The organism is Parabacteroides chongii, from assembly GCF_029581355.1.
Lineage (GTDB): Bacteria > Bacteroidota > Bacteroidia > Bacteroidales > Tannerellaceae > Parabacteroides > Parabacteroides chongii.
This window is the reverse complement of record NZ_CP120849.1, coordinates 1,183,247-1,644,619: the sequence shown is the minus strand read 5'-3', so window position 1 is coordinate 1,644,619 and position 461,373 is coordinate 1,183,247. Positions and strand designations below refer to the sequence as shown.

The following is a 461,373-nucleotide window of genomic DNA, read 5'->3' as shown; positions in this document are numbered from 1 at the left end:
ATTTCACCCAAAGGTATCATCACTGACATGGCTCTGCTTCGTGGCTTCGCTTTCTGCTATTGCGATGTATGGGCTTTGGATAGTAATATGGAGGTCAGACCACACAACAGCCTTTATGATGATGTGGTGGTGTGGGGGAATGTGTACCCCAATATGAAGATATTGCCCCAACTCAGACGCAATGGTTTCAAGGGCGATTTTCACGGAATTTCCCCCGTGCGTCTTTTCAAGGCTTTGCTTTCAGACCCAAGAATTGAAACCCTTATGAAAGGCGGTGAGATTGAGGATATGAAATACTTTCTTTTCAATCCAATGATAGCCGATGAATGTTGGGCGTCATATCTGATTGCCAAACGTCATAAATATCAGATACACAACCTCTCCATGTGGTGCGACTATCTACGTATGCTCAAAAAACTCGGTCAAGACCTCCGTAACTCGAAGAACATTTGTCCCGAAGATTTCATGGTGGCACACGATAAGGCAACCCGAAAGATTGAAGCCATACATGAGAAGGAACGGATTGAGCGACAGCGCAGGTGGGAGATTGAAAAGCGTGAGCGTGAGCAGCAGCGACAACTCCAACAAAAGAAAGATGCGGAGGATTTCATCGCCAACAAATCCAAATTCTTCGGATTGGTAATCACTGACGAGGAAATAATCGTCAAGGTGCTTGAAAGCATAGACGAGTATTACAACGAGGGCAAGACGCAGAACATCTGCGTGTTCGGCAGTGAATACTATAAGAAAGCCGACACCCTCATACTCTCGGCAAGGATTGGCGGTGAGATAATTGAAACCGTTGAGGTGGACTTGCGCACCTTCAAAGTTGTGCAGTGTCACGGCAAGTACAACCAAGACACCGAATATCACGAGCGTATCATAGACCTTGTGAACAAGAACGCCAACCTTATCCGTGAACGGATGAAAGCGGCATAATATAAACCTATAATATTGAACAATATGGAAGTAAGAATTGAAAGTATGGTTTGTCTTTGGGATGATACAATCCCAAAGATGTTCCTTGAATTTGTAAACCTTCTCACTCTTGCAACGAGTGAGGAGCAGTTAAGGCGAAGCGTAAAGGACTTTGCCGAGAAGCACGAACTTGACAAGTTCTTCCTTTACGGCTTCGGCTCACACCATTTCTATATGCACCAACGCTACACGAGCGACCCCGAAATGGTGATGCAGAACAGAGTGCTGTCAGTACATTTTTAACCTATAAACAGAATGGAATTATGACCAACGAAAGAGAAAAAAGAAACCGCTACTACAAGCATATTGTCAAAAGACATTTGAACGATATAAGGGAACATATCGGATTATCCACAAACGAAATGGAAAGGAGTTATTACAATACCCGTTATGCAGTCCAATTAAGTATCTATGCCGAAGCACTCGGCATACAAGAGAAGTATTTGGAAAGATTTATTCAAAAGTAAATGATATGAGTACACGAATGACCATCAATGGAGTGAGTACCTGCCAAACGGCAGGTACGGAAAAGTATGAAAGTTTCCAATTAGGTTACGGCAGGAAAAGACGCACCCTTGTGCAGTACGACTACCGTCATCACACGGACGGAGAACTTTTCTCTTGTGTGAAGCCCACATTGGGCGAGTGCCGAGCAGAAAGGGACAAGTGGCTTATGGCTAAAAGCAGAAAGGAGGACAAGAAATGAGCGTAATCTATCAGACTACGATTGTCAAGTTTGGCGAGCCTATCAAGGTATTGGACAGTATTTTCGAGGATGCCAAAGCGTGGGGAACGGACAGCCTAAAGGGATGGATAGACAACTATGAGAGCAGCAGGTTTACCGCCATTGACACCTACACGGCAGTCATAACAAGCGAGTACAATATGGAGTGTCTGTTGGAATGGTTGAAACGACATACACCCATTTCCGAGATAACCGAATGTTGAACAAGTTGGCGGTGTTCACACCGCCAACCATAAAGACTTGAAAACATGATAGCTAAGACCATTTGGAAGCAGATTGGTGGCAGACGCTTTGCCACTATGACGGGAAGCAAGGATTTCATTGATATGGGTAACGGCTTGCGCATGAGCCTTGCACGTAACAAGACGAGTGCCAACCGCCTTGACATTATCTACGATGCGGGAGCAGATTTATATAATATGCGTTTCTACCGCAAGACCTTCAACAAAAAGACCTTTGAGTGCAGGAAAACGGACATAGCCACGCACGAAGGCGTATATTGTGATATGCTGGAAGAGGTATTCACTATGGTGACAGGACTTTACACGCATTTTTGAGTGGTGGGCGGCGAGAGCCGCCTACTTTCTTTCATGAGCATAGGGCGGAAAAGAAAGTAGCAAAGAAACCTTTGTCCCAATCTACGATGTCAGTCTTAAAAGCAAGTTTTATGGAAGCAATTTGGTAAAACCAAAAAATCATCTTGCAAAGGAGCGGTGGCATAAGCACAAACATGATTTCCAATAACCTCACAAATGAAAACTTCATGGCAGGAAACATATGATAACTGTCTAAGACAAATGAAGTTGACGATAAGCGACAGGTGATACCTGCATATGCTTTTTAAAGAATTTGCTGAAAGATGCCATATCTGCAAAATTTAGTTCTTCGGATATTTGCTGGATACTTATCTCATGATTATCCAACATGTCCAAAGCATGATGAATGATTTCTTTGCATATCATTTCGTGGGGTGTCTGTTTAAACGCTTCTTTCGTCAATCGAGTCAGGTGCTTGGTTGAAACACACAAGTTATCAGCATAGAATGCGACACCATGTTCTGTAATGGCATTTTCCCAAATCAATTTCATGAAATTCATTAACAAGATGTCTTTTTTGTTAATAATCAGCGTGTTTCCGGCAGTCATTGCATTAGCACGTGAAAACATGAGATTTCCTTCTTCCAACATGAAACTACGGAAGTAAGTCTGTACTAAATCATTTCGATAGTAATGCTGTAATGATTCCAAACTTTCTTTTAACAAGACCATTTGCTGTTGAATACGATGTGCTTCTTCCTCAGTAAGATGTAAGATAGGAAACTTTGTTCGTTCTAGAAAATAATTTTCCGGTCCTGGTCGAAAGAGTTTTAGAGAGTTACGCGCAAACTTATAATTGGGAAAAAGACAATAAGCATGCAGATCGTCACTGCAAGATTTAAAGTGGATGGGAACACCTTCGAGCACATCCATAAAATCATTTTCCTCCATATTATAAGAACGACTATCAATAGAGAGGTTTATTTTGCCACTACATACCAATATAAATACTCGACAGCCTTCAATGCTTTGGCTTATCAATTGTTTTAATTCTTGACCAACAATTAATAGTACCTGGTTGGATAACATCCGACTAGGAGAAAATCTGGGAAATAATTCTTGTAGATTCATACATCGGGAACTTTATAAATGCAAATTTAGTGTTTTTCAATCGTTTTAAAAGCTGGATAATGTTATAAAATCATTCAATTGCTAATTTTAGTTGATTATGTCTCAAATGGACAAATGCTGGCGTTATTTGAATAACAGCTCTGTTTTTAATCATTCCTAATTTTGACGCAAAATTTAATAATAGTATTATATGAAGGTAAGTAGATTTTTAGTATTAGGATTGTGTGCCTGCTGGTTGCAAAGTTGCCATCAAAAGGAGCAGGTACGTGGGAATCAGGTGAATTATCCCTTGCTGACCTTGAAACCGGAAACCAGAACTTTCTCGGTAAAGTATTCAGCTGTTGTAGAAGGCAAACAAGATGTTGAAGTTCGTCCCCAGGTGTCGGGTACGATTACACAAGTTTGCGTGGAAGAAGGGGCTAAGGTTCGAAAAGGACAAGTACTTTTTGTAATAGATCAAGTCCCTTATCAAGCAGCTTTGTTAAAAGCAGAAGCAGCTGTGGCTACGGCTGAAGCCAATGAAGCCACAGCCAAACAGACTCTGGAAGGCAAAGAACTTTTGTACCGTGACCGCGTGATTTCCGAATATGAGCTTCGCACGGCCCGGAACAATTATAAAAGTGCAAAAGCTACCCTGATGCAGGCTCAAGCTGAGTTGAAGGATGCTGCCAATAATCTTTCCTATACCGAAGTAAAAAGCCCGGTGGACGGATATGCCGGGATGACTTCTTTCCGTATAGGGGCTTTGGTCAGTGCTTCTATGACAGAACCGCTTATTCGAGTCTCTGATAATTCTCAGATGTATGCTTATTTTTCATTATCTGAAAAGCAAGTGTTGTCTATGATGTCTCAATACAGCACATTGGATAGTCTGTTAGCTACATTCCCTCCGGTGTCACTGGAATTGAACGACCATTCCATTTATCCGCTACAGGGGAAAGTGGATGTCGTGAGTGGTATCATTGACAAGGTCACAGGAACAGTCAGCTTACGGGCTGTGTTTGATAATCCGGACAGGCGTATTTTAAGTGGAGGATCTGCCAATGTGGTCATACCCTATGAGCGTAAGCAATGCGTGGTTGTACCTCAAGAAGGCACTTACGATATTCAAAACCGTATTTTTGCTTATAAAGTTGTGGATGGCAAAGCTGTTTCCACTCCTATTCAAGTATATGAATTAAATAACGGATCCGAATATATCGTGGAAGAAGGTTTGAAGATCGGAGATGTGATTGTAGCAGAAGGAGCAGGTTTGTTAAAAGAAGGCACATTGGTACAATCACCAGTGGCTGATGAGTCGGAAAAGAAGGAGGAAAGCTTATGAAACTGCAACATTTTATTGACCGTCCCATTTTGTCCATGGTGATTTCTGTAGTCATTTTTGTGGCGGGATTAATCGGTCTATATGCTTTGTCTGTTGAACAGTATCCAGATATTGCACCGCCTACCATCCGGGTTTCTACCACCTATAGTGGTGCCAATGCCGAAGCGGTACAGAAAAGCGTAATTGTACCCTTGGAAGAAGCTATAAATGGAGTCGAAAATATGACCTACATGACTTCTACAGCCAGCAATACGGGCAGTGCGGAAATAACAGTTTATTTTAAGCAGGGAACTGACCCTGACATGGCTGCTGTCAACGTACAAAATAAAGTATCATCAGCTACTTCACTACTACCGGCTGAAGTTACCAAAGTAGGAGTAACCACCATGAAGCGGCAAAGTAGTATGTTGAAAATATTTGGCTTATACAGTCCGAAAGGGACGTATGATGAAAATTTTCTGACAAACTATCTGAACATAAACGTAAAGCCACAGATTCAACGCATTTCGGGTGTAGGTGAAGTAAATGTAATGGGAGGAGCTTATGCCATGCGTATTTGGTTAAAACCCGATATAATGGCCAGATATGAGTTGGTTCCCAGTGATGTTGAATCGGCTTTAGCCAGTCAAAACATAGAGGCTGCCGCAGGAGCTATTGGTGAAGATTCCCAAAATGTCTACCAATATACATTAAAATACCGGGGACGCCTGGAAACGGAAAAGGAGTTTGAAGAAATTGTCATAAAAGCTTATGCAGACGGGCGGGTACTGAAATTGAAGGATATAGCTACTGTAGAGCTGGGTGCGCAAAGTTACTCCTATTCGGGAACAGTCAATGGGTGTCCGGGAAGTACCTGTATGATTAATCAGATGGCAGGAACCAACGCCAATGAGATCATTACAGAAATTGACCGTTACTTGGAGGAGTTGAAAGAATCACTGCCTGAAGATGTGGAAGTTGTGGAACTCATGAGTACTAAAAACTTTTTGGATGCTTCTATTCATGAAGTTATCAAAACGCTGATTGAGGCCATTATTTTGGTAGTGTTGGTGGTGTATATATTCTTGCAGAACCCTCGTTCCACCCTGATTCCTACCATCAGCATTTTTGTATCATTGATTGGTACATTTGCTGTATTGTATGTGGCTGGTTTCAGTATTAACTTGCTGACTCTCTTCGCCTTGGTGTTGGCTATTGGTACCATTGTGGATGATGCTATCATTGTAGTGGAAGCGGTTCAGGTTCGCTTTGACGAAGGATACCGTTCACCTTATCAGGCCACTGTCAATGCTATGGGAGGTATTTCATCGGCTATTGTTACCTCCACCCTGGTATTTATGGCTGTGTTTGTCCCTGTCTCATTTATGGGCGGTACTTCGGGAATATTTTATACCCAATTTGGTATCACGATGGCTGTTGCAGTGGGTATTTCCGCCGTCAATGCCCTGACCCTTTCCCCTGCCCTTTGCGCCTTAATCCTACGACCCAATGAAATGCTTATAGAAGGACGTAAACCAGAGTTTTCCACTCGTTTCCGGCTGGCTTTTGACAGTGCCTTCCGTCGCATCGTATTAAAATATAAAATTGGAGCTAAATATTTCATTAAACGTAAATGGCAGGCATGGGGAGTTTTGGTTGCTTCAGTACTTTTGCTGGTTTATTTGATGGGAACCACTAAAACCGGTCTGGTTCCATCTGAAGATACAGGTTCTATTTTCATTAGCATGGATGCTCCGGCTGGCAGTTCACTTTCGGAAACACTGAGCATTATGAATGAAATAGAAGAAGAATTGAAAGAAATACCTCACATCGACAGCTTCAATAAAGTGGCAGGTTTTGGTATGGGTTCAGGCAGTGGAGCCTCTCATGGCATGTTCATTATAAAATTAAAACATTGGGATGAGCGGAAGACGGAAGCAGGGAGTGTGGATGCCATTTCTGCCGAAATCTATCGCCGTACAGCTCACGTAAAGAATGCGAAGATTTTTATATTTTCTCCGCCTATGATTTCCGGATATGGTACAGGAAACAGTTTTGAATTATATCTGCAAGACCGTTCCGGAAAAGGTATTGAGGCTTTAAGTGAAGTGGCCAATCGATTTTTAGAAGTCTTGAACCAGCGTCCTGAAGTGCAAATGGCCTACACTTCCTTCAGTGCTGATTTCCCCCAGTACCGAGTGGATGTAGACGAGGCGCAGTGTCAACGTGCCGGTACAACTACCGAAGAAGTACTGTCTGTATTGTCTGGCTATATGGGAAGCGTGTATGCCTCCAACTTCAACCGTTTTACCAAATTGTATAGAGTTATCTTGCAGGCTCCTTCAGACAGCCGGAATAGTATCCAGTCTTTGGATAATATTTATGTCAAGACTTCAGGGGGCATGGCACCGGTCAGCCAGTTTGTTACATTGACAAAAACTTACGGTTCTGAATCACTGACACGTTTCAACATGTTTTCTTCCATCAATATACAAGGAATGCCTGCAACCGGTTACAGTTCGGGTGATGTAATCCGGGCTGTTAATGAAGTGGCGGCTCAAACCTTGCCTACAGGCTACGGCTATGAGTTTTCGGGTATGACACGCGAAGAAAAACAGATGAGTGATTCGCATGACACCGTTATTATCTATGGAGTCTGTATATTGTTCATTTATTTGATTCTTTGTGCTCTTTATGAGAGTCTTTTTATCCCGATGGCTGTAATTCTTTCAGTACCATTTGGCTTGATGGGAAGTTTCCTATTTGCCCGATTATGGGGTGTCGAAAATAATATCTACCTACAAACCGGTTTGATTATGCTGATTGGATTGCTTTCTAAAACAGCCATTCTTCTGACAGAATATGCATCCGAACGAAGAAAAGAAGGCATGTCACTTACACAAGCTGCGGTATCAGCTGCAGGAGTGCGCCTCCGACCCATTCTGATGACAGCGCTTACCATGATATTCGGTCTGCTTCCACTGATGTTTGCATCTGGAGTTGGTGCCAATGGAAACACGTCATTAGGTGTAGGAACAGTTGGTGGAATGCTGATAGGCACCATCGCTTTATTATTTGTTACGCCTGTATTTTTCATCACATTTCAGTATTTGGAAGAGCGGGTAATGGGTAAACGAAAAGAAGATAGAATTTTATGAAAAGAATAGGATATTGTTTGGCATGTGTGACTCTATTGAGCAGTTGTCACATTTATCAGAATTATAAACGTCCGGAAGGATTGCCTGTTGACAGCCTTTATCGTGACTCAATAGAAATAACATCCAATGATTCAGTTACGTTGGGTGATATATCCTGGCAAGATTTATTTCAGGATGAGCAGTTGCAGTTGTGGATAGAATATGGTTTACAACACAATACAGACATACAAATAGCTATGCTTCGCACGGAACAGGCCAAAGCACAGCTTATGTCGGCTCGTCTTGCATTTCTTCCGTCATTGTCCTTATCTCCTCAAGGGACACTGACCAGCACTGATGGAGGAAAAACTGTAAAATCGTATGAATTGCCAGTTCAGGCAAGTTGGGAAATTGATTTGTTTGGAAATCTGAGAAATGCCAAGAAGGGCAGCCATACCTCTTTGCTGCAACAGCAAGCTTACCAGCAGGCAGTTCGTTCTGAGTTGATAGCTAACATAGCCAATGGGTATTACACTTTATTACTATTGGATGAGCAAATAACTTTAAGTCAGAAGACTTTAGAAGTTTGGAAAGAACAAGTGAGACTGATGGAAGCGAAATGGAAAATAGGTGAGGAAACGGAAAATGCCGTAACACAAGCTCGTGCCAGTTTATATGAATTGGAAGCTACCCATAATGATTTGTTGCGTCAGCAGCGAGAGGCAGAAAACAGCCTATGTACGCTTTTGGGAAAGACATCCCAAACCATCAAGCGTTCAAGTTTGTCAGCCCAAGAGTTTCCGCAACATTATAATATAGGTATTCCCTTGCGGCTGCTTTCGAAACGTCCTGATGTAGTACAGGCTGAAATGGTTTTAGCCAGTGCTTATTACAATACCAATCAGGCACGATCGGCATTTTATCCCAATCTGACATTGAGTGGTGAAGCCGGGTGGACCAATTCGTTGGGACAGGTTATCGCAAATCCGAGTGGCTGGATTCTATCAGCATTGGGTAGTTTAACCCAGCCTCTTTTCAACCGGGGTAAGTTAGTTTCTAACTTACGGGTTTCCAAATCAGAAGAACAGATAGCTTTATTGTCTTATAAGCAAACTTTATTGGATGCAGGAGAGGAAGTGAACAATGCGCTCTATGCGGTAGAGTCAGCCGGTCGTATGTGGAAATTCCATAGTCAGCAATGCAAGGAACTGGAGCGTTCTGTGCAGACATCCGAATCGTTGTATCAGACAGGAAATGCTACTTATCTGGAATTGCTGACTGCCCGGCAGTCTCTGTTGACTGCCCGTTTAAGCATGGCTACGGATAAGTTTACTCAGTTACAATCTGTCATAACTCTTTATCATGCCTTAGGAGGAGGTACTTTATGAATCTGGTAAATCATAGCATAGGTGTGCGGAATTTTAAGTACACCTTATTTGTTACGTTTTTATCAGGAATGCTAACAGCTTTTGGCCCCTTTGTAACAGATATGTATTTGTCTGCTCTGCCTGCCATGATGGAATCATTTGATACGTCAGCCTCCATGGTACAGCTCAGTTTGACATGTTGTATGGTCGGATTAGGATTAGGACAACTGGCATTCGGTCCGTTAAGTGATCGTTATGGGCGTAAACCTTTATTAGTAGGTACGATACTATTTTATATTCTATCTACCTTATTCTGTTTGTATTCCGATACAATTTGCTTATTCGTATTATTCAGATTGTTTCAGGGTATGGCGGCTTCGGGAAGCATTGTCATTGCACGTTCAATCGCTACCGATCTCTACGATGGGCATCAACTGGCGAAGATGCTGGCTGTTGTGGGTTCTATTAACGGTTTTGCACCTGTACTGGCACCTGTTATTGGTGGTATGATGGTGAAGACAACGGGTTGGGAAGGCATATTTGCTGTATTGCTTGGCATAGGTGTAGTTCTATTAATCGCTGTATGTTTTTTCCGAGAATCATTGCCCGTGGAAAGGCGTCTTCAGTCTACTTTCCTTCATACTATTTCTGACTATAAACCTTTACTGAAGAATCGTTCTTACATGGGCTATATGTTGCAGCTTGGGTTTGCCCAAGCTGCAATCTTTACTAATATAGCCTCAGCCCCTTTTATAATGCAGCAATATTTCGGTTTCACCCCTGAACAATTCAGTCTCTGTTTTGGAATGAATGCAGTTGCAATTGTTGTGTCAGCATCTGTTGGTGCAAAATTCAAGCAAATAGAGAAAGGAACGATGTGGGGTTGTTATGGATTGTTGTTATTTGCAGTTTCAGAAGCAATTGCTCTAATCTACGGATGTAATTTTTGGGTATATGAACTTCTACTTATAGGCATTCTGTTGTCTTTAGGCCTATGCTTCACTTGTTCAACAGCATTATCTATGGAATTTGGTCGCCAACATTCAGGTAGTGCCTCTGCATTACTTGGAGCTGTTTCTTTTGCATTAGGCGGTTTAGTTTCACCTTTAACAGGAATAGGAAACACTTGTTATTCTACTGGAATTCTATTTGTAATTTGTGCTGTAGGTTCGCTCTTATCACGTAAGTATGCTATAAAGAAAAAATAGTATTAGATGTTAAATATTGAAATTAAAAGTAAAATTAAAAAACACACTATCGGCTTCTTACCGAAAACTGACAACGCGTTTATGCAATAGATAACAAAAATCTCAAAAAGATTTGCTTGTTAGCGTGAATGCTGTAATGTCAGGAGTTCATTCTTATATTATGCGAAAAAACAATCTTGCAGGAACGGTATTTTTACAAGGAGAAAAATCCGATGAAGCCATCAACTTCATCGGATTTTTTTTGGTCAGATGTCTGACATATACTGATATTTATGGAACATACAGCAACGCAAACTCCGCCTTTCTCCGTTTAAGCAGCATGGCGTGCCGTTTACCATTATAATGACAGAAAGCAACATACTCATGGTAAATGTCCCTGTCACCAGCCTCCAGCTTTTTTATCAGCTGGCTTTTGGGGTATCGCCCGTTCCCCAAGAGCTTCGCCGGACCGACATTGAAAGCCAGCGTGCCAAGCAGCACGCTGTCACGTCCAAAATTTCGGAATATGCCGATGAACTTCCGCAAGTCTTTCCTTAACAGTGCGTCTGCCTGCCGTTTCGTCATCGTGCGTGCCGAATAGCTTTCACCTTTTTGTAAACGGTGTCCCCAACCCACATAGGGATAGCAGCTTTGGTCATGCCAGCCTTCAAAGTGGCGGGTACACAGAAACGCCCGTTCCATAAGCGGCAGACGGTAGATAGCCGCCTGCCTGTCCGTTCCCTCTTGGCGGTTGCTCTGTGCAGACACGGAGCAAACCGCCCAAAACGAACAGAGGATAGCCATGAACACACGCATCATCTTGGCATAGGTTTGAAGTTGCCGGCATACGTGACGGTCTGGCTTTCCCCTTCCGCATTCCGGTTGTTAAAATCAAATTCCAACTCAAAGGAATTTCCGAAATTATCTTCCACCACCACGATGAAATTATGCGCTTCATCGCCCGCTGCCGTGTAATACAGGCGGAACTTTTCGTTTTCGAGCAGGTAACGGTCGTTGGGAAGGAACGTGATGCCGTTATCCATTTTCAGGGAGCCTTCCCCCTCGAACTGGAAATAGCGGATGGTATATAGCGTGTTCGCAAAATCGCCCGTCTTTTTCAGCTCACAGCGGATTTCCACCGTTTGACCCTTCGTAACCTTGTTGGGTACCGGCATCGTTTCCACCGTGAAGGGATAGGATTGCTGGATGTCCATGTCATCGTCGCACGATACGGATGTGAATGACATGGCGGCGAACAGGCAAAGTGCCAACGCCTTGAAAAATGATGTTCTCTTGTTGTTCGGTATATTCATTGTCATTTGATTTTTAGATGGTTGATATTCTGTTTTTTCGTTGTCCGTTGCAGGTGCTCGTTCAAGTCCTTGCAACCGTCATAGAGGGCGGAGCGGTCTGCGACACGCCCGCCATACCGTTCTTTCAGGGCTTCAAGCGTCCTTCGTCCCGCATCGTCACGGTCAAGGAAACAGCCGATGCGCCCGTAACCGTCCAGATACCTCAGCGCCTTCTTCACGTTGGCGACCGAGTTCAGTACAAGGTGGTCGCACCTTTCGCCTATGCCGAGCGTGACAGCGGAAAGGAAGTCCATAAATCCCTCGTACACGCAGCAGGCGTCAGTGCCGGTGGTTTCCGTCCTTATCAGCGACACATCCTTCGGCGGCACGCAACCCTTGAAATGGCGGCTGCGGATTTCATAACCGCCCGCCACATTGGGGAAACCGACTGCAAAATACCTTTTCCCGTGCACACCATAGTTCAGGCGGCAGCAGTGACGCGATGCGACAACGTAAGGGATACCCCTCTCTTTCAGATATTCCGTCAGCGGAGAGAGGAGAAGCCGGGCGGCTTCCACTTCCTCAAAGACCGGCTCCGGGGGCTTCGGTTCAAAAGCCGGCAATGCCGTTAGCGGCATATGGGCGGCTTCCGATATGAACCTCGCCTGCACCATGAAATCACCGCTTCGGACAAACTCCCCGGCAAGCGTGAATATGTCGCCGCCCTTGCCCAAGCCGAAGTCGTACCAGAGCTGTTTCGCCACGTTCACACGGAACGAGGCTGTTCGCTCGTTGCGGTACGGCGCACGATACCACAGCTCGTTTCCGCTTCTTCGGACAGGCTCATGCCCCAACCGTGCGAGGAAGTCCGCAAGGGGTATCCGCTTCATGTTTTCAATGTCCGTCCGTTCCATACACGCCTTTCAGTTGATGATGAACTTTATGCCCACACCCCATTGGCAGTGCAGCTTCTTCGTGTCGCCACCCCACAGCAGGCGTTCCCTGAGATTGGCGAGCAGGGCGATACGGTCTGCCACATAAAACTCCACATCAAGCGTCAGCGCACCGCCATAGATGAAAGCGTCCCGGTCGTGCAGTGTGGCTCCGTCATACAGCATCTTCTTCCCCCAATTCACCGACTCATATCCGGCGAGAGCCGAAACACCCCCATAGACAAAAATGATTTTTCGGGCATCCGTCAGCAGTTTGAAGAAGTAGCCGCCCTCTGCCGTGAACTGCGCCACAGGTATGGCGGTGTCCTTGTACGGGGTGTTCTTCAAGAGATATTCGCCGCCGAACACCCACTTGTTTCCTCTTTTCGTATAGGTGGATAAAGCCGCCCCGAAACTGTACCCTCCGTCATTGCCGCCGGGCTTGAAGCCGTCCGTCATGTTCGCCCTGACTTCGATACCCTGCATTTTCGGCAGGCATCGTTGGGCGTGCGCCTGCCCCGTGAAAAGGGCAAGCGACGCGATGATGATTGCGATGTACTTTCTCATGGTCAGCGCACTTGAAGTTCGTCAATCGTGTTGGCACGCACCAGATCCTCGTTCTCAATCACGAAGGACTGGTGGCGACCGCCGTTCTTCTCGTTCAGTTCCACCACGAGGCACTTGTCATCGGGAATGGTGAACTTCGCCATCGTGAAGACCGTACGCTCGCTTTTTTTGCCCGGCACGCAGGTGGCGTAGTTCTGCGCACGGAGCGGCAGGATTATCTGCTCCTGCATGGCGGTACGCTTCGCCACCTTCTTGTCCACGATTTTCCACGTGATGTAGTCCACATCGAAAGGCACGTTGCTTTGGTTCTTGATTTCCGTGTGGAAATAGAGAAGACCGTTGTGCGTGTAGATGCCTTTCAGCAGGTACTGGATGCCGAAACACTTGCTGCCGATATGCTTCACCTCACGCTTGTTCTGCTTGTGTATGGACTTCATGATAAGGCGCACCAGCATCGGGCTTTCGCTGCCCAGCTCCTTCAGGTAGATTTCCTGCGCGTTGTTCGGACGGTTCACCGATTCCCCGTCGTGGATGAAGTCGCACATCTCCACGTTGAGCAGCAGCGGTTCGGCGGCGTACTTCACGTTGAACGTGTAGAAACTTCCGTCCTCCGTGATTACTGACATGTTGGTCTCGTTCGGGAAGTTTCTCACGGTAGCCTTCACACGGATCACGTTCTCCGCTCTGTCCGCTTTTCCGGCTATCAGGTCGGGAGAACCCAAATCCACATAGCGCACCTCTGCCGGAAAGATGATATGCACGGTCTTGTCGTAGGTCACTTCCAGACCGTGAGGGGGTATCATGCGGTCAAAAGTCAGTTTCTTCGTCAGACCGTGATACAGGTCGCCGTCCGCCTCCTTCTGCGGATAGACCTCCTTGGTCAATACCGGCTGTGCGTCCGTCTGTTGCTTACTTCCGTTGTTCTCTTCAGCAACGGTTACGTTCTCCTGCGCATGGACAGTTACGATGCCCATAGCAAGGGCAAACATCATGATTACTTTTCTCATATTACTTTGGATTTAGTGGTAAATAAAATTTTTGATTGGTTGTTTTCTTAATTTTCTTCCTGATAGAGCATGACCCTGTACCCCGATTTCAGATGTACTTTCACGGTACGCATCTTCTTGGATATGTATTGGCTTGTGCCCTGTATCAGCCCCTTGCCCAAATCAGAGGCAAGCTGCGCCCCGGCATTGGTGGAGATGTTGATGCTGCTGCCGAGTGAGCTTCCCATATTGGCGGCGACCTCTTTGACAGCGTTCAGTTCCAGCGAGTTCGGGATGAAGATGCCGGGCTGTCCGTCCGTGTCATAGACTGCCAGCTCTATCGGGATGATGCTGCCGTCATACTCCAGCGAACTGATTCCGATTTCGAGCCGTTCCCCCTGTATCTTGGCGGTGCCGACCACCACCGCATTACGGGGAATGATTTTATCCGCTATCGCCATCGGCTCCAGCAGCCGCAGCCTGACCGCCTGCCCGTCCGTCACGCTCTGCGCCCCATAGACGCAAGCCGACAAGGTGTTCTTGTCCGATATGGCTGTTCCGCCTACCGCTGTATTGAAGCCCCGGTTACGCTCCTGCGGGCAGGTAGCGGCAACCTCCGCATTGCCCGCAGGTTGTGCGAGCGAGGATACCACCTGACGTTCCACCTGCCTGACGGGTTCCGCTTTGTTCTTCCCTGCTTTCTGAACGGAGAAGGGTTTTGCCGTCTGTGTGCCGTTCTGTCCGCCCATGTATTTCGCTGCCAGTTCATAGGACTTCTCCATCAGTGCCACCTGCTCGTCCATTGTGGAAGCTTTTTCCTTTTCACTTTCCAGTTCCGACTCCAGCAGGGATATACGCTCCATCAGTTTCTCCATCTCCGCATCGTTCCGTGCGGGTTCTTCATAGAAGTTGCCGAGCGTGGCATTCAGGTTGCGGTAGGCGGCTGCGGAAGAGCGGATGGTCTGTGTGGCAGACCCGTCTTCCTTTCCTTCGGGAGTGGAGAGGTCGAAGCCGCCGCCATCCCCTGTATCTCCCGTTTCACGGTCGAACATGTCGCCCAGCTGCCGCACGGCATGGTCCCTTTCCTCCAGCCGTTCCTCCATCGCCGCCTGCTCGTAGGCTTTCAGTTTGTCGCCGATTATCTGGCGGTCTGCCTTGTCCGCATCCGGCATCTCGGTGTTGTAACCTCCCGTTCCCGGTTCCTGCTCCGTCTCGGAGGACGGGGCGAATATCAGCCACATCACCCCGATGAACACCAGCACCATGACGGGCAGCACGATCATTTTCTGACGTTGCAGCCTCTGTGCTTCGGTCAGCGGTTTACGCTCCTTTTTCTGTTTTTCCCTGTTGTCGGGCGCAGCCGTGTTTCCGGTATTGCCCTCAATCCTTGTTTCGTTCTTTGTCTGTTCCATACATATTATAATAAGGTGTAAAACTATTGTTCTTGTCAGGCTTCACGAACAGCTCCACCTGCCCGGCGTGGTCTATCCTCATCCGGCTGCCGTCACTCCTGCCGATGTCATGGACGGCTTTGCTGAAGGTGTGGAGGGCAAGCGCGGCGAAAATGGCAAACATGACCAGCACGATGCGCCTGCGTGTCTTCGGCGGCAAGCCGTCCAGATAGCTTTTGAGCCTTGCCACCCACATTTTCTTCTTGTCGTGGAGTTTCTGGTATGCGTTCCACTGTGATTTTCTTATACTTTTTCCTTTCATACCCTGTTACCTTTTGATTGTCTGCAAATCCTTGTTTTCGATAATGGTGAACCCCTCGATGGTGAATCCGTTCGGATTGTCGTCCGAACGGGACGAGTTGAGCAGCCGGCACGTGGTCACGAGGCTGCGCTCGGTGACGTTGCTCTGCCGGATGATCTTCTGCGTGGCATAGGTCACGGCACGGTAGGGATAGCTGTCGAAGTCGCACACCACGCTGTCCACCTTCAGCACCTGGTTGATGTTCCCTGTGATAATCCGGTTGTAGTATCCCTTCTCGGCAAAGTCCGAATAGTAGTGGTACACGCTCTTGTCCGCCAGCAGCAGGGCACGTTTCACGTTGTGCTCAATCGCGCTCTTTTCCGGCGAGAGCGTGAAGAAAAGCTCGTGGAAGCGGCGCACGTGTTCCCGTGCCTCTGCCGGACGGTTCTGCGAAAGGTCCTGCGAGAGTGCCAGCATCAGCGACTTGCCGTTGTCCAGTACATAGATTTTTTCCCTCTGCCGCTCCGCAAAGCGGTAGGAACTCCACACGCTCCAGACCGTTATCACGGTACAAAGGGCGAGGAAGACGATACCGAACAGGCGTATCTGCCTGAACGATGTTTCGATGTTCTTGAGTGACTTGAATTCCATTCTGTCTGATTTTATAGGTTATTTCCGTTTGAGAAGGCGTCCGGCGGTATGGTTCCATGCCGCCTTGCCCATATTTATCCCGGCACGTCCGACACGCCCGGCTGCGTTTCCTGCCGCAGCACCTGCGACACCCCCTGCAAGAGCCGCTCCGCGTCCGGCAAGCTGCGTCACACCGCGCCCGTAACTGCCCATGCCACCGGCTTGGATGATCCAGCCCGCAACAGTGGGTATCGTGAAGTAGCCGATGATGCCGATAATCATGAACACGATATACACCCCGTCGCTCGAATCCAGCGAGAAGTTCGGGTCAGCCTGCATACGCTCGATGTCGCTTTGCAGCATCAGCACCTGTATCTTCGCCAGTATGGTGCTGAATATGTCCGATACCGGAAGCCACAGATAAACCTGTATATAGCGGCAGAACCATTGCGTGAGCGTACTCTGGAAGCCGTCCCACACGGAAATGGCGAAGGCTATCGGGCCGAGTATCGCCAGCACCACGAGGAAGAACGTGCGGATGGTGTCTATCACGAGGGCGGCGGCTTGGAACATCAGTTCCAGTATCTCCCGGAAGAAGTCACGGATGTTCTTCTTCATGTTGTACATCCCCCGGTCTATATACATTCCAGCCATCGTCATCATGTCGGTGGGAGACCAGCCCAGTTCCTCCAGCTGCTTGTCAAACTCCTCGTTGGACACAAGGTAGGCGGTTTCCGGGTTGCGCACTTTTGCCTCGTATTCCAGCTTGTCTTTCTGCTTGCGGTATTCGTTCATGTCCAGCGTCTGTGTTTCAAGCAGTTTTGCAGTGCCTTGCACGACGGGTGACAGAATGCTGTTCACCGTACCGAGCACCACTGTCGGAAAGAACATGATGCACAGACCGACGGCGAACGGGCGGAGCATGGGGAACACGTCTATCGCTTCGGCTCTCGCCAGCGACTGCCATACCCGGCAGGCAACGTAGAACAATGCGCCCAGTCCGGCGATGCCTCTCGCCACGTCCGCCATGTCACCGCAAAGCGGCATCATCTGCTCGTAAAGCGAGCGCAATATCTGATGAAGGTTGTCAAATTCCATAGGCTACCAGTATCTTTCGTCCATGTTCCCGTACAGTCCCATGATGCGGTCGAGGTCATTCTTCTTCTTCGCACGCAGGTAACTCACGCTGATGTTCTTGTTGGTATAGTAACCCACAAGGTTACGGTAACGCTTCATCTTGGAGTAGCACCGCTCCACCACGTCCATGCGGTCCTTGTCGGTCATGGAGAGCGTGGTGATGTTCACCACGTTCTTCAAATCTGTCAGCACGTCGTTGCTCTCTTCCAACAGCTTCGCATAGCCGAAGGCGATTGCCGACAGCTCTTCGGGGGTGAAGTTCCCGTCATGGAGCATCTTCTGGAAGTTGTTCACATAGATGTCCGTGATGTCGCCCACCATCAGGATGGTCTGCTGTACCTTGCGGGCATCCTTGACGAGATTGTTCACCGATTTGAGCGCATCGTAATATTTCTTGCCCTGCTGGTAGATTTTCACCGTTTCCTGAAAGTTGTTCACCATGTTGGTGGCGGTCTTCGAGGTGTGGACGATGTTCTTCGAGGCGTTGATGATACCCTGCGCCAGATTGCCGGGGTCGCTCACCACCCATTGGGCGGAAGCCCTGCCTGCGAAAAGCAGGCACAGGCATACGGCGATTGCCATTCTTGTTTTCATACTCATATTCTTTGGATTTAGCGGTTGTACATTCTTATTCTTCTGCCGGGTTCTCCGGTTCGTGGCTTGCACGCACATAGTCCCCGTTCGGAGAGAAGGTCAGCACGTCGGTAGCCTCGTTATAGGACACGTCGATGCGGAATCCCGTGTTCATGAACAGGTTGCCGTTCTCCTCCTGCAGGAGGTAGGTTTCCGGTTTCAGCCTGCGGCGGATGCCGCTCCGTTTGAACACCGTCACCTTGTAGGCTTCGCCCTCCTTGTAGATGAGCACGTCGGGCTTTCCTTCCATGCTTGTCCAGTTTCCGCACAATTGGTCGCGGCGGTTATCCGCCATATCGCAGGATTGTAGCATCACGACTGCCAATCCTATTAAACACTCGCTGATTTTCAGCATCTTCATTCTTGAAATACTCATACGCTTTTCTTTTTTCGTTGATAAATCTGTTTTATTGATTGCTTATTGTCTGTTTCTCCGCCTTTCGGCAAGCTGCCGGATGGCGGCTTCGATGTCGCCGCCCAGCTGCTCCGCCAGACGGTAAACCTCCACCTTCTCCGTTTCCTCGGTGGTGTATGCCAGATACTCCTCCGCACTCACCTCGGTGGCATAGACCGCCGACTGCGTGTCACCTAAGCCTATCCACACCTCCTTGTAGAACCTTGAAGGGTTGTTCGCCATGTTGATGGAGAGTATCTGCGACTTCTCCTTCTCCGTCAGTCCGAGCAACGCCTGAATCTGGTCGAACTTGTTCATGTACTTTCTTTGGTCGAGAAGTATCTTGCAGTCCGAGTTGTTGATGATGCTCTCTTTAACAACGGGGGAGGAAATGATGTCGTCCACCTCCTGCGTCACCACGATTGCCTCACCGTAATATTTTCTGACCGTCTTGTACATATAACGCAGATATTCAGCCATGTTCGCCGAAGAAAGAGCCTTCCAAGCCTCTTCCACTATCAGTTGTTTCCGCACGCCTTTCAGCCGTCGCATCTTGTTGATGAAAGCCTCCATGATGATGATGGTAACTACCGGGAACAGTTCGCGGTTTTCCTTTATCGAATCAATCTCGAAGACGATGAACCGCTTGCCCAGCAGGTCGATGTTCTCCGTGGAGTTGAGCAGGAAGTCGTAGCGTCCGCCCTGGTAATACTGCCGCATGGTGGTCAGCATGTTGTCGATGTTGAAGTCTTCCTTCTCCACCTTTATCTCGCGCTCCGCCAGTTCCCTGCGGTAGTCGTCACGCATATACTCGTAGAAAGTATTGAACGAGGGCACGATGCTCCGGTCTGCCTTGATACGTTCGATGTAGGCGTTCACCGCACTGCCCAGTTCACCGCTCTCCGTTTTCGTCACCTTGTCGTCCTCCGACTTCCAGAGCGTCAGCAGCAGCGTCTTGATGCTGTCCTTCTTCTCCACGTCGAACACATAATCATCAGTGTAGAACGGATTGAAGCTGATGGGCTTCTCCTCCGTGTAGGTGAAATACACGCCGTCCGCGCCGCCCGTCTTGCGCCGTATCATCTCGCACAGTCCCTGATAGGAGTTTCCCGTGTCCACCAGTACCACGTGCGTGCCCTGCTCCCAATACTGCCTCACGAGGTGGTTCATGAAGAAGGATTTGCCGCTTCCGCTGGGCCCCAACACGAATTTGTTTCTGTTGGTCGTGATGCCTTTTTTCATCGGCAGGTCGGAAATATCGAGATGCAGCGGTTTTCCCGTGAGCCTGTCCACCATCTTGATGCCGAAGGGCGAGGGCGAACTGCGGTAATTGGTTTCCTCCGTGAAGAGGCACACCGCCTGCTCGATGAAGGTGTGGAAACTCTCCTCCGCAGGGAAGTCCGCCGCATTGCCGGGCATGGCCGCCCAGTAGAGTGTCGGGCAGTCGATGGTGTTATGGCGCGGCACGCACTCCATGCTTGCCAGCAGGCTTCCCACATCGTTCCTGATATGCTTCAGCTCCTCCGCGTCGTCGCTCCACGCCATGACGTTGAAGTGCGCCCGTACAGAGGTCAGACCGTAGGAATGGGCTTCGTTCAGGTACTGGTCTATCCACTCGCGGTTGATGCTGTTGCTCCTTGAATAGCGGGAGAGCGACTGCATGTTGCGGGCGGACTTCTCGAACCTCTGCAGGTTCTCCTCGCTGTTGTCGATAATCACATACTGGTTGTAAATGTGGTTGCACGGCAGCAGCAGCCCCACGGGGGAGGCGAAGGAGAGGCGGCAGTCCGAGCGGTCGGTGGACAGCCGCTCGTAACGGGTGTCTGTCGCCACCGTGCCGGGCAGGTCTTCCGCGTCGGAAAGGGTGTGCAGGCACAGCCGGTTGTCGCCGATGCGCATCTCCCTTGCCGAAAGCTCGATGTCCTGCAACGTGGCGTTATCTTCGGGCAGGAGCGAGAAGTACCGCTCCAGCAGCCCGGCTTTGCCGTCCGTCCCCACAATCTCGTCGGTGGAGAGGCGGCGCAGCCTGACAAAACCGCTGTCGTTCATGATGCGCTCGAACTGTTCCGTCGCCTCCATGAACTTCGCGGCGGTTTCCCTGTCCAGCTCCTTCGGGATGATATGCCCCCGGCACAGCGTACTGAAATTGCTCTGCATACGGTTACGCTCCTTTGTCGTCTTGGTCAGGTAGAGGTAGCACGTGTGTTTCAGGTACGGACGCTCGTTGAAATGACGCTCGAAGCTCCGCGAGAGGAAACTCATATCGTCCTTCTGCAACTCCGGTCTGTACTTCTCCTTGATGAACCAGTCCTGCTTGTGGACGACGGAGAAATCCGGCAAGACCTTGATCGCCTTGCACCAGCAGCCGTGTATCGCCTCGTACTCCGCGCTTGTCACGGTATAAAGCTCCGGCAGTTCCACCTCGAAAGCCACCGTGATGTCGGCGTCTTTGGAGATGATGCAGCCGTGTTCCACTGCCAGCAGCGGGAACCTGTTTTCCAGTGTAGTCATTTTCGATGTATTTCTCATGCAGTTTCTTCCTTTCGTTTACGTGTGAATAATCGGGTGATCCGCCGCCGGTTGATAAGGTATCGGGGATGGCTCCGTGCCGCTCCCAACTTCATCAGCCCGTGTTCGCCGTACCGGGCGTTCAGCGCGAAGGTCTGCCATACGAGGATGGAGGACGATACCGCACCGAAGCCGATACATATCCACTGGCCGATGCCGACCATGTAGAGGATGACGAACAGGACGAAGAGAACGAGCAGACCTCCGCAGAAGATGAAGAGGTACTGGGCTTTCAGTCCCTTGAACTCGACCGGACGGCCGATACCCTTGTTTATCGGGTATTCAGCCATACATTATTATATTAAAGGAAGAATGAGCGCAGGATGGTGGCGGCTACGATAAGGAAGATACACGCACCGAACCAGCTTGCGGCGGTCTTGGAGGTGTCGGGGTCTCCTGACGAGAATTTTGAATAGACTTTCACGCCCCCGATAAGACCGATCACCGCGCCGATGGCGTAGATGAGTTTCGTGGCGGGTTCAAAATACGAACTCACCATCGAGGTGGCTTCCGTGATGCCTGCAAGACCGTTTCCTTGAGCGGAAGCGGTAGCGGTGGCGGCGATCATAAGTGCCGCAGAGATGATAAACTTTTGTCTGATGTTCTTGTTCATAAACTGTTCTTGTTTTGTGCCGTCGAAAGGGTGGATGGTCCTTTTTCGGGCGGTTGATACTTGATTACTTTACTTTGGTTTAGTGGTAGCCCGTTTGTTTCTACGGACTTGGGTGTGTCCGTTGCGGATTGGCTGTACCTTGTACTGCCGTGCGCATGGTGTGATACAGTCTTACGTTTTCATTTCCATTCTTTTTAGTCGTTATACATAGTTTCGGAAATCGAACTCCTCGATATTGTCGGGAATCACGAACACCTTTTCCTTTTGGCGTGTCACTGTCATGTTCACCGTGTCCACGAAAACAGACATCGCCTTTGCAAGCCTCTCGCTCATCGCTTCATCGGTCAGGCGTTCCGTTATCCTTGTGAAAAGCTCTGTTCCGTCTAGTTCCGTCATGACCTTCCCGGCGTGTCGCATTTCCTCATCGGATGGTGAATCTTTCCGTATGGCGCGTACTGCTATGTCAATATCCTCGAAACTGCTTCCCGAAGCCTGCTTTTTGTCCGGTTCTTCGTCCTCCGGATCATCCTCTCCGTACTCCAGTTCCGAAGGTGAAATGCTCATGAAGGTCTCATCGAGCTTGTCTTCGGGTATTTGTCGCGGACGGGAAGCGGTTTCCGTGTTTCCGTCGTCAAAAGTAGCCTCTTCCTCCGACAGCTCAATGCCTTTTTCTGAAGTGGCAGCTTCCTGCGTCGGTATGGCAGTCTTTGTCCGGGTTGGAGCCATCTTGAAACGGCTCTTGCCGATGATGTCCGAGGTATCTGTGGGAGGCGTTTCCTTATCCTTTCCCTGCTCTGCCACCGTACTGTCCAATGACCGCCACAGACCGGCAATGTGTCTGAAGAAACGGATAAGTTTCGTTTCCATGATGCGGTCGTAGAGCAACAGGGACAGAAACCACACGTTGCAGGCAACCGATACGATTAAAAACACCTTTGTCATAGTTTCACTTTTTTGGCGTTTTCAATCTGCTCCGTGTACTGTGTCCCGTATTGTCGGAAATGGTCTCGGAGGATGTTGTCCACGAACTTGCCGATGCTTAAGCCGTTTCCCATTCGACTGGCAACGATGGCGACTTTCTCATGGATCTCGCGGCTGATGTATATACATTGCCGCGTTTTGATTTCCGATGCTTGCAGGAAAGTCGAGAGCGGTTTGTCTCTGCTTTTATCCTTGCGGAAGTCACCGCCGGTATTTTCCTGATTGTAGTCGGTTGTACACTTTGCTGCACGGGCAGCGGTTCTCTCTCTCTTTTCTGTTTGCAGGCAGTCTGCCTGACGGTTCTTCTTTGTTCTTTTCATACTTTTTTTGTTGTTTATTGGGTGTTTATAGGTTATAGGATTCCATATGCCGTTTGAACGATTCGGCTATCTCGTCTTGGAACAGCGTGAAATGGTGTGTCAGCACGTTGTCAAGAAAAGCCGCGATAGTCACCTCGTTGCCTCCGATTACATGAAGCATTTTCTGTATGCGGTCGTGGTATTCCTTGCGGATATATACTTGCTTGCCGAGCCTTGCCGTTACATTGGACCCGCACATGAATACCGTATCATAATCCGGTTTTTCCAGCTTGCCGTTCCTGCGCCTGCGTTCCGGTTCCTCTTTGTAGTGCGGGACAGGCAAGGAAACGGCTGCTTCTTGTGTCGCTTCTTTCGGAGGTGGAGAAGGTGCGTTTCCACCCGCACTTCTCGCTTCCGGTGGAATGCTTGTATCATCCAGCCGGAACGAGTTGATTACGGCTTCGCTGTCGATGTCCTCGATTCTTGTTTTCTTTGCCATGATATTCAGCTTTTAATGATACCGAGAATCTCATCCGCAAGTTTGTCAAGGTTACTGCCGCGTATCAGCGTTTTGTCCGCAGGGAAGGCTGTGGATCGGAATACCGCCTTGCGTTCTGCCGCCGTTTCCTTGCGAAAACGCTTGCTATCAGGCAGGTATGTTTCCAAAATAGGCAGGGCGAACTCGGCACAGACCTTGTCGTATGCCTTATACAGTTCTGTCTTTTCGCGTCCGTCCACCATGTTCCACACGAGATAAATCCCTTTGATGCCGGACTTGCCCGTACTTATCATCTGTTCGTTGATGACAGTGGCGAACTTGATGGAACTCTCCATCACCACACGGTCGGCGATGATGGGCGTGAAGATATAGTCCATTTTGGAAATGGTCTGTACCACGTCGGCGTTGTTGATGGTTCCCGGCAGGTCGAAGAACACGAAATCGAGGTCGGGCTGCGCTTCTACCAGATTTTCGGCGGTGCTTATCGCGTCTTCCGCACGGCTGCATCTGATTGGGTACGGATTTTTCTTCAACCGCTTGAGCTGCTCATACGCCAGCACCTTGTAATGCTCATCCTCCATGACGGCTTTCATGTCACGCTTGCGCATATCATGGATGCTGTACTGCGGAAAATCGCAGTCCACTACGGCTACGTTATAGCCTTTCACATAGTGCAGGTAGCTTGCCACAAGCACTGTCAGGGTTGTCTTACCCGCTCCACCTTTCTGCGTGGAGATTGCCACATAAGTTGCTTCTTTCATTTGTCTGATAATTTATTTGGTTATACATCTGTCCGGTAGCGGTAGCGTATTGCCATTCATACATACGCACGCACTTCCATTTATTTATTCACTCTTTAATCCGGCTGTGCCTGCGGGCATTCATCGGTCTGTCCAATCACCCACGCCTTTATCCGTCCGCATGGACGTGTGCTTGGAAAACCGGCTGAATATGTACACCTGTTTTCATCCGTTTGGATTGATGTCCGAACATCTGGCGGAAGGAGTGTATTTTCAGTCCCACATCCGAATCACGCTGCAAATAAACAATGAATTTTCAGTACTTGTATCACTTCTCCGGCAAGTGGCAGCATGTTGCGCCGATTGGCACCATTCGGCACACTTACGCCTCTGTCAGACACGGATTTATCACCCTAACTTTGCACCCGAACGGCAGGGTACGCAGCCGGTGGCGCAGCCCGGAGTTTGAAAGGCATTCCCCCAATCCGTCCGGAGGCGGATTTTTATGTTCACCTGAACATAGCAAGATGTCTTTTCAGCCGCTCAAAATATTTTGAGCAGCCACGAAAAGCACTTGCCCTTGCAGGGGGCGGGCTTTCCCTCCGAAGTCGGGAAGCCTTTCAGAACTGCGGTGCTGTAATCCGAAGCGGCGGCTTATGCCGTCAATCCGCTAAATCCAAAGTAATATGAAAGAGAAAAGGAAAAGCAAATCAGGGAGAAATCCCAAACTTGATCCGGCGGTGTACCGGTACACCGTCCGTTTCAACGAGGAGGAACACAACCGTTTCCTCGCCATGTTCGGAAAATCGGGTGTCTATGCACGGTCTGTTTTCCTCAAAGCGCACTTCTTCGGGCAACCGTTCAAGGTGCTGAAGGTGGACAAGACGTTGGTGGACTATTACACCAAACTGTCGGATTTTCATGCACAATTCCGTGCCGTGGGTACGAATTACAACCAAGTCGTGAAGGAACTGAGGCTGCATTTTTCAGAGAAAAAGGCGATGGCGTTGCTCTACAAATTAGAGCAACACACCGTCGAACTCGTGAAACTGAGCCGCCGGATTGTGGAACTTTCAAGGGAAATGGAGGCAAAATGGTCGCAAAAATCAGTGTAGGAAGTTCGTTGTACGGCGCGATTGCCTACAACGGGGAGAAGATTAACGAGGCGCAGGGGCGGCTTCTCACCACCAACCGCATCTACAATGACGGTTCGGGAACGGTGGACATAGGCAAGGCGATGGAGGGTTTTCTCACCTTCCTGCCACCGCAGATGAAGATCGAGAAGCCGGTGGTGCATATCTCTCTCAACCCGCACCCGGAGGATGTGCTGACCGATATTGAGTTGCAGAATATCGCCCGCGAGTATCTGGAAAAACTCGGTTTCGGAAACCAGCCTTATCTTGTATTCAAGCACGAGGACATCGACCGCCACCACCTGCACATCGTGACGGTCAACGTGGACGAGAACGGGAAAAGGCTCAACCGGGATTTTCTCTACCGCCGCAGCGACCGTATCCGCAGGGAACTGGAACAGAAGTACGGATTGCATCCGGCAGAACGTAAAAATCAGAGATTGGATAATCCGTTGCGCAAGGTGGCCGCATCGGCAGGTGATGTGAAGAAGCAGGTAGGCAACACCGTGAAGGCTCTGAATGGGCAGTACCGTTTCCAGACGATGGGCGAATACCGTGCGCTCCTTTCCTTATATAATATGACGGTGGAGGAAGCGAGGGGCAACGTGCGCGGACGGGAGTATCACGGGCTGGTCTATTCCGTCACGGACGACAAGGGTAACAAGGTGGGCAACCCGTTCAAATCCTCGCTTTTCGGGAAGTCCGCAGGCTATGAAGCCGTACAGAAGAAGTTTGTCCGTTCCAAATCGGAAATCAAGGATAGGAAACTGGCAGACATGACGAAACGCACCGTCCTTTCCGTGCTGCAAGGCACTTATGACAAGGACAAATTTGTATCCCAACTCAAAGAGAAGGGCATCGACACCGTACTGCGCTACACAGAGGAAGGGCGCATCTATGGGGCTACCTTCATCGACCACCGCACGGGATGCGTGCTGAACGGTTCGCGCATGGGTAAGGAGCTTTCGGCGAATGCCTTGCAGGAACACTTCACCCTGCCATACGCCGGACAACCGCCGATACCGCTATCCATCCCTGTGGATGCTGCGGACAAGGCACACGGGCAGACCGCCTACGACAGTGAAGATATATCGGGCGGTATGGGCTTGCTCACTCCCGAAGGTCCGGCGGTAGATGCCGAGGAAGAGGCTTTCATCCGGGCGATGAAGCGCAAAAAGAAGAAAAAACGCAAGGGCTTGGGTATGTAATCAGAGTATCAACAATTAAAAAATCAATGTATGTCACAACAAGAAGACGATTTGAGGGCATTGGCGAAAATCATGGATTTTCTGCGTGCCGTGAGTATCATTTTAGTGGTCATGAACGTGTACTGGTTCTGCTACGAAGCCATCCGGCTGTGGGGCGTGAACATCGGCGTGGTGGACAAAATCCTTCTGAACTTCGACCGCACGGCGGGGCTGTTCCATTCCATTCTCTACACGAAGCTGTTTTCCGTCCTTTTGCTTGCCTTGTCCTGTCTGGGTACGAAGGGTGTCAAGGGTGAGAAAATCACTTGGGGGAGAATCTGGACAGCATTTGCCGTCGGGTTCGTGCTGTTTTTCCTGAACTGGTGGTTGCTGCCCCTGCCGCTGCCGCTTGAAGCGGTGACGGGACTGTATGTCCTTACCATTGGAACGGGCTATGTCTGCCTGTTGATGGGTGGTCTGTGGATGAGCCGCCTGTTGAAACACAATTTGATGGAGGATGTTTTCAACAACGAGAACGAGAGTTTCATGCAGGAAACGAGGCTTATCGAAAGCGAGTATTCGGTCAATCTGCCGACACGTTTCTATTACAGGAAACGCTGGAACAACGGTTGGATCAATGTAGTTAATCCCTTCCGTGCGTCCATCGTGTTGGGTACGCCGGGCAGCGGCAAGTCCTATGCCGTGGTAAACAATTTTATCAAGCAACAGATTGAAAAGGGCTTTAGTCAATACATCTACGATTTCAAGTATCCCGACCTATCTACTATTGCCTACAACCATTTGCTGAACCACCCGGACGGCTACAAGGTAAAGCCGAAGTTCTATGTGATCAACTTCGACGACCCGCGACGCTCTCATCGGTGCAATCCCATTCACCCGGATTTTATGGAAGATATTACGGATGCCTATGAGAGTGCCTACACAATAATGCTCAACCTCAATAAAACGTGGGTGTGACCTGTAAAGTCACGTAATTGATTGTTAGACAGTAATATTAATTGCATGATTTAACCCGCTGTTCCGTCAGCGGTAGCCTACTATAAGGTGCATCTCCAGTGATGGGTTGTGCCAAGCTTATAGGACAAAGTACACTTTCCGAAAGGACAAGACTGAACCGTAAGGGAATGTCAAGGACGGTTAGTATCATACCGTTGAGTGGCGAGGCTGGATAGCATGGTTAACGTAAGTGAACTGACTTTAGCCGTCGTAAGGTTTGAAGGAGCGCAAGATACTTTAGCTCTCACCAAAAGGTAAGCAGTCGGATAACCCTTGCCCATGTTGGGGTTACACGGACACAGCACTGCCGGCGGACTTGGCAGAACCTAAACTATCCGTTTGTCAATTACGTGGAACAGGGCAAGCCTGTATCTCTCTCGTAAGAATGCGAGTAAGCGAACCGCAAGGCAAGCCGAATGGGGTGCAGGTATGAGATAACGGAAAAAGCGAATGCCACCCTGTAATGGGGTGGATACGGATTGAATCAACATCACGGGTTGTTATTGGTGACATCATCCGACACGAAAGTGGGCAGACTTCCGTATATGGTAACTCTTTACAAGATAACTTTTAGAACTTTCAAAAGGAGGAAAGCAAATGAACGAAACTAAAACATCGTGTGCGCCTGCTGATAGTAGGAATCTAACTTGGGACGGAATGGACTGGTCCAAGTGTGAAGCCTATGTCCGAAAGCTACAAGCGCGTATTGTAAAGGCTCAAAAGGAAGGCAGACATAACAAGGTGAAAGCCTTGCAGTGGATGCTGACCCACTCTTTTTACGCCAAGGCATTGGCGGTAAAGAGGGTTACTTCCAACAAAGGGAAGAAAACGTCTGGAGTAGATAAACAGCTTTGGGATTCTCCCAAGCGCAAGTACAAAGCAATCGGTGAACTGAAACGTCGTGGTTACAATCCGCAGCCGCTTCGTAGGGTTCACATCAAGAAAAAGAACGGTAAACTCCGACCGTTGGGAATACCGACAATGAAAGACAGGGCGATGCAGGCATTATATCTCATGGCATTGGAACCGATAGCCGAAACGACAGGCGACCGCTTTTCTTATGGTTTCCGCAAGAAACGCAGGACAATGGACGCTATCCGTCAGATTGATACGGTTCTAAACCGCCAGCATTCCCCCGAATGGATTTTGGAGGGAGACATTAAAGGCTGCTTCGACCATATCAGCCACGACTGGCTTCTTAATCATATCCCTATGGATAAGACGATACTCAGAAAATGGCTGAAATGTGGAGCTGTATACAATGGCAAACTATTCCCGACAGAAGAGGGTACACCACAAGGAGGTATCATATCACCGACACTTGCAAATATAGCACTTGACGGACTTCAACCACTCTTGGCTGAAAGATTCAAAAGATTATGGCGCAACAATAAGACATTCCACTACAAGGTAAACCTTATTCGTTATGCGGATGACTTTATAATCACAGGTCGAGATAAGGAGCTATTGGAAAACGAAGTCAAACCTATCGTGATAGAATTTCTCAAAGAAAGAGGGCTGACCTTATCCGAAGAGAAAACTACCATTACGAACATATACGACGGTTTTGATTTCTTAGGTTTCAATGTGAGGAAGTTTGGCAAAAGGCTATACACATCCCCGTCCAAAGATGCACAGAAACGCTTCAGGGCAAAAATCGGTGACATCGTTAAAGGACATAAAATGTGTAAGCAGGAATCGCTGATACGAATGCTTAATCCTGTAATCACAGGTTGGGGCAACTATTACCGATATGGTGCATCAACCGATGCTTTTCATGGTTGTGACAATCACATTTACAATCTCACGAAGAAATGGGCTTTACGTCGCCATCCAAAGAAACGCAAGTCTTGGGTTGCAGACAAATATTGGCATGAAATTCGGGGGCGTAAATGGACGTTTGCATGGAAATATGAAACCAAGAGCAAGAAAGTGAACTACCTGACCCTTAAAAGGTTGTCGGATATACATTATACCCCGTACAAGCAAATCAAAGGTGAGGCAAACCCTTTCGACCCGGAATACGATGATTATTTCTTTCAGCGAAAGGAGCAACAAATGCTGGAATCTCTCAAAGGACGTAAGTCTCTCTTATATTTATGGAACAAGCAGAACCGGATTTGTCCGTTATGTGGCAAGGAAATAGATTGTACAAAAGCATGGAACGTCAACGAAATATCTGTTGGTAGTTCGATTGTACGGCAACTTGTCCACAACAACTGCTACAAGCGAAATAAACGAAAATGTTGAAAGTATGAGCCGATTTCTAACAACAAATAGAAATATTGAGTTGCTTGAGCCGTATGAGGGGAAACTCTCATGTACGGTTCTTAGGGGAGAAGGGGGCAGCAATGCCCTTGACTTACCCGATGTGCAAAAGCAGGGCGACTTCTTCGTGGAGTCACCTATCATTCTGTTTGCCAGTATTATCTGGTATCTCAAAATCTATCAGAACGGGAAGTTTTGCACGTTTCCCCATGCTATCGAGTTTCTGAACCGCCGTTACGAGGATATATTTCCGATACTGACCTCTTATCCGGAGCTGGAGAACTACCTTTCGCCGTTCATGGATGCGTGGCTTGGAGGGGCTGCGGAGCAGCTCATGGGTCAGATAGCGTCGGCAAAAATCCCGCTTTCGAGGATGATTTCACCGCAGCTCTACTGGGTGATGTCAGACAGCGAGTTTACGCTGGACATCAACAATCCCGAAGAGCCGAAAATCCTCTGCGTGGGTAACAATCCCGACCGTCAGAATATCTACGGTGCGGCACTCGGTCTGTATAATTCCCGTATCGTGAAGCTCATCAACAAGAAGGGGATGCTGAAGTCATCGGTCATCATCGACGAGTTGCCCACAATATACTTCAAAGGGTTGGACAATCTTATAGCTACCGCCCGAAGCAACAAGGTTGCCGTGTGTCTGGGCTTTCAGGATTTCAGCCAGTTAGTGCGTGACTACGGGGACAAAGAGGCGAAAGTGGTGATGAACACTGTCGGCAATATTTTCTCCGGTCAGGTGGTGGGGGAAACAGCCAAGACGCTCTCCGAGCGGTTCGGTAAGGTGTTGCAGAAACGGCAGTCCATCTCCATCAACCGGCAGGATGTTTCCACCTCCATCAACACGCAGATGGACGCGCTCATTCCACCGAGTAAGATTTCCGGGCTTACGCAGGGAATGTTTGTCGGTTCTGTATCCGACAACTTCAACGAGCGTATCGAGCAGAAGATTTTTCATTGCGAGATTGTGGTGGATGCCGAAAAGGTGAAACGGGAAGAAAGTGCCTACAAGAAAATTCCCGTCATTACAAACTTCACGGACGAGGACGGCAACGACCGCATGAAGGAAACGGTGCAGGCGAACTACCGGCGCATCAAGGAAGAGGTGAAGCAGATTGTGCAGGAGGAACTGGAGCGTATCAAAAACGATCCGGTGCTGTGTAAACTGCTACCAGATAATGAGACTGTCTAACAAGTCCCCAAAATTGAAAATTATCCCTATCGAAGTTTGAAGTGACCCCCAAAAGTTGGATACAATTTTTTTGGGGGGCACTTCAGTTCTGACGGGTAAAATCGTAAAATTCGGACTTGTTAGACAAATACTTACGCGGTTTCAACCTCAGGTACTGAATCTATCGAATTGACAAATTTAACCAATTGCGGATCTGAATCTTTTTGTATGAGGTTTCGGAGACTCTTTTTCAATTCATAAGCATCATCCCCTGCTGTATTTATTAAATCCATATAAAAATCTTTGTTTTGCAGAATCAATGAACGGCATGCCCCATCGGAAATTACAGGTTTCACTATTTTATCAATAACGTCTCCAGCTTGACTTTTCAAATTACCATGCGATCTAAGCCATGTTTCGAAAAATTGAAACTTTATTGCATTGATAGTCTTTTTACCGATGCAGAAATCATTTCTTATATCGGTAACTGTCGATTTAATTTTTCGTTTATCCAATCTTTCAACTATATTCTTGAAACAATTAGGGAAAGGATTCAAACTTTGAGTTCCAGAAGCAATATCCATCAGAATCTTTTTGCCAAATTCAGTCAAGTTATCTGGCAAGGATTTGATTTTAGCCAGTAAATGTTTTATTGCGACAAACCAATAATATGATGTATGTGCTGTTCTTTGGGCGTATAATGTATCAACACTTATTTCAGACAACGCTTCGAACGCTATTTTATTGATATGATCGGTCAGGACATTGCTTATTTTAGTGGTCAAATCGTAAAAAGATGCGTCAGGAATTACATCTTTAATATTGTTCTTAGTGATATACTTATCCAAATCGGTATTCCACTCTGCTAAATGCTCGATAAATACCTCATCCGTTACACCTATTCTGTTCTTAATATCTTCAAATTGGGGCAATATGTCTGAGAGCAATAATTTATAGCCAAGTTTATGATTTACCATGTATTGTAGTGTTTCATTTAATAGCGGTATATTCCATCCCACACTATTTACTAATAAGTCTCCATGATCCACATAATAGTCCATGAGTTCTGCAACATATTTTATATCTCCACCCTCTATTAAGGAAACGGAATGACCATGTGCCAATTGCATGGCGACTAAATCGTAATATCCAGACTCTTTAATGTTTCGGCCATCAGTTTCTAATTCAGAATGCAACTGATTTATGTAGGTTGAATCTAACGTTACAGGTAAAGGTCTTTCTTCGTCAGATGCCAATAAACGATAGGTTGTAAATATAGCCCCTATATTATCTTTATTTACATTCTGTTCATCAATGCAATTCGTGATCGCTTGCAAAAGCGTTGGAAACGTATAGGTAGAATTATCTTTTAACGTTTTACAATATCTGCATGGTCGAAATTATCGGGTAGTAAGTTTGCCAAATAATTATCGAGCGCCTCCGAATTTGTTGCTACTTGATAATATTTATATGCTTTAGTTGTCGCGTTATCCCGATAGGCAGCATCTGTTGCATTTGCAGCTTGAATATAATCGATAAATGTATTTGGCTTGACTGTTTTTGCTTCAATCAATGACGTAAAATCGCACGCCAACTTATTTTGCGCAATAAACCTGTCTATTGCATCTAACGTTTTGAAATAGTCGCCGCCATTGAAGTCATTGAACCGAACTATCTTCTTATATAATTGAGCAATCACATGGTTTTGGCTTTCCGTGTCTAAATGCAACAGCAGTTCTTGGTATTCGACAGGGAACACCTGCTTCTCTATGGATTCTTTTAATTTCAATTGTGCTATTCTTTGCCATACACGCAGAATAACATCGCTCTTTCGAGTTAATTTATGCAAACAATGTATAATCTTATCGATAAGCGCATTGTCCATACATTGTATAACTTCTTCTAATACAGTGTCAAATTGTTTATTAGTCTCTGCATATTGATTTATGTCGTGGTCTTCTTCTCCGTTGATGCAGCCTTCAATATATTTTTTCAATGGAATTTGTCGAGCATCTTCAACATCGACACCATATACCAAAGCTGCAATTTCGCGTTGTGTTTGCAGATCATTGTTAATTATTGTTTGAATGCCATTCAGATAGTCGCCGGACAATATTTGTTCTACTGGATTTGCCAGAATATCCGTCTTCTTCAAACAGAACAATGCTATGTTTATCATCAAAATTTCGTTACACCACTCTTGTTTAAGAGCGACCATCTCATTGATATATGATATAATTTCCCTAACATTGGCATTAGGATTTACCAATCTGAATATCCGATTTATAGTTTCTTTCGCTTCATTTTCTGTTTCTCCAAATGCTTCAACAAACAGTTTGTTGAATATACTTCGATAGTCGGTAATAACAGGAGGAGCAACACGATAAACAATAGGGAAAGTTTTATTGATAAAATACTTGGTCAGTTGTTTCGTTTGTTCGTCGGTCTCATCTCCGAATGCACAAGCTAAATGTGTTTCATCGAAAGGAATAACAGCCCAAACATTTTCAAAACCGCTATCGGCGAAGAACGTATGGATAGAAGACCATAATTCTTTTACTTTTTCAGCGGGGAGACGATCCATGTTGTCAAAAACAAGGACTAATTTACGTTGTCCTTTTTCCTTGATAAAATCAGAAATGTCTTGCATCCATGTTTTGAACTCGTAAACCGTTGGTTCGTCTTCGCTCAAAGTCTCATAGCAAACGTCCTTTTCGACTTTATCTTGATAAATAGCTAACATATAACTCCATCCATATTTATGATCTTTGCTATATGCCCATTTCCAAACGCACAATGCAATAAGAACTGGCAGTGCAGCTATGATAATAGACAATAAAGAAAACCACCATGTTGTGGGTGTAGGTTTTACTGCATACGCAATAAATGTAAATATCGGAGTTAAAACTGCAACCAAAAATGCCGCAACCATACCATTACTGATAAGGGGATATTTTTCGGTTACGGTCTCCGTTTTACGGGCTAATAAATATTTCAGCTTTTCAGACCATGATACGGTTTTCGTACCTCCACCTTTGACTTTTATTGTTGCATTTCCAGATAGGATACCATCATCAATAAGTTTGCTTGTAAGCAATTCCAATATAGAGCGGCGTTGCAAGTCCTCTTGATGTCCCCATGCGTCATACTCAAAAAAGTAATAGTCGTCTGATAATTCACGTTCCAACATTTTAACCACGTTGGATTTTCCAGATCCCCAAATACCTTCGATGCCGATAATTCGAGGTAAAGTACATTCCTCATCCAATGAATCATTCTGACAAAAATGGCGAGCAATAGTTTTTGCCAACCTTTCTTGCGAACCTCCATCGAATTTGTCAATACCACACGGTTTATTTTGGATAAACCGCGGATATTGCTGTTTGGATTGTAGTTTTGTTTCCATATACGTAATTTATTGATTATACGAACTCCAAATAATTCTCCCGATTTACCACATGAAACTCGGCATAGGGATAGGCTTCTTGGAAGGCTTTCGGTGCGGCCGGCATTTTATTTCCCCACTTGAACTCCAAGGCGGTAAGACTGTCGGCACTCTCCTCAATCAGGTCGATTTCCTGTTTGTCGTAGGTGCGCCAGAAATAGAACTCCCTGTGCAGTCCCTCATTGAAGTTCGCTTTGCGCCGCTCTCCGATGATGTAGTTCTCCCACAGCGCACCGACATCCTGCCGAATGGCCAGCGGTGAGAAAGCCCCGATAATGGCATTGCGAATGCCGTTGTCGTAGAAGTACCACTTGCCAGCTTTTGTAACCTCCTTGCGTAGGTTACGCGAATAAGCCCCCAGACGATAGATAACGAAGACCTTTTCCAATAGGTCGAGGTATTTTTCAACGGTCGTCTTGCTCATGCCGAGTTGTTTACCTAACTCTTCGTAAGAAACTTCGCTGCCCAACTGAAAAGCTATCAATCGCAGTAGATCGCGCATCTTGCTCGAATTTTTTAAGCCGTCAATTGCTAAGATATCTTTAAGCAGGTATGCACCGACAATATCACGTAGGTAGTCTGTTTTACGTTCATAGTTCTCCATCATTACTACTTCGGGATAGGAACCGTAAATCAAGCGCGCTTCGAGGTTCTGGCGGGTTTCAAGTGCCGTTTCCGTCTGTGCGATTTCCCGTTGCGAGAATGGTGTAAGGAGAAATTGCGTACTGCGGCCGACCAACGGTTCACCAGTCTTATTCAGCAAATCGAATGACGAAGAACCACTTGCCAAGACACTTATTCCCGGTATTTCATCAACTATCAACTTCAGAATACTACCGATTTGTGGTATGTTCTGTGCCTCATCAATAGCCAGCAAATCAATACCATCCAATAAATGCCGATAATTGGCTATTGAGCGATTCTCCAATAGTGCTAATGTGTCGTAGTCTTCGCCGTTGAGCATCATCGTCCTACCTGAATAGTTGTCCACAATTTTACGCATCATTACCGTTTTACCAACACGGCGAGCACCAAAAATCAGTACTGCTTTATTGGGCGCGATTCGTGCTGTAATCTTCTCTTGAAGTATTCTATTTACTGTTTCCATACCTTATAAAATATAATGCAAAGATAATCATATTTTTTTAATTGGCGAATTTTACAAAAAAAACGGGCTATTAAATGGCGATTTTTACAACCACAATCTTATGGAAGTTGTTTCATTGTTTTTAGTAATGATATATGTTCATACTATGATGACTCAATAATTTACCAGACATACGTTTCTGAAATTTGTCCTTATAGGAATGAAAAACTCACATATATTGTGCTAATTAATATATAATTAAATGAAAATAAAAAGACAGGATACGAGTATTCCTGTCTTCTCATATGTAATGGATATTTTTTTATTTTCTCATCCGCTCCAACTCCTCATCACGCAACATTCTCTCGTTCAGTTTTTCCTGCATCCTGTCAATGAAATAGGTGCGGCTTTCGTTCTTCCGGCGTTTGATATCAGTGTAGAAGCGGTAGCAGTCTTTAGAATCAACCCCGAATATCTTATAGAGAAGTGGGGCGAGCTGTTTGAGCGGCATATTGCCGTTGTTGATGCAGCCCATCACGTCTATGCCGTAGATAAGTTCCACGAGGTCGATGGCATTGCCCGTCCATTGAAGAAGGCTGGCGGTGGTTTCTGTTGCGTTGTTGGCGGATATTAGTGGTGGCACTTGGGGCGTGGCAAGGAATTTCTGCATCTTTCTTACGAAAGACAGAGCCTTGCTGACGTAGGCGGCAATCTCTTTTTCTTCTGACAGATTACGTACGGGATGGTGCTGCAACTCGATTTCGATGTAGGCAAGCGCGATGACGGTAAGGTTCATGTCCATGCCGCCGTTGCACAGTTCGATCACTTGGGTGGCGAAAGCCGTGTATGCCGTTTCCATATTGCAGTCGCCGGCTTCGTTTATCAGGCGGAAAAAGTCGGTTTCCGCCAGCAAGAAATAATTCATGGTTCTGTCAATTTTGAAAATTACACTTTGTTTTCTGCGTGCGCGCACATGAATATAATTGGCAAAAACGCGGCAGAAAATAAAAAATCCAACACTCAATTTTACAAAGTGCTGGATTTCAGAGGTATAAAATTCAGTATTTTTTCACAAGGACAAATTATCTCCGACTTAAATTGTTTGTAATCGGAACATTTATTCTATTCCTGAAAATAGAAATGTATGCTTGCCGCACATTTTGGCTATCTTGCTTTTTTATCAAGGATATAGATAATGCGACATACACCGTTGGGATAGCTTTTCAAAGAGGAAAGCGTCCAGTGTTGCTCTGGCAGAGCCGACTTAAAAAAATGTCGTCCGCTTCCGGATATGAAAGGAACGGTGTATAGTATGATTTCATCCACAGCGTGCATCCGCAGCAGTCCGTTTATATAGTCTGCCGTGTCCGGTGTGGCTTCCGCGAGGTAACGGATGTTTGTGCAGTCTTTTCTCCATTCGTGCAGCATTGAAATGGAATAGTCCGGTGTCACACGGTAAAAGGCTTTCTTCCTGATTTCATCAAGACCGCAACGGTCAAGGCACAAATCCTGATGTGCTTTATCATATAACTCTGAAGAAAGACATCCGTCCATCGTCAGTACGGCGAGAATCTGAACTTTACCCATAATCGTTTCCTTTCGTTAGGCAAGGGTAAAAAAGTAGCGTGCAATTCACACTACCTTCAAGCGATGGCTCTGGTAAAGCCTTTACGGAGAGTACGTGAATGCACGCTATGCGTAAGCATAGCATAAGCATCACGCAATCGTCTCCGTAGTTCCAATTTACCAGATTTTCGCTTGAAACGCCTTGCGGTCTTATCCTATATGTTGGCGGCGAAAAGCTCCTGCCAATCGCCGTTTTTCTCAAATGTTATGCAAAGATAGCCAAATTCAGTGAATTACGGGCTATGATTGCTTGAATTTATATTTAAGTCCATACTCTTCAAGTTTGCTGTATAGTGTTGTCCTGCCTATGCCGAGCAGTTCTGCGGCGACACTCCGGTTGCCGTTTGCCTGTTTCAACGCACGCAATATCCGCTCCTTATCCTCCGCGTCATTGCGCAAGGCGAAGCTGACAGTAGAGGTCGGTTTCGTCACGGCAAGTTCCAGATGCTCTTTCATGACAACACCTTCCTGCGCCTGCAATACAGCACCCATAACTTTCTGCCGAAGTTCCCGCACGTTGCCCGGCCATGCGTGTGTCAGCAACGCTTTACGTGCTTCGGAACTGAACCCGCTCACGCTACACTCCAGCTCTCTGTTTGCCATATCACGGAAGAACTCTGCCAGCGGCATAATGTCTTCTTGACAGTCACGCAACGGAGGAACGGTTATCCCGAAGTCGTGCAGGCGGTACAGAAGATCCTGCCGAAAACGCTTTTCATTCACCGATACCTCCAAATCTTCATTGGTAGCAGCGATGATGCGGACATTGAAATTCCGGTCTGCCTTGTCTCCGACCGGGCGATACCGCCTCTCCTGTATGGCACGGAGCAACATCTGTTGGGTTTCCAACGCGAGGTTTCCTACCTCGTCCAGAAACAACGTGCCGCCTTCCGCCTCATGGAAATATCCTTTCTTGGCATTGTCCGCACCTGTAAATGCACCTTTGACGTGTCCGAAGAAAGCCGACGGTGCAAGCTCTTTGGAGAGTGAACCGCAGTCCACCGCCACAAATGGCTTGCCTGCACGTTTGCTCTTGTCATGCAACAGGTGGGCAATATGCTCCTTGCCCGTGCCGTTCTCACCAAATATCATCACGCTCATATCGGTGGCGGCTACCAGCCTTATGCGGTGCATGATTTTCTGAAAGGCGGAACCTTCACGGGCGAATATAGGCATACGGCGTTGTCCTGCCTGACGTTCTTTCAGTATGGAACGGATCAGGGGGACAAGTTTATCCTCCACAAGCTGTTTGGGAATATAGTCTATCGAGCCGAGTTTCATGCTTTCCACGGCGGTATTAACTTCGGCGTAGTCGGTCATAATGATGAAGGGCTGCATCTTTCCCTCCTTTCGCATCCAGCACAAAAGGTCTATGCCACTGCCGTCAGGCAGACGCAGGTCGGCAACCACGATATCATTATCTGTTGCCTGTTGCAGATGTTTCTTCGCGGTTGAGAGGTGGTAAGCCTTCATATTGCGGTAGCCCTCCCGTGACAGCATATTGCAGACATATTCGCAATACACGATGTTGTCTTCCACCACAATTATTTTTGTCTTATTCATCTTCGTATTTTCTCCTTTCCTCTTCTGCCAACCGTATTATTTCCACTCCCTTATCCAGCACGGCAGTCACGGCATGGCTTAACGCTTCACCATCCGGGAGAGCATCGCCACGAAGCAATCCGTAAAGTACATTCAGCGGTTGGTCGGCACGGAGCACCTCCCACGAACTGCGCAGGTGGTGGATCAGGGAATCCAGCTTTTGCAGGTCTTTTTCTTTTGCTGCATCCCGTACCGCCTGCATTTCCTTTTCTGTTTCAGTTATCAACTTTTCCAGCATGACGGCTTCATTGCCATAGGACAATAAGGCGGAAAAGTCCGGTTTCCCGTCCGGTGTCGCTTTTATGGCACACCTGTCGGAAACCTCCATCAGTTCCGATATGGAGAACGGTTTGAACAGGCATCCGGCAAAGCCTTTTGCCAATAGTTCCCCTTTGTTACAACTGCCCGAAGCGGTTGCCACAACCACCGGGATTGTTGGTGAATTGCCCACGTTGGACGAACGCAACAGTTCCAGCAATTCGAAACCGTTTATATCGGGCATATTCAAGTCTGTCAGCAACAGGCTGTATTCTTTCTGGCGTATCATTTCCATCAGTGCCGCAGCATCGGTGCAAGTGTCGCAGTGTATTCCTTCTTGGGAATACATCTCTTTCAGCATCAGAAGTAATACCTCATCATTGTCAATGGCGACAACATCATGGAATTTATTGTTATGATAAACAGGTGTATTGCTTGTATATCCAAGCTGTTCTTCAGCTTCCTGCATAGAAATTTCAACTGTGAAACGACTGCCTTTCCCTTTCTTGCTGTCTAAACGGATTGTTCCGCCAAGCATCGACACAATATTACGCATTATGGCAAGCCCAAGCCCGAAACCCTCCTTTGCGGCGGCATTTGATAGACGTTCAAACGCACCGAACGCTTGTTTCTGTTCCTCTTCTGTCATGCCTGTACCTGTATCTTCAACGACCAGTGTCAGAACTCCATTATCATATTCAGTAATCAAAGAAACACCGCCTTCTTCTGTGAACTTGACAGCGTTTGACAGCAGGTTATTCCCGATTTGTATTATTCGCTCTTTGTCGGTCAATACAATGGCATCGTGTCCAGTCTTCACGGACAAGGACAGCCCTTTGTTCACGGCAACAGGCATGAACTCCGTTTCAAGTGTGTGCGTGATTGCTGAAATCCGGCAGGGTGACAGACGGGGCTGTTCCTTGCCGTTGTCCAGGCGGAAGAAGTCAAGCAAAGTGTTAAGCATATCCCGCATACGGTCGGAGGATTGCAGTATGTTTTGGATATACTGCCCGGACTTATCCTCACACTGTTCTTTCCGTATCAGTCCGGCATAGCCTGTTATTGCTGTCAGCGGTGTGCGCAGTTCATGGGTGATAGTATGTACCGCCTTCTTCCTTGACGTTATCAGTGCCTCGTTCCGTTGTACGGATTGTTCCAGTTGCCTTATCAAATCAGTTGTCTTGTGCTTGTATTGTTTAATGCTTTTTGCATCACGATGTATGATGATGTAGGAAATTAACAACAATAGAAGAACGAATCCCATTAAACCGCCTACTTGCATAAATGACTTTTCACGCATGGCAACTATTTCGTTTTCCCGGCTTTGCAGTTCGGTTTGTACCTTTTCTTCTATTTGGCAAATCAATTCTTGCAGTTGTCTGTTAAGTTCTGCATTACGAGCTGCAAGGCTGTCGGCTTCTTCCGACAATTGGCGATCCTGCACTTTCTGTTCGCTGATTACGTTTCTATTGACCGAATGAAGGATAGTGGTTGATACTGCTGGAGTTACTTCCTTTTTTTTGCCGAATATGCCTAAGAAACCTTTTCGTTTTGGCTTTTTGGACTGTTCCTGCACACTTTTCTGTACAATAACCGGAATTTGATTGGCTATCTTCTTGTTAATAGATTGTTGTTCATCCATTAACCGGACTATCTGGAACATCTGTCGTTCCTTATCCTCTAAAAGACTGCGCACACTATCGATGCGCTCTGCTGGATAGGTGGCCTTGAAACGGCAGAGCATACTGTCCATTGCCATACGCCGTGCATGGTAATGCTCGATATCTTTATCGTTCCATTCCAGTATTGTTTCACCCAATAGAGAAAATTTTATCATTTGAATATTGATATTGTTTATTTCTTTTCGGAGCTCGTCTATTTTTTTATTGCCAAGTTCTAATGCTTCTATCTCCTGCCATTCATAGAGGCTATTATATGCCATACATCCGATAAGAATGGAGATAAGTATATATCCCAACCGTATTGCCTTATAGAAATTTCCTGACCGCTCCATTATTTTAATGACATTGATTTTTGGAACATGAATAAAAGTTTATCTTTTTCGTTCATGCGGATATTATCAGAATAACCGTCTTTTGTTATTTGATACCCACATGGCTTAACCATAAAAATGCCTAAGCCCTTAGTGTACGAACTTACTTCTGAGGCATAGTCTTTACTTGTATTTAATGGAACTTTCCCTTTAATATGACACCACTCATTATTACAACTGATGTCTTCAATCTCAGACATCAGTTTTTGCAAATCTGTAATAGCTTTGGAACTCGCTACTTGGGGTATCTGCAACTCAAAACAGAGCATCGGTTCGAGAATGTCCACACCTGACTGTTGCAAAGCCAGCCTGAAGACATAAGGGGTCAGCTGTCTGAAATCAGCAGGTGTACTTACCGGGCTATAATACTCGGCTTGAGTAAAAGTTACTTTCAGATCTGTCACTTCCCATCCATGTAAACCAGATTGGCAAGACATACGAATCCCTTCAAAAACGGCATTTTGAAAAGAATGGTTCAGATAACCATAGGAGATGTCACTTTCGATTTGCAACCCTGCCCCTAACGGTAAGGGTTCAAGAGTCAGCCCTATTGTGGCCCAGTAAGGGTTGGGTGGTACTTCGATCTGAATAATCTTATTGACCTTTTTTATAGGTCGTTCTTTGTAGATAGTCTTGATCTCATCAAAATGGACCTTTACGGAAAATCGTTCTTCCAGCAATGTCTGTATGATTTCCTTTTGGGTCAAACCATATAACGAGATTTCCAATTCATCACTATATGAGTTTATGGAAAAGGACAAAGACGGGTCTTCAATCCACAATGTATTCAGAGCGGATATCACCTTGCTTCTCTCTTCGGGCTTATTTGGCCGGACGGAGGATTTGAGAGCGGGATGCTGATGAGATAATCCTTGAATCAAACAAGGTTTAGCACCTAAATAATCTCCGATTCGAAAATCTTCTATATCTTCTACAATCGCGATATCATTGGCACCCACTTCATCAACATTTATCTCTCTGCCCTGATAAATAGTCTTTAGATTTTTAATCTTGATGAATTTTTCCGAATCGTTGATTCTTACAACGTCTCGAAGTCTCAGACTTCCGTCAATTATTTTAAGAAAACTTCTTTTATGCCCTTTGGGGTCATGCTCTATCTTATAGAGATAAGCTGAAAGTCTGTTTGAGACTGATGCCGGAGGAAGTATAAAAGAAGAAATGGCGTCCAACAACTCATTGATACCGATATTGAACATTGCTGATCCATGTAGCACCGGATAGACTTTGGCTTTTGCCACAAGAGCGATTATCGTATTCCAATAATCAGCCGGTGAAATTTCGCTATCCGCCAAATATCGTTCTAATATATCGTCGTCATGGTTGCATACAAATTCTTTGTATTCTTCCTTTATATATGTTTGGGAGCAAACCGGATAAACCGATCCATCGACAACAGTTTGCATAAACAGGACATCTTGCGACAGATTTGTTTTTATATCCATATACAAACGCTCCAAATTCACACCGGCACGGTCAATCTTATTGATAAATATAATTGTCGGGATTTGCAGCTTTTGTAAAGTACTGAACAGCAACTTTGTCTGCGCTTGTATGCCTTCCTTTGCGGATAAGATGAGGACTGCTCCATCAAGCATTTTGAATGTCCGCTCCACTTCCGCAATAAAATCCATGTGTCCCGGAGTGTCAATGATATTGCATTTCACTCCATTCCAGATAATAGATGTCGTAGAAGCCCGGACAGTAATTCCTCTACGTTTCTCTATATCCATAGAGTCCGTTATGGTGTCACCATTATCCACACGGCCGCACTTTTCCGTTGCTCCACTGGCAAACAGCAGATTCTCGGTTACGGAAGTTTTTCCTGCATCAATGTGAGCAAGAATTCCTAAATTTATAATATTCATTTGGATTAAGCAATAATATACTACAGTAGATGCATTGTCGAAACGCACCTTTTAATACCTCCTCGTAGCATATGAGAACTACAGGATTACTAACTCGTATTAATATGTATATTATTACTGCCGCATAACGATTACAAAATTACACGAAAATGCTGGAACAACCGAGAGAGATGGGAGAAATGACGCTAAAAGACTTTGTACCAATGTCGTTACGGTGTCAGATGAGGTCAAACCGAAAAAGCGGAAAATGCAAGGAAAAGCAGAATATAGCAGGAGAACGGTTTGCAAATCATTACCCAAGAAGATGTAAGATTTAATACATGTAGGACGCTATTGCACCGTTTGTCACCGTTTTGCGTAGCAAGGTTTAACTCGTTGATATTTAACTTTGCAAACAAAAAAACGAGTATGGCAAGAAGTACATTCAAAGTGCTGTTCTACGTGAACGGCAGCAAGGAGAAAAACGGTATTGTCCCCATCATGGGACGAGTGACAATCAACGGTTCTGTGGCGCAGTTCAGTTGCAAGCAGACCATCCCGAAAGCGCTTTGGGATGCGAAGGGCAACAGAGCCAAAGGCAAGAGTATTGAAGCGAGGGACATTAACCACGCTTTAGACAACATCAAGGCGCAAATCATCAAGCACTACCAGCGCATTTCAGACAGAGAGGCGTATGTTACGGCAGAAATGGTGCGCAATGCCTATCAAGGAATCGGCAGCGAGTATGAAACACTGCTTGGAGCGTTTGACAAGGACAACGCAACGTTTCAAAAGCGTGTGGGGACGGACCGTGTAAAAGGAACTTACATGGCAAGGGTTCGTGCAAGAAACCATGTGGCGGCATTCATCAAGGCTAACTACAAGCGAAGCGACCTGTCTATGCTTGAACTGACACCCGACTTCATCAAGGAGTTTGCCGTTTTCCTTTCCACCGACAGAGGATTGCAGAATGGCAGTATATGGACTAACTGCATGTGGCTGAAAGGTGTGGTCATGCGTGCGCACTTCAACGGACTAATACCGAGAAATCCGTTTGCGCAGTTCCATATAAGCCCTAACATAAAGGATCGTGAGTATCTGACGGAAGAAGAACTGAAAACATTGATGACACACGAATTTGCGGATGCCAAACTTTCCTACATCCGTGACATCTTTGTCTTTGCCAGCTTTACCGCACTGTCATTCGTGGATGTCAAGGGACTGACCACCGATGATATAGTGGAGGTGAACGGAGAGAAGTGGATATTATCCAAACGGCACAAGACCAAAGTCCCGTTCCAAGTGAAACTGCTTGACATCCCTTTGCAGATTATCAAGCGTTACGAGGAGTTCCAAACGGACAAGTCCGTTTTCCCGAATCTGAACTATTGGTCTATATGCAAGCCATTGAAAAAGATGATAAAAGAGTGCGGAATCACAAAGGACATCTCATTCCATTGTGCGAGGCATGGGTTCGCAACCCTTGCTCTAAGCAAAGGTATGCCGATTGAAAGCGTCAGCCGTGTGTTAGGACATACGAACATCGTTACAACCCAACTCTATGCGAAAATAACCACGCAGAAGATAGACCACGACCTTACAATGTTCGGTGACAAACTGAACCAATCTTTTGGGAACACAACAATGGCATAGGGCTATGGAAAGAAGTACCATCACAATAGACGAGTTCGGCAATGTTATTTTGCCAAATGACACAACCGATGTATGGATGAACGAATCCGAGTTGTTGGATTTGTTCGGTGTCACCGCCCCGACCGTTCGGGCAGGGATAAAGGCTCTTTGCAAAAGTGGCGCATTGAGGGAGTACGAGATAAAGCGTACCATACGCCTATCCGACAAGTGCAGCATGGAGTTTTACAACCTTGAAACGATAATTGCCCTCGCTTTCCACTTCGGCACATTCGGAGCAAAGCGGGTGCGCAATGCCATCATGAAAAGGCTGTACTTGCGAAAAAGAAACAAACCATCTTCTTTTCGTTGGGCAATGCCGAAATAGTCAAGCCCAAATACCTCTCGTAGATTGGGATGAGAGACTGACGTAATGCAGTCATTAAATCTGTACGTCAGCACAACAATACGACAGATACTCTGATTTTTTCTCCCGAAAAGCGAAATCCGACCATTCGCATTTCGGGAGTTTTTTTGTCTTTCCAATCCGACTCCATTGACAAACCTTTGAAAGTTTTTGTTCCGAGGGGCTTTTTTCTATATTCTGCTGTATTTTGCGTAACAACCTATTCATTAAATGATTATACTTTTGTGGCTGGTATTTTTCAAACTTAAAACCATTTGATTATGTCAGCTAACAAACAACAAGACAGCCACAAGCCGCCATCAGATGGCAGCGTGGCAAAAGAAGAGTTCATCCGAGTGGGAACATCGCTCTACAAGATTGTGGAGCAGCCGAGACTGAACGGAGGGTATGTAAAGAAACGCATCGCGTGGAACAACGAGACCCTGCGCCAAGACTATGGCAAGGACTACATCGGCAGCGTTCCCAAGTATGACGGTTTCTGCACCGTACCCGAACACATCGGCTACCGCCCTGTGGTCGGTAAGTTCCTTAACCTCTATGAACCGATAGACCACCGACCAAAGGAGGGTGATTTCTCGCACATCCAATCATTGATACGGCACATCTTCGGAGAGCAATACGAGTTGGGGATGGACTATCTGCAACTGCTCTACCTGCAACCCATCCAAAAGTTGCCCATCCTGCTGTTGGTATCTGAAGAACGCAACACAGGCAAGAGTACGTTTCTCAACTTTCTGAAAGCCCTTTTTCAGAACAATGTCACGTTCAACACCAACGAGGATTTCCGCAGCCAGTTCAATTCCGATTGGGCAGGAAAGCTCCTCATCGTGGTGGATGAGGTGCTGCTCAACCGCAGGGAGGACAGCGAGAGGTTGAAGAACCTCAGTACAACCCTATCCTATAAGGTGGAAGCTAAAGGCAAAGACCGTGACGAGATAGCGTTCTTTGCCAAGTTCGTGCTATGCTCCAACAACGAGTATCTGCCCGTAATCATAGATGCAGGAGAAACACGCTATTGGGTACGCAAGATTGAACGCTTGCAGTCCGATGATACCGACTTTCTGCAAACTGAAAGCGGAGATACCCGCTTTTCTTCATTTCCTGCAACACAGACAGCTATCCTCCGAAAAGGAAAGCCGTATGTGGTTTGCCCCATCCTTGCTGCATACAGAAGCCTTACAGAAGATAATCCGCAGCAACCGCAACCGATTGGAGATAGAGATGCAAGAACTTATCCTTGACATCATGGATAGTGTTGGTACGGATACTTTCTCTTTCTGCTACAACGACCTTCTTCTTTTTGCTGGTACACTCACAGGTAAAGGTGGAGAAGCACCAAGTCCGTAAGGTATTGCAGGAGTGCTGGAAATTAACTCCTGCACCGAATACGCTTACTTACAACACCTATCAAGTGGACTATACCCGAGAGTGCCGCTATTCTCCCATACGGAGGATAGGACGGTTTTATACCGTAACAAGAGAACAGTTGACAACACTCTGATTATTTTGATAAAATGATGAATAAGGATATAACTACACTGATATATAAAGGTTTGTACTCTCATCAAACATTCATCAAAAACATCTTACTGATGAAAAAGGAAACAGGTCAGGCAGACCATACGCTATATGGCAAATGATGATTTTCTCTTTTGGTAAGTGCTTTGATGAAACTATGATGAGGATGTATAATATTGTTATCCAATAGTTTGTCATACACATTCATCAATTCATCGGTTTTACAATCATCATCAAACCATAGGAAAATTATGAACATACAGGAAGTAAAGAACATACGCATTGCAGACTATCTGCAAAGTTTGGGCTATACGCCCGTCAAACAACAAGGCAACAGCCTTTGGTACAAATCACCGTTGAGAGAAGAAAAGGATGCCTCTTTCAAGGTAAACACCGAGCTTAACAAGTGGTACGATTTCGGACTTGGCAAGGGCGGCAACATCATCATCGCATTGGCAGAGGAACTATACGCAACCGACTATGTGCCTTACTTGCTCAATAAGATAGCGGAGCGAGTACCGCACATCCGTCCCGTATCTTTCTCTTTTCGCCAGCAGTCATCCGAACCGAGTTTCCACCAGTTAGAGGTGGGAGAACTTACCCATCCTGCATTGCTCCGTTACTTGCAGGAAAGGGGCATAAACACCGACTTGGCAAGATTGGAATGTAAGGAACTGCACTTCATCCATAACGGCAAGCCCTATTTCGCCATCGGCTTCCCGAATGTGGCTGGAGGGTTTGAAGTGCGCAACCGTTTCTTCAAGGGCTGCATCGCACCGAAGGACATCAGCCATATATGCCAGCAGGAGAACCGAGAGAAAAATGCCTAGTGTTCGAGGGTATGATGGACTACCTGTCATTTCTTACGTTGCGGATGAGGAACTGCCCGATCATACCCAACCTTGATGGGCAGGATTACATCATCCTTAATTCGATTGCCAATGTTTCCAAAGCCATAGACGTGCTGCATAGGTACGAGCGCATCCATTGCCTGTTTGACAATGACGAGGCAGGAAGAAATGCCTACTTGACTTGGCGAGAGAGTTCAGTGGTCGCATCTGCGACTTCTCCGACAACTACAACGGACACAAAGACCTGAACGCTTACCTGTGCGACAAGCCCATGTCCCAATCGGAAAAACCGATAACGGAGAAGAAGCAAGTCCAATCCGCAAGGCGGATGATACAGCCACCGAAAAAGAAAGGGTTGAAGATGTAAGGGGATGCTTGCAGCGGTACGGATATTTACCGATGGAAAATACCGTAGCTTATTAGGGAATTTTCCGAGCCGCATTGCAAGCAACGCTGAAAATTCCCCAATAAGCCAAAGAGGTTGCACCTCTCTGGACTCTCCAAGACCAACGGCAACAGCCGTACATAAGCAATAATCAAACGATGTTTCACAAGCAGAATAAGAAAGGAATTATATATGGGATTCGTAGTATTACACATGGAAAAGGCGCACGGTTCCGACAGCGGAACGACCGCCCACATCGAGCGTTTCATCATACCGAAGAACGCAGACCCCACACGCACACACCTTAACCGAAAACTCGTCACATACCCCGATGGAATAAAAGACCGCACGGCAGCCATTCAAAAGAGATTGGAGGAAGCAGGACTGACACGCAAAATCGGGAACAACCAAGTTCGGGCTATCCGTATCAATGTGTCGGGAACGCACGAGGATATGAAGCGTATCGAAAAGGAGGGCAGACTTGACGAATGGTGTGCCGACAATATGAAATACTTTGCCGACCTGTTCGGCAAGGAGAATATCGTGGCTGCACACCTGCACAGGGACGAGGAAACGCCACACATACATATTACCCTCGTTCCGATTGTCAAGGGAGAGCGCAAGCGCAAGAAACGTGAGGAACAGGTAAAGAAGCGGTATCGAAAGAAACCAACCAATGCCGTCCGCCTGTGTGCCGATGATATCATGACACGCTTGAAGCTGAAATCCTACCAGGACAGTTATGCCATAGCGATGGCAAAGTACGGTCTGCAACGTGGCATAGACGGCTCACAGGCTCGTCACAAGTCCACACAGCAGTATTATCGAGACATACAGAAACTTGCTGACAGCTTGAAATCGGAAGTGGTGGATTTGCAGGAGCAGAAAACCGAAGCGGAGCAGGAACTCAGACGAGCCAAGAAAGAGGTGCAGACCGAGAAACTGAAAGGCGCAGCCACCACAGCAGCGATCCACATTGCAGAAAGTGTCGGTTCTCTTTTCGGAAGCAACAAAGTTAAGATTTTGGAACGCAGAAACGAGGATTTGCAAGACCGCATCCTCGAACTTGAAGAAGAAGCTCGACACAGGAACAGCAACAGGCAAAGCACATACAGGAGATAACGGATGCTTACGAACAGCGGCACCGCAAGCTGTCCGAATTCGTGGATTATGTCAAGCACTATTTCCCGTATGTGGAGAAGCTGATGCCAACCATCAAATTTCTGCGTGATACGCTGAACTTTGGCGATGCTCTCATCAGAAAGTTATGCACGTTCAAGGATGTTTCCATCAAAGGGGAACTCTATTCTTGTGAGTTTAACCAGCATTTCAAGGCAGACAAAACGATATGCTCACTGAAAGAGGACAAGGAGGGGAATTTCAACCTCCACATAGACGGAGTTTCACATGTCAGTTGGTTCAGACGGAAGAAAGAGGAGTTTATTGAGAAGCTGAGACCACAAGCAAGGAGACAAAATCGGGGTATTAATTTGTAAATCAAAATAAAGTCCGTGATAGTTGAATGACATATCACGGATTTTTTATACTTTTGTATTCGGATTGGGGCAACCCTTTTCAAAGACATACGAGAAAAAGAAGAAGCGTTATGCTTATCTTGTACTTGAAAACGTAGGAAATTTTCAATCTGAATACAAGGATAGCATAGTGGTTCTCACGCTATAGCGTGGGCTGCTATTGTTACATCTGTATTCAAGGTTTCCTACGACCTTCAAGTAAGAGTGTGGCATACGGTTCACGCTTATTTTTAACAATTTAAACGTATCTAATTATGAGAGTATTAAAGAGAACAAGTGTATGTTTAAAGTGCATACTTGTCTTAACATTACTATTGTCTGTGCCAACCTACACAAATGCTCAACTAAAAAAAGTTGCTAAAATCGAGAAAGTGAAATCTTTTACAAATGGTTCTGTGGCGCTAAATAAAACAATTATAGATGAAGTAGAAGTGTATTCTGTAACTTTACCTAATAATTCAAAATATCATCAACCAATCGTTTTTTTTCTTGGCAGTAAAGATGAGATGATTAAAAATTTGAAAGACCTATCAGAAGCCTTAGAGACAGGAACAAAGGGTGAGGTCTTTGATTTTACGGTATGTGGAAAAAAATACCAACTTTCTTTTAGTCGTTCATTAGGACAAAAGTGCTTCAAAATCACGGGAGCCTATAAATGTATCAAGCGATTATGGTCGTTTTTTCAAAGCAACGATGGATGACATATTAGAATATATAGAAAACAAAAATTGATTAGCAGTCTAAAAGTATGAGCGATACAAAGCTTTTGTCATTATCAGAAATATTCAACAATAAAATTTTTCGTATTCCTGATTTTCAACGTGGCTATTCTTGGGAAGAACGCCAGTTAGATGACTTTTGGGAAGATATCCAAAACCTTAGCCCCAATAAAATACATTATATTGGATTATTGACAGTAGAACCAATAAATGCAAATGAGGTATCCAATATCGAAAAATGGAAAGATGATTTATGGCTTCTCAAAAAGGGCTGTCCGCATATTATGTAATAGATGGACAGCAGAGATTGACTACTTTAATTATCTTATTGCATGAAATTTTATGTACGTTTAATGACAATGAAGGCATTAATTACGGACAAAAGAGTGAATGGATAGACCGTTTTTTGTATCGTTCTTACAACCAGCTATATAAGTCTTTTGTATTTGGATATGAAAAGGATAATCCAAGCGATGAGTATTTCAAGACAAAGATTTTAGAACAAGAATCCTCTGCTGCAGACAAGTATCCCGAAACATTGTATACAGCAAATCTTATGTTTGCAAAAGAATATTTCAAAAATAGACTTAAGTCATTGAGTAAAGAGGATAAAGAAGCTATCTTTGATAAGGCAATAAACAGGTTGAAATTCAATTATTATGAAATAGATGACTCATTAGATGTATATGTAACATTTGAGACAATGAACAATAGAGGAAAAGATTTGTCTCATTTGGAACTACTAAAAAACCGTCTAATATATTTGTCCACTTTATTACATGAAGATGATGAAACAAAAGGACGATTAAGAACAGATATTAATGAAACATGGAAAACCATATATGAATATTTAGGTAAAAACAAAGATAATCCATTAGATGATGATGACTTCTTGTTTAATCATTGGATAATGTATTTCACATACGATAGAAGTCAATCTGATGTGTATGCCGAGTTTTTACTTAAGAAAAAATTCACCGCAAAAAATGTATTAAGTGGGAATATCTCAATTAAAGAAATAAGTAATGATAAAAAATAAACTGCCCGTAAGATACACGGGACAGCATTTTACTATAGATAAAGTGCTGATAGATGATGCAATTAAAATTGCGAAAATAAATGAATCCGACACTGTTATAGATATTGGTGCCGGAAAAGGATTTTTGACTGTTCATTTAGTTCGTCAATGCACAAATCTAATTGCAATAGAGAATGATAAATCGCTATTGTCCATTCTAAAAAACAAGTTTTCTAACAACACGAATGTCAAAATTATTGATTGTGATTTTAGATGTTACACCATACCAAAAAGAAATTTTAAAGTTGTGTCTAATATCCCTTTCAGAATAACTTCTGAAATTTTAAAATCCTTGATGTTTGATAGTGTTGAGCATTTTATGGGTGGTTCATTGATAATGCAACTTGAACCTGCCCAAAAGTTATTTTCAAAAAAAGTTTTCAATCCATATATTGTGTTTTATCATACTTTTTTTGATTTAAAACTTATGTATGAAATATCTCATGAGAGTTTTTTGCCACCACCAAAAGTCAAGTCAGCACTTTTAAAGATTGAAAGAAAAAAAATGTCAATAAGTTATGAATTGAAAAGAAAATATCTGAATTTTCTCACTTTCTTGTTGCAAAAACCCGATTTGCCAGCCAGAACTGTATTAAAGACAATATTCAGAAAAAGTCAAGTCAGAGTTATTGCTGATAAATATGGAATAAATCTTAATTGTCAAATTGTTAGTTTGGCTGCAAAACAATGGGAATGTTGTTTTTTGGAAATGTTGGAGAGAGTTCCTGAAAAAAACCATCCCTCTTAATTGTTAGTTGATTAGAGTCTGATTCAGTAAAACAAAATTATTTTTTTTACTGAATCAAGATTAACTGTTTAATACACCATTTTAGTCATTAAGTAACTTCTATTTTACTTCCATGTAATATCCACAGGATTGCGTCTCGGAATAGAAGTTATTTTATAACTTGAATATCCAAATAGCATTGGACAAGCCGCTTTACGTTCTTCTGGTATTGATAACAAATCCTTTAATGGTTTATAATTGTCTATAGCCAACTTTACGAATCCAGCCCAACATGTACCGATACCAAAAGCGGGCGCAGCAATATCAAAATGAGTCAAAGCAATAATTGCTTCGGTAGGGTCATCAATTGGCTCAATAGGAACATGTGCAAAAAGTAAATGGGGAGCATTATGGCAAATCAAATCCAAACCACTATCCCAAGTTGAAATTATTGCAGGTACATAATCTGCTAGAGGATGTGATGTGTTTTGAATAGTTCGCATCCAATCAACGGTTAAACTTGCAACACGATTTACCTCTGATGGTTTATGAATAACAATCCATTTTACTGGTTGTCCATTCCCTCCAGATGGAGCATAACGGGCTATATCAATAACTTTAGCAATTAACTCTTTATTAACTGTCTTTGAAGAATAATGTCTCACAGAACGTCGACTTTTTATATACAATGCTATATTCTGTGGTTCAATCTGACTATCCAAAAAAGACGTATTAATTTTTTCGTCAAGAAGGAAATCTAAGGTAAGAGCCTTCTGTGCACAAAAAGACTCACAATGACCACATTTTAAACAATAATCCAATTTTTCTTCAGGTATGGTTGGATAATTTAAGGCTGTCGATTTATCAATGATTCCCATTACACATACAGTTGCGCAAGTATTGCATTTAGAACATGTTTTTCTGTCTATAAGAATTTGTGGCATTTTTGTCTCCTTTAAATTTTATTCATTCTTGAGTTCAAGTTATAAATGCAACTTTTAAAGAAAAGGATTAATAGCTGCATAAGTAATATTTTTTTCAGAGAGAAAAGAGAGACAATTCCCTCTGTTCTCTGCTGAATGGATAAATGTTACTATCTTTGTTTTTATTGTCCGTCCAAAGAAATAAAAGTTGTAGATGAGTAAACATATAACCGAAAAGCAAAGGTATGCAATTTCTAAGATGTTGCAAGTTCCGATGAGTAAAAAAGATATAGCTGAAGCTATTGGAGTTGATAGGAGTAATATTTATAGAGAAATAAAACGCAATTGCGATAGTCGTAGTGGAAAATACAACCCTGATCTTGCCCAAAGAAAGGCAGATAAACGTAAGGTTGAAAAGAAGCGAAAGGAGGTATTTACACAAGCTATGAAGAAGCGTGTAAAAAAGCTTCTACGAAAGGACTTGAGCCCAGAGCAGATAGTGGGCAGAAGCCAAGTAGAAAATATAGCTATGGTATCTCACGAAACTATATATTGTTGGATATGGCAAGATAAACGACAAGGTGGGGATCTTCATAAATCTCTTAGAAGGCAAGGACGCAAATATTCAAAGCGTGGTTCTAAAAACGCAGGTAGAGGATTTATTCCGAATAGAGTGGAGATTGATCAGCGACCTTCAATTGTAGAGCAAAAAGAAAGATTTGGTGATTTAGAGATAGATACAATTATTGGAAAGAATCACAAAGGTGCTATTCTAACCATTAATGATAGAGCAACAAGCAGAGTATGGATACGTAAGCTATCAGGGAAAGAAGCCATCCCTGTAGCAAAGATTACAGTATGGGCATTACGAAAAGTAAAAAACTTAATACACACAATAACGGCTGATAATGGAAAAGAATTTGCAAAACACGAGGATATAGCACAAAAATTAGATATTAATTTCTATTTTTGTAAGCCATACCACTCTTGGGAGCGTGGTGCCAATGAAAATACTAACGGTCTTATCAGGCAGTATATCCCAAAGGGTACGGACTTTAGTGAAGTAACCAACAAGCGTATTAAATGGATTGAAAACAATCTAAATAATAGACCTCGTAAAAGACTTGGATACCTCACACCAAACGAAAAATTTAAACAAATTATTAATATGAATTCCGTTGCATTTGGAACTTGAATTCAGCATATAAAAAATTATATCGACAGCCTATCTAAGTGTGTAAAACAATGGTTCTACATATTTAACATCCAATATTCTAACCATTCAGATAGAATAAAAGAGCACATTCAGAAGTTAGAACGAGTTGGCTGGGGTGCTTTCCCTCCAATGATAATGGCTGTATTTACCAAAGAAACCAATGAGGATTTAATTTGGAATTTTTTAGATGCTTGTGAAAGATTCAATTTCTTGGTTTTTGCTGTATCACACCGTTCTTCAAATACGCAAAATAGCAATCTTTACAGAAAGACAAGAGAGTATTATATGGGACAGTTGGATATAGAAACAATTACGGCAGATATTGACTTTTTGACGGATGGGGAAGACGATGAAAACTATTATGGATGGTTTGATTTGGAAAGATTCAAAAATCATATAAAAGAACTATTCTCAAAAATGATAGAGAAGGCTTTTATTCATGGAGCGGACTTAGGTATTTTCTCTATGAATATGAATTGTACCTACAAGACAATGCTAATATGAAAGTCTCTTGGGAGGACTTTAACAAGAGAAAGAAAGAGGATACAATTGAACACATATACCCACAATCACCTAATGATATTTATTGGAAAAATCGTTTTGGGCATCTTAAACCTTCAGAAAAACGTCAGTATTTGAATTCTTTGGGAAATCTATTACTATTAAATCGTTCTAAAAATCAAAGTTGCAGAATTACGATTTTGACAAAAAGAAATGTCTGCTAAACAAAGACGGAAAAGAAATAGGATACTATAATGGCTCGTATAGTGAAATTGAAGTTTCTAAACATAAAGAATGGACTCGAGATGAAATAAAGAAGCGTGGTTTGTTGATGCTGCAATTTATGGAGGAACGGTGGAAATTTAGTTTTGATAATTGGAATATATCAAAAGAGGATATTCTATTTCCTTAACTGACAATTATTGATAATTATTGGGGTGGACATTTGCTGTTTCCACCCCAATATCATATATTTGCACCACGAGCTATTGCTTTGAAGCAAAATGAGGAAGAACGCAGCAAATGTCACAGTTGCCAAGTCATTACCTCAAAATTGGGTAATTCTCTCAAAGTCCTTTGTATAAGGAACTAACAAAGGTATTCCAAAGTTACACAAAAAAATATATCTAACAAAAGTGGGAGGATTTTTTAACTTTTTACCATAGACATTTTATTAGGGAAGCGTAGGTTCAACTGGCAAGTACAAATAAGTAGAAATGTTTGAACAACACCGTTTTAGGAAGTTGAAAAATCAAGTTTCTCTCTCGGTATAGCGTTTATTTTGGCCAATATCTTCTTTAGTTTAGCATTTGTGTATTTCCCATTCGTGTTCTATTTAGCTCCTTATTATGAGTATGTAGCAAGTTACTTATCAAATTCAGCCTCTTTGAGGGTCAAATATGGTTTTGCAAATGGTGACTGACAAGACATAAACAAGGTCAGCAGGAATTTTTTACATAAATGGACATGAATGTATATAACCTAAAATAAGAATAAATTTTAATAAGGGCTGCCCAAAAAGAAAAAAATGCAGTTGCCATCCTATAGATACTTGCAGAAAGGATAAAATTTACTTTTAGACCTTTTGGGATAGCCCTTATTAATACTTCAGATAAAATTCCTTAGGTTATATTTTCAATCCTTTGGACCGGGTTTCCTCCTTGGCATACAGTCCCGGACGCCCGATTATGACATGGTTGGCAACGATACTATCCGCCGGACTGCGTATCTGCGGCGGTGCATTTTCGGGATATTGCGCCTGCCTGTTCCTCACATCTTCCGCTTCCGGCTTGAGCTGTTGCCCTTCATTCTCCTTTTCTGCGACTTCGGGCGTGGGTGGCGCAAGCTCCAGCTGAATTTTTCGGTCAAGGGCGGCAAGTTCGGACTTCAACTGCTTCAGCTCGTCCTCCTTCTTCCACACCTTACCCGCTATCTCCTGTAACTGCGGTATCTCCATCTCCAGCACCTCGTTCTTCGCCTTGTACTGGTCGATGATGGAGGGTATCCTCTCCATCGCGTTGAGGAAGTTGCGGGCGGCGGCCAACGGGTCAGCCATCGCCAGATGCCCGTTGTTGTAGGTGTACTTGTAGTTCCCCTCGACCACGAAGCGGTTGTCGGTGAACTCCATCCCTCTTTGAGTATCCTTTCGCTCACCACCTTTATCGGAAAACCGTAAAGTTCACCGACCTGCGTGTACAACCCTCCGGTCGTGGCATTCTTGGCTATCTCCTGCAAACGCTTTCCGATGACCTTCTCATCGGCGGAATCCACTCCGTCCACCTTTATTATATTAAGGCGGTTGCCCTCCTTGTCGGTCTGCACCACCGACAGGAAGCGGTTCCAGTCCTCCGTCATGGCATCTATGAAAGCCGTGTTGTTGCGCAACTCGCCGGTCTTTGACTCCAGCTTGAACTCCGAATCACGCTTGCCCTTGTTGAACGACTTGCGTTCCCCTTCGAGCGATGCGATCCGCTTTTCCAGTTTCGCCTTGTCCAACAGGTCGGTATTGCCGGAGAGCAACGCCATGTATTCCGAGAAATTCATGCCCGATTTTTCGTCCATTGCCCCCTCGTCGATGGTACGCGCACCCATCGCACCGCTTTTGAGCTGGCTTATGAAAGTCTGCTTGCAGTGCAGGAGGTTGAACTTGTAGCTGTCCAGTGACTTCTCCACCGCGTAGATGATTACATCCACGTTGTTCCCGGCGAAATGTTTGGCAATCTCATTACCTGCCCTAACTCCGCGTCCGTCACGCTGTTGCAAGTCGGACGGTCGCCACGGCGTATCGAGATGATGGATAGCCACACACCGTTTCTGGGCGTTCACACCCGTTCCGAGCATAGAGGTAGAGCCGAACAGCACACGCACCGTCCCGGCGTTCATGGCGTCTATCACCGCCTTCCGCGCCTTGTCGGTCTTGCACTCCTGAATGAAGCGCACCTCGCTTGGCGGTATACCGTAGTCCTCCGTCAGTTTGCGCTTGATTTCCGAATAGACGTTCCACCCGTCGCCCGGCTGGTATGTCCCCAAATCAGAGAAAACGAACTGCGTGCCTTTCTGGGCGTCGTATTTTTGATAATACTCCGCGATCATCTTGGCACAGTGACTCGCTTTGTTGTCGGGATGATCTTCGTAATTCGGGTCTATCATGCGCATGTCGAGTGCCATTTTCCGGGCATAGTCCGTGGCGATGAGCATCTTCGCCTTTTCTTCCGTTTCCGAAAGCGGCAGCCTGCCCAACAAGGTGGCATCGCCCGTCTTGGCGAACTGCATCAGTTTCTGTATGAAGTCCTCCTGTTCCGGCGTGGGCGGTATATGGTGCAGTATCTCGTTCTTGGCAGGACGGTCAACGCCCACATCCTCCGCCGTGCGGTAGTCCGTGATTTCATTATAGAAGGCGGCAAGCTCCGGCACTTTGATGAAGTAGCGGAAACGCTCCTTCTGGACCACATTGTTCGTCACGTTAAATTCAAAATCCGTCGTCTTCTTGGCAAATATCGCCGCCCAAGCGTCGAAACACCTTATGTCCTGCCGTTCCAGCTCCTTCGGGCGCAGGTACTTGAACAGCAGGTACAATTCAGTCAGTGAGTTGCTGATAGTCGTGCCGGAGAGGAAGGTCGCACCCAAGTCTTTTCCTGTGCGCTCCTGTATGGTGCGTATGGCAAAGAGCATGTTAAGTGCCTTCTGGCTTCCCTCGCTGTTTCCCAATCCCGCCACACGGTCGTGGCGCGTGTTGAAAGTCAGATTCTTGAACTGGTGGCTCTCATCTATGAAGATGTGGTCGATGCCCATCTGCTTGAAATCCACCACGTCGTCCGTGCGTGACTTTATGGCGTGTTCCACCTTCTCCAGCTTCGCTTCAAGGTTGTGCTTGCGCTTCTCCAATCCTTTCAGCATCGCCCGCGACACGTTCTTTCCCTGCTGCCGTAGCACTTCGAGGTTTTCCTCCACCGTGTCAAGCTCTGCTTGCAGGATGCGCTGCTGCAATTCCGGCGACTGCGGTATCTTGCCGAACTGGTCGTGCGACATGATGACGCAATCGTAGTCGTTGTTCTTTATATTATTGAAGAAGCGCACACGGTTGGCGGTCGAAAAGTCCTTCTCCGAAGCGTACAGAATACGTGCGTTGGGATATGCCGCCTGATAGGTGGCTGCAATCTCCGCAACGTTGGCTTTCAGCCCGATAATCATCGGCTTGTGTGCCAAATTCAGACGCTTCATCTCATGCGCGGCGATGCACATTATCAGCGTCTTACCGGTTCCCACCTCGTGGTCGCAAATTCCGCCGCCGTTCTGTTTCAACATCCAGACGCAATCCATCTGTGAGGGATAGACGCTCTTGATACCCCGGCTTGCCAGCCCTTTCAGGTTGAGGTCGGGAAAGGTCTGATGGGAGCCGTCGTAGCGCGGGCGCACGAAACAGTTGAACTTGCGGTTATACATCGTCACAAGCCGCTCCTTGAACTGCGGCGACTGCTCTTCGAGCCATTCGGAGAAGCCGTTTCGTATCTCGTCAATCTTGGCGTTGGCGAGTTGTATTCCCTCGCTGTCGCGCATCTTGATGTCGTTGCCATGCTCGTCCTTGCCGATGGACTTCATCATGTCAGGGCAGGTGTTGTGCAGGGCGTGTTTTAGGAGGTGCATACCGTCATAGTTCCGGTAATACCCCTTCACGAGAAACTCGTCCGTGATTTTCATGGTGCGGTAGCCGCACACCACCGAAAACTCGTCCATGCTTGCGGAATAGGCGATTTTCACCTCCGTGTCGAACAGCCGGCTCATGTAGGCGGCATAGACACCCGCCGGAATCCAGCGTTCCCGAAATTGAAGTCCGGATCCTCGAAGGCGATGCGCTGCGGCTCGGCATCTTTCAGAGCCTCCAACGCCTGCTTCACCTCCGGCATACGCTCATTTTCGGGATTGTCACCCATCCATGCCTCTATGCGTTCCGCTTTCTCTATGACATTTCCGGCGATGAAACGGTCTTTGATTTCGTAACCGGTCACGAGCGGATTGTAGTAGATGCGCCCTTGCAGGGCAGTGAGCAAATCCTCCGCCGTGCTGTCGGTTATCTCCCGCATATAGTCGAGATTGACCGTACCATATTTGTTGAGCGACGCAGACAGGGCTTCTTCGGGAGAGCCTACGTTGGCATGGCTCTCCACCGCGAAGGAAACAGGATGCTCGAAGATGTCCGCCTTGACGAACTTTCCGTTTTCCATCCGTTCCAGCGAAAGGATGTCGCGCCCGCCCGCATCCATCATCACTAACTTCACGTTCTGCTTGGCGTTGAGGTTGCCGTAGCGCATGACAAACTCATCGTAACAGGTATTCAGATGCTCTCGCCACGGAACATTTGCCTCGCGCCGGAGCGATTCATAACGGTACAGACGCTCGTAGGCGTCACGCAGCGACACATACAACAACGCCTTTTCCTTCTGGTATCCTTTCAGGTCGAGCGGCTGGAATGTCGCCCCGTATGGCGTGATGTCTTTCAGGTAGCCGATGTTATGACGCCCCCGGTCAGCCACCAGCGACCCTTCGCGCAGGTGCATCTCCGGCGTGCGGTGGTAGGCACGCGGAGAAAGGTCCACGACTTCCTCCTTCGGCTTTTCCGCTTCGATGTCGGGGAAAAGGAAAGTCCCCACCGCTTCCGATGGGGTATCTGTAACGGCAGGTGCGGCGACTGCCTCCGGCTGTGTTTCCTCCTGTCGTCGCTGCTCACGGGAAGTTTCCGGCACGGCTTTCACTTCCGTCTTTTCCGCCACTTGTTTCTCGTTATGCTGCCTTGCCAGTTCCCGAAGTTCTTTCCTACGCTCCGGCGTCAAACCCATCATCATTTCATAGAAACCGTTGATGGGAGGATTGGTATCCCAGTCCAGTGTGGCATAGATGTCGTCCGGGTCGGCAGGCTTGGCGGTGTTCTCCGCTTTCACCTCCTTATTCTCCATTGCGGGTTTTGCAGTTGGAGCTGTCGGTGTAACCGTGACTTTCGGTTTGGGCGGAGTGGACTTTGCCGTAACTGCCTTTTTCACCGTCTTTTTCTTTTTGGAGGTTTTCGGTTGGCTGACCTCTTCCGTCATCCCCCAGAGGTCAAGCAGGGTGAGCTGCACGCCTGCGGAATATTGCGGGCGCGGTTCTATCTCCGGCTTTTCATCTGCGGGTTGCGGCTTTTCTGTCGGAGTTTCCACCGTCTGCGCCGAGGATACTGTTTCCAATTTTATGGCAGGACGCTCTACTTTATTTTGAACGGCAACTTTTCTTCCGTTCCTGCCTGCCGGATTGAACCCGAATACAAGCGCATGGCAAGCCTGTAATGGAAATCCTCGTCGAGCATACGGCGCAAATCCCCGGCGATGCCTGCTGCCTTGCCCTCGTGCAGATAAACCATAGCGGGCTTCCCGTAGGGGTCTGTGTCAAGTTTCGCCATCGTATGCACGATGCGTTCCGGGTGGTGGATGAAATAGGCGTTGTCGGTCAGGGCGGTTTTCGTGTCCGTCTGTATCACGGTCATCAGCCGCTCGTCCTGCGACATTTCCTTCTTGCTGAGGTTCTTTTGCAGGACAATCAGGTCACTGCCCACCTCCGTGCCCGCGTTGTCCGTGAACAGGTTGTTGGGCAGGCGTATCGCGGATACCGGATTGGCCTGACTGAACAGCTCGTTACGCACGGAGGTCTTGGTGCTATTCAATACCCCTTGCGAGGTGATGAACGCCACGATACCGCCGTCACGCACGGCATCCAGTCCTTTGAGAAAGAAATAGTTGTGGATGGTTTTCTGGGCGGAGCGTCTGCCGAAAGAGTCGCTCCGCTGAAACTCCGCGTCGAACACGGCAATGTCACCGAACGGAATGTTGGACACCGCCAAGTCGAAATAATTGTTGAACGGTCTTTCGATTTTCTCAAAACCGCAGGTGCGCATTTTCTGGTCGGGATAGAGATGCCTCAAGATTGTACCCGTGAGCAGATCCTTCTCGAAAGCCATCACATCCGCATTGGGGCTGTGCCGCAGCATGGAATCCACGAACACGCCGACACCTGCCGACGGTTCGAGCATACGGGCGGGGCGGACGCTGTAATCTGCCAGCACGTCCGCGATGGTGTCGGTTATCTCTTTGGGGGTGTAGAAAGCGGTCAGCACGGACGCTTTCAGCGAATCCACAAACCGCTTGTACTCTGTTTCGTCCTTGCTGTTCTCACGGATAAGCCTGTGCAGCTCCACCGTCGGGGCGAACAGTTCGAGGTCGGATTTCGCCCACCGGACGGCATCCGTCAGTTCCTTTGCAGGGTTGAGGATACATTTCAGACCGCCGAAACCGCAGTACCTTTGAAGTATGGCACGCTCTTCGGTTGTCGCTGTCCTATTTTCCCTGTCAAGGATGAATGCCGTCCGTATCGCCTCGATGTTGTCCCGCAGTTTCTGTTTGCGGTTAAACGCCATATTCGTCTAAGTAAAGGACGGTTGCTCCCGTCAGCTCCGTGTAGAGCAGGTCGTAATCGGAAGACAGGGCGAAATTGTCATCCGAGAGGTCATAGACGGAGAACACGTTGCCGACAAGCGGCAGCAGTTTCAGGACAAAGGCTTCACGCTTCTCTTCCGGCACTTCATCGGCAAACTCGTTTTCCACGACTTCGCGGAGGATGGCGTAACGGGAATAATGCAGCCCGCGCAGCAGCGTGTCCATCGCCAGTTCCTGCGCACCATCGGCGGGATAGCCTTCAAGCCGTGCCCTCTCATACGTTTCGGCGGCACGGTCGGCCCGTTCCCGTATGAAAGCGGTGTCGTCAGCCTGTTCAAACTTGTTCGTGCGGAGATAGTCCAGCAGGTACAGACCGTAATAGGAAAAGTCGGTCTGACCCTCGTTTTTCTTCTTGTTGTTCATTACTTTGGATTTAGCGGATTGATAATTAACGGGATAATCGGTTGGAAAAAGGAAGAAAAAGGCACTCGGTATCCCTCCGAGTGCCACCACTAAATCCAAAGTATGAGTGTAATCCGGTATCGAAGAACAATTCATTACTCTGAACAAGTGGCAAAGTTAATACTATTTCTTCCGTCCTGAAAATTTCTTGTCCTTTTTAGCCTCCGGGAACACAAAAGTCGTGTTATATTCCCCGTCAAAGGCGACAACAGCATCGAAACTCTTGCCCTGTTTGCTCTTGAACCCTTTGAGCAGCTTGGTATGCCCTTCGGTGAGCAGGTCTTTGATTTCATCGTCGGACAGGGTGCGTCCCGCTTTCAGCCGGAACACGGGCAGTCCGCACTCCGTGTTGTCGCAGCGTACCACCTTGCCGTAGAACCGCATCCTGCCCGTGCCACACTTGGGACACGCGCAGCCGGAGTCACGGCTGCCGAAGAGCTTGTCGCACGAGATCAGTTCGGAGGTTATCTCACGTGTGTACGCCTCTATCTCCTTGCGGAAGGTGTCGTCGGACAGTTCCCCGCGCTCGATACGCGCCAGCTCCTTTTCCCATTCGCCCGTCATGGCAACATCGGCGATGCGCATCGTCTTGACGACGGAATTGAGGGCAAGTCCTTTTTCGGTGGGAACAAGCGACTTCTTGCAGCGTTCCATGTAACCGCGCTTGAAAAGCGTTTCGATGATGGAGGCGCGTGTGGCGGGAGTACCGATGCCACAGTCCTTCATCGCCTGCCGCAGTGCGTCGTCCTCAATTTCCTTGCCCGCCGTTTCCATTGCCGAGAGCAGGGTGGCTTCGGTATGCAGCGGCTTGGGTTTGGTCTTTCCTTCGGTAATGGACGAGCCTTTCGGTGTCAGCGTGTCGCCTTCCTGCCAGCCGGGGATGGTAATTTCCTCTTTTTCCTCGCCATAGACGGCACGCCATCCGGTTTGCTTCACGACGCTGCCTTTTACGGTAAACTCCACTCCGGCACATTCCGCCGTGACAGTGGTCACATCCTTGACGCATTTCTCAGAGAATGCCTCGACCATGCGCCCGGCAATCATCTGATAGATGGTATTGTCCTCTTTGGAGAGGAAGAGCGGTTTCTCACCCGTGACGAGCAGGGCATGGTGGTCTGTCACCTTGCCGTCGTCCACGCTGCGGCGTGTCGGGGCGGCTTTTGCCCGCACCTTGTCTTTCCATTCGGGCTGTGTGCCGATGAAAGCGAGCAGTTTGGGAATTTCGGCAAACACGTCTTCGGGGATGTAGCGGCTTCCCGTTCTCGGATAGGTTATCAACTTCTTTTCGTAGAGTTTCTGCGCGATTTCAAGCGTCTGTTCCGCCGTGAAGCCGTGCTTGGCGTTGGCTTCTTTCTGGAGCGTGGTCAGGTCGTAGAGCAAGGGAGTTTCCTCCGTCTTCTCCTTGCGCTCGGCTTTCGTGACAGTGGCGCAACCTGCCGCCTTTACCTTATTATATAGTTCCATCGCCGGTTCTTTCTCTTTCCATTTCTCGGAGGATGAGAATTTCACGACTTCGCCGTCGCAACCGTCCGTTGCGATATGGAGCTGCCAGAATGCTTCGGACGTAAAGCGGCGGTTCTCCCAGTAGCGTTCACATACCATAGCCAACGTTGGTGTCTGCACCCGCCCCACGGAATACGTGCCGTGTCCGGCGGCGATGGATAACGCCTGTGTGCCGTTGATGCCCACGAGCCAGTCGGATTCGCTCCGCGCTTTGGCGGCGAGGTAGAGGTTGTCGTATTTGCTGCCGTCTTCGAGTTTCCGCAGTCCCTCGCGGATAGCTTTGTCGGTGAGAGAGCTGATCCACAGGCGCACGAAAGGAGTGGTGCAACCCGTATAGTGGTAGAGGTAGCGGAAGATAAGCTCTCCCTCGCGTCCGGCATCGGTCGCCACGATGATATGTTCGCTTGTGTCGAACAGTCTTTTGATGACTTTTATCTGCGACACCACGCCGCTGTCGGGCTTGTAACCTTTCTCCGTCCTGACCTGACGGGGGACGAGCGTGAATGTGTCGGGAATAATCGGGAGGTTGTCACGGACAAATCCGCGCACGCCGTAGCCGTCGGGCATGGCAAGCTGAACGAGGTGTCCGAATGCCCATGTCACGGCATAACCGCCTCCCTCGAAATATCCTTCCTCTCTCTTTGTCGCGCCCACGATGCGGGCGATTTCACGTGCCACGGAGGGCTTTTCTGCAATGATTGTCTTCATGTCTTCTTCTTTTTTGTTGATACTTTGGATTTTATTTTGGATTCAGTGGCGGACACGGGATTACATTTTCATGCCCTTGCCCGTTTTCTTCTGCGGCTTCTCCTGCTGCTGTTGCTGGCGGGCGTCCTTCGGGTTGGTCTGACCTTTCTGCAACGGCTCTCTCAGATTCTTTGTAGCCTCGTTGGTCTTGCCATCGTTGTTCACCGCCACCTGCGTGCGGCTCTCGTTGGACGGAGCAACCTGCTGTGCATTGTCAGGGTTCGTGTCGTAGCGGTACGGGCGTCCCTTCTCCGGGTTGAACTTGATATACATCGTGGCATGGAAGCCCTGCTTGTCGGTCACGTTCTCCAGCTTCACGGCTTTACCCGCCACATAGTCGGCTTTCTGCTGGTCGGTGAAGCTCACGCCGCTCCATTTGCTGATGGGGCGGATGCTGCCGTCCTCGTTCGTCCACGTGTTGCGGCGTTGCTCCTTCTTGGTCTGTGCGGCATTTTCCCCGCCCTGCGCCTGACTTTTCGATGTGTCGCCTTTGGTTTCCTGTGTCTGTGCGGTACGGGGCGACTTGCCGGTTCCCGGCACGAACTCCACGCCGCGCTGCTCCACGTTCACTTGCAGGGTGGTGACGAACTTTCTGCCGTCGTTGCGCTCGATGAGCTTGTCGCGTACGGGCAGTCCGGCGCGGAGCATGTCCCGCTCCTGCGTGGTGATTTCCGTCTTGCCGATGCGCTCCGGGATGCGCACCCTGCTTGCCGGAATGTCCGTGATTTCATTCGTCTTGCGGTCGATGCTGATGTAGGAGGGGATGATCTCGCCCGTTTCCCTGTCCACAATGTCCACGACCCTACCGAGATTGCCCGTTTCGCGGAGGTTCTTCCGGTCATTGTCGGAGAATTTGTGTTCCTTGTACTCATCCAGCTTCTGCTCCTTGCGGATGAAGTGCGGCACGAGGCTGATGTTTCCCTCACCGTCCTTCTTGAAGGAGAGGCGGGCGTCCAGCTCGAATGATTCGCCGCCGAAGGTCGGTTTGACCTTTACCAAGTCGGACTTGCCATAGTTGAGCATCTTCGTAAGGTCGCCGGACTTTTCAAGGTTGTCCCGCTTTACGCCCCATCTGTCCTCCAGCTCCTGCCAGTTGATTTTACTCTCGTCGATGGGCTGGTAGCCACGTTTGCCCTGCATCTGTTCGGATTTGTCCTGTTGCTGTTCTTTCCGTTGTTCCATGTTCTCCTGTTTTTGAGGTTCTTGTTTCTCTGTCTGTTGTGCTGCCATCTCTTCCTGCACCTTCTTCTCATAGTCGGAGGTGTCCACCTTGTGAGGGGCGAGCAGCTCCTTGTTCGCTTCGGGGTCTTTCAGCAGTTGCTTCATCACCTCTAAGAGATTTTCAGCTTGGTCTGCCGCAATGCGGTAGAAACCGAAGCGGCTGGGTTCCTTGCACTGCCGGAAGAAGTTCTTGAAGAAGTTGTCCAGCACGTCGCCATGTCGGTCGAATTGCAGGAAACTCTGCGCGTTCTCCGCTTTTGCGGGGGTGCGCTTGGGTGTGCCGTCCGCGTTCAGCCCGGCTACCACGCTGATCTCGCCTGTCTTCTCGTCACGGACTACCAGCACGTCCTTTTCGTCTTTTTTCTTTGCCATCTGAAAAATGTTTTAATGGGTTATTTATGAAAGAAATTATGGATACGAGCCTTGTAGAAGGCTATATCTTCCTTTTTGAAGTCCTTGATATGGTTGGAAAGGAATGTCAGCACGTCCTCCTCGCTGTAATAGGTCTTCTTGCCCAGCGTCTTGTAGGGCAATGCGCCTACGCTGCGGTAGCGTTGGAGGGTGCGTTTGCTTATCTGGAGCAACATGCACAAATCCTGATTGTCGAAAAGGCGGATGCTTTCCGTGATAGTGGGCTGTTTCCCCTCAGCCTTCATCGCCAGCAGCAGTTCGTCCTGACGGTCGAGCCGTTCCATCAGCTTCTGCATCCAGCCCTCGAAGTTGTTTCGTGTGAGCAGTTCCATGACCTATGTCCTCCTTCCTTTTGGTTTGCCGCCCGTGCGCAGCGTGTGGTTGTGGAACAGGGTGTCTATTGTCCCTTCCTCGTTCCTTACTGTGTTGTCCTCCAATAGCCGCAGTATCTCGGAAAGGCGGTAGCGGCAGCTTCCGCGTACCACCACATACTCGATACGGTGGTCGGTGCGCATACGCTGCATGGTGCGCTTGCTCACGTTGAGCATCTTCGCCGCCTGTGCCGTGTCAAGCAGCTTGTCTTCGGTTTCCCGCTTCCGTTTCTTCTCGTCCCTTGCCTCGCGGATGTACCCTGCGATGTTCGCAATCTGCGCCATCATCTCCTTGTAGGCGGAACTTTCCATTGTTATCACTTTCATGTTCAGTCCTTTCTTTTTGTTTCTGCGACAAAATTCGGCAATAAACAAAAGGGGCTTTAACAACTCACTACGTGACTCACGTAAGATTTTTGCGGAAGATGGCTCCGTAACCCGGTCAAACGGCGCAACAGGCAGCCTTTCAGCGGAAAACGATACGTCTTGTATGCCGTTTCGTTACCTTTGCGGCAAACTCTAAATGACATGAATATGGAAATAGTATCTATCGAGAAAAAGACTTTCGAGATGATGGTGGCGGCATTCGGCGCACTCTCGGAGAAGGTCGCCGCCCTGAGGCGCAAAAGCGACACGGGGCGCATGGAAAGATGGCTCACGGGCGAGGAGGTCTGCGGGCAGTTGAGAATAAGCCCGCGCACGTTGCAGACGCTGCGTGACAGGCGGCTTATCGGCTACTCGCAGATAAACCGCAGGTTCTATTACAAGCCAGAGGAGGTGAAGCGGCTGATACCGCTTGTCGGCACGCTCTATCCGCACGGCAGATGATTTGATTTATTCACCCACTGAATCCGAAGTTATGATGAACGAGAACAACGATGTTTTTACGATGGAAGACGAGCCGATAGCCTCTGTGGTGCAGGATATGCGCAAAGGCTCGAAATGGCTGTCCGCATTTCTGGAAAGCTACCGTCCTCCGCTGGACGGGGAACGTTACCTGACGGACGGCGAGGTGTCGGAACTGCTCCGTGTGAGCCGGCGCACCTTGCAGGAATACCGCAACAACCGCGTGTTGCCCTTCATACTTTTGGGAGGGAAGGTGCTTTACCCGGAAACGGGGCTGCGCGGGGTACTGGAAGCGAACTACCGCAAGCCGCTGGAGTGAGGCGGTTTCATGAAAAAGTAAACGGGTGACACCTTTTGTGGTGCTACCCGTTTACTTGTCTTATGGGGTATGTGCAATCAGCAATACCCGGCTTTTCCGTTCTGTATGAACATCACGTATGTCTGCCGTTTCTCTTGTGAGAGTGCCTTTCCCACCAGCCATGTGCGGAACAGGTGGGTGTTGTAGGTATTCACCCTGAAAGCGACCGGGATGATGATTTCAAGGGCGTACACGTCCGCGTGCAGCCCGTTTTCAAGCTGCATGTAGCGGCACACCTCGTAGTCGTTCAGCACGTCCGACTTGCGGACGGCTCTGATGGCGGCGTTCACTGCCGGGACGGTCGTATGGAACAATCCGGCTATTTCGGTGGCGGTCATCCACACGTCGTTACCGGTTACGCTGACTGCCTTGTCCTCGATGATGATTGTGTCACGTTTCATGGCTTTTCTTTTTAGATGGTGCAACCTGCAAATTCCTCGACGCCGTTCAATCTTGCGGCAAGGTTCTCCATGTCCTGATTGAGCTTCTCTTTGGTTATCTTTGCGTAAATCTGCGTCGTCTTTATGCTCTTGTGTCCGAGCATGGAGCTGACCGTTTCGATGGGAACACCGTTGGAGAGGAATATCGTCGTGGCTGCCGTGTGGCGGCTCTGATGCCACGTGATATGCTTGGTGATGCCGCAACGCTTGGCGACGGCACGGATACCGGCAAGGCACGTGTTATAATGCGGAACGGGAAATATCCTGCCGTCCCCGCACAGTCCCCGGTATTTGCCGATTATGCGGTTGGCGATGTCGAGCAGGCGGATGTTGGACACCACGCCCGTTTTCTGGCGGTTGATGTTTATCCACTCGTGTTCGTCGAAGTAGGTGCGGATATTCTCTTCCGTAAGGTTGCGCATATCCGCGAACGACAGCCCCGTGAAGGCGCAGAACAGGTAGAGGTCGCGGTACAATTCCTGTTTGGCGTTTTTCAGTTTCCCCTCCATCAGCAGGCGGATCTCATCTTTGGTCAGGAAACTGCGTGTTGTTTCCTCCTTCTTGATTTCATACTCGCGGAACGGGTCGCGCGTCAGCCACTCGTTGTTGATGGCGATGAATACCATCGTCCGTAACGGGCAGACGTACAGCCACACGGTATTGGTGCAGCAGTGCTTGTCCGTGCGCAGGAACATCTCGAAGTCGGAGATGAAAGCCGGGGTAAGCTCTTTTAGGGCGATGTCCTTCACATGGTAGCGGATGTCGAGGAACTCTTGCATGTGCTTGTAAACGGTGCGGTACTTCAGCAGCGTGCCTTTGGCTTTCATGCCTGCCTCCACCTGCTTCTCGTAGTCCTCGTTGTGCTGGCGGAACACCTGCATCAGCGTGTGGTAGCGGTGTTCCAGTCCGAGAAAGGCGTTCTTCACCTTCTCCGCCGTGACGAAGTTGTCACGCTCCATGATTTCCTGATAATGCCTGTTGATGCGTACCCGCATCTTGTCAAGCATACGGTTCGTTTCGAGTGCCGCCGTGCTTCTGCCCGTGACACGTCCACCTTTGGTGTCCCACAGTTTCGGATCGACAGTCAGTTTGCAGCTGAACTGTGTCTGGCTGCCGTCCACCGTGATGCGTCCCATGACGGGAACTGTCCCGTCCTTTTTCACTACCTGACGCTTGAGGTAGTAGATTACTGAAAATGTACTCTTCATTGTCCTTAATTTTTGGGTTTCAAAATTAGTTGGTGAAGAGTCCGGTGTTGGTACGCAAAACGGGGAGGAACGGCGCAATCTTTTTCCGTAACCTGATTTTTCGCATGAGTTATGGATAACTCACTATTCCTTAGAGCCTTGTTTCGCTATTCGTACCCGTTTGTCGCATTTTCGGGCATGGTTACGAACAAGTAACGTAGCGGCGTCAGGATTTGGCTTCGGCAGGGATTGTAATGGCTTCACGGATTATCGCCACTTCAACCAAAACCCTTGTAACTCAATTCTATCACTATATCTTTCCGCATTTCACTTTTTTGTAGTAACTTTGTATAAAGAAATCTACAAGAAGAATACCGTTATTAACAATACCCATGTGGCATTATCCGGAAAAGAAAAATCAATCTCTTACCGTTTCTCTATATCTAATGACTATCAAGACGGCAACTTACCGAACAATAACTATAACCGATTGATCTTCAAACCCGATATGCGTTTTCAGATTTTAAAGAACCTGGAGGCCCGTGCCAGCCTGCAATATACACAAACCAACATCAAGAATCCGAATGGCGGAACCACGATTTGGCAGACACAGGCAGCACGTATCTCACCGGTCACTCCTATCTATACGACAGACGGTTCGTATGCCACAGGCGGTGCTATGGGGGGCAATCCTATTGCCGGCGTCAATGAATCCGGATATTCCAAAGAAAGACATAAAGAGATGATGGCTATTTTCGACGTAAGCTATTCTCCGTTAAAAGACTGGAATATCAAAGGAAATATTGCAACTTACTCCCATAACACAACATACAAAGACCGTAAAAATACTTATTATCTGTATGATAATGATGGGAACATAGCAAAAACAGAAAATCAGGTTTCCTCATTGAAAGAAACAAATACTTACAATTTCCGTACGCAATTACAGTTTACAAGTGACTATTCTTTCAAAATCGCAACTGATCACAACTTTAAAGTATTGGCTGGTTATTCACAAGAATATTACAAGTCTGACGGTTTCTGGGCTTCTCGTGACAAATTGCCGTTTGACGGCATAGATGTACTGAACACCGGTAGCGACAATAAACAGAACGGTAGCGCTGACAGCAACGGTAACGAATATAGCAACGATGTAGCCGTACAGTCCTGGTTTGGTCGTATAAACTATGACTATCAAGGTAAATATCTGTTTGAAGCCAGTTTGCGTGCTGACGGTTCCTCTCGTTTTGCCAAAGGACATCGCTGGGGTATATTCCCATCTTTTTCCGGAGGTTGGAATATGCATCGTGAGGCTTTTATGATGTCTGCAAGCAATTGGTTGTCTGAGTTGAAGGTGAGAGCTTCCTGGGGTATATTGGGAGATGCAGAAAAGGTTGGTTATTATCCAACTGCACAGATTTTATCTTACGATCCTAAAATCTACGCTTTCAACGACAAACTTGTAGGTGGTGCCTATAATAATATAGCCGTAAACCCTAACATCACTTGGGAAGAATCCAAATATACAAACTTCGGTTTAGATTTCGGAATATTGGATCAGCGTATAAAACTGTCAGCCGACTATTTTATCAACCTAAGAGACAATATTCTATATCGTCCACCCGTACCAAGCGAGTTCGGTTTGAATGCCCCTTATTCAAATATGTTGAAGATGAAGAATCAGGGTATGGATATCATGGCCAGTTATCAGGATTCGAAGGGAGATTTCCGCTGGGGTGTCGATGTAAACCTCAGTTATTCTAAAAACAAAGTACTGGAAATGGGTGACTCGGAAAGATGGATTGAAGACAACAACAAAGTAACTTATCTGAACGACCGCTATCAGCTACCATACGGATACGAGGCTATTGGTCTGTTTCAAAGCGAAGAAGAGATTGCCAGCTCACCCGATCAAGGAAATGTGTTACCCGGTAACATCAAGTTCAAAGATCAAAACAATGACAATGTAATCGACGAAAAAGACCGTGTCGTACTAAACCGTAAGATTCCTGTAAACTTCGGTATGAATCTTTCGTTCGGCTATAAAGATTTTGACTTCTCTATGAATATGTATGGAAAATTGAACTTCAAAAAATATCTTCAAGGTTATGAAGGCTGGGCTTTCTACCTGACGGACAACGCACGTCCTATGCATCTGGATGCATGGAGTGAAACAAACAGGGATGCTTCCTATCCGCGTCTGACTTTGTCGAATACAGCCAACGACTACGATTCCAGATACAATAGTTTCTGGTTGCGTACAGCCGATTACCTGAAAATACAAAATATACAGATCGGCTATACAGTCCCGAAAAGCGCATTGGAACATGTCAATATTCAATATCTGAGATTGTATCTTTCCGGACAAAACCTGGCAACCATCACCGGTTATGACGGTTTCGACCCGGAAGGCGGCTGGTATCCGCTGGCAAGAACATTCTCATTTGGTTTTAATCTTCAATTTTAAGAATCATGAAAAAATATAGTTTAGTATTTTTATTAGCATCGGCTATGACATTGGGCAGTTGTTCTGATTTTCTGGATCGTGATCCTCTTTCACAGGCATCCGAAAATACATTCTGGCAAACCGAAGCGGATGCTTTGGCCGGGGTAAACGCTCTGTATCCATTATTACCCAATTCACGCGACTTCTGGAGAGATTGCCAAAGCGACAACTCATTAATGACAAATGCTTGGGGAGAAAGTGGTTTAGGATACATTTGCCAAGGATCCCACAATGCCGGTACCGGTTATCTGACAGAGGAATGGAAATACGATCATATCCGCAGAATATTGTATTTCCTGGACCGCCTGGAAGGCATGGATATAGATGAAGCTAAAAAGCAACAGTATGAAGGAGAAGCCCGCTTTATCCTGGCTCTGCGCTACTACCGCATGACACGTCATTTCGGCGACATCCCTTTAATCAAGGAAAAACCGATAGACCTGGAGGAAGCAGCACTACCACGTTCACCTAAGCAGGACGTTTTGGATTATGCACTGGAAAATATCAACAAAGCAATCGAATATCTGCCGGAAACATATTCAGGTGACAACATTGGCCGTATCACCAAAGGAGCTGCCCTCACATTAAAAGCAGATATGTATTTGGATATGGCTAGCTATGCCAAATTTCACAATGGACAAGAAGCGACCGATTTATGGAAAGAAGCGGCCAATGCAGCCAAGCAGGTTATAGACTTAAATCTGTACGATCTGGAAGACGATTTCGCGTATATTTTCAAAGCTGAAGCCAATAATAACAATAAAGAAGTTATATTGGCCTACCAGTACAAAGAAAATGAAATCACTCACATGTTACCAATCCTGGCTTCTCCGGCCGGGACAGGAATAACCGGACAGGGATGGGCCAGTTTCTGCCCGACTCGTCAGTTAGTAGATTCATACGAAATGACGGATGGAAAGAGTATTTATGAGTCAGATTCTTATGACAAAAACAACCCCTGGGAAAACAGAGATGCTCGTTTAAAAAAGACTTTCTTCTTACCAGGTTATGAATGCTTGCGCCCAAATGGATCTTATGAACCTTACATGCCTCATCCGGCTTATAACAAAGACGAAAGAATCAACCATGAAGGTGGTGGTATCACAGGCTATATGTATTTGAAATATAATGATCAGGAATTAATTAAACCGGATGCCTCATGGACTAACTTCAGCTTGTACAGATATGCGGAAGTTCTTCTGATTTATGCAGAAGCACTCAATGAATACGATCCGAATAATTCACAAATAGCATGGGCAGTCAATCAAGTACGAAAACGTGCTGAACTGCCGGGTGTAAATCAGTTAGTCGGCAATCAAGAAGCCATGCGTGAAAAGATTCGGGAAGAAAGACGGCATGAATTTGTTACCGAGCATAAACGCTATTTCGATATCCTACGTTGGAAAATTGCCGAAAAAGTATTGAACGAACCGGGATATGGTATTAATGAAGATGAAAATGCACCTATCGGAGACTATACGGTGAAACAATTCTTAGGACAAAACCGTACCTTTGATCCTGCAAAACACTATTTGTGGCCTGTTCCACAATCAGTACGAGACAAGAATCCCAATTTAGGACAAAACCCGAATTGGTAATCTAAGTGAAACTGAAAGACCGGTTATAGAGCCGGTCTTTCAAATAAACTATATTTTACACATGAATAAACTATATTTAATCGTGGCCGGAACAGTACTTTCCAGTATCATAGCGGTCCAAGCCCAGGAATGGAAGCCACAACAGTGGCCGGTACTAAAAAAATACGATCAAGAACATCTTTATCAGATAGCATTGCCGTTAGGAGGGATCGGGACAGGTACTGTATCACTAGGTGGTCGCGGAGAACTCCGGGACTGGGAAATCATGAATGTCCCGGCAAAGAAATACAGTACGGTAACAACCGGAAACAATGCTCCCTTCTTTGCAATCTATGCCAAACCGCAAAACCAGGAAGCTACCACAACCCTACTGGCCGGTCCTTTATATCCACAGGAATATCTCCATTATGAAGGACGACCTGTCAATCATCACGGACTTCCGCGTTTTGCCGAAGCCTCATTCGACGCAGCCTATCCTTTCGGACAAGTCTCTTTATCAGATAAAGATTTACCCGTAAAAGTCAAAATAAAAGGTTTTAATCCATTTATTCCGGGCGATGCCGATGCCAGCGGATTGCCTGTCGCTGTCCTCTCTTATGAGGTGACCAACACGACCGACCAACCGATGGACGTTGCTATCTGTGGTTCTATGCGCAATTTCATCGGTAAAGACGGAAGCAAATTTCGTACAGACTGGAAAGGAGATTACATTCCTACCGGAGTAAAAGACAACAAAAACAAATACATTGAAAATAACGGAATAAAGGGGATCTACCTTTACTCGGACGGTGTAGACAAAAACGACCCGGCATGGGGAACCGTTGCCCTTACGACCCGGACAGCCGGAAAAGTAACCTATCGTACCTCATCCAAAGCCGACAGTTGGAACAACGGCATACTAAACTTCTGGGACGATTTCAGTGCAGACGGCCTGCTGACAGAACGGAACAAACAGGAAGACGAAGACCCGATGGCTTCCCTATCCGTAAAAAAAATGGTAGCTCCTCAAAGCACAGAAACATTTACATTCTATATCACCTGGAATTTCCCGAATCGAAAAGCCTGGTCTTCCACTGTAGTCGGAAACTATTACAGCAATCAATATCCGGATGCCTGGAAAGCTGCAGAAATGATTATCCCACAAATACCCGAACTGGAAAAGAAGACATTATCTTTCGTAAATGCCTTGCTCAATACTTCTTATCCGGATGTCGTAAAAGAAGCTGCCCTGTTTAACCTTGCCACTTTACGTTCACAGACCGTATTCCGTTTACCTAGCGGGCATATGATGGGTTGGGAAGGTGTCATGGACCGTTTCGGCTCATGTGCAGGTTCATGTACTCATGTATGGAACTATGAAGTAGCAACTCCTTACCTTTTCGGGGAACTGGCAAAAACCATGCGTGACGTAGAATTCAATTATGCTACTAAAGAAAACGGTTTGATGAACTTCAGAGCCTCTCTCCCACTCTCGGAAGCAAATAAAGGTAACAGTGCTGCAGCTGACGGACAAATGGGTTGCATCATGAAAATATACCGCGAATGGCAGCTTTCCGGAGATACTGATTTCCTGAGAAACAACTGGGAACAGGTAAAGAAAGTCCTCGCCTACGCCTGGACAGACAAAGGATGGGATGGTAACCAGGACGGTGTTATGGAAGGCGCCCAACATAATACTATGGATGTGGATTATTACGGGCCCAACCCGCAAATGGGCTTCTGGTATATGGGAGCATTAAAGGCTGCGGAAAAGATGGCTACAGCCATGAAAGATAAAGATTTTGCAAAGAAATGTCATACTCTGTTCGAAAAAGGAAGCAGCTGGATGGACAAAAACCTGTTCAACGGTGAATATTATGAACATAAAATCACTGATCCGAAAACATTTGAATACCTGGACATGAATGACCCGAATGTCAAAATCCCCGCTTTCCAATTAGGTCCCGGCTGCCTGGTAGACCAGTTAGTCGGCCAATATATGTCCCATTTATGTGGATTAGGTTATTTGGGTAATAAAGATCACATCCGGACAAGCATGAACAGCATCATGAAATACAACTATGTCACGGACTTCAGCCGCCATTTCAACAATATGCGTTCTTATGTAATGGGCAATGAATCCGGACTGCTTATGGCCTCCTGGCCTAAAGGCCGCCTGGAAGTTCCATTCCCCTATTTTGCCGAAGTGATGACCGGATTCGAATACTGTGCGGCTGTTAGTATGATCTACGAAGGTATGGAAAAAGAAGCCCTCACCTGTATCCAATCCGTACGCGACCGTCACGACGGAGCTAAACGGAATCCTTTCAGCGAACCGGAATGCGGACACCATTATGCCCGTTCGATGGCAAGCTGGTCTGCTATCATCGCTTTAAGCGATTTCCAATACTCGGGTGTCGATAAAAGCATGAAAATTACAGATCGTCCCGGCAACTATTTCTGGAGTAACGGTTACGCATGGGGAACTATCCAGGTCACCGATAATGATGTAACCATCGAAGTCATCAACGGCTCACTCCTATTGAAATCGCTTACCGTCGGCAATAAAAAAGAAATGAAACTAAAACACTTCGATCTGAAAGAAGGAAATAAGCAAACAATAAAACTGTAAGGGTTATGAATAAACTGATTGTACTATACTGCTTGTTTGCTAACTTATTTCTAAGCAGTTGTCTTCAGAAAGATCCGGTAGTAACAGGACAGGCTTCCCGTCCTGACAACTGGCAAACCGTCCTGCAAGAAAAGCTCCCGCTATTAGGCCACCGCAACTGGATAGTCATAACAGATATGGCCTATCCGTTGCAGGCAAAGGAAGGTATCACGACCTTATACGCCAGCGAGCCTTATACGGAAGTGCTGGGTACAGTCAAAAACATGCTGGATAACTCCATGCATGTCTATGCCCATACCTATCAGGATAAAGAACTGTCTTTTCTGGAAGAAGACTTCTGTCCGGGAATAGCTGACCTGAAAGCAGAAATGAAGCAGGTTTTATCATCCTCCGAAATAATCAATATCGAACACGATCAGCTGATTGCCCGGCTGGACAGCATTAGTAATCTGTTCGAAGTCGTTATTATAAAAACAGGATTGACAAAACCCTACACCTCTACCTTCTTCGAGCTTGATTGTAAATACTGGGACAATAGTAAACAATCCATACTCAACGGACGGATAGCTGACGCAAAACAATCGAAATAGTCCGTTAATCCAACCTTGTACAGAAATTAATAAAGGGGCGAAACCTTCCCAGGTTCCGTCCCTCTTCTCTTTAGTACGTAGAATAGAAATTACATAAGTATGATTATGTGGGTGTATTTGTAGTACTAGTCGTATTCGTTGTTCCGCTTGTGCTATTTGTATTGGCAGTCTGAGTAGCAGCAGTTCCTGCAGCAGGAGCCTGTACTTTAACTGTTTCCCAATGGAACGGTTCGAACTGTGCATTCGGATCGACCCAGGATGCCTTTTTGGAAGCATAGATAATGAACGGGGCGGCAACTACAATTATTGCACCGATGATCAATACAGCAAACCAAACGGTATTACTACCGACTGAGATCTGGCTAGGCGGAATAAAACTCAAGATAAATGCCAGTAATGAACCACAGAAGCCAAGACCACCGATAAACCACATCAAACCGTTACCGTGTTTACCGATACGGAACGGACGGTTGGCTTTCTTCATCCGGTAACGTAATGCGATAGCTCCTGAGAACATCAACAGGTACATGATCAGATAAAGAATCACGGTCAGCTGTGACAAAATCTGGTAGAAACTCTGTACGGAAGGCATTACTACGAACAGCAAGCTCAATAAAGTAACAGCACATCCCTGAATCAACAGAATATTTTTCTGAACACCTATCTTGTTTGTTTTCTGGAAGAAAGGAGGCAGATAACCGGCTTTACCAACCGTAAAGATACCTTTTGACGGACCGGCAACCCATGTCAATACACCTGCCAGCACACCGAATGCCAATGCAATAGCAATGACCGGAGATAACCAGGAAGCATGGATAAATTTAAAGTAGTTATCGAAACCTACCAGCAAACTCTGTGTCAGGTTAATGTCTTTCTGCGGAATGATAACACCCAAAGAGAAAGTACCGAGCACGAAGATAAGAACAGTGATCAACGCACCGATAAATACAGCCTTCGGATAGTTCTTGGATGGATTTTCCACATCTTTCACGTGGATACCGCCCATTTCCATACCGGCATAAAACAGGAAGATACTGGAAGCAAGCACCAGGTTATCAAACTTAGAAAAGTCAGGAAAGAAATCGCCATGGAAGTCCATGTTTGAATGACCACCCATAGCCAGGTAAACAATACCAAGAAGAATCAATAGACCGGCCGGAAGAATAGTTCCCACAATACCACCGACTTTAGCAACCTTACCAACCCAGCTCATTCCCTTCAGTGAAATAAAGGTAGCCAACCAGTAAATGATCAACACCACTGCCAGCGTATACATTTTATTGGAAGCCAGTGTCATGTCGTGTACGTCATTCATCCCGATAAAGGCAATGGAAACGGCACCGAAAGTCAATACGGTAGGATACCAGATCGTACTTTCAATCCATTGTACCCAGATAGCGAGAAAACCCCATTTCTTTCCGTAGGCTTCCCCTACCCATCGGAAAACCCCACCTTGTTTGTCCTGAAACATCGCTGCCAGTTCGGCTGCCACCAACGACGTAGGGATCAAAAAGACAATTGCCGCAAATAGATAATAAAAGGCTGAACTTAATCCGTATACAGCCTCGGCTGGTAGTCCGCGGAGAGACACTACCGCCGTAACATTCATAATTGCAAGAGTAAAAACTCCTAGTTTTACTGCTTTTCCTACATTTGCCATGAATTTACTGTTTAAATGTGAATTTTGTTTTGTTTAGTTTCGCTTTAAATATGTCAGTAAAACAAATCGGTATTGTGTTAGTTTGTCAACAAGATGTCAAACTAGGTTAATTAACAGAATAGTGTTAAAAACAAAATGGGGCTTTCCACTGTTAGATAGCCTAAAATATTTTTATCTAAACGCCTAAATATTAAACACAATGAAGTCTGCTTTTAGCGATATTATTTATGAGAAAAGAGGAATATACGGGGTATTGCATGTTATCATTTTGTTACTTTCGCTATTCCTTATTGTAGTCATTTCAATCGATACATTTAAGAACATTCCTTTCATGACGCAGGGCTCGTATCTGAAAATACAGTTCTGGATATGTATGTTCTTCATTGCCGATTTCGTTTTGGAGTTTTTCTTATCAAAACGTAAATTATATTATCTGCAAACCCATTTTATCTTCCTGATCGTATCTATTCCTTATCTGAATATTATTAATTATTACGGAATCGAATTCTCTCCGGAGATCACCTATTTCCTCCGTTTTATCCCGTTGGCACGCAGCGGTTACGCACTGGCTATCGTAGTGGGATGGCTGTCATCGAACAAAGCATCCGGCCTGTTCGTCTCCTATCTGACGATGCTGTTGGCAACAGTCTATTTCTCCAGCCTGATATTCTTCGTGATCGAACATAAGGTCAACCCGCAGGTAACCGGCTACGATGATGCGTTATGGTGGGCTTTTATGGACGTGACAACGGTCGGTTCGAATATATATGCCGTTACTCCGACAGGAAGGATATTATCGGTCCTCCTGGCAGCATTAGGGATGATGATGTTCCCGATCTTCACTGTTTATGTAACCAGCCTGGTCCAAAATGCAAACAAAAGGAAAGCAGACTTTTACAAGATAGATGATACACCTGCCCCACAACAGGCAGTGGCATCAAAACCTGCTGAAGAGAAAGAATAAATAAGGAAAATGATACCAAATCCGGTATTGTTTCAGATAAGTTGCCTATATTTGCATATTATTGATATCATTATAGCATTAATATCATATATAGCAACTTATTTGATACAATGATGTATATTAAATTCATACCGGGAATTACCCGTAGCGAAGATATAATAACAGAATATGCCGCCCGCATTAAACAGCGCAGGCTCGAAAAGAATCTTTCCAGAAATAAACTGGCAGAGTTATCCGGAGTCAGCGCTGCCACATTGCGTAAATTCGAAGATGAAGGTAAGATATCTCTAGAATCTTTCATTGCTATTGCTGTCGCCCTCGGATACTCCGAAGAGTTGCTTAAATTAATGGAAACACCCCGGTATACAACTATCGAGGAACTGAATGACATCAATACCAATAAATCCAGAAAGAGAGGGAGAATATGATACGTGAAATATCCAAACTAAGCGTATATTACCATGACAGACTTGTAGGTATGATAGCCATTTCTCCCAAAGGTAACTGTGTATTTCAATATGACAAAGAATGGCTTACTGACGGTTTCTCAATATCTCCCCTAAAACTACCTCTCACAAACCAATTATTTGAAGCGCCTTCAACACCGTTCTACGGCAACTTCGGTGTATTTGCCGACAGCCTGCCGGATGGCTACGGTAGATATTTACTCCATAAGATGCTTTTGAAAGAAGGCATTGACGATTTTACTTTAAATCCACTACAACGCCTGAGTATTGTAGGCTCAAGTGGTATGGGAGCCTTATGTTATTTGCCGGAAACAGCAGTCGGTATATCCAAGGAGCTTCCCAGCCTCGACTCCTTACAGCAACTGGCTGATGATGTCTTAAATGAAAAGTCGTTGGATAACATCGACATTTTATATCACAACAGCGGAAACTCAGGTGGATGTCGTCCCAAATGCTTGCTCAATGTAGATGGTGAATCCTGGCTAATCAAATTCAGGCATACCTATGATCCGTCGGATATGGGACAGAAAGAATATCAATATTCACTTACAGCCAAAGCCTGTGGTATCAATATGCCGGAAACAAGATTGTTCGAAGGGAAATACTTTGGTGTAAAACGTTTCGACATCGACAACGGACAACGTATTCACACTATCACCGCAGCCGGATTACTGGACGTAGACTTTCGTTACCCTTCTCTCGATTATATCGCTTTAATGCAGGCAACCGGCTATTTAACCAAGCAGCAACCGCAGGTGGAAGAAATGTTTCGCCGGATGGTATTCAACGTATTGACCGGCAATAAAGACGACCATGCCAAGAACTTTGCCTTTTTATATATCAATAACGGTTGGCAATTATCGCCAGCCTACGACCTCACCCGCTCAGACGAAGGTTATGGCGGCGAACATACCACCTTAATCAACGGGAAAGGTCTCCCCGACTACAACGATATGATCGAAGCCGGTACCCGAATCCGCCTTCCCCGTAAAAAATGCAAAGAACTGTTCGATCAGGTATACTCAAACTGCGCAAAGATCATGTTAAAGAAATGGCATGATTTCTAATAAAAAAAGGCTGTGCCTAATTCCCCATGAAAGGGATAGCACAGCCTTATTTATGCCATGACAGCTGTTTATTCGCTTATGCGAACTTTATAGCTTTGGTCATTCAAACGGACAATGTAAAGACCTTGCGGCAATTGTATTTGGGCTTCGCTGGAAACCAGGGTTGATTTCACCAGCTGGCCTTGCATATTGAATACGTTCACCTGGGCAGTTGCTTCCGGCTGGATATACAGAATACCGTCTGCTACATATACTTTCTGAACAGAAGCGTTGATCTCTTCATTGGCTGTTTCCGTATTCTTGACAATGCCATCGATTTTAACAACCATATCAGCTGTTACCGGTTCTGTCACGTAATTCATGTTGGCATCCGGTTCCAGTGTTTTATCACCAACAGTTACAACCGGTTTGGATTGATTATATTCTTCTTCCAATACCAAAGAGAAACGGAAACGTTCGCCTTCTTCTATCTGGGCAGCACCTTCGCCCGGAGTGGTTGTTGCACCTGTCAAAGTAGGTAGGGTTACAGTATACAAAGGTAAGAGAGATGGATAATCGTTTTCTCTGAATAACCAAGGTTTAGCACTTGCAGGGAATTTTCCATTAATTTCGTTGATGAACTCCTCTTCTTTTATTACTTCAGCACTATTTGCATAGAAAGTGTTTTCTGATTTAGAGTCTCCAAATAAGAAAGCTGTATAAGCAGGCTCGATAGAACCTGTAGCCTCTTCACTCTTTAACGTGGTTACAGCGCTCCAAGAGTTTGACAGCATGCTTTTATAATTCGCAACGGCTACAAGACCTGCTGTATATATAGTTGTTTTACCACCTTCCTGCTTATTGTCTGCGATAGATGTGAAAGATTCTCCTACGCTTGCTACATGCTCTATCTGACAAGATTGAGCAAAAGCAGCCATTCCTGCTGTACGAAGTATCAATTCAGCTACATTCCCGGTAGCTTTATCCTCCATGGTACCACCGGTAAAACAATCAATAATATTTGAATTATACATCTCAGCTGCAATACCTCCGATCTGAACGAAACATTTTTCTCCGCCTTTTACTGCGACTTCATTCAGATACGTTCCATACGTGCGGCAATTCTCAACCGTACTATTAGTTAAACTAACAGCTAACCCACCAATGGCAGAACTGCTTACTTCCCCTTTAGCACGCACCGTATAGGTACCTTCTGTCGTACAATTGATCATTTTTCCTTCTACAACCTGAAAAGCTAGCCCACCTATCAGTACACTATAATCGGCACCTTCCAAATCATACTCAACTTTAGTGCCGACCATATGTATATTTTTGAGAGTTGCACCTTTGCAATATATAAAAAGAGCTCGAACTTGACTTTTAGAATCTTGTTTTTTTCCTGTTATTGTAAAGTTCTTGATCATATATCCGTCGCCATCATATGTCCCGCAAAAATAGGCTCCAGCTCCAATTACAGGCATTTTATCACCTTCTTCAAATACAATATCAGCTGTCTGCTTAAAGAATACCCCTTTCAAGTTTTCTAAAGACTCATTCTCTGCTTTTGAAGTCAACTCAGCTAATTTCTGCAAATCTTCCTTTGTCGCAATCTGATATGGATCAGCTTCTGTACCCGTACCACCGACAAACGTGGCAGCATCCGCTTTGGTTTGAATCGGTGCGACATAATCGAACGACTCGATCGGTTTATCAATCTTCATCGATGCTGATACACTCGCATCCACTTGTGCTTGCACACCACACGCAACAGCTATAAAGGCTACTGCCAAAGTAAAAATTTTCTTCATACTCATTTTAATTTAAGTTAGACTAATTATTAAAGTTAGATATATTTTCAGCGTTAACATTTTTTAGGCGCACCGTCTAACCAACGTTGGTTAGTCCGAATAAGAGTCATTGGTCAGCTTGCTTAACCAACGTTAGTTTGATGGTGTAACCAACGGCTCTCAGCTTCATTAACCAACAGTTGGTCAGAGAGGCTAACCAGGGAGGGGTTATTCGATTACCGGACGATCATCCTCATCGTCTCCACCTGGTTTTTCACCTACATACAGTAAAACAGGGAATGTATAAGTTCGCGGATCTTTGACCAGTTTATTACCTGCACCGGACTGGGTGGTAATACTTAATGTATACTCTCCGTCGGTCAATGTCGGAAGCATAACGGTCAGTTGCGAAGGATTGTTATGAATAAGCAACGGGCATTTCAGCGGATCACCGCTGATCGGAACCAGGAATACGCCTACATTTTCAGCATCTCCTGCTACCTTAATATTCGAGCCATTAATCACAGCAGCGCTACCTGAAGTCAATAGCCCGTTTAATTCGCCGGTCGTAGAATCCGTAATCGAGTTAATAACCGGACCGGTGATAGCCGGTCGTGTCTGTACCTGTACGTCAGACAATCTGTCACGCAGTTTTTTACTGGGGATGAAAGTGGCTGAAAGTTTATGTTTTGCGGGATCGAACGGAGCCTTTTCTCCGTCGAAAGCTCCCAAAATGCTCAACAAATACTGTCCTACGCCATCGATAACACTTTTGTTTTCAGCAATAGCTTCTACCTTTTCCTGATCAGCCAGGTCAAGGATGTTGACAATGGTTTCCTTACGATACTCGGTTCGTTTAGCCACGATGCGGTCAGCGATTTGTTCGTTACGTAAAGTCCCTGTGATGGCGGCTTTTGCAGTGTAGTCTCCTTTTTTCTCTGTGACGGCGTTGTCGTAGAGATCGGCGGTTAGAATGATCTTTTCAGCCATAATAATAAATGTTTATTGCCTGCGGTTAACCAGGCGTTTCCTTGTTTTGACCTTATTTGTGAAATAAGGGTAGTTCTTTGTATTGGATTTTTTGCGGCTGAGAGTAGCCTTTTCTCCTTTTGAGAAGAATAGTGTGTGTATCAATGTGAGTAAAACAGGCTGCTAATGATACACTCTCTACTCCTTTTCAAGAGGGAAAAGGTTACCCTTAGTACCTCCATGCCCATACATTAACCTAAGCCTCCTAAATTTTTCATAAAAGCACAAATCATCCCCTACCCATCTAATTATAAGCAGATAAGTTTGTTCTTGTTTAAATAAAAATATATCTTTGCCCCGTTTCCACACTAGTACAGGTCCTTTTTATCATGGCCTGCATCAAATGGGGCAAACACCCTTATTTCACAAATAAGGTCTCTTAAGCCCTCACTCCTACCAAACTATCCAGTCCCTTTATAATAATCTTGTTGGCAGCATTGAGCCTCGACTGGTCGAGTGCTTTCAGATAGAGGCGTGTTGTCCTTTCCGACGTATGGCCGAGGGCCTGGCTGATAACAGCTATCGGAGTGTCGTTACGCAATGCTTCTGTCGCCCAGGTGTGACGGAAAACATACGAAGTTAGATGGATAGGGATGACCAGACGTTGACCGATTTCTTTCAAACAACTGTTGTAATGATGAAGGGCTTTCTTATAGGCTTCATATTGCTGTTCCCCGTTACTGTCTTCGGACAGAACGGGGAAGAGATAACAGCTACCGGGTTGCATGTATTTATCGAGCAGTCGTTGCATGCCGGGGGTGATGCAGACACGTACCAGGGTACCAGTCTTACAGCGGTTGTAGACTAATTCACCGGCGATAATATTGTCGGCTGTCAGATGCGCCAGGTCGACAAAAGGCAATCCGCAAGCCAAAAAGGAGAAAAGGGCAAAGTCTTTTGCCATCTCCAGCTCATGACTATCCGACAAATCCATCTGCACAATCTCTTCGATCGTTTCCCTACGAAGGGCACGTTTGGCAGTTTCTCCTTGCCGGAGGTTGAGGTGTGCAAAAGGCGAAAGACAGTTCGACGGTGCCAACCCTTCGCGCACAGCCATATGAAAGATGGCACGAAAGCTACTCAGATAGCTGTTTATCGAATTTGTTTTCAGATGTCCCAATGACTGAAGCCAGTCACGGAAGCGATCGATCAAGCCGGGGGTGATACCGTCAAACGACAGGCTATCGTCACCCCAAAACTGCCGGAGCCAGTTAGAGGAAGCGCGATAAAGGTCGGCAGTCGAAAAATGCCCGGCCTTACGTTTACGCTTCACCAAAGTGTCGGCATAAGTGAAGAAAAAGGTTGTCATACTATATATAATTTAGAAATAAACAAAACAAGCCTCCCGTCCTCTGAACGAGGAACAAAGAGGCTTGCCAATTAAAAGAATAAACTGTTCTATTCAGTAATTGTTACCCGGTCGCCATTAAAAATGGACAGACCCAGTTTATTCATTATATATTTGATCGCCAACTGAGCTTTCACAGAGTTTCCTGCGCTGTCAATTGGTGGAGCGAAAGCAGCGATACCGAACAGGCCGGGCATTACACCCATTACACCACCACCTACACCCGTTTTTGCTGGGATACCGGAGGTATATAACCAGTCACCGGTATGTTCGTAGAAACCTACGGTTGCGATCAGGGATGTGATCTTCGGTGACAATGAACTGTCGAATATCTGCTTTTTAGATACCGGGTTCAGACCGTCATTGGCAATAGTAGCTCCGCAGACAGATAATTGAGCTGCTGTGATTCCCAATGAACACTGACGGGTATACAGGTCGAGCGACATATCCGGATCGTCGTAGATACGGTTGTAGTTCTTCAATAACCAGGCAATAGAGCGGTTGTTGAAGTTGGTGGCCGATTCCGACTTATACAGTTCGTCGATCAACTGGGGAGCGCTACCGCAAAGATCGGTAATGTTAGAAACAATGGCATCCCATTTTTTAGCAGAATCACCTATCGGCTGTACCATACTACAAGCTGTGATCGCACCGGCATTGACCAGCGGAGTAGAAGGATGATCCTTCTCCAGCAAGATAGCCATGATAGAGTTGAAAGGCAGTCCAGTCGCATCGGCACCGATCATTTCAAGCAATTTCTGTGCTCCGTACTGACGCAGAGCCAACACGGCTGTGTGTACTTTCGATACGGATTCTATACCGAAGCGGTATTCGGAATCGCCTAGCTGGATGATCGTCCCGTCCATCAGACAGACACTTATGCCGAACAGGTTCTTATCGATATTGGCCAGATAAGGTATGTAATCGGCATTCTTTCCGTCTGTGTTGTTCTTAAACATCTGGTAGGCTTCCTGAGCCGCTTCCTTTATTTGTGAAACGGAAATCTTTTTATCCATACTCAAATAGTTTACTTTGTTGATTTGGGAATACCTGTGTGAGTGAATACAGAACCTTTTACTTTTTGGTTTCTGTCCTGTGCAATACGGGTTGGAGTAGGATATTCCAGTTTTTCCAGGTCGGCAATAGCATTGCTGATGTCGCCCAGTAATTGATCTGCCATATCGCGGCTGAATCCCTGACGGACAACGATACGCATAACAACCCAGTTTTCAAGGTTTTCAGGCAATGTATATGCCGGAACCATCCATCCGCTCTGTTTCAGTTTATCCTGCAAATCGTATAATGTCCATTTGGCTGATTTAGCATATTCCGGTTTCAGATACCAGATAAACAATGGGTTCACCACTTCTTTGCTGTAATTCTGGAACGGAGCCATCTTGCCGATTTCAGCATGCAGGTAATCGGCTACAGCCATACTGTTCTGCTGTACTTCCTTGTAACCCTGGAATCCTAAACGGATGAACTGATAGTATTGTCCCAGGATCTGAGCTGCAGGACGAGAGAAGTTCAAACCGACCTGAGTGATGTTTGCACCTAAATAATTTACACTGAAAGACATGGAACCCGGCAGGTATTTCTTGTCTTTCCATACTACCCAGCCTAAACCCGGATATACCAATCCGAACTTATGTCCGGAAGTACTGATGGAAAGTACCCATTTCAGGCGGAAGTCCCATTTAACCTCCGGTTTCAGGAACGGCAGGATGAAACCACCGGAAGCTGCATCCACATGGATAGGAATATCATAACCGGTCTTTGCATTGTATGCATCGAGAGCGGTATCCAACGCTTCCACATCGTCGTTCAGACCTGTCCATGTAACACCCTGGATAGGAACGATACAGATTGTATTTTCATCACACATATTCAGGGCTTCCTGCGGGTCGAGTGTGATATGTTCCTGTGTCAACGGTACCTGACGCATTTCGATCTGCCACAACTGAGCGAACTTTTCCCATACAACCTGGAAACCGGCAGAGATGACGAAGTTAGGTTTGTCGACCGGTTTACCCTGAGCCAATCTTCTTTCACGCCAACGCAACCAGGCAGCAACACCACCCAACATACATGCTTCGGAAGAACCGATCGCCAATGCACCGGATTTCCACTGTGCCTGTTCGGGGCTGTTCCACAGGTTAGCCATGATATTGATACATTTTGCATTCATCACAGCGATACGCGGATACTCAGTTTCGTCGATATAGTTGATGTTGATTGCTTCGTTCATCAACTTCGTTGCATAATCATCCATCCAGGTAGTGACGAATGTAGCCAGGTTCAAACGGGGTTGTGTCTGGGCGAAAGTTTCGTCTTTTACCATCTGATACGCAATCTCCGGAGTGGTAGGACCATCAGGAATTACGTCTACTGGAGCTGGATGCAACATCGCATTCGAGCCAAAAATCGCAGTTTTGGCATCACCTTCTCTAAAACTTGAATCTTTCATGTCTTTTTGTTTTTAATTATTTAAGAATTGGCGCAACCGACATTCGTGCATCGATTTGTAGTGCAAAAACAGCCTCCATCGGCAATTGTTCTTCGATTTTGGTTAATGAGGGAATATTTGGGGTTTATTAAAACAATGTTATTTAAAATGAGGTAAATGGCACGCAGATGACACAGATCTGGCAGATTTACACGGATTAGAAGTTATTTTAAGAATAAGATCTGTGTTCATCTGCTTAATCTGTGTCATCTGCGTGCCATTTACAGACTTATATAACAATTCAGTAAAAATGAACATTCAGTCATAAGAATTGTTTTCTGTCTTATAAAACAGCTATTTTAAGTATGAGAATACAGACAGGACAGGGGACGATTCCCCTCATCACATTAATAGGTATATGGTCGATCTCGGCACTGAACGCGCTGCCGGGACTGGCTGTTTCTCCTATCCTGGGGAAGCTTTCGGCTATATTTCCGCATGCAACGGAACTGGATATACAGATGTTGTCGTCGCTGCCTTCCCTGTTGATCATACCGTTTATTATCCTGTCCGGAAAACTGACAGAGAAGATCAATAATATCTGGTTATTACAGATAGGGTTAAGCATCTTTGCCGTAAGCGGTATCCTGTATCTGCTCTCGACCAGGATGTGGCAACTGATCGCTGTCAGCGCCCTGCTGGGAATCGGTTCAGGACTGATCGTTCCTCTTTCTACCGGACTTATTTCACGATTCTTCATCGGTACCTACCGGACAAAGCAATTCGGTCTGAGTTCGGCCATTACCAATGTGACACTGGTGCTGGCAACCGTGCTGACAGGATACCTGGCGGAGATCAACTGGCATCTGCCGTTCCTGGTCTATCTCTTCCCGCTTATTTCAATCGTCCTGTCGTTCTACCTGAAAAAGAATATCAGTCCCCTACCCGCTTCCGCTACCGTTTCAACCCAAGAGAAAGGGAAAGAAAGCGACCCGGCATTCGGTAAGTTCGGCATACAGGTCAGACACCTCGTACAGATCATGGGGTTTTACGGGCTGGCGACTTACCTCGTTATCATTGTCAGCTTCAATCTCCCCTTCCTGATGAAAGAATATCATTTCACCAGCGGCAATTCGGGTATCATGATCTCCCTGTTTTTCCTGGCTATCATGGCTCCGGGATTCGTACTGAACCAAATTGTAGACTTCCTGGGTAAGAAAACGAAATTCTATTGCCTGCTCTCGATCGCACTGGGGATGCTGCTGATCCTGGTTTCAAGAACGGAATGGCTGATCGGACTGGGCTGTATCTTCACCGGACTAGCCTATGGCGTTATCCAGCCGATCGCTTACGACAAGACCACCCGCACGGCTATCCCGTCGAAAGTGACGCTGGCACTGGCTTTCGTCATGGCTATGAATTATTTGGCAATCCTGCTATGCCCGTTCATTATAAATGTATTCAAAGATATGCTCCATATAGAGACACAACAGTTTGCTTTCCTGTTCAACATGATTATTGCCCTGGCAGCTGCCGTTTGGGCTTATATCAAACAGGATTCGTTCCTGTTTAACGACAGGTTTTAGATGATGTAACGGCTTTAACATTTCCGGAAATGGCATTTAAATGGTGAAAGTTGACTTTTACGAAAGTAGAAATGACTTTTCAACGTTTAAAGTCGGTTTCTTAGGCCTAAGAAAGTAACTTTCACTATTGAAAAGTCATTTCTGAGACCTCGGAAAGTAACTTTCAACGTTAAAAACCGATTTCTTAGGTCTCGGAAACCGACTTTCACCATTCAAATGCCATTTCTGAGATCAAAGGAGCCTTTACATCCGATTTTTAATCATTAAAACGCCAATAAGATGAAGAATAAAAAAACAGAAGCCAACCTGAGTATGATCGTATCGAAAACCTTCAGCGGTTTGAATGCGAATGCACTCCGATATTTACTCCCTTTATGGATCGCACCGCTGACGGGTGTCATGTTCCGATGTGTTTTCGGAGCCCTTATGTTTTGGATAATCAGTCTGTTTTGGAAACAGGACAAGACAACCCTGAGGGAAAAAGTCACCCTGTTTCTTTTGGGGGCGATCGGGCTGTTCGGCTTCATGTTCTTTTATCTGATAGGTGTCAGCAAAACGACCCCGGTTTCCAGTTCGCTGTTCAGCAGCCTCCAACCGATCTGGGTATTCATCCTGTCCGTTCTCTTCCTGAAAGAACGGATCACGGCAATGAAGATCATCGGTATTACCATCGGATTGGGGGGCGCACTACTCTGTATCCTGACACAGAAAAGCGATGACCTGGCCTCGGATGCCTTTACCGGAAATATGCTTTGTATGCTCAGCTCAATTGCTTATGCTGCTTACCTGATCATAAGCAATGTCGTACTGGGCAGGGTCAGTTCGCTCAATATGTTGCGTTACAGTTTCCTCGGAGCCGCTTTTTCTTCACTGGTCGTCATGGCATTCACCGGCTTCGATGCACATCTTTTCAGCCATTTCGAATGGACTCCTTTCCTGGTCCTGATGTTCGTCCTCATCTTCCCCACAACGATCAGTTACCTGCTGATCCCAATCGGACTGAAATACCTGAGCACGACACTGGTCGCTCTCTACGGCTACCTGATACTGATCGTTGCCACCATCGTCTCCCTTTCCATCGGTCAGGACCGCTTCAGCTGGTACCAGATGATCGCCATTGCACTGATCTGCTCCAGTGTCTATTTTGTTGAAATAGCGGAAAGTAAAGACAAAGCCACTGCTTCAAAATAATTGGCATATTGGCACATTACCCCATTGGCATATTATTTTTTTCTCTTTCTTTGTAACAACTTATCCGTTGATCCCGTCTCTCTTATGAAGCTCTTCCAAAGCGCGCAAAAGGAAGACGGAAACAAACCGGATTAGTAATCATTTAATACAACAGAAAGATGAAACGATACTTTGTTATCCTGGCACTGATTTTGATCTGCCAGGCAGGAAATAGCCAGACAATGAACGACCTGTTCAAAGAATTTTCTAAAATAGAACAGATCAACCATGTCAAGATAGGCAATATCACCATGAAGCTTGCCAGCATGTTTACAGAAACCATGGGAGTGAACGGTATAGAAGTCATTGAATTTAGCAGCTGCAAGAACGAGATAAAAGAACGCTTTACCAAAGCGATCAAGGAATTGAAAGACCCTGACTTCGAAACAATGGTCACTTCCAACGATAAGGGCAGCCGTACAAAAGTAATGGTACGCATTGAAAAAGATATGATCCGCGAACTGGTAGTTCTCACGACCGGCAACAGCAACGCGCTGATCCGCATCAAAGGTAAGATCAAACCGTCCGACATAGATAAAGTAGTGAAAGATCATGGGAATGGATGCTGAGAACTTTAAACGAAAGTTCCTCCCCTTCCACCCCAAGCTCTTCCGGATCGCATACGCCCTTGTTGAAAACAAAGCAGACGCAGAAGATATCCTCCAGGATGCTTACTTCAAACTATGGAATAAACGGGATGATCTGCCCGACATCGACAATCCTGAAGCATTCTGCGTCACGCTGGTCAAAAACCTCTGTCTCGACTTCCTCCGTTCCCCCCGTGCCAATCGCCGGGAAGAAAAGATAGAAGAAGTTTTCATGCTGGCGACCGACTCTTCTCCGGAAAAAGAGCTGGAAACGAAGGATAAGGAACGGCAAATCCGGCAACTGATCAGCCGTCTGCCCGAAAACCAGCGGCAAGTCATCCGCCTTCGGGGAATAGACGATTGCTCGATGGACGAGATAGAACAGATCACCGGCCTCAATGCCGTAAACATACGCGTGTTACTCTCCCGGGCACGCAAAGTAATCCGGGAACAATTTGATAAAATATACGAATATGAACGATAAACAGATAGATGAATTAATCAACAAAGTCCTCCGGGAGGATCAGATGTTGCCGGAAGGGCTTTCCGAACGGCTGGAGCAACAGATCGACACCTGGGCTGCCGCTGAAAAGAAAAAGACGCTCCGCTCATCTTTCCGCCGCCGTTCACTCTACTGGATTAGCGGAACTGCCGCAGCAATCTTACTGCTTTGCGTCGGTATTGCCGGACTGAAAGACCTGGAGACAGGTAAACAGCATTTGGCAGATACCTACACCAATCCGCAGGAAGCCGCCATAGCCGCTGGAAAAGCGCTGGCTTTCATGTCTTCTAACCTCAACAAGGGAATCGATCAGATGAACGATGCCCAACAGGAAATAAATAATGTAAACCGTATTTTGAATAAACATTTAAATGACTGACAAGATGAAAACTAAAAATATACTACTCATCCTCTTCCTGTGCTGCACGAGCATTTGCTTTGCACAGAACAAACTGTTCGACAAATATTCCGAAATGGACAACGTCACTTCCGTATATATTTCGAAAGCCATGTTCCAGATGATACCCGACATGAAGACAAACGGTCTCAACCTGACGAATCTGAAAGGGAAGATAGAAGGCCTGCAGATTCTTACCACCCAAAACAATAGTATAAAAGAAACTATGCGTAACGATTTCGAAAGTCTGATCGGTAAGAATCACGAAGAACTGATGAGGGTGAAGGACGGCAAGACGCGTGCCACTTTCTACGTAAAGCAGAAAGGAGACCTGATCAGCGAACTGATTATGCTCGCCGATGCCGACAATAGTTTCAATGTGATCCAGCTATTGGGTAACTTCACCTTGCAGGACATCCAGGAAATTACAAAAGAAATGAATAAATAGAAGCAGAAAGTATCCCGGTTTTCAACAATCTTTGATATCGGGAATACTGCTTTATATCCCGACAAACGAACGAATCTGAAATAGAAATAAGATCATAAATCTATAACTTTAGGGTACAAGAGTAAAAATGAAACCATTATAAGCTATAGTAAACGCTCTAAAATGTTATATTTGCGAGACATTAGGTATTTGACCCTGATTATCTATCAAATAACAAACGAGTAGAGCAACGTATGAAAAGTGGAACAGAGAGGTTGAATGTCCTGATTATCCTGATTGCAATGTGCTTTTTATCCGGCATTGCTTTTGCTGATGATGGGACATATAAAAACGTACCGAGGGATATGACAGATTCCATATCCTATTCACGTCGTTTGATCCATAGGTTAGGTATCGACGGACGGCCTACTTATATTTTCCCAACCAACTCTTTCCTGCGAGGAGACAATATGGATATGAAACCTATCCGTAAATCCATCTCTGCCCATTTGAAATATTCCTTTCAATATTATCCGAACAGTTACACGGACCGAATTTACAGAGGTTCCTACCAAGGACTTGGACTGGCCATGTATTCGTTTGATAATAAAGAGGAAATAGGAACTCCCTTTGCCCTTTACCTCTTTCAGGGTGCACGTATTGCCCAGCTCAATCCCCGTCTGTCGTTCAACTATGAATGGAACTTCGGAGCTTCTTTCGGCTGGAAGCCTTATGAAGAATATGATAATCCGTACAACAAAGTGATCGGTTCGAAAATCAACGCTTATATCAATGCTAATTTCTACCTGAACTATATTCTTTCAAAAGAACTGGATCTGACAGCCGGAGTGGATTTAACGCATTTCTCGAATGGGAATACCCGGTTTCCGAATGCGGGACTGAATACGGTCGGACTGAAAGTGGGACTGGTATATAACTTTAACAGGAACGGCGATTTATTTTCCAAACCGTTCTTCCAGCCTCCTGTACCCCGTTTCCCTCGCCATATCAGCTATGATGTCGTCCTGTTCGGTTCATGGCGTCGGAAAGGTGTCTATGTGGGAGAAGGACAGGTTGCTGCCCCGGGAGCATTTGCGGTAGCAGGATTCAACATTAACCCGATGTATAACTTCGGATATAATTTTCGGGCAGGTGTATCGGTGGATGGAGTTTATGACGAGAGTGCCAATATCTATGCCGATCCCTACTCCTCTTCTTCTACCGAACAGTTTTACCGTCCGCCGCTCAGCTACCAACTGGCACTGGGACTTTCTGCCCGTGCCGAATATGTGATGCCTTACTTTACAGTCGGAATAGGCTTGGGAGGAAATGTAATACACCGCGGAGGGGATCTGAAAGGTTTATATCAGGTTCTAGCACTTAAAATCGAAGTTACCCGTAGTTCATTTATACATATCGGATACAACCTGCAAAACTTCCATACTCCCAATTACTTAATGCTAGGTATCGGATACCGGTTCCATAACAAGTATCCGACATTCCACCGATAAAAATAATTTGTCATATCCCTGAAAGTAAATTTAAATTGCCTTTTCTCCACCGAAGGAGACAGGGAAGAAACTTTTGTTTTCTCAGCATGAAACTGTCTTACTTCCCTGTTATAATCTTCCTTATCTCGCTTAGTTTGTTGAGAGCTTCTATCGGAGTAAGATTGTTGACATCGAGATTCTTGATTTCGTCGCGTACCTGGCTTAGTACGGGATCATCCAGTTGGAAGAAGCTGAGTTGATAACCTTCGGCAGCAGAAGCGATTTCCCGGACGGGCTTTGCTTTTACTTTTCCTTTACCTTTTGCTTTCTCTTTACAATCGATACTTTCCTGTCGATTATCCGTTTCCAGTTGTTTCAATATCTCGTTGGAACGTTTCACGATACTTTTCGGCATACCCGCCATCTTCGCCACATGGATACCGAAGCTATGTTCACTACCACCGGGAACCAGTTTACGCAGGAATATCACCTTATTGGAAACCTCTTTTACCGATACATTATAATTCTTGATTCGTTTAAAAGAACGTTCCATCTCGTTCAGTTCATGATAATGGGTAGCGAAAAGCGTCTTGGCACGGGCATTCGGATGCTCATGGATATATTCGACAATCGCCCAGGCAATCGAAATACCGTCGTAGGTACTTGTTCCCCGCCCCAGTTCATCGAAAAGAACCAAACTGCGTGAAGACATATTATTCAAGATGTTCGAAGCCTCGTTCATCTCCACCATAAAAGTAGATTCACCGACGGATATATTATCGGAAGCCCCGACACGGGTAAATATCTTATCTACCATACCGATACGGGCAGACTCGGCAGGAACGAAACAACCGATCTGTGCCATCAGCGTGATCAATGCCGTCTGGCGCAGCAATGCTGATTTACCCGCCATATTCGGACCTGTGATAATAATGATCTGCTGCTGCTCGCTATCTAGATACACATCGTTGGCAATATAGGCCTCACCCAACGGCAACTGCTTCTCAATCACCGGATGGCGGCCCGACTTTATATCGATCACATCCGAATCATCTACATTCGGACGGATATAACGGTTACCCTCCGCTACCTTAGCAAACGATAACAGGCAGTCCAGGCGACCGATCAGGTTAGCATCCACCTGGATAGGAGGTATAAATTCGGCAAGACAGGTTACCAGCTCGGTAAACAGGCGGCCTTCAAGGGAAAGTATCTTTTCCTCCGCTCCCAATATCTTTTCTTCGTACTCTTTCAGCTCCTCCGTAATATAACGTTCGGCATTCACCAGTGTCTGCTTGCGTATCCATTCAGCCGGAACTTTATCTTTATGTGCGTTGCGCACTTCTATATAATAACCGAACACATTATTAAACGCAATCTTCAAGCTCGGAATCCCGGTCTTCTCACTTTCCCGTTGTTGTACCTGTATCAGGTAATCCTTACCGGAATAAGCAATAGCACGCAATTCATCCAATTCCGCATTGACTCCTTTGGCTATGACACCGCCCTTATTCAGTAAAGCGGGCGGATCGTTATTGATCTCTTTCTCGATCCGGTCGCGTATCTCCGTACAGGCATTCAACTGTTCACCGATACGGGAAAGGCTCGGCTCGTCACTTGCCATACAAGCCTCTTTAATAGGCTCGATCGCCCGGAGAGCGACTTTCAACTGTACCACCTCACGAGGAGAAACACGTCCCACAGCCACTTTGGAAATAATACGTTCCAGGTCACCGATCTGTTCGATCTGTTCGTCCAGTATCTCTTTTACTTCCGGATGACGGAAGAAATAATCCACCACATTCTGGCGTTCCTGAATCGGTTTGACATCTTTCAAGGGGAACAGAACCCAGCGGCGCAACATGCGCGATCCCATAGGAGAAACGGTTTTGTCGATTACGTCCAGCAGGCTGGTGCCCTCATCGTTCATCGTACCGACCAGCTCCAGGCTGCGTACCGTAAATTTATCGAGTCGTACATAACGGTCTTCCTCGATACGTGACAGTGCCGTGATATGTGAAATATGTGTATGTTGTGTCTGATCCAGATAATACAGGATAGCACCCGAAGCAACCACTCCCAGCTTCAGATGTTCCACACCGAAACCTTTCAGGTTCTTTGTCTCAAAATGTCTCAGCAGGCGGTCGTTGGCGGCATCAGCCGAAAAAACCCAGTCTTCCATCTCGAAAGTAAAGAAACGGGGACCGAACACTTCCTCAAATTTCTTGCGATTATTACGTTCGATAAGTACCTCTTTCGGAGAGAAATTATTGAGCAGCTTGTCGATATAGTCGATCGTTCCCTCAGCAGTCAGAAACTCACCGGTCGAAATATCCAGGAAAGCGACACCGCAAACCTCCTTCCCGAAATGAACGGCAGCGAGGAAGTTATTTTCCTTATGATTCAGAATATTGTCATTGATGGAAACTCCCGGTGTGACCAACTCCGTAACCCCACGCTTCACCAGTTTCTTGGTCATTTTCGGATCTTCCAGCTGATCACAGATGGCAACACGCTTACCGGCACGGACCAGTTTTGGCAAGTAAGTATCGAGTGCATGATGCGGAAAACCTGCCATTTCGATAAACTGTCCCGGTCCGTTGGCTTTCTTAGTCTGTACGATCCCCAGTATTTCGGCACCTACTACGGCATCTTCGCCATACATTTCGTAAAAGTCTCCTACACGGAACAGAAGAACAGCATCCGGATGTTTCGCTTTAATATCGAAATACTGCTTCATCAATGGGGTTTCAACTATTTTTGCCACGGGATATATGCTTTTGTCATTAAATTTAAACCGTACAAAGGTACAATTTTTTACGAAAGTATGAAGGTAGGAAAAATAACATAGTCCAGTAAGAACTTTGTTAATACTGGATGCAAATATAGTAAATATTACTTTCCACACCTTATATCTAAGTTTAATAATCAATGCTTCTCCTAAATACAACTGTATTTGATATTATTTATGCCAATAAAAAAATACTGATTAAGTACCAATACGGGAATTAACCGTCATGATATCATCCCCTCAAAAAAATGATTTATCCTAATTAATAAAAGCATTCGCAAAAGAGAGTAGCTATAAATCAGCATATCAGACAAAGTTCTTACTGAACTAAATTAAAATCTACTCACTATGGCCTCAAATGAACCCAAAAAGCGCAGCATTACCGGCAATCTTGTTGCTAACATGCTGACAGAGCGTGAAGACGACTTCACTTTTAATGTAACTTACGTAGCAAACCGATCGATTGAAGACCTGTGTAAAATCGCAGCAAATGGAAAAAGTAAATTCTCGGCATCCGAATTATTGAGTGCTTATACCGATTTAAAGGAGGTAGCCAAGGAAGAATTATACTCAGTTTCTACCGTAGATCGCCCAGTAATCGAATAACCTTATCATCGACGATCATCGTCGAAATACTTAAAAATTACATTAATGAACATGGAAATAAATAATTCACTACATCTATCAATTAAGAGACTGCCTATATTCGTGTTTTTCTGTCTTATTTGTGGGTTGGTTCACGCAGAAAATACTCCCTGGGATGGAGTAGCAGCCAAAGCCATCGCTAATGAAGAAGGAGGTAATGGGCTGGATGTCAATCAACCTATTCTAATAGCTACGGCTGGAGAACTGGCTTATCTAGCGCAACAAACAAATGCCGGCGGAAAGGAACTAGAGTTGACAAACGGAGATAAAATAAGTGAATATACAAACTTTCAAGACCTGTATTTCCAGCTAACAGAGGATATAGATTTGAATAATAAAAAGTGGTTACTGATAGGTTGCAGTGCCGATGTTCCATTCAAAGGCTATTTTGATGGCAATAATAAAACGATAAGCAACCTGGCTAATATAACTGAATCTGATGATATTAATTATGCAGGTTTATTCGGATACATAGAGAACGGTTCCGTACAGAATTTGCATATTGAAATCGCAGAAGCAGGGCTGCATACAACTAGTGTAGGATATGTCGGAGCACTAGCTGGTTATGTTAAGGATAGCCCAATAACAAATTGCAGTGTAAAAGGAGGAGATATAACAAGCGAAGCAGACAGTAAACTCTCTAGCCAACTAACCGTAGGTGGCTTGATCGGACACATAATAACTAGCTACATAACTGATTGCCGTAGTTCTGTGAACGTGAAAGCTACTCTTACAGGTGGATCAGGCCTTATGGTTGGAGGTATTACCGGAATCAATGCACATTCATCTTTCACAAACTGCCACTATTCGGGTTCTGTTATGGCAGTCGATGAACGAAAGGATGCTTCTCCTAACAGTTATGCCGGAGGAATTACCGGTACAAGCGATTTATCACCTGTTGGTCTTGAGTCTAAAGCCAGTACAATATCCCAATGTACCGCCTGTGTAAATATATCTGCAGGTGCTTATGCCGGAGGCATTGTAGGAGATTTTTCAGAAGGGACTATAGAAAAGTGCTGGGTCAAAGGTGTTATCTCTACAAAAGAAACTGAAGGTCAGGCTGGGGGTATCGTAGGACACAATAAATATGGAGGAAAAGTTACAGAATGTTATAATTGGGCTTCTGTTACTGCTTCAGAGGCTGCCGGAGGAATTGTCGGATATGAATATACCACTTCTCTTTTTACTATATCAAAATGCTGGAGTTCAGGTGACATTACTGCTCCCGTAGTTGGTGGCATAGCTGGCTATATAGGTTTTGGCTCTATTGAAGAATGCTATACATCCGGAAATATAACGGGAAATTATGCCGGAGGAATTGCCGCATATGCTGGATCAGAAATCATCAAAAATTGTTCTTCGACGGCAAATGTAGTAGCAGAAAGCGAAGAAGAGGAAGACTCTTTTGCCGGAGGGATTGTCGGAGTGGGTCTCAAATATAGCAGTTACCAAGGAACATCCATCCAAAACTGTTATGCTACAGGCAAAATAAGTTCAAATTACGCAGCAGGAGGTATCGCCGGCCTAAACCGGAGTGATGCTGGAAGTATAACCCATTGCGTTGCACTAAACATAGAGGGAATAAGCGAAATTGCTAAAGACAAACTTTCTCTGAAAGCCTCTCCCGAAGTATCCTTGGGTCGCATAACAGCAGATAAACAGGGTACGCTCACCTCGAATTTTGCCAGTCCTCTTATCCCCGGAGATTGGACGGATGAAGCCTCCGGCAAAGACGGTGACGACCTTACTTCCACTAATTTCACACAAGGTAACGGAAACGCCTTTGACGGATGGGACGACACGGATGTCTGGTCGTTCGACCCTGACGGTATAAATCTGCCAATATTAAAAGTATTTGGTGAAAATTCTGCAGGTAAACCAGTACAACCGAACATTCCGAAGTCCGACTTTCTTACTTTTACCGTCAAGTATGATACGCCACAGAACGGTACGATAACTGTATCCTCTTCTACCGAAAATTTCATACAATCCGGTGCACCTGTTGCCGGAGGAACCGAATTAATCATTTCCGCAACACCTAACGATGGGTATGAACTGACCAGTCTCAATGTAAACGATAACCCTTTTAAATCCGGCGATACTTATACTGTAACTGGTGATGTTAAAATCAGTGCCTCTTTCGATGTCAAACCGACTCCACCCGATCCCGACCCTGTAATACCTGATCCAGATCCTACGCCCACGGTTTTCCATTCGGTTACATTACCACAAGTGGAAGGTGCAACAACCGATCCGATAGCCGGTATTTATGAAGTGGAGGCATGGAGTAGTTTCCGTTTCTATCTTACGCTTGATAAAGAATATGATCTGTCCGAACCTGTTGTAACCACCGATCGCGGTGAAACCATCACTCCCCGAAATAGCGACGGAGCATATATAATAAAATACATTCGCCAGCCGGTTGAAATCTATATAGATAATATCGTTAAGAACCCCGACCCGGTAGCTAATGAAACGATTAAAACCGACCAATCGAAAGTATGGACGGAGGGAGGATGTCTGCATATTATATCTGCAACCACCGGACAACTGTACATCTATACGGTTGAGGGCAAACTGCAAAAGAAGCAACCTGTTATAACAGACGAAACGGTAACCATCCCACTACCGGAAGGATTCTACATAATTCGTATTAATAATGAACAGTTTAAAGTAATTATTTAGTAAATAATGCTTCCTTAGTCAAAGGGATAAAAAAATAGCCAAAACCGATAGAGTTTACTAGTCAGAGGGGATACGTCAAAGTAATATTTGAAACGTGTCCCCTTCTCTATTTATTTCAGAAAAAAAATATAACTTTGCCAACATGTCTGACAAGAAACATCTTAGATTCATGAAAAAAACTATTTTACTCGCTTCCGGCCTGATTGCGGCCATCCCTTTTGTGCATGCACAGAAAAACAAAGACAAAAAACCGAATGTCGTATTCATCCTGGCAGATGACCTGGGATACGGCGATTTGAGTTGTTACGGACAGGAAAAGTTCAGCACTCCCAACATCGACCAACTGGCACAAAACGGTATGCGTTTCACCCAGTGTTACTCAGGAACAACTGTCAGTGCCCCTTCCCGCTCCTGCCTGTTGACAGGTACGCACAGCGGACATACTCCCATCCGTGGAAACAAGGAATTAGACCCGGAAGGACAATTCCCATTGCCCGCCGATGCACGTACTATCTTCCATGTCATGCAGGATGCAGGATACAAGACTTCTGCCTTCGGTAAATGGGGATTAGGTTACATTGGCACTACCGGTGATCCTAAAAACCAGGGTTGCGAAACATTCTTCGGATATAACTGCCAGCTATTGGCTCACAGCTATTATCCTGACCATCTGTGGGATAACGATCAACGTGTCGAACTGAAAGATAACGTATTGGATGTTGAATATGGAAAAGGAACCTATTCACAAGACCTGATCCACTCCAAAGCACTCGATTACCTGGATAATTTAAAAGAAGACGAACCGTTCTTCATGTGGTATCCGACTATTTTACCTCACGCCGAACTGATCGTGCCGGAAGACAGCATCATCAAAAAGTTCCGTGGTATGTATCCGGAAAAAGCTTATAAAGGAACAGAACCGGGCAATCCGGGATTCCGTAAAGGGGGTTACTGCACACAGCTTTATCCGCATGCTACATTCGCAGCGATGATCTATCGCCTGGACGTATATGTGGGACAGATCGTACAGAAACTGAAAGACAAAGGATTATACGATAACACGATCATTATATTCGCCAGCGATAACGGCCCTCACATGGAAGGTGGCGCCGATCCTGATTTCTTCAACAGCAATGGCATCTACCGTGGTTACAAACGTGACCTGTATGAAGGCGGTATCCGTGTGCCGATGATCATCTCCTGGCCGGGACATATACAATCGGGAACAGAAACAAATTTCATGTGTTCTTTTTGGGATGTATTGCCTACTTTCGAAGAGATCATCCATCCGAAAGCAAAACAGAAAGAAATGGACGGCGTAAGCATGCTGCCGCTGTTGCAAAACCGCAAAGGACAGAAGGAACATGAATTTCTGTATTTCGAATTTCAGGAAATGAATGGCCGTCAGGCTGTACGCCAGGGTTCATGGAAACTGGTACACATGAATATCCGTGGAGATAAACCGTATTATGAACTTTATAACTTAGCAGCCGATCCTTCGGAAAAATACAACCTGTTGGATAAATATCCGGAAAAGGTGGCCGAGCTGAAAGAGATCATGGTACGCGAACATATTGAAGATCCGAACTGGCCATTGCTGAAAAAGTAAAAACCATATCGTTGGCTTCAACGATATGATCGAAGATAAATATAAAAGCAGGCTGGATTAATTAATAAAATAATCCAGCCTGCTTTTATTTATAATACCTAATTATTTCTTTACCAGTTTATGGCTACTTCGTCCTTCCACAGTCATAACTTCCAATACATAAACTCCGGCCGGATAGCTATCATAAGAAAGTGATAATTGAGTATTATTACCGGCTGATTGTTTTTTCATCAATCGTCCGTTCATATCATACAAGACCACTTCTTTAATTGCAATAGGGGCAGTTATCTGAACCGTTCCGGCTACGTCATAAGAAACGGAAACACCTGTTTCGGCTGTTATATTTTCCGTTGAAGTAGAAGGATCGGCAGCTACCACGATTTCACCGGTCGTATTGTTATTGCCTCTTACCCATTTCCATTCACTTCCATCGCTACTTTTATATAACAAACGGATACGGTCACCGGGAGCAATCGTTTTTGTGATCGTACAAGGAACTTCCTGTCCTACTCCACGTTCGATCTGGATAGTAACAGGCTCTTCACTGGAGATAAATTCTTTTGTATTCCCGTTTTTGTCTACAAGAGCGACAACCAGGTTACCTGAAAAATCACGGATACTCATATTGCCTACATAACCATACTGAACACCGAAAAGCTGATTTTCCTCAAAATCTTCTGTGGTGGCTTCAAGGCCGGCAAAGACTGTTCCCTGATTTTCCCCATAGAAAAAGGCTAATACATCCTGATAGGTAGAACCTTCCACCGGCTTTTTCATACTGATAATGGCATCCTGACCAAGCGAGAAACCACCTCCGCTATTACCACCAGTTCCCTGCACTTCGGGTTCGAGGACAGATAACAGGTAATACCCGTTAGCCAGTCCGCTCCATCCCCAGTTCACATGATAATAATCAGCATCGTTGTAACCGTCGATGATAAATTGATGACCTTCTTTCTGATCATTCTCACCACCATAGATAACAGGACGGTTATCATCCAGTTCACCTTTGATAATAGCTTCCCATTCGTCTTTCTGATAATTATCGCGTTGCAGGACATGGAGAGATTTATCGTATTTCATATAATTGACAAGCCCCTGGGCTGCTGTCAATGTTAAGGCACCGCTGTTACCGGGAGCATAATTCATTTCTGAGAAAACACCGCAATCGTACATCAGGGTGGCTACGTTTTGGGCCTGCTTAGTAGTATATTGCCCTGCCGTGTAGGTAGAAGGCATGTTATCCCACTGGTATGGAGTGTCGAAAGTAGCGGAAAGAGACAGATTATAAGTCTGCGAAGTATAAGAATGACTCCCCTGTCCTACGTCCGGCCATTTATGATATTGCATGGCGATAGCCGTCGAGGTGGCAACACATCCGGTCGGCGTACGCTGGCTGTTTACTACCGGGCACAAGTTATTATAAGGTGTCATCTGATCCCAAAGGACAGTTGTTAACAACGTTCCGGTCGATTTCAACTGCATCTTGCCCTGACGAACTTCGTTCCAAGCGGCTGTGACATCCTTCGAAATCTCCGGTTTATTTTCACGTATCCAGTTGATTTGACGCTGGTAACTTTCAAACCATCCACGCAGGTTGGACGGCATGGAGTCTTTTTCAAACAGTTGCTGCATACCATAACCTAGAATAGGATATACGGCATCATCACCGGCCACAACGACAAAGCCGTCGGCATCTTCACGGTTAAATACGTAAAAGGTAGCATCCTGTACGGAACCGGCTGATTTGGTAGCCGCTCCGGCATCCGACCAGACCAGTGTTACTCCCGACTCCGAAGCTTTTGTCTGCGGAGAATTACTTTTCAGGAAACTGAGGGCTACGCTCTTTGCCTGTTTTACATCAATAGGTGCAGCACTTATCGACATTGTCAACAAGGCAATAAAGAAAATAAAAGTACATCTTCTCATACTCGTCATTTTTTAGTTTAAACTTAGTTTGCGCTTATCAGAGGTTTGGTTGAAGGGCATTAATGGCGTTTTTACTTAATTCATTAATAAAGATGTTCTTATAACAAAGAAAGGAGAAAAATAGTTTCACTTGCCACTTTATTTGAGTGAGAATGCATAGATCATTAAAATAAGTATATCGAAATCTTCTGACAAATAAATATTATTCATACATTTAGCCACTTATTAATCACCAAAATTTATAAACTATGAATTTACAGGTAATACAAAACAAGATTTATGAGATCAGAGGTATACAAGTCATGTTGGATTTTGACTTAGCTGAACTTTATCAAGTAGAAACCAGAATACTTAATCAGTCTGTCAAACGTAATATAAAACGTTTTCCTCCAGATTTCATGTTCCAACTTAATGAAGAAGAATTTTCTTTGGTATCACAATTTGTGATACCAAAAAATGGTAGAGGTGGAAGGAGACTACTTCCTTACGCTTTTTCTGAACCCGGACTTGCCATGCTTTCCGGAATACTTAATAGTGACATTGCTATTGAAGTAAATATTAACATCATGCGTGCCTTTGTTCAAATGAGAAAACAGTTTATCTCAAATTGTGATAAACTGTCTACTAATAAGAAGCTATCAGAACTGGAGCAGCAAGTCAAATTTCTTCAGGAAGACATTGAAAGTCTCAGTAAAGATCATGAAAACTATGAGCAACATTTTGACGATATCTATCTTGCCCTGGCAGAACTTGCCTCTAAAAATAAAGAAAAGCCTGGTAACTCCAGACCGAAAATAGGTTATGTGAAGTAAAACAAAATAAATTGACTAACTTTGTGGCTTTAAACTGAAAACGATAAAAAACGATTAGATATTATGGAGTACAATTTCAGAGAAATCGAGAAAAAATGGCAAGAATACTGGATTGCCAACGGGGTTTATAAAGTGAAAGAAAACAAAGATAAACCCAAATACTACGTGTTGGATATGTTCCCTTACCCATCCGGTGCAGGACTACATGTTGGACATCCGCTCGGTTATATCGCTTCTGATATTTATTCCCGTTTCAAACGGTTACAGGGATTTAACGTATTACACCCAATGGGATATGATGCTTACGGTCTGCCTGCAGAACAATATGCTATCCAAACCGGACAACATCCCGAAGTAACAACCAAACAAAACATTGCCCGTTATCGCGAGCAAATGGACAAAATAGGTTTCAGCTACGACTGGAGCCGTGAAATCCGTACATGTGATAAGGAATATTATCACTGGACACAATGGGCATTTATTAAAATGTTCAACAGTTATTACTGTAACGACGAAAAGAAAGCATTACCTATCGAAAGTCTGGTCGAAGCATTTGAAACAGTAGGTACGGAAGGCCTGAATGTTGCTTGTGGTGAAGAAATGCAATTTACCGCTGAAGAATGGAAATCTAAAAGCGATAAAGAAAAACAAGCTATATTGCTGAACTACCGTATCGCTTACCTGGGTGATACAATGGTTAACTGGTGTTCCGAATTGGGAACCGTACTGGCTAACGATGAAGTCGTGAACGGTGTTTCCGAACGCGGTGGTTTCCCTGTTGAACAGAAAATGATGCGCCAATGGTGTTTGCGTGTATCTGCTTATGCACAACGTTTGCTGGACGGACTGGATACGATCGACTGGACGGATTCACTGAAAGAAACACAGCGTAACTGGATAGGTCGTAGCGAAGGTGCCGAAATCCAATTCAAAGTGAAAGATAGTGATATAGAATTTACCATCTTTACAACCCGTGCAGATACTATGTTCGGTGTAACTTTCATGGTATTGGCTCCCGAAAGCGAACTGGTTGCTCAGTTGACGACAGCTGAACAAAAGCAGGAAGTAGATGCTTATCTGGATCGTACCAAGAAACGTACGGAACGTGAACGTATTGCCGATCGTTCTGTAACCGGTGTATTCAGTGGTTCGTATGCTATCAATCCGTTCACGGGTGATGCAGTACCCGTTTGGATTAGCGACTATGTATTGGCCGGCTATGGAACAGGTGCTATCATGGCAGTTCCGGCACACGATAGTCGCGACTATGCATTTGCAAAACATTTCAACCTGCCTATCATTCCGTTGATCGAAGGCTGCGATATAAGCGAAGAAAGCTTCGATGCCAAAGAAGGTATTGTCTGCAATTCACCGAGACCGGATGTAACTCCTTATTGCGACTTGTCATTAAACGGCTTGACTGTAAAAGAAGCAATCGCTGCTACCAAAAAATATGTATCCGAACATCAACTGGGACGTGTAAAGATTAACTATCGTCTGCGCGATGCCATCTTCAGTCGCCAACGTTATTGGGGAGAACCGTTCCCTGTTTATTACGATGCCGACGGAATGCCTCAGATGTTACCATTCGAAGCATTACCGTTACAACTGCCGGAAGTGGATAAATTCCTGCCGACAGCCACAGGCGAACCTCCATTGGGACATGCAACTAAATGGGCTTGGGATTCTGTAAACAAAAAGGTTGTAGAAACATCCAAAATAGACAATAAAACAATCTTCCCGCTGGAACTTTGTACTATGCCTGGCTTTGCCGGTTCTTCCGCTTATTATCTGCGTTACATGGATCCTCATAATAATGAAGGCCTAGTAGATAAACAAGTGAATGAATACTGGCGTAATGTAGACCTGTATATCGGTGGAACGGAACATGCTACCGGTCACCTCATTTACAGTCGCTTCTGGAATAAATTCCTGTATGATATGGGAACAATCTGCGAAGACGAACCGTTCCGCAAGCTGATCAACCAAGGTATGATCCAGGGACGTTCAAACTTCGTGTACCGTATCAAAGATACAAATACATTCGTATCCCTGAACCTGAAAGACCAGTATGAAGTAACTCCTATTCACGTAGACGTTAACATCGTATCCAATGATATACTGGATATCGAAGCTTTCAAAAACTGGCGTCCGGAATATCATAATGCAGAATTTATACTGGAAGACGGTAAATATATCTGCGGATGGGCTGTTGAAAAGATGTCTAAATCGATGTTCAACGTAGTAAATCCGGATATGATCGTAGACAAATACGGTGCAGACACTTTACGTCTGTATGAAATGTTCTTAGGCCCGTTGGAACAATCTAAACCCTGGGATACAAATGGTATCGACGGTGTTCATCGCTTCCTGAAGAAACTGTGGGCTTTGTTCTATGGTAACACTGAAAGTTTGCAGATCACAGACGCTGAACCTACAGCTGAGGAATTAAAATCATTACATAAACTGATCAAGAAAGTAACATTCGATATCGAGCATTTCTCTTACAATACTTCTATCAGTGCTTTCATGATCTGTATTAACGAATTAGGCAGCCTGAAATGTAATAAGCGTGCTATCCTAGAGCAACTGGTTATCCTGTTGGCTCCGTTCGCACCTCATACTGCAGAAGAGTTATGGCATGAATGTGGTCATACGACTACGGTCTGCGATGCTCAATGGCCTCAGCACAACGAAGAGTACCTGAAAGAAAATTCAGTTACTTACGCTATCTCATTCAACGGAAAAGCCCGTTTCAGTATGGAGCTTCCGGCTGACATGCCCCGTGAAGAGGTTGAAAAAGCCGCTCTTAGTCATGAAAGCTCTGCTAAGTGGACGGAAGGCAAGACTCCTAAAAAGATCATTGTCGTTCCAGGTAAGATCGTTAATATCGTAATCTGATGAAAACAAGTAAATCTTATGCTATTTATTATTTTATAAAGGATTATCTGACGATTTTCCTGGGAACCATACTATATGGTTTCGGGTTCAACGCTTTTATCCTGTCTAATGAAATTGTCACCGGTGGTGTAAGCGGTATCTGCGCACTGATATTCTTTGCCACCGGCGGTGCAATACCGGTGTCGGTTTCATACTTTGTTATCAATGTAGTCTTACTATTAGCCGCTCTGAAGATTTTGGGATTCAAATTCCTTATAAAAACAATCTTTGGAGTATTCTCACTTTCCGCATCCCTGTCATTCTTTGAATGGCTGCTGAAAGGTAATCCCATATTACACGATCAGCCATTTATGGCGATCATGATCGGTGCACTCCTTTGCGGAGCTGGGTTAGGATTGGTATTTTCAGCGAACGGAAGTACGGGTGGAACAGATATTATTGGAGCAATTGTCAATAAATATAAGAATATATCTATCGGACGCGCACTGTTATTTTGTGACTTCTTCATTATCAGTTCCTCTTTTTTCCTCTTCCATAACGTGGATAAGATCGTCTTTGGTTTTGTTGAAATGATCATCAGTAACTATGTCCTCGACATGGTGCTGAACGGAAACCGCCAATCGGTGCAGTTCCTCATCTTCTCGCAGAAGTATGATGAAATAGCCGAGCGGATCATTCACGACCTGGACAGAGGATGTACCATACTGGACGGTGTAGGAGGTTATTCCCGTAAACCGGTCAAAGTGGTTGTACTACTGGCTAAAAAATCGGAATCAGTATCCATCTTCCGTCTGGTAAAACAGATAGACCACCAGGCTTTTATTTCCCAAAGTATTGTCCGTGGAGTTTACGGAGAAGGATTTGACCAGATAAAAACTTAAAATATTATTCAAACAATTAAAAGCACTTCCATACGTTATATATTTCGTACAGAAGTGCTTTTTTATTTAGATATTCACGCATATGAAACTCGTATTCGCTACAAATAACCAACATAAGTTGGATGAAGTACAAAAAATAACAGCCGGTCATACAGAGATAGTAAGCCTGGCTGCCATCGATTGCCATGACGATATACCGGAAACAGCCGATACCCTGGAAGGAAATGCTCTTCAGAAAGCCCGCTATATCAAAGAAAAATTCGGTTATGACTGTTTTGCCGACGATACCGGTCTTGAAGTGGAAGCCCTAAACAATGCTCCCGGTGTATATTCTGCACGTTATGCCGGTCCGGGACACAATTCGGAAGCAAACATGCAAAAACTTCTTTTGGAAATGAACGGTAAAGAAAACCGGAAAGCCCGTTTCCGTACCGTCATAGCACTTATCCTGAACGGCAAGGAGTATCTGTTCGAAGGCATCGTCAACGGTCAGATAACGAAGGAAAAGCGCGGAGCCAGCGGATTCGGATACGATCCAATCTTTATGCCGGATAACTATGCGGAAACATTCGCTGAAATGGGTAATGATATAAAGAATACAATCAGCCACCGGGCTGAAGCTGTAAAGAAATTGAGTGCTTTCTTATCTACATTATCAGAATAAATTATGAAAAGAATACTATATACTCTTCTGTTTTTATGCATGGCAATATCCTACACGACTGCACAGAAAAGCGTAGGGGAATGGAGTAGTTATCTGGCTTATTATACGACAAGCCAGATAGCCGAAGCTAATAATCATGTGTATGCCGTAGCCGACGGTTCTCTTTACAGTTATAATAAAGAAGATAAAAGTATCACTCATTATTCCAGGCAAACCGGATTAAGTGACAGTGATATAAGCTATATAAGCTTTAATCCGGAAGTCAATACATTACTTATCACTTATAGTAACGGAAATATTGACTTATTAGGAGAAAATGGTATTTATAATTTGTCTTATCTGCTAGACAATTCCAATATAACGAATAAGACTATTAATAATATTTATCTATATAAAGAGTTTGCCTATTTATCTACCGACTTTGGCATTATCGTTCTGAATATGGATAAAAAAGAAATTAAAGACACCTACAAACTAAATAAAAAAGTATATTCCGTTACCATGGATAACGAATATATTTATGCTGCAACTTCTACCGGTTTACTATATGCTTCATTGGATAGTAATTTACTAGATTATAACGAATGGGAAACTTATCCGTTATCTTCATCTGAATTTGATACGGATAATATCACTCAAATATGTTTTTTCCAGCAGAATCTTTGCCTGTTTGTCGACAATAATGAAAAAGGTATTTATTATCAAAGTACAGACGGAACAATAAGAAATTTATTGAAAAACAATAAATTAAAGAGTATGGTTCTTCAGAACAATAAGTTAATGTCTTATACTGATTCTGAATTATATATTTACTCATCTCTAACTGATAAAGACGTTGTTAACGTAGGAATCATTAATAATGTTTCTTCACTAAAAGATCCCAATGCTTATTGGATAGCTGCAGGTATAAACGGAATAAAAGGCATACAGAAGAAAAATAATAAATACGAAATAACTTTAGAAAATACCAATAACGATACTGAATATCCCAAACGGAATTTCAACTATTATATGACGACCTATAATAATAAATTACTTGTTATTGGAGGAGGACGTTGGGCAGATCGTTGGAATAGACCCGGCACATTTATGGAATATGAAGACAATAAATGGTTCAACTTCGATGAAAATACTATAAACCAAAACAAAAATGCAAATAAAGAAAATCAATTCAGGTATTTCTGGGATTATACAGGAATTGCTATCGACCCTAAAGATCCTGATCGTTATTTTATTTCATCTTACGGAGAAGGTATAGTCGAACTGAAAAATAAAGAACCTATACAATTATATAACCATACAAATAGTTTACTGGATTATGTAAAAAAAGATATTAATCCCTATGATTATGTACGTGTAGGCGATGTAACTTTTGATAAAGAAGGAAATTTATGGATGACCAATTGTGAAGTTGAATCCGTACTAAAAGTACTAAAAGCAGATGGAAGCTGGAAAAGTTTCCAATTCGATAATTATAAAAACGTATCTATGGTCGATAAGGTAACCATTACATCAAACGGATACAAATGGATCAATAGTCCTTACGGTTCGATACGAGGCATTTTAGTTTTCGATGACAAAGGCACCATTGATGATACTAGTGATGACGAATATCGTTACTATGATATATTTGTCGATTCAAACGGCAATATAGATGTTAGCGGTTATTTCTGTGTAACTGAGGACAAAAACGGACAAGTATGGATCGGCACAAACAGAGGACCTATCATCTGTACAAACTATCGGGATATTAATAACCTAAGATGTACCCGTATCATCCGGACAAACGAAGACGGAGAACCATACTATCTGTTGGACGGAGAGCAAATCAATGCTATCGCTGTCGATGGTGGTAACCGCAAATGGATTGCGACAAACAATTCCGGTGTATTCCTGGTCAGTGAGGATGGTATGGAAACAATAGCAAACTTTACAACAGCCAACTCCCCTCTTCCGTCTAATCAGATTAATTCATTAGCGATTAACCAGATCACCGGAGAAGTATTCATAGGTACGGAGAAAGGACTGGTATCTTATATGGGAGATGCTACCGAAGGAAGTGAAGACTATTCGGACATATACGCCTATCCTAATCCCGTCCGTCCCGAACACAACGATCGTGTAACCATCGTCGGACTTATGGCCGATTCAAATGTCAAAATAACGGATATGAAAGGCAATATCGTTTATCAGGGAAAATCCGCCGGCGGGACATTCACCTGGGATTGCCGCAAGAGAGGCGGAGGACGTGTAGCAACCGGAATCTATCTGGTATTATCTGCTACCCCGGAAGCCAAAGAAAGTGTTGTAACCAAAATCATGGTAGTGAAATAAAATAAAAGAGGCTGTAATCGCAGCCTCTTTTATTTTTATAAACCTAACTTTTCAGATATTTCCAACATCTTACGAATCGGTTTAATAGCCTTCTTCTGTACTTCCTCGTCGACAAATATCTCCGGCATTTCAAATTTCAAACAGTTATACAACTTTTCCATCGTATTCAGCCGCATGAAATTACATTCGTTGCAAGCACATGTACTGTCGTTGGGAGGAGCCGGAATAAACTCTTTCTCCGGGCTCTTTTTCCGCATTTCGTGAATAACGCCGCTTTCCGTCGCTACAATGAACTGTTTCTTGTCTGACTTGATAGTGTGTTTCAAAAGAGCGGCAGTCGAACCAACGAAGTCTGATACCTGTATAACGGGTTGTTTACACTCCGGGTGAGTGATCACTTCCGCATCCGGATACTGTTTCTTCAATTCCAGTATCTTTTCCAGTGAAAATTGTTCATGTACGTGACAGGCACCATTCCAGAGTAACATATTACGTCCGGTAATACTGTTTATGTAATTACCCAGGTTCCGGTCCGGACCGAAGATCATTTTTGTTCCTTCCGGAAAACTTTCAACGATCTGACGGGCATTGGTAGAAGTCACCACTACATCTGTCACCGCTTTTACCGCAGCTGTTGTATTGACATAAGAAATAACCACATGATCCGGATGTTGTTTTACAAATTCGGCAAACTCAGGAGCCGGGCAACTATCGGCCAGTGAACAACCGGCATTCAGATCAGGAACCAATACTTTCTTATCCGGACATAGGATCTTAGCCGTTTCACCCATAAAATGAACACCACAGAGAACAATAATATCCGCTGTTGTTTTAGCAGCCCATTGAGCCAACGCCAGACTGTCTCCCACGAAATCTGCTATATCCTGTATATCGCCGGTCTGATAATAATGCGCAAGGATAACAGCATTCTTTTCCTTACGGAGTTTATCAATGGCTTCCTTCAGATCTATGTCTTTGGGTACCGGTGCATCCATATATCCGATCGATTGATTTGTCAACATAGTATATCTATTATATTATTCTTAATTTAATTCTAAAGATAAATAGGATGTATATAATATCCTGTTAAAATGGTTCATATTTTAATCGTCCTTTCCTCCTTATGAGGATATAAATAATATATCAACAAAGTTATCATCTACTTTTATAGCTGATAATCTTTATTTTAATATACTTATCAACTCTATGTTGATAATGTGCAAAGGTAAAAACTTTATTTATTTCAGCCATCTAAAGCAGTGCAAAACAATCTTTAAAAGAAAGGGGAAAGAAACTTCCCTATTTATTGGCCGTCATAATAATTCTCCTATCCGATATCTCAATCGAGAAAAGCAAGCGTTTTTTATCAGCACTTACCAACCACCTGTTCACAGGATATCCACACGAGATTCATACACATACGTTTCACCTGTCACAGCCGTGCAGCACATTGGCACACAGACAGTTGTTGTGACGGCAGACGTTTCACATTTAAAAGACAGGTCTTTTCAAATGTTAAGACAGGACTTTTGTCTTTAAAAGACAGGACATTTAAAAACAAAAGACCTGTCTTTTTCAGCCGGTGCTTACCGAACCTAAAAGCAGTGCCTATCGGTTTACCGCCCGGTGCTTATGGAACCTTTGTAAAGACGTGTCACCATAAAGGAATTATATTCAAGTAGGTGAAAGCTGTGACAGGTGAAACGTTATTGCAAAGATAATCCTTTGTAACCGTATCCTTCCGTAATCCCCTCTTATTAGTTATCCACAATTATATATTATATTAATATTAATCTTTAATTTAAAAATAAAATATGATGTATATGATATCCTGTTGAAACAGTTAATACATTTTCGTTACAATATTTGTTTGAGGAGTTATTAAAGTATATGAACCGCTTATCAAGACGATACTAACAGTATAAAATATAGCTTTACTTCTGTTTTCCTTTTGTTTATAGACTTTATTAGTTTTATGTTGATAACTGATTGTGTGAAAAAGTTTGTTCCTGTTGATGGGTGTTGATACGTGTATAACTGCTGTTAATAGCTCGTAATAAATAATGGGTTATAAATGTTGCGTGTTTGAAATGGGGAGGAGTATAGGTAAGTATTTGAATAAAGCAAGAACTTTTTTTCATTTTGTGTTCACTACTTATCAATACCTTTTCAACGGCATATCCACATTAATTAGCTAATTTTGCAGACAAAGAAAAGAGCTATGCGTAAACTGAAAATAACAGAAATGAACCGCCTCACCCCGGAGGCTTTTAAAGAGAGTAAGAAGATACCTTTAATAGTTGTGCTTGACCATGTTAGGAGTCTGAACAACGTAGGTTCTGTTTTTCGTACGTCCGATGCGTTTCGGGTAGAAGCTATTTATTTATGTGGCATCACGGCTTGTCCTCCCCATGCGGAGATCCATAAGACAGCTTTGGGGGCTGAAGAAACTGTAGATTGGGAATATTTTAAAGATACACAGGAAGCTGTTGATAAACTGAAGCAACAAGGGTATATCGTTTGTGCTGTTGAACAGACAGTAGGTAGTATAATGTTGGATAAACTGCTGTTAGACAAGGATAAAAAGTATGCCGTAATCATGGGAAACGAAGTGAAAGGTGTTCAACAATCCATTGTTGATAACTGTGATATGTGTATTGAAATCCCCCAATACGGAACCAAACATTCATTGAACGTGTCGGTAACAACCGGTATTATTATCTGGGATTTCTTTAAACAGTTGTCAGAGTAATCCTCTTTCAACCAGGATAACGACCCGTTCCGTCATGGCATCTTTCCCTTTCGGGTCGTATTCCGATTTCAGGCTGGCTCCGAACATACCGGCAAACAAATTCCAGAAGCCTGCCCTGAAACCTCCCAGGTAAGCTTTCAGCAGATTATAACTGGATTGATTACATTCTCTGTCGATCAGTTTGATAAGTAGTTTGCCCTGCGAGAAAGTCAGCTTTTTCAACTCTGGTTTATATTCTTTGAACAGGTCTTTTTCCATCCGTTTCAAATGAGCTTGCCGGGCTTTGTCATCGGGAAGCGTTTCCATATATTCATAGGTTTCGATCAAGGTTTCATACACCATCTTGGCGTAAGGTAGTGTGCGTTTGACATCCCGTACTAGTTTATTATATTTCTCCTGTTCACGTTTATTTTTAAAACGCATTTGCGGAAAGACAAAGACTTCCTGCAAGTTAACGACAGGAATGGTATCTTTCCCGTCGACGTATGCCCGCTGCACACCTTCGGGAAGTGTATTTATTCTCAGCTTCTGTGCCTGGCTTCCAATTGCACAGAAGAGAAATAAAATGAGGATTTTATACCATCTCTTCTTTGTCATAGTTTACAAAAGTAGGTGATTTCCCAATAGCCTGTGCCGCTTTTACAGAATTTGACTAATCAGGCTAAAATGATAATTTAGTTGTTAATAAGTTGTGAACTCAATAAGAATCATTATATTTGCTTCGATTCTGATAAGTACAAAACCGATAGCTGTGAATAGTGTATATCTTTTTTGCATCAGAATAGCATTTTAATTAACAACCAAATATTCTTATCTATGAAACAATTCTTTTTTGTCTGCTTCCTGCTGGGGATTTCTCCCTGTTTGTCTGCTGTTGATAACCTCCGTTTGCCGGATATCCGTTGCATGGGAATGGGAATGTGTGGCGTAACGAATTCTTCCTTGTTCAATCCGGCTCTGGTTAGTCGGGAAAATTCTAAATCGGTTGATATCAATTACTTTAATTATTATGGGTTAAAAGAACTGGGAACTGTGAATGTGGCGTTCAGCTATCCGAATGACTTCCTTTCTGCCGGTGTTGATATCTCTTCTTTCGGTTATGACCAGTATCGTGAAAGTATGTTCCGGTTGTTCCTGGGTAAACCACTTGGTGAAAGATGGAGTATCGGTATCAGTTTGCAGTATATACTTCTGCAGACAAAACTGATGGAGGAAAGTCCTCAGTACTTGTCCGTCGATGTCGGTATCCTGTTTACTCCGGTTGAAAAGCTGTTGATCGGAATGTTGATACAGGATTTTCCCTCTGTCGAAATTCTAAAAAAGAATGCTGATATAGAATCTATTATCTATTATTCATTGCAAATAGGTTTTCAATGGGAAGTAATTAACAACCTGTTGATAGTAGGAAATGCGGAAACGGATAAACAGACTGCTGTGTCGGGACGTATCGGGATAGAGTATCAATTGATCGATCATTTTTATGTACGCACGGGAATAAGGACAACTCCTCTCCTACCTACTTTGGGAGTCGGATACCGGTTATCCGGTTTTGTAGTCGATGTAGCTGTCCATTATCATCCGGTGTTGGGAATAAGTACAGGTATTGGTTTAAAGTATTGTTTCTAATAAAATTGTAACTATGAAAAGATTGTTGACAACCCTGTTGATATACCTGTTAATAAGCAGTTATAACCTTAGTAGTCAGACTATATATTCTGTTGATAAGTGGATGGAATATATGGAAGAAATGGCTTTACAAACGGAAGATGAGGCTCGGATCGAAAATCTGTATTCTGACCTTTCTTACCTGGCGGAACATCCTTTTGAATTGAATACCGTCACTGAAAACGAGCTGAAACGTCTGCCTTTCCTCTCCGATCAACAAATAAACAGCCTGTTGACTTACCGTGTAAAATATGGAAAACTGGTTACTCTTTATGAATTAAAGAATATGGAAGGAATGGATTTTGAGACGATTTCCCTACTACTTCCATTTGTTTATATCGGGGATATATCGGTTGATAAACGTCCATTTACTGTTAAGAACCTGTTGAAGTATAATTCTAATGAATTGCAAATCAGATATGATCGATGTTTTCAACAGAAAAAGGGATATCGTTCATATCCGGATAGTATCCTGGAACAATATCCTAACCGGAAATATCGGGGCGAACCGTTCTACCATTCATTGCGTTATTCATATACTTTCGACGACAGGTTGCAATTGGGACTTGTAGCAGAGAAAGATGCCGGTGAACCTTTCTGGAACGCTTATCATAAAGGATATGATTTCTATTCGGTACATCTCTTTTTCAGGGATATGAATAAATGGTTGAAAAGTCTGGCAATAGGCGATTATAAAGTATCTTTTGGGCAGGGCTTGGTTATCAGTAATGACTTTACACCGGGACGCAGTGCAATAGTAGCACAGGCGGAAAGGCGAACGAACGGTTTTCGTCGCCACTTTTCAACAAACGAACAGGATTATTTTCGTGGAATAGCATCGACCATTGCTCTGAAACAGTTCAATATCAGTATGTTCTATTCTTACAGAAAGTTGGATGCCGGTGTTAATAACCGGGAAGTAAGCTCATTTAAAACAGATGGTTTACATCGGCTGGAACGTGATTGGGAAAAGAAACATACGATTCCTATGCAGACGTTTGGAGGAAATGTGCACTATGCGACTTCCAATCTTTCGGTCGGGATTACAGCGCTCTCCTACTCTTTCGGGAAATACAGGATACAGCCTGACCCGAAACCTTATAACTTGTTCTATTTCAGTGGAAGTAATAATATGAACATGAGCGTTGATTATATGTTGAAAACTAAGAAAGTGAAGTTTTACGGCGAAACGGCGATATCTTCCAACAAAGCAATTGCCACATTGAATGCTTTTCAGTTAACGCCTGTTTCCTATCTGTCTTTGTTATTATTGCACCGTTATTATGACAAGCGGTATCAGGCATTTTTCGGAAATGCGTTCGGTCAGAACTCTTCTGCACAGAATGAACAAGGTGTTTATGCCGGTATGCAATGGACACCTTTTGCCCGTTTCAAACTATCCATGTATGCCGATCTGTTTCGTTTCCCCTGGTTGAAATATGGTGTCGATTCTCCTTCTTTGGGGCAGGAATATATGGTTCGGCTGGATTATAATCAGGGAAAGAATTTGGCTGGATATATACGTTACAAGTACAGGAAAAAAGAGAAGAACCAAACTGTGGATAATGAGTCGACAGTAAGTATCCTGCCTTACTCCCAGCAACGTCTCAGACTACAGCTACTGTATGGGATCGGATCGGCATGGATGTTGAAAACGGCAGCTGACGGTGTTTATAATGATGAACAAAAAGGAAATCACAGCCTCGGTTGGATGATATCTCAGGGAGCAGGTTGGAAACCATCTTCTTTTCCCTTTCAGTCGGATATTTATATTGCTTATTTTCATACGGACGATTATTCCAGCCGTATCAGTTCGTACGAGAAAAATATCCTTTATGCATTCAGTATGCCTTCTTTTTACGGAAAAGGAATCCGCCTGTCCCTTTCCTTCCGATGGAATATACTGGACAAATTATCCCTTTCCGCCAAACTGGGACATACCTATTATGCTGACCGGAATATAATCGGTACGGAGCAGGAAGAGATAGAAGGGCATAATAAAACGGATATATATGTACTTTTGCGGTATAAGTTTTAAATCTTGAGGTCATAGTTTGCGACCTCAAGATTATAGTGATAGGCTGTCATGCTTTTAAGTGTGCTAAATAGTCCTAAAGCTGTCGAAATAAATAGGGCTATTATAAGAGCTTTTGTAGCTTTGTAACAATATTCTTTAGGATTAAACCGAACAGATAAAATAGATATAGCTATGTCAACAATTCTTTTTGATAAAATAGTATTCGGTCCGATACACAGTCGGCGTCTGGGTGTTTCTTTGGGTATGAACCTGCTTCCTGTGGATGGTAAACTTTGTTCTTTCGACTGTATTTATTGCGAATGCGGTCTGAATGGTGAACGTCGTACACATACCAAACTACCGGTCCGTGAAGAAGTAAAAAAGGCCTTGGAAGAAAAGTTATCGGCTATGCAACAGGAAGGTATTGCTCCTGATGTAATCACTTTTGCCGGTAACGGTGAACCGACCATGCATCCGGAGTTTGAAGGTATCATTGAAGATACGATCGCTACCCGCAACCGTTTCTTCCCGAATGCCAAGATCGCTGTCCTATCTAATTCGACAATGCTCCATAAAGAGGGTGTGTTCCGGGCATTGAATAAGATCGAGGATAATATAATGAAACTCGATTCCGTGCTCGATAGCCGGATCCGGCAACTGAATGTTCCGAATTCTCCTTCTTTTACATTCGATAAACTACTGGAACAGTTATGTCGTTTCAAAGGAAACCTGATTATCCAAACCATGTTTCTGCGGGGTGAACTGAATGGTGAATCGGTCGATAACACAACGGAAGCAGAAATCAGCGGCTGGCTCGAAGCATTGAAGAAAATAAAGCCGAAACAGGTCATGATCTATACCATCGACCGTGAAACGCCTTTGAAAGGTCTTCAGAAGGTTTCCAAAGAAGCATTGGATGCAATAGCCGACCGGGCACGGAAAGAAGGGTTTGATGTGACGGTTTCTTATTGAAACCTATTGCTTGATACCTCGAACCGTTTTAACAGCTTTGTCGGTAGTCAGTTTAAAGAAATAAACTCCTTTCGGCATTGTTTCAGCGTCTATCCATTCTATCGGATCGTTTATTTTCCGGACCATTTTTCCATCGGCTGAATAAATCTCTATACTTTTTATTCTCCGATGGTTCTTTACCTGTATCCGGTGTTTGAATAGGGTTGGATAAACATTGATATCCTCTTCTACCGATATGTTTTCAGAACTTACTGTTACTTCTGATACAGCCTTGGTCGCATTACTCTCTTTTAAATCATAAAGCGTTGAAACACTATAACTATGTGTGCCTGCAGTAACATCCCTGTCTGTAAACTGGCGTGTAGAAGTTGGAACGGTAACGAGTTTTTTCTGATTTTTATAAATGTTATATCCTGTAATGACTGGGAAAGCTGCAATGGGTTCTGTTGAAGCAGAACGGAGATCCGCTAATTTGCCATCCTTTGAAGTGACGGTAGCAGATATGATAAAATTATTATCATTTTCTTCATCTTTCAAATACTCCCACTGATTTCCGTCGAACGATATCAGATTACCTTTTCCATGAACAGCCGGTCCGTTGTCTACGTAAGCCGGTCCGTTGCTTCTGCTATATTTCCTTGCATAGATGGAAATGATCAGATCCTGACCTGCATTGATTTCGTACGGAGTTTTTAATTCAATCGTATTCGACCTGTTAGCCGTCACAGAACCAATCTCCTGTTGATAAGTACGCTCTCCTTGTTTGATATATATAGCATAATTTACATTAACAGCAGGAATGAATTTCACATTCGTCAGGAGCTTATTGTGGATATTGATCAGCTCCTCAGGCTCCCAACGCTGGCCGAAATAGAAAGGAGTACCCTGATATCCCAAATGTGCATAGGCATTTTGTGTTCCCCATCCGATCGTTTTTGTATATAAAGGAGCATTCCATTGTATCAGGACATGGTTGGAAGAAGAGACTTCAGCGGTAACGTCTGTCGGCGATTTGTAAGTAATCAAACTTCCCTCCTCTCCGGTTTGTGACAAGCCGGGGAGCTCGGTGGTACCGGTATTCAACGGATCCAGCCAGATATCCATACGGCCGGTATCGGCTTTGCTGTATTGGTTCCAGTGATAAGAAAACTTGCCGTACAAGTTATTACCATTTGTCAGGCGACAGGTAGAATTGCCTCCGCTCAATGTTCCGACTATCTGTTTATTCTCGTTGAAAAGAGGTGAACCGGAGGAACCGCCTTCCGTGACACCATGTCCATTGGAGGTTTTGTCGAAGATCACATTCCAGTGCCCGTTGGCAGCTCCGGTCGTGAACGTATTGTCTATCCAGGTCGTTGTCCTTACCGGACGGTCTCCGTATGTGGATATTTTCATGTAATCGCCTGAAGGATGATGGATATTAACTCCCGATGAGGGAGCGACCTCACTCCTGTTCCACCCGTTAAAATAAACGTTATAGCTTTTCGGGATTTTATCGTTCAGCAATAATAATAATCCGTCGGAACCACCTTCTATCGGAATACTGACGATGCGGCTGCAACCGGACATCGTTTTATACCCGGCAACGGGGGAAGAAGTCTCGCATCCGGTCTGTTCAAAATGAAAATAAAACACCCATTGTTTGAAGTCTTCTTCCGATGCTATTTGATCGTTGTCATAATCTTTCGTGCAATGGTAAGCGGATAAGATATAAGGTTTCATATCCTTAGCCGTATTGTTTATCAGCGAACCGGAACAGAGAAGTCCGGCATCACCTACCTTTTCAATCATTTGGCAGACCCCGTTCTTTTCATTCTGCCATTCCTCTCCTTCTTCACAATTGATATTTACCATACAGGAACTGGAAGTTCCCGGTCCTGTGCTTCGCAAATTACCGGATACTGTCAGATGATTATATCCGTATCCCACCTGGCTAATCGTTATCCTGGCTTTTTCACCGGAAGCAGCCGGTTCGTATTCAAGCGTAATATCGTCGCCTGCCACAAATTCTGTGGCAAACGCTTCTCCTTTCGGATTGGTCTGTGAAGTATAAGCTCCCAGCAAATGGGTCTTTTCGGCATTGTATATAAACAGTTTGCCACCTTCCGGAATGTAAAACGCATCATAATATAACATTAATGCAATAGCATCTTTTGCCTGCAGGCGTAATTGCCATATTTTTCCGCCGTCGGGCAAGGTTACCCATTGTCCGGCATTGTCCATATCTAAATTCGTATCTATCAAAGTGGAAACTGTCAGAGGAGCTCCCTGACTTACCCGCCATTCGTCGACAGCAATCAAATCTTCCACACTGAAATTTACAGGTATCCGGACAATCGGCGGCTCGCTTTTCAACCGGTTTGTATAGTTGAAGCTGACCGGTTTTCCTCCTTCGCTTATCTGCGATTTCACTTTACCGGCATGCAGCAGGAAGAGAAAAAGAAATATATAAATGCAATCTCTGAATAGCTTGTTCCGATTCATTATAGTTTGATGTAAATGCGTTTTTTATATAACCAATATCCCGGTATCCAGTTCAGTATGACAAAGAGGATTGCCCATGCCAATGAACCTCCGAAGTTACCGAACAACGGTGTCAGTACATCCGAATAAACATAAGAAGTCACTCCGCATTTATCGAGTACGACGGCAAAGACATCTCCCTGTACATAAAGGTATAACGGATTGATCCCGAAAGATTCAAAAAATAACGACCATTTCTTTTTTCCGTTGATATCGATAATCCAGATCAGCAAGGCAAGAAACAGCGATCCGAATCCGCAGGTGGTTAATACGAATGTGCTGCTCCATAGTTTTTTATTGATCGGGCAACCGTAACTGAGCAGGAATCCCAGGAATAGGATAATCGATCCGAACAGGAATAGGTTACGGATGATGAGTTCGTTATTTTTTTTGCTGTCCAGAATGATTTTACCGGCATAGAATCCCAGGAGGACGTGCCCGATACTTCCCAGGCAACTTAAAAATCCTTCCGGATCGAACGAGATACGCGTTCCGTCTGCCAGGTAATCGTGATACATATGTGTATTGCCGAACAGGAAGCGATCGACAACGGCAATGATATTATCTTCCGACAGCGTCGTGCTTCCGGTAAAGGCGAGGAGCATCCAGTAAACGATCAGAATACCGGTTGCCGTTTGCAGAATGTATTTATGATTGATAGCAAGCCCGATCAGTGAACCGATACCATAAGCCAGTGCAAGGCGTTGCATCACTCCCAGGATGCGTAGATTTTCGAAATGGGAGAATCCGTTGTAACAGATATGTGAGAAGATATTCAGTCCGAATCCGACCAGGAAGATAAGCACGGTCCGTTTCAGTATTTTTGTAACGCTTTCTTTGGAGAGTTTGAAGTTGTATTTGCGTAAGGAGAAGAACATGGAAACTCCCATAATGAACATAAAGAACGGAAATACCAAATCGGTCGGTGTCAAACCGTTCCATGATGCGTGGCGAAGTGGGGCATATACATACTCCCAGGTTCCCGGATTGTTTACCATGATCATTCCTGCAATAGTAATACCTCTCATTACATCCAATGAGAGTAGCCTTCCTGATTGTGCCATAACTTAGATTTTTGGGTTGTAAGATACAAATGTAAGTAAAAATCAATAGGCTTATATAATTTATAAAATAAAACATGAACATCAGGTAGAATGTACCTTATATTTTCCTATATTTATACGATACTCTTTAGTGGCCGATAATTGTGAGCCATACGGTTGATAACCATCAACCGCTGATTACCTGGCGAGGTAATTAAAATTAGTACGTAGGGTATTTCTAAATACTTCGGGTAGTTTGTGTAAATAGGTTTGATTGAATCAGATGATGACGTACTTATATCGTGTATTCTTTTGTTCTTCCTTTTTTATTGACTAATATTGCGGTACTTAAACGTTATGCTGTATGAAAAATATACTCTGCTTATTAATATTAACAATTACGTTTTTTACTAGTTGCCGGAATGAATCTTCAAGTAGATTCTGACAAAATAATTATTTTTGAGTAGGGGAATTTTGTCAGAATCTGTCTTTAAGGTAGATACAATTAAATAATCACTAGTATGAAAATCAAATTATGTATTTTAAGTATACTCATTTGTATGAGTGTAGTGAAGTTGAATGCCCAGTTTCGTTTGGGCGCTGAGGTAGGAATGAATGTTTCTTCTTTGGCTATTATTTCTAATTCGCATAATGTGGATGTGAGCGGGGGATTGTCTGTGGATTATTTGTTTAAGAATGGGACAGTGTTGCAATCGGGATTATTTTATTCCAGGAAAGGGGCTTCCGGGTTGTGGGATCAGTACAATTATTCCTGTGCATTAAGACAGGGTGATTTTCATTTGGGGTATGTCGAAATTCCTCTAATGCTAGGTTATCGCATTCCGGTGATGAATAATGTATATATAGTACCTGTTGTCGGTGCTTATTTTGCCTGTGGAGCAGGTGGTTGTGCAGAGGTAGATGTAATTGTTTCGAATGAAAACGGAACTGGGCGATATCCTGATAATTGGAATCCTTATAAAGACTTTCGAATGGAGTGGTTGGCAGACACGAAGATAAATGCTTTTGATCGGTTTGATTCCGGACTTCGTTTCGGATTGTCCGGAGAAATATCCCGTTTTGTTGTCTCTTTTGCCTATGATTTGGGATTGAAAAAGGTCTGGTCCGGTTTCGATACGGAAAGCTACAAGACAGATACTCATAAAATGAAGAACAGAACAGCAACCGTTTCTATCGGTTATAAGTTTAGTTTATAAAAATATCTGAGACTGAAATGTTCAGTCTGTCATGTCTTATTCGTTCATATTCCAACATCATTGGTGACTTTTTAAAATAAGAGGAACAGGACTGTTTATTCTATTATCTTTGAAGCATGAAAAAGTTAGTGGCAGCTCTGTTTATATACTTATTATCAGTTTGTTCTGCTTATTCTCAGCTGGCAATCAGACGTCAGCTGGCAATACCTAAACCGCCTGATTCCCTTGATCTGTCTTATTATTCAAAGCAGAGAGGGATTCAGGCAGGGGCGACTGTTTTCGGTATCAATATGGGCGTGTGGATCTTCGACCGGTATATACAGAAAGGGGATTTTGCCTATATCAACGGGCATACGATCAAAGAGAATTTCCGGCACGGTTTTATCTGGGATAATGACCGGATGGGAACGAATATGTTCCTGCATCCTTATCATGGCAGTTTGTATTATAATGCAGCCCGTTCGAACGGATATAACTACTGGTTATCGGGGGTGTATGCATTTGGCGGGAGTTTTATGTGGGAGATGTTCATGGAATGTGAATATCCTTCCACTAATGATATCATAGCGACCCCGATAGGAGGGATGGCGCTGGGAGAAGTGTTCTACAGGGCATCCGATCTGATCCTGGATGACAGGAAAACCGGGTCTGCCCGTTTCGGGCGTGAATTGGCTTCGTTTGTAGTTTCGCCGATGCGCGGTCTTACGCGTATTATCAACGGAGATGCCTGGAAGCGGAGACCTACGTCGGGCAGACAATTCGGAGTACCTGATGTGAGTGTGGATATTTCAGTGGGAATACGGGCACTCGAACTGAAGGACGATATTTTTGATAAAGGGGTCGGCTTAGCTTCCGAAATCAATATCGAATATGGCGACCGTTTCGATGCGGAGAATCGGAAACCTTACGATTACTTCTCTGTGAAGGCTGCGCTGAATGTACAGGCTTCACAACCGGTATTGGGACAATTGAATATTATTGGCCGTCTGGCAGGAAAGGAGCTGATAGATAATAAAAAAGACTATCTGAGCCTGGGGCTTTACCAGCATTTCGACTATTATGATTCGGATACTATTTCTGATGTATCTTCCAAAACTCCTTATAAATTTTGTACTCCGGCATCGTTCGGCGGCGGACTGATATATAAAAATGGGCGATTCAAGCGCTGGGACATAGATGCGTACGGCCATTTGAACGCAATACTTTTAGGTGGAGCGTTGAGCGATTATTACCGGGTGGACGAACGCAATTATAACCTGGCAAGCGGGTACAGCACAAAAGTCGGTTTCAACTTCATCTATAAGAAAGATAAATTCTCCGCATCTACCACCTATGAGGTCTATCATATGTTTACCTGGAAAGGATATCCTAAAGATATTGACTGGAATGATTTTAATCCGAAAACATTGAATGCACAGGGAGACCGTTCAAAGGCAATCTTGCATGCAGTCGGTTTGCGTCTGGATGTCAAATTGCGGAAAGGCTGGTATCTGACCGGCTCATTTATGAATTATTCCCGTCATACAGACTACAAATATTTTGAAGAGGTTTTTTCCCATACTTCGGAAGGACGTCTGATGCTGACTTATAAATTATAACGATTAGCACTTAACAGAGTAGAGGAATCGGCATTCAGTTTTAAAAGAAGCGGTTATTCAACCGCTTCTTTTGCTTTCTTTACTGCTTCATTGATATTGGAGCAAATATTTTCAGCACCTATTTTCTGCTCGAACCCTGATTTTTTCAGCACCTTCCGCACGTGTTCATTCACACCGGATAAGATCATGTGAATATGTTCTGACTGGGATAACCGGAACAGGCTTTCCAGGTTATGAAGTCCTGTTGAATCCATGAACGGAACTTTGCGCATACGGATGATACGTACTTTCGGTTTGTCACCCATACTTTTCATGATACCGTCGAATTTGTTGGCAATACCGAAGAAGAACGGACCGTCTATCTCATACACTTCCACTCCTTGCGGTAAGGTAAGTACTTCTTCATCGTGGTGAATTTCACCTTCGTCGGACAAGTCGATTTCATCTTTTGTCACTGATACATGAGTCGTTTCGGCCACCCGCTTCATAAACAGGAACATGGCAATTAATAGACCTATCTCGATGGCGATTGTCAGGTCGAAGATAACAGTCAGGAAGAAAGTTACCAGCAGGACGGACACGTCGCTTTTCGGATTCTTCATCAGTGAACGGAATGTACGCCATTCGCTCATATTATAAGATACAATGATCAGGACACCTGCCAGGCAAGCCATTGGGATATGCTTGGTAAGCGGTCCGAGGAATAACAGGATCAACAGTAATACGATTGCATGGATGATACCGGCAACAGGTGTGCGGCCACCGTTATTGATGTTGGTCATGGTACGGGCAATTGCTCCGGTTACAGGAATACCACCGAAGATAGGAACAACGATATTGGCTGCTCCCTGTGCGATCAGTTCCGTATTCGAATTGTGTTTATCGCCCGTTACACCATCGGCAACGGTCGCTGAAAGAAGTGATTCTATAGCTCCCAGCATGGCAATGGTAAAAGCCGAAGGAAGCAGAAGATTGATCGTTTCCATATTGAACGAGATCGCTTCCGGCTGCGGGAGGGAGGCGTTGATGGTAAATCGGTCGCCGATCGTTTCTATGCCGGTAATACCCAGGTGGTAACGCATGACGTATACAATAACGGTCATAACGATAATGGCGATCAGTGAACCGGGTATCTTTTTAGAGAACCGGGGAGAAACCGCAATAATAAAGATACTGACAATTCCGATTACAAACGACCAGATATTGATCGTATCGAAATGTTCGAAGTAAGCGATCCATTTGGAGATAAAGTCAGCGGGTACTTTTTCCATCGTCAGTCCGAATAAATCTTTCATCTGCGTGGTAAAGATTGTCAGTGCGATACCGCTGGTAAATCCTACAACGATCGGATAAGGGATGAACTTGATGACTGTCCCTAATTTTAATGCTCCCATGATTACCAGTATGATACCGGCAATGACCGTAGCAATGGCCAGTCCTTCGATACCGAAATTCTGTATGATACCATAGACGATCACGATAAATGCGCCTGTCGGTCCGCCGATCTGCACATTGCTGCCTCCCAGTAAAGAGACAATGAAACCGCCGATGATAGCAGTGATTAGTCCTTTTTCCGGGCTTACTCCCGAAGCAATACCGAATGCGATGGCCAGCGGAAGGGCTACAATACCCACAATGATCCCTGCCATCAGGTCTGCCATGAATTTTTCTTTAGAATAATTTTTCAGCGCCGATATCAATTTGGGCTGAAAATCAAATTTACTCTCCATCTTGCTGCCTAGTATGTTAAATTTTGATGCAAAGGTACAATAATATTTATCGTAAAACCTAATATGTAGGATATTTTGCAATGTCGACATTGCAAAATCAGAAACAATCAGACTGAAATAAAGTCTGAGGGATGCAGTTGCCCCGACAAGTAATAGATGATATTTATGGTTCGATAGATATATTTTAAGTAAAAGAATGAATTAAAGTTTTAAACATTTTCATACTTTTGAGGGTTATTTGAATAGGGCGATTAGACAAACTCATTTTATACTACATATATAATTAGCATTATGGAAAAAAGTATTAAAGGTACACGTACCGAACAAAATCTGCTTAAATCATTTGCCGGAGAATCTCAGGCAAGAAGTCGTTACACATTTTTTGCAAGCGTAGCTAAGAAAGAAGGTTACGAACAAATTGCTGGTGTATTTATGGAAACAGCTGAACAGGAAAAAGAACATGCAAAGCGTTTCTTCAAATTCCTGGAAGGCGGTATGGTGGAAATTACTGCTTCTTATCCTGCAGGCGTGATCGGCACGACTATGGAGAATTTGGCGGCTGCAGCTGACGGTGAAAATGAAGAATGGGCTGACTTATATCCTGCTTTTGCCGATATCGCAGAAGAAGAAGGCTTCAAACAAATCGCTGTCGCTTTCAGAATGATTGCCAAGGTAGAAGCTGAACACGAAAAACGTTATCGTAAATTACTGGCTAACCTGACTGAAGGTAAAGTCTTCGAAAAAGACGAAGCTATCTTCTGGCAGTGCCGCAACTGTGGTTTCGTGATCGAAGCAAAGAAAGCTCCGATGAAATGTCCGGCATGTGAACATCCGCAGGCTTACTTCGAACCGATGAAACAGAACTATTAATATCTGTTCCGGATTAAAAATTAGAACGTCCCTGTCCAATATATTTTGGATAGGGACGTTTTTTATTTGTATTCATGCGAATAAAATATATCTTTACCAGTCTATTACGACTTAATTCTAATTTTTCCTGAATAGTTGACTGAATGAGTATATCGATAAAGAACCTGAATAAGGTGTATCCGAACGGAAACCACGCCTTGAAAGATGTGAATCTGGAGATACCGACAGGCATGTTTGGCTTGCTCGGACCGAACGGTGCCGGAAAATCTACGTTGATGCGCATTCTGGTCGCTTTGATGGAACCTACCTCGGGGCAAGTGGATATCTGTGGATACGATTTACTGAAACAGCGTAAAGAGATTAGAAGCATATTAGGTTATCTTCCACAGGATTTCCGTTTCTTCGCCAAGTATAAAACACATGAGTTTTTGGATTATGCCGCCCGTTTGTCGGGGATGACCAATAACAGGCAGCGCAAGCAGGCAGTGGATGCCATGCTTGAAAATGTGGGGTTGTTCGATGTGCGTGAACGGTATGCGAATAAGCTGTCGGGGGGTATGAAGCGTCGTCTGGGGATTGCCCAGGCACTGATCCATCATCCGAAAGTAATCATTGTGGATGAACCGACAACGGGGCTTGACCCCGAAGAACGTATCCGTTTCCGTAACCTGCTGTCGGAGGTGAGCGAGAATGATGTGACAATCATCCTTTCCACTCATATTGTGGGAGATATATCCAGTACCTGTAACTGTATGGCACTGATGAATAAAGGACAGGTTTCTTTTTACGGTTCCCCGCAGGATATGATGAAACAGGCGGAAGGGAAAGTATGGCGTATTAAAGTGACGAGTGATGAACTGCATGAAGTGGATAAGAAATATCCTGTTATTTCTACCATTCCCTCCGGCTCCGGATGGGAAGTGCAGGTAGTGGCGGATGAGATCGAAGGATATGAAGCAGAGTCGTATCCTCCCAATCTGGAACATGCTTATGTGTATTATATGGAGAATAAGTTAAATCTCTGGACCAACGATTAACAACCTCTTAATTGACCCTTTATGTCGTTTATCAACAATATACAATCGGTAGCAAAATACGAAAGCAAAATATTGATCCGGAGTTGGTTCTTTAAAGTGTTTATGGTACTGGCGATACTGATACTCGGATTCTTTGACTTCGGCATGCTCGTGGCGGATAACGGCGGAGGTATGTGGATGTTGAAAGCACTCCCTTCCAATTTGCCTTATCTCAATCTGTTACTGCTCAATACCGGCCAGGCGGTGATTTGTATCTTTCTTGCTTCGGAGTTTTTGAAAAGGGATAAGAAGCTGGATACTTCGGAGGTCTTTTATGTCCGTCCGTTGAGTAATGCCGAATATGTGATCGGGAAGATCTGGGGAAACCTGCGGGTATTCCTGATACTGAACCTGATTGTGATGGGGATGGCTTTGATTTTTAATCTGATTACTTCGGGTATGGCAGTAGACTGGGGAGCGTATCTTCTGTATTTCTTCCTGATAAGCATCCCGACACTGGTTTTTATTATCGGTCTGTCTATTTTCCTGATGCTGGTGTTAAAGAACCAAGCGCTTACCTTTATTATCTTATTGGGATATATCGGACTGACCTTGTTTTATATCAGCGATAAGTTCTATTACCTGTTCGATTATATGGCCTATAGCCTGCCGTTGGTAAAGTCGACTATCGTCGGTTTTACGAATTGGGAAACTGTATTGAATCACCGGGCTATCTATTTTTTTGCCGGACTGGCTTTTATATTCTTTACGATCTTTCTGTTCCGGCGGTTGCCTAATTCGTCGCGCAGCAATTATCCGTGGTTATTCCTATCACTCTGTATGTTGTCGATAAGTGGCGCGGCGGGATACAAACATGTTCATTCTATTTTGGGACAAGGAGAAACGCGGGCGTTGTATACGGAAATCAATAATAAATATGTGCATACGCCTAAAATGATCATCGAGCAATATGATATTTCACTGGAGCAACAACCGGAAACATTCGTTTCGGAAGTAACGATGAAGGGGTTGGCATTGGAACCGGCTACGGTATTTACTTTCTGCCTGAATCCGGGTTTACAGGTGCAGGAGATAAAGAGGGGAGGGAACAACCTCGATTTTAAAAGGGATAATCAGATCCTATTGGTTGATTTCGGTCAGGAGATCATCCCGGGTGACACGGTCACTTTTTCCGTTAAATACGGAGGGAAGATCGATAGTAAATTCTGTTACCTGGATATTCCGGCAGAGGTTTTACAGAAAGAATACAGGGATTTCCTGTTCAATATAGATAAGCAATATGTATTTCAAACGGAAGATTACTTGTTGTTCACTCCGGAAACCTATTGGTATCCGCGTCCGGGAACGGCTTACAGCAATGTGAGTCCGGACTGGCAACAGACTTATTTCAGTAAATTCGGTTTGCAGGTGAAGCCGCTTCCGGGATTGACCCCGCTTTCACAGGGGGAAGGGGTAAAGGAGGAAGACGGGTCTTATTCGTTTGCTCCTGAATATCCGGTACAGGCTATTTCCCTGATCGTGGGGAAATATAAACAACAAAGTCTGGAGTCGGACAGTACATTATATAGTATTTGGCATATCGAAGGGAATGATTACTATACGGCTACATTCGATTCTATCCTCGATACGATACCGAGTTTTGTCCGTAATATGCGGGAGAACCTGGAGCGTACCTATCGGTTGAGTTATCCGTTCAACCGTTTCTCTGTGATCGAAGTACCGGTACAATTCTCTACCTATACCCGTGCCTGGTCGCAAGCCCAGGAAACTGTTCAGCCCGAGATGGTCCTTTTCCCGGAAAAGGGATGTGTATTCGGACAACTCGATGTGGATAAAGCCTGGCGTAACCAGATGAAATGGTCGAAGAGGGGAGGACGTGAGATTACGGAAGAAGAGGCGAAGATACGTGCACTGAATAATTTCTTCTGGATTTTCCAGCGCTCCGAGGGAAACTATAATTTCTCTTCTGCCGGACGCGGTAATTACAATATTTCTTCGCAGTCAAATCCCTATTTCCTGTTTCCCCAGTTATATAACTACCGGTATAATATCTTTTCTCCCGATTGGCCGGTTGCCAATACAGCCATCGAACTTTACCTGCAGAAGAAATCGGATAACTATGGTTGGGAACGAGATATAAACGGTATCAGTAACAATGAAAAGGCAAGCTTGCTGATGGAAAAGCAGGGATTTAAGGAACTTCTGGCTAATGTGGAATACCGTGATTTACTGGAAAATATCGTCAGTCTGAAGATCTACCGACTGTTTGCCGATCCGGAAATCAGTATCGGGGTGAACGCATTCAGGGATTCCGTATATGCCTTGCTGGAACAGAATACATTCCGGAATATCCAGTTTGAGAGTCTGTTGGATACATTAGGGAATATCAGCCATACGGATATCCGTTCGGGATTGTCGGAGTGGTTGCATCCGACACCTTTGCCTTATTATAGTCTGGGACGGCCCGATGTGACACGGATTACGAATCGGGGACAGGAGGTCTTTGTCCTCAGAATGCAGGTCAGCAATAATTCTGATCACGACGGAATTGTTCATATAGATATACAAGGAGTGGGCAGGCGTGATCAGAATAACATCGATCCGCGAACCAGCCGGAAGATCCCTTTGGCGGCCCATCAGACGAAAGAGTTGGTGTCCGTATGGGAAGAGGCTCCGCGTGATGTCGCTGTCAATACCTTGATATCCGGCAATCTGCCGAGTGTGATCAATCAGCCTGTAGGGAATATCAAACAGGAGAGGAGGCAGACTATAGATACGGAAGGTGATTTCATTGTTTCAGCTTCTTCGCAGGATATCGGAGGGGAGATTATTGTCGATAATGAAGATACGACTTTGTTTGTCTTGTCCGAACCGGATGTGGTAGGTATGCTGCCAAAATGGCTGGATAAGGTGGAAGATACCTCGTTTAAGTATTCCGGTGTCTCCGACTGGCGTCCGCCCTTGCAATGGACGGCTACGACGAATGCTAATTATTACGGAAAATACATCCGTTCGGCTTATGTGATAAAAAGCGGTAACGGCAGCCAGACAGCAACCTGGAAGATCCCTGTACCTGCCGAAGGACAGTATGATGCTTATTATTATGTCAGCAAGAACAACGAAATGCGGTATAACGACCGTGCCCAGGGTGAGTACCGTTTCAAGGTAAGACAGGGAGAAGAAACGGAGGATGCTTATATCGACCTCCGCAAAGCGAATGAGGGATGGGAACAGTTGGGCGTCTATTATTTTGTAGCCGATACTGCTTACATTGTCCTGTCAAACGAATGCAAATTAAGAAGTGTAACGGCGGATGCCGTCAAACTGGTAAAACGTTAATCATTAAAAGTCTACTTATATGCAAAGAGAGTTATTATGGATGAAAAAGATGGTTCTTACGGTCCTGGTCCTGTTGGGAGTGCCGTTGGCATCTCACGGGCAGTTGTCGCTGACCATCGAGAAAGCGTTGGATATTGCGGAAGAGAACAGTCCTACTTTGCGCCGTTCGCATATGAACCTGGAACGGTATCAGGAGACGCTGGTGGCTCAGCGGGCTTCCCTCAAATCCAAGTTTTCCCTGAACCTGAATCCGGTGGGATATGAGAAGAACCGCCGTTTTGATAATCGTTTGTCACAATGGTATACCAATGAATCATTTACATCAAGCGGAACTTTCCGGGTCGACCAGCCTATCTTATGGACGGATGGGGAGATTTCTTTGATCAATACGTTCGGCTGGCAGGATAATAACTCCAATATCGACGGTGATAAGAATAGTAATAAAGCATTCAATAATAATCTGTATCTACAATTGTCCCAGCCGATCTTCACTTATAACAAGCGGAAGATGGAACTGAAGCAGATAGAATACGATTATGAGAATGCCAATATCAGTTATGCCTTGCAGCGCCTGAATACGGAAAAAGATATCACGAATCAGTTCTATAATGTGTATATGGCGCAGAGCCAGCTTTCTATTACCCGCGAAGAGTTGGTAAATGCCCAGCAAAGCTATGATATCATCAAAAATAAGGTAGAGGCTGACCTGGCAGCCAAAGATGAACTGTTCCAGGCGGAGCTGAACCTGGCAACTGCCCGGTCTTCGGTCGAAGAACAGCAGGTATCCCTTGAAAATGCCAAGGATAAGTTGAAACAAACTTTGGGAATGAGCTTGAATGAGGACCTGATGGTCTTTGCAGAGATAGAGGTCAAGCCGATCGATGTCAATCTGCAACAGGCAATCTCCCACGGTCTGCAATCGCGCCTGGAACTTCGCCAGCGGGAAATTGAGAGTGATGAACTTGGTTTTGACATGATCAAGACAAAAGCGTTGAATGAGTTTAAAGGAGATATATCCGTCTCTTTTGGTCTGATCGGTGATAATAAACGTTTTGATAAGATTTATGAGAACCCCACACAAAATCCGCGGGTAGCTATCAGCTTTACGGTACCTATTTTTGACTGGGGAGAAAAGAAAGCCCGTATCCGTGCACAGAAAGTAGCGCAGAATATCAATAAACTCGACTTCCATGAAGATAAGGTGGATATCGAACTGAATATCCGTCAGGTATGGCGTAGCCTGGAAAATCTCCGTACACAGATAAAAATAGCTGAACAGAACGTGACGAATGCACAGTTGACGTATGATCTGAATCTGACCCGCTACCGGGAAGGCGATCTGACCGGTATGGAAATGAGCCAGTTCCAGACGCAGCTGTCGAATAAGAAGATTTCTTATACCCAGGCGCTTATCAATTATAAGATTGAATTATTGAATCTTAAAATACTCTCTTTGTACGATTTCGAGCAGAATACTCCGATCGTTCCGATGAAAGACTTAATATCAGAAAAATAATCAGCCATGAAACAATATAATCATACCCTTGTATCTCTTTTATTACTTGCCGTAATAACAACCGGTTGTAACAACCAGCCGCAAAATGCTCCCAGCGATATCGCCACGCCGGTATCCGTGAAGGAGTTGAAAAAAGGTTCTATCAGCAAACTGATCAACACGACCGGGACGGCACAGCCAACCTATGGTGTCGATCTTAATTCAGAGATGAGCGGTCTGTATAAATTGCAGGTAAACCCGAAAACCGGAAAACCGTTCAAACTGGGTGACCTGGTTACAAAAGGACAGTTGATCATCCGTCTGGAAGATAAAGAATATGAAAATGGTATCGCCATAGATGCGAAAGAACTGAGTCTGGAGATAGCCGAGCAGGAACAGACGAAACAAAAGGCACTTTATGAAAAAGGGGGTGTGACATTGAGTGAAATGCGTAACACCGAAGTGAAGGTGACCAATGCCCGCTATGACCTGGAGAATGCCAAACTCAACCTGGAGAAGATGAATGTGAAAGCGCCTTTCGACGGGGTTATCGTCAATCTGCCTCATTATACGACGGATGTAAGGGTGGAGCAGGGAAAACCGATGGTCGGATTGATGGATTATGCCCGGATGTATATGGATGTCAATCTGCCGGAGAGTGCTATCAGCTATGTGAAAGCCGATCAGCCGGTGTTTATCACGCATTATACGTTGCCGGAAGATACGTTGAAAGCCGTGATCAGTGAACTGTCGCCGGCTATCAGCACGGAAACCCGTACCTTCAAAGGGAAGATATTGATACAGAACAGTGGCATGAAACTGCGTCCGGGTATGTTTGTCAAAGCGGATATTGTGGTAGACCGTGCCGATAGTGCCATTATCATACCGAAAGATGTCGTACAATCCAACCGTCGCCGCAAATATGTGTTCATTGTAGACAAGAACACGGCCATCCTCCGGAACATCAAGACCGGACTGGAAGATGAAGATAATATCGAAGTACTGGAAGGATTAAAGGAAAACGACAATCTTGTTGTCAAAGGCTTCGAGACATTGAAGGAGAATAGCAAAGTGAAGGTACAAAAATAGGGGCGGAGAGTAGTATTATGAAGAACATTGTCAAATTTGCAGTAAGCAATCCGGTCACTATCTGTATGGTTGTACTGGCAATTCTGTTGCTGGGAAAGATATCCTACGATCAGTTGAGTGTGGACCTGCTGCCCGACCTGAATAATCCCCGGCTGTTCATCGAGCTGAAGGCCGGCGAACGTCCGCCGGAAGAGATAGAGAAGCAGTTCGTCAAAAATATGGAGTCGATGGCGATCCGGCAAAGCGATGTGACACAGGTTTCGTCGGTAGTCAAGGCCGGTTCGGCCCGTATCACTGTGGAATATACCTGGACGAAAGATATGGATGAGGCTTTCCTCGATCTGCAGAAAGCGATGAATCCGTTTTCCCAGAATAAGGATATTACCGAGTTGAAGATTACGCAACACGATCCCAATCAGTCGCCGGTTATCCTGATCGGTTTGTCCCATCAGACTATAACAGATATGGCGGAGCTGCGGAAAGTGGCTGAGAGTTATATCCGGAACGAACTGATCCGGTTGGAAGGCGTTGCTGAAGTAACTTTGTCCGGCCAGGAGGAAAATACCCTGATCATACAGACCGACCCGTATAAACTGGATGCTTTCGGATTGAAGATAGAAGATATTGCCTCCCGTATCGAGGCGAACAACCAAAGTATATCCGGCGGCCGTGTCAGCGAGCTGGGATTGCAGTATCTGGTAAAAAGCTCCAGTCTGTTCGGCTCAGAGGCTGATTTTGAAAATCTGATCGTCGGCTATAAGCCTGTGACGAAGCAGGAGACGGCAGCGAATGCCTCTCAGAATACAGGGACGGATGCAGCGGCAGACAAGGCTCCGCTTTTCCTGCGGGAAGTCGCTACCGTTCAATTTGAGAATGCGCGTCCCGATAATATCGTCCGCATCAACGGACAGCGGAGTATCGGTCTTTCCATCTATAAGGAAATGCGTTATAATACGGTCAAGGTGGTGGATGGCGTATCCCGTCAGCTGGCTGTTATCGAACAGGCGTTGCCCGGATATCATTTTAAGGTGATAACCAATCAGGGGACGTTTATCAAGAATGCGATCGGAGAGGTGAAGGAGAGTGCAGTCCTGGGTATTATCCTGGCTGTCATCATCCTGTTTGTTTTCCTTCGCCGGTTCGGAACTACATTGATTGTCAGTATGGCTATTCCGATCTCGATCGTGGCGACTTTCAATCTGATGTTTTTCAACGGACTTACGCTGAATATAATGACGCTCGGAGGATTGGCACTGGGAGCCGGGATGTTGGTGGATAATGCCATTGTGGTTATCGAAAGCATCTTCCGGAACCAGGAGAGAGGCGTACCTGTGAGGGAAGCGACCATTACAGGAACTTCCGAGGTGGCGGGGGCGGTGATTGCTTCGACGCTGACTACGATCGTGGTGTTCCTGCCGATCGTCTATCTGCACGGGGCTTCGGGCGAATTGTTCAAGGACCAGGCATGGACGGTGACGTTCTCGCTGGTATCGTCGCTGTTTGTGGCGATATTGGTGATACCGATGTTGTATGATCGGTTGGTCGGTAGGGGCGGTTCGCGAACCGCCCTTACGGAAGGGGCTGCTCTTCCGACTGTGGCAGCCTCATCGAAAGGCCTTCAGATGACAGGATATAGTCGCCTCTTGCGCAAGCTGATCAGTCATCGCTGGCTGGTTATCGGTGCGGCTGTCGGGCTGATGGTCGTAACGGTTTTCCTGTTGCCGTTTATCGGGACGGAGTTTATGCCGCGGACGGAAAGCAAGGCGTTTACCGTCGTGGTGAAAATGCCGGAAGGAACGCGGCTGGAACGTACAGCTTCGGCTGTCGACAATCTGGAACAGCTGCTTTATGCCATTACGGGAGATAGCCTGTCGACCGTTTACAGCCATATCGGTGAAGGAAGCGGTTCGGAAAATGCTATTTTCGAAGGCGAGAATACGGCAATGATGAAAGTGATCCTTTCTCCCGCCTGTCCGGTATCACCGGAAGCGGTGATCGAACAGCTGGTACGTACGGCGGAGAATCCGGACGGACTGGAGCTGACTATCAAGCAGGAAGAAAACTCACTGAGTTCGTTGCTGGGCAGCGAAGGAGCCCCTATCGTTGTCGAGGTGAGAGGAGAGGAGCTGGACGAGATAGCCGCTATTACAGAAGAAGTGAAGAACCGGATGCAGGATGTTTCCGGCCTTTATAATATCCTATCGTCTATCGAAGACGGTGCCCCGGAGATCACCGTCTCCATCGACCGGACGATGGCAGGTATCAACAACCTGAGCGTATCGACCGTAATCGAACAGTTGAAACAGCAGCTGGGCGGGAAGGAGGCGGGAAAGATGGAATACCGCGGAGAGATGCGCGATATCATTATTAAAGTACCTGATATCCCTCTCGGTGCCTTGGGCGACCTGGTCATCAAGAATGGCGAGCAGCAATTCCGTCTGCGTGAGATAGCGACCCTGGAAGAATCGCAGGCTCCGAAAGAGATCTACCGGCGCAACCAGAACCGCATCAGTAAAGTGATGGCAAATATGGATACGGGTAAATCGCTCGATAAGCTGGCGGAAGAGATCCGCCGGTCGGTCAAGGATATTGAATTGCCTGCCAATTATTCCATCACCGTAACGGGAGAAGAGGAAAAACGACAGGAGTCGATGAACAGCCTGCTGTTCGCCCTTGCCTTGTCGGTCATCCTCGTTTATATGGTGCTGGCATCGCAGTTCGAATCGCTTTTGCATCCGTTCACGATCCTGTTGACCATCCCCTTGGCGGTAGTCGGCGCTATCCTGCTGTTTTTCCTGACAGGGACGACGATCAATATGATGGGTGTGATCGGTATCGTGATGCTGGTCGGTATTGCCGTGAACAACTCGATCATCCTGGTGGACCGTATCAACCAGCTGAAGACGGATCGCGACCTGACTGATGCGATTGTCGAAGCAGGCCAGCAACGTATCCGGCCGATCATCATGACAACGCTGACCACTATCCTGGCATTGCTCCCGATGACGTTCAGTTTCGGTGAAGGGGCTTCGCTCCGTTCGCCGATGGCAATAGCCGTGATCGGCGGGTTGCTGACGTCTACTTTAATGAGTTTGATGGTCATTCCATGTGTATATTATATTTTGGAGAAGGAGAAAACGGGCTTAATGAATAGAAGAGCATGAACTTTTTACTACATAGAAGAATAACGATCTGCATGTTGTTTATAGCACTGACCATGCTCGGTTACGTGTCGTATAAACAACTGCCGGTAGAGTTATTGCCCAACGCGGAACTGCCGACCCTGTTTGTTCAGGTATCCTCACAGCAGGATATGGATCCTTCGTATGTGGAGTCGGAAATAATCATCCCGCTGGAAGGGGCGATCAGTTCGATCGGTGGTGTGAATAAGATAGAATCGAACGTCGACAGTCGCCAGTCTTCCATACAGGTCGATTTTAAGAATACGGTGAACTTCAAGATAACTTCCCTTCGTTTGCAGGAGAAGGTGAATGAGCTGGCTGCTACCTTCCCCGAAGGCTTTACGGTGCAGTTGCAGAAGGTGGATATCAGCCAGTTGGCGAACAACTTCATGGTTCTGCAGGTACGCGGTTCGGGAGGTGTCGACCGGGTGAGGAATATCGTGGATAAAGAGATTCGTACCGATCTGGAGAATGTCGACGGGGTGGCATCCGTAAATGTCTACGGCGGACGGGAGAAAGCGATCGAGATACGGTTGAATCCGGAAGCCTGCAAAGCCCTCAACCTTACACCGTCTTCCATCAGTAGCCTGCTGACACAAAATACACAGGATAAAGCCTTTGTCGGTTTTGCGAATGAGCCGGACAGTAAGTATTTTATCCATGTCAACGCACTTTATACGAAAGTATCCGATCTGGAGAATATCGTGGTTGCTCCCGGTCCGGTGCTGTTGAAAGATGTTGCTACCGTTTTCTTCGACCTGAAAGAGGAGACTTCCTATAGTCGTGTGAACGGGAAAGATGCCGTCTCTGTCGCCTTGATGAACGATTCGCAGGCGAACCTGATCGACTTGTCTCACCGTGCCATCGAAGCGATCGACCGGCTGAACGAGAAGCTGGCTTATCTGGACGTGGAGGTCGTGGTGCAGGAGAATACGGCGGAAACCATGGAGAACAATATCAACCAGATCATCAATCTCGCCCTGGTGGGCGGTTTGCTGGCGGTACTGATCTTGTGGCTGTTTCTGAAGAACTTGCGGCTGGTATTCTTTATCGCTCTTTCGATACCTATCTCGGTGTATACGGCATTCAATTTCTTTTATGCGTTCGGTATAACGATCAACAGCCTGACGCTGGTCGGTATGGCACTCGCGATCGGCATGCTGCTGGATAATAGTGTCGTCGTGCTGGAAAATATCTATCGCCTGTCGGCATCCGGTTGTACGCCTGAACGTTCTGTAACGCAAGGAACGAAGGAGGTATGGCGTTCTATTGTGGCGGCAACGTTGACGACGGTCACGGTCTTCCTGCCGTTCGTCTTTTCCGATAACTTTATGATCAAGCTGATCGGGCATCATATCGGTGTGTCCATCATCTCTACCCTGACGATATCCTTGTTTGTCGCCCTGCTTTTCATTCCGATGGCGACCTATGTATTGCTCTGTAGGGGGAATCGGAGGGATGGTAAGGGCGGTTCGCGAACCGCCCCTACGGCCGACAATGTCTTTTACCAAAAGGTCTCTATCACCCAGCGTCCTGTCCAGATTTATCTGGTTTTCCTGAAAACCTGTATGCGTAATCCGGGCGTGACGATTTTCGGTGCGATTATCCTTTTGTTTGTTACCCTTATTCTTTCCATCACATTGAATGTGCAGGGAATGAAGGAAGTCAATACCGACCGCATCAATGTCTATGTGACCATGCAGACAGGCAGTACGCTGGATAATGCGGATAAACTGGTACGGGTGATTGAAGAACGGCTCGATAGTTTCCCCGGCAGGAAAGAACTGATCAGCCGCATCAATGAGAAAAACGCCGTTCTAACACTCACCTTTACCGACGATTTTGTGAAAAAGGGAGGTGATAAGATGGCTGAACAGAAAGCGTCTATCCAGAGTACTTTGTCGAATATACAGGGAGCAGAGATTTCCGTCGACGAAGCTGCAGGCGGCAGTGGAGGAGGTGGCGGCGGATCGGCCATGGCCGGTTTGGGTAACTTTATGCGTCTGCTGGGGATCGGGGATAACCGGGAGCGGATCGTGATAAAGGGAGCCGATTTCGATGTGATGCAATTGGTGGCGGAAGATCTCCGTTATTATCTGGACGAACAGGAGTTTATCCGCCATTCGCGTGTCTCCTATAACCGTCGCCAGCCGGAAATACATCTGGATTTCGATCCGATCCTGCTGACTTCTTATGAAATCACCCGTGCCAATATCTCATCCGGGTTGGCTGCGCTCAATCCCGAATATTCTTCCGGTACTTCTTTCAAGATAGGAGAGGATACCTATGATATCATCATCCGTAACGATATCCCCGAAGAAGAGCAGGAGCTGGAAGAGGCAGAAGAGGAAAATACCGATACTGCCCGGAAAGAAAAGACTGTCGACGACTTGCGCCGTGTGCAGATACAGAATGCCAACGGTGGCCTGCATAACTTGCAGGATCTGGCATCTGTCAATTATGGACGGGGACGCTCCCGTATCATGCGTGTCAATCAGGACAAGCAGATCGAAGTTTTCTATAACTTCTCCAAAGATGTGGAATCGTCGAAAGACCTGCTGGAAGGATACCGTTCGGATATCGACCAACTGGTTTCCAATTATAACCTGCCTGCAGGGGGTGCCGTAGAGGTCTTCCATGAAGAGGATGAGTTTGCCGATTTCAAGTTCCTGATATTGGCAGCTTTTATTCTGATCTTTATGATACTGGCTTCTGTCTTCGAATCGCTTGTAACACCTTTTGTATTGCTTTTCTCTATTCCGCTGGCAGCCATCGGTTCCTTGCTGGCTCTGTTGCTGACCAATAACAGTCTGTTGAATGCGAATACGTTGACAGGATTCCTGATCTTGCTGGGAGTGGTAGTGAATAACGGTATCATTCTGATCGATTATTCCAATATTCTCCGTAAGCAAGGGTACAGGCGGAACAGGGCGTTGATGACGGCAGGACTGTCGCGTATCCGTCCGATCCTGATCACTTCGATCACGACCATCGTGGCTATGTTTCCGCTGGCAATGGGAGATTCGGAATATGCCGGTGCGATCGGTGCCCCGTTCGCCATTACGGTCATCGGTGGTTTGACTTTTTCCGCTTTGCTGACATTGATCCTGATCCCTACCGTTTGTATGGGGCTGGAAAATACATTGGAGTGGTATCGCAGTTTGTCCCGTAAAGTATGGGCATTCCATTTGGTTTTGTTCGTGTTGGGTGTAACCTGTGTTTGGTTGTATGGCAACGGCATGTTGTGGCAATCCATTTATTTGGTCATTCTGATTTTCGGTATTCCGGGTGTTACTTATTTTGCACAGACCAGCTTGCGGCGGGCTAAATCGAAAGTGATCGATCCGGGAGAAGAGATACATATCTCTGTCCGTAACCTGGTGAAGATTTATGACTGGCCCGGACGTATCAGCCGCCAGTGGAACAGTGGATTGCTTATTCGCCGGCATCTGGGACTAAACAACGAGTATCATTCTCTGAAAGATTTTGTGAATGTGATATGGCAATTCGGTGTCCTGCTCTTTGGTATCTATTTTACCTGGTTCTTTATTCATAGCAAGTTATGGATATTCTTGTTGTCATTTGCTATCTATGCAACCCTGCTTTACCTGTGGCGGAAGGTACGGCAATACCTGTTTTTCCGTTTCGGAGAGAATAAGTGGGTGAAATATATAAACCGTGCGATCTTTTGGAGTATCCCTCCCGTCATTCTGTTCATCCTGTTCCGGAAGATGGATAATACGGGGCTGATTTCCGTTGTCGGGCTTTTGTGGGCGTTCTGTATGGCTGTTTATATCTCTTCCCGGTATCTGTATGAGCGGGAGATCAATATTGAACGTATAAAAGGACGGTTTGCCGGATTGCGCCGTTCCTGGTTCCGTATGGTGAAAAGTATCCCGTTGATAGGAAAACAACGGAAGCCGTTCAAGGCGTTGCGGGGTGTCTCTTTCGAGATTCGTACGGGCATGTTCGGTCTGTTGGGACCTAACGGGGCCGGTAAGTCTACCTTGATGCGTATTGTCTGCGGTATTTTGGAGCAGAGTTACGGTAGTATATGGATCAACGGGTTGGATACCCGTGTCTACCGGGAGGAATTACAGAGCCTGATCGGTTTCCTGCCGCAGGAATTCGGTACGTATGAGAATATGTCGTCCTGGGAGTTCCTCGATTACCAGGCTATTCTGAAAGGATTGACCGATAACGGGCAGCGGAATGAACGTCTGGAATATGTGTTGAAAGCCGTCCACATGTATGAACGGAAAGATGATAAGATAGGCTCCTTCTCCGGCGGTATGAAGCAGCGTATCGGGATTGCTTTGATCTTGCTTCATCTGCCCCGTATCCTGGTGGTGGATGAACCTACTGCCGGTCTCGATCCGCGTGAACGCATTCGTTTCCGTAATTTGCTGGTCGAATTGAGTAAGGATCGCATTGTGATCTTCTCGACCCATATCATCGAAGATATATCCAGCTCCTGCAGCCAGGTGGTCGTAATCAATAAAGGCGAACTGAAATACTTCGGTGATCCGACGGATATGGTGGATATGGCAGCCGGCAAAGTCTGGCAGTTCCATATCGACCGGGAATCTTTCGAGCAGGTACTGGATAAAGCGATGGTGATCCATCACATACAAGATGGCGATACGATACAGGTCCGTTATCTCTCTGTCGATTCTCCTTACGAAGGAGCGGTACAGGTGGAACCGAACCTGGAAGATGCTTACCTCTGCCTCTTAAAGAATATGGATAAAGTAAGGAATTGAATGATAAAGCGTATGACAACAAAACAACTTATATTATTACTGCCCAAGATAGTAAAATACAATCTGAAGATCATCTTTGCCGGCAAATTCATTTGGTTTTTGCTGGCGGCATTCGTATTCTTTGCCTATTTCTCGTTTCAAATAGCTTGGAACCGGCAGGTGATTAATGACGGAGTGATCTATAACCTGTTGATGTTTCCTTGTGTCTTATTGGTTTTCTATCCTGCCGTATTCGGGATTCAGAACGATGAAGACAGCCGGATACTGGAGATACTCTTTGGTATTCCCGATTATAAATATAAGGTATGGGGAGTCCGTTTGCTGATGATCTATGTGGCTATTTTCTTTATATTGGTGGCTTTTTCTTATTTGGCTACATTCCTGTTGTATCCGGTCAATCCATTTGAAATGTCTATCCAGTTGATGTTTCCGCTTGTTTTCTTCGGGAACCTGGCTTTTATGTTCTCCACGATAACGCATAGTGGGAACGGTACGGCTGTGTTGACGATCATCCTGGCTATTATTCTGCTGATTACCGGTAATATGGATTTCATAGAACGCTCTTTTTGGAATATCCTGCTGAATCCGTTTAAAGTGCCCGATAACTTCCTCCCGGTGATCTGGGAAGGACTGATTGTAAAGAATCGTATTTTCCTTTTAATAGGAGGGATCGTCTGGATGATGATAGGGTTACTGAATTTGCAGAAGAGGGAGAAGTTTATATAAGGAAATAGGCACAGGTTGCATGAATACTACTGCAATCTGTGCCTAACTATTTATTCACTGTATTTATCTAACCAACGTTTTCCTGCTGGAGATTTGATAAAAATCAAGACTCCAATGGCAATTACCATCATAATACTATAAAAAAAGAATCCGAGACTCATATCATTTCTTTTTATAAGTTAATACAATAAAACCGATTACAGCAAGGGTTAACGCCAATATAATAGAATAAAGCAATAACCCATATTTGTCATCATTAAGTTGTAATGCTATTGTGATAACAGCTCCTCCGATGACCAGTTTTGAAATATCCAAAAGATATTTACCAAGTTCTTTTGCTACATCAATACTTGTACTTTGTTTCTTGAAAGAAACTGATACAAACGTTGTCTTTCGTCTCTTCTTCATAGTTAAATAATTTTGTTACAGGCAAAGATAGGATATAATATTGAAAGAGAGTAATCGCTTTCATAAATATTTATATCTGATATGCCGAAAGCCCGGCCGGAATGAACCGGTCGGGCTTTTTTGCCTGTTTTTGCTCTTCACAGAGATCGAACAGAAGAACTTTATTTCATTACTTTAGTATTAATACCGACTGCTTGTTCGCCTGTCGCAGGGTAATTGGTAGGGGCGGTTCGTGAACCGTTCCCCCCACGCAGTCAATTTAAATTTATTGATTATAAATAATTTCTTATTTTACGATTGCTTTTACAGCAGCTTCGCCTTCTACGCTTACGAATACAACGCCTGCAGACACCGCGATCGTAGCTTCGCTAGAAGAAACAACTGTGTTAGCAATTATCTGACCAAGTACGTTAGTGATAACTACGTTCTTGCCTTCAGCACCCTTAACTGTTACGAAACCGTTACCAGCGGTTACCGATACTGCATCTGCACTGATTGCATCATTGGCAACAGGTGATTCACCCTTTTCGATAGTAACCCTGATCGCTTTATCTTTTTCACCCAGTGTCAGTAAACCGTTGTAGCTAACCAGATAGTCACCTTCAACCATGTTGCGGATATAGTATTCGTCGTCTGTATCAGCCACTTTAAGAATCTGATATTTGAAGTTATTCAAACCACCCAGAATACCTTTGTTCTGATCTGCACTGGTTGCAACCAATGCCTCTTTACCGTTTACGGTTGTAGACAATGTGTCGGAATTAACTAATGTAGCTGCTTTGAAGATTACTTTGTTGATGTCTGCATACCATTGATATTCTGCTTTCTTTGCATCAGAAATAGCATTTTCAACAGAGTCAGCCACATTGAACATATACAATCTCTGAGCATCAGGAGTAACACCGCGGCGAGAGATATAGAATGAAGGAACAGTTGCTTTTGAATCGGCAGTATCCAGGCAGAATGTCAGATCAGCATCAGCAGCTGTCTTGATAGCTACAACGCCTTCGTTCTTCTCACTCAATGAGATATAACCACCTGTTGTAGACTTGAATGCTGCATGACGAGGTGTTGCTTCCAGGCTTACACCCAGTTCTTCACCTACAAGGTACAATTTGATTGCGTCGGCATCTTCTACTGCATAAGCGATACCGTCAACAGAGATAGCAGTACCGTCATCGCTTTTTACCGCTTTCGCATCTTTTGCATTAGCAAATGCTGTTGAAACAAACAGAGATACAGAACCGTCTTTGTTTTCTTTGATAAGGAATTTTGTAGCAGCTGAAGCAGCGTCACTAACGTTCTGTTCTATTTCCAAGTCTGAAGAATTGATCTTCAAATAACTATTATTATCTTCACCGTCGATAATCTGAGCAGAATAAGAATAAAAAGTTACCATCTTCTGGTTGGCAGTGTATACTTTTCCATCCTTATTATAGCAATAAGTCTGAGCAGTTCCATTAGGTTTGTCTGCTTCTTCTACCGGGATGAATTTCACTTTGATAGCCTTTGATTCTTTATCGAAAAGAGCGGTATTAGTCTTAGTCTTTTCATCTACACCGATATACAGCTTTTCAGCATTCAAAGCAGCACTCTTAGCAAATTTCAAGATAACAGTTTCAGAAGTTTGGTCTTTAACAGCGAAGCCTGCGAACGGATCAACTGTTACAGCGTTCAGGGTGATCACTTTACCTTCCAGACTTACATTTGCAGTGTAATCACTCTTGTCGTCTTTTGCAACTTCGATCGTTGCTAAATTTGTTGAAACTTCAGTAGCAACACCAACCAACTTATATTCACCGTCATTTTCTGTTTCAAACAAAGTCGATTTGAAAGTAACAGCTGTTTCAAGATTCTTGAAAGTAATAGTCTGCGTTTTTGTGTCAATAGCAGAGATTACAAACTGATACTGCGGAGTATTCAATGCAGCCAAAGCAGAACCCTGAGCTACTAACTGGAATGCAGTTCCAGCATCAGCGATAGCAACTCCCATATACTTATTATATTCAGAGTCTTTTGTACCTTTACCGCTAGCGAACCGGATATTGAATACAGACGGAGCTTTTTCTTCTTTCAATAAAGAAACAGCTTTTACCAACTTGCTGGAAGCTACTTTGAAAAGAGAACCTTCGCTGCTTGTTGTGATGTAGTTTACATCCTGGATAGCGGTTGCAATAACCTGGATGTTTTTAGCAGCATGCTTCTGATCTTTATTAGAAGATGCTTTCGGATCTGCCAGTACACGGGCAGTCAAAGCCATTTTGTATTTACCTGCAGAAGCGAACTCGTTAGGTTCTGTCACAGTGAATGCGGCATTATATACAGATACTTCTTCTTTGCTGGAAACATTATCACCTGCAATATAAGTGTTCAGATCTTCACCTTTTACAGTAGTGAACTTGAAACCTTCACCGTTAGACTGGGGTAATTTGCTGGTTTTGAAGTTCTCTGTCGGAGATACAACAATAAATGTACATGCATCGAAGTAGCCGGCTTCAACATCCTTTTGTTCGATTTCAGATTTTTCAGCCAATTCATCCGGATAGCTGGTTGCAAAGTAAGTACCTTTTTTAATAGCACGGACACCTGCTTCCAATACAATATCAGCTTCAACATCAAAAGCCTTAATACTCTGATCGAAGATATTGTCTTCTACTTCTACGCCGTCAGGAGCAAAAGAGAAACCGGCACCACCAAATGCAGCATTCAAATCTGTTGCCGCAACGGGTTGGGTTTTAACGGAGTAGAGAACTACATGATTACCAGATCCATCACCAAAGGCAATAGCACTTGTTCCAGCTATTAAAAGAGAGTTGGCACTATTCGTTCCTCCTTTAGGCAACAGGTAAGTAGTTTCACTTGTTTTCCCGCTATATGCATTAGTTCCATCTCCGAAGCTAAAGAAAATATTATTTTTAGCCTGAGTTGCATCAGCAACAGCTGTAACCATAGCGAAACTTCCGTCTACGGCAAGAAAACTCTGTGTTTTCACATTTTTCAATGTGTAATAGATTTTACCGGCGTCTTTAACTTCAGTCACCGTCCATAAGTAGTTACTAATTTCTCCGGATGATAACTCAAAAGCTTCAGCCAAGGTTGTACTTGCAGATGCAATATTCAATCCGGCTAAAGCTGGAGTGGCTGCAGCTGTTTTTTCCATACCCATCAGATAGTCGGAAGTTTGAGCAACATCCTCACCTGCCTGCTGTACAATGTAATACATGTCACCTGAAGTGATTGTTGTGGCTTTTGGCCCCACAGGAATGTAGGTTGCGTCTGCCTTTGCACTACTAAACAACGCTCCCACCATCAGTAGGCTTGCTGTCAATAAAGTAGAAAACTTTTTGTCCATAATCTTAAAATTAATTGTTTATAAAATAGAGTAAAAAAACGTCTAACAATTAATTTTACGAAGGGGAGAACAAGCCCGGCTTTGGTTACGAACGGGCATAAATAAAGCGCGGGCGTTGTCTATCATCAGTCTTTAGGCATCGGCAAACGCCCATCTAGAGATAATAGAACAATAGCTCGCGCTTATACGATATAAAATAATTCTCCCATATAAAATGGTAGAAAACTTATACGTAATCAGCGCAAGCATTTTATGTCCATCATTCCTCTAGATTAAAATTTTGCCGATTTTAAAGACTAGAACAATCTTCGTAAAATGCTTGCAATATGTATTTGAAACCGCTTTATCATGAGCCGCTGCCCACTACGGATTCGTTGCAAAGGTAAAGAGGTTTTCCGAATCAACAAGAAAAAACGCTCCTAATTTTCCGAAATAGGAGGATTATAGAACGAAACAACACGATTTATGCAACATACACCCCTGTTTAACGCACTGAGATCATATAATTATTTCAGGAAAACATAGGAACTTAGACGCTGTTTTGAATTTATTGTTTGTTTCAAATATTGTCAGTTTTGAATGTAGTGTCGTTGGTAGGGGCGGTTCGCGAACCGCCCTTACAGGCGCCGTCACAATGGAACAGGCAGGTTCATATCTTTCTATATTCGTATCTCTGCTTTTTCATACCTACAGAGAGAATTTTGACCATGGCCTTCACCTGTCACCGGTGTTGTATAGAGCTATTAAACAGCTGATTGTGGTGAAACGTCACGTTTCACCGACAACACTTCACTTTGTATTGTAAGTCTTTTTTAATAGCTGCCGGAGCCAATATCTGTGGCTGCCGGAGTCATTACCAGTGGCTGCCGGAGCCATTTCAAATGGGTGCCGGAACTAATACGAACGGGTGCCTACCCATTGAAGAAAAGACTTAAGTCTTTCCGAAAAAAGATAGCTCTTTTGAAGATAAAAGTCCCTTCTTTTGATTTCAAAAGTCTTGTCTTAACATTTCAAAAGACCCTACTTTAATTTGTGATTTTTAGCCTTTACAAAGACGTGTCACCGGAAAAATCAGATATACAGATAGATACAAGCCGTGACAGGTGAAGGGTTATCTGTTAGATAGACACAGAATAGTTCAATTATTTCTATAACTTCTCTATCTCTTCCGCCGACAACCCTGTGCAGGTTGCAATGTCGGCTGTCGGCATTCCTATACGTTTCATATTGATTGCAGTTTGGCGTAATTTTGCTTCTCCTTCCGCTTTTCCTTCGGCAAGTCCTTCAAGACGGCCTTCCCATTTGGCAGTATCGAGTACGTCGTTCTGGATCATAATCGCATTCAGGTGCTCGTCATACGCATGGCGCTCACTCGAAGACATGGAGTAGTATTTCAGTTTCTCGCGGGCTTCACGAAGACCGGGCGCCGTCGTGTCGGGACGGATCGTACCGTCTTTCAAATAAGTGATCCATTCGTCCAACGGCGTGGTAGCCACTTTGTCGAACTCGTTTACGCGGATCAGAATGTACTCCGGAAAGATCTCCGCAGGCAGACGAGTAATGACTGCATCGCGATCACGTGTGTTAATACGCAGACGGTCGCCGGTATGTACGCCGGTGAAATGGTTCTGACCATGATAGATATAGTCTGTTCCCACACCCAGATCAAAATAAAGGATACTGATGGAGTAGACTTTCTTTACATTCTGATAGCCTTCGCCCAGCGAGATATGCTCGGTGATGGCTTTGGCCACTCCGTAGAGGATGCGTTCGAGATAATGCACCTCACGGGTGTTTTGGATTTCGACGATGATAATTTCGCCTTTGCTGTTCCTGGCCTTGATGTCGACACGGTTGAATTTATCATCGGCACTTTCCTGGTTGCTTTCACTTTCAAGGATTTCGAGAATATTAACCTCCTCACGCAACATCACGGTCAGGAAACCGTTGAGCACACCGAAGTTGGCCTTCTGGCGCAACAAGCGCTTGATTGCCCAGTCGAAACGGATATACCGGTCCTGCAACTCTTGTCTTTCATTCTCTGCCATGTCTTTCTGATCTAATTCTTTCATAATTAAGTGTTTTTATGTTAGTCACTCTACAAATATACATAATTAATAGATGAATAGGCATAGTTTGTTCAATATTTATCAGATATGAATGTAGTGTCGTTGGTAGGGGCGGTTCGCGAACCGCCCTTACAGGCGCCGTCACAATGGAACAGGCAGGTTCGACCGTAGGGGCGGGGTTCAATATTTCCTATCTTCGAACGTGAAGCCCATCTGTCATCTGTCAACTGAAAAAAGTATCTGCCATGCCCTTATCCACTGAATGACTACGTGTTACATCAGCAAATGACAGATGACAGATACTTTTCTAAAAACTTTGTGTAGAGCTTGCGGTAGCAAGCATTATGCCGGAGCGATACGAGGCATGAACAAAGGCTCCTTTTCCAGTTCGGCATGGAGCATTTTTAATAACAGATTTGATTTCAGTTCTTTTGCTTCCGGGACATCCCACAGGTTTTTCAACTCTTTAGGGTCGTTAATCAGATCGAACAACTCGCCATACGTTTGATTCATATAAATTGTGAGCTTATATTGCTCATCTATATAGCTTTTAGCATAAAATTTGGTCGGTTGGAAATGGTTTTCAACAAGAACGTGTGTCCTGGCCTTTTCTTTTTTACCGCACCATACTTCACTCTGATCTATACCTGTCATCGTTAGCGGTTGAGTGATACCCGCGAGACTTAGGAATGTCTGTGCCAGATCGACTGTCGATAACATCGCCGATGAACGCCCGCCTGCCTTTTCCCCTCCCGGGACGGCTACGATACAGGGGACGCGGAGCAGGTCTTCATAATGATGGATCGCTTTCGCTATCAGTCCGTGCTGACCGTAGAAATGACCATGGTCGGAGGTGAAAACGATAACTGTATTCTTTGTCAAATCCAATTCATCCAGTTTATCCAGTATCTTGCCTATGTAATGGTCCATCATGGAGATCATGCCATAATAAGTGGCCATATTCCGGGCTCTCGACTCTTTTGTAGAGAGCTGCGAATGAGCTCCGTGAACCCATGACGGTCTGTCTTCACCCTCTTCTTTCAGATAAGAGAAATCAGGATTGCGTGTTTGCGTCAATTTAAAATGAACCGGTTTATCATCGAATTCTCCGGGTGTAAATTCTGGCACATCCATATCTTCCGGTTTGTACATGGAAGCCCATGGCTCAGGTACCAGATAGCTGGGATGTGGGTCGAAGAAGCTCGCCCAGAGGAAGAACTTTTCATTTTTTTCTTTATACCCTTCCAGCATCTTATTGGTACGTTCTGCGATCCAGGTGTCGTAATGGTACTTTTCGGGAATGTTCCAGACATGGTATTGAGGGTCGCTGGTCCCTGTCGGTTTACGGAACCAGTCACGCCAGTTCGTACAGCCGTTGTCTTCCAGCCAGATACCGTAATGTTGTCCTACATGCGGTTCGTCGGTATGATTACGGGTAAGTTCTACGTGCTCGAATCCATAGAAAGGACCGTTGAACTTACGCCAGAAGTCGAATTCCTGTAATATTGGGTATGCTTCGCAGGAAGGATATTCTTCACTTCCTTTCAACGGTTGGAAATGGGCTTTGCCGATCAGGGCTGTACGGTATCCGGCCTTTTGGAAACAATCGCCGACGGTAAGCTCATTTTCAGGAAGCTTGGTTCCCAGTGACCAGGCACCGTGCTGACTGGCATATTTACCTGTAATAATACTGGCACGGGTCGGTGTACTGGTCGGGTTGTTACAATAAGCCCTGTCGAAGATGATACCCATTTTAGCTAACCTGTCCAGATTGGGTGTCTTTATCTGAGGGTTATTATATCCCATACACATATAGTGATGCTGATCACTCGTAATCAATAGAATATTACGATCGGTCAGGCTGTTCTTTTCCAGTACCGTTTTTCCTCCGAACTCTTTTTCATAAATCTTTTCGAGATGAGGATCGATATAATGCAGATCCCTGTTGGAAATAGCATTATTCAAGGCCTCTGCATTCAGAAAGGAAGAAGGGACGGCACAGCCAAAACCTATTGATGCTAAAAAGGTACGTCTTTTCATGGCTTAAACTTTATTATTTATATCTCGTCCGGCCAGGGGCAGGGTTTACCTGTTGCTTTGAATGAAGGACGTTGGGCATCCATTTTACGTAATTGCTTGCCCAGGTCTTTGGATAGCTTCTTTACCAGCTTGGGATGAGTGGCGGACAGATCGTTCTTTTCTCCTATATCGTCGGGGATGTTGAACAATTCCTTTTTTCCGGTTTCATAATAATAGATCAGTTTCCAGTCCCCCTGGCGGATCGTGCAGGTCGCTCCGATACCCGGACCGGTGTTTCCCCAAAGGTTCGGGAAGTTCCAGTAGAGACTGCGGCCTTTCGAAGGATCGCCGGTGTTGGTCAGTAACGGCATGAAGCTGACACCGTCGACAGGCTGGATCGTTTTGTATTTCTTTATGCCTGCCATTTCAAGGATGGTAGGAAAGAAGTCTTCGATGATAAGGTATTTGTCAGTCTTGGTTTGCGGCTGTACTTTTCCCGGCCAGCTGACGATCATCGGTTCGCGGACACCGCCTTCATAGGCAGAACCTTTACCGCTGTTTAGCGGGGAGTTCTGAGTATGGGGAACACCGTCACGCCATTCCGGTTCGGCAGCAAGTCCGCCGTTATCAGACATGAAAAGAATGATGGTATTATCTGCCAGGTTATTCTTCTCCAGGTAATCCATGATATCTCCCAGGCTCTTGTCCATTCCCTCGATCAGGGCGGCATAAGCGGCCTCTTTCTCTCCCAGTCCCTTGTCGATATACTTCTGATAGAAACGCATATCCTTGTCGATCGGGACGTGGATGGCGTAATGCGACATATACAAGAAGAACGGCTGGTCGTATTGCTGTGCCTTATCCAATGCTTTCATGGCTTTCCGGGTTAAGGCTTCCGTGATGAAAATATCTTTTCCCCAATACTCATCCAGTCCCGGAACGGCGAACCAGGGATTCGGTTTGCCGTCTGTCCGGTTACCGAAATTGGCTTCTCCCAGATAGCTTGCCAGTCCGCCGCCGGCATGTCCTGCAATATTCACCTCAAAGCCGAAATGATACGGGTTCTCTCCCGGTGTATCGAGAGCCCCCCAATGTGCCTTCCCGCAGTGGATAGTATGATATCCGTTATCTTTCAGTATTTGGGCCATAGAAGTGACCTGATAGGTATGTTCGATGCCGGGAACTTCGCAGATACCGTTCACATTCCAGTCCGGTAATTCCAGTACATCGCTTTTACGGTCGGTGGAGGCATTCTTCGGATAGGTCCAGTTCGTTACCCGGTGACGGCCGGCATTCATACCGGTGTAGAGGCTGCAACGGCTCGGCGAACTGATACTGGAAGCATACGCCTGGGTGAACATCATTCCCTGGCGGGCGAGACGTTCCATATTGGGCGTTTCATATACTTCGTTGTAATGGGTTTTTTCCTTCCAGAAGGGGAGGGAAGTATCCTGCCAGCCCATATCATCTACCAAAAAGAGAATAATATTCGGCCGGTCCTGCGGCTTTGCTGCTTCGGCTTGTCCTGTCGTTCCCAGTAAGGGTATTGCAGCCAGGGAAAAGAATAGTCTCTTGTTCATATTCGTATTTTTTGAATGTTATTTGTTGATTGTTATTTTTCCCGGAGCAGACACCGGGATACTCCGCAGTTCCCGTTTATTTCCTGATTCTACCCATACTTTGACGGTACCCGGACAGAGAACATCCAGGGTGAGTTGTTTGTCATTACGGGTAAGGATGCGGACTGTCGACGGCGAAAGGAATTTTTCCTGTACACCGATGACCGCCCAACCGTTGGCAACAGGGCAGAGATGGTACAGTTGGTCGGTGAAACCTTCCAATATGATTTGTTTATCCGTAGTCAGTTCGGTGGCAGCCTGTTTAGCCCAATCATAAAGGATGATCCGTTGATCATTGGGGCTTGCTTTCTCTGTCATCGTCTCACGCAGCAGATAATCGGCTTTACTGATCATAGCTTGCACGTTATGATACTGGGGAGAAGTGTTCAGGTTATAGCATATCAGCGATACGGCTTCATCACCGGTAGGGGCAAATACCCGGTAAGCTTTGCCGTCTTGCAGCGGGTTTGTGATAACCGATTCGGGTGTCGGGATGGCAGGAGCCTCGGGACGGAACAGCTTTCCTTCCTCATCGATTAGCGGCAATATGTTTTCTTTGATAAAATCAGCAGGAGAGTCCGACAGATAAACCGGACCGCCGGACAGGGCTTTCGACCGGGCCATCAGACTTCCGCAGACGGTATCGCAAGAATGGAACATATCATGGTCGGGCCATACGGTCTGCCCTTGCAATAACGTATTGGTATAAGACTGGAACAGATGCGATTTCGCCATGTTCTCGTCATATTTCTTGTAATCGATGCTGACACGGGTTACACCACTATATAATGTATGGTCGATGTTCAAAATATTCTGTGCCATACAGTTCATCAGGCCGACTTGTTGGTTGTGTGTCTGCTCTTCCAATGCCAGGTTACACGCTTTGGCCTGTCGTATAACTTCCGTATTTCCCATGTAAAGGGGCAGCAGGAACGACTGGTTATCTATTTTAAGGAAGTCGAAGCCATAGTCTTTCAATGTCCCGACATAATATTGGTAGAATGTATCTATATTCTTTTTACTTGTCCCCGGAAGCATACTGCCGTTGTAAAGATAGAGTGATTGTTTTACCTTTTCCGGAAAGTTATTTTCCGGAGATATGCCTAACCAATAACCGCAGAAATTATACCATAGTCCTATCCATTTTACCTTGTTGTCTTTTTTCCGTGCCATGATATTCTTCCATCCGTTAGGAAATCTCTCCTTATCCGGAATAAAACTGGTAAGTTGACGATCTTTATTAGCTAAATGACCGTCGTCTATCAATACGTAACGGATGGGAAGACCGGACGCTTCGATGCCATCGAGGTCGTTCAGCATTTTGGTTTCGTCTATATCATAATGGTAGTGTTCCCATGAGCACCATCCCAGATATTTAAAGGCCTCGAAATAGTCTTTGTCTGTTCTTTTCCGGAGTGCAGATACCTTTTTATTATCTATTAATGCGGCGTAAGCTTTCCGGATGGCTTCATAAGTCGTCGGACCTTTTTCGACCAGTAAAACAGGTGCTTTTGATGGCAGACAGTCTGTTCCCAAAGTAGAAAGATAGACGGTGAGTGAACCGTCTTTATTTACCTGAAACCAGCTGATACTGTTTTCGGCGGCTACCGCTTTGGCATACAGGAATTGTCCGTCGGATAATTTCAGTAGTAATGCATCGCCTGATACGGAAGGTGCCCCGTTGGAAGGAATACCAGGATAATCATCTTTTGTCAGGTCTTCCAATCGGTTGAACACCCACGGTAACAACCGGTTGGTGTTATTTGGCCATTGATAATCGCCCGGACGGGAGTCACGGCTGAAGAAGATACCTTGTTTATATGCCGGGATCGTTACTCGGTAGGCAATGGTTTGTTGTTTTGCCGGTATGTTCTTTTCGTAGAATACGGGGGATTGCAGTTCTTCTATATTTACTGCTTTATCCATCTGTACGGCAGTTATATCGTTGAACATCTTTCCTTTTTCGTAAGTAAAAGAAGTTTGTCCTTTCATACTGGTACTGATGATTGCACTTCCAAGTAATATGGAAAGTAGATATGCTTTGTTGTTTTTCATAGACTTCTATTTAACGTTATAGACACTGAAGTTGCGTATATCCGGTTGTGCCACCGATTGAGAGACCGTCAGGCGTAGAGCTGATGCTTCGACTGCCGGGAATTGCTCGATACGTTTATGTCCGACCGACTCGCCCTCGCATACGGTTTGCCATTTACCGTTTACTTTGGCTTCTACTTTATACCGGCGGATACGTTCGCCATTAGCAATATTCTCCTGAATAATACAATGGTTGACTGCTTGTGGTTTATCCAGTTTCAGTGTCAGGCTTTTCTTTTGTCCCGATGCAGAGGCTATAGGAGAGGAGAAGCGGCGGTTGATCTCGTCACCCCATTCTTTCAGCCGTTGCACATCGCCGGCAGGGAGCAGTCCTGTAGTATCGGGAGTCAGTCCGACGATCAATGTGGCATTCCTTCCGACTGACTTATAATACATGTTCATCAGGCTGTCTACCGGATAGACGGTATTCTCGTCGTCCGGCTCCCAGAACCATTCATGCCGCCCGTTCATGCCACGCAGCGGAGTGTCTGCCATAGCCGGGACCCAGTATGCACCGTCCTGGTCACCATGTTTCAATAGATCGTTATGGTTGCGGCTTCCTTCCGTGTTGTTACTGTGTGAGTAAGGGTAGGGGAAAGAGGACCAGCAGGGATAACCGACCGTACCCGACTCGGAACCGCCCCAACGGAAATCCGCCCGGTCTACATTATGATAGAAAAGGCATTCAGGCTGGTACTTGGTGACGATGGGCAATACATCCGGCCCGTCGCCTTTCGGATCGTCTGCGCCACCGTCAAACCAGATCATAAACAAATCACCGTAGCGGCTGCATAGTTCTTCCACCATGCGCTCGCAGAAATGTTTATACCATTGTTGACGGTTGGCGGCAAACTCTCCTTCCCCCTGTACCTTGAAATTATGAACGCCAAAAAGTGAATTCCATCGGATGCCGACATAGATGCCGGGCATTATATCGTATTTTCTACATGAATTGACGAAGTCGCGGATGATATCCCCTTTGCCATCGCGCCATTTCAACGCTTTCAGACAATACGGATTGACATCGCTCTGGTAAATGGCAAAGCCTGTCTCGTGTGTTGCCGTCAGTACGGCGAACTTGGCTCCCGCCGCTTTGGCGGCCTGTACCCATTGATCGGTATTCAGTTGGGTCGGATTGAAGATATTATAATCCTCTATCGGCTGGACGCGGTTATTACCCTGACCGTATTTAATGCCGTCGAAGACATGGAGGTCATAATGGAAGACGACACCTATTTCCGATTCGTGCCACTTCAACTGGTGAGGTGCCGGGCGAGGTATCTCCGTTTGTTGTCCTATTGCCGGGAGAAAACTTGCTATCAATAAGAGTACCAGATAAAAACGTGCTTTCATGTGTTTATGTTTATAAGCTATTTATAAAAGGATCGTTTGTCTTCTTCAACCAGTCTTTTAACCGGTTGGCAAACTGTTTAATCAATTCCGGCTGATCGGATGCAATATTGTTTAGTTGGTACGGGTCTTGCTCGCGGTCGAACAGTATCCACTCGTCAGTCTGGCCATTTGTAGCGTGTACTGCAAATGTATATTTTTTTGTCCGGAAACCTCTGTAGCCAGTCGTTAAATTTTCAGAGGAGACTTGATAATAAGGCTGTATTACCTCCTGGACGTTGTCGGGAGAAAGGATGGAAGCAGACAGGTCGAATGTCTCCACTTCGGCAGGTATCTCTTCCCTGAAGCCCATTAACGACAATAGCGAAGGATAGAGATCGGCAAAACCGATCATCAGTGTCGAATCTTGGCGCGGTGCGATCTTCTCCGGCCAGGTAAGTATCATCGGGACGCGCATGGCTTCCTCGTAGTAAATATTCTTTCCGATATGATCGTGCATCCCCATGCTGTCGCCATGATCGGAGGTGAATACCATGATGGTATTGTCGAAGAGCCCACGCTCTTTCAGTGCGCGGATAATGCGGCCGACCTGGTCGTCGACGCCGGTCATGCAGGCATAATAATCCAATACGCTTTGCCGGTAGAAATCACCGTATTCCGTTCCTTTCGGTGCGATGATGGGGGAGTTGCATAGTGATTCGACATCTACATTCCGATATACTTCTTTGTATTTGTCGGGAACCAGGTCGTAACCGGTGTGAGGCGGGTTCATGGATACGACCAGGGCGAAGGGTTTATCCCCGTCGCGGAGTTTATTATCTTGATTGGCGATATAGTCGATGGCCCGGTCGGTTTCATATTCCGGTCCCCATTGGTCTACGAAATAGAATTCCTCACGGCCGGCATCCGTATCCCAGTACATAGGCTTCAGATGATAATCGTAGGTGCCGTAGGCGATCCAATGGCTGAAGCCGTGACGACGGTCCTTGGGACACCATTCGTTCCAGGCTATTTTTCCTTTGTTGTTATTTGTTTCGATGTAAGGTTGGTAAGGGGCATCCAGATGCCATTTGCCGATGTATCCCAATTCATATCCCTGATCTTTCAGGACGTCTGACCAGCAACGAGCCGAGGTGGGCAGTTCGACATGATAAGGTGTATTATCCGAATTACAGTTACCCGTAACCTTGCTGCCGATCGGATACCTGCCTGTCATCAGCATTCCACGGGCGGGCGAAGATACAGGATAGCTGCTGATCGCATCCGTAAAATGTACGCCTTCGGCAGCTAACTTATCCAGATTGGGAGTCTGTACGGGTTCTACACCCAGATAACCGATTGCCTGGCCGCGCCATTGGTCGGCTATGATGAAGACGAGATTGGGTGTATCAGCCTTTTCCTTTGCCTGCAACTGGTTGCAAAACAGGCAGGAAGTAAGTAAAAGTATGTGTTCGGGTAAATGTTTCATATTATTTAATCTTGAAAGTGATATACTTTAATTGAATTTAGAGTTTTCCGGTACGCTGACTGGCTGGGATTTTTGTCGCATTGCCGTTGACGGTATAAATTGCATCCTGGTCGCTTTCCTGATAACATCTGCAATAATCAAAATAGACATAGGCAGGTTTCTGATTTTCCATCACATTGCCTCCCCATTCTCCGGCAGAGCAAGAGAAATAAACCATTTGATAGGCACTCGGTACTTGTTTGGGATCGTCTTTTTTGTTTACACGTCGGGTTACTTTGCCGTCTGTATAAAAAATCAGTTCTTCGGGTGTCCATTCTACTGCAAATGTATGTTCTTTACTTTGGGCATCTTCCAATGTAAAATATTCGGTGGACGAGCGGTGCTCGTTAAATTGTTTACTTATATCATAGTTTAAAGCGGCATGCTGTATTTCCGGTTGCTGTTCTTTGACTGCTGCCTGTTTTTCATACCAATGAAGAGTATGAAAGATTTGTTTATCTTTAGGTATGTATTCGAAAACATCTATTTCTGTTCCTTCCCCATACTGATCGGCTTCGTCGAAATGTATCCAGAAGGCAGGCCAATAGCCTTCACCTGTACAATCTCTGAATGAAGCTTTTGTTTCATAATATCCATAACGTGTCATGAACCTGCCGAGTGATAAGATTCCTCCCGTCATTATTACATTTTTTTGTGTCGGATATTTTGAAACTTCGAGACGGAGTTCTCCATCTAATTCTTTCGTCCAGTCATCATGGCATAATACATAGTAAGGTTTGCCTTCATACATTCCTCTGCGGGTGAAAGGACTTCTGTTGCTTCTTGTATCCCATTTTAAGGAATCGATCGTCCCATCATTAAATTCATCGTTAAAGACCAAGGAATAGCTTCTGCCTGTGATTGGCGATGTAAATGTTGTAGGAACTTTGGATGGATGGAAGTCAAGACTATACGTCGTATTCATTCCTTTTTTTATTTTACCTTTGATTGCTTTCGGGTTCAGTTGAATATGGATAGCTTGCTTCGGAACGGTTTGTGTCAAAGGGGTTTTTAATGAAAGCGTGGCTACGCGATCGCTGAGGTTCACGTTAAAAGTAATTTCATCAATATTGCCGGTAAACAGGAAAATAGGTACACCTGTCTGTCTAAAATATAATCCCTCAGGAAGTTCGACTATCAGCATCCCTCCGTAATAGTTAGGAGTATTGGTTTCTACAAATCCTGTAGAGTACTTATCTGTTAGATCTATAAAAGTATCTTTTGCATCTGAATAATCCCATTTCCACGTTATGTCTTCAGATGTTGCATGTATGTTAACGGCTTGCATCAACAGACAAATCAATGTGATGATTAATTGCTTCATGATATTATATTTTAGGTGTTAGAAACAATAGTCCTAACGGTAGTTTTACGATGATCGTGACAAATGTATGATATTTTGAAGGGTGTGCCAATAAGTTGTTCGTTTGGTTTGACACACCCTCTCAAAATTAATTATTCAGCAAATATTTTTCAGTTTCCACTTATTTCTGGGCGCTTGTTCCAGCTTGAATATCCCAACCCGGATTCTGATAGATATATGCAGTACTCATGTCTCCACCTTTTTCCGGTGTACTCAGGCGAATTACATCTTGAGCGATAGGAGCCAGGTAATGAGCCTGCATAAAGGTATATCCGTTGAATGCCTTGTTGTTTTTGTGTATCTGATACGGACGCACGTATTTGTGTGCACGACTCGATACGTTTGGCTCATCGGCTTCACCTTCCGGTTTCAGATCACCATTATCATATAGTTTGTAGTTTTCGTCCCATAGGTTGAAACCTTCTACGATATAATTTTTCATCTTGTCAAGTGATCTCCAGCGGTATAGGTCGTCAAGACGCATACCTTCGGCCAGAAATTCGATACGTCTTTCACGGCGGATATTATACAGGGTTGCGTCTACTTGCTGCTCTCCGGAGTAAGTAGCTAAATCATTTTCCTTTGACAGGTCGGTCGCTGCAATTGTCTTTTGGAAGTCGTTGTCCACCTGTGCACGATCGCGAAGAGCTTTCCAATAAGCGGTACTTTTGGCATCCAGATTACGATCGAGTTCATAATTCGCTTCGATATAATTTAGATAAGCTTCTGCGGCACGAAAAATCACACAACCTGTATTACTTGGGTTGGTTCCCAAATTCAGGTTTGGGTCGATCCCTTTACGCAAGCAGTAACCGGTCGTATTTTTGCTTTCCGTTATCATGGTAAGACCCGGGCGGAAGAAATTAGCGATAGGGGTAATCTGATCGCCTGGGATACTGATAGATTCACGGAAACGATTGTCGCGGTTGGCTGTAACATCTTCCAACGTTTTATCACCTTTGTAATTGGAGCCGGAAGCATAGATCGGCAGACCGTTTTTCATTAACACGCTTTCAACCAATGAACGGGTAAATCCGGTATTACCGCAACCGTTACCGTTAGAGTTATTCGCTTGCATGGAAGAAACTACATAATGAAAGACTTTAAGGTCGATATCGTAACGTCTCCAAAGCAGTACTTCTTTCTTGTCGGACAGGTCAGCACTGTTAAACATACTTGAATAATCTTCCAGAGGGAACTTGTCAGCTACGATTTGTGCTGCGCTTTTAGCTTCCGAAAGGAAGAATTTAATTTCAGCATTCAGATCGATACTGAAATCTTTCAGATAACTGGCATTAGCTCCCGGCCATCCTGGTCCACCCGGAACACGATCAGTACCGGCATGATATTTCAACCAGGTTCCTTCATAAAGGGCTACTCTTGATTTGAGTAATAATGCTGCATATTTCGTTAGGCGATTCGATTCGGGAGGTGTTTCCTTCAGCATCTCTATGGCTGTGTCCAAATCTTTTAATATGAAACGGGCTACTTCGTTTTGAGGACGACGTTGATTAGCTTCGGCCAATTCTTTGTAGTCGTCCGACAATGTCTTGTCGACAATAGGAAAGTCTCCGTATTTCTTCATGAAAGTAAAATATTGGAAAGCGCGGAAGAAATACATCTCACCGATATAATGGCGGATATTGGCATCCGTACCACTGATTTTTCCTTCTTCGTATTTAGGTAATACAGTTTCGAAGAAATAGTTACAGTCGCGTATTTTCTTGAAATCCCATTCACCACTCTGCGGAACACGACGTTCGCCGGGAATGAAGTTGCTTTCTTCTTCTGCGGCACATTGGTTATCACTATTGTTGTCTGTTTTGAATATACCGATATTGTAGGCTCCGGGCTGATGAGCGGGCAGAGCAGCGTATTGGGCCGCTCCGAAACTGGCTAATTCACTTTCCGTATTCAGATAGTGTTCCGAGGTAACAGAAGAGATGGGTTGCCTGTCCAGGAAATCGTTACATGCAGTAAAACAAAAGGCTCCTACTACAAGGGATAATATAATGATTGATTGTCTTTTCATGATGTTTTTAATTTTAGAATGAAACATTTACACCGCATGAAAGCGTTCTGGAAATAGGATAAATTTTACCGTTACCCCAGGAACCGCCAACAGCTTCAGGATCGAATACTCCAAAGATGGAAGAGATAGTGAACAAATTGTCACCGGAGAAGTATACGCGTACTTTGGTTAATCCAATCTTGTTAACCAGATAATTGGGAACAGTATAGCCGACTTGCAGGTTTTTTAAACGCAAGTAAGCTGCACTTTGCAGATAACCGGTTTGAGTTAGCTGGTTTTTACTGGCATTATTACCGTCGAAATACGGTTTTGGGAAATAGGAGTTCAGGTTTTCTCCCATATCGTCGCCTACCGGACGGAAATAATCAAAATGTTCTTTGTATCCGATGGACTGCCAGATATTTCCTGTAGCACCCCAGAAGAAGTTTCCTGTTAGCCTGATGTCACGTTTACAGACACCCTGGAAAAATGCGCGGAAGTCGAAACCGTTCCAGTCGGCTCCCAATGTGATACCTACCTGGTAGCGTGGAGTTTCATTACCGATGATCTTACGATCTCCCGGGTCGTCGACTGTTCTTGAACCGTATGAGATTTTACCGTCATTGTTCAAATCTTTGTACATGATATCGCCTGCTCCCCATTTACTACCGATCTCTGATTGGTCGGTTGTTGCCAAATGCGCCTGCATTTCTCCGTCTGTCTTCGCTATACCGATGGTTTCAAATCCCCAAATGTCACCCATGTATCTTCCGTTATAAGGCACATATACCATCGTCCCACTTGAATTTTTACGGTCGATGATCTCTGATTCGTTCGGATATTTGGTAATTTTACTTCTTGCATCAGCTAAAGTGAAACCGATCGTATATCCTACCTTACCGATGCGGTCGTTCCAATTCAGGGCTAATTCCCAACCATTAGTTGTCATAGTTGCATTGTTGATGCGTGGCAGCTTGTCGTTGTCGATACCGATGATGGATGATTTTTCTTCCGGTGGACCGACCATATCGTCGGTATTACGTTTAAACCATTCGATAGAACCTGACAGGCGATTGCTGAATGCCCCGAAGTCGAGACCAATATTGGTGGTTGTAATCTTTTCCCATGTCATCAGGTCACTGACCATCAATGGTGCTGTTGCCGTAGTCGGCATCTGTCCGCCGATCAAATATTTACCATTTTTCATTCCGAGCGGCTGTGCCGGATAGAACGGATAAAAATCTTTTGTATTCTGGTTACCTAATTTACCCCATGAAAAGCGAGGCTTCAGTGTTCCTACATAATCAGACAGTGATTCCCAAAAAGCTTCGCGTGCGATGTTATATCCTAAGGAGAAAGAAGGGAATACATTCCATCGTTTGTCTCTCAGGAAACGTGAAGAACCGTCGTAACGTACATTTACCTCGGCCAGATAACGTCCGTCGTAGTCATAGTTTAAACGTCCGAAGAAACCGGCTGTTGCCCATTCTTTTTTATTAGCAGAAGTATAGTCTTTACCCATACTGGCATCGATACTGGGAACTTCGTCGCTGATCACGTCATCGCGTCTTGCATAAACGTAATTCTGCTTGTATAACTCGGAGTTGAAACCGACCATTACCTTGAAGTTGTTTTTCCGGATCGATTTCGAATAATCTGTGTACAAGCTGGTTGTCAACAAGTTGTTGTCCTGAGCGGATGACCAGGCATAGGTGGCTCCTGCTCCGTATGAACCGGCAAACGCCAGGGCAACAGGCTCGTTGTTTGAGTTGTATTCATAAATTTTAGCCAGGTTTTCGTCTTTGTTGATATGTTCTGCCTTCAGGCTCACATCTCCGCGGATATTCCAATCCTTTAGAGGGGTAATAGTGAAATTTGCCTGTGTATAAATGATGTCTTTTCTGCGTTTATAACGTCCGCCATCTTTTATTTGGATGATCTTCGCGTTACGCATATAATGTCCGTTCGGATCTTTGAAAGGCATAGTAGGCCATGTTCTGGAAATGTCATGGTAATACAGACCTATATCGACTCCGTTGGCTGTGTTGTCCGGGTCATCGTTCGCATATGTCGGACGATCGAGTTCTTCACGAATAAAACGGGTATTTATTCCTATCTGCAGCCAGTCGTTCACTTGTGAATTGATTTTCGCAGAAGCATTCATACGTTTGAAATCATCGTTTCCATAACGCATATTACCACCTTGGTCCATAAAGGCTCCTGACATGAAATAGGTCAGTTTTTCTGTTCCTCCGCTCACATTAACGTTATGCTCCTGTGTGAAAGCGGTTTTAAAATGATTACGTGCCCAATTCTGATTATCATTTGCTTTCGTGTTGAATTCAAACATCCCGTTACCTGGGTTAGGTACGGTCGTTGTTGTGATTTCTCCTCGTTGATAGGCTAGAATTCTTTCAATCGTTTCATTATCGAATGTGGCATTTTGCCCGCTGTTTAAAGCTGCTGCATTAAAGAATTTGGCAAACGTGTAAGAATCCATCATATCCGGCAGGTTTGTAGCCGTTGACCAACGGAAGCTGTTGCTATAATTTACTTGAGCTTTACCGCTTTTACCGCTTTTAGTGGTAATCAAAATAACGCCGAACGGTGCACGTGAACCATAAATACTGGACGCGGCAGCATCTTTCAATACAGAGATGCTTTCGATATCGTCCGGATTCAAAGCATTCATATCTCCTTCGATACCGTCTATCAGGATCAGCGGAGAGTCCGTCGAGCCTTCGCCGATGGTTCCTGTACCACGAATGTTTACTTTTAAAGCGTTACCCAGTGCACCTCCCTGATTGTTGAGTGACATGTTCAACCCGGGAACGACACCCTGCAAAGCCTGTCCTACCTGAGCGACAGGGCGGGATAACAACGCTTTGTTGTCGACAGTGGAAACGGCACCTGTCAGGTTTACTTTCTTTTGTGAACCGAAACCTACGACAACGACTTCATCCAGCGCTTGAGTATCTTCTCCCAGTTGGATGGTCAGGACGGTTTGATTTCCGTCCAACTTGATCGTTTGTGTCTGGTAACCGATGTAAGAAATGTTTAATACATTGCCTTTGGAGGCGTTGATTGAAAACTTACCGTCGATGTCTGTGACGGTTCCGTTTGTGGTTCCTTCTACCAATACGGAAGCTCCGATAACGGGGTCACCGAGGCTTTTGTCGATAACAGTACCAGTAATGGTAAGCTGCTGCGCGTATATATAAGATATACTGGTAAGCAGCAGCGCGATTAATAACGTGACTCTCTTCTTCATTCTCTTTTAGTTTAAGGTGTAAATACTAAAATTTTTAAATGTTTGTAAGCAAAAGTATGTGGTATACCTGGAAAGGATAACAGGCGTTTTCTTCATTAACAACGGGTGTTTTCTTTATTTTGTAACCTGTGTATCAGCGTAGCGGGTGTTTTATTCATAAATAGTGGGTGTTTTATTCATACTTTATTTTTGCAGACTTTTTATTTTGTTAGCGTTGGTGTATTCTTCCTCTTTTTTTGTTTCTTTGTAATAATGTTCTTTGTGTTTACATACTGGACTTTGTTAAGGAGGAATATGAGGAGATCTTTATTTATAATATTATTTATTCTTTGCTACCTGTCCGGATATAGTTTTTTTGAAAAAGACATCCGGGTACTTACTATGCAGAATGGGTTGGCCGATAATACCGTTTCCTGTATCCATAAAGATAGAGACGGGTTTATGTGGTTCGGAACCAATAACGGGTTAAGCCGGTACGACGGAAAGAATATCCGAAATTTCGGTTTGGATGAACGGTATATGAAAGTAAACCAAATCCGCGAATCGGAGAATAACTTGCTTTGGCTGATCGCTGACGAACAGATCTACTGTTTCGATAGGAGGATGGAACAATATATCCCTGTTCACCTAAACGGAAAATATACCGGAGTCCAGGACATACTATTGCAAAAAGACAATTCTTTATGGGCTATATCGTATGAATCCCTTTATCTTATTTCCATTGATTACAAGAAAGATCAGAAAGGAAATATGCTTGGGGTTGACCTTCGGGTAGAAATAGAATTCAGCGATTTGGCAGGAAATAATACCAATTATACGGCTATGTGCCAGTCGCCGGAGGGAATTATCTATCTTGCAACAGACTGGGGAAATGTAGTGACATTCGATCCGGTTTCTTATCAGATGATAGATAAAGGAGATTTACCAAAAGTAAATAAAGTACATGTCAACAGGCTTTTATATGCAGACGGATATATCTGGCTTTCAACATGGGCTAATGGGGCTATCCGTTATAATCCGAGGTCGGGAAAATACGATCAGTACACCTATAAGCCCGAAGAAAAAAGCAGAACATTATCTCACTGGGATGTATATCAGATGGTTCCGATGGGAAACGGTCGTCTGTTGGCTGCTACCTGGAACGGATATACGATTCTTATTCCGGAGAAAGAAGATTCTACTTTATATACGACGGAGGTTTATAACAATACGGCTTCACAACTGCACCGTAACCTGGAAACCCGTATGATCTCTGCCTATTATGATCCGGAAGGTATCCTATGGATTGGAACACAAGGCGGAGGGGTATATACTTCTGATTTGCGGAAACAATTCTATCAGCGTTTTCATCAAGAAACACATAATGAAATATGCGGTATGGCAACCGATAAAAAGCAGTATATCTGGCTTGCCTCTTTTCATAAAGGAATACTGAAAAGCACAAAAGCATTCGATCCTCTGGAAAAACTCTCTTTTAAACCTGTCCCGGTAGGAACCGGCAACACCGTACTTTGCGTGGAAACCGATCATAAAGGAAACTTATGGTTTGGAAATAACCAGTCGGAACTTATTGAGTATGATTCGGATAATGAATCATTTATGGTTTATCCTGTCCGTATTCCGGACAAACCGGGCTGGACAGGTAGTATATGGTATATATTCAGTGATGAACGGGAACGGTTATGGCTGGGTACAACAAACGGATTACTTCTTTTCGATCCTGTGTCCAAACATTTTTCTCATTATGCAGTGCCGGGAACGATCAAAGCTATTGCCGAAGTTCCCGGTGAATGTTTATGGCTGAGTACGACTGATGGTTTAAAGAAGTTTACTTTTCAAAATGGGATGCTACGTTCCGGTTTTGAGCAAGCGGCTAATATTCCGGCGAAGGATGCCCGTTCCCTTTTTGCTTCGGCAGATGGGAATTTATATATAGGTTATGCGGACGGCTTCGGTATCATGAAGATCGGAACCGATTCGATCGGGAGTTTCTATACGACGCATAATGGACTGAGTAACAATTTTATCGGTTGTATCAGTGAAGATTCGCAGGGGCATTTATGGCTTGGTACTAATTCCAGTATTTGTCGCTACAGTAAACACCAAAAACTGTTTTATAATTATTACATATCCGGTAATAACCGCTCTGTTATACATTATAAGAATTATTTATTTTGGGGCAATAATAAGAATATAACTTATTTTCTGCCGGAAGACGTAATGAATGATCGGCCGGAACCCAATAAAGTGGTTATCACCCGATTGGATGTCGATAATAAATCGGTTGTGATCGGTCAGAAGATAAATGACCAGGTAATTCTGAAAGAAGGGATTCCTTATACGAATGAACTGACACTCAATGCGTCTAATAATAATTTTTCATTGATGTTTAGTAATCTGACTTATTCGGAAGAATTGCAGAAATACAGTTATCGGCTTGTTCCCGGACAGTCTGAATGGTTGGTGGCTGGAGATGGAGAAAAGATTTCTTATGCTAACCTGCCTGCCGGGGAATATCTCTTTGAAGTAAGGAGCATTTTCCCTAACGGCTTAAATGGCGAAACGACCTCGTTGACTATAAGGATACTGCCTTATTGGTATGAAACGGTCTGGTTCCGCTTACTGGTATTAGTCTTTGTTGTTTGGATGATATATTATCTGATGCGCCGTGTCAAGAAGGAGCAGGTCCGGCTCACCCAGGAAGAGCGCCTGAAACATGAGCTTTTTGTTTCCAATCTGGAACGTGAGAAAGAGAAACAAATCAGCCGTGAGCGGGAAAATTTCTTTACGAACGTATCGCACGAATTACGTACACCATTAACGTTGATTCTTTCTCCTTTACAGGAGTTGTTGCAGACTGAACGTTTGTCTCAGGCTTTACAAAATAAGCTCTCTCTGGTGTATAATAATGCCACTTCATTATCTACCCTGGTGAACCAATTGTTGTATGTCCAGAAGATAGAGGCCGGCATGGTTCAGCTTCATTTGTCGAAAGTAGAGATTGTAGCGCTTGTGAGGAAGGTGATGGCCTCTTTCCTGCAGATGGCGGAGATAAAAAGTACTAAGTATGTCCTGGACTCTGGTATCTCTTCTTTAGAGCTTTGGATAGATGCCGGGAAGATAGAGTCGGCATTAAAAAATTTACTGTCGAATGCATTTAAATATACTCCAAACAACGGAATAATAAGGGTTTCGCTCGAAGAGAAAGAGGTCGACGGGAAAATGTTCTGCTTGCTTTCCGTCTCGGATAATGGTCCCGGTATAGCGGAAGATTTGCAGGAACGTATCTTCGATTCGTTTATTACGGGTAAAAATGATCCCTCATTTTCTACCCGGATGGGTATCGGTTTACGTATTGTAAAAAATACGATGGATCTTCATCATGGGCAGGTATTGTTAGATAGCTCTCCGGGGAAAGGTTCGAGATTTACGCTTTACCTGCCACTGGGTAAGGAACATTTCAGAGAGGATGAATATGAGTGGATTGAAGATGTCCGGGAAACAAAGGAAGAAGAGACTTTCTATAGAACGCAGAAAGAAGAAGAAGATACGAAGGTTACTTCAGGAAAGAAGTTGTTGATCATAGAAGATAACGATGAGATCAGAAGTTATATTTATTCTTTGTTCTGTAAAGATTACCAGGTATTGGAAGCCCATGATGGAGAAGAAGGAGTAAAAATTGCCACCGAAGAGATCCCAGACCTGATCATTTCAGATATTATGATGCCTGTAAAAGACGGCTTTGCTTGCATACAGGAGATCAGGCAGCAGTTGGCGACAGCCCATATCCCGGTCATCATGCTTACGGCAAAGGCGGAAGAAGAAGATTTATTGAAGAGTACCCGGATTGGTGTGGACGATTATATCATGAAACCTTTCAACCCCGAAATCCTCAAAGCGAAGGTGGAGAACCTGATCCATCTGCGTGAACAACTGAAGCGTATTTATACAAAGACATTGATGTTGAAACATACGGAAGAGAGGCCGGACGATGAAGAGGCTGCCGATCCTTTCATGCAACAGGTGATCGGTATTGTCGAAGCCAACCTGACTAATCCGGATTTTAGTGCGAAGAGTCTGGCTAGCCTGTTGAACCTTAGCCAACCGACTTTATACCGGAAGATGAAGCAACAAAGTAACTTATCTATCATCGAAGTGATCCGCAGCATACGTATCAGTAAAGCCGCCTCACTGATTATGCAGAAGAAATACTCCGTCCAGGAGGTCGCCGAAATGGTGGGTTATAATGATATAACGACCTTCCGTAAACACTTCACGAAGCAGTTCGGCGTGTCGCCGTCACGGTATAATGCTTTATAGTTTTCATTACCGGGATATACCGGATTACCAAGAAACTCATCTGTGGAACAAACGAAATCCAACTGTGGTATGAACGGAATGTAGTTGTGGCATGTATTAGGTGTTCAGAATGAGATCGGATTTTATAATAAATATTGTCATTGGAGTAATAAAAGATTACATTTGCATAATGTTGATAGATGAAAAGATCTTTTAGGAGGTTTGATTGGGATATGGGTAATATAAGTTTCAGTGATGTATATACCGGTTATTACAAACGATCGTTTTTGTTTGTGAAGTCCTATGTCAGAGATGATATGGTGGCGGAAGATATTGTATCCGAAGCTTTAATTAATTTATGGGAGACAAGCAAAAAGGAGGAGGTGGAACACCCTCTGTCTCTGCTGTTGGTGATGCTTAAAAATGGAGCATTAAACCATCTTAAACATTTGGACGTAAGAAAAACAGCCTCTGAGTCAATCTCTTCTAAAATGGATCGTGATTTGAATTACCGCATATCTACATTACAAGCGTGTGATCCGGAAGAGATATTTTCTTCTGAAATCACTCGAATAGTAGAGGAGACCTTACAATCATTGCCCGAACAAACGCGTCGTGTCTTTGAAATGAGCCGATATGAATGTCGTTCGGTAAAGGAAATAGCAGAAGAACTTTCCATAAGCTCTAAAAGCGTGGAATATCATATAACTAAATCGTTAAAAATTTTACGAATAGCCTTAAAAGAATACCTTCCATTTTTTTATTTCCTCTTTATTTCCTAAAATAATTTCAAATCTGTTTAGGGATTTTTATCTGTGTGTTGTCTATATTATTAGAAACGATAAAATAGAGAAATGGATAAGGATCTATTACAAAGATATGTAGAAGGCAACGTTACACCGGAGGAAGTGGAAACGGTTGTTGATTGGCTGGATGTCGATAAGGATAATGTCAAAGAATATATGTCTTTACATAAGTTATATGATATTTCGGTTCTGAATCAATCTGCACAGCTGCAAGAGAAAGTGAAAAAGTCACGTTCTTTTGTATTCCGCCGTATTATAATGGAAATCGGGAAAGTAGCAGCTGTCGCTTTGTTTATAGTGGGGATCGAATTTTTATTGAACAAAGAAGAACATAAAGGGGAGCCTTCTTTATTTCAGACGTTATATGTACCTTCCGGTCAACGGGCAGAACTGATTCTTCCGGATAGTACGAGAGTTTGGGTAAACGCACAGTCCCGAATAGTGTATCCGGTTACTTTTCAAAAAAATTGTCGGCAGGTTGAGCTGGAGGGAGAAGCTTATTTTGATGTAAAACGTAATGAAGCATCTCCTTTTATAGTAAAAACAGAGAAAGTGGATATAAAGGTTTTAGGCACCGAGTTTAATGTAACAGCTTATTCGAAAAATCCGGAACTTAAGATCGCATTGCTGAAAGGGAGTGTAGAACTTGAATCGTTGGAATCTTCTTCAAAATATATGATGAAACCAGGTGAACAAATTCGATTTAAAGAAGGTAAATATATATCTTCCGATATAAATAATATGGATCATTTTAAATGGAAAGAAGGTCTTTTATGCTTTAATAATCAGCCTATATCAGAAATAATGGAAGAGTTGTGCCTGTATTACGACATTCATATAGATGTAGCTGATCTTCCATTCCTGAAAGAACGATACTCCGGGAAATTCCGTGTGAAAGATGGGGTTGAACATGTTTTAAAGGTATTACAATTGGAACATAGATTCATCTATGTAAAAGATAATGAATTAAATCAAATAACTATAAAATGAATAGCCTATGATATAGTAGCAGAAAGTATGATAAAGAAAAACCGGATTATGCGTCAACATAATCCGGCATAAAATGTCAGCACGCTGACAACCTTGGAATAATTAAATCAAGTACTAACATTTCAGTAATACAAAGTTATGAAAAAAAAATGTACAGGGGAGGATTGTGCCCTGTTATTAAGTGAATTTAAACACATTATTAGAGTTATGAAGTTATCCTTAGTTTTTATACTATTGTGTGTTTCAACAGTCTTCTCAGAGAATTTGAACTCTCAAACTGCACGTGTCAGCATTGAAGCTAATATGTTGCAGACGAAGGATGTTATTAAACTGATAGAAGAACAAACAGATTATCTTTTTGTGTACAATCATGAAAAGGTCGATCTGAGTGGAAAGGTCTCGTTGAAAGCCCGGAATAAGACGGTGGCTGAGGTTTTAAACAAAATATTTGGTAATTCGGATATCGTTTATGCCATGGAAGGGAGTAATATCCTTCTGATGAAAAAAAGCTCATCTCTTCAACAAGTAACAAAAAGCGTTAAGGGGGTTGTCAAGGACCAGTTTGGTGAACCTGTTATCGGTGCGAATGTTATAGAAAAAGGGACAACTAACGGAACCGTTACAGATTTGAACGGGGAGTATCTGCTCTCTCTTATTGGAGATAATGCCGTTTTACAGTTCTCATACATTGGCTACCAGCCACAGGAACATCCTGTGGGAGACAAAACGACCATAAATGTCGTTTTGTCTGAAGATTCAGAGCAATTGGAAGAAGTAGTTGTAACAGGTTATGGCGGTATGCAAAAGCGTACGACATTGACAACTGCTATTTCGAAACTTGATAATAAGGCATTGGAGAATATTGCCGTATCAAATGCCGCACAGGCTTTGCAGGGAGGTGTCAGTGGTTTACGTGTTGTTAATACTTCCGGAAAGCCGGGTGAGGCTCCGAATATAGTATTGCGTGGTGGTGCTACGATAACTGGTGATCCTGCTTATAATCAAGCATTAGTGGTTGTAGATGGAGTCGTTCGCTCTTTAAGCGATATAAATCCTGCCGATATAGAATCAGTACAGGTATTGAAAGATGCAGCATCGACTGCCATTTATGGAGCTCGTGCGAATAGTGGCGTTATACTGGTGACAACCAAGAGAGGTAAGGAAGGTAAAGCTACCGTTTCTTATAAATTTAAAGGAGGTATGAATTTTGCGCGTAAAGGATATGACTTTCTGAATGCAAAAGACTTCTTATATTATAACCGTTTAGGAAATAAATATGCTAATGATGCAGGGGTATCCCGTACTTTACAGCAGGTGAACAATACTAACGGATATGGAACAAGTGCAGGTGATTTTTATTCTGTTCATTATCTGACTGATGAGAATAAGCATCTTTTGAATGAAGGATGGCAACAAATGACAGACCCTTATGACGGGGAAGGTCAACTGATCTTTAAAGATTATGGCGGGATTATGATGGATGCCGCTTTCAATGATCCTTCTTTTACACAGGACCATTATGTTAGTGTTACCGGAGGAAACGATAAAGCAACATTCCTTACTTCTTTTGGTTATTATGATGAACAAGGACAGGTGGTAGGTACTTCTTATCAACGGTTTACAGGGAATGTGAATGGCTCATATAAGGTTCGTGATAATATAAAAGTCAATGCGGGAGCAACTTATTCATTCTCTAAAAAACCAAATATGTGGATCAGTGAAGCACAGTTGTTCTATCGTACAATGAGTTCCTGGCCGACTTATAGTCCGTTTTCGGAAGCAGGTGAACCTACATCAGGTATTGGTTCCTCCGATGGTAATCCTCTCTATTGGAAAGATAAACTACAACGCCTCAATAATATAAGAAAAACGACTTTCAATGTCGGAGGTTCCTGGGAAATAATTCCTGGTTTGACTTTGAATGAAAACAGTTCGATCTATTATATAGATAACGAGCAGGAAGATTTTGATAAGCAGTATCAGACACAAAATAATTCCAATCCAAATAGTACCCGTGCTGCACGCGCAATGTATGAACGTCAGTTCCAACAGCAGCACAGTGCAACTCTTACCTATGCAAAAACATTTGCAGAAAAGCATCATTTGGATGCAATGGTAGGGGGAGAATATTTTGATTACAACCGTTTTAAGATGGAAGAGAAAGGAAATAAAGCCCCTAGTGATGATATACCGACATTGAATGCTTCCAGTGATAAGGTATCTGTTTATTCCTATAAGGACGGTTATCGTATGTTATCCGGATTTGCACGTGTGAATTATAATTATGATTATAGATATCTGTTTTCTGTTGTAGCCCGTTATGATGGTATTTCTAAGTTAAGTGACAACCGTTGGGGCTTTTTCCCTGGAGTATCTGCCGGTTGGAATATGCATGAAGAAGCTTTTTTTAAAGATTCAAAATTGGCAAATGTAGTTTCGAATCTGAAGCCCAGAGTCAGTTATGGTGTAAACGGAAATGTTGCCGGCCTGGGTAATTATGAGGTTTACGGAGAATATAATACAATTAATAATTCATCGGGTATTCCTATTCCTTATGATGGAAAGGTTGGTTTCCTGAATACTAAATTGGTGAATAATAATTTGCGTTGGGAAAAAAGTAATTCATTTGAAGTCGGTTTGGATGTCGGGTTTTTACAGAACCGGATCAATTTGATTATGGATTACTACAACCGTACGACAAGTGATTTGCTGACTGATCTGAATTTGCCGGGTTATACCGGATTCGGTAGTATACGTACGAACTTAGGAAGTTTACGTAATCAAGGATTTGAAGTAGAGGCGAAGTTCAATATATTGACTAACCAGAAAGGGTTTAGTTGGGATTTTTCAGCCAATGCCTCTTTCGTAAAGAATAAGATTATTAAATTACCTTATAACGGAAATGAGAATAACCGTCAGGGAGGTATGGAAGTTTATGATCCTGCAACAGGTAAAAATATCTGGGTAGGAGGATACCAGGAAGGTAAGACTTTGGGAGATGTATATGCATATAAGCAAGAACGTATCTTTCGTGACTGGGATGATGTAAAAAATAATGCCGGTGATCGTTATGATGCAATTGCAGAGCTTTACGGTCCAAATAAATGGGCACAGATGAGCGATAAGGAAAAGATCGGAAAGAAACCAATCGAACCGGGTGATGTTATGTGGGCCGATTTGAATGAGGATGGCGTTATTAATGAATTGGATCGTGTGAAGATTGGCAATGTGTTACCCAAATGGACCGGTGGTTTCTCAACAACTGTGTCTTATAAGGATATTTCCTTATTTGCCCGTTTCGATTATTCGTTGGGACATATCTTGTATAATGACTTAAAAGCTCGTTCGTTGGGACAGTATCAGGGATCATTCAATATTATTACGGATGTGAAAGATAGTTGGTCGCCGGAAAATCCGAATTCAGCCCTCCCTAAGTTCTACTATGCGGATCAGCTGGTTAAGAAGAATATAACGCGTTCTAATAATGCAAATCCCAATATTAATAATAATAACTCAAGTTTTTATGAAAAGGGTGATTATCTGGCGTTAAGAGAGATCACTTTGAGTTATCGTTTACCGAGACGAATTATTGAGAAAGCAACATTGAGCGATGCTTCAATATATATTACCGGTCAGAATCTTTTCTATATAACCGGTTATGAAGGAATGTCCCCTGAACCAGCCATCAAAAAGAATAATGCGGGAGTGGATGAGGGTAGATATCCTATGCCCCGTACAATCTTGTTGGGTGTATCAGTCTCATTTTGATGTATGTTGAAATTGTATAATTATAAATAAAGACTCAGATGAAAAAAATAGTAATATCTTTTATATTTGTCACCTCTTTATTCTCATTAGGAGGATGTACATCTTTGGATGTAACGCCGGTAAGTTCTATTACCGACGATAATTATTGGAAAACTCCGGATCATTTCGATGCATTTATGAATGGTCTGCACACTCGTTTCAGAGAAGGTTCGTTCAATTATTTTTTATTGGGAGAGGCTCGTAGTGATGTATTCGGTGACCAACCGTTTGGTGGAGAAGCATCACAGGGAATGGAACGTTTACCTTATAATACGCTGAATGAAGAAAATCCTGTTATCTCTAATTATGGTAGATTTTATGAAAATATCAACCAGTTAAATCTGATGATTTATAAAATACTTAATACGGATAATCTGACAGAAGCTGCCGGTAATTACTATTTGGGACAGGCCTACGGTATGCGTGCTTATTATTATTTCCATTTGCTGCGTAGTTGGGGAGATGCCATAATAACGACAGAACCTACCGAACAGTTGGACTTGACTAATCTGGCAAAAGCGGCTTCACCGGCAGAAGATGTCATGAAGTTTATTAAAAATGATATTGATGAATCTGTAAAAAGTTTTGGCTCTGATTATACGATTAAAGGTCGTAAAGCTTTTTGGTCAAAGGCAGCCACGTTGATGTTGAAAGGTGAGGTATATCTTTGGTCGGCTAAGCAAATGGGAGGCGGAACCGGTGATGCTAACATAGCTAAAGCGGCTTTGACTGATATTCGACAGAATGTTCCTGATTTGGGCTTAATGGAAAACTACAAAGATGTTTTTGCTTATTCCCAGAAGGGAAATAAGGAAATTATCTTTGCTATGCGTAGTGAACTGAAGGAGTTTGATATGTGGAATGGCTCCTTTGGAGGAAATCTACTTCCTTATGCGGCAACTTTGGCTACTTATTATGATGCCTCTACAGGAGAGAAGTTTGATATATCTAAAGAAAATTTGTCCGGATTAATGCGTTTAGGTATCAAGAAAACCAATTTAGCACGTTTTGATGATAAAGATAGTCGTAAACGGGCCAGTTTGAATGGTGCTTATAATAAATTGGAAGATGGTTCTTTGGATCTTATAGGAGCTTATTGCTATAAATACCAGGGAACACAAGATGCAGGTAGCACACGTTCTAATGTCGATGATTATCCGATTTATCGATATGCAGATCTTTTGCTTTTATTGGCAGAAGCAAAAGTGATGTTGGGAGAGAATCCTGCAGATGAAATTAACCAGATAAGACGGCGGGCTTATGGTGAAAATTATGATGAAGCAACTATCGGCTTTCCGAACCAGGCAATAGATAAGGATGTCAATGAAGCTTTGTTGGAAGAGCGTTTTAAAGAATTTTTGATAGAAGGGAAACGTTGGTATGATCTAAGACGCTTTGGTAGCGAATATGTTTTCAAATATACGCTGGCTGAATCCGGTAATGAGAAAAAATTGTTATGGCCGATAGATAAATCTACTTTGACGAATAACACGGCTTTGAAACAAACTCCGGGATATGAAACCTCTGGTAGTTAATAATTTAGTGATAAGTATAATTGATTTATAAAATTAGGGATGTCTGTACAGGCATCCCTGAATTTTCTATTCAAGTTTTTAAGAAGATTATCTATGTATAGATTTATAAAGAAAATAAGGAGGATTGGTTTTTCCATTGTCCTTGGTTTGACGACAATTACTGCTTTTACTCAACAAAGTTATAAGCAGGATTGGAGTTCTATTGATAGTAGGCCTGTTCCTGTTTGGTTTGAAGATGCGAAGCTGGGTATTTTCGTTCATTGGGGATTATATTCCGTACCGGCCTGGTCACCTAAAGGTACTTATTCAGAATGGTATAAATATTGGTTAGACAACAAAACGTTATTTGGAAATGGCGATTTTACAGGAACTGAAATATATGATTATCATACAAAAACTTATGGGAAAGACTTTATATATGCAGATTTTGCTCGGATGTTCAAAGCGCAGGATTATAATGCAGATGAATGGGCGGCGTTGTTTGAAAAAGCAGGTGCTAAATATATTGTATTGACCACTAAGCATCATGACGGTTTTGCTTTATGGCCGAGTAAAGAGGCTTCCCGTGATTATGGACGTCCCTGGAACAGTGTTGAAATCGGTGCCAAAAGAGATTTGGTTGGAGAATATGTGAAAGCACTTAGAAAAACAGATATAAAGGTGGGGTGCTACTTCTCTTGCCGGGAGTGGGATAATCCTTTATATCATCCCGAAACGATGAATGTATTTGTGGACAGGCATTTTTATCCACAACTAAAAGATTTGATTGATCGTTACAAACCGGACCTTCTTTGGGCGGATGGACCTGATGATATAAGTGATACGGTTTGGAAAACTAAAGAGTTCCTATCTTGGCTATATTCAGAATCGGCAGTAAAAGACAGTGTTGTTGTGAACGACAGATGGGCTAAATATTCCGACGGGAAGAAACATGGTGATTATTATACTCGTGAATATAGTGCCGGGGATGCTCAGTTCGATAAACCCTGGGAGGAATGTCGTGGTATGGGCTTTTCTTTTGGATATAATCGGAATGAGGATCTGGAAGATTATTCCAGCCCTCAAGCTCTGGTTCTAACCTTAGTGAATGTTGTAAGCAGAGGCGGTAATTTGCTTCTGGGTATTGGCCCGACTGCTAATGGTAAAATACCTCCGATCATGCAGGAAAGATTAATTCAAATAGGGGAGTGGTTAAAAGTGAATGGTGAAGCTATTTATGGAACCCGGAGATGGAAAAACACCTCACAATGGTCTGCAGGTAACAGAAACTGGAAACCTGAAGGAAAATACTATGTGAGTGGAAACGCTATATTGAAACAAACGATAGATCCGGATCCCGGTTATGCCATACAGGAAGTCTTTTTTACGGCTAAAGGAAACTCTGTATATGCAATCCTGCCGAAATACCCTAAAGATAAGATTGTTTTGAAAAATATTTATTCTACAGCAAAAACGAAAGTGACTTTGCTTGGTAGCGACAAAGAGGTTAAGTGGGAGCAAAAAGAGAATGATATTCATGTAATTATGCCTGAATTATCTTTTGATGAGTTGCCTTGTGATTATGCGTGGACATTAAAAATTGAATACGTTAAGTAACAATGAAAAAGGTCGTCTTTGTTTGATAATTGTCCGTTTGGAAAAAGAATTACCCCCCAAAAGTCCGGTGAGGACGATTGGGGGGTAATAGAATAATGTACGTGTGTACTGTTTTTACGCTTATCTTACGCTTACCTTACGGGTGAAAGTTTTGCTTCCTGTTACGATCTTCACGATATAGATACCGGTTGAAGAAACGGGTATCTGTGTGGCGGAGCTGATAAGGTCGTTGTAAACCATCATGCCGTTGGTGTTTACCACCAATACGTTGACAGGCATTGCCGGTTCGACGTAGATCACATGATCGCGGCCATAGATGCGGGTATTGGCGATCAACTCTTCAATACCGGTAGCAAGGTCGACGGTAACGGCGCAGGTAGCTGTCTTGTTGCCATCTTCCGTAGTGACGGTGATGGTCGCTTTACCTACGGCAACAGCCGTCACCTTACCGTCTGCATCGACAGTGGCGATCTTTTCGTCGCTGCTCTTCCAGCTAACCTTCTTATTGGTAGCGTCAGACGGGTTGACGGTTGCTTTCAGGGTATAAGTGCCCAGACGCGGCAGGGTCAGTTCTGACTTGTCGAGAGAAACGCTGCTTACGGCTACGGTTTCCGGTTCCGGTTCCGGGTCGGTACCGGTACCTGGATCGCTCGGTTCGGATTTAAAACCAATTGTGTTGCTAGAGTACACAATCGAATAATTCTCTGTATCGCCACCACTCACCAGGAATGAATTGCTGCCGGTCTTAGTAACCGTTACTCTGCTGGAGATTGTTTTCGCTACATCAGCTGTAATGGCTGCACCTGTTTCGCGGATCATATAGGTTATTTTGTCTTTCACATCACTTTCGCTGGAAGCACTGGTAGGAAGTGTTGCCTCTAATGTTGATTTGATGATACTTCCTGTATTAGTAGAACTATTATTTAACGTGTAGTTTCCTTTTAAGGCAGCCCATGTGATAGTAATGCCTGTTCCCACACCTGTTGATGCAAAGGTAGCCGTCAACGGAATTTCTTCGCCGGCAGCGAGACCTTCGGCAGAATAGTTATTCAAAATAACTTTATTGGTACCGTCATAATATTTGCTGACAGCACTGGTTACTTTCAATGTGCTTGCTGAGATTTTCCCTTTCAAAGAAGCTGTTTCCAGTTGATACTTATTGGCATTCTCTCCTTGCAACAGGATTGTTTTGGATGGATAAATCGCAATGTTCTCACCTGCATCTTTAGATTCATAATCGAATGTGATATCTCCCAAATTTAGAGCGGCATTCGTTAGATCTGTTACACTTAGAGCGACATTGGCTGTTGTCGTACCATCGTAAGTTTTATTTGCACCTGTTACAGTTAATGAGACCGGCTTCGGATTCACTTGAACAATCAAGGAAGAAACAGCACCGTCTTTTGTAAAGATAAGGGCTGCGTTACCTGTGCCGACTGCTGTCACTGTTCTTGTTCCATCTGAACCAGATACTGTTAAAATCGTAGGATCGGATGATTCGACAGTATAACCAGTAGTTCCTGAAATCGTTTGTGTATCACCATAGGTAAGCACCTTTCCTGCCACCTCTGCTGCTGCTTTTGAAAGAAGTTTATTCGTCTTTTGCGATGCATCCTCCCAATTGATGTTTGGAAGTGTAGCTTGTTTTGCTTCCAGTTCTTCACCCCGTGCAATCTGATTACCGTCGTAGGTGACATACGCATAGTGTTTGCTTCCTTCAACTTCTTGTGTTTTTACCTCTAAGTTTCCCCAGCCTGCCGCCTCGACCAATACGCCGTCTACGCCTTCTGTTTCTGTTGTATTGACAGTAATAACCTTCGGAGTGCCTTTGATGATATCCACTTTTCCACCTACTCCTGTGATTTTACCGTAGTTGGGGAAAGAGACTTTACTTACATCCACTGTGTAAGAACCGATAGGCTCTTCTTTGACAATAATGGCACCTGTACGCAAAGCGGTCGCTAATGTTTCGTTATTAACAAAACCTTCTACTTCTAATGTGTACTTCAATGCATTTATCGGATCATTGTATTTACGGCTTACATTCGTTGCTTTTACTGTCAGATTTCCGGCTTTACTAATAGTGCCTTTCAATTCAGAGGGTTGTATCAACTGGTAGTTGGAGGCATCCTTTCCACTCAATGTAAGAGGTTTGGATAAAGTGATACGCTTATCTGCTCCGCAATTGACGTTTGCAAAAGTGGCATCTACCTTTTCTACTGTGACAACATCGTTGTTTACAAGACCATTTACCTTGTATGTTACATCAGCCGTGTTTGTTCCGTCATAGCTTTTCGGAGCAACTGTCGAAGTAACGGTCAATGTTTTCGGTTCAACCGTAATGGTTTGTTTTGCTACTGCTGTTACATATTGGTCTAAGGTTGCCGTAACGGTGATTGTTGCTGAACCAGCTTTCTTCGCTATAATTTCAGTCTTATCTTCGTTGAAAGCAAGGACATCCTCATTTGATGTTGTAAATTTAACTGTTGCACCTTCAGCATACCCTTCAGCCTGTATAGCAGCTTTACTACCGTAAACCAGGCGACTCAGTTCGGTTGCAAAACGGATATTTTGCAATTTGGCATTGAGGGCAATGGATTCGGAAGTAACTGTTGTTGAAGTAAGCTTGTTGTCTTTATCTGAAACAGTCAAATCTACTGTGTAAGCAGCCGAAGTAAGTTCTGTTATATCAGCCGTAAATGTTCCGTCTGCCTTCACTTTGATGCCGTCAACAGTCTTAGTTGTCTGTCCTGTTTTAGCTTCGAACTTCGCAAGGAGTTCACTTGTTTTCGTACCTCCGTTCAATAATACGCGACCGCTGACAGTTATAGATGCACCGGCACCAACCGAATTTACCTTTACACCGGTAATTTCCACTGTCGGTTTTATCGCGTTGATCTTTAAATTAGCTGGCGTATATTCGATAGCATAGTTCTGAGAAGTATACCCAAAAGGCATGACCGGATATTCTCCGGTTAAAGATGTAGTAGTGGCAGGGCAATCAAATTGAAGTGTGCCGCCTAGGACTTCTACAGTTTCATTATTTACAAAACCGGAAGGCGTAGCTTCAAATGTAGGTATTGGCTTACCAAAGTCAATTGCTTCCGGTTTAGTAGCTGTCACAGTCAGAGCCACTTTATTTATCTTGGCTGTTACACCTGTTATATTAGCCAGTTCATAATAAGCCTCCTTTTCGGATTTTAGTGTAGCTGTTACTATTACCGGTACAGCATCTCCGGCATTGGGAGAAGATAATACGCCGGTAGTAGTACTTAAAACATCGGTAGCATTTTTTTCAGCGACAAGACCTTGAACATTCATGGCAGTAGTAACTAATTCAATATCAGTTGTCCCGTCGTAAGTCCTTTCTTTAGCCGTAATACCACTTACCGTAAGCATTTTCTTTGTTACTTTCAGTGTTTGGGTATTGGTGGCATCGTTGTTATTATCAACTGTCAGGTCGAAAGTTACCGTTCCCGGTTTCAGGATTGTTAGCGTACTTCCTTCAAGGCTTACGACACCATCATCGCTACCTTTTATTGCGGCTTTCGCTCCTGTTATATTGAAAGTCAGCGTAATCGGCTTCGTACCATACACAACGCTATCAGGCAGGTTAGTGATTTTGGCAAGTTTTTTTGTATAGGTATTGATAGAGTAACTAGAACTTTCGAATTTTAATAACATTGTATTCTTGCCAGCCTTCAGAAGTTCTTTGGCCAGAACAGCATTAGACGCAATGGCTGCATCGGAGCATTCGATGGTGAAGTTCGTACCGTCAAGGTCTTTTTTATCACCTGCCTTATTCATCTGTGTTATTACTTCTGCAGCAGTAGCATTTATCTTAATGGTTCCCTTAACAGCAGTAATAGCAGTCATAACATCCTCTTTAGGAACGGATAATGTTCCGTTGTTGGTTAAAGTACAACCTTCTGCGATTGTTAGACCCTGGTTGAAAGCCCAGGTTTTGCCTGCCGGAATAGTAAATTCTTTAATTTCCGTTTTCTCTTTCGTTTTCTGAATAAATACATTCGCTTTAGCTTGTGCACCTGCCAAAGTAACATTCTGCATCCCTTCACTTAAGCAGACTTCCGGAGCATTACCGGTAAAAGCAAAGATTGCATTTTCTGAAACGGGAACAGGAAAACTGCCATCCTGCCATTCTGAATCGGCTCCCAGATAACACTTTACTTCATTTGTAAATGTACAATTGTTGAAAGTCATAGAGACTGTACCAGTTTTTCCGCGATTGACCGCAGCAATGCTCGGAGTATACGCATTTGTACCTTTACTGAAATTACATTTTGTGAAAGTCGCCCTTACATTATCAGAACACCCATTGGATCCTCCACCTTTCATACCACCTTCTACTGTTACACCATTGAAGTTTGTAATAATCTCTTTCGTGTAAGAATAGCTATATCCGCCACCAATATAAAAGCATCCTGTGACTTTACCGTTAGTCATTGAGAAGTTTGCGTTATTGGTTCGGTTTGCAATCGCATCATATGATGTTTCTAATGATTGACCGATTCCGACAGGAGCAAAGCCTCCTCCTAGACCATAAAGAATTTCGGTATTCTCTCCAGTTACGGTAATATCTGTTGCTTCCGTTCTAGCATATTCCATACCTCCGGATACCAAATAACGGATATAGGCATTTGAAATTGTCGCTGTTACTTTCCCTGTCACATCAGCTGTCTTCTTCGATTCATTAAACTTGGCTTTAGGGCCATATCCGCCGCCGACAAAATAGCCTTCAATACGACCACCGGTGACTGCTACGTTTGCTTTCTTGACATTTCCCAGGTAGCCACCACCAAATATCATGAATACCTTACCGCCTGTCATTGTAATATGTGAAGATTCAACATCCGCATATTTGGAGCCTCCGAATATTACAGGATTATTACTTTCCGGTATTTCCAGGAAATCATCTGTATTATCTACACTGACTTTTACATAACCATCTTTTGTTGAAGGTGAAACAGTTACAGGTTGACCGTTTGCATAAATAAAGTACATATTTTTAAACGCTGGTTTGGTGGGGAACTCTGCACAAAACTCCATTTCCAGTTTCGAATTATTCCAAAAACGCATATCCGTAGTATTCTCGGAACCACCTTTCCCTAAAAAGCTTGTCCATCCTTTGGGAGCGGTAACGATCTTCTCATTTTCAGTAATCTCAGACCAAATCTTAAGGGGTTCAGAGAACGTAGATGTTTCATCAAATTTGAAAGAAACAATATAAGAAGTCTTTGAACTTTGATCTACATTTACACCACCCCAAACATTCTGCTGAGTATGTAAACCTGTAGCTTCCACCGTAGAATGCACCAGCAACCCCGCATTCTTATTGGCTGGCAAATATACATTTTTAAGTATGGTTTTCATTGCAGACTGGGCGTTAATACCGGAAGCCGGTGCTTCAGCCACAGTCAAGTTTTCCAAAGTCACGTTTCCGGTAGCATTCCCCACGATAGTAATCAGATGTTTAGATTCACTCTCTATCATTCCTTCAGGAATAACCCAGGTACCCGGTTCTGTGGGCTGGATAGTCGTTTTCTTTGGATCAGTAGCAATAACGGAAAGCGGTTTATCTATAATCAGCATTCGGTCAAGAAGAAAGTTGCCTTCCGATAGATTGATTGTTGCATCCTTTTTAGCAAAAGTAACAGCAGTCGCCAAAGATGCATAATTCTCTTCACTTATAGAAGCTATTGGAGTAACAGCTTGATCTTTGACTGCTAATTTAAAATTTGCCGTCGCCACCACTGCACTTCCTGTTGCTTCTTTAACCGATAAAGAATAAGTATACTCGCCGGATTCGGCAGGAGTCATCCTAAAATAAGAAGTTCCATTGATCAGCGGAAAACCGTTTGACGGACCATACATGTAAACGCCTCCTTCCGGTGTCCAATCTTTCCAGCCTACAGGTTGCTGTTGTGCTTCATAATATTCCATCTTCCAGCCGGACAAATCAGCTCCGTCATTCATTTTTAATTCAACACGAACAGTTTTATCATCCGATCCCTTTTGTGTGGTAACAGAAAATACTATGGGTTTTCCTTTTTGTGCGACTTTCAGGTCTGTTTTAATATTTGCGCTTCCGCTTTGTGCCCACCCGGCACTTGTCGCCATCCCTATCATGGCGACCAATAATAGAAGTATTCTTTTTTTCATTATAATCTTCATTAATATTAATATCCAGTGTTTATTTCCGGGGAGTCTTTTTAAGTTGCCCGGACAGCTTACACGATTTGCAGCCTCTACCCTATAAGTGACTGCAGTTGTGGTTTCAAATAGTTTGCATTAATACATAGGCAATACGGATTTGAGTATCCACCAATTCCCGGAATGGATCGTTGTAAAAATGAAAGAGGCGTAGGAATTGTTGAATATATCTATTATTGAGGCTCTCGACTGCCCACAGAGTTGATATAAACAACATACCCACGCCCTTTTATCTTGCTAAATCCGCATGAAGACATACGGATAGATATAACAAGGAAAGGTACGTGAGCGTTCTGTTGTCTATTATCCAACTCTGCTGAAATTGTCGAGATTTCAATAATAGGATAATATCTTTAAAACGCTTCTCGTAATCAATAAGATGCGCCGGGTGCATCGCTATGCATCGGCGCACCGCAAATGTAATCTTTTTTATTTATTAACAAGCAAGGATCGGTTGATTTTTGCGTTCTACAATGAGTTTTACTACTGTAGCCTTCACCCTTCATCTACGTGTAATTGATTGATAGATAGCGAAATGTGGTGACGGCAGACGTTTCACACATGAATGAACTGTTTTCACATTGTTGTTGGATTGAGACTTCGCAAATCGGGAAAGATTATGAGCTAATAGTCTGGTTAGTAGGTGTTAAGACGGGGAAAACTAATACAAAAGTCAGGACTCGTAAAAGCTACCCTGTACAGGGTAATCGACCAGGGTGTACAGGGTAGCGCTGTAGGGTGTACAGGATAATCCGCCAAAGTGTACGGGAGAGAAATAAAAGGTTAAGACTTAACATTTACTTTCTCCCTGATTAACACTTATTTTCACCCTGACTAACAATCTATCGGGGTGACACCATAGCCTTCACTGTATCTTCCTGTCTGTTAGTCTGTTGCAGGGGTGTGACGGGTGACGGGTGTAGGCGGATAATCCAGCGTATAATGCAATCCCCGGCTTTCCTTTCGTTCGATAGCCTGTCGCATGATCAGATACCCCACATTGATCATATTACGCAACTCACAAATATCTTTGGAGGCTACCGACCGTTTGAAGAGGCTTTCTGTTTCTTCGTAAATGATATCCAGGCGGTCCCAGGCACGTTTCAGGCGCAGGTCGGAACGGACGATGCCGACATACGTACTCATAATCTGCCCTACTTCTTTGACACTCTGGGTAATCAATACCATTTCTTCCAGCGAAGTGGTACCTTCGTCATTCCATTCCGGGATATTCTCCTGATATTTTAACGAGTCGATAATGCTCAGGCTATGCTTGGCGGCAGCATCGGCATAAACAACCGCTTCGATCAGCGAGTTGGATGCCAGACGGTTTCCACCGTGCAGGCCGGTACATGAACACTCGCCGACGGCATATAGGCGGTCGATAGACGAACGTGCATCCAGGTCAACCTGGATACCTCCGCAAAGATAATGGGCGGCAGGTGCTACCGGGATATAATCTTTAGTAATATCGATTCCCAGGCTCAGACATTTCTCGTAAATGTTCGGGAAATGTTTCTTTGTTTCTTCCGGATCTTTGTGAGTGACATCCAGATAAACATGATCATCGCCTCGGGTATCCATTTCGTTCTTAATGGCACGTGCCACGATATCACGCGGAGCCAGTGAGAGACGTTTGTCATATTTCTGCATGAATTCTTTACCGTCTTTTGTACGGAGCACGCCGCCATAACCGCGCATGGCCTCTGTGATCAGGAAAGAAGGACGGTCGCCCGGATGGAACAGGGCGGTCGGGTGGAATTGCACAAATTCCATATCTTTTACGGTCCCTTTGGCACGGTAAACCATAGCAATACCGTCGCCGGTAGCCACCAACGGGTTGGTAGTTGTCTGATAAACGGCGCCGACACCTCCTGTTGCGATAAGGGTTACTTTCGACAGGAAAGTATCGATCCTTCCGCCCGGATCCATGATATAGGCACCATAACATTCTATATCCGGTGTCTGGCGGGTGACGGTAACACCCAGGTGGTGTTGTGTCAGTATTTCAATGGCGAAATGATTTTCAAATACAGTGATATTGGGATGTTTTTGGATAGCTTGAATCAAGCTGTCCTGTATTTCTGCACCTGTGTTGTCTTTATGGTGTAGGATACGAAATTCGGAGTGACCGCCTTCGCGGTGCAGGTCGAAGTTCCCTTTTTCATCTTTATCAAAATCAACCCCCCAACTGATCAGTTCTTTGATTTGCTGAGGAGCGTTACGCACGACCTTTTCAACTGCGCCGCGGTCGCTGAGCCAGTCGCCGGCAATCATTGTATCTTCAATATGCTTGTCGAAATTGTCAACAATCAGGTTGGTAACCGAGGCGATACCGCCCTGTGCGAAATAGGTATTGGCTTCTTCCAGATTAGTTTTGCATACAAGGGCTACTTTCCCTTTATTGGCTACTTTAAGAGCGAAACTCATTCCTGCAATACCGGAACCTATCACTAAGAAATCGAATCTTTGTACCATAAGACATTACTGTTTAGAGCGCCAAAGTTAGGAATTAACTTTTATGGTTGTACCATTCCCGGCAGCCTTTCGGTTAAAAACTCCCGAAATACTTATTCTTTTATTATTTTTAAAAGAAAAGCCATAAACATTCGAAGGCTTCTCCTGTTTTAACTACGCATTGGATATCCGGCTTATTATTAATACTTAAACGTTATAAAAATGAAATCTAAAGTTTTACTGTTAGCTTTAGCCTCCATGTTGGCAGGCGGGGCGATGGCACAAGATTGTACATTCTTTTTTCCTACGACAAAAGGTACTAAACTAGTAAAAAAGAGTTATGATGGCAAAGGCAACCTGTCAGGAGTGATGACTTATGTTGTGGATGAGGTAGAAAACAAACAAGGCGGGCTGGAAGTCGAAGCCGATTACGTATTCACAAACAATAGCGGTACGGTTGTCGACAAAGGTGAGTTGGAGGCTTTTTGCCAGGATGGTGAATTTTTTATGGATATGAAGGAGGTCCTTACAAATCCGTCTTTTGTCTCTACAACGAATACCGCAGTGGCAGCTACCGATGCCGTGATCAATTATCCGAGTGTATCGAAAGGAGCTTCTTCGGATGATGTATATTTCGATGATGCAGTGATCAACATTTATTCAAAGAAGAATCGGAAAGACAGAAAGAACGTTTCTATTTACGATCGTGAATATGTGAAGACAGAAGAGATCACTACTCCGGCAGGTACATTCGACTGTACGAAAGTAAAATTTAAAATCAAATCACGTTCTCCTAAAGAAACGATCGAAGGTTACGGCTATGAATGGTATGCTCCTAATATCGGGGTAGTTCGTACCGAACAATACAATAATAACAATGTATTGCAGTCATATTCTGTCCTTGAAGAAGTGAAATAAGATATATTCCTTTTGGAATTGTTTGACCGGTTTAAGTGGATGCGCTGTCGCTGAAAAAGGTGACAGCGCATTTTCTATGTGGGTATTTGTTGTTTTTACCATAGATCAACAAGAACTAAGGTTAAAAGGGAGCTTCTGGAGTATGCAAATGCCCAAAAAAAGGGCAGCATAGTTGTTTTTATTCTTATTTTAGTTTCAAAATTATTGTTTATCCGGTTCTTATATCCAGAAGCTCCCTTTTAACCTTAGTTCTTGTTGGACTATGTTATTTTTTCTATTTTCTTCTTTAAACTGGCTGGGAGTTACCCCTTTTATCTGTTTGAAAATAGTACTGAAATACCGTTGATAGGTAAAACCTACTTCAAACGATATCTCGGAAATACTCAGATCGGAGTGAATTAGCAAAGACGATGCCTTTTCTATTCGTAGCTGGTTGATGTAATCATTTACTCCCATATCCGTAAGAACTTTTACTTTGTTATATAATGAAGCGCGACTCATAGCCATATTCGCTATCAAGAATTTTACATCCAGATCGGGATTTGAAAGATTGTTATTGATTAAGTTATTTAATTTGACCATGAAAGTTTCATCTGCATTGCTGATGGTCGAATCTTGGGGTAGGATGGTAGTTGTTTTTTCTTTGTATTTCTGTTTGATAGCTTCTCTGCCTTTGAGTAAATTAACAATGAGGGTAAGCAGGAAGTCCAGTTCAAATGGCTTTGACAGATAAAAATCAGCTCCTAGTTTATAACCGGTAGAGGTACTGTCCTGATCACATTTGGCTGTAAGCAGGATAATAGGGATATGGCTGATTTCGACATTACTTTTGATGTTTTTACAGAGTTGATAACCATCCATACGTGGCATCATTACGTCACTTACGATGATATCCGGCTGTTTGAATTTTGTGATCTCCAATGCTACTACACCATCTTCGGCTGTATAAATATGCTTGAACAGGTTTTTGAAAGAATCTTTGAGGAAAGAACGAAGCTCTTGCTTATCTTCGACGATCAGTATGGAATAATTTGAACAAGATATATCGACGGACGATATATCTACCGGTATAGATATATTCTCACTGTTATTTTTATTCATTATATCCTCAGATAAAGATGTATCTGTTAAAACCGGCAGCTCATAATAGAATGTAGCCCCTTTGTCAGTATTATTGTAAGCACTGATATTTCCTCCGTGCATTTCTATTAGTATCTTCGCGTAGGAAAGGCCGATACCACTACCGCTTTTATTATGTTCTCCCTGGTAGAAGCGGCTGAATAGTTTATTGGAATCGACATTCTGCAAACCGATGCCCTGATCTTTGACGGATATTCTGACAACGTTGTTTATCAATCGGGTAGATATTATTATCTCTGTTTGGGTATCACTGAATTTTAAGGCATTCATAAGCAGGTTGGAAAGGATGATCTGGCATTTCCATTCGTCGAACCAAATATATTCGATCGCATTGTCCAGTTGATATTGCAGGTCGATCTTCTTTTCTTCACATTCGTTCCTGAAATCTTCGCAGACCGAACGTACCCATTCATTCAGAAGATGAGGCAGCTTTTGCAGGGGTTCTTCTCCTGTTTTGATCCGGTTCAAGTCGAGTACCATATTGATGATATTCTTCATTTGGCGGGTCTGTTTGTATATGTTGTTTAACTGTTCCCTGATCAACTCCGGTTTTAATTTGTCATTACTCTTGTCGATAAGCCGCTTCAAAGGAGCATAGATCAAGGTTAACGGAGTCCTTAGTTCATGGCTGATATTAACCAGGAAACGTATTTTTTCCTCATTGACTGTTTGCTCATGCTCCTTCATTTCCCATTTCAGTTTGTTTTCTTTTTTCCTGATGATCAAATGGACAGTGGCGGACAGCAAAGAGAAAAACAAAAGGATCATACTGAAAATAAACCAGTTGCTTTTATACCAGGGAGGAGTTATATGTAGTGTTGCCACTTTTACCGGCTGGCTCCAGATACCGCTTTTCGTATTGCATGATACCAGAACGGAGTAACTGCCTGGGTTCAGTGCTGGTAATTCCAGTTTATGGTTGTACGATTCTATATACTGGTTATTAAGCCCGGCTATGCTGTACCGGAACAGTGCTTTACGGAATACGTCTTTCTCGTTCAGATTGATGGTGATGGATAAGGAAGTATAGTCCCAGGGAATATATATCTTCTTTTCTTTTTCATCGAACTGGTTCATATATGAACGGCCGTTAAAGATGATATCTGTCAGTTCTATCTGAGGCTGGAACTTATCACTGTAGGAAATATTCTTGTCTATTTTCACTAGTCCGTTCGTCCCGGCCAGATAGATGTTATTTGTTTTTGAAGGTTTCTGGTACATGAACAATATTTCGTTGGGAGAGAAACCGTCCGATTCACTCCAGACAACGAATCTGTTCTCATTTATCACATAAGAGAAAAGCATATTTTGAGCACATATCCAAAGTCTCCCCTGATTGTCGAGGAACAGCTGCGTTATATTGTTGAACAGTTTGGTTTCCACTCTATGCAAAACCTTTTCTTTTTTATTGTAATAACTGAGTCCTTGGTCGCTCCCTATCCAGAAAGTCCCTTTTTGGTCATACGAAAGTGAATGGATTGTTTCGGAAGGGTCTACGCTGAATATGATCCGTATGCTGTCATTTTCCTGCAGGGCTTCCAGTACATAATGTTCTTTGATCAGATAAGCCAGAGAGTCGTCCGCGTAAACCAGGTTAAGAGCTCCCTGGTTTATCCTTTTCTCATCCATCTTTAACTGAGAGAACTGTTTTGTTTCCGGGTTGTATATACGTGCATTTTGTGATAATATATAGATCTTATTTGGCGAGATCTGATGGGTGAGTGCCATATATCCGGAATAACATTCTTCCAAATTGGTCTCTCTGTCGATGATCGTAAAAGGCTTGTATTCTCCGGTTTTCTTGTCGAATCGGAAGACTTCTTTGCTGTACAAGGAAACCAACAATTCAGAGGAAGATAAAGAGGTTATCGAGGCCACTTTGTCTCCATAGGTGGAAGGATAATGTTTAAACTGTCCGGTGAAAGGATTGTACTGGTTTATGCCTCCGCCGTCGGTGCCGATCCATAAAATGCTGTCCTCATCTTCATGCAGACTGATAATAGCTTTTTCACTCAATCCGTTTGTATTGTTAAGCGCTACATCTTTATATGTTTTTATATATGTCTCTTTTATTCCGAAGATACCACCTCTGACACTGCCTGCCCACAGGTTGTTTTCGCTGTCTTTGTAAAGGACTGTGATCGAATTGACCGGTAATGAACCGGCATCTCCCGGTATGTGTTTGATACAACTGATCTCCTGGGTCTCCGGATTAAGGATATTGATACCTCCGCCGTCGGTACCCAACCAGATATTCCCTTCTTTTTCCAGAATACAAAGGATAATGTTATTACTTAACCGGGAGTTCTGAGTGGTATAATGGGCGATCTGTTTTCCGTTGAGGCTGAAGCAGAACAACCCCTGATTGTAAGTAGACAAATAAATGTATCCGTCTGATCCCATATAAACGTCCAGCATGGCTGTATAGTCGGCATAAGGGAGTTTCTCAATCTTGTCGGTCTGCAGGTCATAAGTAAACAGGCCGTAGTTCTTGGTCGCAACAAGAACCGTATGATCGCTCAGGGAAAGTAATTTGATGATCTCGTAATAGGATTGATGGTCCGGCTGGAAATCGACCTTTCCGATCTGTTTGCTATTCTGGTCATATTTGTAGATCGCGTTTGTTGTCCCTATGAGAAGCTGGTCCGGGACATTCAGATAACAAAACGCTTTTTCTTTTATAAGCAGATCGAAAGAATTGTTCTCTGGATTATAAAGTGCGACGCCGTTATTCGTCGATACCCATATATGACCATCCTGGTCTTCTGCGATGAAATTGATAAAATTACCCGGTAAAGAGCGTGGATTCTCTTTGTCGTTAAAATAATTTTTTAGTTCATATTGGTCGAAACAATTCAGCCCGGCTTTGGTTCCGATCCACAACATGCCTTTCCGATCGCATAGGATACTGTTGATACTGGACTGTGATAGCCCGTTCTCTATAGCGATCTGTTTAAAATAGTAATTCGTGTTGTTGCACCAACCCCTATTGATATATCCGCATATAGAGAATAAACAAAATATAAGTGTAATAAAATGTTTACTCATCGTCTCCTATTTAATGCAAAGATATATTTTAATATTAATTTTCAAATAAGTTTCTCCTATATAAATATCCGGAAATATTTTGTGTAAACCCTTATTATTAGGCTTCGTCTGTGGAAATAGACAATAGAGGATTAGATTTAGACAGGATTTGATGTCTTTTTGTACAAGACCCGATACTTTTGCCGGTGTGTAGATTATATACATAAAATAATTAAATTTTACAATCTTAGATCTGTGTAGGAAATGTTCCTTGGTATAAATCTTAAATTGAAATTCTTATGAGGAAAATTGTTATTCTGTATTTACTATGTTTAGTTTGGTGTGCCGGTTTTGCACAGCAAAAGATAAACGGAGTCGTCTTCGAGGCTGAAACAATGGAGCCATTGATCGGGGCGGCAGTAATGGTAAAAGGTACAACGACCGGACAAACGACCGATTTGGACGGTAAGTTTTCTATTATGGCTTCTGTGGGTGAAACTCTCTCCATTTCTTATTTGGGAATGGTGACGCAGGACATACCGGTAAAAAGCGGTATGTCGGATCTGACCGTTAAATTGGTGAAAGATGCCATGAATATCGATGAAGTGGTAGTCGTAGGATATGGTGTCACCCGTAAACGTGACTTGGCAGGTGCTATTACTTCATTAAAGACAGATGAGATAAAAGCGGGTGTTGTGACCAGTACAGCCCAATTATTAAAAGGACGTGCGGCCGGTGTCCAGGTAAAACAAAACTCGACCGAGCCGGGCGGAGGTATTTCTATCCGTGTCAGGGGAGCCTCGTCCATTAGTTCGAATAACGAACCGCTGTATGTTATCGACGGTTTCCAGACAGAGATCGGAAACCAGATCAACCCCGAAGATATCCAGTCTATCGAGATCCTGAAAGATGCTGCTGCTACAGCCATCTATGGTGCACGCGGTGCCAACGGTGTTGTACTTATTACGACCAAGAAAGGAACGAAGGGAGCATTCAATGTGACTTACTCGTATAATGCCTCTGTAAAGAACTTGCAGAATCCCTGGAAGCTGATGGATGCGCAGGATGTGATGGGATATAACATGAAAGTGTGGGAAGACAACGGCAGTACCGGCAACCCTCCTTATACACAGGAAGAACTGCAATATAAGGGAGCAGGAACTGACTGGATCGACGCAACTACAAGAACGGCTATGACACAGACCCATCAGTTCTCTATTACCGGAGGTAGCGACAAGATGACCATGTCTATTTCGGGTAATTATCTGGATGACCTGGGAGTATTGCAAAATACGAATTTCAATCGTTTCAGCGGCCGTATGAATATGGATTATAAATTGAATGACAGAGTCCGTTTCGGTTCGAATCTTTATATGGCCCGCTCCAATAAGAATTTCCTGAATATGGGAACCAATACAACGACCGATAACGTTATTTATAACATCTTTATGATGTCTCCCCTGACAACTGTTACCGGTGACGACGTATTTGGGAAAAAAGGGAAAAAACCGGGTATTTTCAGTGAGTTGAACGATGTGGACTTTGAAGATATCACCAACAATATGTACATAACTCTTTATGGTGAGGCTGATATTCTGAAATCATTGACGGCACGTGTTCAATATACATATAGCAATGACAATGAAAAATATCAGAAGTATTATCCGAAAAGTACCAATGTTGGTAAAGCCAATGACGGTTTGGCTACTATCTGGAATTATAAGAATGACAAGCAGCAACTGGACGCATTATTGACTTGGCACCAGCAATTCACTGAGAAACATGACGTAAAAGTAGTTGCAGGTACAACTTATACAAAGCATATTTATGAACAGAACGGAATGCAGGGATTCGGCTTCTCTACTGATGAGTTCTCTTTTAATAATATGGGAGCTGCCCAGACAGTGCAATGGATTAACTCTGCCAGAGAAGATAATACGACAACCTCTTTCTTCGCGAGAGCGGAATATGTACTGAACCAGAAATATATTCTGAATGCTTCTGTCCGTGCAGACGGTGCTTCCAATTTCGGTCCGGGCAATAAATGGGGATATTTCCCTTCAGGATCTGTTGCATGGCAGTTGGGTGATGAGCCTTTTATGAGTTTCATTAAACCGTTGTTCTACGACTTGAAACTGAGGGCTAGCTATGGTGTTACCGGTAATGACGGGATCGGCAATTACCTTTCACAGCGTAAATTTGCCATGACAGACGTATATCTGGGAGGCGGATCGATCGTGAAAGGTATGTATCCTTCCAACCCGGAAAATAAAGATCTGAAATGGGAATCGACATCTCAACTTGACTTGGGTATTGACTTCTCTTTATTGGATAAACGTATTGAGGTAAATTTCGACTATTACGATAAGCGTACAAAAGACCTGTTGAATCCGATTTCCGTATCCAGTTCTACAGGTGGTTTCCAGACTATGACTGGTAATAATGGTAAGATACAGAACAGAGGATTTGAATTGTTTATCAAGTCTAACAATATCGTAAATAATAACTTTAGCTGGAATACAACGTTCAATATTTCACGAAATAAGAATAAAGTATTAGAATTGAACCAGGGAGAAGCCCGTTTTGAGACGGTGAGACCGCAAGGATGGTATAACTGGGAAGAATATGCAATGTTGAAGGAAGGTTATCCGTTAAGTTCACTTTATGGTTATGTATTTGACGGTATTATCCAGACGGGCGAGACATATGCAGCACAACCCGGAGCTGTTCCCGGAGACCCGAAATTTAAAGACCTGGATGGAGATGGAAAGATCACTATCAACGACCGTGAAGTGATAGGCGATGGTAATCCCGATGTCATTTTAGGTTTGGGTAATAACTTCAAGATCTATGATTTTGATTTCTCTTTCTTCTTCGATGCTTCTATCGGGAACGACTTGTTGAATTTGTCACGAGTTGTTTTGGAAGACGATAATCGTTTGATTGACTCAAAAGACAGATGGACTCAACATAATCCTTCCAATGAAATACCACGTAATGGCTATAAAAAGGATTCCGGAGTCAAATACGGTTCTTATATTAATTCTCGTTTTGTAGAAAACGCTAGTTACCTGCGTTTGCAGAATGTCGAGGTCGGTTATTCTCTGCCTTTGAAGAAATGGGGCGATATGTATAAATACGTGAAGAATCTGCGTGTATTTGTCGGAGCACAAAACCTGTTCACAATAACCGGTTATACAGGCTTTAACCCGGAAGTAAGTACGAATGGCGGTAAAGCTGTTTCACAGGGGCTCGATTTTAGTTCTTATCCTGCTTACAGGACGTTTAACTTTGGTGCAAAAATAATTTTTTAAATGAATACGGTTATGAATAACATATTGAAAAAAGGATTGGTATATACTGCAGCATTTCTTTCGGCAGGCATCATGACTTCCTGTGAAAGCACGTTGGAAGAGGTCGTTTATTCGGAACTGACGTCGGAGAATGCTTTTAAAACGAAAGACGATGCAACGGCTGCTGTTAACTCGATGTATGAACCTCTCCACGGAGTATCCAACAGGGCGATTTTCTATCTGAATGACATGACGACAGATGCCTGTTTTATGAAAGAAATGGACTGTGAATTGTTGAATGAACTGAAAATGAGTACGAATCAGGATGTTGCATCTTCCTGGAACGGTTATTATAAGATTGTCAGCCGTGCTAATATCGCACTCGATAAGATCCCTGAGATTCCTGATGCTGAATTTGGGGATGATGAGGCCGCCGCTGCACAATTGAAGAACAGATTATTGGCAGAAGCTTATTTCATGCGCGGCTTTGCCTATTATCAACTGACAGATTTGTATTATACTGTTCCGCTGATTATTAGCAGTGACGTGGCCGTAGATGCTATTCTGCCTCCGGCTTCGATAGAAGAGATAGAAACACAGATCGATAAAGACCTGAATGCTGCAAAGGCTGCATTACCCCAGAGTTACAGTGATAAGCTGGATGCCGGAAGAGCCACTTACGGAGCTGCGGCAGGTTTCTTATGCCGTCTGCATATGCGGGCTGCCGGTCGTGCCCGTTTATCCGGCGGTGACGATGCTTCCGAATGGAGAAAAGCACTTGAATATGCGAATGAAGTACTGGCTTTGAACGGAAGTGTTTATTCACTTCAGGCCAAAGTATGGGATGTGTTCAACCCGGAAACAGATGCTACTTTGTATAATAATGAACTGATTTTTACCGTACGTTCCAGTCAGGATATACCTTCCGGTAGTTCCGACATCGGTATGAACTTTACTCCGTGGGATTACGATATGGGATGGAACCTGTTCAGCGTTCCTTTGGAACTGACCTGGAAGTTCGATAAGGCAGATGAACGTTATTCTGAATTGCTGGTGACTCAGTTCAGGAATGTATATGATAACGATGCAACTCCGAAGCCCAGATATTATCAGATCCCAGAATCGATAGAAAAGGTAGGTACAGTATATGCAGACTCAGAAACGCAGACAATTAACGAGCTGGGTGCTTCCTATACTAAAAAGTATAAATATCTTCGCCCGGGTACCTATAATTATAATACCAAGAATAATATGCCGATGCTTCGTCTTGCCGATATTATTCTGTGTAAAGCGGAGATCCTGAACGAACTGAACGGTCCGACACAAGAAGCTGTCGACCTGATTAACCAGATCAGAAGCCGTGCATTCCAGGATGACGCCCATAATTTGTCGCTGGCTTCTTATTCTTCGAAAGAGGCATTACGCGATGCGATTTGTGATGAACGTCTGTTGGAACTGAACAATGAAGGCGTACACCGTCCCGACCTGATCCGTATGGGATTATGGAAAGACCGCCTGAATAAATATATAGCAGCCATAAAGTTGAAATCCGAATGGCGGCAGAAGAATTCGAAAGATCCGAACGCTGATTATACCTCTGAATGGAAAGTATACCCGCAGGATTTGACAGATAACGATATCAGGCGCTATTTCCCGGTTCCTAAAAGGGAACTGGACCTGAATCCGGACCTAGCTAATTGCAGAAGTTTTTCTAAATGATAATTGATATACGGATAGGCGCCTGTTTTACGGGTAGCCTATCTGTCAGTTTAATACCATAACGATAAAACAGACCGAATATGAAGAAGGATATATGCCTACTTATTTGTTTGATGTTCATTGTATGTACAATGAATGTATATGCACAATCTCCTAAGAAAAAAGTCTGGAACTTTAAAGATTTGGAGGGATGGGTTTATGCACACCAGGACGATAACCCGGACGAGCAGTGCCTATTGGAGAAGGGGAAACTGCGTATCTTCACGAGAGCCGGTTCGTGGGATAGGAAAAAGGTACGTACGGCAGATAAAATATATACAACCGGACGTTATACCTGGAAAACGTATATTCCGCAAATGGGTAAAGGAGACCAGGCTAGTGTCGGCTCCTGGATCTATTGTGATGATCACCATGAAATAGATTTTGAAGTAGGATACGGAAAACAGGAAGTCCGGGATGAATTGGGGGCTGGTCCGGATGAAATGATCGCTTACATGACCACGCAGGACCATCCGTTCAAATCTGTTCCCGTGAAGATAAAAACAGGGTGGCATATTTTTGAAATCGATCTTACCTTGGTAGACGGCAACTATAAGGTGGACTGGCTGATAGATAAAAAGATTGTCAGTACGGTACAACAAACCTTCGGTAAAGAGTATGCTTTTTATATTTTTTGTAGTGTAGAGAATTTGAAATTCATAGGAGACCATCAGCCGACACAGGACAACTACGGTCTTTTTGATTATGTGAAATACCGCTATCATGAATGATTGCGTATCCATCCGTCTAATATAAATATAATCCCGTGAGAAATATAGTAACTATCTTGATTGTCATTCTTTATACTATGGGGCTGGGTGCCTGTAGTCATGATCTGGAGTTGATAAGTGCCGGAAAGAGTGATTATGTGATTGTGATTCCCCAGTCTCCGACAATGACAGAGCAGAGGGCGGCAAAGGAACTGAACGAATACCTGGATAAAATGGCAGGTGTCATGCTGCCGGTCGTGGAAGACAATGCGGCTCCTGCAGAGTGTGAGATTTCGATCGGAAATACCAACAGGATCATTCCGTTAGCTATTTCGTCGGATAAATTGGAGCAGGATGGTTTTTATATTAAAACGAATGGGCGTAAACTCTATATAATGGGTGGGAACAGCTACGGTACCCTTTACGGTGTTTATGAATTGTTGGAGAAATATCTGGGATGCAGAAAATATACGCCGACAGTGGAAGTCGTTCCGCAACGTACTACTGTTACGCTACCAGTAGATATAGACGATTGGCAGGTTCCGGCCATTACCTCCAGGAATATGTTGTATGTCTGTGCCAACGACAACGCTTTTTTCGATTGGCTGCGTTTGACACAAACCCCTACCAGTTGGGTCGATAGGGGCAAATGGGGGCTTTGGGTACATACATTCGGTACGTTGGTTCCACCGGAAAAGTATTTTAACCGTCATCCTGAATATTTTGCGATGAATGAAAAGGGAGAGCGGGTCCCTTCACAGCTTTGCCTGAGCAATCCGGAGTTACTCGATGTTCTTTGTAAAGAACTGGATTTCTGCATGTCTGAAAAACCGGAAGCCTTGTATTGGTCAGTGAGCCAGAATGACAATTACAATTACTGTAAATGCGATGCTTGCCAAAAGGCCTATGAAGAGGAGGAAAGTCCTTCCGGTTTACTGATTCGGTTCATCAATAAAGTGGCGGGACGTTATCCGGATAAGATAATCTCGACTTTGGCATATCAGTTTACCCGCAAGGCGCCTAAACTGGCAAAACCGGCAGCTAATGTGAATATTATGTTTTGTAATATCGAATGTAACCGCAGCAAGCCTATACCGCAGGACACATTGAGTGCCGGTTTCAGGAAAGACATGGACGACTGGGCGAAGATTTCCCGGAATATCCTGCTATGGGATTATATCGTTCAATTCAGTAACTTATACACTCCTTTTCCTAATTTCAGAACGTTGCAGCCTAATATGCAATATTTCGCGGGCAACCATGTGACCTCCGTTTTCTCGCAGGGAAATCCGGAACCGGCGGGAGAGATGTGTTACCTGCGGGCGTATGTCGCTGCTAAACTGTTGTGGAACCCGGACTGTGATCTGGATGCCGTGATAGACGACTTCCTCACCGGGTATTACGGCAAAGCCGGTCAATATATCAAAGAGTATATGACCCTGTTGCACGATAATCTGGAGAAAAGCGGAGAAGAATTGAGTATTTTCGGAAATGCCCTGACACCCATCAACGGTTATTTGTCTCCGGAAAATCTGGATGCTTATAACAAGTGTTTTGACAGGGCGGAAGCTGCAGTTTCAGGGGATAAAGAATTGACTGCCCGTGTGCAGTTTGCCCGTCTGCCTGTTATTTTTACCGAGTTGGAACAAGCAAACCTGATGCCTGTCGGCAAACATGGATTCCTTGTAGAGGGAGAAGATGGAAACTTGTCTGTAAACGGAGAGTTCCTTCATAAATTGGATCATTTTATCGTTTGCTGTAAAGAGAACCACACGCGCCGTCTGTGTGAATGGATGACGCCTGTCGATGAATATAAAGAGGAAATGACGGATATTCCCCAACAATATCTGAAATTTTTGGCGAAAGGAAACAAGGCGCTGGGTAAACCGGTAACAGTAAACCTGCCGCTTACCCAATACCGTGCGAAGGGAGCCCTTTCACTGACGGACGGCATGCTGGGGGGGAGGAATTACGATGAGAACTGGCTGGGTTTTAAACATGATGATTTTGAAATAACGGTCGATCTGGAAAAGAACGAAACCGTTTCGGAAGTAGACGCCCGTTTCATTCAATCTATTCTTGACCGCCTGTTTCTTCCGGAAGGCATGGAGGTATCTGTTTCTTCCGACAACCGGACGTATAAGCCGGTCGGACGGACGGAGAATGAGATGGACCGGAAGAAGAATTATAAAACAAAAGTGTTCGGAGTAAGGTTCGCACCTTGTGAGGCCCGTTATATAAAAGTTAAGGTTAAAGTAGTGCCGGTCTGTCCTATGTGGCATCGGGATGCCAAAAGCGATGTATGGACCATGCTGGATGAAATAGCCATTCGTTAATCAATAAATTTAATAGTATGAATTTTACGAAGTATTTGTGTATGATGTTATTGCTCGCTTTCGTAGCGTGTAGTGATGAACCGGAAGGAGAAGTGGCTCCGACAGAATTGATCCGGTCGATACAGGTTTCTCCTCAATCGGATAATGTATTGAGGATGGATGTCAATATAGAATTTAAACAGGGAGTAAACTATCAGATCGAATATTGGAAGAACGACGACGAAACATCGAAAAAGAAGACCGTTTTGGCAGAGTCTGACGGTTCTGCAACTTCGACATTGGTCTTGCTGGAGCCGGAAACTCAATATACATTTAAGGTACAGGCCTCTACAGGCAGTGCGTCGACTGTTTCCGATGAGTATAAATTTACGACAGCCTCGTTGCCTGCAGGTGTCCCCGTCTATTCGATGCCGATTAATAAATTGGAAGAAAGCCTTCCCGGATATATTCTGTTGATGAAGACAGACCGGCCCGGGTATATTACGATGGTCGATACCGAAGGGAATGTGGTATGGTATCAGAATATGGAGAAAGCTGTACGTGTGGCGAATTTCGATGAAAAGACAAATACGATCTGTTGCATCATCGGTGCTTATGCCGAAAAGGATTATACAGGGAATGAGATGGTCGTCATGGATCTGACGGGCAAGAAATTACTGGATAAGGTATTCGATAAGTTCTATGCCCACCATGATATTCGCCGCATGCCGGACGGGAACCTGATATTGGTCAATTATACACCTAAGACATTCGACCTTACCGAACGTGGAGGAGGTAAGGAGGAAACTGTATGGGGAGACGGTTATACCATCTTTGATATGGAAGGTAACAAGCTGGAGGAATGGGATTGTTTCGGCGAGTTAGACCCGGCAGACGATCCTAATATTATGGAGATGGTGCCGGTCACCAGCGTATTGGAAAATCCGATCTGGTATAAAGACGACTGGTTGCATGCCAATTCCGTTAACTTTGACTCGGAAGGGAATATTTATATGTCTTTCAACTGGAGAAGCGAGTTGTGGAAGATAGAAAGATCGACAGGAAAGGTCTTGTACCGGGTGGGTAAAGACGGGAATGTGGATATGCCTGAAATGGGATATGCCAATGGCATGCACTGTGTGGAACCTTTGAAACCGGACGAGGTGCTGGTTTTTGATAATGGCATCAGCTCACATCTTTCCCGTGCATTGATCTATGCTGTCGATGAAAAATCCCGGAAAGCAGATGTTACTATGGAAGTGACCTTGCCGGAATACAGTTCCCCGTATATGAGCAATGTCCAGATATTGAACGAAAACTTACTGATGTTCGGCTCGACACAAACGAGCACTGTGGTCTTTACGGATAAAAAAGGAACGGTGTTACGTACGATTTTAGGCTTACATCAGTCTTACAGATCTGTTTATATTCCAAAGATAGAATATTAAAGTTATTATCATTGATTAATATGAACTATAATACTATTATAGAGCAATTTGTCTTTACAGCTGTACTTTAAAAAGCGGTAGTCTTTTCTTGACAGCGTATTTTCTCGTTTTAAACGGACCTCAAATTCGTTTAAAACGAGTCTCCAGTTCGTTTAAAACGAGAAAAATCTTGTTTAAAACAAAATTTGCCTCGTTTAAAACGAGTTTTACGGGTTCTTCGGGATTGTAGAGAATATATATCCCAATAAGCTTTTAAATGTGGGTAGAATTTTGTAATATTGCTTATTACTAACTTTAATAGGTAAGGTTATGGAAAAGCAGACGTTTAGAAAGAGAATAGTGACTCCAAAACATGTCGCGATAGCGGTTAGTATGCTTATCCTTTTTGGATTACTGTATTTGAATGAGATACGGCAGCCGGCAGCTTATATTCTGATCCTTGTTCTTATTGTTCCTGCATTATATCCTTATAAGATAGATAAAGGCTATCTGACACAAGGTAATTTTGTGGCGATCCCGATAAAAGATATGGAAAAGCTTTTTGTCAAGCAGTCGGGTAGTGTAGTGATCTATTATGCGAAGCCCTATAAAGACAAGGAGTACACCAACACGGTACACCCGGTCGATACCGAAGGTTTTGTGGCCGCTTTACAACAAGTAAATGAAGAAATGACTATCTTGCGCGAAAATTCGTGAAATGGATAGAGTCTTTAAATCTAAGATCGGGTGGTGGTACCACCTGTTGATCATTGTGTTGGCAGTTTTGTGCGTCGTATCCCTGCTGCATCAGAATGTGGTGGCAATTGTTACTACATTGGTTGCCAGTGCATTGACCTTGCATGTGTTTTTCAATACGTACTATGTGGTTACAGCAGACGGTATGTTGTTGCTCCGTTGTGGTTTCTTTCCTAAAAAGAAAATCGCCATAGCCGATATAGAGGCGTTACAACCGTCTATTCTCCCCGTTTTTAGCTATTCTTTATCCTTGGATCGGATTGTGATCTGGAAAGAAGGCAAAATGTGGATGCTGATATCTCCGCAGAACGAAAAAGAGTTTGTAAAGTTACTGAAGAAGTTCAATCCGGATATCGAGATCAGGCGCAATGAAGGAATCCAAATATAAAACTTAATTAAATCTGATAACATGAAATACGATGTTGCTATAATTGGCGGGGGACCTGCCGGTTATACGGCTGCTGAAAAAGCGGCAGCGAGTGGACTGTCCACTGTGTTGTTTGAAAAGAACGCGTTAGGCGGTGTCTGTCTCAATGAAGGCTGTGTCCCTACGAAAACACTTCTTTATTCGGCTAAAGTGTATGATACCATAAAACATGCACAGAAATATGCTGTTAAGGCAGAGAATCCGACTTTCGACTTCCCTAAGATTATTGCCCGTAAAAATAAGGTTGTAAAGAAACTGACCGCCGGTATCCGTATGAAGATGACGGAACATGGTGTCGTAGTTGTTGTTGGGGAAGCGGAGATAAAAGGACGTGCAGCTGACGGTACAATCTCTATCGCCTGTGGTGAAGAAACGTATGAAGCAGCAAACCTGCTGTTGTGTACGGGATCGGAAACGGTTATTCCTCCTATCCCCGGTCTGGCGGAAACCGATTACTGGACCAGCCGTGAAGCCCTGCAAACAAAAGAGCTTCCTGCTTCTCTAGTTATCATCGGAGGCGGTGTGATCGGTATGGAGTTTGCCTCTTTCTTTAATAGCATGGGAACCGAAGTTCATGTAGTCGAAATGCTGGATAAGATACTAGGTCCGATGGATAAGGAGCTTTCTGAAATGCTTCAGGCTGAATATGCCAAGAGAGGCATTCAATTTTATCTGAGCCATAAAGTGACGGCTGTCCACGAAGGTGAAGTGACTGTTGAGAAAGATGGAGAAAGTTTTGTGATCAAGGGTGAAAAGGTCTTGCTGAGTGTAGGCCGCCGGCCGGTGACGAAAGGGTTCGGACTGGAGACTTTATCGCTTGAACCTTTCCGCAATGGCATAAAAGTCAATGAATATATGCAGACATCTCTTCCGAATGTCTATGCCTGTGGCGATATCACGGCATTCTCCCTGCTGGCTCATACGGCAGTCAGTGAGGCGGAAGTGGCGATTAAACATATCCTGGGCAAGGCGGGAGCCGGTATGAGCTATAAAGCAATTCCGGGTGTAGTCTATACCAATCCTGAAATAGCCGGCGTAGGTAAGACGGAAGAGGAATTGCAGGCGGACGGAATCCCTTATACCGTAAAGAAACTGCCGATGGCTTTCTCCGGTCGTTTTGTGGCGGAAAATGAGCAGGGTAACGGTGTATGTAAACTGATCCTGTCGGAAGACGAGACAGTGATAGGAGCGTACCTGCTGGGTAATCCGGCTTCCGAGCTGATCGTTATTGCAGGTATCGCCATTGAAAAAGGTATGACGGCTGAGGAATTGAAGTCGATCGTATTCCCGCATCCGACAGTCGGTGAAATTATAAAAGAAGCATTATAATACAGTTCTTTATATATGTAAATGTCCCGGTCATTCAAGTGATGGTCGGGATATTTTATTTTAGAAGTATTGATTTTATCCCTACCTTTGCGCGAAATAAAAAGTAGATGGATCTGTTTGAAGGATATGTAGGCATTCGTTTGTGGGACGGACAGCTGGTGGATGATGTCATATTCACGCTGCTGCTATCCTTGTTGATTGCCTTTGCCATAATATTCCGGTCTAATTTTCAGCATTTTGTAAAGATGATGAAAGATGTGGTATATCTGAAAGAACGGCAGAACCTGTTTGATGAAACGGCCGGGAAGCGTGGTTCTTTCTTTCGTAATTTCATGACATTCCAGGCGTTGTTACTTTGTAGTATCGCCTTGTTTTCGATAGCCCGGACAAGGGAAATGGTCAGTTACGTGGACGGGAAAGAGGTTTTGCTGGCAATTACGGCCATTTTGGGTGTGCTGTTCCTGTTCTATCAGTTCAAACAACTGAGTTATTATCTGTTGGGATTCGTTTTTGCAGTGCCTGAGAAGTACAAGTTCTGGAAGAAAAATTATAATGCCATTATGGGAGCGTGGGGCATTTTGTTATATATTCCGGTCGTTTGGTTGATGTTCGTAGGAAGTAAAACATTGGCTCCCGTGATAATGTTTTGTATTTTCTATTTTTTGTGCCGTTTTGTAATAATTTATAAGACAATACGTATATTTCACAAGAATAATATCGGACTTTTGTATATTAGTTTGTACCTTTGCACCCAAGAAATCTTACCCCTCATATTTTTGTACGAAGGTATGATTTTTTTGTATAACTTTATTGAGACGAGTACTCTATGGCATTGAACATCAAAAAGTTGCTGGTATCACAACCGAAGCCTGCATCCGAGAAGTCACCGTATTTCGACATTGCAGAGAAATATGGGGTCGAGATCGACTTCCGTCCTTTTATCAAAGTTGAAGCTCTTTCTTCCAAAGAGTTCAGACAGCAGAGAATTTCTATTCTGGACTATTCGGCGGTAATTTTTACTGCGCGTACAGCTATTGACCACTTTTTCCATTTATGTGAAGAACTACGTGTCACTATTCCGGAAACAATGAAATATTTCTGTATGACGGAAGCTATTGCAGTTTACCTTCAGAAGTATATTGTATACAGGAAGCGTAAAATATTTTTCGGTCAGACTGGAAAGCCTGAAGATCTGGTGACTGTTATTGCAAAACATGCAAAGGAAAAATATCTGGTGCCGGTTTCTGACGTGCATAAGGATGATTTGTTGAGTTTGCTTGAAGCTAAAAAAATCAGCTATGTAAAGGCGGTTATGTATAGAACTGTTAGTAACGAATTTGCTAAAGATGAGAAATTCGATTACGATATGTTGGTATTTTTTAGTCCTTCAGGTATTTCTTCTTTGTTGAAAAATTTCCCGGATTTTAAGCAGGAGGATATCAAAATCGGGTGCTTCGGACCTACGACGGCAAAAGCTGTTAAGGATGCCGGCCTTCGATTGGATGTGGAAGCGCCCACACCTGAAGCTCCTTCAATGACAGCTGCTTTGGATTTATATCTGAAGAAAGAGTTGGGTGGAAACAAAAAGAATGGAAAATAGAAGGTATACCCTTTCAAAAGAAGAACGCCTGTCGTGGAAACGTTACATTGACCTGTTATTTGAAAAAGGACAATCATTTGTGGCGTTTCCACTACGGGTCGTTTATTTACCGCTGGAGGAAGAGATGTCTGCTCCTGTCTCTATCCTGATCAGCGTCCCCAAGAAAAAATTCAAACGTGCCGTAAAACGAAACCTGATCAAACGTCAGGTACGTGAAGCCTACCGGGTACGTAAATACGATCTGATCGATCCGTTGACAGAAAAAAACAAGCGCATGCTGATTGCTTTCCTTTATGTGGATAAAGAGATTCATCCTTTTACGGATATGGAGAAAGCGATGACGAAAGCGATCCGGATATTGCGCGAAAAAGAATAATGAAGAAATTCTTTACTGCACTGCTCCTGTTGCCGGTCTATTTCTATAAATATTGCATCTCACCTATGACACCGGCTTCGTGCAGGTATACTCCTACCTGTTCCGAATATGCTGTGCAGGCCCTCAAAAAGTATGGTCCAATAAAAGGCCTTTACTTGGCTGTAAAACGTATACTCCGATGCCATCCCTGGGGGGGAAGCGGATATGATCCCGTACCGTAGATTATGAATTATTACGATATACATGCGCATCATCCGGCTATCGATCCCGAGGATGTTACAATCATCAACAGGATTATAGGAAATGAAAAGGAAGAAAACTCTTTTTCCGGGCAATGGTGTTCGGTAGGTATCCATCCGTGGTATATATATAATAATGTACAAGGACAATTCCTCCGTTTGGAGTCAGCAGTCTTGTGTCCCTCTGTAGTAGCTGTCGGTGAGGCCGGATTGGATAAATTGTCAGAAACACCATTGGATATTCAGTCGGATGTATTTGCAAAGCAGGCTGCTTTGGCGGAAAGGAGCGGTAAACCGCTTATTATTCATTGCGTAAAAGCATGGGATGAATTGATTATGCAGAGGAAATCGATGAAACCCCGTGTCCCCTGGATTATTCATGGTTTCCGTGGAAATGGCATATTGGCTCAACAACTGCTTAAACAAGAATTTTTCCTGTCTTTCGGAGAGTATTTCAATCAACAGGCATTACAGGCAGCATGGCCGGATCGTTTGTTTGCAGAAACAGATGATGCGGCAATCGATATTCGTTCGGTTTATCGGAAAATAGCATCCTCTTTGTGTATATCCCTTGAAGAGCTTACAGCTACATTGGAAAAGAATGTACAGAATGTATTTCTTTTATCCGTTAATTCCCGGAACAAGGGATACTAACCCTTGCTGTATCAAATAATTGTCAATTGTCAATTATCAATTCTCAATTTTAAGTCGTACCTTTGCCCGCATTCAATATAAACCTATAATTAAAACGATGAATTTTGTTGAAGAATTAAGATGGAGGGGCATGATTCATGATATGATGCCCGGAACAGAAGAGCAGTTACAGAAAGAAATGACTTCTGCGTACGTAGGCATTGACCCGACGGCCGATTCATTACATATCGGACACCTTGTTAGTGTCATGATGCTGAAGCATTTGCAGCGTGCCGGACACCGTCCTATCGCTCTGGTCGGTGGTGCCACCGGTATGATCGGAGACCCTTCAATGAAGTCGGCAGAGCGTAATCTGCTGGATGAAGTAACACTTCGTCACAATCAGGAAAGTATTAAAAAGCAGTTGGCTAAATTCCTGGATTTCGATTCGGATGCTCCTAATGCAGCCAAGTTGGTAAACAACTATGACTGGATGAAGGATTATTCATTCCTGAACTTTATCCGTGATATCGGTAAACACCTGACTGTTAATTATATGATGGCTAAGGATTCTGTAAAGAAGCGTCTTAGCTCCGAATCAAGCGTAGGTATGTCCTTCACTGAGTTCTCTTATCAATTATTGCAGGGATACGATTATCTGTTCCTGTATCAGAATGAAGGTTGCCGTTTGCAGATGGGTGGTTCCGATCAGTGGGGTAACATTACTACCGGTACGGAATTGATCCGTCGTAAAACAGGTGGTGAAGCATTTGCCCTTACTTGTCCGTTGATCACGAAAGCAGACGGTGGTAAGTTCGGTAAGACAGAATCGGGTAACGTGTGGTTGGACCGTCGTTATACCTCTCCTTATAAATTCTACCAGTTCTGGTTGAATGTAAGTGATGCGGATGCGGCAAGATATATTAAGATATTTACGGATCTGAGTAAAGAAGAAATCGCTGCCCTGGAAGAAGAACAGGCAGCTGCTGCTCATCTTCGTCCTTTGCAGAAACGTTTGGCGAAAGAGATCACTGTAATGGTTCATTCTCTAGAAGATTACGAAGCTGCTGTTGAAGCTTCCAATATCTTGTTCGGTAACTCTACTTCTGAAGCTTTGAAGAAGCTCGATGAAGATACTTTGTTGGCCGTATTTGATGGTGTTCCGCAGTTTGAGATCAGTCGTGACGAGTTGAGTGCCGGCGTAAAGGCAATCGACCTGTTCACTGAGAAAGCAGCCGTTTTTGCATCTAAAGGTGAAATGCGTAAGCTGGTACAGAGTGGTGGTATCAGTATTAACAAAGAGAAATTGGCTGATGCTGAAACTGTTATTGATTGTTCTTCTCTGTTGGATGAAAAGTATCTGTTGGTTCAGAGAGGTAAAAAGAATTATTATTTGTTGATCGCAAAATAATACTGAACAAACAATCGTTCCAGCAATATTAAACGAAAGGAACACAATTATCAAATGAAAGAAGCATATATGTGTTTTATTCGTTTGATATATATCAAACGCAAAAGTGTTCGAATACAAATTAGTGTAAGATGCTGGAGATTGGAATGGCGATAGCTATATTCCTATAAGGAAGAAAAAATAGAAAAAATGCTTGCAGGGTAAGAATTTATTCTTACCTTTGCATCGCTTTAAATAAAGCGCTGGATTGTCTCATGGTGTAATGGTAGCACTACAGTTTTTGGTTCTGTCTGTCGAGGTTCGAATCCTCGTGAGACAACAAACAGAAAAGAGAGCCGTTTATTATCTATATGATAGTAAACGGTTTTTCTTTTTTTTTGAAATTTATATGTAGCTGAAACCCCTGGTTAAGGTTGATGTTATCAGCAATTTTTTTCTGTGTATAGAAATGAAAGCTCTTTCCTTAAATTTTATTGAATGAATAATAAATGTAGGAATAGTGAATAGAGTTTAAATATAAATGTTTATTTTGCAGACGGAAAAATCATGTATTGTGCAATTACCAATAGACATACAAAAAGTAAAAGAAGGGGATCGTGCTGCTTTCAAATCTTTTTTCGAATGTTTTTATCCGCGACTTATGGCTTTGGCCTGCCGTTTTGTAGATGAAAACGTTGCAAAAGATTTGGTACAGGATGTTTTTACGTCTTATTGGGAACAGAAAAAGTTGATAGATGCTGCTAATATACAATCTTTCCTTTTTAAATGGGTACAGAACAGATGTCTGAATTATTTGAAACATCAGATGGTTATAGAAGAGTATGAGGTCAGGGTGCGAATAGCTGAGGCTCGTATTGAATTCTTGAATGATCGGACTGATTCAAATGATGTACTGAAGCAGGTAATAGACTGGGACCTTCATGAACAGATAGAAGCTTCTGTGAAGAAATTACCACCAAAAACAGCAAAGGTATTCCGTTTGTGTTATTATGAAGATATGTCTCATAAAGAAATTGCAGAAAAGGTCGGAATATCAGTGCGTACAGTGGAGAGCCATGTACGGAATGCAGTACTTTTCCTTCGGAAGGATTTAAAAGATTTGCTAATACTTTATATCGCTTTTGTTCAAATAATAAATTAATTTGAACTTTTTTCGTTTTTGACTACGTAGTTTTAATACTCTCGGTTGTCTTCTATATAAATAATAAGGAAGACATATGAACGAAGATATATTAATACGATTTTTAACCCACCGTTGTACTCCGGAAGAAATAAAAGAGATTGATCAATGGATTGCAGCCAGTCAAGCGAATGCCGATTGGTTGTTTGAAATGGAACGTATCTGGAGCCTGAAAGATCAGTTGCGCTTTTCTGACAAACAAGAAATTGAAATGGCCTATGCTCGTTTTATGTCCGGATTACAGGAAAAGGAAACAAAAGTTCAAATAGTTCAGAGACGTTCTGCTTATATAGTATGGTTAAAGTATGCTGCTGCCATCGTATTAATAGGATTATTAAGTACTAATTTATTTTACCAGTTAAGGGAAGAACCGGTTGCAATGAATATGGTGGAAGTTCCTAACGGGCAAAGAGTCTCCTTGACCTTATCTGATGGAACAAAAGTATGGTTGAATTCACATAGTAAGTTTACTTATCCTGCTCGATTCTCTTCAAAAGAACGAGATGTTAAACTTGAAGGTGAAGGCTTTTTTGAAGTCGCCCATAATGAAAAGTCACCGTTTGTTGTTCATGCTGATTTACTCCATGTAAAAGTATTAGGTACGAAGTTCAATGTAAGAGCATATGATGAGGAGCCTTCTTCCATAACTTTGGCAGAAGGAAAGGTTGAAGTTGCCACAAATGATAATGAGCATAAAGTCACTCTAAAACCCAATGAGCAGGTGACCTATTCAAAGAAAGGCGGCTTGATAGTGAATAAATCTGTCAACGCCTCTTTGACCAAATCATGGACACTTGGAGAAGCAGCCTATATAAATAAACAATTAGCTGATATTGTATCTGATTTGGAACGGCGTTTCAATGTTCATATAACAGTAGAGGATCCGGAACTTACAAAAGAAGTATTTACCAGTCGGTTTAAGGAAACTGCCACCATAGATCAGGTTCTGACATTATTGAAAGATACCCGCAAATTGGATTATAAAATCCAGGGCGATCATATACGGATTTATAAACCTTTAAAATGAGCTGCTTATGGAGAAAACCTAGATGTTGTAAGAAATGAAGAACCGAAGATGCCGCAAACACCCCCGGTTCGGATTAAGCAAGTAACGCATTAGAGACAACCTAAATTTATTACTAACTAATCATTTACAAATGTATGAATTTTACTAAGAAGTGTATGCCATGTGATACATATAAATCGTCATGGCTCCGAAAAAGTCTGTTTATTATGAGATGTATCTTATTATTTTTATTATTGGGTACAATGCAAATCACAGCAAGTGTTACTTATTCGCAATCGACTAAGCTTTCGTTGAATGTTGAGAATACGACAGTAGCAAATGTTTTGTCGATGATAGAACAAGAAAGTTCGTTTTATTTCACTTATAATGTAAATCAGGTGAATGTGAATCGTAAGATATCTGTCAATATTAAAAATAGGTTGATTACGGATATTTTGGATGAAATATTTAAGGAAGAGGATATTAAATATACGATCAAGGATAAACATGTTGTACTGTATAAGGAAGTAAAATCAGAGTATCCAGTTATAGAGCAGAAAGAAAAAAACATATCGGGAGTTGTGGTCGATGCTAATGGCGATCCGGTTATTGGTGCAAATATCTCAATTGTGGGCACAACTACTGGTACCGTGACTGATATTAACGGAAACTTTGTGCTTAAAGTTCCGGATAATGCTCAGCTTCAGATCTCTTTCATTGGCTATCTTAGCCAGGTTATTACAGTGGGAAATAAAACAGTATTTAATATAAAATTATTGGAAGATACCCAAAAACTCGAAGAAATTGTGGTTGTTGGTTATGGTTCTCAGAAAAAAGAGAGTTTGACAAGTGCTGTTACATCTGTAAATACTGATTTATTGGAAAATCGGTCTGTTCCTAAAGTTGCAACGGCATTACAAGGAATTACTCCTGGTGTTAATATTCGTTCATCTGCAGGACGTCCAGGGTTTAGTTCCCAAACATTCGATATTCGTGGAGCTTCAATGGGAACTTTTTCAAAAAATCCTCCTCTTGTCTTGATTGACGGAATAGTTAGTGAGATAGATAATGTAAGTTCAGATGATATTGAGAAAATATCTGTTTTGAAAGATGCCGCTGCGGCTTCTATTTATGGTTCACGTGCTACTGGTGGAGTTGTTTTAATAACAACTAAAAAAGGTTCGTCTGGAGCTCCTACCGTTAATTATTCAGGAATTGTTGGTGTACAGAAGATACCTTTTGGAAACTACAAATTTATCAATTCTGCAGAATGGATGAGGGCTAATAATGAAGCAGCTCGTTTAGATGGAAGTCCGGATATTTTTACTACAGAACAAATTGCTCAATATGAGAATAGTAGTGATCCACGTTATCCATCTAAATCCCAATGGACAGACTGGATTCAGAAGTCTGCACTTCAACATACTCATAATTTGAGTATAAGTGGTGGAAATGAGAAACTTAATTTTTATGCATCAGGGAGTTACGCTTCTCAGGATGGACATGTTGATAATGACGATTATGAAAAATGGAATCTACTTGTCAATTTGAATTATAAACCAACAGATCGATTTGATATCAATTCTAGTATAGCTTATCAAAGAGAGAATATTACGCGACCTGTAGGTGGGGATATGTTTACCCTCATGAGAAATGCTTTATTAAATCCTCCTATTGACCCATTTTATCTTTCTAATGGTGATTATAATAATAAAGCGACTTTAGGAGCAAATCCTGAATATCTAATAAAAGAGGGGGGTAATAGTTTATATGACTTTGATAATTTAAGAATGTCAATAGGTGCTAAATTTAAGATTATCGATGGATTATTATTGAAGTATACTATTGCAACAAATATGACTTTTAATTCAGATAATACATTATTGAAAAAAATACCTTATAAGGATGAGAATGGAGATATTTATGGTTATAATCGTTCAGAAGTCCAGGTATCGGAAAACTGGGAAAGATCTACCTATTTGAATAATTTGGTTATGTTGGATTATACAAAAAAGTTCGGAGAGGATCACAATCTTTATGTTATGGGTGGTTTTCAATCTGAAAGTAATCGGTATGATAAGATTTCAGCAACAGCTAATAAATTCCCCAATAATGAGATACGTGAGATTAAAGGATCTACAGGGACCGGGGCTGATATTACAGCAAGTACAGAAGCAACGGATTGGGCTATAGCATCTTTAATTGGTCGATTATCATATTCTTTTAAGGAAAAGTATCTTTTTGAAGGAACTTTCCGTTATGATGGTTCATCTCGTTTTTCTCCTAAGCAGCGTTGGGGTTTTTTCCCGTCAGTATCTGCTTCTTGGAGAATGAAAGAGGAAGCATTCATGCAAAATATAGAATTCTTGAGTAACCTCAAACTGCGTGTATCTTGGGGACAATTGGGAAATCAAGGAGAAGAATTATATCCATTTGCTACACAGATTAAAACATCTGATAAATTTGCATTTGGAAACGGATTATCTTCGATGGCTATAATTGGTGATCCTGTACATTTGGGTTTATCGTGGGAAAAGAAAACAACAACCAATTTGGGTGTTGACTTTGGTTTCTTTAATAATCGGCTTTACGGATCATTTGATTATTTCTTTGATCGTACAGATGGCATTATTGGGCGTCCTGTTGTTCCGTCAACATTTGGAGCAAAGGCTCCTATTCAAAATACATACACGATAGACAACAGAGGATACGAGATTGAAATAAACTGGCGCGATAATATCGGTGACTTTAGATATCATATTGGAGCTAACTTGTCTGATACCCGTGATAAGATTGTAAGTTTGGGAGGAATAGGTACTTATGATTCTAAATTCGGTTCGGGATTGGTTCAAATAAATGGAAATACTTATAATGCAGAAGGAAATGCCAGAAATTCATTTTACCTCTATCGAACAAATGGATTATTTGTAAATCAGGCAGAAATTGATAACCATGCATTTATTTCTCCTTTAACACGTCCCGGAGATATAGCATTTGTTGATACTGATGGTGACGGAAAGTTAACAAGTGATGATAAAGTTGCAGATAATAGGACCACAACCCCACATTATATTTTTGGTATCAATTTAGGTGCTGAATATAAGAACTTTGACTTTTCTGTAGTCTTGAATGGTGTTGGAGAGCGTTGGGCTTTTAGAAATGGAGGAGGACACTATCTCTCTGGAGTAAGGGCTTCACTAGGTATTTTAGAAGATAATTATAAAAATCGTTGGACGGAAGCAAATCCGAATAAATGGGCTGACCAAACTCGTTTAACCCAGAATAACTGGATTGCGAATGAATACTCAACAATATCTTCAGGTCCTTGTGAATTCCATTTAAGGAATTTCGCATATCTCAGAGTTAAAAATATACAGTTAGGTTATACGATTCCGAAAGAAATTACTCAAAAAGCTTCCATATCAAAATTAAGATGTTATCTTACTGCCGAAAATCTATTTACATGGACACCTGGATATCAGGAGCCTATTGATCCAGAAGCTGATGCTGATTATAAAGAAGATGGTTCAACATTCTTTGGTCCTAATAAAGTTATAAGTTTTGGTTTATCAGTTACATTCTAATTTTAGCAAATTTAATATGATGAAAACATTAAAATATAGTTTAGTAGTATTGACAACGATCTGCTTAACAGCTTGTGATAGTTATTTGGAAAAACTCCCTTTGAATAGTGTAACGGATGTCACATTTTTCAAAACGGAATCAGATATCAAACAGTTTACAGATGGATTTTATCGGTCTATGGTACCGACACCGAAGACTGCTATTTTTGATTTCAGATCAGATCTGGTCGGACAAAATATGGCTAAATCGGGGAATCGTGATTATTCAGATATTCAATTTGGAACAATGACCCCAGCATCTAAAACTGCGGAATTGTATTGGGATTATGCTCCAATACGAGAGGCCTATATTCTGTTAGGAAAAATCGATGATGTAGAAATGACTGAGGATGCAAAAAAATTATATTTGGGAACTACAAATTATTTATTGGCCTACCGTTATTTTATGATGTTTAGAGCATATGAAAATGTGCCAATAGTGAGAGAGGTTCTTGAAGTCGAAAATTCAGATATTCCTGTATCTCCGAAAGAAGAAGTCTTCAATGAAGCACTGACGCAAATAAACAATGCAATTGCGAATTTGCCAAGCCTTAGTCCCTCTGAAAGAGAACGCGGTCGTCTTACTAAATTAGTTGCATTAACCTTAAAAGCTGATTTATTGCTTTATACGGCTTGTCGTTACCAAGAGGCAATAGCAGGTGCTACATACAAAGATGCTGCAGATGCAACAAGCGCTGCATTAAAAGAAGCTGACGAAAAAGGATATGGGTTAGCTGAAAATTATCAACATCTGTTTCATTCCAGTTATCAGGCAGGAAGTGATCCCCAGCGGGAAATTATTTTAGAATATGTACGATTGAAAGATATTGCTACTGATATGTTTTGTGTGCAAGAATTCGGACCACGGCATGATGATGTTGGGTATGGAGATTATGCCTCTTCTCAGGAATTGATTGATATGTATTTATGTAAAGATGGAAAACCAATTAATAAAAGCCCGTTATACGATCCGAGTAGGCCTTTTGCTAATCGTGATCCCCGGTTGAAATTAACAACGTTGTATCCGGGGAATGTCTGTAGCTATGTAGATGGTGGAGCATGGGTGTCAAATACGCTTGATCCGGATGAAAACAATTATGATTATATGTTGTCTACTTATAATCAACTTGACCGTTCTGTTTCCGGCTATATTAATATTAAATATTGGGATCATCAACGTAAAGGAAATGAAGGATATGCCAGCTTTATTGTTTATCGGTATGGAGAATTACTGTTAATGCATGCCGAGGCTATGAATGAAGCTTATGGACCGAGTGCCGAAGTGTATGATGTTTTGAGTAAATTAAGAGGAAGAACAGGAATTGATATGCCTCCTGTTTCTCCAGACGATTATCCTACAAGAGAGAGCCTACGATCATTTATCAGAAATGAGAGAGCGGTAGAATTGTTTGGTGAAGGAAAGCGTTACTGGGATATCAGACGTTGGGGTGCCGGAGAAGAGCTGATGAACAAATCTTTTTACTCCATACATATATCTAAATTTAATACGGACGGTTCATTTGCCGGATACATGGACAAAATATATGTACGAACAGATGTTTCCGATGAAACCAAAGAACAATTATTTGATATACCTGATGGAGCAAAAGGTGGTATTCTTATGCATACTGGTATATTTAATAATAAGAAGTTCTATGTTTGGCCAATCCCAGAAAGTGCTATTAATAAAAGTTTTAGCGGAGCTTTGAAACAACATCCTCTTTGGGAATAAGCAATGTTATTACATAAATGATCCTTAGTGTGATCATCTGTACTTGGGTGGTGCCCTAAAAGTTTTGCAAAATACTACTTTGGGGCACTTCCTGTCTACTGCTATTCCCTTTTATTTGACTTAAACTTATAAGTAACAATAATGAAACAGTATATAAAACAATATATAATATTGATATTTGTTTTATTTGTGCCTATTGGCACAGATATAAATGCACAAAAATATGAGCCTTATAAAAAAGTAATAGATCCGGTTATCGATAATCCGGCTAAACAGTGGTGCTATATGTCTAAATCAACCACCGTGATCGGTGTTCCCTTTCAAACAGAAGAAGCCGGTGTCACTCAGATTACTTACGATGGTTCATTGTATACAACTTTTGCTGAGTTAGGCTTCTTCTATGGGAAAAAGAATAAAGCACTCCTGGCCCGGCAGAAAACGTTTTATGAAGGGTGGATACCTGTTGTTTTATATGATTGGACGGATGATGGCATACACTACGAAATGGAAGCTTTTGCATCTGTACTTCTGGATAATGAAGAGCGCAATGTTCTTAATTTTGTAAAAGTGAGGATGAAAAATACATCTTCCGATACACGCGAGGTTGATTTTACATCGGTTATTAGAGGTCGTTATCCGGATAATCGGGAAGGAGCAGTGAAAGGTTTTTCTACCGATAATATCTTTGAGATAAAAGACGGGAAGGTCTTTCGTGATAATCAGTTGTTATATACATTTCCTGCCGGGGCAAAAAATGAAGCGGTAAACGGAGTTCCTTATCTGAAGTCCTTTTCAGCTAACAGTTATAATGTAAAGGAAGAGAGAGCTGTAGCTCTTGCACGTTATCATTTTGGTCTGAAGAAAGGAGAAGAGAAAGAACTGATCTTCAAAATGCCACAGGTCCCGGTGGATGCGGATAAAATAACAGTAATACAAGCGGTTGACCGGGCAGATTACTCATTGTACAAAGATAGGACTATTGCCTTTTGGAAAGAGAAAGTTGAGAAAAATATCCGGTATGAAATTCCTGAAAAACAATTTCAGGATGGATTGAAAGCCTCTATTGTTCATTTGTTATTGGCAACGCGGATTATAGAAGGCAAGAAAACAGTAACAGATGGTCTTCCCTATCCGAACTTTTTCCTGACCTCTTCTCCAGAACATCTGATGGCTTGTCTGATGATGGGATTGAATGATTATGCGAAAATGATCATTCTGAATGCTGTTGCTTATCAACAACCCAACGGGCGTTATGCCGACATTGCATTAGAGCAGGGGCATGATACACCACCGGTTGCACAAGGACATATCATGTATGACTTGGCTAATTATTACTTCTTCACCCGCGATACGGAAACAATCCGAAGTGTATATCCCAGTCTGCAAAAAGCGGTCGGTTTTATAGCAACAGAAATTGCTAAGAATCAATATGGTTTGCTCCCTCCTGCCGTACCCTATGATAATGAGATGATCGACGGACATTATACCACAAATAATGTATGGGCCTTGTTAGGGCTTAGGAGTGCGATTCGTATTGCAACTGGACTGGGAAATAAAAAGGATGCGGATGACTGGTCGGCATTGGAACAGACTTACAGGAAGAATATCATGAAAGGAATTGAAGCATCTGTTCATGCAGACGGCTATGTTCCGACCGGACTTTACTCATTTCTGACAGGTAAAGCGGCTCGCCGGGGATTCGACGAATACATGACCAATGCAGATTGGGAAAATATGTTGTTGGCTTATCCTTCAGAATTGTTGTCACCGGACGATCCGAAAGTAACGGGTACTCTCCAGCATATTCGGAAAGAATATGCAGAAGGAATTATGACTTATCGGCATGGATTATATCTTCATCAGTATATTACGGCGAACATGATCGAACAATATATGGTCGGAGGTAATGCGAAGCAGGCATTGATTGATTTTTATCATATATTACTGCACTGTGGTTCCACTTATGAAGGTTTTGAAAATTTGGTTCGTCCCTGGACGGATCGACAGGTTCCTTCTTGTCCTCCGCCTCATGCCTGGGCTTCTTCCAAAATAGCATTTACAATTCGTAATTTTCTTGTGTATGAATATGGTGGAATGTTCGGTTTGAAACCAGAAGAACGGGATCTCTATATTTTCTCAGTTCTTTCGCCGGCATGGGTTCAATCTGGTAAACGGTTGGTTATTCAAGAGGTTCCAACAGAGATGGGAACTGTTTCTGCCCGGATGGATTTTAAAGAAGGAGGAGCAACTGTTTCAATTCGGAATAACTTTCACCAACAACCGGGAACTATCCGCATTCGTATCCCTTATTTTAAAAAATTGGTACGGTTTACAACTGATGCTAAAAAATCGCATATGGAAGATGGTTGTCTTGTATTGAGTCCGGAGGTTACTACTGTTCAGATCGATTGGGAAGATATCCCTATGCGTGGTGTTTCGGAAGAATTACTCAATGCTTATCGGGCTTGTAGTACTTTTGAAGGAGTCGATGAAAAGGGTTGTGCCATTATAAAAGAAGGAAAAGCTTTTCTTCTACCTGTTGAAAAGCAAAATAAAAAAGAGATACTTAGTTTCGATCTTGTCTTGAAAAACTTCTTGTATGAATTCAACAGACGGCGTATAGAGAAACTAAAACAAGGTTATGAACAATACATGATTGATGTTCCATCAATCGATTAAAATCAACTCAAATAAAATATCATGAATAAATTTGTAACATTATTATTATTCCCTTTATTAAGCGCATGTAGTATTGCGCAGGTGAACGATCAGAATCCGGCGATTGACGGAGCTGCTGCTTATACCATGTTATCCGATAATGTAAACGACCCTCAGCGGGAATGGAGTTATAATCCTAAATCAACAACAGTGATAGGTGTACCTTTCACGCCGGCTCCGGTACAGGTCACCTATGATGGTTCTATTTATACGGGAAATGCCGAACTTTGCTTTTTCTACGGTAGTTCTAACAAGCCGACAGCTGCTTATCAGAAAACATTCTATGAAGGCTGGATCCCTATTGTGGAATACAACTGGCATGAAGACGGCATACGGGATGATATGGAAATGTTTGGCTCCTCTTTACCCGGAGAAGATAGTAAAAACTCTGTACAGTTTGTCCGTGTTTCAATAAAGAATGTATCCGATCAAAAGCAACAAGCAGTATTTTCTGCAGGAACACGTTCTTCCGGACTTGACCATCGGATGGGGGAAGCTGAGTTCTCCGATCAGTTTAGTTATCGTTTCGATAAGAATGAATTTATCCGTGATAACCAGCTCCTTTATACTTTTGAAGGAGAACCGGAAAAGTATGCAACTAAGGATAAACCTTACACAGGTTCTTTCTTGGCTGCGGATTTGGGTATCAAGGTTAATACGGTTACCGGTCTGACACGCTATTTACGAGAATTGGGTCCGGGAGAGAGCTATCAGCTGACATTTAAATTTCCACGTGTGCCTGTCGATGATAACGAAGGTGCATTTTTATCGAAGTTACGTCAGGCTACTTATTCTAAATCACGTCAGGCTTGTATTGATTATTGGAAAGAGCGTATTGAAGGTGGGGGATATTTTGTGATACCTGAAGACCGGGTTGAGGATTCTTTCAAAGCCAGTTTGGTTCATCTGATGTTAGCCACTCGAATGGAAAAGGATGGTACGAAGAGACAGGGAAGCGGACTTCCATACGATGGTATATTTTTCAATGACTTTATTGATATGCGTTTAGCTTATGATATTGGCGGTCATACAGATTTTGTTGAATTGAACTTTCCTTGGATGTTCAAGAATATTAATGAAGAAGGATTGTTCGTAGATCCTAGTGTCAGTCATTCGCAGGAGATCATGACTTCTCATGGACAGGTTTTGTTCAGTCTGTGTAACCATTTTCTTTATACGCAAAACAAGACTTTGGCAGAAGAGGTCTTTGGGCCTGTCAGTCAAGCTATCGGGATGATTGAACACGATCATCAAAAAGAGCCGAATGGATTGGTACGTCCTTCGACTCCTTTTGATGCGGAGATGATCAAAGGATATTATACCAGTCATAATTTATGGTGTTTATTGGGTTTACGGAGTGCTATCACATTAGCCGACTATTTAGGAAAGGACAAAGAAAGTCGTGAATGGAGAGAACTTGAAAAATCTTATTACAATGCAATCATGAAAGGTATAGAAGCTAGTGTCCATACAGATGGTTACGTACCGACCGGGCTGTATAAATACCTAATTGGTGAAACAGCTCGTGAAGGGTTTAAGGAGTTTCAAACTGATCAGGATTGGGAGAATATGTTATTGGTATATCCAACAGAAACATTGGATCCCGGGGATAGCCGTGTAAAAGGGACTTTGAATCATATCCGTACTCATAAATATAGAGAAGGTATTATGACTTACCGTAACGGCATGCATCTACATCAGTATGCGACAACCAATCTGGCCAATCAATACCTGGCGATTAATGATCAGGAAAAAGCACTTTTGGATATGTATCATATATTACTGCATAATGGTTCGACACATGAAGGTTTTGAAAATATGGTAGAACCCTGGTCTGACCGTGATCCGGACCCGGTTCCGGCTCCTCATGCCTGGGCAGCGGCAAAAACTGCTTTATTGATTCGGAATATGCTGGTTCGGGAATATGGAGGAAAAGCAGGTATAAATAGGGGAGAGCGTTCTCTTTATCTGTTCTCCTGTTTGTCGCCTTCTTGGGTACAACCTGGAAAGAAAATAGAGATACGGGATATTCGTACCGAATTTGGTAAGATTAATGCTGTAATGACATTCAACCCAAAAGGTGCCGATGTACATTTAAACTGTGATTATACAAACTTTAAACCGGCTTATATTTACATTGCTGTCCCTTATTATAAACAAATTGATCAGGTAACGTCTGATACTGGTGAAGTGGCAATAAAAGATGGTTATATGGTCTTTTCTCCGGAAGTCAAAAAGATACAAATCCGTTGGAAAGATAATAAACAAAGTAGAAAGAACTATGTTCAGGAAATATTGAAGAGCTATCGGACTGAACCGGGTGTTGCCTGGGAAGACTGTCCGGAAGATAAAGGAGACCGTTCCCCTGCCGATGCCGGTTGCTATTTGATCGTTATCCCCGGAGCTGAAGAAGGATTTCTTACTCCGGAAGAAGAAAAGATTGAAGCGGAACCTCTTAGTTTCTCTGCGGTCAGAAAAGCTTTTCTGATGGAGTATGACAGAAGAAGGGAACAATATCTGCAATGCGGTAAAAAGTTATTGGAAGTTTACCCTCCTGCGATGGAGTGATTATTATATCAAAGAAATAACGTTTTCATGAAATATACTTGAAAAATAAATGAACAACGAAAAAGAGAATATTGCTTACTTACTATTTCTGTCGATAGTAGCAGCTTTGGGTGGTTTCCTGTATGGATATGACACTGCGATTATTTCTGGTACCATACAGATGGTAAGTGAGCAATTCGGATTATCATCGACAGGAGTAGGATGGTATGTTAGTTCTGCCTTGTTGGGATCAATTCTTGGTGTAATGATGGCGGGTGTCTTCTGTGATTATTCCGGTAGGAAAAACACTCTATTTGTGTCGGCCATATTGTTTACCGCATCAGCCGTTGGTTGTGTTTTTTCGGGAAGCTTCAACGCCTTGATCATATACCGGATAATTGGAGGCATAGGTATAGGGTTAGTATCCGTCGTATCTCCGCTTTATATTTCGGAAATCTCTATAGCCAAATATAGAGGGAGATTTGTCTCTCTTTATCAATTGGCTATAACAGTCGGATTTTTAGGGGCATACCTCGTGAATTACGGATTATCAAGCATGTCTTTAAATACAATTTTTGATAATTCGAGTTTGTTAGCTTGGTTGTTTCACGATGAGCTGTGGAGAGGTATGCTTGGTACGGAGGTCTTTCCTGCGCTTATATTCATTATTATCATCTTTTTTATTCCTGAAAGCCCTCGTTGGCTATTGTTGAGGTATAAGGAGAACGCGGCAAAGAGTGTACTTTACAGAATGCTTCATGATAATACTGCTGTCGAGAATGAAATCAGTTCAATCAAACAGGTATTATCGGAAAAGGGAAAGAAAGTACCATTGAGAGACAATCTGAACACAAAGACGGTAAGATTGATTTTGTTTGGATCGTTAATCGCTATCATGGGGCAGTTTATGGGGGTGAATGCTGTTCTTTACTATGGACCTACTATTTTTCAGCAAAATGGTTTGTCGGGTGGTGAGTCTCTCTTATATCAGGTATTGATAGGTCTGGTTAACTCCTTGACCACTGTGCTAGGCTTGCTCATCATTGACAAGATAGGCAGGAAGAAACTGATTTACTTTGGAGTGACAGGTATGTTCATGTCCTTGATATTCATTGCATTGTTTTTTAGTAAAGGTGCTGAGTGGGGAATTTCACCTGTTCTGATGCTTGTTTTCTTTTTGGCTTATATTTTCTTTTGTGCCATCTCAATCTGCCTGGTCGTTTGGGTACTCTTTTCTGAGATGTTCCCGATTCGCATTCGTGGATTGGCCATGTCGTTCTCAGGTATGTTTATTTGGCTCGGAGCCTTTTTAATAGGTCAACTCACTCCATTTATGCTTGAGAATTTAGGTTCATCGGGCACATTCTTGAGTTTTGCAGTTGTATGCATACCTTATTTGTTCATCATGCGTTTTTGCATTCCGGAGACGACAGGACGTACCTTGGAGGAAATAGAAAAAGAGCTAAATAAATAGACAGGTATAAAATAATAAAGGAGAATTTACATAATGAATCAAATAGTTTTATCTTTAGATATAGGGGGTACCTGGATTAAAGGGGCCACATACAGTTGTGAGGAATTGTCGAACGCTTATTTTCATCATACTTTACCTCAGCCATTGAATATGGTTAAAAGAGAGAGCTGTTTGGCTGCTCCTTTTACAATTCATGATTTCCAGAGTGCTTTGAATGAATTGATCAAAGACCTATTGTCCATTCGGGGCGAACTATGTTCTATTGCCATCTCCACTGCAGGAGTAGTTGATTACGCTGGTAAACGAATAAAGTTTGTGGCACCTCATCTCTCTTCCCTAAAGAATATTGCTTGGGTAGAATGGCTGAAGAACGAATTTGATGTTCCTGTGACATTGATCAATGATGCTAACGCGACCATGTTGGGAGCTGCTCCATTAGGATATTTGAACGGATTGAAAACTATAGGAGTGATGCCTATTGGCACAGGGTTAGGATTTTCCGTATGGCGAAATGGTAGGGTTTGGACCCCTGATTTTAGCTATACTTTACTCGGATGTATAGAAACTCCTGATGGGAATTTTGATCAGTGGGCCAGTATAGTGGGGTTGGCAAAGCGATACCCGGATATCGCTTTGGAGGATTTATTTAAAATGGATAAATATAAGGTGTGTTTGAAATCATATTTGGAAGGTCTGGTTAAGATTGTCCAAACAGCTTATTATATGTATCATACGAACGAGGTGCTTATTGGTGGTGGATTGGCGGATCTGGTTGTTCATGTAGGTTTCCCTTTGGAGGATATCTTGAACAATTTGTTAAAAGACCATCCTTTGGCAGATGGAACGATACCATCGGTAAGGTTGCTGGATGAGGGAAACAGATTACCGCTGGCCGGTGCAGCCATGCTTGGATATGGAGAACACATAGCGCAAAAAAGCAGATGGATAAAACCTTATTCAGCTATATCCACCGAAAATGCCTATGATGCCTCTTTGCATTTGGAAAAGATGACTCATGATGAATTTGTCCGATTGTTATGGAAAGCGGAACAAGAGGCGGGTGTATGGTTGGAGGATAGTTTATCTGACCTGTCACTGGTCATCGGGCGGGTAGTAGAACGGCTGAAATCCGGAGGTAGGTTACTATATGTCGGTGCAGGGACAAGTGGTAGGTTGGCGGCGATAGATACTGTAGAGATTGCTTGTACATTTGGATTCCCACGTGATAAAGTATTGACTTTTATTGCAGGTGGTGTTGCGGATGCTTCAATTGAGATTGAATGTGATTTTGAAGAAGATGCTAGTTCTGTTCCTGAGATGTTGGCTGCGTCTTTGAGTAAAAATGATGTTGTAGTAGGCATTAGTGTTAGTGGATCCGCTTATTATGTGCAATCCGCTTTGGCTTTTGCTAAAGGAATAGGGGCATATAGTGTGCTTATTCAAGAAGAGGATGTTAAAGATCTTCCATTTTGCGATAAGATAATATCTTTGCGGACAGGGTATGAGATTGTAGCTGGCTCAACTAGAATGAAAGCGGGTACTGCCACAAAAAAGATCTTGAATTTTTTATCCACTGCAACCATGGTCTCATTGGGAAATGTATATGGGTGCTATATGACTCATTTGGAGTGTATTAATGAAAAATTAATTTGTCGGGCACAGCATATACTACAAACATTATTCGGTTTAACGAATGACGATTCTTTTACTTTATTGGAAAAGAATCGATTTGATCTGAACCGAACAATTAATTTTATATTAAAAGATAATCAATATCATGAATAAACATCATTGGTTAATACCTGTTTTAGGATTGTTAATATCCGGTTGTACTACAGAAATAAGGACAAAGTCATTCTTGAGTACATTGGATGGAGAAGCTTTATCCTATGTTTATCAATATGAGGGGAATCAGTTGGAGGAATCTTATCTCTTCCAAAAAGAGATTGCACAGATAGATGGGGCTACTGTATGGAGTCTGAATGTCGATCAGCAGATACTTGGCAATGATGATAGTACATTCGAACTGAAATATTGCTTTCAATTGGAGAAAGGCAAGATGAACAATGCCGGAGTAGGAGTTGAATTCAAATTTGAAAACTGGGATACCTCCAATCAGGTTTTTGCCCCGGCAGCTGTGTACAACGGGAATCGTTTCCGGTCGTTGAATATCCCTTATCCACCTTACATCTACGATAAAGAAGAGAAGGAACTGGATATGCCGGTAACCATTACACAAATCCCCCGATTGTCCGTTCAGCCGATTCCTTCGCAGATAGAGATGTTGACCAGTAATTGTACGACTCCCATGTTGGGCTTTTACAGTCCTACCCGTCAAAAAGGATTCATATTACTGACAACCCAGGATACTAGGTTAGGGGCTTCCGGATTTATCATTCGGGAAAACCCGGAAGAACATACCGCTTCTTTCGTCGTAACAGCACCGGGTGTCAGGGAAAAGAAGTACGTTATGACGAATATGATTGAAAGTGCAGACCGTGCAACCGATTGGAATGAAGGAGATAGTGTGTCTGTCAGAGTGAATGTGTATAATTTTGATGCCTCTTCATTAGATGTCTTCTTCGATAAGTTATTTAAAGTACGTAAAGCATTATCGGGTAAGAACGAATATATCAACCGGATGCCATTCAGCGAAACTGCCTCTATTATCCTGGATCACCATGATCGAACAAAATGGTTGGATGATGGTCGCTATAAATATATTTGTAACAGACCGGATTCAGACTCTCCTTATGGACATATTCAAACCGGTTGGAGCGGAATACCGGTATATGCTTTTCCACAGGCAATCCAACCAACACAACAGCGTGTGGAGCGGATTGTCAGCAGTCTGAATATGCTTCAACAGGCACAAGGGAAATCGGGACTTTTCTATGGAATGTTCAAGAAAGGTGAATTGTTTGGTGACAATTTCAATGAAATGAGTGAACGACGTTCTATAGCCATGATCAGGCGTACCGGACTGGTATTATACCAAACGATACAGATGGAAGAATTGTTGGAAAAACATGGCTTTGGTTCGCAAATCAATCCGGAATGGGATAACATGCTTCGAAAAGCGGCAGACGGTTTGGTCACGCTTTGGAACCGGTACGGACAATTCGGGCAATTTGTAGATGTAGAAACCGGAGAGATGGATATAAACAACTCGACAGCGGGAGCTATTAATATTGCCGCTTTGGCTTTGGCATCCGGGAAGTACGATGAACCCCATTATCTGGAAATAGCTGAGGCTGCAGGGAATCTATATTATGAAAGGGATTTGATGAAAGGATATACCGGAGGCGGTCCGGCAGAAATTTTACAATGTCCGGACAGTGAATCGGCTGCTGAGTTTGCAGAGTCTCTCACTGTTTTGTACGAAATAACAGGTAAGAGAGAGTGGTTGGACAAAGCTCGTTTTGCTGCTGCTATGTTCTCCAGTTGGGTGGTCTCATACGATTATAAGTTTCCTGAAAAATCCGATTTAGGTCGTATCAATGCGAAAGCGACTGGTTCGGTTTGGGCGAGTGTTCAAAATGAGCACAGTGCTCCGGGTATTTATATCCTTTCCGGTGATTTCCTGTTAAAATTGTATCGGGCTACCGGCGATGAACGTTATGCGGAGTTACTGAAAGATATTGTTCATAATGTTGTTCAGTATGTTACAACCCCATCCAATCCATTAGGACGTGGTTCTGCTCCGGGGTCAGTATCGGAACGTGTCAATTTAAGTGACTGGGAAGGTCTTGATGGTATTGGAAGTGTATCGGCAGGCGATTCTAATATGGCCTGGGAAACGGTAGCATTGCTATCTATATTGCAGAATCCCGGCATCTATGTGCAGACAGATACTGATAAATTACTGGTTTTGGATCATGTAAATGCACGGGTTTTGGAACGAACCGATAAAGGTGTTTTGCTAGAAATAGAAAATCCGACAGATTATCCAGCCGAGGTGTCAGTTTTTGCTGAAACGCAGGCTGAGGCACAGAAGCCATTAGGATGGAACGTTTATGCTGATTGGCGGAAAGTTTCGATAAAAGGAGGTGAAAAAGTTAAGGTTTCACTTTCTTCCGGTAATATGTAGATCAGGAAGAAAAGCAATAATAATCCACCGAATAAGCAGCTATTTGCTATTTTATGTAGTGATAGCTACTTTTAAATTTGTATTGTTTAAATTCGGGTTGCCATGAGTAACCTAAACAGACTCTAAATAAATATGAAATCAACAATCTGGAAATTAGCAATAGTATGTATTTTAATGTCTGTCTTTTCCTGTAAACAGGGAGATGGCAAACTTTATCTGGAAACCAGCTACGTATCGTTGGCGATAGATTCGACAGGATATATTCGGAGTATTAAGAGTAAAGTGGACGGCCAGGAATATCTGTCTTCAAAGAAATCCTCTCCACTATTGGCTTTGTATGTAGGCAATGATAATCCTATCTATCCTTCTTCGGCTTGTTTGAGTGAAGGGATTGTTGTACTGAGTTATCCGAATGGCTCTGTGGCAACTGTAGGTGTGAAAGAAAAAGGGGAATATATCATGTTCCGCCTGCTTTCTTTGGAGAATCGGGGTGAGGTAGATAATGTAGTATGGGGACCTTACAATACGACCATTCGGGAATATATCGGTGATATGTTAGGGGTGGTAAGTAATGAAGATTATACTATTGGTTTGTTTGCCGGAAATGATAATACGATAACAGGTGTTCCGACAGACGGAGATTGGAATCAGATGTACTATTATGTGCATACGACTGATCCGATGAAATATCCATTACCTGATTCTTTATCGGAAGGCCAGAAGTTCCGTATTGGTGGCGATGGTCGGAATGATGTTGCGTTTACTGACAAAGCCGAGGAGCATTTTTATATGTGTGCAGGAAATGGAGCCGGATATGATCCGGAATATGGTTCTTATATTGTCATGCATTCGCGTGATCGGCGGAAACCACAGACGATCTTTTTTACATTGATCCCTGGCTTTGACAATATCAATGTCCCTAAGCATCATGAGGTGGAAACAATAGATGTAGACTTACTTGACTCCTCTGTTGCCTTTTTTGCCTGTCCCAGAAAAAAGACCCTGGATTTGATAGAATCAATCGTTAAGAACGAAGGTTTACCTTATATCACTCAATATGGTAAATGGGTACGCGACCCGGAGGCCGGACGTACCGATCTTGCCTGGTGGGGAGCTCATGACAGTTTGATTTCTTATGCATCTCAGTTGGGAGTACATGCCGTTCAGGATGAAGGTATAGGGGAGTATTATGCCAATCCGGCGGATCGGTGGGCAGGAAAGAAGATAAGCTATAGTGGAAAGAAGATCCCTATTGCTGAGTTTACGGCGATGGCAAACAAAAAAGGTTTGGCGTATGGATTGCATACCTTGTGTGAATTTCTTCAACCTCATTGCAGTGATGTAAGTCCTGTGCCTAATGATAGTTTGTGCCTGGTACTGCGTACCCAAATAACGCAAGATATTTCAGAAACTCAAACCAATATATACGTAGCTGATACCAGCTGGTTGAATGAGCGGGGAACATGGCATTGTAATGCTTTGAACGTTCTGAAATTGGGAAAAGAAATTCTGACTTATGACGGAGTGACGACAACAATTCCCTATACATTGACTGGCGTGAAACGGGGTGCTTATAATACGACTCCGCAACCACATAAGGCTGGTGAAATGTTGGGAAAACTTCAAATGAACTGTTATAATGGTTTTGTTCCTGATATGAACCTACAGGATGATTATGCAGATTACTATGCTCGTTTATTGACTGACGGAGGAATGAACTATGTTGATTTTGACGGACAGGAAAGTTTCATGTATCAGGGACATGGATACTATTCGGCAAAAAGATTTTATCATCGTCTGTTTGATAAATATCGAGAATACGGAGGTAAAGAACTACGGGTAATGGGTTCAGGTGTGATGTATGGAAATTGGCTTTATATGGCTAATTGCAATGTTGGAGGTGGTAATAACATGTTTAATCCGGTAACCAATGAATGGGGAATTCAGGGAAAGGATGTACGTAATGTAAATATCAATAACTTTTTAGCTCCTTCCTTTGGTATCCAGAATTTTAATCCGGAATGGTCGGTACAGGTTATTGAGAATCTTCAGTCGAAAGCAATTGCATGGGATGCTACGTATATGTTAGGATTAAGTGAAAAAACAGTTGAACAATGTAAAGATAAATACGAAATATTCAAGGCTTTCCGAACTTGGGAAGATGCCCGTAAAGCCAATATTTTTCCACAGGAACTGAAAGAGGAGATGCAGATAAAGGAGAATTTGTATCACCTTGAACGTATCGATGATCATTCATGGATGCTTTATAGTGTGACTTCTTCGGGGGAACGGATTAATCCGAGAAAACTTGTTGCCCGGTGATAGCAATTAATATAAAAGCAGCTATTCCTGTTTTGAAAAGGAATAGCTGCTTTTATATTTTCAATTTGATGTACTCTTTTTCTTTCGATGATAAAATTGTTACCTTTGGCGCATTATTTTATAGTGAAACATAAGATTTTATGTTTAATTCAGGGGAGATGGCAGCATAATCATGGATAGTAAACTTTTATATCGTCTTAAAGAGGGAGACAGGGATGCTTTTAATACCGTTTACTGGCGGTATAGTCCGAAAGTATACAATACCGTTTTGTATTTGCTGAACGATTCCGATATAGCGGAAGACGTTGTGCAGGAGCTCTTCCTTACGATTTGGGAAAAGCGGGTTAACATTCAACCGGAACTTAACTTCGAAGCTTATATCTCAACCATAGCCCGTAACTTAGCTTATAAATACATAGAAGAAGCCTTTCATAAAAATCAACCGGTAGAGGAACTCAATGACATCAAACTTACCTCCAGTTCAGAAGAAGATGAGATTGAAGCCGACTCCCTGCGTGACTATATTTTCAATGTAATCTCCTCATTCCCGGAAATGCGGCGGAAAGTATTTATTATGAGTCGGTTTGAAAATCTTTCGCATGCAGAAATAGCAAACAGACTATCCCTGTCTGAACGTACGGTGGAAGCCCATATCTACCAGGCATTGAAAGAGCTTCGTAAAGTGCTGGGAAATAAAGCTGTCGCTTTCTTTCTTATCTATCTTTCTCTGTAAGATACGTTTCTGTTTCTCTCCATATTCCCTGGTGCTTGAAAATTTATTTTGTGAACTAAAGTTAAAGAATAGCATATTTTATATTTAGACTAAGTAGTAGCTGTATTTATTGGACTACTATATATAAACGAATCAATGATGAGAATAGAATTACTTCACCGTCTGATAGCAGGTACGACTACCGAAGAAGAAAACCGGCAGTTGATGGAATGGTTCCGGCAGTGTGCATCCAAAGAAGAGTTTTTTGCACTGTTTGAAACTGCCTGGAAAGACAGTTCGGATGAGATGCCCAAAGATGTTCAAGAGCGTATGTATCGCCGGTTAAGTCTTCGTCTGGATGAAAAGGAGAAAGAAGTGAAAATCGTTCCGTTGCGTTCTCGTTTTTCATGGAAAATAGGACAACGGATTGCTGTGGCTTGTATAATCATTGTATTGAGTCTGTTCAATTATAATATGAACCATAAGCAAAAACAATTGTCGACACAGAATTTCATGGTCTCTGCGGAAAAAGGGCAACGAGCCTTTGTTACTTTGCCTGACAGTACGAAGGTCTGGTTGAACTCCGATACAAAGATCAGTTATCCGGCAGACTATGGTATGAAAGAACGGAATGTAACATTGGTAGGAGAGGCTTATTTTGAAGTGGCAAAGAATCCGGCAAAACGCTTTGTCGTGGAAGCGAAAGGCATGCAAGTGGAAGCTTTGGGTACTGCATTCAATATTAATGCCTACAGGGATGACAATAAAATGATTGCATCGCTGTTTTCCGGCTCTGTGAGAGTCAGTTATGAAGATCATGTGGCGATTCTTAAACCGCATGAGTCTGTTAAGGTCGATCTGTTGACACGGGGATTTTTACAATATAAAGATGAAAACATGCAGGATATAGCTCTTTGGAGGGAGAATGAGATCACATTCGACGGTGAGTCTTTAGAAGAGATTACCCGTATAATGAATCGCCTGTATAATACGACCATATATATAGAGGACGAATCGTTGAAGAAAGAATGCTATGTAGGAACTATCCGGAATAACAGCCTTGAAAACTTTATCGATATTATTAACCTGACAACTCCGGTTGTGTATGAATATAAAGGAGACACTGTTTTCCTGAAAAGAAGAACTCAAACAAATATGCCTATGAGGAAGGAATGAAAGAATAAAAAAAGCGAGGTAACCCTTGATAGAGCTACCTCACAAGTACAATTTTAGCAGATATCCCATAAGTTGATACAGTCGATGTAGGAGACCGACTGTTGTTAACGGGACTCCTCTGCTTACAAAGTTACAAACATTTATTTTATCTACATCTTATTTCTAATTAAAAGAAAATTGAGTAACATGAAGCATTTATTTAAACAGACGGTTATTCTGACATTATTGTTAACCTTTCCACTGTTGGAAATCCACGCTCAGATAACCATACATATGAAAGACAAACCCGCTTCAGAAGTGGTGAAGCAAATTGAAAAAGTAAGTAAATATCGCTTTTTCTATAAAAAAGGTCTTCCCGGTATGAATACAGCTATCTCTGTTGATGCAAACGATCAGAGTATTGAAACGGTGATGGGACAGATCGCTAAACAGATTTCTGTGTCTTATACTATAAAAGGAGAAACACAGGTTGTATTGACTGAGCCGGAGTATCAAAAGAAGGCTACCAATCAAAAAAAGTCGTTGAAGGGAACTGTAACGGATACAAACGGTGAACCGGTTATTGGGGCAAATATTATTCAGAAAGGTACAACCAACGGAGTCATTTCCGATGTCGATGGTAATTTCAGCATGGATGTACCGGAAGGTTCGACTCTTGAAATTTCTTATATAGGTTATCGTCCTAAAGAAATAAAAGTAGGGAGTAAGGAAACTGTAGCTGTTACTTTAGAAGAAGATACCCAGACATTGGAAGAAATTGTTGTTGTCGGATACGGAACACAGAAAAAGATAAATATGACCGGAGCTGTTGCCCAGATTGACAATAAGGATCTGGAGAGCCGGCCTATTCAAAACCTGTCTTCCGGTATCCAGGGATTGATGCCGGGTGTAACAGTTACTTCACAGGGAGGACGCCCGGGACAGGATGGCGGATCGATCCGTATCCGTGGTGTCGGGACTTTGAACACAGCAGACCCTTATATCCTGGTGGATGGTATTGAAACAGGAACAATGAACTCGGTCGATCCGAATGATGTTGAAAGTATCTCGGTCCTGAAAGACGCTGCTTCTGCCGCAATTTATGGTTCGAAAGCTTCCAATGGTGTTATTTTGATTACTACCAAGCGTGGTAAGACCGGTAAGCCTCGTATTTCCTATAATGGATACGTCGGTATTCAGAATCCTACGAATCTGACTGAACGTCTGAACTCTTATGATTATGCACGCCTTTATAGCCAGGTAATGGTTGCTGAAGGTTTAACGCCTCGTTTCTCAGAAGAAGAGATACAGAAATTTAAAGATGGAACAGATCCGAATTATCCGAATACGGATTGGTACGGAGAGGCTTATAGAACCGGTATCCAGCATTCTCATAACGTCAGCATGAGCGGAGGTACGGAAAATGTGAAATATATGGGGTCTGTCGGTTATCTGAATCAGAGTGGTATTTTACCGAATGCAGAAAGACAGCAGTTTAATGGCCGTACGAATTTGGATGTGCAGCTGAATCCGAGATTGGCAGTTCGTATGAATCTGGCCTATATTAAGAATGATTATTCAGATCCTACATCTTGTTATGCAGGAGGTGGATCCGGTCAGATCTTCCGTTCATTACAAGGAATGGCTCCTTGGATTGTCGGACGTTATCCGGACGGAACTTATGGTACTGTTTCTGATGGTAACCCTTTAGCATGGCTGGATTTGGATCAGACTGTTGACCGTAAAAATCAAAATTTTTCGGGAGTCCTGGCTGTAGATTATAAGGTAATGGACGGTTTGACGGCTACAGTAACAGGTTCTTATGTGAACGATCAACAACATTATCGTGATTTTCAGAAATATATCCGGTACAATGAGAATAAAGAGTCGGAGCCTAACCATTTGGATGAACGTTATTATGGTTGGCATCGGGCAACGTTTGATGCCTTATTGAATTATGATAAACAATTTGGGCTGCACAATTTAAAGGCGATGGCAGGATGGCATACGGAAAAGTATGATTATTCCTATACTAAAGCTTATCGTAAAAATTTTCCTACAAACGATTTGACGGACATTGGTGCAGGGGATGCAGCTTCCCAAACCAATGAAGGATACACCAGAGAGTTAGCAATGGTTTCCTGGTTTGGTCGTATTAATTATGACTACGCCGGTAAATATTTATTGGAAGCGAATATCCGTTCTGATGCTTCGTCCCGTTTTGCTGATGGAAATCGCTGGGGATATTTCCCATCGTTTTCAGGAGCATGGCGTTTGAGTGAAGAAAGCTTTATGGAAAGTACAAAAGACTGGTTGAATAATCTGAAAATCCGTGCTTCCTGGGGATTGTTGGGAAATCAGGATGCTTTGGACGAATATTATCCGTGGATGAGTACTTATAATCTGGATGCCAAATATCTGTTTGGAGGAGAGGTGAACACTGGGTATTATCAGAAATCTTATAAACTTTCTACTATTGGATGGGAGAAAGCCCGTACCTGGGGTATTGGTCTGGATGCAACGATTAATAATAAGATCAATATATCTTTCGATTATTATGACCGTAAAACAACAGGGATCATTATGGACGTACCGGTTCCTGCGGAATTTGGTCTGGATGCTTATAAAGATAATGTCGGTGCAATGGCCAATCGTGGAGTCGAGCTGATGGTAAGTTATAATAACTCCTGGGGCGACTGGAAGTTTGGTGCAACGGCAAATATGGCTTATAATAAGAACGAACTGCTGGATTTAGGTGGAGTCGATTATATGACTGATCCGAAAAATGAGTATAAACGTCGTGAAATAGGTAAACGGTTTAATTCCTACTATGTATATAAAGCTGATGGTTTTTTTAGTTCTGATGCTGACGCACAGGCTTATATGGATAAATATGCAGGGAAGGATGGGTATCCGTTTGGTTCGCAAAAGTTTAAGGCTGGAGATTTGATTTATAAAGATGCTAATGGCGATGGTAAAATTACGGCTGATGACCGTGTTTTGGCTGGATCGACTGATCCGACTGTTACGTTTGCACTGAATCTGAATGCCGGTTATAAAGGCTTTGACTTGTCGATGCTATTTTCGGGTGCTGCAGGTGTACATCGTATGGTTGATGGAGGTTCTGTCGGTAATTTTTCCGGTGATATTTCTCATCCTGCATCTATATGGCTTGATGCCTGGACTCCGGATAATCAGGATGCAACGATGCCTCGTATATATTATATGCAAAATTCTCCAAGTGCGTCTTATAATGTCATGTCGACGTTTTGGATACAAAATACCAGTTATTTACGCATGAAGAACCTTCAGTTGGGATATACGATTCCTGCTAAAATATTGAAACCGATCGGTATCGAGAACTTGCGCGTTTATTATTCTGCAGAGAACTTATTTACGCTTGATAATATGTTTTTTGATATTGATCCGGAAAACTCAGGAACAAATGAATATCCTTTGCTTCAGACCCATTCTTTTGGGGTAAATCTGACATTCTAATCTATTTATTATCTACAATTTAAAAGAAAGTTTTATGAAACGACTATTAATATATATGCTGACAGGTGCATCGTTAATGGGCACATCCTGTTCCGATTTTTTAGATACGATTCCCCGTGATGCTTTATCTCCAAGTACGACCTGGCAGACTGAAGAAGATGCTCAAAAGTTTTTGGTTGGTTGTTATGACGGATGGGTGGATGACAGTGCGATTCTCTATTGGGATTGTGGCTCTGATTTCGGCTATAATAATTTTATACATGAAGGTTGGAGGCTTATAGGTAACGGTGGTATGTCTCCGGGAAATCAGGTGGCCAATTTGTATAGTTTTAGTATGATTCGTCGTTGTAATGATTTTCTGACTAATATAGAAAATGTTGAATTTGAAGATGAAGCAGAAAAAAATGATATGATCGGTCAGGTAAAGACTATCCGTGCTTTCCAGTATTTTGATAAGAACTGGTGGTATGGTGGTATCCCTATTATCGATTCTTATTCTACTGCAGATGAAGCAAAGGTGAAACGTAATACGGAGGAAGAAGTAAAACAATATGTTTATGATGAATTGGATGCTGCCATTCCTCTATTAAAAGAAACGCCTTCAGCCAGGGGGTATATTGCTAAAGGGACTGCTTTGGCTTTGAAGATGCGTTCCGCTTTATATTATGGTGATTATGCACGTGCAAAAGAGGCTGCAAAAGCTATTATTGATATGGGAATGTACGATCTGGAGTCTGATTATTCCAGACTGTTCCTGGTAGAAGGTCAGGATTCCAAAGAGATTATCATGGCCACTCAGCATGATACGAATTTGACTTCTACCTGGGTAATAGCTACTATGTATAATAATGCAGATGGTGGTTGGTCGTCAATGGTTCCTACCCAGAATCTTGTTGATTTTTATGAAATGGATAATGGTTTAACAAAGGAGGAAGCCGGTAGCGGTTATGATCCGGTTCATCCGTTTGCCAATCGCGACCCGCGTATGGCTATGACAGTGCTTTTTCCCGGACAGGACTGGGGAGGCGGAATATTGAATACGCTGGATAAGACCGTTAATGGGGTTGCCAATCCGAATGATCCGAACGGGGCGGATAACTCTTCCAAAACCGTTTTGACCTGGGCTAAGTATTTAGGTAAAAGTGTGAATTATTATGCTGATATGTGGTCTGCGAATGCTAATATTATCGTTTTCCGCTATGCAGAAGTTTTATTAAGTTATGCAGAAGCAGAAAATGAACTGAATGGTCCTTCTGCTGAAATTTATAACATACTGAACCGTATTCGCAATCGTGTCGGGATGCCTGATGTCGATCAGACGAAGTATAATACACAGGCAGAACTGCGTAAATTGATCCGCCGTGAACGTTCTGTCGAACTGGCTGGTGAAGGTCTTCGCCGGGCGGATATTCTTCGCTGGAAAGACGATAGTGGTAAACTGGTGGCAGAAACAGTTTTGAATGGCCCGTTGAATCGTATAACAGGAACTATCGACTATAAGGAAAGTAATCCTTATAAACGTGCGGTAGTAACAGGAACGGAATTGATCGAGCCTCGTCAGTATGCATCTCATAATCGTTATTTACCGATTAAACAGGATGCAATGGATAAGAATCCGAATTTGGACCAGACTCCGGGTTATTAATTTTGTATTTGGTTGAAAGCGAGGAATATCTCCGATGTCTTCTGTGTTTCGGAGATATTCCTCTTTTTTAATAAAGACCAGTGTTGTACTTGCTAAAAATAATTAGAATGAAATTACACAACCTTTTCAATATAGCATTATTGTGTTTAGCCTCTTTCCTGGTTGAGGCACAACAAGTATGGACTCCTGATAACGGAGACGGAACATTTACGAATCCTCTTATGTGGGGAGACTGGCCTGACCCCGATATTATTCGCGTCGACGATGATTTCTATTTTATATCGACCAGTATGCATTATGTACCGGGAAGCCCGATCGCAACCTCTAAAGATTTGGTTAACTGGAAAATGGTGGGATATGCCGTTGACCGATATGATGAAGATGAACGTTATGATATGCAGAATGGACAGTTATATCTGAATGGATCTTGGGCAAATACGATCCGCTATAATAACGGTAAATTTTATGTAGGTTTTTGTACCCCTTATGGGTTGGGCACGGAAACCGGACATTTTTCCATCTGTGAGGCAGATAAACCGGAGGGTCCCTGGAAACGTACTATATTCCCGGAATATCTTTACGATCCGGGGCTGTTTTTCGATGATAACGGCAAGGTATATGTGGTTCACGGGCAGGGAAAGTTACTCATTACGGAATTGAATTCCGACGTGAGGTCTGTTAAAGGAAAACCTGTTGAAATCTGGAATAAACGATTTGAGAACAGCCAGACATTCGGTAAACGTTTTGGAATGGAAGGTGCCCATATGTATAAGATTAACGGAAAATATTATATCACTTGTCCGGCTGGTGGCACGGAAGGCTGGCAGGTTTGTCTTCGTTCCGATAGTATTTATGGTCCGTACGAACATAAAATAATCGTGGACGACAACAGTTCTTATCCTCCTAACGGTTTACATCAGGGAGGGATGGTTCAGTTGAAGAATGGTGATTGGTGGTTTATTATCATGCAGGACCGGGGTCCTATCGGTCGTGTTCCCTGTTTAATGCCTGTTAAATGGGTCGATGGCTGGCCGATGTTGGGTACTGACGGAAAAGATGTTATTACTTATCCAAAACCGAATGTCGGTAAGACATATCCGGTTATGGTACCGGCGACATCGGATGAGTTTAAAGGGAAGAAGCTGGGACTACAATGGCAGTGGAACCATAATCCGGATGATACGAAATGGACATTGACTGAACGTCCGGGATATATGCGTCTGAAGGCATCGCAGGCAAAAAGTTTGAAAGAGGCTCGTAATACTTTAACTCAACGTGTACAGGGACCGTCATCAGAAGGTTCTGTATTGGTGGATATTACCGGTCTGAAAGATGGAAATGTGGCAGGATTCGGAGTATTCCAGTTTCCGTATGCTTATGTAGCTGTACAACAGGAGGGAGATGACCGGAAGATTGTTATGTGTAATGACGGAGAGATCGTAGAGACGGTAGATGCTTTAAAAGGTAATAAGATCTGGATTCGTGCCCGGGTTATGGACAAAGACTTTACAGCTCGTTTCTATTACAGTCTCGATGGAAAGACTTATTCTCCGATAGGAAATGAACTGAAAATGGGGTTAGGTCTGGATTGGACTGCAAACCGTTTTGCCTTGTTTAATTATTCAACGAAAGCAAATGGAGTTGGCGGTTATGCTGATTTCGACTGGTTCCATTTTACAGGAAAATAATAGGGGCATGAACTTGAATCTTGTATCAGAATAAAATGAAAAACATCAAGAATACTTTGTTACTATTGTTGCCGGTTTTGGGTATGTACTTTTTTTCTGCTTGCGATCGTCAACAAGCTGACCAACCTGATCCGGTGGAGTCGATCATAAAAAAACATATTATTCGTTTTACGACTCCGCCGGAACGGATTCCAGCCCGGTATGCAACTGATGCACCTTTGCTAGGGAATGGTTTTACTGGTATCGCGTTGGGTGGAGCTCCGGAAGAACTGACATTTTATGTGGCACGTAATGATTTTTGGCGATTAAAATCAGCGTTAGATGAATCTTATCCTGCTGTATTGGGTAAAATAGAATTGTCTGTCCCAGAGTTGAAGGGAGCTTCTTATCTGGTAGAACAGGATTTATATGACGCGATCTCTTATGCATCTTTTACTAAAGAAAGTCTTTCCGTGTATTGTAAAACTTATTTGTCTGCTACCGAAGATATTTGGGTTTTAGAGATAAGGATGGAGGGAAAGGATGCATTGGAAGGATCTGCCCGGATTGTTCTGCCTGGAGAAAAGGAGATATTGAATGAGCCGCCTTTGGAACGTGTATTTCCGGATATCAGAGAAAATGATTTCACTTCGGATGGAACCCAATATGTATCCCGTGCCTTTGTTGATTCTGTAGATATTCCAACCAAAGCAGCTATGGCATTACATGTAGAAGGTTCTCCGGACGGAAAATTTACTTTGAGGTCTGGAGAAACTGTCCGTATAGTAGGTTCATTCTCCAGTAATTTTAAAAGTGATGATTGTGTGTCGGAAGTCATACGAAAGGTGCCGGATTGTTCGGTCGGAGAACTGGCGGTTATAGAAAAAGATCATAAACAATGGTGGAAAAATTATTGGAAGAAATCATATGTCAGTATATCTGACAGTATCATTGAAAAACAATATTACCGATCTCTTTATGGCATGGGAGCTTGTAGTCGTGACCTTGATTTTCCTCCTTCTATTTTCGGTTCTTGGATTACTAAGGAACGTCCTTGGTGGAATGGGGATTATCATTTGAATTATAATCATATGGCCCCTTATTATGCCCTTTACTCTGCTAACAGAATTGAACAGGCTGATCCGTATTATATGCCTTTATTGGCACTGATATCGCGGGGAAATTATTATTCGGAAAAAGTGACATCTATACCTGGAGGTATTTTGTTGCCTGTCGGTGGCGGTCCTTTAGGGATTGAAACGACCCGCCGCTCTCCTTTCATGGATCTATATTTCAAGGAATGGATCGATGGTAAAAATGTGGAAGATGAGGGACTGTTCTGGGGACAGAAAAGTAATTCGGCTTATGCGGTTGTGAATATGTCCATGCAGTTTTATCGTACATGGGATGAGGAATATACCCGGAAAGTATATCCTTTTGTGAGAGGAGTTGCTACCTTTTGGGAAAATTATCTGACCCGTGAGGGAGACCGTTATGTCATTTACAACGATGCGATCCATGAAGGTACGGTAGGGACAAAGAATCCGATCCTTTCATTGGGTTTGGTGCGTATGGTTATGCAGACAGTTTCCGATATGAGTCTTTTTTTAGGAGTTGATGCTGATAAAAGATCTCAATGGACTTTTGTTCATGATCATCTTTCTGAGTATCCGTTACAGGAACGAAACGGGAAGACTGTTTTTCGCTATACTGAAAAAGGCACGGACTGGTGGGACGGCAATACCTTGGGAATCCAACATATTTACCCGGCAGGTCAGATCGGGTTGGATAGTGACCCCGAACTATTGAAAATAGCTCGTAATACGATTGAGGAAATGAACCGTTGGTCTGATTATAACGGAAGTAACAGTTTTTATCCTGCAGCCGTGCGGGTCGGTTATGATCCGGATAGTATATTAGTTCATCTGAATGCTTATTCCCGTCATACTTATTCCAATGGGTTCCAGTATGGAAATCCGCATGGCATTGAAAATTTGAGTACTGTTCCTAATACCATCAATGAAATGCTTTGTATGGGACATCAGGATATTGTCCGTATTTTTCCTGTCTGGCCCCGTGATAAAGATGCTTCATTCCACCAGATACGGGTAGAAGGGGCTTTCCTGGTATCCGCTACACTTGAAAATGGAGAAGTAACCTCTCTGATTCTGTCCAGTGAGAAAGGACGTGATCTGACATTACAGAACCCATGGGGGCAAAGAAAAGTGGAGGTAAGAGGAAAGACAACCGGTAAAAGAGTGATGGAAGGCGAGTTTATCAAAATGAAGACGGTTGCTGATGAAACTTATCAGTTTATGCCGATTGAATAGTTCTTGTTAATAGAAAAAGATTGTTATCGATGAAATATATTATTAGTTTCTTAATTTTCTGTTTGTCCGGTTGTGGTTTACAAACAGAGACCTCTCTCTCTGAAGGGAACTCTTCCGGGCGGTGGGTGGTCTGGTCAGGGAAGCCGTCTGCAATATGGGAAGATGCTTTTGTGACTGGAAATGGCAGTCATGGAACAATGGTTTTAGGGCAGCCTGGCGATGAACGGATCATTTGTGTACATGAAGAACTGTTTATCCGTGGATGGGATCATAATAAAGAGACGGTACCTGTCACCGCTGATCTGTTGCCGGAAGTACGCCGTCTGATCGATGAGGGTAAAAATAATCAGGCATCGAGCCTGATTGCTGATGAGGCTGATCGTCAGCTGGTCGGGATGGGAGCCAAACAACGATGGCCTTTGATCCCTCATCCGGCTTTCGATTTGCGGATACAATATCCGGATCGGTCTGCTTCTGTTAATGGGAAATATCGCCGCCAGCTCGATTTGGAAACAGGAGTTGCTTCTGTTTTTTATGATGAAGAGAACGGGATGACGGAATCGGTTTTCTCTTCCAGGAAACATAATGTCAATGTCATTCGGCTGAAGGCTGGTAAACAGGGAAAAATCAATACAATCCTGAGTTTTGAAGAAACTCCCGGGCGACAGGGTATGCACTTTGAACATAACCTGGACAGTGCTTTTCTTTCGGTTGAGCCAGGGGCTATCCCTGGTTGGCTGACTTATCATGCAGCCTATGCGAATGATCCCGGGGGATACGATGGCTTGGCGCGGGTTACTCAGAAAGGCGGAAATATGCAACAGGAAGGTTCATGTCTGAAAATTGAAGATGCAGACGAAATACTTGTTTTGGTACGTATTGCTCCGTTGGCGGATGGCAAAACTTCGGAAGAAATGAATGTACGACAGGAGTTGTCCGGTTTATCGGACAGTTATGAAGAGTTACTGTCTTTACACAGCAAGGAACATAAAGAGATGTTCTGCCGGATGCAGTTGGATCTGGGATGTGCTTCAGAGTGGAAAGAAATCCCTACGGAACAAATGTTAGAAACAGTAAGCAAGCAGGGAGTGACTCCTTTGTTTATGGAACAAATGCATGCAATGGGCCGTTATTTGTTGATCTCTTCGTGTGGAAAATATCCGCCTCCCTTGCAAGGTATTTGGGGAGGAGGATGGAAACCGAACTGGATCGGTGGGTTTGTTTGGGACTCTAATATCAATCTGGCAATTTCGGCTGCTTCGATGAGTAACCTGCCGGAATGTGCGGAATCTTATTGCAGCTATGTTGAACGGCTGTTACCCGGATGGCGTTTGAACGCCAGGAACTATTTGGGATGCCGGGGCTTCATCGTAGCTCATTATAATGATCCGGAGAACGGCTATCTGACTCATTTCGGACCTTCTTTCCCCTGGATGTGCTGGCCGGGAGGAGCGGGCTGGAATCTACGTCCGTTCTACGAATATGCCATGCTGACAGGGAATAATGAAGCATTGGAAAAAAGAGTGCTACCTTTGTATCGTGAGATAGCGGATTTCTATGAAGATTTTCTGGTACTGGGCAGTGATAGCCTGTTTCACTTCACTCCGAGCGTATCACCGGAAAATGCACCGAACGGGAATGATACCTGGTTGAGTAAAGATGCTACGATGGATGTGGCGATAGCCCGTGAAGTATTCGGTATCTTGCTGGATATGGGAAAACAGTTCGGTTTGCCGCAGGAGGAGATGGATAAATGGAATTTTTATCTGGAGAGACTACCTGAATATCGGATCAATGAAGACGGTGCTTTGGCAGAATGGATAGATCCCGGTTATCCTGATGTATACAACCATCGGCATTTATCTCATTTATACCCTGTATTCCCAGGGGCCCAGCTTAGTAAAAATAAAGGGGACAAGCAATTGAGACAAGCAGCTAAGGTCGCTTTGGATAAACGTTTTGAGTTCGATACCAGTTCGGCACACGGTTTGCTTCATCTGGCCCTTCAGGCCGTACGTATCGGAGATATGAACAAAGTCGTGAAAAATCTGGATCGTTTCAGCCGCCGTTATTATGTATACGACGGGCTGGTAACTTCTCATGACCCGAATCATCAGATCTATAATCTGGATGCTATATTAAGTTTGCCTCGTTTGTTTATGGAGATGCTGGTATATACAGAACCGGGGAAAATAGAATTGATACCGGCATGGCCGAAAGAGTATGCCGACGGACAACTGAAAGGTGTCCGGGTCTTCGGTGGGCATACGCTCGACATATCCTGGAAAGACGGGGAACTGGTCGATGCTGTTTTGCATGCGGTACAAGACGGACCATACGAGGTTCTTTACCGGGATAAAACCAAACAGCTGGAACTCCATAAAGGAGAAACATATCAAATAACTATGCCATGAAAAGAGTATTTTATATCATTTATATATTTTGTTTGTGTATTAGCTGGTCTTCTTTGTCAGCCAGAGAATATCATGTATCCGTACAAGGAAATGACAATAATAGCGGAACTCTGAAAGCTCCCTTTAAAACGATTGATAAAGCAGCTCGGGTTGCTTATCCTGGTGACGTAATTACTGTGCACGAAGGAACGTACCGGGAAAGAATTGATCCGCTACGTGGGGGAGAGAAAAATAAGCCGATTATTTATCAGGCAGCGAAAGGAGAGATGGTTGAAATAAAAGGATCGGAAGTAATCAAAGGTTGGGAAAAACAAGACGACCGAACCTGGTTTGTTAAGATTCCCAATATATTTTGGGGTGATTTCAATCCTTATGCCGATATGATATATGGAGATTGGCTGGAAAAAGGCAAATGGTGCCATACCGGTGAAGTTTACCTGAATAACAAAGCCTTGTCGGAAACACCGGAACTGGACCGGTTACTTTCCGGGAAAAGCGATACGGCTTTTTGGTATTGCCGGGTAAACGAGGATACAACGATCATTTGGGCGAACTTTGATTGTGACCCCAATAGGGAGACTGTCGAGATAAATGTCCGGCAATCCGTATTTTACCCCAGTAAGCCGTTTGTTAATTATATCCATGTCTGCGGTTTTATCATGAGTCATGCCGCAACCCCGTGGGCACCGCCGACAGCGGAACAGATCGGCCTGATCGGTACCCATTGGAGTAAAGGATGGGTTATTGAAAATAATAAGGTCAGCCATTCGAAATGTGTGGGGATTACCTTGGGTAAATATGGTGACGAATGGGATAATAAGTCCGAATCGGCGGAAGCTTTTGTGAGGACGACGGAACGTGCTCTGGAAAACAACTGGGACAAGGAGCATATAGGAAGCCATATCGTTCGGAATAATCAGATATCCTATTGCGGACAGGCCGGTATTGTAGGAAGCCTGGGAGCGATATTCAGCCTGATCGAAGGGAACAGTATCTTTGAGATCGGGATGCACCAGTCGTTTTGGGGATATGAACTGGCTGGTATAAAATTTCATGCCGCTGTCGATGCTGTCATTAGTAACAACCATATTTACAGGACCGAAGGTGGTATCTGGCTCGACTGGATGACACAAGGAACCCGTATTACCCGGAATTTCCTGCACGATAATAAAGTTCAGGATTTCTCCCTGGAAGTCAATCACGGACCTGTGCTGGTCGATAATAATCTGTTTTTATCGAAAGAACTGGCGCAGATCAAACTTTCACAAGGAGTTGCTTTTGTTAATAATTTGATTGCTTGGAAAGTTTGGGAAACGTTATTGACGGATGAAAGGGAAACCCCTTATCTGGTCCCTCATGGAACGTCGATCGCAGGACTTCATAATTGTCCGTGCGGTGACGCAACATATTATAATAACATATTTACCCGGGTGGATATGACTCCTTATGATGAATGTTTGTTACCTGTGAGCCTGGATGGAAATATATATCTGTCGGGTGCTATTCCCGCAGAGAAAGAAAAGGGAGCTTTTGTAAATGCCGGTTTTGATCCTGAAATTCAGGTTATGGAGAAGCCGGATGGGTGGTACCTGCAGATGAAAGTATCAAAGGAATGGAAAGGTCATTCAAAAAAGAAACCTGTTAGTACCAGAGATATCCGGGAGGCAGTCATACCTCACCAGTCATTCGATCGGGAGGGTAATCATCCGATTGTTTTTGATTCCGATTATTTTGGTAATAAAAGGAAGCAACATGCTTGTCCTGGTCCGATAGAATTTGCCGAAGAAGAAGGTGTATGTCTGATAAAAGTATTTCCTTAAAAAATATGATAAATACAATTTTGATGAAAACTGCTTGTATTGCTTTTACTCTGTCTCTGAGTAATCCGCTTGTGCAAGCAAAGAATGAAAATCCTGTAAAACAGGAAGTAAACATCGGTAAACAATTTGCCTATCCCGACCGGATTCGTTATGACGGTTCCTGTATGACTATAGACGGGAAAGATATCTTTGTTTACAGTGCAGCCTTTCATTATTTCCGTTGTCCGGAAGAATTATGGCGCGACCGGTTCAAGCAAATCAAGGAGGCAGGATTTAATGTGGTGGAGACTTACGTTCCCTGGAACTGGCATGAAAGAAGTATGCCGAAGAGTCTGAAAGATACGACAAACTTTGACTTTTCCGACCTGAAACGCTGGTTGAAGATGGCGCAGGAAGAGTTCGGGCTTTATACCATTGTCCGTCCGGGTCCGTTTATCTGTGCCGAATATTCCGGTGGAGGTTATCCCCGCTGGCTGGCCAGATTCCGTCCGGAAGGAGTGGAAGGTTTTTGGTTGCGCAGTGCCGATCCGGAGCATATCCGTTGGTCGGTGCATTGGTTTGATGCTGTATGTAAGGCATTGGCAGATGAGCAGGTCACCCGTAAACCGAAAGGAGAAAAAGGGATTATCATGATCCAGATAGAAAATGAATACGATGCCCATGGTTGTGACGGGAAAGATAAATTCCTGAAAGAGTTGTATCGTTCCGTACGCAGGAACGGTTTCGATGTCCCGGTGTTTACCTGCCTGACTCGTGAATGCCGTGAAAGTGAAGATGCCGAACTGTCGCAGGTATTTGACTGCGATAACTATTACGTGGGTCTGTCTGCCGCTCCCAGTTGTGCACACCGGATGGCTGCCCTGCGCAAGGTACAGCCGGATGCTCCCGGGTTTGTTACTGAGTTACAGGGAGGATGGTTTTCATTGGTTACCGGAAAGTTGAGCGAAGATCATTATTCCGACAACCGTCATTTCAAAGCTATCGGTTTGATGTCCATATTAGGCGGAGCTACCGGCATCAATTATTATATGTTTTTCGGCGGAACCCATTTTGCAGGGTGGGGAGCCAGGGGGATGACTACCACCTACGATTATAATGCCGCTATACATGAAAACGGGGCGTTAGGTCCTAAATATTATGAAGCCAAAGGAATCGGTAGTTTCATAAAAGCTTTCGAACCGCAACTGGTCCGCTCGGAAGGTGGTCCCTGTGAGTTGGAAGGTGCACCGAAGGAATTGTTCGGTGGTGTACGTATCGCTGTAGACGGAACCCGCTTCATCTTCCTCCATAACACCGATCCGGATCATCCGGTGAAAGGAAAGGTGACACTGATTCCCGGTAAAATGAGTAAACCGGGCGAACCGATGTATAATATCAACCAGAATGGTGAGAAAGTCCTGATCTCTTCGGCGGATATAAAAAATACCGATTCCCTGACAGTTGAACCGATAGAGGTTCGTTATGATTTGCCTGCACTAGGTTGTAAGGTATTGGTTGTTCCGGCAGGAAAGAAACCTTCACAGGGAGAGTGGTGGCCTAAAGAACAAATGCGTCCGTTACGTCCTTCCCGTTTGCCTGACCCTGTCCGTATCACTTCCGTATTGAAGAAAGAGGATGATTTCTCACAGGCTAAATGGCAGCTGTTACCGCAGCTGGTATCACTTTCCGACCTGGATGTGAATGATTTCCGTTATAGTCTGTATCGTACGCATGTAAATCTGACATCTCAGCAGGCGGCGGATGAGCGTTTTCTGTTGTTCAATATGTTTACCCGCGATATCGTGTCGGTACAGGTCAATGGCAAGCAGGCAAAACGGTTGTTCCCCGACAAGGCGGATGCCCAGACCTGGACTACCCGCAACTGTTTCGATCGTATTCGGCCGGATGAATACGACAACCGTTTTGACGTATCCGGTTTGTTGAAAGAAGGCGAAAATGAGATCATTGCCGTATATGAGAACCTTGGACATGCTCATGGGTATGTACCGATGGAAGAGTTAGCTGGTATCCGCCAGGGTGGTTTGTCTGTCACGGAAACGGCCATGACGCATCCGCTTGAATGGGAGTGTGCAAAAGATGTAGCCGGAATAACTGTCGGTTGGAACCTGCCGCAGTTCACTCCGCAAGGTTGGCAATCAGTCGCTTTGGATACAACCGGCGATATCCCCCGTAAAGGAAACGATATACAGCCTACAAGTGATCCCGACGGTCTTTTCTCCTGGTATCGGGTCGAGTTTGAATTACCGTCGGCTGATCCTTCCGTTTGGATTCCTTGGTTGCTACGGATCAATGCTTCCGGTAACGGCTATATGTGGCTGAACGGACATAATATCGGTCGTCATTGGGAGGCTGGTCCGCAACGTGAGTTTTACTTGCCGGAATGTTGGTTGAACTTCGGGAAAAAGAAAAATGTCCTTGTTCTGGGATTACGTCAGACAGCTAACGGTGCAACTATAAAGGCGATGGAGGTGGCTCCTTATCCTTCCATATGAGCGGTATATGCTGTTGTTTCTTTGCAAAAAGACCTGATTAACTGTTTTTGCAACATCTATTTGTTATCGAGGTAGATTTACTGGATGAAATGATCGATCGTGAATAGTGAGCATTCAGGAGGTGTATACTACGCTGAATGCTCACTATTATCGGCGAATTGATTTATAATTGTCGACAAGCAATTACTACGACGGGACCTTATCTTTTCTTTGGGATGAACTTCAGGTTATATCGGGTTGTAACTATGAATATTACTCTTTCTCCTTCAATAATTGTTCCAACAAAGCGGACTTCTCTTTTTCAACGGCCAGCATGCGTTCAAAAAGGTCGGTGGCTTGTTTGTTCAATTCCATGATTTTATCTAGGGGATGATGGATTGTATTGTGATGATTTTCTTCTCCAACATTCGAGTTATCAACTCCTGTATTATAACTTCCACTTTCAAAATTGTTATTTTCAATAATAACTGACAGCGGGTTTTCATCCAGTTCTTCAATGATCTTGGGAGAAACATTTAGGATGTTCGCGATTTGGATCAACGTATCTTTTTCGATTACCCGTTGGCTTTCGATACGTGAAACCTTTTGTTGCGTAGTACCGAGCCTTTCCGCCAATGAGCTCTGTTTGATACCCATTATATTACGTAATTTGCGGACGTTCGAACCCTGGTGAACGTTTTTGGGGGCTTTCTCTTCTATTTCTTTTTCCATATCGAACTTATTTTATTTGAGACAAATATAAGGACAAAACGATAAAGTCTTTGCTTGTCATATGGGAAATAACAATCTACCTTGCTTTTTTCTTTTCCTGCATACGATGTAAAAAACCTAGCCGTTTTGTGTATTTTACCTAAGCATGAATATTGGGGCATGAAGATATACTGCTTTTCTTTGTAAAGGTATCGTGAAAATGAATTGATAAAAAAGGAATAATGGATATCGACGTGCATTGCGAATTTTTACGATATGTGACAGCTTCCGGTAAGAAGATGATTGGTGAATCAGAGGATAATCCATCAAATAAGTAGTTTTATACTATTTTTTATAACAAAAATAAGTTTACATTTGCATTGGATTATAGCGTGCAATTATATAGAAAATGATTTTAATTAGCTCATACAGCCATGTCATTAAGAAATAGTTATGATAATTACAGAATAATACTTGTTGAATATTTAACTTAATATATATTGAATGCCTCTATTACAGATGAAAAACTAATTGCTGCAATCGGAAATGATGATTACACCAGTTACAATAAGCTGTTTGTACGATATTACAGCCGCTTGTGTTGTTATGTCTATCGTCTGTTAGGAGAGAAGGAGGATGCTGAGGATGTTGTGCAGGACTTATTCTTTACGCTTTGGAACAATCGGAAGAAAATAGCGATTGGCGAAAATGTTTCCGGATACCTTTATAAGATGGCTAGAAATTTGGCATTGAATCATATCCGTACGCAAACGAATTACAAAACAGTTTTAGAGAACCGGGAAGAGCAACTTTCTTATTACGAAGAAAATCCGCTTGAGACTGAAGAATTCCGCATGGCCCTTTACGATTGTATCAACCTGTTGCCTGGCAGGTGTAAAGAGGTGTTACTCCTTCACCGCGTAAAAGGACTGAAGCAGAAAGAGATTGCAGACCAGTTATCCATTTCAGTCAAAACAATTAAAAATCAGATATGGGCATCCCTTCAGAGGTTGAAAAAGTGCCTGGAGGTAAAAGGTATATAATTTTTTTTAGGTCCGTATAGGACCTTTTTTGTTTTAGGGTGTCTTAATTATAAAAGGAAGATTCATGGAAGAAAAAGAACATATAAGTGATCATATAATAGATTACCTGCTCAGTGGTGAAAAAGATATCACCGATCCGGTACTACAGGAATGGCTGGATCGAAAAGAGGAGAATCGGCAGGAAATGGAGCGGTACCGCAGGATCTGGGAGGAATCCGGACATTATATGGATCCTGGTATTTTCAATGTGGATCGTGCCTGGGAGAAAGTGGATACGTCGAACAGACAGAAGACTCTTCTTCGGAAACGTATGAATAATATTTATTATACTTTATCGGGTATTGCTGCCTCTGTCTTATTGATGGTCGTTCTTTCTGTTACCGGAGTATTTGATAAGGAGCAGGATATCTCTGTCAGCTTGACTGCCGATTACGGGAACCGTTCGGAAATAGCGTTGCCTGACGGGTCGGTCGTAAAGTTGAATTCAGGGTCGGATATTACTTATGTATATAATTCGAAGAAGAAAATTCGGGAAGTCCGTTTTCAGGGGGAAGGATATTTTGATGTATCAAAAAGTAAAACCCCTTTTATTGTGAAAATGGCTGATGGAGTAGAGGTGAAAGTATTAGGCACATCTTTTAACCTGAAAGCTTATGCCGATGACCCAACTGTACAAGCATCATTGGTGGAGGGAGATATTGAACTGGGACATAATAACGACAAACTGAAGATGAAAGCGGGTGATATGGCTGAGTTCGATAAACGAACTAATACATTGAAACAACTTAGCGGTGATTTGTCTCATTCTTATGGATGGCTGAATAATAAGCTTTACATGGATGATATGTCATTGGAGGATGTCTGTAAATATTTGGAAAGATGGTATAATGTCGATATCCATATTCAGGGGGATTTAGGTAAAAACATACATTACAATGGTGTAATACAGGAAGAAACAATTGCGGATGTGTTGGAGGCCTTATCCTATTTAAGTAATATAGCCTATCACGTGAAAGGGAAAAATATAAGTATAACCTCTAAATAAATTTGCCTATGAAGTAACAACCATGAAACACGAAAAACGGGAAATGTTGCAACCACTTCCCGTCTTATTTTTTGATCATTAATTTACAGTGTGTTCAGCACTATTGTTAACAAACAATCAAATTACAAATATATGAATTTTTTTAATATGTCAAGGCTGGAATCGTATCCGGTCCTTAAAAAGGTATACGCTATTATGAGATTGACAACATTAGCTTTAATTGCTTTCTCGCTTAATATTTCGGCTACCGTTTATTCCCAAAAGACGAAGCTGTCGTTGGATGTCAATAATCAGTCCATCAAGGAGATCCTTTACTTGATAGAGAACCAGTCCGAGTTCCGGTTTATTTATGAGAGTGGAAAAATCAACCTAGATAAGAAAGTCTCTGTCCGCGAGAAAGACCAGAGTGTCGAAACTATTTTGAACCGTCTGTTTGCAAAGGAAGGGATCAAGTATGAGATCACAGAGAATAATCTTATTCTAATCAACCCGGCGGAAAAGAGTGACAGTTCGGGAAAGCCGGTTGTGGCACAGGGAAAGAAAGGAAATGTGACGGGTATAGTTACTGATGCTGGCGGTGAGCCGATTATCGGTGCTAACGTTGTGGAGAAAGGAACTACGAACGGAACCATTACGGATATCGATGGTAAATATACTTTGAATAATGTTTCCGGAAAAACACTCCTAATCTCTTATATCGGTTATATCAGCCAGGAAGTACCTGTACATGACGGTTCTCCCGTTAATGTAAAGTTGCTGGAAGATACTCAGAAGCTCGAAGAAGTAGTAGTTGTAGGGTACGGTATCCAGAAAAAAGTGAACCTGACCGGATCGGTTTCTTCTGTCAGTGCAGAAGATATTCAGGATTCTCCGGCGGGTAGTTTGTCCAGTGCGCTTGTCGGTAAAATGGCAGGGGTATTGCTGACGCAATCCGGAGGTAAACCCGGTGCTGGTGCCGATATGACGGTGCGCTCCAAAGGTACCTGGAATGATTCAGCTCCTTTGTATGTGATTGACGGGATTGTCAGAGATAAATTTGCATTTGACGGTTTGGATGCGAGTGAAGTGGAAAACCTGTCTGTACTGAAAGACGGAGCATCTGCTGCCATCTATGGAGCACGTGCGGCCAACGGCGTTGTGTTGGTTACTACCAAGAAAGGAAAAGTAGGAAAGCCGACGATCGCTTATACCGGCTCTATCGGTATATCTGATGCAACTATGATTCCTGAGACACAGAATGCTTACAACCAGGCAGTCTTTATCAATGACAATAGAATTGTGGAAAATGTCGATCCGACAGATTTGAGTTATTATACGGACGATGAGTTAGAGTACTTCAAAAAGAACAATTATAATTGGCTGGATGAGGCATGGAAACAACCGCTGCTTACGAGACATTCTTTGAATGTCAGCGGAGGTAACGAACGTGTCCGCTATTTTATTGGAGGTAACTACTATTATGAAACAGGTTCTTTCGATAATCTGAGCTTCAAGAAATATAATCTGAGAAGTAACCTGGAGGCAAACATTACGAAAGACCTGATCGTCTCCCTGAATCTGAATATGGATACGAGAAATGACGATAAACCGTATTGGAGATATGACAACGATTCAGATAAGATGGATAACCTGTACAGAGGGTTACTTTTCCGGACAGGGCAGGTACCTCCGTATATTAACGGGAAGCCGACGGGAAGTTTTGTAGAATGGCACCCGATAGAATTGTTGGGAGGGAATACCGGTTATAACAGAAAGAAGTATTCCAATTATGAAGCGAATATTTCTTTACAATATAATGTTCCGTTTATCAAGGGATTGAGTCTTAAATTATTATTTAATAAATACGACAGGCACACATTTATTAAACAGTTCAACCGTCCTTATTCGTTGTATGAATATAAAATGACAGGCGGCCACAATCATATTATAACAGATGTGGTAGACCGTGTCAAAGTAAGATCTGACGGTGATTTTCTGGAGGAAAAATATGATACCAGAGACAGTTATCAGTTGAACGGATATATTACATATGCCAATAAGTTCGGAAAACATGATGTGGGTGCCCTGTTTGTTTACGAGCAATCGGAAGGAACGGTCGATTGGTTCAACGGAGTGAGAAATTACTTCATATCTTCCGCAGTCGACCAATTATTTGCCGGTAGTTCCGATTCGAAGAACTCTACCGTGGATGGAAAAGGGGAAGAGACAGGACGTATCTCTTATATAGGTCGTTTGAATTATGGTTACGATGACAGGTACCTGGTAGAAGCCTCTTTCCGTTATGACGGATCTGTCAATTTTGCTCCCAAGAACCGTTGGGGATTCTTCCCGTCTGCTTCATTGGCGTGGAGAGTGTCGGAAGAAAAGTTCTTCAAAGAAAATGTTAAGTTTATCAACTATTTGAAATTAAGAACTTCCATTGGATTGCTGGGGAATGACGGTATCGTGTTGAAGGATAAAAATGCGATCAGCGGATGGCAATGGATGCAGCGATATAATCTGGTAAATGGTGCTTATTTTGGTTCGTTGAGCAGCGGTGTTGCAGCAGATGTTATTCCCAATGTCGATATAACCTGGGAAAAGTCTTTGACATATAACTTCGGTCTTGATGCTACTTTCCTGAATAACAGGCTGTCGATGAATGTGGATGCTTTCTATCGGCATACATATGATATTTTGGGAGACCGAGCAGCCAGTATTCCTGCCACTTTCGGCGCGAAGATGCCTTCTGAAAACTATGGTGTGATCGATGCCAAAGGGTTTGAAGTGGAGTTAGGCTATAATGATAAGATCGGTGACGATTTCAAGTATTATGTAAAAGGAAATTTGGGATATGCAGTGAATAAAGTGGTCACGAAAGATGAAGCAGAGAATCTTCGCCCCTATAAGTCCGAGATCGGTTATAGCACGGATCGTAAAATGGGATATATCGCAACAGGTATTATCCGTACGCAAGCAGATCTGGATGCACTGCCGGAAGGTTATACTATCTTTGGGCAGAAGCCTGAACTGGGAATGCTGAACTATAAAGATTTGCGTGGTGCGAACAGTGATGAACCGGATGGTGTGATTGATGATAATGATAAAGACTGGATTATAAATCATACGACACCTCCTTTGAATTACGGTATTTCTTTAGGTGGTTCATGGAAAGGCATTTCTTTGGATATTTTCTTGCAGGGAGTAGCTGGGCATGATGTGATGATCGCTATGAGAGGTGCTCAGGCACGTCCGCAAGAAACAAACTTCGATTTTTGGACTGATCACTGGACACCGGAGAATGTGAATGCAGCTTTTCCACGTGCATCTCGTAATGCTGCTGATGAGGAATCGACATTTTGGATGCGTAACGGTTCTTTTTTACGTCTGAAAAATGTGAATCTTTCGTATGCATTGCCTAAATCTGTATTGACAAAGTTGGGGGTTGCCCAGTTGAAATTCTTCTTGACAGGAAATAACTTATGTTTGCTTCAGAATAAGGTAAAATATTATGATCCGGAAAGTTCGACAATATTCGATTATCCTATGATGAAGAGTTATTCTTTTGGTGTGAACCTTAGTTTCTAATAATAAAATTAAAGTATTATGACTATCAAATATTTATTATACGGCTCACTGTTGGCTATGAGTGTGAGTTGTTCGGATATCCTGAATAAGAAGGATTTATCAGCTGTAACAGATGACCAGGTTTGGGGAGATGCCAAGTATGCGACAGCTTACCTAAACAGACTGTATGAAAAGAACCTACCTAAATGGGAAGGAGAACAAGACAGAGATGGAGATGGTGCGAATTCTATTTTTTATTCCTCTTACTCGGATGAAGCCGATGGCGGTGGTGGTGTGATGTATGGTCAGTTGACGACGGCTTCCTGCGATTATTGGTATTATGAAGATATTCGTAATATAAACATGTTATTTGAAAAGTTGGAGAATAATGAGGCGATAGACACAGAAACTTGTACAAGTTTAAAGGCTCAGGCTTCTATCCTTCGTGCTTGGAGATATTTTTGCATGGTACGCGTCTATGGTGGTGTTCCGATGATATTATTGCCTCAGAAACTTACGGATGATTTGTTGGTGTCACGTAATAAAACGTCTGAGTGTATTGATATTATTATTAAAGATCTTGATTATGCCTATGAAAATCTTCCTTGGAGCTGGACTGGTGATGATCTGGGACGGGCAACTAAAGCTGCTGCATTAGCTTTGAAAGGGCGTGTTCTACTGTATTATGCTAGTCCTCAGTTTAATCCGGATAACCGGATGGACCGCTGGGAAGCTGCATATAAAGTGAATAAACAGGCAAAAGAAGAGTTGGAAGCAAACGGCTATGGATTGTATGCCAGTTATGAAAAGATATGGTATGATGAGATGAACCGGGAAGTTATTTGGGGGCGCAGATACCAGGAACCGGGAGCTACAAACAAATGGAATGCGGCGACTCGTCCTTTGTCCGAGGCACAGAATTATACAGGGGCTAATCATCCGACATTGGAAATGGTTGAATCATACCCGATGGTAACAGGTGTTCCTATTACTGAATCTAAGGAGTACGATCCTGTTTTGTATTGGAAAAACAGAGATCCTCGATTTAATGTGACTATCGCTTATAACAGCTGTACATGGGAGTTGAGCGGTAAAGCCGGAAGAAAGCAGTGGACGTATGTGGGTGCTGAGTTGAATGCTCCTACGGCAACAGGTTTTTATTGTAGAAAGGCTGTTGATCCGAGTTATACATCTTATTATACGGAAAGAAGTAGTACCGACTGGATTGAGATTCGGCATGCAGAAGTTTTGCTGAATTATGCGGAATGTGCAGCTATGATGGGTAAAACAGAGGAGGCTTATGATGTATTGAAAGCGATCAGGGCAAGAGCTGGTATACTCGCGGGGGATAATGGCATGTATGGGCTCAAGACTGGCCTGTCATCAGGGCAAATGATCGATGCGATCATGCTGGAGAGAAAGCTGGAATTGTCTTTCGAGGGTAAACGTTATTGGGATTTGCGCCGCCGACGTTTGTTTGAGGCAGAATTGAACGGGAAAGTCCGTCATGGGGTTCTGCCCAAGTTGAATATACCGGAGGAAGAATTCAATAAGATAAAGGATACGGCTGATTTTGATAACAATTATGCTACTTACTTCAGAGACTCGCTAGTTATTCTGGATAAGAACTTTGCTATTGATTTTAAAGATAACTACTATTTCTATGCGATACCTAACAAGTATCTGGAAACGAACTCCAAGATGGAGCAGACACAAGGCTGGAGCGGTGGTACATTCAACCCGTTAGATTGATTTTATAATTATAGAAGGCAGGGACCTGTGTTTCTGCCTTCTTTTAAATAGGATATATGAGAAAATATTTTGTAGTAATCTGTACTCTTTGTATTTTGAGTGCATGTAATAATTCTCCTCAACGAAAAGGGGGAGTCGAGTGGAAAGAAGAGACTGCAGGGGTATGGAATGTATCTGTAGGTACTCCTGAGAAGGTGAACTTGCTGAGTGAATTGAATATAACTCCCAAACTTGATGCTATCGGAAAAATGGGGGAAGCTTCCTTACCTATATCTCGGGAAGATATCACTTTTGAAGTAGTAGACGGAAAAACCTATATCCGTTTCCCGCTTGAAAAGGAGGAAAAGATATTCGGTCTAGGGCTGAATTTCAAGACGGTTGAACAAAGAGGACGTATTATGCGGCTGCATGTCGATCATTATACTGGAAAAGATGATGGGCGTACGCATACACCGGTTCCTTTCTTTGTTTCGTCGAGAGGGTATGGTGCATTTATAAATTCAGCCCGTTATATTGATACCTGGGTGGGTACGAGTGTGCGGAAAGACAGTAAAAATCCACCAGTCATTAGGGATAGGAATACGGATAAGCATTGGGAAGCCCAACCTTATTCGGATAATCTGGAGTTCCTGGTTCCTGCAGAAGGGGTTGAGGTTGTCCTGTTTGCCGGGCCGACTATGCTGGATGTCGTACGTCGTTTTAATTTGTATAATGGCGGCGGGGCATTACCTCCGAGGTGGGGGCTTGGTTTTTGGCATCGTGTGCCTTCCTTGTTCTCCGATAAAGAAGTCAATGAAGAAGTATCTCAGTTTGAAAAGCGGGGTTTTCCGTTAAGTGTGGTGGGACTTGAACCCGGCTGGATGAGCCGTTCTTATCCGTGTACCTACGAATGGGACAACACCCGTTTCCCGGATCCGGATAATTTTGTGAAAGGCTTGAATGACCAGCATATAAAAACGAATGTATGGATTAATCCTTATATCTCACCGGATGGCGAGCTGTACAGTAAAATCGAACCCTATACCGGGTCGCATACGGTATGGTGTGGGATTGTTCCCGATTATTCGATGCCAGCAGCACAGAAGATCATGGTGAAGCATTTTGAGAAGCATCAGCTGGATAAAGGTGTCAGTGGATATAAGATGGATGAAAATGATGGCTATGATTCATGGCTTTGGCCGGATGTCGCATCTTTCCCTTCCGGAATATCGGCGGAGCAGATGCGTCAGATATATGGTTCGATGATGCAGAGTGTTACGATGGACATGTTCCGTAAACGCAATACACGAACGTATGGATTGGTTCGTGCCGGGAATGCAGGGACCAGCTCGTATCCTTATGTTATTTATAACGACTATTATGCCCATCGTGATTTTATAACAGCATTGATAAACAGTTCCTTTATCGGTGTTCTTTGGACGCCGGAGGTAAGATCTTCCGCGACGGGGGAAGAGTGGTTAAGACGGATGCAGACAGTTTGTTTTTCTCCTGTGGCTCAATTGGATGCCTGGGCAGATGGAACGAAGCCCTGGAGTTTTCCGGAAGTGGAAAAAGAGGTGCGTGCGATCGCACAATTACGTATGCAACTAATCCCTTACCTCTATACTGCTTTTGCTGATTATGCCTTTGAAGGGACTCCTCCTATTCGTGCTATGAATCTGGAAGAAGGTTATCAGGCGGATTCGCAAACAGAAAAAGGGGTGTTGGATGCAACTGCTAATCCGTATGCGATGGCTGTAAGGAAAGAGGTGAAGGACCAGTTTATGGTAGGTCCGAGCCTGCTTATCGCTCCTTTATTTGCAGGAGAAAAAGAACGCCAGGTAATCCTGCCACAAGGTAAATGGTATGATTTTTATACAGGAGAATTTGCTGGAGAAGGTGAGGTGATAACTGTTTCTCCCGGTTTGTCAAAAATTCCGGTGTATGTGAAAGAAGGAGGGATTATCCCTTTGTGGCCTGCTGTGACAAAGGTGAAGGATGAAAAGCTACCGCTGGAAGTACGTCATTATGGTAAAACTTCTTCTTCTTATAATTTGTATGATGATGACGGCAAAAGTTTTGACTATGAAAAAGGTGATTTTTCCCGTATTGTTCTGAAAGTAGATGTAGATGCGGATGGAAATAAAACGGGAAAAGCCGTCATTCCAGAAGGGGCTAAAGTCTGGTCATTCAGTGATTATAATTTCCGTTTTATGACATCTCAATAAATATTGATAGAAATAATAGTTCTTCGGTGATCAAGATGTAAATCTAAAATATCATACATTCGGGATTAGAGTGAAAATGTAATTAGTATCTCTAATCTCGGATTATGCAAAATAAATCTCGTATTTTATAAAAGTCTCAACCGGATTTGTTTCCTATTTTTACCATTTCAAAGTTTGGAACCCTAATATAACTGAAGATGAATAATCATGTATCGAAAATTCTAGTGATAGCACTACTTTTACTAAGTGTTAATCAGCTCGTAAAAGGGAAGAATGCAGAGGGAGTTGATGCCATGTCTGGTGCTACCCCTGTAAAGTTGAAAGTAGAGGCGAATGCCGATAAACAATTGGTGCTGGATGTCTCTTATGAGGAAAACTCAGTTATCCGGGAAGCCCCTTTGGGTTTGAATGTCGACCACCGTCAGCTGGGGAAAGACGTTCAGCTGCTTAACAAGGAAAAAAAGGAAAACAATACACTTGTCTATGAGTTACAGCAAGCCGATGGAAGTCGTTTTCATATGGATATCCGAATATTCCCGGACGGGATTGCCTTGCGTTACCGTATCCCGGCAGAGGAACCAGTTTGTATTTACGGAGAGGAAACATCATTTATCTTTCCGTCACAGACGAAAGTCTGGTATGCCAGCGGCCCTTTCCAATATGGCTGGTTACAAGAGTACCAGGAGCGGGAGACCGATCGTATAGAGGGTGAACTACTGGCGCCGCCTGCCACTTTCCATCTGCCGAATGGGATTTATGCAGCAATCACGGAAGCGAATCTGTTCAATTTTCATGGAGCCGTACTATTTGGAACAGCTCCGAACAAGGTACAATTCGGTTATGTAGAGAATAAAGGACATATGGAAACGGGGATAATAACCGGCCTTCCACCTACAAAATTCTGGCATGAAGAAGTTCGTAATGTCCCGTGGATTGCATCTCCGAAAGAGCGGAGTCAGGAAATCGTAACTCCTTGGCGCGTTCTTATGCTGGCTAAAGATCTAAATGGCCTGGTGAATAACCGGATTATCGCTCAGGTATCCGACCAGCCGGATAAAACGCTTTTCCCGGATGGGGCGAAGACCGACTGGATCAAACCCGGCAGAGCGACGTTTACCTGGTTGGTGGAAGGCAATGACCGGCTGAGTGTTGCCAATCATAAAAAATATGTAGACGGGTGTGCCGAACTGGGTATTGAGTCTGTTGTGGTGGACGACGGCTGGGAGTTGTGGCAGCAAACGGAAAAAGAGGCAAACGGACGGACCAAGTGGGAGATGTTGAAAGACCTGGTCGATTATGCCAAAGCAAAGAATGTGGATATTTGGGTATGGCGTTCTTCGTCTCCCCGGTTTGGAAATAAATCAGATGTGGGTCTGGTAGATGCGGAAGAGCGTGCCGATTTTATGAAGAAGTGTGCGGAAGTAGGAGTGAAAGGTCTGAAGATCGACTTTTTCCATACGGAGAATGCTTTTACGGTCAATCTGATGGAGAATATTCTGAAAGCTGCTGCCAAAGAGAAACTCATGGTTATCTTTCATGGTGTAAATAAACCGACCGGCGACTCGTATACCTATCCGAACCTACTGGCGAAAGAAGCTGTAAGAGGACTGGAATGTGTTGGCGGAGAGGATAGCTGGGCTCCGGGTCCGCCCTGGCCTTATCATAATACGGTATTGCCGTTTACCCGCTGGCTGGTAGGAGCTGCCGATTATACACCTTTGAACTTCCGCGGCTTTTGTCATCCGTCTGTGACCTTTGGACATCAGTTGTCATCGATCTATATGTTCACTTCCCCGATGTTAATCTTTGCGGCAGACATGGAAGATATGCTGTCGTGCCCGGGTCGGTCATTCATAGAAAGTGTACCGGTAACCTGGGATGAAACGATCGTTTTGCCGGAAAGCGAGATCGGTCAGTTGGCTGCTTTGGCACGGCGGAAGGGAGATGTCTGGTATCTGACCGTTCTCAACGGAGAAACAGCCCGCACGTTTGATGCGAAGCTGAATTTTTTGCCTAAAGGAAAATATCTGATAGAGATAGCTTCGGATGCCCCCGGCAATCGGAAGCAGATAGAGGTGAAGAAGAGCAAAGTGCGTTCCGGACATCGAATAAAAGAGGAGTTGATGTCGGGAGGAGGCTTTGTTGCGCGTATATCTGTAAGCGGTAAACAATAATAATCCACGGAATAGGCAATTTTTTGCTATTTCCGGAAGGAATATGAAAGTCTATTTTTGTATTAAATATCATGCACTACCATATGGGAAAAAAGATATGTTTCTTATCACTATTTATTATGTTGTTAGGTTGTTGTCCGGCTATATGCCGGGCAACGCCCTATAATATCGCCCCGCAGGCACGGGCATCGGCCTCTTCTTCGATTGATGCCGGTCATGATGCGGCAAAGGCGACCGACGGAGTGATACGCGTACAGGGAAAAGGCGAATGGGTGTCTGCCAGTACCGAAACATTCTGGGGGCAGATCGATTATCCCTGGATACAGCTGGACTGGGAACGTCCCGTGAATATCAATAAAGTTATTTTATATGACCGGCCGTCTATGGAGGCACATATTGCCGGAGGCGTGTTGCATTTCAGTGACGGTAGTAAGCTCAACGTCTGGGGGATGGCGAATGACGGAACTCCCAAAGAGATCGAGTTCGAATCGCGGAAAGTGGAATGGATACGGTTCGAAGTGACGGATGCTGCCGGTACGCAGGTCGGTCTTTCGGAGATCGAGGTCTTTCCTTCTCCTGAAGATTATACGGATCATGTATCCTGGGTCAATCCGTATATCGAGACTGCCCGGGGACGCTATTTTTTCTTTATCACAGGCAATCAGCCGTATGGGATGATAGGAGCTGCACCGCTGACGAGAAATAAAAATCAGTACGGCGGCGGTTACAATTACAACTCTTCGGAAGTGCTGGGCTTTCCGCAGATCCATTGCTGGATGCTTTCCGGGCTGACGGTGATGCCGGTGACGGGAGAGGTAGACCCGACAGGCGGCGAACAAGCCTGGAAATCTCCTTTCCTGCATGAGGGGGAGATCGTTCAACCTGGTTATCACAGACTTTTTCTGGATAAATATAACGTATGGGTGGAACAGACGGCTACCGATCGTGTCAGCTTCTACCGGTTCACTTATACGGAAGAAGACGTGGCGGATATATTGCTGAACCTCGGCGGTTATGTCGGGACTTCGACCATGGTCAATGCGCACGTCAATAAAAAAGGAACTCATGCTGTGGATGGATATTTTGATACGACCGGACGCTTGTGGGGAGGGCCCGATGTGGTCAGGATCTATTTTGCCGTTACATTCGATACGCCTTTTCAGTCACTGGATGGCTGGGTAGGTTCGAAGCAGTTCAAAGATATCGATGAATTGCAGGGAGCAAAAGAGAGTACGCCGAGAAATCCGGGAATGAGTTACCATGATGCTCCTGTTTCCGGCGTGAAAGCAAATTACAGCGTCCAGTCGGGGGAACAGTTGCAGATGAAGGTGGCTATCTCTTACGTAAGCACGGAGAATGCCTGGGATAACCTGAAGCAGGATTGCGACCATTGGGATTTTGACCGGGTACGGCAGGCATCCCAGCAGGAATGGAATGAATGGTTAGGCCGGATCGACGTGAAAGGAGGCAGTCATGATCAGCAGATGAAGTTCTATACAGACTTATGGCACTCTTTACTGGGAAGGCATAAACTGGACGATGCCAACGGCGAATATCCGGATTATACGGATGGAACCCGGGAAGGGGCACAGACGAAAAATATCCGTTTCCATGTGCGTCAGCTGGAGAAAGACGGACAGGGAAAAGTGAAACATCATATGTACAACTCGGATGCATTCTGGTTGACACAGTGGAATCTGAATACGCTTTGGGGACTGGCTTATCCGTCCGTATTGGATGACTTTGCGGCTTCTCTGCTGGAGTATGATGTGAATGGAAACCTGCTTCCCCGCGGACCTTGTGCCGGCGGATATTCGTATATCATGTCCGGATGTCCTGCTACCTCTCTTATCACGAGTGCTTTCCAGAAAGGACTTGTCCGGAAATGGGATCCGCAAAAGGCTTTCAAGGCTATGAAACGAAATCATTCCAAAGGAGGAATGCTGGCATTGGGAATGGATAAGGAGCTGGACTTCTATGTCCGTAACGGCTATTGTCCCGGTAATGCCGGTCTGACCATCCAGTGGGCTTTCGAGGACTGGGCTTTGGCTGAAATGGCCGCTAAAATGGAAAAGAAAGGAGATTATAACTACTTCCATAAACGGGCTACAGGCTGGCCGGCTTCTTTCAATAAGGAACTGGGACTGATCCTGCCGAAGAAAGCCAACGGTGAGTGGCTGCATACCGATCCTTTGAGCGGAAACGGATATGTGGAGGCTAACGCCTGGCAGGCGACGTTCGGACTTTCGCACGATATCCCTGTATTGGCAAAGCTGATGGGAGGGAACGACAGTCTTTGCAGTAAGCTGGATTTTGCTTTCAGGGAGTCGGAGTCGACGGATTTTGTCTATGGATACGGCAGCGGCTATGTCAGTTATGCGAACCAGCCGGGATGCTCGAATGCTCATGTCTTCTCGCATGCCGGAAAACCCTGGCTGACCCAATACTGGGTACGCCGTGTGAAAGAGCAGGCTTATGGGGCGGTAACTCCCGACAGAGGGTATGGCGGACATGATGAGGATCAGGGGCAGATGGGCGGAGTAAGCTCTCTGATGGCGATCGGATTATTTGCACTGGACGGCGGTTCTTCCCGCGATCCGCAATATGATCTGACAAGCCCTGTATTCGATGAGGTGACTATCTCGCTGGATCCGGATTATTATCAGGGAGGAACCTTTAAAATAAAGACGTATAATAACTCGAAGACAAATTGTTATATCCAGCGTGCCCGTCTGAACGGGAAAGAGTATAATTCTTTCCGGATACCTCACACAGCTTTCGCAAACGGAGGACTGTTGGAGCTATGGCTGGGAGATACGCCGAATAAGGATTGGGGAAAATGAAAAAAAGGAGTTTATTCATAATAGCATGGATCGGCCTGCTACTGGGCAGCAGTTGCCGGTCTTTGTCTCCGGAAGAGGACTGCCGGTATCGGTCGGAGGCAGTTGACTTACAGATCGTATCGGCTGATAGTTCGCGAGTAGCCGGACATTCTTGTTTTCAGGTAGATAATCATTTCGTTTGGGGGGCTTCTCCTATTCAGGGGGAAGATGGTAAATATTATCTGGTTTTTGCCGGGTTTGAGACGGGAACGTATCGTTTTTCCGATGCTTGGGTGCTAGGCTCCAAGTTGGGGCTGGCCGTATCTGACAACCCTGACGGAGGGTATCATTTCCTCGGATTTTTTTTGAATCAGGACGGATATGCTCCCGATACCTCTTCCTGGGATGCGCAGACCGTGCATAATCCGCATATTCGTAAGTTTGATGGCAAATATTATCTGTATTATATAGGTGGGGCAGATCCTATCGGACTGGTTCCTATCCGCTGCTCTTCCGGTGAGCTTGACCGACGTAGCCGTATTCAGCAGAGTTTGAAAATCGGCGTGATTGTGTTCGACTCATTCGACCAGCTGTTGAATGGAGATTATACACATTCCACTCAGCCTTTACTGACTCCCCGCACCCGGGTGAAGGAGGATGCTATCGTAGATCCTTCTCCGAAGGGTACGCAACCGTTGCCGGATAATATTATCGTAGTGAATCCTTCCGTCGTCTACCGTCCGTCCGACCGGAAGTATCTGCTTTATTTTAAGGGGAATATTTATGACCCTACTTGGCGGGGGGTGCACGGAGTGGCTATCAGCGACTCACCGACAGGACCGTTCGTTCCTCTCGACCGTGAGATATTTACTGTGGAAACAACGGATGGTGGAAAGTTATCTGCCGAAGATCCTTATGTCTGGTATAGTCAGGATGATCAGCTCTTTTATGCCATATTCAAAGACTTTACCGGGAAGTTTACGAAAGGAGAACCCTCGCTGGCCCTTATGTATTCGAAAGACGGTATCGACTGGCTGCTGCCCGAACATTCTCAATTCCTCAAAAAAGAACTGATACTGAACTCCGGCGATACCATTCGGGTAGATCGCCTGGAGCGTCCGCAGTTGCTGCTAGACGATATAGGCAATCCGCAGATATTATATGCAGCTTGCTCGGTTATCAACATAAATCCCCGGACAGATGGAGGGTGTTTTAATGTACAGATTCCATTGAAGAGAATTGCCGGAAAATAAAAACAATCGAAAAATCATAGCACCCTCGGATATATATTTCTGTATCTTTGGGAACTTATATTTATTCTGACTTTATCATGAAAAAGACAATTTCTTTGTTTGCCCTTGTTGGAGGGCTTTTGTTCTTGAGCGGGGGAGTGCATGCGCAGGATGCTGTTTCTCTTTCAGATATGGATTTATCTTTGGCCTATCAGCAGTATGGTTCGCCTATGAAGAATGCGGCAGTGACTGGTGAGCGTCTAACGATTGCCGGCAAGTCGTTTGAGCGCGGTATTGGTGTTCAGGCAGGTAGTAAGTTCAAGCTGAGTTTACGGAAAAAGACCAGTACATTTACCTGCAAGATTGGAGTGAACGACCAGTCTATAGATTATAAGAATGGAGATTTTAATAAGATACCGATGACGGACGGCACCATGCTGTTCTACCGTACGGACGGTGCAGGTGGAAAGAAACAGTTTGTCGGAGTAGGTTCCGGCGACGGCTCGCTGGGGAAAGGCAGCGTTATTTTCCGCCTGATGGGTGATGGAAAGGAAATGTATAACAGCGGAATGGTGCGTAGTGGTGAAAAGGCGCGCGACATATCGCTGGATGTATCCGGTGTGGATGTATTGGAGTTGATTGTGGAAGACGGTGGTGACGGTGCCAGCGGTGATCATGCCGACTGGATCGATCCAGTTTTCTCTTATTTCGAAATCAAGCCGTCGTTGGTGAATGCCGATTACAAAGGAGCCGTCGAAACGATGCCGTCGGAAGTAGAAAAGAAATTGAAGAACAAGATTGTCGAATTGCCTGTCATTCATCTGCCAGTGGCACGTTCCGAAAAGGACTGGCTGCTCGATGCTGAAGGCGTGAAAGCTGGCGTTTATCAGACGCATAACGGGAAAGATATCGTTCTTTCCAACGGCTTGGTAAGTCGTATCTTCCGTATCTTCCCCAATTTGGCAACGGTCGATCTGATTAATCAGATGACTGGCGAAAGTCTATTGCGTGCCGTCAGCAATGAAGGTATTCTAAAGATAGACGATAAAGTATATACGTTAGGCGGCCTCGACGGGCAGTTTGAATACGGATATACGCAATACAAATGGGTCGACAGTCTGACCATCCTGCCGAACTCGTTCCGGGTGACAGGATTCGATATCACTGAGTTGACTCCCCGTATCGATTGGGCGAATAAACGCTGGTCGCTGGTAAAGCCGGGTGAAACGACGGGTAAGGTGCTCTCTTTTTATCTCGAAGGACCGGATTACCTGAAAGGCGTAAAGGTAAAACTGAATTATGCTTTGTATGACGGTATCCCCTGTATCAGTAAATGGATGGAGATAGAAAACGAGAGTGACATGAACATTACGCTCGACGAGTTCACCCTGGAGCAGTTGGCTATGGCGGAACCCGAATCTCCGGTGGAAGCCAAACGCCCCGAACAATTCCTGAAACCCAATATCCATGTCGAAAGTGACTGGGCGTTTCTAGGATTCACTGAACGGGAAGCCGACCGTACTGAGTTTTGGAATACCGATCCGCGTTACACCTCCCAATGTAACTACCCCTTGCTCACCCCCTGCCTGCTGGAGGTAAAGCTCCCGATGGGACCGGATGAAGATATTGCTGCCGGTGGCAAGTTCCGGAGTTTTCGTACCTGGCTGATGCCTTTCGACAGCGACGACCGTGACCGGAAAGGTTTTTTCCTGAAACGGATGTACCGGAAGATCGCTCCCTGGACTACTGAAAACCCGATCTTCCTGCATTGCGTATCGTCAGACCCGAAGGTGGTGAAGACAGCTATCGACCAATGTGCAGAAACCGGTTATGAGATGGTTATCCTCAGCTTCGGTTCGGGATTGAATATGGAAGATGAGAGTGAAGCGAACATCGCCAAGTTCAAGGAATTTACCGAATATGCCAACTCCAAAGGTATCGAACTGGGAGGTTATTCCCTGTTGTCAAGCCGCTGGATCAGCGACGAAGTGGACGTTATTAACCCGGAAACAGGGAAGCGCGGAGGCATGATCTTCGGCAGTTCGCCTTGTCTTTCCAGCGAGTGGGGATATGACTACTTCCGTAAGATACGCTCTTTCTACGAGAAGACAGGAATGACGGTCTTTGAAAACGATGGTTCTTATCCGGGCAACGTCTGTGCCTCGACCAGTCATGCCCATCATAAAGGTTTGAAAGACTCCCAGTGGAAACAACGCCAACAGATTGTAAACCTTTATCAGTGGATGTGTGAAAATGGCATTTATACCAATATTCCCGACTTCGGTTACATGCTGAATGGCGGAACGAAGGTCGGTATCGGTTATCGTGAAGTGAACTGGTCGCTTCCCCGTGAACGCCAGCTTGTGTTGGGACGTCAAGTAATGTATGACGGCCTGTGGGAACGTCTGCCGGGTATGTGTTGGACATTCGTTCCGCTCACCCAATATCATGGTGGTGGTGCCGCTGCGACCCTCGAACCTTTGAAAGATCACATCCCCGACTATAAGGCGCACATGATCCAGAACTATGGAGCCGGTGTACAGGCTTGTTATCGTGGTCCCCGTTTATACGATACCCCCGAAACGAAAGCAGCCGTGGTAGAGGTGATCAACTGGTACAAGAAATACCGGACTATCCTCAACAGCGAACTGATCCACCTGCGCCGTGCCGACGGACGTGACTGGGATGGCTTCATGCATGTGGACCCGCAAGGCAAGGAGAAAGGCTTTGCCTTGTTGTTCAACCCGACTGACCAGGCTATCACCCGTACGATCCGGCTTCCACTTTATTACACCGGTATCTCCGATGTAGCGAAGATCAGGGAAAAAGAGAATGCTCCGGTTACTTATAAGCTGAATCGCGATTATACGGTAGATATTACGGTGACTATTCCTGCCCGTGGAAATACCTGGCTGGTGATAGAGAAATAAATAGGCTCCTTTACATCAATATTGTTTAATATAATTATCATACTATCATTTATGGCTTTATATATGTTGAATATCAATATGTAAAGGCTATGATAGTTAGTGTGATAGTTCCATTTTTCTACTATCATACTATCATAAAACTGCCTGACAAAACTTCCTGTCTATAGGACTTATTTTCAGCAAAGTAACTAATTATCTTTTTTGAGACCCGGGTGTAAAGGGTGTCGGGACCCGGGTCTTAGCATCGTTTAAACCCGGGTGTAAAAGGATATAAAATGGGGGGCTGAAGGAGAAAAATTAGTTGTTTTCGTGAAAAAAGTAGGTATAGTTGAGTAAAAAATATAGGGTGCTATGGAAAAAATGGTCTGTGTCTGATAGTTTTTTATGTCTATTTTTACGATGCTTTACCTTAAATAGATCGTTTTATGATAGTTGAATGATGATTTGTCTTAATCGGGAACATTTTGTTTTATGTAAAATAGATCAATAAACGCATTTTAAGGTTAAATAGGTAAATATTCTATTTGTGTAAAACGTACTTTATATCAGTCTGTTATTTGAATATCAAGATAAGAACACGTTATAACCTTTCTTAAGCAACTGATTTAGTCCGATAAGAACTCACTCAATTTTTTGCCAAATATATAAAAAATACACTAATATCGGTTTCTCATATTAAAAAAAATAAGAATTTAACACTCTCCCCACTCAAATCTTTATGAATAGAACTCCTCTAAAGCCTTTTTTACATATTTCCTTTTTTAAGATCTATCTGTTTTGAATGAGTTCTTATCGAACTCAGGTCAATTATTGGTATTCTGACAAGTTTACTGTAAAGGGTGATACAATTGTAATGCAGATATAAATCTAATAATTCAAGTTTATGAACAACGCTTTACTGAAAGACAATCTTGCTGCAAGAGCAGTGGATTCTCAGACGCGGAAGGTGTTATCCAGGTCCGGTCTTATAGCTGGATTATGTATATCTTCCCTCGTTTCTTCGTATGCTATTCCGGGCGGAGTGGATGCAGCGAAAGCAAAGAATGAAAGTGTTATGATCACTCAACAGGCTAAAAAGGTGTCGGGTGTAGTAACGGACAGTGCCGGAGAGCCTATACCAGGTGCTAATGTTGTGCAGAAAGGAACCACAAATGGTACAGTTACCGATCTGGACGGTAAGTATACCCTGGATGTACCTAATAATGCAACTCTGGTTGTTTCTTTTATTGGTTATACTACGCAAGAAGTAAAGGTAGGTAGTCAGTCAGTGCTGAATGTCAGTTTGGCTGAAGAGGCAATTGGTCTGAATGAGGTTGTAGCCATTGGTTATGGTTATGTAAAGAAGAAAGACTTGACAGGTGCTGTTTCTACTGTATCGGCTGATGATATGGTAATGGGCGGTACGGTAAGTAATGCAGCTCAGGCTTTGCAGGGTAAGACTGCCGGTGTGCAGGTTTCACAGAGTTCTAAAGCTCCGGGCGGTACTATTTCGGTACGTGTTCGTGGTAGCAACTCTATTTCGTCTACCAACGAACCGTTGTATGTAGTGGACGGTTTCCCCTCTTCTGAAGGTTTGAACATCAATCCGAATGATATTGAATCTATGCAGATTTTGAAGGATGCTTCCGCAACAGCTATCTATGGAGCCCGTGGTGCCAATGGTGTCGTATTGATTACGACTAAACGGGGTAAAGCCGGTGAGAATAAGATTTCTTACAGCGGTTATATGGGTGCTCAAAAGATTGATAATCCATTTACATTTATCAATGCGAAGGATTATATGAATTTACAGAATGCGTTGTATCAGGAAATTGAAGGACAGGAAGGTAATCCGAATGGAGCCTATACCCCTTCTCAGTTGCAGTCTGACGTAGATACGGATTGGTTGAAAGAAACAACGCGTGTCGGTTTGGTACATGACCATAATATTCAATTCCGTGGTGGTACGGAGAAAACAAAGGTATTGACCAGCCTGGGCTTCTATCAGCAGGAAGGTGTCTTGAAGAATACTGACTTTAATCGTATTTCCGGACGTATCAATGTCGATCAGACAATCAACGATTACATCAAGGCGGGAGCTACGATGTATGCACATCGCGAACAGTCAAATTATCAGATGTATAGCGGAAGTATTGTCAACTCAAACGTATTGTTGAGTATTATGGACTATGATCCGACAGTGAAGCCTTATAATGAAGATGGTTCTTATGGTCGTGTACCGGGGGGTCGTGGCGATAACCCATTGGCTAACTTGTTGGAACGTAAGAATGATATGACCAACGATAAGTTTAACGGTACTGCTTTCCTTGAAGTACACCCGTTCGAAGGTTTCACAGCCAAGGCGACTGCCGGTGTGGAGTTGTTGAATAATTTCAAAGGGACTTATCTGCCGAAATCGACTTATCAAGGAGAAATTGAAGGTGGTGTGGCAACAACATACGATTTCAGAGCTACCCGTCAGGTATTTGAAGGTATCTTGAATTATATGAAGACCTTCAATAATATGCACGATCTGAATGTGATGTTGGGATATTCTTATGAAAAATATAATTCAGAATATCGTCAGACTGAAGCAAAAGGATTCTCAACCGACTTGTTCCAGTGGAACAATTTGAGTGCTGCTTCTACGAAAGATATTATGTCTAATAAGACAGAGAATATTTTGGCTTCTTTCTTTGGACGTGTGAATTATACATTCAAGGATAAGTATCTGGCAACGGTGACGGTTCGTCGCGACGGTTCTTCCCGTTTCGGTGTAAACAACCATTGGGGTACTTTCCCTTCCGGATCGTTGGCTTGGCGTGCCAGTGAGGAAGATTTTATTAAGAATTTGAATCTTTTCAGCAACTTGAAGGTTCGTGCCGGTTATGGTGTGACAGGTAATGAACGTATTGGTGATTACGCATCTTATGCATTGATTTCAACCAACCGGATCACCCTGGACGGTTCAAGCAACAAGCCGGGTACGCATCTGAACCAAAGCAGTCCGGAGAATGCCAGTTTGAAATGGGAGACAACTTCTCAGTATAATGTCGGTGTGGATATGGGATTCTTTGACAACCGCTTGTCTGTGACATTGGATGGTTATTGGAAAAAAACAGAAGACTTGCTGCTGAAAGTATCTTTACCCTATTATACAGGTTTTACTTCCGGGCAGCGTAATATCGGTGCTATACAGAACCGTGGTTTCGAAATCGACATTACCTCTCATAACCTGACAGGTGATTTTACTTGGGATACGAAGTTTAACTTGGCCGTTAACCGTAACAAAGTGTTGGATTTAGGTAGCAGCACAGATATTTATATCACATCTTCCAAGCCGATGGGTACTGTGTCGGAAGAGGCTTATGCCGTTGTTCGCGAAGGTGAATCATTAGGTTCTTTGTTCGGTTATAAATATATAGGTGTATTGCAAGAAGGTGAAACATACGCTCCGCAACCTAACTCCAAACCGGGTGATCCGAAGTTCGAAGATGTGAATAAGGATGGTAAGATTGATTCTGACGACCGTACAATCATCGGTAATGCAAATCCGGATGTGATTTTCGGTTTGACGAATAACTTTGCCTGGAAAGGTTTTGATCTCTCTATCTTCTTCCAGGGATCAATCGGTAACGACTTGTTGAATATGACTCGTATGAATCTGGAATGGAAACGTACACCGGATGCACTGAACCGTTGGACTCCGACGAATACCAATACAGATATTCCGCGTAATGGTTTCTACTATTCTCAGTACGGTGGTTATATCAATGATCATTTTATCGAAGACGCTTCTTTCCTGCGTTTGAAAAATTTGACATTGGGCTATACGATTCCGTTTAAGAAGGTGGTAAGTTCCTGCCGTGTGTATTTCTCTGCTGAAAACTTATTCACTATCACGGGATATTCCGGCTGGGATCCTGAAGTGGATACTAAGGCTAACGAAGCGACTCAGTCTGGTGGTAGCCAGCAGACAGCAAATGCCGGTGCCGGTCTTGACTTCAATGCGTATCCGTCTACACGTACTTATACGGTCGGTTTGAATATTACATTCTAATAAAAAGAGGAGATTTTAAATATGAAAATAAAAAGATATTTGTTAGGCTTAGTGGCAGCAGGGTTGTTTTCTGCTTGTACCGATCTGGATCCGGAAATATATAGCAACCTGACGAGTGCGAATGCGTATGGCACGGAGTCGGATATTGAAGCGGCCGTTGTCGGATTGTATTCAGACATGACTCCTTATCCGGGAGATGCCTGGTTGCTGTATGGCGGTTATATGATCATGATGACTGATTATGCAACTGATATGGGGTATTCGACTGCCGCTGGCGATCCGGCGAAGTTGAGTAATATGACGTATGATGCCAACAACCGTTATTTCAGTAATAACTGGCGTGATTTGTATAATGTCATTTCTAATGCCAATGTTATTTTGGATAAGGTGGATGCCGTAGACATGTCAGAAGAGAAAAAGGATCTGGTAAAGGGGCAGGCTATGTTTTTACGTGCTTTTTGTTACCGTGACCTGACAGATGCTTTTGGTGCGGTACCTTTCTTTACCTCTTTGGTGGATGATCCTTTTTCAATGAATGATGTTGATCTGACACCGGTTGCACAGATTGAAGAAAAAATAATTGCCGATTTGAAGGAATGTATCAATTTGTTGCCCGTAAGTTGGGAAGGTCAGGATTTGGCACGTGCTACCAGTGGAGCAGCTGCTACATTGCTGGGTAAGATCTATTTACGTAATCATGACTATACTAATGCGAAGACTTATATTGATATGGTGCTGAACAGTGGCCAGTATGAGTTGGAAAGTGATTTTAAATATGTATGGTCTGAGAATAATAAGTATGGTAAGGAGATGATCTTTGCTATTTTGCATGAATCTTCTCAAAACGGAGGTGAGATTGCCAACCATTTCGGTCCGAGTGACCATCCGGATGTACCGGGACGTTGGCAATATTATGGCGTATCTCTCCCGTTCTGGCGTAGCTATGATAAAGAAGACCCACGTCGTGAATTCTTTTATTATGACTATACGGGTGTTGCTGCTCGTGATGACCAGTCTGAATATGGTTTCCGTTATATGGTACCGGAAGAGGGTGTGACCGTGGTTCCGAATGATACGACAAAATACATGCAGAATGTTTCTACAATGAAATATACGTACGATATGCTTTCGGAAGCTTACTATGATGGTCGTACCATCTGTCTTTTCCGTCTGTCGGATGTTATTTTGTGTAAGGCTGAAATCGAAAACAATTTGAATGGTCCGGCTGCAGCCCTTCCATATTTGAATCAGATTCGTGCCCGTGCCGGTGCTCCGGAATATGGCAAGCACGATCGTTTCCAGACTCCGGCAAGTAAAGAAGCGATGAATGAGGCTATCTTGAAGGAACGTGGTTATGAACTGGTGTTCGAATTTCAGCGTCGTGCAGACTTGATCCGTTTCGGTAAGTATGAAGAGGTGGTTAATGCACATCTGAAAAAACTGGGTATTGCCCAGCCGACGAATGTGACACCTAGCTTGCGCTATTTCCCGTACCCGTTGAATGATGCGCAATTAAATTCAAAAATGGCAGCCGAGAACGCTTCTCGTTTACCATAATAAAACACTGGAGAGGGTGTGCTGTCGAATAGGTGGCACTCCCTTCTTTTTTCTTACTAAATTAATCTGTGTTGATATGAGGTGTTTGATAAGTTTTGTAATTGTCTTAGTATGCGGAGTGTCCGCATTTCTCTATTGGAACACACGGAATAGCTTGCTTGCTGTTACGCTGACTTCGCCGCGTAATACGGCTATGTATAATAGAGTGGATGTATCGTTGGCCAAACCTGCACCGGTGTATGTGGAATATACTGATAAAAGCACCGGGAAATCGTATCGTACGCGTACTTCTCCAGCCGATACGCTTCATCATATTGATTTGTTGCTTCTGAAAGCAAATACAGAATATGCTTATCAGGTAATCATAGATAACCTATTTCAACAGCATTCTAAAGAGCTGACCTTTAAAACCCGTGAACAATCGTCCTGGTTGGTCAACCGTTGGTTTACAGATAAACGACCTCATGATAAAACCGCTTTAGGAGATGGAATGATATTACTTTGTTTTGGACGCTTGCCCGGCTATATGATGCTGATTGACAACGAAGGCGAAGTTCGTTGGTATTGGCAAGTGGATGATATTGGCGTGCGTGCAGTTTCTCTTACACCACGGGGAACTTTCCTGGCGATGCTGCGTCCCTTTGTAAAAGACTTTGTTGATGATTATGTGATGACACCTGAACAAGTACGCAACGATGAACATAAAAAACCGATGCGTCGCGGTTCGATCGGGTTTGCCGGTGGAACCGGATTGGCGGAAGTGTCGCTAACGGGTGAAACGATGTGGCGTCTTGACTTGGATAAGGTCGAAAAAGAGAAAGATTATCAAGTGATTCATCATGATATATTAATGGATGAGGATCATCATATACATACATTGTACCGCCCGAAGAAAGTGGCAACGATTCCAGTCAATGGTAAAATGGAGACGGATACGTTGGGGGGAGATGGCATTATGGTCATCGACACATTGGGGAATGTATTGAAAAAATGGTCTGCCTGGGATGTATGGGACATTGAGAAGGACCCGTATATCGCAGAATACCGTTATGACCGTTTCCATATCAACGGGCTTTGCTTTGATAAAGATGGCAATTATTTATTGTCGGCTCCTATCGAAGACCAGATTTGGAAAGTGGATGCCCAAAGTGGTGAACTGGTCTGGCGTTTTGGACGAGACGGTGATTTTCAGATGGATACAACGGCTTATTTCTCTTTCCAACATTCACCTTATATTATGGAGAATGGCGATCTGATGCTTTTCGACAACGGTTTACACAATCAGCGTTCCGGAGGCAAAGCATTCCGGTTGGATGAAGAGAACCGTACGGCCGAGACAACGATAAATGCCTTATTGCCTGCCGATAAATATACTTCCCGTATGGGAAATGTATCTATGCTGCCGAATGGGAATCTGCTACAATGTAGCTCGAAGACCGGTTCGGTGATGGTGACGGACAAGGAAGGAAAGGTTCTTTGGGAAAGTATCCTGCATTTTGCCCCTTATCGGGCAGTGTATGTCCCGGTAGAAACCTGGGATAAATATTTTAAAGAAATCAAGTAATATGGAACGTGCATCGCTATCCTATATCTTCTTTACATTCCTGAAATTGGGAGCTACGGCATTTGGCGGTTATATGTCGCTAGTGGCTATCGTACAGAAGCAGTTAGTAGAAGTAGACAAGAAACTGAAAGAAGAAGATTTGCTGGATGGGATTTCTCTGACCTCCGTATTGCCGGGGCCTGTAGCCGTAAATACGATTGCCTATGTCGGGTACCATTTAAGGGGGATACCGGGGGCGGTTGTAGCTTTTGCCGGGATCATTATTCCCTCGTTTTTACTGGTTATATTTCTTTCGTGGTTGTATTTCTCCTATGGAAATATACCTGCGGTAAAGAATGTGTTCAGCGGAATCACTCCGGCTATTACCGCTTTGATCGTTACGGTGGCTATCGGGATGGCACGTAAGACGATCAAATTGCCAGCCCAATGGGCTCTTTGCCTGCTGGCGGCTTTGTTGCTGATTTTTATCGGTGGTTTTACGGTTACTTTTCTGTTGATTATCGGTAGCGGGATAGTCGGCGGTTTCCTGTTTCGCCAGCCTGTGGGGCAAGGGTTGATATCAGATGGGGAGAAGCGGACGGGTAGCAGGCAGCTGATGACTTCCGGGATTGTTCTTTTGCTATTACTCTGTATCTTACTTTGGGGAGGACAATATCCGGGTGCTCCAGAAGGTATTCAGATTGTATCGACCTTCTCCGGTATCAGCCTGACTTTGTTCGGAGGGGGATATGTTGTTATCCCTGCTTTGCATGAGTTGTTTGTGGAGAACTTGAACTGGCTGACCTCGGCTGAGTTTGCCGACGGGATAGCGATAGGGCAGATCACTCCCGGACCGATATTTATTACAGCGACCTTCATCGGGTATAAAGTGGCAGGTATCACGGGGGCGTTGCTGGCAACGTTGGCGATGTTTACTCCGCCGGCTGTATTAACCGTCTTATTATCCCGTTTTGTAAAGATTCTGAATCAGTCATCCGTTGTAAAAGCAGCCATGAAAGGGATACGGGCGGCTGTTATCGGAATGATCTTTGCTTCAGCCGTTACGATCGGACAGACGATTACGCTGTCGGTTGTTTCGGTTATTATCTTCCTGGTTACATTTTTTATTTCACTAAAATACACAATCAGTCCGGTTTACCTGATCATCGGAGCAGGCGTGGCGGGCTTTATCTTATTCTAATTCTATGAATACAATACAAGGTATACAAATGATTGGAACCCAGCGATCCGGATCCAATCTGTTGCGTGTCATGCTGGACGGAATCCGGGAGATTGCTGCTCCCCATCCTCCGCATATTCTTCAGCGTTTCTTACCGTTGCTTCCCAAATATGGCGATTTAACGGATCAGTCTAATTTTTATCGGTTGGCACAGGATGTGTGCGAGTTAGTCACAGTGAATCCGGTTCCCTGGGAAGGTATTACGATTCGTGCAGATGAAGTGGTAGCAGCCTGCAGGCAACAAACGTTGTATGAGTTGTTCCGGGTGATTTATGAATCAGCAGCCCGTCAGACCGGAGCTTCTTTCTGGCTATGTAAAAGCATGAAAAATATGCTGTATGCAGAAGGCATTGAATCTACCGGGATTTCTCCTTATTATATCTATCTATACCGGGACGGTCGTGATGTCGCTCTTTCGTTTAAAAAGGCTATTGTCGGAGAGAAACATATTTATGCACTGGCTGAAAATTGGAAAAAGGATCAGGAAGTTGCTCTCCGTTTGAAAGACAGGACGGCGGCCGATCATTTCTTTATGCTGAATTACGAAACACTTATTTCCAGTCCGGAAAAAGTGATGCGGCAGCTTTGCGATTTCCTGCATCTTCCTTATTCTGATAGGGTGATGGATTATTATAAGAGCCGCGAGTCTGAAAATACAGCGGTTGCAGGCAAAATGTGGGCAAATGTAACCAAACCGATCCTGAAAGACAATACAAAAAAGTTTCTGCGTGAATTATCTTCCGAAGATATTGCTATCTTTGAATCCGTAGCCGGAGATCTATTGCAGCAACTGGGGTATTCTTTATGTACACCGGCTGATTTACTGAGAGATAGCTTTTCTGACAAGGAGATCACTTATTTTAATGAAGAGAATATTCGTCTGAAGAATGATTTTATTCGTGAGGCTGATCCGGCCGATCTGGCGAAAAGACGTCCGCAGGATGAATTGATCAATCGTATAAAGCAATATTAAAGATAAATACTAGTACACATGAAACAATTGCTATTTACACTTTTTTGCCTGTTTACCTATAGTAGTTTGCAGGCACAGGCTGTACCCACAGACGAACTTTATGGGGTGGGTACATGGAATGCCGATTCATTGGGAAACCATCGGGTGGTTGTCGCTGTAGATAAACCGGCCGATGCTGTATTGGCAACGATCGACTGGCGTCGCCGCGATCTGAACCCGGAAGCAAAAAATCTGATCGTTGTGGATGCTGCAACCGGTGAACGTATTACGAATGTATGCCGCTTTACTGTCGACCGGGAGCGGGGAGAGGTCGCTTTTCAGCCGCAGACTATTCCGGGAGAATATTATATCTATTATCTGAAGAATGTAATGAGCGGCAGTCCTTACTATCCGACCGTTAATTATCCTGCTTTCGAGAATACGGCTTCGGCTGACTGGGTAAAGAAAAATAAACTGTCCGGGAAGAAAGCACCTGCCCTTCCGGCTGCTAAAGTCGTACAGTTCCAGGCAATCAATGAGCTGAACAGCTTCTATCCGATGGAAGTGATCGCTACATCGAACGAGACTGCCCGCTTATTAAAAGAACGTCCTGGGGAAAAATATATTCTCTTTACGGAAGATCGCAAATTCCCCATCCGCATGACAACGGATATTCCTTATAAATGGATTGCCGACAACCGGCATGATTTCTTTAACGGGCAGGCGGATAAGGGAGAGTATTATGTCTTTCAGTTAGGTGTCTGGGCGGCACGTTCGAATGTAGAGAATCTGCATGTCGATTTCTCTGCCCTTACGAATAAAGCGACCGGCGAGCAGATACCGGCCTCCTCATTTACCTGTTTCAATACGGAAGGGACGGATGTGACCGGTACCGTTTTTGAAAAGAATTGCTCTGTGGATAAGGGTAAGGTACAGGCATTATGGGTTGGAACCCAGTTGCCGGAGCATCTTTCTGCAGGCACTTATCAGGGAACAGTGACTGTCTCTGCCGCCAATGCCGAAAGCAAAGCCGTACAAGTCTCTCTGAATGTTTCGGAAAATGTAATTGCCAATCATGGAGATAATGAACCTTGGCGTCATTCCCGTCTGCGTTGGCTGAACTCGCAGATCGGTTTTGATGATGAGGTGATTGCCCCTTATACGCCGCTGGTGATGAAGGATAAAACGATCAGCTGCCTGGGACGCGAGGTTAAACTCTCTGACTTAGGTTTGCCGGAACATATTACCAGTTATTTCAAAGAGACTATGACGGGCATCGGTACGAATGGCCGTAGTGTATTGGCTGCTCCTATGGAACTGGCTGCCGATGGCGGTGCATGGGAAAACCTGAACTTCGAAATCACCAAACATAAACAAGGTGCAATCGCCTGGAAAGCCCTTAACCAGAACAGCCGTTTCCTGATGGACCTGGAAGGAGAGATGGAATCGGATGGAAACATAGCATATAAAGTGACATTGGTCGCCCGTGAAGATGCTTCTGTGGAGGATGTTGCGTTGCGGACACATTTAGCATCCGGTGTCGGACGTTATATGATGGGTTTGGGAGAGAAAGGCGGTTATTGTCCGAATGATCTTCGCTGGAAATGGGATGTAGAGAAAAACCAGGATGCTGTTTGGGTGGGTGATGTCAATGCCGGTATCCAGATCCGCCTGTATGATAATAAATACGAACGTCCGCTGAATACCAATTTCTATCATCAAAAACCGTTGCACATGCCGGTATCCTGGTGTAATGCCGGAAATGGAGGTATCGATATTCATAATGCTGCCGATGGAACACGTATTAATGCTTATTCCGGTAAGCGCAGCGTGAAAAAAGGAGACCGGCTGTATTATTATTTCAACCTGGCGTTGACTCCGTTCCGTCCGATCGATACGGATAAACAATGGCGCGAACGCTATCATCATAACTATGAGTTCCTGGATGGCATACAAAAGCGAGGTGCCAATGTCATCAATATCCATCATGCCAATGCTATCAATCCGTTCATCAACTATCCGTTCCTGCGTACCAAAGAGATGAAAGCGTACATCGACGGTGCTCACGCCCGCGACATGAAGGTGAAAATTTACAATACCGTTCGTGAGTTGTCCAACAGCTGTGTGGAAATGTTTGCTTTGCGTAGTTTGGGGAATGAGATATTCTCGGAAGGTCCCGGCGGCGGCTTCTCCTGGTTGCAGGAACATTTGGATCAGAATTATATCGGTGCCTGGTTTGTACCCGGACTGAAAGATGCGGCGATTGTGAACAGTGGCGTTTCCCGCTGGCATAATTATTATCTGGAAGGTCTCGACTGGCTGATGAAGAACGTCGGTATCGACGGGCTGTATATCGATGACCTGGCTTTCGACCGGATGACGATGAAGCGTATCCGCAAAGTGATGAACCGTACGAATCCGGGTGCTATGATCGACCTGCATTCTGCCAATCAGTATAACCCGAAAGACGGTTTTGCCAATAGTGCCAATTTGTATTTGGAACATTTCCCTTATCTCGACCGTCTGTGGTTCGGTGAATACTTCAATTATGATTTCCCGCCGGAGTTTTGGCTGGTTGAAGTTTCCGGTATTCCTTATGGTTTGATGGGCGAGATGCTGGAAGGAGGCGGTAATCCGTGGCGTGGCATGCTGTATGGCATGACAGGACGTAGTCCTCGTGTGGATAACGGACCGCTGTGGAAACTGTGGGATTCTTTCGGTATGCAGAATAGTGAAATGATCGGTTACTGGGTGAAAGACAATCCGGTGAAGACGGGCAGCGAAAAGACGTTGGCGACCGTTTACAGTCACATGGGTGATAAGGCACTGATCTCATTGGCTACCTGGGAAGATACGGATGCCAAAGTGAAGCTTTCCATCGACTGGGCTAAACTGGGTCTCGATCCTTCGAAAGTGACATTGCATGCCCCGGCTATCGAGAATTTCCAACAGGAAGTAACCTGGAAACCCGGCGATGAGATTGTTGTTCCGAAAGGGAAGGGCTTGTTAATTATTGCAAAATAACCTCTTCCGATATAGTATAATTTACCGGGAATGTACTCTTTAATCGTATATAAGGAGGATTAAACTCCTTATATACATTATTGTCCATATAAATGAATTACCATGAAAAAGATGCTCATCCTTCTTTGTGCAACCTCTTTGTTGCAACCCTTGTTTGCACAGCAAGCGACTGTAACCGAGACAGTAGAGACAGTTAAAACCTATCCTTTCTCTGATCCTGATCCGGTGGCTGATCCCTCCGATCTATTCTATCCTTATTTCCGTTTTGATGGTTTTTCTGCTAAAGGAACCGACAAGCAATGGAAAGTAGTCTCTCTTGAAAATGATTATATCAAACTGACCCTGTTCCCCGAGATAGGTGGAAAAATATGGGGAGCCGTAGATAAAACGACCGGTAAGGAGTTTATCTACAACAACCATGTCGTGAAATTCCGTGATATTGCGATGCGTGGTCCGTGGACATCAGGCGGTATCGAGTTCAACTTCGGTATCATCGGTCATGCACCGACTTCCAGTACGCCGGTCGACTATGTGACCCGGCAGAAACCGGACGGAAGCGTGAGTTGTTATGTCTCTTCCTATGAACTGGTTACCCGGACACTGTGGACTGTGGAGGTGAATCTTCCGAAAGATAAGGCTTACTTTACGACGACAACGACCTGGCATAACAGTTCATCCATTGACCAGCCTTACTATCAGTGGATGAATGCCGGCTATCCGGCAGCGGGGAATGCCGAGTTCTGCTATCCTGGAACCAATTATATCGGACACGGAGGCGAACTCCATTCGTTTCCTTTGGATGAACAGGGCCGGGATATCTCCTGGTATGAAAAGAACGACTTCGGTAATTCCAAATCGTATCATATCGTAGGGAAGTATAACGATTTCTACGGTGCTTACTGGCATGACAACGATTTCGGCTCCATCCATCATGCTGATTATGACGAGAAGCTGGGAATGAAGATTTTCCTTTGGGGGCTTTCCCGCGAGGGAGGTATTTGGGAAGATTTGTTGACGGATACGGACGGGCAATATATCGAACTGCAATCAGGTCGCATGTATAACCAGCCGGCTTCCAATAGTAGCTTAACTCCTTATAAACATACGGCATTCGGTCCGCAGGCGACCGACAGGTGGACTGAGTACTGGTTTCCGGTAAAAGGAATCAAAGGAGTCTCAAAGGCAAGCCGTGTCGGAGCGCTTAACGTGTTGAGGGAAGACGGCTTTCTGAAGTTGTATTTCTCTCCTTTGCAGAAATTATCTACAAGCATAAAGCTCTATGAAGGAGAAAAGGAAGTAAACTCCATCCCGTTGAACTGCGGTGTACTGGAAACCTGGAAAGATTCTATCCCATTGAATAAGGCTGTTGCCGCCGGTCGGCTGAAAGTCGTGGTAGGCGAGGACTTGCTGGTGTATTCGGAAGTACCTTCGGATAACATCACCAATCGCCCGAAACAACTGCCTGCCGATTTTGACTGGAACTCGGTATATGGTCTTTATACGCAGGGAGAGCAATGGATGAATCAGAAAGTACTCGACAAGGCAGAAAAGTTTTTACTGGCTTCCCTCGAAAAAGATCCTTATTTCGTGCCTGCACTGACTGATCTAGCTTCTCTCTATTATCGCCAGGGACGTTATGACGAAGCGCTTGCTCGTTGTAAAACGGCGTTAAGCATTAACACGTACGATGGAGATGTCAACTATCTGTATGGATTATGCAACATGGCATTGGAAAATCATACGGATGCCAAAGACGGCTTTTCTGTAGCTTCCTATTCTCCGGGAGTCCGTAGTGCAGCCTATGAGAAATTAGCTGAAATGTACCTGATGGATAGGAACTGGGCAAAGGCTGAACATTATGCCTTGAGAAGTAAAGAGTTCAATCAAATGAATCTGAGTGCTGACCATGTTTTAATGGTGGTTTATCGTAAGACGAACCAGCCGGAGAAAGCCAAAGCGCTTATCGATCCGTTGTTGGAAGACCTTCCGCTGTATCATGCGGCACGTTTTGAACAGCTCTACCAGGGTGAAGGCTCCGGTCATCCTATCGATGATCTTCAGTCGTTGATTCGCAACGAGCTGCCTTTTGAAACCTATATGGAGCTGGCTGAATGGTATGAATCGGTCGGTTGCACAGAAGAAGCATTGTCTCTCCTGTCGTGCGCAGGTAACTATCCGATTGCTCTTTACAAACAGGCGTATTTATTTCATCAGGCTGGTAACGATGATGAAAGCCGCGGAATGTTGCAACGCGCCGGAGCTCTCTCCCCGGCAATGGTATTTCCTTTCCGTCCTTCTTCTTTGAAAGCGTTGGAATGGGCGAAGAGGGTACAGCCGGATTGGAAGATCGATTATTATGAAGCTTTGATCCGGTGGGCTAACCAGGATAAGGCAAAGGCGTTGGAGCTGTTGGAGAATTGTGGTGAAGCCGACTATGCACCATTCTATTTAAGCCGTGCCTCTTTAAAAGAGGGCGAATCCCGGTTGGCTGACCTGTTGAAAGCAGAGCAGATAGAGATGTCATGGCGTACAGGATTTGCTTTGATCAACCACTATGTCGCCAATAACCAGTGGCAGAAAGCTGTTGAGACGGGAAAGAAGTATACGAAGAAGTATTCGTCGAACTATTATATCGGTCTGAAATATGCGAAGGCTTTGTGTGAGACAGGCCAGTATCAACCCTGTATCTCTCTGTTGAGCCGGATGCAGGTTCTTCCGAATGAAGGTTCGTATGCGGGACGCGCTGTTTACCGTGAGGCAAATTTGTACCGGGCGATGGAACAACTGGGTCATAAGAATTATAAACAGGTGATGAAGAGCGTGGAAGCCTCTAAAGAGTGGCCGGAGAATCTGGGTGTCGGAAAACCTTATGACGATATGATCGACAGCCGTCTGGAGGATTATCTGGAAGCGAAAGCAGCGGCAGGACAGGGAGATAGCCGGAAAGCATCCGCTTTATTATCTGCCGTAGCCGGATATAAAACATCCCGTTCTCATTTTGGTTCCGGTAACCTGCTAAGTGCATTGGCTCTGCGTGAGTCGGGGAAAGTACAGGAAGCAGATCGTATGGTAGCTGCCTGGAGTACGGATTTCCCTGAAAATCGTGTAGCACAATGGTGTACGGCTATTTATCGGGGAGAAAAAGAAAAGGCTGCGGGAATGCTTCAGTCGCGAAATGACCAAACGGATACGACGCCCTGGGAGGCATCTTTCCGTGATTCTAATTTTGGTCTGATCGTTCGTCTGTTTTCAACTGTACAATAATCTTTATACGATGGTCGTATGTTCTCGTATACGACCATCGTATGCTCCCGTATATGGCCGTCGTATGTGGGGGGATACGGTCATCGTATACGAGCGCATACGGTAATCATATAAAAGACTAAACTGAATAATATCATGTACAAAATAATTACTACTTTATTTACTCTGCTACTGGTTTTGCCGGTAGTGGGACAAACTTCCAATCCGGATGCTCTTTCAGGAATAACTACCGGTCGTAAGGACGGACGTTTCCTGAGTTCGAGAGGTTCTGTTCAGTATATGTTGAAGCAAATGAAACCGGCTTATGCCTTTGATCCGTCCTTTACACCTGCTGAGTTTAAGGAATGGCAATCCGGTCTGCGTACAGCAATGAAAGAGTTGATGCATTTTCCGGAACAGTCGGATGTACCGGCTCCGGTTTGTATCAAAACGGTTCAGCGGGATGGCTATCGGATTGAGAAATGGGAGTCCTATCCGTTGCCGGGCAGTGTCGTTCCTTATCTTGTCTTGATTCCGGATGGTGTCGATGCCGGTCATAAAGCTCCGGCTGTGCTTTGCATACCCGGATTTGGAGGTAGCAAAGAAGGGCTGGCGGGTGAAACCGAAGGGGATTATGAATTGACTTCACTCCCTGTCGAGCCTGTAAAGAAGGGGGCTATGGCTTTACATTATGTGAAGAAAGGATTGGTGGCTGTTGCAGTGGATAATACCTCCTGCGCCGAGCTTTCAGACAACGGCTATTTTGATTATTTGAATACATCCCGTATTTTACTGGAAATGGGATGGAGTTATCTGGGACTTACCGCTTATCAGGATTGGAATGTCCTGAACTGGATGAAAGAACAGGATTTTGTGAATAAAGAGCGGATCATCGTCAGCGGTTTCTCTTTGGGGACCGAACCGTTAATGGTATTGGGTGCTTTGGATCCGTCCATCTATGCATTTGTTTATAATGATTTCCTGTGTCGTACGCTCGAAAGGATTTTGGTTATGACGAAACCGGATCCGAAAGGGTCACGTCCTTTCCCGAATTCTATTGAGCATTTGATACCTGGCTTTCTGACGCAATTTGACTTTCCCGATTTGGTTGCGGCTTTGGCTCCCCGTCCGGTTATTTGTACGGAAGGTGGCCTCGACCGCGATTTCGACCTGATCGGTAAAGCCTATCGGATAGCAGGTAAACCGGATAACTTCACGTTCTATCATTATAAGAAGTTTGCCGATCCGAAAGACCGGAAGCAAATAGAAGAAGTTCCGGAGGGTATCGATCGGGATACCTATTTCGATCTGGTCAATGTCGATCCGAAGAATCATTATTTTAAAGAAGAATGGGTGTTACCGTGGATCGATAAGGTGCTGAAATAGATTCTTTTCTTATATTTGTACCATCTAAATTAATTATCAATTCTGAATAACATGGAAAACATCTCAAGAAGAACAGCCATTAAGACCGCGTTGGTAGGTGGTGCTGCATTAGCCGTATCCGGACTGGATGCCGCCAATCCTGCGAAAAAGAAGAAAGTAGAAACAAAGGAACCATTGAAAGGTAATATCCGCCATTCCGTTAGTAAATGGTGCTTCGGCAGCTATCCGTTGGATGAGTTTTGCGGAATATGCAAGAATATAGGGATTGAATCGATCGAACTACTTGATCCGAAGGACTGGCCGGTCGTACAAAAACACGGGTTGACTGTGGCTATGTGCCAGGGGGCCGGACTGGGTATCGACCGCGGGTTCAATGATCCCAAGTTGCATGATGAACTGGTAGCCAGCTACGAGCAGGTTATTCCTATGGTCGCTGAGGCGGGATTGACTAATCTGATCTGTTTCTCCGGCAAACGGAACGGACTGACAGATCTTCAGGGATGGGAAAACTGTGAGAAAGGATTGAAACGCTTGATGCCGTTGGCAGAGAAACATAATGTCGTCCTGACAATGGAGCTGCTGAATAGCGTAGGACATAAGGACTATCAGTGCGATCATACTATTTGGGGGGTGGAACTGTGCCGCCGTATCGGTTCTCCTAACTTTAAACTTCTGTATGATATCTATCATATGCAGATTATGGAAGGCAATATCATTGAAAATATTCAGAAGTACCACGAATATTTCTCCCATATCCATACCGGAGGAAACCCCGGACGTGCAGAGATCGATGAGACACAGGAACTTTATTATCCGGCTATCATGAAAGCGATAGTGGAAACCGGCTATAAAGGATTTGTCGGTCAGGAATTTGTGCCTCGCCAGGAGGATAAGATTGCTTCTCTTGAAAAATGTATTCGTATCTGTGATGTATAGCCGTATGAAGAAAGTTCGGTTTATACAGATATGTGCATTGTTGTTTGCTTTTACTTTTGTGAGTTGTAAAAGTAAAACAGGTACGGAGCAGTCAGGAGGAGTTTTTACTCCGGGAGAACTATGGCCGGATAATCAAGGTGTGCATATTAACGCTCATGGAGGAGGTATCCTTTATGCCGGAGATACTTATTACTGGTTTGGCGAACATAAGACGGAAGGAACCGCCGGTAATAATGCCCTGGTCGGTGTTCATTGTTATTCTTCCAAAGACCTGTATAACTGGAAAGACGAAGGTGTTGCTTTATCTGTTGTGAAAGACGATCCTTCGCATAGCATTGCAGAGGGGTGTATCCTGGAACGTCCGAAAGTGATCTATAACAAGAAGAATAACAATTATGTAATGTGGTTTCACCTGGAACCGAAAGGGGCGGGATACTCCGGTGCACTTAGCGGTATTGCTGTAAGTGATAAGGTGACAGGTCCTTATCAATTTCTTCGTGCCGTACGTCCTAATGCGGGTCATTGGCCGATCAATGTACAGGAGATTCATAAACAGGGCGTTCCTGAATCGGATAGAAGCCAGTTCACCGGTGGTAGTTTACCTGCTCATCCGGACAGTCTGAATCTGCTCGGACGTGATATGGAAGGCGGACAGATGGCGCGTGATATGAATCTTTTTGTAGATGACGATGGTAAAGCGTACCATATCTATTCTTCTGAAGAGAACAGTACTTTACATATTTCTCAGTTGACAGATGACTATACGAATTATTCCGGAACCTATGCCCGTTTCTTTCCGGGTCGTTTTATGGAAGCACCGGCTATGTTCAAACGTAACGGGAAATACTATCTGATCATGTCCGGTTGTACAGGATGGGCTCCGAATGCCGGACGCTCGGCTGTGGCATCTTCTATCTGGGGACCCTGGGAAGAACTGCAAAATCCGTTTGTAGGGGCTGATGCCGATCTCTCCTTCCATTCCCAAAGCACCTATGTTTTACCGACTCCCGGTAAACCGGGACAATTCATTTATATGGGTGACCGCTGGACTCCCGACAATGCAATAGATGGTCGTTATATCTGGCTGCCTATCCGTTTCGAGGGCGATCAACCGATTATAGAATGGCATGATAAATGGAGTTACTGACCGGCTGGTCCATTGTAATAGAAATTTAACAATCCCTTTTTTATAAATTCATCGGATCATACTGATAAATTGATTTAATCTTCATTAATTTTGCAGCTTCGTTTTGGTGAGGCTGCAAAATTTGTTTTTAGGCATGGTGATCATTATAACGATATAAAATAAACATTTGAAATGAAATCAACTTTATCGATTACCTCAAGGCAGTTAATGCTGAGAGAGCTGCACGATTATCTGATGATCGCTCTGGGCATGCTTTTTTATGCTATTGGGTGGACAGTTTTTCTTTTGCCCAACGACATTACTACCGGAGGGGTGCCGGGTATTGCTTCTATTGTGTATTGGGCTACCGGACTGAATGTCCAGTACACGTATTTTGCAATTAATGGCGGGTTATTGATCGCTTCCCTGATTGTCTTGGGTTGGAAATTCAGTGTAAAGACCATTTTTGCCGTATTGGTCATGACGACTATTCTGCCGATCATCCAGAGTGCAACAGCAGGTTTGCACTTACTGGGTAATCAACCGTTCATGGCCTGTGTTATCGGTGCTTCCTTCTGTGGTAGCGGTATCGGCATTGCATTTTCTGCTAACGGTAGTTCCGGTGGTACGGATATTATTGCTGCCATTATCAACAAATACAGGGATATTACTCTGGGACGTGTTATTCTGATGACGGATATGATCATTATTTCTTCCAGTTATTTTGTCCTGCATGATTGGGAAAAGGTGGTTTATGGTTTTGCAACATTGTATATTTCCAGCTTTGTACTCGACCAGGTTGTGAATAGCGCCCGTCAATCCGTACAATTTTTTATAATCTCCAAGAAACATGAAGAGATAGGACGTCGTATCAATAAAGATCTTCATCGGGGTGTAACGGTTATAGACGGAACCGGCTTGTATACAGGGCTCGGAGTGAAGATGATGTTCGTATTGGCAAAAAAGCGGGAGTCGACTACTATTTTCCGTTTGATCAAAGATATAGATCCGGAAGCGTTTGTTTCACAGAGTGCCGTTATCGGTGTGTATGGGGAAGGGTTCGATCATATCAAAGTAAAATAAATAAGACTTATAATCATTTTCTTTCAGGCACGGAATTCATATATTCCGTGCCTGAATAGTTTGTAGAAGAGCCTTTTCTACTTAGTTCTCCCCACTGCAATGGGGAAAAGAACCCACTATAATGGGGATAACTCCCCACTAGTATGGGGGAAATTCCCCACTTAAGAAAATAAGTGGGGAGTTTTAATGACAATTTAAGACGTACATTCTTCTTCCCGATTTAACCTATTGTAATACAAAATGAGCTATATTTGCATCCGTGAGGTTGTTAATTCTAGCAGGATTATTTCCGACCTTTTATTTTTAAAGAGGTAGATGCGTTAAGAGTGTAATACTATTTATGAGCTTATGAAATTATATGATCCGGATACTAATATTTACTTAATTTTGATGTAATATGAGTGTAATAATGCATTTTTATTTTTGCGCCCTAATTGTTGTTGAAAGACTGTTACAATAATTATATAAGTAGATATTTATATGCAAATATCCGATGAAAAATTATGGGGATTATGTTTGACAGGGGATAGAGAGGCTTTTAGAGAAATCTATTGTCGCTTCTATTCTTTATTGTATAATTATGGCTCCAAATTGGTCTCGGATAAGGATTTAGTAAAGGATTGCATCCAGGATATTTTCATAAAGCTAATTCAGAACTACCAGTCTCTTTCCACCACTCCGAACGTGAAAGGGTACTTGATCAAAGCCTTACGTAATAAATTGTATGATACACTCGAAAAAGAGAAAGCCACCGACGATATCTCCCTATATGAAGAAGTGTTCGTGACCGACGAACTGATGCCATTACTTTCTTTTGATGAATCGGAGGCTGATAATCAAGCTAAACATCTGATGCAGGCCTTTTCACAATTATCTTCCCATCAACAAGAGATTATTTACTTGTATTACGTGAATGAGTTAAAGCATGATGAAATAGCCGAGATTATGGGAATAAATTATCAATCTAGTAAAAATCTGCTATTCAGGTCATTATCTAGTCTTCGGAAATTATATCAAAAAAATAATTGATTTTATTCAAAAAAAGTGAGTACCAAATGAACTCTTTCCCGTAATAGGAGTAAAAAGAGGTTACTCGTGAATAGAAAACAAAAAATATCAGATAAGAAATCGTTCGAACAGGCCGGTAAGGACTTGCTCCGGAAAGTACATGAAGCAGAGCCCGATCGTCGGCAGGAAGCATTGGCGTCTTGGCAGGAGATAGAAGCTGGCTTGAGTCGGCCACATACTTCATTCCGGTTGCGCTCCCGCTTTATATGGTCTGTTGCAGCCTCAATAGCCGTACTTCTTTCTGTCGGTCTTTATTTTTGGACAGACGGAAATAAAGATTCTTCCATGTCGCTAGCTTTGCTTGAAAATAACACATCTTCCTTGTCCGGTAATGAAATTGTTCTGATTGAAAGTAAAGAGAAGTTGCAGCTGAAAGACGAATCGTCTATTACATACGATGCAGAAGGAAAGTCGAACGTGGAAGAACACGTTGTAAAGAAAGAAACGGCGGAAGATAGGAAAGAGAAAAAAGAAGAAATAAACCAGATTATTGTACCAAAAGGCAGAAGGGCGGACATTACTTTTTCGGATGGAACGCGGATGTATGTAAATGCCGGTACACGTGTTTTCTATCCTGCTGTATTCAAAAAAGATAAAAGGGAGATTATCGTCGAAGGCGAGGTTTATCTGGATGTGGCGAAAGACCCTTCGCGGCCATTTATTGTCAAAGCGAACGGCTTCGATGTCAAAGTGCTTGGTACACAGTTTAATGTTTGTGCTTATAAGGAAGATGCGTCGGCTTCCGTAGTCTTGGTCGATGGACGGGTAGAAGTCAGCTCCGGTAAGAATACTAAATCTATACTCTCTCCTAATCAAATGATTGAAATAAATGATAAAGGGACGGATGTAAAGGAGGTAGATGTTTTTGAATATATCTGTTGGAAGGATAACATGATGATGTTAAGTGACCGGAAAGTAGGAGAGACGCTGGACCGGTTGTCTCGTTATTACGGACGTAAGATTTGGTATAATGAAGAGATTGGGAATATCCCCATTTCCGGGAAGCTGGACTTGCGAGAAAATATGGAGGATGTGATCAGTATCCTCTGCCAGTCCCTATTCCTTCAGTATAAAACAGATGCGAATAATAATATAATCATATCAAAATAAAATGCCTATGTGAAAGACATTAAATTAAAAAGAAGAACCGAACGATACGGCCATATCACTCGGTTCTAAAGTCTCTTGTTTAATCTATTAATTTATGTATCAAAGAAAAAACATTACAAATGTATGAAAAAGAATGAAGAATTCAGCCGAAAACCGGCTCATTTTCTTAAAAGTGCATGTTTAGCCTTATGTCTGGTTAGTTATGGAGGATCTGCCATCTACGCAGCATCGGCCTATGCGGAGCAAACCACATTGACCGTTCGTATGAACAACCGGACCGTAAAAGATGTATTTAATTACATCGAAAAGAACAGTGAATTTATTTTTGTGTATCACGGTTCAAATATCAATTTGAACAGGAAAGTAAGTGTGGACGTTCACAACCAGACGGTTGAGACAATACTGAGTAATATGTTCGCAGGAACAGATATTGAGTATATTATCAATGATCGCCAGATTATTGTACGTAGAAACGAAAAAAGTAACAGATCTGTTACTTTTGCTGCTGAGTCTCAGCAGCAAAAGAAGATTACTGTAACAGGAAATGTGAAAGATGCAACCGGCGAACCGCTGATCGGTGTGAATGTATTGGTGAAAGGTACAACCATTGGGGGGATCACGGATATAGATGGTAATTTTTCGTTGTCGGATGTGGATCCTAATGCGACGATCAGTGTCTCTTATATCGGTTATAGGACACAGGATATTGCATTGAAAGGGAAAAGTGCAGTGAATATTACCTTGAGTGAAGATAGCGAATCGTTGGATGAAGTTGTCGTTATCGGTTATGGTACACAGAAGAAAGTGGACTTGTCCGGAGCTGTGGCTACTGTTTCAACAAAAGTACTGGAAAACCGTCCGGTTCTGACAGTCGGACAAGCCTTGCAGGGTTCAGTAGCTAACATGACTGTTTCGATTGGTAGCGGTCAGGCAACGGACTCCCCTACTTTTAACATACGTGGTACAACCTCTATCAATGGTGGTGACCCGTTAATTGTTATTGACGGCGTTGTCTCTACCTCGGAAGAGTTAAACCGTATGAATCCTTCCGATATTGGAAGTATTTCAGTCTTAAAAGATGCTGCTTCGGCAGCTATCTATGGTTCACGTGCTGCGTTTGGTGTTATCTTGGTGACAACGAAGACGGCCGGACAGGAAAAACTGACCGTTAATTATAGTAACAATTTTGCCATGCGTAAGTTGAGTAGTATGGCAGAGGTGATTACAGATCCTTATACGGTGGCAACGGCGCGTAATGATTTCTATTATCCGTGGGGTGTGAATCACAACCAGGAAGAATTGGAATATGCGAAGCGTGTTTCGTCTGATCCGAGCGTATCCCCTTATTTCCTGAAGCCGGATGGAACTTATGCTTATTTCGGTCAGACCGATTGGTTTGGCGAAGCCTATAAGAACCTGGCATTCTCAACGAACCACACTGTCGATGTCTCCGGAAAGACCGACCGTTTGAACTACTATTTCTCTGCCGGTTATAACTTCCAGGACGGTATGGTTTCGCAAGGGACGGATAAGTTTAACCGATACAATTTGCGTTCCAAGCTGGATTTTAAACTGACTGATTGGTGGACGTTGGGTAATAATACCAGTTTGGTAATTTCCGATTATGATGCTCCTTACTTTTTGGGGGATGATTATTATTGGGCTGTAAACCGTCGTAATGCGCTGGTACCTATAAAGAATCCGGATGGTTCTTATACTGAAGACGGCGCCGCTATCATGGGACGTTTTGCGGAAGGCGGACGTAAGAAAGAAAACAAAACTACTTTGACAACGCAGTTTACGACTAAGCTGGACATTATTAAAGATGTTCTTTTTGTAAACGGTTCGTTTGCCTATGTCGCTAACCGGAACAATAAGGACGGTGCGCAATTGTCTGTTCCTTACCGGAAAGGTCCGGAAACTCCTATTCTGTATCAGAACTCGGTTTCTTCTGCTTTCTTCGATAATACGGAAGCGTCAACGGTTACTTTCGATGCGTATGCAACTTTCCATAAGTTGTTTAATGACAAGCACGATTTCACGGCTATGGTGGGTTACAACCAGGAAAGCTGGAGTGAATCTTATGAGTATGCCCAGCGAAAGGAGCTAATTACAGACGGACTGCCTACACCTAATTTGGCTACGGGCGACATGACTGTTACTCAACGTATCAGAGAATTGTCTTTCCGAAGTGTTTTCGGCCGTTTGAATTATACGTATGATAATCGTTATATCCTGGCGGTGAATGCCCGTTATGACGGCACTTCACGTTTCCCGACAGATTCCCGCTTTGTTTTCAACCCGTCCGGATCTGCTGCATGGGTCATTTCACAGGAAGGTTTCTTTGAGCCTCTTAGAGATGTGGTTAACTTCCTGAAATTACGTTTTTCTTACGGTAGTTTGGGTAATCAATATCTGAAAGACAACTATTATCCTTATTTGGCAACAATGGGTTCCGATAAGTCGAAAGTCATATTGGATGGCAAACAGCCTGTCTATGTTTCTTCTCCGGGGTTGGTAGCCGGCGATTTGACTTGGGAAACGGTGACGACTTCCGACTGGGGTATGGATGTCAACTTCTTTAATAATCGCTTGACGGCTACTGTCGATGGTTATATCCGCCGTACGAAAGATATGTTGAGAAGCGGTGCGAAACTGCCGTCAGTATTGGGTACGGCTGTTCCGCTGGAAAATGCGGCCGACTTGAAGACTACCGGTTGGGATTTGACAATCAGCTGGCGTGACCAGTTTAAACTGGCAGGCAAGCCGTTCAACTATGGCGCGAGCTTTAATATCGGCGACAGTCGTTCTAAGATCACAAAATATGCCAATGAAACAGGTAGTTTAGGCGATCATTATGTAGGTAAAGAATGGGGTGAAATCTGGGGATTGGTGAATGATGGTTTCTTTACTTCTCAGGAAGATATTGACAACAGTGCCGACCATACAGAAGTCGATCCGTATCCCGGTACGCCGCCTATGGCTCCGGGTGATGTCAAATATAAGGACTTGAACGGCGACGGCAAGATCAATAAAGGTGCCAACACATTGGCCGACCATGGTGACTATAAGGTTATCGGTAATGATCAGGCCCGTTATGCTTTCGGTTTCACAGCCAATGGTGATTGGAACGGATTCGACTTCAGCATATTTATACAGGGTATTATGAAAAAGGATTACTATCCGACCCGCGACCCGTATTTCTGGGGTATGTATTATGATCCGTGGACAAATCTCACGTACGGTAACTATAACGACCATTGGACAACAGAAAATCCGAATGGATTCTTCCCGCGTGTCAAGTCTTACCAGGCCTATGTCGCTAACAGAGGATTGGCTATTCCGCAGACACGTTATTTGCAAAATGCGGCCTATGCCCGTCTGAAGAACTTGACGTTTGGTTATACGCTTCCTCAGAAGTGGGTGGAAAAGGTTAATATCAGCCGCCTTCGTGTTTTCTTCTCCGGCGATAACCTGTGTGAAATCACTGGTCTCTACAAATACTATAAGATGGATCCGGAATGTTTGGGCGGACAGATTTATCCGTTGCAGCGCTCCTATTCTTTCGGTTTAAATGTTACATTCTAATTTTAGCAAGACATAAGTTATGATCAAGAATAATATAAAAATATGGATGTTCGGGTGCATCGGTCTTTTAGGTTTAAGCGGATGTAACGACTCTTTTTTGGAAAAACATCCGGAAACTTCAATCACGGAAGACGGATTTTTCAACAACACAAGCGATTTGGAAGCCTATACAAACGGTTTGTATGAAAAGATTACTTCCGGCTACTCGGATGCTCCTTCCGATAATATGATTTATACGGAAAGTAAGGATATTTACAGCATGATGCGTGGCGAGGTGAATCCAGATAACCGGAGCACCTGGGATTGGGAAGATATTCGGGATGTCAATTTTATGTTGGCCAGAACCGGTAAGGCACAGGGCGATCCTACGGAAATCAACCATTATATCGGATTAGCTCGTATGTTCCGTGCGAAATTGTATTATGACAAGGTTTTGTCCTTCTCGGATGTGCCTTGGTATAGTCGTGATTTGCAGACAACAGACAAGGATTTGCTCTATAAGACACAAGATCCTCGCGCCTTGGTTGTAGACTCTATCATGGCAGATTTGGAGTTTGCCGTTAATAATATGACAGCCGGAACTAGCCGGACACGTTGGTTTAAGAATGGCGCTTTGGCCATGCAGGCTCGTATTGCCCTGGATGAAGGCTGCTGGCGTAAATATCATCCGGAATTGAATCTGAATGACTCCGAACGTTTTTTGCGGGTGGTGATAGATGCTTGTCAAAAGATTATGGATTCGGGTATGTACGAATTGTCGACTGCTAAGTCTGGCGATATAGATGCTTATGAAGCAATGTTCTGCAGCCAGGATTTGAGTGGCAATAAAGAGATGATTATCTTCGAAGATTATGATAAGGCGTTGGGTCGTACTCATAATGCCGGAGGATCATTGTTCGACTTCAACTCCAGTATGTCACGTGATTTGATGGAGGATTATCTGGTGGTGGAAGATGGAAAGACAAAACGTTTCCAGGATGTGCCGGGTTATGCGACTAAGAAGTTCACAGAAGTGTTTGAAAATCGTGACCCGCGTATGCGACAGACTTTTATGACACCGGGCTTTGTTCGGGCAGACAAAGTAGATGCCTATCGTCCGAAGTTGACAATGGGTGGTTATCCGCAGGTGAAGTTCTCACCTCGCACGGCTGATCAAATCACTTGGAGTAATTCTTATACAGACCTTCCTCTGATTCGTTATGCCGAAGTTTTGTTGATGTATGCTGAAGCGAAAGCTGAACTGGGCGAGTTGACACAGGACGACGTGGATCGGACAATCAATCTGTTGCGTGAACGTGTCGGCATGCCGCGTGCTTCGTTAGCCGACTGGTTGAGTAACATCGATCCGGTACAGGCTAACCGTTATTCGAATGTCGCTTCTTCACAAAAGGGTGCTGTTTATGAAATACGTCGCGAACGCCGTATTGAGCTGGCATGTGAAGGTTTCCGTTATGGTGATTTAAGACGTTGGGGTTGTGGTAAACTGCTGGCTAATGTGCCGGAAGGCGTTTATCTGGAACCTGGTTATCTGGATGTAACCGGCGATGGACAACCGGATTATGCCATTGTTGCTACAAAGGCTGATGCAGATGCTATTCCGCAGGAAGATAAGGATAAATACAATCTGCAAGTTGAAATATTGGAAGGCAATACTTATTCGCTGACCAATGGGAATAAGGGATATGTCCGTATGATTTCACAGGTTGGCCGTTGGAATTTTATAGAACCTAAATATTACTATACTCCGATTGCAACAGAGGACTTGATTTATAATCCGAATCTGGTTCAGAACCAATATTGGAAGCAATAATTCATCACGCTTTTACTTGTAGGTAAAATAAATTATTCTTATATCTCAAAAGCTGTATCTGACATTGTAACGGATACAGACTTTTGAGATATATTTTTGAATCGCTTTTATCTTTTTATCTTTGTGGTAGAATTATATTAATATCGATAAGTTATACACATGAAAACACAGATTCTCGCTTGTATTGTGTCGGCAATATTGCTTCTCAATCTGTTTACTTCCTGCTCCGAACAGGAAAAAGAACAAGAACTCACTGTCCTTGCCTGGAATATCTGGCATGGCGGCCATTCAAAAACCTATGGTCAAAAAGCCTGTGACGGCATTATTGGCGTATTGAAGAAAAGTCAGGCTGATGTTGTCCTGATGGTTGAAACATATGGGGCAGCACCTATGGTTGCCGATTCGCTCGGGTATGAACATTATCTGATTTCCGATAATCTTTGTATCTACAGCCGTTACCCGATTGTAAAGAAATATACTTATCCTGACGTGATCGGTACATTCAATTTCGGAGGAGTGGAAATAGATATGAATGGAACACCGGTCCGTTTGTTTGACACTTGGATACATTATCTGCCTGATATGCGTCTGGCACCTACCGACAAGTCGGAAGAAGAAATACTGGCTTGGGACGATGCCGGTACACGTGACGATGAGATTCGTAAAATATTAGGTGTCCTGAAACCGGTGATAGCCGAGGCTGATAGCATTCCGGTCATTATGGGGGGCGATTTCAACAGTCATTCTCACCTGGACTGGACCGAAGCGACCAAGGATATGTATAATCATGGGGGCGCTGTTGTCAACTGGACGGTATCTAAAGAGATGGAGGCTGCCAATTTCAAAGACAGTTTCCGTGAGATTAATCCCGATCCGGTGAAGAACATCGGAACGACCTGGCTGACAGATGCCGATTCGCTGGAAACGGTGAACCGTCAGGATCGTATCGACTTTATCTATTATCAGGGTAAGACGATACAGGCGGTTGAGTCCCAATGCTATGATAATATCCTGGGCGAAACATTCTCTTTCAAAGGAGATGATTTCTTCTATGCTTCCGATCATGGATTCGTATTGACAACTTTCAAAATAACACATTAATCACATGAAAAAAACATTTCTGAACATCGCCCTGTTAAGCTGCGTGGCATTCTCTGCCAGCGCAGCCTATACTGGACGAGTCTTTGTAGATAAGAACAATAACGGAGTTTTTGATAAGGGAGAGAAACCGATGGCTGGTGTTGCTGTTTCCGACGGACTGAATGTCGTGAAAACGACTTCCGACGGTTCGTTTTCTTTACCGGGACATCCCCGCGAACGGTTTATCTTTATCACCACTCCTTCAGGATATAAGACGGATAACAAGCATTATATTCGTATCGACGGCGAACAGAAAGCGTATGAGTTCGGTTTGCAGCCTTATAGCGGCGGTATTAAAAAAGACGGTAGCCATAAATATGTCCATATCGCCGATACCGAGATTTTCAATACGGAGAATCATGGCGACTGGGTAAATAACGTACGTGACTATGCAGCCAATGAACAGGTTGCTTTTATTATGCACACAGGCGATATCTGCTATGAAAAAGGCTTGAAGGCACATATCCAAATAATGAATACTGCCAATATGGACTGCCCGATGTTTTATGCTATCGGTAACCATGATCTGGTGAAAGGGAAATATGGTGAGGAGCTTTTTGAAAATATCTACGGTCCTGTTTATTATTCTTTCGATGCCGGTAGTACGCACTATATCGTGACTCCGATGGCAGGAGGCGATCATCAACCCGGTTATACGAAGGAAGATGTCTATCGCTGGCTGAAGAACGACCTGGCACAGGTTCCGCAAGGTAAGCCGGTCGTCGTTTTCAATCATGACCTGTTGACGTATGGCGACCAGTTTATTTTCGGTATCAACGACCAGGAACAGATCAACCTGAACGAACATAACCTGAAGGCCTGGGTATACGGTCACTGGCATATCAACTATATGAAGAAGCAGGGAGATGTATATTCTATTTCTACGGCAACATTAGATAAAGGTGGTATCGATCACTCGACCAGTGCTTTCCGTGTGCTGCATGTCGATAAGAAAGGAGATTTCGTTTCTGAACTTCGTTATACTTATCTGGATAAACAGATTCAGATCGCTTCCCCGGTAGAGGGACAGGTTCCTGTATTGGCTTCGGGTGCCGTGCCTTTGGCTGTGAATGCTTATTCATCGGTAACTCCGGTAAAAGAGGTAACTTATACCTGTCTTGTAGATGGAAAAGCCCTGTTCAATAACAAGAAACTGCAACAAGCTACCGACTGGTGCTGGAATGCCGAAGTCCCTTTGACTGCCAAACAGGAGGGAAAGGCTGTTACCTTAAAGATAAAAGCCCGTTTCAATAACGGGGAAACGGCAGAAACAGAAAGTGCCTTTACATATCATGCTGCTCCTGCGAAGGTGGAACTGGGTGGTAACTGGCTGAACCTGTTGGAGAATCCTCAACATGCCGCACCTGCCGGGCCTGCATTGAACCAGCCTTTACAGATGGCCTGGATCAAGAATGTAGGAGCAAATATTTATATGACATCGCCTCTGGTTTATAATGGAAAGATCTATATCGCTTCTGTGGATGAGAACCTGAAAGGGGAGGCTCATGTATATGCCCTCGACGGTAAGACCGGTGAACTGATCTGGAAATATCCGGTGCGCAACTCCATTAAGAATACGATCGTTATAGATAACGGCCAGGTTTTGGCACAGGATGCACAGGGTTATTTGTATGCTATTAATGCCGAGAGTGGTAAACTTAGCTGGGAAAAACAGTTGCCTGTAAACGGTCTGCCCGCTCTGATCGAAGGTCTGGTTGCCTCCGATGGTATTGTTTATGCCGGCACAGGTAAAGGTCTATGTGCTATCGAAACGAAAGACGGTAAAGTGCTTTGGCAGAATAAGGATTGGGGACAGGGAGAAGGAACAACTACAACTTTCTCTGTTGCAGGTGACAAGCTGATCGGCTCATCCCAATGGAATGCCCTTTATGGCAACGACCTGAAGACCGGAGCATTAAAATGGACTGCTAACACCAACGGTCTGCGTAATCGTGGTGCCTCGGCTGCTGTTCATGGTAATTTATTGTATTTGATTTCAGATAAGTCTTTCTTTATCCTGGAAGCCAATACCGGGCGTGTGATCGTACGTAAGGAATTGCCTTTCAGCGTGGATGTTACCTCTACTCCTTTATTGACGGATAAAGAAATCATCTTCGGCTCTGCTAAAGACGGTTTGATCGCTTTGGATAACGAGACACTGGAGCTGAAATGGAAGTTTGCAACCGGTGACGCGTTGGTCTTCACTTCTCCTTATTCCCGTAAACCGGCTGCCACCATCGAAACCAGTCCGGTACTGGCAGGAAATACAGTCTATGTAGGTGCTTCCGACGGAACTATCTACGGAGTGAATAAAGAAGACGGGAAACTGGTGTGGAAACATGCGACAGGTGCTCCGGTATTCGGCTCGGTAACTGTTTCAGGCAATGCACTGATTGCTGTCGACTTCGGTGGCAATGTGTATACTTTTGTGGCAGGAAATTGATATTATATCTTTGATAAAATAAGAAGAGGGAAGCTTAACAAACTTCCCTCTTCTTGTCTATTTTAATTCAAACACAACTTTTCCCCGAATATCGGTTGAGGAAGCTCCCACTAATGTCTCGAACTGTCCCGGTTCGGCAACCCATTCGTGCTTACCGTCGTCAAAGAAGCTCAGTGCATCCGTACCGATGGTGAAAGATACCTGTTTTACTTCTCCCGGCTGCAGGTAAACCTTTTGGAAACCTTTCAGCTCCTTGACGGGGCGGGGGAGGGATGATTTCTTGTCGCTGATATAAAGCTGTACGACTTCCGCCCCTTCGCGGTCACCTGTGTTTTTTACGGTTAGGGTGAACGTGATAGGTTCGTCTTTTGCAATCGCTTTCTTATCGGCTGTTACTTTTCCGTATTCGAATGTCGTGTAACTCAGGCCATGGCCAAAGCTGAAAAGCGGCCGGGTTTTCTGTTTGTCCGCCCAACGGTAGCCGACGAAGATACTTTCGTTGTACTTCTCGTCTACCAGGTTGCTGCCGTCGTTTCTGGGAGTACCCGGATATTCGCCCAACTGGTGTGCACCTACATCCTGTAAAGAGACAGGGAAAGTGAACGGTAGCTTACCGGATGGATTTACATCTCCCAGCAATACCGAAGCAATAGCATTTCCCGCTTCCGAGCCCAGATACCACGCCTGTACAATGGCCGGAACTTCTTTCACCCATGGCATGGCGATGGCATTTCCGGAAATATTAACCATGATCAGGTTTTTGTTCGCCTGAGCCAGGGCAGCTATTACCTGATCCTGTCCGTAAGATAGACCCAGTTCCTTGCGGTCTGCATCCTCACAGTCCTGATGCGCACTCTTGTTCAGACCGCCGATAAAGATCACATAGTCGGCCTCCCTGGCTACAGCCACGGCTTCGGCTATCAATTCCTCCGGCGAACGGCTGTCTTCCAGATCCTGTCCGGACTTTACTCCATTGTATTCACCACTCGGATCGCCTACATAACCACGTGCATAAACGACTTCGGCTTTGTCGCCCACTCGCTTGCGGATACCATCCAGCGGAGAGAGTTCGTATTTCACTTTCAGGGAAGAAGAACCACCGCCTACGGTCATCATCTTGACGGCATTTTCACCGATAACGGCTATTTTCTTTGCACGGTTCAGGTCGATAGGAAGTACATTATTCTTGTTCTGCAATAAGACGATACCTTCTTCGCCGATTTGGCGGGCTGCGGCAAAATGTGCATCCGAGCAAAGTGAGCCGTAAGGACGGTTTCTATCCATATTCGTGCGATAAGCCAAGCGAAGGATACGTCTAACCTTATCATCCAGTTCTTTTGTGCCGACTTTGCCTTCCCGGATCAACTGAAGATAGGGGTCTGCCAGGTAATAATTATCGTAAGCGTTACTTGCCCCGTTGGATAATCCGTTGGTCCAGCTACCGAACTCCATATCGAGTCCGTTGGTTATGGCTTGTTGTGTATTATGAACGCCTCCCCAGTCGGAAATGACAACGCCGTCGAAACCCCATTCGCCTTTCAGGATATCATTCAACAGATACTGGTTATGGCAACCGTGCTGGTCTTTGTATAGGTTGTAAGAACCCATGATTGCCCAGGCTTTCCCTTCCTGGACAGCGGCTTTGAAAGCGGGCAGATAAATTTCATACAGGGCACGGTCGTCTACAATGACGTTGGTTGTATGGCGGTTTACTTCCTGGTTATTCAGTGCATAATGTTTCACACAGGCAGCCACGCCATTTTGTTGAACGCCTTGTACATAGGGGACTACCATCTTTCCGGCCAGATAGGGGTCTTCGCCCATATATTCGAAGTTACGTCCGTTCAAGGGTGAGCGATAGATGTTTACGCCGGGGCCCAATAATACTGTTTTGTTACGGTAGCGGGCTTCTTCCCCGATACTCTTTCCATACAATAAAGCTATTTTCGGATTCCAGGTAGCAGCCAGGCAGGTCAGTGCCGGGAAAGCCACGCAAGAGTCGTTGGTCCATCCGGCTTGCTCCCATTCATCCCATAAAACTTCGGGACGAATACCGTGAGGGCCATCGGTCATCCAAAATTCAGGAATACCCAGACGAGCCACTCCCGGCGAACAAAACTTGGATTGCGCGTGTGTCAATGCTACTTTCTCTTCGAGTGTCAGGCGCGATAAGGCGTCTTCCACCGGATCGCTTTGTTGTGCCTGGGCAAATGCAGGAAGCATCAACAGGGAGCAAGCAATATACTTAATCAGTTTCATATCGTTTTATTGTGCTTTTAAACTTAGTGAGCGGATATATTCTTTCTGAATGATACAGTTTTGTAACCGGCTGTTCTCTATAAATTCCATCAGGGCAGCTTTAGCTTCTTCCTGATCCGGACGAGCTTCGCGTATCTCCTGATAAGTACCCCGGGGAGCTTCCGAGAAAGCAACGATACGGTCCCAATTCTCAGGAGTTTTAATACCGGCGAAAGAGGACTCATCGATCTTTTTATAAGGCCAGAAGGTCCAGCCGATATTGTTTTCCTGCATGACGTGGCAGAAAGCATTTTGCCAGGCTGTCGTGTTGTGTCCGATCTCTCCCATGTACATGGGCAAGTTCACGCGGTCGCGGAAGTCGATGATCTCCTGGATAGCGGCTTTTGTCGCTTCTCCGCCGTAACGGTGGCAGGTGTACATGATCTTATCGTCGAAGGTGGAATCGGTGAACGGTCGGAAATTGCCGTTCCACTGGGCACCGCCCAGCAAGATGATATGGTTGGTATCCACTTCACGGATAGCGGCTGTAGCCCGTTTGTATAACGGCTCCAGTTTGCCGTTTAGTTCTTCCATATTACTGAAATAGGGGGCGATAGGCTCGTTAATCAATTCATAACCCAGGATTACTGGCTCATTCTTGTAATACGTTGCGATCTTCTTCCAGATGTCGCAGAACTGTTGCTGGCTGGCTTCGCTTTCAAAGAGCCAGGGATAACCGTAGCTGTCGTCGATGTTATCGCCGGTCTGTCCGCCCGGTGCATCGTGCATATCGAGGATCAGGTATAACCCGGTCTCCCGACACCAGCTGACCACACTATCTATGCGGGCGAATCCATCCTGGTTGGAAGTCAGTCCCATATAATCTTCATCGGTGAAGAGTTTGTAATGGAAAGGTAGACGGATGGTGTTGGCTCCTGTCCCGGCAATGAACCGTACGTCGTCGCGGGTGATGTAATTGTCTTTGAAAGCCTTCCAGAACTCAGCGGTAAAGTCGGGGCCGACCATTTCACACAGCATTTGGTTGATACGTCCCGGTGAGTTCGTTTTGCTGAAGCCGAACATATAACCTTCGGGGTTCAGCCAGTTCCCGAGATTGGTTCCCTGGATGAAGAACTTCTGTCCTTTGGGAGTGACCAGGCCGGTACCGGAGATACGCATAAATGCTTCCGGGGGCATATCGGTCGTATCCGTACCTGCTGTTGCTGCGTCCTGCCGGCATCCGGTAAAGGATACCAGCAGAAGCAGGATCATTAAATATATATTCTTTTTCATATCTGTTATTCTACTGTGAATGTTGTTTGTAATCCTTCTGCACTGTTGGGGCCGACCCAGAGGTTGAACTCGCCCGGCTCTACTACTTTCTGCATATCTATGTTCCAGAATGCCAGTTCTTCGACCGGGAGAGAAAAGGTGACGGTTTTCTTTTCACCCTGCTTCAGGGAAACGCGTTGGAAACCTTTCAGTTCTTTGACCGGACGGGTAACAGAGCCGAAGATGTCCTGTACGTACAATTGTACTACTTCTGTTCCGTCGTATTTACCGGTGTTAGTCAGGTCGAAACTGATTTCCAGTGTTCCGTTGGCGGTCAACTTATCGGTTGGTAGTTGCAGGTTGTCGTATCTGAATGTGGTGTACGACAATCCGTAACCGAAGGGGAACAGAGGATCGAAACCGGCATCCATATAGAAAGAGGTACAGCCCAGTGAGGTCTGTCCGGCTTCCAGCGGAATAGCGTCGATCAGTGTTTCCTGGCGGGAAGCGGGGCGGCCTGTATTGTTATGGGCATAGTAAACGGGTATTTGTCCTACCATCTTCGGGAAGGTAACCGGCGTTTTACCGCTCGGAGCCACTTTTCCGAAAAGCAGGTCGGCAATAGCCGGGCCACCCATAGTACCCGGGTGGAAAGCGTAGAGAACGGCATCCGACTGGTTTACTTCCTGCTCGATCGTCAGCGGACGACCTGCCATGATAACCGTTACGAGGGGTTTTCCTGTCTTTGCCAGGGCGGTAATCAGTTCGCTTTGCGCTCCCTGCAGGTGTAAGTCTGCTAAAGAATGGGCTTCCCCCGAGAGGATAGACTCTTCCCCGACGCATACCAGTACGGCGTCCGCATGTGTGGCGGCACTTACGGCTTTGGTGATATTGCCTGTGTTCTTGTCGCGGCTGTAACCTAATCCGGGTTCGTAGATAAACTGTACCTTGTCGCCATACATCTCTTTCAAGGCTGCCAGTACGGTTTGGGTATGTGCTTTTTCTCCGTCGAATACCCAGGTTCCCATTTGGTCGTGAGGGGCATCCGCCAACGGACCTACGACCGCAATGGTACGGATCTTATCGGTGAAAGGTAAGGTCTCCCGGTCATTCTTTAACAGGATAACCGATTGCTCTGCTGCTTCTTTGGCTTTGGCGAGGTGTTCAGGTGCATATTTTACATGTTGGTCTGTGTTTACATAAGGATTATCGAACAGTCCCAGACGGAACTTAAGACGAAGGATGTTGCGTACCGCATTGTTGATAGCCGCTTCCGATATCTTCCCTTCTTTTACAAGTTCTTCCAGGTGGCGGATAAAGGTACCGCTGACCATTTCCATATCGATGCCGGCATCAACCGATTTCAAGGCTGCTTCCTTTTCGTCTTTGCAGAAGCCGTGGGAAATCATTTCGGCTGTCGAAGCCCAGTCGGTAACGACCATACCATCGTATTTCCATTCATCGCGCAATACATCTTTCAGGATAAAGCTATTCCCTGTCGAAGGAATACCGTCATTATCGTTGAAAGAGGTCATAAAGGTGGCACATCCGGCTTTTGCCGCCGCTTCGAACGGAGGGAAATAGACGTTACGTAGCTGGCGTTCAGGAATGAATGTCGAATTATAATCGCGTCCCCCTTCTGCTGCTCCGTAGCCGATAAAGTGTTTGGCACAGGCTGCGATGGAGGTCGGATCGTTCAGGGAATCGCCCTGAAACCCTTTTACCATGGCTACACCCATGACGGAACTTAGATACGGATCTTCACCACAACTCTCTGCGATTCGTCCCCAGCGGGGATCGCGTGAGATATCGATCATCGGGGCAAACGTCCAGCGGATACCGTCGGCAGATGCTTCGATAGCGGCTACGCGGGCACCGTCCTGCACGATCTGAGGATTGAAAGTAGCGGCCTGTCCCAGGGGTATTGGGAATATTGTTTTATATCCGTGAATGACATCACGCGACATCAACAGGGGGATACCCAGCCGGGATTCTTCCACCGCTACTTTCTGTATCTGATTGACAATGGCCGGATCTGTAATGTTCAGTAAGGAGCCTACTTCTCCGTTGCGGATTTGTCCGGCAATCTCTTCCGGGGGGCCGAACGGGCTCAGTTGGTTCATCTGTCCGATTTTCTCCTGCAAAGTCATTTTCCCGAGCAATGCTTCCACTTGTTTTTCAACAGCGTCTCCTTTCCCTGATCCGGAAGGCTGGCTACATGCCATCATGGAGAGAGCCAGTAATCCGGCATAGAAGATATTTAATTTGTATGTTTTCATGGTGGTCATTATGTGATTGAGTGTTTCATCTTCCCGTTTTGAATGAGTAGATAGAGAGCTGCTGTATTGCCAACTCTCTATCTGTTGTTTGTTTCTTATTTATTGAAAGAGAAATCATCGAAGAAGAAGATTCCCGGGGCGGCATGGCCTTCTGCACCGAACTGGATAACAACCTTGTTATAATCGGTACGGTCTTTTACCGTGCTGAAATCAAATTCGAGTTCGATCCATTTATCGGTCTCCAGATTTGCTTTTACAATTTCAGTCTGGCTTTCCCATGCATTATCGCCTGCTTCGGTGTTCTGCAATTTGACAGTAACCTGTTTCTGCAGCTTATTGACTGTGATCCAATCGCCTGCAACAGCTGCGGCAGTCGTATAATCGTTGTAAGACGGAATATATACTTTCATACGGATCTTGTTATTTTCCGACAGGTCGAACTTAGTATCTTCCGATACCCATGAGATATTGGAGTAGAACTCTTCCGATTTCTGATAGAGATATACTTTTTTAGACGTATTGATGCCGACCGGTGCCGGATTCGAGTAGACAGGGCCCATATCTCCCATCTTTTCAGGGATGAATTCTACGGATAATTTATCTTTCTCAAAATCTTCAACCAATGTAACAGGTTTAATTTCCACTTCGGGTTTTACGTTCTTTTCTTTCGGAATGAAACGATACCACCAACCATTACCGCTTTCAACGGTACTGGTGCATTTCAAATACAGTTCGTCGTCTGTCAGGCTCAGGATCTCGTAAGTGGATGTTCCTGCATAATGGCCGAAGAAAGCACCGTTGTTCAGTGTGATTGTCTTACCCGTTTCATTCAATGTAAAAGTATATGCGTCTTTAGGTTCATACTTTACGTCAAAGTCTCCGGCGGGGGGAACAACAGATGTACCTCCCAATGCGTTTTTACCCGCTTCGTTCGTATAGATATACCCATTGTTTTTCCAGATCATTTTTACTCCCACCTGGATAAATGTAAACTCCTGGGTATAAAGACTCGATTCCAGTTTGCCGTTGGCCGGGCATGACCACCATGAAGGCGCTTCGTCCGTACTCGGTCCGACTCCGAAGTGTCCGCTATGATATTGGTCGAATACCCAGGTTTTACCTTGCAGATTTTCGGCACCTCCTGTCAGGGCGTTGTACATAGGAGTGTTCAATAGGGACATATCGTCCTGTGCAACCGTGACTTCCTTTGTGATCGTTGCCGATCCTCCGGTAGTATACATGGTCATCGAGATCACATAAGTTCCTTTAAACGGATATTTCGCATCTGCCGTTTCTCCTTTGGCGGTCGATCCGTCTCCCATATCCCAGGTGACGACACCTTTTATGCTCGATTCATTTTTCAGTGCGATCACGTTCGGTTGTTCACTTTTCGGTGTGGCGGAGAAAGCGAGCTGGCTTTCTTCGGGCATTGCACCCAATGAATGGTCGTCATTGTCTTGCGGGTCGCAAGAGGTCATGGCCAAAATGGCCATTAGGACGATGATTCCTGATTTGAATATATTTCTTATCATATTATTGTCTGTTTTATCGTATTAGCCATTCGGTTATTTCCAGTTACCGTTTTGTTTCAATTCGAATTCGGTTCCCAGCGTCTTTGTCATTTCTCCCTGGGGAATAGGAAGATATTTCATCCATTCTTCAAAGGTACGGACAGAGTTGAACTCGGAGTTGTTTTCTGTCAGCACACTCGGAGCATCTCCCCAGCGAACCAGATCCCAGAAGCGCATTCCTTCACCCAGAAATTCTTTACGACGTTCGTTCTTGATATTCTGTGCTGTGATAGCGATCGGTTTGTCGGTTCCGAAGGCACGGCGACGTATCTGGTTGAAACATTCATCTGCACTTACGCCCTGAGCTTCGGGAGCACCTCCCATCTTCACCAATTCCACATAGTTCAACAGTGTTTCGGCATAACGGAAAATACGCAGGTTATTACAGTAATTCAGATCCTGGTCGCCTGGAGGAGGGTTATATCCTTCTCGGGCAGCATATTTACGCTGGAACAGGCCTGTATCCTGGAAACGTTTTGAATAACTGCCTTCGCGCCAGTCGTTGATAGAGGCATCACGACGCAGGTCACCTTCTTCGTACATCTGGTAAGCGGACAAACGGACAGGAGCAAATCCCCAGCCTCCTTTGAACACTCCGTCAGGATCTTTCAGTTCATTCGGAGAGATAAATGCCGGTAAGTTCGTACCATATCCCTGCCAGCCTGTATCCCAGGTTTTACCTTCCGGCAACTGGTTGCTTTCAAAGATGGATTCTTTGCAGAATTCATTTTCGTCCAACCACATGGCATCGAAATCGTCCATCAGTTCGTAATCGCCGCTTTTGATGATTGTGGCCATATCGTTGGCTACTTCGGTATATTTAGACTGATCTTTCTGATACATCACTACGCGTGCTTTCAACATCAGGGCGGCAGCTCTGTTGGCACGTCCCAGGTTGGCTCCGCTGACTTTCATCGGCATACCTTCTCCGCAGGCTATTTCCAGGTCGGTCATTATTTTTTGGTATATTTCGTCCGCACTCATCTGAGGTGCCAGGTAAGGATCGTCCAGCGGAGCTTCGAAGTAAGGAATATTTCCCCAGAATTTCCATAACAGATGAGTATAGTAAGCACGCAGGAAATGGGATTCTGCCGTATACTGGGCTACTTTTTCTTCCGTCACATTCACTGCATTCTTACAGGCAATAACTGCATTGTTCGCGCGTGCCAGGCCGGTAAAATAGATACTCCACAATCCGTCGAGAGTTTCTGCCGCACTGGAACTGAATTGCGACAGTACATATAATTGATGCTGGTCGCCGGCATCGCCTCCCCCTTTGAACAAGTCGTCGGAACGCAGGTCGGACATAAGTAACACAGCATTATAATTGTTGTTTGCATAGCTGTCAAACATCAGGATCTGATAAGCCGAACCCAAACTGGACAGGATCGTTCCTTCGGTTGCGGCTGCACCGGCTTCCGGCTTTTCCGTCGGCCCGGCTGTCAGGAAATCGTCACCGCAGGAAGTGGTCATGACGGCAGTTGCCAAAAGAGATGCAAAAGCGAATAATTTATATCTTTTCATAATGATAAATACGTTTAAATGTTAGAAAGTGATATTAGCTCCTAAAGAGATCGTTCTCGATTGCGGATAGATACCTTTATCCACGCCGATCGTAGTATAATTGCCGGAGGCCAGTTCCGGGTCGAAACCGTCGTAACCGGTGAATGTGAACAGGTTCTCTGCCGATACGTATACTCTTAGTCTTTGTATGGACGCTTTCTTAGTCCATATAGTAGGCAGGGTATATCCCAGCTGGGCTGTTTTCAGGCGAACATAAGATCCGTTCTTTACATACAGGTCGGAAGAACGCCAGTTTCCGTTCGGGTTCTGGGCTGTCATGCGGGGGATAGAGTTGGAAGAACCTTCACCCATCCATCTGTCGAGTATCCATGTCGGACGGTTCATTGCCGGGATATCGCCACGTTGTGCGAAGTCGAATATATCGTTTCCGAAAGTTCCCTGGAAGAAGAGATTCAGGTCGAATCCTTTCCAGTCTGCGCCCAGTGTCAAACCGAATGTCCAGTCGGGCATCCCTTTACCGATCTTTGTTCTGTCGGTATCGTCTACCACTCCGTCTTTATTCGTATCCACGAAGCGAACGTCACCGGGTTGTGCCTTCGGTTGTAAGAGTTCGCCTTTATCGTTCGTATAGGCATTTACTTCGTCCCAAGTCTGGAAGATACCATCCGTTTTCATCCCGTAGAAGTAAGGCCAGACATCCCCGTTGGTTGCCCGTACATATTCACCTACTCCGGATGCACCGGCACTTTCGTAAGTAGCCAGACCGGAAGCATTACCCAGGTCGATCAGCTTGTTTTTCAGGTAAGAAGCGTTGGCGCTGATTGAATAGTTGAAATCTTTGACAGAAGACTTCCAGCCCAGTTCGAATTCAAGTCCCCAGTTCTGCATTTTTCCGGCATTACTCATCGGAGCGCTTTGTCCTACGTAGCTTGGGATCGGTTTGTCCATTAACATTCCGTTTGTTTTCTTCTTGAAATAGTCGAAACCGAAATTCAAACCGTTATTGAAGAAGCGGGCATCGAAACCGAGGTCGATCTGTTCCGACTCTTCCCATTTGATATTAGGATTGGCAATAGCTGCCGGTGAAGAACCGTATTGCATTGTTCCGGTTTTACCGTTATCTTTTACGCTATAACCTCCACCGAAATAGTAGTTTTGTCCGCCATCCATTAGGGCTGTATAACGGAAGTTACCGATATTTTCGTTACCGTTCTTACCCCAGCTGAAACGTACCTTCATAGAATTGAATACGTCGCTCTGGAATTGTCGCATATAAGGTTCGTTCAACACATTCCAACCGACAGACAATGCCGGGAATGTAGCCCATTTATGATTGGGTCCGAAGCGGGAAGAACCGTCGCGGCGCATTGTGAATTGCAACATATAACGTTCGTCGTAGTTATAATCGATACGGCCGAAATAAGAAGCCAGGGCAGTAAAGTTGTAACCATCCGTGCCACCCCATGTACGTTCGTCGTCGCGGCTGCCGGTAGCAGAGTTGATATTAGCCTTGTTCGGGTCTGTTTCAAGCAGGTCGTAGTCGCTGCCACCCAGTTTACGAACTGAGTATTTTTGTGCAGACTGTCCTAAAACGACTGTCAGGTTGTTCTTTTCAAAGAATGTTTTATTGTAGGTCAATACGTTTTCTACCTGCCATCTGTAGCCACGGTTCATTTCGCTTTGTACCCAGCTTTGTTCGTTTTTCTTCATGGAGCCCATATAATATTCGAAACCATATCCGTCGGCACCCCAGAATGCCAGGTCGGCACCATAGCTGCTTTTGAACTTCAGTCCGGGAAGTACATCCAGTTCAGCCCAGAAAGAGCCGACGAACTTGTCTTCATTATTTTTTGTTACGGAAGGAGCATTCAACTGGGCAACCGGGTTGGCCAATTCCTGATAACCGGAAGGCGGCAAAGAAAATACACGTCCGTTTTTGTCTACGACAGCCGTCGGATATTTTGCCAAGATTTCAGCCGATTCTTTTTCATTGGCATAAACAGGAACCAGGGGAGAGAACGTGATGGCACTACCCAGGATAGAACCGTATTCCGAGTTGGATTCGACAGTAGAATTCGTACCTCTCGAGTAACCTATATTGACACCAACCTTCAGTTTGTTGAGGAATTTACGGTCTTGTGCTTCAAACACTTCATAGGTAGAGTTAGAACGAAGGCTCCAGCGGTCGTAGTTTGATTTACCGTAGTCACCGCCGACGATACCTTCCTGATTGAAGTAGCCTAAAGAAAGGAAATATTGCATTTTGTCGCTACCGCCGTTAATACTTACCTGATGTTGCTGAACCGGAGCGTCATAGTTGAAAGTGGCATCCTGCCAGTCGGTTCCGTTACCTGCGGAAGCAATTTCTTCCTGCGAGTAAAGAGCAGCATTTCCGTCGTTCACCTGTGCTTCGTTCATAATAGTCATGTATTCGCGTGCGTTCAGGACTGCTTTCTTTTTCCAGGGATTCTGCCATCCGTAGCTGAAATCGTAGTTGATCGTCGCTTTACCGCTTTTACCGCTCTTGGTCGTTACAAGTACAACACCATTGGCTGCGCGGGCTCCGTAAATAGCTGCCGATGCAGCATCCTTCAGGATCTCGACAGATTGGATATCCACCGGGTTCAGGTAGTTGATACCACCGTCTACCGGCATACCGTCTACGATATATAACGGATCGCTGTTGTTGACCGTTCCGATACCGCGGATGCGCACTTTAGAGTCTGATCCCGGCTGGCCGGAACTTTGTGTGATCTGTACGCCGGAAACTTTTCCTTTCAGCGCATCTTCCACACGGGAAGGTTTGGCTGCATTCAGTTCGTCGGCTGTTACACGGCTGATAGCCGCTGTTACCACACTCTTTTTCTGAACACCATAACCCACAACGACAATTTCGTCCAGTGCCTGGCTGTCTTCTGCCAGTGTTATGATTAACGGTTTGTTATCAGAAATTTTCACCAGTTGGGGGGTATAACCGATAAAAGAGATTTCCAGGACGGAGCTTTGCTCAACGTCAGGAATAGAGAACATACCATCCAGGTCTGTAATGGTCCCGTTGGTCGTTCCTTTTATAATAACATTTGCACCGATGACTGGTTCGCCCTGAGTGTCTTTTACTTGTCCACTGATCGTGAACTTCTGGGCGAATGCAAGTGTCGGGAATAATAATAACAGGCATAAGATGGGGATGATACCTCCATAATACCTCCGTTTAAATAAAATGTTCTTCATAAGATAAATACATTTTAAAGTTAACATACTAATCGTTTTTTACTTTTATTGTATTTGCAAAAGTAAAGTGTGGTTCGTGGGCTTCAATAGTCTGGTAAACAGCAGAAGTAAGTCGTGGTATTTATTATATTATTGATAAATAGCATTTTATGGATTTTATGAGCCTGTAAAAAGTAAGTTATTTTATCAGGTTAAGGAGGCTTTCAAGTTTGTTTTAGCGCTCTATTTTTCCTAAAGATTTTACAATTTCTGCAAAATGTTCTTTGGGTACGATTGCTTTGCTACGTGTTTTCAGCCGGTTGTTATAGACTGTCTGGGCAGAGCAATGGAGGAATTCGGCTATTTTTACACTGTCGCTGATTCCCAGACGGACCAATGCATAGATACGTAGTTCGGTATTTAATAATTCTCCTTCTTTAGGTATGATCTGTTTATCCGGTTCGAGCAATGCATTAAAGTCGGAAACAAAGTCCGGATAGATATGCAGGAAGATGGCGTCGAAATTGCGGTAAAATTCTTTTAGTTCATTGGAAGCCATTGAAGAACTATCCGTCATCTTTTTCACTTCGTCTATCATACCGGTTTTGATCTTCCGGTTTATATTTTTCCTGTATTCATCGAGTTTACTGATATAGTTTGAACATATATTGAATACATAACCGATATATTCTTCTTTGACATAGTTTGATTCCGTCAGTTTATTGTTGGTTTCCAATAATTGTTCGTTCAATGATTGGAGCTGATTATTCACTTCAGCCAGTTGTTCATGAGCCTGCTCCAGTTCTTCGACATGTTTATTCAGGCTCTGGTTGGCTTTGTTCAGTTTCTTTCGTGACTCTTTCAGCCGTTTCATTTGTAATCCGATGAAGAATATGGCTGCAAGCAGAACCAACAATAACGTACTTACAATGAATAGATAGCGGCGTAAATCGGCTTCCTGTTTTTTATTTCTTTGTTCATAGGTTTTATGGATGGCGTCCAATGCAGAGGAAATACCGATCATACGTATCCTGTTTTTATATAGCTGTGCACATCCAAGACAATAGTTAAGATACGAATAGGCGCGGTCTGTGGCTCCCTTTTCATAGAGGGTTTTTCCCAGTTCTTCCAATGATGCGATATCATGATTTGCCGACCGGATATCAGCCATGGCTGATAAGATGAGGTAACGAAGATATTCCTCTTCGTTACCTTCGTCTCTATTCATTATTGCTAAAATATATGCATTCATGGCCTCCTTTCTGGAATCGAACGAAGCAGAAGCAAGCGATAATCTCAACTGTTCTTTTGCCTCTTCTGCCATAGGAGTTCCGTTATACTGCCATCCTTTGTACCATAAATAATAGGGATGATTATCCGGTATACTGGAAAAAATAGAATCCCGGTATATCTTTTCCTGGGCATAATAAAGTATACTTTGCTGGGAATCTTCCCCGGAATATTGGCCGTAATGCGAATAAAGATACATCATCTGTCCGTAATAATCCGTTTTGGCATAAGATGACAGATTATCTACATTTATCTCATTCAAAGCATCCAGTGCTTCTTTCAGGAATCCGGTAGCCGATAATATAAAAGATTGTTCGATATTCCATTGTGCGATCCACTGTGGATTGTTCAGTTTCCGGGCGATATTCAGGTTTTTATGTATGTAACTTAATGCCGAATCGCTGTCGTATACCATAAATTCTTCATAGAACAGTTTATTCATCCAGTATTGCTCTTCTTCCGTCTGAACTTTCTGTTCCATTTTTCTCAGTTCTTCGATCCGTTTCTCTTTGGCAACGACAAAAGTCTCTTTTTCAGCAAGAAGCGAGTCAAGGCTTTGCAGCATTTTTTCGATGTTTTCGGATACTGATTGCCCGTTGGCATATCCTGAACAAACGAATGAAGGAATGATAAATAATAGTATTATCCTGATATACATTGTTGTCTGATTTAAGGTTTACGGATCAAAGATAAAAAAAGAGGATGACTTTATCCTCTTTATTTGTTTTTTAGTTACTTTTTCGTTAGATTATATGTGTACTCCCATGAAACAGATGGATACGCTATTTTAGTTTTGATAAAAACCTGTATCCTCCGGAAATTTCATCTTTCACAATCTTTCCCGGCTGTGGAACCGGAACATGCATTCCTATTACGGCGATGTCCTTGTCGGCGAGGTATTCCAGTACTTTGAGGCGTGTTTTCCGTGCCATGTCGGGATTGACGTCATAGGTTATAGATATCTCGGGATGTGGCATCTGTATAGCCAGGGCATGTGTCAGGTCGCCCCATACCAACAGCTTTTCGCCGCCGTCGGAGATGAGGTACATTATATGTCCTGGAGTATGGCCGTAGGCCTCTATCGGGAAGATGCCGTCGCCGTAATCCCCGTCGAGCGCAAGAGCTTGTACTGTTTTGACTTTTGTACCGTATTGTTCCTTTATCTTCTGGACTGTATGGAAATTTCCGCGCTGGTCGGGCGGGAATTTGTTCATTTCTACTTCACTGCTCCAATAAGCCAGTTCTTTGTCGCTTACGGCTATCGATGAGTTTACGAAAACTGGATTTCCATCCAACAGCATTCCTCCGACATGGTCTCCGTGCATATGTGTCAACAGTATTTGGTCTACATCCTGGCATTCAACACCAAGGTTCTTCATATGCTCGAAAATTTTCCATCCGTAGCCGGTATCTATGAGCCATACTTTGCCTTTCCCTTTTACCAATACGACGTTTGTTGCGATCGGGAAGGTTCCGTTTGGAGCATATTTAGCTGTTATATCTGCCGGCGCGTCTATCAATAAGCCCGTCTCTGCATCTCCTGAACCTTCAGCAAATACAAACACTTCATAATCTCCCACTTTATAACCAGTGTTTAGTTCGGTTGTCAATTCTTGCGAATATCCATTAAAACTGATACACAAAAAGACAATAAGGATAGAAAATAAGTAAGATAAAGTTTTCATATTCTTAGTTTTCCGTACAAAAGTAAAATAAGCAAGGTGATATTCCAATAAAATTGCCAAATTTAAAATAGGACAGAACTCGTATGAGATACTATCTTATTTTAAATTTGGCGAATGTTATATCGTATTACGGCTCCATCACCACCTCGATACTATTTCCCTGGCCAAGTAGCTTTTTTGTAAAGGCTTGTATTTTGGCAGGAGTGATGCTGTTGACAGTTTCGACATATTTCGTTGCGGCGTCGAATCCTTTGTAGTAATAATTATCCAGCGTATTCAGCCAGTAACCATTTTCCTGTTGGTTCTCTGCATGACGTTTCAGGATATTGTCCTGCGTCTTTTTGAAATCTTCCGGACGGGGACCGATATCGGAGATACGTTTCAGTTCGTTGCGTACGATTGTGTTCATCTGTTCCCGTTTGTCAGGATCGGTGTCGAAATAAGCTTGCAGAAAGGTTTGTCCTTTGGGGAAAGAAGAGATACGGGCAGAGGTCTGTACACCGTATGTGCCGCCTTCTTCTTCACGTACCTTTTCCATATACACCAGGTCGAGCACCTGTTTCAACATGGTGGCCGTGATGATGTTTTCCAGGTTGTAATCCATTTCTCCGGAATAGAAGTTTACGACGGAAGCTTTAGGGGTTTCCATCTGACGTTTGAAACGATTTATGTATTCACCTTTACGGATGGCCGGAACCTCTTTTACATTTCCCTGTTCTATTTTACCGTTGGCGGGCAGAGTTGCCAGATATTGTTCTACCAATGGACGGATACTGTCGGTATTGATGTTTCCTACGAAAGTAAAGACAAAACCGGAGGCATCGCCGAAGCGTTCCTTGTACATTTCCATGATACGCGGATAGCTGATATTCTTGAAATCGGCCGGATCGATACGCATGGCACGCGGGTTATTATTATAAATCGCTTTCGTCAGTGAGTCGCTGAAGGCTACCATTGGATTTAGTTCCACATTTTTCAGCTGGGCAATCATACGGTTTTCAAAAGATTTGTATGCTTCTTCATCCATACGCGGAGCCGTGAAATTGAGGTAGATCAATTCGAATAACGTCTTCAGGTCGGAAGGAGTGGAGGAGCCATTTACGTTTTCGCTATCCATTCCGAGCGAAGTAGAGCAGGATACTTTCTTGCCGGCCAGCATCTTGTTGAGGTCGATAGCCGAGAAATTTCCCAGGCCGCCCAGGTCGATGACTTCGTTGAATACTTTCAGGTTGTCGATATCCTTGTTTCCGAATAAGGTACTTCCACCTGGGCTTGTTGCCGTCATAATGATCTCGTCCTTTTTGAAATCGGTATGTTTCAGTACTACTTTAATGCCGTTATTTAAGGTCAATACGGTGGCACCGAACAACGGATCTTCTTTGCTATCCGTGATTTTACCCGGAGCTGGTAGTTCCGAGATCAAAGGTTCGTTCGAAAGTGTTTCCTTATAAGGTTCTACCGGAATGCGTTGCGCTTTCATAAAGTCGCGGAGCAGCTGTTCGTCGGTAGGATAGGTGACACCTTCTTTTTCCGGACCGGTCAGGCTGATAACGATATTCCGGTCGCCGATCATATCCTGGATATATTTGTTGACCTGTTCAACCGGAACAGCCTGGGCGATCTGCCCGATCAACGCGTATTCCGTTTCAATACCCGGAATATATCCACCTTCGGTAAAGTGGCGTACATATTCGTTGGTGAAGGCACTGTTACGTTGTTTGTCGCGGTCGTTGTAGAGCGATTCGTATTGTTTGAGCACATTAATGCGTGCCCGATCATACTCAGAAGGAGTGAAACCGAAACGTTTTACGCGTTCTGTCTCCGTGACCAACGCATTCATGGCAGAGTCTACTTCATTGTCTTTAACCAATGCGGCTACCGACCAGGCACCTTTAGTTTTCGATATCATATAATCGCCGTCTGAAGCTTGTGCTGCAACGAACGGAGGATTGGCTTTCTGTACCATTTCGTTGAAACGTTCGTTCATCATCGTGGCTGCTACGCTCTGGATATAATCTTTTACCACTCCGGCAATCGTACCATACATATCCTGCGGCATCTTTTCATGTTTGTAGAAGATAGACAGGATCGTGTTTGAAGCCTCTTTATCGGTAGCAATGGAGATTAGCGGCATATCGTTGTCTGCCACTTCGAACATTTCGCGGGGAGCCGGGTTTACCGGAGCCGGGATATCGGCAAAGATCTTTTTAACGGCTGCTTCCACTTTATCGACATCGATGTCGCCAACGATGATAATAGCCTGTAGGTCGGGGCGATACCATTTGTGGTAGTAGTCGCGTAGTTCGTTCGGTTTGAAGTTGTTGATCACATCGATCGTTCCGATCGGCATGCGGTGGGCATAACGGCTGTCCGGATACATCTTCGGTAGTTGCTGTTCCCAGAGACGTGCTTGCGCATCCTGGCGTGTACGCCATTCTTCACGGATCACGCCGCGTTCTTTCTCTATGGCGGAATCGGCCAGTGTGATGAAGCCCGACCAGTCATGCAGGATCAACAGGCAGGAGTCTACCACACTTTCACGGGTGACCGGAGCGTTCATGATCATATACACTGTCTCATCAAAGCTGGTATAAGCATTGAAATTTTCGCCGCCGCGCATACCTACACTCTCGGTGAATTCGTCCATTCCTTTATCCGGGAAGTTTTTTGATCCGTTGAAAGCCATGTGTTCCAGGAAGTGAGCCAGTCCGCGCTGATTCTCTTCTTCCAACATGGAGCCTACGTTTTGCGCAATATAGAAGTCGGCCCGTTCTTTGGGAAGTTCGTTGTGACGGATATAATACGTCAATCCGTTCGACAGTTTACCGTAGCGAACCAGCGGATCGATAGGCAGTGGTTGCATTTCCTGTTGTGCTGCCAGTTGGAAGAGGCAGAAGAAACTTAACAGGGAATAGATTAAAAATCGTTTTTGTTTCATTCGGTTATTAATTATTTTATTCATTATTAATCGGTAATACATACATGACATGCGTTCCGCCTCCTATTTTAGAAAGAACACCTTTTTCGACAAATAGTTTTATATCGGCAGTGGCACGATAACGTGAACAGCCGTTCAATTCTGCATAGTCGAGTGTTGAAATCCGCTTGTTTCGTTGCAGGAAATCCAGCATCTTCTTTTTCCGTTCGTCGAGTGTCAGCTTAGCCGGAGTTTTAACATGTTCGAGTTCTGCATTTCTTAATCCTTCTTTCAGCTTTTCCGAGCAACGGAAATTTACTCCGTCCACCATAACCGTCATTTTCTTTCCGTCGGCCGACGGCTGGGTACGGAGTGAAGGTGAGAAATACCCCAGTTCCTCCAGTTCCACATGCTGCCCGCTTTTTAGGCATAGGGTGATGGCCCATGCAAAAGAGTCGAGCACCGCTTTTACGTCTGCCGAGGAGATTGTAGACCGAGAGCAGATTATTTTGCATAGATAGTCCATTTTTGCTGTACCGTCGGATACTGCCCGTGCATGACTTAATTTCTTCCCTGGCCGATTCTTCGGCTGCGGTGTCTCATGCACTTTGAATTTTATTCCCATTCTTATTCTTGTTTTATACTAATGTGTCTGTAAAAACAATGTGATGTCACTCTGGTTGCCTGCCGACATAATTGCTTGTCGACAATTGTGGGCAAGCCTGTCGATAATTATGAACAAGCCTGTCGACAATTGTGAGCAGGCCTGTCGATAATTATCGGCAACCAAAAAGGATAGAGACAAATATACAACACAATGCAGGGAATTGTTCTCCACGTAGGGATAATTATTGAATATTTATCATTCCCATTCGGTAAAAATGCGATTTAGTCTAACTATGTTTCGGCATTAATCTATTCTTCCACACTCGAAAATTTTGCATCCTTACTTTTAATCATAACTTACAAACGGGAGAAAACGAGTGTGTTTGTAAGTTACGCTTGATGAAATGGCGGTTTTTGCTATCTGACATTCCTGTCATACAAATGTCATCTTCAGTCACTTAAAAATCAGACTTTTTTTAATATAATTCTAATCTCTTCAATACAATTTATGAGGTATTAAGGCGTTGGTATTAAACGTAAATGCTTACCTTTGCGGCCGACTGTCCGTGTGAGGATAGCTTATTTTGACAATTAATTATCACACTTTATACAAACATGAGAAAGTATAAACTAATCAACAACGTGTTGGGGTGGGTTGTTTTTCTGATCGCCTCTACCGTTTATTTGATGACTATGGAACCCACTGCCAGCTTTTGGGATTGTGGTGAGTTCATTTCTTCAGCTTTTAAACTGGAAGTAGGGCACCCGCCCGGAGCACCGTTCTTTATGTTGACGGCTAACCTGTTCACGCAACTTGCCTCGGATACATCCATGGTGGCTAAAATGGTGAATTCGATGTCGGCACTGTTTAGCGGGCTGACCATTTTATTCCTGTTTTGGAGTATTACGCACCTGGCACGTAAGATCATGGTGAACGATGAGAACGAAATCTCATTAGGCAAAATGATTACGATCATGGGTAGCGGTCTGGTAGGTGCTTTGGCTTATACCTTTAGCGATACATTTTGGTTCAGTGCGGTAGAAGGTGAAGTATATGCTTACTCTTCTCTGTTCACGGCATTGGTTTTCTGGCTGATTCTTAAATGGGAAGAGGCGGCAGACCGTCCGCATGCCGACCGTTGGATCGTGCTGATCGCTTACCTGATGGGGTTGAGTATCGGTGTCCACCTGTTGAACTTGCTTTGTATCCCGGCTATCGTGCTGGTTTATTATTATAAGAAATTCCCGAATCCTACGATGAAAGGGACCATCTATGCGTTGCTGGTTTCTTTTGCGATCGTCGGATTGATGATGTATGGTGTCGTTCAGGGACTGGTCGAGGTTTGCGGTTATTTCGAACTCTTGTTCGTGAATGTACTGGGTATGCCTTACAACTCGGGTGTCTTTGCTTATGTGATCGCATTGGCCGGCGTATTGATTTGGGCTATTTGGGAAACGATGCGCGATGAGATAAATCCGGTGCGCATGAAGATCGCTTTTATCGTATCGATCGTGCTGGTAGGTGTTCCGTTCATCGGTAGCGGTTATGTGATCGCTGTGATCCTGACGGCTGCACTGACAGCTTACCTGTTCATGAGCAAAAAGGTGAATATCAAATTGCTTAACACGGTTTTGGTTTGTCTGATGGTGATCGTTGTCGGTTATTCATCTTATGCACTGACGATGATCCGTGCAACGGCGGATACTCCGATGAACCAAAATGCACCGAGCGATATCTTCACATTGCGTTCTTATTTGGCACGCGAACAGTACGGTAAGACACCGCTGATCTACGGACAGACATTTGCTTCGGAGGTAAAACGTGAGAACCAGGGAGGAAACTGTGCACCTGTCACTAAGGAAGGTGAAGCTGTATGGAGCCGTGTGATCAAGAAAGATCCGAATGAAAAGGATAAATATTTCGTTTCCCGTCATGATGTCGATTATGAATATGTGGATGAGCTGAATATGCTTTTCCCGCGTATGTACAGTAATGTCGATGCCCATGTGGGAGCTTATAAGGAATGGTCGCAGTTTAAGGGAGAACCTGTGAAGTTCAACCGTTGTGGTGAGAATGTGACGGTGATGAAACCGACGTTTGCCGAAAATCTGCGTTATTTCTTCGCTTATCAGCTGAACTTCATGTACTGGCGTTACTTTATGTGGAACTTCTCCGGACGTCAGAACGATATCCAGGGAAATGGTGAGGTGATGAACGGTAACTGGATCACCGGTATCAAGGCGATCGACGAGGTGCTTGTCGGTCCGCAGGATAACATGCCGTCCGATATCGCGAACAATAAAGGACATAATGTCTATTATATGCTGCCGCTTCTGCTCGGTATCTTGGGACTGTTGTATCAGGCTTATTCCGGCCAGCGTGGTATCCAGAGTTTTTGGATCACTTTCTTCCTGTTCTTTATGACTGGTATCGCTATCGTGCTTTATTTGAATCAGACACCGTACCAGCCGCGTGAACGAGACTATGCGTATGCAGGCTCCTTCTATGCGTTCTGTATCTGGATCGGATTCGGTGTCGCGGCGCTTGCCAAACTGATCGAGAAGTATGGAAAGTTACCTGCTGTAGCTGCCGGTTCCATCGCTACCGTATTATGCCTGTTCGTTCCTATTCAGATGGCAGGACAAAACTGGGACGACCACGACCGTTCAGGACGTTATGTTTGCCGTGATTTCGGTGCTAACTATTTGGAATCCTGTGAACCGAATGCAGTAATCTTTACCAATGGCGATAACGATACATTCCCGTTGTGGTATGCGCAGGAAGTGGAAGGTATCCGTACTGATGTCCGTGTATGTAACACCAGCTATCTGCAGACAGACTGGTATATCGACCAGATGAAGAAGCAGGCTTACGAATCGGCACCGCTGCCTATTTCGTGGGATCGTGCGGATTATATACAGGGTACACGCGATGCAGCCTATATCGTTCCGATGATGGATAAGCCTATCGACCTGAACACCGGTTTGAATTTCGTACGCAGCAATGACCCGAAATTCAAGAAGATACCGGGATTCAACCAGGAACTCGATTATATTCCTTCAGAGACATTGATCTATAAAGTCGATTCGGCTACAGCTATGGCGAAGGGTCTTGCCGACTCTACCGACATGCTGAAAGAAATGACTATCAACCTGAAAGGTAAGACTGCACTGGGTAAACAAGAGTTGATCATCCTGGATATGTTGCAGACCAACAACTGGGAACGTCCTATTTACTATGCGATTACTGTAAATCCTGATCAGTTTGTCGGTCTGGACGGCTATTTCGAACAGACAGGTCTGGCATATCAGATCGTTCCGAAGCAGGCGAACAAAGGCACCAACACAGAGAAGATGTACGATAACGTGATGAACAAATTCAAGTGGGGTGGCGTGGATAAACCTGGTATTTACCTGGATGAGAATGTGATGCGTATGTGTAAGAGCTACCGTATGGCGTTGTTCAATAAACTGGCTGAAGACTTGCTGAAAGAAGGTAAGAATGAGAAAGCATTGAACGTGTTGAACAAGAGTATGGAAGTATTGCCACCGGAAAACGTTCCGTTGGATTACACGGCACTTTCTACGGGTGAGCTTTATTATGCACTCGACCAGGATGAAAAGGCTGAAGAGGTATTTACCGGAATTGCAGAGAATGCTATGCGTAATATCGACTGGTTCTTCCGTCTGAAACCGTCTCAGCTGGCTTCTGTGACAAGAGAGTTGGAACATAACCTGGCCGTCATGCAGCAAGTGCTGGCCGTCAGCAAACATTATAACCCCGAATTTGCTAAGAAGTATCAGGAAGAGTTTGACAACTACCGGATGGCTTACGGTTCGGTTCGCGGAAATAAGTAACATATGTTTATAGAACAACCGCCCTGGTTCTACAGGGTCCTGTTCCCAGGGGTAATCTGGCGGATACCGGCCAAGGAGAAGTGTGTATATCTCACCTTCGACGACGGCCCTATTCCCGAGGTTACCCCTTGGGTTTTGGATATACTCGACAAATATGGTGTGAAGGCGACCTTCTTCTGTGTAGGAGATAATGTCCGCAAACATCCTGAAGTTTATCAGATGGTGCTCGATCGCGGACACCGGGTAGGCAATCACACTTTCCATCATATTCAGGGGCTTCAATATTGGACGAAGAACTACCTGGATGATATCGAGCAGGCTGCCGGATATATCCACAGCGACCTGTATAGACCACCGCACGGACATATGCGTTTCCCGCAGGTAGTGGCCCTCAGAAGGAAATACAAGATTATCATGTGGGATGTGGTGACCCGCGATTACAGTCCGCATATGACTCCGAACGGTGTTTTCAATGTGGTGAAAAATTATACCCGCAACGGCTCTGTTATCGTCTTCCATGACTCTCTCAAAGCCGAGATGAACATGCGTGAAGCCATGCCTCGTGCCATTGAATGGTTGCAGCAGGAAGGGTATACGTTTAAGGTGTTTGAATAATGTGTCAATGGGGTAATGTGCCAATATGCAATGAACCTGTCTGCCCATATAAAGAACAAAGCAAAAGAATTAGGCTTCGATGCCTGCGGAATAGCTGAAGTGGCACCCGCAGACACCGAAGCTTTGTTTTTTGACCGTTGGATAGCAGAAGGATGTCATGCTGGGATGAAATATATGGAGAACTACCGGGATATCCGTCTGAACCCTGCCGGCTTGGTCGAAGGTGCCCGTTCGGTTATCTCTGTTGCCCTTAATTATTATCCGGCACAGAAGCAATCTCCCGATGCCCCCCGCATCTCTTACTATGCTTATGGCAAGGATTACCACCTCGTCCTGAAAGACAAGCTCCGTCAACTCTGGCAATACATCACGGAAGAGCTTCTTCCAACCTTCCCTCAGGCACTCGATTCTTTCGGACAACAGGTAGTGACTGGGAGTCACTTTTCCCCTCTTGAGAGGGGACAGGAGGGAGGTAATCCATCTGCTCCGGAAAACCTTGAAGCTCGGGTTTTTACCGACTCCGCACCTCTTCTCGAACGTTATTGGGCCTGGAAAGCCGGCCTCGGCTGGATCGGCAAGAATACCAACCTTATCATCCCCGGTAAAGGCTCTTTCTTTTTCCTCGGTGAGATTGTCACTACGCTGGAACTCGACTACGACAGCCCCCAGGAGAACCGTTGCGGCAATTGCCGTCGTTGTCTCGATACCTGTCCGACAGGGGCTTTGGAGTCCGCCAGGCATTTGAATGCAAACAAATGTATCTCTTACCTCACTATCGAGCATAAAGAAGATATCCCTTCCGAGCTTGCCTCCCGCCTGGGCAACCGCCTCTACGGCTGCGACACCTGTCAGGAGGTCTGCCCCTGGAACCGCTTTGCTGTTCCTACCCGTGAAGAGACTTTTATCCCCTCACCCGCCTTCCTTTCCTTTAAAAAAGAAGACCTGGCGGACTTTACCCGTGAAGATTATAATCGTATCTTTGCCAAGTCAGCTGTCAAACGGGCAAAATATGAAGGCTTGATCCGGACGATCGCTAACAAACGAAAAATTATAAACAACAAGAAAGATAAACCATGAGAAGGACATTCAATCTTCTGCTCCTCTCTTTTCTTTGTACCCTGGTTGCCTTTGCCGCACCGGGAGATTTGAAAGAGAAGCTTGCCTCCCTGAAGGGAATCAGTACTATCGAACAACTCGAATCGGATGTCTATCCGGAAAAGTACCTGGTACGTATCACCCAACCTATCGACCCGAAGCATCCGGAAGTGGGAACTTTTACCCAGCGTGTCGTTATCGGACATGTCGGCTTCGACCGTCCGACCGTTATCGTAACAGAAGGTTATGGTGGCGCTTACGCCCTGAATCCCAAATATCAGGAAGAACTGACGAAGTTGCTGAATGCGAACCTGATCTTTGTGGAATACCGTTATTTTCTGGAATCCACTCCCGAACCCTGCAACTGGGATTATCTGACTGCCGAGAACTCCGCTTATGACCTGCATAACGTCAACCAGACATTCAAGCAGCTTTATACCGGTAAATGGATCAGTACCGGTATCAGCAAGGGCGGACAGACTACCATGCTTTACTGTGCTTTTTTTCCGGACGATGTCGATATTTCAGTACCGTATGTAGGTCCGCTGTGTAAGGGAGTGGAAGATGGTCGGCACGAACTGTTCCTCCGTAAGGTAGGTACGAAAAAAGAGCGTAAGAAGATAGAAGGCTTTCAGTTGGAAGTACTGAAACGTAAAGCTGATATGCTCCCTTTGCTCGAATCGTTCTCTAAAGAGAAAGGCTTGGAATACCGTATTCCGATGGCCGAGGTGCTGGATTATTGCGTATTGGAATATCCTTTCGCCCTGTGGCAGTGGGGAACATCTGTTTCCGTTATCCCTTCTCTACATGCTGAAACGAAAGTTCTATTCGATCATCTGATGGATATCAGCAGTCCTGATTATTTTGCCGAAAACCAGCCGAATATCTCATTCTTTGTACAGGCAGCCCGTGAATTGGGTTACTATGGCTACGACACAAAGCCCTTTAAAAAGTATCTGACTATAGAAAGCAGTAAAGGATACTTAAACCGTATCATGCTTCCGAAAGAATTGGTAGACAAGGTGGAATTTCGTCCGGCTCTTTATCATAAGATATATAACTTCCTGAAGGATAATGACCCGAAGATGATCTTCATCTATGGCGAGATCGATCCGTGGACAGCGGCACATGCTCCGGTTTTCAAAGGAAAGAAAAACGAACAAGTCTATTTCCAACCTCGTGGCAGTCACCGTTCGCGTATCGGCAATATGCCTGAAGACATCAAGGAAAAGATTCTGACGCAACTGAACCAGTGGCTGGCAGAGTAATTTTAGATTAGGGATACAGGGAACTCTTTACAGCATTCCCTGTACCTTGTAGACAAACTCCATCCACACCCAATAGCGGATGGCCTTGCCCAGGAACATCGAAATGGCAACGATCCAGATATTGGCGCGGAGGAAGCCCAATGCTACCGCTATGAAGTCACCGATACCGGGGAGGAAGACGAAGAAGCCCATCCATGATCCTTTTCCTGCGATCCAGTCCTGTACCTTTTGGAGCTTTTTGGCATCCAGTTTGAGGTATTTTTCGATCCATTCCACTTTCCCCAACATACCAAGCCAGTAACAGCTCATGCCACCCAGGAAGTTCCCCAGTGTGGCGGCAATCATGCAAGGCCAATAGGCTGAACCGGCTAGCAGTACGCCTGTCAGTACGACTTCGCTGCTGAAAGGCAGAATGGTTGCAGCAAGGAAAGAGGCAATAAACACCCCGATGTATCCATATTCTATAAGAAATTCCATATACGTAAGAATAAGAGGGCAAAATAAAGCACGATGGTCGAATAGAATGTCCAGAAGATGATCCTGCCGCGCATAACGGTGAAGAAATGGGCGATCAGTATCGAAGCCGGGACACAGGCTGTTTCAAGAAACTCTTCCGAAGCCTGTTCGTAAATGAAATAGAGCGCAAACGCCCATACGGACAGGACGATAAGGAAGGATAAGAATTGGCGTGTACGTAAAACATCCTCATATTCGTGCGTAATGATATTGATGGCGGAAACCGCCGTTAAAAGAGCCACGGCAGCAATCGCTATCCAGTCGAGCAGTCCGATTCCGGTAGCAATCAGGAAACGTATTTTGAACAATCCTGCGAACGGAACGGTGAATGGCGTGAAATCGCGAAACCAGACACACCAGCCCAGCAGGAACCAGTAAACAGTGCCTACACCCAATAAGGATGCGATAAATGTCCGGATATTCAGGGTCCTGAAATTATACATCCCTATCCAGAAGATCGGAATGAACCAAAGGATATGTACCCATAACAAACTACCTATCCCGATCAGCAAGGCGGCATTATAGGCGTTGCTTTTGGCATAGGGATCATGGTAGGATGTGAATAGCTGGTAAATAGCCAGGATCAGGCAGAATACGCCGAGTGAGGTGGACTTCAACGGTAGGAAGTCCGGATTGGTACTAATGAACAGTACATAAAACAGAAAAGGAAGCAGCGTCTTTTCGCGGATCAGCACCAGGATATAGTTGGCCCGGTGGAGCAGGAGAGCTCCCCCGAACATCAACAGCATACCTATGGTATACGTAAAAGCCTTGCCAGGCAGAACCTGGCAGATGGCGTTCCACAGGGGAGGGGCTGTCACCTCTCCGTATACCGGATAACCGATCGAATTGAAGTAGCTTACGACCCAGCAGGCAATACAAGCTATCAGCACGACCACAAAAGTGCCTGTGCCGGAAATACTGTGCCTGCGGGAGTAACTGTATGTATTGTTCATTCTTACTGATTCTGAAGGCTGTAAGCCTGATCACAAATCTAGCCCAAGGTTAAACCTTGGGCTAGATTTGGCTCGTCCTTACAGGACTCTTGATTGTTTTTACAAATCGAACCCGATATCGCTCCGGAAATATTTCTTGTCGAATAAGATCTTCTTCGCACCGGCAAAAGAGCGGGCCAGAGCTTCTTCTTTGTTGGCTCCGTAAGAGCTGACGGCAATGACGCGTCCGCCATTAGTCAGGATGCGACCGCTGGCTGCAACGGTACCGGCGTGGAAAAGGATATTGTCGGATGGCACGTCATCCAGTCCGTAGATTATTTTGCCTTTTTCATACGCTTCGGGATATCCGCCGCTTACCAGCATAACTGTAACGGCTGCACGCGGGTCGTGAACCAGGGTGCGGCTGTCAAGGTTGCCTTCGGCTATACCTTCCAGCAGGTCTACCAGGTCGCTTTGGATACGGAGCATGACTACTTCTGTTTCCGGGTCGCCCATGCGGCAGTTGTATTCGATCACCTTCGGATCGTTCTCGTTGATCAGGCCGAGGAAGATGAAACCTTTATAGTCGATACCTTCCGCTTTCAGTCCTTCGATGGTCGGACGGATGATTTGTTCATCCACCTTTGCCATATAGGCTTCATCGGCAAACGGGACGGGAGAAACGGCACCCATACCACCTGTGTTGAGACCTGTGTTGCCTTCGCCGATACGTTTATAGTCTTTGGCTACCGGGAGCACTTTGTAGTTTGTCCCGTCGGTCATGACGAATACAGAGCATTCGATACCTGTCATGAACTCTTCGATAAGGACTGTCTTGCTGGCGTCGCCGAACATTCCGTTCAGCATATCGCCCAATTCCTTTTTCGCTTCTTCCAGTGTATCGAGGATCAGCACGCCTTTACCCGCCGCCAGACCGTCGGCTTTCAGCACGTAAGGAGCTTTTAGCGATTCAAGGAAAGCATATCCTTCTTCCAGGTTTTCAGCAGAAATACTTTTATAGCGGGCAGTCGGGATGTTGTGGCGCATCATAAATGCTTTGGCGAAGTCCTTGCTGCCTTCCAGCTGTGCACCTTCTTTCGACGGACCTATCACAGGAATACCTGCCAGTGAAGCATCGTTCTTGAAGAAGTCGTAAACACCTTTTACCAGTGGGTCTTCCGGACCTACAACTACCATGTTGACGTTGTTGGCCAATACGAATTCTTTGATGGTCTGGAAATCGTCTGCCTTGATATTAACATTGGTTCCTACCTGGGCTGTGCCTGCGTTACCGGGGGCAATAAATAACTTGTCCGTTTTCGGACTTTGGGCGATTTTCCAGGCTATTGCGTGTTCGCGGCCGCCGGAGCCTAATAACAGAATGTTCATATTTTATAGTTGTTTTTTAGTTGACAATTTATGTATTTAGTTGACAGTTGACAGTTGACAGTTGACAGTTTTGATACAATAAGCATTTTAACTGTCAACTGTCACTTGTCAACTGTCAACTATTTTAAGTAGTCGTCAAAGTACCGTGTAATCTTTTCATACAGATGCGGACGGTCTTTGCCGATCACGTTGTGCTGATGGCGTGGATAGACGAAATAATCCGGATATGTATCAGCCTCCACACAGGCTTTCAGAAAGCCCAAACTGTGCTGCCATACGACCACAGGGTCGATGTCGCCATGAATCATCAGGAGATGTCCTTTCAGATTGCCGGCTTTTAGCTTCATGTTGGCATTCTTATATCCTTCAGGGTTATCCTGCGGACGGTCCATATACCGTTCTCCGTACATGATCTCGTAATTGCTCCAGTCGATTACCGGACCGCCGGCTACGCCAACCTTGAATATTTCCGGATAGGAGAGCATCAGATTGGTAGTCATGAAACCGCCGTAGCTCCAGCCATGTACGCCGATGCGATCGGCATCCACGTAAGGAAGCGATTTGAGGAAGTCTGCCCCTTTGACCTGGTCCGCCATCTCGTTGACACCCAGGTTGCGGTGGATAACGCTTTCAAATTCAAATCCGCGGTTGGCCGATCCCCGGCTGTCTACCGTCAGCATGACGTATCCGCGTTGCGCCATATAGATATCCCATCCCCGTCCGCCGTTCATAAAGTCGCCGGTAATCAATTGGGCATGCGGACCTCCGTACACATAGATAATGGCGGGGTATTTCTTGCTTTCATCCAATCCGACCGGCTTGACCAGGCGGTAGTTGAGATCCGTTACACCGTCGGCAGCTTTGATTGTACCGACTTCTATCTCGGGTAGGGCATAGCCTTCGTACGGGTTTTTCGCTGTCAGCAGGGTTTCTACTGTTTTCCTATTTTTCGTCTGTACGATCTCTATCTTTCGGGGAATATCGGGAGCGGAATAATTGTCGATGGCATATTTCCCGTCCGGGCTGATCGAGAGGTTGTGTACCCCCTGTAAGCCTGTGCCTCCGGATATCAGATGAGTCTCTCCTTTCTTCATATCCAATCGCCAGCCGTTGATGTTTAGCGGTGTCCCGTAACTAAATGAACTCAGCGGATGCGGTTGTGTGGACGTGATGAACAGGTTTTCACCTTTCGGGTCGAAGCCCAAAACATTCATTACGATCCAGTCTCCTTTGGTCAGCTGTTTGAGCAGCTTACCACTGGTGTCATACAGATAGAGGTGGTTGTAGCCGTCGCGCTGACTTTGCCAGATAAACTTCTCCGGATCATTCGGGAGAAAGAGAACCGGGTGTTGCGGCTCTACGTACCGATCGTTCTTTTCAGTAAACAGATCGGCTTCCTTTTCACCGGTCAGGGCGGAATAACGGACCAGGTGCATTTCGTTCTGGTCGCGGTTCAGCTCGGCAATGTAGATGCTTTTTTCGTCCGGGCTCCAAGCTATGTTTGTCAGATACTTCTCTTTAGGTGTTCCGGTTTGCAGCCAGACTGTTTCTCCGTTTGACAGGTTATAGACGCCGATCGTTACTTCATGGCTTTTCATGCCTGCCATCGGATACTTTTGCGGTTCTGCTTTGGCACAACGCGCATCGATATTCACGATCGGATAATCGGTAACCATGCTTTCGTCCATCCGGTAAAAAGCCAGGGCAGAACCTTTCGGTGACCAGAACAGACCTTTGTTGATCCCAAATTCCCGCTGGTGAACAGCCTGTCCGCAGACAACACCGTCCATTGTTTCACGTGTAACAATGCGGGTCTGGTTGTCAGGTGAAAGGATTTTGATATTGTTTCCGTCCGTAAATGCCAGGTAACTGTTTGCCGGACAGAACTCATAGTTGCTGCCCGCTTTATCCAGCTGATAATCGGCGACAACTTTCCGTTCCTGCATATCGTAATGAATACGATGCTGTTTATGGGTAAAAGCCAATATCTGTTGTCCTTTGTAAGGCACAGAGAATACCGGCATACGGGCAACTGAATCGAGTCCGGCAGCCTGCAGCGCCTGGTTCAGTCCGGAACGGCTGACGCGTATTTCCGGATAATGCTTCGGCTTGGCACCTATTACGATGTTTTTTTCAACATATATATACATGTCGCCGGCCCATTGCAATCCCGATCGGTTCTCTGGAACAAAACGACTGTATGTTTTTCCTCCCGGGATCAGGTCGTGTAAGGTAAACTGTTTGTCTTGCGCCATCATTTTTAAAGGAGTAGATAAAGCGAACACACAAAGAACCAGGAAAATCTTAATCTTCAAATTCATCTTTATCTCTTTTAAACGGTTTCTTGAATGGGCGACCTTCTCCGCGTTTTCTGTCTCCGAAACTCTTTCTGTTGCCAGAGCGGCGGTCGTCTTCATCCCGGTAGCGCATCTTAACCGGACGTTTCTCGCCTGGTTTGCTGAACGATTGACGATCACCGCCGAATTGTTTGCGGGCAGGACGTCCGTCTCCGCGTTCATCACCAAAGAATCGTTTTCCCGGTATTGCTGCGATACGTTCGTCTTCATTATCGCTATGGGCAGCAGCGAAACGACGTTCCGGACGGTCTAAACGATCCATTTTGAAGTTCGGACGACCGGCAGGACGAGTGTCATATTTCTTTTCCGGAAATGTCGGCCTGGATTGCGGAGTTGTTGTTTCTGCAGTACCCTCTTCGTTTAGGGCTTTTTTGTAATCTTTGTTTTTACCTTCAAATATTTCGTAGCGACGGTATTCGCAGTCGAGCGAGCCGTTGATCAGCTTCATTCGTTCGCTCGGGCGTAGACCTATTTTGTCGAAACACTCGTCTTTATAGCTGAGTATCCATACGTTATAGCCAGTGAATACATGCTTGATACGTTCGCCGATCATGTTATACAGTCCCAACAGGTCGCGTGTGGAAATACGTTCTCCATAAGGTGGGTTGGTAACCATGATACCTGGTTGCGGGGCTTCCGAATATTGCTGGAAAGGCAATACTTTCAGGTCGATGTATTTAGCAAGTCCGGCACTGCGGATATTCTTTTGGGCAATCTCGATGGCTGCCGGGTTGATATCCGATCCGTAGCATTTGAAAGTGAACTCGCGTTCATTGCTTTCATCGTTATAGATACGGTCGAACAGCTCCTGGTCGAAGTCGATCCATTTCTCGAAAGCGAACTCTTTGCGGTGGATACCCGGAGCGATGTTCAGGGCGATCATGGCGGCTTCTATCAGCAATGTACCGGAGCCGCACATCGGGTCGATGAAGTTCGACTCGCCTTTCCAGCCTGTCTTCAGGATCATACCGGCAGCCAGTACTTCGTTCAGTGGGGCTTCCGTCTGTTCCACACGGTAGCCGCGTTTGTGGAGGCTCTCACCCGAACTGTCGATAGACAGGGTACAATCGTTGTGGGAGATATGTATATTGATATATAAATCAGGATTATTTACACGTACGGACGGACGTTTGTTGTGCTTCTCCATGAAGTAGTCGACAATCGCATCTTTTGTACGGTAAGCCACGAATTTGGAGTGATTGAAATCTTCCGAATAGATCACGGAGTCGATCGCGAAGGTCTTATCCAGTGACATGTAGTTTTCCCATGCGACCTTTTTCACTTCCTTATAAACCGTGTCGGCATCTTTTGCTTTAAAATGATAGATAGGTTTCAGGATGCGTAAGGCGGTGCGGCAGCAGAAGTTCGCTCTGTAGAGGACTTCTTTATCTCCTGTGAAGGATACCATTCGACGGCCAATCTCTATGTCGTTGGCACCTACAGCTAATAACTCACCGGCCAGTATTTCTTCTAACCCGTACAGGGTTTTGGCCACCATTTCAAATGTCTCGTTGTTCATTTGTGTGCGTTGTAAGAAAAGATATTATTTAGTTACTTTATTTTGTGTTATGACAGCACCGGAAGGAATATCTCCGGTGATCCATACGTTACCACAGACCGTTGCTCCTTTGCCGATCCGTATCCTGCCCAGCAAAGTGGCATTGGAATAGACGGTTACGTCGTCTTCCAGAATCGGATGTCGGGCTACACCGCGGATAGCATTCCCGTTTTCGTCAGGCGGCAATTTCTCTCCGGCAAGGCTGACGCCCTGGAAGATACGTACGCGGTTCCCGATGATACTGGTTTCGCCTATCACGGTTCCTGTTCCGTGGTCGATAGAGAAATAGTGCCCGATCTCAGCTCCCGGATGGATGTCGATACCTGTCTCGGAATGAGCCATTTCGGTGATCATACGGGGGATGAAAGGGACATGGAGCTTATAGAGCTGGTGTGCGATACGGTAGTTGCAGATGGCACGGAACCCGGGATAGCAGAATATCACTTCACTGATGTTTTGTGCGGCGGGGTCGCCGTTGTAGGCGGCTTCGGCATCGGTTGCGAGCAGGCTTCGCATCTCCGGGAGGGTTGCGATGAATGCTTCGGTAAGTGCTTCTGCGCGGGCTTGTATTTTTTCTTCCGGGCAGGAAGTACAGCTGGTATCGGCCAGGCAAAGTCCGGCATAGATTTGCCGGCAGAGTAAGGTATGCAGGGTTTCTACGTTCACTCCGGTATGGAAGCGGATCGTTTGTTTGCTGATCCGCGCATTCCCGTAGTAACCCGGAAACAGGATTGCGCGGCACAGGTCTATGATGTCCTTCAGTACTTCTCCCGAAGGTAATGCCTCTTCGTCACGGTATGCATGGAACAGTTGTTTGTATGAGCTCTCGTCCGAAAGCTTCTCTACTGTTTCATTCAGTACCTTGCTATGCTTTTGCAATCCCATTATTTTGAAAGTCTTATTTTGGGCAAAAGTACATTAAATATCTGATATATGCGTACTTTTTAATAGTTTAAAACAACTTGGAAATACTGCGTCGGCGGACGTTGGTCGACAATGAAATCTCCGAATTTAACCGTAATCATAATACCTCCGGGGTAATATTCGTAACCATATATTTCATTATACTGGTTGCCGTCTTTATCCTGTCGTTGTTCCGTATGTTCCAAAGGAGTAAGGGCTTCTATATTGGTATCAAAGTCCAGGAACATTCTAACCTGAACTTTTCCTCCGTCATAGACATCTTTATCCAGGTTATTAATATTATATTCATAGAAGTAAAAGGGAACGCCTTCCGCATTCTCTCCTAATTCCCATTGACTGCTGTTCACTTTTATTGGATCGCTCACATGCCACCAAATGCCTTCTCCGTCTTTTCCTGCGGGGCCTTCACAAGAAGCGAACAGGAATACCATTAAAAATATTGCTAACAGATTCTTCATAAATTCTATTTTGTTATGCTTTGTATTTATCGTGTGGAGCCCCGAACTCTTTACATGTTACTTCATCGAGGTCAACCAGCCATATTTTTACATTCTTTACTGCCGGATCTGAATAACGGAATTCTTTGTCCGAGTATTGCTTCATAATGATATTCAACGCTTCTGTTTTCTTGTCAAAATCCTCTTCGAACCGTACTTTCCCCCAGCCTATGACACTTTTGGAGCGCATGCGGTAACTGCAGGCAACTTCGGGATGCTGGAATACCAGGTCGTGGTCGGTGCTGAAGGTGACGCACACCTTCGGATTCCGTTCCAGGATAGAGATACTTCTGCCTTCCTGCGCTGAATGTAAATAAATAACACCATTCTGATAGCCAAAGTTCATAGGAATGACGTAAGGGGTACCATCCGTATCTGCCAGTCCGACATAGCAGACATCACAGCTACGGATGATCTCCTCGATATGTTCTTTCTCTGTGTGTACCAGTGTTTTCATTACTTTTTTAATTATACTTTTGCAAACATAGCTAAAAAAGTTCAATTCTACTGGCTTAACGGTTGACTAATTCGCTTAATTTCTTTTGAGCCTCTTTCTTGTTCGTGTAGATGAATTGGTCTTTGATCTCTCCTTTTTCATCGATGATCAGATAATAAGGAACACCTTGCAGTTTGAAGCGATTCCACAAATAGCCCCATTGTTCGGCACCCAGCCGGTAATGTTCGCCTGCAATGTCGGGGATCAGCGTTTTCCATAATTCAAGTGGTGAAGTCTCGTTGGTCAGATAGACGAATGCGACGTTTGGAAAATCTTTCTTCAAAGGTTCGTACTCTTTGATCGTTTGTCGGCAGCCGCCACACCAGGTAGCCCACATATCGATTAGTTGTATTTTCCCTTTATTCTTTTCGATGATGGCATTCAACACCTGATCGGCTGCGCAATCGGGATTTTCACGTAAGATGAAGCCGGCTTTGGGCTGGGTTTTCTTTTTGGGTTTCATGCTATCGTTGGCATCGTTCAGTAAGGCGATACATAGTGGGTTGGTGAGAGACTGTTTGTAATATGCTTCATATTCAGGGGTTAACGGTTTGAAATCCATGAAGAGGAAACGGGCAAACCGGATGTCGGCGAGTTCCATGATCATCGGATGTTCCTCTCCGGTCAATAATGGGAGCTGTTTTTTTAGTTCTGCCAGGTCCTTTTCCCGTTTCTTTTGGTAAATATACTGGTATTTCATGCTGATAGCCATTACTTCGTTTACTTTAGGGTAATTGTCAGTAGTATATTTTTTAGCGAGAAAGTCTTTGATCATCTCTTTTTCTTCCTGGCTCATCGGAGCATTTGCCAGTATGTATTTATTATACTCATCTTCATCTACATATGTGTCGTAATAACCTGGGAAAGGAATAGCCGAACTGAAGTTATAGCATAACAAGGCATCCGGCTCATTCAAAGGTATCTCTTTCAAAAAGTCGAAATAATTGTCGGGTAAGCGGAAGTCTTTGTATAATCCGAATGCTTCCATACGTTGCAGACTGTCTTTTTGCATGCGGGAATAAATAATTGCATATTTGCAGCTGCATAAATTATCGAGACACTCGAAGGCATTGGTCAGTTCCATCAGCTTTTTAGCCTCCGGGCATATATCCGGAAGGCTGTTGTTTTCTGTGTTTATTTTATTCAGGTCTTGCAGGCATTTCCCTTTGTATTGGTCGGGAGTGAGGTCGCAGGTGGTTGGAACGAACATGTTTACTGCCAGGCGTTTCAGTTTGAAATTGAAACTATTGTTGATCTCTGCGTATGGTCCGGAAATATGGATAGGCATTTTTGACCCTTTTTCGTTTGCTTCGATAGAAAGGTGATATTCCTGATTATCGGGCGACATCAGCAGGTACAGATAGTCTTTTCCTATTTTAACCCTTACCTGAGTCGTGTATTTTAGTACGACGGACTGACGGAAATGACCGGAACTGTCCGGCTGTATGAAAATAGGATCTGTCCGCATCATTATCAGGTTGGGAGCAGCGCAGCGGATGTCCAGGTTCTGATCGGGATTGAAATTCTTTATATCCCCTGTCAGGATGGCTGTTCCCGGCTGATATTCGGCGGCGGGTAGCTGGGCTCTGACTGATTGGAGTAAACCTGCTAATACTAAAAACAGGGTACATTTCATTAATACATTTGCTTTCATGGCATTCACTTTTTATATTGATAAAGCAAACATACGAAATGTTCGTAACATAAAATACGAATAAGTCGTAAAACTTTATGTAATTTCGTATTTATTAGTATTTCATCTTTTTATTCCTTAATAATGTTACTTTGGGATGAATTACCAGAACAAGGCAGTCACTGTTGCCCCGATCGTGAAATAGTGCATTTTGTGTTTACTTAAATGGGATTCGCCATAGATCGGCTTTTCGTCGGCGAGGCTGGTCAATAACTGGTAGGGAGCTTTCAGAAAAGTATAATCGTAATCCACGAACATACGGATCCCGAGGTTGCGATTCACGATTCCGATAGCTGAAAGGCCGGTACGCAGGATATAGTTACTGCTATTTCCGCCTTTCATGAATACTACATTGTTGAGGGTTGTGTAGGGAGCCTTTTTTTCAACGAAATCCATTTCCACTTCATTTTTCACCAGATGGGAATAGCCTGCCTGAAACTTTGTTCCCAAAAGCAGTTTGCCGGCTACCGGTAAGGAAAAGTAAGGTCCTGTCGTGAAAGAAAAGATACCGGTAGGGTCTGCATGGACACGTGCAATATCATATTTGGCTGAAGGGGTTGTTCCGGTGTATAACGACATGTCAAAAGCCATCGGGCTTGCCAGTGCCGTAATTTCACCTCCCACACCGAAATAGGGATTGAAGAAATAACCGCCTTTCACACTCATATTGGTTGCTCCCGGCGAACTCAACCGTATGTTCTTGCCGATCTCGATGCTCCCGTTAATGATGCTGTATCCGACGGAGAACTCAAGAAAAGACGGTCTCCCTCCTTTGGGGGCAGATTCCCGTAGCTTATTCGGGAGGTTCAGCCCCTTATCCTTGAAAATAAGGTCGGCAAGGAAATAGCCCAGTTCGGCGGACAGGACACCGATACCTGCTCCTGCCAGTACATCACTCAACCAATGCCGGTTGTTCAGTTGACGGCTGAAAGCGGTGGCAGTCGCGACCGTGTATCCGCCTATACTATATAAAGGACTGCGTGTCAGCCCATACTCCCGGTGCATGATCGTAGCCGCCATGAAAGCGGTGGCCGTATGTCCCGAAGGAAATGAGTTGTTTTTCGAGCCGTCCGGCCGTTCCCGTTTGATCGTGTATTTCATGCTGTTGACAGCCGTTGCCATGATACCGGCGGCTAATATATCCGACACAAGCAGGCGAGGCCATGAGCTGCGACTTTCCACACCTCCCAGTTTCAACCCGATTACGGCTGCCAGCGGGGCATATTGCAGGAAGTCGTCATATCTGTAATGGAAATTGGGAACATGTGTGTTACGCAGTGTCCGGAACTTATCTCCCTGGTCATAAGTGATGGCCGATATGGCGAAAAGAGGTACCGGGACGCACAGCATTCGGTATACTTTATTCTCTGATATTTTGTTGTAAGCGGTTTCAAACTCATTCTCCGAATTTATGAATATCAAACTGTCTTTCTGCAGGGCGTGAACAGCTGATGTTATAAGCATTATCAATAAGATGCTTAGTGTTTTACGTTGTAACATGCAATCTTCTAATTATTTTACGAAGATATGAAAAAGCAGGTGCGCACAGATTACATTTTAGTTAAATTCTGTCTTGATTAAATGCCGTGTTTTACTACTCCCGATATGTATGGCTTGAATTGGCGAAATATTTCTTTAATCGTTTGCGTGATACGTGTATTTAGCATACCTTTGCGTGACAATTAAGCTAGTTGAAACGAATCTTTAAAAACAATTAAATAACTTAAATTATTATCTTATGTGGTTACTTAATTCTTCTATCGGGAAAAAGCTGATAATGAGTATTACAGGGCTTTTTCTTGTTTTGTTCTTATTGTTCCACTTGTCAATGAATGTGGCGGCTGCTTTCTCGGGAGAAGCCTATAACATGATTTGCTCATTGTTGGGAGCTAATTGGTATGCCGTTGCAGCAACATTGGTGTTGGCAGCAGGCGTTGTGATTCACTTTGTGTATGCAGTTCTTCTTACACTCCAGAACCGTAAGGCTCGCGGTAACGACCGTTATGCAATCAACGCTCGTCCGAAAGGGGTAGAATGGGCATCTCAGAACATGCTGGTACTGGGTATTATTATTGTCCTGTTCCTGGTGTTGCACTTCAGCCAGTTCTGGTATAAGATGATGTTCGCTGAACTTCTGGGCAATCACACAGTAACTCTTTGCGATGGAACGACTACCGTATCTCCTCAGGACGGTGCAGCGTTTATCAACTACTACTTCCAGGATAATATCCTGAACACAGTTCTTTACCTGGTATGGTATGTAGCTTTGTGGTTCCACCTGACTCACGGATTCTGGAGCGCTATCCAGACAATCGGTTGGAACAACACAATCTGGATGAACCGTTGGATCTGCATTTCAAAGATCGTAGCAACTGCTATTTGCGTGATCTTTGCTATTATTACTATCGTATTCTACCTGAATGGTGTAGGCGGTGATTATGTAGCTGTTTGTGCAGGACATTAATTTAAGGTGTAACAATTGAAAATAAATCATTATGACTCAGATAGATTCTAAAATCCCTCAGGGCCCGTTGGCTGAGAAGTGGAAAAATTATAAAGATCATCAGAAACTGGTGAATCCCGCAAACAAACGTCGCCTGGACGTAATTGTAGTTGGTACTGGTCTGGCCGGTGCTTCTGCTGCTGCCTCTCTGGCTGAAATGGGATTCAATGTATTGAATTTCTGTATCCAGGATTCTCCCCGTCGTGCACACTCTATCGCTGCACAGGGTGGTATCAATGCTGCAAAGAATTATCAGAATGATGGTGACTCGGTTTACCGTCTGTTCTACGATACAATTAAAGGTGGTGACTACCGTGCCCGCGAAGCAAACGTTTATCGTCTGGCTGAAGTGTCAAATTCTATTATCGACCAGTGCGTGGCACAGGGTGTTCCTTTCGCTCGCGAATACGGTGGTCTGCTGGATAACCGTTCATTCGGTGGTGCTCAGGTATCCCGTACGTTCTATGCCCGCGGTCAGACCGGACAGCAGTTGTTATTGGGTGCTTACTCTGCTTTGAGCCGTATGATCGGTTTGAACAAAGTAAAGATGTACACTCGTCACGAAATGCTGGACGTTGTTAAGGTGGATGGCCGTGCTCGCGGTATCATTGCCCGTAACCTGATCACCGGTAAGATCGAACGTTTCTCTGCTCACGCCGTAGTGGTTGCAACAGGTGGTTATGTAAATACATTCTTCCTGTCTACCAACGCAATGGCTTCCAACGGTTCTGCTGCATGGCAGTGCTACAAGAAAGGTGCTTATTTCGCTAACCCTTGTATGGTGCAGATCCACCCAACTTGTGTACCGGTGAAAGGTGACTATCAGTCTAAGTTGACTTTGATGTCTGAATCATTGCGTAACGACGGTCGTATATGGGTTCCGAAGAAACTGGAAGATGCAAAAGCATTACAGGCCGGAACTAAGAAAGGTAAAGATATTCCTGAAGCAGACCGCGACTACTATCTGGAACGCCGTTATCCGGCATTCGGTAACCTGGTTCCGCGTGACGTGGCTTCACGTGCTGCTAAAGAACGTTGTGACGCCGGTTTCGGTGTGAACAACACAGGTTTGGCCGTATTCCTTGATTTCTCCGACGCTATCAACCGTCTGGGTAAGGATGTTGTGAAAGCTAAATATGGTAACTTGTTCGACATGTACGAAGAAATTACCAACGACGATCCATATGAAACTCCGATGATGATTTATCCTGCATTGCACTACTCGATGGGTGGTCTGTGGGTTGACTATGAATTGATGACTTCTATTCCGGGTCTGTTCGCTATCGGTGAAGCTAACTTCTCTGACCACGGAGCTAACCGTCTGGGTGCTTCTGCGTTGATGCAGGGATTGGCCGATGGCTACTTTGTATTGCCTTATACAATCCAAAACTATCTGTCAGATCAGATCCAGGTTCCGCGTTTCAGCACCGACCTGCCTGAGTTTGCAGAAGCTGAAAAGGGAATCAAAGACCGTATCAAGAAATTGATGAGTATAAAGGGTAAAGAGTCGGTAGATTCTATCCATAAGAAATTGGGTCATATTATGTGGGAACACGTAGGTATGGCACGTGATGCAAAAGGTTTGCAGGAAGCGATCCAGATGTTGAAAGACCTGAAGAAAGAGTTTTGGAGTAATGTATATATCCCGGGAGAAGCCGATAATCTGAACGTAGAGTTGGATAAAGCATTGCGTTTGGCTGACTTTATTGAGATTGGTACATTGATGGCACACGATGCGTTGGATCGTGCCGAATCTTGTGGAGGACACTTCCGTACAGAGCATCAGACCGAGGAAGGCGAAGCCCTGCGTCATGACGATAAGTTCATGTACGTATCTTGTTGGGAATACCAGGGTGAAGACAAAGACCCGGTTATGCTGAAGGAAGATTTGAACTATCAGTTCGTTGTTCCTCAAACACGTAACTACAAGAAGTAATAATCATCAATCACAAAAATTAGAATCATGGATAAAGATATAAAAGTAACACTTAAAGTTTGGCGTCAGAAAAGTCCGAAAGATAAAGGACAATTTGAGACTTACCAAATAGACAAAATCAATCAGAGTGTTTCTTTCCTGGAAATGTTAGACATTTTGAATGAACGTTTGGTCAGTGAAGGTAAAGAGCCGATCGTATTCGACCACGACTGTCGTGAAGGTATCTGCGGTATGTGTTCATTGTATGTAAACGGACATCCGCACGGACCGGCAACAGGTGCTACTACTTGCCAGTTGTACATGCGTCGTTTTAACGATGGCGAAACAATCACGATCGAACCGTGGCGTTCTGCCGGTTTCCCGGTAATCCGCGACTTGATGGTAGACCGTTATGCTTACGATAAAATCATCCAGGCAGGTGGTTTCGTTTCAGTGAACACTGGTGGTGTACCTGATGCCAACTCAATCGCTATCCCTCGTGCAGACGCTGAAATGGCTATGGATGCTGCTGCATGTATCGGTTGTGGTGCTTGTGCTGCTGCTTGTAAGAACGGTTCGGCTATGCTGTTCGTTTCTGCAAAGGTTAGCCAGCTGGCTCTGTTACCTCAGGGTAAGGTCGAAGCGACTCGCCGTGCAAAAGCAATGGTTGCCAAGATGGACGAACTGGGCTTCGGTAACTGTACCAACACGCGTGCTTGCGAAATGGAATGTCCGAAGAATATCTCTGTCAGCAACATCGCTCGCCTGAACCGCGAATTTATTGCTGCTAAATTACAAGACTAATATACATATATAATGTATAGCTTGAGAGGCGTTGCTTTATGCAGCGCCTCTCTCTTTTTGCCTTCATTTTAACATTTCGAAATCTAATAATAAATATCTTGAATCTTGTTAGCCTTTCTTATGTGCTGTACAACACTAATTAGCATTTTAACTATTGACAAGTTGGAGAATACCCGTATCTTTGTACTGTGGTTTTTTCATAATAGTATTAGATTTAAGGTTAACAAAGTTGGTTAGGGCTTGTCGTGAGACAGGCTTTAATTGTTTATAGGGGTTTGCATTCGGCATATCCCTTTTTTAGCTCTCCCTGTATTCCTGGGGAGTCATTCCCACGTGTTGTCTGAAATATTTATTGAAGAACGACAGGTTGTCGAACCCCAGGGCGAATGCGATCTTCTTAACCGGCATATCGGTCGATTTAAGCTGTGCCTTCGCATCCATGATGATGATATTGCTCAGGATATCCAACGCCGTCCGACCGCTGACTTTCTTTATCACATAACAGAAATGTTGCAAGGTAATGTTAAGCCTCTTGGCATAATAAGAAACGCTATGCTCTTTCGTGTAGTTTTCCATTGCCAGCTGCACGAACTCACGGCATATCTCCATGTTGCGTGTCATCGGAGCATTGCTGTAAGGTGTATGATGTTTATACAGTTCGATCACTCCCTGCATGAAAATGGTGAAGATCGCCTTGATAATCTCTTTATTCTCGATGGTCTTAGGCAAAGAATACGCCTTGATCAGCAATGAAAAAGCCTCCTGGTATAACAGGGAAACCTGCTCCGGTAAAGGCATGACCGGACTGTCGAAGATAACGGGCAGATAGTTCGTGATAGTTTTGATATAGTTGATATGACTCACAAACGTAGAAGAGAATCCGGCAAAACACAGTTTGACATCGTCGGATACTTCGTGTATCTGGATAAAACATCCCGGAGGAAGCGTAATGAAATCATTGGGTTTGATAATAAATTTTGTCAGGTTGACGGTGGCCTGTACACTGCCCTGTACGCAAAGCACAAAAACACCGGCTTTGATCTTGCAGGGGAAGCGACCGTACTGATTTAATATTTCACCCGTAATGCTGTCTCCGACAATAAAATCCAGAGGAATGTCGAATTTAGGAATGTTGTCTTCCATGTTGTTATCTCCACTATTTGATTGTGCAAATATAAAACTATTTAGACTTGTCGTGCGATAATCTTAAATATAGAACATCGAATCCCACAAATGGAGATTGTTTGGTGCTGTATAATAGTTGAAATTTGCGAATGTTTTCAAGTCTGGCCGGTAGCTTTAGCTGCGAAGGTATATATTTGTCTATCTGCTCAATAAGAAATGAAAGCTAATACTAATAGAGAATTCTAATAGAAAATAACGATGGGTACAAAACGAACAAAGAGCTCTTTCAGAACAATGAGCACAAACAGAAAATTAGAATCTGTTTTCCTGTTTGTCACAGGACGATGTAATGCAAAATGCAAAATGTGCTTCTATGCGGAAGACATGGATAAAAAGGAAAAAGACCTGACCTTTGATGAGATAAAGAAAATATCTGAAACGGCCGGACAATTTAACCGCTTATGGGTTTCCGGCGGTGAACCGACTCTACGCGAGGAGCTTCCCGAGATCATAGAAATGTTCTATAAGAACAATGAGATAAAGGATGTCAACATTCCTACCAACGGCTTGAAGCCGGACCGGATCGTTGCCTGGGTAAAACAAATCCGCCGGAATTGTCCGGAACTGAATATCAATCTGAGCCTTTCACTGGATGGTTTCGGTGATACACACGATATACAGCGCGGCGTTCCCGGTAACTTCTATAAGGCAATGGGGACTTTGAAACTGATTGAAAAGAATTTTGCCGATGATGGCAGAGTGCTGAAGAATTTGGCCACTGTTATTACAAAATATAACCTGGAAGAGGTGCAGGACTTAATGTTGTGGATGTTGGGACGTTTCCATCTTTCCAACCATATCATCGAAGCGGCCCGCGGAATGACACGCGACGATGGAGTGAAAGTACTTACCGAGCCTACCTTGCGTGCTTTGCAGGATCAGGTTGTACCTATTTATAATGTATATGGTGAACGGATGGCGGAAGAAACCGGCGGTTTCAGGAAGCCGATCGCCCGTTTCTTCTATTTGGGCTTTATCCGTACATTATATAATATACGTGCAACCAATATCGATCATCCGACACCCTGGGGGATGGACTGTACGGCGGGGGAAACAACATTGGTTATCGACTACGACGGTCGTTTCCGTGCCTGTGAGCTTCGTGAGCCGCTCGGCAATGTGAAGGATTACGATTGCAATATCAGTAAGATCATGCAGAGTGATGCCATGAAGCAGGAGATTGCTGCTATCGGTCATGGCGACACGGCCAACTGCTGGTGTACGCATGGCTGTTGGATCACTTCATCACTGGTTTTCAATCCACGTAAGATGATTACCCACGTATATAAGGGATATCGTGAAATGAAAAAGCTGAACCGCCCGCTGAATATCAATGAAGATTTGTTGCAGAGCATCGAACGGAAGTATGCTTTGGACGAACAGAAACTGGTAGAACTGGGCATCCGCAATTAAAAATAATTCGTTGTAATAAGGCCGGTTAGCGAGGAAATGTGCCTCTGTTAACCGGCTTTATTGCGTCTTAGGGAATAATTGTCAAATTATCCGGTAGAATTGCCATTTCCCATAGGGTAGAAATGTCAGACCTTTGCATCATAAGTTAAACTGATAAATAAAGAAAGACATGACTACTAAACTAAAAGATTTATTCGACACATTTCTGAACCTGGCAGCTTCTTCACAGAAACTGGGTATTAACCTGATCCGCATAGCTATCCTGATCATCTTCGTATGGATCGGCGGACTGAAGTTCTGGAACTATGAAGCAGAAGGAATTGTTCCTTTCGTGGCAAACAGCCCGTTTATGAGCTTTTTCTATACCAAAAGTGCACCGGAGTACAAAGAGTATAAACTGAAAGAAGGTGAATTCAACGAAGCTAAACATCAGTGGCATGTAGAAAATAATACGTATGGTTTCTCTCATGGACTGGGTATTATGATCATGGCAATCGGTATCTTAACCTTCCTGGGTATCTTTTCTCCGAAAATTGGACTGGTGGGTTCCTTATTGGCCATTATAATGACAATAGGTACCTTGTCGTTTCTCGTCACTACGCCGGAGGTATGGGTACCGGACCTGGGAAGCGGCGAACACGGTTTCCCTCTGCTTGCAGGAGCAGGTCGTCTGGTGATCAAAGACACGGCTATTATTGCGGGAGCGATCGTTGTATTATCTGACTGTGCGCAACGCATATTAAGGAAGAAATAGGAACTAAAAGTGTTTATTTTAACACTTCGGAAGCAAAAAACAAACATATTGAAACTTGTTAGCTTTTCTTATGCGACGCGAAACATGATTTAGCATAAAACCCCTTGACAAATTTGGATTAAGCTGTATATTTGCATCGTGGTTTTTTCATAATAGTATTAGATTTAAGGTTAACAAAGTTGGTTAGGGCTTGTCGTGAGACAGGCTTTAATTGTTTATAGGGGGGTGCATTCTTCGCGTCCCTCCTGCTTTTTCTCCAAAAGCTATAGTATATTTTCATCAAAGCTATAGTATATTTTCATGAAAGTACTTACTCTTACTTGCTGGGATGCCGGTCTCACCTCTTTTCACACCCCCATCTCGACGATGCTCACATCCGGGTGTCGGGATCATTGAGACCCGGGTGGCAAACGAAATTATCTACTACTTTGCTGATTTTTAGTTATATACTTTATCTAAAAAGACTATAGTCTTTTCTGTTTTTTTAATGGATGATGATAGATGCATGATGGTTGAATGATAGTTGAAAACAGTAACTATCATAATGTAATGTATTAATAATATGGCATCTAAGTCTAAAAATGATAGTATGATAGTTGTATTGCGTTTTTTGTATGTATACTGGTTGCTTAAAGAGCGCCTTTCTTTATGAATTGTCTCGCTTAACTGTTAAATTTAGCAGTTTTTGTCTGTAATGTATAAAGATTTGTGTTCGGAAACAATTTTTAGCTACAAAGCTCGCAAGGCTTAACATATATTGTCTGTAAAAGACTTGACAAACCCTTGTTTAGGGATTATCTTTGCATTGTGGTTTTTTCATAATAGTATTAGATTTAAGGTTAACAAAGTTGGTTAGGGGTTGTCGTGAGACAGCCTTTAATGTTTTATAGGGGTTTGCATTTATGGATGCAAACCTTTTTTTGTTTTTACCCTTGTAATAAATGCGTCAAAAAATGACGTAAATGTTGCATTCCTGTTAATTCTCTATGAATTAAGTGCATAAATACAAATAATTGGCGAATCCGTGCTTTCCGTACATCTGTTTATTGGCTTAGTTTGCACCATCAACCTTGAATAAATAAAATAAAACAGATAGACATGAAAGCACTATTGTTAACTGTAGCCCTCTTACTGGGGTGTATGAATGTTTCTTCCCAGGAGAAAGAAGCGGATATCATATCCGTCTCTACGAACGACTTAAATATGGTCTTTTCTATCTCTCCGGATAAAAAGGTAGTATATAACTATTTTGGAGATAAGTTCCAGCATGTTTCCCCTTTCCTTACTAAGAAGTATAAAGAACAACCGGATAATGGTATAGGTTATGCTCCGGCAATCTATCCTGCTTACGGAGGACGTCTTTTCCTGAATCCGGCACTGAAGCTGACACATACCGACGGTGTTCAGACTACCGAATTAATATATGCAGACCATTCGGTAAAGAATGTCGATGCTAACAGAGTCGAAACAGTGATCCGGCTGAAAGATCCTTTGTATCCGGTTTTTGTCGATCTGAACTTCGTTGCTTATCAGAAAGAGAATGTGATCTGCCAGTCTGTTTCGGTCTCCCATCAGGAAAATAGCCGTCTGGCAGTCGAAAATATATCTTCCGCTTATCTCCCTTTACATGCAGATTCCTATTATCTGACGCATTTCCATGGTGCATGGGCTTCCGAAATGCAGTTGGTGGAAGAACAACTGACTCCCGGTGTCAAACGGATAGAGTCTAAGAAAGGGGTACGGACTACACAGTCTGAAAACTCTTCTTTCTTGCTTTCTCTGAACGGACCGGCTTATGAAGATATGGGTGAAGTCTATGGCGGTTCCCTCGCCTGGTCGGGAAATTATCTGAATTCTTTTGAAATAGATGAATGCGGCATGCTGCATATACTGACCGGCATGAATAATTTTGCCTCTACTTATAACCTGGAACCGGGTAAAGTCTTGCAAACTCCGGAGATGGTATGGACTTACAGCTCTGCCGGTAAAGGGCAAGTTTCCAGAAACCTGCATGACTGGTCGCGTAACTATGCACTGGCTCATGGCAATCAGGAATTGCCGATCGTGCTGAACAGTTGGGAAGGTGCCTATTTTGACTTTACAGAGAAGACGATCACGGATATGATCGATGATGCTGCCGGGTTCGGTGTCGAGATGTTCGTATTAGACGATGGCTGGTTTGCCAATAAGTATCCGCGCAATTCGGATAAAGTCGGCTTGGGTGACTGGCAGGTGAATAAGAAGAAACTGCCGCGTGGTATCGACTACCTGGCGAAATACGCTGTAAATAAAGGTCTGAAATTCGGTATCTGGATTGAACCGGAAATGGTAAGCCCGAAGAGCGAATTGGCGGAAAAGCATCCGGAATGGATCGTGAAGAGCGGCAAGCGGGATATTATCCCGATGCGTAACCAATGGTTGCTCGACCTGAGTAATCCGGCTGTACAGGACTTTGTGGTAAAGACTTTCGACGATGTGATTGCCCTGTCTCCCCATATTTCCTATATTAAATGGGACGCAAACCGTCATGTCGATAACTTCGGTTCCGAATATTTGTCGAAAGAAAATCAGACCCACTTTTGGATCGAGTATACAAAAGGATTGTACAGTGCTTATGAACGGATTCGTGAAAAACATCCGGATGTTATGATTCAGTTGTGTTCTTCCGGTGGCGGTCGTCTGGACTTCGGTGCTTTGAAATATCACGATGAGTTTTGGGCCAGCGATAATACCAACTCGCTCGACCGTATATTTATCCAATACAGCACAAACCTTTTCTTTCCGGCAAAAGCCACTGCATCACACGTGTCGACCACTCCGAACCATCAGACAGGTATGATGGCTCCGCTGAAGTTCCGCTTCGATGTCGCCATGACAGGCCGTTTGGGAATGGAGTTGCAGCCGAAGGATCTGACCGGCGATGAACTGCCTTTTGCAGAACAGGCTATCAGGAACTATAAACGTATCCGTCCGATCGTACAGCTGGGCGACCTCTATCGTCTCAAATCTCCTTACGACGGAAACGGATGGGCTTCGCATATGTATATATCGAAAGATAAGAAGGAATCGGTATTTTTTGCTTACAGCCTGAAATACCACGGACGTACAACATTCTTTGAGACCAAGCTGAAAGGACTGGATCCGGCTAAAATGTATAAGATTACTGAATTGAACAAAGCCGGAGACAGTACCTTTTATGGAGACGGCCAGGTCTTCCCCGGCGATTATCTGATGAATGCCGGTATCAGCCTGAAGATCGGGAATACGTATGAAAGCACTGTCCTGTTGATCACAGAGCAATGACACTGTCCGGAATACAGCCGGACCACATTTGAAAACACACATTTAATTATCAATACATGAAACTCATCAATTTAAATCTGCTATTATTGCTCGCCCTGCTTGTGTCCTGTGGTGGACCATCCGTCTCTTCGGGAAAATGGACGGTCAGCTACGATCAGGCTCAGAAAGGCCATCGCATCGAGAAAGAGAATCAGCTTCTTTCCGATGGGGTCTACGCTTCGTACAAACTGGGCGACAGATTGGTCACCACCCGTGACTACAAGAGTAGCCGGTCGAAAGCAACCGCTATCAGCGACGCTTTCGGCGAAGGGTCATTATTGCAGGTCACTTATACCGACAGTAACCTGCCTACACTGGTGCAATCTTTCTACATCTATCCGGAGAAAGATTATCTGTTGACGGAATTTACTCTTCAGGGAGGGGATGCCGATGTCGAATCGAATTATATGGCTCCGGTCAACATCGACCGTATGCCTGCTTTACTTGCCGAAGGGGATAACCGTGCGTTATTCCAGCCTTTCGATAACGATTGCTGGATCCGTTATCAGTCTCATCCGCTGACTTTCGATAAGTTACGTAGTTATGAGGTGGCTACCGTATTTAATAATAATGATCGCAAAGGACTTGTGATCGGTTCGGTGGAACATTTCGACTGGAAAACCGGTATCGATATGACTCAGGGTGACCGTAATAATATCGGTTCGCTGGTTTGTTTCGGTGGTGTTGCCGATACGTTGACACGCGATTCGAAAGCACATGGTGCACTGAAAGGTAAAGAAGTAAAATCCCCGAAAGTATTTGTCGGCTTCTTTAACGACTGGCGTGCCGGACTGGAAGAATACGGAAAAGCGAATGCGGTGGTGGCTCCTGTAAAGAAATGGCCGGGTGCCGTTACTTTCGGCTGGAACAGCTGGGGAGCACTTCAGTTCAATCTTACTTACCAAAAGGCGTTGGAAGTATCCGATTTCTTCAAGAATAATTTGCAAAACAATCATTTTGTAAATACGGACGGCAATGTGACGATCGGTCTCGATTCCGGCTGGAACAGCTTTAAAGATGAGGAACTGAAGGATTTCGTAGATCATTGTGCGGCTAACGGACAGATCGCCGGTGTGTACTGGACGCCTTTTACCGATTGGGGTAAACATCCGGAACGAACCATCGACGGTGCTCCTGATTATAAGTATAAAGATGTCTATCTGTATGCAAACGGTCAGCCGCAGGAACTGGACGGCGCTTATGCGATCGACCCGACTCATCCGGCCATCGAGGAGATGATGAAGAAGACTTCCGACTTGTTCCACCGTTGCGGCTTCAAATATGTGAAGATGGACTTTATGACACATGGAGCCATGGAAGCCGACAAATGGTATAATCCGGAAATTCAGACAGGTATCCAGGCTTACAATTACGGTATGCAGTTGTTGAATAAGTACTTCGGCGATATGTACATTAATTTGTCGATCTCTCCTGTATTCCCTGCCCATTATGCAAATTCACGTCGTATCGCCTGCGATGCCTGGAATAAGATCAAGGATACGGAATATACGCTGAATGCCCTTTCTTACGGTTGGTGGCAGGATGAAGTGTATCAGTATAATGATGCCGACCATCTGGTGTTGCGTGAAGCGACCGAAGGTGAGAACCGTGCCCGTATGACTTCCGGTGCTATTACCGGTTTGTATATCGTTGGAGATGATTTCAGTAAAGGCGGAAAACAGATAGATAAAGACCGTGCTATGAAATTCATGACCAATCAGAGGGTGAATGCTGTCGCCAAAGGCATTTCGTTTACTCCGGTGGAAGGGAATGGCGAACGTTCTGAAAATCAATTTATTCATCATGATGCAGACGGAACGTCTTATTTCGCTATCTTTAATTACTCGGAAGAAGAAATGAACACAACAGTTTCGCTTGAACGTCTCGGACTGGAGCCAACCGTTACTTACCGGGCGAAAGAGCTTTGGAGCGGATATGAACAACCTGTCAAGGAAATAATAACAGTGACAATCCCTGCCAAGGATGCGTTACTTTATAAAATTGAAAACAACTAATGTTCTTAAATTATCAATTATGAAACAGATCAAGCTTTTTAGTATTTTGATGATGCTTGTGTTATGCTGCGGTACTGCTTTTGCACAAAGCATAACGATTACAGGTACAATCACCGACGCGAAAACGTCGGAGTCGCTCCCGGGAGCGAGCGTTGTTCTCAAGGGAACAACGCAAGGGACTATATCGGATATGGATGGAAAATATTCTTTGACTGCATCGCCCGGCGCCACGTTGGTGATCAGTTATATAGGATATGACACGAAAGAAGTGAAAGTTGGTAACCAGCCGGTTATCAATGTATCGCTTTCGGAAGATTCACAATCGATCGATGAGGTAGTTATCGTTGGTGCTTCCATGAAGAAAAGCGACCTGACAGGTGCTATTGCACATGTTGATTCCAAAGTGTTGGAAGAAAGACCGGTAACGACCGTCAATGAAGCCCTTCAGGGACGTGTAGCCGGTGTTTTGATCACCAAAGGAACTCGTCCGGGTGACGATTCAAGTATCAAGATCCGTGGTGTGAATACGATCAATTCCGGTTCAGACCCGATCTACGTTGTCGACGGTTTGGTTATGGGTAACGGTTACGGTGGTTTTAACGCCATCAACGTGAATGATGTGGCTTCCGTACAGGTCTTGAAAGATGCTTCGGCTACGGCCCTTTACGGATCACGTGGTGCTAACGGTGTTGTTCTTATCACGACTAAGAAAGGTAAAATCGGTGAGGGACGCGTTACTTACGACGGTTGGGTTGGTTTCTCAAAAATTACCCAACGTCCGAAGACAATGGATGCACAGCAGTTGTTTGATTTGCGTATAGATGCTTTTGCCAATGGGTATATGCATGATAATCCAACTGCAAACCGTCAGGATTATATAAACAGTACATTGATGAATACCAATACGGCTTTCTCTGATGATGAGTTCGCAACTTATCGTGCAGGTAAGAGCTATAACTGGTTGGATGAGGTAATCAGCAACGGTTTCCAGCAGAACCATTCCGTAAGTTTCTCTAATGCAACGGAAAAGAACAATATTTATATTAGTTTCGACTATGCTAATATCGACGGATTAATTGGCGATTCAAAAGAAAAGAAATATTCTGGCCGTATTAATGCGGAAACTATGATTAAACCGTGGTTAAAGATTGGTACAAACTCTTCTTTCTCTCGTACGGAAAACAATTTGCCGACAGATGATGTGTACGACAAGGCGTTGAATGCAAACCCGTTATTGAACCCGGAACCGTTCCGTGACCCTTCAACTCGTTACACTTGGGACTATTTGACACTGTATTATCGTGTGCACAATGAAGGTAATAATAATGATTATAACCCGTTCAACTCACAGGAAGTAGCTCGCGAACGTGCCCGTAATCGTTTCCTTTCTTCCAATTACATCAATATCAACCCGATTGAGGGATTGAATATCCGTTCAACATTTGCACTGGACGTTTCTTCACAGACTTGGTTCGAATATACGCCTTCTTATATTCAGGAAGCAATCCGCCACTATAATGGGGATGCACGCGCAAAACACGAAAGATGGTCACAGTTGAACTGGCAGTGGGATAATACAATCACATACGACAAGACGATCAACAAACATCGTATGAATTTCCTGTTTGGTACAAGTACAACCAAAAATACAGAAAACTATACCAAAGCACAAGGTGACCGTTTTGCCAGTGACGATTTGCTGTGGAACGACCTGAAAGGTGCGGCAGCAAATGACAAAAAGGAACTCGATTCTGATTTCAAAGGAAATACCCTGGTTTCTGTGTTAGGTAGAGTGAATTACAACTATGACATGCGTTATTATTTGACGGCTACAGCACGTTACGACGGTTCTTCTAAATTTGCAGAAGGACATCGTTGGGGTGTTTTGCCATCTTTCTCGGCTGCATGGGATATAACGAATGAAGCATTTATGGAAGATCAGAATATTTTTGATCGTTTGAAGTTGCGTGTAGGTTATGGTGTGGTTGGTAATCAGGATATTGAAAATTATGCTTACCGGACACTGTATTTCTCTTCTGTAAGTAACGGACAGGCTTCTTATGCAACCAGCGGTTTGAGAGGTACACCTGGTATTACCTGGGAGAAACAGAAACAAACCAATATCGGTGTGGATATGGCATTCTTTAATGACCGTTTGAATGTTTCTTTGGACGGATTCTTTATCAAGAATGATAACTTGTTGATGAAACACTCTTTGCCGTTAACTTCTGGTTACAGCGAAACATGGGAAAATATTGGTTCTGTAAAGAATAATGGTTTTGAGGCTACTATTAGTGCAACTCCGATACAGACAAAAGATTTCACATGGAATGTGAATGCCAATATCTCTTTCGATAAGAACGAGGTTTCAAAACTGTATGGTAATGTGACAGAAATATTGAATGGGTCTGATCGTGAAAAGAATATCTTCCTGGGCGAATCTTTGAATAACATTTATACCTATAAGACAGGCGGTATCGCTAACGAATCGAATCGTAGTGAATGGGAAAATCTGGATTTTAATGGAAAACACGTAAGTTTAGGTGATTTGTATCCTTTGGATATCTCCGGACCTGACGGTGTACCTGATGGTGTGGTTGACCAGCTTGACCGCGTAGTGGTAGGTAAGAAAGATCCGAAGTTCTACGGTGGATTTGCTACAGATTTCAACTATAAGGGTATTTCTTTGAATGCAGTGTTCAATTATTCATATGGTGCAGAAAAGATCAGCTCTTACTATGAGACTTTGATTAACAGTACAGGAACAAGCATGGCTTCAGTAGACCTGTTGGATCGTTGGACACCGGATAATACGGGAGCTTCTGTTCCGCGTGTGATTGCCAATACAACCAGTGGTTATAACCGTTATAATCCGTCAGATATGGATTATACGATTCAGGATGCGTCTTATCTGCGTTTATCTACTTTGACATTGGCTTATTCATTCCCGAAACCATTATTGAGCCAACTTAAGGTAGAAAATCTGCGTGTTTATTTTACAGCCTCCAATCTGTTTTGTTTGACAGGTTATAAAGGGTTTGATCCTGAGACAGGCGATTACGGATATCCTCCGACGAAGATGTATGTATTTGGTTTGAACTTTAGTTTTTAATGATTTAAAAGGATTACAATTATGAAAAAGAGATATAATTTGATCGGACTACTGGCATTGGCGCTAAGTGCCGGGATTACCACGTCTTGTTCCGATTTCCTGACACAGGAGAACAAGAAAGCATTAACGGAAGAACAAATCTATTCGGATGCCGAGTTTATTGAACTGAATCTGAAAGGTATATACAACACTTGGCGGGATAATACCCGTCAAGATGAAAGAGCCTGGTTTTTGATGACCGGTACGGATGAAATTCAGCGTGGAGCTCTTCAGAACAAAGGTGGTGGTGAAGGTGCGGCGATGGACCGTTACGATGCGAATATGAACTCGTTGCACAGTAAGGTGAAAGACCAGTGGAACAAACGCTTCCCGGTTGTAACTGCTGCTGCCAAAATTGTCCGTGCATTGGATACTCCGGATTTGGTGGAAGGTACAAAAGAAGCGACTTTACTTGGTGAAGCTTGTTTTATACGTGGGTTTGTCAATTACGAACTGGCAATGTATTGGGGAGAAATTCCAATTATTGACCTGGACAAGATTGAAGAAACCGGATATGGACGTCAGCCACTCGCCGACGTATGGCAGTTCATTATTAATGACCTTGAAAAAGCTGCTAAATACGCACCGAAAAGTAATGAAGCAGGCCGGGCTACCAGTGGAGCTGGTTATACCATGTTGGGTAAGGCTTATATGTCTGCTCCGGTAGAAACTGGTTTGCGTGATTTCAACAAGGCAAAAGAAGCTTTTGAACAGGTAATGGGTATGGGATATCAGCTGGTTCCTTATGCAAATTTGTGGAATTATGAAACACCCAATACAGCAGAATCTATTTATGAATTCCAGTTTAATAACAATCCGAACCGTAATCAGATTCAGTTCCAGATCGGCTCGCGTGTAGCACAGAACTGGTGGACTGATGGTTGTTATTTTGCAGGTTATGATCATGTGGTTGTTACCGAGTATGGATATGAAACAGTGGAAAACGGCGGTATATGGGAAGACGGTGATGTCCGTAAAGAAGAAAGTATCCGTTACGATTTTACCTATAATGGTGAAGTTCCTAACTATGAATGCGTAGCTTGGGAAGATCTTGGTGAAGATCATGACGAATTGAAACCGCACGTAAAAAAATACGAAGACTATCGTACTGACCAATATTCAGGATTGGGTATCAACAATATGTGGAACTCAGGAAAGAATATACCGGCTCTTCGTTATGCGGATGTTCTTCTTAGCTATGCAGAATGTCTGAACGAACTGGGACAGACAGCACAGGCTGTGGAAAAGGTGAACGAAGTTCGTAACCGTGCATGGGGGTTCAGTATCCCGGCTGATAAGAAATGGGATGCAGGTATGTCACAGGATAATTTCCGTGTGAAGATATTGGATGAACGTATGCGTGAGTTCTTGGGTGAGAACTGGCGTCGTGCCGATCTGATTCGTACAGGCAAATTCGTTGAGTATATCAAGGAACGCAACAAATGGGCGAAACGCTCTGGTACGATCCAGGATTATAATGTTCGTTATCCGATCCCTAACGAAGAGATCGAACAGAATCCGGATATGACTCAGGAAGATCAGAACCCTGGATACAGATAACTATAAAGTTGCTTCCGTTTCCTAAGGAAGAAACTCCGGTTTCCTCCTTAGGAAACTAGAGTTTCCCAGGCAGGAAATTACAGTTCCCTCCGCAGGGAACTACAGTTTCCAAACAGAGAAACTACGAAGAAACTGTAATCGATTGAAGATTAGTATGCTAAAGGCAAAAGGATTGTAAAGGAAAAACACCGGGAAGGTATGTCTTTGCCCGGTGTTTTGTTTAATGAAAACCGAATCAAACTAATATATAATAGGTTATGAGAAATTATTTAAAAGGGACATCCCTGTTTTTGGGTCTTGTATATCTCTTGTTAGGCGCAAAGGCTTTTGCAGGTGAACAGCAAGTGATTACTTCTGGTAACTGGAAGATCGTTTATAACGAAGGCACAAAGACATGCGACTTTATCCATAAAGAAAAGACTATACTGGCAGGCGTTTTTGTTCAGGCGAAAGAAAAAGAAACATGGTTGCGAAGCACGGAGTACGGACAGCCTGCTTTTTCGGAAGAAACTGTCGATGATGTCTTCGGTGCCGGGCATAAGTACACATTTACCTATGCTGCACACGATGGAAAGCCGGCTCTGCAACAGTCGTTCTATTTCTATCCGGATAAAAGTTACTTTCTGACAGAAGCTTATATCGTTTCGGAGACTGCAACGTCGAGTAATTATATTGCTCCGATCGTTACTGAGACTGCCAGTTCTTTTCTGAATGCAAGTACCTCCAATCGTGTTTTATCCGTACCGTTCGACAATGATGCCTGGATCGGTTATTCCTCATTGGCATTGTCGGTAGACTCTGTCTCTTTCGAGGTCACTTCCATCTATTCTGGCGATACACGTGAAGGATTGGTGCTCGGTTCCGTTGAACATGATACGTGGAAGACCGGCGTACGCTATTCAACTTCCAACAACCAGCAGTTGAACCGCCTGGAATGTTTTGGCGGGATCAGCCATCGTCTTACTCACGATATCGATGCCACAGGTTCAAAACCTCATGGCAGCATTTCCGGTACGAAACTGAAATCTCCGAAGCTCTTGGTCGGTATGTTCGACGACTGGCGCAAAGGGCTCGAAGCATACGGTGAAGCGAATGCGTTGGTTGCTCCTCCCCGTAAATGGGCAAAAGGAAATATTTTCGGATGGAACAGTTGGGGTGCAATGGCCGAGAAACTGAATTTTACCGGTGCTCTCGATGTCTCCGACTATATCAGCACGAACCTGCAACCGAATCATTTCAATAATGACGGTACGGCTTATGTGATCCTCGATTCTTACTGGGATAACCTGAATGATTACCAGTTGAAAGCATTTGCCAAACAATGTGTCGATAACGGGCAGGTTCCGGGTATCTATTGGGCGCCGTTCTCCGACTGGGGAGAAGACGGTAGCCGCACGATGGATGGCAGCCAATACAGATACGGAGAGGCTTACCTGTATGTGAACGGAAAACCTAAAAAGATAGCTTCCAGGGCTTTGGATCCGACACATCCCGGAACTCGTGAACGGATGAGCTACTTTATCAACCGTTTTAAGGAACTGGGATATAAATATATCAAATTTGACTTCCTGAACAATGCGATCCTTGAAGCGGACTCTTATTATGATAAGAATGTTACGACCGGTGTACAGGCGTATAACAGCGGCATGAAGTATCTGACGGAGCTGTGCGGGGATGATATGTTTATGGCTTTATCGATTGCCCCTGCTTTTCCGGCGCAATACGGGAATTCCCGTCGTATCAGTTGCGATGCCTGGGGAGCGAAAGAAGATACCGAATATGTAATGAACGGACTTTCTTATGGCTGGTGGCTCGACAAAGTCTATAATTTTAATGATGCCGACCATCTGGTACTTCATAAAGATGCTTATAACGAAGATGAGAACCGTATGCGCATCACCTCCGGAGTCATAACCGGAACATATATTCTGGGAGATAATTTCAGCCAGAAAGGAACTTGTATCGGTGATCTTGCAGCCCGTCAGAAGGCAGAGAAGTTTGCGACAAATGCCGATGTGAATGATATAGCCCGTATCGGTAAATCTTTTTATCCGGTAGAAGGAGCAAAGGCGTCAGGAAAGAACAGCTGGGGAAGAAATCGGGGGGAAAATCTCTTTATGTTGGATACAGATGATTATATGTATGTGGCTGCATTTAATTATAATGCCCAGTCGGTATCGGAGGATATAAAGTTGTCCCGTTTGGGAATTACTTCTTCTGATGTGAAAGGTATCAAAGAACTGTGGACCGGTCAGGATGTGTCATTAAAAGGGGAGGAGATTCCTTTTTCTTTGCCTGGTTGCGGCGTGAGGTTGTACAGAATAGATAAGAAAGGTTCCGGGACGGGTGTGTCCGAACTTACTACGCCGGATAAGAAAGTATCTGGTTGGGTGAAGGATGATCATTTATTCATACAGACTGAAAAGGAGTTGAAAGATATTCTTATCTACTCGCCACAGGGTACATTACTGAAAAGGCTTCCGGCTTTGTATCCTCAAACCCGCTATGACATCAATATTGCTGATCTGCCCAAAGGTGTATTCCTGGTTCAGGCGGTCACTTCCGTACAGGATTCCGAATGTTTGAAGTTCATAAAATAAGCTCCATGTCGATTCAATCAAATCTACTGAAATTAGGGCTTCGAGCTGTTAATTTTAGTAGAATTTGATTGTAATCTATATAGTTTTGTGTTCGGTAACAAAATTTGACTGGAACAAGTGTTATGCTTAACTTTTATTAGTCTGAAAAGACTTGACAAAAGCTTGCTGCAGGCGTATCTTTGTACTGTGGTTTTTTCATAATAGTATTAGATTTAAGGTTAACAAAGTTTGGTTAGGGCTTGTCGTGAGACAGGCTTTAATTGTTTATAGGGGTCTGCATTATAGCAGACTATACAAACTTCAAATAATAAAAAAGGAGCTTCTCGTGAAAGAAGCTCCTTTTTCTGTATAAACCAATATTGTTTTCCGGTTTAATCGTTTTATTTCCCTACAACAGCAGATATTTCTACGACCTCAATTTCAAAAACTAATGTTGAGTATGTAGGTATATCATCCCCTTTATCCTGTGTTCCGTATCCTAATTGCTGCGGAATCCAGATCTCCCATTTATCCCCGACTTTCATGTTTTGGAGAGCAATGGTCCAGCCGGTTATGACAGAACCTGCAATTGCGTTTCCGTAGCCGTCATAGGTGGCATATTGCGGGCTTACTGCACATAGGAACGGATCACCATCTTCGAACTCTTTTTTGTCGAAGTAATCATCTCTTGTTTTTGTTGCCAGCCAGCCTCTGTAGTAGGTCTTTACATGACTTGTGTAATATACAGGATCGCCATTTCCTTCCTTGAGTCTTTTGGCATAAACAAAATTGTCTCCCGCTCCTTGTATACTCACTTTAAAGAAATCCGGGTCATTTGCCTTTGCTGCGAAAGCTTGTTCATTTTCCAGCTTCCGTGCTTCAACAATTGCATCATCATTATTGTCGTCATCTTTACAGGATGTAAAGACTACGGACACACAAAAAATCATCAACGCGATTTGCAGGTACTTCTTCATTTAATTTATTCAGTTATCTTTTTTAATAATGACTTCATACTTACCTTTTCAGAGATAATCTCGTGCAGCTTGTCGATGCTTACGCGTTCCTGTTCCATTGTATCACGGAAACGGATCGTTACACAATTATCTTTCAAAGTATCGTGGTCAACTGTTATACAGTACGGAGTTCCAATGGCATCCTGACGGCGGTAACGCTTACCGATAGAATCTTTTTCATCATACTGGCAACGGAAATCGAATTTCAGCATGTTAATGATCTCTTCCGCTTTTTCAGGAAGCCCGTCTTTCTTTACCAACGGCAATACGGCCAGCTTGATAGGGGCCAGCGCTGCCGGTAATTTCAATACGACGCGTGTTTCACCGTTTTCGAGTGTCTCTTCGCAGTAGGATCCCGCCATAACACTCAGGAATACACGGTCGACACCGATAGATGTTTCAATAACGTACGGGGTATAGCTTTTATTTAATTCCGGATCAAAATACTGGATCTTCTTGCCAGAGAATTTCTCATGCTGGCTCAGGTCGAAGTCTGTACGGCTGTGGATACCTTCCACTTCCTTGAAACCGAACGGCATTTCATATTCGATATCGGTAGCAGCATTCGCGTAGTGAGCCAACTTCTCATGATCGTGGTAACGATATTTCTGATCGCCCAGTCCCATGGCTTTATGCCATTTCAGACGGGTCGATTTCCACATCTTGAACCATTCCATTTCTTCTCCCGGACGAACGAAGAACTGCATTTCCATCTGTTCAAACTCACGCATACGGAAGATGAACTGACGGGCAACGATTTCGTTACGGAACGCTTTACCGATCTGAGCGATACCGAAAGGCACCTTCATACGGCCTGTCTTCTGTACGTTCAGGAAGTTCACGAAAATTCCCTGTGCAGTTTCCGGACGCAGGTAAATCTTAGATGCGCCGTCGGCTGTAGACCCCATTTCTGTAGAGAACATCAGGTTGAACTGGCGTACTTCTGTCCAGTTGCGTGTTCCGGAGATAGGACAGGCTATTTCGCAGTCAATAATGATCTGACGGAGGTCTTCGAAGTTAGAGTCATTCAGCGCCTTTGCAAAGCGAGTGTGTATCTCGTCGCGTTTAGCCTGATGTTCCAGTACACGGCCGTTGGTAGCGCGGAATTGAGCTTCATCGAATGCTTCACCGAACTTTTTAGCCGCCTTGTCTACCTCTTTCTGTATTTTTTCGTCGATCTTAGCCAGGTAATCTTCGATCAGCACGTCGGCACGATACCGTTTCTTTGAATCTTTATTGTCGATCAAAGGGTCGTTGAATGCGTCCACATGGCCGGATGCTTTCCAGATAGTCGGGTGCATAAAAATAGCGGAGTCGATGCCTACTACATTTTCGTGAAGCAGGGTCATGCTGTCCCACCAGTATTTCTTTATATTGTTTTTCAGCTCTACGCCATACTGTCCGTAATCATACACTGCTCCTAAGCCGTCATATATTTCCGAAGAAGGAAATACAAATCCGTATTCTTTGCAGTGTGAAACTAATTTCTTGAAAACATCTTCTTGTGCCATAAGTATAATTAATTATTATCGACCTGCAAAGTAAATGATTTTTTCTGTAAGTTACGGCATGTCTGATGGTTTATTAACGTGGTATCTTGATTTGAACGCCTCCTTGTATCATGATTCCCTCTTCTGTATTTCCCTGAATGGAGACTGTTAATGTTTCGCTATGTAGCTGTTTGATGGGCATCCGTATAGATAATTCTCCTTGGGGAGAAAGCGGCTGTAGTGGATGGGTATATAGGATTTTTTCATTGGAAGTGTCTGCGTATTCAGTTTGTTGGATGATCTCTTCGGTTTGTCGGGCAATGGTTTTCTTTACACGTTTTCCTTTCTTAGTCTTTATATAGATCAAGCCGTTGAATGCTGTTGGACCTAAGACTGACCTTCTGCCACCTTTGATTACGCTGACCTCTTCTACCTCTGCCGGTTCAATATTGTCGTAGTAGCTTAAAAAATTTTCGGCATTGTATTCGTTGCCAGTTTCAATGATGATGCCATCGATTACCAATCCGACCGGCTTGTTCGTCCGATGCAGAAGTACCCGCTTGTTGCTGATATATACGCCAGGCAGACGACGTATCAGGTCGAAAATGTGAGTTGGCATCGTTCTTTCAATCTGTTTTTGTGAAAGAGTATAATCGACAAACTGCTCGTACACGTTTGCCGGTTCTTCCTTTTGGGAGGCAGTCCCTTTGATGGAAACTTCTTCCAACTGGATGGTTTGCATATCTTGAGGGACAGTTTTGCATAACATATAAAGATCGTATAAGCGTATGTTTTGTTGTATCTTTTCCTGAAAAGCAGAAGATATATATTCAAGATTTTGTTGCATATCGTCTGTCGGGTATAAGGCAAACAATTGGTTTGATGAATGGTTTCCTGTACTTTCTGTCACATATACGCTATAAGAACCGGTTAAAGGTTGATCTTGAAAAGTCAGTTTTAATATCAGCTCCAAATGTTCTTTCTGTTTGTTGACCGTATTGGAAATAGCTATTTGATTATTATTCAATAAGAATACAGGACGTTCACTGATTCTTTCCCCTTGTTTATCGGTTAGTTCGATGCGTAGAATGCCAGAAAGGAACTTGGATTTATCGAATATCAAGTCTTGCGATTGCGGATTCCATGCTGCTTGATAATAAATCTGTTCACCAGAGCGAAGTGTTAACCGATAAGGTGCTTGAGGATGATTTGATTTTCCGTGTACGGCTACAATCAGTTTGCTAGGAGTCTGGTTGACGGATAGGGCATACGCATTCTCCTCTACCGGCGGTAGTTCCGTATACATCCATTGCCGGTCGTTTCCCCGGTAATAGGCATAATATCTCATTCCCTTTTGAGGTGTAAATTGTGCCAACGCATATTTCGTTGTATGAAATAACAGCGGAGCAATAGAATCTTTGTTTTCATCAACAATAAATCCGGAAACGCTGTCTTCTGTCAATACTTTACAAGCGACCTTGCAAGGTTCGTCGGGAAGTAAAAAACCTCCTTCAGGGAAGAACATCAAGGCGTTTCCCTCTTTTATGGTTTGAGAATGGGCCAGAGATATTGTAAGAAGTATGAAGGCTATATGAAGTAACTGTTTGAGGCTATGTCTATGCATGATTATAAAATTGATGTTACAAACATTATTTGTTTGAAAACTTACCACCAGGAAAGTTCTCCTTTCTCATACGTAAAACATCTACCAATAGTTGTCCCTGATTTGTCTTGTAAAATAAGTAAAGAATTAGTTGGAATATGATGAAAATGTAGTGTATTATTCGTAGCAATACATTGAGATATAGCTCTCCATTTTCCTTGAATCCAACTGCATAAAATATATTTATCCCCATTTATTGGTCTTCTTCTTGATTTGTTATTAAACAAATCTGATATGAAATTATCAGGTAATTCAGTTCTATGTTGCAGACCATAAGTATATTCAATAGATAGAGAATATAAATAGTGGATGACAATATCTTCTAATACTTTTTCATTTGGAACAAGTTCTTTGCAATAACCATTGGAATTAACAATAAAAGGATTCCCGCAGGGAATATTTTTATGTTTAGTGTAATATGTTGGCATATATAGCATATCACTTTTTATATTTCTAAAAGTAACAAATCCTTCTTTTAAGTAACAAGGAACTACGGAGGTTTTCCATTTATTAGAATATGTTGATAAATAAATTAATTTATTAGGCGTTGTATTTGGTATTTCAATAGTTACTGTTAAAAAATACTCTGTACTTACATCTGTAACTTTACAGTCTTCTAAAATAGGAGGAATGTCTTCTACTTTAAGTCCTTCTTTCAATTTTAGTAATTCATTATTGAAAGAGAAGGTTTTTCGAAAAACTTTTGCAGGATATCTATAGATGGATTTTTTTATGTCTTGTCTATTTTCAAAAAGAATGAAAGGACTGTATATGGTTACATTGTCTTGGGTTTCCATCAATGGTCTCATTTTTCCATTTATATAGCCAACTCCCCAACAATGACTTCCTGTAGAGTTTCCCCATCCATATATGAAATCAATACTTGCAGGAATTCCTAGTGATCTATATTGATAAACGAGTAATTTTGCAATGTGAAAGCAATCACCTATTTTTGAATTTTTTAAGGCGTTCCATCCGATTGTTAAATATGAAAAATTATCTTCTCCAAACTTATAGTCGTCTTTTATTTGATAATTTAGAGTGTCACATATTTCTTGAAAGGATTTATCTGATAAATAAGCTAATTCATTTGAGCTTTCTTCTCTCCACTCTTCTATAGGTTCATTATAAATGATTGGTGGTAATAGGTATTCAAAAAAAATATTCAAAGGGATTTTATTTGTTTTTAGAACTTTTTTGTAAGTATTGCAAGCTAATTCAATATCAGATATAAATATATTTTTTGAAGCGTAACATTTATCTAATTCAAATTGTGTAGAATTTGACTTGATGAATTGATAAGATTTAATATTTAGAGAATCTCCTTTTTGTTTGAAATAATATTCGATTGATTTCTTATTCACATCAAAACAGGATGTGAATAAGAAAAATATTGGTATGAAAAAATAGAATTTCATAATTTTATAGAGATAAATTATATTTTATAATAAAGTCCTCGTGTTGAAAATTGTAACCATACATATAATTATTTTCTTCATCAATATCAAACAAAATAGGAGCAATATCTAACTTGTATTTCGCTATGGGATTACCATTGTAGTCATATTTTTCTAGTGTATAATAAGATTTGGGATTACTTCGTGAGAATCCCATGTATAAAGCGTAAAAATATTTTCCCCCAGCCACTATATTTATATAATGTTTGACATTGTTTTCTATATCACCAATAACAATATCGTTTTTGGGAATATTACTTACTATTTTACTTTTTAAATTTAACTTATTAACAGAATATATATCTATTTGCTTTTTATATACATATGCATATATGATACACGAATCATTAGCAGCAACCCATCCTCTGTTTTTATAAAAATAAGTTTCTTTATGACGGTCTCTTTTTATTTTTATTTTTCCTAATTGTTTTTTATTTATTAAATCATATTTTTTAATTGCAAATTCATCGGGTATAGCACTATATATTAGAATAGAGTCTTTTATGATATGCATTTGATTAAAAGATTCGTATTCTTCTAAAAATAGTCTTCTTTTTTGCTGTAATTTGAAATTGTTTATGTCGAATTCTCTAATTTCAAAAGGTGTATATCCCCAAATATACAAATTGTCCGTTTGTGTATTACAAAATACAGGGTATAGTTGAAATTCATCAGGTCCATAGCCTTTTGTACCTGTGCTATCAATACATTTTAGTTCTGGAATTTTGTACTGATATAGCATATTAGAATTGACATCATTGCATGATATAAATAATGAATTTTTTTTTATCTTTAAGAAGATAGGACTAATAATACTATTTAAGGAATCTTTTTGTGCAAAAAGATTCCTTTCTTCCTCGAAGTGGTCTGATAATGTTAGTACATTAAACTCTGTGCATGAATATAATATTGATGCACAAAGAATAAATGATATTTGATTATAAAGAACCCTTACATTCACCTTCATAAGCCCAAAATGTTGCTGGCATATAACTACAACTACCACATTGTCTAATGTTTGTTGTGGTTTCAAATTCTGTATGTTTCTCTATATATGTATAACAAGGATATAACCAAGAATTTCCTTCAGGTTCTTTTTCTGTATCCCATGATAAGGCTTCTATATTACTTTTAGTAAGGTCAGATATGGGAGTTGCATTTACTTGTTGATTAAAATTCCATTTGATAAAGGAACATGTAGCTATTGTAATAACTAAATAGGCGATTTTTTTATTCATATTATATTTATTTTATTTGTTTGCAATAAAGAAATTTGAAGATGAGAAATACAATAATTCTAATCTCTTTTAATTTTTGATCGATGATAAAATCGATCAGTCTCTTGTTTTATCTTGTCTTGTTGGATTTTTATGTATTTTAAGTAATTTATTAAGAGAGGTGACCATTGCGGTCACCTCTCTTCTTTCATCAATTATGTTGAATACTTAGTTTTGGGTTTCTTTAGTTTTCCCACCAAACACGGCCATGTTCGCTATCCAAACGACCGAAGTTAGATTCCTTTTGCATATCTTCCAAGCGTTTTACCTGGTTAGCATAGTTAGGAGAACCATCTGCCGGCATAGTGAATTTTTTGCGGCGTGGAACTTGCTGTAATTCGCCGTATACATGGATCGGTTCCCAAGTGACTAGAGTAGAGGTTGTACTCGGATAGCCTACGCGTTTGTACATCGCCCATGATTCATTGTTGTTTTTGAAGTGTTCTATCCAAGTCTGGCAATAAATCTGTTCTTTCGCCATAGACGGGTTCCAAGCGATACCTTCTTGTGCCATGTACTCCTCGATTTCAGCATCTGTAATAGCTTCGTAATTGTTGATTTTGCAATAGTCAGCTATCTTGCTCCAGAATTTCAAAGAAGCTTTTACTCCTTCTTCATACCATTCCTGGGCAGTCTTGCCACTGGCAACACCTTCCAATGTAAATTCGGCAGCCATGAAACAGAAGTCTGCGTATGTTACCAATGGTACCCAACCGCCTGCTGTACCTTCGTCTTGTGCTCCCTTCCACAGACGGGTCTGCGGACGATTCATCGGACGCATGTCGATATCATCCAGATAACGCGAAGTACGGCAAACGTCTTCTGCCTGCAAATCATAACTTACATGACCACCTTCCCAACGGCTCAAATCAGTCGGAATGATTTGTTTAGGAGTTGTTGTTTCCAGTGCATTGAATGCAGCGACATTTTCCGGAGTCAAGTTGTTGATCTGGAAGAACAGACGTTTACGCGGGTCGTTGTACTTTTTCAGATAATTCATGAAGCAAACAGAGGCACGGTCCATGTCTATGACCGAATGCCAGTCACCCAATGTAGTCCAGTGATTATCGAAATAAAGGACGAAGCTATCATCGATGTTGTCGAATATATTACCGGATGACAATACTTCTCGTGCAATGGCTTTAGCTTCTTCCGGTTTCCGGTTCAACAGGCGCAAAGCCAGGCGTAGGCGGACAGCATTAGTCGCTTTCACCCATTTGGACATGTCGCCACCATATGCCAAGTCGTAATTTTTGAAAGAAATCTGGCTTGTAGCGGTCGCTAGTTTATTGGCCGCTTCTTTCAGCTCCTGATTCCAGATGGTGTACAACTCTTCTTGTGTTTGAAATGCCGGTTCGAGGATTTCCGGACGTCCGTTACGTGTTCCCCAGGCGTCTGTATAAGCCAATGAACCGTATACGTCGGAGGTTTGGATACCTTTGGTGATCAGCAGGACACGGGCTACTTCTATCAAGTTGCTGTAAGCTGCTTCCTGTTCCGGTAAATTTGCCTGGATGTAATAAGGGATATGTGTTGCGTACTTTCCTGCAGTATTGTAGTTACTGTAGACTGTACCTCCCCATCCGGCACACTCTGTAAAGTTTACCGTTCCATAGCCCCAGATACCTGTACAATACTGCATCCAGCGTAAGCGGCAGGCATAAGAATCTGCCCAAGTTTCTCCGGCATTGAGCATGGCGTTTTCTACCTGATAGAGGTATACTTCCGGATCGACCTCATACACCGTATCGGGATTCTTGTTGATTTCGGTAAAATCTGCATCGCAGGAGGTCAATGCAGTTATAGATGCTAAAGCACCGAAAATATAATATTTAATCTTTTTCATTTGACTATACGTTTGATTAGAATGAAACATTAACACTGAAACCGATGTTGCGAGAGAATACCGCACCACCACTTTCCATATATTCGGAACTGTAAGTTGTGTTCAAACCTTCCGGATGAATGTTGTCGGGCAGACTGTTGTACAGGAAGCCTAAGTTACGTGCCATCAAACCGACGCTTACATTCTGCATATATGCTTTTTCTACCCATTTTTTAGGTAATTGCCAATGTACGGAAACTTCACGCAAAGCAATCCATGAGCATTTGTGGATACCTTCTTCACGGATACCGCTTGACCAACTATATACATTGTCGTAATACTTGTAAGCCGACAGCGGTTCAACCAATCCTTTTTCGTAAGCAGCCTGATAGCTCATACCGGAAACGTCCACACCTTTGATTTCTGTGCCAGGCATGAATACGCCTTCCGGAATGACACCGTCGTTCACTGTTCTTCCGTCGGCCAATGTACGAGGTAGACCGCCATATTGCGTATCGCGACCGGCCAGTGAAGACTTGATATTACCGGAATTCATACCATAGTAATAACTAGCAGAGAAGATATCACCACCGAAGCGGGCATCGATTACTGCATTTACTGTAACACCTTTCCAGCTTACGGAAGTATTGGCACCCCACAAGAACTTGGGTTGCAGAGAACCGATTTTTACACTCTTGTTTGAACGAGGATAAGAACCGTCTGCATTCAGTAATTTTTCATCCTTTTCGTTGCGTGTGTAACCATACGAAGTATAGATATCACCGTAAGAACCACCTACGGTAGCCCATCCTTGTGTATCTGTACCACCACCTAACAACTGATATTTGTCAACACCTTCAAACAGGGAAACGATTTTATTTGTATTGCGTGTCAAGTTGAATGACAAGTCCCAACGCCAATCTTTCGTTTCAATCGGAGTACCGGTGATCAATAACTCGATACCTTTGTTCTGGATGTCACCGGCATTGATCCAACGCTTGCCTACACCCGATTCAGATGCGATTGGCAAACCTAAGATTTGGTTCTTTGTATTGGTCTTATACCAAGCAAAGTCGAAACCTAAACGGTTCTTTAAGAAACGCATATCCAAACCAACTTCGATGGAGTGCTGTTTTTCTGGTTTCAAATTTAAATTAGGTAATTCATCCTTATCGAATTTGTAATACGGATAGGTTCCGCTATTTAATTGATTATCGAATGTGTTGTCGAAAGCATAGTAACCTGTACCGGTCGTTAAATACGGTGAACAGTCATTACCTACAATGGCGTAAGAAGCTCTTAACTTACCGAAAGAGATGAACTCCGGCATGTGTTCGCGCAGGCCTTCAACAAATAACCAAGAGGCACCTACCGACGGATAGAAGTAAGAAGTATTACCTGTACCGTTTTCGTAGATCAATGCAGACGACCAATCGTTACGTCCGGTGATATCCAGGAAGTAAACGCCTTTATAGTCCATATTGGCGAAAGCATAGATAGAATTGATACGTTTCCGATTGGTGTTGTATCTTACTTCTGTTTCAGCTCGTTGTACAGAGTTGGTCATGTCGAACAGACCAGGCACACGCAAACCGTTCTTTGAATCGGTTTTATGATAACCACTCTTTGTGTCCCACTGCTCAACAGCCACACTACCACTAATGTTGAAGTCGTCGAACGAATGGTTGGCAGTCAACATACCGGTAATCTTGTACTGGTCTTTCTTATTTTCATGAATTTTGTAAGCTGCCCCGTCATATTTACTGGCGCCTGTTGCCATTACTTTTGACTCGTTGGTAGTGTACAATTTATAGATGTCACCTTTTACCTTTACAGACAACCAATCCAATAATTTCAGATCCAGATTCAAGTATCCGCGTACACTCATTTCATCTTGTGTGTAGATGTTTTCCAGGTAATCGTAGATGGTTTTAGAGTAACCGTACGGGTCCATTGAGTTGTAACCGTCGCCTGCCGGACTGATATAACGTTTGTCTTTCAGCCAATAGTCTGTATCATATTCACGGGCGATGCTGTACATGAAGTCGTAGATCGGAGATCCTGAGCCACCCTGCCGAGTCGGGTTTTGTGCCGTTGATTCAATATAAGAGAAACCACCTTCTGCTTTCAAACGAGAACTAATATCGTGTGACGCGTTTAAGCTGAATGAATTACGTTTAAACTCGTTGTTGAAAGTCAAACCATCGGAATTCAGATTAGAATAAGAAAAGCGGAATGCACTTTTTTCAGAACCACCTTGCAATGCCACGTTCGTGTTCATGTAACGACCGGTCTTATACAAATTTTGCAAGTTGTTTGTTTTGGCAGAATAGTTCATTTCCTGACCGTCTACATAGAACGGCTTGCCGTCGAAACGCGGTCCGAAACTACGTCCGGCTGAGGTATAACGGTTTTCTGTGCCATCCTCGTTCAATGCCCACACAGGTGATGAACCCGAACCGAATTCATTTTGTAAATCGGGGGTTGCATAAATCTTTTCCCATTGTTGTGTGTGAGAAACGGAAATACCGATACCTTCACCTTTGCGCCCTTTCTTAGTAGTAATCAAGATTACACCATTGGCAGCACGCGAACCGTACAAGGCGGTAGCGGCAGCACCTTTCAAGACAGACATAGACTCGAAGTCATCGGAGTTCAAGTTCTTCAAATCGTTACCCCAGTCTTGACCTTGACCGGTTTTTGTTACTTCATTGTCGATGATAATACCGTCGATCACGAAAATCGGCTGGTTATTACCTCCTAAAGAAGTGTTACCACGGATGATGATACGTTGTGAAGATTGCGGACCGGAGTTACCCATGTTGATTTGTACACCGGCCACTTTACCTTGCAAGCCGTTGATCGGGTTAGGAGAGTTTACTTTGGCGATTTCATCTCCTTTCAGTTCGGTCATGGAATAACCCAGTGATTTTTTGTCACGTGACATACCCAAGGCAGTTACTACAACTTCATCCAAAGCCTGTGAATCTTCTTCCAGAAAGATTTTCAGCGTTGCCTGTCCGTTGTAAGCAACTTCCTTTGTTTTATATCCGACAAAAGAAATTTGTAATACCTGTCCTTTTTTGACATTTTCCAGTGTGAATTTGCCATCGAGGTCAGTCATAATACCATTAGTGGTGCCTTTGATTACTACGGAGGCTCCGATTACAGGACCCAATGCGTCCTCTACGATTCCTGTAAGTTTCCCACTCTGTTGGGAAATGTTTACACTTTGCTTGTCGGGCAATAAGTCAGCGTAGGCTCCTACTGGAGAAGCTAATGCGCCGGCAAGCAAAATTAAGCTCGGAAATTTCAATCTTTTAGACATAAGCGTTTGATTTATAAGTAAAAATAGATGTGTGTATAATTTGTTTAAGTATGATTGAATTAATCGTAGTTCTAGTAGAACTATGGAATTCTGTCAAAAAGAAAGCTGATATACAGGCTTAAAATAGACTAAATTTAATTTAGGAAGATTAATAAGATGAGTGTGTGCGCTAAAAAGGTTAATTTTGTCTCAAATTAGTTGTAATTAGTTATTAAATAATATAATCAAAAAGTGAAATGTTAACTGCTAATCTGGTTTTTGAAGAAATTATGAAAGAGTTCTACTAGAACAATATCATAATAAAAAACATTATAATGTAACTATATATTTAAAAATCACTATGTTGTATTTGAATTTAATCGAAAGACACTCTTTTTCTATAATTGTTTTTATATGTTAAAATATGGCGTCTCGCTATTTTTTCTTGATCCTCAAAAATCCTTTCTTTGTAATTAGTTGTTATTTAAGTAATAAGGTGAAAACATAACAGGAATACAACTTTACATTATAAAAAAGCAATAATATGAATGACGGTTCGAAAAAAGTAGTAATTCTTCTGGCTCATCCTAACCTGAAAGAATCACAGGCAAACAAAGCTTTAGCCGATGCAGTAAAGGATATTGACGGTGTGATGGTATACGATCTGTATGAATATCAGAATCAGTCTTTTGATGTAAATCGGTGGAGTACGATCATCTCTGATGCTTCAATGGTTATTTTTCAGTTCCCTTTTCATTGGATGTCGGCTCCTTCGCTTTTGAAAAGGTGGCTGGATGAAGTTTTCACTTCGTTGGCGAAGACACCTGCCGTAGCCGGTAAACCGTTGCAGATCGTCACGACAACAGGGTCGGAATATGCAGCTTACCGCAGTGGCGGACGAAATTGTTTTACAATGGATGAACTTTTGCGTCCTTATCAGGGATGTGCGATACATGCCGGAATGGTCTGGAATACACCGTTGGTTGTCTATGGAATGGGTAGTGGAGATGCTTCCAGAAATATAGTGGCAGGAGCTGAAGCCTATAAGCAGCGGGTAGAAGAAGTATTGACCAGTCATACAACGCAGAATATCTGGTGATTACAATGTAATGTGACTTGAATAACTATACGTGGCAACCAGAATCAGTTGCCAATCTAATCGCCTGTCGATAATTGTGGGCAAGCCTGTTGACAATTGTCAGCAAACCTGCCCACAATTGTCAACAGGCTTGTTCATAATTATCGACAGGTAAAAAAGACAGGAGTTTTCAATCTTATTGTGCGGACGAAATTATTGGATGAAGGCAATTGTATTGGATTAATTTAAGAACTTTCTTCTACAAACCCTTTTATATCAGTAAAAAATATCTATTTTTGCGAAGTTGATGTTTTTAATGTTTGCGCAAACAATTAATTATCTAATATAAAATACCATGAAATCAGAAGACATCTCACGCCGCTCGTTTCTGAAGCGGGCATTGGCTTTATCGGCAGCAACTGCAGTTCCTTCGTTTTGGATCCCTTCGAAGGCGGGTGCAATGCCGGGCGTACCGTTCGTAAGTGCGAACGAAAAAGTAAATATTGCATTTATTGGCATTGGTAACCGGGGAGGTGAGATTGCCAAAGAATTGTATAAAACCGGATTGTGTAATGTCGTAGCCCTTTGTGATGTGGATATGGGGGCAAAGCATACGCAGGAGTTGATCTCTATGTTTCCGAAAGTTCCTCGTTACCAGGATTTCCGTAAGATGTTCGACCAAATGGCGGATAAGATCGATGCTGTAACGGTAGGCGTTCCCGACCATGCTCATTTCCCGATTACGATGGAAGCAATGGCTCATGGCAAACATGTATATGTAGAAAAGCCGATGGCCCGTACTTTCCAGGAAATAGAACTGATGATGCGGGGTGAAAAGAAATACGGTGTTGTTACACAAATGGGTAACCAGGGACACTCGGAAGCAAATTACTTCCAGTTCAAAGCCTGGAAAGAAGCCGGATTGATCAAGGATGTGACAGCTATCACAGCTCATATGAACTCTCCGCGCCGTTGGCATGGCTGGAATCCGAATATTAAACATATGCCGATGGGTGAACCGATTCCTGAAACAATGGATTGGGATACCTGGCTGGGTGTAGTGCAGCACCATGATTATAATCATGATTATCATATGGGACAGTGGCGTTGCTGGTATGATTTCGGTATGGGCGCGCTGGGAGACTGGGGAGCACATATCCTCGATACGGCTCATGAATTTCTGGATATGGGATTGCCCTCGGAAGTGAATCCTTTATATTTGAAAGATCATAATCCATTCTTCTTCCCGATGTCTTCCACGATCCTGTTCAAATTCCCTGAAAGGGGAAATATGCCGGCAATAGATGTGACCTGGTATGATGGTTTGGATAATATTCCTCCTGTACCGGAAAACTTTGGTTCCTCTGATGTCGACCCGAATATACCGACTGTAGCCGGAGGTAAACTTCAATTGATGAAGTTGAACCCGGGTAAGGAGATTTATACGAAAACGTTGACGTTCAAAGGTGGTTCTCATGGCAGTACCTTGTCTGTCATTCCGGATAAGATTGCGAAGGATTTGAATCCGGCTCTTCCGGAATATCAGAAAAGCCCGTCGAATCATTATGCCAACTTCCTGCTGGCTTGCCAGGGAAAGGAAAAGACACGTTCACCGTTCTCCATTGCCGGTCCGTTAAGCCAGGTCTTCTGTCTAGGAGTATTGGCTCAGCGCTTGAATCGTAAGCTGGTGCTCGATCGTGAGACGAAAGAGATCGTCAATGACGATTTTGCTAACCGGATGCTTTCCGGCCAGCCTCCGCGTAAAGGGTGGGAAGAATATTATACTATTTAGTAAAAAACTTTTTATTAATATTGATTGAAGAGACAAGCCTGTAGGAGCAGGCTTGTCTTTTTTTATGCAAAAAACGTATCTTATAGAATAATTCTATACTTTTGTCTGCATGAGATCAACTTTCTAACAAATATCATAGACTTCACATGCAAAAGGATGCCATATATAGAAATGCCCCTGATTTTTCAAAAGTATATTCGATATACTTTCCGAAACTGGTCCGCTTTGCCCGTGAGTTTGTTTTGTCGACGGAAGATGCTGAAAATATAATTCAGGATATCTTTATCTACTTGTGGGAGCATCAGGAGGTATTGGGAAACCTTTCCAATCTGAACGCTTTTCTTTTTGTATTGGTGAAAAACAGATGTATTGATTTTATCAGACAGAAGAAATTGGTGGAACGGAAGAGGGAAGAGTTCGAAATGGTGATGGATAAAGAGTTACAACTGAAAATGTATGCCCTCCAGCAATTTGACGAAAATGCTCTTTCTACAGATGATATTGAAGTCATTTTAAACAATGCCATCAATAGCCTGCCGGAGAAATGTCGTGAAGTTTTTATCTTGAGCCGGATGGAGGGACTAAAATACAGGGAGATCGCCGAACGACTGAATATATCGACTAAAACTGTAGAAAATCAGATGATTACAGCACTAAAAAAACTGCGTGTCGAACTGAAAGATTACCTTCCTTTATTTATCTTTATTATTTAGCAGTTACTTTTTTTCAAAAAAAGTTAGTTTTCATCTAGGGGTGTTTTTTATTTATTTCGTTGTATCTATGAAATCAATAATATTCAGAAGTTCATGGATGAACAAATAAATAAATATTTTACAGATGAGCTTTCTCTGAAGGAGAAGGACCAGCTTCTTGACCAGATTAATGCCAGCGAGGAAGAAAAGAAGGAGTACGCTCGTATGCAAATATCGGTGGCGTTGTCTTCTATGGCTCATCAGAAAGGGGATGAAGTGTGGAGTTCCCGGAAAATGGAGGAATTGCAGACCCGAATAAGAAGGAAGAGATTCCGTTCTTTTTCCATATATGCGCTAAGATACGCGGCTGTTGCAGCTATAGCCATCATCGGTACATGGTTTGCATTTACGCAATATAGCGGATTGGAAGATACAGCCAGTACGTTGATCGATGTTCCCAAAGGACAGCGTGTGTATATAACGTTGGCTGACGGAACAGAAGCGTGGCTTAGTCCGCGGACGAAAGTAAGGGTCCCCAACCAGTTCAATAAAAAGAACCGTGTGGTAGAACTTGACGGAGAAGGATATTTCTCGGTGGCAAAAGATGCCAGACATCCTTTTATAGTCCAGACGAAAAAGTATGATGTAAAAGTACTGGGTACGAAGTTCAATGTCTTTGCCTATTCGGAATCACCTCGGTTCGAAACGGATCTGGTAGAGGGATCGGTCCAGGTATATGACAGGGAGAACCAGGAAAATAATGTGATCCTTTCTCCCAATGAAAAAGCCTATTTGGAGAATAACCGGCTAATAAAGACCGGTTGTGTTTTTAACAATGAGGATTATCTGAAAAACGGGATATTCAGTTTTACCGGTGTTCCTTTCTCTGAAATACTTAATTATCTTTCATTGTGGTACAATGTAAAGTTTGAGCTGAAGGAGGCAACCTCTTTGAATCATAAAGTTTCAGGAAAGTTCCGGCAGAACGATGAAGTAAAAGATATTTTGAAAGCGCTTCAGGGAGTACATCGTTTTAATTATAAGATAGAGAATGAGAGTCTCATAGAGATTTACTAAATATTGTTTCACTTAAATCTATTGCCTATGACGTATTAAAAATCAACCTGGGAATAGTAAAAAACAGGGACAAGTGGTGGTACACCTGTCCCCAAAGTCGTACTATTCTTTCTTTTTTGCACTCAGATAAAAACAGTATTAACTTTAAATTAGAAGCAAAGTTATGAAAAAAAACTTATTGCTATTCGTTGACTTTATTAAAGATATTGAAATTAAGCATCTTATTCGTATTATGAGATTATCCGTCTTTTTAATTCTTGTGGGTATCCTTAGTACTCACGCAACGATCTCTAATTCGCAGAATATTCGGATCACAATTGCAGAGAAATCAATCTCATTGGATAAACTGATCAATGAGATCGAGCAACAAACAAATTATCTTTTTGTATATGGGGAGAATGACATTGATTTACAACAGAAAGTGAAAGTCGATGCCCGTAATAAACCGATCTCCGAAGTACTTGATAAAACGTTGAGAAATTTAGGTATTACGTATGAGTTCTCAAAAAACTATATTTCTCTTCGCAGGGTAGATACGGATAAAACTAGCCTGACCGGACCACAACAGACCAGAAAAGTTTCGGGGGTTATTACCGATATGAATGGTGAGCCGATCATCGGTGCTAATATCCTGGTTAAAGGCACCGTACAGGGAACTACGACAGATCTGGATGGTAACTATACGTTGGAAGTTCCGTCTAATGCAGTCCTTCAGTTCTCTTATATCGGATATTTGACTCAGGAAGTGACCGTTAAAGACAAGGCTATCATTAATGTAAGTATGAAAGAAGATACAAAGAGCCTTGAGGAAGTTGTGGTGATCGGTTACGGTACGGTTAAGAAAAGTAACCTGACCGGCGCAATCACTCAGGTTAAAGCAGACGATTTACCCCAGGCCGGGAATATGTCTTTAGGACAGATGCTGACTGGGAAGGCTGCCGGTATGCAAGTCTCTTTACAAAGTGCACAACCCGGTGGAGGTGTTTGGATGCAGATCCGTGGTAATGCGTCCGGTGGTGCCGGGAATAGCGGACCTCTTTATGTAATCGACGGTTTCCCTATATCTACGGAAAACATGGAGCCGGGAAGTGGTAACAGATATGAATCAGGGAGTAAATCACCTCTGAATAATTTGAATCCGGCAGATATAGCTTCCATTGAAATTCTGAAAGATGCATCTGCAACTGCTATCTATGGAGCCCGGGCTGCCAATGGTGTTGTATTGATCACAACAAAACGGGGAAAACAAGGTGAAAAGCCGAAAGTACAGTATTCCGGTTCCGTCTCTTTTCAAAAGAGAGTCAAACAGATTGATATGTTGGATGCACAAGGCTTTATGACAGAAACAAACCGGGTTCTTTATGAAGATTATTTGTCGGAAAACAAATTAGGAGTTTATGGAAACACCGATCCGTCTGCGGTGGCTCCTTTTAGTCCGAAATACTCGAATGATCAGATAGCAAATGCCCAGACAACGGATTGGCTGGGAGCCGTGGAAAGAAACGGTGTCATTACACAGCACAATTTGTCGTTGACCGGAGGTACGGACAAGACTTCTTATTATATTTCCGGAAATTATTATGATCATCAGGGAGTAGTTAAGAATAATGGTATTCAGCGTTATTCCGGTCGTGCTAATTTCGATCAGAAGTTAGGTAAATATATTAAAACCGGTATTAATTTCAATGTTAGTCAGGTGAAAAGCGATAACGTGGCATTAGGTAGTGGGCAAAATGAGAATGCCGGAGTTATCAGAGCTGCGATGAATGCAAACCCGTCTCTTCCGATTTATGATGATGAGGGAAATTATACCTTGGACCCGGATCAGCCGTATTTGGCAAATGCCGTTTCTCTGTTGGATATGACGGATGAAAGTACGGTTAACCAGCTATTAGGAAACTTCTATTTGATCGTTACCCCGTTCGAAGGGTTGGATCTGAAAATGAATGCCGGTTTCCAGCAGGAGAAAGGTGAACGTAATACATATGTGCCTAAAACCACATTGTATGGACAAAAGGCTGGTGGTGAGGCTTCTAAATCGTATTCGAACCGTTCAAGTAAATTATTTGATTTGACAGCTTCTTATACAAAAACATTTAATGAAATACATAATTTTTCTGCAATGGCCGGCTATTCTTATCAGCATTTTAATTCAAATGGTTTCAATGCGGGTAACAGCCGTTTTATTACGGATGCTTTTAAATGGAATAACCTGGCTGCCGGTGAAAATACGAAACCGTCTGTCGGTTCGTTTGATAATGAAGAAGTGCTGGGATCTGTTTTTGCCCGCTTGAATTATAATTATGCTGACCGTTATTTGATTTCTGCCACTATGCGTGGTGATGCATCTTCTAAGTTTGCGGAAAACCATAAATGGGGATATTTCCCTTCCGTAGCTTTGGCATGGCGTATGATCAATGAACAATTTATGTCGGAACAACAGATTGTTTCTGATTTGAAATGGCGTGTCAGCCTGGGACAAACCGGTAACTCGAATATTGGAAATAATGCATTGGCTCTCTATTCTACAGGGGATAATTACAACTTTGGCGACCAGCAGTCTGTCGGTGTGGCACAAAGCCAGCTGGCAAATCCTAATTTGAAATGGGAGACTACGACTGAATTGAATGTGGGTCTTGATTTCGGATTTCTCCAGAATAGGATTACCGGTTCTATGGAATTCTTTACCCGCCGTGTGGATGATTTGCTGGACAAAAAAGAATTGATGCAATATAATCCGATCAGTTCGGTGATGGCTAATATCGGAGCGAAGGGCAGTAAAGGTTTTGAATTGGGTATTACTTCCCGTAATCTGATCGGTGAGTTTTCCTGGTCGACAGATGTCGTGTTCTCTTTGTATCGTGACCGTTGGCTGGAAAGAAATCCCCAATGGAAAAAAGCGATTTATGAGAATGAAAAGGATATGTTGAATTCCTACTATCTGTATATTTCTGATGGTTTGGTACAGCCGGGCGATATGAATCCGGACGGTACATGCAAATTGCCTCATATGCCGAATGCCAAGCCTGGTATGATCAAGTATAAGGATTTGAACGGACGTGATGAAGACGGAAACTTAGTGGAAGGACCGGACGGTAAGCTGGACGATGCGGATGTTATTTACCTGGGAACAAAAACATCCAAGTTCTATCTGGGCTTTGGTAATACCTTTGCTTATAAAGGTTTTGACCTGAATATATTCTTCTATGGTTATTTTGGCAGACAATTGGAAAACCCGGCTTACGACTGGTATCTGAAACGTTCCTGGTTCCTGAAGAACGGCGTGAATATGGCTACGGCCGTAAGAGATCGTTGGGCTCATGATAATCAGACTGGTAAATATCCGACCAGTATAATGAATCCGTACGATCGGAGTTCTGATTTCTGGCTGGAGAACGCAAACTTCCTGCGTTGTAAGAATATCACATTAGGATATACATTGCCTAAGATTAAAAATCTGGATAAGGTTATACAGAATCTTCGTGTTTACGGAGATGTTCAAAACCCATTCGTTATTACAAAGTATAGCGGTGTGGATCCTGAAATGGATGGCATGGCTGCCTATCCGACTCAATTGACAGTTTCATTTGGTGTAGATATAACTTTCTGATAATTATAGAATATGAAAAGACTTATTTTAAAAAATGCGATATCATTATTGGCTGTTTGTTCTTTAGGGCTAACATCTTGTTTGGATTTGGATCCAGTTGTGAATGATAAAATTATTCCGGAAAACTATTTCCAGAACGAAGACGATGCCCGTGCGGCAGTAACAGCTATATATCGTCCGTTTATAGCCGGTTGGAGCGGTAGTATATTTAGTGCTCATGTGGCTAGTTATTTTATGGAATCCAATTTGGTTACGGATGAGATGGGATTAACAAGAAATGACCTGGAGGTCGTTGAACGTTTTTTATGGTCATCAACAGAGAGTAATGTAACGAAGCATTATACAAACTTCATTAAACATGTGAGTCGGGCTACTCTTTTAATGGATGATTTGCAACGTACTCCGATGAATGAGGATCGTAAAAATGAACTGATAGCCCAAGTACAATGTGCTAGGGGGCAGTATATGTTCATGTTGTACGATTTTTATGGTACAGCAGGAGTGGTCACCGATCCGGAAATACTTCGAAATCCGGAAAATGAAGTTATTCTTGAACGTCTTTCTAAAGAGGAATTTGTTAAATTGATAGAAAGTGATTTGAAGAGTGCAGCGTCTGTTTTACCGTCAACTTATGCTGCAAACGACTGGGGGCGTTTTACGAAAGGGGCAGCCTATGCCATATTGGTGAAATTGTACATGCAGGAAAAGCGTTGGCAGGATGCTGAAGCCGCTTGCCGGGAGATTACGAAGCTGGGATATGATTTGCAGCCGAGCTATTCTTCTGTTTTCTCAGTTGAGAATGCAAAGAATAATGAGATTATATGGGCTATACCTTGTCTTGCAGAAGGAGGAGAGGGTAATATGTGGTTAACACATATTGTTCCTCCGGGATATCCTTTGGCAAACAATAAAATTCAGCGGTGGTATGTTCATAATACTCCATGGAGTTTTTACGATAAATATGAAAAGGGGGATGACCGTTTAAATTCTTTGGTCGGAGAGTTTAAATATTTGCCTGAAGGGGCTACGGACTCTGTGTTGGCTACTCGTGATAATTTCGAACACTTGAAGAAAGGTGCTCTTCCAATAAAATATCCCGAAGATCCAAAGCAAACAACCGAGTATTCAGGAAACGATGTCGTTGTTCATCGTTATGCGGATGTCTTACTGGAGTTGGCAGAGGCTATAAATGAACAAAATGGTCCTACGGCAGAAGCAATTTCTTATGTAGAACAGATTCGTGCCCGGGTAGGTTTGTCTAACTCCATACCGGCAGCTGCTACTGCGAGTAAAGAGGCATTCCGTGATTTCATTCTGGATGAAAGAGGCAGGGAGTTATTCTGTGAAGGGCATCGCCGTCGGGATTTGATTCGTCATGACAAGTTAATTTCTACAGCTCATGAAGAAGGATATACGACTGCTCAACCACATATGGTGTTATTCCCTATTCCACAGAATATCATAGATGAATCTCAGGGGAAAATTAAGCAAAATCCCGGATACTAATATGAATTGGTATTTTAGAGATTGATTGTTGAAATCGGAACAGCATACAGGGTACATCGATAGATCTCAGAAAATATATTCTGCTATTTATAGTTTCTGTATGCTGTTTTTTTATGAATATAATTATCATTTACACATGAAACGAATTTTAATTTCTCTCTTAATTATATCTTTGGGAATAGTCCAGCTCAATGGACAGGAAATAAATACATCTGTCGAGAAAGTGTATGTTGTTTTCAAAACGCATCTGGATGTCGGTTTTACCGATTTGAGTTCCGTGGTAACCCAGCGTTATATAACGGAATTTATACCGAAGGCATTGGATGTATCGGAAAAGTTACGTGCAGAGAATGCTAGTGAAAAATATGTTTGGACAACGGGAGCATGGTTGATCTGGAAATACCTCCATACGGCATCGCCCAAAGAAGTGGAACGTTTGGAAACGGCTATCCGGCGAGGGGACATTGTTTGGAATTCAGTGCCTTATACCGTCGAGTCGGAATCGATGAATCGGGATTTGTTTGAGACTTGCCTGCTTTTGTCACATAAGCTGGATGAAAAGTACGGAAAGAAAACGATTGCTGCCAAGATGACGGATGTACCGGGGCATACACGTAGTATTGTGGCTCCGATGAGCCGTGCCGGTATTCGTTTTCTGCATATAGGCGTAAATCCGGCTTGTCCCATTCCTTCCGTACCTGAGTTTTGCCGTTGGAGAGATACGGATGGCAGTGAATTGATTCTGGTCTATCAGCAGGATTATGGCTCGGAGAATATACTTCCGGGAGGAAAAGCGGTAATCTCGATTAATTTTACCGGAGATAATCATGGACCTCACCCCTATGAAAAAGTGAAGGCAATTTATGCCGATTTGCATAAACGTTATCCGAAAGCCCGTTTGATAGCCTCTTCTTTCAATGAAATAGCGGAAGAGCTGATTGCTATGCAGGACCAGTTACCGGTAGTTACATCAGAAATAGGGGATACCTGGATTTACGGTTATGGAAGTGCTCCGATACGAATGGCAAAATTCAGGGCGTTGTCCGAACTCTATTCTCAGTGGTTGCGTGAAAAGAAAATCGACAAGAACAGCGATGCGGCACTTGATTTTGCTTTGGAACTAGGATTGATAGCCGAACATACACAGGGTGTTGATGTGAAAACACATCTTCATAATTGGGACAAATATGATACGGATCTTTTCTTACCGGCTCGTTCTACCGCACCTTTCCGGAAAGCGGAAGCATCGTGGAAGGAATTGGATGATTATATTTATAATGCGATTCAATACCTGCCTCAGAATTTGCAGGTAGAGGCGTTGGCCAAAATGAAAGAGATTGACGAGCCGGTTGTTCCTTCATTTACGGAGAAATCCCAATCGGTGGCTTCAACGCCTTGGCAAGCTGCTGTATTGAAAAATGACATTTTGAAGATAGAAGGATTATCATATCAAATGTATGATGCCGCTGATTATCAGCATTATCTGGATAACTACTTGCGTGCTCATTATGGATGGGCTTTGGCTGATATAGGTAAACCGGAACTGGATAAATCGAAAGCCATAAGTGTCTCTCTCCCTGCACAGACCATCAGGCAGGAGGTTCGTAAAGAGAAGAAAGGAATACGGACGGTGAATGAGCTTGTTTTCCCGGAGCGTCCTGAAGTTGACCGGCGGGTATATCCTGAAAAGATGTATGTGGATGTGTTGGAATATAAGAATGGAAAGAAAGCGGAAGTCACTTTGACTATAAAAGATAAACCTGCGGTCCGCTTGCCGGAGGCCTATTGGTTGTCTTTTAATACGGATGATATTCTTTCGATCGTAGCAGAGAAAGTCGGTGAGCGTGTCGATCTGTTCGATGTGGTAGAAAAAGGGAATCGTCAGCAGCACGGTATCGACCGTTATGTGGATTTGGTGACTTCATCCGGAACCATCCGCATATGGAGTGAAGCCGCTTTCCTGGTTAATGTAGGTGAGGCGAGAGGTATAAACTACTCATTGGAATACCCCGACAAAAAGGGCGGTATTCATTTTAATCTGAGTAATAATCTTTGGAATACAAATTTCCGTATGTGGAATGAGGGATCGTTAACTTATCGTTTCACGATCGAACGGATAGATTAACTATTGTATACAGAAAACATTAATAATCCACGGAATAAACAGCTATTTGCTATTGCGTGGTACTGATGGTTGTTTTTATTTTGTAATCTGTTAGACTGGATGGCTCCGGTTAATATTGCCAGGAAACCATGAGTGTTAATTTGAAATAAAGCTAAAGATCATGAAACATCTATTCTTAATTCTTTTTATTCTTCTATCGCCTCCCGGTATATACGGAGGAAATAAAGTCCTTTTCGAAATAGGAAAGCAGGACAATTCCGCTGCGGAGTTTGCCCTCTATCCCGATAATTACAAAAGTTTTCTGGCGAACTTCGGGGGAGAGAAATCTTTTTATGTAGGATATTCTACTCCTGAAAAACACTGGCCGTATGTTTTGCCGGGTCCGTTGGATGGCTGGGCAGGCGGTGGATACTGGGCCGGATTTCATCCGAGACATTTCCCTTCTATCTATTTCAATCTGAACAAAGTTGCTGGAAAAGGGGAGTGTTCTCTTACTTTCTTTTTCACCGGTGCACATAATAGTAAGCCGATCAAAATACGGGTTGAGATCAACGGTCATCGGTTCGAAGAAGAACTGAACGGGGAGAATGTTTCGGAGTTTTTGGAAAATAAGGGAACAGGAAAAGCGAAAGAGATACATATACAATTCCCCTCTTCATGGCTTACTCCCGGTATGAATAAGATCCAATTGGGAACCATAAAAGGCACATGGGCTATTTTCGATTGTATCCGGTTGGAAACACCGGTTTCTGTACAACTTGGGAAAGCGTCTTCTTCGTTGATACGTTCCGTAAAAGCTGCACCTTTTGAATATCAAAAAGAGAATGGAGAACGTATGTTGCCGGTTTTGGTGGATATGAACCAGTTTGATGCACCCCGGGAGTTGACTTTTGGGGTAGAGGGATGTGCTCCTGTTTCACGTACGATCGAAGTAGGGGAGAGTATCCAGGAAATATTGATGCCGGCTGCACAGGCTAAAGGCAAACAGGAAAAGTTGCTATTTACAATCCGGGATGGCGAAGATGTTATTTATAAAGGTGAAGTGATCCGTAGTTCACAACCGCTACATTCCTATTCGGATGATGTGGACTTGCTGATGGGTACGGGCAATTCCCGTTGGATGTTCAAACCCGGACCAAGTCTCCCTTTGAGCATGGTACAGATCGCTCCCGATAACCAGGACGAGATATGGAAAGCCGGATATGAATATACTATAGAAAATATCATGGGCTTTAACCATTTCAGCGACTGGACGATGACCGGCTTTCTGATGCAACCGACCTGCGGTGAACTGAAAGTTAATCCCGGCAGGGAAGATTTTCCGGATGAGGGTTATCGTTCGCGGATTGACAAATCGTCGGAAAAGGCAGAAATAGGTAAATATTCCGTGTATATGACGGATACGAAGATACAAGCGGACATAACGGCAACCCGCCGTGCAGCTTTACAACGATATATTTTCCCTGCCAGGGAAGACGCGCGTATCCTGATCGATATGTTCACTCCTAACGAGTATCCGCATAATCTGGTCAATACCCGTGTAACGAAAGTCAGCGATACGGAAATAGAAGGTTATGCTACTTACTATAATGCTTTTACCGGATATACATTGGAGCAGAGTTATACATTGTATTTCGTCCTCCAGTTCAGCAAACCTTTTGATTTGATGGGCGGATGGGTGAATGAAGGTGTTCAGCCAGTAACCGGTTATATCCCCGGATGGAACAGGAATCACGAGTTTGAAACCCCTGCGGAAATCAGGCAGAATATCACCATGATAGAAGGCAAAGGCGATGTCGGTATATTCCTGAATTATAAGACGAAAGAGAACGAAGAAATCTTAGTCCGTTCCGGTGTTTCTCTGGTAGATATGGCAGGGGCACGCAACAACCTGAAGCAGGAACTGGCTGATCCTTTCGGATGGGATTTTGAGAAAGTAGTGAACAATGCCCGTGCCGTTTGGGATGAATACCTGGGAAGAATAGCGATTGAAACGGACGATTATCTGCAAAAGAAGAAGTTCTATACCAACCTTTACCGCGCGTTAGCAGCCAAAGCAACCTGGAGCGATGTCGACGGTCGTTTTGTGGATGAAGATGAAAGGATCAGGCAGTTGGAGAAAACGGACGATTGTATCGTAAGCGGTGAATATTGGAATACATTCTGGAATAATCAACAGTTATTCAATCTGATGGCTCCGGAAATATCCAGCAAGTGGGCACGTTCGGCCATTCAGCTTTATCAGAATAGCGGTTGGTTCAATACGGATCCTGCCGGGATAGAACATACCGGTGTGATGGTTGCCATGCATCCGATCTCCCAGATATTGGGAGCCTGGCAAAGCGGTATACGTGACTTTGACTTGAATATAGCGTATGACGGTCTGAAAAAGATGATGACAACACCTCCTCAAAAGTATGAAGGTGGTGGAACTGTCGGAGTTGAGAACCTGGTTCCTTATATGAAATATGGGTATATTCCCGCAGGGAAAGGAACTGTCTCCAATACGATGGAGTATGCTTACGACGACTGGTGTTTGGGACAGATGGCTAAAGTGTTGGGAAAGACCGATGACTTTAAACTGTTTGATGAACGTTCGAATAATTGGTCTAATTTGTTTGATCCGAAGTCCGGTTTTATACGTCCTAAGGACGAACACGGCAATTGGGTAGAGCCTTTCGATCCGTATCATACACCCGGGTTTACCGAAGGAAATGCCTTCAATTATTCCTGGTTCGTACCCCATAATCCGAATAAATTGATCGGTATGGTCGGTAAAGACCGTTTTATAAGCCGTTTGGATAAAGCGATGGAGCAGTCGGCACATGCCAACTTTAATGCGGCAGGCGATAACTTTTCCGCTTTCCCGATCAACCACGGAAATGAAACTTCTATGGAAGTTGCCTATCTCTTTAACTGGGCAGGTGCTCCCTGGCTGACGCAGAAATGGGTACGGGCAATACAGGAGCAGTATTACGGAACCACTCCTTACGATGCTTATCCGGGGGATGAGGATCTGGGACAGATGAGTAGTTGGTTTGTCATGAGTGCTCTCGGTTTGTTCCAGATGGATGGCGGATGTTCTGAAAAGCCGTACTATGAATTGGCTTCTCCGCGCTATCCCAAAATCACGATCCGGCTGGATGGAAAATATAACCGCGGCGAGACTTTCGTGATAGAAGCTCCCGGCGCATCCAAAGAGAATAAATATATTCAATCGGTTACCTTGAACGGTAAACCGGTAAATGGTTTCCGGATTTCGCAGGAAGAGGTATTGAAAGGAGGGAAGATTGTGATCGAAATGGGAAAAGAAGCCAAACAATAAAATTTTTTTACAAAAGAGTGACTAAAACCAATAGGTATATTCTTACAGATTATAATTAACAAGTTTAGAAGAGTTATATCATTACTCAATATAGAGTTTGATATGGCTCTTTTTTGATGATAGAATACAATATCATTAAAGTTGTATTCTGAGATAAAAAAACGTAATCGTAAGATTGTGTAAGAAAATAGTATGATAGTATAATAATAATAGTTAAGAATATTGCTTGCTTTGCATTGTTTTAATCGGTTAAATAGTAAAACTATATACATTATGGCTTTAAAAGAACAATTTTTAACAACGATGCTGGTTGGAAAGCTAGATCGTGTTCCTATTACAGTATGTTTATTCAGTCAGGAATTTTCACAAGAAGTATTAGGAGATTACATCATTTTGTACTCTGGTAGAGTACAAGCCCAATTGAAATCAATTAGGCACAGATGGTTTATGGATTCTAGTTATAATAAATAATTTAACCGATTAAATACCATGAAACATCAATTTATTGCAGGGTTGCTTTTATGGAGCACAGCAGCGTTAGGAACTGTTCAGCCGGATTTACTGGATGTTCGAGTGTGTAACCATTATAAATACCGGTCTGATAAAGAGGCTGGTCGTGAAATCGTTTTGACTTATCGGGGAAATAAGAATATAACCGGTGCAAAAGTTGAAATATTCTCAAAGAAAGGTAATGAAACAACTGTGTTACGGGCATCCCGGCCTGATTCTATTCCGGTTCTATTATTACCTCAGATCGGTTTGGCGAAAACCGATACGATTATTGCCAGTTTGCAAATCGAAGGGGAAAAAGTATCCCGAGAAGTAGTCGTTCCGGCAATGAGACATTGGACTGTTTATATTTATCCTCATTCTCATGTAGACATAGGCTATACAAATACGCAGGAAAATGTGGAGTTCATTCATAAACGAAATCTGGATGTAGCGATGGATTTAGCTGAAAAGACGGCTAATTATCCGGAAGATGCCCGTTTCCGTTGGAATCCGGAAGTCACCTGGCCGATCGAACGTTACCTGAATAGCGAATCACCGGAAAAGAAAAAGAAGCTGATTGAGGCAATAAAGAAAGGCTATATATCTGTCGATGCCGGTTATGTCAGTACAAATACAAGTGCCAGCAGTGATGAGGAATTGTTGCAACTCTTCTCTTTCGGTAAAAAAATGGAGAAAGAGACGGGTAAAGAGGTAAAAACAATGGTTCAGGTGGATATACCCGGTGTATCCTGGGGAGTTGTCTCTGCAGCTAATCAATTGGGTATTTCCTATTGCTTATCTCTATTTAACGGTTATGACCGGACAGGGCTTTCTCCGGAAATGAATTTCAAACCTTTCTGGTGGATAGGTCCGGATGGAAAGTCGAAAGTATTATTCTTACAACCAGGTGCTTATACTCCAGGTGCTTTGGCTAAGGGTAAATATTTCTGGCCTAAACTGGCAGGGCAAACCGATCGGTCTAAACTGATTCCTGTTGTTAAGACAGATAATCCAAGAGAAAACTTCATCGATTCTTATTTGGCAGATATGTTGCCTAAGCTAGAGAAAGATAAAGATTATCCGTATGATGTTTTCCCGATGACTTGGTGTATGGCCGATAACACGCCTATCGATGTGGATCTTCCCGATGCCGTCAAAAGCTGGAATGAAGAATATGCTTTTCCACATGTGAAAATCTGTACGGCAACGGAAATGATGCAAGCTTTTGAAAAGTATGCAGACCAATTGCCTACTTTACAGGGGGATTACACGGAATACTGGACGGACGGTCTGGGTACTAGTGCGGAAAAGACAGGAGAAAGTCGTGAGGTAAAAGACAAGTTGGTACAGGCCGAAATTTTATGGAGCATGTTACAACCAGGTAAAGAAGAACCTACTAATTTAATTCAGGAAGCATGGCGCAATATTATTTTAAGCACGGAACATACCTGGGCGTATATGGCACCGGCTCAACAGCCGATCAGTGATAATATCTTGGCTACCAAATTGGGTTATTTCGATAAAGCAAAAGAGTTGACCGATCAGGTAATGGAGATGGCTTATAATAATATAGAAGATAAAAGTTCGGATATTGTTACCGTATTCAATACCAATACATGGACACAAAGCGGATTGGTTACATTATCAAAAGAGATTGCAAACTCTTTTCAGTCGTTGCAGGATGCGAATGGTAAGTATGTTGTATCTCAAAAGCTATCTACTGGAGAATTGGTATTCATGGCAGAGGAAGTTCCGGCCTTGGGTAATAAAACATTCAAATTGAAAAAAGAATCGCACTCTAATCGTTTATCAGAATCGTCTGGTACAACATTGGATAATGGCATTGTAAAAGTTATTGTCGATCCCATAACAGGAGACGTGATTAACCTGGTATATAAAGGAGAAGAATTTGTTGATTCGCAGGCTCTTTCGGCCCTGAATAGTTTTCGGTATTTGGAAGGAGGTAATACTTCTGCTCGCGCATTAAAAGATACGGAGATAAAGGTTTCCGTCGGGGAAAGAGGTAAGCTGGTCAATTCATTGATTGTTACATCCAAAGCGAAAGGTTGTAATAGCCTGACACGTGAGATCCGGCTGACAAAAGGTTCTGCAAGTGTTGAGTTTAATAATGTAGTTGACAAGCAGGCCGTTTTAGAGAAAGAGGGTATTCATTTCGGTTTTGCGTTTGATGTTCCTCAAAGCAAGGTCAGAGTCAATATTCCTTGGGGAGTTATGGAGTTGGAAAAAGACCAGCTGAAGGCTGGAAACCGAAACTGGATTACTTTGCAGCGTTGGCTGAACATATCCAATGAGAATAAAGGTATAACTTGGTGTTCAATGAATGCATGTGCATTTGAAAGCGGAGACATCACGGCTAACATTATTGGTGGAGCTGATGGTTCTCCGAAATGGATCCGGGAAATCCAACCCGGTTCAGTAATTTATTCATGGGCTTTAAATAATCATTGGCATACGAATTTCCGTTTAAGCCAGGATGGTAAGATCAGCTATAAATATCGTGTTTTACCTCATATCGGTGCGTATGATGTAGTTCGTTCGAATCGGTTTGCGATGGAACAATATCGTCCGTTGATTGCTGTGCAGACTCAAAAAGAATTTAGGTCTAAAAATGCTTTCTCTATTAACGGTAGTGATAAAATTGTATTGTCTAATTATCAGGTAATCAATAAAGGAAAGTCCAATACGATTCGTTTGTTGTCTCTTTCTGACAAAGAAGAACAAGTTGTTTTGCAATGGGCTATAAGACAGCCTAAATCTATTTATTACTATGAAAATGGTAAAAAGGTCAAATTGCCCAATAAAGAAAATCAGATAACTGTTCCTGCTAAAGGAATTATGGCTTTGAATATAGAGTGGTAAAAGTATAAATTTTAACAACACAGGTTGCCTCAAAAGTGGGGCAACCTCCTTAAATTCTATAATTATGATAAGAAGAATTATGAGTGTGGCTATGCTGATAGCTACTTTGTCGCCTTTCTGTCTGGAAGGTACACATGCTGAAAATAGTAGCATGGTTGTTCATCAGAACAAGAAGCAGATCAGAGGTTCTGTTCTTGATGAAAGCGGACAGCCTCTGATTGGTGTTAATATCGGAGTGAAAGGTACCACTTCAGGAACCATAACTGATATGGATGGTAAATTTAATTTGGATGTTAGTCCTAATGCGACATTAGTTATTTCGTATATAGGTTACAAAACGATTGAAATTAAGGCTAGTGATAATTTGAAAATCACCTTAAAGGAAGATGCGGAAGCCTTGGATGAGGTTGTTGTTATTGGATATGGTGTTGCCAGAAAGTCTGATTTAACCGGTTCAGTTGGGAATGTGTCTTCTGAAAAGATAGCTGAGCGGCAAGTTGTAAATCCTATAGATGCTTTGAGTGGAAAGATTGCGGGTGTGGTTGTTAATAACAATTCCAGTCGTCCGGGTGGATATTTATCTGTGGTTGTCAGAGGTATAGGATCTATTAAAGCGTCAATAGATCCCTTGTATGTTATCGATGGAGTTGTGGGGGCAGATATTTCTTTGATAAACCCGAATGATATAGAGTCGATGAACGTTTTAAAAGATGCTTCTTCCATTGCTATCTATGGTGCCCGTGGTGCAGCTGGGGTAATCCTTGTGACGACGAAGCGTGGTAAGTTTAGTAGCGGTACGACTGTATCTTATAATATGAATCTGGGGGTTGCCCATATGGCGAATAAACTGGATTTGTTGAACTCTTCAGAGTTTATGTCTTTATTGAATAAATCTTTTGAGAATGATGGTTTCGAACCGGTTGATTGGCATAAGGTGAACCCCAATTTATTTGATACAAATGGGAACCCGCTTTATGATACAGATTGGCAGGATGCTGCTACACGTACTGCTTTTTCGCATCGTCATCATGTGACATTAAATACGGGTTCTGAGAAATCTCGTACGACAGTGTCTCTGGGATATCAGAATGAGCAGGGTATTATGTTGGAAAACTTTTATACTCGTTTCAATGCAAAATTGACGAATGATACGAAGATAAATGATCATATATCATTGTCGACTTCATTGAATTATAATTATTCAGAAGAGAATCAGATCGATAACTATGCTGTGGGCGGCGTAACTCCGAATCGTTCTATGATCGAGATGTTCCCAGTTGTTCCTGATTATTATGCAGATGGTAGTTATGGAAACTTTGGTGACTTTTTATTCCCTGCGGCAAAAAAAGAAAATGGAGACTATGCTTTGAATGCAGCCGGTAAACGTGTGCTGGATTATGATAATCTGAATCCGTTTTGGGCAAGTTCAGATGGTCCGATACAAGTTGCTAAAGAGATAGATCGTCGTCATACCAACTCACATTTATTAGGGAATGCAGATCTTTCCATCAAAATTATTGATGGTTTGACTCTTAAGTCGACAGTTGCTGCCGAAGTCAAAATGGCGAGAGACCGTTTTTATTCAGGGAAGGATTTGATTGAATTTTCCTCTTCCGGAGCAAATGCCAGTATTGGAATGACTCATTATGTGTATTGGCAGTCGGAAAATTTCTTGACATGGGATAAACAGTGGGGAAAACATAAATTAAATTTGATGGGTGGTGCTTCCTGGAATGGTGCCTATTCTGAATATTTAGGTGGTTCCGGTACCGGCTTTGTTACAGATTTCTACAAATGGAATAATTTGGGAGTGGCAGAGAAAGCGGGTATACCGAGTTCCAGCTTTACCGAGTGGAGAATGAATTCTTATTATGTAAGAGGAAATTATTCATTTGATAGTAAGTACTTGTTGACTGCTACTGGACGTTATGACGGGTCTTCTGTTTTTGGTAAAAATAATCGTTATGCATTCTTCCCGTCTATGGCGTTGGCGTGGGTGGTAAAAAATGAAGATTTTTTACAAAATGTGAATGCAATCTCTAATTTGAAATTGCGTGCAAGTATAGGACAGACCGGTAATGCCGGAATTGGCGCTTATTCTACATTAGCCACAATCGCTAATACCAATGTTGTTTTTGGAGATAAAGAGATAAGCAAGGGTATGGTACAATCAGGAATGCCGAATGCCGATTTGAAATGGGAAACTACCACACAGTATGATTTCGGGGTAGATGTAGGTTTCCTGGATAACCGTATTATGGCTGAATTGGATTGGTATTGGAGAGATACAAAGGATTTGTTGCTGGGCAAACCTGTTTCTTATATAACCGGTTATGGTTCGGTTATGGCTAATATTGGACAAATCAGAAATCGCGGTTTTGAATTTACATTGAATACTCATAATATTAAAGGGAAAGACTTCAATTGGTATTCAACGTTGTTGTTTAGTATGAACCGAAATAAGGTAGTCAAATTGACGGATGACCATTCCGATATTTGGGATGGTGGCTTTATCGGTATCAATTATAATCTGATTCGTGAAGGTGAGGCATTGCGTACAGTTTATGGTTTGAAGCGTGACGGTTCTGGAACATGGGGTACCAATGAGGCAGAAGAGGCAGCTCGTTATGGGAAAAAACCGGGCGATAAGAAGTATATAGATCGGAATAATGACGGAAAGATCGATTATGAGAATGATGGATTTACTTTAGGAAATCTGTATCCGGATTTTGAAATGAGTCTTAGTAATACGTTCTCGTATAAAAATTTTGATTTGACCTTGGATATTCAAGGTAAAAGTGGAAATAAGGCAATCAATTTGGCCCGTATGGTATGTGAACAAAGAGGTTGGTATGCGAACAGTTATGCGAGTATCTTGAATTATTGGACACCGGATAATCAAAATACGATGATAGAACGTCCACGTACTACCATCGGTGGAAATGCTCAGGAATTGCAGATTGACGACGACCTGATTGAAGATGCTTCTTACATTCGTTTTAAGAATTTAATGGTCGGTTATACAGTTCCTGCTTCTTTTGCCAATAAATTGGGGGCTAGAAACCTTCGGGTATATGCAAATTTGGAAAACTTTTTGTTGATTACCGGTTATTCCGGTTATGATCCTGAAACTGCGAATATGTCAGGACAAGGAGTTGAATTCTTTTCTTATCCTAAGACAATGAATTTTAATTTCGGTTTGAATGTTACTTTTTAATAATTGAACAATCATGAAAAATATAGTTATATCTTCGTTTCTAGTTTTGAGTGCGGCTTTATTGGGTTCTTGTAATGACTTTTTGGATACACCTCCTAAGTCTACTCAAACATTGGATCAATATTATCAGAATGAGGAAGAGGCTCAAGTGGCTGTTAATGGTTTATATTCCAGGTTAGGTACACGTTTTACCTATGCCGGATACGGTGAGGCTCCTGCTTTTATGCTGGAATATCCGACTGGTTATTGCTATTATACGGCTGGACAACAATCGTTGATTAATCCAGATTTGGAAAAGCTGAATTATTGGGATCGTAATTATGTGGATTATTGGTGGCAGTCTTGTTATTACGGAATTGAGGCTTGCAATATGTTTTTGGCAGCAGTTCCTCAACTTCCGGAAAGCAATGCTATCGACCAAATGCTGGGAGAAGCCCATTTCTTACGTGCTTACTATTATTTTCATCTAGTGCGTATATTTGGTGATGTTCCTTTGAAATTGACTCCAACAGATGCACCGGCAGATGGTATGCTGATTCCTACATCTATAAAAGAGATATACGAACAGGCAATTTTACCAGATTTGGAAGCTGCCTCTTCGTCTCCTATTTCTTATACACCATCTTCCGGTAGAGTGTCGATGGAAGCTGTTAATGCCTTATATGCACAAGTCTATTTGACAATGGCTGGAAGTCCGTTGAATGAAACCGATAAATATCAATTGGCAGCTCAAAAAGCGGAACTGGTTGTAAATTCTTCTCATCTGTCTTTGCTTCAATCGGATACAAATATGAATTGGTTTGAAAAGTTCAGAAGAAAAGAGTTTGACAATACGGGTGAGTATATTTTTATGGCTAATTACGGAGAATCTCCTGCCCCAAGACAGCATTACTCTCAATTCTTTGTTCCGGCTGCGGCTGTGAAACTAACAGGTTTTGTCGGATTCGGTTCGATGATGCCAACTCCGGATTTTATCGATTCATTTGAAGAGGGTGATTTGCGTGCAGAAGAAAAAGGATTCTTTTTTACCTCTTATAATAGCTGGGATAATAGTGGTATACTTAATTTTGAACCGGCTGTCTATAAATTTTTCGAACCGACATTAGTGGGACAGGGTGGTTATTGCGGAAAAAGCCTCCCTCTGATTCGTTATGCAGAAATGCTATTGACTTATGCAGAAGCAACAGCACGCTCTGGTGCGATTACGGATAAAGCGATTGATGCGGTCAATCAGATTCGTTCTCGTGCAGGGTTGGAGCCTTTATCGACTGCTGTTACAAGCAATAAAGAAGCCTTTATTGATGCTGTAATGACAGAACGCGTACATGAACTCTGTTTCGAAAATGTCACTTTCTTTGATATGATTCGTACACAGAAAGCATATAATACGAAAACGAAGAGTTGGGTAAATCTGGAAGGATTCGTAGAACCTTCAGGGGCTGTATTCAAAACGGCAGAACATACTTATTTCCCGGTTCCATTGAGAGAAGTTCAAATTAATCCGGATTTAAGGAAATAGTTTCTAAAATAAAAGAGTTGTGAACTTTGTCACAACTCTTTTATCTAATAATCATTACAATGAATAAAATCAAATTATTAGTAGTAGCCTATGTAACCTGTTGTACTTTGTATGCTCAAGAGTCGATAGACGCGACCAAACAGATTGAATATATTGATTTAGTACATTTGTCGCATACAGATTACGGATATACGGATAATCCGGAGATCGCACATGAACTCCACGAAAGATATATTGACATCGGTATCGATGCCGTATTGGAAAGTATCAACGATAAATCCAAACCGACATTCTGCTGGACGGCAGAGGCTTTGGCCAGTGTCTATGAATGGTGGCAGCATGCTTCACCTTCCCGGCAGAAAGACTTGTTGAAAGCGATAAAAAGTGGACAATTTGAAATAACTGCTGCTCCGTTCAATGTAAATCCGTTGCATAATGGTACGCAAGTGGAGAAGTTATTGAACTGGGTACCTGAGGATTTATGGAAGACTTTTCATCCGGAAGTCGCTATGCAAAACGATGTAAACGGCTTTCCTAGAGCGTTGGTATCCGGATTGATGGAGAAAGGTGTCCGTTATTTCTGGTCAGGCTTGAACTTGCATTGGGGTGGTATCTTCCATAACCCTCCTCATGCTTTTTGGTGGAAAATGCCGGACGGGAGGAAGGCTTTTGTTTGGTTAGGAATGCCTTATTGGACGGGTTATGGCTTTTTCAGTGAAACCGGATGGCGCTATGCCCAGCGTCCTGCCAGCAATACGCAATTCCGCACTCCGCGTCCGGATGATATATTGAAAACAGATGAAGCTTCCATGCACAAGGCGCATAAAGTGTGTCTCGACCGAATCAATCAGATGGTGAAAGAGGGCTATCCGTACGATTTTATCGCTTTGTCTTTTACTAACGAATATCGATGCGACAACGACGCTCCTTTCCCTGCACTGGCTGAATTTGTAGCTAAATGGAATGAGATGGGATTTTCTCCTCGTTTAAACTTGACCACTGCTGCTAAGTCAATGAAAAAGATGGAAGCTAGAATTGGTGACAAGGTGGATACTTATGAAGGAGAATGGCCCGATTGGTGGTCGTTTGGATTGGCTGCTGAACCTCGTGCTCTTTCAGCTTCCCGTCAGGCAGATATGTATTTGAAGATAGCTAAATCTCCAGCATGGGGAGCTTGCCCTTCGGCGATGGGGCGTCACGAAGATGCTGTTTTGAAAGATATTTGTTTCTTCTATGAACACACGTTAGGAACCTGGGATTCTACTTGGGATACCTATAGCTTATGGTCGCAAGGACATTTTAATGTGACATACGGTTATGCCTTTCGTCCTTTCGAAAGGGCTAAATGGCTGTTGGCACAGAGGGTTCGTGCGAAACTGAGTAATGAAAAAGAAGGTGTTTATCTGGCCAATTCGGGTAAAAAGCCTTATACAGGTTGGGCTAAGCTCGATCCACTGTCTTTTGTTCGGACAGCCTACAAGTCTGTATTAAATCCGGAGACAGGTGAAAAACAGAACCTGGTATTTCATGATGGTAAAGCGATGATATGGGTGAAAGACCTTCAGCCCGACCGAGTATATCGTTATGTGTTAGCCCTTGATAGTATCAGCCAACAGAAAGAAGCCAGTCGGAAACCGGAAATTCGTACTGATAAAAACGGATGGCCTATCTATATCAAATGGGCAAACAGTCCGGAACCGTTACAGGGCGATGGTATTGGTGAGTTCTATTCGTTCAATTCATTGGTAGGCAGAAGCCTGGCACGTGATTGGCGCAATCCGGACTCTTTGGCTCGTAGGCAACAGATTGCTATGCATTCGATTGAACGACATGCTTCTTTTAAGGGGGTAGAGTGTGTGGAAACTCCTCACTCTTTCATCTATAGACAAGCATTTGAACATAATTCGTTAAAGAGCGGTGTTCGTATTTTGGAAGTTTATAAGGAAGAACCTCGTGTTGGTGTGGATGTCAAGATCGACCGTCTCTCGAATGCAGACCCGGAAATCATGTATATCCGTTTCCCGTTTGCTGAAAGTTGCGGTGCTCCTTTGACCAGTATTGGAGGAATGCAGTTTGCTCCCTATACGGATCAGATTCCGGGAACTTGCACAGATTTCTTTGCAGTTGATGATTGGATTAAGTATCCGGCAGGCGCAGGAAAAGGCTCCTGGCTGTGGTCGAGCCGTGACGTGGCTATGGTTTGTTTCGGGGGCAATCAGTTTGGTGTAAAGAGTCGCACACTGCCGGAGAAACCGAATGAATTGTGTGCAATGGTCTATAACAATATGTGGGAAGTGAATGTTCTGGACGATTGTATCGGTGAAATGGAATTTAAGTTTGATATTCAATGGAATAATGAAGAGGAGAAGACTCCTCAGCAACTTTCAGATGCTGTTCGTGGCTATTTGATGGAACCGGTTATTTTCGTCAATCCGGCTACTCGCGTAGATAAGCATTCTTATAAACATTTGAATGAAATCAGATGATATATGTTTAGCAATAAATAAAATATGAAATTATGACACCAAGAGAAAGAATGTTTGCTTTATTACAAGGCAAGCAGCTAGATAAAGTGCCTTGGTTTGGCGATTTGGATTATTGGGCTAATTCATTAATAAAGAGAGACCTTAAGCCAAATGATTTTATTACTACCGATGCCTATCTGGATTGGCATCGTTCATTAGGAGTTGGCTATTATCTTCAAGGACATTTTCCGTTTAAAGAGATATATCATGATTGTGAGGTTTCTTCGTGGACGGAAGGCAATTGCAGGTATCGTAAGGTGGTGACACCTTATGGCGAATTGAGGGAGTGCTGGGAATATTGTGATGAAACTTTTTCGGAAGCACCGGTTGAATATCTGTTGAAGTCGGAAAAGGATATACCGGCTATGATTTATCTGTACGATCATCTGAGTTATGAACCGGATTATGTCTATGCTCTGCAAAGGAAACAGCAAGTGGGAGACCAAGGAGCCCTGTTATGCTATCTGCCGAAAAGTCCTTTTATGCATTTGGTTGCACTGGAGGCTGGGATCGTAACGGTAACGATGTTGGCTTATTCGGTTCCCGAGCAGTTTGAGGCTTTGCTGAAAAGCATGAAACGTGCTTTTGATCAGGCTGCACAAATATCAGTAGATAGTCCTGCGGAATTATTGATGATCCCGGAAAATCTTTCATCAGAGATGGTAGGGGGAACATTTTTTGAAATGTATATGAAAGAATATCAGACAGAATGGACTACCAAGATCCGAGAAGCAGGTAAATATTCATTTATTCACATGGATGGTACGTTGCAAGGACTACTGAAGCAGGAGTCTTTGGTCGGCTTCTCTGTCCTGGAGGCACTTACGCCTTATCCGGTAGGGGATATGTCTATTGAAGAAATGATTCCTTTATTGGAGGATTCTAAAAGCATTTTTTGGGGAGGTATCCCCGGAGTTTATTTTACGCCTCATATCTCTGACGAAGAGTTTGATCGTCATGTTATAGCGGTACTTGAAATAATGCGTTCTATCCCTAGATTTACTTTGGGCGTGGCAGACCAGGTTCCACCGGATGGTTTGGAATATAGGGTGAAGAGGGTGGGTGAATTAGTCGAGAAGTATGGAGCTTACTGTATTGCTGACCTTTGAGCATTAATCCTATCATGACAAAAAAATGTTCTATGTGTAAACTTATATGACAATGCCAGGCGAACCGAATACCGCAAGAATAAGAATACGACATATAAATTATAATAACTTAAAATAAATACGAATATGAAATATTCATTGCTAATAGCATTCTGTGTCGTCTCATTTTGTACGACTGCACAAAGTAATTATCTGAAAGAAGGGCATGTGAATTTTGCTTTATCCAGCCATCAGGATATGGCCTGGATGGATGTTCCGGATAAATGTACGGAATTTCGTATAGAGAAGCTTTTAATGCCTAGTTTGCGCATGTTGGAAAAAGATAGTTCTTATTGTTTTACAATGGAATATGCTTTGACTTTGGAAGAGTTTTTAAACAAATATCCGGAACGTAAAGATGAATTAATGCAGCTGACTGCTAAAAAGCGTTTGGACTGGGGAGCTACATTTAATCAACCATATGAAGGTATGTTGTCTGGAGAATCATTAATTCGTGAAACTTATTTAGGAAAACGTTGGTTACAGAAACAGTTCCCCGGATGTGAATTTGTTACGGCTTTTAATCCGGATGTGCCCGGACGTTCTTTACAGACCTCACAGATTCATGCAAAAGCGGGTATCAAATATGGTATAATCTCTCGTTTCGAACCCGGAATTTATCAGTGGTTTTCCCCGGATGGTAGTAGTATCCTTTGTAAATCAAATGGTATCTATTGTGATTACGCAAGAACGCTGGCAGGGAAAAAAGAAAAAGAAGAGAAGAAAGAGTATATACGCTCGATCGTTCATTTTTGGGATCCATATTATAAGGAAAATAAAATGCCATCTGAATTGTTTTTCCTACACACGGATGACAATGAAGAACCTTATGATTATCAGCAAATATTTAAAGAATTATCTGCAGAGAAGGATATGCCAGAGTTTGGATATACAACCATTTCAACGGCTATGGATAAATTAGTCAGCAAGAAGTCTAAACCTACCCGTTTGGAAGGTGAATGGCCTGATTTATGGCTTTATATACATAATCCGACACATCATGAGGCAGTTTCCATGATGAGAGATGCACAGAGGAATTTGGTCAATGTTGAGAAATTCGGGGCAGTTAGAGGTTTGTTGACAGGTTCTTTTGCATCATACCCGCAGGACAAACTGAATGAGGCATGGAAATGTGCCATTTATCCGGATCATGGCTGGGGTGGAAACGGAGGTTATATTACCGATGAGATTTATAAAGAAAAGTTCCGTCACTCTCAAGCGTCTGCAAATGAAATGTTGGAAGATGCATTGGGTGAGATTGGTGGTATGATCGAACATAAACAAGAAGGTTTACCAATCGTTGTATTTAATCCGGAAAGCTGGCTTCGTAATGATATTGTGATTACTAAAGTAAACGTTTATGGTTTAGGTCGGGGGCATTTTGTCTTAACAGACGATAAAGGTCAGCATATTCCATTCCAATATTTACCCATAAAGGGGCAAACAAAAGATGGCGATATACAGATTGCATTTCAGGCAGATTCTATACCATCCATAGGCTATAGATCCTATTATTTGAAACATGTAAAAGATGAAATTTTTGAAGATGCTGTAACAGCTTCTAATAAAATAGATATTGATAATCCTTATTATCGTATTTCATTTGCTGCAGGAGGTATAAAAAGTATTTTTGACAAACGATTGAATCGCGAATTACTGCGTACGGATAAATTCCTGGGAGGAGAAGTCTTCTGTACCCGATCAGTAGGTAATGGCGCTGGTGAATTTAAAGAAATTCAGCCTATCACCATGGAAGGATTTGAAAAGAGTTCGGATTATTCTCCGTCCTGGAGTATTATTGAAAGTGGAAGGGTGAGAGAGGTTAGAGAATGTCGTTCGAAATTCAAGCATGCGACTGTCATTCAACGAATCATTGCATACCAAAATTTCCCTAAAATTGATATAGAGATTGACTTGGAAGGATTTACCGGAGAAGCCTACCAGGAGTTCCGGATGACTATGCCATTGAATCAGTCATCGTCATTAATCAGTTATGAAGTTCCGATGGGGGTTGTAGAAATAGGAAAGAACGATCTATCTATTTCTGCAGGACATGCAGGTGGATTACATTATACTACCCCACTAAATGAAACACCACTTCGTGAATGCCAAAATTGGTTTGCCTCTTCCGATGATTTGTCAAACGTTATGCTCTCATCTAGTGTTGGCGTATTCGGATATAAGGATGCTACATCCAATCCTGTTGATTATCCGGTTTTACAACCTGTTTTGTTGGCATCCCGTAAGAGCTGCCATTGGAAAGGAAATTGGTATCTTCAGCAGGGAAACCATTCGTATCGTTTCTCCTTGCATTCGTCTGATGGTGACTGGAAAAAAACTCATCAGTTAGGTACACAATCTGCTCAACCTCTATTAACTGCAGTGGGGGTGAAAAACGGGAATAATAAAATATTGTCACCTTTACAGTCGTTCTTTAGTGTGGATAAGAAGAATGTAATGGTCAGTACGATTAAGAAGTGTGAGGATGATGACAATGTGGTTGTTCGATTATTTGATATAGAGGGCATGGATAGCGATGTCTCTTTGTGGTCTTTCAAGCCTATAAAGAAAAGCTGTCAAACCAATATCATTGAAGAACCTCAGAAACTTATTGATAACAAGGGGGATATCTTACCTGTTAAAATCGGACATCATTCGATTGAGACTTATAAATTAGAGTATAAATAATTTAGAGATTCATAAAATATACTAAATCGCTTTACTATAATTCTATTTATAGAGTTGATTTAGTATATTTGAACCGATTAAATAACTTTGTAAACAATGAAAGTTTCTCTTAAAGATATTGCTCAGGCACTGAATTTATCAAAAGCTACTATCTCATGGATTTTGTCCGGACAGGGTGAGGCCAAAGGTTTTAGTGAAGCGACAATCAAACGTGTAAAAGAATATGCCGATTCGGTTAATTATCGACCGAATCAGGTGGCTCGTAGCTTATCTTTGGGAACATCTAATACATTGGGGTTGATAATACCGTTCATTGGGGATACATTCTACGCTCAATTGGCTCAAGCTGTTGAAACAGAGGCAGCACGTAATAACTATGCATTGTTTGTGTGTAGCTCGGAAGGGGATGGAGATAAAGAATATAAATTGATACAGATGTTGAAGTCAAAGCAGGTTGATGGCATTATTGTTGCTCCGACTAAAGTTTCCAGAAAAGGGATTGACCTTTTGACTAAAGATTCTTTACCATTTGTGTTGGTGGACCGTTATTATCCGAATGTTCCGACTAATTATGTCATTGTTAACAATAGTCAGAGTTGTTATGACCTTGTTTACCATATAGGTAAAAAAGGAGCCAAGAATATAGCATTGTTAACTACGGATGTTCATCTATATGTGATGAAACAACGTATAGAGGGTTATCGTAAAGCATTGAGAGATTTGAATTTGTCGAATGACTTATCTTTGGAGGTGTTTGTTGATAGACAAAATTACAAAATGGACATAGTTGACAAACTAGATTATTTGTTCAGTGAACTTCCGAATGTGGATGGCTTTTTCTTTTCTACTCACTATTTAGCTTTGGAGGCCATTCGCTATTTTATAGAACGGAATATCGATTATAAGACTAAATTTCAAATGGGCTGTTTCCATGAAACTACTTCTTTGGATATTCTGGCACCTCGAATGAGTATCTCTAGAATGCCTATTCATGAAATGGGCGTAGAGTCAGTTAAAATATTGTTAGAAAGTATTCAGGATAAAGAAGCTGATTACAAGGCTGTTGTTCTTGATAATGAATTGCTTCCTTCCGGATATTCAAAAGATCCATGATCTTTTTTTTGGAGAATATTTGAACCGGTTAAGTAATTGTGTTAACATATATAATTTATATATCATGAAAGAATTAATAATAATGAGCATGCTATATGTAGCAGTTGGAACTATGGCGCAGACAACAACTGCTGTCATAAATCCAATAGAGCCCGTACAGTATAAAAATGAGAACGGTAAGTTCCAAATTCTATCTTATATCCAAGAGGACTGTCTATCCCAAACTTCCCTGAAATGTTATGTAAACGATCAATCTGTTGATCTTGTTAAGACAGAACGAAGTGATAGCGTATTGGTTTGGTTACCAATGATTGGAGGAGAAGAACAGTTGAAGGTTGTCGCTGGTAAGAAGATTATTTTAGATCAAGCGTTTCAAACGTTTATTCCGGCTGATTGGGGCTATTTTAAGAATGGTGTGATCCATATTATTCAATCATCCCATCAAGATATTGCCTGGATGGATACACCGGAGTACTGTCGAGAAGATCGTATCAATAACATCATTTTGCCTGCTCTTGATATGATGAAGCAGAATAAAGACTTCACTTTTGAAATGGAGCAGACTATGTATTTGATGGAGTTTTTGGAAGAACATCCGGAGCGGAAAGATGAATTGATACAATTATATAAAGAGAAAAGATTTACGTGGGGAGCCACCTATAACCAACCATACGAAGGTTTATCCAGTGGCGAACAACTGATACGTCAGTCTTATTACGGACGGAAGTGGGTTCATGAAAATATGCCGGGGTGCGATGATTTGGTTGCGAATAATATGGATGTACCTGGTCGTACGCTGCAGATGTCTCAAATATTGGCTAAAAGTGGTATTCCTAATTTATTTGTCAGTAGAATGGCTGAAGGTTTATACGATTGGTATAGTCCGGATGGTTCTAAGGTTTTAACTTTCACTCCTGGGAATTATGGTTGGCCTTCTCTTATTTGGAAGTTTTTCGATAAAGATGCAGCTACGGCATTTCATAAATTGCACCATCGTACACAATTATGGAGCAATTATTATGAAAAACATCAGATTCCGCCGCATTATGCTATTTTAATAAGTTGTGACGCGACTAAACCGGTAGATTTCCAGAATGTAATCGATGAATGGAATAAGATTGCAGAAGAGTCAGAGGTGCCTTTACCACGTTTAAAGGCTTCTACGAGTGAAGAATATTTTGATTTGGTTCGCGGAAAAACAACTCAATTTGAGAAAATATCCGGAGAACGTCCTGATTTATGGCTCTATATTCATGGTCCGGCCCATTATGAGGCTACAAAATATAAGCGTGAAGCTGGTGTATTATTACCGGCAGCAGAGTCATTTACAACTTTCTCAAAACTACAAACAGGAGACTTACAAAAGTATCCGCGAAAGTCTTTTGACCGTGCCTGGATGGCTTCTATATATCCGGATCATGGCTTAGGTGGGAAAAATGGAGAAATTACAGATTCTATTTTCGAAGATAGTTTAAGAGTAGGTTATACATTGGGTAAGGAATTGTTGTCTGAGGCGTTGAAGCAACTCACCGAACAGGTAAAGACAAAAGAAAATAATTATGTTGTATTTAACGATTTGACATGGGAAAGAAATGGGCTGGTAACAGTTGAAGTCCCCAACGAAAAGATTTCAGTCAAAGATGAACAAGGAAATACTGTCAATACACAGATTAAGAAAGATAAAGATGGAAAACAATATGTGACATTTGAAGCACAGGATATACCATCTATGGGATATCGCAGTTATTCGATTCAGCGTGGAAAGACTCCGAAAGCATCCAATTCGGTAAATCATTCTTCCAATCAAATAGAAAATGACTACTATAAGGCAGTATTAGGAAATGGCGGTATCGTTTATTTGTACGACAAACAATTGGGCAAAGAACTCATTCATACTTCTAAATTTGCATGTGGGGATGTCATCGAGTTAGGATATACAGGAAACGGAGCCGGTGAGTTTACCCGTATCACGGATGTAGTTCCCGGAGATATCACTTCGTTAAGCTCTTTTGTTTCAAAATGGGAAGTTGAAGAATCGGGGGCACTGTATACACGTTTCAAAAGCTTACAACCGACAAAACATGCAATTATAGTACAAAATATAACATTTTATCATACCAGTAAGAAAATAGACTTTGACATTACCTTACAGGATTTTGACGGTACGCATAACCGGCAATATCGTATTGCATTTCCTGCCAATATGATGGGAGAACGTACTATAAACTATGAGGTACCAATGGCTGTAGCCGAAGTCGGGAAAGATGAATTGAAGAAGCAACCCGGTGGTTGGGCATGGGGAGGAACCTATGTACATCATCCGGAAGATTCTCACCCTCGTGAAATACAGAATTTTATATCAGCGAATGGTAATGGCTTTGGATTGACTATGTCATCCTGTGTTGCTGTAGCAGATTGGATCGATCCTTCCCGTGAACAAGCTGTTTATCCGGTTTTGCAGGGAATTCTTCTCTCATCACACAAAAGTTGTCATGGCGAAGGTAACTGGTATCATCAAAAAGGAACCCACAATTTCCATTTCTCTATAACTTCTCATCCGGAAGGATGGAAAAACGGATATAATTCTGCCATCGCGAATAATCATCCTTTATTCGTACAACAGAAAAACAATAAAGAGGGAAAACTTGAAGGAAGCAATAGCTTTTTCAAACTTTCAGATCCTTTTACTGCACTTTCTTTAATTAAAAAGGCAGATAATGATAACAACCTGATTATCCGTTTGACAGAAATGGAAGGGAAGGATAAAGAGGTTATGATAACATTACCAGTATCTGTTAAAAAAGTGATCCGAACCAATTTGATTGAAGAGGAGCAAGAGGTACTTCCGGTATCCGGTAATCAGTTTGCTTTGCCTTTAGGTCATCATGCTATTGAAACATATAAATTAGTACTATAATAAAAAATGAACACAATCATCTTTAAACTAATACCCGTCTTGTTTGCTTTTTTTATAATGGGTTTTGTAGATATTGTTGGTGTTTCCACAAGCTATGTAAAACAAGATTTCGAATTGAATGACACGTTGGCAAACCTATTGCCTATGTTGGTTTTTATTTGGTTTGCGATATGTTCTTTACCGACCAGTTTACTAATGGGGCGAATCGGAAGGAAAAAAACAGTATTATGCAGTTTAGGTATAACAAGTATATCGTTGTTGATTCCATTGGTTTATTATTCTTTTGCTACGGTTCTTTTAGCTTTTACTTTATTGGGAATTGGAAATACGGTATTGCAGGTCTCTCTGAATCCTTTATTGTTGAATGTTGTAGCTAAAGACAAATTTACCAGCACATTGACACTAGGGCAATTTATCAAAGCAATATCGTCTACTTTGGGACCGGTTATTGCCAGCGCAATGGTTGGTATTTGGGGAAATTGGCATTTGATTTTTGTAGTATATGCTATTACATCTTGTTTGTCTTGTTTGTGGCTGGCTATGACTCCGATAACAGAAATGCCAAATACGCAAGCTGGTCAGAATATTGGACATATTTTCTCTTTATTCCACAACTCAAAGTTGATAATTGCTTTCTCTGTGATTCTATTGATAGTCGGTTTTGAGATAGGGTTGATGACAGCAGTTCCTAAATATTTATCAGAACAATGTGGTCTTCCCATAGAAAAGGGAAGTCTAGGTTGCAGTTTGTATTTTGCTGCTCGTACATTGGGAACATTTTTAGGGACATTCATCTTGGCTCGGTATTCTGCCGGTAAATTTTTGACAATAAATATGATATTGGCAATTGTTGTATTTGCAGTTTTCATGTTGGTTTCCGATACAACAATTTTATTGATTGCTTTATTTCTGATAGGCTTAAGTTGTGCAAATGTTTTTCCTATCATATTCTCACAAGCTATCCAATCGGAACCGGATAAAGCAAATGAGATATCCGCTTTGATGATAATGGGTGTGGCAGGAGGTGCAATCTTACCGGTTATTATGGGATTGGTTGCAGATAACAGTAGCCAGTTAGTCAGTCTGCTGATTCCTTTCGGTGCCTTAATTTACATCCTGATCGTATCTATACAACAGAATAAAACACATAAAAATATTCAAATATGAAAAGTATGAATTCATTGGAACGCTGCATGGCCGTTCTAAACGGGGAAACCCCTGACAGATTACCGATTGTCCCTCAATGTTTCATGCTAGCTGTCGAGACAGCCGGTCTGAAGATTAGCGACGTGAATAGAAACGGCCGTAAAATGGCTCAAGCACATATCATTTCGCAAGAAAAGTACGGATATGACGGATGTGTTATCGATTTTGATGATGCCACTATTGCTGAAGCTGTTGGTGCTAAGGTCATTTATCGTGAGGATGAACCGGCTATTGTTGACGAAGAACAGCCGGTATTGAAAGACTTACGGGATGTCTATGATATGCCGATCCCTGATCCGGCGAGTTCCGGTCGTCTGAACGAGTGGTTGGAAGCGACACGTACGTTGTCTGAAGCTATTGGGGATCATGTATTTATCATGGGACGTGCCGATCAGGGTCCTTTCAGTATTGCTTGCCTGTTAAGAGGAACGACTCAATTCATGATGGATTTATTGACTGAAGACAAACAACTTATAGATGATGTATTGGAGTATTGTCGGAAAATCAGTGCCGTATTTGCCAAAGCACAAAAAGACGCAGGAGCTCATGTAACATCTATCGGGGATGCTTTTGCCGGTCCAAATCTGATTTCCCCGGACATGTACCGCCAATTTGCCTTGATCCCGGAACAGAAACTGGCTAAAGAGGTGCAGGATTACGGTATTCCTTTCTCTATCCATATTTGTGGTAATACTAATGGAATTATTCAAGATATGGGAACGACAGGAGCCAAGATACTGGAGGTTGACTGGATGCTTGATATCAAAGAAGCCAGAAGATTAGTACCGGAAGATACTGTCTTAATGGGAAATATCGATCCCAGTAGTCCGCTCGTTATTGGGACACCTTCCGACGTAGATGCCGCTGTCAAAAGATTGATAGAAGCAACAAAGGGCAAACGTCATATTATTAGTTCCGGATGTGCAATGGGACGTAATACGCCTCCTGAAAACTTCAAGGCTTTTATTGAAGCAGCACATCGTTATGGGTCTTATGAAGAAATTATGAAATTACAAAATCTATAAAATATCATGGCAGATTTAAATAAATTATTTGATTCAATTGTTGCCGGAAAAATGGAACCGGCTGTCGAGGTAACAGAGCAAATCATCGAAGAAAAGTTAGACATACAATCTATAATCAATGATTATATGATCAAGGCAATGGAAGAGATAGGCGATCGTTTCCAGAACCATAAGGCTTATGTTCCTGAATTATTGATGGCAGCCCGCGCCATGAAAGGTTCTTTGGATCTTTTGAAGCCACACATGAAGGATGAAAGCATACAAACTGTCGGAAAGATCGTGATTGGAACTGTATTTGGAGACTTGCATGACATCGGAAAAAATTTGGTTGCTTCCATGTTTGAAGGTTGTGGCTTTGAGGTAATCAATTTGGGAGTTAATATACCTGACAGCAAATTTATAGAAACAGTCAAACAAGAGAAACCGGATATTTTATGCTTGTCTGCTTTGTTGACAACAACGATGACCAATATGAAAGGAGTTATTGAAGCATTGGACAAAGCCGGACTTCGGGACCAGGTGAAAGTGATGGTCGGAGGAGCACCTGTCAATGAAACATTTGCCAAAGAAATTGGAGCAGACGGATATAGTAGTAATGCCAATGCCGCTGTAATCAAAGCAAAAGAATTATTAGCCATCGCATAAAAATATAATCTTATGAAAATAGACATGAAAAACTGGATAGCATCCGTTATTGCTTCTCCGCAACGGGTGGCTGTCCCTATAATGACTCATTCCGGTATTGAATTGCTAGGATATACTGTTAATGATGCAGTTACAAACGGTGAAGTACATTATCAGGCGATTAAAGTTTTATCAGAGAAATACCCTTCAGAAGCATCTTCCGTTATAATGGATCTGACAGTTGAGGCTGAGGCTTTTGGTGCTGAAATCTATTTTTCGGAAAATGAAGTTCCGAGTGTTGTAGGGCGCTTGGTGTCAACTCCGGAAGAAATAGAGAAGTTGGAAATTCCTTCATTAGATACAGCTCGTCTGCCGGAATATATCAAGGCCAATCGGCTAGTGGCAGCAGAAGCAACCAAGCCCGTCTTGGCTGGATGTATCGGACCCTATTCTTTAGCCGGAAGACTATATGATATGTCTGAGATTATGATGGCTATGTATATCGATCCGGATAGTATTAAGTTGTTGTTATCTAAATGTACGGAGTTTATAACAAAATATTGCCAGGCTTTAAAAGAGGCTGGGGCAAACGGGGTGTTAATTGCAGAACCGGCAGCAGGCTTATTGTCGAATGATGCATGTATGGAGTTCTCTTCCTTGTATGTAAAACAGATCGTTGATAAAGTTCAGGATGATTTCTTCTCCGTCATTTTGCATAACTGTGGAAATACGGGACAATGTACTGAAGCAATGGTTTATACAGGTGCTGCAGGCTATCATTTTGGAAATGGAATCGATATGGTCTCTGCTTTGAATGATTGTCCGAAAGATGCATTAGTTATGGGTAATATTGATCCTGTTTCAGTTTTGAAAATGGCATCTTCTCAGCAGGTGTATGAGCAGACTATGCAATTGTTGACAGACACGGCTGCATACCCGAATTTTGTATTATCATCGGGATGTGATACTCCGCCTGAGATCCCTTTTGCGAATATAGAGATGTTTTACCAGTCATTAAATGACTATAACTCAACGTTAAAATGATAGAAACATATAACTATGAAGGTAAAGGTTACCATCCTTTCCTCATCAGAGAGGGATGGCAGGTCGCCCAACTTAATTATGTAGAGAAGCATGGTCTGGATGATATTGACCAGATAGAAGTTCATAACCAGTCAGATGAAGCATTCATTTTGTTTAAAGGGAAAGCGGTATTGGTTGAAGTGCAGATTGAACAAGAGGATATTCATTTCAATTGCCAATACATGAAACCGGGAGTGACCTATAATATTCCAGCTGGCACCTGGCATGAAATAGCCATGGACCGGGATGCAGAAATTATTATTGTAGAACGGGCGAATACCCATAAGCAAGATTGTTCATATTCCAAACTGACAGAATCTCAGAAACAAATCTTATATTCTAAAATCAAGGATCAATTATCATAGAAGTATGAAAGTGTATGTACTATGGGGCTTTTTAGGAAGCGGAAAGACAACGTTGATCAATCATCTTTTACTTACCCATTTAAAAGATAAAAATGTTGTAATCATTGAAAATGAATCCGGAAAAGAATCTATAGATGGGATAGAGTTGCAGAACCGACATTATTCCGTTGTGGATTTAAAATCCGGATGTGTTTGTTGTACGCTTCGTTTAAAGCTGGCAGAGGTATTGGAAGAAATCAAGCAGTCACTCAAGCCGGACTGGGTATTAATGGAACCTTCCGGCTTGGCATCGCTGGAAGATTTGTTGCAGATTCCCAATCTCTGTATCGATGGTGCTATTACTTTGCTGGATGTAAAGATGTATGATTTTCTGATGAAACTAAATCCCGATTTTTATCGTCGTCAGTTTTACTTATCTTCTGTTTTGTTTCTGACGAAGACGGAATCGATAAGTTCAGAAGAAGTCAAACAAATTGTTGATAAGCTATTATCCATTCAGCCTCAGCTGCAAATTATTGAAGATTATCGTTTGCTGGATGAAGCTGAATGGATAACCATATGGGAGAAAAGTAGTCTTCAGAAAAGAGTATTCTTGCCATTTACATCAAAGGCTGCACCTCCTCTATTTTCTACAGAAACTATCGTATTGGAGTCTCCGATAGACAGGACTTTTTTCAAGACGGAGTTTTCCAGGATGAATACCCTGTTTGGCAATCAGATTGTTCGTGCAAAAGGTTTACTTCAACAGCAGGATGGGACATGGTCCAGATTTGATGTTACCGGAAGTGATTATTCGGAAAAACCAATCCCCGATTTAGAAAGAGAAGAGAAAAGTACTATTTCTGTTTGGTGGAAAGATAAAGAAGGTCTCAGTCCTTTAGGCTGGATTTCCCCCTTTCTAAATGCAGAAGAACAACGCTGCTCCATCGATGATCTGATAATCTCAGATGAGGAGTTGTTTCTATACATGGGATTCAAAGGAAGCACGCCTGATGCATATACCTATGAGATAATACAAACATTAAAAAAGGAGGCTTTGAAAATTTGTCAGCCTCGCTTAGGATATCGCTTTCTAACCGGAAGCAAACTGGATAAACAACATTTGGTTGTAGGCAATTATATTATCAAGCCTGATTATACTATTACAAAGTATCTTCAGGATGCTGATATATATGCAATACTGGTTGCTTCTGTCGGTGCAGAGCTAGATGCCTGGATTCAAGAAAAACGTTTGGCAAATGATATAATGGAAGCTTTTATTGCCGATGCATTGGGTTCACTTATTGTTGAAGCAATCGTTTCCTATGGTCTGTCGTCGTTAACCGAAAAAATGAAATCCTACCGATTGAATACCAGTAACTCTTATAGTCCGGGCTATTGTGGCTGGAACGTACGTGAACAACAACTTCTTTTCTCATTGTTACCCCACGCTTTTTGCGGCATTTCACTGACAGATTCCAGTTTGATGCTTCCTATCAAATCTGTTAGTTCCTTAATAGGAATAGGTAGAAATATTGAAAGAAAGCCTTATGGATGCTCAATCTGTCAGAGAAAAGATTGTTTTAAGAAGAAAGAAGTTTTATAGTCTTTTGTTGGAAACTAATTGCACTTGCAGAATCTGTTTGCCCCGCAGGTACAAGTCGGTCCTCCATCGCCATTAAGTATTTCGTCGGTGTAAAAGTCGTACATCTTTGTTTTAATCTGTATGCATATCCGGCGGAACTCGCTTTCTATAAATTCGGGTGTGCCTGTGGCACGTGAAGGATCATAGAAGCCGATATGTAATTTGTGGCGAACTTTTCCCCTGAATACCGGGCAGTTCTCGTTTGCATCTCCACAAACCGTAATCACATAATCCCAGGGTTCGTCCAGATACTGATCGACCGGTTTGGGAGTATGACTGCTGATATCTATTCCAGAATTTTTCATCGTTTTGATGGCAAGAGGATTTACTTCATCGGCAGGATTTGTTCCTGCTGAACAAACAATCAAGTTCTTGTCAAAAGATTGTAACCAACCCTGTGCCATCTGACTGCGGCAACTATTACCGGTACATAAGATTAATATTTTCATACTTGTTTGTCGTTTAGTTTTTATCCCGGAATGATCTTATATCCTGCCGCCGTCAGCGTATATTGTATCTGGTCGATATGATCCTGGTTGCGGGTTTCCATTTCCAGGCGGAGGTAACAGCCGTTAATATCTGCGGTGTGGCTTACCCGTTCATGGTGGACAGATACTACATTTGCCCCTGTGGAGGCTATGATTTCAGAAACATGTTGTAATTGTCCGGGCTTGTCTACCAATTCAATCGTCATGGTGTAAGAGCGGCCGGATTTCTGCAAACCTCGTCCGATCACACGTGACAGAATCGTTACGTCGATGTTACCACCCGATACCAGGCAGATCGCTTTTTTCCCTTTGATAGGTACTTTGTTGAACATCGCAGCTGCAACGGCTACTGCACCGGCACCCTCGGCAATGAGTTTATGTTGTTCGATCAATGCCAGGATAGCTGTCGATATCTCGTCATCATTGACCGTAACGATTTCATCCACATACTTACGGCAGTACTCGAAGGTATGTTCGCCCGGCTCTTTTACGGCAATACCGTCGGCGATGGTACGAACGAATCCCATACGCTCAATCTTGTTATGTTCGATCGAGTTCAGCATGCTCGGGGCACCACTGGCCTGTACGCCATATATTTTTACATTCGGATTCAAATGCTTGATTGCAAAAGCAATCCCGGAAATTAGTCCGCCACCGCCGATCGGAACGATCACGGCATCCAGGTCGGGTAATTGTTCCAATAGTTCCAGTCCTATTGTACCTTGTCCGGCAATGACATCTTCATCGTCGAAAGGATGAACAAAGGTATATCCCTTTTCATCTCGTAATTTTAAGGCTTTCTGGTAAGCGTCGTCGTACACGCCTTCTACCAGGCAGACATCGGCTCCATACCATTTGGTAGCTTCTATTTTAGAAATAGGAGCATTATCCGGCAAACAGATAAGAGATTTGATGCCATGAGTGGTTGCTGCCAGTGCAACTCCCTGAGCATGGTTGCCGGCAGAACAGGCTACGACACCTTTTGCTTTCTCTTCTTCCGTAAGTTGTGAGATTTTGAAGCAGGCACCACGGACTTTAAATGATCCTGTGATCTGTAAGTTCTCCGGTTTCAGATAGATATGTGACTCCGGATTGATATTGGGCGCACTGATCAAGTCCGTGCGACGGATAACCGTTTTCAGGGCAAAAGATGCCTGATAAATCTTATCGAGTGTGAGCATGAATGTAATTTTGAGGGAGCAAATATAGCTAGAATTCACATATCTCATTGAAACTGGGTTGCTTTTTTATTATCTCGCCAATATTTCGTATATTTACACGCTGGAAATTGTTTTCCGGTCAGAGGCTGAAAAAGAAGAAAGAGCACCATATAAGTTTATGAAACCAGAGGATATTGAAGATTTCACAGAGGAAAACGAAAACGAGGAAATAGAGCAAACAAATACGGATTCTCAATCGAATGAGCAATCTGATGCTGCTACGCATTCGGAATATAAAATACCCGGGAAGGGCGAAGGCCGTGTATCCTATCATCTGTCAGGGATGTATCAGGATTGGTTTTTGGATTACGCTTCTTACGTGATCCTGGAACGTGCTGTACCGCATATCAATGACGGACTGAAGCCGGTTCAACGTCGTATTCTTCACTCGATGAGGCGTTTAGATGATGGTCGGTATAATAAGGTCGCAAATATTGTCGGGCATACTATGCAGTTCCACCCTCACGGTGATGCATCTATTGGAGATGCACTTGTGCAGTTAGGACAGAAAGATCTTCTGATTGACTGCCAGGGAAACTGGGGGAATATTCTAACCGGTGACGGTGCGGCGGCTCCGCGTTATATCGAAGCTCGTCTCTCTAAATTTGCTCTTGAAACGGTATTCAATCCCAAGACGACCCTTTGGCAACTCTCTTATGACGGACGTAATAAAGAACCGGTCACTTTACCGGTGAAATTCCCCTTGTTGTTGGCTCAGGGAGTGGAGGGTATTGCGGTCGGTCTTTCTTCCAAAATACTTCCGCATAATTTCAATGAATTGCTGGATGCTTCGATAGCCTATCTGCGAGGAGAAGAATTTACTTTATATCCGGATTTTCAGACAGGTGGTTTTATCGATGTTTCAAAATATAACGATGGTGAACGTGGTGGTTCAGTAAAGGTCCGTGCTAAAATAACCAAGCTGGATAACAAGACTTTGGTTATTAGTGAGATCCCTTACGGAAGAACAACCTCTTCCCTGATCGAGTCGATCCTGAAAGCGAACGACAAGGGGAAGATCAAGATCCGGAAAGTGGATGATAATACGGCTAAGGATGTAGAGATCCTTGTGCACCTGGCTCCGGGCGTGTCTTCGGATAAAACGATCGATGCGCTGTATGCCTTTACGGATTGTGAGATCAGTATTTCACCCAACTGTTGTGTGATCATGGACAACAAACCTCACTTCCTGAAAGTGAGTGATGTGTTGCGCCATTCAACGGACGATACGCTGCACCTGTTGCGTACGGAACTTCAGATCCAGAAGGCGGAACAGGAAGAAACCTTGTTCTTTGCTTCTCTTGAAAAAATATTCATCGAAGAACGCATCTATAAAGATGCCGAGTTCGAAAACTCAAAGGATATGGATGAAGCGGTCGCTCATATCGACATGCGCCTGACCCCGTTCAAACCTGATTTTATCCGTGAAGTGACCCGCGATGATATCCTCAAGCTGATGGAGATCAAGATGGGACGTATCCTAAAGTTCAATTCGGAAAAGAGCAATGCGTTGATCGCACAGATTCGTGAGGAGATAGAGCGTATCAATCATCATTTGGATAATATTGTCGATTATACGATCAACTGGTTTGCTATGTTGAAAGAAAAGTATGGCAAGAACCATCCGCGTATGACCGAGGTCCGTAATTTCGATACGATCGAAGCAACGAAGGTGGTGGAAGCGAACGAAAAGCTATACATCAACCGTGCAGAAGGCTTTATGGGTATGAGCCTTAAAAAGGATGAGTATGTTTGTAACTGCTCGGATATAGACGATATCATCCTGTTCTACCGGAACGGAACGTATAAGATCGTGAAAGTCAGCGACAAGATGTTTGTCGGAAAAGACGTTTTGTATGTGAATGTCTTCAAACGGAACGATACCCGTACCATATATAATGTTATTTACCGCGACGGGAAAGTCGGCTATAACTATATCAAGCGTTTTGCCGTGACCGGAGTGACGCGTGATAAGGAATATGACGTGACGAAAGGAACGGAAGGTTCGCGTGTGCTGTATTTCAGCGCGAATCCGAATGGAGAAGCTGAAACGGTCAAAGTAATCCTGAAGCCGAAGCCCCGCCAGAAGTTGCTTGTCTTTGAAAAGGACTTCAGCGAGATTGCCATTAAGGGACGCGGCTCGATGGGTAATATCCTGACCAAAGCGGATGTACATAAGATCAGCCTGAAACAGAAAGGTAGTTCCACTCTCGGAGGACGCCAGGTTTGGTTCGACTGGGATGTGCTGCGTCTGAATTATGACGGTCGTGGAGATGAACTGGGTGAATTTCAGAGTGACGATCTGATCCTGGTCATCTTGCGTAACGGTGATTTCTATACGACGAACTTTGATTTGAGTAACCATTACGACGATAATATACAGGTCATTGAGAAGTTCAATTCAAATAAAGTTTGGACGGCGGCCTTGTATGATGCCGACCAGAAATATCCTTACTTGAAACGTTTTGTGCTGGAAGCCGGAAGCAAAAAGCAGAACTTCCTGGGTGATAACCCGAAGAGCCGTTTGTTGTTGCTTACCGACGAGACTTATCCGCGCATTGAAGTGGTGTTCGGCGGCCATGATGCTTTCCGTGAACCGCTGGTGTTGGATGCTGAAGAGTTTATCGGTGTGAAAGGTTTCAAAGCGAAAGGTAAACGCATCTCTACATTCGAGGTAGAAACGGTCAACGAACTGGAACCAACCCGTTTTGCTCCGGTGGAACAACCGTCAGGGGATGATGGCGAAGACTCCGATACGAATGATACCGGACAGAATGAAAGCGATTCGGATATTATAGACGAGATAACGGGGCAGATGAAGCTTTTTGACGAATAGCCTGACATTACGAAAAAAAATCTTCTGAATATTGCAAATTAATAAAAAATACTTACCTTTGCACCGCAAACCAAATGCGGCTGTGGTGTAATTGGTAGCCACGCCAGACTTAGGATCTGGTGCTTCACGGCGTGGGGGTTCGAGTCCCTTCAGCCGCACAAAATGTAAAATCCTTCTGAATTCGTTCGGAGGGATTTTTTTTGTTATACACTGTTTATTAAGTGATTACAGTATCTTCTTCCTTCTTTCTGAAATAGATAAATCATGTCGAAATAATACTTTTCAGGTGCCAAATCGGTGTTCTGGGAACAAGGTGTAATGGCTGGCACCTTTTTAACATTTTGACGCCTTTGTACTTGTTTGTAATTCAATAAATTATATCATAAATGCGTGCACCTTTTTAACATTTAAAAGACGTGTTTTATGAAGAAAACAACATTTAAAGTAACGTTTTTACTAAGGAAGAATAAGCCTTTTAGTAATGGAGAAGTTCCAATTCTTATACGAATAACATTGAACGGAGAAAGAGTGGAATTTGTTGGTAAACATAGTGTAAATCCAGCATTATGGAATCAGAGGACAAATCGGGCAATGGGTAATTCAATGGCTGTGAAGAGTTTGAATACTTATTTGGACCATGTGTATATTAAACTTTGTGATTCAATGCGTGATTTGGAAGAAAGAGGTGTTGAAGTCACCGCAGCGAATATAAGGGATAACTATTTAGGAATTATCAGTTATAAGCAAGTTACTTTGTTTTCTGCTTATGATGAGCATAATGAGAAGATGAAGGCTTTAATTGGTAAGGGTTATACTTATGCTACATTGGAGCGTCATTATACCACTAGAACTCACTTACAGAACTTTGTCAGATTAAAATATAACAAAGACGATATTCCATTAGAACGAGTTGATAATGTGTTTGTTACTGATTTTGAATTTTTCCTTAGGTCTGAAAAGAATATAGGAAATAATACGACAGTCAAATATTTACGTAATCTGGGAAAGGTGTTGCGGATAGCTTTTGATGCAGGGCATATCAAAAAGAATCCGTTAAGTACAGTTCGTTTGCATATAGAGGATATTGATCGTCCATTCCTTGATGAGATTGAATTACAGACATTGTTTAATAAAACGTTTGCAGTTCAAAGACTGGAACAGATAAAGGATGCTTTTCTGTTTTGTTGCTTCACTGGTTTAGTATTCATAGATGCGAAGAACTTAACACAGGAGCATCTTTTTACAACTTCTTCAGGTAAGATTTGGATTAAGATGCAAAGACAGAAAACAAAGAAATGGTCTCATATTCCATTGTTACCACAGGCTAAAGCTATTTTAGATAAGTATGAAAAGCACCCAATAAGAAAGCAAGGTTTTCTTTTGCCTTTTCCAACAAATCAGAAGATGAATGCTTATTTGAAGGAGATTGCGGAGCTATGTGGTATTTCTAAAAATTTGACGACGCATTGTGCCAGACATACTTTCGCCACTACTGTAACGCTTGCAAATCATGTCTCAATGGAATCTGTATCTAAGATGTTAGGGCATAGTTCTATTCTTATGACAAAGATTTATGCAAGGATTTTGGATAAATCAGTGGAGAGAGAAATGGATGAACTGAAAAATATATTGAAGTTCGATATTTATAATTAACTGTTTTTTAGGTAATAAGAGTCTCTTTTTTATGATAAAAGATAGTACTCTTATTACTTTTTCTTATGAGTGAGCTGCTGATATTCAAATATTGAGTAAATTTGTATTTATAATAAATTAAATTTTATGAAGCTCATCAATAAAATCAATATTGAGTATTTCAGATCTTTAAAGTCTGTACATATAGAAAATATCAATCATTTGAATATATTTTCAGGGAAGAATGATATAGGTAAGAGTAATATCTTGAAAGCATTAGATATTTTCTTTAATAAGAAGAGTATATCATTTATTGATGATTTTAATAAAGAGCGACTTAATGAAGTAAGAAAAGAGAGTATAAAAGGTAGACAATATATTAGGATTACTATTGAATTTATTAATCCAGGTGGATATAAAACATTACCAAAATATTTTTCCGTTTCTAAAACTTGGGATAGAAAAGGAAATATGTTGGAAGGTGTAAAAGATAATTTTGATTTTCTGGAAAAGAAGGGAAAATATAAATTTAAGAATAAAGAAATTTCAAGAAGATCTTTGACTGCTTTACTAAATAGAATACGTTATACATATATTCCTGCAATAAGGGATGAGATGTTTTTTTCTAGCTTATTAAATAAGCTGCAAGAAACAATTTTTGAAGTAGAAGAAAGAAAAAACAATTATGATTTTCAGGATAAAATTGTCGATTTTAATGATACTGTAAAAAAACTTACAGAAAAATTGAATGAGGAATTTAAAATTGTTTCTGGGGTTTCAAGTAGCTTGAGTTTTCCCAATAATATTGCAGAAATATTTCAAAGATTAATTATTGATACAGATGCGGGTGTATATAAAATACCATTGAAATTGCGAGGAGATGGTATTCGCTTGAGATATATTCCAACAATTTTAAATTATATATCACAAAATTCAAGATTTATAGAAATTTGGGGATTTGATGAGCCTGAAAATTCATGTGAGTATTCTTTGTCAAATCAAGTTGCGAGGCAATTTGTAGAAGAATATTCTAAGAAGACTCAAATTTTTGTGACCTCACATTCTTTTCATTTTATTGCAATAGAGGATGATAGGACTTCAAAATATCGTGTATTTAGAACGAATGAAGATATAAATACTCAGATAGTTCAAATTGACAAGGTTACTTCGTTACTATTGGATGAAGATTTGGGTATTTTAGATATCAATAAGAAATTATCTGCCCTCTACACTTCTATGTTAGAAGAGAAGAAGCAAATGGATGAGATAAAAAATAAAATTACTAAATATCAATTACCTCATCTGATTTTTGAGGGTAAAACCGATAACTTATTATTCAAAATAGCTTATTCTAAATTATTTAATGAACCAATTGATAATTATTATAAATTGTGCGATCATACTATTACTGATTCTGGAACATCCGTTGGATCGGGAGCGAGGTTTGTAAATGAATTTTTAATTAATCATATCTCAAAGATTTCAACAGATAATACAATTATTGCAGTTTTTGATGCTGATTTTACAGGTGTTAATGAAATTAAGGCATTAAAAAAGATTTTTGTAGAAATAAGTAATGAGACTGAACAATATTATTTATTTCAACATAAATTTAAAAAGAATGTTTATGCTATGACATTAGTAACTCCTGAACATCGTAAAGTATTTTTTAGTAAAAAGTATCCCCAATATTGTTATATTACGACAGAATTATTATTGGATGATATGGTAATCTCTAATGATAATCGGAAATATCCAACATTATTTGATAAAACTGTTTTTTCTTTTCAAGGGAATAAAAATGCATTTGCAGAGCGGATTGAATTGAATAAGGAAACAATAGATTTTAAAGGATTTAAACCGACATTTGATCTTATTTCAAAAATTATTACTTTTAATGAGTGATAATTAAGATGTTTTGTGTAAAATGATACTGAAGGGAGACGATATATTGTTAGTGTACGTTTACAAACATTTTGGTAATAATCAAGCTGCATTAAGAATGGACGAAGACGGTGAGACTATTTTGTTAAATGCTTACTTCCCGTTAGGGTTTGCATATTGGTATGAAGATATTCTCAGAACGATTCCATTTAAAAGAGAAGATTATGACAAGCATAAACCTTTACAAGAACTTCTAACAGAACTGGATTTAAATAAAGAATCCTTCTGGGGATTAACATTGTATCTCTATGATTTCATAACAGACGCTTGTAAGAACCTGTTATCCCCTCAAAAGAACCACAGGGATATATACAATGAATTTGTCGCATTTATGAGGGAGAATCATTCAGAAGTCAATTCCATAACCTTTGAAACAGCCAGTAAAAAGAAAATAACCCTTACTGACCCTTTATTACTTGACGTTTTGAGAATGGAATTTGAATTGCAGAATTTCACATCTAAGCAGCAGGCAGAATTTGAGAAAGAATATCATACATTATCAGCAGCAGAAAAAGCAGATTCCAGAAGAAAGACCAGCTATTTCTTTGCTCACCACTTATCTTTATTCTTACAGATTGATGGAATATCCAATGTCAAGCGCAGAGATAAAGCCCAAATATCCAATAAAGAGAAGGAACTAATCCTTTGTCTCTTATATGTCTGTAAGTTCTCTGACAATCCGGAAAACTACTTAGACTTAGGTTATTACAACAAATTAATGAAAGACTTTAAAGACCAATCCATGAATATGTCCAATAAATATGGACTGGAAATAAGCCTAGATTGGAGGTTCCCTGAATAAAGGATACAAATTTCGCCCATAAAATTTATCCTATATATCTGTCAGAGTCGCCATACTTTTGCAGTGTAATCAACAACGAGAGGCCTCAAGTTTACGATTGCAATTTAAAAGTTTAACAATTAAAAAATAAAAAGACATGAAGACTGTAAAAGAATTTCAGGCAGAAGTAAAGAGAGAAGAAAGCGTATTGAACCAGTTGGTAAAAAGAGGTGCAGCCTCTTCTGTTATCGAAGCACAGAAAGAAGCTGTTAAAATCGCAAACAGTAAACTTGAGGCAGCATTAAACACTCCTACTGAAAAAGCAATTCAATCAACAGCAACAGCAGGCTTTGTAACATTCAATGTCGTAAAAGATGGTGAGACTACAAAAGAATCCAAAAAAATTGCATTCGTAAAACACAACAGACCTGTTGACACAAAGCGAGTTGACAAATACATTTATATCATTGCTCAAAACAAATACGAAGAAGCATATCCTATTATTGTGGCAGAAGCAGAAAAAGTTCTTGAAAAAGAATATGCAGTTGTTGATGTTAATGGAAATACAATCGATAAAACAACAGCAACAGATTATTATGTAATCCTTGACGGACAGCACAGAGGTACTGCATTCGCTAAATTGGCTGCTGCTGGTGAAGAAATAGAAATTCCTAACGTTTATATCCGTAATAAAGAAAATATCGGTGAATATCTGGTTGATATTAATGAGGCAGCAAAAAGTTGGGATAACAAAGACAAATTTGCAGTTGCTGGATTAACAGCAAAAGATGAAGCACTTATCACTATCTCTGAAAAAATTGGAGAAGGATTCAACCCTTCAACAACAGCTCTGATTTATTTAGGAAAGAAACTTTCTTCAAAACTATTGAATCAGGTATTAAAAGGTGAAGATGTTGAGTTTCCTAAAGGTGCAAAATTTAACAAAGACCGTGGTAATAAATTTATTACCCTTTGCAAAGCAGCTGGAATGGAAGTAAACCTGATAACAAAACGTTACTATATTGATGGTTTTAACTCATACGCAGCTTCAACAAATGAAGATACGGCTTTTGGAGCATTGAAAGAGATTGGCAAATTGAATGATTTCCAGAAAAGAATCAAAGCAGTGAAAGATGGTAATGATTTTATTCAACTCTTAAAAGAAGTCGCTTAATAAACAGGGTTCAGCTAAATGCTGAACTCAACTTCTAAAAAGTTTGGAGGTTTTTCCAAGTAAAGGTGAATCCTCCAACTTTTACATTATCACCAATAAACCCAAATGCTGATATTCTCTTTATCTGGTATAAACAGGAAAGCAAGCTAGGAAAATCAGAACGTAAAGCATACTTCCAGTTTAATTTTTATACTTTTGGGATAAAATTCGAGTGTGGGTATATAAAAGAGAAATTCTTCAAAAAAATCCCAACACCCTAATTTTCAATCTTAAAGTAACAATTGACATTGATTTTTTCCATCATGGAGACAGAAGAAATAAAAATATCTACAAATGAATGGCTTACAGACGCTTTGAAGAGACAAGGATATAAAAATATCCCATCTAACGTGATTTTGGATAAAACTTTAACAGGATTGGGAGCTACATATACAGAACTACATTCACAACGCAACTCCATCATACTGGAACCCAATGTACCTGTTATCCTTGAAAAAACGAAAGATAATCCTGATTGGTTGGCTGTCTGGGAAAAGTGTACTCAAAAACAAGTTGAAACTTACTTAAAATCTCCAAGTAAGAACAAGAAACTCATTTGTACTCCTGAAAGTTTTCTTAAAATCAGGAAAGCGGCAGACAAACTACATATCAATATCTATTCTGATTATTTCTGTCTGATGGATGAATGCGAAAAATATATTCAAGATGTTGATTACAGAAAGCGAATCACGCAGCCAGTATATGATTTCTTTCAGTTTCAAAATAAAGCGTTGGTTTCTGCAACTCCTTTAGAAATGAGACACCAAGAACTTGTCAATCAGAATTTCAGGAAATTAAAGATTATTCCTGAATATGATTATAGAAAGAATCTGGAACTTATCGTTACTAACAGCTATGACAAGACAGTCAAAAGCAAATTAGACGATTTACGGGATAGTTTTTGTATCTGTATATTCCTTAATTCAACAAATGGGATAAATAAGATTATCAACACATTACAACTGACTGATTATAAAGTATTTTGTTCCAATCAGAGCGTAAACAAGTTGAAAGAAAGAGAGTTTGAAGATGTATATGAAATGCTTGAACCTTTGGCTAAATATAATTTCTTTACTTGCCGTTTCTTTTCAGCTTTGGATATAAAGTTAAAACAAAATCCTGATATTTTAATACTTACAGACTTGAATGAAGCCATTTACACAATGATTGATCCTTTTACGGAAGCTATTCAGATACAAGGTCGTTTTCGTAATGGCTTTAATTCATTAACCCATATTACTACTGTAAAGAGTGATTTAGATGTAAAGAGCAAAGATGCGCTTGATAGTATGATTGAAGAGTTTGAAATAACTTATTCAGGACTGAAAAGCAGACTTGAACAAGTAACAGATAAACACAGAAAGCAAGCTATTTCCAAAGATATGGATGTTATAAAGTATGCTGACCTATTGGATGCTCATGGAGAAATAAATAATTTCTGCATTGACAATCTGTATAATGAAGAACGAGTAAAAGCCTACTATACTTCTGATATATCTCTTTTAAATGCTTATGAAGCAACCAATTATTTTAATGTTAGATATTCTCCAGTTATTGAACCTATTGGAACAGACTTTCTGTTAATTTTGAGAAAAGCAAAAACAGATATAGAAAAACGAAGAATCATTGCTTCTCAATTGGATAAACTATATTTTGACTTTAACAGAGACGATAAATTAGATATTTCATTTTATGTGGATATTTTAAAGAAAGAAGAACAAGGCTCATATACTATTGATGCTTACCTAAAGATAGGAAAAGAAGGTTTGGAGAAAGCTGAATATAAAAAAGGTGCTATTGACAAAGCTGTAAAGAAATATGATAAAGAAATACACCGCTTCTTGCCAGAAGTCTTAAATGATATAGAGGCAGAGTTTGAACTGAATGTTCCAATGGAGAAAACAGAAATAAGAGAGCGTTTGGAAATGCTCTATAAGAAACACTGCATTATATATACTGTAAGACTAAATACAATTGAAGATTACTATCTGGTGAGAGACAGTCACTCAAAAAAGCCAGCAGAGTATATTCTTACGCAGTTTATTTCAAAGTTGGGATAAAATCCGAAGCTGGGTATATAAAAGGAATAACTTCCAGAAAAATCCCATGACTGGAACAAGTAAAGGTGAAGCATACATAGAATATGATTTCTCACTTTACATGGAGATGGTAACGCAATATAATGAAAAACGGGGATTCCCAGAAATGGAGATACCCGTTTAGATATTGAATATTATCATGGTAATTGGTTAAGATGAACGTTTCTTCTTCTTAACCAATTTCTTTTTAGGAGATTCTTCAGGCTCTTCTATATAATATTCAGTTGGATAAATATACCTGTGTTTGATGTTATCTATGATTTCTCTGCGCACTTCTGCTACCCTAAATGGCTTTGGACGATATTTTGACATATTATATTCTGTTTAAGATGGTTATTAATAATTGGTGGAGAAGAAGATTTTTCATTGAGGAATACATAAAGGTACTGATAAATAGGAAGGTAAAAAAGTAAATCACCTACAATCAAAAATAATGGAGTTCTGTAAACTTACAACTCTGCGAATAATTCTTTATATTTGCAGAAGTCACTTTAAGTAACTAAAAAATGGAACGGATTTATATTAATGAATTTCATAAGCAATGGATAGAAAGTACTCTCCAATCAATCGAATCCTGGAAGAAACAGCCAATCTCATTAGAAGAGAAAAAGAAACAACAGGAGAGATTGAACCACCAGAGGGCTATAAGAGAAAGCAGATAGAAAGGTTAAAAGAATTTGCTACTATTCATAATTTGTGGATTGACTTCAATGCACTATCATTAGTATACCTTAATAAAGGTGGAGAAAATGAAGTCTTTACAGGAAATGAGGATTTCGTCGTCAAACTGAACAATTTTGAGTATGCAGGTGATGACCTTACAAACTTCTTTATAAGAATTGAAGCTCACAATCTCTTTTTTAGCAATATCCCTTATGAAATGATTGGGTTTGCTTATAACAGCCAAAACGAATTTTGTGCGGTACTTGTTCAACCGTATGTAAGAGCAGATAGAGAAGCAACAGAAAGCGAAATACAGCATTATATGGAATCTTTGGGATTTATCATGGATTATCCGGATGAATATCATAATGAACAATACGAAATATTTGATGCAGTTCCCAATAACGTACTTTATGGTATTGATGACAAGCTATATTTCATTGACACACAAATAAGATTGAAATAAACATTTTACCACAATACAAGTAACTTTATTTTATCCCCCCTACCTATAAGAGAAGGAAGTCTTTCTCTTCTTAGATGTTGTTGGCAGGAAATAAGTCTTACCATATAATATACGTATCTCATATATACCTTACGCTTGAATTTGCACTACCTCTAAAGTCCCCCTACGGAAGTTGAAGAGAAAGTGAATATTTAGCCTATTTTCCTACTGGATAATTCAGACGGGATTCAGAGTGAAACTGGGTGTAACCTGTATTTGGCTGGAATAGAATATATTTAACAGAACGAATTTACAACCAGTCAGAACAGAAATTGGATTCAATCCTTTATCTAGGGATATTCCTTTCACTTCCAGAAATTCATAATTAACAATCAAACAACTTATTAAACAACAAACGTATGGAAGGGATATTGAAAGTATGTGATGTTAAATTAACGTACAATACCAAAGTGAAAAGTTCAGAAAGACCTGTTATTCATAATTCAGAGGACACATATAGGCTTTTAGTCGATCATGTGTACAATGAGGGTACGATCCAGTATAAGGAATATTTGAAACTTATATTGCTGAATAACTCTAGTAAGGTTTTAGGAGTAAGTAATATTTCAGAAGGTGGAATAAATGAAACGTCTGCTGATATACGAATAATTATGCAAGCAGCGATATTAGGGAATGCTTCCAGTATAATTTTAGCACATAATCACCCTAGTGGAAGTTTAAAACCTAGTACACAGGATGATTTAGTAACTGCGAATCTTAGAAAAGCAGCCAAACTATTTAGTATTACGGTATTAGATCACATAATAGTGACAGATAGCGGATATTATTCTTATCTGGATGAAGGGAGGATATTATGAAAGCAATTTTATTCATTACCTTCTTGATCTTTATGTTTGTCTATCCAGAATTATTTTTAGGACTGATTGCTCTTTACATGGTATTATTCTTAATTGTGTTTTTCTTCTTTGAAGTAAAAAACAAATTGGGGAAATAATCTGAATTAGAAACATTCACTAATATTAGAAGTGAATGTTTCTCTTATTATCAGCCAGTTACGTTTTAGCCATTTTTTCAGATGGCAGAAAACAATCACTTTTATACATAATCGATTAAAACTGAATATTATGAGTTTAAAATATAGTACGACTACTGCGGATTATATGCAATGGGATGAAATGACAAATCTGGTTAGGCGATTGAGTAAAGATGGAGATTATAAGATGTCTTTACTTATTGCCGTTGGTTGTTTCTGGGGATTAAGAATCTCTGATATTTTATCATTACGTTGGGAAACTATTCTTTATGTGGATGAGTTTACCATACTAGAGAAGAAAACAGGTAAGATGAGAACCATTCGTATTAATCCTCAACTAAAGAAACATATTGCAGAATGTTACAAGCAGATACAGCCTGTCAGTGTTAAGTCCCCTATTCTGGTAAGTCAGAAAGGCACAACCTTTTCTATACAGCGGATAAATGTACTGTTGAAAGATATTAAAGCTAGATACAAGGTGAAAGTAAAGAATTTCAGTTGTCATTCTCTTAGAAAGACATTTGGAAGGCAGGTTTATAATCAAAATTCAGAGAATGCAGAATTGGCATTAGTTAAATTGATGGAGTTATTTAATCATTCCAGTGTGTCGATCACTAAAAGGTATCTAGGACTAAGACAGGAAGAAATATTGGAGACTTACGATTCCCTCTCATTTTAGATGGAGATACATTATTGACAATATAAACGCTTTTCGTAACTTTGCGCCAATTCTTTACGCCTAAAGAGATAGGTGGTTAGAGAAGGACATATAAACGAAAGGTGTTATTGAAATTATCTTCTATTTCTCAAATTCTCGCAAAATTTGAAATGTACTATGAAGATGATAGCAATAGCACCCACATCATTGTTATAGACTTACCTGAAAGGGGAAACTATATCTTAATGGGTGTGGGTTGCTGTTGTTTTATCCATAGTACAAGGCAATGCGAGAAGCCTGAGAAATAGGATAAAGTCATACAGTTCCCACACCTTTTTTATATTTAATGGTCTACCGTAGGGAACAGGGAGACATAAATATTTATTAATATGAAAACTTACAGATTTTTTACAGCGATCTTAATGGTTGCATTATGTTTTAACTTCGTGTCATGTGGTGATGATGACGATAATGGTGGTGAACCTAATCCCAACACACCCAAAATGAGAGTAACTAAAATTGAACTTACATCTAATAATCAAAGCATCCATGCGACAATGGATTATACTTATTCAGAAAATAAAGTATCCAAAGTTACAATATCAGTTTCTGGAGAAGATATTCCTTGGTCGGGTTCTGGAAGTAAAAAACCTTGGATTCTTGAATATAAGTATCAGGACGATAAAGTTTCCATAACACAAACGAATGATCATTTTTATGATGAAGGATCTTTTACTGATGTATGGACTCTGAATAAAGAAGGGTTCATCGAAAGTTCTGAAAATACAACATACGTCTATTCCGATGGTTATTTGCAATCAATAAAAAATGGTTCAAATGTTTATGTTAACTTCACTTATGATCAAAATGGAAATCTGACTCAGAACATGGATATTGACGGATATGATAAAATAACTTATACTGATATCCCTAATATTGGTGGACTTTATGTTGCATATAGAGATAATGACGGAGTATATCCTTTTTCATGTGGAAATGGGGATAGCTATTTCTTTTCTGGCTTAATGGGAAAGGCTACGAAATATTTACCTAAAGAAGCATCTGCGGAAGATGGATATTTACGTTTCAATTATGAATTGGATGATTATGGATATGTAAAGACCGTGAAGATAGAAGAGTATTATGAAGACTCAGGAGAGAAAACAACTAATAATTGGACTGAAACATATACTTATGAAGAAGTAAAATAATCCTTCCATTGAGACAGCATTTAACAAAGGCTCCTTTATGGTCTCTTTCAAAATGCTGTCTTATCTTAATTTACAACTAATTTATTTATACGGGAGCGTATAATGATATTTAATTTATTGGGTGCCAAATCGGGGATTTTTCGATTTCGAGAGTATAAAGAAATATGGTAAGTCATTGATACAGTGCGATACCGGCCGTGGGGGTTCGAGTCCCTTCAGCCGCACAAAATGCAAAATCCTTCTGAATTCGTTCGGAGGGATTTTTTGTTTTATGCTGTTTTGGTTTGTGGATAATTGGAAAAGAAGCCGGTATCTTTTTTATCGGGTAGGTTTTAACCAATCAATAAAATCAAGTGTGATAAGTTGCTCCCTACTCAAGAATAAGCCGGGATGAACGCCTTTCAATATTTCTAACAGATCTTTCATATCACTACAAAAATAAACAAATTTGTTTAGAAATGCAGTGCATTAGTGTATCTTAATATTTATCCAATCGCTATTAATCAAAAAGTCAGACACCGGCAATTCCTCTATAGCATCCTATGTTTTTTGCCCAACTATAGCACTTTTTTTCATGGAAGTAGTGACATCTTCCTCTTGAAACCCCCATTTAGGGCCATTTTATATCCGGGTGTGAACGATGCAGAGACCCGGGTGTGAAGGTGCCTGAGACCCGGATGTCAAGAAGAAAATGTAGCTATATGATTGAAAATAAGTCCTATATCTTGCCATTTTTGTCTAGCTGTTTTGTGATAGTATGATAGTTGAAAATGGAACTATCATACGAACTATCATTGCTTATATGCATTGAATTACAAAATGTTTGAACTTGTGAATGATAGAATGATAGTTGGTTTTGAATATTACTCTTGATATTTGATAAGAAAATCAGGTGCACGTTACTTTATAAAAAGCCTATACTGAATGATATTTGAGTTCTAAAAGTTATCTTTGGGGAATTAAACAGAATACCTTTTGCGATGACAGCCATAATTAGTACTGACGGTAAAGATATTGATTCTGAGAATAGCGAACAATATAAAGAAATGACCGGATCTGCCTGTACGCAGAAAATCTTAGCCGGAAATGAAGTTGATAGCAAAACTGAAGTAACGTCTCCTGACATGATTTAACTTGTCTTCCTTACCTATCCATCCACCCCTTAAACTCCGTTACCCGTTCCCGGCTGACGAGCATGTCCTCTTTCTCTGTCTGATTGTTGAGAATGAGTTTGAGTCTGCTTGAAGAATAAGCTATAATGTCCCGGATAGCAGAATAATTTACAATGCAATTCCGGTTGATGCGAAAGAAAATTCCGGGGTCGACCAGTTGCTCTATCTTATCGAGGGAATGATCGATGGCATAATTCTTTCCGGTAGCGGTTTGGATAAAAGTACTTCTTTCCAGGATGAAAAAGCTATCGATGGAAGAGGTCGGTATCGACCGGTAATGGTCACCGACTTTAATAAGGAAACGCTCCTTTGTTTTGGGCTGTAGCTGGTTTATGATGGATTCCAGTCTGGAATAATTTACCGGCTGCCTGTGGAACGTGTTGAACTTTTCCAATGCGGCTTTCAGATCTTCCGGGGCTATTGGTTTCAGAAGATAATCGACACTATTGACCTTGAATGCTTTCAAGGCATAAGCGTCGTAGGCTGTCGTAAAGATCACAGGTGTTTGTATCCGGCAAGTCTCAAAAATTTCGAAACTGATCCCGTCTTCCAGTTGGATATCCATAAAGATCAGCTCGGGAGCCGGATGATTGGTGAGCCAGTTTATTGCCAGTTCTATTGAGCCGAGCACGTCGAGGACTTCTGTCTGTTTATCTGCCTCCTGCAATAAACGGATCAGCTTATGTGCTGCAGGTTGTTCGTCTTCAATGATCAATACTCTCATATTATATAATGTTGATTGGTAATTTTACTGTAAATCGATTCTGTTCAGTCTCTATCGTCATTTCTTTCCCCATGATCAGTCTGACTCTTTCTTTCAGATTGGATAATCCTGTTCCGGGAGAGTTACTCCATGTGCTTCGCTTTTGCATGTTGTTGGAAATTACAATAAACGGATCGTCCTCATTCTGAATAATGATTCGCAGAGGATTCTTTTCGGATGCCGAATTGTGTTTGAGGGCATTCTCGACTAATATCTGTAAGGATATGGGGACGATGCTGTATCTTTCGATTTGCCGGATATTTATTTCTAACTGGATTTTCTCTCCGTCGCGTTCTTTCTGAAGGCTGAAATACCGGTTGACAAATCTTATCTCTTCTTTCAGCGGGATAAGGTCGGTCTCTTCGTTATCCAGGATATACCGGTAGATGGAGGCAAGCTGTTGAATGTAATTGTCTGCTTTCCTGGTATCTTCATAAATAATTTCCGATAATGTATTCAGGCTGTTGAACAGAAAATGAGGATTGACCTGTGTTTTAAGTGTCCGGTATTTATATTTCAGGTTTTCTTCTCTTAGTTGCTGTTCACGGTCGACCGCTTGCTGCCAGATACTGTAAAAGAAGAAAGCGGAAGCAATCAAAGCGCAGACTGAATAATATTTGATGGTTTGGGGAAACTCCACTTCAAACAAGTTGTTTATAAAATGAGTGGTATCCAGTCCCATGATCAGATGAAACAGGTAGATCTGCACGCCGATGACCATAAGAGATATCAGTAAGATAATGACCATAAAAAGGAGGAAGGCTGGTATAATAACCATCTTTACCTTTTTTATCGGCATCGCGAGGAAGTAGCCGAAAAAAGTGTTGCTGATGCTCAGTGAGATCAGGATAATGGTAAATATGATGGTGCCGAAAAGTATAGTAGTTGAATGAAACGGATTGCCGGTAGTCCACCATTTAAAAAGCAATGCAAATAGCATACTGAATATCAGCGTTCCGATAAATACTTTTAGTTTCTTGTTCTTTTCCATATCCATACAAACTTAATCTTTTTTATTCACTTTTCAGCGAATGTACAGGATCGCTTGTTGCCACCTGCCAACTCTGTAAAGTTACTGTAACAAATGTAATTATCAGAACGATAAGCAATGAAAAGATGAATACCCAGCCCTGTAGTGTGGTCCGGTAAGCAAATGCCTGTAACCATTTATTCAGTCCGTACCAGGCAACCGGTGCTGCAAGGAGAAAGCTGACAAATACTATCCAGGCAAACTTTTTATAGAATATGACAAAGATTTCCGTTACCGTAGCCCCCATAATCTTTCGGATGCCTATTTCTTTCCGCCGGTATTGAGTTTCAAATGTAACCAGTCCGAATACTCCCATGAGCGAGATGATGATCGTCAGTAAGCTGAACATGCTTATCTGAACGGACGTGTTCCGTTCTTTTTGGTAGGCCTGCTCGAATAGTTGGTCGTAAAACTTGATTTCAACCGGGTATAGCGGATCGATTTCTGCGATACAGTCTTTGATCTTTTTGACAGCGGCGTAAGCATTTCCCGTTGTGCGTATATATAGGGTTGGCTGTAAAATCGGATTTTGGGACTGTCCGGATTTAAGTGCCATCGGTTCGATCTTCTTCCGGAGATTCATAAAGTGGAAGTCTTTGATAATACCGATAACCTGACTGCCGTTTGCAAGCTTGTCGCCGGGTTTTACATTAAACTGCCGGGCTGCCAATTCGTTCAGCAGCAGTTTCTCTCCGGGAGCAGTCTGATCTGTTTTATCGAAGTTGCGGCCTTCAATGATTTCAATGCCCATCATCTCTGTGAAGTTATAAGAGACAGGAATGAAGTAATACATGATATCTTCATCCTGCGGAGATTTGCTATACGTATAAAGATAATAATCCAGAAAACCGACAGGCCAGTCCGAAGTGGCTACATCTGCTATCGACGGAGTTGACTTCAGTTTCCCGATCAACATATCTCCATGTCCGGACATGATCTCTTTATCCAGTGTGACCGTTACGATCCGGCTGTTGTTGATTATCCCTTCCATATGATACATGTACCTGTTTTGCAGCCATATAAAAAGGGAAGATATAATGAGCCCGGTTGATATCAGAAACTGGAACCCAGTTAACGCTATCCGGATTGTACGACCGGTCGGACTCATGCCGAATGTACCTTTCAGGATCAGTGCCGGGTGGAAGGAAGTCATGTAGAATGCCGGATATATCCCTGTTACTATACCTGCGGTTCCTGCCAGAAGAAACGTGTGCCAAAGTACTCCCGTATTCTTTAGAAGTTCAGCTGGTGCGAGAAGTATGGATGAAAGACCAGCCTTATGGAAAAGCCATACCCAGCATAAAGCCAGAAAAAATGCGAGCAGATAGATACCCAGAGCTTCGAAAATAAGAGCGAAGCGGAGTGACGTGGTCGATTCTCCCAACACTTTCCGTATGTTTATGCTTCTTATCCGTGCCGGAGTGAGTGCCGCAGAGAAATTCAGAAAATTGACGGTGGCGATAGCGACAACCAGTAATGCGATGGATAACAGGATATATGTTATCATGCGGTTTCCTTTGGGCGTAATATCAAGGTTTATATCGTGCCGGTAGTAAATACTTTCTATCGGGTCAAGCCGGAAAGTTACCGGTTGGGTAAATCCCATCTGTTTCCCCAATCCTGTTTTCTCGAAGAAATCTGTCAGTTGTCCGGCTGCTTCTTCCGGAGATGCTTCCGGTGACAGCGCTACGAAAAGGGTTAACGCCCAGTCTGTCCAGTCGTTTTTATATGCGTCTGCCAGGTTGATCTTTATATCGTTCACTATGCTGGTGTTTTCCGGAAAATCTTTGTAGACGGCACCTATCGTGAAGAAAGTACCATCCGGTAAGAAGATTTGCCTGCCGACAGGAGAGGCTTGTCCGTACATTTTTTGTGCCAGGCTTTCAGGTAACAATGCTTTACCCGGTTCAGACAGGGAACCGGCTGTGCCTTCAAGTATTTCCATATCAAATACATCTGTAATACCCGCTGATACTTTGCGTATCGGAAGGATCATTCCTCGTTCTTCTCCCTCTGCCGTTTTGTATTTAGCATATATTTCGGATGATGCTCCGTACATGATGGAATAAGCCTCTATCCGGGGAGCGGAGGGAAGTAACATCTCAATCAGCGGTCGTGCTAAAAAGGAGGAATATGCTTCCCGGGAGGAAAGATTCGATTCGGTAGGTATCAATGTTGACTCGATGCGATAGATGCGGCCGGACTTCTTATAAGAGGTATCGAAAGTACGTTCATACCGCACTTGAATCAGAATAATGATAAAGGCGGCAAATGCAACACTCAATCCAAGTAGGTTTAGTATGGAAGCCAGTCTGAACCGTTGGAGTGTGACCTGGAAATTTCGGAAGATTGCTTTCATAAGTTTCTCTTTTTTCTGTAAAGTAAAGAGGAAATAATCGATTCGCATAAGGATAGTTGCAGAGCTGCGGTTTCGTCTTGCAGAATCGTTTTATGTGATCCGATCACATTTTATATTCTAAAATAAATAAACGATATTCTATATTTCATTTATGAGGCTAAAAGCTTTGTCGTCTTTGTGTAATTAGTTTTAAATCTGTACCTTGCGCGCCTTTAAAACATTTATTAATGAGTAAAAAGCGTTATGAGAAAGAATTTATCTTACTATTTATTGCTGCTGTTTTGTGTCTCCGGACTGTTTGTTTCTTGTGGAGACGATGATGATGAAAAACCAACAATTGGCTATTCTGGTAAAGACGTAAGCGGAGATGCCGGGATTACCCGCGATAAAGAAACGAAGAAAGCTGTGCTGAGTGTGACTTCCGATAAAGCATGGGAGTTATATGCCGGTTCAACAGCAGAAGATATCGATATGAATACACCTTGTCTGACAGGTGATGGCAAAGGGGCTTTCGATTTAAGTGGGGATGCTACGAAGAGACAACTTTTCTTATTCAAGAACTCGGAAGGTCAGGCTTTGCTGGCGGAAAGACTTTTACCTGTACATGGGTATAACTTCAGAGACCTGGGTGGTATAAAGAATAGTGAGGGTAAATATGTTCGTTGGGGTAGATTGTTCCGTACGGATGAAATGAATAAACTGGATAATGCCGATCTTACTTATCTAGCCAGTACAGGATTGAAGACAGTGGTCGATTTCCGTACTTCTACAGAAAAAGAAGGCGGGCTGGGCGGTATGCTGCCGGCAGCACCGGACAAATTACCTTCTACGGTAAAGAATCCTTATAATTTAGAGATCAATGCTGGTAATATATTCTCTGATGAGATCATAGGAAGCATCTCGAAAGGTCTTAGTGAGGAGGAAACTGCTCAGATCATGATAGATGGTTATATCGAAATGGTAAGCTATGACGACTATGTAGCTAAGTATAAAGAGTTTTTTAAATATGTTCAGGATGAGAACTCTTTGCCGTTAAGCTATCATTGTTCGGCAGGTAAGGACCGTACCGGAGTGGCTACTATGCTTATTTTGTCAGCTCTCGGTGTAGATAAGGCGACGATCATGCAAGATTATATGCTTAGCAAGCAATATATCGCAGGTAAGTATGATTCCTATCTGAAATATTATCCTCAGATTGCCCCGTTGGTAACCGTCGATGAAAAATACCTGAATGCCGCCTATGATAAAATAGACGAAAAGTACGGTTCCATGACTAAGTTCCTTACTGAAACATTAGGTGTGGATCTTGATAAAATGAAACAGCTATACTTATATTGATCATTTATAAATACCGATTATTCCGTCTGAAGTAATTGTTTCGGCACTGATGCTGAACTTTTTGCAACTACTGTTATTATAAAACCTGATATCAGCTTTACCCTTTTCATCGGGTGTCACTGAAGGATTCCAGTAGAGTGTGCGGCGATAATCGGGTTCCGGCGGAAGGATGGAATAATCCGGATTGTAAAATTCTTTAACCTGGCTGTAGCCTTCCAGCCAGGTTTTTCGTACTCCTTTACCGGCATCCGTCGGGATCTTATCTTCCGGGAATGTTTCGATAAAAACGGCACAACCATAGAACTTATCTACTTCCAAAGGTGACATTCTGTAGTCTGCATACTTACACATGATAGAAAGATCTTCGTTGATATAAATGGATTTGATGGCTTCGAGGCGTATCAGCTTGTATTTGTTGTAATCCATTTCAGTAGCCATAGTCCGTTCGTAGTTGATTACGAAAAGAGGTGTTTTCCCTTTATATTGCAGGTATTCGTCCTGTCTGGAGAAGGTTTTTCGGAAGTTGTTATTCATGTTTATCATCAACTCATGTATGTCCTTCCCGATATATTTTCCCTGGTCTGTGATGTCGTCCCATTCCGATTGAACGTCATAATAAGCGATTGATTTGGAACGGTTGTTGAATATATCCTTTTCTCTCGATCTCTTTTTGGCGGTTACGGTGACTTCGTCCAGTCGGAGAACTTTCTCTTTGTTGCCGGCTTTCGACAGCGAGTCTTCGTAGGCTGTCAGAAAAGCGTTGATGTCTTCTTCAGACTCTTGGGTATCCGGTGTTTCTTCCGGATCGACTGTTTCTGTTTTTTCTTGTTCTTTATCGGTAAGAGTGACCTGCATATCCGGATAACGGTATCTTTTAGGTTCCGGGGTAAAAAGCCGGTCCAGTATGATTCGGTGGTCTTTCTTTTTCCCTTTCTCGCTGACTGACAAGATCATATTCCATTTTCCGGTTATATCAGCCTGGAAAGCGAAACGTCCCAGACTGTCGGTTACAAATACATCGAATGCGCTGGTTGCCTTTTCTTCCTCACCTCTTTTGAGCAGGAAAGAAGAAACGGTAACGTTGGGTTTCGGGATTTTCCGGACAAGGGAAACCACCTGCCCATGCATCTCGATGCCTTGCTCCGGTCTGTATTTCAGTTCGAAAGGCACTGTTCCTGCCATCTGTTTCCAGGAATAGCGGTGCCATCCTTGTACCATCATCAGCAGGTCGAGGGCTGAACGGTGGAGGGAGTCACCGGATTCAAAATAATAAGACGGATTATGGACATACCCTTTTATATCGGACATAAGCAGCAAGTCTGTCAGGATATTACAATCCGACTTCACTTCATTCATGCCGTCTCTAATCGATAAAGAGAAAGGTGCTTGTACCGGATTATCCTCCCGGTCGGTTACTGAAAGTTCCATGTGAACCGCTTCATAGGGTTCGTATGTCTCTTTGTCGCTTTTGGCTTTGATTGTTAACAGCTCTTCTTTGTTTGTGAATATCAACCGGTCGCAACGGATTTCACCATTGCTGTCGAATACAGTAATTTGTGAAACACCTGCAGGTAATATTGTTTTATCGACTTTGAAACGAACCGGTTCATTATGGAGTATGTTGGCAAGGCAATAGTTATATAATTTACCTCTGCAGGTAATGACCATGCCCAACATTTCGGCGGGTGTCTGTTTGTTTTTCTGTAAAGATATTTCGAGACTGTCAGCGGATGAAAGGTTGTCTACCTGCAAGGTAAATCCTTGAGGTAACGGTTGGGGCATGTCGAACTGGTACTTTTTGCCGTTATAGTCGACTACAGCTTTTCGTTTGTCCCTGCCGGGGGTATAATTGAAGAAGCCTTTTCCGTCGTGCGTCACGATAAAATCGGCAATTTCCTCTTTCTCTTCATTTATTATTTTTCCGGTCGCATCCAGTGGGTTGCCAAAAGCATCTGTTATTTCAAAGGCGATCCGGGAGGGAATATCCTGGATCAGGTTTCCTCCTTCCGGATAGAATTTCAGATTTACCTTTTTCCCTTTTTGGGGCTTCTCCCGTTTCTTCGGATATTTACCGTATCCGTATTTCAGCATATTTTTCTCTTCATAGTTCCCTTCTTCTTTCGGCTTATTGAATACGGGGAGCAGGCGGGAGAAGATAACGTCTTCGCCAAAGTTCAGCATATATTTTGTATAGGCGCGTACTTCATAGAAACCGGAATAAAAAGGGAGTTGTCCGAGGGTGAAATCACCGTGACACTGTCCGTTCTCTATCTTCAGTATTCGTTTATCTATAATTTCACCACCGGGATTCAATAGTTCCACATATAAAGTTTTGCTTAATACGGTTGCTTCGTGCAGCTCGGAAGTGACCACATAACAGTTGAACCAGATGTTGTCGCCCTGGTAATAACTGGTATTGTCGAAGTGCAGATACACTTTTTCCCGTGGTATATATTGCGAAAACCGGTCCGTAGCACGAATATAGCGGGTGAGCTTATTGATCACGCTGTCTGCTTCCTGTCCTGCTGCCTGCAGGCAAAATAGCAGAAGGAAAATATAACCGGTAACTCTTCGGAGTGTTTTCATGCGAACTTCGTATCTTCCTTATGTGGAAGAATATACGAAGTTACAGAATTTTTCTATATTAAAGGCTGTTCCTTAGTACCTTATTTCCATGCTCTCTTCTTCAGTGTCGACCGATACCGGATATGAGCTCTTATTATAAGTATATTTATAATGTATGGTTTGGGTGTTACCGGTCTCACCATCCGTGATCGTTTCCTCTGTCAGTGTGTTTTGATGGTTGAGAAACTGACGGGGATATGTTCCTGTCGAGTATGAACTCTTTTGGAACCAAAAACTGAAGAACCATAATGGTAATTCAACTTGACTCATTGATCCTGGTTGATTATTGTATGTAAAAGTGTGGGTTGTAATAAGTCTTGAATCTTCAAGACTGAATATTTCGAGTTTTAACAGGTTCTTTGTTGATGAGTCAAAGGATAATATCAAATAGTTTTTTCCATCTCCTATTTTGTTATATCCTTCACTCGTCATTTGAAATGCACCCAGGTCTGTTATTTTGATCGGTAATCCGTTTTCATCCAGTTCAATTTCCTGATTATAGGAAACATCCAGGCTGGGTTCTCCGCAACTTTTTACTAAAATTTTGTTTCCTTCCCTTTCGAAATCACTCGATCCATGTCCATCTGCGATATTGGGATCTGCCGGAGGGGCGAAAGAGACACTGCGAAGTTCATTCCCTTCATAGTTGAATGAGGTGGTGGAGCCGTCTTTTTTCATCATCTTTAGTAGTTGATTACCGGAATACGACAGGTAAATTGTTTGATTATCTGTCTTAAATGCACTGGGAAGGCCGTTTTTTTCGGTAAAACCGAAACCTTCGCTGTCATTATCACATGAAAACAGGCAGATGCCTGCAGCTATCAAAGCTATTGATACAAGAATACGATTGAATAGTTTCATACTGATTAGTGTTAATGTCTTTATCAGTATGATGCTGCAATAAATAGAATAGTTGCATCTATAGGGAAAACGGACGTATTGTTTTTTATAAAACCTTATATGAATAAGCCGGCCAATTCTCCCTGATATACTCTTTCTTGTTATCTTCCGTGACCAGATAATCTATATCTCCCAGCGAAGCAACATGGTAGGCTTCTGCCGTATTCAGTTTATAACTGTCTGCCAGGACGATCCGTTTCCGTGCCCGTTCTATCATACATCGTTTTATCATGGCCTCTTCCCGGTCCGGGCAGGTTAATCCTTGTTGGGGATGCACATCGCTGATTCCCAGGATCAGCCAGTCCGGTCTTATCGTTTGTAATGCCTGGAAGACGGAAACTCCGAGCGTGACCTGGGAAGAAGGGAACACTTTCCCTCCCAAAAATATCAGGTCGAGCTTGGGATGGTTGAATAGCGTGTTGACTATCGGGAAACTGTTCGTATAAACCGACAGAGGAATATCGGTCGGGAGTTGCTTGGCGACTTCCAGGTTGGAGGTTCCCCCGTCCATCAGTAGGATATCTCCGGCATGGAATAACGGGATAACTTTGGTTGCCATCTGCTGCTTGGCGGCTATTCCCGTGTTCAGTCGGTCTGTAAATTCGATAGGGATGCCGGATTTGGCGATTGCTCCTCCGTGTACCTTGGTCAGTAAGCCCCGTTCGTCCAATTCTGTCAGGTCACGACGTAAGGTGTCGTCCGACACACCCAGTTCTGCACTTAGTACGGTAATATAAATCCTGTAATTCTGATTTATGCGGTTTAATATGTACTGATGTCTTTCTTCTTTTAGCATATATCTGAGAATTATATATTGCATATTACCGCAAATATACATATATTTCGTAGTAACAAGCATCGGTTATGAGATATTTTATTTCTATTTGCGGACTTTTGCGTATTGTGTGATTCTTCTTTTGAATTCCTGCAAATTTGCAGGAAACTCCGCAATCGGATTTTAGAAGCTGGCTGGTTACATTTTGGAAAATATGATTGTTTAATTATTAATAATTCTAAAAAGTATGAAGTCGCAGGTATTAGTAGACATGGATGGAGTTCTGGCGGATGTATATGGCCAGTTTATCAAAATGGAATATAGAGATTCCGGTATCCGGTTAAACTGGGAAGATTTGTGTGGAAAATCAGAAGAAGAGGCTTTCCCTTCCTTTAACAGACATGTGAGGGAAGTAGGCTTTTTCAGGACTGCTCCTGTTATGGCAGATAGTGTGGAAGGATTGAAATTATTGAATGATAAATATAATGTCCTGATCGTATCTTCTGCAACCGAATTTCCCGATAGCCTGATCGAAAAACAACAATGGCTGAATGAACATTTCCCGTTCATCACTTGGCAGCAAATGATTTTTTGCGGGCGGAAGGATAGTATAAAGGGAGATATTATGATTGACGATCATTTGAAGAATCTCCGGACTTTTGGAGGTAAGAAAGTGTTGTTCACCCAACCGCATAATATGAGCGTAAAGGATAAGATGTACCAAAGGGTGACAGGCTGGAAAGATATAATGGAGATTCTATAGGTTAAAATAAAATCTCTTTTCTCTTTTGTTTGTAGTCTCCTGGAGTAATACCGTAGTACTTTTTGAACACTCTGGAAAAATAGGCATCGTCTGTGAATCCTAGTTCATAGGCGATTTCTTTTATTGTACATTTATTATTGATAAGTTGCTGCAAGGCGGTGTTCATCCGCAATAGAGTGATATAATTAGCCGGAGTGGAATTTAATGTCTGAGTAAATATCTTATGAAAGTAATTGGGGGACATACAGCAAAGGTTTGCCAGTTGTTCTAACCGGATCGGCTCTGTAAAATGGTCGTTTATGTATTGGATAGCCGGTTGTACACGTTGTGTATCCGGAATATGCTTGTTATTTTCTAATGGATATTTTTCTAATAGCGCAATAACGCTTGATTGTATGAATGTCTGTGCTTTCAGCAATTCCAGCGTATATTCTTGATAGGACGTGAAATTGAGTGACTGCAATCGTTCTGTATCGAACATACGATGAAACTGTCCGTTTTTCTCATCGGACAGGTCGACAATGAGGGGTAAAGATAACAATCCTTGATAGACAACCAGGTCTTTAGGAATAAAATGCAACCAATGAGTCGAAAATGACTGTCTGCAGTATTGATGGGAAAATTTACTCCCATTAATAAAGTATATTCTGTCTTTTTCCAGTATAAATTCCTGTTCCTCATTGCAGATATATACTTCACCTTCTGTTAACTGGTATATTTTAAAACAGTTATCTATTTCAGTCCGCTTTTTATTCCAGGAACAGTTTCCTGTATAAAAACCTCCGGTGAGAATCTCGTATGTCTGGTGCAAGTGGATCATTGGAAAATGGATTATAATAAGATAGTGCAATTATAGAGTTTTATTTTACAATGGCAAAATAATGTAATTCTATATTTTTGTTCAAACTTTAAATTGTAATGTATGAAAACATCTTTAGAATTTACTTTACAGGTCTGCCTATTGTCTCTTTTGCTGTTTACTTCTTGTTTGAATCCAAAACAGATAATTGATAAAGAGCCTGTTCCCGATGAAGAAAGAGCACGCCAAATGAAAGATATGAAGTTTGGCATGTTCATTTGCTGGTCTTTGAGTACTTTTTCCGGTAAGGAATGGACAGGGGAAGAACTTCCGGTGGATTTTTTCCGTGCAACGAAATGTGATACCGACCAATGGGCGAAAACGGCAAAGGAGGCCGGTATGAATTATATTTATCTGTTAACAAAGCATCATGACGGCTTTTGTTTGTGGGATACCAAGACAACGGATTTTAAAGTAACGAATGCTCCTTTGGGAAAAGACGTGTTGGCTATGTTACGTAAGTCCTGTGATAAATACGGTATAAAGCTGGGTATTTATTTTTCCGAAGGCGACTGGAACTGGCCTGAGGCTACACGTGGAAAAGGTGGAGGTTATAATCCCGAAGTAAAGAAGGCGCAGTTAAAGGAACTGTTGACGGAATATGGTCCGATAGAACTTATCTGGTTTGACCATGCAACCGGTGACGGTGGTCTCTCGCACGATGAAACAACCCGTTGGGTACATCAGTTCCAGCCTAATTGTTTTGTAGGGTATAACCATGGTGAACCGTCCGGGCGTTTATGTCTGCGGGAGATGGGAACTCCTGGACGCTTAGGAGACAGTGAAGCTACAAAATATAATAAAGAACAGGAAGCCAGCTATAAAGGATACTTGGTAGCAGAATTTACTTATCCGCTTCTTCCTCCTCATGAGGGCGGAGCGACCTGGTTTTATTCGCTTCCCAAGCATGATAATCTGTGTCATCCGGCATCTAAGATATACGAGGATTACCGGAAGGCTGTCGAATATGAAAATATCTTCTCAGTCAATATAGGGCCGGACTATGAGGGACGTATTCGGGATATCGATGTGAAAACATTGAGAGAAGTAGGACAAATGATCAGGCAAAATATGAAATAGCATAAAAAGATTGAATGGCTTCCGGCTTACTAAAAAAATAGAACCGACAAAGATTTATATTCTTTGTCGGTTCTATTTTTATAATACGGGAAATATCTTCTTCTTCGAATTATTTCTACTTCCCCAGCTCCTTATTATAAACAGCCTCGTCATTGATGATGCGGAGAGCTTCCTTGAAACTGGGATTATCGTCGTTGATGATCTGGAAATATTCGGCCATATCGTACAGGTCGCGGGCGATCAGAGCCTTTATCTGAAGAGTGATAAGTGGCTTGGAACGATTGTATTGTTCTTCGTTGAACTCGATCTTCTCACCTTTGCCCAGTTCGATCAATTCCTGTAATGTCTCTTCAGGAACAACGAAATCTTTCTTGTACTGGCTGAACTTCGGATAATTCTTGGTCATCGCGGCACGGTTGCGGTCCAGATAACTCATGGAAACACGGTTCACCAGTCCGCTGGCTACCAGATTACGGTGGTAATCGGTATAGCGGGTTGTGTCTACAGGGATAAATACGTCGGGCATGATACCGCCGCCGCCGTAAACGATACGTTTAGTCTCCAGTGTATTGTATTTCATTGAATCAGGGAAATGGATGCTGTCGGCACTCATCAGTTCGCCACGATTATAGCGGTCGATCAGGTCGTGCTGGTAGTCCTCCAGTTTACCGTTCTCATAATGTTTCTGGATACTTCGTCCGGTAGGTGTGTAATAACGGGCTACTGTCAGACGGATCATTGAACCATCCGGCATAGGGATTGGTTTCTGAACCAGTCCTTTACCGAATGTGCGGCGACCGACAACTACACCACGGTCCCAGTCTTGTACGGCACCGGACAGGATCTCGCTGGCAGAAGCCGACGATTCGTCTACCATAATGACCAGGCGGCCTTCTTCAAAGTTTCCTTTTACCGTTGACTTTGCTTCATCACGCGGTTGTTTGTTTCCTTCTGTGTAAACGATCAGTTTGTCTTTATCTAGAAATTCATCCGCCAGTTCGATAGCGATATTGAGATAGCCTCCGCCATTTCCTTGCAGGTCGAGGATCAGGTTCTTCATTCCCTGTTTCTTCAGCTTGGCAAGAGCGTCACGGAACTCGTCTGCTGAGGAGGCGGCAAAACGGTTCAGCTTGATATAGCCGGTCTGCTTGTCTGCCATATAGGCGGCATCCAGGCTGGTTACAGGGATCTTACCACGGATGATCTTGAATTCGATCAGCTCCGGATTCTTATTACGCAACACCTTTATGCTGACCTCGGTCCCTTTCGGTCCGCGCAGGCGTTTCATGATGTCAGTCGTTTTCATTTTAACACCGGCGATCAATGTATCGTCGACCATGATGATACGGTCGCCGGCTACCAGACCAACCTTTTCGGAAGGACCGCCGGGGATTACCTGGATAACATATAATGTATCTGTCAGCATATTGAACTGGATACCGATACCGTCAAAGTTGCCTTGCAACGGTTCAGTCATCTCTTTTGTCTCTTCCGGATCCATATAGTTGGAATGCGGGTCCAGTTTTTCCAGCATGCCGATGATCGCATCTTCCACCAGCTTGGAATCATCCACCGGATCTACATAGAGATTCGAGATGGCATATAACGCCATGGATAATTTACGGGCATCGGGATTCGGTTTCTGGGCCACTGCCGTCGTGATGGCGACCATCAGGACAAGCAGGGATACTACGATTCGTTTCATTTTAATTTTTGTTTCGTAAATAGTCAATATAAGTTGGTTCCCTTCGGAACGAACAGTGAAATATCTTTGCCATACCGCAGCAGTTCGCGTACAATGCTGGAACTGATGTGCGTATGTTCAGGCTCTGTAAAGAGAATGAACGTTTCGATGCCGCTCAGTTTACGGTTGACATCGGCGATGCTCTTCTCGTATTCGAAATCGTTGACGGTACGGATGCCGCGCATGATAAAACCGGCACCGACTTCTTTGGCAAAATCGACGGTCAACGAATCGTACGACATTACTTTTACCCGCGGTTCGTCTTTATAGAGACTGCGGATGGCTTCGACCCGTTTTTCGAGTGAGAAGTAGGTCTGTTTCTTGTCGTTGATACCGATAGAAATAATGATCTCGTCGACCAGTGCCAGCCCGCGGCTTACCAGTGACTGATGTCCGATCGTAAAAGGATCGAATGTTCCGGGGAACAAGGCGATACGCTTATTTAATTGACAATTGACAATTGACAATTGACAATTATCGGGAGAGGTATCCATATTCTTGTCTGTTATATTCTTTTCCATTATTTATATTTCATTGTCAATTGTCCATTGTCAATTAACAACGTCCTCTTCTACAACCAGGTTATCGATGATAAAGTTCTGTCTTTCCATGGTGTTCTTACCCATATAAAATTCAAGCATATCTTTCACCAGGTCTTCTTTTTTCATTGTTACCGGGTCGAGACGCATGTCTTTGCCGATAAAGTTGCGGAACTCGTCCGGTGAGATTTCTCCCAAACCTTTGAATCGGGTAATCTCCGGATTCTTTCCGACAGCCTGGATGGCTGCCAGCCGTTCTTCTTCCGAATAGCAATAATACGTCTTTTGCTTGTTACGTACACGGAAAAGCGGAGTTTGCAGGATATAGACATGATTCCGTTTGATCAGGTCGGGGAAGAACTGCAAAAAGAAAGTGATCAGCAACAGGCGGATGTGCATACCGTCGACATCGGCATCGGTAGCAATAATGACTTTGTTATATCTCAGACCTTCCAGGCCGTCTTCAATATTCAGAGCGGCTTGCAGCAGGTTGAACTCTTCATTTTCGTAAACGATCTTTTTAGTCAGGCCGAAACTGTTGAGCGGCTTACCGCGCAAACTGAAAACAGCCTGCAGGTTCGGGTCGCGGCTCTTCGTGATGGATCCGCTTGCCGAGTCACCCTCGGTGATGAAGATGCAACTTTCTTCCGTACGGTCGCCTTTGGCATCATTCAGGTGGATACGACAGTCACGCAGTTTCTTATTATGCAGGTTCGCCTTTTTGGCTCTTTCGCGTGCCAGTTTGGTTACGCCGGCAATGGCCTTGCGTTCTTTTTCCGACTCCAGTATCTTACGCAGCAACGCTTCTGAAGTATCGGTGTTCTTATGGAGATAGTTATCCAGCTCTTTCTTGATAAAGTCACCGACAAATTTAGCCACAGTCGGACCTTCGGGACCTATATCTTTGGAACCCAGCTTGGTTTTTGTCTGGCTCTCGAACACCGGCTCTTCTACCTTGATGCTGATGGCGGCAACGATACCCGCACGGATATCCGAATATTCGAAGTTCTTGTTGTAATACTCTTTAATGACACGTCCCAGCGTTTCACGGAAAGCGGAAAGATGCGTTCCTCCCTGTGTCGTGTACTGACCGTTCACGAAAGAGTAATATTCTTCGCCGTATTGATTGCTATGGGTGATAACCACCTCGATGTCTTCTCCGTTCAGGTGGATGATCGGATAGAGAGGTTCGGTGGTCATATTTTCATTCAACAGGTCGACCAGTCCGTTACGTGAGTGGAACTTTTTCCCGTTGTACATAATGGTCAGACCCGAGTTTAGAAAGACATAATTCTTCAGAAGGCTCTCGATAAACTCGTCCTTATACTGGTATTCCTTGAAAATCTCTTTGTCGGGAATGAAATAGGTTAGCGTCCCGTTTGCTTCGGTAGTCGGCTGGATACCGGATTCTTCGGTGATGATTGCCTTGTTGTATTCGACCCGCTTGCATTCTCCGTCACGGAAACTGGTGATCAGGAAATAACTGCTCAGGGCGTTCACGGCTTTGATACCGACACCGTTCAGTCCGACAGACTTTTTAAAAGCCTTACTGTCGTACTTGGCACCTGTATTCATCTTGCTGGAAACGTCGACCACCTTTCCCAGAGGAACACCGCGGCCATAGTCCCTGACAGAGACGGTTCCTTCTTCCACGGTCACTTCTATGGTTTTGCCATACCCCATCATGTATTCGTCGATAGAGTTGTCGAGTACCTCTTTCAGCAATACATAGATACCATCATCCGCATAGCTGCCATCTCCCAATTTACCAATATACATACCTGGGCGCCGGCGGATATGTTCCATCCAATCCAGCGTCTTGATATCGTCGTCATTATACGCTGTCGGTTGTTGCATTGTTGAATTCAGTTCTTCCATAGAAAATCCTTATTTTAATTTTTTGATAAAAGCTCTTCTTGTCTTATGGTGTTCACGCTTGAAATAATCCCATTGGGCCTGTACGGCATTGTTGCTTGCCAACTCCGGGTTACTTTCGGCATATTCGACTCCCAGATTGATATATACGGGAATAAGATCGTTGAACAGCAACGCATTTACCCCTTTATTCTGATATTCCGGCAATACGCCTGTCAGATACAGGTCGATCACTTTCGGTTTCGTTTTCAATGCTTTCAGCAGATGTATCCATCCGAAAGGAAACAAATGTCCTTTTGCCTTCTGCATAGCATGCGAGAGACTGGGCAGCGAAATTCCAAAACCTACTACCGTATCGTCTTCTTCCCGGATAATAAGAGTCACCAGATCCAGACGGATCATCGGGATATACTGCTTCACATAATAATCGATCTGCTTCTGTGTCAGCGGAGCAAAACCGTACAATGGAGCGTAAGCAGCATTCAAAGTTTCGAATATCTTCTGTGCATACGGCCATATCTCCTTTGTGTTTTTGAACTTCATGGTTTTCAAGCCGTATTTCTTTTTAACGATCTCTCCGATACGTTGATGTTTTTCGGGAATACCTTCCGGTATATATATCTTGAACTCGTGCCAGTCCTGATCTTTCTCATAGCCGATACGTTCCATATGTTTCGGGTAATAAGGATAATTGTAAATCGCAGCCATCGTCCCGAGTTGGTCGAATCCTTCGATCAGCATCCCTTCATGATCCATATCGGTAAATCCCATCGGCCCGTGTATCTCCTTCATCCCTTGTTCTTTCGCCCATTTTTCAACAGCACCGAACAGGGCATCGACTACCTCGGCATCATCGATGAAATCAAGGAAACCGAAGCGGGCACGTTCCTGGTTCCACACTTCGTTACTGCGACGATTGATCATTCCGGCAATACGGCCGACAATCTTATCATCCTTATAGGCAAGAAAATAGACGGCATCGCAAACTTCGAATGCCGGATTCTTTTTCTTATCCAGTGTAACCATCTCCTCTTCGATCAATCCCGGTATATGATAGGGGTTACCTTTGTATAAATCAATATTGAACTTAACGAATTTCTTCAGTTCCTTTTTGCTGGTAACTTCTTTAATTACTACGCTCATTGGTTCATTTAATTAGAACGGCAAATTTACACAATTAATTCGTTACTTAATAATCCGCTACTTAGTTAATTTGTTAATTAGTCGTTTAGGTCTCGGTGAGACCTGTTTTCCGACTTTTAAATATGCCGGATTTAGTCCTTTACAACAGGGACTTTGTGAAAATGCTTAGTGGGCAGATTCCCAGTTTATTACAGTTTCCTCGTAGTTCCTTGCTTTGGAAACTCCAGTTCCCTGCGCGGGGAACTGTAATTTCCTGCGGAGGGAACTAGAGTTTCCTGCCTGGGAAACCGGAGTTTCCTAAGCAGGAAATTCCGGCAACTCCGGCAGCTACCTCCAACCGGCCCGGTGTCCTGTCCGGATGCGATATGGATAAATAGTCTCCTCTTTTGGGTAATTAATTGGCTGTTCTTAGCTAGGATTGTTAAATTACCATTATATTTGCATGTATAACAGGCGCGAAATAGATTATTCACCATGAAAAACTTAATCAAAATAATTATGTTGACAGTACCTCTTATCACGGGCTCATCATGTAAATTTACTCCGAAAGAACTTCATTCGGACCTGGCATTTAAAGCGGAAGCAACAACCGGCGAAGGCTCTATCTGGCATCCGGACAGGAATACGTTATTCTGGGTAGACATTGAAGGGCAGACGTTGTATGAATATTATCCGGATAAGCAGGATTGTAAAACATGGGAATTTGATCGCATGGTTTCGACTGTCGTGCCGGAGACAGACAGTACGGTTGTCGTTTCTCTTCAAGATGAGATTGTACGGGTGAATCTGAATGACGGAAGTCTGTCGTCGGTAGCTCCGATTCCCGACCATGAGGGGAAAGTCAGATGCAACGACGGCAAATGTGATCCGGCTGGCCGTTTGTGGATAGGGACAATGGGTTTTGGTGCTCCTAAAGATGCAGGGACATTATACACAGTTGATTCTGACGGTACGGTGACGACCAAGTTGAAGGCGGTGACTATTTCTAACGGGATTGTTTGGTCGGCGAATAAAAAGTATATGTATTATAATGATACTCCGACCGGTAAGGTGGCTCGTTACCGGTATGATGAAAAGTCGGGAGAGATCCTGTTCGATGGTATTGCTGTCACATTGCCGGCGGGTTCGGGTGCTCCTGACGGAATGACAATCGATGGCAACGATAATTTATGGGTGGCTCAATGGGGCGGTTTCGGTGTGTACTGCTATTGCCCTTACACGGGCGAGCTGCTGGCAAAAGTAGAAGTTCCGGCTCCTAACGTCGCTTCCTGTGCATTCGGGGGCAAGGATATGGATACGCTCTACATTACAACGGCACGGGCCGGACTTTCGAAGGAACAATTGGAAGAATACCCTCTTAGCGGCAGTCTTTTTGTTTGTAAACCCGGAACAAGCGGACCGAAGCCTTACAAATTTAAGTAACAGACAGAATAAGCAATCATTTAATCTGTTTGTAAACAAAATACAGGTTATAATTGTTTATTTTGCAGGAGGGAAGAGATTCTCTCATTAAATAACAAGATATATATGACGAAAAACAAATCCGGGAAGAAGGATAATAAAGAAAATAAACCGAAAAAGAATAAGGCAAAACGTATGAAGAAAGAAGCTATGCTTCATTCTGTGATGTCTGTCTTTCAATCCTCTCCCAAGGAACCATTTAACTATAAACAAATAAGCAAACTGATCGGCGTGGAAAGCCAGGTACAGAAACTACAGGTGGTAGACCTGCTGTATGATCTTTCTGCCGAGAACTTTATTACAGAAATAGACCGCGGACGTTATCGCTATAACGGTCTCGGTACGACTGCAATCGGAACATTCGGACGTCGGAGCAACGGGAAGAACTCGTTTATACCGGAAGACGGTGGTGCGCCGGTTTTCGTGGCAGAACGAAATTCCGGACATGCGATGGACGGCGACAAGGTGAAGGTGCAGTTGTTTGCTAAACGCAAGGGAGCTGAACCGGAAGCCGAAGTGATCGAGGTGCTGGAAAGTCAGAAAAAGACATTTGTCGGTAAGTTGCAAGTGACGAAAGGCTTTGCCTTCCTGATCACCGAGAACAAGACACTTGCCAACGATATATTTATCCCGAAAGACAAACTGAAAGGCGGAAAGAACGGCGATAAGGCTATTGTCCGTATCGTGGAATGGCCCGATGAAGCCAAGAATCCGCTGGGTGAAGTAGTTGACATTTTGGGTGTAGCCGGTCAGAATACGGCAGAGATGCATGCGATACTGGCTGAGTTCGGTTTGCCGTATACCTATCCGGAGAATGTGGAGAAAGCGGCAAATAAAATATCCGATGCCATTCCTGAGGAAGAGATCGCCAAGCGTGAGGACTTCCGTCAGATTCTGACTTTCACCATCGACCCGAAAGATGCGAAGGACTTCGATGATGCCTTGTCTATCCGCCATTTGGATAACGGCTCTTGGGAAGTGGGCGTACATATTGCTGATGTAACGCATTATGTGAAACCGGAAAGCCTGATCGACCGTGAGGCGGAAAGCCGGGCAACATCTGTTTATCTGGTAGACCGTACCATCCCGATGTTGCCGGAACGCTTGTGTAATCAGATCTGTTCGTTGCGTCCGGATGAAGAGAAGTTATGTTTCTCTGCTGTTTTTGAACTGGACGATGAGGCGAATGTAAAGAAATCGCATATCGGACGTACCGTGATCAAGAGTGACCGCCGTTTTACGTATGAGGAGGCACAGCTGGTGATCGAGACGGGAGAAGGTGACTATAAAGATGAAATACTGGTATTGGACCGGTTGGCTAAAAAATTGCGGGAGAAACGTTTCCAAAACGGAGCCGTTAATTTCGACCGCTTCGAAGTTCGCTTCGAGATCGATGAGACCGGAAAGCCGATCAGCACCTATATTAAGGAATCGAAAGATGCCAACAAACTGATTGAAGAGTTTATGTTGCTGGCGAACCGTACGGTGGCTGAATTTGTCGGTAAAGTACCTAAAGGGAAGACGAAGAAGACCTTTGTTTACCGTATCCACGACCTGCCCGATCCGGACAAACTGGAGAACTTTGCCGCCTTTATCCGCCGCTTCGGTTATAAGATGAAAACGGAAGGAAGCAGTAAGATAGATATTTCACGCAATCTGAACCGTTTGCTGGATGAAGTGCATGATAAACCGGAAGAGAACCTGATCGAGACGTTAGCTATCCGTTCGATGCAGAAAGCCCGTTATACGACAGAGAATATTGGTCATTATGGTCTGGCATTTGAATATTATACGCATTTTACTTCTCCTATCCGCCGTTATCCGGATATGATGGTGCATCGTTTACTGGAACGCTATCTGGATGGCGGACGTAGCGTGGTAAAAGCGAAGTACGAAGAGAAATGCGACCATTGCTCGACGATGGAGCAGGTGGCGGCAAATGCCGAACGTGCTTCTATCAAATACAAGCAGGTCGAGTTCATGCAGGATAAGCTGGGCATGGTGTTCGATGGTGTGATCTCCGGCGTTACGGAATGGGGGTTATACGTGGAGCTGAACGAGAATAAATGTGAAGGGCTTGTGCCTATCCGTGATCTCGGTGACGATTTCTACGACATGGATGAAGAAACATACAGCCTGATCGGCCGTCGCAAGAAACGTCGCTTCCGCCTGGGTGACCCGGTGACTGTGAAGATCGCAAATGCAAATTTGGAACGCAAGCAATTGGACTTTATGTTGATGGAGTAAGAACCGGATAACAATAAATAAAAAAGCCAACTAATCCATAATGAGTTAGTTGGCTTTTTTATTTGTAAGGAAGGTGTCATTCTGCGGTGTCTTCGCTGATATTATAGCCCAGTTCGTTATCCCTTGTTTTGTCCTGAAAGAAATACCAGTTCCCGTCATTCGATTCTATATAATAGAGGTTCGTATAGGTAAAATCCGGATCGATATGTGTCAGTGCCGTAGCCACATTATCCGGGATTTTCGTGTTTTTGTTAAGTTCGTATCTTGTTTCTTTCCAAAAACCCCAATCAGTGGAAACAGTCCCTCTGAAAGTTACATATTTGACGGTATCATTGTGGAGGATGAAATATTCATGTTCTCCGGCATTGTTTACATATCCTTTTATTTCAGCTCCGTTATATTTTCTCGCAATAAAATCAAAGTGATCTTGAGGTAGTTTTACAAACCATCGTGTGTCGTTAGGCTTCCATGTGAACGTTGATAGAACTAGTCCGTCCTCACTGATAAAAACATAATGCTCTACATTTTCTACATCTTTCCAGCGATACTGGAAGTGTATCATGTAAAGGGCTTTGTCTATTCCGGTCCGCTCTGTTTTAGATATTTCTATGTCTTTTGCATCACGATATTGAGTACCCATAAAAGCATTCAGGACTTCAAATGGGAGTCGCTGAATATCGCTGATCTGCGTATAGGTCATTTCCCAGTTCTCATTCTCGTACCAAGTGGATGCCTCATTTTGCTCCTGGTCAATATAATTTATTAGGAAAATGTTATTTGAATAATTATTGAAAGTAGTGATCTCTGCCGAAGGAGACCGTTTAGAGAAATCACTCTTGATTGCAGCCGGGATTTCATCTTCTATCGATGACTTGTCTTTATCGCAGGCTGTAAAGCACAGTAACATACATACTAATACATAGTAAACATAATTAGTTCTTTTCATAGGTCTTTTATTTTAGATAGATAAATAAGCTTGCTGGTAATATTTTCTATTACCAATAAATCAGACCAAGTACGCCGCATCCGATCAATGCCGATCCCAACAAGGCATAAAAGATACGTGCTCCTTTCCTGCCGAATTTGTTGACAAAGGTAGTTGCTCCGCTGGTTTCAAAATACCAGTCGAAATTAAAGATAGCGGCGATCAGAGAGAAGGCTCCCAGAGCGATAAAGATAGCTAACAGGAAATAATCGGTCGGTTCCATCGGTTATTTTACTTCTACGGTCCGTGAGCCGTCAGGATTTTCACTGATCGTTACATCCACCACATCGCCGGGAAGTAAATCTTCGATCTTTTCCGGCCATTCGATAAAGCAAAGGGCACCGCTGTAGAAATAATCTTCTGTACCGATGTCTTCTGCTTCGCTCAGTTTGTTGATGCGGTAGAAGTCGAAATGATAAATCAGTTCGCCGGTCGTATCACTACGGTATTCGTTGATGATAGCAAATGTCGGACTGTTGATAACATCTTCTACTCCTAACTCTTCGCAAATCGCTTTGATAAAAGTCGTTTTACCTGCTCCCATATTACCATGGAAAGCAAAAACGGTACGGTCATCCATTCCGGCAATGAACTCTTTGGCAGCCTGGCGGATGGTATCTAAATTCTCAATCTTGATAATACTCATGATGTCTGTTGATTATTGATCATTTGTAATCTACCTGCAAAGGTATATTAATTTTCAATTCTCAATTCTCAATTTTCAATTATTTTGGTATCATGGTGATAAACGGTACCATCATTTCCTCCATCGAAATCCCGCCATGCTGGAATGTATTCTTGTAATAAGAAACATAATAATTGTAGTTATTCGGATAGGCGAAGAAGTCATCGTTCATCGCAAAAATGTATTTACTGCTCAGGTTAGGAGAGGGCAGGCCCACTTTTTCCGGGTCACGTATTTCCAGTACCTCCTTCGGGTTGTAATTCAAATTTTTACCGACTTTATAACGGAGATTTGTATTCGTGTTTCGGTCACCGATCACTTTGATCGGGTTGTCGACACGAATGGTCCCGTGGTCGGTGGTCACAATTACTTTATAACCTTTGTCGGAGATACGTTTGAACAGCTCCAAAGTGGTGGAATGCTGAAACCAGGAACGGGTCAGGCTGCGGTAAGCCGCTTCGCTCTGCGCCAGTTCACGGATCATTTTCATTTCCGTACGGGCATGCGACAACATATCCACGAAGTTGAGGACAACGACATTCAACTGGTTATGTGTCAGAGAAGAGATCATATTCAGTAGCTTTTCTCCGTATTGCGAATCGTGTACTTTGTTGTAAGAGAAGCTATATTTCTTACGGAAGCGGTCGATCTGTGTCTGGATCAAAGGTTCTTCGTTCAGGTTCTTGCCTTCTTCACTTTCCTCGTCCACCCATAAATCCGGGAACATTTTCTCTATCTGCAAAGGCATCAGGCCAGAGAAGATGGAATTGCGTGCATATTGGGTAGCAGTAGGCAGAATACTGTAATATAATCCTTCATCGAAAGTGAAATATTCAGCCAGCAGGTCTTTTACCACGCGCCACTGGTCCAGACGGAAGTTATCGATCAGGATGAAAAAGACCTTCTCGTCGTTATCCAGCAACGGGAATACTTTTTTCTTGAACAGGTCCGGACTCATCAAAGGACGCTCGGCTGGGTTCTGTATCCAGTTTACGTAATTCTTCTTTACGAATTTGCCGAAAGCTTTATTCGCTTCTTCTTTCTGCATCCGGAGCATATCGGTCATTTGTACCTGGCTGCTTTCCAGCTCCAGCTCCCAGTAAACTAGTTTCTTGTATAGCTCCATCCAATCGTCGGTGGTTAGCGAATCGTTGATCTGCATGCCGATACGGTTGAATTCCTGCTGGTAGCCGACTGTCGTCGTTTCCGAAATAATCACATTTTTATGAACGTTCTTTTTGATGGAAAGAAGCAGTTGATTCGGGTTGACCGGCTTGATCAGGTAATCGGCAATCTTATTCCCGATAGCCTGGTTCATGATGCTCTCTTCCTCGCTTTTGGTAACCATGACGACCGGAACGTTGGGGTTGATTTCTTTGATCTGTGCCAGTGTCTCCAAACCGGTCAGACCCGGCATGTTCTCGTCCAGGAATATGATATCGAACGATTGCTCCCGGCAACAGTCGATAGCATCCTGCCCGCTGATCACCGGAATCACTTCATACCCTTTATCCTGTAGAAACAAAATGTGAGGTTTCAACAAATCGATCTCATCATCTGCCCAAAGTACTCTGTCTTTCTTTACTGCCATATGTTTCCTAAATTATTTCTTACAAATTTAATCGGAATAGTTTACATAATAACGATGCTTGTTCCGGTTTTGTATATTGATCCCTGTTTTTTTACGGTCTTTTATATCCTTGTGTTTTATTTTGTAAATATCATGATAATAGGTGAATAATAATACTTATTATCCCTGATATTCTGATTACAATAACAAAATAACCTGTAAAAAGTTACAAATATCCCCTGTCTGTACAGACAAAAAATGATAAGTTTGTAAACCTGTTATCAGGGATAAAGGATATGAAACCGATTAGTCTATTACTGTTGTATGAATAGAACGCGATTTATATATATTATTGTTTGTTTACTCTGTACGGTTACTCTCGTACAAGGGGTAGAGAATAAAATCCTGTTTAACCGTCTGGATGTAAACAACGGGTTATCGTCTAATGAAGTGACCTGTATCTATAAAGACCGGAAAGGATTTATGTGGTTTGGTTCGAGTTCGGGACTGAGCCGTTTCGACGGCTATGAGTTCCGCGCCTTCCGGCATGAAGTGGACGGTGCGCTATTTTCGGAAGCTTATGTGACCCAGATCACGGAAACGGCAGACAGAAATCTGTGGATCTCTTATGAAGACGGAAAGGTTGGAGTCTATAATCCGGTTAAAAATATATTTCTGACATTGGAAGAGGCCCGGAAAGAATTGGGTTTGCCTGCTAATATATCAGGTGTCTTTCAAGGGAAAGACCTGCAATTGATTTTCAGTACTTCAGATAATCAATTGTATGCCTATGATTATTCTACCGGAAAAGCGGTTGTTTATCCGGTTGATCCGTCGGAAGGGCAGGTGTGCGATGTATATCAGAAGGGAGAGATATTGTATGTGATCCATACGTCCGGTGTGATCGAGATGATCGATTTGCAGCAGGGAAAGTCCATCTTGAAGAACGACCATCTGAAAAAGGCGTGTAAAGCCAGACGATTCATGCTGTTCGTAGATAGTGATAACGAGATCTGGGTTTATCCGGATCCGGAAAGTTATGGGGGATTGTACCGTTTCACTCCGCGGAATGGCAGGTGGAAACAATATAATACTTCTTCTCCTCTTCCCCTGAATTCTTCGCTGATACGGGGAGTGGAGGAAGATTCGGAAGGCGTGATCTGGATTGCTGCCGATCATGGTGGCCTGAATCTGCTGGACAAGAAGACGGAAACGATCCGTTACCTGAAGAATAATCCGTTCGACCTGCGGAGTATCAGTCAAAACAGTGTGATCAGTTTATATAAGGATGATACGGGAATTATCTGGACAGGTACTTACAAGAACGGTATTAACTATTATCATGAAAGTATCTTTAAGTTCCGTTCGCTCCGTTATCCGGTTATGGAGGCTGAGGATGCGGAGATCAATGACTGTAATTGCGTCCTGGAAGATCGTTCCGGGAATTTGTGGATCGGGACTAACGGGAACGGATTGTTATATTATAACCGGACAACCGGACAATACCGGAAGTATCGCCATGATCCGGCTGATCCGTCGAGTATCAGCAGTAACATTGTTGTTTGTCTGGAAAATGATGCCAGCGGTAATCTCTGGATCGGTACTTATGTCGGTGGACTGGATTGTTTTGACGGGAACCGTTTTAAACATTACCGTCCTCAGACCGACAGTTTGAAAGAGTTATCGAACAACAGTGTATACAGTCTTTATGCAGATGAGGTCGGCAATCTTTGGATCGGCACGCTGGGAGGAGGTATGGATTGTCTGGAGCTGAAGACGGGGGAATGGTCACATTTCCATTCGGGTGACCCGGAGAATCCATTGGGCTCCGATTATATTTATTCCATATCCAAAGGTAATAAGGATGAATTACTGATAGGTACCTCGTTGGGTGTGAATATGCTCGATACGAAAAGCGGGCGTGTATCTTCTTTTAAAGGGGAGATGAACAGGGGGAAAGTGTTCAATGATAAAGCGATCAATACAGTTTACCGGGATAGCCGTAATCTGTTGTGGATCGGCAGTAATAACGGACTGACCGTTTATGACCCTTCCCACGATAAACTATATCAACTGGATAAAACGAATGGTTTGCCTGACAACGATATTATGTCTATCCGGGAAGATGATACTTATGTTTTGTGGCTTGGGACGAAGAACGGTTTACTCCAGCTAACCCCACATTATAAGAAGGACGGAACATATCGGTTTAATTGTGTCACTTATTATGAGAATGAGGGTGTGCAAGGTCGTGTTTTTAACCGGAACAGTGTATGCCGCTCTGCTTCAGGAGAACTGATCTTCGGAGGAACGAACGGACTGACTGTTTTTAATCCTTCCCGGATAAAATATAATTTCTATCCTCCGGCAGTTGCCGTTACGGGTTTCCTGGTACAGAATGATCAGATTTTGCCCGGACAGCCATATAACGGGCGTATCATCCTGCAGGATGATATCAGCTATTGCAACGAGTTGTCGTTGCAATATGATGAACGTAGTTTTTCTTTGAATATCGCGGCTCTTAGCTATTTTCTTCCGGAGAAGAACCGCTTTTCGTATATAATGGAAGGCTTCGACAAAAAATGGGCTACCATCGATGCGGTAAACCGAAATATTACTTATACCAATCTTTCTCCCGGAACCTATACCTTTCTGTTGAAAGCAGAAAATAATGACGGTGTTTGGGGGCAGGAGCCGATAAAACTAAAGATAACGATCATGCCTCCTTTCTGGGCGACCAACTGGGCGATCTTTTTATATTGTATCCTGGCTGCCATTATCGTATTCGCCATTATCCGAGGTATCCTTCATATTCAAAAGCGAAAATTTGAGAAAGAGCAGGAACGGATACGGGCCAACCAGCTTCATGAGATGGATGAGATGAAATTACGCTTCTTCACCAATGTCAGCCATGAGTTTCGTACGCCTTTATCCCTGATCATTACACCGATAGAGAAGCTGATGAAGAGCGAAAGTAACCCGGAGAATCAGATGATACTGAAGTTGATCTACCAGAATGCGAACCAGTTGTTACGTTTGGTAAACCAGTTACTCGATTTCAGGAAGATCGATGTGCAGGGTGTCCAGTTACTTTTGTCCTCCGGAGATATCGTGTTGTTTGTCAGGAATATTACTTATTCATTTAAGGAACTGTCGGAGAAAAAGAATATTCGTTTTTCGTATACGACTTCCTTCCCTTCGTTGGTCATGAAATTCGATACGGATAAGGTTTTTAAGATCGTATCCAATTTATTAAGTAACGCTTTCAAGTTCACACCTGAAGGAGGGGAGATATCTGTTAACCTGAGCATGCAACAGGATGAGGAAGGAAAAAGCATGTTATTGATCCAGGTCATTGATACGGGAATAGGGATTGAAGAAGATAAATATGATCTGATCTTCAATCGCTTCTATCAGATACCGTCGGAAGATAAATCCGGAACGGTGGTTGGAACAGGCATCGGATTACATTTATGCCGTGAGTTTGTCAAGTTGCATAACGGAGCGATCTCCGTCAAAAGCCAGGTTGGAAAAGGAAGTACGTTTACGGTATCGCTTCCGATCGAACTTCCGGAGATACAGGAGATTATCTCTTCACCGGATAAATCGGATACGGCCGGAGTCGGGGAAAGGACAGGGATATCAGAAGAAAACGAAATATTCGGACAGACACAGCAAGAAAATACGGAGATGCGTACGGAGCCGAATAAACCGACTTTACTCATTGTCGATGATAATGCAGATTTCCGTGAATTCATGAAGTTGAGTTTGAGTGGCTTGTACCATGTATTTACGGCTGATGACGGTGAACAGGCCTGGAAAGTTATTCTGGCAGAACTTCCGGATATGGTAGTCAGCGATGTGATGATGCCGGTAACGGATGGGATCGTTTTGTGTAAACGAATCAAACAGGATATCCGTACATCTCATATTCCAGTAATTCTTTTGACGGCGAAATCGGCAGAAGAGAGTAAAATGACCGGTCTGGAAGCAGGAGCCGACGATTATATCGGCAAACCGTTCAATATGGATATGTTGATTCTGAAGATACAGCATCTGGTAGAAATGAAGAAACGGTTGCAGAAGCAGTTCATGCAATCATCGCAAACAGGTATTCAATTGGCCGATATCCCGATCAGTTCGATGGATGAGCAGCTGATGCGGAAAGCGATAGCCTATATCGAAGAACAAATAGCTAATCCGGAACTTTCTGTCGAGCGGTTGAGCCGGGAGATGGGGATGAGCCGTGTGAACTTTTATAAGAAAACACTTTCGATAACGGGTAAAACGCCGGTCGAACTGATTCGTGCAATCCGTATGAAACGGGCAGCGCAATTGCTGGAGAAAAGTCAGATGCGTATCAACGAGGTTGCCAGTGAGGTCGGTTTCAACGACATCAAATTATTCCGTAAATATTTCAAAGATGAATTCGGGACGTTGCCGTCCGACTACATGAAAAGAGAGTAACCATTAATATACAATTACCATGAAAGCCATTTCAATGACCATTACAGGATTTCTGATTCTTTTGTCAATGGGCAGCCAGGGAATTATTGCCCAATCGCTTCACCCTTCCGTTCCTGTGGAACACTATCGCTGGAAAAGTGTTCAGATCGTAGGCGGAGGATTTGTAGACGGGATTGTTTTTCATCCGAAGGAAAAAGATGTACGCTATTGCCGTACCGATATGGGTGGCGCCTATCGTTGGGATAAGGAAACGCAACAGTGGGTTTCTATGCTCGACTGGATCACTTATGACGATAACAATCTGGTCGGTGTGGAGAGTATTGCGGTCGATCCCAATGATCCTCAAACCGTTTATCTTTCATGCGGAACCTATACCCGTAGTACGAATGGTGCTGTCCTTTGTTCAAATGACGGAGGACGTACTTTTATCCGCACCGACATGCCTTTTACTATGGGAGGAAATGAAAATGGCCGTGGTAATGGCGAACGCATGATGGTAGACCCTTTGAATAGCGATATAATCTATCTGGGTACCCGTCTGGATGGTCTTTGGCGTTCAGCAGACCGGGGAAGAAGCTGGCAACAGGTCCGTTCGTTCCCGGATGTGGCGGAAGTTATTCCTGAGGGAGGTAATCCGTGGATGCAGGATCGTGGTTGCGGTATTAATTTAGTTTTGTTTGATCCATCGGGCGGCACAGCCGGTAAAGGTTGTTCGACTTTGTATATCGGTGTTTCACTGAAAGATCGTGATAATTTCTTTGTCAGCCATGATTATGGGGAAAGCTGGCAACCGCTTGCGGGACAGCCGGTACAATACCGTCCCACTCAGGCAGCCCTTTCAGAAGACGGCTATCTGTATATTACGTATGGCAGTAACCCCGGTCCGATGCGGATGAATGACGGGGCGGTCTGGAAATATGATCCTCGCACTGAAAAATGGCAGGATATTTCTCCGGTAAAGGCTGATCCGGATAAAGGGGCTGCTTTTGGATATGCCGCAGTGTCTGTCGACCGGCAGAATCCGAAGCATCTTATTGTCAGTACCTTCAACCGTCCGGTCGCCGGCTCGTATGCGGAAGATGATATTTACCGGACTACCGATGGCGGTAAAACCTGGAAACCAGTTTTTGCAGGAGGTGCCCGCTTCGATTATAGCAAAGCTCCTTATGTGGAGTTTACCCCATTACATTGGATGTTCGATATTGAAATAGACCCGTTTGATCCCGATCATGCCCTGTTTACAACCGGATATGGCGGTTGGGAGACATTCAATCTCGGCAATATGGATAAAAAAGAACCAACACAGTGGCAAGTGATGAGTACGGGGATAGAGGAAACTGTTCCTTTGGAATTATACAGCCCGAAACAGGGTGCGCAACTGATCAGTGCGATAGGTGACTATGGCGGCTTTACCCATTTGGATTTGGATCGTCCCGTTCCGTCTGGTAGCCATGCCGATCCCTATTATTCCAATACGACCGATATTACTGGGGCAGAAGATCAACCGGATCTGGTTGTCCGTGTGGGGACTGTTTCGCATCATCACCCTGAAGGCAAGCCGTTAGCCTATTCGATGGATGGGGGAAAGAGTTGGCTGGAGCCGGTTTCCCTGCCTCAGGAAAAAGCTCAAAATGGACATGTCGCTGTTTCTTCTGACGGACGAACCTGGATATGGACACCCGACCGCATGCCTGTCTATTATACGAATGACCGGGGGGTAACCTGGTCGACTGCAGAGGGAATCCTTGAGAATCTCCGTGTGATTGCCGACCGTGTCAATCCGAAACATTTTTACGCTCTCGATCTTTCTGCTGCTGTTTTATATGAAAGTATGGATGGCGGTGTCAGTTTCCGGTCCCACCCATTGCCTTTTGCCCCATTCGACAGTAAGGCACGCAATGCCCGTGGTGATCGCCGGGGAGGACAGGACCGTGTGTATGCTACGCCGGGAAAGGAAGGCGACTTATGGATTGCCGCTTTTGACGGCCTATATCATGGTCTTTCCGGAGAAGCATTCGTACCCCTGGATAAGGTGCGTCGCATCTACGCTTTCGGTTTTGGAAAAGCCGCGCCCGGTTCGGATTATCCGTCGTTATATCTGGCAGGGATCGTGAACGGGGTATCCGGCTTTTTCCGTTCCGATGATGCGGCCCACAGCTGGGTACGTATCAATGATGATGACCACCAATACGGATTGGTGCTGCACATCTCCGGAGATCCGAAAAGATATGGGAGAGTATACGTCGGTTCGCATGGGCGCGGAATTGTTTATGCCGACCCTTATTAGCTATATATCAGATCGATAAATCTATGTGTTTTTCCACTAATGATGGAGGTAAAAACAGGGGAATGAACAAAATTCCCCCATAAAAAACACAATTTATCCCTCTTCATTTACCGTTTTACCCGCATCGTGAAACATTATTTCCTTCGTGTTAGAGGTACATGAACTAATTTTGTTTCAGTTAAAAATTTATTTTTTACTTTAAATCAATTCAGTATGAATAAACACGTTAAAATTTTGTTGACGCTGAAGTCTTTGGGATTTGCATTCTTATTTAGTACCGGTCTTGTTGCCCATGCGGCAGTAGATAACGGTGATGTGAATCCGGCAAGCACAACTGCTATGCAGCAGTCGAAAAAAATCTCTGGTATCATTACAGATGAGAAGGGCGAACCAATTATCGGGGCGAACATTGCTGTAGTCGGTACAACGATCGGTATAATCAGTGATATGGATGGCAAGTATGAACTGGAAGTTCCGGAAGGCGCTGAGGTGAAAGTCTCCTATATCGGTTATAATCCTCAAAGTTTTAAAGTAACCCAGAAGACTTCTTATAATATAGTATTAAAAGAAGACTCCGAGATGATCGACGAAGTAGTCGTTGTCGGTTACGGTACGATCAAGAAAAGCGACATTTCCGGTTCCGTTGTTTCGGTCGACAAGGAACAGATGATGAAACGTAATCCGCTGAACCTCGCGCAAGGGTTGCAGGGCTCTGCCGCCGGTGTGATGGTTTCCAAGAACTCGGGTGACCCGGAAGGGACGGCGACAATCCGTATCCGTGGTGTCGCGACGGTGAACGGCTCGGCCGATCCGTTGTATGTAGTCGACGGAGTACAGGTCGGCAGTAATGCCAATTTTGTAAACCCTGCCGATGTGGAAAGTATCGAAGTTCTGAAAGACGCTTCCGCCACCGCTATCTACGGTGCCCGTGGTGCGAACGGTGTCGTTATGATCACGACGAAGAAAGGGGTGAAAGGGGCAACCCAGCTCAACTTCTCTGCAAACTTCGGTATCCAGAACATGACCGGTAAGCTGGACGTAGCCGATGCCGACCTTTTTGCCTACTCTGTTCGCCAGGGACGTGCCAACGATGCCGCCTCTATCCAGAACAAAGCCTTTGGTGCAGACTATGCAGGCCGCCTGCGCACCATCGACTGGCAAGACGTTATGACCCGTACCGCTTTGCAGCAGAATTACATGCTATCCGTTTCCGGTGGCAACGATAAGACACAATCGACTTTCTCGGTCGGTTACCTGAATAACGACGGCGTGATACTGGATTCCAACTTCTCCCGTCTGACGGCCCGTGCCAATGTAACTCACAAGGTAAAAGACTTTATCGAAGTAGGCGGTAACGTCGCTTTCGTTCATTCTGAAAAGGTGGGAGGCGGAAACCTCCGCAGCTATGCGACATTGACTCCGACTATGGATTATGTGGATGAAACCACCGGCCAGTTCATCAGCAACGACTGGTGCGCCAATGCAGACGGAACTTACAACGCTTTCATGCAGATCAGCGGTGAAGGCGATATCCAGAAAGGTCAGGATAACCCCTATGCCGCCAAGATGGAAGAAGATAAGACCCCTACCTATGAAAACAAATTTGTCGGCAGTGCCTATCTGAACCTGAATCTGTTCAAGGGATTACAATTCCGTACGATCGGCTCCTATACGCTTTCGACAGTAGACGGAAGCGGTTTCAATGTCGTCAATCCGCGAAGCATCACCGCAGCACAGACCAACTCCTTCTGGATGAACCAGTCGCAGGATAATAATATCGAGATCGAAAGCTATTTCACCTATAACTGGAAGAACGATATCCATAACCTGACGGTCATGGCGGGGAATTCGGTCACCAATTACTGGGGCCATTGGGTCTCTTCCAATGCAAGCAATTTCCTGGCAGACACTTATCGCCAGATGTCGTTGACCAGTGACCAGACTTCACGCATCGGCGACGGCGGTTATAATCTGAAGACGCGTTACATCTCCTGGTACGGCCGTGCCATGTACACTTTGATGGACCGTTATATCGTTACTGCTACCGTACGTCGTGACGGCTCTTCCAACTTCGGTTCGGGCAACCGTTGGGGGACTTTCCCCTCAGCTGCTTTTGCATGGCGTTTGTCGGAAGAAGATTTTATTAAGAACCTGGATCTGTTCAGCAACATGAAGCTACGTTTCGGTTGGGGACAAACCGGTAATGCAGGCAGTGCGACCAGCCTTTCCGTTGCCCAACTCTCTTCCAACCGCATTGCTTACGACTGGGGACAGTTAGGCGGTTCATCTTCCAACTATAACAAGGTAGTCGGCTTCGCTCAACTGAAAGAAATCGACACTAACCTGAAATGGGAAACGAATACACAGACAAATATCGGTCTCGACCTGGGTCTGCTTAACAACGACCTGAACATTACGATGGATTATTTCATCCGTGACTCCAAAGACCTTCTGCTTTACCGCAACATGCGCCCGTCTACCGGACACGGACAGGTTTATACCAACGCCGGACATATCCAGAACAAAGGATTCGAGTTCAGTGTGTCCTATAACAAACGTTTCGGCGACTGGAACCTCGGTGCTACACTGACCGGCTCTACGTTGAAGAACAAAGTAATCGAAGTGGGCGACCCTATCTACAACAACCTCGATGCGAACGGCGATTTGATCACCGACGACGGCGATAACTGGACCAACCACTCCGTAACGATGGAAGGTCACGCAGTAGGTTCCTATTACGGTTATGTAGTGGAAGGTATCTTCCAGAACCAGGCCGAAGTAGATGCTGCGAATGCCCTGGCAAAGGAGAACGGATACGACGCTTACCAGGTAAATGCTACCACTGTGGGCGATTTTAAATACAAAGACCTGAACGGCGATGGCCATATCGATGGTGACGACCAGAAAGTATTGGGGAACGGTTTCCCGAAGCTGAACTATGGCCTCACCCTGAATGCCAGTTGGAAGAACTGGGACGCCATGATCTACATGTACGGTGTTGCCGGTATGAAAATCAATTCATATGCAGCTATGAAAATGACGCAGTTGTATAAGACCGGTGGCGGTATCCAAAATACGTTGAAGGAATATATCAACAATGCCTGGAGCGAAACGAACACGAATACGATGTATCCGCGTATGACGATCAACGATAACAACACAAACATGAAAGCTTCCGATGCCTACGTGAAGAAAGGTGATTTCCTGAAAATAGCGAACATCCAGATCGGTTATACCTTCCCGAAACGTTGGTTGCAGCCGCTTCGCATGGACAATGCACGCATCTTCGCCTCTGTAGAGAACCTCGCATGCTTCTCCGGCTATAATAAATTCGGCGATCCGGAAGTCGGCAATGCAGCAGTCCTGCAAACCGGTTTCGACGGTGGCCGTTACCCCTATCCGCGTACATTCACATTTGGTTTGAGCGTACAATTCTAATTGTTTAATCTTATAATTCGAGTCTTATGAAAAAAATAGTTATATCTGCCTTATCGTTACTCCTTTTGCTTACGACAAACAGCTGTAAGGATTATCTGGAAGTAGACCATTACGATATTTTGCCGGGCGACTTCATGTTTCAAAGTGAAGACAATGTGGAAGGTGGCCTGATCGGTTGTTACGATACCTTCTATCCCTCCAAAGAAGACAACGAGGCCGGTGCCGACGGTTCCATGTGGGGCTTTAAGCCACAATATATGCTGTCGAACCATCCGACCCTCGACACACAGGCAAGCGGTTGGGATAAAGCCTATTGTACGGAAGACTGGACCTCTTCCAGTTCCGAGTTCCTCTCTTTATGGGTAGGCTGTTATAAGGCGATTTCCCGTTGTAACACCTTGCTCGACGGCCTGGAAAGTATGGACAACGATCTTTTCAGCGAAGGCGAAGCCGGCAAGAAGAAGATCGAAGCGCAGGCACGTGCTATCCGTGCTTACAACTACCTGGCTCTGGCGAAAAACTTCGGACGTGTGCCCATGCTGATGGCTGGCGAGACGTATGTAAATACACCTTCCAAGCCGCGCCCGGATACGGAAGATGAAACATGGCAGGTGATTATCGACGACCTCGCATTTGGTGCTTCCGTTCTCGACTGGACACCGATCAATGGCGAATACGGACGTATAACAAAAGGTTTCTGTTTAGGTTATCAGGCCGAGGCCCTGATGTATCAGGAAAAATATGCCGAAGCTAAGACTTTGCTGAAAGAAATAATCGACAGCAACACCTATTCACTGGTTCCATGCTTCAGTTATTTGTATGATCCTGAAAAAGCATGGCAAACAGAAGACGTCTTTGCCACAGTGATGTGGACAGACAATGGTAATAACATGTCGGGTGTGCAAGGGTGGTCGCCAACGGAAGATCATTATATGACAGCATGCTATTGTGCCGCTTCGATGGAGTATAACGGTTGGGGTTCCTTATTTGTTTCCTGGGAATGTTACAACTCGTTTGAGGATGGCGACCGCCGCCGTGCTGCCTCTATGGTGGCTTTGGGAGAAACAAACCCCTGGACAGGGCAAACGATCGGTGCAAACGGTGCCCCGAATGTGAAGACTGGTTCCGAATATATGCCGAATATCTCCAGTTTGAAATACTGGCGCGCCAACTGCGACTATTGGACGACGATCAACCAGCCGTTTACCATGCACCTGCTGCGTTATGCCGCCATCTTGCTGAATTATGCAGAATGTAGCTTCCAGACCGGCGATGAAACAAGTGGCTGGGATGCGATCCGCCAGATACGCGAACGTGCCTGGGGCAACCATGAGGTCAGTCTGAGCGATGCCGAATATCCGATTCCGATGCAGACTGAAACAGTGGCAGTGCCTGACGCTAAAACCTATTACACGAAATACAAAGCGGAAAAAGGTTACTCTTCCGAAACCTGGATGGTTGCCGTCAATATGGAACGTCGCCATGAGTTCAATGCGGAATTTAGCCTGTTTTATGATTTGAAGCGTACCGGAATGATCGAGGAGTTTATCAACCTGGAATATCCGAAGGGAGTAGGTACTGCTCCGGGATCGGATGCTGCTTATCAGGACTGGCGTACTTATCGTACATTCGATTATAACAAGGATAAGATGCTTTATCCGATTCCTTATCAGGAAATCTTAACGAATGCGGAGATCGGACCGGAAGATCAGAATCCAGGTTATTGATTGTAAGTGTTTATTGTAGTTTGGTAGTAACTCTTCCCTTTGGAGAGGAGGCAGGGGTGTTAAAGTCTGTTGTAGGAAAGACCTATAACACCCCCTCTATTTCCTTTTGCGGAGGAAAAACGTTACTATCAAAATGACATTGCCCTATCGGGTAAATCAGATTACTATACCATGTATTTCAGATTACCTCACCGGGTAATATTTTTTAACGTATCAAAAAGACGGTAAAATAACTTGTTGCATTTCATTATGCTATTTGGGATTGATAGGTCTTTATTAAATCTTATTCACATGAAACGAACACTTATCGGCATATATTTACTGGCTTCTGTCTTCTCCTTGACGGCTCAGGAGTTCAAGCTCAATTCATCCGGATACTTCAACAACGGGGGAGTAGATGTAATGTCGTTCAACGATTTCTATCCCGAAGGCCATCAGGGGGGCGTCAGCCTTATCATGCATGGTAACCGGATCGCTACCAACGGTGATATCCGTCTCGAAGCAACACCGGGACAATGGCAGCCGGTGCCAAAACAACTGGATCGCATTGTAGATAATACTTCCAACACGATCATCACGCGACTTTCCTATCCCGATTCTTCCCGTCATATGACAGGTTTTAATCCGATGATCTACCCTGACCTCCAATTCAATTATACGGTCCGTGTAGAAGGGAAAGGCGGGAATATCGTAGTGACAGTCGACCTCGACCGACCTATCCCGGCAGACTTCGCAGGTAAGGTCGGTTTTAATCTCGAACTTTTTCCGGGCGATCTTTTCGGCAAACCTTGGATCATGGATGAACAGGACGGTATTTTTCCACAACAGCCTAACGGACCTACTTTAAATGTACGTTCCAATCATCAGCATACAGGTAATTACTGTTCTTTTACGAAAGAAAGCGGCCTCTTGGCTGACCGGAAACAGCTGGCGGGAGACGGTTCATCTTATAATCCCATCGTCGCCGACGATCTGATAGCCGAACCTTATGCGGTTGGACATTGTTACACCGTTCGCCCTGACGACGCTTACAACAAATTTACCATCTTATCGGAAAACACAGAATTAAAATTATACGACGGACGTATGAACCATAATAACGGTTGGTTTGTCGTCCGCAGCGAAATCCCCGCCGGAGTGACGAAAGGCGCTGTCTGCTGGACTATCACTCCGAATGTAGTAAAAGATTGGCTGTATACGCCTGTTATCCAGACTTCACAGGTCGGTTATCACCCGGCGCAGCCGAAAGAAGCGATAATCGAGTTGGATAGCCGCGATAGCGCACGTCCTGAAGCTATATTATACCGTCTTACGGCAAAAGGAGAGGAGAAAATCCATGCCGTAGCCCCACAGCCGTGGGGAAACTTCCTGCGTTACAACTATCTTAAATTTGATTTCACGGACGTGAAGGAGGAAGGACTTTACCGGATTCGTTACGGAAACTCGGTCTCTTCTGTTTTTCGCATCGCCCGGAATATCTATGAACGGGGCGTATGGCAGCCGGTCCTGGAATATTTTCTTCCGGTACAAATGTGCCACATGCGGGTGAACGAAAAATATCGGGTATGGCACGACTATTGTCATTTGGACGATGCCCGTATGGCTCCCGCCCTGAATCATATCGACGGATATACGCAGAATGCTTCTACTTTGACAAAGTATGCCCCGGGGGATATCGTTCCGGGATTAAATATCGGCGGATGGCATGACGCGGGTGATTTCGACCTGCGCGTAGAATCGCAAGCCGGTGAATCTTATATCCTGGCATTGGCTTATGAGGCTTTTTGCGAGGATTATGATGTCACCTCCATCGATCATCATAACCGGATCACCGAGATCCATCAGCCGGATGGTAAACCGGACCTGTTACAACAGGTCGAGAATGGTGCCTTAACCGTAGTGGGAGGCTATCGTGCTCTGGGCCGCCTGTATCGTGGAATTATTTGCAACGACCTGCGCCAGTATGTCATGCTGGGCGATGCCGGTGCCATGACCGACAATGTGATCGGTAATGCCGACGACCGCTGGGTATTCACCGAAGATAACCCTTCCCGCGAATTAAGCACTGCCGCCGCCCTGGCTACCGTCTCCCGTGTGTTGAAAGGCTTCAACGATACCCTGAGCGTACAATCTTTGCAGGCCGCCCGCGAATTGTTTGATCGGACTCGTGTGACCGATCGTTCGGAAATAAATAAGTTACAGGCTGCCGTAGAACTTTATCTGGCAACTCACGAGGATGGATACAAAAAATATATCCTCGGCCAACAGAAACTGATCGTTGATAACATCGCCCGTACAGGCTGGTTTATCGGACGCGCCGATCAGGCCATCAAGGATAAAAAATTTACAGAGAACATACGCAAGGCACTCGCCGCTTTCCGCCGCGAACTGGAAGAACAGAAAAAGGAAACCCCGTATGGCGTCCCTTATAAGCCGAGCATTTGGGGAGCAGGCTGGGATATCCAGTCGTTCGGCTATCAACAGTATTTTCTCGTGCAGGCTTACCCTGACCTGTTCGGGCCGGAGTTGCTTTACAGCGCGCTCAACTTCGTGCTGGGCTGTCATCCGGGTAGCAATACCGCCTCCTTCGCTTCGGGGGTGGGAGCCAATTCGGCAACGGTAGCCTATGGCTTGAACCGTGCAGATTGGTCTTATATCCCCGGTGGTGTGATCTCCGGGACTGCCATGATCCGTCCGG

The 461,373-nt window shown here is 43.3% G+C and carries 292 protein-coding genes, 1 tRNA gene and 8 pseudogenes (2 of these 301 only partly in view); 191 read left to right on the top strand and 110 right to left on the bottom strand.

The genetic code is table 11. The features are described 5' to 3' along the window. The 6 genes in view from P3L47_RS06295 to P3L47_RS06270 are tightly spaced (at most 45 nt apart) and all read left to right on the top strand, a layout consistent with a single transcriptional unit that may run on beyond the window. Positions 1 to 939, top strand: the 3' portion of a protein-coding gene (locus P3L47_RS06295; RefSeq protein WP_277783042.1) for a PcfJ domain-containing protein. Its footprint begins 393 nt before the window's first position; 939 of the gene's 1,332 nt are visible here — the last part of the coding sequence; its start codon lies beyond the left edge, outside the window; the stop codon is at positions 937 to 939. A 24-nt stretch (positions 940 to 963) separates the two neighbouring features. Next, a complete protein-coding gene (locus P3L47_RS06290; protein ID WP_156737564.1) occupies positions 964 to 1,221 on the top strand; it encodes a hypothetical protein in 258 nt (85 codons plus the stop codon). Between the two features lie 20 nt (positions 1,222 to 1,241). Then, positions 1,242 to 1,445: a hypothetical protein gene (locus tag P3L47_RS06285; RefSeq protein WP_005642470.1), complete on the top strand. Its 204-nt coding sequence runs from the start codon at positions 1,242 to 1,244 to the stop codon at positions 1,443 to 1,445. Between the two features lie 5 nt (positions 1,446 to 1,450). Further along, positions 1,451 to 1,684 carry a DUF3873 domain-containing protein gene (locus tag P3L47_RS06280; RefSeq protein WP_277783041.1) on the top strand — a complete coding sequence of 78 codons (234 nt, stop codon included), beginning with the start codon at positions 1,451 to 1,453 and terminating at the stop codon, positions 1,682 to 1,684. After that, the gene (locus P3L47_RS06275; protein WP_174646416.1) at positions 1,681 to 1,926 is read left to right on the top strand and encodes a DUF6956 domain-containing protein; all 246 of its coding nucleotides are present in this window, start codon (positions 1,681 to 1,683) and stop codon (positions 1,924 to 1,926) included. Before P3L47_RS06280 ends, P3L47_RS06275 begins: the two co-directional genes overlap by 4 nt. 45 nt (positions 1,927 to 1,971) lie before the next feature. Beyond that, entirely contained in the window at positions 1,972 to 2,280 is a 309-nt protein-coding gene (locus tag P3L47_RS06270; protein ID WP_277783040.1) for a hypothetical protein, read from the top strand. Positions 2,281 to 2,511: 231 nt separating this feature from the next. On the opposite strand, the gene P3L47_RS06265 is transcribed toward P3L47_RS06270, so the two are convergent. After that, the gene (locus P3L47_RS06265; protein ID WP_254592843.1) at positions 2,512 to 3,390 is read right to left on the bottom strand and encodes a helix-turn-helix domain-containing protein; all 879 of its coding nucleotides are present in this window, start codon (positions 3,388 to 3,390) and stop codon (positions 2,512 to 2,514) included. Between the two features lie 190 nt (positions 3,391 to 3,580). On the opposite strand from P3L47_RS06265, the gene P3L47_RS06260 reads away from it, so the two are divergent. From P3L47_RS06260 to P3L47_RS06245, 4 genes are read left to right on the top strand one after another with little or no spacing between them, the layout of a single operon-like run. Continuing rightward, positions 3,581 to 4,714: an efflux RND transporter periplasmic adaptor subunit gene (locus tag P3L47_RS06260; RefSeq protein ID WP_277783039.1), complete on the top strand. Its 1,134-nt coding sequence runs from the start codon at positions 3,581 to 3,583 to the stop codon at positions 4,712 to 4,714. Next, positions 4,711 to 7,851: an efflux RND transporter permease subunit gene (locus tag P3L47_RS06255; protein WP_277783038.1), complete on the top strand. Its 3,141-nt coding sequence runs from the start codon at positions 4,711 to 4,713 to the stop codon at positions 7,849 to 7,851. Before P3L47_RS06260 ends, P3L47_RS06255 begins: the two co-directional genes overlap by 4 nt. After that, a complete protein-coding gene (locus tag P3L47_RS06250) occupies positions 7,848 to 9,218 on the top strand; it encodes an efflux transporter outer membrane subunit (protein ID WP_277783037.1) in 1,371 nt (456 codons plus the stop codon). Before P3L47_RS06255 ends, P3L47_RS06250 begins: the two co-directional genes overlap by 4 nt. Beyond that, positions 9,215 to 10,405 carry a multidrug effflux MFS transporter gene (locus P3L47_RS06245; protein ID WP_277783036.1) on the top strand — a complete coding sequence of 397 codons (1,191 nt, stop codon included), beginning with the start codon at positions 9,215 to 9,217 and terminating at the stop codon, positions 10,403 to 10,405. The genes P3L47_RS06250 and P3L47_RS06245 overlap by 4 nt, the downstream gene beginning before the upstream one ends. Positions 10,406 to 10,675: 270 nt before the next feature. On the opposite strand, the gene P3L47_RS06240 is transcribed toward P3L47_RS06245, so the two are convergent. From P3L47_RS06240 to P3L47_RS06155, 18 genes are all read right to left on the bottom strand, one after another. Then, complete coding sequence (locus tag P3L47_RS06240) at positions 10,676 to 11,203, bottom strand: glycoside hydrolase family protein (RefSeq protein ID WP_277783035.1); 528 nt, start codon at positions 11,201 to 11,203, stop codon at positions 10,676 to 10,678. Next, positions 11,200 to 11,697 (bottom strand): DUF3872 domain-containing protein, encoded by a 498-nt coding sequence (locus P3L47_RS06235; protein ID WP_277783034.1) that lies wholly within the window; start codon positions 11,695 to 11,697, stop codon positions 11,200 to 11,202. Before P3L47_RS06235 ends, P3L47_RS06240 begins: the two co-directional genes overlap by 4 nt. 2 nt (positions 11,698 to 11,699) lie before the next feature. After that, a complete protein-coding gene (locus tag P3L47_RS06230; RefSeq protein WP_277783033.1) occupies positions 11,700 to 12,590 on the bottom strand; it encodes a toprim domain-containing protein in 891 nt (296 codons plus the stop codon). A 9-nt stretch (positions 12,591 to 12,599) separates the two neighbouring features. Continuing rightward, entirely contained in the window at positions 12,600 to 13,175 is a 576-nt protein-coding gene (locus P3L47_RS06225) for a conjugal transfer protein TraO (RefSeq protein WP_277783032.1), read from the bottom strand. A gap of 2 nt (positions 13,176 to 13,177) precedes the next feature. Further along, on the bottom strand, positions 13,178 to 14,182 hold the full coding sequence (gene traN / locus P3L47_RS06220) for a conjugative transposon protein TraN (protein ID WP_277783031.1): 1,005 nt from the start codon (positions 14,180 to 14,182) through the stop codon (positions 13,178 to 13,180). A gap of 47 nt (positions 14,183 to 14,229) precedes the next feature. After that, the gene (gene traM / locus P3L47_RS06215; protein ID WP_277783030.1) at positions 14,230 to 15,573 is read right to left on the bottom strand and encodes a conjugative transposon protein TraM; all 1,344 of its coding nucleotides are present in this window, start codon (positions 15,571 to 15,573) and stop codon (positions 14,230 to 14,232) included. Next, on the bottom strand, positions 15,542 to 15,874 hold the full coding sequence (locus P3L47_RS06210) for a TraL conjugative transposon family protein (RefSeq protein WP_277783029.1): 333 nt from the start codon (positions 15,872 to 15,874) through the stop codon (positions 15,542 to 15,544). The genes traM and P3L47_RS06210 overlap by 32 nt, the downstream gene beginning before the upstream one ends. A 6-nt stretch (positions 15,875 to 15,880) precedes the next feature. Continuing rightward, complete coding sequence (gene traK / locus P3L47_RS06205) at positions 15,881 to 16,504, bottom strand: conjugative transposon protein TraK (protein ID WP_277783028.1); 624 nt, start codon at positions 16,502 to 16,504, stop codon at positions 15,881 to 15,883. An 18-nt stretch (positions 16,505 to 16,522) separates the two neighbouring features. Continuing rightward, entirely contained in the window at positions 16,523 to 17,581 is a 1,059-nt protein-coding gene (gene traJ, locus P3L47_RS06200) for a conjugative transposon protein TraJ (RefSeq protein ID WP_277783027.1), read from the bottom strand. 3 nt (positions 17,582 to 17,584) lie between these two features. Further along, positions 17,585 to 18,214: a DUF4141 domain-containing protein gene (locus tag P3L47_RS06195; RefSeq protein ID WP_277783026.1), complete on the bottom strand. Its 630-nt coding sequence runs from the start codon at positions 18,212 to 18,214 to the stop codon at positions 17,585 to 17,587. Between the two features lie 34 nt (positions 18,215 to 18,248). Further along, the gene (locus P3L47_RS06190; RefSeq protein ID WP_004320399.1) at positions 18,249 to 18,629 is read right to left on the bottom strand and encodes a DUF3876 domain-containing protein; all 381 of its coding nucleotides are present in this window, start codon (positions 18,627 to 18,629) and stop codon (positions 18,249 to 18,251) included. A 42-nt stretch (positions 18,630 to 18,671) separates the two neighbouring features. After that, positions 18,672 to 21,176 (bottom strand): TraG family conjugative transposon ATPase, encoded by a 2,505-nt coding sequence (locus P3L47_RS06185; protein ID WP_277783025.1) that lies wholly within the window; start codon positions 21,174 to 21,176, stop codon positions 18,672 to 18,674. Further along, a complete protein-coding gene (locus tag P3L47_RS06180; protein WP_277783024.1) occupies positions 21,173 to 21,505 on the bottom strand; it encodes a DUF4133 domain-containing protein in 333 nt (110 codons plus the stop codon). Before P3L47_RS06180 ends, P3L47_RS06185 begins: the two co-directional genes overlap by 4 nt. A gap of 11 nt (positions 21,506 to 21,516) precedes the next feature. Then, positions 21,517 to 21,828, bottom strand: coding sequence for a DUF4134 domain-containing protein (locus P3L47_RS06175; RefSeq protein WP_005841848.1), 312 nt, complete (start codon positions 21,826 to 21,828; stop codon positions 21,517 to 21,519). A gap of 201 nt (positions 21,829 to 22,029) precedes the next feature. Then, on the bottom strand, positions 22,030 to 22,770 hold the full coding sequence (locus tag P3L47_RS06170; protein WP_004320407.1) for a hypothetical protein: 741 nt from the start codon (positions 22,768 to 22,770) through the stop codon (positions 22,030 to 22,032). Then, positions 22,767 to 23,147: a DUF3408 domain-containing protein gene (locus tag P3L47_RS06165; protein ID WP_270621427.1), complete on the bottom strand. Its 381-nt coding sequence runs from the start codon at positions 23,145 to 23,147 to the stop codon at positions 22,767 to 22,769. The genes P3L47_RS06170 and P3L47_RS06165 overlap by 4 nt, the downstream gene beginning before the upstream one ends. Before the next feature lie 7 nt (positions 23,148 to 23,154). Then, positions 23,155 to 23,607, bottom strand: a complete 453-nt coding sequence (locus P3L47_RS06160; RefSeq protein ID WP_004320411.1) for a DUF3408 domain-containing protein — start codon at positions 23,605 to 23,607, stop codon at positions 23,155 to 23,157. 5 nt (positions 23,608 to 23,612) lie between these two features. Continuing rightward, positions 23,613 to 24,368: a ParA family protein gene (locus tag P3L47_RS06155; RefSeq protein WP_005642430.1), complete on the bottom strand. Its 756-nt coding sequence runs from the start codon at positions 24,366 to 24,368 to the stop codon at positions 23,613 to 23,615. Between the two features lie 665 nt (positions 24,369 to 25,033). Between P3L47_RS06155 and mobA the strand changes: the two genes are divergently transcribed. From mobA to P3L47_RS06130, 5 genes and pseudogenes are all read left to right on the top strand, one after another. Further along, positions 25,034 to 25,462 (top strand): conjugal transfer protein MobA, encoded by a 429-nt coding sequence (mobA, locus tag P3L47_RS06150; protein WP_004291488.1) that lies wholly within the window; start codon positions 25,034 to 25,036, stop codon positions 25,460 to 25,462. Then, positions 25,441 to 26,688 carry a conjugal transfer protein MobB gene (gene mobB, locus P3L47_RS06145; protein WP_004291483.1) on the top strand — a complete coding sequence of 416 codons (1,248 nt, stop codon included), beginning with the start codon at positions 25,441 to 25,443 and terminating at the stop codon, positions 26,686 to 26,688. Before mobA ends, mobB begins: the two co-directional genes overlap by 22 nt. A gap of 30 nt (positions 26,689 to 26,718) precedes the next feature. Continuing rightward, a pseudogene (locus tag P3L47_RS06140) lies at positions 26,719 to 27,642 on the top strand (YWFCY domain-containing protein); the annotation flags it as partial. Positions 27,643 to 28,281: 639 nt separating this feature from the next. Then, on the top strand, positions 28,282 to 29,934 hold the full coding sequence (ltrA, locus tag P3L47_RS06135; protein ID WP_277783023.1) for a group II intron reverse transcriptase/maturase: 1,653 nt from the start codon (positions 28,282 to 28,284) through the stop codon (positions 29,932 to 29,934). Positions 29,935 to 30,055: 121 nt separating this feature from the next. Beyond that, positions 30,056 to 31,153 (top strand): annotated as a pseudogene (locus P3L47_RS06130) (TraM recognition domain-containing protein); the annotation flags it as partial. Positions 31,154 to 31,284: 131 nt separating this feature from the next. Here the strand turns inward: P3L47_RS06130 and P3L47_RS06125 are convergent. The 7 genes and pseudogenes from P3L47_RS06125 to tet(Q) form a co-directional block, all read right to left on the bottom strand. Further along, positions 31,285 to 34,538: pseudogene (locus P3L47_RS06125) on the bottom strand (P-loop NTPase fold protein). 16 nt (positions 34,539 to 34,554) lie between these two features. Continuing rightward, positions 34,555 to 35,685, bottom strand: coding sequence for an ATP-binding protein (locus P3L47_RS06120; RefSeq protein ID WP_004291480.1), 1,131 nt, complete (start codon positions 35,683 to 35,685; stop codon positions 34,555 to 34,557). 301 nt (positions 35,686 to 35,986) lie between these two features. Further along, positions 35,987 to 36,589, bottom strand: a complete 603-nt coding sequence (locus tag P3L47_RS06115) for an RteC domain-containing protein (protein WP_277783022.1) — start codon at positions 36,587 to 36,589, stop codon at positions 35,987 to 35,989. Between the two features lie 239 nt (positions 36,590 to 36,828). Further along, positions 36,829 to 37,251: a dihydrofolate reductase family protein gene (locus P3L47_RS06110; RefSeq protein WP_004291474.1), complete on the bottom strand. Its 423-nt coding sequence runs from the start codon at positions 37,249 to 37,251 to the stop codon at positions 36,829 to 36,831. A 279-nt stretch (positions 37,252 to 37,530) separates the two neighbouring features. Further along, a complete protein-coding gene (locus P3L47_RS06105) occupies positions 37,531 to 38,853 on the bottom strand; it encodes a sigma-54-dependent transcriptional regulator (protein WP_004291471.1) in 1,323 nt (440 codons plus the stop codon). Next, positions 38,846 to 41,164 (bottom strand): hybrid sensor histidine kinase/response regulator, encoded by a 2,319-nt coding sequence (locus P3L47_RS06100; RefSeq protein ID WP_094582190.1) that lies wholly within the window; start codon positions 41,162 to 41,164, stop codon positions 38,846 to 38,848. The genes P3L47_RS06105 and P3L47_RS06100 overlap by 8 nt, the downstream gene beginning before the upstream one ends. Beyond that, positions 41,164 to 43,089 carry a tetracycline resistance ribosomal protection protein Tet(Q) gene (gene tet(Q) / locus P3L47_RS06095; protein ID WP_004291466.1) on the bottom strand — a complete coding sequence of 642 codons (1,926 nt, stop codon included), beginning with the start codon at positions 43,087 to 43,089 and terminating at the stop codon, positions 41,164 to 41,166. The genes P3L47_RS06100 and tet(Q) overlap by 1 nt, the downstream gene beginning before the upstream one ends. Before the next feature lie 408 nt (positions 43,090 to 43,497). On the opposite strand from tet(Q), the gene P3L47_RS06090 reads away from it, so the two are divergent. The 10 genes and pseudogenes from P3L47_RS06090 (at position 43,498) to erm (ending at position 51,958) form a co-directional block, all read left to right on the top strand. Next, positions 43,498 to 44,721 (top strand): site-specific integrase, encoded by a 1,224-nt coding sequence (locus P3L47_RS06090; RefSeq protein WP_117748429.1) that lies wholly within the window; start codon positions 43,498 to 43,500, stop codon positions 44,719 to 44,721. Positions 44,722 to 44,725: 4 nt separating this feature from the next. Then, positions 44,726 to 45,085, top strand: coding sequence for a virulence RhuM family protein (locus P3L47_RS06085; protein WP_277783021.1), 360 nt, complete (start codon positions 44,726 to 44,728; stop codon positions 45,083 to 45,085). Between the two features lie 299 nt (positions 45,086 to 45,384). Next, positions 45,385 to 46,625: pseudogene (locus P3L47_RS06080) on the top strand (primase-helicase family protein). Positions 46,626 to 46,893: 268 nt separating this feature from the next. Further along, positions 46,894 to 47,860: pseudogene (locus P3L47_RS06075) on the top strand (toprim domain-containing protein). A 210-nt stretch (positions 47,861 to 48,070) separates the two neighbouring features. Continuing rightward, positions 48,071 to 49,008 (top strand): annotated as a pseudogene (gene mobV / locus P3L47_RS06070) (MobV family relaxase); the annotation flags it as partial. A 33-nt stretch (positions 49,009 to 49,041) separates the two neighbouring features. Beyond that, positions 49,042 to 49,374 (top strand): hypothetical protein, encoded by a 333-nt coding sequence (locus P3L47_RS06065; RefSeq protein WP_277783671.1) that lies wholly within the window; start codon positions 49,042 to 49,044, stop codon positions 49,372 to 49,374. A 293-nt stretch (positions 49,375 to 49,667) separates the two neighbouring features. Then, positions 49,668 to 50,114, top strand: a complete 447-nt coding sequence (locus P3L47_RS06060; RefSeq protein WP_277783020.1) for a hypothetical protein — start codon at positions 49,668 to 49,670, stop codon at positions 50,112 to 50,114. Positions 50,115 to 50,161: 47 nt separating this feature from the next. Beyond that, complete coding sequence (locus P3L47_RS06055) at positions 50,162 to 50,422, top strand: DUF262 domain-containing protein (RefSeq protein WP_277783019.1); 261 nt, start codon at positions 50,162 to 50,164, stop codon at positions 50,420 to 50,422. Then, positions 50,386 to 51,171, top strand: a complete 786-nt coding sequence (locus P3L47_RS06050) for a DUF262 domain-containing protein (RefSeq protein WP_277783018.1) — start codon at positions 50,386 to 50,388, stop codon at positions 51,169 to 51,171. Before P3L47_RS06055 ends, P3L47_RS06050 begins: the two co-directional genes overlap by 37 nt. Next, entirely contained in the window at positions 51,158 to 51,958 is an 801-nt protein-coding gene (gene erm / locus P3L47_RS06045; RefSeq protein WP_118158801.1) for a 23S ribosomal RNA methyltransferase Erm, read from the top strand. The genes P3L47_RS06050 and erm overlap by 14 nt, the downstream gene beginning before the upstream one ends. 104 nt (positions 51,959 to 52,062) lie before the next feature. On the opposite strand, the gene P3L47_RS06040 is transcribed toward erm, so the two are convergent. After that, positions 52,063 to 52,815: a nitroreductase family protein gene (locus P3L47_RS06040; protein ID WP_225883635.1), complete on the bottom strand. Its 753-nt coding sequence runs from the start codon at positions 52,813 to 52,815 to the stop codon at positions 52,063 to 52,065. A gap of 259 nt (positions 52,816 to 53,074) precedes the next feature. Between P3L47_RS06040 and P3L47_RS06035 the strand changes: the two genes are divergently transcribed. From P3L47_RS06035 to P3L47_RS06025, 3 genes are all read left to right on the top strand, one after another. Continuing rightward, positions 53,075 to 54,055, top strand: a complete 981-nt coding sequence (locus P3L47_RS06035; RefSeq protein ID WP_004343809.1) for an IS30 family transposase — start codon at positions 53,075 to 53,077, stop codon at positions 54,053 to 54,055. Positions 54,056 to 54,211: 156 nt separating this feature from the next. Next, the gene (locus tag P3L47_RS06030) at positions 54,212 to 54,580 is read left to right on the top strand and encodes a hypothetical protein (RefSeq protein ID WP_277783017.1); all 369 of its coding nucleotides are present in this window, start codon (positions 54,212 to 54,214) and stop codon (positions 54,578 to 54,580) included. Further along, positions 54,553 to 54,801, top strand: a complete 249-nt coding sequence (locus tag P3L47_RS06025; protein WP_277783016.1) for a GmrSD restriction endonuclease domain-containing protein — start codon at positions 54,553 to 54,555, stop codon at positions 54,799 to 54,801. The genes P3L47_RS06030 and P3L47_RS06025 overlap by 28 nt, the downstream gene beginning before the upstream one ends. A 902-nt stretch (positions 54,802 to 55,703) precedes the next feature. Here the strand turns inward: P3L47_RS06025 and P3L47_RS06020 are convergent. From P3L47_RS06020 to P3L47_RS05995, 6 genes and pseudogenes are all read right to left on the bottom strand, one after another. Further along, positions 55,704 to 61,517 (bottom strand): annotated as a pseudogene (locus tag P3L47_RS06020) (N-6 DNA methylase). Then, positions 61,507 to 62,094, bottom strand: coding sequence for a DUF1896 domain-containing protein (locus P3L47_RS06015; protein ID WP_004291461.1), 588 nt, complete (start codon positions 62,092 to 62,094; stop codon positions 61,507 to 61,509). Before P3L47_RS06015 ends, P3L47_RS06020 begins: the two are co-directional and overlap by 11 nt. A 27-nt stretch (positions 62,095 to 62,121) precedes the next feature. Continuing rightward, positions 62,122 to 64,209 carry a type IA DNA topoisomerase gene (locus tag P3L47_RS06010; RefSeq protein WP_004291456.1) on the bottom strand — a complete coding sequence of 696 codons (2,088 nt, stop codon included), beginning with the start codon at positions 64,207 to 64,209 and terminating at the stop codon, positions 62,122 to 62,124. 60 nt (positions 64,210 to 64,269) lie between these two features. Continuing rightward, positions 64,270 to 65,841, bottom strand: a complete 1,572-nt coding sequence (locus tag P3L47_RS06005) for a DUF3945 domain-containing protein (RefSeq protein WP_004291455.1) — start codon at positions 65,839 to 65,841, stop codon at positions 64,270 to 64,272. A 20-nt stretch (positions 65,842 to 65,861) separates the two neighbouring features. Continuing rightward, on the bottom strand, positions 65,862 to 66,212 hold the full coding sequence (locus P3L47_RS06000) for a helix-turn-helix domain-containing protein (RefSeq protein ID WP_004291454.1): 351 nt from the start codon (positions 66,210 to 66,212) through the stop codon (positions 65,862 to 65,864). Between the two features lie 3 nt (positions 66,213 to 66,215). Continuing rightward, the gene (locus P3L47_RS05995) at positions 66,216 to 66,641 is read right to left on the bottom strand and encodes a helix-turn-helix domain-containing protein (protein WP_004291432.1); all 426 of its coding nucleotides are present in this window, start codon (positions 66,639 to 66,641) and stop codon (positions 66,216 to 66,218) included. Positions 66,642 to 66,779: 138 nt separating this feature from the next. Here P3L47_RS05995 and P3L47_RS05990 point away from each other — a divergent pair, with 138 nt between their 5' ends. Beyond that, positions 66,780 to 67,079, top strand: a complete 300-nt coding sequence (locus tag P3L47_RS05990) for a helix-turn-helix domain-containing protein (protein ID WP_004291426.1) — start codon at positions 66,780 to 66,782, stop codon at positions 67,077 to 67,079. Positions 67,080 to 67,110: 31 nt separating this feature from the next. After that, positions 67,111 to 67,416: a helix-turn-helix domain-containing protein gene (locus P3L47_RS05985; protein WP_004291424.1), complete on the top strand. Its 306-nt coding sequence runs from the start codon at positions 67,111 to 67,113 to the stop codon at positions 67,414 to 67,416. Positions 67,417 to 67,493: 77 nt separating this feature from the next. On the opposite strand, the gene P3L47_RS05980 is transcribed toward P3L47_RS05985, so the two are convergent. Next, the gene (locus P3L47_RS05980; RefSeq protein WP_004291423.1) at positions 67,494 to 67,856 is read right to left on the bottom strand and encodes a hypothetical protein; all 363 of its coding nucleotides are present in this window, start codon (positions 67,854 to 67,856) and stop codon (positions 67,494 to 67,496) included. An 11-nt stretch (positions 67,857 to 67,867) separates the two neighbouring features. Beyond that, positions 67,868 to 69,103: a site-specific integrase gene (locus P3L47_RS05975; protein WP_004291422.1), complete on the bottom strand. Its 1,236-nt coding sequence runs from the start codon at positions 69,101 to 69,103 to the stop codon at positions 67,868 to 67,870. Between the two features lie 160 nt (positions 69,104 to 69,263). Between P3L47_RS05975 and P3L47_RS05970 the strand changes: the two genes are divergently transcribed. From P3L47_RS05970 to P3L47_RS05955, 4 genes are all read left to right on the top strand, one after another. Beyond that, the gene (locus tag P3L47_RS05970) at positions 69,264 to 71,549 is read left to right on the top strand and encodes a SusC/RagA family TonB-linked outer membrane protein (RefSeq protein ID WP_345799068.1); all 2,286 of its coding nucleotides are present in this window, start codon (positions 69,264 to 69,266) and stop codon (positions 71,547 to 71,549) included. A gap of 5 nt (positions 71,550 to 71,554) precedes the next feature. Continuing rightward, positions 71,555 to 73,186 (top strand): RagB/SusD family nutrient uptake outer membrane protein, encoded by a 1,632-nt coding sequence (locus tag P3L47_RS05965; protein WP_277783014.1) that lies wholly within the window; start codon positions 71,555 to 71,557, stop codon positions 73,184 to 73,186. Between the two features lie 61 nt (positions 73,187 to 73,247). Continuing rightward, positions 73,248 to 75,797, top strand: a complete 2,550-nt coding sequence (locus tag P3L47_RS05960) for a GH116 family glycosyl-hydrolase (RefSeq protein WP_277783013.1) — start codon at positions 73,248 to 73,250, stop codon at positions 75,795 to 75,797. Between the two features lie 5 nt (positions 75,798 to 75,802). After that, positions 75,803 to 76,387 carry an RbsD/FucU domain-containing protein gene (locus P3L47_RS05955; RefSeq protein WP_277783012.1) on the top strand — a complete coding sequence of 195 codons (585 nt, stop codon included), beginning with the start codon at positions 75,803 to 75,805 and terminating at the stop codon, positions 76,385 to 76,387. A gap of 103 nt (positions 76,388 to 76,490) precedes the next feature. Here the strand turns inward: P3L47_RS05955 and gadC are convergent, their stop codons facing one another. Next, complete coding sequence (gene gadC, locus P3L47_RS05950) at positions 76,491 to 78,047, bottom strand: glutamine/gamma-aminobutyrate antiporter GadC (protein WP_277783011.1); 1,557 nt, start codon at positions 78,045 to 78,047, stop codon at positions 76,491 to 76,493. A 199-nt stretch (positions 78,048 to 78,246) separates the two neighbouring features. On the opposite strand from gadC, the gene P3L47_RS05945 reads away from it, so the two are divergent. From P3L47_RS05945 to P3L47_RS05935, 3 genes are all read left to right on the top strand, one after another. Then, positions 78,247 to 79,011: a potassium channel family protein gene (locus tag P3L47_RS05945; protein ID WP_122362021.1), complete on the top strand. Its 765-nt coding sequence runs from the start codon at positions 78,247 to 78,249 to the stop codon at positions 79,009 to 79,011. Positions 79,012 to 79,121: 110 nt separating this feature from the next. Continuing rightward, on the top strand, positions 79,122 to 79,439 hold the full coding sequence (locus P3L47_RS05940; protein ID WP_233577140.1) for a helix-turn-helix domain-containing protein: 318 nt from the start codon (positions 79,122 to 79,124) through the stop codon (positions 79,437 to 79,439). Beyond that, positions 79,439 to 80,545 (top strand): type II toxin-antitoxin system HipA family toxin, encoded by a 1,107-nt coding sequence (locus P3L47_RS05935; protein WP_199715671.1) that lies wholly within the window; start codon positions 79,439 to 79,441, stop codon positions 80,543 to 80,545. The genes P3L47_RS05940 and P3L47_RS05935 overlap by 1 nt, the downstream gene beginning before the upstream one ends. A gap of 68 nt (positions 80,546 to 80,613) precedes the next feature. Here P3L47_RS05935 and P3L47_RS05930 read toward each other — a convergent pair whose 3' ends face one another. From P3L47_RS05930 to gad, 5 genes are all read right to left on the bottom strand, one after another. After that, complete coding sequence (locus P3L47_RS05930; protein WP_277783010.1) at positions 80,614 to 82,332, bottom strand: T9SS type A sorting domain-containing protein; 1,719 nt, start codon at positions 82,330 to 82,332, stop codon at positions 80,614 to 80,616. Positions 82,333 to 82,539: 207 nt separating this feature from the next. Then, positions 82,540 to 83,301 carry a DNA-binding domain-containing protein gene (locus P3L47_RS05925; RefSeq protein WP_277783009.1) on the bottom strand — a complete coding sequence of 254 codons (762 nt, stop codon included), beginning with the start codon at positions 83,299 to 83,301 and terminating at the stop codon, positions 82,540 to 82,542. Between the two features lie 418 nt (positions 83,302 to 83,719). After that, the gene (locus P3L47_RS05920) at positions 83,720 to 84,649 is read right to left on the bottom strand and encodes a tyrosine-type recombinase/integrase (RefSeq protein WP_277783008.1); all 930 of its coding nucleotides are present in this window, start codon (positions 84,647 to 84,649) and stop codon (positions 83,720 to 83,722) included. A gap of 89 nt (positions 84,650 to 84,738) precedes the next feature. Continuing rightward, positions 84,739 to 85,704, bottom strand: coding sequence for a glutaminase A (gene glsA / locus P3L47_RS05915; RefSeq protein WP_122362027.1), 966 nt, complete (start codon positions 85,702 to 85,704; stop codon positions 84,739 to 84,741). Between the two features lie 11 nt (positions 85,705 to 85,715). Then, positions 85,716 to 87,155: a glutamate decarboxylase gene (gene gad, locus P3L47_RS05910; protein WP_075559634.1), complete on the bottom strand. Its 1,440-nt coding sequence runs from the start codon at positions 87,153 to 87,155 to the stop codon at positions 85,716 to 85,718. A gap of 344 nt (positions 87,156 to 87,499) precedes the next feature. On the opposite strand from gad, the gene P3L47_RS05905 reads away from it, so the two are divergent. From P3L47_RS05905 to P3L47_RS05875, 7 genes are all read left to right on the top strand, one after another. Beyond that, the gene (locus tag P3L47_RS05905; RefSeq protein WP_277783007.1) at positions 87,500 to 88,720 is read left to right on the top strand and encodes an MFS transporter; all 1,221 of its coding nucleotides are present in this window, start codon (positions 87,500 to 87,502) and stop codon (positions 88,718 to 88,720) included. 279 nt (positions 88,721 to 88,999) lie between these two features. Continuing rightward, positions 89,000 to 89,911 (top strand): DMT family transporter, encoded by a 912-nt coding sequence (locus P3L47_RS05900; RefSeq protein WP_122362030.1) that lies wholly within the window; start codon positions 89,000 to 89,002, stop codon positions 89,909 to 89,911. Between the two features lie 158 nt (positions 89,912 to 90,069). Further along, entirely contained in the window at positions 90,070 to 90,519 is a 450-nt protein-coding gene (locus P3L47_RS05895; RefSeq protein WP_075559637.1) for a DUF4252 domain-containing protein, read from the top strand. After that, positions 90,509 to 91,021: an RNA polymerase sigma factor gene (locus P3L47_RS05890; RefSeq protein WP_122362031.1), complete on the top strand. Its 513-nt coding sequence runs from the start codon at positions 90,509 to 90,511 to the stop codon at positions 91,019 to 91,021. The genes P3L47_RS05895 and P3L47_RS05890 overlap by 11 nt, the downstream gene beginning before the upstream one ends. After that, a complete protein-coding gene (locus P3L47_RS05885; protein WP_122362032.1) occupies positions 91,011 to 91,418 on the top strand; it encodes a hypothetical protein in 408 nt (135 codons plus the stop codon). Before P3L47_RS05890 ends, P3L47_RS05885 begins: the two co-directional genes overlap by 11 nt. 4 nt (positions 91,419 to 91,422) lie before the next feature. Further along, on the top strand, positions 91,423 to 91,884 hold the full coding sequence (locus P3L47_RS05880; protein WP_277783006.1) for a DUF4252 domain-containing protein: 462 nt from the start codon (positions 91,423 to 91,425) through the stop codon (positions 91,882 to 91,884). 233 nt (positions 91,885 to 92,117) lie between these two features. Beyond that, entirely contained in the window at positions 92,118 to 93,374 is a 1,257-nt protein-coding gene (locus P3L47_RS05875) for an acyloxyacyl hydrolase (protein ID WP_277783005.1), read from the top strand. A gap of 97 nt (positions 93,375 to 93,471) precedes the next feature. Here P3L47_RS05875 and mutS read toward each other — a convergent pair whose 3' ends face one another. Further along, positions 93,472 to 96,093, bottom strand: a complete 2,622-nt coding sequence (gene mutS / locus P3L47_RS05870) for a DNA mismatch repair protein MutS (RefSeq protein ID WP_410510723.1) — start codon at positions 96,091 to 96,093, stop codon at positions 93,472 to 93,474. 399 nt (positions 96,094 to 96,492) lie between these two features. On the opposite strand from mutS, the gene P3L47_RS05865 reads away from it, so the two are divergent. The 3 genes from P3L47_RS05865 to P3L47_RS05855 all read left to right on the top strand — a co-directional run bounded on the left by P3L47_RS05865 (position 96,493) and on the right by P3L47_RS05855 (position 101,083). After that, the gene (locus P3L47_RS05865; protein ID WP_233577141.1) at positions 96,493 to 96,750 is read left to right on the top strand and encodes a hypothetical protein; all 258 of its coding nucleotides are present in this window, start codon (positions 96,493 to 96,495) and stop codon (positions 96,748 to 96,750) included. 45 nt (positions 96,751 to 96,795) lie between these two features. Beyond that, positions 96,796 to 99,474 (top strand): T9SS type A sorting domain-containing protein, encoded by a 2,679-nt coding sequence (locus P3L47_RS05860; RefSeq protein ID WP_277783004.1) that lies wholly within the window; start codon positions 96,796 to 96,798, stop codon positions 99,472 to 99,474. Positions 99,475 to 99,643: 169 nt separating this feature from the next. Beyond that, positions 99,644 to 101,083, top strand: coding sequence for an arylsulfatase (locus tag P3L47_RS05855; RefSeq protein WP_277783003.1), 1,440 nt, complete (start codon positions 99,644 to 99,646; stop codon positions 101,081 to 101,083). A gap of 102 nt (positions 101,084 to 101,185) precedes the next feature. On the opposite strand, the gene P3L47_RS05850 is transcribed toward P3L47_RS05855, so the two are convergent. Next, positions 101,186 to 103,012 carry a thiol protease/hemagglutinin PrtT gene (locus P3L47_RS05850; protein WP_277783002.1) on the bottom strand — a complete coding sequence of 609 codons (1,827 nt, stop codon included), beginning with the start codon at positions 103,010 to 103,012 and terminating at the stop codon, positions 101,186 to 101,188. A 248-nt stretch (positions 103,013 to 103,260) separates the two neighbouring features. Here P3L47_RS05850 and P3L47_RS05845 point away from each other — a divergent pair, with 248 nt between their 5' ends. The 5 genes from P3L47_RS05845 (at position 103,261) to porZ (ending at position 110,604) form a co-directional block, all read left to right on the top strand. Next, on the top strand, positions 103,261 to 103,824 hold the full coding sequence (locus P3L47_RS05845) for an ORF6N domain-containing protein (RefSeq protein WP_122362037.1): 564 nt from the start codon (positions 103,261 to 103,263) through the stop codon (positions 103,822 to 103,824). A gap of 63 nt (positions 103,825 to 103,887) precedes the next feature. Beyond that, entirely contained in the window at positions 103,888 to 106,725 is a 2,838-nt protein-coding gene (leuS, locus tag P3L47_RS05840) for a leucine--tRNA ligase (protein ID WP_277783001.1), read from the top strand. After that, on the top strand, positions 106,725 to 107,606 hold the full coding sequence (locus P3L47_RS05835; protein WP_122362039.1) for a YitT family protein: 882 nt from the start codon (positions 106,725 to 106,727) through the stop codon (positions 107,604 to 107,606). The genes leuS and P3L47_RS05835 overlap by 1 nt, the downstream gene beginning before the upstream one ends. Before the next feature lie 82 nt (positions 107,607 to 107,688). Next, positions 107,689 to 108,270: a non-canonical purine NTP diphosphatase gene (locus P3L47_RS05830; protein ID WP_277783000.1), complete on the top strand. Its 582-nt coding sequence runs from the start codon at positions 107,689 to 107,691 to the stop codon at positions 108,268 to 108,270. A 3-nt stretch (positions 108,271 to 108,273) separates the two neighbouring features. Continuing rightward, positions 108,274 to 110,604, top strand: a complete 2,331-nt coding sequence (gene porZ / locus P3L47_RS05825; protein WP_277782999.1) for a type IX secretion system anionic LPS delivery protein PorZ — start codon at positions 108,274 to 108,276, stop codon at positions 110,602 to 110,604. 35 nt (positions 110,605 to 110,639) lie between these two features. Here the strand turns inward: porZ and nadA are convergent, their stop codons facing one another. Then, positions 110,640 to 111,626: a quinolinate synthase NadA gene (gene nadA, locus P3L47_RS05820; RefSeq protein ID WP_129730838.1), complete on the bottom strand. Its 987-nt coding sequence runs from the start codon at positions 111,624 to 111,626 to the stop codon at positions 110,640 to 110,642. Between the two features lie 1,199 nt (positions 111,627 to 112,825). On the opposite strand from nadA, the gene P3L47_RS05815 reads away from it, so the two are divergent. Further along, positions 112,826 to 113,356, top strand: a complete 531-nt coding sequence (locus tag P3L47_RS05815; RefSeq protein ID WP_277782998.1) for an RNA methyltransferase — start codon at positions 112,826 to 112,828, stop codon at positions 113,354 to 113,356. Here P3L47_RS05815 and P3L47_RS05810 read toward each other — a convergent pair. Then, positions 113,348 to 113,953, bottom strand: a complete 606-nt coding sequence (locus tag P3L47_RS05810) for a DUF4294 domain-containing protein (protein WP_122362044.1) — start codon at positions 113,951 to 113,953, stop codon at positions 113,348 to 113,350. The genes P3L47_RS05815 and P3L47_RS05810 overlap by 9 nt on opposite strands. Before the next feature lie 219 nt (positions 113,954 to 114,172). On the opposite strand from P3L47_RS05810, the gene P3L47_RS05805 reads away from it, so the two are divergent. From P3L47_RS05805 to P3L47_RS05795, 3 genes are all read left to right on the top strand, one after another. Next, on the top strand, positions 114,173 to 114,982 hold the full coding sequence (locus P3L47_RS05805; RefSeq protein WP_277782997.1) for a hypothetical protein: 810 nt from the start codon (positions 114,173 to 114,175) through the stop codon (positions 114,980 to 114,982). A 13-nt stretch (positions 114,983 to 114,995) separates the two neighbouring features. Continuing rightward, a complete protein-coding gene (locus P3L47_RS05800; protein ID WP_277782996.1) occupies positions 114,996 to 117,059 on the top strand; it encodes a helix-hairpin-helix domain-containing protein in 2,064 nt (687 codons plus the stop codon). Between the two features lie 171 nt (positions 117,060 to 117,230). Beyond that, a complete protein-coding gene (locus P3L47_RS05795; RefSeq protein ID WP_122362047.1) occupies positions 117,231 to 118,010 on the top strand; it encodes a radical SAM protein in 780 nt (259 codons plus the stop codon). Between the two features lie 3 nt (positions 118,011 to 118,013). Here P3L47_RS05795 and P3L47_RS05790 read toward each other — a convergent pair whose 3' ends face one another. Beyond that, positions 118,014 to 120,494 (bottom strand): T9SS type A sorting domain-containing protein, encoded by a 2,481-nt coding sequence (locus P3L47_RS05790; protein ID WP_277782995.1) that lies wholly within the window; start codon positions 120,492 to 120,494, stop codon positions 118,014 to 118,016. After that, on the bottom strand, positions 120,494 to 121,597 hold the full coding sequence (locus P3L47_RS05785) for an acyltransferase family protein (protein WP_277782994.1): 1,104 nt from the start codon (positions 121,595 to 121,597) through the stop codon (positions 120,494 to 120,496). The genes P3L47_RS05790 and P3L47_RS05785 overlap by 1 nt, the downstream gene beginning before the upstream one ends. A 500-nt stretch (positions 121,598 to 122,097) precedes the next feature. On the opposite strand from P3L47_RS05785, the gene P3L47_RS05780 reads away from it, so the two are divergent. Together P3L47_RS05780 and P3L47_RS05775 are read left to right on the top strand one after the other, a co-directional pair. Next, positions 122,098 to 122,793 carry a porin family protein gene (locus tag P3L47_RS05780; RefSeq protein ID WP_277782993.1) on the top strand — a complete coding sequence of 232 codons (696 nt, stop codon included), beginning with the start codon at positions 122,098 to 122,100 and terminating at the stop codon, positions 122,791 to 122,793. Positions 122,794 to 122,909: 116 nt separating this feature from the next. Beyond that, complete coding sequence (locus tag P3L47_RS05775) at positions 122,910 to 124,391, top strand: DUF3943 domain-containing protein (protein WP_277782992.1); 1,482 nt, start codon at positions 122,910 to 122,912, stop codon at positions 124,389 to 124,391. Positions 124,392 to 124,444: 53 nt separating this feature from the next. Here the strand turns inward: P3L47_RS05775 and P3L47_RS05770 are convergent, their stop codons facing one another. Continuing rightward, positions 124,445 to 126,121, bottom strand: coding sequence for a SulP family inorganic anion transporter (locus tag P3L47_RS05770; protein WP_122362052.1), 1,677 nt, complete (start codon positions 126,119 to 126,121; stop codon positions 124,445 to 124,447). A gap of 291 nt (positions 126,122 to 126,412) precedes the next feature. Here P3L47_RS05770 and rbr point away from each other — a divergent pair, with 291 nt between their 5' ends. From rbr to P3L47_RS05730, 8 genes are all read left to right on the top strand, one after another. Next, the gene (rbr, locus tag P3L47_RS05765; RefSeq protein ID WP_122362053.1) at positions 126,413 to 126,991 is read left to right on the top strand and encodes a rubrerythrin; all 579 of its coding nucleotides are present in this window, start codon (positions 126,413 to 126,415) and stop codon (positions 126,989 to 126,991) included. Positions 126,992 to 127,134: 143 nt separating this feature from the next. Beyond that, entirely contained in the window at positions 127,135 to 128,028 is an 894-nt protein-coding gene (locus tag P3L47_RS05760) for an ABC transporter ATP-binding protein (protein WP_122362054.1), read from the top strand. 21 nt (positions 128,029 to 128,049) lie between these two features. Beyond that, positions 128,050 to 131,367 (top strand): golvesin C-terminal-like domain-containing protein, encoded by a 3,318-nt coding sequence (locus P3L47_RS05755; protein ID WP_277782991.1) that lies wholly within the window; start codon positions 128,050 to 128,052, stop codon positions 131,365 to 131,367. Between the two features lie 19 nt (positions 131,368 to 131,386). Next, entirely contained in the window at positions 131,387 to 132,883 is a 1,497-nt protein-coding gene (locus P3L47_RS05750) for a TolC family protein (RefSeq protein WP_277782990.1), read from the top strand. Positions 132,884 to 132,889: 6 nt separating this feature from the next. Beyond that, entirely contained in the window at positions 132,890 to 133,951 is a 1,062-nt protein-coding gene (locus tag P3L47_RS05745; RefSeq protein ID WP_277782989.1) for an efflux RND transporter periplasmic adaptor subunit, read from the top strand. Between the two features lie 17 nt (positions 133,952 to 133,968). Beyond that, positions 133,969 to 137,115: an efflux RND transporter permease subunit gene (locus P3L47_RS05740; RefSeq protein WP_277782988.1), complete on the top strand. Its 3,147-nt coding sequence runs from the start codon at positions 133,969 to 133,971 to the stop codon at positions 137,113 to 137,115. Next, positions 137,112 to 141,896: an efflux RND transporter permease subunit gene (locus tag P3L47_RS05735; protein WP_277782987.1), complete on the top strand. Its 4,785-nt coding sequence runs from the start codon at positions 137,112 to 137,114 to the stop codon at positions 141,894 to 141,896. The genes P3L47_RS05740 and P3L47_RS05735 overlap by 4 nt, the downstream gene beginning before the upstream one ends. A 12-nt stretch (positions 141,897 to 141,908) precedes the next feature. Continuing rightward, positions 141,909 to 142,622, top strand: a complete 714-nt coding sequence (locus P3L47_RS05730; protein WP_122362083.1) for a hypothetical protein — start codon at positions 141,909 to 141,911, stop codon at positions 142,620 to 142,622. 162 nt (positions 142,623 to 142,784) lie between these two features. Here P3L47_RS05730 and P3L47_RS05725 read toward each other — a convergent pair whose 3' ends face one another. The 11 genes from P3L47_RS05725 to P3L47_RS05675 form a co-directional block, all read right to left on the bottom strand. After that, entirely contained in the window at positions 142,785 to 143,030 is a 246-nt protein-coding gene (locus P3L47_RS05725; RefSeq protein WP_277782986.1) for a DUF6722 family protein, read from the bottom strand. A 286-nt stretch (positions 143,031 to 143,316) separates the two neighbouring features. Then, a complete protein-coding gene (locus tag P3L47_RS05720) occupies positions 143,317 to 146,382 on the bottom strand; it encodes a DUF6383 domain-containing protein (RefSeq protein WP_277782985.1) in 3,066 nt (1,021 codons plus the stop codon). Positions 146,383 to 147,530: 1,148 nt separating this feature from the next. Beyond that, entirely contained in the window at positions 147,531 to 148,454 is a 924-nt protein-coding gene (locus tag P3L47_RS05715; protein ID WP_277782984.1) for an Rpn family recombination-promoting nuclease/putative transposase, read from the bottom strand. 339 nt (positions 148,455 to 148,793) lie between these two features. Beyond that, positions 148,794 to 150,491 carry a sulfatase family protein gene (locus tag P3L47_RS05710; RefSeq protein ID WP_277782983.1) on the bottom strand — a complete coding sequence of 566 codons (1,698 nt, stop codon included), beginning with the start codon at positions 150,489 to 150,491 and terminating at the stop codon, positions 148,794 to 148,796. A gap of 17 nt (positions 150,492 to 150,508) precedes the next feature. Continuing rightward, on the bottom strand, positions 150,509 to 152,050 hold the full coding sequence (locus tag P3L47_RS05705) for a sulfatase (RefSeq protein ID WP_122362084.1): 1,542 nt from the start codon (positions 152,048 to 152,050) through the stop codon (positions 150,509 to 150,511). Between the two features lie 18 nt (positions 152,051 to 152,068). Further along, positions 152,069 to 154,144, bottom strand: a complete 2,076-nt coding sequence (locus tag P3L47_RS05700) for a Sip1-related alpha-galactosidase (RefSeq protein WP_277782982.1) — start codon at positions 154,142 to 154,144, stop codon at positions 152,069 to 152,071. A gap of 6 nt (positions 154,145 to 154,150) precedes the next feature. Then, a complete protein-coding gene (locus tag P3L47_RS05695) occupies positions 154,151 to 155,536 on the bottom strand; it encodes an alpha-L-fucosidase (protein WP_277782981.1) in 1,386 nt (461 codons plus the stop codon). A gap of 10 nt (positions 155,537 to 155,546) precedes the next feature. After that, positions 155,547 to 157,001 (bottom strand): sulfatase family protein, encoded by a 1,455-nt coding sequence (locus P3L47_RS05690; RefSeq protein ID WP_277782980.1) that lies wholly within the window; start codon positions 156,999 to 157,001, stop codon positions 155,547 to 155,549. Positions 157,002 to 157,038: 37 nt separating this feature from the next. Continuing rightward, positions 157,039 to 158,364: a glycoside hydrolase family 16 protein gene (locus P3L47_RS05685; protein WP_277782979.1), complete on the bottom strand. Its 1,326-nt coding sequence runs from the start codon at positions 158,362 to 158,364 to the stop codon at positions 157,039 to 157,041. A 160-nt stretch (positions 158,365 to 158,524) separates the two neighbouring features. Further along, positions 158,525 to 160,435: a RagB/SusD family nutrient uptake outer membrane protein gene (locus P3L47_RS05680; protein WP_277782978.1), complete on the bottom strand. Its 1,911-nt coding sequence runs from the start codon at positions 160,433 to 160,435 to the stop codon at positions 158,525 to 158,527. Between the two features lie 13 nt (positions 160,436 to 160,448). Further along, on the bottom strand, positions 160,449 to 163,685 hold the full coding sequence (locus P3L47_RS05675; RefSeq protein ID WP_277782977.1) for a SusC/RagA family TonB-linked outer membrane protein: 3,237 nt from the start codon (positions 163,683 to 163,685) through the stop codon (positions 160,449 to 160,451). A 294-nt stretch (positions 163,686 to 163,979) separates the two neighbouring features. Between P3L47_RS05675 and P3L47_RS05670 the strand changes: the two genes are divergently transcribed. From P3L47_RS05670 to P3L47_RS05645, 6 genes are all read left to right on the top strand, one after another. Next, positions 163,980 to 168,005: a hybrid sensor histidine kinase/response regulator transcription factor gene (locus P3L47_RS05670; RefSeq protein WP_277782976.1), complete on the top strand. Its 4,026-nt coding sequence runs from the start codon at positions 163,980 to 163,982 to the stop codon at positions 168,003 to 168,005. A gap of 212 nt (positions 168,006 to 168,217) precedes the next feature. Next, complete coding sequence (locus P3L47_RS05665) at positions 168,218 to 168,766, top strand: RNA polymerase sigma-70 factor (RefSeq protein ID WP_277783670.1); 549 nt, start codon at positions 168,218 to 168,220, stop codon at positions 168,764 to 168,766. 72 nt (positions 168,767 to 168,838) lie between these two features. Beyond that, positions 168,839 to 169,780, top strand: a complete 942-nt coding sequence (locus P3L47_RS05660; RefSeq protein WP_277782975.1) for a FecR family protein — start codon at positions 168,839 to 168,841, stop codon at positions 169,778 to 169,780. 207 nt (positions 169,781 to 169,987) lie between these two features. Beyond that, positions 169,988 to 173,548 (top strand): TonB-dependent receptor, encoded by a 3,561-nt coding sequence (locus P3L47_RS05655; RefSeq protein ID WP_277782974.1) that lies wholly within the window; start codon positions 169,988 to 169,990, stop codon positions 173,546 to 173,548. A 38-nt stretch (positions 173,549 to 173,586) separates the two neighbouring features. Next, on the top strand, positions 173,587 to 175,122 hold the full coding sequence (gene nanU, locus P3L47_RS05650) for a SusD family outer membrane lipoprotein NanU (RefSeq protein ID WP_277782973.1): 1,536 nt from the start codon (positions 173,587 to 173,589) through the stop codon (positions 175,120 to 175,122). Between the two features lie 39 nt (positions 175,123 to 175,161). Next, positions 175,162 to 176,718, top strand: a complete 1,557-nt coding sequence (locus P3L47_RS05645; RefSeq protein WP_427910539.1) for an alpha-L-fucosidase — start codon at positions 175,162 to 175,164, stop codon at positions 176,716 to 176,718. A gap of 120 nt (positions 176,719 to 176,838) precedes the next feature. Here the strand turns inward: P3L47_RS05645 and P3L47_RS05640 are convergent, their stop codons facing one another. Both P3L47_RS05640 and nadB read right to left on the bottom strand, forming a co-directional pair. Next, entirely contained in the window at positions 176,839 to 182,898 is a 6,060-nt protein-coding gene (locus P3L47_RS05640) for a YDG domain-containing protein (RefSeq protein ID WP_277782972.1), read from the bottom strand. 936 nt (positions 182,899 to 183,834) lie between these two features. Continuing rightward, the gene (gene nadB, locus P3L47_RS05635; protein WP_277782971.1) at positions 183,835 to 185,427 is read right to left on the bottom strand and encodes an L-aspartate oxidase; all 1,593 of its coding nucleotides are present in this window, start codon (positions 185,425 to 185,427) and stop codon (positions 183,835 to 183,837) included. A 201-nt stretch (positions 185,428 to 185,628) separates the two neighbouring features. Here nadB and P3L47_RS05630 point away from each other — a divergent pair, with 201 nt between their 5' ends. Further along, positions 185,629 to 186,324 (top strand): TapB family protein, encoded by a 696-nt coding sequence (locus P3L47_RS05630; RefSeq protein ID WP_129730922.1) that lies wholly within the window; start codon positions 185,629 to 185,631, stop codon positions 186,322 to 186,324. Between the two features lie 219 nt (positions 186,325 to 186,543). On the opposite strand, the gene P3L47_RS05625 is transcribed toward P3L47_RS05630, so the two are convergent. Next, complete coding sequence (locus P3L47_RS05625) at positions 186,544 to 190,512, bottom strand: hybrid sensor histidine kinase/response regulator transcription factor (protein ID WP_277782970.1); 3,969 nt, start codon at positions 190,510 to 190,512, stop codon at positions 186,544 to 186,546. 278 nt (positions 190,513 to 190,790) lie between these two features. Here P3L47_RS05625 and P3L47_RS05620 point away from each other — a divergent pair, with 278 nt between their 5' ends. From P3L47_RS05620 to P3L47_RS05460, 33 genes are all read left to right on the top strand, one after another. Beyond that, positions 190,791 to 193,805: a SusC/RagA family TonB-linked outer membrane protein gene (locus P3L47_RS05620; protein ID WP_277782969.1), complete on the top strand. Its 3,015-nt coding sequence runs from the start codon at positions 190,791 to 190,793 to the stop codon at positions 193,803 to 193,805. A gap of 12 nt (positions 193,806 to 193,817) precedes the next feature. Beyond that, complete coding sequence (locus tag P3L47_RS05615) at positions 193,818 to 195,503, top strand: RagB/SusD family nutrient uptake outer membrane protein (protein WP_277782968.1); 1,686 nt, start codon at positions 193,818 to 193,820, stop codon at positions 195,501 to 195,503. A gap of 80 nt (positions 195,504 to 195,583) precedes the next feature. After that, on the top strand, positions 195,584 to 196,273 hold the full coding sequence (locus tag P3L47_RS05610; protein ID WP_122362098.1) for a LamG domain-containing protein: 690 nt from the start codon (positions 195,584 to 195,586) through the stop codon (positions 196,271 to 196,273). A 35-nt stretch (positions 196,274 to 196,308) separates the two neighbouring features. Further along, positions 196,309 to 198,588, top strand: coding sequence for a DUF4838 domain-containing protein (locus P3L47_RS05605; protein ID WP_277782967.1), 2,280 nt, complete (start codon positions 196,309 to 196,311; stop codon positions 198,586 to 198,588). Positions 198,589 to 198,605: 17 nt separating this feature from the next. After that, the gene (locus tag P3L47_RS05600; protein WP_277782966.1) at positions 198,606 to 200,015 is read left to right on the top strand and encodes an aryl-sulfate sulfotransferase; all 1,410 of its coding nucleotides are present in this window, start codon (positions 198,606 to 198,608) and stop codon (positions 200,013 to 200,015) included. Between the two features lie 309 nt (positions 200,016 to 200,324). Beyond that, positions 200,325 to 200,711, top strand: coding sequence for a hypothetical protein (locus tag P3L47_RS05595; RefSeq protein WP_277782965.1), 387 nt, complete (start codon positions 200,325 to 200,327; stop codon positions 200,709 to 200,711). 1 nt (position 200,712) lies between these two features. Next, a complete protein-coding gene (locus tag P3L47_RS05590) occupies positions 200,713 to 201,138 on the top strand; it encodes a PH domain-containing protein (RefSeq protein WP_277782964.1) in 426 nt (141 codons plus the stop codon). A gap of 21 nt (positions 201,139 to 201,159) precedes the next feature. Then, on the top strand, positions 201,160 to 202,506 hold the full coding sequence (gene lpdA, locus P3L47_RS05585; RefSeq protein ID WP_277782963.1) for a dihydrolipoyl dehydrogenase: 1,347 nt from the start codon (positions 201,160 to 201,162) through the stop codon (positions 202,504 to 202,506). A gap of 107 nt (positions 202,507 to 202,613) precedes the next feature. Then, complete coding sequence (locus P3L47_RS05580) at positions 202,614 to 203,342, top strand: DUF4271 domain-containing protein (RefSeq protein ID WP_122362104.1); 729 nt, start codon at positions 202,614 to 202,616, stop codon at positions 203,340 to 203,342. After that, on the top strand, positions 203,339 to 204,106 hold the full coding sequence (locus P3L47_RS05575; RefSeq protein ID WP_199715687.1) for a uroporphyrinogen-III synthase: 768 nt from the start codon (positions 203,339 to 203,341) through the stop codon (positions 204,104 to 204,106). Before P3L47_RS05580 ends, P3L47_RS05575 begins: the two co-directional genes overlap by 4 nt. After that, a complete protein-coding gene (gene rnpA / locus P3L47_RS05570; RefSeq protein ID WP_122362106.1) occupies positions 204,096 to 204,482 on the top strand; it encodes a ribonuclease P protein component in 387 nt (128 codons plus the stop codon). Before P3L47_RS05575 ends, rnpA begins: the two co-directional genes overlap by 11 nt. After that, on the top strand, positions 204,482 to 204,703 hold the full coding sequence (gene yidD, locus P3L47_RS05565; RefSeq protein ID WP_277782962.1) for a membrane protein insertion efficiency factor YidD: 222 nt from the start codon (positions 204,482 to 204,484) through the stop codon (positions 204,701 to 204,703). Before rnpA ends, yidD begins: the two co-directional genes overlap by 1 nt. A gap of 3 nt (positions 204,704 to 204,706) precedes the next feature. Further along, positions 204,707 to 205,375, top strand: coding sequence for a TatD family hydrolase (locus tag P3L47_RS05560; RefSeq protein ID WP_277782961.1), 669 nt, complete (start codon positions 204,707 to 204,709; stop codon positions 205,373 to 205,375). Positions 205,376 to 205,472: 97 nt separating this feature from the next. Then, the gene (gene tyrS / locus P3L47_RS05555; RefSeq protein WP_122362109.1) at positions 205,473 to 206,765 is read left to right on the top strand and encodes a tyrosine--tRNA ligase; all 1,293 of its coding nucleotides are present in this window, start codon (positions 205,473 to 205,475) and stop codon (positions 206,763 to 206,765) included. 553 nt (positions 206,766 to 207,318) lie between these two features. Beyond that, on the top strand, positions 207,319 to 207,906 hold the full coding sequence (locus P3L47_RS05550; protein WP_277782960.1) for an RNA polymerase sigma-70 factor: 588 nt from the start codon (positions 207,319 to 207,321) through the stop codon (positions 207,904 to 207,906). 76 nt (positions 207,907 to 207,982) lie between these two features. Continuing rightward, the gene (locus P3L47_RS05545; protein ID WP_277782959.1) at positions 207,983 to 208,972 is read left to right on the top strand and encodes a FecR family protein; all 990 of its coding nucleotides are present in this window, start codon (positions 207,983 to 207,985) and stop codon (positions 208,970 to 208,972) included. 206 nt (positions 208,973 to 209,178) lie between these two features. Further along, positions 209,179 to 212,535 (top strand): TonB-dependent receptor, encoded by a 3,357-nt coding sequence (locus tag P3L47_RS05540; RefSeq protein WP_277782958.1) that lies wholly within the window; start codon positions 209,179 to 209,181, stop codon positions 212,533 to 212,535. A gap of 16 nt (positions 212,536 to 212,551) precedes the next feature. Beyond that, complete coding sequence (locus P3L47_RS05535; RefSeq protein ID WP_277782957.1) at positions 212,552 to 214,306, top strand: RagB/SusD family nutrient uptake outer membrane protein; 1,755 nt, start codon at positions 212,552 to 212,554, stop codon at positions 214,304 to 214,306. A 141-nt stretch (positions 214,307 to 214,447) separates the two neighbouring features. Beyond that, positions 214,448 to 216,985: a glycoside hydrolase family 15 protein gene (locus P3L47_RS05530; RefSeq protein ID WP_277782956.1), complete on the top strand. Its 2,538-nt coding sequence runs from the start codon at positions 214,448 to 214,450 to the stop codon at positions 216,983 to 216,985. A gap of 21 nt (positions 216,986 to 217,006) precedes the next feature. Next, the gene (locus tag P3L47_RS05525; protein ID WP_277782955.1) at positions 217,007 to 219,592 is read left to right on the top strand and encodes a hypothetical protein; all 2,586 of its coding nucleotides are present in this window, start codon (positions 217,007 to 217,009) and stop codon (positions 219,590 to 219,592) included. A 49-nt stretch (positions 219,593 to 219,641) separates the two neighbouring features. Further along, a complete protein-coding gene (locus P3L47_RS05520) occupies positions 219,642 to 221,045 on the top strand; it encodes a sugar porter family MFS transporter (protein WP_277782954.1) in 1,404 nt (467 codons plus the stop codon). Positions 221,046 to 221,078: 33 nt separating this feature from the next. Continuing rightward, positions 221,079 to 222,830 (top strand): N-acetylmuramic acid 6-phosphate etherase, encoded by a 1,752-nt coding sequence (locus P3L47_RS05515; RefSeq protein WP_277782953.1) that lies wholly within the window; start codon positions 221,079 to 221,081, stop codon positions 222,828 to 222,830. Next, complete coding sequence (locus P3L47_RS05510; protein WP_277782952.1) at positions 222,823 to 225,135, top strand: glycoside hydrolase family protein; 2,313 nt, start codon at positions 222,823 to 222,825, stop codon at positions 225,133 to 225,135. The genes P3L47_RS05515 and P3L47_RS05510 overlap by 8 nt, the downstream gene beginning before the upstream one ends. A 132-nt stretch (positions 225,136 to 225,267) precedes the next feature. Continuing rightward, positions 225,268 to 227,457: a hypothetical protein gene (locus tag P3L47_RS05505; RefSeq protein WP_277782951.1), complete on the top strand. Its 2,190-nt coding sequence runs from the start codon at positions 225,268 to 225,270 to the stop codon at positions 227,455 to 227,457. A gap of 172 nt (positions 227,458 to 227,629) precedes the next feature. Further along, a complete protein-coding gene (locus P3L47_RS05500; RefSeq protein ID WP_277782950.1) occupies positions 227,630 to 228,190 on the top strand; it encodes an RNA polymerase sigma factor in 561 nt (186 codons plus the stop codon). Positions 228,191 to 228,328: 138 nt separating this feature from the next. Then, on the top strand, positions 228,329 to 229,345 hold the full coding sequence (locus tag P3L47_RS05495; protein WP_277782949.1) for a FecR family protein: 1,017 nt from the start codon (positions 228,329 to 228,331) through the stop codon (positions 229,343 to 229,345). Positions 229,346 to 229,531: 186 nt separating this feature from the next. Beyond that, entirely contained in the window at positions 229,532 to 232,822 is a 3,291-nt protein-coding gene (locus P3L47_RS05490; protein WP_277782948.1) for a SusC/RagA family TonB-linked outer membrane protein, read from the top strand. A 34-nt stretch (positions 232,823 to 232,856) separates the two neighbouring features. Then, positions 232,857 to 234,467: a RagB/SusD family nutrient uptake outer membrane protein gene (locus P3L47_RS05485; protein ID WP_122362117.1), complete on the top strand. Its 1,611-nt coding sequence runs from the start codon at positions 232,857 to 232,859 to the stop codon at positions 234,465 to 234,467. A gap of 107 nt (positions 234,468 to 234,574) precedes the next feature. Next, the gene (locus P3L47_RS05480) at positions 234,575 to 236,155 is read left to right on the top strand and encodes a glycoside hydrolase family 43 protein (protein WP_277782947.1); all 1,581 of its coding nucleotides are present in this window, start codon (positions 234,575 to 234,577) and stop codon (positions 236,153 to 236,155) included. 35 nt (positions 236,156 to 236,190) lie between these two features. Further along, positions 236,191 to 238,464: a glycosyl hydrolase family 95 catalytic domain-containing protein gene (locus tag P3L47_RS05475; RefSeq protein WP_277782946.1), complete on the top strand. Its 2,274-nt coding sequence runs from the start codon at positions 236,191 to 236,193 to the stop codon at positions 238,462 to 238,464. Positions 238,465 to 238,493: 29 nt separating this feature from the next. Next, on the top strand, positions 238,494 to 240,878 hold the full coding sequence (locus tag P3L47_RS05470; RefSeq protein WP_277782945.1) for a glycosyl hydrolase family 95 catalytic domain-containing protein: 2,385 nt from the start codon (positions 238,494 to 238,496) through the stop codon (positions 240,876 to 240,878). Then, positions 240,875 to 242,698 carry a right-handed parallel beta-helix repeat-containing protein gene (locus P3L47_RS05465; RefSeq protein ID WP_277782944.1) on the top strand — a complete coding sequence of 608 codons (1,824 nt, stop codon included), beginning with the start codon at positions 240,875 to 240,877 and terminating at the stop codon, positions 242,696 to 242,698. Before P3L47_RS05470 ends, P3L47_RS05465 begins: the two co-directional genes overlap by 4 nt. Before the next feature lie 23 nt (positions 242,699 to 242,721). Continuing rightward, complete coding sequence (locus tag P3L47_RS05460; protein ID WP_427910537.1) at positions 242,722 to 245,190, top strand: beta-galactosidase; 2,469 nt, start codon at positions 242,722 to 242,724, stop codon at positions 245,188 to 245,190. A gap of 252 nt (positions 245,191 to 245,442) precedes the next feature. Here P3L47_RS05460 and P3L47_RS05455 read toward each other — a convergent pair whose 3' ends face one another. Then, entirely contained in the window at positions 245,443 to 245,901 is a 459-nt protein-coding gene (locus P3L47_RS05455; RefSeq protein WP_122362121.1) for a helix-turn-helix domain-containing protein, read from the bottom strand. A 479-nt stretch (positions 245,902 to 246,380) separates the two neighbouring features. Between P3L47_RS05455 and P3L47_RS05450 the strand changes: the two genes are divergently transcribed. The 26 genes from P3L47_RS05450 (at position 246,381) to P3L47_RS05325 (ending at position 295,919) form a co-directional block, all read left to right on the top strand. Continuing rightward, complete coding sequence (locus P3L47_RS05450; protein WP_233577150.1) at positions 246,381 to 246,923, top strand: RNA polymerase sigma factor; 543 nt, start codon at positions 246,381 to 246,383, stop codon at positions 246,921 to 246,923. 64 nt (positions 246,924 to 246,987) lie between these two features. Then, on the top strand, positions 246,988 to 247,968 hold the full coding sequence (locus tag P3L47_RS05445; protein WP_277782942.1) for a FecR family protein: 981 nt from the start codon (positions 246,988 to 246,990) through the stop codon (positions 247,966 to 247,968). A gap of 195 nt (positions 247,969 to 248,163) precedes the next feature. Then, positions 248,164 to 251,535, top strand: coding sequence for a TonB-dependent receptor (locus tag P3L47_RS05440; RefSeq protein ID WP_277782941.1), 3,372 nt, complete (start codon positions 248,164 to 248,166; stop codon positions 251,533 to 251,535). 18 nt (positions 251,536 to 251,553) lie between these two features. Then, positions 251,554 to 253,266, top strand: coding sequence for a RagB/SusD family nutrient uptake outer membrane protein (locus P3L47_RS05435; protein ID WP_129730953.1), 1,713 nt, complete (start codon positions 251,554 to 251,556; stop codon positions 253,264 to 253,266). A 56-nt stretch (positions 253,267 to 253,322) separates the two neighbouring features. Next, positions 253,323 to 255,473: a TIM-barrel domain-containing protein gene (locus P3L47_RS05430; RefSeq protein ID WP_122362125.1), complete on the top strand. Its 2,151-nt coding sequence runs from the start codon at positions 253,323 to 253,325 to the stop codon at positions 255,471 to 255,473. A 197-nt stretch (positions 255,474 to 255,670) separates the two neighbouring features. Then, the gene (locus P3L47_RS05425) at positions 255,671 to 257,647 is read left to right on the top strand and encodes a glycoside hydrolase family 97 protein (RefSeq protein ID WP_277782940.1); all 1,977 of its coding nucleotides are present in this window, start codon (positions 255,671 to 255,673) and stop codon (positions 257,645 to 257,647) included. A gap of 119 nt (positions 257,648 to 257,766) precedes the next feature. Continuing rightward, a complete protein-coding gene (locus tag P3L47_RS05420; protein WP_277782939.1) occupies positions 257,767 to 260,490 on the top strand; it encodes a GH92 family glycosyl hydrolase in 2,724 nt (907 codons plus the stop codon). Next, the gene (locus P3L47_RS05415; protein WP_277782938.1) at positions 260,487 to 261,722 is read left to right on the top strand and encodes a glycoside hydrolase family protein; all 1,236 of its coding nucleotides are present in this window, start codon (positions 260,487 to 260,489) and stop codon (positions 261,720 to 261,722) included. Before P3L47_RS05420 ends, P3L47_RS05415 begins: the two co-directional genes overlap by 4 nt. A gap of 77 nt (positions 261,723 to 261,799) precedes the next feature. Continuing rightward, positions 261,800 to 264,631 carry an NPCBM/NEW2 domain-containing protein gene (locus tag P3L47_RS05410; protein WP_277782937.1) on the top strand — a complete coding sequence of 944 codons (2,832 nt, stop codon included), beginning with the start codon at positions 261,800 to 261,802 and terminating at the stop codon, positions 264,629 to 264,631. Between the two features lie 883 nt (positions 264,632 to 265,514). After that, positions 265,515 to 268,670 (top strand): SusC/RagA family TonB-linked outer membrane protein, encoded by a 3,156-nt coding sequence (locus P3L47_RS05405; protein WP_122362129.1) that lies wholly within the window; start codon positions 265,515 to 265,517, stop codon positions 268,668 to 268,670. A gap of 21 nt (positions 268,671 to 268,691) precedes the next feature. After that, a complete protein-coding gene (locus P3L47_RS05400; protein WP_277782936.1) occupies positions 268,692 to 270,227 on the top strand; it encodes a RagB/SusD family nutrient uptake outer membrane protein in 1,536 nt (511 codons plus the stop codon). Positions 270,228 to 270,303: 76 nt separating this feature from the next. Next, on the top strand, positions 270,304 to 271,791 hold the full coding sequence (locus P3L47_RS05395) for an aryl-sulfate sulfotransferase (RefSeq protein ID WP_277782935.1): 1,488 nt from the start codon (positions 270,304 to 270,306) through the stop codon (positions 271,789 to 271,791). A 1-nt stretch (position 271,792) separates the two neighbouring features. After that, positions 271,793 to 272,971: a chromate efflux transporter gene (chrA, locus tag P3L47_RS05390; protein WP_277782934.1), complete on the top strand. Its 1,179-nt coding sequence runs from the start codon at positions 271,793 to 271,795 to the stop codon at positions 272,969 to 272,971. A gap of 4 nt (positions 272,972 to 272,975) precedes the next feature. Continuing rightward, positions 272,976 to 273,983 carry a sulfotransferase family protein gene (locus P3L47_RS05385; RefSeq protein ID WP_277782933.1) on the top strand — a complete coding sequence of 336 codons (1,008 nt, stop codon included), beginning with the start codon at positions 272,976 to 272,978 and terminating at the stop codon, positions 273,981 to 273,983. A gap of 18 nt (positions 273,984 to 274,001) precedes the next feature. Then, positions 274,002 to 276,986 carry a glycoside hydrolase domain-containing protein gene (locus tag P3L47_RS05380; RefSeq protein ID WP_277782932.1) on the top strand — a complete coding sequence of 995 codons (2,985 nt, stop codon included), beginning with the start codon at positions 274,002 to 274,004 and terminating at the stop codon, positions 276,984 to 276,986. A gap of 102 nt (positions 276,987 to 277,088) precedes the next feature. After that, positions 277,089 to 280,250, top strand: coding sequence for a DUF5107 domain-containing protein (locus tag P3L47_RS05375; protein WP_277782931.1), 3,162 nt, complete (start codon positions 277,089 to 277,091; stop codon positions 280,248 to 280,250). Positions 280,251 to 280,385: 135 nt separating this feature from the next. Continuing rightward, complete coding sequence (locus P3L47_RS05370; protein ID WP_277782930.1) at positions 280,386 to 281,615, top strand: alpha/beta hydrolase family protein; 1,230 nt, start codon at positions 280,386 to 280,388, stop codon at positions 281,613 to 281,615. Between the two features lie 51 nt (positions 281,616 to 281,666). Beyond that, a complete protein-coding gene (locus P3L47_RS05365; RefSeq protein ID WP_075559573.1) occupies positions 281,667 to 282,551 on the top strand; it encodes a TIM barrel protein in 885 nt (294 codons plus the stop codon). Positions 282,552 to 282,555: 4 nt separating this feature from the next. Then, positions 282,556 to 283,698, top strand: a complete 1,143-nt coding sequence (locus tag P3L47_RS05360; RefSeq protein WP_277782929.1) for a glycoside hydrolase family 43 protein — start codon at positions 282,556 to 282,558, stop codon at positions 283,696 to 283,698. Between the two features lie 171 nt (positions 283,699 to 283,869). After that, entirely contained in the window at positions 283,870 to 284,760 is an 891-nt protein-coding gene (locus P3L47_RS05355; RefSeq protein ID WP_075559572.1) for a YitT family protein, read from the top strand. Positions 284,761 to 285,240: 480 nt separating this feature from the next. Then, positions 285,241 to 285,789: an RNA polymerase sigma factor gene (locus P3L47_RS05350; RefSeq protein WP_277782928.1), complete on the top strand. Its 549-nt coding sequence runs from the start codon at positions 285,241 to 285,243 to the stop codon at positions 285,787 to 285,789. A gap of 66 nt (positions 285,790 to 285,855) precedes the next feature. Further along, on the top strand, positions 285,856 to 286,938 hold the full coding sequence (locus tag P3L47_RS05345; RefSeq protein ID WP_075559570.1) for a FecR family protein: 1,083 nt from the start codon (positions 285,856 to 285,858) through the stop codon (positions 286,936 to 286,938). Positions 286,939 to 287,061: 123 nt separating this feature from the next. After that, positions 287,062 to 290,526: a TonB-dependent receptor gene (locus P3L47_RS05340; protein WP_277782927.1), complete on the top strand. Its 3,465-nt coding sequence runs from the start codon at positions 287,062 to 287,064 to the stop codon at positions 290,524 to 290,526. Positions 290,527 to 290,545: 19 nt separating this feature from the next. Further along, positions 290,546 to 292,336, top strand: a complete 1,791-nt coding sequence (locus P3L47_RS05335; RefSeq protein WP_277782926.1) for a RagB/SusD family nutrient uptake outer membrane protein — start codon at positions 290,546 to 290,548, stop codon at positions 292,334 to 292,336. A gap of 159 nt (positions 292,337 to 292,495) precedes the next feature. Then, positions 292,496 to 293,437 (top strand): endonuclease/exonuclease/phosphatase family protein, encoded by a 942-nt coding sequence (locus P3L47_RS05330; RefSeq protein WP_277782925.1) that lies wholly within the window; start codon positions 292,496 to 292,498, stop codon positions 293,435 to 293,437. A gap of 4 nt (positions 293,438 to 293,441) precedes the next feature. Further along, positions 293,442 to 295,919 carry an outer membrane protein assembly factor BamB family protein gene (locus P3L47_RS05325; protein ID WP_277782924.1) on the top strand — a complete coding sequence of 826 codons (2,478 nt, stop codon included), beginning with the start codon at positions 293,442 to 293,444 and terminating at the stop codon, positions 295,917 to 295,919. A 57-nt stretch (positions 295,920 to 295,976) separates the two neighbouring features. On the opposite strand, the gene P3L47_RS05320 is transcribed toward P3L47_RS05325, so the two are convergent. The 10 genes from P3L47_RS05320 to P3L47_RS05275 all read right to left on the bottom strand — a co-directional run bounded on the left by P3L47_RS05320 (position 295,977) and on the right by P3L47_RS05275 (position 314,530). Then, entirely contained in the window at positions 295,977 to 298,142 is a 2,166-nt protein-coding gene (locus tag P3L47_RS05320; RefSeq protein WP_277783669.1) for a glycoside hydrolase family 3 C-terminal domain-containing protein, read from the bottom strand. 42 nt (positions 298,143 to 298,184) lie between these two features. Next, complete coding sequence (locus P3L47_RS05315; protein ID WP_122362144.1) at positions 298,185 to 299,450, bottom strand: glycoside hydrolase family 5 protein; 1,266 nt, start codon at positions 299,448 to 299,450, stop codon at positions 298,185 to 298,187. 5 nt (positions 299,451 to 299,455) lie between these two features. Then, the gene (locus tag P3L47_RS05310) at positions 299,456 to 301,708 is read right to left on the bottom strand and encodes a glycoside hydrolase family 3 N-terminal domain-containing protein (RefSeq protein WP_277782923.1); all 2,253 of its coding nucleotides are present in this window, start codon (positions 301,706 to 301,708) and stop codon (positions 299,456 to 299,458) included. 95 nt (positions 301,709 to 301,803) lie between these two features. Then, positions 301,804 to 303,240 (bottom strand): PKD domain-containing protein, encoded by a 1,437-nt coding sequence (locus tag P3L47_RS05305; RefSeq protein WP_277782922.1) that lies wholly within the window; start codon positions 303,238 to 303,240, stop codon positions 301,804 to 301,806. A gap of 33 nt (positions 303,241 to 303,273) precedes the next feature. Then, complete coding sequence (locus tag P3L47_RS05300) at positions 303,274 to 304,803, bottom strand: RagB/SusD family nutrient uptake outer membrane protein (RefSeq protein ID WP_277782921.1); 1,530 nt, start codon at positions 304,801 to 304,803, stop codon at positions 303,274 to 303,276. A gap of 21 nt (positions 304,804 to 304,824) precedes the next feature. After that, complete coding sequence (locus P3L47_RS05295) at positions 304,825 to 308,034, bottom strand: SusC/RagA family TonB-linked outer membrane protein (protein WP_129731026.1); 3,210 nt, start codon at positions 308,032 to 308,034, stop codon at positions 304,825 to 304,827. A gap of 214 nt (positions 308,035 to 308,248) precedes the next feature. Further along, complete coding sequence (locus tag P3L47_RS05290) at positions 308,249 to 309,961, bottom strand: DUF6377 domain-containing protein (protein ID WP_129731028.1); 1,713 nt, start codon at positions 309,959 to 309,961, stop codon at positions 308,249 to 308,251. 124 nt (positions 309,962 to 310,085) lie between these two features. Next, positions 310,086 to 310,988: an MBL fold metallo-hydrolase gene (locus P3L47_RS05285; RefSeq protein ID WP_277782920.1), complete on the bottom strand. Its 903-nt coding sequence runs from the start codon at positions 310,986 to 310,988 to the stop codon at positions 310,086 to 310,088. Positions 310,989 to 311,115: 127 nt separating this feature from the next. Further along, the gene (locus P3L47_RS05280; RefSeq protein WP_277782919.1) at positions 311,116 to 313,926 is read right to left on the bottom strand and encodes a M16 family metallopeptidase; all 2,811 of its coding nucleotides are present in this window, start codon (positions 313,924 to 313,926) and stop codon (positions 311,116 to 311,118) included. A gap of 16 nt (positions 313,927 to 313,942) precedes the next feature. After that, positions 313,943 to 314,530 (bottom strand): HU family DNA-binding protein, encoded by a 588-nt coding sequence (locus P3L47_RS05275; protein ID WP_277782918.1) that lies wholly within the window; start codon positions 314,528 to 314,530, stop codon positions 313,943 to 313,945. A 596-nt stretch (positions 314,531 to 315,126) separates the two neighbouring features. On the opposite strand from P3L47_RS05275, the gene P3L47_RS05270 reads away from it, so the two are divergent. The 4 genes from P3L47_RS05270 to P3L47_RS05255 are packed head-to-tail and all read left to right on the top strand — an operon-like array spanning position 315,127 to position 321,347. Continuing rightward, the gene (locus tag P3L47_RS05270) at positions 315,127 to 318,369 is read left to right on the top strand and encodes a DUF2723 domain-containing protein (protein ID WP_122362153.1); all 3,243 of its coding nucleotides are present in this window, start codon (positions 315,127 to 315,129) and stop codon (positions 318,367 to 318,369) included. Positions 318,370 to 318,372: 3 nt separating this feature from the next. Next, a complete protein-coding gene (locus P3L47_RS05265; RefSeq protein ID WP_122362154.1) occupies positions 318,373 to 318,984 on the top strand; it encodes a polysaccharide deacetylase family protein in 612 nt (203 codons plus the stop codon). Between the two features lie 30 nt (positions 318,985 to 319,014). Then, entirely contained in the window at positions 319,015 to 320,061 is a 1,047-nt protein-coding gene (gene queG, locus P3L47_RS05260) for a tRNA epoxyqueuosine(34) reductase QueG (protein ID WP_277783668.1), read from the top strand. After that, on the top strand, positions 320,058 to 321,347 hold the full coding sequence (locus P3L47_RS05255; RefSeq protein ID WP_277782917.1) for an alpha/beta hydrolase family protein: 1,290 nt from the start codon (positions 320,058 to 320,060) through the stop codon (positions 321,345 to 321,347). Before queG ends, P3L47_RS05255 begins: the two co-directional genes overlap by 4 nt. Positions 321,348 to 321,374: 27 nt before the next feature. On the opposite strand, the gene P3L47_RS05250 is transcribed toward P3L47_RS05255, so the two are convergent. From P3L47_RS05250 to P3L47_RS05205, 10 genes are all read right to left on the bottom strand, one after another. Then, positions 321,375 to 321,824: a YqaA family protein gene (locus tag P3L47_RS05250; protein ID WP_122362158.1), complete on the bottom strand. Its 450-nt coding sequence runs from the start codon at positions 321,822 to 321,824 to the stop codon at positions 321,375 to 321,377. Next, on the bottom strand, positions 321,809 to 322,819 hold the full coding sequence (locus P3L47_RS05245) for a hypothetical protein (protein ID WP_277782916.1): 1,011 nt from the start codon (positions 322,817 to 322,819) through the stop codon (positions 321,809 to 321,811). Before P3L47_RS05245 ends, P3L47_RS05250 begins: the two co-directional genes overlap by 16 nt. A 99-nt stretch (positions 322,820 to 322,918) precedes the next feature. Next, positions 322,919 to 324,187 carry a phosphoribosylamine--glycine ligase gene (purD, locus tag P3L47_RS05240; RefSeq protein ID WP_277782915.1) on the bottom strand — a complete coding sequence of 423 codons (1,269 nt, stop codon included), beginning with the start codon at positions 324,185 to 324,187 and terminating at the stop codon, positions 322,919 to 322,921. 119 nt (positions 324,188 to 324,306) lie between these two features. Further along, positions 324,307 to 326,508, bottom strand: coding sequence for a S9 family peptidase (locus tag P3L47_RS05235; RefSeq protein ID WP_277782914.1), 2,202 nt, complete (start codon positions 326,506 to 326,508; stop codon positions 324,307 to 324,309). Beyond that, complete coding sequence (locus P3L47_RS05230) at positions 326,492 to 328,063, bottom strand: THUMP domain-containing class I SAM-dependent RNA methyltransferase (RefSeq protein ID WP_277782913.1); 1,572 nt, start codon at positions 328,061 to 328,063, stop codon at positions 326,492 to 326,494. The genes P3L47_RS05235 and P3L47_RS05230 overlap by 17 nt, the downstream gene beginning before the upstream one ends. 24 nt (positions 328,064 to 328,087) lie before the next feature. Further along, complete coding sequence (locus P3L47_RS05225; protein WP_122362162.1) at positions 328,088 to 328,987, bottom strand: serine O-acetyltransferase; 900 nt, start codon at positions 328,985 to 328,987, stop codon at positions 328,088 to 328,090. Positions 328,988 to 329,046: 59 nt separating this feature from the next. Then, positions 329,047 to 329,484, bottom strand: a complete 438-nt coding sequence (locus P3L47_RS05220; protein ID WP_122362163.1) for a hypothetical protein — start codon at positions 329,482 to 329,484, stop codon at positions 329,047 to 329,049. Positions 329,485 to 329,497: 13 nt separating this feature from the next. After that, on the bottom strand, positions 329,498 to 329,980 hold the full coding sequence (locus P3L47_RS05215) for a pyridoxamine 5'-phosphate oxidase family protein (RefSeq protein ID WP_122362164.1): 483 nt from the start codon (positions 329,978 to 329,980) through the stop codon (positions 329,498 to 329,500). 55 nt (positions 329,981 to 330,035) lie between these two features. After that, the gene (locus P3L47_RS05210) at positions 330,036 to 331,673 is read right to left on the bottom strand and encodes a TlpA family protein disulfide reductase (RefSeq protein WP_277782912.1); all 1,638 of its coding nucleotides are present in this window, start codon (positions 331,671 to 331,673) and stop codon (positions 330,036 to 330,038) included. Between the two features lie 141 nt (positions 331,674 to 331,814). Beyond that, the gene (locus P3L47_RS05205) at positions 331,815 to 333,176 is read right to left on the bottom strand and encodes a phosphatase PAP2 family protein (protein ID WP_277782911.1); all 1,362 of its coding nucleotides are present in this window, start codon (positions 333,174 to 333,176) and stop codon (positions 331,815 to 331,817) included. Positions 333,177 to 333,450: 274 nt separating this feature from the next. Between P3L47_RS05205 and P3L47_RS05200 the strand changes: the two genes are divergently transcribed. The 3 genes from P3L47_RS05200 to P3L47_RS05190 are packed head-to-tail and all read left to right on the top strand — an operon-like array spanning position 333,451 to position 336,934. Then, positions 333,451 to 334,176 carry a succinate dehydrogenase/fumarate reductase cytochrome b subunit gene (locus tag P3L47_RS05200; RefSeq protein ID WP_277782910.1) on the top strand — a complete coding sequence of 242 codons (726 nt, stop codon included), beginning with the start codon at positions 333,451 to 333,453 and terminating at the stop codon, positions 334,174 to 334,176. A 31-nt stretch (positions 334,177 to 334,207) separates the two neighbouring features. After that, positions 334,208 to 336,151 (top strand): fumarate reductase/succinate dehydrogenase flavoprotein subunit, encoded by a 1,944-nt coding sequence (locus tag P3L47_RS05195; protein ID WP_075559508.1) that lies wholly within the window; start codon positions 334,208 to 334,210, stop codon positions 336,149 to 336,151. A gap of 27 nt (positions 336,152 to 336,178) precedes the next feature. Further along, a complete protein-coding gene (locus tag P3L47_RS05190; RefSeq protein WP_129731114.1) occupies positions 336,179 to 336,934 on the top strand; it encodes a succinate dehydrogenase/fumarate reductase iron-sulfur subunit in 756 nt (251 codons plus the stop codon). A 297-nt stretch (positions 336,935 to 337,231) separates the two neighbouring features. Here P3L47_RS05190 and P3L47_RS05185 read toward each other — a convergent pair whose 3' ends face one another. Beyond that, positions 337,232 to 338,077: a helix-turn-helix domain-containing protein gene (locus P3L47_RS05185; RefSeq protein ID WP_122362169.1), complete on the bottom strand. Its 846-nt coding sequence runs from the start codon at positions 338,075 to 338,077 to the stop codon at positions 337,232 to 337,234. Positions 338,078 to 338,317: 240 nt separating this feature from the next. On the opposite strand from P3L47_RS05185, the gene P3L47_RS05180 reads away from it, so the two are divergent. From P3L47_RS05180 to P3L47_RS05150, 7 genes are all read left to right on the top strand, one after another. Continuing rightward, on the top strand, positions 338,318 to 339,532 hold the full coding sequence (locus P3L47_RS05180) for a radical SAM protein (RefSeq protein WP_277782909.1): 1,215 nt from the start codon (positions 338,318 to 338,320) through the stop codon (positions 339,530 to 339,532). 169 nt (positions 339,533 to 339,701) lie between these two features. After that, on the top strand, positions 339,702 to 340,286 hold the full coding sequence (locus tag P3L47_RS05175; protein WP_277782908.1) for a DUF417 family protein: 585 nt from the start codon (positions 339,702 to 339,704) through the stop codon (positions 340,284 to 340,286). Positions 340,287 to 341,384: 1,098 nt separating this feature from the next. Beyond that, positions 341,385 to 343,589, top strand: a complete 2,205-nt coding sequence (locus P3L47_RS05170; protein WP_277782907.1) for an alpha-galactosidase — start codon at positions 341,385 to 341,387, stop codon at positions 343,587 to 343,589. Positions 343,590 to 343,645: 56 nt separating this feature from the next. Continuing rightward, on the top strand, positions 343,646 to 345,643 hold the full coding sequence (locus tag P3L47_RS05165) for an alpha-galactosidase (RefSeq protein ID WP_277782906.1): 1,998 nt from the start codon (positions 343,646 to 343,648) through the stop codon (positions 345,641 to 345,643). Positions 345,644 to 345,662: 19 nt separating this feature from the next. Beyond that, positions 345,663 to 348,755 (top strand): SusC/RagA family TonB-linked outer membrane protein, encoded by a 3,093-nt coding sequence (locus P3L47_RS05160; protein ID WP_277782905.1) that lies wholly within the window; start codon positions 345,663 to 345,665, stop codon positions 348,753 to 348,755. Between the two features lie 21 nt (positions 348,756 to 348,776). Next, positions 348,777 to 350,354 carry a RagB/SusD family nutrient uptake outer membrane protein gene (locus tag P3L47_RS05155; protein ID WP_122362175.1) on the top strand — a complete coding sequence of 526 codons (1,578 nt, stop codon included), beginning with the start codon at positions 348,777 to 348,779 and terminating at the stop codon, positions 350,352 to 350,354. A gap of 257 nt (positions 350,355 to 350,611) precedes the next feature. Next, positions 350,612 to 352,954, top strand: a complete 2,343-nt coding sequence (locus tag P3L47_RS05150) for an alpha-galactosidase (protein ID WP_277782904.1) — start codon at positions 350,612 to 350,614, stop codon at positions 352,952 to 352,954. A gap of 380 nt (positions 352,955 to 353,334) precedes the next feature. On the opposite strand, the gene bamJ is transcribed toward P3L47_RS05150, so the two are convergent. The 8 genes from bamJ to P3L47_RS05110 all read right to left on the bottom strand — a co-directional run bounded on the left by bamJ (position 353,335) and on the right by P3L47_RS05110 (position 364,989). Beyond that, the gene (gene bamJ, locus P3L47_RS05145; RefSeq protein WP_277782903.1) at positions 353,335 to 353,910 is read right to left on the bottom strand and encodes a BamJ family beta-barrel-assembly machinery protein; all 576 of its coding nucleotides are present in this window, start codon (positions 353,908 to 353,910) and stop codon (positions 353,335 to 353,337) included. Positions 353,911 to 353,915: 5 nt separating this feature from the next. Further along, positions 353,916 to 355,460: a glycine--tRNA ligase gene (locus P3L47_RS05140; RefSeq protein ID WP_122362178.1), complete on the bottom strand. Its 1,545-nt coding sequence runs from the start codon at positions 355,458 to 355,460 to the stop codon at positions 353,916 to 353,918. A 73-nt stretch (positions 355,461 to 355,533) separates the two neighbouring features. Continuing rightward, positions 355,534 to 357,063 (bottom strand): TonB-dependent receptor, encoded by a 1,530-nt coding sequence (locus tag P3L47_RS05135; RefSeq protein WP_277782902.1) that lies wholly within the window; start codon positions 357,061 to 357,063, stop codon positions 355,534 to 355,536. A gap of 41 nt (positions 357,064 to 357,104) precedes the next feature. Continuing rightward, positions 357,105 to 358,466, bottom strand: a complete 1,362-nt coding sequence (locus P3L47_RS05130; RefSeq protein WP_277782901.1) for a transglutaminase-like domain-containing protein — start codon at positions 358,464 to 358,466, stop codon at positions 357,105 to 357,107. 58 nt (positions 358,467 to 358,524) lie between these two features. Further along, positions 358,525 to 359,526: a TolB-like 6-bladed beta-propeller domain-containing protein gene (locus P3L47_RS05125; protein WP_277782900.1), complete on the bottom strand. Its 1,002-nt coding sequence runs from the start codon at positions 359,524 to 359,526 to the stop codon at positions 358,525 to 358,527. Beyond that, complete coding sequence (locus P3L47_RS05120; protein WP_122362183.1) at positions 359,498 to 359,797, bottom strand: hypothetical protein; 300 nt, start codon at positions 359,795 to 359,797, stop codon at positions 359,498 to 359,500. Before P3L47_RS05120 ends, P3L47_RS05125 begins: the two co-directional genes overlap by 29 nt. Before the next feature lie 223 nt (positions 359,798 to 360,020). Next, positions 360,021 to 361,682: a SusD/RagB family nutrient-binding outer membrane lipoprotein gene (locus tag P3L47_RS05115; protein ID WP_122362184.1), complete on the bottom strand. Its 1,662-nt coding sequence runs from the start codon at positions 361,680 to 361,682 to the stop codon at positions 360,021 to 360,023. Positions 361,683 to 361,698: 16 nt separating this feature from the next. Further along, on the bottom strand, positions 361,699 to 364,989 hold the full coding sequence (locus tag P3L47_RS05110; RefSeq protein WP_277782899.1) for a SusC/RagA family TonB-linked outer membrane protein: 3,291 nt from the start codon (positions 364,987 to 364,989) through the stop codon (positions 361,699 to 361,701). A 523-nt stretch (positions 364,990 to 365,512) separates the two neighbouring features. Between P3L47_RS05110 and P3L47_RS05105 the strand changes: the two genes are divergently transcribed. The 23 genes and pseudogenes from P3L47_RS05105 (at position 365,513) to P3L47_RS04995 (ending at position 404,560) form a co-directional block, all read left to right on the top strand. Next, the gene (locus tag P3L47_RS05105) at positions 365,513 to 366,067 is read left to right on the top strand and encodes an NAD(P)H-dependent oxidoreductase (RefSeq protein WP_277782898.1); all 555 of its coding nucleotides are present in this window, start codon (positions 365,513 to 365,515) and stop codon (positions 366,065 to 366,067) included. A gap of 334 nt (positions 366,068 to 366,401) precedes the next feature. Then, a complete protein-coding gene (locus P3L47_RS05100; RefSeq protein WP_277782897.1) occupies positions 366,402 to 367,838 on the top strand; it encodes a Gfo/Idh/MocA family oxidoreductase in 1,437 nt (478 codons plus the stop codon). Positions 367,839 to 367,984: 146 nt separating this feature from the next. Further along, a complete protein-coding gene (locus P3L47_RS05095) occupies positions 367,985 to 368,551 on the top strand; it encodes an RNA polymerase sigma-70 factor (protein WP_277782896.1) in 567 nt (188 codons plus the stop codon). A 93-nt stretch (positions 368,552 to 368,644) separates the two neighbouring features. Continuing rightward, entirely contained in the window at positions 368,645 to 369,607 is a 963-nt protein-coding gene (locus P3L47_RS05090; RefSeq protein WP_277782895.1) for a FecR family protein, read from the top strand. 163 nt (positions 369,608 to 369,770) lie between these two features. Then, a complete protein-coding gene (locus tag P3L47_RS05085) occupies positions 369,771 to 373,217 on the top strand; it encodes a TonB-dependent receptor (protein WP_277782894.1) in 3,447 nt (1,148 codons plus the stop codon). A gap of 12 nt (positions 373,218 to 373,229) precedes the next feature. Beyond that, positions 373,230 to 374,723: a RagB/SusD family nutrient uptake outer membrane protein gene (locus tag P3L47_RS05080; protein ID WP_277782893.1), complete on the top strand. Its 1,494-nt coding sequence runs from the start codon at positions 373,230 to 373,232 to the stop codon at positions 374,721 to 374,723. 136 nt (positions 374,724 to 374,859) lie between these two features. Beyond that, on the top strand, positions 374,860 to 376,848 hold the full coding sequence (locus tag P3L47_RS05075; protein ID WP_277782892.1) for a DUF5054 domain-containing protein: 1,989 nt from the start codon (positions 374,860 to 374,862) through the stop codon (positions 376,846 to 376,848). A 160-nt stretch (positions 376,849 to 377,008) separates the two neighbouring features. Then, positions 377,009 to 380,173 carry a GH92 family glycosyl hydrolase gene (locus tag P3L47_RS05070; protein ID WP_277782891.1) on the top strand — a complete coding sequence of 1,055 codons (3,165 nt, stop codon included), beginning with the start codon at positions 377,009 to 377,011 and terminating at the stop codon, positions 380,171 to 380,173. 273 nt (positions 380,174 to 380,446) lie between these two features. Then, on the top strand, positions 380,447 to 380,644 hold the full coding sequence (locus P3L47_RS05065; protein WP_277782890.1) for a hypothetical protein: 198 nt from the start codon (positions 380,447 to 380,449) through the stop codon (positions 380,642 to 380,644). Positions 380,645 to 380,662: 18 nt separating this feature from the next. After that, entirely contained in the window at positions 380,663 to 383,545 is a 2,883-nt protein-coding gene (locus P3L47_RS05060) for a glycoside hydrolase family 38 N-terminal domain-containing protein (protein WP_277782889.1), read from the top strand. A gap of 64 nt (positions 383,546 to 383,609) precedes the next feature. Next, positions 383,610 to 386,762 (top strand): SusC/RagA family TonB-linked outer membrane protein, encoded by a 3,153-nt coding sequence (locus tag P3L47_RS05055; RefSeq protein WP_277782888.1) that lies wholly within the window; start codon positions 383,610 to 383,612, stop codon positions 386,760 to 386,762. Positions 386,763 to 386,775: 13 nt separating this feature from the next. Then, positions 386,776 to 388,281 (top strand): RagB/SusD family nutrient uptake outer membrane protein, encoded by a 1,506-nt coding sequence (locus P3L47_RS05050; RefSeq protein ID WP_277782887.1) that lies wholly within the window; start codon positions 386,776 to 386,778, stop codon positions 388,279 to 388,281. A 59-nt stretch (positions 388,282 to 388,340) separates the two neighbouring features. After that, the gene (locus P3L47_RS05045; RefSeq protein ID WP_277782886.1) at positions 388,341 to 390,767 is read left to right on the top strand and encodes a glycoside hydrolase family 38 N-terminal domain-containing protein; all 2,427 of its coding nucleotides are present in this window, start codon (positions 388,341 to 388,343) and stop codon (positions 390,765 to 390,767) included. Positions 390,768 to 390,799: 32 nt separating this feature from the next. After that, positions 390,800 to 391,915 carry a uroporphyrinogen decarboxylase family protein gene (locus P3L47_RS05040; RefSeq protein ID WP_277782885.1) on the top strand — a complete coding sequence of 372 codons (1,116 nt, stop codon included), beginning with the start codon at positions 390,800 to 390,802 and terminating at the stop codon, positions 391,913 to 391,915. A gap of 126 nt (positions 391,916 to 392,041) precedes the next feature. After that, the gene (locus tag P3L47_RS05035) at positions 392,042 to 394,642 is read left to right on the top strand and encodes a glycoside hydrolase family 38 N-terminal domain-containing protein (RefSeq protein WP_277782884.1); all 2,601 of its coding nucleotides are present in this window, start codon (positions 392,042 to 392,044) and stop codon (positions 394,640 to 394,642) included. A 96-nt stretch (positions 394,643 to 394,738) separates the two neighbouring features. Continuing rightward, entirely contained in the window at positions 394,739 to 395,755 is a 1,017-nt protein-coding gene (locus tag P3L47_RS05030; protein ID WP_277782883.1) for a LacI family DNA-binding transcriptional regulator, read from the top strand. A gap of 64 nt (positions 395,756 to 395,819) precedes the next feature. Beyond that, complete coding sequence (locus P3L47_RS05025) at positions 395,820 to 398,672, top strand: glycoside hydrolase family 38 N-terminal domain-containing protein (protein ID WP_277782882.1); 2,853 nt, start codon at positions 395,820 to 395,822, stop codon at positions 398,670 to 398,672. 6 nt (positions 398,673 to 398,678) lie between these two features. Beyond that, the gene (locus P3L47_RS05020) at positions 398,679 to 399,839 is read left to right on the top strand and encodes an MFS transporter (protein ID WP_277782881.1); all 1,161 of its coding nucleotides are present in this window, start codon (positions 398,679 to 398,681) and stop codon (positions 399,837 to 399,839) included. Then, positions 399,836 to 400,903, top strand: a complete 1,068-nt coding sequence (locus P3L47_RS05015; RefSeq protein WP_277782880.1) for a uroporphyrinogen decarboxylase family protein — start codon at positions 399,836 to 399,838, stop codon at positions 400,901 to 400,903. The genes P3L47_RS05020 and P3L47_RS05015 overlap by 4 nt, the downstream gene beginning before the upstream one ends. Positions 400,904 to 400,933: 30 nt before the next feature. Then, positions 400,934 to 401,548 (top strand): annotated as a pseudogene (locus P3L47_RS05010) (corrinoid protein); the annotation flags it as partial. A 12-nt stretch (positions 401,549 to 401,560) separates the two neighbouring features. Beyond that, a complete protein-coding gene (locus P3L47_RS05005; RefSeq protein ID WP_277782878.1) occupies positions 401,561 to 402,571 on the top strand; it encodes a uroporphyrinogen decarboxylase family protein in 1,011 nt (336 codons plus the stop codon). After that, positions 402,568 to 402,975 carry a cupin domain-containing protein gene (locus P3L47_RS05000; RefSeq protein WP_122362206.1) on the top strand — a complete coding sequence of 136 codons (408 nt, stop codon included), beginning with the start codon at positions 402,568 to 402,570 and terminating at the stop codon, positions 402,973 to 402,975. The genes P3L47_RS05005 and P3L47_RS05000 overlap by 4 nt, the downstream gene beginning before the upstream one ends. Before the next feature lie 4 nt (positions 402,976 to 402,979). Further along, positions 402,980 to 404,560, top strand: coding sequence for a GTP-binding protein (locus P3L47_RS04995; protein ID WP_277782877.1), 1,581 nt, complete (start codon positions 402,980 to 402,982; stop codon positions 404,558 to 404,560). Between the two features lie 14 nt (positions 404,561 to 404,574). Here the strand turns inward: P3L47_RS04995 and P3L47_RS04990 are convergent, their stop codons facing one another. Both P3L47_RS04990 and ilvA read right to left on the bottom strand, forming a co-directional pair. Continuing rightward, entirely contained in the window at positions 404,575 to 405,048 is a 474-nt protein-coding gene (locus tag P3L47_RS04990) for an arsenate reductase ArsC (RefSeq protein WP_277782876.1), read from the bottom strand. A gap of 20 nt (positions 405,049 to 405,068) precedes the next feature. Next, positions 405,069 to 406,268 (bottom strand): threonine ammonia-lyase, encoded by a 1,200-nt coding sequence (ilvA, locus tag P3L47_RS04985; RefSeq protein ID WP_122362209.1) that lies wholly within the window; start codon positions 406,266 to 406,268, stop codon positions 405,069 to 405,071. 157 nt (positions 406,269 to 406,425) lie between these two features. On the opposite strand from ilvA, the gene P3L47_RS04980 reads away from it, so the two are divergent. The 7 genes from P3L47_RS04980 (at position 406,426) to P3L47_RS04950 (ending at position 416,773) form a co-directional block, all read left to right on the top strand. Next, positions 406,426 to 409,143: a DNA gyrase/topoisomerase IV subunit A gene (locus P3L47_RS04980; protein ID WP_277782875.1), complete on the top strand. Its 2,718-nt coding sequence runs from the start codon at positions 406,426 to 406,428 to the stop codon at positions 409,141 to 409,143. A gap of 76 nt (positions 409,144 to 409,219) precedes the next feature. Next, positions 409,220 to 409,301: transfer RNA gene (locus P3L47_RS04975), tRNA-Leu, on the top strand. Between the two features lie 265 nt (positions 409,302 to 409,566). Continuing rightward, a complete protein-coding gene (locus P3L47_RS04970; protein ID WP_277782874.1) occupies positions 409,567 to 410,796 on the top strand; it encodes a site-specific integrase in 1,230 nt (409 codons plus the stop codon). Between the two features lie 126 nt (positions 410,797 to 410,922). Continuing rightward, complete coding sequence (locus P3L47_RS04965) at positions 410,923 to 412,680, top strand: ATP-dependent nuclease (RefSeq protein WP_277782873.1); 1,758 nt, start codon at positions 410,923 to 410,925, stop codon at positions 412,678 to 412,680. Positions 412,681 to 412,702: 22 nt separating this feature from the next. Then, complete coding sequence (locus P3L47_RS04960) at positions 412,703 to 413,521, top strand: hypothetical protein (RefSeq protein ID WP_277782872.1); 819 nt, start codon at positions 412,703 to 412,705, stop codon at positions 413,519 to 413,521. 136 nt (positions 413,522 to 413,657) lie between these two features. Further along, on the top strand, positions 413,658 to 414,674 hold the full coding sequence (locus P3L47_RS04955) for a ParB N-terminal domain-containing protein (protein WP_277782871.1): 1,017 nt from the start codon (positions 413,658 to 413,660) through the stop codon (positions 414,672 to 414,674). A gap of 302 nt (positions 414,675 to 414,976) precedes the next feature. Further along, entirely contained in the window at positions 414,977 to 416,773 is a 1,797-nt protein-coding gene (locus tag P3L47_RS04950) for a hypothetical protein (RefSeq protein WP_277782870.1), read from the top strand. Positions 416,774 to 416,962: 189 nt separating this feature from the next. Here the strand turns inward: P3L47_RS04950 and P3L47_RS04945 are convergent, their stop codons facing one another. Then, positions 416,963 to 417,124, bottom strand: coding sequence for a hypothetical protein (locus tag P3L47_RS04945; RefSeq protein WP_258915879.1), 162 nt, complete (start codon positions 417,122 to 417,124; stop codon positions 416,963 to 416,965). Between the two features lie 229 nt (positions 417,125 to 417,353). Here P3L47_RS04945 and P3L47_RS04940 point away from each other — a divergent pair, with 229 nt between their 5' ends. From P3L47_RS04940 to P3L47_RS04920, 5 genes are all read left to right on the top strand, one after another. Further along, positions 417,354 to 417,941 carry a putative polyvalent protein kinase domain-containing protein gene (locus P3L47_RS04940; protein ID WP_277782869.1) on the top strand — a complete coding sequence of 196 codons (588 nt, stop codon included), beginning with the start codon at positions 417,354 to 417,356 and terminating at the stop codon, positions 417,939 to 417,941. 398 nt (positions 417,942 to 418,339) lie between these two features. Further along, positions 418,340 to 418,798, top strand: coding sequence for a JAB domain-containing protein (locus P3L47_RS04935; RefSeq protein WP_277782868.1), 459 nt, complete (start codon positions 418,340 to 418,342; stop codon positions 418,796 to 418,798). A gap of 267 nt (positions 418,799 to 419,065) precedes the next feature. Then, a complete protein-coding gene (locus P3L47_RS04930) occupies positions 419,066 to 419,653 on the top strand; it encodes a tyrosine-type recombinase/integrase (RefSeq protein ID WP_277782867.1) in 588 nt (195 codons plus the stop codon). Between the two features lie 368 nt (positions 419,654 to 420,021). Beyond that, positions 420,022 to 420,843, top strand: coding sequence for a hypothetical protein (locus P3L47_RS04925; protein ID WP_277782866.1), 822 nt, complete (start codon positions 420,022 to 420,024; stop codon positions 420,841 to 420,843). A gap of 980 nt (positions 420,844 to 421,823) precedes the next feature. Further along, the gene (locus P3L47_RS04920) at positions 421,824 to 421,976 is read left to right on the top strand and encodes a hypothetical protein (RefSeq protein WP_158585885.1); all 153 of its coding nucleotides are present in this window, start codon (positions 421,824 to 421,826) and stop codon (positions 421,974 to 421,976) included. A gap of 10 nt (positions 421,977 to 421,986) precedes the next feature. Here the strand turns inward: P3L47_RS04920 and P3L47_RS04915 are convergent, their stop codons facing one another. Genes P3L47_RS04915 through P3L47_RS04905 form a run of 3 tightly spaced genes read right to left on the bottom strand, consistent with a single transcriptional unit; the run spans position 421,987 to position 426,167 of the window. Then, positions 421,987 to 422,739 (bottom strand): LytR/AlgR family response regulator transcription factor, encoded by a 753-nt coding sequence (locus P3L47_RS04915; RefSeq protein WP_122362210.1) that lies wholly within the window; start codon positions 422,737 to 422,739, stop codon positions 421,987 to 421,989. 1 nt (position 422,740) lies between these two features. Continuing rightward, on the bottom strand, positions 422,741 to 423,775 hold the full coding sequence (locus tag P3L47_RS04910) for a sensor histidine kinase (RefSeq protein ID WP_277782865.1): 1,035 nt from the start codon (positions 423,773 to 423,775) through the stop codon (positions 422,741 to 422,743). Between the two features lie 16 nt (positions 423,776 to 423,791). Beyond that, positions 423,792 to 426,167: an ABC transporter permease gene (locus tag P3L47_RS04905; RefSeq protein ID WP_277782864.1), complete on the bottom strand. Its 2,376-nt coding sequence runs from the start codon at positions 426,165 to 426,167 to the stop codon at positions 423,792 to 423,794. A 243-nt stretch (positions 426,168 to 426,410) separates the two neighbouring features. Here P3L47_RS04905 and P3L47_RS04900 point away from each other — a divergent pair, with 243 nt between their 5' ends. Further along, positions 426,411 to 427,505, top strand: a complete 1,095-nt coding sequence (locus P3L47_RS04900; protein ID WP_277782863.1) for a tyrosine-protein phosphatase — start codon at positions 426,411 to 426,413, stop codon at positions 427,503 to 427,505. On the opposite strand, the gene P3L47_RS04895 is transcribed toward P3L47_RS04900, so the two are convergent. From P3L47_RS04895 to P3L47_RS04885, 3 genes are all read right to left on the bottom strand, one after another. Continuing rightward, a complete protein-coding gene (locus tag P3L47_RS04895) occupies positions 427,506 to 430,091 on the bottom strand; it encodes a hypothetical protein (RefSeq protein ID WP_277782862.1) in 2,586 nt (861 codons plus the stop codon). A 72-nt stretch (positions 430,092 to 430,163) separates the two neighbouring features. Continuing rightward, positions 430,164 to 430,991: a permease gene (locus P3L47_RS04890; protein WP_277782861.1), complete on the bottom strand. Its 828-nt coding sequence runs from the start codon at positions 430,989 to 430,991 to the stop codon at positions 430,164 to 430,166. Between the two features lie 85 nt (positions 430,992 to 431,076). Next, positions 431,077 to 431,826: a DeoR/GlpR family DNA-binding transcription regulator gene (locus P3L47_RS04885; RefSeq protein WP_277782860.1), complete on the bottom strand. Its 750-nt coding sequence runs from the start codon at positions 431,824 to 431,826 to the stop codon at positions 431,077 to 431,079. A gap of 226 nt (positions 431,827 to 432,052) precedes the next feature. Between P3L47_RS04885 and P3L47_RS04880 the strand changes: the two genes are divergently transcribed. After that, complete coding sequence (locus tag P3L47_RS04880; RefSeq protein WP_277782859.1) at positions 432,053 to 432,568, top strand: 5' nucleotidase, NT5C type; 516 nt, start codon at positions 432,053 to 432,055, stop codon at positions 432,566 to 432,568. A 1-nt stretch (position 432,569) separates the two neighbouring features. Here the strand turns inward: P3L47_RS04880 and P3L47_RS04875 are convergent, their stop codons facing one another. Then, positions 432,570 to 433,388: a helix-turn-helix transcriptional regulator gene (locus P3L47_RS04875; RefSeq protein ID WP_277782858.1), complete on the bottom strand. Its 819-nt coding sequence runs from the start codon at positions 433,386 to 433,388 to the stop codon at positions 432,570 to 432,572. 102 nt (positions 433,389 to 433,490) lie between these two features. On the opposite strand from P3L47_RS04875, the gene P3L47_RS04870 reads away from it, so the two are divergent. Further along, the gene (locus P3L47_RS04870) at positions 433,491 to 434,507 is read left to right on the top strand and encodes an alpha-L-fucosidase (protein ID WP_277782857.1); all 1,017 of its coding nucleotides are present in this window, start codon (positions 433,491 to 433,493) and stop codon (positions 434,505 to 434,507) included. A gap of 115 nt (positions 434,508 to 434,622) precedes the next feature. Here P3L47_RS04870 and P3L47_RS04865 read toward each other — a convergent pair whose 3' ends face one another. From P3L47_RS04865 to P3L47_RS04850, 4 genes are read right to left on the bottom strand one after another with little or no spacing between them, the layout of a single operon-like run. Beyond that, positions 434,623 to 436,212, bottom strand: a complete 1,590-nt coding sequence (locus tag P3L47_RS04865) for a S41 family peptidase (protein ID WP_277782856.1) — start codon at positions 436,210 to 436,212, stop codon at positions 434,623 to 434,625. Between the two features lie 23 nt (positions 436,213 to 436,235). After that, positions 436,236 to 436,745, bottom strand: a complete 510-nt coding sequence (gene coaD, locus P3L47_RS04860) for a pantetheine-phosphate adenylyltransferase (protein WP_122362259.1) — start codon at positions 436,743 to 436,745, stop codon at positions 436,236 to 436,238. Positions 436,746 to 436,802: 57 nt separating this feature from the next. Next, on the bottom strand, positions 436,803 to 438,668 hold the full coding sequence (locus tag P3L47_RS04855) for a DNA topoisomerase IV subunit B (protein ID WP_122362225.1): 1,866 nt from the start codon (positions 438,666 to 438,668) through the stop codon (positions 436,803 to 436,805). A 9-nt stretch (positions 438,669 to 438,677) separates the two neighbouring features. Further along, a complete protein-coding gene (locus P3L47_RS04850) occupies positions 438,678 to 439,808 on the bottom strand; it encodes a hypothetical protein (RefSeq protein WP_277782855.1) in 1,131 nt (376 codons plus the stop codon). A gap of 498 nt (positions 439,809 to 440,306) precedes the next feature. On the opposite strand from P3L47_RS04850, the gene P3L47_RS04845 reads away from it, so the two are divergent. Then, positions 440,307 to 441,230 (top strand): SMP-30/gluconolactonase/LRE family protein, encoded by a 924-nt coding sequence (locus P3L47_RS04845; protein ID WP_277782854.1) that lies wholly within the window; start codon positions 440,307 to 440,309, stop codon positions 441,228 to 441,230. Positions 441,231 to 441,335: 105 nt separating this feature from the next. Next, positions 441,336 to 443,516, top strand: a complete 2,181-nt coding sequence (gene rnr, locus P3L47_RS04840) for a ribonuclease R (RefSeq protein WP_277782853.1) — start codon at positions 441,336 to 441,338, stop codon at positions 443,514 to 443,516. A gap of 76 nt (positions 443,517 to 443,592) precedes the next feature. On the opposite strand, the gene P3L47_RS04835 is transcribed toward rnr, so the two are convergent. From P3L47_RS04835 to porX, 4 genes are all read right to left on the bottom strand, one after another. Next, on the bottom strand, positions 443,593 to 444,462 hold the full coding sequence (locus tag P3L47_RS04835) for a hypothetical protein (RefSeq protein WP_277782852.1): 870 nt from the start codon (positions 444,460 to 444,462) through the stop codon (positions 443,593 to 443,595). A 49-nt stretch (positions 444,463 to 444,511) separates the two neighbouring features. Further along, positions 444,512 to 444,724, bottom strand: coding sequence for an immunity 17 family protein (locus tag P3L47_RS04830; protein WP_122362229.1), 213 nt, complete (start codon positions 444,722 to 444,724; stop codon positions 444,512 to 444,514). 3 nt (positions 444,725 to 444,727) lie between these two features. After that, the gene (gene tsaE / locus P3L47_RS04825) at positions 444,728 to 445,147 is read right to left on the bottom strand and encodes a tRNA (adenosine(37)-N6)-threonylcarbamoyltransferase complex ATPase subunit type 1 TsaE (RefSeq protein ID WP_122353169.1); all 420 of its coding nucleotides are present in this window, start codon (positions 445,145 to 445,147) and stop codon (positions 444,728 to 444,730) included. Positions 445,148 to 445,226: 79 nt separating this feature from the next. Beyond that, positions 445,227 to 446,777: a T9SS response regulator signal transducer PorX gene (gene porX / locus P3L47_RS04820; RefSeq protein WP_122362230.1), complete on the bottom strand. Its 1,551-nt coding sequence runs from the start codon at positions 446,775 to 446,777 to the stop codon at positions 445,227 to 445,229. Between the two features lie 303 nt (positions 446,778 to 447,080). Here porX and P3L47_RS04815 point away from each other — a divergent pair, with 303 nt between their 5' ends. The 5 genes from P3L47_RS04815 to P3L47_RS04795 all read left to right on the top strand — a co-directional run. Beyond that, a complete protein-coding gene (locus P3L47_RS04815) occupies positions 447,081 to 451,223 on the top strand; it encodes a hybrid sensor histidine kinase/response regulator transcription factor (RefSeq protein WP_277782851.1) in 4,143 nt (1,380 codons plus the stop codon). Positions 451,224 to 451,242: 19 nt separating this feature from the next. Continuing rightward, positions 451,243 to 453,510 carry a beta propeller repeat protein gene (locus P3L47_RS04810; RefSeq protein ID WP_233577155.1) on the top strand — a complete coding sequence of 756 codons (2,268 nt, stop codon included), beginning with the start codon at positions 451,243 to 451,245 and terminating at the stop codon, positions 453,508 to 453,510. A 213-nt stretch (positions 453,511 to 453,723) separates the two neighbouring features. After that, the gene (locus P3L47_RS04805) at positions 453,724 to 456,948 is read left to right on the top strand and encodes a SusC/RagA family TonB-linked outer membrane protein (protein ID WP_233577156.1); all 3,225 of its coding nucleotides are present in this window, start codon (positions 453,724 to 453,726) and stop codon (positions 456,946 to 456,948) included. Positions 456,949 to 456,974: 26 nt separating this feature from the next. Further along, positions 456,975 to 458,675 carry a RagB/SusD family nutrient uptake outer membrane protein gene (locus P3L47_RS04800; RefSeq protein WP_122362232.1) on the top strand — a complete coding sequence of 567 codons (1,701 nt, stop codon included), beginning with the start codon at positions 456,975 to 456,977 and terminating at the stop codon, positions 458,673 to 458,675. Positions 458,676 to 458,966: 291 nt separating this feature from the next. Continuing rightward, positions 458,967 to 461,373, top strand: the 5' portion of a protein-coding gene (locus tag P3L47_RS04795) for a glycoside hydrolase family 9 protein (protein WP_122362233.1). Its footprint extends 122 nt past the window's final position; the window shows 2,407 of its 2,529 coding nt (coding positions 1–2,407); its start codon is at positions 458,967 to 458,969; its stop codon lies beyond the right edge, outside the window.

What these genes read in the sequence shown, in the direction of transcription:
- P3L47_RS05415 (WP_277782938.1), top strand. Translation starts at nt 260,487, where the DNA reads ATGAAAAAAAGGAGTTTATTCATAATAGCATGGATCGGCCTGCTACTG.
- P3L47_RS04810 (WP_233577155.1), top strand. Translation starts at nt 451,243, where the DNA reads ATGAAAGCCATTTCAATGACCATTACAGGATTTCTGATTCTTTTGTCA.
- gad (WP_075559634.1), bottom strand. Translation starts at nt 87,155, where the DNA reads ATGAAAGATTCAAGTTTTAGAGAAGGTGATGCCAAAACTGCGATTTTT.
- P3L47_RS06260 (WP_277783039.1), top strand. Translation starts at nt 3,581, where the DNA reads ATGAAGGTAAGTAGATTTTTAGTATTAGGATTGTGTGCCTGCTGGTTG.
- P3L47_RS04995 (WP_277782877.1), top strand. Translation starts at nt 402,980, where the DNA reads ATGAAAGTGTATGTACTATGGGGCTTTTTAGGAAGCGGAAAGACAACG.
- P3L47_RS06280 (WP_277783041.1), top strand. Translation starts at nt 1,451, where the DNA reads ATGAGTACACGAATGACCATCAATGGAGTGAGTACCTGCCAAACGGCA.
- P3L47_RS05770 (WP_122362052.1), bottom strand. Translation starts at nt 126,121, where the DNA reads ATGGAGAGTAAATTTGATTTTCAGCCCAAATTGATATCGGCGCTGAAA.
- P3L47_RS05150 (WP_277782904.1), top strand. Translation starts at nt 350,612, where the DNA reads ATGAGAAATTATTTAAAAGGGACATCCCTGTTTTTGGGTCTTGTATAT.
- P3L47_RS05400 (WP_277782936.1), top strand. Translation starts at nt 268,692, where the DNA reads ATGAAAATAAAAAGATATTTGTTAGGCTTAGTGGCAGCAGGGTTGTTT.
- P3L47_RS05890 (WP_122362031.1), top strand. Translation starts at nt 90,509, where the DNA reads ATGGATGCTGAGAACTTTAAACGAAAGTTCCTCCCCTTCCACCCCAAG.
- P3L47_RS05035 (WP_277782884.1), top strand. Translation starts at nt 392,042, where the DNA reads ATGAAATATTCATTGCTAATAGCATTCTGTGTCGTCTCATTTTGTACG.
- P3L47_RS05940 (WP_233577140.1), top strand. Translation starts at nt 79,122, where the DNA reads ATGATGTATATTAAATTCATACCGGGAATTACCCGTAGCGAAGATATA.
- P3L47_RS05310 (WP_277782923.1), bottom strand. Translation starts at nt 301,708, where the DNA reads ATGAAAACATACAAATTAAATATCTTCTATGCCGGATTACTGGCTCTC.
- P3L47_RS05025 (WP_277782882.1), top strand. Translation starts at nt 395,820, where the DNA reads ATGAAAGAATTAATAATAATGAGCATGCTATATGTAGCAGTTGGAACT.
- P3L47_RS05845 (WP_122362037.1), top strand. Translation starts at nt 103,261, where the DNA reads ATGAATTTACAGGTAATACAAAACAAGATTTATGAGATCAGAGGTATA.
- P3L47_RS04870 (WP_277782857.1), top strand. Translation starts at nt 433,491, where the DNA reads ATGAAAACATCTTTAGAATTTACTTTACAGGTCTGCCTATTGTCTCTT.
- P3L47_RS05665 (WP_277783670.1), top strand. Translation starts at nt 168,218, where the DNA reads ATGGGTAATATAAGTTTCAGTGATGTATATACCGGTTATTACAAACGA.
- P3L47_RS05170 (WP_277782907.1), top strand. Translation starts at nt 341,385, where the DNA reads ATGAAAGCACTATTGTTAACTGTAGCCCTCTTACTGGGGTGTATGAAT.
- P3L47_RS05560 (WP_277782961.1), top strand. Translation starts at nt 204,707, where the DNA reads ATGAATTATTACGATATACATGCGCATCATCCGGCTATCGATCCCGAG.
- P3L47_RS05100 (WP_277782897.1), top strand. Translation starts at nt 366,402, where the DNA reads ATGAAATCAGAAGACATCTCACGCCGCTCGTTTCTGAAGCGGGCATTG.
- P3L47_RS04885 (WP_277782860.1), bottom strand. Translation starts at nt 431,826, where the DNA reads ATGCTAAAAGAAGAAAGACATCAGTACATATTAAACCGCATAAATCAG.
- porX (WP_122362230.1), bottom strand. Translation starts at nt 446,777, where the DNA reads ATGGCAGTAAAGAAAGACAGAGTACTTTGGGCAGATGATGAGATCGAT.
- P3L47_RS05200 (WP_277782910.1), top strand. Translation starts at nt 333,451, where the DNA reads ATGTGGTTACTTAATTCTTCTATCGGGAAAAAGCTGATAATGAGTATT.
- P3L47_RS05430 (WP_122362125.1), top strand. Translation starts at nt 253,323, where the DNA reads ATGAGAAAATATTTTGTAGTAATCTGTACTCTTTGTATTTTGAGTGCA.
- P3L47_RS05055 (WP_277782888.1), top strand. Translation starts at nt 383,610, where the DNA reads ATGATAAGAAGAATTATGAGTGTGGCTATGCTGATAGCTACTTTGTCG.
- P3L47_RS05360 (WP_277782929.1), top strand. Translation starts at nt 282,556, where the DNA reads ATGAAGAAAGTTCGGTTTATACAGATATGTGCATTGTTGTTTGCTTTT.
- P3L47_RS04845 (WP_277782854.1), top strand. Translation starts at nt 440,307, where the DNA reads ATGTTGACAGTACCTCTTATCACGGGCTCATCATGTAAATTTACTCCG.
- P3L47_RS05860 (WP_277783004.1), top strand. Translation starts at nt 96,796, where the DNA reads ATGAACATGGAAATAAATAATTCACTACATCTATCAATTAAGAGACTG.
- P3L47_RS06040 (WP_225883635.1), bottom strand. Translation starts at nt 52,815, where the DNA reads ATGGGAATCATTGATAAATCGACAGCCTTAAATTATCCAACCATACCT.
- P3L47_RS05895 (WP_075559637.1), top strand. Translation starts at nt 90,070, where the DNA reads ATGAAACGATACTTTGTTATCCTGGCACTGATTTTGATCTGCCAGGCA.
- P3L47_RS04935 (WP_277782868.1), top strand. Translation starts at nt 418,340, where the DNA reads ATGGAAGGGATATTGAAAGTATGTGATGTTAAATTAACGTACAATACC.
- P3L47_RS05760 (WP_122362054.1), top strand. Translation starts at nt 127,135, where the DNA reads ATGAGTATATCGATAAAGAACCTGAATAAGGTGTATCCGAACGGAAAC.
- P3L47_RS05520 (WP_277782954.1), top strand. Translation starts at nt 219,642, where the DNA reads ATGAACAACGAAAAAGAGAATATTGCTTACTTACTATTTCTGTCGATA.
- P3L47_RS05530 (WP_277782956.1), top strand. Translation starts at nt 214,448, where the DNA reads ATGAAACAGTATATAAAACAATATATAATATTGATATTTGTTTTATTT.
- P3L47_RS05460 (WP_427910537.1), top strand. Translation starts at nt 242,722, where the DNA reads ATGAAAACTGCTTGTATTGCTTTTACTCTGTCTCTGAGTAATCCGCTT.
- traK (WP_277783028.1), bottom strand. Translation starts at nt 16,504, where the DNA reads ATGGAATTCAAGTCACTCAAGAACATCGAAACATCGTTCAGGCAGATA.
- P3L47_RS06180 (WP_277783024.1), bottom strand. Translation starts at nt 21,505, where the DNA reads ATGGCTGAATACCCGATAAACAAGGGTATCGGCCGTCCGGTCGAGTTC.
- P3L47_RS05600 (WP_277782966.1), top strand. Translation starts at nt 198,606, where the DNA reads ATGAATTTTACGAAGTATTTGTGTATGATGTTATTGCTCGCTTTCGTA.
- P3L47_RS05135 (WP_277782902.1), bottom strand. Translation starts at nt 357,063, where the DNA reads ATGCATAGACATAGCCTCAAACAGTTACTTCATATAGCCTTCATACTT.
- P3L47_RS06090 (WP_117748429.1), top strand. Translation starts at nt 43,498, where the DNA reads ATGGCAAGAAGTACATTCAAAGTGCTGTTCTACGTGAACGGCAGCAAG.
- P3L47_RS05850 (WP_277783002.1), bottom strand. Translation starts at nt 103,012, where the DNA reads ATGAGAAGATGTACTTTTATTTTCTTTATTGCCTTGTTGACAATGTCG.
- P3L47_RS06245 (WP_277783036.1), top strand. Translation starts at nt 9,215, where the DNA reads ATGAATCTGGTAAATCATAGCATAGGTGTGCGGAATTTTAAGTACACC.
- P3L47_RS05615 (WP_277782968.1), top strand. Translation starts at nt 193,818, where the DNA reads ATGAATAACATATTGAAAAAAGGATTGGTATATACTGCAGCATTTCTT.
- P3L47_RS06050 (WP_277783018.1), top strand. Translation starts at nt 50,386, where the DNA reads ATGGCTTCTCAAAAAGGGCTGTCCGCATATTATGTAATAGATGGACAG.
- P3L47_RS05155 (WP_122362175.1), top strand. Translation starts at nt 348,777, where the DNA reads ATGAAAAAGAGATATAATTTGATCGGACTACTGGCATTGGCGCTAAGT.
- P3L47_RS05695 (WP_277782981.1), bottom strand. Translation starts at nt 155,536, where the DNA reads ATGAAAGCACGTTTTTATCTGGTACTCTTATTGATAGCAAGTTTTCTC.
- P3L47_RS05195 (WP_075559508.1), top strand. Translation starts at nt 334,208, where the DNA reads ATGACTCAGATAGATTCTAAAATCCCTCAGGGCCCGTTGGCTGAGAAG.
- P3L47_RS05545 (WP_277782959.1), top strand. Translation starts at nt 207,983, where the DNA reads ATGAACGAAGATATATTAATACGATTTTTAACCCACCGTTGTACTCCG.
- tsaE (WP_122353169.1), bottom strand. Translation starts at nt 445,147, where the DNA reads ATGAGTATTATCAAGATTGAGAATTTAGATACCATCCGCCAGGCTGCC.
- P3L47_RS05715 (WP_277782984.1), bottom strand. Translation starts at nt 148,454, where the DNA reads ATGAAAGAATTAGATCAGAAAGACATGGCAGAGAATGAAAGACAAGAG.
- P3L47_RS06210 (WP_277783029.1), bottom strand. Translation starts at nt 15,874, where the DNA reads ATGAAAGGAAAAAGTATAAGAAAATCACAGTGGAACGCATACCAGAAA.
- P3L47_RS05465 (WP_277782944.1), top strand. Translation starts at nt 240,875, where the DNA reads ATGAAAAGAGTATTTTATATCATTTATATATTTTGTTTGTGTATTAGC.
- P3L47_RS05165 (WP_277782906.1), top strand. Translation starts at nt 343,646, where the DNA reads ATGAAACTCATCAATTTAAATCTGCTATTATTGCTCGCCCTGCTTGTG.
- P3L47_RS05660 (WP_277782975.1), top strand. Translation starts at nt 168,839, where the DNA reads ATGGATAAGGATCTATTACAAAGATATGTAGAAGGCAACGTTACACCG.
- P3L47_RS05580 (WP_122362104.1), top strand. Translation starts at nt 202,614, where the DNA reads ATGGATCTGTTTGAAGGATATGTAGGCATTCGTTTGTGGGACGGACAG.
- P3L47_RS06035 (WP_004343809.1), top strand. Translation starts at nt 53,075, where the DNA reads ATGAGTAAACATATAACCGAAAAGCAAAGGTATGCAATTTCTAAGATG.
- P3L47_RS05510 (WP_277782952.1), top strand. Translation starts at nt 222,823, where the DNA reads ATGAATAAACATCATTGGTTAATACCTGTTTTAGGATTGTTAATATCC.
- P3L47_RS05015 (WP_277782880.1), top strand. Translation starts at nt 399,836, where the DNA reads ATGAAAAGTATGAATTCATTGGAACGCTGCATGGCCGTTCTAAACGGG.
- queG (WP_277783668.1), top strand. Translation starts at nt 319,015, where the DNA reads ATGAACCTGTCTGCCCATATAAAGAACAAAGCAAAAGAATTAGGCTTC.
- P3L47_RS05160 (WP_277782905.1), top strand. Translation starts at nt 345,663, where the DNA reads ATGAAACAGATCAAGCTTTTTAGTATTTTGATGATGCTTGTGTTATGC.
- P3L47_RS05500 (WP_277782950.1), top strand. Translation starts at nt 227,630, where the DNA reads ATGGATAGTAAACTTTTATATCGTCTTAAAGAGGGAGACAGGGATGCT.
- P3L47_RS04915 (WP_122362210.1), bottom strand. Translation starts at nt 422,739, where the DNA reads ATGAGAGTATTGATCATTGAAGACGAACAACCTGCAGCACATAAGCTG.
- P3L47_RS05000 (WP_122362206.1), top strand. Translation starts at nt 402,568, where the DNA reads ATGATAGAAACATATAACTATGAAGGTAAAGGTTACCATCCTTTCCTC.
- P3L47_RS05235 (WP_277782914.1), bottom strand. Translation starts at nt 326,508, where the DNA reads ATGAATTTGAAGATTAAGATTTTCCTGGTTCTTTGTGTGTTCGCTTTA.
- P3L47_RS06015 (WP_004291461.1), bottom strand. Translation starts at nt 62,094, where the DNA reads ATGAATTGTTCTTCGATACCGGATTACACTCATACTTTGGATTTAGTG.
- P3L47_RS06105 (WP_004291471.1), bottom strand. Translation starts at nt 38,853, where the DNA reads ATGAATAAGACAAAAATAATTGTGGTGGAAGACAACATCGTGTATTGC.
- P3L47_RS05490 (WP_277782948.1), top strand. Translation starts at nt 229,532, where the DNA reads ATGAAGCATTTATTTAAACAGACGGTTATTCTGACATTATTGTTAACC.
- P3L47_RS05365 (WP_075559573.1), top strand. Translation starts at nt 281,667, where the DNA reads ATGGAAAACATCTCAAGAAGAACAGCCATTAAGACCGCGTTGGTAGGT.
- nadB (WP_277782971.1), bottom strand. Translation starts at nt 185,427, where the DNA reads ATGGTACAAAGATTCGATTTCTTAGTGATAGGTTCCGGTATTGCAGGA.
- P3L47_RS05815 (WP_277782998.1), top strand. Translation starts at nt 112,826, where the DNA reads ATGCGTAAACTGAAAATAACAGAAATGAACCGCCTCACCCCGGAGGCT.
- P3L47_RS05535 (WP_277782957.1), top strand. Translation starts at nt 212,552, where the DNA reads ATGATGAAAACATTAAAATATAGTTTAGTAGTATTGACAACGATCTGC.
- P3L47_RS05725 (WP_277782986.1), bottom strand. Translation starts at nt 143,030, where the DNA reads ATGAAGAAGAGACGAAAGACAACGTTTGTATCAGTTTCTTTCAAGAAA.
- P3L47_RS05005 (WP_277782878.1), top strand. Translation starts at nt 401,561, where the DNA reads ATGAAAATAGACATGAAAAACTGGATAGCATCCGTTATTGCTTCTCCG.
- P3L47_RS05120 (WP_122362183.1), bottom strand. Translation starts at nt 359,797, where the DNA reads ATGAATAAAAAAATCGCCTATTTAGTTATTACAATAGCTACATGTTCC.
- P3L47_RS04965 (WP_277782873.1), top strand. Translation starts at nt 410,923, where the DNA reads ATGAAGCTCATCAATAAAATCAATATTGAGTATTTCAGATCTTTAAAG.
- P3L47_RS05300 (WP_277782921.1), bottom strand. Translation starts at nt 304,803, where the DNA reads ATGAAAAGATATAAATTATTCGCTTTTGCATCTCTTTTGGCAACTGCC.
- P3L47_RS05060 (WP_277782889.1), top strand. Translation starts at nt 380,663, where the DNA reads ATGAAACATCAATTTATTGCAGGGTTGCTTTTATGGAGCACAGCAGCG.
- P3L47_RS05330 (WP_277782925.1), top strand. Translation starts at nt 292,496, where the DNA reads ATGAAAACACAGATTCTCGCTTGTATTGTGTCGGCAATATTGCTTCTC.
- mutS (WP_410510723.1), bottom strand. Translation starts at nt 96,093, where the DNA reads ATGAAGCAGTATTTCGATATTAAAGCGAAACATCCGGATGCTGTTCTT.
- P3L47_RS04980 (WP_277782875.1), top strand. Translation starts at nt 406,426, where the DNA reads ATGAAACCAGAGGATATTGAAGATTTCACAGAGGAAAACGAAAACGAG.
- P3L47_RS05835 (WP_122362039.1), top strand. Translation starts at nt 106,725, where the DNA reads ATGAAAACAAGTAAATCTTATGCTATTTATTATTTTATAAAGGATTAT.
- P3L47_RS05705 (WP_122362084.1), bottom strand. Translation starts at nt 152,050, where the DNA reads ATGAACAAGAGACTATTCTTTTCCCTGGCTGCAATACCCTTACTGGGA.
- P3L47_RS05355 (WP_075559572.1), top strand. Translation starts at nt 283,870, where the DNA reads ATGAAATCAACTTTATCGATTACCTCAAGGCAGTTAATGCTGAGAGAG.
- P3L47_RS06060 (WP_277783020.1), top strand. Translation starts at nt 49,668, where the DNA reads ATGAGAGTATTAAAGAGAACAAGTGTATGTTTAAAGTGCATACTTGTC.
- P3L47_RS05955 (WP_277783012.1), top strand. Translation starts at nt 75,803, where the DNA reads ATGAATAAACTGATTGTACTATACTGCTTGTTTGCTAACTTATTTCTA.
- P3L47_RS04920 (WP_158585885.1), top strand. Translation starts at nt 421,824, where the DNA reads ATGACAGCCATAATTAGTACTGACGGTAAAGATATTGATTCTGAGAAT.
- P3L47_RS05900 (WP_122362030.1), top strand. Translation starts at nt 89,000, where the DNA reads ATGAAGAATAAAAAAACAGAAGCCAACCTGAGTATGATCGTATCGAAA.
- P3L47_RS05985 (WP_004291424.1), top strand. Translation starts at nt 67,111, where the DNA reads ATGATGAACGAGAACAACGATGTTTTTACGATGGAAGACGAGCCGATA.
- P3L47_RS04990 (WP_277782876.1), bottom strand. Translation starts at nt 405,048, where the DNA reads ATGAAAATATTAATCTTATGTACCGGTAATAGTTGCCGCAGTCAGATG.
- P3L47_RS05830 (WP_277783000.1), top strand. Translation starts at nt 107,689, where the DNA reads ATGAAACTCGTATTCGCTACAAATAACCAACATAAGTTGGATGAAGTA.
- P3L47_RS05045 (WP_277782886.1), top strand. Translation starts at nt 388,341, where the DNA reads ATGAATAAAATCAAATTATTAGTAGTAGCCTATGTAACCTGTTGTACT.
- P3L47_RS05420 (WP_277782939.1), top strand. Translation starts at nt 257,767, where the DNA reads ATGTTGTTAGGTTGTTGTCCGGCTATATGCCGGGCAACGCCCTATAAT.
- lpdA (WP_277782963.1), top strand. Translation starts at nt 201,160, where the DNA reads ATGAAATACGATGTTGCTATAATTGGCGGGGGACCTGCCGGTTATACG.
- P3L47_RS05370 (WP_277782930.1), top strand. Translation starts at nt 280,386, where the DNA reads ATGTACAAAATAATTACTACTTTATTTACTCTGCTACTGGTTTTGCCG.
- ilvA (WP_122362209.1), bottom strand. Translation starts at nt 406,268, where the DNA reads ATGCTCACACTCGATAAGATTTATCAGGCATCTTTTGCCCTGAAAACG.
- P3L47_RS05785 (WP_277782994.1), bottom strand. Translation starts at nt 121,597, where the DNA reads ATGGCACAATCAGGAAGGCTACTCTCATTGGATGTAATGAGAGGTATT.
- P3L47_RS05455 (WP_122362121.1), bottom strand. Translation starts at nt 245,901, where the DNA reads ATGGAAAAAGAAATAGAAGAGAAAGCCCCCAAAAACGTTCACCAGGGT.
- P3L47_RS06175 (WP_005841848.1), bottom strand. Translation starts at nt 21,828, where the DNA reads ATGAACAAGAACATCAGACAAAAGTTTATCATCTCTGCGGCACTTATG.
- P3L47_RS06000 (WP_004291454.1), bottom strand. Translation starts at nt 66,212, where the DNA reads ATGGAACTGCTCACACGAAACAACTTCGAGGGCTGGATGCAGAAGCTG.
- P3L47_RS05680 (WP_277782978.1), bottom strand. Translation starts at nt 160,435, where the DNA reads ATGAAAAGACAATCAATCATTATATTATCCCTTGTAGTAGGAGCCTTT.
- P3L47_RS05230 (WP_277782913.1), bottom strand. Translation starts at nt 328,063, where the DNA reads ATGAACAACGAGACATTTGAAATGGTGGCCAAAACCCTGTACGGGTTA.
- P3L47_RS04850 (WP_277782855.1), bottom strand. Translation starts at nt 439,808, where the DNA reads ATGAGCGTAGTAATTAAAGAAGTTACCAGCAAAAAGGAACTGAAGAAA.
- P3L47_RS05730 (WP_122362083.1), top strand. Translation starts at nt 141,909, where the DNA reads ATGACAACAAAACAACTTATATTATTACTGCCCAAGATAGTAAAATAC.
- P3L47_RS05875 (WP_277783005.1), top strand. Translation starts at nt 92,118, where the DNA reads ATGAAAAGTGGAACAGAGAGGTTGAATGTCCTGATTATCCTGATTGCA.
- P3L47_RS05800 (WP_277782996.1), top strand. Translation starts at nt 114,996, where the DNA reads ATGAAAAGATTGTTGACAACCCTGTTGATATACCTGTTAATAAGCAGT.
- P3L47_RS05265 (WP_122362154.1), top strand. Translation starts at nt 318,373, where the DNA reads ATGTTTATAGAACAACCGCCCTGGTTCTACAGGGTCCTGTTCCCAGGG.
- P3L47_RS05030 (WP_277782883.1), top strand. Translation starts at nt 394,739, where the DNA reads ATGAAAGTTTCTCTTAAAGATATTGCTCAGGCACTGAATTTATCAAAA.
- P3L47_RS05640 (WP_277782972.1), bottom strand. Translation starts at nt 182,898, where the DNA reads ATGAAAAAAAGAATACTTCTATTATTGGTCGCCATGATAGGGATGGCG.
- P3L47_RS04970 (WP_277782874.1), top strand. Translation starts at nt 409,567, where the DNA reads ATGAAGAAAACAACATTTAAAGTAACGTTTTTACTAAGGAAGAATAAG.
- P3L47_RS06190 (WP_004320399.1), bottom strand. Translation starts at nt 18,629, where the DNA reads ATGAGTATTTCAAGAATGAAGATGCTGAAAATCAGCGAGTGTTTAATA.
- P3L47_RS04955 (WP_277782871.1), top strand. Translation starts at nt 413,658, where the DNA reads ATGAAGACTGTAAAAGAATTTCAGGCAGAAGTAAAGAGAGAAGAAAGC.
- P3L47_RS04910 (WP_277782865.1), bottom strand. Translation starts at nt 423,775, where the DNA reads ATGGATATGGAAAAGAACAAGAAACTAAAAGTATTTATCGGAACGCTG.
- P3L47_RS05050 (WP_277782887.1), top strand. Translation starts at nt 386,776, where the DNA reads ATGAAAAATATAGTTATATCTTCGTTTCTAGTTTTGAGTGCGGCTTTA.
- P3L47_RS06160 (WP_004320411.1), bottom strand. Translation starts at nt 23,607, where the DNA reads ATGGCAAAGAAAACAAGAATCGAGGACATCGACAGCGAAGCCGTAATC.
- P3L47_RS05280 (WP_277782919.1), bottom strand. Translation starts at nt 313,926, where the DNA reads ATGAAACAAAAACGATTTTTAATCTATTCCCTGTTAAGTTTCTTCTGC.
- rnpA (WP_122362106.1), top strand. Translation starts at nt 204,096, where the DNA reads ATGGAAAATAGAAGGTATACCCTTTCAAAAGAAGAACGCCTGTCGTGG.
- P3L47_RS05220 (WP_122362163.1), bottom strand. Translation starts at nt 329,484, where the DNA reads ATGAAGAATCTGTTAGCAATATTTTTAATGGTATTCCTGTTCGCTTCT.
- P3L47_RS05775 (WP_277782992.1), top strand. Translation starts at nt 122,910, where the DNA reads ATGAAAAAGTTAGTGGCAGCTCTGTTTATATACTTATTATCAGTTTGT.
- P3L47_RS05540 (WP_277782958.1), top strand. Translation starts at nt 209,179, where the DNA reads ATGAGATGTATCTTATTATTTTTATTATTGGGTACAATGCAAATCACA.
- P3L47_RS06250 (WP_277783037.1), top strand. Translation starts at nt 7,848, where the DNA reads ATGAAAAGAATAGGATATTGTTTGGCATGTGTGACTCTATTGAGCAGT.
- P3L47_RS06115 (WP_277783022.1), bottom strand. Translation starts at nt 36,589, where the DNA reads ATGAATTATTTCTTGCTGGCGGAAACCGACTTTTTCCGCCTGATAAAC.
- P3L47_RS05630 (WP_129730922.1), top strand. Translation starts at nt 185,629, where the DNA reads ATGAAATCTAAAGTTTTACTGTTAGCTTTAGCCTCCATGTTGGCAGGC.
- P3L47_RS05325 (WP_277782924.1), top strand. Translation starts at nt 293,442, where the DNA reads ATGAAAAAAACATTTCTGAACATCGCCCTGTTAAGCTGCGTGGCATTC.
- P3L47_RS04895 (WP_277782862.1), bottom strand. Translation starts at nt 430,091, where the DNA reads ATGAAAACACTCCGAAGAGTTACCGGTTATATTTTCCTTCTGCTATTT.
- P3L47_RS04830 (WP_122362229.1), bottom strand. Translation starts at nt 444,724, where the DNA reads ATGGAACCGACCGATTATTTCCTGTTAGCTATCTTTATCGCTCTGGGA.
- P3L47_RS05275 (WP_277782918.1), bottom strand. Translation starts at nt 314,530, where the DNA reads ATGGGAATAAAATTCAAAGTGCATGAGACACCGCAGCCGAAGAATCGG.
- P3L47_RS05210 (WP_277782912.1), bottom strand. Translation starts at nt 331,673, where the DNA reads ATGAAAGCAAATGTATTAATGAAATGTACCCTGTTTTTAGTATTAGCA.
- P3L47_RS04960 (WP_277782872.1), top strand. Translation starts at nt 412,703, where the DNA reads ATGATACTGAAGGGAGACGATATATTGTTAGTGTACGTTTACAAACAT.
- P3L47_RS05475 (WP_277782946.1), top strand. Translation starts at nt 236,191, where the DNA reads ATGAAAAACATCAAGAATACTTTGTTACTATTGTTGCCGGTTTTGGGT.
- P3L47_RS06155 (WP_005642430.1), bottom strand. Translation starts at nt 24,368, where the DNA reads ATGAAAGAAGCAACTTATGTGGCAATCTCCACGCAGAAAGGTGGAGCG.
- P3L47_RS05810 (WP_122362044.1), bottom strand. Translation starts at nt 113,953, where the DNA reads ATGACAAAGAAGAGATGGTATAAAATCCTCATTTTATTTCTCTTCTGT.
- P3L47_RS05040 (WP_277782885.1), top strand. Translation starts at nt 390,800, where the DNA reads ATGACACCAAGAGAAAGAATGTTTGCTTTATTACAAGGCAAGCAGCTA.
- chrA (WP_277782934.1), top strand. Translation starts at nt 271,793, where the DNA reads ATGGAACGTGCATCGCTATCCTATATCTTCTTTACATTCCTGAAATTG.
- P3L47_RS05020 (WP_277782881.1), top strand. Translation starts at nt 398,679, where the DNA reads ATGAACACAATCATCTTTAAACTAATACCCGTCTTGTTTGCTTTTTTT.
- P3L47_RS05340 (WP_277782927.1), top strand. Translation starts at nt 287,062, where the DNA reads ATGAAAAAGAATGAAGAATTCAGCCGAAAACCGGCTCATTTTCTTAAA.
- P3L47_RS05975 (WP_004291422.1), bottom strand. Translation starts at nt 69,103, where the DNA reads ATGAAGAGTACATTTTCAGTAATCTACTACCTCAAGCGTCAGGTAGTG.
- P3L47_RS05425 (WP_277782940.1), top strand. Translation starts at nt 255,671, where the DNA reads ATGAATAATCATGTATCGAAAATTCTAGTGATAGCACTACTTTTACTA.
- P3L47_RS04835 (WP_277782852.1), bottom strand. Translation starts at nt 444,462, where the DNA reads ATGAAAAGAACTAATTATGTTTACTATGTATTAGTATGTATGTTACTG.
- P3L47_RS05110 (WP_277782899.1), bottom strand. Translation starts at nt 364,989, where the DNA reads ATGTCTAAAAGATTGAAATTTCCGAGCTTAATTTTGCTTGCCGGCGCA.
- P3L47_RS05645 (WP_427910539.1), top strand. Translation starts at nt 175,162, where the DNA reads ATGTCTGTACAGGCATCCCTGAATTTTCTATTCAAGTTTTTAAGAAGA.
- P3L47_RS05405 (WP_122362129.1), top strand. Translation starts at nt 265,515, where the DNA reads ATGAACAACGCTTTACTGAAAGACAATCTTGCTGCAAGAGCAGTGGAT.
- P3L47_RS05075 (WP_277782892.1), top strand. Translation starts at nt 374,860, where the DNA reads ATGAAACGAATTTTAATTTCTCTCTTAATTATATCTTTGGGAATAGTC.
- P3L47_RS04950 (WP_277782870.1), top strand. Translation starts at nt 414,977, where the DNA reads ATGGAGACAGAAGAAATAAAAATATCTACAAATGAATGGCTTACAGAC.
- glsA (WP_122362027.1), bottom strand. Translation starts at nt 85,704, where the DNA reads ATGGATAAAAAGATTTCCGTTTCACAAATAAAGGAAGCGGCTCAGGAA.
- tyrS (WP_122362109.1), top strand. Translation starts at nt 205,473, where the DNA reads ATGAATTTTGTTGAAGAATTAAGATGGAGGGGCATGATTCATGATATG.
- porZ (WP_277782999.1), top strand. Translation starts at nt 108,274, where the DNA reads ATGAAAAGAATACTATATACTCTTCTGTTTTTATGCATGGCAATATCC.
- P3L47_RS06270 (WP_277783040.1), top strand. Translation starts at nt 1,972, where the DNA reads ATGATAGCTAAGACCATTTGGAAGCAGATTGGTGGCAGACGCTTTGCC.
- P3L47_RS05625 (WP_277782970.1), bottom strand. Translation starts at nt 190,512, where the DNA reads ATGAGTAAACATTTTATTACACTTATATTTTGTTTATTCTCTATATGC.
- P3L47_RS05435 (WP_129730953.1), top strand. Translation starts at nt 251,554, where the DNA reads ATGACTATCAAATATTTATTATACGGCTCACTGTTGGCTATGAGTGTG.
- P3L47_RS05495 (WP_277782949.1), top strand. Translation starts at nt 228,329, where the DNA reads ATGAGAATAGAATTACTTCACCGTCTGATAGCAGGTACGACTACCGAA.
- P3L47_RS06030 (WP_277783017.1), top strand. Translation starts at nt 54,212, where the DNA reads ATGGCTGTATTTACCAAAGAAACCAATGAGGATTTAATTTGGAATTTT.
- P3L47_RS05945 (WP_122362021.1), top strand. Translation starts at nt 78,247, where the DNA reads ATGAAGTCTGCTTTTAGCGATATTATTTATGAGAAAAGAGGAATATAC.
- P3L47_RS04905 (WP_277782864.1), bottom strand. Translation starts at nt 426,167, where the DNA reads ATGAAAGCAATCTTCCGAAATTTCCAGGTCACACTCCAACGGTTCAGA.
- traN (WP_277783031.1), bottom strand. Translation starts at nt 14,182, where the DNA reads ATGAGAAAAGTAATCATGATGTTTGCCCTTGCTATGGGCATCGTAACT.
- P3L47_RS05095 (WP_277782896.1), top strand. Translation starts at nt 367,985, where the DNA reads ATGCAAAAGGATGCCATATATAGAAATGCCCCTGATTTTTCAAAAGTA.
- P3L47_RS05175 (WP_277782908.1), top strand. Translation starts at nt 339,702, where the DNA reads ATGACTACTAAACTAAAAGATTTATTCGACACATTTCTGAACCTGGCA.
- P3L47_RS05690 (WP_277782980.1), bottom strand. Translation starts at nt 157,001, where the DNA reads ATGAAACATTTACCCGAACACATACTTTTACTTACTTCCTGCCTGTTT.
- P3L47_RS05620 (WP_277782969.1), top strand. Translation starts at nt 190,791, where the DNA reads ATGAGGAAAATTGTTATTCTGTATTTACTATGTTTAGTTTGGTGTGCC.
- P3L47_RS05080 (WP_277782893.1), top strand. Translation starts at nt 373,230, where the DNA reads ATGAAAAGACTTATTTTAAAAAATGCGATATCATTATTGGCTGTTTGT.
- P3L47_RS05885 (WP_122362032.1), top strand. Translation starts at nt 91,011, where the DNA reads ATGAACGATAAACAGATAGATGAATTAATCAACAAAGTCCTCCGGGAG.
- P3L47_RS05590 (WP_277782964.1), top strand. Translation starts at nt 200,713, where the DNA reads ATGGATAGAGTCTTTAAATCTAAGATCGGGTGGTGGTACCACCTGTTG.
- P3L47_RS05185 (WP_122362169.1), bottom strand. Translation starts at nt 338,077, where the DNA reads ATGGAAGACAACATTCCTAAATTCGACATTCCTCTGGATTTTATTGTC.
- P3L47_RS05990 (WP_004291426.1), top strand. Translation starts at nt 66,780, where the DNA reads ATGAATATGGAAATAGTATCTATCGAGAAAAAGACTTTCGAGATGATG.
- P3L47_RS06225 (WP_277783032.1), bottom strand. Translation starts at nt 13,175, where the DNA reads ATGAGAAAGTACATCGCAATCATCATCGCGTCGCTTGCCCTTTTCACG.
- P3L47_RS06010 (WP_004291456.1), bottom strand. Translation starts at nt 64,209, where the DNA reads ATGAAGACAATCATTGCAGAAAAGCCCTCCGTGGCACGTGAAATCGCC.
- P3L47_RS06235 (WP_277783034.1), bottom strand. Translation starts at nt 11,697, where the DNA reads ATGAATATACCGAACAACAAGAGAACATCATTTTTCAAGGCGTTGGCA.
- P3L47_RS05675 (WP_277782977.1), bottom strand. Translation starts at nt 163,685, where the DNA reads ATGAAGAAGAGAGTCACGTTATTAATCGCGCTGCTGCTTACCAGTATA.
- P3L47_RS05190 (WP_129731114.1), top strand. Translation starts at nt 336,179, where the DNA reads ATGGATAAAGATATAAAAGTAACACTTAAAGTTTGGCGTCAGAAAAGT.
- P3L47_RS06290 (WP_156737564.1), top strand. Translation starts at nt 964, where the DNA reads ATGGAAGTAAGAATTGAAAGTATGGTTTGTCTTTGGGATGATACAATC.
- P3L47_RS06275 (WP_174646416.1), top strand. Translation starts at nt 1,681, where the DNA reads ATGAGCGTAATCTATCAGACTACGATTGTCAAGTTTGGCGAGCCTATC.
- traJ (WP_277783027.1), bottom strand. Translation starts at nt 17,581, where the DNA reads ATGGAATTTGACAACCTTCATCAGATATTGCGCTCGCTTTACGAGCAG.
- P3L47_RS06240 (WP_277783035.1), bottom strand. Translation starts at nt 11,203, where the DNA reads ATGATGCGTGTGTTCATGGCTATCCTCTGTTCGTTTTGGGCGGTTTGC.
- P3L47_RS05255 (WP_277782917.1), top strand. Translation starts at nt 320,058, where the DNA reads ATGAGAAGGACATTCAATCTTCTGCTCCTCTCTTTTCTTTGTACCCTG.
- P3L47_RS05710 (WP_277782983.1), bottom strand. Translation starts at nt 150,491, where the DNA reads ATGAAAAGACGTACCTTTTTAGCATCAATAGGTTTTGGCTGTGCCGTC.
- mobA (WP_004291488.1), top strand. Translation starts at nt 25,034, where the DNA reads ATGAAAGAGAAAAGGAAAAGCAAATCAGGGAGAAATCCCAAACTTGAT.
- P3L47_RS05755 (WP_277782991.1), top strand. Translation starts at nt 128,050, where the DNA reads ATGTCGTTTATCAACAATATACAATCGGTAGCAAAATACGAAAGCAAA.
- P3L47_RS05515 (WP_277782953.1), top strand. Translation starts at nt 221,079, where the DNA reads ATGAATCAAATAGTTTTATCTTTAGATATAGGGGGTACCTGGATTAAA.
- P3L47_RS06255 (WP_277783038.1), top strand. Translation starts at nt 4,711, where the DNA reads ATGAAACTGCAACATTTTATTGACCGTCCCATTTTGTCCATGGTGATT.
- P3L47_RS06185 (WP_277783025.1), bottom strand. Translation starts at nt 21,176, where the DNA reads ATGAGAAATACATCGAAAATGACTACACTGGAAAACAGGTTCCCGCTG.
- P3L47_RS05865 (WP_233577141.1), top strand. Translation starts at nt 96,493, where the DNA reads ATGGCCTCAAATGAACCCAAAAAGCGCAGCATTACCGGCAATCTTGTT.
- P3L47_RS05205 (WP_277782911.1), bottom strand. Translation starts at nt 333,176, where the DNA reads ATGCTTATAACATCAGCTGTTCACGCCCTGCAGAAAGACAGTTTGATA.
- P3L47_RS05285 (WP_277782920.1), bottom strand. Translation starts at nt 310,988, where the DNA reads ATGAAAACTTTATCTTACTTATTTTCTATCCTTATTGTCTTTTTGTGT.
- yidD (WP_277782962.1), top strand. Translation starts at nt 204,482, where the DNA reads ATGAAGAAATTCTTTACTGCACTGCTCCTGTTGCCGGTCTATTTCTAT.
- P3L47_RS04805 (WP_233577156.1), top strand. Translation starts at nt 453,724, where the DNA reads ATGAATAAACACGTTAAAATTTTGTTGACGCTGAAGTCTTTGGGATTT.
- P3L47_RS05470 (WP_277782945.1), top strand. Translation starts at nt 238,494, where the DNA reads ATGAAATATATTATTAGTTTCTTAATTTTCTGTTTGTCCGGTTGTGGT.
- purD (WP_277782915.1), bottom strand. Translation starts at nt 324,187, where the DNA reads ATGAACATTCTGTTATTAGGCTCCGGCGGCCGCGAACACGCAATAGCC.
- P3L47_RS05070 (WP_277782891.1), top strand. Translation starts at nt 377,009, where the DNA reads ATGAAACATCTATTCTTAATTCTTTTTATTCTTCTATCGCCTCCCGGT.
- P3L47_RS05920 (WP_277783008.1), bottom strand. Translation starts at nt 84,649, where the DNA reads ATGACAACCTTTTTCTTCACTTATGCCGACACTTTGGTGAAGCGTAAA.
- P3L47_RS05105 (WP_277782898.1), top strand. Translation starts at nt 365,513, where the DNA reads ATGAATGACGGTTCGAAAAAAGTAGTAATTCTTCTGGCTCATCCTAAC.
- P3L47_RS05720 (WP_277782985.1), bottom strand. Translation starts at nt 146,382, where the DNA reads ATGGACAAAAAGTTTTCTACTTTATTGACAGCAAGCCTACTGATGGTG.
- erm (WP_118158801.1), top strand. Translation starts at nt 51,158, where the DNA reads ATGATAAAAAATAAACTGCCCGTAAGATACACGGGACAGCATTTTACT.
- P3L47_RS05445 (WP_277782942.1), top strand. Translation starts at nt 246,988, where the DNA reads ATGGAAGAAAAAGAACATATAAGTGATCATATAATAGATTACCTGCTC.
- P3L47_RS05780 (WP_277782993.1), top strand. Translation starts at nt 122,098, where the DNA reads ATGAAAATCAAATTATGTATTTTAAGTATACTCATTTGTATGAGTGTA.
- P3L47_RS04855 (WP_122362225.1), bottom strand. Translation starts at nt 438,668, where the DNA reads ATGGAAGAACTGAATTCAACAATGCAACAACCGACAGCGTATAATGAC.
- P3L47_RS04880 (WP_277782859.1), top strand. Translation starts at nt 432,053, where the DNA reads ATGAAGTCGCAGGTATTAGTAGACATGGATGGAGTTCTGGCGGATGTA.
- P3L47_RS05735 (WP_277782987.1), top strand. Translation starts at nt 137,112, where the DNA reads ATGAACTTTTTACTACATAGAAGAATAACGATCTGCATGTTGTTTATA.
- P3L47_RS05795 (WP_122362047.1), top strand. Translation starts at nt 117,231, where the DNA reads ATGTCAACAATTCTTTTTGATAAAATAGTATTCGGTCCGATACACAGT.
- P3L47_RS05700 (WP_277782982.1), bottom strand. Translation starts at nt 154,144, where the DNA reads ATGAAAAACAACAAAGCATATCTACTTTCCATATTACTTGGAAGTGCA.
- P3L47_RS06265 (WP_254592843.1), bottom strand. Translation starts at nt 3,390, where the DNA reads ATGAATCTACAAGAATTATTTCCCAGATTTTCTCCTAGTCGGATGTTA.
- P3L47_RS05670 (WP_277782976.1), top strand. Translation starts at nt 163,980, where the DNA reads ATGAGGAGATCTTTATTTATAATATTATTTATTCTTTGCTACCTGTCC.
- P3L47_RS05805 (WP_277782997.1), top strand. Translation starts at nt 114,173, where the DNA reads ATGAAACAATTCTTTTTTGTCTGCTTCCTGCTGGGGATTTCTCCCTGT.
- rbr (WP_122362053.1), top strand. Translation starts at nt 126,413, where the DNA reads ATGGAAAAAAGTATTAAAGGTACACGTACCGAACAAAATCTGCTTAAA.
- P3L47_RS05505 (WP_277782951.1), top strand. Translation starts at nt 225,268, where the DNA reads ATGAAATCAACAATCTGGAAATTAGCAATAGTATGTATTTTAATGTCT.
- P3L47_RS05225 (WP_122362162.1), bottom strand. Translation starts at nt 328,987, where the DNA reads ATGGGATTGCAAAAGCATAGCAAGGTACTGAATGAAACAGTAGAGAAG.
- P3L47_RS05380 (WP_277782932.1), top strand. Translation starts at nt 274,002, where the DNA reads ATGAAACAATTGCTATTTACACTTTTTTGCCTGTTTACCTATAGTAGT.
- P3L47_RS05180 (WP_277782909.1), top strand. Translation starts at nt 338,318, where the DNA reads ATGGGTACAAAACGAACAAAGAGCTCTTTCAGAACAATGAGCACAAAC.
- P3L47_RS04930 (WP_277782867.1), top strand. Translation starts at nt 419,066, where the DNA reads ATGAGTTTAAAATATAGTACGACTACTGCGGATTATATGCAATGGGAT.
- P3L47_RS05395 (WP_277782935.1), top strand. Translation starts at nt 270,304, where the DNA reads ATGAGGTGTTTGATAAGTTTTGTAATTGTCTTAGTATGCGGAGTGTCC.
- P3L47_RS05525 (WP_277782955.1), top strand. Translation starts at nt 217,007, where the DNA reads ATGAATAAATTTGTAACATTATTATTATTCCCTTTATTAAGCGCATGT.
- P3L47_RS05880 (WP_277783006.1), top strand. Translation starts at nt 91,423, where the DNA reads ATGAAAACTAAAAATATACTACTCATCCTCTTCCTGTGCTGCACGAGC.
- traM (WP_277783030.1), bottom strand. Translation starts at nt 15,573, where the DNA reads ATGGAACAGACAAAGAACGAAACAAGGATTGAGGGCAATACCGGAAAC.
- P3L47_RS04865 (WP_277782856.1), bottom strand. Translation starts at nt 436,212, where the DNA reads ATGAAACGAATCGTAGTATCCCTGCTTGTCCTGATGGTCGCCATCACG.
- P3L47_RS06005 (WP_004291455.1), bottom strand. Translation starts at nt 65,841, where the DNA reads ATGGCAAAGAAAAAAGACGAAAAGGACGTGCTGGTAGTCCGTGACGAG.
- P3L47_RS05140 (WP_122362178.1), bottom strand. Translation starts at nt 355,460, where the DNA reads ATGGCACAAGAAGATGTTTTCAAGAAATTAGTTTCACACTGCAAAGAA.
- P3L47_RS06055 (WP_277783019.1), top strand. Translation starts at nt 50,162, where the DNA reads ATGAGCGATACAAAGCTTTTGTCATTATCAGAAATATTCAACAATAAA.
- P3L47_RS04900 (WP_277782863.1), top strand. Translation starts at nt 426,411, where the DNA reads ATGAGAAAGAATTTATCTTACTATTTATTGCTGCTGTTTTGTGTCTCC.
- bamJ (WP_277782903.1), bottom strand. Translation starts at nt 353,910, where the DNA reads ATGAAGAAGTACCTGCAAATCGCGTTGATGATTTTTTGTGTGTCCGTA.
- P3L47_RS05960 (WP_277783013.1), top strand. Translation starts at nt 73,248, where the DNA reads ATGAATAAACTATATTTAATCGTGGCCGGAACAGTACTTTCCAGTATC.
- coaD (WP_122362259.1), bottom strand. Translation starts at nt 436,745, where the DNA reads ATGGATACCTCTCCCGATAATTGTCAATTGTCAATTGTCAATTGTCAA.
- P3L47_RS05335 (WP_277782926.1), top strand. Translation starts at nt 290,546, where the DNA reads ATGATCAAGAATAATATAAAAATATGGATGTTCGGGTGCATCGGTCTT.
- nanU (WP_277782973.1), top strand. Translation starts at nt 173,587, where the DNA reads ATGAAAAAAATAGTAATATCTTTTATATTTGTCACCTCTTTATTCTCA.
- P3L47_RS05480 (WP_277782947.1), top strand. Translation starts at nt 234,575, where the DNA reads ATGAAATTACACAACCTTTTCAATATAGCATTATTGTGTTTAGCCTCT.
- P3L47_RS05750 (WP_277782990.1), top strand. Translation starts at nt 131,387, where the DNA reads ATGCAAAGAGAGTTATTATGGATGAAAAAGATGGTTCTTACGGTCCTG.
- P3L47_RS05745 (WP_277782989.1), top strand. Translation starts at nt 132,890, where the DNA reads ATGAAACAATATAATCATACCCTTGTATCTCTTTTATTACTTGCCGTA.
- ltrA (WP_277783023.1), top strand. Translation starts at nt 28,282, where the DNA reads ATGAACGAAACTAAAACATCGTGTGCGCCTGCTGATAGTAGGAATCTA.
- P3L47_RS05595 (WP_277782965.1), top strand. Translation starts at nt 200,325, where the DNA reads ATGGAAAAGCAGACGTTTAGAAAGAGAATAGTGACTCCAAAACATGTC.
- P3L47_RS05385 (WP_277782933.1), top strand. Translation starts at nt 272,976, where the DNA reads ATGAATACAATACAAGGTATACAAATGATTGGAACCCAGCGATCCGGA.
- P3L47_RS06100 (WP_094582190.1), bottom strand. Translation starts at nt 41,164, where the DNA reads ATGGAGCGGTCAGGAAATTTCTATAAGGCAATACGGTTGGGATATATA.
- P3L47_RS04890 (WP_277782861.1), bottom strand. Translation starts at nt 430,991, where the DNA reads ATGAAACTATTCAATCGTATTCTTGTATCAATAGCTTTGATAGCTGCA.
- P3L47_RS05215 (WP_122362164.1), bottom strand. Translation starts at nt 329,980, where the DNA reads ATGAAAACACTGGTACACACAGAGAAAGAACATATCGAGGAGATCATC.
- P3L47_RS05125 (WP_277782900.1), bottom strand. Translation starts at nt 359,526, where the DNA reads ATGAAGGTGAATGTAAGGGTTCTTTATAATCAAATATCATTTATTCTT.
- P3L47_RS06120 (WP_004291480.1), bottom strand. Translation starts at nt 35,685, where the DNA reads ATGGAAACAGTAAATAGAATACTTCAAGAGAAGATTACAGCACGAATC.
- P3L47_RS05410 (WP_277782937.1), top strand. Translation starts at nt 261,800, where the DNA reads ATGAAAAAGACAATTTCTTTGTTTGCCCTTGTTGGAGGGCTTTTGTTC.
- P3L47_RS06230 (WP_277783033.1), bottom strand. Translation starts at nt 12,590, where the DNA reads ATGGAACGGACGGACATTGAAAACATGAAGCGGATACCCCTTGCGGAC.
- rnr (WP_277782853.1), top strand. Translation starts at nt 441,336, where the DNA reads ATGACGAAAAACAAATCCGGGAAGAAGGATAATAAAGAAAATAAACCG.
- P3L47_RS05965 (WP_277783014.1), top strand. Translation starts at nt 71,555, where the DNA reads ATGAAAAAATATAGTTTAGTATTTTTATTAGCATCGGCTATGACATTG.
- P3L47_RS05980 (WP_004291423.1), bottom strand. Translation starts at nt 67,856, where the DNA reads ATGAAACGTGACACAATCATCATCGAGGACAAGGCAGTCAGCGTAACC.
- P3L47_RS05905 (WP_277783007.1), top strand. Translation starts at nt 87,500, where the DNA reads ATGAGAATACAGACAGGACAGGGGACGATTCCCCTCATCACATTAATA.
- P3L47_RS05090 (WP_277782895.1), top strand. Translation starts at nt 368,645, where the DNA reads ATGGATGAACAAATAAATAAATATTTTACAGATGAGCTTTCTCTGAAG.
- P3L47_RS05610 (WP_122362098.1), top strand. Translation starts at nt 195,584, where the DNA reads ATGAAGAAGGATATATGCCTACTTATTTGTTTGATGTTCATTGTATGT.
- P3L47_RS05305 (WP_277782922.1), bottom strand. Translation starts at nt 303,240, where the DNA reads ATGATAAGAAATATATTCAAATCAGGAATCATCGTCCTAATGGCCATT.
- P3L47_RS05930 (WP_277783010.1), bottom strand. Translation starts at nt 82,332, where the DNA reads ATGAAGAAAATTTTTACTTTGGCAGTAGCCTTTATAGCTGTTGCGTGT.
- P3L47_RS05245 (WP_277782916.1), bottom strand. Translation starts at nt 322,819, where the DNA reads ATGAACAATACATACAGTTACTCCCGCAGGCACAGTATTTCCGGCACA.
- P3L47_RS05085 (WP_277782894.1), top strand. Translation starts at nt 369,771, where the DNA reads ATGAAAAAAAACTTATTGCTATTCGTTGACTTTATTAAAGATATTGAA.
- P3L47_RS05855 (WP_277783003.1), top strand. Translation starts at nt 99,644, where the DNA reads ATGAAAAAAACTATTTTACTCGCTTCCGGCCTGATTGCGGCCATCCCT.
- nadA (WP_129730838.1), bottom strand. Translation starts at nt 111,626, where the DNA reads ATGTTGACAAATCAATCGATCGGATATATGGATGCACCGGTACCCAAA.
- P3L47_RS05350 (WP_277782928.1), top strand. Translation starts at nt 285,241, where the DNA reads ATGCAAATATCCGATGAAAAATTATGGGGATTATGTTTGACAGGGGAT.
- P3L47_RS05485 (WP_122362117.1), top strand. Translation starts at nt 232,857, where the DNA reads ATGAAACGACTATTAATATATATGCTGACAGGTGCATCGTTAATGGGC.
- P3L47_RS04875 (WP_277782858.1), bottom strand. Translation starts at nt 433,388, where the DNA reads ATGATCCACTTGCACCAGACATACGAGATTCTCACCGGAGGTTTTTAT.
- P3L47_RS05375 (WP_277782931.1), top strand. Translation starts at nt 277,089, where the DNA reads ATGAAAAAGATGCTCATCCTTCTTTGTGCAACCTCTTTGTTGCAACCC.
- P3L47_RS04925 (WP_277782866.1), top strand. Translation starts at nt 420,022, where the DNA reads ATGAAAACTTACAGATTTTTTACAGCGATCTTAATGGTTGCATTATGT.
- P3L47_RS05315 (WP_122362144.1), bottom strand. Translation starts at nt 299,450, where the DNA reads ATGAAAAAGAATATATATTTAATGATCCTGCTTCTGCTGGTATCCTTT.
- P3L47_RS05250 (WP_122362158.1), bottom strand. Translation starts at nt 321,824, where the DNA reads ATGGAATTTCTTATAGAATATGGATACATCGGGGTGTTTATTGCCTCT.
- P3L47_RS05115 (WP_122362184.1), bottom strand. Translation starts at nt 361,682, where the DNA reads ATGAAAAAGATTAAATATTATATTTTCGGTGCTTTAGCATCTATAACT.
- gadC (WP_277783011.1), bottom strand. Translation starts at nt 78,047, where the DNA reads ATGGCAAATGTAGGAAAAGCAGTAAAACTAGGAGTTTTTACTCTTGCA.
- P3L47_RS04940 (WP_277782869.1), top strand. Translation starts at nt 417,354, where the DNA reads ATGGATAGAAAGTACTCTCCAATCAATCGAATCCTGGAAGAAACAGCC.
- P3L47_RS05065 (WP_277782890.1), top strand. Translation starts at nt 380,447, where the DNA reads ATGGCTTTAAAAGAACAATTTTTAACAACGATGCTGGTTGGAAAGCTA.
- P3L47_RS06085 (WP_277783021.1), top strand. Translation starts at nt 44,726, where the DNA reads ATGGAAAGAAGTACCATCACAATAGACGAGTTCGGCAATGTTATTTTG.
- P3L47_RS04815 (WP_277782851.1), top strand. Translation starts at nt 447,081, where the DNA reads ATGAATAGAACGCGATTTATATATATTATTGTTTGTTTACTCTGTACG.
- leuS (WP_277783001.1), top strand. Translation starts at nt 103,888, where the DNA reads ATGGAGTACAATTTCAGAGAAATCGAGAAAAAATGGCAAGAATACTGG.
- P3L47_RS05290 (WP_129731028.1), bottom strand. Translation starts at nt 309,961, where the DNA reads ATGTATATCAGGATAATACTATTATTTATCATTCCTTCATTCGTTTGT.
- P3L47_RS05655 (WP_277782974.1), top strand. Translation starts at nt 169,988, where the DNA reads ATGAAGTTATCCTTAGTTTTTATACTATTGTGTGTTTCAACAGTCTTC.
- P3L47_RS05925 (WP_277783009.1), bottom strand. Translation starts at nt 83,301, where the DNA reads ATGGCTGAAAAGATCATTCTAACCGCCGATCTCTACGACAACGCCGTC.
- P3L47_RS06195 (WP_277783026.1), bottom strand. Translation starts at nt 18,214, where the DNA reads ATGAAAACAAGAATGGCAATCGCCGTATGCCTGTGCCTGCTTTTCGCA.
- P3L47_RS05790 (WP_277782995.1), bottom strand. Translation starts at nt 120,494, where the DNA reads ATGAATCGGAACAAGCTATTCAGAGATTGCATTTATATATTTCTTTTT.
- P3L47_RS05270 (WP_122362153.1), top strand. Translation starts at nt 315,127, where the DNA reads ATGAGAAAGTATAAACTAATCAACAACGTGTTGGGGTGGGTTGTTTTT.
- P3L47_RS05295 (WP_129731026.1), bottom strand. Translation starts at nt 308,034, where the DNA reads ATGAAGAACATTTTATTTAAACGGAGGTATTATGGAGGTATCATCCCC.
- mobB (WP_004291483.1), top strand. Translation starts at nt 25,441, where the DNA reads ATGGTCGCAAAAATCAGTGTAGGAAGTTCGTTGTACGGCGCGATTGCC.
- P3L47_RS05685 (WP_277782979.1), bottom strand. Translation starts at nt 158,364, where the DNA reads ATGAAGCAATTAATCATCACATTGATTTGTCTGTTGATGCAAGCCGTT.
- P3L47_RS06285 (WP_005642470.1), top strand. Translation starts at nt 1,242, where the DNA reads ATGACCAACGAAAGAGAAAAAAGAAACCGCTACTACAAGCATATTGTC.
- P3L47_RS04945 (WP_258915879.1), bottom strand. Translation starts at nt 417,124, where the DNA reads ATGTCAAAATATCGTCCAAAGCCATTTAGGGTAGCAGAAGTGCGCAGA.
- P3L47_RS06170 (WP_004320407.1), bottom strand. Translation starts at nt 22,770, where the DNA reads ATGACAAAGGTGTTTTTAATCGTATCGGTTGCCTGCAACGTGTGGTTT.
- P3L47_RS05320 (WP_277783669.1), bottom strand. Translation starts at nt 298,142, where the DNA reads ATGCTTCCTGCATTTGCCCAGGCACAACAAAGCGATCCGGTGGAAGAC.
- P3L47_RS05440 (WP_277782941.1), top strand. Translation starts at nt 248,164, where the DNA reads ATGAGATTGACAACATTAGCTTTAATTGCTTTCTCGCTTAATATTTCG.
- P3L47_RS05740 (WP_277782988.1), top strand. Translation starts at nt 133,969, where the DNA reads ATGAAGAACATTGTCAAATTTGCAGTAAGCAATCCGGTCACTATCTGT.
- P3L47_RS06110 (WP_004291474.1), bottom strand. Translation starts at nt 37,251, where the DNA reads ATGGGTAAAGTTCAGATTCTCGCCGTACTGACGATGGACGGATGTCTT.
- P3L47_RS04800 (WP_122362232.1), top strand. Translation starts at nt 456,975, where the DNA reads ATGAAAAAAATAGTTATATCTGCCTTATCGTTACTCCTTTTGCTTACG.